Origin of the sequence: Lysobacter claricitrinus, from assembly GCF_045866565.1 — a bacterium.
Lineage (GTDB): Bacteria > Pseudomonadota > Gammaproteobacteria > Xanthomonadales > Xanthomonadaceae > Cognatilysobacter > Cognatilysobacter claricitrinus.
The window spans coordinates 590,143-1,047,201 of sequence record NZ_BAAFZV010000002.1; the positions used below are offsets into that span (position 1 = coordinate 590,143).

Consider the following 457,059-nt stretch of genomic DNA (forward strand, 5'->3'; position numbering starts at 1 on the left):
CGGATGTAGTGTCGTCGGACAGCGCGCGTGCGCCGAGCGAGAACGTGAGCGACTGGCTCCACGCCGCCGCCTGCTGGCGGATCCACGCGAGCTTGGCGGGCGTGATGCGGCAGCCGAGGTTGGTGGTGTCGCTCGCGCCCGCAACGTGCACGCCGACCATGTGGGTGCGCGGCGCGTCGCCGCTCTCGATGTAGTAGACGGGCGAGCCGCTGGTGCCGCCGAGCGACTGCAGGTCGTAGTCGAACGTTTCGTCGCTGGGCAACGAACGGATGTAGCCACCATGCAGGTGCTGCTTGTCGGCGTCGATGGTCGCGTTGACGAAGCTGTCGATGAGGCCCTGCGGATCCGAATACGCGGCATAACCGCATACCACCACGCCTTCGGGCCGCGACTGCGTCAATTCCTCGACCAGGTCGAAATAGTTCGGCGAGGCGTTCGCCGACGGCACGCGGATCAACGCCATGTCGAAGTCGCGGCTGGACGACACGTAGGACGGATGCTTGACCATGTCGGCGGCCGACACGCGGAAGCGCCCGAACGGTTCGTTCGCACCGGCCGCGCTGGCGCCGTTCTTGCCGGGCACGATGATGAGTTCGCTCTGTCCGTCGACCACGTGCGCGGCCGTGAGCAGCAGGTTGGGTGCGATGAAGAACGCGGTGCCGTGCTGCGCGCCCTCGTCGCTGCCGTCAACGCGGCGCGCCTGGCAGATCGCGCTGTGCGGCATCACCGTGGTGTTGTCGACGCCCGCCCACCATTGCGCGCTGGCGGCGAAGAAGCCGATCTGCGTGCGCAGTGCGTCGAACAGGTCGCTGGGGTTGTAGTAGCTCGAAACGACGCGCAGCTCGCGCGCGGTCGGTGTGCGGGGCGGCGCCGCGCGCGACGTGCGTTGCTGGGATGGCATCGCGCCGAAGCCGTCGTCGTAGGCCGCACGCGGGTGCGCCTGTCCGTTGCCGTTGTAACGAAGCGCTTGCGACGTCGCCGGCGCGGTGGTGGTGGGCGCGGGAGCGGCGGGCGTCGCGGACGTCGCTGCAGGAGTGGTGGGCGTTGCCGGCGTCGCGGAAGGCGCGTTAGCGCCGGGGTGCGCCTGCCGCCACAACTCGTCGGAATAGCCGTCGTTGTACGGCGCCGGCGTCGCGGCCGCGCTGCTCCCGTTGCCATTGCCGCTCTTCGCCGGCGTCGCGGGCGTGTCGGTGACCGCGTCACCGCCCCAGGTCGGCGACGGCGACGGCGTGCCGTAGCTGCTGCCGGTGCCGCCGCCGTTGCCATTGCGAACGCCCCGTCGCAGGCCGCGCTCGGTGAGGCCGCGCAGGCTCACATACATGGTGCCGCCGTCCGGACGACGCACGCTGGTCGGCTTGCTGCGGTCGTTGTCCGCATACGTCGCAACGCCGAAATATAGGCGCGGCTGGCCCACGAAACGCGCCACCACCGACGGCGGCACGAGGTACACCGCATCGCTGCGCGGGCGCGCGCTCTGCAGCGGCGTCGCGTAGAAGTTGCCCGCGCTGCGGCGCGACCGGTTTTCCGGCTTGAACAGCTCCGGGTCGGTCGCCAGGCCGATCTCGTACAGCGGCTGGTCGGCGTTGACGGTGAACCCGAGCACGCTGAAGCGATCGTCGATCGATTCGCGATTGGCACGGATGCGGGTCATGACGGACTCCTGGCTTGCAGGACGACAGGGGAAGGGGCGCTCGGCTCGTGCGCGCTGGTCGCGTCGGCCGACGGAATCGGGATGGCGACGGGCGACGCCGGCGGCGGTTCGTCCAGCGCCGATGAAATGCGCTCCCAGAAACGCTGCTGCGCGTCGATGCCGATGCCTTCGAGGTGCGGACGCACGAAGTCGAGCACCGCTTCGAGGTTGCGGAAGAACGCGCGCTGCCCGCTCTGGATGTGCTCGACCGAGCCGCGCCATTCGGTGATCGCGGCATCGCCATCGCCGCGCTCGCACCACACGCGAACGATGAAAACGGCAGTGCGGTCTTCGAGCAGGGCCATCACGGAGCTCCGACTGAAGCGTGTAGGCCGACGCTGCGCCCGCGACATCACCACCGGATCACCGCTGGATCACGCCCGGGTCACGCCGGGCGGTGACGCACGTGATGTCGGCGCGCGCACGGAATCGCCGCCGCGCCGTGACGACCGGAAGGCGCGAGGGGCGAGCGGTTGGCGGGCGAGCGAAACGGCCCTGCGGCGCGTGAAAGCGGCAGTCGTCGGACGCGGTCGTCGAGATGCGCGTGCTTCACCATCGACGATGGGTGATGCGCGGCAACCTGGTGATGCGCGGCAATCGGGGCGCCTCGGAGGCGAGACGTTGCGCCCGGTGCACTCCAGTGCGCGGCAATGGGACGCGCGTCTGACCGGTCAGTTCAGCAGGCGCAGGCTCAGTTGCAGTTGTGCGTCCGCAGCCGCCAGGTGCGCACGGGCGCCCTGCAGCAGGTCGAGCGGCTCCATGCCGGCGCCGCTCTGGGGTGCAGCGTCGATCAGGAGCGGCGTAGCGCCCGTGTACGGCATCACGCCGTCGGTGGCGCGTCGTCTCTGCTCCGACATCGGCACGTCGGGAGCCTGCAAGCCGACCGCACTGTCGGCGATGCGCCGGTACAGCGCCTGCGTCTCGCGCATCGGCTGGATCGCCAGTTCGCGACGCAGCAGGTCACGGCAATGTTCGAACTGCCGCAGCGCGAGCGCGCGCTGCCCGCTTGCGACGAACAGCTGCATGAGATCGCGATGGACGTCCTCGCGAAGCGGATCGTGATCGAGGATCCGCTGCGCGTAGGCGATCGCATCGACATACTGCCGGCGAATGCTGACGATCTGCATCAGGCGGTAAAGCGCATTCAGGAAGTTGCGGCGATAGCGCTCGCGCGCGCGCAACGCCCAGTCGTCCGACAGCTCGACCAGCAGGTCGGCCTTGTACAGGCGCACGCCGCGCTCGAGCGCGTCGATGTCGTCGTCGGTCAGGCGCTCCGGCGCACGCGCGAGTCGTGGTTCGACGAGCTGGTCGAACTCTGTGACGTCGAGCCACACGTCGGCCTGCGGGCACAGCGCGATCGCACCGCGGCGGTCGCTGGTGATGAGGTTGCCGTGCGCGAGCGGCGGTGTTTCCAGCAGGCGACGCAAGCGCCACAGCGCGGTGTTGAACGAGCCGGTGGATGCGCTGGCGCCCGGGTCGGGCCACAGGCTGGCCAGCAGTTCCGAGCGGCTGAAGCTGCGGCCGTGGCCGAGCGCAAGGTAGGCGAGCAGGCTGGCGCTGCGCCCGGCGACCTGGACCTCCGGCGTACCGCCGTGGCCGGTGGCCAACGCCATCGAACCGAACAGGGAAATGCGCAGCATCGGCGTGCCCTCGCCATGACCGGCGTCCTGCCGGCGCGGTCGGCGCTGCGCGCCGGATCGATCACGACGCGATCACGCACCCGATCGCGACGCGATGCAATCGCGCGCACACGCAAGCGCGCCTGACACCCTGAACCGTCACGCCTGCGTCCGCTCGCACCGACGAGCGGACAGCGGCGCTGTACCGCGTGCCGACAGAATCGCTGGCAGGGCAGTCGTGCTCATCCGCGCCGGCTGCATTGCAGCGCGGCATCCATCCGCAGTCGCACCACGAGTCGTCCAGCGAGCACGCCATGACTTCGTTGCCCCAACGCATCCGACGCGCACGTACCCACGCTGGCCTCTCGCAAAGCGCGCTGGCGACGCGCATCGGCATCAAGCGCAGTGCCGTCACCCAGTGGGAGCATCCGCAGGGCACCAAGCCCAGCGTCGAACACCTGATCCGCATCGCCACCGAGACCGGCGCGGGATTCGAGTGGCTCGCAACCGGCCGCGGCCCAAGCGAACTCGACGCCCTCGACGCGACGCCCGCGTTGCAGGTCGACGACTACGCCGGCGACGAGTTCGAAACGCAGGCGCTGGGACACCTGCGACGCATGCCACCCGCGAAGAAGCGCATGGCGGTCGCGATTCTGGAGACGATGGGCCGCTGAACGCGGCCGCTTACTGCAGCACGCTGTCGCGCACGTAGCGGGCGAGCGCGTCGTCCAGCGTGGGAAGCGGGAACGCCCGGTCGCTGCTGAGCGCGCTGTAGCGCGGGCGGCGGGCGGGCAGGGTGTCGTGGTGGTGGGTGGCGACGCCGAGACGGCGCGTGTCGACGCCCGCGAGTCCCGCGGCGCGCCGGGCAAGGTCCGCCCAGGTGATTTCGCCGTCGTTCGCCAGGTGCCAGATGCCGGATTCGCGGTCGATCAGCAGGTCGATGCAGGCGTGCACCAGGTCGGGCACGTAGGTCGGCGAGACGGTCATGTCGTCGGCGGCGGTGAACGCGTCGCCGCGGCGCAGGGTATCGAGCGCGATGGTGATGAAGTTGTGCGCGTCCCACGGTCCAAAGAAGGAACTCGTGCGAACGACCAGCGCGTCCGGATGGCGATCGAGCACGACTTGCTCCGCACGCGCCTTGCTCTCGCCGTACACGTTGAGAGGGCGTGTGGAATCGCTCTCGACGTAGGGTGAATCGCGTTCGCCATCGAAGACGAGATCGGACGAGAACGTAACGAGCGGCAGGTGATGGCGCGCGCACGCGGCGGCGAGATTGGCGGGGCCCAGCGTGTTCTCGCGGAAGCAACGCTCGGCGTCGCGTTCGGCGTCGTCGACGCGTACATAGCCGGCTGCGTTGATGACCGCCCACGGCGCATGCGCATCGATCGCGCGTTCGATCGAGTCGGCGTCGCCGATGTCCATGCCGTTTCGATCGAGCACGCGGCAGGCGATGTCGCGCTCGCGGCAGATGCGCGCGAACGCGCGACCCAGCGTGCCGGTCGCGCCGGTGATCAGGATCGGCGCCGTATTCGCACCGGTGTGCGGGCGCGGAGGAAAGGCGAGGCCGCGGACAGCGACCGGGCGCGCGAAGAAGCGGTCGTCGCGTTGCCACCAGCCCTTGCCGGCGAGCACGGGGTGCGGTGGAACCGCGCCGTTCGAAAGGTCGCGCATCAGGTGGGCGACGGCAGTCGGTCGCGGCGTCCCGCCGCGAACATCGAACGCGCCCGACTCGTAGTAGTCGCGCACGTCGGTCAACAGGCAGTTCCAGTCGTACAACCCGAGCATGCCCCACACGGTCACCGCGCGGACATCGACGCCGTCGGCGATGCATGCCTCGCACGCTCGCCACGTTTCAGCGAGCCAGCGCAACTGGTCTTCGCGCCGCGCATCGATGTGTGCTTCGGTGACGGCGATCGGCAATCCGAAACGCTGCCAGCACTCGTCGATCAGCGGACGGAGGCCGCCAGTGGGCGACGCGAGCACGCGCGCCGCCTCGATGTCGGCGTAGCGATGCACGCCATTGCCACCGCGATGGTGCTCGGGATATGCATCGACGTCGTCATCGAGGAAGCGTTCGCTGGTGATGTAGTGGTTGACGCCAACGATGTCCGGCGCGCGCGCGTTGTCACGGAACCAGAGCACTTCGTCCGGCGTCGCGCTGCAGCGATCGGTCAGCCAGTCCCAGAGATAGTGCGACTCGTCGACGCGACCGCACAGCAGGTCCCACGCCAGCCAGCGCAGCTCGTTGTTGAAGTAGGCCTGGTAGTCGAGCAGCGGCGTGCTGTAGGTCTTGCCGAGGTCGTCGGTCTGCACGAGCTTGGCCGCGGGGTTCACCGATTCGATCGCGCGCATCGCCAGAACGACGCCGCGACACTGGTTGAACAGGCAGTCCTTGAACGTCTTCTCGTCGCGGCCGTGCGGATACCACAGGCCGTACAGGCCAGAGAAGCGCGCGGTGGTCAGCGGCTCGTTGACCGGCGTCCAGTGATCGACCCACGGAAACCGTTCGGCGACCGCGCGCGCATACGTCGCGAGTTTTTCCGGGAATTGGGGGTCGACAAGGCTGGTGTCGACCGGCCCGCTGCCGTGGTGCACCAGGCCAACGATCGGTTGCACGTCGAGCTCGCGAAGCCGCGACAGGCGTTCGTCCGGGCGCGTCCAGTCCGCAGAGGCAAGGCCGAAGGGCGCGACCTGTTCCCACAGCACCGGATAACGCATGGCACGGATGCCGAGCGCCGCGAAGCGGTCGAGGTCGTCGAGCCGCTTCCAGTGCGCATTGCGTTCGAGCTGTTCGATGTAACGGTCGCCCACGCGGTTGACCGTGCATTCCACGCCGCCCCAAAGCTCCAGCTTGCCAACCGACCGCATCGCCACCACTCGTGCCAATCAGCGCTTCGCGGCGATCAGCGGCGTGGATGAGGATGCGCCCGATCGAACCGCGACCAGTTCGGCGGGTGCGCGCTCGATGTCGGCGCCCATCTTCTCGAGGATGTAGTCGACCGCCTTGAGTGCCGCGCCCACGCACTGGTCCATGTTGTAGTAGCGGTACTGCGCGAGGCGGCCGACGAAGGTGACGCCGCGCTCCTGCTCGGCAAGTGCCTCGTAACGCTTGAACAGCAGTTCGTTCTCGGGCCGCGGCACCGGGTAGTACGGGTCGCCGTCGGCCTGCGGGAATTCCCGCACCAGTGAGGTTCCGCGATGCTGCTGGCCGGTGAGATGCTTGAACTCGGTCGTGCGCGTGTAGTCGTAGTCGTTCGGGAAATTCACCGTGCCGACGGACTGGTACCACTCGGTGTCGGGGAGATGCTCGTGCTCGAAACGCAACGAGCGGTACGGCAGCTGGCCGTAGCAATGCGCGTAGAAGGCGTCGACCGGGCCGGTGTAGACGATGTGCGACGCATCGACGCGTTCGCGCACGTCGAAGAAGTCGACGCCGGTTTCAACGCGGATCGACGGATGGTCGAGCATGCGTTCGAACATCCGCGTGTAGCCGTCGGCCGGCATCTTCTGGAACGTGTCGGTGAAGTAGCGATCGTCGCGATTGGTGCGCGTCGGCACGCGAGCGGCGACGGACGCGTTCAGCTCGGACGGGTCGAGGCCCCACTGCTTGCGCGTGTAGCCACGGAAGAACTTCTCGTAAAGATCCTGCCCCACCGCGTTGACGACCACGTCCTCGGAGGTGCGGATCCTTTCGCGCGGCTCGCGCACCGAGTCGTAGAACGCCTGGATCGTGTCCTCGTCGAGATCGAGGCCATACAGCGCGTTGACTGTCTCGATGTTGATCGGGATCGGAACCAGCTTCTCGCCGACCTTCGCCAGCACGCGGTGCTCGTAGGGGCGCCAGTCGGTGAACTGCGACAGGTACTCCGCGATGCGGGCCGCGTTGGTGTGGAAGATGTGCGGGCCGTAGGGGTGGATCAGGACGCCGTGCGCATCGGTGCGGTCGTACGCGTTGCCGCCGATGTGGTCGCGCTTGTCGATGACGAGGACTTCATAGCCGCGCTCGGCAAGTTCACGCGCGACGACGGAACCGGAAAAGCCGGCGCCCACGATCAGAACATCTGTCTTCATGTCGGAACTGCTCCTTGGAGATGTCAGGCGGCGGCTTGCGTCGGCACGGATGCCCAGACCGCCTGCTGCACGTCATTGCGCATCGCGTCGACGGTCGCGTCCCACGACGAGCCCGCCGCGCGTTCGGTACCCTGCGCGATCAGGTCGGTATCGGGACGGCGCCATGCGCGCTCCACCGCGTCGAGGAAATCGGCGTGCGAACGCGCGACGTCGACGATCGGCGTGAAGTTGCGCACCACGTCCGCGACGGCGGTGGAGACGATCGGCTTGCCGCCGGCCATGTATTCGAGCGTCTTGGTCGGGTTGATGTACCGCGTCGCCTCGTTCAGCGCGAACGGCATCAGGCAGACATCGAAGCCCTTCACGATCGCCGGCAGGTCGTCGTAGCGCTGCTGGCCGAGCCAATGGATGTTGGGCTGCTTGGGAAGATCGGCGGGGTCGACCTTCGCGAGCGGGCCCGCCATCACGATGGATGCTTCGGGGAAGCGGTCGGCCAGCGCGGCGATCAGCTCGTAGTCAAGGCGTTCGTCGATCACGCCGAAGTAGCCGAAGCGCGGCCCTGGCGTGGCCGCGACGGCGGCCGGGATCTCGGTGGCCGGGTTGCGTGCCTTCGAATAGTGCTCGACGTCCACGCCACAGCCGTACACATGCACGTTGTCGTGGTGCTTCGACTTCGAGTCGAACAGCTGGTAGCCGCCGGTGAACACGACATCCGCGTTCGACATGACGAAGCGTTCGCGGTCGGCGATGTCCGCCGGCGCGAAACGGAAGTTCGCGAGTTCGTCCATGCAGTCGTAGACGACGCCGACCGCGCCGAACTGGCCCATGTACCCCGGCGCGGGCATGGGCGAATAGAACCAGTGCACCGGCCGGTCGAAGCGGCCGACCAGGCGCGGATGCGTGTGCAGTGCGCTGCGGATCATCGGGAGGAAGATCTCGGCGTCCCTGTCCGCGTTCACCGCGAGCGCCTGCGGGATCTGCGGAACGATGCGCACGAGGTTGGGGTAGGGCTCATCGATCGCGAGGTGCGGTTCGCCCTCGGCGATGACGGGGTCTTCGATGAAGAGGATCGGGTGGCGACGCGCGAGACGCGAAAAAATCTGCTGCGGACGCTGCCAGACGAAGTCCCAGCGCAGATGGCAGTGGACGATGATCGGAAAGTCGTCGCGTCCGTCGTTCAACGCCCCCGATACGGCGGCCGAAGCGGCATTGGATGCCTCGCAGGACTGGCCGTCCGTGAATGTTGAAGTCGAATCGATGGCCGACGCATCTCGTTCCTTTGACATGGCGCTCTCACTGAATTGGGTAAAAAAATGAGTCTTGAATGAAGACAATCTCGACGAAGTGAAGCCAGAGCCCGGATCGATGACCCCGCTTGCCGACGCGTCGCGTTTCTGCGACGACGAGGCATACCCGCGACCGCAGCTGCGGCGCGCGCACTGGCAGTCGCTCGACGGACCGTGGCGGTTCGCGTTCGACAACGAGAAGCGCTACGCGCACCCGCGAGACATCGATCAATGGCCGTTGCAGATCGCCGTACCGTTTCCGATCGAATCGAAACGCAGCGGCATAGGAGATCGCGGGTTTCACAAAGCTTGCTGGTACCAACGTGATTTCGACGTAGAGAGCGACGGCGAATCGCGCGTCATCCTCCACTTCGGCGCCGTCGATTACTTCGCCAAGGTGTGGGTGAATGGCCAGCACGTCGCGACGCACGAAGGCGGACACACGCCGTTCCACGTCGAGATCACCGAAGCTCTGAACGCTTCAGGCCCGCAGATCGTCACTGTTTACGTCGAAGACGATCCGCAGGAACTCAACAAGCCGCGCGGCAAGCAGGACTGGCAACTCGAGCCGCATTCGATCTGGTATCCGCGCACCACCGGCATCTGGCAGACGGTGTGGCTGGAGAAGGTGTCGCGCACGTACCTGCAGAAGATCCGCTGGACGCCGCACGTCGAAGGTTTCGCGCTGACGCTGGAAGCGCGCGTGATCGGCGACGTCGTCGACGGGTTGTCGCTCGAAGTGCAGGTCGGCCACCAGGGGCGGCTTCTCGCCGACGATCGCTACATGGTGATCGGCGGCGAGGTCGACCGGCGGATCATTCTGTCCGACCCGGGCATTGATGACTTCCGCAACGAGATGCTGTGGAGTCCCGACCGACCGACGCTGCTCGACGCCACCATCCGGCTGAAACGCGGCGACGTCGTGCTCGACGAGGTCCGCTCGTACACCGCGCTGCGATCGGTCGGCGTCCTGCGTGATCGCTTCATGCTCAACGGGCGGCCGTACCACCTCAAACTCGTGCTCGACCAGGGGTATTGGCCGGACACGCTGCTCGCCGCGCCAGACGACGCAGCCTTGCGTTACGACGTCGAGCTGGCGAAGGCGATGGGATTCAACGGCGTTCGCAAGCACCAGAAGATCGAGAGCCCGCGCTACCTGTACTGGGCCGACCGGCTCGGCATGCTGGTGTGGGAGGAAATGCCGTCGTGCTATCGCTTCACGCGCACCGCGATCAAGCGGCTCGTCCGCGAGTGGTCGGAAGCGATCGAACGCGACTACAGCCACCCCTGCATCATCACGTGGGTGCCGTTCAACGAGTCCTGGGGCGTTCCGGAACTCACCACCGTCGGCGCGCACCAGCATGCGGTCGCGGCGCTCTACAGCCTGACCAAGACGCTCGACCCGACCCGCCCCGTGATCGGCAACGATGGCTGGGAAAGCAGCGCGACCGACATCATCGGCATCCACGACTACGATGCCAACGTCGACCATATCCGCCAGCGATACGGGCCGGAGGTAACGACCGAACAACTGTTCGACCGGCGTCGCCCCGGTGGCCGCATCCTCACGCTCGACGGGTTTCCACATCGCGGCCAACCGATCGTGCTCACCGAGTTCGGCGGCATCGCGTTCGATACGCGTCGCCTCGCACCGGATGCGCCCGCACAGGGCGATACCCACGTCTGGGGCTACTCGGTGGCGGGCGAGGCCGACGAATTCGCGCGCCGCTTCCATGAACTCATCGAGGCCGTCACGTACACGGCATTGTTCAGCGGCTACTGCTACACCCAGTTCGCGGACACGTTCCAGGAAGCGAACGGCCTGCTGACCGAGGATCGCGTGCCCAAGATTCCGCTCGAACAGATCCGGCGTGCGGTGCAAATGTCGCGCACGCATATCCAGGGTGCGGCCTGATGCATGTGGTCGAGCTGACCAAGCCCGATGGCCGTTCGCTCACGCTGTACGCGCGCGCGCCCATCGTGAACGTCGGCGACGCGCCCAGCCCGTTTCGCGAACCGCTCGGCCGCAGCCCGCACCTGCGTCGGCATCCGCTGCGCGACGAATGGATTACCTACGCGGCGTATCGCCAGGACCGCACGTTCCTGCCGCCGCCGGAGTACAACCCGCTCGCGGTCACTGTCGATGCCGATGCACCGACGGAGCTGCCGCAGGGCGACTGGGACATCGCGTTGTTCGACAACCGCTTTCCGTCGCTCAGCCTTGCAGCCGACGAAGTCCCGCCGTCGATCGTCGACGTGGCCCCGGGCACGGGCAAGTGCGAAGTCGTGGTGTTCACGCAGGATCGCCTGTCCTCGCTGGGACGACTTCCGCTCTCGCACATCGAGCTGCTCCTGCAGGTCTGGGCCGATCGCACGACGAAGCTCGGCGCGCTCGACGAGATCACCTATGTCCTGCCGTTCGAGAACCGTGGCGCAGAGGTGGGCGTGACGCTGCACCATCCGCACGGCCAGATCTATGCATATCCATCCGTTCCGCCAGTGCCGGCGCGCATGCAGCAGGTCGCTGAAGCGCACCACGCGCTCACCGGGCGTGGCGTTCTGCAGGATCACATCGCGAAAGAGATCGACGACGGGCAGCGCATGGTCTACCGGGGCGAACACGCGGTCGCCTTCGTGCCCGCCGCGGCGCGTTATCCGTATGAAGTGTGGGTGGCGACGATCGAGCCGGTCGCGACGTTCGGCGACCTCAGCGACGCGCAGCGCACGGATCTCGCGCGTGCGCTCAAGACCGTGCTGATGAAGTACGACGCGCTCTGGGACCGGCCGTTTCCTTACCTGATGGCGTGGTACCAGGCGCCCCTCGACGGTCGTCCGCATCCGGAATCGCACCTGCATGCCGAGTTCTACCCGCCGTACCGCACGCGCGACCGGCTGAAGTACCTCGCGGGCACCGAGCTCGCGGCAGGGTGGTTCGCGATGGACGCACTGCCCGAGGATAAAGCGCGCGACCTGCAGCAGATCGACGTGGATATCGACGCATGACCTTCCACGACATCTTCGGTTCCGCTCCCGAGGTCACCGCGTCCGCGCCCGGTCGCGTCAACCTGCTGGGCGAGCACACCGACTACAACGACGGTTACGTCCTGCCGACAGCGATTCCGCAGAAGACGACGGTCGCCATGCGTCGCAACCGCGGCGGCGCGTTCGTGGTGCATGCGGCGGATCTCGCGAGCGAGTCGCGCTTCGAACGCGATGCGCTGCCGGGCGATCATTTCGCCGCCTACGTCTACGGCTGCATCCGCGGGATCGTGGACGCGGGCATCGACGTCCCGCATCTCGACATCCACGTGCAGTCCGACGTGCCCATGGGCGTCGGCCTGTCATCCAGCGCGGCGCTCGAGGTGGCGACGTTGCGTGCACTTCGCGAGCTCCTGAAGCTCGATCTCGACGACGTGCGCATCGCGCAGATGGCGCAGCGTGCCGAGATCGACTACGCCGGAGTGAACTGCGGGATCATGGACCAGATGGCGTCGAGCCTTGCCGATTCGACCCACATGCTGTTCCTCGACACCCGCACGCTGGAGCGGCGACTGGTGCCGCGACCTGCAGGCACCGAACTGCTCGTCATCGACTCCGGCTTGAGCCGTTCGCTCGCGGCCAGCGCCTACAACACGCGGCGTAGCGAATGCGAAGCGGCTTCACGGATGCTCGGCGTCGCCGCGTTGCGTGACGTCGAAGACGCGTCGCGCGTGGAAGCCCTGGACGAGCCGCAGCGGCGTCGCGCACGGCACGTAGTCAGCGAGAACGCCCGCGTGCTGCGTGCCATCGAAGGGGTCGATGCGCGTGAGTTCGGCGAACTGATGAACGCGTCGCACGCGAGCCTGCGCGACGACTACGAGGTCTCGGTTCCCGAGCTCGATCGACTTGTCGAACTGCTGCAGCAGCATCCGTCGGTTCATGGCGCACGTCTGACCGGCGCTGGTTTCGGCGGTGCATGCGTCGCACTCTGCCGCGAGGGCGAAGCGGCGAACGTGGGGCGCGACGTGGTCGGAAGCTACGGGGCGCACGGCCGCGTCCTCGTGCCGGAGGGGGGCGCATGACGACGCACGAGACCCCGCAGACCGCTGCCACCGCAACCACCTCGCGAACCGAGACGCCGCGCACGCACACGCTGGCTGCGGGCGACTTGCTCGCCGTGTTCCGCCCCGAGCAGGGAATGATCTGCACCTCGCTCAAGCATCGCGGCGAGGAGATCCTGCGACGCATCGACGAACTGCCCGAAGCATTGGCGACCGGCATGTCGGTCGGCGTACCGCTCAACTATCCGTACGCGAATCGCATTCGCGGCACGGCCTACGAATTCGATGGTCGACGTGTTCAGCTCGACCCTGCGTCGCCGTGGGTGATGAAGGACTGGAACGACGTGATCATCCACGGCGTGCCATGGCCCAAGCTCCAGTGGCGCGTGCAGGATGCGACGGATCGTCGCCTGCGCAGTCGGCTGCAGTGGAACCGTCCGGAGCTGCTGGACGTGTTTCCGTTCGAGCACGACGTGGAGATGACGGCGACGCTCGACGGCCTCGGGCTGCTGATCGAAACCGCCGTGATCGCCAACGCCGGCGTGCGCGTGCCGGTGAGTTTCGGTTTCCACCCGTACTTCGGGCTGCCCGGGCTCGGCCGCGCACAGTGGCGACTCACGCTGCCGGCGATGGATGGCATCGTCCTCGACGAACTGCTCCTGCCCATCGGCGAGCGGACGCACCTGCCGCCGTACGACGACCGACTCGATCATCTCGACTTCGACCACGGCTTCGCATTCGACGCCGAAGGCGCGACGATGTCGATCGCCGGCAACGGGCGACGCATCAGCGTGGATTTCCTGCAGAACTTCCCGTACGCGCAGATCTATGCGCCGTCGACGCACGACTACATCTCGCTCGAGCCCATGACTGCGCCGGCCGATGCACTGCGGTCCCACGAGGACCTTCCGGTGGTCGAGGCGGGCGGCCGGTTCGCGGCGACGTTCCGTCTGCGCGTCGAGGCGACGGAGAACTCGCTGCACTGAGCGATCCGGCAATGCCCGGTTCACATCGGGACACGGGTCTTAGCGGCTGCGACCTCCGGCGTTTACCCTTCGCGCTCAACGGAGGGGTTCGATGATCGGGAAATCCGGCAAGTCCAGTGCGCGACGCGCCAGCGCGTACCTCTGCGCCGAGTGCGGCTCGGAGCACAGCAAGTGGCAGGGACAGTGCACCGATTGCGGTCGGTGGAACACGCTCAGCGAGATCGCGCTGGAGCCCGAGGTGTCGGTCAAGGCCGGCGTCGCGCAGAGCCGTCGCAGCGGTTGGGCGGGCAAGGTGGATGCGCCGGCGATTACCGCCCTCAAGGACGTCACCGTCTCCGAGGAATCGCGCGAGACCACCAGCATCGGGGAGTTCGATCGTGTGCTGGGCGGCGGGCTCGTGCCCGGTTCGGTGGTGCTGGTCGGTGGCGATCCCGGCATCGGCAAGTCGACCTTGCTGCTGCAAGCCGTCACCCAGATGGCGCAGAACATGCCCGGCCTGTACGTCACCGGCGAAGAGTCGCTGGCGCAGGTCGCGGGCCGCGCCGTTCGACTCGGCCTGCCGCTCGAGGGTGTTCACGCGCTGGCGGAAACCTGCATCGAACGCATCCTCGAACAGGCCGCGCCGATGGGGCCGCGGCTGATCGTCGCCGACTCGATCCAGACGCTGTGGACCGAAACGCTGACCGCGGCGCCGGGCTCGGTGAGCCAGGTGCGCGAGAGCGCTGCACGCCTGGTGCGTTACGCGAAGGAGACCGGCACGGCGGTGTTCCTGGTCGGCCACGTCACCAAGGAAGGCGGCATCGCCGGTCCGCGCGTGCTCGAACACATGGTCGACGCGGTGCTGTATTTCGAAGGCGAATCCGGAAGCCGGTTCCGTGTGCTGCGCGCATTCAAGAACCGTTTCGGCGCGATCAACGAACTCGGCGTGTTCGCGATGGGCGACAAGGGCCTGCGCGAGGTGCCGAATCCGTCCGCGATCTTCCTGTCCGGCAGCCGCGAGGCGCAGCCGGGCAGTTGCGTGATGGTGACGCGCGAAGGCACGCGGCCGCTGATGGTCGAAGTGCAGGCGCTGGTCGACCAGTCGCCGCTTTCGAACCCGCGCCGCGTCGCGGTCGGCATGGAAGGCAATCGACTGGCGATGCTGCTGGCGGTGCTGCATCGACACGGTGGCGTGGCGGTTGGTGACCAGGACGTATTCGTCAACGTCGTCGGCGGCATCCGCGTGCAGGAGACGGCGGTGGACCTCCCGTTGCTGCTCGCGGTGTTGTCCTCATTGCGCGACCGTCCGCTCGGCGAGAACACCGTGGCGTTCGGCGAGGTCGGCCTGTCGGGCGAAATCCGCCCGGTGCCGAACGGCGAGGAGCGTCTGAAGGAGGCCGCGACGCACGGCTTCAAGCGCGCGATCGTGCCGAAGGCGAACGCACCGAAGTCGGGGAAGGTGGCGGGGATGGAGGTGATTGGCGTCGAGCGACTCGCCGACGCGCTCGAGAACGCCTGACTACGTTTCGGGCATCGCATGCGAAGAAGCCGGCTTTCGCCGGCTTCTTCACTTTCGTCAGTGGCCGCCAGCCGCGGCTGGCCCGGCCTTCGCGGCGAATGGTGGTTTCGCGACCCAGACGAACGCGATGACCACGAGGAAGATGATGCCCAGCACGTGGAAGATCTCGTTGAAGCCGATCTGCACCGCCTGCTGCGAGATCATCCGGTCGAGCACGAACGCGCCACGCTGAAGATCACCCTGTCCAAGCCGCTCGACGCTCTGCCGGATCGCGGGGTCGTAGGCGTTGATGCTTTCGGTGAGGTGCGCGTGGTGGATGGTGCCGCGCTGGTTCCACGCCCAGGTCGTCAGCGACGCCGCGAAGCTGCCGCCGAGTGTTCGTACGAACGTCGCAAGGCCGGAACCTGCGGCGATCTCGTGCGGTTCGAGGTCCGACAGCAGGATGGTCAGCACCGGCATGAAGAACAGCGCGACGCCCAACCCTTGCCACAGCTGCACCATCGCCACGCGCTGGAAGTCGACGTCGAGGTTGAAGCCCGAGCGGATGAAGCTCGTCGTCGCCATCACCACGAACGCGAAGCTGGCGAGGATGCGCAGGTCGAAGCGTTGTGCGTACTTGCCCACGAACGGCGTCAGGATCACCGGCAGGATGCCGATCGGCGCGCTGGCGAAACCGGCCCAGATCGCCGTGTAACCGAGGTTGCGCTGCAGCCACAGCGGCACCAGCAGGCCGACGCTGAAGAAGGCCGCATATGCCATCACCATCGCCGCCGTGCCCGCGCTGAAGTTGCGGTGGCGGAACAGGCGCAGGTTGACGATCGGATCCTTCTCGGTGAGCTCCCAGATGATGAACACCGCGAGCGAGATCACCGAGACGATCGCGAGCATCACGATGCGCGTCGAGTTGAACCAGTCCTCGTCGTTGCCGAGGTCGAGCAGCGTCTGCAGCGCGCCGACGCCGAGCACCAGCGTGGCCAGGCCGATGTAGTCCATCTTGGGCTTCTGCAGTACGACCGGGCGCGCCTTCAGCTGGTTGCGCACCACGAAGCTGGAGAAGATGCCGATGGGAATGTTGATGAAGAAGATCCATTCCCAGCTGTAGTTGTCGGTGATCCATCCGCCGAGGATGGGGCCCGCAATGGGCGCGACGACCGTCACCATCGCCAACAGCGCGATGGCTTGCCCGCGTTTGTTCGGTGGATAGATCGAGATCAGCAGGGCCTGCGTGACCGGATACATCGGGCCGGCGACGAAGCCCTGCAGCGCGCGTGCAACCACCAGCAGGCCCATCGAGTTCGCAAGGCCGCACAGCAGCGACGCGACGACGAACGCGAGCGTCGCCCACGTGAACAACTTGACCTCGCCGAAGCGGCGCGTCATGTAGCCGGTCAGCGGCAGCGCGATCGCATTGCTGACGGCGAACGACGTGATGACCCACGTCGCCTGGTTGGAACTGGCGCCAAGGTTGCCGGCAATGGTCGGCAGCGACACGTTGGCGATCGTCGTGTCGAGCACCTGCATGAACGATGCGAGCGCAAGGCCGATCGTGGCGAGTGCGAGGTTCGGCGGCCGAAAGCCGGCGGCGGGGGCGGGAGCAGCAGCCATGGATGCCTGTTGTGGTGCCGGTCAGTCGAACTGCCGGAAGACGATGCAGACGCCGGTCCGGTCGCGCAGCGCGAATTCGCGCGCGCCCCACGGGCGGTTCGTCACATCGGGAAGGTTGGGGTGCAGCAGGTCGGGGCGCCGCGCCGCGATGTCGGCATGCAACGCGTCGATCCCATCGGTTTCGATCGCGAGTTCCGGCCGATCCTTCGCCGCGAACTCCGGGCTGGCGACGATGTAGGCCTTCGCGCCGCCGCGTTCGACCACCGCGAAATCACCATCGCGGTAGCCGACTTCGAAGCCGAGGGCGTCGACGAACAGATCGAGGCCCTCGTCGAGCGTGTCGAAGAACACCTTCGGCACGAGGTTGAAACGCGACGGCGTCGCCAGCGCCATGTCAGCCGCGGCCCGACAGGTTCTCGCGGATGACCTGGTCGATGCGTTCCTGCGCAGCGTGCAGCTGGCGCTCGTAGGCCGACGTCGTCATCAGCGGCTTCTGCGGCGGCGCGCTGGCCAGCACCGGCCCGCTCTGGTCATGCAGGTTGACGTCCACGCTCATCGACAGACCGATGCGCAGCGGATGCTTCGCCAGCTGGTCGCGGTCGATTTCGACACGCACCGGCACGCGCTGCACGATCTTGATCCAGTTGCCGCTGGCGTTCTGCGCGGGCAGCAGCGAGAACGCGCTACCGGTACCGAGGCCGAGGCTGGTGACGTGGCCCTTGAACGACACGTCCTTGCCGTACAGGTCGGAATGCAGGTCGACCGGCTGGCCGATGTGCATCTTCGCGAGCTGCGTTTCCTTGAAGTTCGCTTCGACCCACACCTGCTCGAGCGGAATCACCGTCATCAGCGTCTGGCCGGGCTGCACGCGCTGGCCCAGCTGCACGCTGCGCTTGGCGACGTAACCGGTGACCGGTGCGACGATCGCGCCGCGCTGCATCGCGAGGAACGCCGAGCGCACCTGCGCGGCGGCGGCCTGCACCTGCGGCTGGTTCTGCACGGTGGTGGCGTCGACCAGCGCGCGGTTGCGCGAGAGGTTGCCGCGCGACGTCGCGAGCGCGGCTTCCGCCGATGCCAGGTCGTCACGTGCGTGCGCAAGTTCCTCGGCCGACACGGCACCGCTGGCGACGAGTCCGCTGCGACGCGCGACGTCCGAACGCAGCTTGGCGATCGCGACTTCGCGCGCGCGGATTTCCGCTTCCGAGGAGCTCACGCTGCTGTAGAGACCGCGCACCTGGCGAACCGTGTTGGCCAGGTTCGCGACGGCCTGGTCGTAGCCGACCTGCGCGTCCGTCGCATCCAGCTGCACCAGCGACTGCCCGGCTTCGACGCGCATGCCGTCGTCGGCGGTGATGCCGGTGACCGTGCCGGTCGTCTGCGGCGTGATGGTGACGATGTTGCCCTGCACGTAGGCGTCGTCGGTATCTTCGTGCCAGCGGCCGACCAGGAAGTGGTACAGCAGCCAGCCGATGCCGGCGATCACGACGATGAGCGCGAGGATCGTCAGCGCGCGACGACGCTTGCTGCTCTTCACGGGCGCGGCGGGGGAAGCGGAAGTGGTGGGCGTGCTCATCGGGTGGCGGTCGCGGAATCGGAGATGGAATCGGAGGACGGTGCGGTGAGCGCAAGGCCGCCACCCAGCGCCTGGTCGAGATCGACCACGACGAGGAGACGTTGCGCGCGCAGCGCGGCGAGTTGCTGGTCGAGCTGAAGCAGCGGGCGCTGCGCATTGAGCACGTCGATCTGCGTCGACAGCCCGGCCTTGTAGCGTGTGGTGGCGATCGAAAGCGCCGATTGCGCCGCGTCGCGCGCCTGGCGCACGGAAGCGATCTGCGCATCGAGTGCGCGTGCGTTGTCGAGTGCATCTGCGACTTCGCGCAGGCCCGTCACGAGGCTGCCGTTGTACGCGGCGACCGCGAGGTCGTAGTCGGCATCGGACTTGGCGAGATTGCTGCGCAGGCGACCGCCATCGAAGATCGGCAGCGAGATCGCCGGGCCGCCCTGCGTCAGCAGCGCATTGCTGGAGAACAGGTCGCCGAGGTTCACCGCGGCGACGCCGACGAGCGCCGACAGGTTCACCGACGGATAGAACTGCGTCTTCGCGGCGCGGATGTTGCGGCTCGCCGCTTCCGCACGCCAGCGCGCGGCGACGACGTCAGGACGCGCGCCCAGCAGTTCGCTCGGGATCACGCCGGGAACGGTCGGCGCGGGCGCCTTGAGCAGCTTCGGACGGGAGATCGCATCGCCGCGATCGGGGCCCTTGCCGAGCAGCGCGGCCAGCGCGTGTTCCGTTGCGTCGATCTGCTGCTGCGCGGCCTGCGCCTGCTGGTTCGCCGCGGCGACCAGCGACTCGGCGTTGCGCGTCTGCATCGCATTGTCGATGCCGGCCTTGACGCGCTGCCGGCCCAGGCCGAGCAGCTTCTGCGAGCGCGACTTCTCGTTGCTCGCCACGTCCAGCGCGTCATAGGCCTGCGCGAGGCCGATGTAGGCGCGCGTGATGTTCGACGCGAGCGTCAGGCGCGCGGACTGCGCTTCTACTTCGGACGCGCGCAGCTGGCCGACCGCGGCCTCGTAGCGCGCGCGGTCGCCGCCCCAGACGTCGATCGGCCATTTGATGTTGAGGCCGAGCAGGAACACGCCGGTGTAGGTGCCACCGAGTGGATCGGGCGCAACCGTGGTCGGAATCTGCAGGCCCGAATACTGCGCGGAGGCGCCGACGGTCGGCTTGCGCGCGGCGTCGGCCAGCCCGGCCTGCGCGGCAGCCTGTCGCACGCGGGCATCCGCGGCCGCAAGGCTCGGTTGGCCGGCGAGCGCTTCGTCGATCAGCGAGTCGAGTTGCGGGTCGCCGAATACGCGCCACCAGTCGCGCGCGAGCGGCGCGTTGGCGGTGCCGGCGAGTGCGTTCGATGCGGCGAGCGCATTCGCATCCAGCGGATGCTCCTGCGGCTCGAGGCCGCGCATGTTCGCGCAACCGGCGACGGCGAGGGCGAGGAACAACGGAGCCAGGCGCCGGGTGGCCAGCGCGACGGAACGTGGGGTCATGTCAGTCGGAATCGGAGGAAAGGTTGTCGCGGACCCGGATCAGCAGGTCCATCAGGCGCGCCTGGTCGGCATCGTCCAGACCGTGCATCGCACTGGCGTGTACGCGCCGGCCGCAGTCGCTGACGGCGGTCCACAGGGTGCGGCCGGCGTCCGTCAGGTCGACGTGCAGGGCGCGGCGGTCCTGGGGATCGACTACGCGCGCGACCAGGCCCTGCGCCTCGAGCTTGTCGAGCAGGCGCGTCATCGCGCCCGGATGCAGCTGGGCGGCGCGTGCCAGCTCGCTGACGCCGGCCCGCCCGTTGCCGAGCGTTTTCAGCGTGATGTACTGGCTGAAGGTCAGGTCATGGCCGGCGGCGGCGAGCTCGCGCTCCATGCGCGCCCACATCGCGTCCCGGACCTGACGGAACATCAGGCCGAGCGAGGAGCCGTTGCAGGGCGGGGTATTGGTCATCGGGCAGAACTTTAGGTGCCCGCGCAATAGTTGTCAATGCAACTATTGCACCGACACGTAGTCCACCAGCGTTCCACATCCGGAACGGGTCAGACGACCGCGCGGTGAAGGATTAGCTCGAGGACCATCTTGCTGCCGAAGTAGGCCAGCACCAGCAGCCCCATGGCAGCCAACGTCCAGCGAACGGCCTTCGCGCCGCGCCATCCGTGGCGACGGCGGCCGTAGAGCAGGGCGCCGAACGCCAGCCACGACAGCAGGCTCAGCACGGTCTTGTGGACCAGGTGCTGGGCGAACAGGTTGTGGACGAACAGCACGCCGGTCAGCAGCGTCGCCGTGAGCAGGGCGAAGCCCACCGCGATCGTGCGGAACATCAGCGACTCGAGTTGCACCAGCGGTGGCAAGGCGCGACGCCAGCCGTGGAACTCGCGGCGTCGCAGCGCGCCTTCCTGCGCCCACAGGGTGATGGCGAGCAAGGCGGCGACGGCGAGCGTCGCGTAGGCCAGCAGTGCGAGTGCCGCATGCAATTGCTGGCGCCAGTCGAGCGCCATCGGTGTCGCGTGCCCGTAGGCCCGGTACGCGACGAGCATCGCGGCGGCGAGCGGCAGCGCGACCATCGCCAACGCCGCCACGCGCTCGCGACGCGCGACGAACGTCGTCACCGCCGCCATCCCGAGCGCCACGAGCGACAACGCGGCGAAGAAGTGCAGGTCGGGCCCATGCACTTCGGTCCACGCGACGATGTGCGTCGTCGCGTGCAGTGCCAGCGCGAGCGCCGACGGCACGCGCCAACCGTCGCCGGGCGCGGCGGGGTCGACGCGCAACGCCGCGGCCAGCATGCCGGTCGCGACGAGATAGAGGAGGACGGAGCCGATCACGAGCGCAAGCGTCATGGCGCGGAGTGTCGCACAGCCGTTCGGCGGGTCGCAGGCGCGCGGCGGCTATACTTCGCGACCGTTTTTCGCGTCGGCCCCGCCATGTTCGAGTCCCTTTCCCAGCGCCTCTCCGGCACCATCGAGCGCCTGCGCGGCCGCGGTCGCCTGACCGAGGAGAACATCCGCGAGTCGCTGCGCGAGGTGCGCATCGCGCTGCTCGAAGCCGACGTCGCGCTGCCGGTCGTGCAGGCGCTGATCGAGCGCATCAAGACGCGTGCGGTCGGCCAGGAAGTGCTGAAGTCGCTGACGCCCGGCCAGGCGCTGATCAAGATCGTGCGCGACGAGATGTCGGCGGTCATGGGCGCGCAGGCGTCCGACCTCAACCTCAACGTGCCGGCGCCGGCGGTCATCCTGATGGCCGGCCTGCAGGGCGCGGGCAAGACCACCACGGTCGGCAAGCTCGCCAAGCACCTGAAGGAAAAGCGCAAGAAGAAGGTGATGGTGGTCTCGGCCGACGTCTATCGCCCGGCTGCGATCGAACAGCTGCGCCAGCTCGCCGAGCAGGTCGACGTGATCTTCTTCCCGTCGGATCCGTCGCAGAAGCCCGAATCCATCGTGCGCGCGGCGATCGACGATGCGCGCAAGTCGTACGTCGACGTGTTGCTCGTCGACACCGCGGGCCGCCTCGCGATCGACGAAGCGATGATGGCCGAGATCAAGTCGCTGCACGCTGCGGTCAATCCGGTCGAGACGCTGTTCGTCGTCGACTCGATGACGGGCCAGGATGCCGCGGTCACCGCGAAGGCGTTCGCCGAAGCGCTGCCGCTCACCGGCGTCGTGCTGACCAAGACGGACGGCGATGCGCGTGGTGGTGCGGCGTTGTCGGTGCGTTACATCACCGGTCGTCCGATCAAGTTCATGGGCACCGGCGAAAAGCCCGACGGCCTCGACGTCTTCCATCCTGACCGCATCGCAAGCCGCATCCTCGACATGGGCGACGTTCTGTCGCTGGTCGAACAGGTCGAGGCGCAGGTCGACAAGGACAAGGCGCAGAAGCTCGCCGAGAAGGTCGTCAAGGGCAAGAAATTCGACCTCAACGACATGCGCGACCAGCTCGAGCAGATGCAGAACATGGGCGGCCTGCACGGGCTCATGGACAAGCTCCCGGGCATGGGCCAGGTGCCGGACCACCTGAAGCAGCAGATCACCGGCAAGGAAGTGCCGCGCATGATCGCGATCATCAACTCGATGACGAAGAAGGAGCGCCGCAACCCGACGCTGCTCAACGGCTCGCGCCGCGCGCGCATCGCCAAGGGTGCCGGCCTGACGCCGGCCGACGTCAACAAGGTGATGAAGCAGTACCAGCAGATGGAAAAGATGATGTCCAAGCTGGCCGGCGGCGGCATGAAGGGACTCATGCGCGGCATGAAGGGAATGATGGGCGGGCGAGGCGGGATGCCGTTCCGCTGAAGCGGGATCTACGGCCGCTTGGCCCACCGGGTTTACCCGCGCGCGGCCTTCACGCTAAAATTGCCGGCTTACCCTGCCATCCCGGCAGCTGGGCAACACCGAGAAACCAATGGTCAAGATTCGCCTGACGCGTGGCGGCGCCAAGAAGCGCCCGTTCTACCACATCATCGTTACCGACAGCCGCAGCGCCCGCGACGGCCGCAACATCGAGCGCGTCGGTTACTACAACCCGGTTGCTGCGGGTAATGACAAGCGCGTCGAACTGAATGTCGAGCGCGTGCAGCACTGGATCGGCCACGGCGCGCAGATGACCGACAAGGTCGCCGACCTGTACAAGCAGGTTGCCAAGGCGCAGGCCGCGGCCTGATGTCCGCGCCCGTGCAAGGCGCGGGCGGTGGCGACACGAACAACCCGGGGCGCCGCATCCTTGTTGGAAGGGTGGTCGGCGCCTTCGGCGTTCGTGGGGAAGTGAAACTCGAGAGCTGGACCGAGCCGCGCTCGGCGCTCTTCGGCTACCGCCCCTGGATCCTGCGCGACGCCCGCGGCGTCGAGCGCGAACTGATGGGCGTGCGCGGGCGCGCCGTGGGCAAGAGCCTCGCTGCCGAGATCCCGGGCGTCGACGATCGTGACGCAGCCGACGCGATGCGCGGCACCGAGATCTACGTCCCGCGCTCCGCGCTACCGAAGGCGGCCGAGGGCGAGTTCTACTGGGCCGATCTCGAAGGCCTGGACGTCGTCAACACCGAAGGTTTCGCGATGGGTCGCGTCTCGCACCTGTTCGCCACCGGCGCCAACGACGTACTGGTCGCGCGCGACGGCGATCGCCAGTGGATGATCCCGTTCGTGCGGCCGCAATACATCACGGCGATCGATCTCGATGCCGGCCGGATTACGGTCGACTGGGATCCCGACTTCTAGCGACGCGGACCGCCGCACGGATCGCTCCGCGGCTGCGACGGCGATCCCCGCAACCGCTCCATCGACGCCCACAGCCGGATACGCAATGCGCATCGACGTCGTCAGCCTGTTCCCCGAGTTCGTCGCGCAATGCGCGGCGTTCGGCGTGGTCGGGCGGGCTGTCGAGCGGGGCCTGCTGTCGCTCCACGGCACGAATCCCCGCGATTTCGCCGAGGGCAACTACCGCCGCGTGGACGACCGCCCGTTCGGCGGCGGCCCCGGCATGGTGATGCTGATCGATCCGCTGCGCCGCGCGCTCGACGCCGCCCGCGCGGCTGGCGACGGCGCGGCGCGGGTCGTCTACATGAGTCCGCAGGGCCGCCGGCTCGATCAGGAAACGGTCCGGCGGCTCGCGGGCGAACCGCGACTGATCCTGCTGTGCGGCCGCTACGAAGGCGTCGACGAGCGCCTGATCCGCGCGGAAGTCGACGAGGAAATCTCGATCGGCGACTACGTGCTGTCGGGCGGCGAACTGGCCGCGGCAGTGGTCGTCGACGCCATCGCACGCCTGCAGGACGGGGCACTCAACGACGCCGAATCCGCAGCGCAGGACAGCTTCGAGGACGGACTTCTCGACTGTCCGCACTACACCCGGCCGGTCGAACATGAGCTGGGCGCCGTGCCCGACGTACTGCTGTCCGGCGACCACGCCCGGATCGCCCGGTGGCGCAGGATGCAGTCGTTGGGACGCACGGCCGAGCGCCGGCCGGACCTGCTGGAGGGTCGGGCGCTCTCAAAGAAGGACGCGGAGCTGCTGCGGCTGTACGGGCAGTCCGTGGCGACCGTCGCGGACACCGCCCCGCTGACGGCCGATCCGGCCGCCGCCAGTCCGGAAACCGGCTAACCCCTAGCCACGCAAGGAAAATTCCCGCTAGAATTGCGGGCTTCGCTCCACCGATGCCGGCACGCGGGTCCACGCGCACTCGCGGCTCTACAACGAAACCAACAGGCCCAAGCCAATGAACAAGCCGTCCCTCAATACGCTCCTCCAGAATTTCGAAGCCGAGCAGATCACCCGCAAGCTTCCCGACTTCAGCCAGGGCGACACCGTCGTCGTCAACGTGAAGGTCAAGGAAGGCAACCGCGAGCGCGTCCAGGCGTACGAAGGCGTGGTCATCGGCATCAAGAACGCCGGACTGAACTCGTCGTTCACCGTCCGCAAGATTTCGCACGGCTTCGGCGTCGAGCGCGTGTTCCAGACGCACAGCGCCACGATCGACTCGGTCGACGTGAAGCGCCGCGGCAAGGTCCGCGCCGGCAAGCTGTACTACCTGCGCGGCCTGCAGGGCAAGAAGGCGCGCATCAAGGAAGACCTGGCCGGCAACGCGAAGGCGAAGGCTACGGCCGCCGCAGCCGCCGCCGCTTCGCAGCAGTAATCCGCGCAGCGCTTCCTGCGACGGCCGCCTTCGGGCGGCCGTTTGCATTTGCATCACTGCATTCGCTATCGATGCAGGTTGCTGGACCGCGTCCGTGCCGCTCAGCTGCCGCGTGCATTGCATTCGGGTAGTTCGGCCGCAGATCCGGCTGAGGGCGGCGACGCGCTCACGCGCGCAGCGGGACGCCACGCTCGTCGGCCGCAACGTAACTGGTAGCCATCTGTTTCGATGCGGCTGCCGCGGACCGTGGTCGGTTGAGCGCCTTCTCCGTCTCGCAATCGCAGTCCAAGCCAGCATGAGCACTGCCACACGCATGACCGAACCCACCGTAACCGTTCGACTCGACCAATGGCTGTGGGCCGCGCGGTTCTTCCGCACGCGCTCGCTTGCCAAGCAGGCGATCGAAACCGGTCGCGTGGAGATCGACGGCCAGCGAGCGAAGGCATCGCGCGCGGTGCGTGTCGGCGACCACCTCGGCATCGTTCGCGGCGACGAGCGCTTCGACGTCGACGTGCTCGGGCTTAGCGATGAGCGTGGCGCGGCACCCGTCGCGCAGGCGCTGTACGCCGAGACCGACGAGTCGCGACAGCGCCGCGAACAGGTTCGCGCCGAACGCATTGCCTTGCGGGATGGCTATCGCGCGCCCGAGCAACGTCCCGACAAGCGCGCGCGCCGACTCATTCGCGCATTGGGCGACATCGACGCCGCCTGATCGCGCGAGCGGCCCTGCCGCGCGTCACCCGATTCAGATCAGTGGCCGCGGGCTCCGCATTTCGGCGGTCTGCACCGGCAATGCGTTGGTTGCGTCGCCCGCGCCGAAGTCTGCGAGGTCGACGTCTCCGTCATGGTCGCGGTCGAGGAATGCCAGCAGGCCGTGGTGGGGCTCGGACGTCGCGTGCAGCGAGCTGACCTCCTGCTCGAGCGCAGCGTGTAGGCCTTCGGGCGATGCGCTGGGCGTGTTGGCACCATCTGCCTCGCGCGGTGTGAAGAGGCGACGCGCCAGGTAGGCCATCACCACCGGCGCGAGAACGCGCAGCAGCATCGACGACCGGCTGCCGTCGAGACCGGTGGCCTGGCTGACCGCATCGGCGGCGGCATCGTGGCGATCACCGAACAGGTGGCCGAGGATGGCCGCGCCCGCACCGCCGCCGGCGAGCGCGTTGCCGAGCGCGTTGGTCGGGTCGACGCCGCGATGATCGAATTCCAGCGCGGAGAGCAGGGCGTTCGCGCCGTCGGGCGCACGGGTGTTGCGATGCATCGCGCCCAGAAGCACGGGCAGGGCGGTGGCCGCAGCCTGCAACGCTACCGCCGGGGAAATGCCAAGGCGATCGCCGAGCTGGCGCGCCGGCGTGCCGCGAAGCTGGTCGAGAAGGTCGTCGTAGAGAGGGCCGTTCATGGAGGATCTCCGGTGCGGACACCGTGAGTCAGCCACGCGGCTCATGGATGCGTCGTGAGGGTTTCGTCAGGACCTCGTGGGCCGCGCTTGCCGCACGGCGTCGCGGCGCAAACAATGCGCGAAACGGGGAGCACGACATGAGCCAGGACACGGACCACGCGCTCGAGCGCATGGTGTTCTTTTCGGACGCGGTGTTCGCGATCGCGATCACGCTGCTCGTCATCGAGGTGCACGTACCTGAGGTGAGTCGGACGGCGGGCGATGGCGCCTACTGGATCGCGCTGGCGCGATTGATCCCGAACCTTGTCGGCTATTTCGTGAGCTTCGGGGTGATCGGCGCGTTCTGGATGGGTCATCACCGCGCGTTCGCGCTTGCGTCGCGCTATTCGCCGCGCATCCTCTCGTGGAACCTGATGCTGCTCGGCGCGGTCGCGTTCATGCCCTTCGTCACCGCGTTCATGGCGGAGTACGCCGGCGCGCGCGTGCCGGCATCGCTGTACTGGTCGTGGATGTTGGTGATCGCCGTGTTGAACCTGCGGGTCAACACGCTGGCGGTGGCGCCGTCGATGCGCGCGCCAACGACGAGCGACGAGGACGCGCGCTACATCCGCGCACGCGGCGTCGCGACGATCGCGGCATCGCTGTGCGCGCTGGCGGTCGCGCAGTTCGTGCCGTTCTTCGCGCCTCTCGCGATGATTACGCTGCCGGTGTGGCGTCGCGTGCTGTATCGGCCACGCCGGGCGACCGTTGCCGCGGATGCCGCGGCCTGACGCCTACAGCAGCGAACGCAGCCGGTAGAGCGCTTCCAGCGCCTGCTTGGGCGTGAGTTCGTCCGGGTCCAGGCCCGCAAGCGCGTCGATGGCGGCGGAGGACGGCGCGAACAGGCCGAACTGTTGCGGCGTATCGAGCGTCGCCGCCGTCATGGGCGCACGCGCGTCGTCCGGCCGCTGCTGTTCGAGTTCCGCCAGCCGTGCACGTGCCTGCGCGACGACTGCCTTCGGCAGGCCGGCCAGCGCCGCAACCTGCAGGCCGAAGCTGCGATCGGCCGGCCCATCCTTCACCGCGTGCATGAACACCAGCTTGTCGCCGTGCTCGACCGCGTCGAGATGCGCGTTGGCGATGCCGCTGCCGGGCTCGGCGAGGCGCGTGAGTTCGAAGTAGTGCGTCGCGAACAGCGTGTACGCGCGATTGGCCTGCGCGAGGTGGCGCGCGCAGGCTTCGGCCAGCGCGAGGCCGTCGTAGGTCGACGTGCCGCGACCGATTTCGTCCATCAGCACCAACGAGCGATCGGTGGCGTGGTGGAGGATGTAGCTGGTCTCCGCCATCTCGACCATGAAGGTCGACTGCCCGCGCGCCAGGTCGTCGCCCGCGCCGATGCGGGTAAGGATCCGGTCGATCGGGCCGATCACCGCGGTCGACGCCGGCACGAAGCTGCCGATGTGTGCGAGCAACACGATCAGCGCGTTCTGCCGCATGTAGGTCGACTTGCCGCCCATGTTCGGGCCGGTGATGACGAGCATGCGTCGGCCGACGTGGTCCGGCGCGCAGTCGAGGATCAGGTCGTTCGGCTCGAACGGTGCGTCGCGCACGGCTTCCACCACCGGATGCCGGCCACGTTCGATGCGGATGCCAGGATGCTCGGCGAGCTCGGGCTGCGACCAGTCCAGCACCTGCGCGCGCTCGGCGAAACCGGCGAGCACGTCGAGTTCGGACAGAGCGGCAGCGCAATGCTTGAGCGGTGCAAGATGCTCGTTGAGTACGTCGAGCAGCTGCTCGTACAGCAGCCGCTCGCGCGACAGCGAACGTTCGCGCGCGCTCAGCACCTTGTCTTCGAACTGCTTGAGTTCCTCGGTGATGTAGCGCTCGGCGCCGGTCAGGGTCTGCCGGCGCGTGTAATGCGTCGGTGCGCGTGCAGCCTGGCCCTTGCTGATCTCGATGAAGTAGCCGTGCACGCGGTTGTAGCCGACCTTCAGGGTCGGAATGCCCGTGGCCTCGCGCTCGCGTATCTCGAGATCGATAAGGAACTGGTCGGCGTTCGTGGACAGGCGACGCAGTTCATCGAGCTCGGCGTCGTAGCCTTCGGCGAACACGCCGCCGTCGCGCGCGAGCACGGGCGGTTGCGCGACGATCGCTTCGGCCAAGTGCGCGGCGATCGCATCGTGCTCACCGAGTTCATCGCGCAGCGCCTGCAGCCGCGGCGCGTCGAGCGGGGCGAGGCGTTCGCGCAGCGCGGGCGCCATCGCGAGCGCATCGCGCAGCGTCGAGAGGTCGCGCGGGCGCGCACTGCGCAGCGCGACGCGGGCGAGGATGCGTTCGATGTCGCCGACCGCACGCAGGTCGTCGCGAAGGTGGTCATCGGTGCGGGTATCGATCAGCGTCGCCACCGCGTTGTGGCGCAGGCGCAGCGCGTCGCGATCGCGCAGGGGGCGATGCAGCCAGCGGCGCAGCAGGCGCCCGCCCATCGGCGTGACCGTCGAATCGAGAATGCCGAGCAACGTATGGCGCGTGTCGCCGTCGACGCGTGTGTCGAGTTCCAGATGGCGGCGCGTGGCCGCGTTCATCGCGATCGCGCCGTCGCCCGATTCCAGCGAGATCGACGTCAGGTGCGGCAGGCGCTGCTTCTGCGTTTCCTCGACATAGCCGAGCAGCGCGGCGGCAGCGGCGACTGCGAGCGGGCGATCGTCGATGCCGAATCCTGTGAGGTCGTGCACGTCGAAGAAGCGCAGCAGCTGGCGACGACCGCTGTCGAGGTCGAACAACCAGGGCGCGCGGCGGCGCAGGCCGGTGCGTGTCGCGACGCAGGCGGGCAGGGAGTCGTCGTCGGGGTACAGCACCTCGGCGGGATCGAGGCGCGCGATCTCGGCGTCGAGCAGATCTTCGTTCGCGACCTCGTTGCAGAGGAAGCGCCCGGCGGCGAGGTCGGCCCAGGCCAGCCCCCAGCCGGTCTTGCCGCGCGCGACCGCGAGAAGCAGCGTGTCGCGACGCTGGTCCAGCAGCGCTTCGTCGGTCACCGTGCCCGGCGTGACGATGCGGACCACCTTGCGCTCGACGATGCCCTTGGCCAGCGCCGGATCGCCGATCTGCTCGCAGATGGCGACCGACTCGCCGAGCGCGACGAGGCGCGCCAGATAGCCTTCGGCCGAGTGATGCGGCACGCCCGCCATCGGGATCGGCTGGCCGGCCGAGCTGCCACGTTGCGTCAGGGTGATGTCGAGCAGGCGCGCCGCCTTGCGGGCGTCGTCGTAGAACAGCTCGTAGAAATCGCCCATGCGGAAGAACAGCAGCACGTCCGGATGCTCCGCCTTGGCGGCGAAGAACTGGCGCATCAGCGGGGTGTGGGCGTCGGCGGAACGGGCGTCGGCGCTGGCTTCGGGCACGGCGGACTTCGGTCGGGCGGGGCGGGCTCGGGCCCGGCGGGGCGACAGTATGCCCGCGACCGGCCGGCCATAATGGGCGCATGGACTTTCCTACCGACGACGACCTCCGCCGACTCGGCGAAACCCTTGCCAGCGCGGCGCTCGACCACCGGCTCACCGTGGTGACGGCCGAGAGCTGCACGGGCGGCTGGATCGCCAAGACGCTGACCGACCTTGCTGGCTCGTCGGCGTGGTTCGACTGCGGGATGGTCGTCTACAGCTACGAGGCCAAGCAGGCGATGCTCGGCGTCAATCCCCACACGCTGGAAGAACACGGCGCGGTGAGCCGGGAGACGGTGGTCGAGATGGTGTCCGGCGCGCTGGTGCACTCGGCGGCGACCCTGGCCGTCGCGGTGACGGGCATCGCCGGGCCGACCGGGGCGGCACCCGGTAAACCCGTGGGCACCGTCTGGATCGCCTGGAAGCGGCGCGGCGGCTATCCGCATGCCTCCGTGCACCACTTCGAAGGCGATCGCGAGGCCGTTCGACGCCAGACCGTCGCCGCTGCCTTGGCCGGCCTGGTCGAACTCGCCGCCTGACGAACGGTCTTGCGGTGTGCGGCCCAGTTAGTAGTATTGCTACTAATGAACCTCACCGACACCCAGCAGGCGATCCTCGAAATGATCGCCGAGCGCATCGAGGCCGACGGCGTCCCGCCGTCGCAGACGGAGATCGCCCAGGTCTTCGGTTTCAGCAGCGTCCGCGCGGCCCAGTACCACCTGCAGGCGCTCGAGCAGGCCGGTGCGATCCGCCGGGTGCCGGGGCAGGCGCGTGGCATCCGCCTGGTCGCGACGCCCGGCCGGCCGGCCGCGAATGCGTCCGACATGCTGCAGCTGCCGGTGCTCGGCCAGGTCGCCGCGGGTTTGCCGATCGGTGCCGACATCGGCTCGGACGACATGATCCTGCTGGACAAGAACCTGTTCGCCCCGTCGCCCGACTACCTGCTTCGGGTAAAGGGCGATTCGATGCGCGACGAGGGCATCTTCGACGGCGACCTCATCGGCGTGCATCGCACGAACGAGGCGCGATCGGGACAGATCGTCGTCGCCCGAGTCGATGACGCGATCACCGTCAAGCTCCTGAAGATCGCGAAGGACCGCATCCGCCTGCTGCCGCGCAATCCCGATTTCGATCCGATCGAAGTCACGCCTGATCAGGACTTCGCCATCGAAGGCCTGTACTGCGGCCTCGTGCGTCCGAATCGTTGAGGTGTCCCATGAAGTTTGAAATCTACAGTGCGAATCCGCTGTTGCAGTCGTTCCAATGGCGCTGGCGGCTCGTTGCCGAAAGCGGCGAAATCATTGCGGACAGTTCCGAAGGCTACGTCAGCAAGTTCGATTGCGAATACGCGATCGGGCTGGTCAAGGCGACCTCGCCGACGACGCCCGTCATCGAAGCATTCGGCTGATCACGCGGCAAATTCCTACGGCCGCCGTACGCGTCGTCCGATCCTCGTGTGCGACCACTCGTCGCACAGTTCATCTGCCGATGCGATCGTCTCAATGCATGCGATGCGCGGCCTCTAGAGTCTTCCTACACACATGAGCACCAGGAACCCATCAATGGACGAGAACAAGAAGCGCGCACTTGCAGCGGCCCTCGGTCAGATCGAGAAGCAGTTCGGCAAGGGGTCGGTCATGCGCATGGGCGATCGCGCAGTGGAGGCCGTCGAGATCGTCGGCACGGGTTCCCTCATGCTCGATATCGCACTCGGCATCGGCGGTTTGCCGCGCGGCCGGGTCGTCGAGATCTACGGTCCGGAATCGTCGGGCAAGACCACGCTGACGCTGCAGGCGATCGCCGAGTGCCAGAAGAAGGGTGGCACCGCTGCGTTCATCGACGCCGAGCACGCGCTCGATCCGATCTACGCGGCCAAGCTCGGCGTCAACGTCGACGACCTGCTGCTCTCGCAGCCCGACACCGGCGAGCAGGCGCTTGAAATCGCCGACATGCTGGTGCGTTCGAACGCGGTCGACATGGTCGTCATCGACTCCGTCGCCGCGCTGACGCCGAAGGCGGAAATCGAAGGCGAGATGGGCGATCAGCTTCCCGGTCTGCAGGCCCGCCTGATGTCGCAGGCTCTGCGCAAGCTCACCGGCAACATCAAGCGCTCGAACACGCTGGTGATCTTCATCAACCAGCTGCGCATGAAGATCGGCATCATGATGCCGGGCCAGAGCCCCGAAACGACGACCGGCGGCAACGCGCTGAAGTTCTACGCGTCGGTGCGCCTCGACATCCGTCGCATCGGCTCGATCAAGAAGGGCGACGAGATCATCGGCAACCAGACCCGCATCAAGGTCGTCAAGAACAAGCTGGCGCCTCCGTTCAAGCAGGTCGTCACCGAAATCCTCTACGGCGAAGGCATCTCGCGCGAAGGCGAACTGATCGACATGGGCGTTGACGCGAAGCTCGTCGAGAAGTCGGGCGCCTGGTACAGCTGTGACGGTGAGCGCATCGGCCAGGGCAAGGAAAACGCCCGTCAGTTCCTCAAAGAGAACCCGGCGATGGCGCAGAAGCTCGAGGCGGCGCTTCGCGAGAAGTTCGTCCCGCAGGAAATCAACCCGGCGGAAGCCGAGGCGGATGCCTGATCGATGCGATGAAGCGGCCACGTCCTCCACGTGATCGTGAAACGGCCCCGGGCGACGACCCCGGGGCCGAGTCGTATGCGCGTTCCAGTCGAGAAGTGGCGCCTCTAGGCATCGTCCGACTTTCGGATCTTTTTTCGCCCGAAGATTTCGACGGGGGCACGATGCCGCAAGGCGGGCGTCGGCAGACGACCTCTCCGTCGTGCGCGCAGGGGGAGGCCACTACGCGCGACCGCGACCGGCCGCGTGCGATCGCGAGTCGCGAGGCTTCGGGTGTTCGCGGTGTCGATGCTCGAGGAAGCGCCAGCGCTCACGGGCGAAGCGGGCCGGCCCCGGCTCAGCGGAGGGGACAGGTTCGCGAGCACGTAGACGGCGCGCATGACGAGCTACGAGCGCAGTCCGCTGCATCGATCGTTCCATCCGACGCATCCGGTGCCGAGCCACCGGTGTCCGACGCAGATGCAGAAGCGACCGCGCCGTCCGGCGACATCCTCGACACCGGCCCCGCCTACGAAAGCCTGTTCGGCACGGACGCCGAGACGGGCAAGCGCGCAAGGCGCGAGCGCAAGCCCGCCACTGCGATGCAACGTGCGTTGGGCCTTCTCACGCGTCGTGAGCACTCGCGCAAGGAGCTCACCCGCAAGCTCGTGACGCGTGGCGTCGATACTGCGGAGGTCGACGCCGCGGTCGGCAAACTGGTCGAGGCCGGCTGGCAGGACGATCGTCGATTCGCGGAAAGCCTGGTCCGCAGCCGGGCGTCCGGCGGCTACGGCCCGCTGCACATCCGTGCGGAGCTGGGCACGCATGACCTCCCGGCCGAACTGCGCCAAGCCGTGCTCGATGACTTCGAAGGCGACTGGACCGAGATCGCCCGCGACCTCGTCGTCCGCCGGTTCGGCCGCATCGACGACCGCCGCCTCCGCGAGCGCAAGGCGGCCGATTACCTGCTCCGCCGCGGGTTTCCGGGTGACGTCGTCCGCGTGGCGACACGTTTCACGACCGAAGACTGACTGGTCCACGGGCGGCCGCGTCCGCCAGCGCTCCGCCTGCTACTCTTCGAAGTCCTCCCAGCGCCCGCTGGCCGCCCTCCGGCGGCCGCCCGGCTGCACGACGTCCACACCGAATCCGCGTCCGCATGAAAACCACGTCCGAAATCCGCAGCGATTTCATCGAATTCTTCCGCAGCAAGGGCCACACGATCGTTCCGTCGGCCCCGCTCGTCCCCGCCAACGACCCGACGTTGCTGTTCACAAACTCGGGCATGGTCCAGTTCAAGAACGTGTTTCTCGGCAGCGAGAAGCCGGGCTACGTTCGTGCGGCGGACGTCCAGCGCTGCCTGCGCGCCGGCGGCAAGCACAACGACCTCGACCAGGTGGGCTACACCGCGCGCCACCACACGTTCTTCGAGATGCTCGGCAACTGGTCGTTCGGCGACTACTTCAAGAAGGACGCGATCGCCTGGGCGTGGGAACTGCTCACGCAGGTCTGGAAGCTGCCGCCCGAGCGTCTGCTCGTCACCGTGTATCACACCGACGACGAAGCCTTCGACATCTGGCATCGCGAGATGGGCCTGCCGGTCGACCGCATCGTGCGAATCGGCGACAACAAGGGCGCGCCGTACGCGTCGGACAACTTCTGGCAGATGGCCGACACCGGCCCCTGCGGCCCGTGCACCGAGATCTTCTACGACCACGGCCCACACGTCGCCGGCGGCCCGCCGGGTTCGCCCGATGAGGACGGCGATCGCTACATCGAGATCTGGAACAACGTCTTCATGCAGTTCGACCGTCAGCCCGACGGCACGCTGGTGCCGCTGCCGGCGCCGTGCGTCGACACCGGCATGGGCCTCGAGCGCATGGCCGCCGTGCTGCAGCACGTGCACAGCAATTACGAGATCGACATTTTCCGCCACCTGATCGGTGCCGCGGCGAAGCTCACCGATCGCACGGATCTCGACAACAAATCGCTGCGCGTCATCGCCGATCACATCCGCGCCTGTTCGTTCCTGATCGTCGATGGCGTGCTGCCGTCGAACGAGGGTCGCGGCTACGTGCTCCGCCGCATCATCCGCCGCGCCATCCGCCATATCTGGAAACTCAACGGCCTCACCGCCGACGGCACGTTCTGGAAGATGGTCGCGCCGCTGGTCGACGTGATGGCCGACGCGTATCCCGAGATCGCCGACAAGCGCGAGTTCGTCGAGCGCGCGCTGAAAGCGGAAGAAGCCGCGTTCGCGCAGACGCTCGATGCCGGCATGCAGCGTCTCGAAGGCTATCTGTCGCGCAACAACGGCCGCATCGACGGTGAGCAGCTCTTCCAGCTGCACGACACCTACGGTTGCCCGCCCGATCTCATCGCCGACATCGTCCGTGAGCGGGACGGTGCGGAGCTCGAACCGTCGGCGATGGAAGACTACGAGCGCCTGATGACCGAGCAGCGCGACCGTGCGCGCGCGGCAGGCAAGTTCGGCAGCACGACCACGCTGTCGGCCGAGCTCGCCGCGCAGCTCCCGCCGACGGAATTCCTCGGCTACGACAAGCTCGTCGATGGTGGCCTTCAGGTGCTCGCGATCCTCAAGGATGGCCGGCCGGTCGAGTCGATCGACGCTGGCGACGAGGCTGTCGTCATCCTCGATCGCACGCCGTTCTACGCCGAAAGTGGCGGCCAGGTTGGCGACGCGGGCGAACTCGACGAGAAGGGCGTGCGCTTTCTGGTGCGCGACACGCTGAAGTTCGCTGGCCAGTTCCATGGCCATGTGGGCGCACTGGAAGCGGGCCAGCTGTCGCGCGGCGACCGCGTGATGGGTTCGGTCGACGGCGCGCGCCGTGCGGCGACCGTGCTCAATCATTCGGCGACGCATCTGCTGCACGCCGCGCTGCGTCGCGTGCTCGGCGAGCACGTCCAGCAGAAAGGCTCGCTGGTGGCGCCGGATCGCCTGCGCTTCGACTTCTCGCATTTCCAGCCGATGACCGCCGAGGAACTCGCGGAAGTCGAGCGTCAGGTCAATGCGGAGATCCGCGCGAACCACGCGGCCGAAGTGCATCACATGGGCATGCAGGAAGCCCTCGATTTCGGCGCGCTTGCGCTGTTCGGCGAGAAGTACGGCGATCGCGTTCGCGTGTTGCGCATGGGTGGAACGTCGACGGAACTGTGTGGCGGCACGCATGTGTCTCGCACCGGCGACATCGGCATCTTCAAGATACTGTCGGAAGGCGGCGTGTCCGCGGGCGTTCGCCGCATCGAAGCGGTGACGGGGCAGGGTGCACTGGATTACGTCGCGTCCGAGCTGCATCGCCTCGACGAGGCAGCGCGCCTGGTGGGCGCGCCGCGCGCCGAGGTGGCGGACAAGTTGCGTTCGCTGATCGATCGCCAGCGTCGGCTCGAACGCGAGCTCGAATCATTGAAGGCGAAGGCCGCATCGGGTGCGACGGCCGACCTGGCGTCGTCCGCGGTTGACGTCGACGGCATCAAGGTCGTCACGGCGCGTCTGGAAGGATTCGACGCGAAGGCGCTACGCGACGCCGTCGATCGACTCAAGCAACAGCTGGGCGATGCCGTTGTTGTTCTTGCGGGCGTGCAGGACGGCAAGGCGTCGCTCGTCGCGGGCGTCGGCGGGCGCGCGCTCGGTCCGGTGAAGGCGGGCGACCTGCTCGGGCAGGTGGCGCGCCAGATCAACGGCAAGGGTGGCGGTCGTCCGGACATGGCGCAGGGCGGGGGCGACGATGGTCCCGCGCTCGGCGCCGCGCTTGCCGGGGTGGCCGGACTCGTAAAGGAACGTACTGCCGCTGCAGGAGTGTGAACCGCTTCCTTGCGGCATGAAATGGCCGCTCGCTACCATGGCGGGCGTTTGTGTCCAAATATTGTGCGCGGCAAAGGCCGCGCGCCCGGCGGAGATGCCGGATCAAGGAGGTCGTAATGCTCATCCTGACGCGTCGCGTCGGCGAAACCCTGATGATCGGCGACTCGGTGTCCGTCACCGTGCTCGGCGTGAAGGGAAACCAGGTGCGGATCGGTATCACCGCACCGAAGGACGTCGCGGTTCACCGCGAAGAGATCTACCAGCGAATCCAGCGTGGCGGCGACGTGCGCGACGAAGCAACCGACGGAACGCAAGCCTGACGATTGCCGCTTTGCGGCCGGGGCGTTAACATCCCCGGCCTCGCAGCGAACGCTGTGAGAAAACCCGGAGACGTGCCCGAGAGGCCGAAGGGGCTCCCCTGCTAAGGGAGTATGGGGTCAAAAGCTCCATCGAGGGTTCGAATCCCTCCGTCTCCGCCAGTTGCACCTGCCACGCGAGTGGCAAACGATCGCGGTAAAACGTCCGCGATCATCATCGAAAAGCGTTGACGAACATTGCATCGAACGTCATAATTTTTCGACTACGCGCCCGTAGCTCAGCTGGATAGAGCACCAGGCTACGAACTTGGGGGTCGGAGGTTCGAATCCTTCCGGGCGCGCCATATAAAGCAAAAGGACCGACAGGAAACTGTCGGTCCTTTTGTTTATGCGTTCGGTGGTGTTGTATCGCGCGCGGGCCCGGCGTTTCGCGTCGTGCGGAATCGCGGCGTCGCGTTGAAAAGAGTCGAACGGCGAGCGTGCGGGCTAGCGTCTGCGCGCGTCGACCAGCGCGCCGACGACGGTCGCAGGCGCTTTCATCCATGCGAAGTGATCGTCGTCCGCGCCTAATGCCGTCGCATCGAGGTGCGTAACGCTGACCGATGACGGTCGCATCTTCGCGATCAGGTAGTCCAGCGACGATCGCGGCGCCAGCCAGTCGCTTTCGAACAGTACGGCGTACAGCGGCGACGTCACCCGCGCGAGCTCCGGCTCGAGATCCCCGACGCCGGGCGCCGCGTAGCGACCGGTGAGCGCCGTGCGCGACCAGTCGCGGATCACGCCGCGCGCTTCATTGCCACCGAAGCCGATGCGCCGGCCGGGGAGGGCGCCGAACAACTGCGCAAGTGCGTGCAGCAACCGATACGCAACCGGCAGCCCGAAACGCAGTGGACGTGGAAACGCCCGCCAGTACGGTGCCCCGCTCGCGACCAGCCAAAGCTCATCGGCCGCGTTGTCAGTGAGTGCCTGCGTGCAGCTCGCAAGCTGCCCACCGAGGCTGTGTCCGCCGACAATCTGCACGCGATCGAACAGGGTTCGCGCGGCATCCAGCGTGGCGGGAACATCGACGGTGAGAAGTTCGCGATAGGCCCAGTCCGTCGAGCGCGACGCACGCAGCGAGCTGCTGCCGAAGCCGCGCCATTCGTGCACGACCACGGCGACTCCGCGCGACGCCAGTTCACGCGCGAACGGCTCGTAGCTGCGCGCCGGCACGCCGAGCGCGGGCAACCAGACGACGCAACGATCGACGCGCTCGCCACTCGCGACCAGAGCCTCCCACCGATGCCCATCCGTCGCGACGACGGGCGCCCAACGCACCTCGATGCTCATCTCGCCGCGCCAAAATGGTCGAGCACGGTGACATCGCTTCGCCCCGGCCTGTAGCCGAGCGCAAGCGCGCGATGCACGTAATCGGTCGCGCGTGAGCAGGCGACCGCGAGCGAATGCCCCACCGCGAGCTCCGCTGCGATCGCGGAGGCGAGCGTGCAACCTGTGCCGTGCGCGCGTGCGTCGAGTCGTGCGTGCTCGAAGCGCTCGATGCGACCGCCGGGCATCGCGAGCGTGTCGACCACCGGCCCGTCGCCGCGCAGGTGTCCGCCCTTCAGCAGGACGCTCCGACAACCGCGCGCGATCAGTCGTTGCGCCGCTTCGAGTGCGTCGTCGACATCGATGATGTGCCGGGCAAGCAGTACTTCCGCTTCCGGCACGTTGGGCGTGAGCACCGCAGCCATCGGCAGCAGGCGATCGAGCAGGGCGCCGACCGCGGCTGGTTCGAGCAGTGACGCGCCGGACGTGGCGACCATCACCGGATCGACCACGACGGGCACCGGATGCTGGCGTTCGAGCGCGTCGGCCACCGCATGGATGACCTCCGCGTTCGCCAGCATCCCGAGCTTCACCGCGCGTATGTCGAAGTCCGCGAAGCAGGCATCGATCTGCTCGGCGATGAACGCCGGGTCCGTCACTGCGACGCCGGTGACGCCGCGTGTGTTCTGCGCGGTCAACGCGGCGATCGCGCTCAGGCCATGAACGCGATGCGCGGCGAACGTCTTGAGATCGGCCTGGACGCCCGCGCCGCCGCCGGAATCCGATCCGGCGATCGTGAGGACCGAGACCGTCACAGCACGTCGGAAGCGAAGTCCGCCAACCGCGAACGCTCGCCGCGACGCAGCGTGATGTGCGCGCTGTGCGGCCACGCCTTGAAGCGGTCAACGACGTACGTGAGACCGGACGTCGTTTCAGTCAGATAAGGCGTGTCGATCTGCTCGAGGTTGCCGAGGCAGACGATCTTCGTGCCCGGGCCAGCGCGCGTGATCAGCGTTTTCATCTGCTTGGGCGTGAGGTTCTGCGCCTCGTCGAGGATCACGTAACGCGACAGGAACGTGCGGCCGCGCATGAAGTTCATCGAGCGGATCTTGATGCGGGATGCGAGCAGGTCGTTGGTCGCCGCGCGCCCCCAGCTGCCGCCTTCCTGGTTGCTGGTGAGTACTTCGAGGTTGTCGGTCAGCGCACCCATCCACGGCGTCATCTTTTCTTCTTCGGTGCCGGGCAGGAAGCCGATGTCTTCGCCGACGCTCACCGTCGCGCGGGTCATGATGATCTCGCGGTAGATCTGCTGGTCCATCGTCTGCGCGAGGCCCGCGGCGAGTGCAAGCAGCGTTTTGCCGGTGCCGGCCGTGCCGAGCAGCGAGACGAAGTCGACTTCCGGATTCATCAGCGCGTTGAGCGCGAAGTTCTGCTCACGATTGCGCGCGTGGATGCCCCACACGGCGTGTTGCGGCGAGCGGAAGTCGTCGACGATCTGCAGGCGCACGCGGTCGTCGTCGACATCGACGACTCGCAGTTCGGCGTCCTCGTCGCCTGGCAGGTGCAGGAACTGGTTGGCGTACCAGTCGTCGCCGTCGACACGGCCGACTTCGTAGTACGTGCGGCCGCGCTCGGTCCATGACCGCATGCCCTTGCCGTGGCGCTGCCAGAAGTCCTCGGGCAGCGCGGTAACGCCGGTGTAGAGCAGGTCGAGGTCGGACAGCGCGCGGTCGTTCTCGTAGTCCTCCGACAGCAGGCCGGCGATCGCGGCCTTGATGCGCAGGTTGATGTCCTTCGACACCAGCACGACTTCGGTGCCGGGCTCGCGGCCCTGCAGCGCTTCGACCGCGCCGAGGATCGCGTTGTCGGCGATCGCCGCGCCGAAGCGCGCGGACGCCTCGTCAGGCCGGGTCTGGAAACGCAGGCGGCCGATCTTCTGCACGCCGCGCAGGTTCAGCCCCTCGGGCTGGACGAGGGCGACACCGGCGACGAGGGCCTCGTGCCCGGCGGACTGGATCAGTTCGTTGAGGTAGCGGCTCGCCTGGCGGGCGTTGCGGCTGGCTTCGGAGGTGCCTTTCTTGCCCCGGTCGAGTTCCTCGATCACCTGCATCGGCAGGTAGACGTCGTGCTCCTCGAACCTGAACAGCGCGGTCGGGTCGTGCATCAGGACGTTGGTGTCCAGCACGTAGATCCGCTTGCCTGCCGTCATCTGCCGCTCCGTGATGCGCGCCGGTCGCGCGCGACACCTGCACCATACCGCCGCGCAGATGACACGAGAAGCCGATCAGGCGGCCTGGAGCTCGCGGAGCTTCGCCAGCACGGCGTCGGCGTGGCCGGGCACCTTCACCGGGCGCCAGGCGTGGACCACGCGGCCCGTCGGGTCGATCAGGAAGGTGCTGCGCTCGATGCCGACATAGTCGCGGCCGTAGAGCTTCTTCGGCTTGATGACGTCGAACGCATTGCACACCGATTCGTCGGCGTCGCTGACGAGGTCGAACTTGAAACCCTGCTTGGCGCAGAAGTTCTGGTGCGATTTCAGCGAGTCTCGCGACACGCCGAGGATCGTTGCGTCGGCCGCGTCGAAATCAGCGAGCAATGCGTTGAAGTCGATGCCTTCGGTCGTGCAGCCCGGCGTGCTGTCCTTCGGATAGAAGTAGAGCACCAGCCAGCGGCCGCGATAGCTCGACAGGCGACGCGTCTGCCCGCTCGACAGCGCGAGATCCAGGTCAGGAACGATGTCGCCGGTATCGATCGCCATGGCGCGCCTCAGAACTTCATCGGGTCCATGATCGCGTCGAGGTTCAGGTGGTCGCAGAACTCGAGGAAATCGTCACGCAGGGCCGCGATATGCATGCTCGATGGCACGCCGATGGTGAGCTGCGCGGAGAACATGTCCGCGCCGGTCTGCATGGCGCGGTAGCGCGAGCAGTGCAGGGTTTCGATGGTGATGCCCTGGCGGTCGAAGAAATCGGCGAGCTGGAACAGGATGCCGGCCTTGTCGGCGGCGACCACCTCGACGACGTACGGCAACAGGCTCGACTGCACGGGCTTCGGGCCGGTGCGGTACCACACGAGCTTCAGGCCTTCTTCGCGCTCCAGGCGCGTCAGCATGGCCTCGAGCTTGGCGACGGCGTCCCACGAGCCGACGGCGAGCGCGGTGACCGAGACGTCGCGGCCGACGGTGGAGAGGCGCGCGTCGACCATGTTGCAACCGCTGTCGGCGATGCGACGCGTGACCATCAGCAACGGCGACGCGGGGTGCACCGTGTACGCGTTGATCAGCAGGTAGTTTTCGTTCGGCGACGGCCGGGCAGCGGTGTCGGTCAAGGCGGCGCCTGCGATGAAGGGGTGGGGACCCGGCAGAAACGCCGGCGGGAGGCCGCGATCCGCGGCCCGACAGGATACTTGCCGCCGGTTTTTCGCCGCAAGTAACATCCGGGACGCGCATACTGCGCGTCCCCACGACTTTTCCGCGTTCCGCGGAGGCCTTCCTTGCGACTGAGCGGCAGCATCACCGCGCTGGCGACGCCCTTCGACGCGTCCGGCGAACTCGACATCGACGCCTGGCAGCGGCTGCTGCGCATGCAGCTCGACGCCGGCACCCAGGCGGTCGTGGTCGCCGGTTCCACCGGCGAGGCCGCCGCGCTGCTCGACCCGGAGTACGACCTTCTCCTGCGTACCGCGGTCGAAACCGTCGGCGGGCGCATTCCGGTGCTCGCCGGTACCGGGCTGTCGAACACGCTGAAAACCATCGAATTGACGCGCCGCGCCGCCGCGCTAGGCGCCGATGCCGCGCTCGTCGTCACGCCGCCCTATGTGCGGCCTACGCAGGCCGGCCTGGTGGCGCATTACCGCGCGGTCGCCAACGACGCCGCGCTGCCGGTCGTCCTCTACAACGTACCCGGACGCACCGGCTGCGACATGCAGCCGCAGACCGTCGCCGAACTCGCCGGGCATCCCCGCATCGTCGGCATCAAGGAAGCCGTGAGCGAGCCCGAGCGCATGACCGCGCTGCTTGCGCTGCGCGACGACAACTTCGCGGTGCTGACCGGCGACGATCCCACTGCTGCGCGCGCCATGCTGCAGGGCGCTGACGGCGTGATCTCCGTCGCGTCGAATGTCGTCCCGGGCATGTTCCGTCGCCTGTGCGACGCAGCGCGTTCGCGCGATGCGCGCACGGACGAGATCGACGCGCAGCTCGCCGACCTCTACGACTTCCTCGGCGTGGAGCCGAACCCGATTCCGGTCAAGGCGATCCTGTCGCGACTCGGCATCGGCCACGGCCTGCGCCTGCCTCTGACGGAGCTGTCGGCCGTCCACGCCGACGCCGCGACGCGTTTCGCCGGCGTCGTCCAACAGCTCGAAACCGCCTGCCGCGACGCCATCGCGGCCTGAACCCGGAGTCTTCATGTCCAAGCTGTCTGTTTTCGCCCGCACCTCGCTGCTGGCCGTCGCGATCGTCGCTACCGCCTCGGGGTGCAGTTGGTTCCACCACGGCTCGGACAAGCTTTACGCCGGCTCGCCGGACTCGCGTCCGCTCGAAGTGCCGCCGGATCTCGACGCATCCGCAACCACGGCCCCGACGACCGCAAGCGCCACGGCATCTGGTACTCAGCAGGCGGCCGCGCAGTCGTCGGCACTCGGCTTCACCGTGCAGGGCACGCGTGACGACGTGTTCGCGCGCGTCGGCACAGCGCTCGCCGGCGTTCCCGGCCTGACGATCGCAAATCGCGCGCCGCTGATCGGTGCGTACGACGTCGACTACAGCGGTTCCAACTTCCTCGTTCGCGTCGCGGCGGGCGAGGGCGGCACGTACGTGTCGGCGGTCGATCCGCGTGGCCTGCCGGCCACGGGCGAAGCCGCGCGCCGCCTGGTCGGTGCGCTCAAGGCTGCGCTCGCGCCGTAACGCATACGTCGGCGGATGTAGAAACGGGCGCCTTCGGGCGCCCGTTCTGTTTGCGTCGCGATGTCGCGCCGGCTCAGCGTTCGAGCATCGGCAGCTTGTCCGGCACGCCTTCCCAGTCCTTCGCGTCGGGCATGCCGTCCTTGCGCGCGGTGATCGCCGGCCAGGCTTTCGACAGCTCGGCGTTGAGCGCGATGAACGATTCCTGCCCGGCCGGAACGTCGTCTTCCGGATAGATCGCGTTGATGGGGCATTCCGGCTCGCACAACGTGCAGTCGATGCACTCGTCCGGATCGATCACGAGGAAGTTCGGGCCCTCGCGGAAACAATCGACCGGGCAGACTTCAACGCAGTCGGTGTACTTGCACTTGATGCAGTTCTCGGTGACGACGAAGGGCATGTTGGCGCTTCCGTATGACGTGTCGGAATCATTTCCCGACGCTTAAACGAAACAACCCGCGCATCGCTGCACGGGTTGGCGGTGTGGCCTGTCGCGACTCGAACCTGTGCGCCGGACCGTGTTGTATGGCGCTCCCTACGGGATTCGAACCCGTGTTTTAGCCTTGAGAGGGCCACGTCCTAGGCCTCTAGACGAAGGGAGCAAGAGAATGCGCTGGAAGCTCCGTCCTGCGCGGCTGGTAGTATAGGCGGGCTCACTGTCCCGCGGCAATGGGCCGACCTCTCCACTTCGCGGCGCCGCCCGCTGATGACCGACGATTCCGACGCTGCCCTGACGATCATTCCGCGCGACTCGCACAACGTTTCGCGACGCGACATCAGCCCGAATGCCCTGCGCGTGCTCTACAAGCTTCGCGAGGCGGGCTTTGGTGGCCATCTCGTTGGCGGCGCCGTGCGCGACCTGCTCATCGGCGGTCATCCCAAGGACTTCGACATCGCCACCGATGCGACGCCCGAACAGGTGCGCGGACTGTTCCGCAACTGCCGCCTGATCGGCCGCCGCTTCCGCCTTGCGCATGTCGTGTTCGGTCGCGAAATCATCGAGGTCGCCACGTTCCGTGCGAACCAGCCGGTCGACGACGACGTCGAAGCGCACGAAGTCGAACAGGTCGTTCGCGACAACGTGTTCGGCACCATCGAGGAAGACGCGGTGCGTCGCGACTTCACCGCGAACGCGCTGTACTACTCGATCGAAGACTTCTCCATTCGCGATTACGTCGGCGGCTTTGCCGATGTGCAGGCGCGCATCCTCCGGTTGATCGGCGATCCCGAGCGTCGTTATCGCGAAGACCCGGTGCGCATGCTGCGCGCGGTGCGACTGTCGGCGAAGCTCGGTTTCACCATCGAGGCCGCGACCGCCGAACCGATTCCGCGACTCGCGCCGCTGCTGCGCGAAGCGGCGCCCGCACGCCTGTTCGAGGAATGCCTGAAGCTGTTCCTGTCCGGCCACGCCGTGCAGAGCTTCCTCGGCCTCGAAGCCCACGAACTGTTGCCGGTGCTGTTCCCGGAGGCCGCGGCCGCACTGCAGTCGAACCGCAGCGGTGCGCTTCGCCGCATGGTGCTCAAGGGGCTGGCCGATACCGATGCGCGCGTCGCGGCCGAGGAACCGGTGTCGCCTGCGTTCCTGTTCGCGTTGCTGCTGTGGCCCGCGTACTGCCGCGCGCTCGCGCGTCTGCAGGCCGATGGCGTGAACGCGCCTGAAGCGCAGCAACGCGCGGCCGATCGCGTCACGCTGCACCAGATGGACGTGATCGCGCTGCCGCGCCGGTTTACGCTGCCGATGCAGGAAATCTGGCTGTTGCAGACGCGGTTCTCGCAGCGCCAGCGTCGCCGCGTGTTCCGCTTGTTGTCGCATCCGCGTTTCCGCGCCGCGTTCGATTTCCTCGTGCTGCGGCTGACCGCGTCGGAGGAGCACAGCGCCGACGTCGAGTTCTGGCGCGAGGCCCAGCATCATCCGGACGCCGCGGTCGGCCACGCGGAGGACGCGGAGGCGCAGGACGACTCCGGCGAACGCCCGCGTCGCAGGCGTCGGCGACGCCGCACGGTGGGTGGCGCCGAGTGAGCCCGCCCGTCGAGGCCTACATCGGGCTCGGCGCGAACATCGGTGACGCCGCTGCAACGATCTGCCTGGCGTTCGATCGTCTGGATGCGCATGGAGGCATCGAGGTGGTCGCGCGATCCAGCCTCTACCGCACGCCCGCCTGGGGCGTGACCGAGCAGCCGGATTTCGTCAACGCGGTCGCGAAGGTCGTGACGATGCTGACGCCGCAACAGCTGCTGGCCGGGCTGCTGCAGCTCGAACGCGACGCCGGGCGCGACCGTCGCACGGCGCGGCGCTGGGGGCCGCGCGAGCTCGATCTCGACCTGCTGCTCTATGGCGATGCCGTTATCGACGAGGACGGCCTGCGCGTCCCGCATCCGCATCTTCACGAGCGGGCGTTCGTGCTCGTGCCGCTGGCCGAGATCGCGCCCGCACTCGACATTCCGGGCCACGGGCCGGTCGCAGCGTTGCGCGGGCGCGTGGCGACCGCCGACATCGAAGCGCTACGCTAGGCCCATGTACGCGACCAACGCCGGCGACACGACGTCGCCTGTAACCCTCCCGCAGTTGCTGCAGGCGCGCCAAGAAGGCCGCCGCATCACCATGCTCACCTGTTACGACGCCGGTTTCGCGCGCGCGATCGATGCCGCGGGGGTCGATACGGTGCTGGTCGGCGATTCGCTCGGCATGGTGGTGCAGGGACGTCGCAGCACCATCCCGGTGACGACGCGGGCGATCGAATACCACGTGGGATGCGTGGCGCGCGGATTGCGCCGCGCCTTCCTGATCGCCGATATGCCGTTCCAGTCGGATGCGACGCCGGAAGCCGCGCTCGAAGCGGCGACGCAGTTCCTGCGCGCCGGCGCATCGATGGTCAAGATCGAAGGCGCGGGTTTCAAGCTGGATGTCATTCGCCATCTCGTCGAACGCGAGATCCCGGTGTGCGCGCATCTCGGGTTGACGCCGCAGTCGGTGCTGCGCCTCGGCGGTTACAAGGTGCAGGGCAAGACCGACGACGCCGCGGAAAAGCTGCTCGCGGATGCGCAGGCGGTCGAAGCCGCGGGCGCGACGATGCTCGTGCTCGAATGCGTGCCGAGTGCGCTTGCCGCGCGCATCACCGCAGCGTTGTCGATCCCGACCATCGGCATTGGCGCGGGGCCCGACTGCACAGGTCAAGTTCTGGTACTGCACGACATGCTCGGCCTTCGCCACGGCCGCTCGCCGCGTTTCGTGAAGGATTTTCTCGCCGTCGGCGGCAGCATCTCGGGTGCGTTCGAAGCCTATGTGCGCGAAGTACGCGATGGCACGTTCCCTGCGCCCGAACACGGATACGCCTGAGCGATGACCCACGTCGTCAACGACCTCGCGCAGTTGCGCGACACGGTGCGCGGCTGGGCGCGCGCAGGCGAACGCCTTGCCTTCGTTCCGACGATGGGCAACCTGCACGCGGGGCACTTCTCGCTGGTGCGCCAGGCGCGCGAGCACGCCGATCGCGTCGTCGCCAGCGTGTTCGTGAATCCCACGCAGTTCGGGCCGAACGAGGATTTCGCGCGCTATCCGCGCACGCCGGACCAGGACGTCGCCGGCCTTCGTGACGCCGGCTGCGACGTGTTGTGGATGCCGGACGTCGAAACCATGTACCCGTTCGGCGCGGGCAATGCCGTGCAGGTGCGGGTTCCCGGTGTCACCGACGTGCTCGAAGGCGCACATCGACCCGGACATTTCGACGGCGTGGCGACCGTCGTCGCGCGGCTGTTGCTGCAGGTGCAGCCCGACGTCGCGCTGTTCGGCCGCAAGGACTATCAGCAGCTCGCGGTGATCCGCTACATGGCGCGCGAGATGTCGTTCCCGGTGGAGATCGTGGCGGCGACAACAGTCCGCGAACCCGACGGCCTCGCCATGAGTTCGCGCAACCAGTACCTGTCGGCCGACGAGCGTCCGCGTGCGGCCGAGATCCACCGGGCGCTGCAGGCGATGCGCGATGCGACGATCGGTGGCCAGCCCTATGACGCCGTGGAGGCCGAAGCCACGCGTCGCCTGCGCGGTGCCGGTTTCGACGTCGACTACGCGGTCGTCCGTCGCCGGGACCTGGTGGACGCGACGTCGGCCGACACCGCGCTGGTCGCACTCATCGCCGCACGGCTCGGCCGCACGCGGCTCATCGACAACCTGGAATTCGAGCGGCCCGCCGCCGCCTGAACGGCTGATGTTGCAGCGCGCCATGCGCTGCTAGACTTCATGTTTTCCAGTGCCCGCAGCCTGCGGGACGAGCTCGCCGCCATGCTCCTGAACATGCTGAAGGCCAAGATCCACCGTGCGACGGTCACCCATGCCGAGCTGCACTACGAAGGCTCCTGCGCGATCGACGGCCGCCTGCTCGACATCTCGGGCATCCGCGAGTACGAGCAGATCCACATCTGGAACGTGAACCAGGGCACGCGCTTCGTGACCTATGCGATCCGCGCGGAAGAGGGCAGCGGCACGATTTCCGTCAACGGCGCCGCCGCGCACCTCGCGCAGCCGGGCGACCTCGTCATCATCGCGGCCTACGGCCAGTGCGACGAGGCCGAGGCGGCCAAGTTCAAGCCGATGTGCGTGTATGTCGACCGCGACAACCGCCTGACCCACACCAACCAGTCGATCCCCGCACAGGCCGCGTAACGCATGTCCATCGTCGACCGCCTCAGCCCGTTGCGCGCCGAGGCGGCGCGCGTCACCCGGACACCGCTTCGCGATCTCGTCACCGACGATCCCGAACGCGCACGTGATTTCACGCTGCGCGTTGGCCCGATCCACGCCAGCTTCGCCCGCCAACGCTACGACCGCGCAGCGCTGGACGCACTGTTCCGACTCGGCGAGTCACTCGATTTCGATGGTCGCCTGCAGGCGCTGTTCGCGGGCGAGCAGGTCAATGTCACCGAACGCCGTCCGGCCCTGCACACCGCGTTGCGTAGCGATCTGGTCGACAGTGACGTCGCGCGCTCCTCGCACGGCATGGCACGCGAAGCGCGCGGCGCGATGCGCGCGGTGGTCGACGCGATCGCGGCGTCAGGCGTCACCGACGTCGTCAGCGTGGGCATCGGCGGATCCGATCTTGGCCCGCGACTGGCCGCCGATGCGCTCACGCCCGCGGGCAGCTCGCGCATCCGCGTGCATTTCCTTTCGAACGTCGACGGCCACGCCGCGCAACGCGTGCTCGCCCGGCTCGACCCCAGCCGCACGGCGGTCCTGCTGATCTCCAAGACGTTCGGCACGCAGGAAACGCTGCTCAACGGTCGCGTACTTCGCGAGTGGCTCGGCGACGATTCGCGCGTCTACGCGATCAGCGCCAACGTCGCGCGCGCCGCCGAGTTCGGCATTCCCGCGGAGCGAATCCTGCCGATGTGGGACTGGGTCGGCGGCCGCTATTCGATGTGGTCGGCCGTCGGCCTGCCGATCGCGATCGCGATCGGCATGGACGGCTTCGAAGCGCTGCTCGCTGGCGCCGCCGAGATGGACGCGCACGTCCTGCGTGAACCGGTGCGGCGCAACCTCGCCGCGTGGCACGCATTGACGGCGGTGTGGAACCGCAATGCGCTCGACTTCGCCAGCCATGCGGTGCTGCCGTACGACGAGCGCCTGCGCCTGTTGCCGAACTACCTGCAACAGCTCGTGATGGAAAGCCTCGGCAAGTCGGTGCATGTCGACGGCTCGCCGCTCGACGTCGCCACAGTGCCGGTCTGGTGGGGCGGGCCGGGCACGGACACGCAGCACAGCTTTTTCCAGGCGCTGCACCAGGGCACGACCCCGGTGCCGTGTGACTTCGTTGGCGTGGTGAACGCCGACGCGCCGTATCGCGACAACCACGACGCGCTGCTGTCGAACCTGCTGGCGCAGAGCGAGGCCTTCGCGAACGGGCAGGACAGCGATGACCCGCATCGTCGCTACCCGGGCGGCCGGCCGAGCACGATGTTGCTGCTCGATGCGCTCACGCCGCGCTCGCTCGGTGCGCTGATCGCGATGTACGAGCACAGCGTCTATCTGCAATCCATCGTCTGGGACATCAATGCGTTCGACCAGTTCGGTGTCGAACTCGGCAAGCAGATCGCGAACGCGCTGCTGCCGGCGGTTCGCGGCGAGTCGGAAGCGCAGGATCCGGTGACCCGGGCGTTGATCGACGAGATCGCGCGTCAGCGATAGACGCGCTCGAAGGCACGCACTTCGTAGGTGGAACGCGCATCGGTGTGCGATATGAGGTTCATGTCGGTGTAGCGACGGATGCGCGCATCCGGATGCGGCCCGCGTCTTTCGTCGACGCTCAAACCTTTCGAGTGCGACGGGCCGAAGGCGATTCAGACCTCGTCGCCTTGGCCGTCGTCGCAGATTTCTTCGCCACTTTCCTAGCTGGCGTTTTCGCCACCGAGCTCGTCTTCTTTGCCGGCGTTGTCGGTTTTCCTGTCGAAGGCTTCTTCACAAACGAGGGTTTTCTCACCTTCGGCGCCGCCTTCGTCGCATGCGTCTTTTTCGCGTTCGCGCCCGGCGTTAGGTCCGCTTTCCTGACGCGCGGCGCAGGTAGTGCCGCGGCGGTCGCGTCGAGCAGTCCGCGCAACCACTGCCCCTCATCCCAGCCATCGGGCGGCAGGCGCAGGTAATCCTTCGCACCCGGGTAGGGCGGGCCGAAATCGAGAAGCCCGGCCGCGGACATCGAATCCCGGCCCGCGGGCGTGTCCTTGATGAACAGCACGTCGTCGCAGACGAACGCGACGGGCAGGCCTTCGCGATACAGGCAGTACTCGCCGAACATGCGCCGCGTGCTGTACGACGCGCCGCGCGTGCCGAGCTGGTCCAGAAGAAATTCGACAGTGCCGGGGTCGGTCGCCATGCGGTCCTCAGGAGGCGGTGTGTCGAGCGTGTCGTGCCAGCGCCCACTCGACGCTCTCGCGGACAACGGGATCGTCAATATCGCGGCGTGTTTCGAGCGCCGTCAGCACCGCGCGCGACGTCGGAGCATTGCCGAGCGCGATCGCGATGTTGCGAAGCCAGCGCGAATGGCCGCTGCGGCGGATCGCGGTGCCTTCGGTGCGGCGAAGGAACTCGTCTTCCGTCCACGCGAACAGCTCGGGCAGCGTCGCGGTGTCGAGGTCGTTTCGCGCGCGGAAGTCGGGCTCGTCGGTGCGACGCGCGAACTTGTTCCACGGGCAGACCAGCTGGCAGTCGTCGCAGCCGAAGATGCGGTTGCCCATCAACGGGCGCAGCTCCGGATCGATCGGGCCTTCGTGCTCGATCGTCAGGTAGGAAATGCAGCGGCGCGCATCCAACCGGTTCGCGCCGATGATCGCCTGCGTCGGGCAAATGTCGATGCAACGCGTGCAGCTGCCGCAGTGCGCTGTTGCTGGTCGATCGACCGGCAACGGGATGTCGACGTAGATCTCGCCGAGAAAGAACCACGAGCCGCCGTTCCGGTCGATCAGGCAGGTGTGCTTGCCGATCCAGCCGAGCCCGGCGTTGCGCGCCAGCGCGCGTTCCAGGACAGGCGCGGAATCGACGAACACACGATGCCCGAATGGCCCGATCTCCGCGGCGATGCGGTCGGCGAGTTTCTGCAGGCGGCCGCGCATGAGCTTGTGGTAATCGCGACCCAGTGCGTAACGCGCGACGTAGGCGCGTTCGCCATCTTCGAGCGTGGTCCACGCCTCATTGTCGTCGCGGCGCCCGTAGTCCAGCCCAACGCTGATGACGCGCAGCGTGCCGGGCAAAAGTTCCGCCGGACGCGCGCGCTTGGCGCCGTGGCGCGCCATCCAGTCCATGGTTCCGTGCAGGCCGCGGGCGAGCCAGTCGGCGAGGAAGGCTTCGTCTTCCTCAAGTTCGACGCCGCTGATGCCGCAGCGCTGGAAGCCCATCTCGAGCGCGAGTTCGCGCACCCGCGCGCCGATGGCGGCGAGATCGGCGGGCGCATCGGACACGGGCGCGAGGCTCATGGGCCAAGTATAGAATCGGCCGATGCGCGACCTTCCGCCGCTGTTCGACACCGATTCAGTGCGGCGCTTCGAGGCGGCCGCGATCGCCGCCGTCGGTGACGAATCGATCCTCATGGAGCGCGCCGGGCAGCTGGCCTGGCAACGCGTGCTCGAGCTGTGGCCGGCCGCGACACGTCTGCTTGTCGTGTGCGGCGCGGGTGGAAATGGCGGCGACGGTTTCGTGCTGGCGCGGTTGGCGCAGGCATCGGGCCGTGACGTCGCCGTAGTCGAATATCGACCGACCGGCTCGGCGCACATCGCCGCCAGCGCTGCGCGGGATCGCTACGTCGAGACGGGCGCGCGTCTCGATGCGTGGATGGGTCAGTTGCCCGGCGCGGACGTCGTCGTCGATGCACTGTTCGGCATCGGCCTGTCGCGCGAGCCGCGCGCGGAGGCCGCCGCGCTGATCGACGCCATCAACGCGCACGGTGCGCCGGTGCTATCGCTCGATGTGCCGAGCGGCGTCGACGCACGCGGCGTCACCGGCGTCGCCGTGCAGGCGACGTCCACGCTGGAGTTTCTTCTGCCGAAGGCGGTGCTGCGAACCGGCGCGGCATTGGATCGCGCAGGCGTCATCGCGTGCGCGCCACTGGAGGTCGCGGCATCCGTCGACATGCCGACGCCGTGCGCGCGCCTCGCATCCGTCAACGCGCTCGCGCGCTGGTTGCGGCGCCGCGGTCGCGACAGTCACAAGGGTGACAACGGTCGCGTCGCCTGTATCGGCGGCGATCACGGTAGTGGGGGCGCCGTGTTGTTGTGCGCGGAAGGCGCGTTGCGTGCCGGTGCGGGGCTGGTGCGCGTGCATACGCGTGACATGCACGTTGCGCCGATGCTTGCGCGCTTGCCCGAAGCGATGGCGGTGCCCGAGGCGGAGGAGTTCGACGCCGAGTGGCCGGATGTCGTGGTGATCGGACCCGGGCTGGGGCAGGGCAATTGGGGGTTCGCGCACCTGCATCACGTGCTCGACAGCGACGTCGCAACGGTCTACGACGCCGACGCGCTCAACCTCGTCGCGCGGCACGGGTTCAAGGTCAAGAAGGGTGCGGTGCTGACACCCCATCCGGGCGAAGCGGCGCGTCTGTTCGGCGTCACCACGGATGTCGTCCAACGCGACCGAATGGGCGCGGCGACGCAACTCGTCGATCGCTACGGCGCAGTGGTCGTGCTCAAGGGCGCCGGCACGGTGATCGCGGGGCCGGAGGCCACGCCGGTGATTCTCGATGCGGGCAATCCCGGCATGGCCGTGGGCGGCACGGGCGATCTGCTGGCCGGCGTCATCGGCGCCATGCGCGCGCAGGGCCTCGACACGTTCGATGCCGCCTGCTGCGGCGCGCTGTTGCATTCGGCCGCGGCCGACATCGCTTCGCAGGACGGGGAGCGCGGAATGTTGCCTGTCGACCTGATGCCGGCGCTGCGGCGCCTCGCCAATCCCGCATGAAATTCGAACTTGCCGATGCCGAAGCCACTGCCGCGCTCGGTCGCGCGCTGGCGCGAACGCGCCCGGCGCGCGGCGTCCTGCATCTGCACGGCGACCTGGGCGCGGGCAAGTCGACTCTGGCGCGCGCGCTGCTGCGCGAGCTCGGCGTCACCGGCGCGATCCGCAGCCCGACCTACACGCTGGTTGAGCGTTATCCGATCGCCGGTGGCGATGCCCTCCATCTCGATCTCTATCGAATCGGCGACCCGGGCGAACTCGACTTTCTCGGCCTCGACCCGGCCGATGCGGTCCTGTGGCTGGTCGAATGGCCGGAGCGGGGCGGCGCCGCGCTGCCTGCGCCCGATCTGCGTGTCGATCTCGAACTGTCGGCAACGGGCCGCAACGTCGAAATAACGCCCTGTTTACCCGGCTCTGACCGGTGGCTGACGAACGCACTGGCCGCCTTCACCTCCGGCGATCTTCACGCCTGACGGAGGAATCGGCGGCAGGTCACGGATTAGAAAGGAAAAAGTAGCTTGCATTGGGCGCCGCACGGTGGTTGACTACGGCCATGCGCGTGAAGGCCGACACTGTGCAGAAACTGATTTTGGGCGCGGCTCTCATCGCCGCCTTGGCCTGGAATCTCGCGCAGGCGGCGGAAATACGGTCCGTGCAGCTGAGCCGCGGGGCCACCGGCACCCGCGCTGAAATCGCGCTCGATGGCGCGCCTGCCGACTACCGCCTCATCCATCTCGCCGGTCCCGACCGCCTTGTGGTCGACCTGCCGGCATCGTCCGTACGCCGCGGCGCGTCGCTTCCCGCACCGGCCGGCGTCGTGCGTAGCGTCCGTTACGGCCAGCCCGAGCCTGGCGTCGCGCGCATCGTGTTCGACCTCGCGCAGCCGATAGCCGCGCTCCAGCCGCAGATCGAGCCGTCAGCGAACGGCACGCGCCTGGTGATCGAATGGCCGGGCGACGAGGACGTCGCGTCCTCGGCGCCGGTGACCACCTCGAGCTCACCCGTTGTCGAAACCCCGCCGTCCTCCGCCGGCGCGCTCGTCGCGATGGATGCACCGGCGCAGCGCGTTCCGGCTGCTGTGATCCCGGCGCCGGCCGCTACTTCGCCACAGGCGAACGCGCTTGATCGGCTCGTCGCGGGCGTTTCGAGCGCGTCCACGGCGCCGGCTCCGCTTCCGGCACCAGCGCGCGTCGACACCTCGGCGATGCCTGCGGCGTCCACGATTGCGCCGGTTTCGACCTACACGCCGCCGCCGGTGACCACGACCGTGCCGACGCGGCCGCTGCGCGACGCCGCGGGCCGTCCATTGCGTCCGCTTGTGATCGCGATCGATGCGGGCCACGGCGGGCAGGATCCGGGCGCGCACGGCCCGACGGGTCGCCGCGAGAAGGACGTGACGCTGGCCATCGCGCGCGAACTGGCGCGGCAGGTCAACGCGACGCCGGGCTACAAGGCCTACCTGACGCGCGATTCCGATTTCTTCATTCCGCTCAACGAACGTGCGCGCCTGGCCAAGCGCGCCGGCGCGGACATGTTCGTGTCGATTCACGCCGACGCTGCGGAAAACGCGGCAGCACGCGGCTCGTCGGTGTTCGTGCTGTCGCTGAAGGGTGCGTCGTCGCAGCGCGCGCGCTGGCTGGCGGACAAGGAAAACTCGGCTGACCTCATCGGTGGCGTGCCCGTCGAGCCGGGCAACACGCTGGCGTCGGTTCTGCTCGACCTCACGCAGAGCGGCAACCTCAAAGCCTCGGAAGACGTCGCCGGACAGGTGCTGTCGGGTCTCGCGCGCCTCGGGCCGAACCACAAGTCGACCGTGGAACGCGCGAATTTCGCGGTGCTTCGCACGTCCGATATCCCGGCCATGCTGGTCGAGACCGCGTTCATCTCGAATCCCGACGAAGAGCAGCGCCTGACCGACCCGGTGCAGCAGTCGGCGATCGCGCGCGCGGTGTTCAGCGGGGTCAACGGCTACTTCGTGCGCACGCCGCCGCCGGGCACGATGCTCGCTGCGCAGATGGCGTCGCCGCCGCTCGCCAGCAGCGGCTCCGCGGGCGGCACGCGCTGAGACGCCCGACCGCGCGGCCGGCGTGCCGCGCGTCTATCATCGACGGCCGTGACCGCGCGCGAGCGCGATGAACTCCGCCGTGCCGATCCGACAACTCCCCGACGTCCTCATCAACCAGATCGCTGCCGGCGAGGTCGTCGAGCGCCCCGCGTCCGTGGTCAAGGAACTGGTCGAGAACGCGCTGGACGCCGGGGCCGGTCGCGTCGACATCGACCTCGAGGACGGCGGCATCCGCCTGATCCGCATCCGCGACGACGGACTCGGCATCGATCCGCACGAATTGCCACTCGCGGTGCAGCGCCATGCGACGAGCAAGATCGCATCTCTCGACGACCTTGAAGGCGTCGCCACGCTCGGTTTCCGCGGCGAGGCGTTGCCGTCGATCGCGTCGGTGAGCCGGCTCGCGCTGGTGTCGCGCACGCGCGACGCGGAACACGCGACGGCGATCGAAGTCGACGGCGGCCACATCGGCGCGGCGTCGCCACGCGCGCACCCGCATGGCACCACCGTCGAAGTGCGCGACCTGTTCTACAACGTGCCCGCACGTCGCAAGTTCCTGCGCGCCGAACGCACCGAGCTGTCGCATATCGAGGACTGGCTTCGGCAGCTCGCGCTTGCACGACCGGACGTCGAGTTGCGCGTGTCGCACAACGGCAAGCCGTCTCGACGCTGGAAAGGCGAGCGCGACCTGCTGTCGGGCGAACGCCTGCACGAGGCGCTCGGCCCCGATTTCGTCAGGCATTCGCTGCGCGTCGAACATGGCGATCTCGGCGACGGCCGCGGCCTTCGGCTGCAGGGCTGGATCGCCGAACCGAGCTACAACCGCGCGAGCACCGACCAGCAATTCCTGTTCGTCAACGGACGTTCGGTACGCGATCGCGGCGTTGCACATGCCGTCCGTCAGGCGTACGCCGATGTCCTGTTCCACGGTCGACATCCGGCCTACGTGCTGTTCCTCTCGCTCGATCCGCGACGCGTCGATGTCAACGTGCATCCGGCCAAGCACGAGGTGCGTTTCCGCGACAGCCGCCTGATCCACGACTTCGTCTATCGCACGCTGCAAGGTGTTCTTGCGGAAACGCGTGCGGGTTCGAGCGTCGCGACGTTCGGCGCGCCGGCTGCACCGATGCCGGCGTCGGCTGCGTGGTCGCCGCCGATGCGGCAGTCGCCACTTGGCCTGCAGGTCGCGGAGACGCGCGCGGCGTACGAAGCGCTGTATGCGTCGCCGGAACGGGCGGTGTCCGCGTCGATGTCGTCGCTGCCCACGCCTGCGGCGAACGATGAGCCGACGCTTCCGCCGCTCGGTTATGCGCTCGCGCAGCTGCAGGGCATCTACATTCTCGCCGAGTGTGCGGACGGGCTGATCGTCGTCGACATGCACGCGGCGCACGAACGCATCGGCTACGAGAAGCTCAAGAACGCGCATGACGGCGAAGGCCTGCGCACGCAGCCGTTGCTTGTGCCGCAGACCGTCGCGGTATCCGAACGTGAAGCCGACGTCGCCGAACGCGAAGTGGAGACGCTCGCGCAGCTCGGCTTCGAGGTTTCGCGCAGCGGCCTGCAATCGGTTGTGCTGCGCGCCGTGCCGGCACTTCTCGCGAACGGCGACACCGAAGGGCTTCTGCGCGACGTGCTCGCCGACCTGCGCGAACACGGCGAGACGCGACGCATCGCCGCGGCGCGCGATGAACTGCTCTCGACGATGGCCTGCCACCACGCGGTCCGCGCGAACCGTCGCCTGACGATCCACGAAATGAATGCGCTGCTGCGCGAAATGGAAGCGACGGAACGCTCGGGCCAATGCAACCACGGGCGTCCGACCTGGGCGCACTTCTCGCTGGCGGAGATCGATAAATGGTTCCTGCGCGGACGCTGACCCGCATCCTGTTCGCCGCCGCCTGCATCGCGCTCGTTGCGTGCAACCGGCATCCACAGGCGCCGAAGCCGAAGGCATTGCCGGCGGCGTATCTGCAAGCCGAGCAGGCATGGCGCGCGCAACGCGTCGCGGAACTGACGAAGCCTGACGGTTGGACGTCGCTGGTCGGCCTGCACTGGCTGGATCCGGGCTCGCACTACGCGGGCAGCGCAGCGGGCAACGGCATCCGGCTGGCGGTCGGGCCCGCGCAGTTCGGCATGTTCGACGTCCGCGCCGGCCGTGTCCGCTTCGTGCCGGGCGCGCGGACCGACCTGACGATCGACGGCCAACCGGCGCGGGCGACGACGCTGCGCGCCGACGACGATCCCGCCGGCGCGAGCGTCATCAATTTCGACGCAGGCAAGGGCGTAGCGACGGTGATCCACCGAGGCGACCGCTATGCGCTGCGGGTCAAGCACGCCGACGCGCCGACTCGCACGCAGTTTCGCGGTCTCGAGTACTGGCCCGGTGGCCCCGACTGGATCGTCGACGCGACGTTCGTTCCCAACCCGTCCGGGCAGACGCTCGACATCGCCAACATCATCGGCGTGGTCGAACCGACGCCGAATCCCGGCCATGTCGAGTTCAAGCGCAACGGCAACCGCTATCGCCTCGAAGCGCTCGCGAACGATGACGGCGGCCTGTTCCTCGTCTTCGCCGACCGCACCAGCGGGCACGGCAGTTATGGCGCGGGGCGCTTCGTCGACACCGCGCCGCCGGTGAACGGGCACGTCGTCATCGACTTCAACCAGGCCTACGACCCGCCATGCGCATTCACGCCGTTCGCCACGTGCCCGCTGCCGCCGCCGATGAATCGCCTCGACCTCGCCATCAAGGCGGGCGAGAAAGCGTACGGCGGCCACTGATGCGCGCCGTGCATCGTTATGCGCTCGCACTCGTCGGCCTGCTGCTCGCGCTCCCGGTCGCGGGTTCGACGCCGGTCGCGCCTGCACCCACCGCGCCGCCCGTGCCGCTGCTGTGGAAAGTGTCGGACGCCGACAACAGCATCTACCTGCTCGGCTCGTTCCACCTGCTCGCCAAATCCGACTATCCGTTGTCGCCTGACATCGACCGCGCATTCGACGATGCCGAGTCGCTGGTATTCGAAGTCGCGCCCGAAGACCTCGACGATCCGGGCATCACCGGGTTGATGATGGGGCTGGCGAAATCGGACCCGGCGTCGTCACTCGACCGCGCGCTGCCCGCCGATCTGAAGACGCCGCTCGACCGACGCCTGCGCGCGATGGGCCTGCCGCCCGAGCAGATGGGCGCGTTCGAACCGTGGTTCATCGACACGATGCTGGTGACGCTGCTCGGCCAGCGCAGCGGGTATGCGCCGGAAGACGGGCTCGATCGCAACCTCATGGCGCGTGCGCGCGCGGCCGGAAAACCCGCGACCGGCCTGGAGACGGTGCGCGAACAGCTGACCACGCTCGACGGTACGCCGATCACCGAGCAGATCGCGTCGCTGCGCGAGTTCGTGGACGAAGGCGACAACGCGGGCGCGCGGCTCGGCGAGCTGCATTCCGCGTGGCGCGATGCCGATATCCCCACACTCGAACGCCTGACGCGCGACGAGATGGCGGAGCTCACGCCGGTCACGTACCAGCGCCTCAACGTCGACCGCAACCGCGCATGGATTCCGCGCCTGCAGGCGTTGCTCGCGCAAGGCAGCGGGCACGACGTGCTGGTGGTGGTCGGCGCGCTGCATCTTCTGGGCGACGACGGCGTGGTCGCGATGCTGCGCGCGAAGGGCTATCGCGTCGAGCGGATCTGCACCGCGTGCCCTGCATCGGGCAGCGCGTCGCACTGACCGGCGACGCGGCTCAGGCCGCGGGCACCAGCACGATGCAGTCGACCGGGCAGGCGGGCACGCACAGCTCGCAACCGGTGCACAGCGGTTCGATCACGACGTGCATGTGTTTCGCGCCGCCGATGATCGCGTCGACGGGACACGCCTGGATGCACTTCGTGCAGCCGATGCAATCGTCTTCGACCACCAGCGCGACCTGCGGAGGTTTGTGGGTGCCGCGCGCGCGGTCGTAGGGCTTCGGCACGACACCGAGCAGGCGCGCCAACGCGCGCGCGCCTTCGTCGCCACCGGGCGGGCAGTGGTCGACATCCGCGTGGCCGCGCGCCATCGCTTCCGCGTACGGGCGACATCCGGCGAAACCGCACTGTCCGCACTGCGTCTGTGGCAACAGGCGGTCGAGCCGCTCGACGAGTGCGTCGGGCGGAGCATCGAAGGCGGGAGGCGAGGGCATCGAACGTCGAGGCGCGACCGCGCCGCTGCGGTCAGCGAACCGGCATGCCCGGCGCGGCGCCGTTGTCAGCGTCGAGCAGGAACAGTGCGCCGCCGTCGAAACCGGCCGACAGGATCATTCCCTCGCTCACGCCGAAGCGCATCTTGCGCGGCGCCAGGTTGGCGATGAAGACGACGCTGCGGCCGACAAGCTGATCCGGCTCACCGTACGAGCCGCGGATGCCCGAGAAGATCTGGCGCTGGCCCAGATCGCCGGCATCGAGCAGGAAGCGCAGCAGCTTGTCGGAGCCTTCGATGAAGCCGCACTCCAGCACCTTGCCGATACGCAGGTCGAGCTTGGCGAAATCGTCGATGCCGATATGTGTCGTCGCGGCAGGCGCGGCAGGCGCGGCCTCGGGCTTCGCGGCGGGCGCAGCGGCTGCGGCTTTGGCGTCGGTGGTCTGCATCGTGTCCTTGCTGGCGTCGGTCATGGCGTCGATCTGTTTCGGGTCGATACGGGTGAAGAGCGGCGTGTACGGCGCGATGTCGCGCGCGATGAGCGGTGCGGCGACGTCGCCCCACGAGGTCACCGGCCCACGCAGGAACGCCTCGGCCTGGGCCGCAACGCGCGGCAGCACGGGCTTGAGCGCGACGGCGAGCACGCGGAACAGGTTGAGGCCCTGCGTGCAGACCGCCTGCAGGTCGGCGTCGGCGCCGTCCTGCTTGGCGAGTACCCAGGGCTTGGTCTCGTCGATGTAGCGGTTGGCCTCATCGGCCAGCGCCATCGTGAGGCGAAGCGCGGTCGCGGCTTCGTTGCGCGCGTAGGCGTCCGCGATCGGCTGCAGTTGCGCGGCGAAGCGGTCGTACATCGCGGCGTCGGGCAGCGTATCGGCGAGACGTCCACCAAAGCGCTTTTCGATGAAGCCGGCGCAGCGGCTCGCAAGGTTGACGAACTTGCCGACGATGTCGGAGTTCACGCGCGCCACGAAGTCGGCGAGGTTCAGGTCCACGTCGTCCACGCCGCCCGAGGTTTTCGCCGCGAAGTAGTAACGCAGCGCTTCCGGATCGAGGCCCGCATCGAGGTAGGTGCGCGCCATCACGAACGTGCCGCGCGACTTCGACATCTTCGCCCCGTCCACCGTCAGGTAACCATTGACGTGAAGTCGGGTCGGCGCGCGCAGGCCTGCGCCGTGCAGCACGGCGGGCCAGAACAGGCCGTGGAAATTGACGATGTCCTTGCCGATGAAGTGGTGCATCTCGGCGGACGAATCGGCGCGCAGGAAGGCGTCGAAATCGATGCCGCGCTTCGCGGCCAGCGCCTTGAAGCTCGACAGGTAGCCGATCGGCGCGTCGAGCCAGACATACAGGAACTTGCCCGGATGCCCCGGGATCTCGAAGCCGAAATACGGCGCGTCGCGCGAGATGTCCCACGCGCGCAAGCCGCCTTCGGCGTCGAGCCACTCCTGCAGCTTGGCCTTGACGCCCGGAATCGCGACGTCGCGTCCGAGCCACTCGCGCAGGAACGCTTCGAAACGGCCCACCTCGAAGAAGTAGTGGTCCGACTCGCGCAGTTCGGGGGTCGCGCCACTGATCACCGAGCGTGGCTCTTTCAGTTCGGTGGGCGCGTACGTCGCGCCGCAGTGCTCGCAGTTGTCGCCGTACTGGTCCGGCGTGCCGCAATTCGGGCAGATGCCTTTGACGTAGCGGTCGGGCAGGAACATGCCCTTGACCGGGTCGAACAGCTGCGCAACGGCGCGACGCGTGATGTGGCCCTCGGCTTCGAGCGCGCGGTAGATCGACTGCGTCAGCTCGCGGTTGGTGTCGGAGTTGGTGGAGTCGTAATGGTCGAATGCGACGCCGAAATCGGCGAAGTCGCGCTCATGGCTGGCCTGGATGCCGGCGATGAAGGCTTCCGGCGTCGTGCCGGCTTTCTCGGCTGCGAGCATGATCGGCGTGCCGTGGGTGTCGTCGGCGCAGACGAAGTGCACGGTGTCGCCCGACATGCGCTTGGCGCGGGTCCAGATATCGCCTTGGACGTACCCTACCAGATGGCCCAGGTGCAGCGGGCCGTTGGCATAGGGCAGGGCACAGGTGACGAGGATCTCGCGGGGCATGGCGGACGCGTGCGCAGGGGGTCGGAAAGTATCGCACGCGCGGTTTTCGAGCCGCCCGCCGGAAAGCAAACGGCCCGGTTTCCCGGGCCGTTCGGAAACGTCATATGGACGCGCGACTCAGTGCACACGCACCCAGGTTGCCGTCTTGCAGAAGAACGCGACGCAGCCCTTCACCTCGAGCTTGTTGCCGCCGTCCAGCAACTTCACCGACTTGGCGTTGAACTTGCGGTCGTCCGACGGCTTGTAGCCGTTGCCACCGCCCCAACCACCGTCCTGCGGCTTGAGGTTCCACAGCGTGACGATCCCGACGAAGGGCTTGCCCTTGTAGGAACCGCTGCACTCGTCGCAGGTCGGCGGCAGGCCGAGGTTCTCGACGATCTTGGCGGCCAGCGTCCCGTTCTGGGCCTGGTAGATCTCGGTGATCGTCATCGCCTTGCCGGTTTCGTCGTCGAGCGTCTTCCAGCGACCGATCGGCGAGTTGTCGGCGGCGCCGGCCGCGAGCGGAGCCAGGGCCAGCAGGGCCAGCAGTGTCTTGCGCATGGAGTCCCCCTCAGGACATGTCGGAATCCCGGCCGCCAGGCTCGGGTAGCGTCTTTATACCGGAAACGTTCCGGTGCAACGGGCGCGGCGTTACGGCTGTTCAGCACGGTGCCGAAAACGCGATGGCCCGGGTTTGTCCCCGGGCCTTCGCTTGCTGCTGGTATTACTTCAGGTGGTACGTCAGCTGGACGCCGACTTCGCGACCGACCGGGTCATAGGCCTGCCAGAAGTACGGATACGTGTTCATCGTCGGATCGCTCGGGTGGATCTTGTCGAACACGTTGTTGATGTTGAAGCGCACCGAGATGTCGTCGGTGATCTTCGTACCAACCGTCAGGTTCCAGGTCGTGAGCGCCCCGATACGGCTGTCCATGCCGTACGCATCGGCGATTGCCGGCTGCCACACCGGGAAGCTGCCCTCGCGCGTCATGAGCGCCGTCGCATCCCAGTCGCCCTTGGTCCAGCTGGTCGACCAGCGGATGCGGCTGCGGAAGTCGGCATTGCTGTTGTCGTCGCGGTACGACAGCAGCGGATCGCCTTCCTTCACGCGCGACGTCTGCTCCAGCACGTGCGACCACTGCAGGTCGGTGTGGAACACGCCGAAGTTGCCGGCGTCGAACCGGTAACGGACGGACGCGTCGATGCCCTTGGTGCCCAGGAACGCCTGGTTGATCGGGCCGCTGCGGATCTCGGTGATGGCGCCGGTCAGCGGATCGCGCGAGATGCGGCTCAGCGTGGCCGCGCAGTACTCGGAACCCGACGCATACGGGAACGTCGCGCCGTTCGGGTACTTGCCGGTGGTGCAACCGTATTCCGCATTGAGGATGTCGGTGCCCGACTGGACGGTAACCACGTCATTGAGGTCGACGCTGTAGTAGTCCGCCTGCAGCGAGAGCGAGTCGGTGGCATCCCACACGAAACCCGCCGTCCACGACTTGCCCGTTTCCTCGCGAAGCGAGGGCTGGCCCTGCGACGTGGTGAACGCGGAGTAGTTGTAGGTCGCACCCGCGCCCGGGCACGAGGCCGGCGTGATGCCTGCCTGCTGGCAACGCGCGTAGTCGGTGATGGCGCCGAAGCTGCCGCTCGGCTCGGCGAACACGTAGTGCATGTCCGGGGCCTTGAAGCTCGTGGCATAGTTGCCGCGCAGCAACAGGCTCTTGAACGGGCGGAACTCGAGGCCCGCCGCCCACGTCTTCGCGTCGTCGACGTCGGTGATGTCGTCGTACTTGTCGTAACGACCGGCCAGCGTCGCCGTGAGCATCGAGGTCACCGGGATGTTGAATTCGGTGCCGACCGCATACCGGTCACGCTTGCCGCCGCCGCCGGTGCCCGTGAGGTTGTAGATCTCACGCACGCTCGGGAAGATGCGCGAATCGCTGACCAGGTCGTAGCTCTGGTGGGAGGCTTCAACCACCGATGCGAAGCCCAGCGGACCTGCCGGTAGATCGAACAGGTCGCCGCTCAGCACGAACGTGGCTGCCGCGTTCTCGGACTGGCCGTCGTAATGGACCATCGTCGACATCGACGCGTAGTCGGCGGCGGTAATCGGACCGTAGAAGTGGTCGAGGTTGAGGCGGTACACCGGCTGGCCGTTCGGAATGCCGGCGAGGCCCGCGTAAGCACCCTGGCCCGTCGTGCCGAGGCGCTGGCCGAGGAAGTAGTTCGTCGCGCCAGTGACCGTCATACGCGGACGATCGCGAACGGCGTCATAGCGCGCGCCGCCGATGGTGAAGTCCCAATCGAAGCGATCGGCGATCGTGCCGCGAAGGCCGAAGGCGAGGTCGATCGAGTCTTCCTTGAACTTCTGGAAGGTACCGTTCACGCCGCCGTACGACTCGGGCGACAGCGTGCGGATCGGCAGGATGCGGATGCCGAACTGCGGGTCATAGAAGGTCGCGTTGGGCTGCGGGCCGCCGAACCACTGTTCGGTACCGCCGCCGAGATCGCTCTTCGAGTGGTACGCCATGATGCTCGACCACGCTTCGACGCCGTTGTCGAACGCGTACGTGCCGTAGATGTAGCCCGACAGGTCGTTGTTGCCGTTCTTGACGGTCTGGAACGCCGGCGACTGATCGAAGCCGCAACCCGGTCCGAGGGTCACGCCGGACGCCGAGCTCGTGTACGTCCACGGGCGGTAGTACGGGCTGCCGCTGCAATTGCGACCCGCCGGCTGGCGGTACGACCCTGCCGTTGGAACGCCCTGGCCGCGGATCTGGATGCCGATCGGCGGCTGGTAACCGCCGACGCCGTTGCCGGCGTAGCTGCCGCGCGCGGGATAGCTGCCCGGAGGCGCCGGGTTGTCCGCCGCCGAATCCATGAAGTCGCGCTGGTAGCCGAACAGCGGCTCGGAATTGAACGATTCGAAGGCGTAGGTGACCGACCAGTTCGAGCCGGTGCGCCCGCCGATCCACTGCAGGTCGCCGATATCACGGCCCCCGCGCGTTGACGTCTGCCCCTTGAGGTTGATGACGTCACCTTCGAAATTCTTCTTCAGGATGACGTTGATGACGCCGGCGACGGCGTCGGAGCCGTAAATCGCGGATGCGCCGCCCGACAGGATTTCAACGCGCTCGACCGCCGCGGCAGGAATCGAGTTGAGGTTCTGGAAGTTGCTGCGGCCGTTGTAGGGAAACGGGTAGTCGTTCGCCCGGCGACCATTGATCAGCAGCAGCGTACGGCCCGGGCCGAGGCCACGCAGATTGACGACGCTCGCGTTCGGCGTGAAGCCGCCTGCGGCGTTGAAGTCGTTCTGACCGAAGCCGGTGTTCTGCGTGATGGTCTGCAGCGCGTCGTGGACCGTGTTGAAGCCCTCGCGCGAGATCTGCTCAGCGGAGATCACGGTGACGGGCGACGGGCCCTCGGCCTCGGCGCGCTTGATGCGCGAGCCGGTGACCGTGACGCGATCAAGCTCGGACTTGGCGGTCTGGCTGGCGGCGGCGTCGGTAGCCGTCTGCTGAGCGAGTGCGGTAGTCGCCGGCGATGCGACCAAAGCCGCGATGACACACGCGGCGAGGCGGCTGCGCTGCAGCCGCTTGGAGCTTGAAGACATGCGTTTTCCCCTAAAGCGAAATATGCAGCCCCTCCGTGGCCGTAGCGTTCCCTCCCTGATGAGACCGAAATTAACAGTTCCGTAATATTTGGCGAGTCCTGATGGCCGCCTGCCGCTATGAAATTTCGTTACGTAGCCATTGCAGGGCCGGGCTGGCCTGCCTACGTGGGCGATTTGTTCTTCCAGATCAATCCGTTAGCGCGTCGACAGACGCGAACGTCGCCGGGAGCGCACGCAGGCGTACGGTGACGGTTGTTTGTGCGGCGCAGCACGCAAGGGCGCTCAGTGCACTCGAAACCGCTCGGCCTTGTGTCGGTCGTGGTGGCCACCTGGAACCTGGAGATCGTCGCGACACCCGCCATCTCGTCCGGCGGGCAAGCGCATTCCGAGCGACCGACCTGTGGTCCAGGTCTCATCAGGCGACAATTGCCGAGTGCGATGCGCGACGTCGCGCCCCTTCCAGCGACCACGACATGACCGACAACACGACCGAAGCTCTTCTGCTCGCCACCGATACGCCTATCGCCGGCGTGACGCTGCACGATCTTGTCAGTCGTGTCGGTGTTCGGCAGGAGGGCGGAAAGACGCACGTCGACGTCGTCGCCAAGGTGCCCGTGTCACGCATGGGCGCGGACATCGAACGCCGGATCGCGGACGCGCTGCACGGTGCAAGCCTCACGCCCGGCGCGATCACGATCCGCCAGCGCATCGACGCACACGCGCCGCAGCCCGGCCTGTCGCCGCTCACCGCGGTGCGCAACCTGATCGTCGTCGGCTCGGGCAAGGGCGGCGTCGGCAAGTCGACGGTGGCGGTGAACGTCGCCGTCGCACTGGCGCAGGAAGGCGCGCGCGTGGGCATCCTCGACGCCGATATCTACGGCCCGAGCGTGCCGACCATGCTCGGCCTGTCGGGGCGTCCGGAGAGCCCCGACAACAAGTCGATCGAACCGTTGCGCGCACACGGCATCGAGGCGATGTCGATCGGTCTTCTCGTCGAGCAGGACACGCCGATGATCTGGCGTGGCCCTATGGCGACGTCGGCGCTCACGCAGCTGCTCAACGACACGCGCTGGGGCGATCTCGACTACCTGATCCTCGACCTGCCGCCCGGCACTGGCGACATCCAGCTCACGCTCGCGCAGAAGATTCCCGTCGCAGGCGCAATCATCGTCACCACGCCGCAGGATGTGGCCACGCTCGACGCGCGCAAGGCGGTGCGCATGCTCGAGAAGGTCAACGTGCCGATCCTCGGTTTCGTTGAGAACATGGCGCTGCACGTCTGCAGCAACTGCGGCCACGCCGAGCACATCTTCGGCGAGGGCGGCGGCGCGCGCATGGCGGCCGACTACGGCTATCCGCTACTGGGCAGCCTGCCGCTCGAGCGCGGCATCCGCGAGCACGGGGACAGCGGCGCGCCGATTGTCGCGGCCGATCCCGAATCCGCGGCGGCCCAGGCATTCGTTGCGGCCGCGCGGCAGGTGGCGGTCGCCATTGCGCGTCGTCCGACCGTGGCGCGCTCGCTCTCGATCAGCCTCGCGGGGGAATAAGGCCGGGCGGCGGATCGCCGCCACCGGCTAGAATGCGTTTTTTGCCGCACGGGCCGCCCCATGAGCATCAAGAGCGATCGCTGGATCCGCCAGATGGCGCAGGAGAAGGGGATGATCGAGCCCTTCGAAGCCGGCCAGGTCAAGCGTTCCGCGTCCGGCGAACGGCTCGTCAGCTACGGCACGTCGAGCTACGGCTACGACGTGCGCTGCTCGCGCGAGTTCAAGATTTTCACCAACATCAATTCGACGATCGTCGACCCCAAGCATTTCGACGAAGGCAGCTTCGTCGACATCGAGTCGGACGTCTGCATCATCCCGCCGAACTCGTTCGCGCTGGCGCGTACCGTCGAGTACTTCCGCATTCCGCGCGATACGCTGGTGGTCTGCCTCGGCAAGAGCACGTACGCGCGCTGCGGCATCATAGTCAACGTGACGCCGCTGGAGCCCGAATGGGAAGGCCACGTCACGCTGGAATTCAGCAACACGACGCCGTTGCCCGCACGCATCTACGCGAACGAAGGCGTCGCCCAGATGCTGTTCTTCCAGTCGGACGAGGTCTGCGAGACGTCGTACCGCGACCGCGGCGGCAAGTACCAGGGGCAGGTCGGCGTTACGTTGCCGAAGACCTGATCGCGACGATCACTCGCTGCGCGTGAGTCGATCGCGCAGCGACTGCATGACACCGGGCAGCACCTGCGACGCGTAGGCCGCCGCTTCGCCGACGCCCCAGACGGGCCGCGGCCACGCCGCGTCCTCGCGGAACCGCGCGATCACATGCACATGCAGCTGGGCGACGACATTGCCCAGCGCCGCGACGTTGAGCTTGTGCGGCGCGTGCAGGTCGCGCAGCGCCTCGCTCGCGAGCGCGACCTCGTCCGACAGGCGATGCTGCGCGCCGCGGTCAAGATCGATCCATTCGCGTGCGCCGTCGATGCGTGGCACGAGGATGAGCCACGCCCAGCGTGCGTCGTTCATCAGCAGGACGTCGCACAACGGCAGCGACGTGACGAAATGCGTGTCCGCCGCGAGTTGTGGATGCAGCGTCCAGCCGTTCACGCCAGTGCGTCCTTGAAGAAGCGCACGGTGCGCGACCATGCCTGCGCGGCGGCGGTGGGGTCGTAGTCGGCGCGACGGTCGCAGTTGAAGCCGTGGTGCGCGTCGTAGACGTAGACCTCCGCGAGCGGATGCTTGTGGCGATGCGTTTCGATGTCCTGCGGCGGGATGCTCGAATCCTGCGCGCCGAAGTGGAACATCATCGGCGCGAGCAGCGGCTCGTCGAGGAACTGCATCGAGCGCGCGCCGTAGTAGCTCACCGACGGCAATGCCAGTCGCGTATTCGCCAGCAGTGCAACGCTGCCGCCCCAGCAGAAGCCGACGGCGCCCACCGTGCGGCCGCGACCTCGCAGCCAACCGGCGGCGGCGTCGACGATCGCGATGGCCCTGTCGAAACCGAGCTTGCCGACCAGTTCGCGGCCGTGCGCGACGCCGGCGGCGTCGTAGTCGAGCTCGACGTTCGGTTCGACGGGGTCGAACAGCGACGGCGCGGCGACCTCGAAACCTTCCGCGGCGAAGCGCTCGGCGACGTCGCGGATATGCCCGTTCACGCCGAAGATCTCCTGGATGAGGACGATGCCGCCGGCCGGCTCGCCGCCGGGCACGGCGTGCCAGGCGCGTACCCGGCCTTCCGGGGTTTCCAGTTCCTGCCACGTGCCCATCGGCCCTCCTGAATGCGATTTACGGCCGCTCGGGGCGGCCGACCCCGGCCGTTATACTGGACGCCCGCTGCGACCGACGTCGCCGCCTGCCGGGCCGTCGCACCGACCGCCCCCGAGACCCCGCCATGTCCGTCCAAAACCCGATCCGGAACCCGAAAGTGGGTTTCGTCAGCCTCGGCTGTCCGAAAGCCCTTGTCGACTCCGAACGCATCCTCACGCAGCTGCGCGTCGAGGGCTATGACCTCGTGCAGACGTATGACGACGCCGACGTCGTTGTCGTCAACACCTGTGGCTTCATCGACAGCGCGGTGGCCGAGTCGCTCGACGCGATCGGCGAGGCGCTGGCGGAGAACGGCAAGGTCATCGTCACCGGCTGCCTCGGCAAGCGCGCCGACGTGATCCGTGAGGCGCATCCCGACGTGCTCGCGATAACCGGCCCGCAGGACTACGCGAGCGTGATGTCGGCGGTGCACGCGGCGCTGCCGCAGGTGCGCAATCCGTTCGTCGACCTGCTGCCGGCGAACGACGTCGGCATCAAGCTGACGCCGAAGCACTACGCGTATCTCAAGATTTCCGAAGGCTGCAACCATCGCTGCAGCTTCTGCATCATTCCGTCGATGCGTGGGGATCTGGTCTCGCGCCCGGTCGACGACGTGCTGCGCGAGGCCGAGAAGCTCGTGATGGGCGGCGTGCGCGAACTGCTCGTCGTCTCCCAGGACACCAGCGCCTACGGTGTCGACCTGCGCTACGCCAAGCGCGAATGGCGCGGCCGCGAATACGAGACCCGCATGAAGTCGCTGTGTGAAGGGTTGTCGCAGCTCGGCGTGTGGTCTCGCATGCACTACGTGTATCCGTATCCGCACGTCGACGACGTCATCCCGCTGATGGCCGAGGGCAAGGTGCTGCCGTACCTCGACATCCCGTTCCAGCACGCCAGTCCGCGCGTGCTGCGGCTGATGAAGCGCCCCGGTGCGGTCGAGAAGACGCTCGAGCGCGTGCAGAACTGGCGGCGCATCTGCCCGGACCTGACGCTGCGCAGCACGTTCATCGTCGGCTTCCCCGGCGAGACCGAGGCGGAGTTCGAGGAGTTGCTCGATTTCCTCGACGAAGCGCAGCTCGATCGCGTCGGTGCGTTCGCGTACTCGCCGGTCGAAGGCGCGGCGGCGAACGAGTTGCCGGATCCGGTGCCGGAAGAGGTGAAGCAGGAGCGCCTCGCGCGCTTCATGGAGCGCCAGGCGGAGATCTCCGCGGAGCGCCTCGAGGCGAAGGTCGGCACGGTGCAGCGTTGCCTGGTCGATCTCGTCGACGGCGACCTCGCGATCGCGCGCTCGAAGGCCGACGCGCCGGAGATCGACGGTGTCGTGCAGATCCAGAATGGTGGCGAGTTGGCGCTGAAGCCCGGTGATTTCGTGGATGTCGAAATCATGGGCAGCGACGAGCACGACCTGTTCGGCGAAGCGCTCGTTCCCGAAGTCCGCACGCTGACGCCGCTGCCGGTCCGGGCGTAGGATCGCCCCGCGGCATCGGCCGCGTGGGAGGGCGAGGGATGCGCTTTATACTGGCGGTCGCGGTCGCGACCACGACGTTCGCGGCATCGGCGGCGAAGCCGCTCGCGGATCACTTTCCCGGCATGAAACTCGTGCAGCGCGTCGACGCGCCGATCCTGCGCGACGGGAGCGACGACGCCGTCTTCGTCTACAGCGGTGATGAAGGCGCGCGTGTCGCGGTGGCGCATTTCGATCACACGCCGCACGAGAACGATCCGGTGGTGATCGACGTGCTGGAGTTGCCATCCTCGCCGTTCGACTCGCCGCACGTGAGCGTGCAGAAGCATGTCGTCGTGGTCGAGCAGATGACCGGCGGCACGATGGCGACCGAGTCGACCTACCGCTTCCGGCTTGATTCGAACCAGGATTGCATGGGGCTGATCGGGTTCGACGCCGAGCGCTACGACCGCACGGGTTCGAACGACGGCTACCGCATCAGCTGGAACCTGCTGACCGGCAAGCTGATTTCGCAGCGCACGTGGCCTCAGGGCTCGACGAAGAAGCCTGCGCCGGAGCGTACGACCAAGCGCGTACCGGGCGCGGTGTGCATGTCGCTGATCGACGCGCCGGATGACGTGATCGACGCCGCGCTCCAGGCCGAGCCGCGCCGTCGCTGATCAGTTCGGGTAGGCGATGTCGACGATGACGACGCGTCGCGGCCCGGACGGAAGTTGCACCTCGATCTCGTCGTCGACGCGCTTCTTCAACAGCCCGCGCGCCACGGGTGAGTCGATGCTGATGTCGCCCTTCGACGGCTCCGCTTCGTCCGGGCCGACGATGCGGTAGCGCAGCGGGTCGCCGGTTTCCGCATCCTCGAGCTCGATGGTCGCGCCGAAGAAGACCGCGTCGCGATCCGACGGCGGCGCCTCGATCACTCTCAGCGACGGCACGCGCTTGCTGAGGTAACGCACGCGACGGTCGAGTTCACCCAGCTGCTTCTTGCGATAGATGTATTCCGCGTTTTCCGAGCGGTCGCCTTCCGCCGCGGCCGCGGACAACGCGCGCACGATCTCCGGGCGCTGCACGCGCCACAGATCGTCGAGTTCGGCCTTCATGCGCTCGAAGCCGTCGCGCGTGATCAACGCGGTGCTGTGTTCGGCGGGCGGACGCCAGCGGCCCATCGCGTCAGCCGCGCTCGTGCCGCGCCGTCATCGTCCACGGCCGCCCAGCAGACTGCCGAGCAGGCCACGAACGATCTGCCGACCGAGCTGGTTGCCCACCGTGCGTGCGGCCTGCTTCGCCATCGTCTCGACGATGCCCTGCCGATTCGACGCGCGCGGCGCAGGCGTAGCGCGCGGTGGGGGAGGCGTGGACACGGGCGGAGCGGGCGGCGCTTCCGCGCGACGCGCGAGCAGTTCGGAGGCGGACTCGCGATCGAGTGGCTGGTCGTACTTCGCACCGACGGGACTCGTCGCGCGCAACTGCTGCCGCTCGGCGGCCGTGATCGACCCAATCCGCGAACGCGGTGGTGCGATCAGCACGCGCTCGACGGGCGAGGGCACGCCTTCGGCCGACAGCACCGACACCAGCGCTTCGCCGATCGCGAGTTGCGTGAGCGCAGCTTCGATCTCGATCTTCGGATTCGGTACGAAGGTTTCCGCCGCGACACGCACCGCTTTCTGGTCGCGCGGCGTGAACGCTCGCAGCGCGTGCTGCACGCGATTGCCGAGCTGCCCGAGGATCTCGCCCGGTACGTCGTCGGGAAACTGCGAACAGAAGTAGACGCCGACGCCCTTCGAACGGATCAGCCGCACCACCTGCTCGACGCGCTGCTGCAGCGCGGGTGTCGCGTCGTCGAACAACAGGTGCGCTTCGTCGAAGATGAAAACGAGCTTGGGCTGGTCGACGTCGCCGACTTCCGGCAGTTGCTCGAACAGTTCGGACAACAGCCACAAGAGGAACGTCGAATACAGGCGCGGCTTCAGTACGAGGTTCTCGGCCGCCAGCACGCCGATGACGCCGCGGCCGTCGGGCGTGGTGCGCATCAGGTCCGCCAGCTGCAGCGCGGGTTCGCCGAAGAACTGATGGCCGCCATCGGATTCCAGCCGCAGCAGCGCACGCTGGATCGCGGCGATCGATGGCGTGCTCACGAGGCCGTACTGCGTCGAGATGGCCTTGCGCTCGTCCGCCAGGTGCCCGAGCACTGCGCGCAGGTCGTCGAGGTCGAGCAGCAGCAGCCCCTGGTCGTCGGCGAGCTTGAACGCGATGTCGAGCACGCCGGCCTGCGTGTCGTTGAGCTCGAGCATGCGCGCCAGCAGGATCGGGCCGACCTCCGACACTGTCGCGCGCACAGGATGTCCGGATGAGCCGAACAGGTCCCAGAAGATCACCGGATTGGCTTCGGGTGCGTGGTCGGTGATGCCCAGCGTCGACAGTCGCGTCTGCAGCCGCTCGCTCGGTGCGCCGGCCATCGCGAGGCCGGCGACATCGCCCTTCACGTCGGCCATGAACACGGGAACGCCGATGCGCGAAAAGCCTTCGGCGAGCGTCATCAGCGAAACGGTCTTGCCGGTGCCGGTCGCTCCGGCGACGAGTCCGTGCCGGTTGCCGCTGCGGGCGGGAAGTTCGACTGGCTTGAGCTCGGGCGGCGCGGTTTTGCCCAGCAGGATCGAAGGCGTCATCGGGCGGTCGCATCGGGGGATGACCGGATTCTAACCACCCGATGCGAACGCGCCGGATTGCGGATGAGGTTCCTTGCCCCGGCGCGCGAACGAAGGCTACGCTCGGGCGCTCCTGCCGTACCGTCCCCCGTGATGACCCCCCGAATCCTTCGCTACCGGCTGTCGCTCGCCTGCGCCGCCGCGCTTCTCCTCGTTCCCTCGCTCACGTTCGCGGCCCGTCGCGAGACGGTGAGCGTGGACGCACTCAACCAGCGCATGCAGGCCGCGGAGGCGCGCTTCACCAAGGCCGGCATCGGCGTGCGCAACGACGACCCGGGCGCGCAGACCGAAAGCGACGCCGCGCTGCAGGACATGGAGGACGTGATGAACGCCTGCATCCAGCTGCGCGGATGCCCGGTCAACACGTTTCTCGCCAGCTACAACCGGTTGCTCAAGCAGTCGGTGGACGCCGATGCGGACGACGAGGACGAAGCGCCGCTGCCAGCCGATTCGATCGGTCATGAAGGCGCCGCCGCCAACGTGCCCGAAGCCGCGCACGCCGCTGCGCTGCTGTCGGAGGATCACCGGTTCGATCGCATGGTCGAATACAACCCGGCCGTGCAGCAGGCGATCCGTCGCTGGCTGACGGACATGCGTGGCTCGCTGCTGTCGAGCTACGAGAATTACCAGTACATGCGCTACCTGATGTGGCCCGAGTACGAGCGTCGCGGCCTGCCGGAAGCGCTGCTTTTCGGGATCATGGCCAAGGAATCCAACGGCAAGGTGCATGCGACGTCGCGCACCGGCGCCGCCGGCCCGATGCAGTTCATGTACGCGACGGGCAAGCGTTTCGGCCTGGGCGACGACGGCACCGGTTTCGATACCCGCTACGACCCGCGTTCGGCCGCGCAGGCCAGCGCCGAATATCTCAACGAGCGCATGGGCCAGCTCAATCGCAACATCGAACTCGCGCTCGCCGCGTACAACGGCGGCGAAGGCCGTGCGTTGCGCGTCTACCAGGGCACGGGCGCACGGTCGTTCTGGGACGAGTCCGTCTACAACCAGTTCCCGCCGGAAACGCGCGACTACGTGCCGATGGTGATCGGCGCGGCGTGGCTGTTCCTGCATCCCAAGGAATACGGACTGACGTTCCCGAAGGTTTCCACCCGGCCCGCGCCGCTGCGTCTGTCGCAGCCCGCCTCGATCTACCAGCTCGGAATCTGCCTGGGCAACAAGGGCGTTCGCGAGGGCTACATGCGCACGCTGCGCAACCTCAACCCGCGCTACCAGCCGGAAACGTTCCTCGCGAGCGGCACCACGCTCAACGCGACCACGCGCATCGTCAGCGCCTACAACCGCTGGTGCGTGAGCGGCGCGCGTGCGGACCTCGCCAAGACGCTGGTGCTGAGCGATCCGAGTCGCGCGGTCGTTCGGACCGGCACGTTGCAGACCGTGCCGAGCGACGACGGCGATACCGCGCCCTCCGATACGGTGCCGGCCGGCCCCTCGTCGCAGGCGACATCGCCCGTGACGCCGCCGGTCCGCCCAGTGCCAGCGGCCACCGATACGCAGCGCGCAGTGAGCGCCGACAGCGACACAAAGTCGCGCGTGAAGCCCGCAGCGAAATCGCGCGCGCCGAAAAGCTATCGCGTGCAGGAAGGCGAGTCGCTGTCGACCATCGCGAAGAAGTTCGGCTGCGACGTCGACGACCTCGCGAAGGCGAACGGCATCAAGCGCGCGAACGCGCTCAAGCGCGGGCAGACGTTGAAGCTGCAGGGTTGCGAGGGCTGATCGGCAGCAAAAAAACGCGCCGGTGACGGCGCGTTTCTTCTTCGATGTGCGACCGGTTGTTGCGCGATCAGTGCGCCGCCGGCGTGCACTTGAGGCCGGCCGCCGGCGGTGGCGGCGGGCTCGGGTCATCCTGTTTCGGACCGATCGCCACCGCGCCGGTCGATGAAGCGACCGCTGCGGCAGTCATTTGGCTGTTCGGATGCGGCCCGACGGGATCGTCCTGCTTCGGACCGATCGCGGAACTCGGCGTCGAGCCGGTGCCCGCTGCCGTCGGTGAACAGCCGGGCTGCGGCGTGATGCCGCCCTGCACGATGATCGCAGGCGACGGCGTGGTCCGGCCGGCGGTCGTGGTCGGCATGCGGGCGGGCATGGTCTTCGTCGCGGGGTGCGGCGTCTGGGCGGTCGCGATGCCGACCGTCGCGAGGCCGAGCGTCAACACGATTGTCTGGGTCGTGCGCATGGCGATTCCTTCGCTTGTGGAATGGCGATGCTAAGAGAGCGTCGAGGTCGCCGCCCCGCCGTCCGTCGCGCCAACGGCTTTAGCGTCGTGACAGCGTTGCGAGCCTGTCACCGAGGCGCACGGCCGATTCGGCCTGCAAGGAGGGATCGAGCGTCGCCACGCCCGCGGGCAGCAGCACGATCACGGTCGAGCCGTAGTTGAAGCGCGCCATTTCGGCGAAGCGCTCGATGGTGATGCCCCGCTCGTACGTCTTCACGTTGATCCGGTCGCCGTATTGCGGAATCTCGACGCCACTCCAAACGGTTTCGACGCCCGACACGAGCAGCGCGCCCACCATCACCATCACCATGGGACCGAAGTCGGTGTCGAAGTGGCAGACCAGGCGCTCGTTGCGTGCGAACAGTCGCGGCACCAGGCGTACGGCGTTCGGGCCGACGCTGAACAGGCGACCCGGCACGTGCACGGTGCGCTTCAGCGTGCCGGTCCAGGGCATGTGCACGCGGTGGTAGTCGCGCGGTGACAGGTAGACGGTGGCGAACACGCCATTCGCGAACGGCTGTGCATCGGCTTCGCTGCCGAGGAGTTCCGCGGCGGTGAAGCTGCGGCCCTTCGCCTGGAAGATCTCGCCGTTGCGGATCGGCCCGCACTGGCTGATGCGGCCGTCCGCCGGCATCAACAGCGAATCGGCATCGGCATGCGCGACGCGCGCGCCCGTCTTCAGTTCGCGGGTGAAGAAGCTGTTGAACGACTCGTAGGAACGCGGGTCGGATTCCGCCGCTTCCTCGAGGTCGACACCGAACTTGCGCGTCACGGTGTCGATCAGCCAGCGGCTGACGCGTGGGTGCTTCGAGTACGCAAGCGAACGCGCGGCCGACGACAGCACGCGATGGGGCAGGGCGTAGGTGAGGCGGGTGACCAGGCTCATCGCATCGTCTTCGTCAAAGTCGTGAGGTCCGCGGCGATCGCAGCGGGATCGAGCGGCGGTTGCACCAGCCCTGCCATGCGGCCTTCCGGATCCAGCGCGACCATCGCGGCGCTGTGATCGACCGAATAGGCATCGTCCGGCGCACCGGCCGCGGGCGGCATCTTCTCGAACACGAGGCCAATGGAACGTGCAAAGCGTTCGAGCGTCGGTACATCGGCAGTGGCTGCGAGCGTGTCGCGGTGGAATGCGTGCGTGTATTCGCCGACGCGATCGGGGGTGTCGCGGTCGGGATCGACCGAGACGAACAGCAGGCGCGGACGCGTCGTTTCCGGCAGCGCTTCCCACTGCTTCTGCGCGCCCGCCATGCCGGCGAGCGTGGTCGGGCAGACGTCCGGGCAATGCGTGAAGCCGAGGAAGACGAGCGTCCAGTGGCCCTTCAGTTCGCCCGGCACGAGTTGCGTGCCGTCGGACTGGCGCAGGGCGAACGCGGGAAGCTCGCGCGGCGCGATCAGGTGCACGGCTTTCAGCGCAGGCGCGGTCGATGCGGCCGGCGCGAACACGTGGCGCGCGGCGACCAGGCCGAGGCCCGCCGCGAGCGCGATGGCGAGAACGACCAGCGTCGTCCGGTTGAACATGGTCGGCTCCAGGCCCGACGGGACCGGCGATGATACCGGCCGCCCGCTATAATCGCGGGCCTTCCTGCGTGTGCGACGTCAATGGGCGCTGGCCTTCCGACCTTTCAACAGGTCTCGATCATCGACCTGATCCGCCACGGCGGTTCGCTCTTCGGCGCGTCCGGCCTGACGTTCGGGCACAGCTACGACAACGCGCTGGACGAGGCGACGCAGCTCGTCCTGCACGCCTTGCACATGCCGCACGACCTCAGCCCGGTCTACGGCGCCTCGCGCGTGACCGAGGACGAGATGCGAAGCGTGCTCGAGCTGTTCCGTCGCCGCATCGAGGAGCGCGTGCCGGCCGCCTACCTCACGGGCGAGGCGTGGTTCGCCGGCCTCAGCTTCAAGTCCGACCGCCGCGCACTGGTGCCGCGTTCGCCCATCGCCGAACTGATCACCGCCGGTTTCGAACCGTGGCTGGGTGAGCGCGATGTCGAACGCGTTCTCGATCTCTGCACCGGCTCGGGTTGCATCGCGATCGCGACCGCGCACTACCACCCGCATTGGGACGTCGTCGGCATCGACATCAGCGACGAAGCGCTGTCGCTCGCCGCGGAGAACAAGGAACGCCTGCAGGTTCCGAACGTGTCGTTCGTGAAGTCGGACCTGTTCGACGGCCTCCAGGGCGAGCGCTTCGACCTCATCGTCACCAACCCGCCGTACGTCACCAACGACGAGACCGACGCGCTGCCGCGCGAGTACTCGTACGAGCCGGACCTCGGCCTGCGCGCGGGCGACGACGGACTCGACCTCGCGCTGCGCATCCTGCGCGACGCGCCCGAGCATCTCACCGAGAACGGCCTGCTGATCTGTGAAGTCGGTGAAGCGGAACGCGCGCTGGGCGACCTGCTGCCGGAGCTGCCGCTCGCGTGGGTCGAGTTCAAGGTCGGGCAGATGGGCATCTTCGTCGTCGAGCGCGACGACCTGGTCGAGCACCACGCGCGCATCCGCGACCTCGCCGACGCGCGCGCCTGACGCCTTGAACACCTTCGGCCACCTGCTGCGCGTCACGACCTTCGGCGAAAGCCACGGTCCGGCGATCGGCTGCGTGGTCGACGGTTGCCCGCCGGGCCTGCCGATCGCGGTCGAGGATTTCGCGCGCGACCTCGAACGCCGCGCCACCGGCCGCAGCCGCCACACGTCGCAGCGCCACGAGGCGGACGAGGTCGAGATCCTCAGCGGCGTGTACGAAGGCGTCACCACCGGCACGCCGATCGCGCTGCTGATCCGCAACACGGACGCACGCAGCAAGGATTACGCGGCGATCGCGCAGCAGTTCCGCCCCGGCCACGCGGACTACACGTACCACGCCAAGTACGGCGTTCGCGATCCGCGCGGCGGCGGGCGGTCCAGCGCGCGTGAAACGACGATGCGTGTCGCCGCAGGCGTCATCGCCAAGAAGTGGCTGGCGCATGCCTTCGATGTCGAGGTGCGCGGCCATCTGTCGCAGCTCGGCGAAATCCGCTCGTCGTGTCCGGACATCCCGGACTGGAGCGACGTCGAATCCAACCCGTTCTTCTGGCCCGACGGCACGCAGGTCGCGGAGCTGGAGGCCTACATGGACGCGCTGCGCAAGTCCGGCGATTCGGTCGGCGCGCGCGTCGAAGTCATCGCGCTGGGGCTGCCGCCGGGTTGGGGCGAGCCGATCTACGGCAAGCTCGACGGCGAGCTTGCCGCCGCGCTGATGAGCATCAACGCGGTGAAGGGCGTCGAGATCGGCGACGGTTTCGATGCGGTGCCGATGCGCGGCTCGGTGCATCGCGACGTCATGCGCCCGGGCGATGCCGGCCTGCCGCGCTTCGATACGAACCATGCCGGCGGCATCCTCGGCGGCATCAGCACCGGGCAGCCGCTGCATTGCTCGGTCGCGTTCAAGCCGACGTCGAGCCTTCGACTGCCGGTCGACAGCGTCGATGTCGACGGCAATGCGGTCGAGGTGGTGACGACGGGTCGGCACGATCCCTGCGTCGGCATTCGTGCAACGCCGATCTGCGAGGCGATGGTCGCACTCGTCCTGATGGACCAGGCGCTGCGCCATCGCGCGCAGTGCGGCGACGTGAAAAAACGATAGCGGCCAGCCGCTGCGCGCGCCGTGGGCGCGACGCTCGCCTGCGCCGCGACGTGCGTTGCCTGACAATCCAAATATTCCGCCGTCGCGTACCAGGCCGAGTGCTGGCGCGATGGCTCAAGAGAGAACGAGATCCATGAAGAACCCCGTGAATGTCGCAGTCGTGGGCGCAACCGGCGCGGTTGGCGAAGCGATGCTGAAGGTGCTGGCCGAGCGCAACTTCCCGATCGGCGAGCTGCACCTGCTCGCGAGCGAACGCTCGGCCGGCGAGAAGATCGACTTCCGGAATCGCAAGATCGTCGTGCAGGATCTCGCCACGTTCGATCCGGCCGGCGTCGACATCGCGCTGTTCTCCGCCGGCGGCGACATCTCGAAGGAGTACGGCCCGAAGTTCGCGCAGGCCGGCGCGGTCGTGATCGATAACTCGTCCGCGTTCCGTTACATGGACGACGTGCCGCTGGTGGTCTCGGAAGTGAATCCCGAGGCGCTGAAGAACCGGCCGCGCGGGATCATCGCCAACCCCAACTGCTCGACCATGCAGCTGATGGTCGCGCTCGCGCCTATCCATCGCGAGGCCGGCATCGAGCGCATCAACGTCGCGACCTACCAGTCGGTGTCCGGCACGGGGCGTCGCGCGCTGGAAGAGCTCGGTCGCCAGACGGCGGCGATGCTCAACTTCCAGGATCCGAAGCCGGAGGTCTACCCGGTGCAGATCGCGTTCAACGTGATCCCGCACGGCGGCGACTTCCTGGACAACGGTTACACCAGTGAGGAAATGAAGCTGGTCTGGGAGACGCGCAAGATCCTCGGCGACGACAGCATCCAGGTGAACCCGACCGTGGTGCGCGTGCCGGTGTTCTACGGACACTCCGAGGCGGTGCACATCGAGACGCGCGACAAGATGACCGCGGAGCGCGCGCGCGAGTTGCTCGAAGCGTCGCCGGGCCTGGAAGTGGTCGATGAGCGCCAACCGGGCGGCTACCCGACGCCGGTGACGCATGCATCGGGCAACGACGCGGTCTACGTCGGCCGTATCCGCGAGGACATTTCGCATCCGCGCGGGCTGTCGCTGTGGGTCACCGCGGACAACATCCGCAAGGGCGCGGCGCTCAACGCGGTGCAGCTCGCAGAGCTCGTCATCGCCGAATAAGGCGGCAGCGCCCGCGTCGCACCGCTCGTGCGACGCGGGCCCGGCCTGCTAGAGTCGCTGCGGAACGAGGGGGAGACATCCGTGAGGCCATTGTTGCGATCCGTCGGGCTGCTGGTCCTCGCGCTGGCGAGCGGGTCGGCCCACGCGCTCGGCCTGGGGCAGTTGCAGGTGAAGTCGGGTCTCGGGCAGCCGCTGCTCGCCGAGATCCCGGTGGTCAGCAATGACCCCTCCGAACTCGTCAATCTCGATGCCGCGCTCGCCTCCCCGGAAACCTTCACCCGCGTCGGCCTCGAGCCGCCGGTAGGCATCGTCGCCGACCTGCATTTCACGGTCGGCACCGACACGCAGGGCCGGCCCGTCATCCGCATCACCACGGACCAGCCGGTCACCCAGCCGCTGCTCGATTTCCTGATCCAGGTCGACTGGGGCGAGGGCAGGCTGGTTCGCGAGTACACCGCGACGGTCGCCCAGCCGGGCTCGATCGATGCGGAACCCGCGGTCGTGGTGCAGGCACCGGCTGTGGATGCGCCGGCCGTGGTCGAACGTCCGGTCGCGGTCGAGCCGACCCCCGCGCCGACGCCGGAAGCGCCCGCACCCGTTGCGACGCCGGCACCGGCACCCGCTGCGACGCCAGCTGCGCCGATCGCCGCCCAGCCGGCCGCGCCGTCGTCGTCGGGCACCGAATACCAGGTACGGCCGGGCGACAGCGCGTCGAAGGTCGCCGCCCGCGTGGCCCCGGAAGGCGCGACCAGCCAGCAGACGATGATCGGCCTGCTGCGCGCGAACCCCGAAGCGTTCGTCGGTGGCGACCTCAACCAGCTGCGCAGCGGCAGCGTGCTGCGCGTGCCGGCGACGCCGGAATTGCAGGCGGTGGAAGCGCGTGAGGCGGCCGATCTGGTCCGTACGTACACCCGTCAGTGGCGGCAGGCGCGGACGCAGCCGCAGGCACCGGTCGCCCAGGCGGCGGAGCCGGCCCGCGCGGCGTCCGCATCTGCGGAAGCGGGCGGTCGACTTGAAATCGTTCCGCCCGGCGCAGGCCGTACGGCCCGCGGCGGCACGCAGTCCGGCCTGAAAGCCGGAGGTGAGGGGGAAATGCTTCGACAGGAACTCGTGCAGACCAAGGAAACGCTGGCGGCGCGCGACGCCGAGGTGCAGGAGCTCAAGAGCCGCGTGGCGGAACTCGAGAAGCTGCAGACGGACCAGCAGAAGCTGCTCGCGATGCAGAACTCGCAGCTCGCCGCCGCGCAGCAGCGCAAGGCGACGCAGCCACCTGCGCCGGCGCCCGCGCAACCCGCGTCGTCGTCGCTGCCGTGGATCGGCTTCGGGGTTCTCGTGATCCTCGGCCTCGCCGCAGCGACCTGGCTGCGTCGTCGCACGCGTCGCGAACCGGTTTTCCGTGCGCCGTCCACCGAGCCGCGTCCGTCGCTGGCCGACGCGTTCCCGGCCGCGCCGGTCGCCGCGCCCGAGCCGGTCGCGCCGGTCGACGCGACGCCGTCGTGGGATCGAACGCCGGCCGCCGCCAAGACACCGCGTCGGCGCGCCCCCGCGAAAGCCGCGGTGCCCGCGCCGGCGCCGGTCGACCTGCCGTTGGGCACGCCGTCCGGCGATGGCGGCAGCGTCGAACGCCTCGAACTCGCGCAGGCCTACCTCGACATGGGCGACAAGGAACGCGCGCGCAGCCTGCTCGCCGAAGTGGCGGCGTCCGGTGACGCAACCACCCGCGGCGTCGCCGCGAAGATGCTGCAGGACATGGGATGACCGACGGCGCGGCCATGGAGCCGGCCCCCGGCGAGTCAACGCGGTACGCGATCGGCGTCGAGTACGACGGGACCGGCTTCAGCGGCTGGCAGCGCCTCAGTGCGCACGGCGAACCCGAACCCACGCCGCTTCCGACCGTGCAGGCCACGGTCGAGGCCGCCTTGTCGTTCGTCGCCGGCACGTCGATCGAAATCACCTGCGCCGGGCGCACGGACGCGGGCGTCCACGCGGCCTGCCAGGTCGCGCATTTCGACTCACCGGTGCGCCGGGATCCGCGCGGCTGGACGCTGGGCGCCACGTCGAAACTCCCGCCCGAAGTGGCCACGCTCTGGTGCCGCGAAGTGCCGCGCGACTTCAACGCCCGGTTCTCGGCGCGCGCGCGGCGCTACGTCTATCGCATCCTCAACCGCCCGATCCGGCCGGCGCTCGGTCGCCAGATGCTCGCCTGGGAGCGCCGACCGCTTGACGCGGCCGCGATGCACCGGGCGGCACAGTCGCTCATCGGCGAGCGCGATTTCTCCGCGTTCCGCACCGTGCACTGCCAGGCCGCGCATGCACGGCGCGAGATGCAGGAGATCCTCGTCCGCCGTGTCGATGAGGTCGTCGAGATCGAAGTCCAGGCGAACGCGTTTCTGCACCACATGGTCCGCAACATTGTCGGCAGCCTGCTGATGGTGGGCCGTGGCGACAAGCCGGAAGGCTGGATCGCCGAGTTGCTCGAAGGCCGGGACCGCACGCGCGCCGGCCCGACGGCGCCGTCGGCCGGACTGGTTTTCCTGGGCCCGCGCTACCCCGCGGAATGGCACCTTCCCCCCGAGGTCACCCTGTGAATCGAACCCTCTTCCGTACCCGCATCAAGTTCTGTGGTTTCACCCGTCCGGGCGACGTCCGCCTGGCATGCGAGCTCGGCGTCGACGGCATCGGCTTCGTGTTCGCGCCCAAGAGCCCGCGCCGGATTGCGCCGGAAGAAGCCCGCGCCATGCGCCAGGCGCTCGCGCCGCTGGTCGATGCGGTGGCGCTGTTCCAGGACAACTCGCTGGAGGAAGTGCGCGACGTCGTCCGCCAGGTGCGCCCGAGCCTGCTCCAGTTCCACGGCAACGAGGACGACTCGTTCTGTCGTTCGTTCGGCCTGCCGTACCTCAAGGTGGTGCCGATGGGCGAGGACATCATGGCGCCGCACTACCTGCAGCTGCGCTTCCCGGGCGCTGCGGGCTTCCTGCTCGACAGCCACAAGGCGGGCGAGAGCGGCGGCAGCGGCAAGACGTTCGACTGGTCGCGCATCCCGAAGGACCTGCAGAAGCCCTACGCGCTCGCCGGCGGCCTGACCCCCGAGAACGTGTTCGATGCGCTGATCACCGCGACGCCATGGGCGGTCGACGTGTCCAGCGGTGTCGAGGTCGCGCCCGGCATCAAGGACGGCGACAAGATGCGTCGCTTCGTCGAGGAAGTGCGTCGCGCGGATTGCCATACCGACGCAGCCGTCGCGGCCTGTTGATGGCCTAAACTGGCTGGCGCTCCCGCGTTCTGCCGGCCCCGACGATGTCCGACGCTGCACCGCTCCCCACGGTCGACGACTACAACGCCTATCCCGACGCCGACGGCCACTTCGGTCGCTTCGGCGGCCGGTTCGTCGCCGAAACATTGATGGGCCCACTGCAGGAGCTGGCCGACGCCTACGACGCCGCGCGCCTCGATCCCGCGTTCGTCGATGCGTTCGACCGCGACCTCGCGCATTACGTGGGTCGACCGAGCCCGATCTATTTCGCCGAGCGCTTGAGCCGCGAAGTCGGAGGCGCGCGCATTCTGCTCAAGCGCGAAGACCTGAACCACACCGGCGCGCACAAGATCAACAACACCATCGGCCAGGCGCTGCTCGCCAGCCGCATGGGCAAGACGCGCATCATCGCGGAGACGGGCGCTGGCCAGCACGGCGTCGCGAGCGCGACGGTGGCCGCGCGACTCGGCCTCGAATGTGTCGTCTACATGGGCGCGACCGACATCGAGCGCCAGAAGATCAACGTCTATCGCATGAAGCTGCTTGGTGCGACCGTCGTGCCGGTGACGAGCGGTTCGGCGACGCTGAAGGATGCACTCAACGAAGCGATGCGCGACTGGGTGACGAACGTGCGCGACACGTTCTACATCATCGGCACCGTCGCGGGCCCCGACCCGTACCCGCGCATGGTGCGTGACTTCAACGCGATCGTCGGTCGCGAGGCGAGGGCACAGATGCTCGCCGAATACGGTCGTCTTCCGGATGCGGTGACCGCATGCGTCGGCGGTGGCAGCAATGCGATCGGCATCTTCCACGCCTTCCTCAATGACCGCGATGTGCGCCTCGTCGGCGCCGAAGCCGCGGGTGACGGCATCGATACCGGACGCCATGCCGCGTCGCTCGCCGCGGGTCGTCCCGGTGTGCTGCACGGCAATCGCACGTATGTCATCTGCGACGACGACGGGCAGATCATCGAGACGCATTCGGTGTCGGCGGGTCTCGACTATCCGGGCGTGGGCCCGGAGCACGCGTTCCTCAAGGACACCGGCCGTGCGCAGTACGTCGGCGTCACCGACGATGAGGCGCTTGAAGCGTTCCACCGACTCGCGCGTACCGAGGGCATCCTGCCGGCGCTCGAATCGAGCCACGCGATCGCGCAGGCGATCAAGCTCGCGCGCGACATGCCGAAGGACGCGTTGGTGCTGTGCAACCTGTCAGGCCGCGGCGACAAGGACGTGCACACCATCGCCGCGCGCGACGGGCTCTCGCTCTGATGCATCGCGCATGCAACACGACTCCGCGATGGCGACGGCCGCGCTGATCGACCGCCGCCCGCCGGCACCTTCCAGCAAGGTGCGCCACCGACTCCCGGATTCCATGTCCCGCATCGACACGCGTTTCGCGCAACTCAAATCCACCGGCCGCAAGGCCCTCGTCCCGTTCGTGACCGCGGGCGATCCGTCGCTCGAATCCACCGTGCCGGTGATGCACGCGCTGGTCGAGGCGGGTGCCGACGTCATCGAATTGGGCGTGCCGTTCTCCGACCCGATGGCCGACGGCCCGACGATCCAGCGCAGCTCCGAGCGCGCGTTGACCCGCGGCGTCGGCATCGATTACGTGATGCGCTGCGTGCGCGAGTTCCGCACCCGCGACGCCGACACGCCGGTCGTGCTGATGGGCTACCTCAACCCGGTGGAAATCCGCGGGCCGGCGGCGTTCGCGAAACTCGCGGCGGAGTCGGGCGTCGACGGCATCCTGCTGGTCGACCTGCCGCCGGAAGAAGCCGCGGAGTTTCGCGACGCGTTCGAGGCGGCGGGCGTCGCGCTGATCCTGCTGGCCTCGCCGACGTCGTCGGACGCGCGCATCGCGATGCTGCAGACGCTGGCGCGCGGCTATCTCTACTACGTCAGCTTCGCCGGCGTGACCGGCGCGGACCGCCTCGACACCGGCGCCGCTGGCGAGCGCCTGCGCGCGATCCGGGAAGGTACCGACGTGCCGGTGGTCGCCGGCTTCGGCATCAAGGACGCCGCAAGCGCCGCCGCGATGGCGGTCGACGCCGACGGCGTGGTGGTCGGCAGCGCGCTGGTGTCGGCGCTGGCCGAAGCCGTCGACCCGCCCGGCGCCGCCCGGGCCTTCCTGGCGCCGCTGCGCGCCGCACTCGACGCCTGACCGCAGTCGCAGTCCGCCCGGCCGCCGCCCACCGGCGCGACCGGCCGGCCAGGAGCCCTGCGCTACACTGACCCGCTGGCCGCGTGGCGGCCGTTTGTCCGACAGGGGAGAGCCTCCAGCATGTCCTGGCTCAAGAAACTGATGCCGTCCGGCATCCGCACCGAAGGCACGCAGCGCCGCCGCAGCGTTCCGGAAGGTTTGTGGGAAAAGTGCGACCGCTGCGCGACCGCGCTGTACCGCCCGGAGCTCGAGGAAAACCTCGAGGTCTGCCCGAAATGTGGCTTCCACATGGCGATCCGCGCGCGCGCGCGCCTCGCGTCACTGTTCGACGCCGGGAGCACGAGCGAGATCGCGGCGGACCTCGGCCCGACCGACGTCCTGAAATTCCGCGACCAGAAGAAGTATTCCGACCGCATCAAGGCGGCGCAGAAGTCGACCGGCGAGCGCGACGCGCTGGTCGCGATGCGCGGCACGCTCGACGGACGCGACCTGGTCGCGTCGTCGTTCGATTTCGCGTTCATGGGCGGCTCGATGGGCTCCGTGGTGGGCGAGCGCTTCACCCGCGCAGCGGAAACCGCGCTGGAGATCGGCTGCCCGTTCGTGAACTTCTCCGCTTCGGGCGGCGCGCGCATGCAGGAGTCGCTGTTCTCGCTCATGCAGATGGCCAAGACGTCGGCCGCGCTCGGCCGCCTGCGCGACGCCGGCCTGCCATACATCTCGGTGCTCACCCATCCGACCACCGGCGGCGTGTCCGCGTCCTTCGCGATGCTGGGCGACGTCAACATCGCCGAGCCCGAGGCGCTGATCGGCTTCGCAGGACCGCGCGTGATCGAGCAGACCGTGCGCGAAAAACTGCCGGAAGGTTTCCAGCGTTCGGAATTCCTGCTCGACCACGGCGCCATCGACATGATCTGCGACCGTCGCGAAATGCGCGATCGCCTGTCGCATCTGCTCGCGATGATGATGAAGCAGCCCAAGCCGGAAGCCGACGCCGCATGAGCCGCCGCTATTTCGGTACCGACGGTATTCGCGGGCGAGTCGGCGAGGGCGCTATTTCCGCCGACTTCGTGCTCCGCCTGGGCAACGCCTATGGCCATGCGCTGCGTTCGCGCGCGCCCACGTGGCGCAAGCCGGTGGTCATCATCGGCAAGGACACGCGCATCTCGAACTACATGTTCGAGGCAGCGCTGGAAGCCGGCCTGGTCGCCGCCGGCGTCGACGTCCAGCTGATGGGCCCGATGCCCACGCCCGCCGTCGCGCACCTCACGCGTTCGCTGCGTGCGGACGGCGGCATCGTGATCTCGGCGTCGCATAACCCGCACTACGACAACGGCATCAAGTTCTTCTCCTCGGAAGGCGAGAAGCTCGACGACGACACCGAGCTGGCGATCGAAGCCGCACTCGACGAACCGTTCCGCACCGTGGCGTCGGACGAACTCGGCAAGGCCGTGCGCGCACGCGATGCGCTGGGCCGCTACGTCGAAGCCTGCAAGAACTCGGTGCCCAAGGGGTTCGACCTCGGCGGCATGCGCATCGTGATGGACTGCGCGAACGGCGCGACGTACCAGGTTGCGCCGGTCGTATTCCGCGAGCTCGGCGCGCGCGTCACCACCATCGGCGTCGAGCCCAACGGCACCAACATCAACGATGGCGTGGGTTCGACGCATCCCGAACTGCTCGCGAAAGCGGTCGTCGAGTCGGGCGCGGATCTGGGCATCGCATTCGACGGCGACGGCGACCGCGTGTTGTTCGTCGACGGCGAAGGCCGCGTGCGCGATGGCGATGACCTGATCTACGTGCTCGCGACCGACTGGCAGGCCAACGGTCGCCTGCGCGGCCCGGTGGTCGGCACGCTGATGAGCAATTTCGGCCTCGAGCAGGCGCTCGGCCAGCGCGGTATCAATTTCCTGCGCGCGAAGGTCGGTGATCGCTACGTGCACCAGCAACTGGTCGCGCACGACGGCGTGCTCGGCGGCGAAGCGTCCGGCCATCTGCTCTGCCTCGACCGCGTGAGCACCGGCGACGGCGTGGTCAGCGCGCTGCAGGTGCTGGAAGTGCTTGGCCGTCGTGGCATGTCGCTGACGCAGGCGCTTGAAGGCCTGCGTCGCGTGCCGCAGAAGACGATCAACGTGCGTTGCGCCGCGGGCGCGAAGCCGGCCGAAGCGGACAGCGTGAAAAACGCGCTGGCCGACGCGCAGCAGGCGGTTGCGGGTCGCGGCCGCGCGTTCCTGCGCCCGTCCGGTACCGAGCCGGTTGTCCGCGTCACGGTGGAAGCCGACGACGATGCACTCGTCGACGCCACGCTCGAGCGGCTCGCCGCCGCGGTGCAGGCGGCGGCCGCCTGATTTCGATCAAATCGATGGAGCCGCCGGTGTCGCACACTGGCGTCTCGAACAGAGAACCGACATGAGCCAGATTCCAACCCTCGACATCCAGCGTTTCGACAATGCGGGCAGCAGCGCAGACCGCGATGCGTTCGTCGCCGAACTCGGCGCGACCTACCGCGAATGGGGTTTTGCCGGCATCCGCAACCACGGCATTTCGCAGCAGCTGATCGACGATGCCTACCGCGTGTTCGCGGAGTTCTTCGCGCTGCCCGACGACGTCAAGCGCAAGTACCACATCGCCGGCGGCGGTGGCGCGCGTGGCTATACGCCGTTCGGCATCGAAACCGCCAAGGGCGCGCAGCACTTCGACCTCAAGGAGTTCTTCCACATCGGTCGCGAGATTCCGCGCGATTCGAAGTACGCCGACGTCATGCCGGCGAACGTGTGGCCGACCGAAATTCCGGAGTTCCGTGACGTCGGCTATCGCCTGTATTCCGAACTGGACGCGCTCGGCTCGCGCATGCTCAGCGCGCTCGCGCTGCACATCGGCCTGCCGGAAACGTTCTTCGCCGACAAGACCGACCAGGGCAACTCCATCCTGCGCCCGATCCACTATCCGCCGATCACCACGCCGGACGTTCCGAACGTGCGCGCCGGTGCGCATGAGGACATCAACCTCATCACGCTGCTGGTGGGCGCGAGCGCGGCGGGTCTGGAAGTTCTGTCGCGCAAGGGCGAGTGGATTCCTTTCACCGCGCAGGCCGACACCATCGTCGTCAACATCGGCGACATGCTGCAGCGCCTGACCAACCACGTGTATCCGTCGACGACGCATCGGGTGACGAACCCGCCGGGCGAGAAGGCGCGCCAGCCGCGTTATTCCACGCCGTTCTTCCTGCACCCGAATCCGGATTTCGTGATCGACGTGCTTCCGTCCTGCGTCACCGCCGAGAACCCCAGCCGTTATCCCGAAGCGATCACCGCGCAGGGCTATCTCGAAGAGCGCTTGCGCGAGATCAAGTTGAAGTGATCCACATGAAAAACCCGGCTTTGGCCGGGTTTTTCGTTGGTGCGGCCGATGGCCAGCGTCACGCCATCCAGAAGAACACCGCGGCCATCCGCTTGGTTTCAAGTGTGCGGCCCCAGTAGCGCGTCGCGCTGTGGATCAGGTTTGCGCGATACACCAGCAACCGGTTGTATCGATGTGGAACCGCGATGTCCTCGACGAAACTGCCGTCGGCGACGAACCGCGTGCCGAGTGCTTCGACGAGATTGTTGTGCGGCGGCATCACCGAATTGCCGCCGAGCTGGCCCGTCGGCAGGCGTTGCCGGAAAAAACTGGTGCCGCAATCGTCGGGCACTTTCGGGTTGAGATAGAGCACAGCGGCATAGCGGCAGAGAGCACGCGAATCGGTGTGCGGACGCACTTCGCCCTCGTTGTCGCCGACGGCCTGGATGCAGTTGTGGTTCAGCGTCACGCCGTCCGGCGATGCCTGCACCCACAGCTTCGACGCGCCGGTCAGCGCCTTGACGCGGTCTTCGACGCCGTCGAGTTCGTCCGGCTCGAGCCCCGGCATGATCCGCGCGCCCGGCCAGCTTTCTTCGCGATGTGGCCAGCCAAGCGTCCAGTCATCGCGCGCTAGCGCGCGCTCGCGTACGCGATCGGGTTGCGGAAGCACGTAGTCGACCACCCAGTAATCGCGACCCTCGGTCGGCTTGCGATACGGGAGGACGGGCAGGCGGGCAGGTGTGGGGCGCATGCGCGGACTATACCGACGGCGTCGACTGCAGCCGCACGCCGGCATCGGCGAGCGCGTCGCGCCAGGCCTCGAGCTTCCTCGCGGTAGGGATCGAGCGATTGGCAGGGCTCGTGGACGGCAGGCGTACGAGCCGGATAGCCGTCGGCACGACGACGTCGGGGACTTGCCGAAGGAACGTCGCCTCTGCGGTCGCGCCGTTGAACAGCACGGCGCGCAGCCCGGGATGCGACGCGAAGAACGCCGCGAAATCGTTCGCGACGGCGCCGCGGATCGCACTGTCCAGACTGCCGATGCGCTCGCATGTCGCGATCACGTCCCACAGCGCGACTCCCGCCGTGCGCAGGCGCTCGAGTCGACGTTCGTACGGCAGCGCCGGCGATGCACCGATCAGTTCGTCCATGAACGGCCAGAACAGGTTCTGCGAGTGCGCGTAATAGCGGCCGGCCTGCAGTGACGCGCCGCCCGGCATGCTGCCCAGCACCAGTGCACGCGCGTTCGGATTTTCGATCGGCGGCAGGCCGTGAATGGTCGTCATGATCGGGCGTGCGGCGGGTGGGCTAAACTTCGCGCGGAATTTCTAGGGGAACACGCGATGCGTCGTCGAATCGTCGCCGGAAACTGGAAGCTGCACGGAGATCGCGCGTTTGCCGCGTCCTTGCTGGATGCGATCGTCGCCGAAGCCGCGACGCCGGGCGTTGATCGCGTCATCCTGCCGCCGCTGCCGTACCTGGCCGAGCTGGTCGAGACGTACGGCGCCCGCGGCCTCGCGTTCGGCGCGCAGGACGTAAGCGCGAACGAGAAGGGCGCGTACACCGGTGAAGTGTCGGCGTCGATGCTGAAGGACGTCGGCGCGGTCTACGGGCTGGTCGGGCATTCGGAGCGTCGCCAGTACCACCACGAATCGAACGAGCTGGTCGCCAGCAAGTTCCGCGCGGCCAAGGCCGCCGGGCTGACCCCGATCCTGTGCGTCGGCGAGACCCTCGAAGACCGTGAAGCCGGTCGCACCTGGTGGCGAATCGAGCAGCAGCTCGAGCCGTTCTTCGCAGGGGCGGGCGTTGCCGACCTCGAGGGCGCCGTGGTCGCCTACGAGCCCGTGTGGGCGATCGGCACCGGCCGCACCGCCACGCCGGAGCAGGCGCAGGAGGTTCATGCGTTCATTCGTGGCGAGATTTCCCAGCGCGATGCTAGAATCGGCGGCTCGTTGCCGATCCTGTACGGCGGTAGCGTCAAGCCTGACAACGCGGCTGAGCTGTTCGCCCAGCCTGACGTCGACGGCGGACTGGTCGGAGGCGCATCGCTGAAGGCCGAAGACTTCCTGGCGATCGCGCGAGCGGCCGCCCCCTGAGCCTCGACGGGGCCTGTCCATGCTGCTGTTCCTCAACATCATCTACGTGCTGCTGGCGATCGCGATGATCGCGCTGATCCTCATGCAGCGTGGCGCGGGCGCGCAGGCCGGTTCCGGCTTCGGCGGCGGCGCGTCCGGCACCGTCTTCGGTGCACGCGGTTCGTCCAACTTCCTGTCGAAGTCGACGAAGTGGCTCGCGGTCGTGTTCTTCGTGCTGAGTCTCGTCATCTCGTGGAATGTCTCGCGCAGTTCGCGCAAGCCTGACGCAGAGACGGGTGGCAGCATCATGGCGCAGGTGCCGAACGCGCCCGCGTCGAACGGCGCCGTGCCCGCTGCGCCGGGTAGCGCGATCCCGGCGGCGCCGAGCGCGATTCCTTCCGCGCCTGTCGCAGCACCGTCGGTTCCGACCGCTGCGCCGGCAACTGCGCCAGTTCAAACCGCACCTTCGACGACGACGCCAAATGCGCCGTCGCAGGGTGGTTAAACGGCGCGATTTAGTTACAATATGCTGCTCCGGCACGGAAGATCGGAGCGGGTCATAAACGACCCAAGCAAGTTGTCCCGGATGACATGTTTTGCCCAGGTGGCGGAATTGGTAGACGCACTACCTTGAGGTGGTAGCGACTTAGGTCGTGGGGGTTCGAGTCCCCCCTTGGGCACCACACTGAAGCATCCCCGGCCGCGATGGCGCTGGGTGACCAAAGCGCGCCGTGCGGCATCCGCCGGCCCGCCGCGCGAGAGCCGAGAGAACACGAGTGCTGGCCGAATATCTGCCGACCCTGCTGTTCCTGATCGTCGCCGGCGGTATTGGCGTCGCCCTCATCATCGTTGGACGCGTCCTCGGGCCGAAGACTCCGACGGTCGAGAAGCTGCTGCCCTACGAAAGCGGATTCAACGCGTTCGAAGACGCACGCATGCAGTTCAACGTGCGCTACTACCTGATCGCGATCATCTTCATCGTCTTCGACTTGGAGATCGCGTTCGTCTTTCCGTGGGCGCTCGTGTTCCGGGAGCTCGGGCCGTTCGGCCTTGTCGAGATGGGCACCTTCCTCATGCTGCTGGTGATCGGTTTCGCCTATGCGTGGAAACGTGGCGCCCTGGAGTGGGAGTGAGGCGGCGGCCGTCACCATGAAGACTATTTCCGACCTCATGTTCAACCCGCTGCCCGAAGGGCGGCTCGACGACATCCTGTTGCCGGAGGCCGACAACCCGGTCATGCAGCAGGGTTTCGTGACGACGAATCTGGACACGCTGTGGAACTGGGCGCGCACCGGTTCGATGTGGCCGATGACATTCGGTCTCGCGTGCTGCGCAGTGGAAATGATGCATGCCGGCGCCGCGCGCATCGACCTCGACCGCTTCGGCGTCGTGTTCCGTCCGTCGCCGCGCCAGTCCGACGTGATGATCGTCGCGGGCACCTTGGTCAACAAGATGGCGCCCGCGCTGCGTCGCGTTTACGACCAGATGCCCGACCCGAAGTGGGTCATCTCGATGGGCAGCTGCGCCAACGGCGGCGGCTACTACCACTATTCGTATTCGGTCGTGCGCGGTTGCGATCGCATCGTGCCGGTCGACATCTACGTGCCGGGCTGCCCGCCGACCGCCGAAGCGTTGACGTACGGCATCCTGCAGCTGCAGAAGAAGATACGTCGCGGCACGAACTTCGGTGATCGCCGCGAGGGCGTGCGCGAATGAGCGCCGTGACGGAACTCGTCGAGCCGGTTCTCGCCGCGCGCCTGCGCGAACGTTTCGCCGATGGCGTTGTCACCGTCGCGTTGCCGCGTGGCGAGATGACGCTTGAGCTGCCGCACGACGCATGGCTCGCCGCGAATCGTGCATTGCGCGACGAATTCGGTTTTGAGCAGCTCGTCGATCTTTGCGGTGTCGACTACCTGAGCTTCGGCAGCGACGAGTGGGACACCGACGTCTCGTCGGAAGGTTTCTCGCGCGGCGTCGAAGGCAAGGGCGTCGGCCGCTTCGTCTGGGGCGAGCAGCCTAATGGCGCGACGATTGCGCCCGCGCGTCGCTACGCCGTGGTCGCGCATCTGTTGTCCGTGCAGCACAACGTGCGCCTTCGCGTACGAGCGTTCGCGCCGGACGACGCGGTTCCGTCGGTGGCGTCGCTCGTTGGCGTGTGGCCAGGCGTGAACTGGTTCGAGCGCGAGGCGTTCGATCTCTACGGCATCGTCTTCGACGACCATCCGGACCTGCGCCGCATCCTCACCGACTACGGTTTCGTCGGTCATCCGTTCCGCAAGGATTTCCCGCTGATCGGCAATGTCGAAGTGCGCTATGACGCCGAACGTCGCCGCGTGGTCTACCAGCCGGTGACGATCGAGCCGCGCGTGCTCGTGCCGCGCGTCATTCGTGACGACGCCCGCTACGAAACCTCGATCGGCGAAGCCGCGCAGCGCGCGGAGGTGAAGAAGTGAGCGCCGTGCCGTCGAATGCCGAGCCGTTGCGACCGACCAGCCTTGGTCCGGAAATTCGCAACTACACGCTGAACTTCGGCCCGCAGCATCCAGCCGCGCACGGCGTGTTGCGCCTCATCCTCGAAATGGACGGCGAAATCGTGCGTCGCGCCGACCCGCACATCGGCCTGCTGCATCGCGCGACCGAAAAGCTCGCCGAATCCAAGCCGTACAACCAGTCGGTTCCGTACATGGACCGCCTGGACTACGTTTCGATGATGTGCAACGAGCACGCGTACGTGCGTGCCATCGAAACGCTGCTCGGCATCGAAGCTCCGGAGCGCGCGCAGTGGATCCGGACGATGTTCGACGAGATCACGCGCATCCTGAACCACCTGATGTGGATCGGATCGAACGCACTCGACCTCGGCGCGATGGCGGTCTTCCTCTACGCCTTCCGCGAGCGCGAAGAGCTGATGGACGTGTACGAGGCGGTGTCGGGCGCGCGCATGCATGCCGCCTACTACCGTCCCGGCGGCGTGTATCGCGACCTGCCGGATCGCATGTCGAAGTACCGCGAGTCGCCGTGGCGCAAGGGCAACAACCTCAAGCGCTTCAACGAGTCGCGCGAAGGTTCGCTGCTCGACTTCGTCGAAGCGTTCACGCGAGATTTCCCCGCGCGCGTCGACGAATACGAAACGCTGCTCACCGACAACCGGATCTGGAAGCAGCGCACCGTCGGCATCGGCGTGGTGTCGCCCGAGGATGCGCACGCGTGGGGCATGAGCGGCCCGATGCTGCGTGGCTCCGGCGTCGCCTGGGACCTGCGCAAAACGCAGCCGTATGCGCGCTACGATCAGGTCGAGTTCGACATTCCGGTGGGCAAGACCGGCGACTGCTACGACCGCTATCTCGTCCGCGTGGCCGAGATGCGGGAGTCGAACCGCATCATCCAGCAGTGCGTGAAGTGGCTGAAGGCCAATCCCGGCCCCGTGATCGTCGACAACTTCAAGGTCGCGCCCCCCAAGCGCGAAGAGATGAAGGACGACATGGAAGCCCTCATCCACCACTTCAAACTGTTTTCGGAAGGCTATTGCGTGCCGGCCGGCGAGACCTATGCGGCGGTGGAAGCGCCCAAGGGCGAGTTCGGCGTGTACCTGGTTTCCGACGGCGCGAACAAGCCCTTCCGCGTGAAGCTGCGCGCGCCCGGTTTCGCACACCTTTCGTCGATGGACGCGATCGTCAAGGGCCACATGCTGGCCGACGTCGTCGCGATGATCGGCACCTACGACGTCGTTTTCGGCGAGATCGACCGCTGAGTCGATCGCTGGAGCCCCCACTGCAATGAAAGCCACCGGCAACTTCGAAGCCTGTCAGAACGTCGACCCAATGGTCGCGTTGACGGACGCTACGCGCGCGCACATCGACCACTGGCTGGCGAAGTTCCCGGCGGATCGCCGTCGCTCGGCCGTGCTGCAGGGCCTGCACGCGGCGCAGGAGCAGAACGACGGCTGGCTGTCGGACGAAATCATCGCCGCGGTCGCGAAGTACATCGGTATTCCGCCGGTGTGGGCGTACGAGGTCGCGAGCTTCTACTCGATGTTCGAGACCGAGAAGGTCGGCCGCCACAACGTGGCGTTCTGCACCAACATCAGCTGCTGGCTCAACGGCGCACAGGATCTGCTGGCGCACGCGGAGAAGAAGCTCGGTTGCCGGGTCGGCGAATCCACGGCCGATGGCCGCGTGTACCTGAAGCGCGAAGAGGAATGCCTCGCCGCCTGCTGCGGTGCGCCGGTCGTCGTCATCAACGGGCATTACCACGAGAAGCTCGACGCCGCGAAGGTCGACGCGCTTCTGGACGGTCTGGAGTAACCGCGCGATGGCGCATTCGCACCACGACTATTCCAAGGGCTACGGCCCGGTCGGCCCGGCGCCGCAGGAGCACAACGTCGTCTACACGACGTTGCACTTCGACACGCCGTGGTCGTACGAGAACTATCTGAAGACCGGCGGTTACAGCGCTTGGCGCAAGATCCTCACCGAGAAGATCGAGCCGGCGGCAGTGATCGACATGGTCAAGCAGTCGGGCCTGCGCGGTCGCGGCGGCGCGGGTTTCCCGACGGGGCTCAAGTGGTCCTTCATGCCGAAGGGCGCCGGGCAGAAGTACATCCTCTGCAATTCGGACGAGTCCGAGCCGGGCACGGCGAAGGATCGCGACATCCTGCGCTATAACCCGCACTCGGTCGTCGAGGGCATGGCGATCGCCTGCTACGCGACGGGTTCGACCGCGGCATACAACTATCTGCGTGGCGAGTTCCATCACGAGCCGTTCGAACATTTCGAGGCGGCGCTGAAAGAAGCGTACGAAAACGGCTGGCTCGGCAAGAACGTTCTCGGCAGCGGCGTCGACGTCGATATCTACGGCGCGCTCGGTGCCGGCGCCTACATCTGCGGCGAAGAAACCGCGCTGATGGAATCGCTGGAAGGAAAGAAGGGCCAGCCGCGCTACAAGCCGCCGTTCCCCGCCAACTTCGGCCTGTACGGCAAGCCGACGACGATCAACAACACCGAGACCTATGCGTCGGTGCCGGCCATCATCCGCAACGGCGCGGAGTGGTTCGCGAATCTCGGCAAGCCGAACAACGGTGGGCCGAAGGTGTTCTCGGTGTCGGGGCATGTCGCCAACCCGGGCAACTTCGAGATCCGCCTCGGCACCTCGTTCGCCGACCTGCTGCAGATGGCGGGCGGTATGCGCGGTGGTCGCAAGCTGAAGGCCGTGATTCCCGGTGGTTCGTCGATGCCGGTGCTGCCCGGCGACACGATGATGTCGCTGACGATGGATTACGACTCGATCCAGAAGGCCGGCTCCGGCCTCGGTTCGGGTGCGGTCGTCGTGATGGACGACACGACGTGCATGGTGCGCGCCTGCCAGCGCATCGCGCGTTTCTACTTCAAGGAGTCGTGCGGCCAGTGCACGCCGTGCCGCGAAGGTACTGGCTGGATGTACCGCATGCTCACGCGCATCGTCGAGAAGCAGGCGACGCTCGACGACCTGCAGATGCTTCGCGCGGCTGCGGGCCAGATCGAAGGCCACACCATCTGCGCGTTCGGCGAAGCCGCCGCGTGGCCGGTCCAGGGTTTCCTTCGCCACTTCTGGCATGAATTCGAATACGCGATCGTGAACGGGCGCTTCCTTGTCGACGACGAAGCCGCCGGCACGGTCGTGCAGAAGGTAGCCGCATGAGCGCGCAGCCCGTGAATCCGAACCTGCCGCCGGACCACGTCACCGTCTTCATCGACGGCGTCGAGACGGCTGCGCCCAAGGGTTCGATGATCATCCAGGCCGCCGACAAGGTCGGCGTCCCGATTCCGCGGTTCTGCTACCACGACAAGCTGAGCGTCGCGGCGAACTGCCGCATGTGCCTGGTCGAAGTCGAGAAGATGCCGAAGCCGGCGCCGGCCTGTGCAACGCCGGTGATGGACGGCATGAAGGTCACGACGCGCAGCGAGAAGGCGCTGAAATCGCAGCGCAACGTGATGGAGTTCCTGCTGATCAACCATCCGCTCGACTGCCCGATCTGCGACCAGGGCGGCGAGTGCGAACTGCAGGATCTGTCGATGGGCTATGGCCGATCGATCTCGCGTTTCGCGGAGCGCAAGCGCACGGTGCCGGACGAGGACATCGGTCCGCTGGTCGCCACCGAAATGACGCGCTGCATCCAGTGCACGCGCTGCGTCCGCTTCACCGCGGAAGTGGCGGGTACGTACGAGCTCGGCGGCATGTACCGTGGCGAGAACCTGCAGATCGGCACCTACGACGGCAAGCCGCTGACGACCGAGCTGTCGGGCAACGTCATCGACGTCTGCCCGGTCGGTGCGCTCACCAACAAGGTGTTCCAGTTCAAGGCGCGCCCGTGGGAACTGATGGCGCGCGAGTCGCTCGGTTATCACGACGCGCTCGGCAGCAACCTCTTCCTGCATGTGCGTCGGGGCGAAGTGCTGCGCAGCGTTCCGCGCGACAACGAAGCGGTGAACGAGTGCTGGTTGTCGGACCGCGATCGCTATTCGCATGAGGGCCTGTACGCCGCCGATCGCGCGACGCGTCCGCTGATCAAGGACGCTGGCGAATGGCGTGAGGCATCCTGGGACGAGGCGCTTGCGCGCGCGGCGCAGATCCTGCGTGACAACGGCGCGGACCGGCTCGGCGTGCTGGTGCATCCGTCGACCTCGAACGAGGAAGGCGCACTGCTCGCGCGTCTCGCCGATGCGCTGGGCACCGGCAACATCGATCACCGCATCGCGCAGTCCGATCTGTCCGATAGCGCGGTCGCGGAGCCGTTCGGCATGGCGGTCGCGGATATCGACAAGGCGTCGACGATCGTCATCGTGGGGTCGAACATCCGTCACGAGCTTCCGCTCGTGCATGCGCGCATCCGCAAGGCATGGACGCGCGGCGCGAAGGTGCATGTCGTCAATCCGGTCGACTTCGATTTCACGTTCGAGCTTGCGGGTCGCCAGATCGTGGCGCCGTCGCGCATCGCCGACGCGATGTCCGATGCGAACCTGCGTGAGGCGCTGAGCGGCGCGACGTCGGCGGCCATCATCGTCGGCGCGATCGCCGAGAACGGCCCGCATGCCGCGCGCATTCGCGCTGCCGCGCGCCAGCTTGCCGATGCCACCGGTGCGAAGCTCTGCCGCGTTCCGCAGGGCGCGAATGCGCTCGGCCTCGCGCGCCATGGCGTGCTGCCGACGTCGCGCGACGCGCAGTCGATGCTCGCGGATGCCCGTTCGGCCTACGTGCTGTACGGCATCGAGCCGGGCCTGGATTTCGCGGACACGGCGACCGCGATGTCCGCGCTCAACGGTGCGCAGGTCGTCGCGTTCAGTCAGTTCGCGTGCGAGTCCACGCGTGCGATCGCCGACGTGATCCTGCCGATCGGCGCGCTGCCGGAAATCGACGCCACGCTGACTAACCTCGACGGCCGCGATCAGGTCGCCGTTGCCGGCGGCAAGCTGCCCGACCAGGCGCGCGCTGGCTGGCGCGTGCTGCGTGCGTTGGCGTCGGAGCTTGGCGCGTCCGGTTTCGATTTCGTCGACCTCGCGGGCGCGCGTGCGTCGATCGCGCCCCGCAACGTGCAGGTCGCTCCCGGTCGCGCCGTTGATGCGGGGCAGGGTGGCCTCGAGTTGGCGGTGAGCCCGGCGATCTACCGCGTCGATGCGGTTGTGCGTCGCTCGCCGGCGTTGCAGTCGCATCCGCTCAACCGCGCGCCGCGCGCCTACATCAATCCGGACGATGCGCAGTCGCTGGGTCTCGAAAACGGCGCGGTCGGCCGGTTCGCGGTCGCCGCCGGGTCGGCGAAGTTGCCGGTTGAAGTAAGCGCGAAGGTGGCGGTGGGCACGGTCTACATCGAAGGCGGTCACGGCGCGACGTCGCCGCTCGGCACCGCGCGCGTCGACGCGGGGAGGGCCTGACCGATGGTGCATGAGGCCATTGATTCGATGCACGGCTGGTTCGACGGTTTCGGCGCGGCCGGCTCGGTCGCGTGGATCGTCCTGAAGATCCTGGCGATCACCATGCCGGTGATCATCTCGGTCGCGTTCTATGTCGTCTGGGAACGCAAGCTGATCGGCTGGATGCATGTGCGCCACGGGCCCATGTACGTGGGCATGGGCGTGCTGCAGGCGTTCGCGGACGTCTTCAAGCTGCTGTTCAAGGAAGTCATCCAGCCGGTGCGCGCCGACAAGGTTCTGTTCGTGCTGGCACCGTTGATCGGGCTTGCGCCGGCGTTCGCCGCGTGGGCCGTGGTGCCGTTCGACACGAAGATCGTGCTGGCCGACGTCAATGCGGGCCTGCTGTACCTGCTCGCGATGACCTCGCTGGGCGTGTACGGCATCATCCTCGCGGGCTGGGCGTCGAACTCGAAGTACGCGTTCCTCGGAGCGATGCGTTCGGCGGCGCAGGTGGTGTCGTACGAGATCGCGATGGGTTTCGCGCTGGTCGGCGTGCTGATCGCCGCGGGCAGCCTGAACCTGTCGGAGATCGTGCGCGCGCAGTCGGGCAACGGCGGCATGTTCGAGTGGTTCATGTGGCCGCTGCTGCCGTTGTTCGTCGTCTACTTCATTTCCGGTGTCGCTGAGACCAACCGCGCGCCGTTCGACGTCGTCGAGGGCGAGTCGGAAATCGTCGCCGGCCACATGGTCGAGTACTCGGGTTCGCAGTTCGCGCTGTTCTTCCTCGCCGAATACGCGAACATGATCCTCGTCAGCTTCCTGACGCCGATCTTCTTCCTCGGCGGCTGGTTGAGCCCGTTCCCGGCGTCGATGCAGGCTGTTCCTGTGGTGGGCCTGCTGGCGGTGCCGGGTTGGTGGTGGCTGTTCGCCAAGGTCGCCTTCTTCGCCAGCGCCTTCATCTGGTTCCGCGCATCGTTCCCGCGCTATCGATACGACCAGATCATGCGCCTGGGTTGGAAGGTGTTCATTCCTATCACCATCGCCTGGATCTGCGTGACCGCCCTGATGGCCTATTACGGCGTCTTCGTGCCCTACAAGTGACGGACGCCCGGACCCCATGAACCGCATCACGTCCTACTTCAAAAGCCTGCTGCTCATCGAGCTGATGCAGGGCCTGTGGCTGACGCTGAAGTATCTCTTCAAGCCGAAGTACACGGTCATGTATCCGATGGAGAAGATGCCGCAGTCGAACCGCTTTCGCGGCATCCATGCGCTGCGTCGCTATCCCAATGGCGAAGAGCGCTGCATCGCGTGCAAGCTGTGCGAGGCCGTCTGCCCGGCGCTGGCGATCACGATCGACTCGGAAAAGCGCGCGGACGGTACGCGCCGCACCACGCGTTACGACATCGACCTCTTCAAGTGCATCTACTGCGGCTTCTGCGAGGAGTCGTGCCCGGTGGACTCGATCGTCGAGACGCACGTGCTCGAGTACCACTTCGACACGCGTGGCCAGAACATCGTGACCAAGCCGCAGCTGTTGGCGATCGGTGACCGGCTCGAAGCCGAGCTCGCCGAGCGTCGCGCCGCCGACGCACCTTTCCGCTGAGGCCGCCATGGATTTCGTGCAGATCGCCTTCCTCCTGTTCGCGGCCACCGCCGTCGTCGCCGCCGGCGCCGTCATCACGATGCGCAATCCGGTGCACGCGGTTCTGTGCCTGGTGCTGACGTTCTTCTCCGTCGCCTGCACGTGGATCGTGGCGGGCGCCGAGTTCCTCGGCATCGCGCTGATCCTCGTCTACGTCGGCGCGGTGATGGTGCTCTTCATGTTCGTCGTCATGATGCTGGACATCGACGTCGCGCCGCTGCGCAAGCACTTCGTACGATTCCTGCCGATCGGCCTGATCGTCGCGGTCGTCATGTTGGTCGAGATCGTCACGCTGATCGGCGTGCGCGCCCAGATGGCGACCGGCTTGCCCGTCAACGCCGCCGTCGGGACCGACGTGCCGAACACCGTGTGGCTGGCCCGCACGCTCTTCACCGACTTCCTGCTGCCGTTCGAGGTCGCTGCGGTCATTCTTACGGTTGCGGTGGTCGCCGCGGTGATGCTCACGCTTCGTCACCGCGGTGGCGTGCGCCAGCAGAACCCGTCGTGGCAGTCGAGCATCCGTGCGACCGACCGCGTTCGCATGGTGCGCATGGAGTCCGTGCGCCCGGTGCAGCCGCCGACCACGCCTACCGGAGGTGATGCATGAACCTGTTGGCGAATGGCGTCACGCTGGGTCACTACCTCGCGCTGGGCGCGGTGCTGTTCTGCATCGCGGTCGCCGGCATCTTCCTCAATCGCCGCAACATCATCGTGCTCCTGATGTCCATCGAGCTGATGCTGCTGTCGGTGAACGTCAATTTCGTCGGGTTCTCCCGGCAACTCGGTGATGCGTCCGGTCAGGTGTTCGTGTTCTTCATCCTGACTGTCGCAGCGGCCGAGGCCGCCATCGGCCTGGCGATCCTCGTCACGCTGTTCCGCAATCGGCGCACGATCAATGTCGCCGAAGTCGATTCGCTGAAGGGTTGATCCGATGCCGGGTGTGGAGCACGTCATTTCCAAGTCCGTCCTCGTCGCGATCGTCCTCGCGCCGCTGATCGGCTCGATCGTGGCCGGCCTGTTCGGCCGCAAGGTCGGCCGCGCCGGCGCGCATTGGGTGACGATCCTCGGTGTCGCGACAAGCTGCGTCCTGTCGATCACCGTGCTCTGGGCGCTGGTCGGGCAGGGCGCGCCGCCGTTCAACGAGAATCTGTATACGTGGTTCGACATCGGTGGCCTGCAGGCGCACGTCGGTTTCATGATCGACCGCCTCAGCGCGATGATGATGGTCGTCGTCACCTTCGTTTCGCTGCTCGTGCACATCTACACGATCGGCTACATGGAGGAGGACCCGGGTTACCAGCGGTTCTTCAGCTACATCTCGCTGTTCACCTTCTCCATGCTCATGCTCGTCATGAGCAACAACTTCCTGCAGCTGTTCTTCGGCTGGGAGGCGGTGGGCCTGGTGTCGTACCTGCTGATCGGCTTCTGGTTCAAGAAGCCGACCGCGGTGTTCGCGAACCTCAAGGCGTTCCTGGTCAATCGCGTCGGCGACTTCGGCTTCCTGCTCGGCATCGCGCTGATTCTTTTCGCCGTTGGTTCGCTCGATTACGGCACCGTGTTCGCGAATGCGCCTGCGCTTGCCGGCCACCAGCTCGCCGACCTGTTCGGTCGCGATCCCGCGACGACCGGCATGTGGTCGTGGTCGGTGCCGACGGTGGCCTGCATCTGCCTCTTCATCGGTGCGATGGGCAAGTCTGCGCAAGTGCCGCTCCACGTGTGGCTGCCGGACTCGATGGAAGGCCCGACGCCGATCTCCGCGCTGATCCACGCGGCGACGATGGTGACTGCCGGCATCTTCATGGTCGCGCGCATGTCGCCGCTGTTCGAGCTGAGCCAGACCGCGCTGAACTTCGTGCTGCTCATCGGTGCCACGACGGCGTTCTTTACCGGCCTGATCGGCATGGTGCAGTACGACATCAAGCGCGTCGTCGCGTATTCGACGCTGTCGCAGCTCGGTTACATGACCGTCGCGCTCGGCGCGTCCGCGTACTCCGCGGCCGTGTTCCATCTGATGACGCATGCCTTCTTCAAGGCGCTGCTGTTCCTCGCGGCCGGTAGCGTGATCATCGGCATGCACCACGAGCAGGACATGCGCAAGATGGGCGGCCTGCGCAAGTACATGCCGATCACCTACTGGACGAGCCTGATCGGCACGCTCGCGCTGGTGGCGACGCCGTTCTTCAGCGGCTTCTACTCGAAAGACATGATCATCGAGGCGGCGAAGTATGCCGCCGAACACCGCGATGGCCTGATCCCCAAGTACGCCTACTGGTGTGTGCTGCTTGGCGCGTTCGTGACGTCGTTCTACAGCTTCCGCCTGCTGTACATGACATTCCACGGTCGCGAGCGGTTCCGCGATGCTGTTGCGTCGGACGAGCATCACAATGTCGACGCGCACGCGGAAGGCGCGCACACGTTGCACGAGCCGCTGCACGACGACGGCCACGGCCACCACGACGATCACGGCCATCACGGCCATCACGGCGCGCATGAGCCGCACGAGTCGCCGTGGGTGGTGACGTTGCCGCTGGTGCTGCTTGCCATCCCGTCGATGCTGATCGGCTTCTTCACCGCCGGGCCGATGCTGTTCGGCACCGACTGGACGGGCCACGTCAAGCAGTGGCCGTTCTTCATGGGTGCGATCGACCTGCAGGCTGCGCGCGACACCATGGCGAAGATCGGCGAGCAGGACTGGCATGGCCCGGTACTGATGGCGGCCCATGCTCTGAAGGCGCCGGCGTTCTGGTTGACCGTGGCCGGTTTCGCGCTCGCCACCGTCATGTACTGGTGGAAGCCCGAGCTAGCCGATCGCGCGCGCCGCATGTTCTCGTGGCCGGTTCGCGTGCTCGAGAACAAATACGGTTTCGACAATCTCTGGATCGACGGTTTCGCGGGCGGTGGCATCGGCCTCGGCCGCGCATCGCGGATGTTCGATTCCATCGTGATCGATGGCGTCGCCGTGAATGGCAGCGCCCGCCTGGTCGACGTGGTCGCGCGCCTTACGCGTCGCCTGCAGTCCGGCTATCTCTACCACTACGCGTTCGCGATGATCGTCGGCCTGATCCTGCTTCTGGCCTTCCTCATGCGCGGCTGGCTATGACCGAGGGAATGACGTGAGCCCCGAGCCCTTGAACGGGACCTTTCCCTTGCTGAGCCTCCTCATCTGGCTGCCGATTCTGGCCGGCGTGATCACGCTTGCCTTCGGCAACGCCCGGCCGAACGCCGCGCGCTGGTTCGCCGTCGCCAGTTCGATCGTGGTGCTGGCGCTGACCGTCCCACTGTTCACCGGTTTCGATTTCTCGAACCCCGGCATGCAGTTCGAGGAAGCACGCATCTGGATCGCGTCGTATGACATCCAGTACCACGTCGGTACCGACGGTATTTCCGCGGCGCTGATCGCCCTGACGACGTTCACGTCGGTGCTCGTGCTGATCGGCGCATGGGGTTCGGTCGATGCGCGCGTCAGCCAGTACTACGCCGCGTTCCTCATCCTCGAAGGCCTGATGATCGGCGTCTTCGCGGCGCTCGACTCGATGCTGTTCTATGTCTTCTTCGAAGGCATGCTGATCCCGATGTTCCTGATCATCGGTGTCTGGGGCGGCCCGCGTCGCATCTACGCGTCGATCAAGTTCTTCCTGTACACGTTCCTCGGCTCGCTGTTCATGCTGGTCGGGTTGATCTACCTGTACCTGAAGGGCGGCAGTTGGCAGCTGGCCGACATGTACGGCCTGTCGCTGACGATGAAGGAGCAGACCTGGCTGTTCTTCGCGTTCTTCATCGCGTTCGCGGTGAAGGTGCCGATGTTCCCGGTGCATACGTGGTTGCCGGACGCGCACGTCGAGGCCCCGACCGCGGGCTCCGTCGTACTGGCGGCGATCATGCTGAAGATCGGCGGATACGGCTTCCTGCGCTTCGCACTTCCGATCGTGCCGGATGCCAGCTGGTACTGGGCATGGCTGCCGCTCACGCTGAGCATCATCGCTGTCGTCTACGTCGGCCTCGTCGCCCTCGTGCAGGACGACATGAAGAAGCTGATCGCGTATTCGTCGATCTCGCACATGGGTTTCGTCACCATTGGCACGTTCATTGCGCTAAGCCTCGTGCGCGAGATGGGCAACCCGACCGGCGCGGAGCTCGGCCTGCAGGGCGCGATGGTGCAGATGATCAGCCACGGCTTCGTGTCGGGCGCGATGTTCAGCTGCGTCGGCGTGCTGTACGACCGCATGCACAGCCGCATGATCAAGGATTACGGCGGGGTCGCGAACGTGATGCCGTGGTTCGCCGCCTTCATGGTGCTGTTCGCGATGGCCAACTCCGGTCTGCCGGGCACGTCCGGCTTCGTCGGCGAGTTCATGGTCATCGTCGCGAGCTTCCAGAAGAATCCGCTGCTCGCGTTCGGCGCCGCGTTCACCCTGATCATCGGCGCCGCCTACACCCTATGGCTGGTCAAGCGCGTGGTGTGGGGCGAAGTCGCCAACGAGCACGTCGCCGAGCTGACAGACATCAACAAGCGCGAGGGCTTCGTGCTCGGCGCGTTCGCCGTCGGCGTGCTGGTGCTCGGCCTGTGGCCGAAGCCGCTTACCGACCTGATGCAGCCTTCGATCGCGCAGCTCGCCAAGCAGATCGAGTCGTCCAAGCTGTAATGCCGACGGAATACCGCCGCCCATGATTGCCCCGATGCCCACCGCCGCCGACCTGATGCCGCTCCTTCCGGAGATGGTGCTGGTGGGCGCCGCCTTCGTCCTGCTGATGCTGGACCTGTTCCTCGACGAGGGTCGCCGGATCGTCACGCACGCGGGCGCCGTCGTCGCGCTGGTCGTCGTGGCGGCGATGGTCGTGGGCGGTGTCGGCGGCGATGGCACCACGCTCGGCGGCATGTTCGTTCGCGATACCGCAGCGGACGTGCTGAAGGTCGCGGTGCTGGTGACCTCGGCGCTGTCGATGCTCTATCTCTGGCCGTTCCTGCGTGCGCGAGAGCTGTATCGCGGCGAAGTCGCGGTGCTCGTGCTGTTCGCGACGGTAGGCATGATGCTGCTGGTGTCGTCCGGCAGCCTCGTCATGGTCTACCTCGGCCTTGAGATGGTGGCGCTGTGTTCGTACGCGCTGGTCGCGATCGACCGCGACAGCGCGCTCGCATCGGAGTCGGCGATCAAGTACTTCGTGCTTGGTTCGCTGGCGTCCGGCCTGTTGCTTTATGGCATGTCGCTGGTTTACGGCGCGACCGGCTCTCTCGATCTTTCGCGCATCGCCTCGGTGATTGCGGACGGGCAGGGCGGCACGATGCTGCTGACGGGCGTGGTGTTCATGCTTGCCGGCGTTGCGTTCAAGTTCGGCGGTGCGCCGTTCCATATGTGGTTGCCCGACGTCTACACCGGTGCGCCGACGCCGATCACGCAGTTCATCGGCTCCGCGCCGAAGCTCGCATCGTTCGGCATGGCGTATCGCCTGTTCGAAGTGGGCGCCGGCGGCCTGGACGAGAAGTGGCGCCTGCTGTTCGCGGTGGTGGCGGTCGCGTCGCTGGCGATCGGCAACCTCGGCGCGATGGTGCAGAGCAACCTGAAGCGGATGCTCGCGTATTCGACGGTGTCCCACGTCGGCTTCCTTTTCATGGGCATCGCGGGTGGTGGCGCGCAGGGTTTTGCGGCTGCGATGTTCTATGCGATCAGCTATGCGCTCATGGCCGTCGCGGCTTTCGGAATGATCGTGGTGATGTCGTCGCGCGGCTTCGAGGCCGATCTGATCGATGACTACAAGGGCCTGAATGCGCGTCATCCGTGGCTCGCCGGCCTGGTGCTGTGCGTCATGGCGTCGCTCGCCGGCCTTCCGCCCTTCCTCGGTTTCTGGGCGAAGCTCGCGGTGCTGCGTGCGGCACTCGACGGCGGAATGATGTGGCTCGCGCTGGTCGGCGTCGTGTTCGCGGTGGTCGGCGCGTTCTACTACCTGCGTGTCGTCAAGGCAATGTATTTCGATACCGCCGACAGCGATGCACAGCCCGTCGTCTCCAGCCGTCCGCTGCGCATCGTGTTCGCGGTGAATGCTTTGGGCCTGTTGGCTCTGGGCCTCGCATGGAGCCCGGTCATGGCGTGGTGCCAGCGCGCGTTCGCCTGACCATTGTCCGAACGCGGTGCAATTGGCCGCAATTCAGGCTTGCGCGAATCAGGTGTCACCCATACAATTGTCGGCCTGATGCGGGGTGGAGCAGTCTGGCAGCTCGTCGGGCTCATAACCCGAAGGTCGCAGGTTCAAATCCTGCCCCCGCTACCAGCTTCGGGTTCTTCAATGTTTCGAAGAACCGTTGCTTGGGCTCGACGGTCGCGGCTCCACGCGATCGACCGACATCCAGCAGTACCGGACAAGGGGCCCAATGGGCCCCTTGTTGTTTTCGGACGCGGCGCATGCCGCCCGGGAGTTGAGCGAATGGCGGACAAAGCCACACAGATCACCGCTCTTTTGACGCCGACCGTCGAAGCCCTCGGGCTCGAACTGGTTGGCGTCGAATACCTGCCCGCGGCAGGCAGCGCGGTGCTGCGCCTGTACATCGACGTGACGCAGGACGTCGCGGCGGAAGGCCGCATGGTCACCATCGAAGACTGCGAGAGCGTGAGTCGCGAAGTGTCCGCGCAGCTGGACGTCGAAGACCCGATCACCGTGCACTACACCCTCGAGGTGTCGTCGCCCGGCGTCGATCGTCCGCTGTTCACCGCTGCGCAGTTCGCGCGGTTCGCGGGCGAGGAAGCCAAGGTCACGCTGAAGCTTCCGCAGGACGGCCGTCGTCGCCTGCAGGGCCGCATCGTTGGCGTCGAAGGCGACACGGTGCGCATGGAAATTGAAGGCATCGGCGGGCAGATGCTGGCGATCGACGTCGCGATCGGCAACGTCGAGAAGGCGCGCATCGTCCCCGACTGGGTCGCGCTGGGCCTGGCGCCGCAGAAGGAAAAGGGTCGTGGCGGCAAGGCCGCCAAGGCGCCGAAGAAGAACACCCAACCTAAGCCGGCGGATTCGAATCCGTCCGAGGCGGAGTAATCGAGATGAGCAAGGAACTTCTGATGGTCGTGGATGCGGTCGCCAACGAGAAGGGCGTCCCGCGCGACGTCATTTTCGATGCGATCGAAGCCGCGCTCGCGTCGGCTGCGAAGAAGCGCTACCACGACGAGGACGTGCTGGTGCGCGTCACCATCGATCGCAAGGATGGCAGCTACGAGACCTTCCGCCGCATGGAGGTCGTCGCCGACGACGTGGTGATGGAATCGCCGGATCGCCAGATCCGCATGATGGATGCGATCGACGAAGTCGAAGGCGTGGAAGTCGGCGACTTCATCGAAGAGCAGATCGAGAACCCGGATTTCGGGCGCATCGCCGCGCAGGCTGCCAAGCAGGTCATCGTGCAGAAGGTGCGCGAGGCCGAGCGCCAGCAGGTGATCGATGCATGGAAGGATCGCGTCGGCGAGCTGGTGACCGGCATCGTCAAGCGCGTCGAGCGCGGCAACATCTACGTCGACCTCGGCGGCAACGCCGAAGCGATCATCCCGAAGGACAAGGGCATTCCGCGCGACGTGCTGCGTACCGGTGACCGCGTGCGCGGCTTCCTGTACGACGTGCGCCCGGAACCGCGTGGCCCGCAGATCTTCATCAGCCGCGCCGCGCCCGAATTCATGATGGAGCTGTTCAAGCTCGAAGTGCCGGAAGTCGGCCAGGGCCTCGTCACGATCCGCGCCTGCGCGCGTGATCCGGGCGACCGCGCGAAGATCGCGGTGCTCGCGCACGACAACCGCACCGATCCGATCGGCGCCTGCATCGGCATGCGCGGTTCGCGCGTGCAGGCCGTGAGTAACGAGCTCAACGGCGAGCGCGTCGACATCATCCTGTGGTCGGACAACCCGGCGCAGTTCGTGATCAACGCGATGGCCCCGGCCGAAGTGCAGTCGATCGTCGTCGACGAGGACAAGCATTCGATGGATCTCGCGGTCGCCGAAGAGCGGCTCGCGCAGGCGATCGGCAAGGGCGGCCAGAACGTGCGCCTCGCCAGCCGCCTGACCGGCTGGCAGCTCAACGTCATGACCGCCGACCAGGTTCAGGCCAAGAGCGAGGCCGAGCAGGCCGCGTCGCGCCAGCTCTTCATCGACAAGCTCGAAGTCGACGAGGAAATCGCCGGCATCCTCGTGTCGGAAGGCTTCAACACCGTCGAGGAAATCGCCTACGTGCCGGTCGGCGAACTTCTGGCGATCGAAGGCTTCGACGAGGACATCGTCGAAGAATTGCGCTCGCGTGCGCGCGACTCGCTGCTCAACGACGCGCTGGCCGAGGAAGAGTCGCTGGAAGGCCAGATGCCGGCCGACGACCTGCTCGCGCTGGACGGCATGGACGAAGCGACGGCGCATGCGCTGGCCGCGCACGGCATCCGCACCAGCGAGGACCTTTCGGACCTCGGCGCGGACGAAGTGGTGGAGTTCGGCATCGACGGCCTGGACGAGGAGCGCGCCGCCGCTCTGATCCTGGCCGCCCGCGCCGAGGAGATCGCACGGCTGGAACGCGGCGAGTAAGCCGGGCTTACGGGTCGCCGCCGCGAGACGGACGGCGGACCGGGTGACGGGGTCGGAAGGCCCGCCCGCGCTAGAATTCAATGGATACGCCCGGCTCCGGCCGCGCAACGAGAACACGGAAACCGAATGTCGCAGCAAACCACGATTCGCAAGCTCGCCGAACTGGTCAATACGCCGGTCGAGAAGCTGCTGGAACAGCTGGCGGAAGCCGGCATGTCCTTCAGCGGTCCCGATCAGGTCGTGACCAGCATGGAGAAGGTGAAGCTGCTCGGCTTTCTCAAGCGTGCGCACGGCAAGAGCGATGCGGCGGCCGCCGAGGTCGACGCGCCGAAGAAGATCACGCTCAACCGCAGCCGCAAGCAGGAAATCACTGTCGGCGGCGGCAAGGCCAAGCAGACGGTAGACGTCGTCGTCCGCAAGAAGGTCACGCTGGTGCGCCCGGACGGCAACGGCGCGGGTGGCGAGACCGACGAGCGCTCCGAGATCCTGCGCAAGCTCGAGGAATCGCGCCAGCGCAACCTCGACGAGCAGCAGCGCCTGGCCGAGTCCGACCGTCGCCGCGCCGAGGAGATCGAGCGCGCGCGCCAGGAGACGGAAGCGGCCGCCCGCGCACGCCTTGAGGCCGAGCGCGCAACCGCCGCTGCAGCCGAAGGCGAAGCGGAAGTCCGTCGCCCCGCCGCTGCCGGCCATGCGCACGGCCGTCCCGCGCCGCGCGCTGCCGAACCGGCGCGTGCTCCTGCACACGATCCGAAGCACAAGACGCGCGGCTCGCATGCGATGGTCGCGGGCGTCGAGGACGACGATCGCGCCAGCCGGTTCGCCGGCCAGATGCACCTCAGCGCCTCCGAGCGCGCCCGTCGTGGCGCCGCCCGTGGCAAGCCGAAGACGCAGCAGCGTCGCCAGCCGGACCAGAGCCGAACGGGTTCGGGCTTCCAGCGCCCCACTGCGCCGGTGCGCCGCGAGGTCGCGATCGGCGACACGGTGACCGTCGCCGAGCTCGCGCAGAAGCTCGCGCTCAAGGGCGGCGACGTCGTCAAGGCGCTCTTCAAGATGGGCGTGATGGCGACCATCAACCAGACGGTCGACCACGACACCGCGGTGCTCGTGACCGAGGAGCTCGGCCATACCGCGGTCCGCGCATCCGAGAACTCGGCCGAGGAACTGCTGATCGCGCATGTCGAGGACGTGCAGGGCGACAAGGCCCCGCGCCCGCCGGTCGTCACGATCATGGGCCACGTCGACCACGGCAAGACCTCGCTGCTGGACTTCATCCGTCGCACTAAGGTCGCGTCGGGCGAAGCCGGTGGCATCACGCAGCACATCGGCGCGTACCACGTCGAAACGCCGAAGGGCGTCATCAGCTTCCTCGACACCCCGGGCCACGCCGCGTTCTCCGCGATGCGCGCCCGCGGCGCCAAGCTGACCGACATCGTGGTGCTGGTCGTTGCGGCCGACGACGGCGTCATGCCGCAGACGGTCGAAGCCGTGCAGCATGCGAAGGCGGCCGGCGTGCCGGTCGTGGTCGCGGTCAACAAGATCGACAAGTCCGACGCCGATCCGAGCCGCGTCAAGAACGAATTGCTCGCGTACGACCTCGTCGCCGAGGAATTCGGCGGTGACGTGCAGATGGTCGAGCTGTCGGCCAAGACCGGCCAGGGCGTCGACGATCTGCTCGATGCGATCTCGCTGCAGGCCGAAGTCCTCGAGCTGCGCGCGGTGCCGACCGGTCGCGCGACCGGCGTGGTCATCGAGTCGTCGCTCGACAAGGGCCGCGGTCCGGTCGCGACGCTGCTCGTGCAGTCGGGCGAATTGCAGAAGGGCGACTACGTGGTCTGCGGCGTGCAGTACGGCCGCGTGCGTGCGCTGTTCGACGAGAACGGCCAGCAGGTGCAGTCGGCGGGTCCGTCGATTCCGGTGCAGGTGCTGGGGCTTTCGGGCGTGCCGGATGCCGGCGACGATCTCGTCGTCGTCGACGACGAACGCCTGGCGAAGGACGTCGCGCAGCAGCGTGACACCAAGCGTCGCGAGCATCGCCTCGTCGCGCAGCCGGGCAACCGCATGGAAGACATCCTCGCGCAGATGGGCGAGGGCGCCGGCCAGCTGGCGCTGAACCTCGTCGTCAAGGCGGACGTGCAGGGTTCCGTGCAGGCGCTGCGCGATGCACTGACCGGCCTGTCGAACGAACAGATCCGCATCAACGTGATCGGTTCGGGTGTCGGCGGCATCACCGAGTCGGACGCACAGCTCGCAGCGACGTCGAAGGCCACGGTCATCGGCTTCAACGTCCGTGCCGATGCATCGGCGCGCAAGGTCATCGAGAACCAGGGCGTCGACCTGCGTTACTTCTCGATCATCTACGACGTCATCGACCAGGTGAAGCAGATCGCCTCGGGCGTGCTCGGCGTGGAGATCCGCGAGGAGATCATCGGTACCGCCGAAGTGCGCGACGTGTTCCGTTCGTCGAAGTTCGGCGCGGTCGCGGGCTGCATGGTCATCGAGGGCGTGGTCAAGCGGAACAAGCCGATCCGCGTGCTCCGCCAGCAGACGGTCATCTTCGAAGGCGAACTCGAGTCGCTGCGTCGCTTCAAGGAGAACGTCGACGAAGTGCGCACGGGCACCGAATGCGGTATCGGCGTCAAGGCGTACAACGACGTCAAGCCGGGCGACCAGATCGAATGCTTCGAGCGCATCGAAGTGCAGCGCACGCTGTAATCGACGATGCCTTCGAAGAGCTTCCATCGCACCGATCGCGTTTCCGCCCAGCTCCGTCGCGAGCTGGGCACCCTCGTGCACGAAGCCGTGCGCGAGTTGGGCCTGCCGTCGGTCAGCGTGTCCGACGTCGAGGTCACGCGTGACATGGCCCACGCCAAGGTGTTCGTCACCGCGCTGCAGCCCGAGCGCGCCGACGAGGCCATGAAGGGGCTGAAAGAGGCGGCCAAGCAGATCCGTTACGAGCTCGCTCGAGCGATGAAGCTGCGGCACGTACCGGAACTGCATTTCCATTACGACGCTTCGTTCGATCGCGGCGAACGCATCGACCAGTTGCTGCAGGCGAATCCGCCGCTCGAAGACACGCCCGGTCCCGACGACGCTGCGGCACCGCGCGACGCCTGAGCGACGCCCGGTGAACGGCAAGACGCGATTCCGTCGACTCGACGGCATCCTGCTGCTCGACAAGCCCGCGGGCATGAGCTCGAATCAGGCGCTGCAGCGCGTCCGCCATCTGTTCCGCGCTGAAAAAGGCGGGCATACCGGCAGCCTCGATCCGCTCGCGACCGGCCTTCTGCCCGTCTGTTTCGGCGAGGCGACCAAGATCGCGGGACTGCTGCTCGGTGCGCGCAAGGCGTACGAGACGGTCGCGCGACTGGGAGTGACCACCGATACCGACGATGCCGACGGCGCCGTGTTGCGCGAGCGACCCGTGCCGCCGCTCGACGATGCGGCGATCGAAGCCGCGATGTCGGCATTCCAGGGACGCATCCGCCAACGCGCGCCCATCTACTCAGCGCTGAAGCAGGGCGGGGAACCGATGTATGCGCGCGCGCGGCGCGGCGAGACCGTCGAAGCGCCCGAGCGCGATGTCGACGTCGCGTCGTTCCGGCTTCTCGAGCGGACGGGCGATGGGCTGCGGCTCGCGGTCGAATGCGGCTCCGGAACGTACGTGCGCAGCCTCGTACGCGATCTTGGCGAAACGCTCGGCTGCGGCGCGCACGTCGCGGTGCTGCGGCGGGTCTGGGTCGACCCGTTCCGGTCGCCACGCATGTGGACGCTCGACGCGCTGCAGGCGCTTGCGGCCGACGGCGAGGCGGCGCTGGATGGATGCCTGATCTCGATCGAAAATGCCTTGGCGCACCGGCCACATATCGCGCTCGACGCCGACGAGTGCCGCCGCTTCGGATACGGCCAGTCGATCGAGTTGTCGCAAGCGGCCGTTGCGGGCGTGCCTGCTGTCTCGACGACAGCGGCCTCCAGCGCCGCGGCGCACGGTGATGCGGATCTGCTGGTCGTGACTGGCGCCGCGGGTCGCGTTTTGGGCCTTGCGAATATCGAGGGCCAACGGCTGCGTCCGCAGCGGCTTTTCAGTTGGGCGTCGACGCCCGCCGCTTAGCGGTCCGCGCACATTTCGCCTTGTTGGGGTCGACCCCCGCGGCTACAATACGCGCGCCCTTTCGGGCACCCCCTTATTTCACCCGGCGGACCATGTGGTGCGTCAGCGCGGTAATTCCGTCGCCGATCGCGTCTGCAGGTCCCGCGTCTCAAGGAAAAATGATGTCCCTCGATACCTCCAAGATCATCGGCGAGCACGCCCGCGGCACCAACGACACGGGTTCGCCGGAAGTGCAGGTCGCCCTGCTCACCGCGCGCATCGAGCAGCTGACCGGCCACTTCAAGATCCACAAGCAGGATCACCACAGCCGTCGTGGCCTGCTGCAGATGGTCAACCGCCGTCGCAGCCTGCTCGACTACCTGAAGCGCAAAGATAACGAGCGCTACAAGGCCCTGATCGAAAAGCTCGGTCTGCGCCGCTAAAGCAATCCCGACCGCGGCGCAGTGATGCGCCGCGGTTCGTTTTTGGGTAACAAAAAGCAGTACGGCCGGGGCAGGGGCTCCGGACGAAACCAAGCGACACAAGGGAACACACAACGTGGCGAAAATTACCAAGACCTTCCAGTACGGCGCCCACCAGGTCACGCTGGAGACCGGCGAAATTGCCCGCCAGGCGGGCGGCGCGGTCCTCGTGAAGATGGACGACACCGTGGTGCTCGTTTCGGCCGTTGCGGCCAAGACGGCACGTGAAGGCCAGGACTTCTTCCCGCTCACCGTCGACTACCAGGAGCGTTTCTACGCCGGTGGTCGCATCCCGGGCGGGTTCTTCAAGCGCGAAGGCCGCCAGACGGAGAAGGAGACGCTGATCTCGCGCCTCATCGACCGTCCGATCCGCCCGCTCTTCCCGGAAGAGTTCAAGAACGAAGTCCAGATCATCGCCACCGTGGTCTCGATGAACCCGGAGGTCGACGGTGACATCCCCGCGATGCTCGGCGCGTCCGCCGCGCTCGCGCTCACCGGCGCCCCGTTCCAGGGCCCGATCGGCGCCGCGAAGGTCGGTTACATCAACGGCCAGTACGTGCTGAACCCGACCGCCGCGCAGCTGAAGGAATCGGCGCTTGAACTCGTCGTCGCGGGTACGAAGGACGCGGTGTTGATGGTCGAATCCGAAGCCGACGTGCTCTCGGAAGACGTGATGCTCGGCGCCGTGATGTTCGGTCACCAGGCGCAGCAGATCGCGATCAACGCGATCAACGAACTCGTTGCCGAAGCCGGCACGCAGTCGTGGAACTGGGAAGCGCCCGCCAAGAACGAGTCGATGATCGACGCGCTGCGCAACGCTATTGGCGATCGCCTTGGCGCTGCGTACCAGATCGTCAACAAGGCCGACCGTCGCACGTCGATCCAGACGCTGAAGAAGGCCGCGCTCGAGATGCTGCAGCCGCACGTCGAGTCGAACGGCTGGAACGTCGGTGACGTGTCGAAGGAATTCGGCGAGCAGGAATACCAGACGATGCGCAACTCGGTGCTCCGCACCCGCAAGCGCATCGACGGCCGCGACCTGACCACGGTCCGCCCGATCACCTCGCGCGTCGGCGTGCTGCCGCGTACGCACGGCTCGGCGTTGTTCACGCGTGGCGAAACGCAGGCGCTCGTGGTCGCGACGCTCGGCACCGCGCGCGATGGCCAGATCATCGACGCCGTCTCGGGCGAGTACAAGGAACACTTCCTGTTCCATTACAACTTCCCGCCCTATTCGGTGGGCGAGACTGGCCGCATGATGGGCCCGAAGCGTCGCGAGATCGGCCACGGCCGCCTCGCCAAGCGCGGCATCCTCGCCGTCATGCCGACGATGGAAGAGTTCCCGTACACGATCCGCGTCGTGTCCGAGATCACCGAGTCGAACGGTTCGTCGTCGATGGCGTCGGTCTGCGGTTCGTCGCTGGCGCTGATGGACGCGGGCGTGCCGATCAAGGCGCCGGTCGCGGGCATCGCGATGGGCCTGATCAAGGAAGGCAACGACTTCGCCGTGCTGTCCGACATCCTTGGTGACGAGGACCACCTCGGCGACATGGACTTCAAGGTGGCCGGTACGTCGGAGGGCATCACCGCCCTGCAGATGGACATCAAGATCCAGGGCATCACCGAAGAGATCATGAAGGTCGCGCTCGCCCAGGCGAAGGAAGGCCGTCTGCATATCCTCGGTGAGATGGCCAGCGCGCTGACCACGCCGCGTACCGAGCTGTCCGAGTACGCGCCGCGCCTGCTGACCATGAAGATCCACCCGGACAAGATCCGCGAAGTGATCGGCAAGGGTGGCGCGACGATCCAGTCGATCACCAAGGAAACCGGCACGCAGATCGACATTCAGGACGACGGCACGATCGTCATCGCCTCGGTCAACGCCGCCGCCGCGCAGGCCGCGAAGGCGCGCATCGACCAGATCGTCTCCGACGTCGAGCCGGGCCGCATCTACGAAGGCAAGGTCGCGAAGATCATGGACTTCGGTGCGTTCGTGACCATCCTGCCGGGCAAGGACGGCCTGGTGCACGTGTCGCAGATCTCCAACGAGCGCGTCGAGAAGGTGTCCGACAAGCTCAAGGAAGGCGACGTGGTGAAGGTCAAGGTGCTGGAAGTCGACAAGCAGGGCCGCATCCGCCTGTCGATGAAGGCCGTCGAGGAAGGCGAGGGCGTGTCGGCGGAGTAATCACCGCGGTCATCGCTGGACTTTGAGAAAGCGGGCTTCGGCCCGCTTTTTCTTTGGGCGACGTCGCGACGCTTGCGAGTCGTTCGGGTTGCGCGTCGCCAACCGCGTGTGTGGCAGGAGCAAAGGCATTTCGCACGCTTCAACGCACGAAACGCTACCGAAACCTCGACAGAAGCCAGTGAGGTCAACCGCTAAGACGCGTGGATTCTCCGCGGCCGCGTGCCCGCGATCAATCAGAACATTCGACGCAACACCTGATCACGTACCGATCCACCACGTGCCCGAAGGCTCTGTTCGATCGCGATGTCCTGCTCGCTCTGCATCGGTTGTGTCGACGCGTCGACCGCACTGGCCGACGAACTTGCTTTCATCGGTGCCATCGCTGCGGTCATATCCGCGCCCTGCATGATCCCGAGCGGCGTGTACCCGCTGTAGCCGGGGAAGACGGTCGACAGGTTGTTGTTGCCCATGCGGCGGATGAGGATCTCCGACACCACGCGACGGTAGTCGGTCGTCACCGGCAGGTCGCCGTTCGCCGCGGCGATCACCGTGTCGGTCAACCCGGGCCACTGGCCGTAGAAACGTCGACCGTTGACCGCCCCGCCCATCACCAGCATCGGGTTGCCGTAGCCGTGGTCCGTTCCGCCTGCGGCGTTCTGGCGCATGCGTCGGCCGAACTCCGACATCACGATGGTGGTGACGCGACCCGCATTGCCGTTCGCTTCGAGCTCCGCCTGGAATGCCGAGAGCGCCTGCGAGAGTTCGGCGATCTTGTTCTGGTAGTAGTGATAGCCCGAGCCCGCGGTGCCCTGCGCGTCGTGCGTGTCCCAGCCGCCGAGGTCGACCGCCGCGTAGCGCAGGCCGACGCCGAACTTGATCGACTGCGCAACCGTCCACAGCTCGTTGCCGATCTGTGTGCTCGGCCACGTCGACGGCAGCGCGCCGTAGGGCTGTGCCGCGACCACGCGCAAGGCCTGTTCGGCGAGCGCGCCATTGCTTTCGAGTGCCGTCTGCCCGCTCCACATCTGATTGAGCGTTTCCTGCATGCCGACCAGGCCGGCCGGCGAATCCGAGCGCGTCTTCATCCACGCCCAGTTGCCGAGGTTGAGCTGGAAGTCGGTCGGGCTGTCCATGGTGATGGCGCGCGTCGTGCCATTGAGCGACACCGGCTCGCGCGGCATGCAGGCGAGCGCCGCCATGCTCGAGCCCGCGATGTTCCCCTGCGTGGCGATCGCACGCGCCATCCAGCCCGTGTTGAGCCCGCGCGCGACGCCCTGTTCGATCGCCATCTGCGCGTCGAAGTGGCTGCGCGATGCGGATGTCGCAAGGCCCGCGGCGTGCACGATCGCTACGCGTCCCGCGTTCCAAAGGTCGCGCAGTCCGGTCGCCGATGGATGCAGGCCGAAGCTGCTGCCGCTGCCGTCGCTGTACGTGAGCGGCAACGCACCGTAGGTACCGCTCGCGGCGATGTTGAGATTCGGGCGCACCGACTCGTAGTAGGCGCGATCGCTGCTGCCGAGCGGCACGACGAAGTTGAGCCCGTCCATCGCGCCGCGCAGGAACAGCATGACGACGACATCGCCGTCGCTGGCGGCGGCGCGTGCGTCGTTGCCGAAGATGAGGCGCGGGCCGACCGCGGTGGCCGCGGCGCTCGCGCAGACGCCCTTGAGGAACTGGCGACGGGTGAATTGTGGCGTATGCATGGCGTCGCCCTCAGCGGCTCAGGAATTCAGGCGAGAGCAGGATCATCGACACCGTGCTCTTGAGCCGCGACTGGTTGTAGTGCTTCTTCAGATCGCTACCGGCCCACACCTCGTTGTCGCCGATCACGTACGTCGCCGCGTCCCCGTTCTGCGCGAGGAATTTCGTGAGCACGTTGCGACGCGCCGCATCCGGCGTGTAGCCGAGCAGGCGCCCGCACCAGTAGTCGACGAGGTTGTTCGCGGTCCACGAACCCGCGGCGACGTTCGCTCGTGTCTCCTGCAGCAGCGGAATCAGTTGGACGCCGTTGTCGGCGGTGTCGGTGAGCCAGTCGAGCATCCGCCACGTCTGGCCATAGCTGTTCGACCCCGACCACGGCGCGGTGACATCCGGATAACCGTTGGGCGCCGGCCAGCCGAATGGCGTGTGGCCGGTGAAGCCGAAGCGCCAGACGAATTCGTTGCTGCGATCGCCGGTAGTGGCGAGCGTCCAGTCCGAATTGCCCGCACGCATCGCCGCGACGACGGCGGTGAACGGTTTGCGTGTCTTGTTGCCCCACGCGTTGTACATCTCGGTGGAATTGAGAATGTGGCGCAGCACCTTGGTGATCTGATCCGGCGCCTGCCAGTTGTCGCGGAACACCTGCGCGGCGCTCCAGATCAGCGGCTGCGACGGCGTATCGTTGATGAAGCGACGAATGATCTTGGCGCAGATGTGCCGCGCCACCGCTGGGTGTGATGCGAGACGATCCAGCACGTCGCGGCCGTCCTTCATGTCCGGCTGCTCGGGCCCCAGCTGCTTGCCGAGAATGGTCTTCGGGTTCGTGTCGTGCCACGCGGCGCGATAGACGAAGCTGCCGTCGTTTTCGTTGGGAAACTGCCAGTTGCCGTCGCGCAGCGTCCAGCCGGTGAACGCGGCGGCGACTTCGTAGACGTCGATGTCCGTGTAGCCGGCGGGGTAGCTCGAATCGGCCGGATCGCGCGGGATCGTCGCCGGGTCCTGGAAGCCGTAGTAGTTCTCGCTGCCCAGCGTGTGCAGCTCCATCAGCTCGCGCGCCCAGTTCTCGTTCTGGCCGGCCTTGGTGTTCGAGTAGTTGTCGAGGAAGTAGAGCATCGACGGGCTTTTCGCGACGTCCTCCAGCATCGTGCGGAAATTGCCGAACGCGTTCCTGCGGATGACGTCGCGATCGAAGTGCGGAAACACCGGGCCGGCCGAGTAGTCGTAGCCGAACACGCTGAAGTGGTCGTGCCAGAAGTCGACCGTCATCTCGAACAGTTGCCGGCGCGAATACGTCGCGCGAACGAATGCGGCACGCTGCATTTCCAGCGCGGGCAGCATGCGCACCTCCCACGCGGGGTTCGGCAGGACGTGGTCGGCCCAGAGCTGCGCGAGCGACTTGCCGAGCGTGACGTAGCCACCGCGCGACAGACGCGCGTCGACCGCGCTGTCGTCGATCGATGTGTAGTCGAGCTGCCAGTCGACCCAGTTCGCGAGGCGCTGGACGTCGGTCGAACCCAGGCCCTGGAACTCCGCGAGCGACGCCTTGGTCGGGCCGAAGCTGAGGTTGCGCAACATTCGCACCGCGAACGGCGCGCGGGCGAGGGTGAGCATCTCGGCCGGAAGCGCGGCGCCTGCGCCGACCTCGGGCGCCACGCTCCGAACGAACGGCTGGCTGCGGATGCGCATGCCGTCGCCGTACTTCTGCGCGAGGGAGTAAACGGGCGCGGGGGCGCGGCGCGTGACGGTCCAGAAGCCACCACGGCGGGCGACGCGGGCCGGCCGCATCGCATACATCGAACGCTTCATATCCTTCCTCTGGATCCCCCTCCAGTAGGAAGCACTATAGAAATCAACAGCTTGCGGAAACGGGTGCGCCGTCACGGCTACGTGTCAAAAAATTGGCGACCGCCGCTCGGGAAAGTGAACCCGCTGTTGCGTGCGTCACACTCGGTTTGGCACGCTGCCGCGAAACCGACGGATGCCCCGATGAAGCGCCACTTTTCGATGATCCGCGACTTCCAGCTCGCCGACTGGTTCACCCTCGGCAACGCCTTCTGTGGCAGCGGGGCGATCTTCGCGGCCATGCGCTTCCTGCAGGACGGGGTGGTACGCGACCTGCTGTTCGGCATGGCGCTGATCCCGCTCGCGTTCGTGTTCGACGCGCTGGACGGGCGCGTCGCGCGCTGGCGACAGTCGGCCTCGACGCTGGGCCGCGAACTCGATTCGCTGGCGGACGTGATCTCGTTCGGCGTCGCACCCGCAGCGCTGGCCTACGCCTGCGGCCTGCAGGGCGGCTGGGACTGGATCGTGCTGAGCTACTTCGTGGGCTGCGGCGTGAGCCGACTCGCGCGCTACAACGTCACCGCCGAGCAGCTTTCCGGCGGCGGCGACAAGGTGAAGTACTTCGAAGGCACGCCCATTCCGACCAGCCTGCTGCTGGTCGTCGTGCTCGCCGTGGCGGCGATGCGCGGCGCGCTAGGGTCCAGCGCGTGGGGCGGCGTGGTGCAACTCGGCCCGTGGCAGCTGCATCCGCTGGTGTTGATGTTCGCGCTGTCGGGCTCGCTGATGATCAGCAAGACCGTGCGCATACCGAAGCCGTAACCGGCGCGTAAGTCGCGTTGGTTATCATCGGCACTCGATCGGAGGACACCATGTCGACATCACCGTTCGGGGCCGCCGGCTTCGGATTTCCCGCGTTCGATCCCGCCACGTTCGAGCGCCTCGGGCGCCAGTGGTTTGCCGCTATGAGTCCGCAACCCGCCGCGCCCGCCGCGCCGGATCCGTTCGCATGGTGGAAGCCTGCGGCACCACCGACACCCGCATCCGGTTTCGATCCGACGGCGCTCGCCAACCAGTGGATGACGCAGATGCAGCAGCTCGCCGCGCAGTTCGGCGGCAGCGGCGAGGCGCAGGCGGCGGACATCGCGCGCGCGTGGCGCTCGATGCTGGGCGACAACCCGTTCGCGCAGGGCGGGTTCGCGAGTGCATTCATGCCCGCCGCGTTCTTCGGCGGCGCAAATGCGTCGCGCGCACCGTTCGACCTCCCGGCGTTCGGCTACACGCGCGAGCACCAGGAGCGCATGCAGGCCTTCGCGAAGGCCACTGGCGACTTCCAGCAGGCGTCGCAAGCCTTCAACGCGATCATCGCCGAAGCGGGGCAGGGCGCGTTTTCGCGCTTCGAGTCACTTCTCGCCAAGCGCGGCACCGATGGCAAGCCGGTGGAGACGGCGCGTGCGCTATTCGATCTCTGGATCGATGCCGCTGAAGACGCGTACGCCGACATCGCCTTGAGCGATCGCTTCCAGGCGGCGTTCGGCGACTACATCAATGCGCAGATGCGTGTTCGCGCGGCGATGCAGAAGGAAGTCGAACTCGCCTGCGCGCAATGGGGCATTCCCGGCCGCGCCGAAGTCGACGCCGCGCATCGCAAGGTGGCGCAGCTCGAACGCGAACTGCGTCGGCTGCGCGAGGTCGTCGAAGCGATGTCGGCGCCGCCGCCGCGCGACCCCGAACCCGCGCCCGCCGCACAACCGCGTGCCGCCAAGGCCGCGCCCCGCAAGACGGGTAAACGCTGATGGACACGCCGTTCGGCTCGCCGATGAACATCGGCCTCGACGCGCTCGCGCGTGAAGCGCTGCAGACGCAGGCGCGGCTGCGCAAGGGCATGGAAACCCTGTCGACGCTGGACCCGGTCGACATCGGCGCAAGTGAACGCGAAGAGGTCTGGCGCGATGGCAAGGTCGCCGTCTACCGCTTCCGTCGCGATGGCGTCACGCCCACCGAGACGGTCCCGCTGCTGATCGCCTACGCGCTGGTCAACCGCCCGTACATGGTCGACCTGCAGAGCGACAAGTCGATCGTGCGCGGCCTGCTCGAGCGCGGGCAGGACGTCTACATCATCGACTGGGGTTATCCCGACCGTTCGGATCGCTTCCAGACCCTCGAGGACTACATCCAGCGCTACCTCGGCGGCGCCGTCGACCACCTGCGCAAGGCGCATGGCGTCGACGCCATCAACCTGCTCGGCATCTGCCAGGGCGGCGCGTTCTCGCTGTGCTACGCCGCGCTCAATCCGCGCAAGGTTCGCAACCTCGTCACCATGGTGACGCCGGTCGACTTCCATACCGACGACAACATGCTCGCCGGCTGGGCGCGCTCGCTCGACATCGACCTGATGGTCGACACGCTGGGCAACGTACCGGCCGATGTCATGAACTGGTGCTACCTCACGCTCAAGCCGTACCGGCTGCTCGTGCAGAAGTACGTCGGGCTCGTCGACATCCTCGAGGACAAGCGCGCGGTCGAGGATTTCCTGCGCATGGAGACGTGGATCTTCGATTCGCCGGACCTCATCGGCGAAACGTTCCGCGAGTTCATGAAGCAGTTCTACCAGGAGAACGGGCTGGTCAACGGCACGGTGCGCGTTGGCGATCGCACCGTCGACCTGAAGGCGATCGACATGCCGGTGTTCAACATCTACGCCGAGCAGGATCACCTCGTGCCGCCCGCCGCATCGAAGCCGTTGCGCGGACTCGTTGGAACGAAGGATTACAGCGAGCTTTCGTTCCGCGGTGGCCACATCGGCATCTACGTGTCCGGCCGTGCGCAGCGCGACATTCCGCAGGGCATCCACGACTGGTTGTCGCAGCGATCGAAGGGCGCCCGCTGACCGCATGGCTAGACCGGCTGCACGCATCGACGAGCTGCGCCGCCTGATCGCGGACGCGAACCATCGCTACTACGTGCTCGACGATCCCTCGGTGCCCGACGCCGAGTACGACCGCTGGATGCGCGAGCTGCTCGCGCTGGAATCGGATAACCCGGATCTCGCAACGGATGACTCACCGACGCAGCGCGTCGGCGCCGTGCCGGCGACCGCGTTCGCGCAGGTGCGCCACGTCGTGCCGATGCTCTCGTTGTCGAACGCGTTCACGGACGAGGAAGTCGCCGACTTCGTTCGGCGAATCGAACAGACGCTCGATGTTCGCGATCCGGCGTTTTCCGTCGAACCCAAGCTCGATGGCCTCGCCATCAGCCTGCGCTACGAGCAGGGCAGGCTCGTCGTCGCCGCAACGCGCGGCGATGGCGCCACCGGCGAGGACGTTACCGGCAACGCGCGGACGATTCGCAGCGTGCCGCTGAGCCTGCGTGGCAGCGGTTGGCCCGAGGTGCTGGAGGTGCGTGGCGAAGTGTTCATGCCGGTCGCCGCGTTCAATGCCTACAACGAAAAGGCGCTCGCCGACGGCGCGAAACCGCTGGCAAACCCTCGCAATGGCGCCGCCGGTTCGCTGCGCCAGCTCGACTCGCGCATCACGGCGCAACGCCCGCTCGCGTTCTACGCGTACGCGACCGGCGTGGTCGAAGGCGGCACGTTGCCCGACACGCATTCGCAGGTGCTCGCAAAGCTGCGCGACTGGGGTTTCCCGGTCAGCGCAGAGAATGCGGTCGTCCGCGGTGCGGATGGACTGCTCGCCTACTACCGCGACATCGGCGCACGACGCGCGTCGCTGCCGTTCGACATCGACGGCGTCGTCTACAAGCTCGACGACTACGCCGGCCAGCGCGAAATGGGCTTCGTCTCGCGCGCGCCGCGCTGGGCGATCGCGCACAAGTTTCCCGCGCAGGAACAGATGACGCTGCTGGAGTCGATCGAGATCCAGATCGGTCGCACGGGCGCCGCGACGCCGGTGGCGCGCCTGCGACCGGTCCATGTCGCCGGCGTGGTGGTGACCAGCGCGACGCTGCACAACGCCGACCAGGTCGCGCGCCTCGACGTACGCGTCGGTGACACGGTGATCGTGCGCCGCGCGGGCGACGTGATTCCGGAGATCGTTCGCGTTGTCGAATCGGAACGGCCGCGCGGTGCGAAACCGTGGCGGATGCCCGACGCGTGCCCGGTCTGCGGCTCGGAGATCGTTCGCGAGGAAGGGCAGGCGGTATGGCGCTGTTCGGGGGAACTCACCTGTGCCGCGCAGCGCAAGGAAGCCGTGCGCCATTTCGCGTCGCGTCGAGCGATGGACATCGAAGGCCTCGGCGACCGCTTCATCGAGGATCTCTGCGACCTCGGTTACGTGAAGCAGCTCGGCGATCTGTATGCGCTGACGCTCGACGACCTGCTCGCGATGAAGCGCGAGATCGATGCGCGTGATGTGGAGCCGAACGACGCGGAGCCCGCGACGAAGGCGCGCGGCAAGGTCGCTACGAAGTGGGCCGAAAACCTGCTCGAATCGATCGATCGCAGCCGCGCTACGACACTCGAACGGCTGCTGTTCGCGCTCGGCATCGAGCACGTGGGCGAGAGCACGGCGAAGGCGCTGGCCGCGTGGTTCGGTTCGCTCGATATCGTGCGTCGCCTGCCGTGGCCGCTGTTCAAGGCGCTGCCTGACATCGGCGGCGAAGTGGCGCGCTCGCTCGGCCATTTCTTCGACCAGCCGGGTAACCAGCAGGTCATCGATACGCTGCTCGCGCGCGGCGTGGCGCCGACGGACGAGCATGCGCCGTCGCCGAAGCTGCGCGAACGGCTCGATGTCGCCACCCTGCTGGTGGATCTGGAGATTCCGAAAGTCACGCGCCTGCGTGCCGAGCAGATCGGAGCGGCGATTGATGCCGCGGCCCTGGCGGACGTCGATGCTTCGACCCTCGTCGCCGGCGGGGTACCGGAGGCGGTCGCCGAAGCGTTCGTTGCGTGGCGCGCGGAGGTCGGCAACCGGGCGCTGCTGAAGACGTCACTGGCCGCGCGGTCGCAATTGCTCGACACGCTTCCGACCGACGCCGCGTCTGCCGGTCCGCTCGACGGGACGACGGTGGTGCTGACCGGCTCGCTGTCGTCGATGACGCGCGAACAGGCCGGCGAGAAGCTCGAAGCGCTAGGCGCGAAGGTGGCCGGCAGCGTGTCGAAGAAGACCGGGTTCGTCGTCGCCGGCGAAAGCGCGGGCTCCAAGCTGGAGAAGGCGCAGCAGCTGGGCGTCGACGTGTGGGACGAAGCGCGGCTGCTCGCATTCCTCGCGCAGCACGGGGTCGCGTGATGGACGCGCCGTGGCAACCGTCGGCGACGCCTGAGGCGTTGCGGCTGCGGGCGTCGGTGAATCGTCGCATCCGCGACTTCATGGCCGCGCGCGGCGTCCTTGAAGTGGAGACGCCGGTGATGTCGCGCGCGGGCAACACCGATCCGAACATCGCGTCATTCGCGGTCGACTTCAGTGGCCGCACCGACGGCGCGCCGCGCACGCGCTGGTTGCGGACGTCGCCCGAGTTTGCACTGAAGCGCCTGCTCGCGTCGGGCGTGGGCGACTGCTACGAGCTCGGCCGCGTATTCCGTGACGGCGAAGCGGGTGGGCGGCACAACCCGGAATTCACGATGCTGGAGTGGTACCGCGTCGGTATCGATCACGTCGAACTTGCACGCGAAGTCGCCGACCTGGTCGAGCAGTGCCTTGCGCTGGTCGGTCGCACGGCACGCGTCGACGAGACGACGTACGGCGCCCTGTTCCATTCGCGACTTGGCATCGATGCACACCGCGACGACATTGAAATCCTGCGCGCCGCGCTCGGTGACGTGCGCATCGATCCGGACGGGCTGTCTCGTGACGACTGGCTCGACCTGCTGATGACGCACCGCATCCAACCGACGTTCGCGGCCGACACGATCCACGTTGTCCACGACTATCCGGCGTCGCAATGTGCGCTCGCCCGCGTCCGCGACGGTGATCCGGCGGTGGCGGAGCGTTTCGAGATCTACCTTGGGCCGCTGGAACTCGCCAACGGCTACCACGAGCTCACCGACGCCGCCGAGCAGCGCCGTCGTTTCGACGCGGACATTGCGCGTCGCAACATGCACGGCACCGCCGCGGTGCCGCGCGACGACGCGCTGCTCGATGCGCTGGCGAATGGTTTGCCAGCGTGCGCGGGCGTCGCACTGGGGGTCGACCGGCTGCTGATGGCGCTGCAGGGCACGCCGCGCATAGCGGACGTGCTCGCATTCGATTTCGCCCGCGCCTGACGCCGGATAAATGAACACCGGCCGCACGCATTCCGGACGAGCGCCGTTCACTTCGGCGCGTTACAGTCGGTCTGCAACGACTGGCGGAGACGGACCATGGTGACGCGCGTAGCGATCGGTTTTGCGATCGCGATCGGGGCATGCGCCGCCGCGTCGCTCCCGGTTCGCGCGTGGGGCCCACCGCCGGACGGGCGCACGCTGAGATGCGAGTCGTCCGACGGGCACACGCAGGAATGCCCGGTCGATGCGAGTGGTGGTGCGCGACTGTTGCGCCAGTTGTCGAAGACGCCGTGCATCGAAGACCAGACGTGGGGACGCACGCGGCGCTCGATCTGGGTGACGCAGGGATGTCGCGGCGAATTCCTCGCGATGTCCGATGGTGACGGCAGTGCAGACCTCGGGCCGATCCGCGGAAACGACCGCCTGTTCCGCTGCGGGTCCGACAGCGGTCGCTGGACGCATTGCGCGGCGCGCGCCGGCGCGCAGATCGAGATCGTTCGGCAGCTGTCGCGTTCGCAATGCATCCGCGGCCAGTCGTGGGGCGTGGATCGCGAAGGCGTGTGGGTGAGCGGCGGATGTCGCGCCGAGTTCCGCATTCTCGGTAACGGCGGCTGGACCCGCCCGACGGCCGTGGCGCCGTCGCGCCTGCGCTGCGAGTCCGACAAGGGCCGCGTGCACAGTTGCGCGATCGCGCCGCGCGCGGAGGTTCGTCTGCTGCACCAGCTGTCGCACACCGCATGCGTCGAAGGGCAGACGTGGGGCGTGGACGAGCGCGGCCTGTGGGTCGACGGCGGCTGCCGCGCGGAGTTCGAGGTGGGCGGCGGCGTTCTCGCCAGCGGTCGCTGACACCACGTCGCCGGGCGTTCGCGCGCCGCACGTAGAATGCGTGCATGGATGCCGCCTTCGATTTCGACCGCTACGACCGTGTCCGTCCCATCCGCTGGACGGGCGATGCCCTGGAACTGCTCGATCAACGCAAGTTGCCGTTCGCGGTGGAGTACGTGCGTTGCGACGACTACATCGCGGTTGCCGACGCCATTGCCAACCTGACCGTGCGCGGCGCGCCCGCGATCGGCATCGCCGCGGCCTGGGGTGCGGTACTCGCAGCGCGCGACGTGCAGGCCTCGAGCGGCGCCGAAGCGATGCAGCAACTCGATGCGGCGTTCATGCACCTCAACGCCGCGCGGCCGACCGCCGTGAATCTCGCATGGGCGCTCGCGCGCCTGCGTCGCGTCGTGCAGGGCGCCGGCGCCGACTGGCACGACGTGCTGCTTCGCGAAGCCGAAGCGATCGCGACCGAAGACCTCGCGGCGAACCGTCGCATGGGCGCCCTCGGGGCGGCGATGATCGCGCCGGGCAGTCGCGTGCTCACCCACTGCAACACCGGCTCGCTGGCGACCGCGGGCTTCGGTACTGCGCTCGGCGTGATCCGCGCCGGTGTCGCGCAGGGCCGCATCGACAAGGTCTATGCAGGCGAAACGCGGCCGTGGCTGCAGGGCGCGCGCCTGACGGTGTGGGAACTCGAGCAGGACGGCATCGTGCCCACGCTGATCGCCGACTCGGCCGCAGCGCACCTGATGCGCACCGGCGGCGTGCAGTGGGTGGTGGTCGGCGCGGATCGCATCTGCGCGAACGGCGACACCGCCAACAAGATCGGCACGTACCAGCTCGCGATCGCGGCGCGGCACCATGGCGTGAAGTTCATGGTGGCGGCACCCTCGTCGACGGTCGACCTCGACACGCCAGATGGCGACGCGATCCACATCGAGGAACGCGAGGCAACCGAGCTGTTCTCCCTTGGTGGCGTGCGTACCGCGGCCGAGCGCGTGGAGGCGTGGAATCCGGTATTCGACGTGACCCCGCACGACCTGATCGACGTGATCGTCACCGAGCGAGGCGTCATCGAACGGCCGGACGAGGCGGCGATGCGGGCGGCCTTCGGCTGACGACGCATCGTCCCGGCGACCGCGCCGCTACACGGGTTCGACGGGTGTTGTCGACGGATGTATCGCGTCCGGCTCCGACCCTGATGACAACCCCGCCGAGCCGCTTTCCGCCGCGTCACTAGCGTCCGGAGAGCCGCTTCGCAGCCATTTCCAGAGCGCGCCGGAGCGGCCGCAGTAATCCGCGTCTCCCAACCGGCTGTCGCGCACGTAAGTTCTTGTTTTAGCGCTGGAAATGGCGTGCGGTGACAGGCTGCGCGTGGTAACATTTCACCTCTTTCGGACACCCCTCCGGGAACGCGGTCCTGGCGGCGCACAAGCGCTGTTCGGCGGCGCTCGAGGCGGCGGTGTCCTTCGTCCCAGACGGAATCCCGATGACGGAACTCGCTCGCGAAATCATCCCGGTCAACCTCGAAGACGAGATGCGCCGCAGTTACCTCGATTACGCGATGAGCGTGATCGTCGGCCGCGCTCTCCCGGACGTGCGCGACGGCCTCAAGCCGGTGCACCGCCGCGTGCTCTTCGCGATGAACGAACTGGGCGCGCACAGCAACCGGCCGTACTACAAGTCCGCGCGAATCGTCGGCGACGTCATCGGTAAGTACCACCCGCACGGCGACACCGCCGTCTACGACACGCTGGTGCGCATGGCGCAGCCGTTCTCGCTGCGCTACATGCTGGTCGACGGGCAGGGCAACTTCGGCTCGATCGACGGCGACTCTGCCGCGGCCATGCGTTACACCGAGGCGCGCATGTCGCGCATCGCGCACGAGCTGATGGCGGACATCGACAAGGAAACCGTCGACTTCCAGCCGAACTACGACGAGAAGGAACTCGAGCCCACCGTCATGCCGACGCGTGTGCCGAACCTGCTGGTCAACGGTTCCGCCGGCATCGCGGTCGGCATGGCGACGAACATCCCGCCGCACAATCTCAACGAAGTCATTGACGCGACGATCGCGCTGATCGACAACCCCGAGATCGACGTCGAAGGCCTGATGGAGTTCATCCCGGGCCCGGATTTCCCGACCGCGGGCATCATCAACGGCACCGCCGGCATCGTCGCCGCGTACCGCACCGGCCGCGGCCGCGTGCGCATGCGCGCGAAGGCCGACATCGAGACGATGGACAACGGCCGCGAGGCCATCATCGTCACCGAGATCCCGTACCAGGTGAACAAGGCGCGGTTGATCGAGAAGATCGCCGAGCTGGTGAAGGAAAAGAAGCTCGAAGGCATCAGCGAGCTGCGCGACGAGTCCGACAAGGACGGCATGCGCATCTACATCGAGGTCAAGCGCGGCGAGTCGGCCGACGTCATCCTCAACAACCTCTATCAGCAGACGCAGATGGAGTCGGTGTTCGGCATCAACATGGTTGCGCTGGTCGATGGCCGCCCGAAGCTGCTGAACCTGCGCGAGATCATCGAAGCGTTCGTACGCCACCGCCGCGAGGTGGTGACCCGTCGCACGATCTTCGACCTGCGCAAGGCACGCGCGCGCGCCCACATCCTGGAAGGCCTGACTGTCGCGCTCGCCAACATCGACGAGATGATCGAGCTGATCAAGACGTCGGCGAACCCGGTCGAGGCGCGCGAGCGCATGCTCGCCCGCACGTGGAATGCGGGGCTCGTCAGTTCGTTGCTCGCGGCGGCCGGCGCGGATGCGTCGCGTCCTGACGACCTGCCGGCCGGCGTCGGCCTGCGCGACGAGAACGGCGTCGCGCGCTACCAGCTCACCGAGACGCAGGCGCAGCAGATCCTCGAAATGCGCCTGCATCGCCTCACCGGGCTGGAGCAGGACAAGCTCACCGACGAGTACCGCGCGCTGCTTGAAACGATCCGCGGCCTCATCGAAATCCTCGTCAATCCCGATCGCCTGCGCGAAGTGATCCGCACCGAGCTGCTCGACCTCAAGGCCGAGTTCGGCGATGCGCGCCGCAGCGAAATCCGCGCGAGCGAAGAGGATCTCGACATCCTCGACCTCATCGCACCCGAAGACGTGGTGGTGACGCTGTCGCACGCCGGTTACGCCAAGCGCCAGCCGGTGGCCGCCTATCGCGCGCAGAAGCGCGGTGGCCGTGGCCGCAACGCGGCGAAGACCAAGGACGAGGACTTCATCGACAACCTGTGGCTGGTCAACACGCACGACACCATGCTGACGTTCACCAGCACCGGTCGCGTGTTCTGGCTGCCCGTGCATCTGCTGCCCGAAGCGGGCGCCACGTCGCGCGGCCGTCCGATCATCAACTGGATCCCGCTGGAAGCCGGCGAGCAGGTGCAGGCCGTCGTGCCGGTGCGCGAGTACGTCGAAGGCAAGTACGTGTTCTTCGCCACGCGCAATGGCACGGTCAAGAAGACGCCACTGACCGAGTTCGCCTTCCGCCTGCAGCGCGGCAAGATCGCGATCTCGCTCGACGAGGGTGACGCGCTGGTCAATGCCGAACTCACCGACGGCAGCCGCGACATCATGCTGTTCGCGAGCAACGGCAAGGCCGTGCGCTTCGCCGAGTCGGAAGTGCGCCCGATGGGCCGCAACGCGACCGGCGTGCGCGGCATGCGCCTGGCCGAAGGCGACGAGGGCGCGGAAGGCGCGAAGGTCGTCAGCCTCATCGTTGTCGACGGCGATGGCGACGTGCTGACCGCGAGCGAACGCGGCTACGGCAAGCGCACGCAGGTCGAGGACTTCCCGCGCAAGGGGCGTGGCACGCAGGGTGTCATCGCGCTCAAGACCACGGAGCGCAACGGCAACATGGTCGGCGCGATCCAGCTCTCCGATCACCACGAGGTGCTGCTGATTTCCGACCGCGGCACGCTGGTGCGCACGCCGGCAGCGGACATCTCGCAGGTCGGCCGCAACACCCAGGGCGTGACGCTGATCCGCCTCGGCGAAGGCGAATGCCTGCAGGCGATCGAGCGCGTGGACGTCTCCCTCGAGGAAGAGGACGAGATACTGACCGGAGCCGCGGTGACCGCGGAGGACGGTAGCGTCCCGGCCGTCGATCGCCACCTGCTCAACGTCGCCGGCCACGATCCGGAGGCCGCGATGGACGCGGACGACGCAGCGGACGAAACGGCCGACGACGAACCGTCCGCCTGATCCATCCGGGCCGATGAAAACGCCGACCTCCGGGTCGGCGTTTTTCTTTCTGGGGCCTGCGACGACGCGGCGTCGCGCGGGGTGAATTCTTCATCACCGCGGAAGCGCGACCGGGGTCAAGGTTCGCTGGCAGCCGCCGTTAGGCTGTCGAGAGGAGCCGATCGACCGCCGCATGCGCAGCCAGACCGACCTACGCCGGAAACATGTCCCGATCGCCGCGACGCCGGCCGGTCGCGGTCCGCGCCGTCTCCGGAGCCTTGCGCGATGAAGGGCACGACGACGGCAGCGATCGAGTTCCGCCAGGAACTCCGCATCACGACCGCCGGCCTGGAGCGCGGCATGTTCGTGAGCGAACTCGACCGGCCTTGGCTCGGCAGCGGGTTCGCGTTCGAAGGCGTGCTGGTCGAGAGCGACGACGACCTGCGTCGCATCCAGGCGATGTGCAGGCACGTCAGCGTCGACATCGCGCGCGGCAAGGCCCCATCGCCGCACCACGTGGTGTTCGATACCGAATCACAGGCGGAGATCGCCGCGCCCGTTGTGCCGCCGACGTCCTCGGGCCCGTTCCGTTCGATCCTCTCGCGCGTGTTCGGCGCGGAGACGGTCGCCGCCGAGAAGGCACACGAAACGCTCGAAGCCGGCGTGCGCGACGTCATGGACGGCCTGCGTACCGGCGGCAAGCTCGATGCCGACAAGCTGCGCGAGGGCGTCGACACGATGCTCGACTCGATCACCCGCAACCCGACGGCGTTGCCATGGGTGATGGAGATGCGCCGCAAGGGCGACTACGTCTACCAGCACGGCATCGCCTGTTCGATCTGGGCAGCGGCGTTCGGTCGCCACCTCGGGCTCGAGCGCGACGACCTGCGCGACCTCGCCCTCGGCGCGCTGCTGTGCGACGTCGGCAAGGTGCGGCTGCCGGATTCGCTGCTGTCGAAGGTCGGCGCGATCGATGACGAAGACCGGCGTCGACTGCGTTCGCACGTCGACGAGAGCCGCAGCATCATCGACCAGACGCCGGGCCTGTCGACGGTGGTGCACCAGATCGTCGAGCACCACCACGAACGCCATGACGGCTCGGGCTATCCGGCCGGCCTGCAGGGCGCTGGGATCCCGATGTTCGCGCGCATCGCCGGCATGGTGGACAGCTACGACGCGATGGTCAGCCAGCGCCCGTACGCGCGCGTGCGCTCGCCGCACGAAGCGGTGATGGAGCTCTACGAGACGCGCGACAAACTGTTCCAGGCCGAACTCGTCGAGCAGTTCATCCGCACCTGCGGCGTGTATCCGACCGGCACGCTGGTCGAGTTGTCGGACGGAACGGTCGGCGTGGTGATGTCGGTCAACACGCTCAAGCGCCTGCGGCCGAGCGTCATGCTGATCCTCGGGCCGGACAAGCAGCCGCTCGCCGAGTTCAGGCTGGTCGACCTGGCCGAAGTTGCGAACGATGCCAACGGCGCGCCGCTCAACGTGCGTGGTGGGCTGCCCGCCGGCGCGTACGGCGTCGATCGCGCCGCGCTGTTCCTGGACTGACCGCATGCTCGTCGCCAACGACGAACTGACCGGCCTGCGCGACCGGCGTACGTTCCTGTCGCTGCTCGGCCGACAGGTGGTGCACGCCGCCGAGAAGCGCGTCCCGATGGCATTGCTGGTCATCGACATCGACGGCTTCGCGCAGATCAACGGCGTGCACGGCTTCGCGATGGGCGACCGCCTGCTTGCCCATCTCGCGCAGCAGTTGCAGTTCGTAACGCGCCCGCAGGATTACGCCGCGCGCATCGGCGACAACCGCTTCGCGCTGATCCTGACCGGCATGATGAATGCGGGCCATGTCGAACTCGCAGTGCAGAAGCTGTTCCGCGTGCTCGCGCGGCCGATGCGCGAAGGGCAGGCGGAGCTGCACGTTCCGGTGACCGTCGGCGTCGCGATGGCGCCGCGTCATGCGACGCATTCGGAGTTCCTGCTTCGTCGCGCCGAAGCCGCGTTGTCGCGCGCACGTCGTGCCGGCGTTCGCCACATGTTCGCGCCGGACACCGCGGGCGACGTCGACATCTCCGACCAGTGGGATCTCGAAGTGCAACTCGGCGGTGCGATCGAGCGCGGCGAGATGTCGCTCAGTTTCCAGCCCAAGCTCGATGCCGCCACGTTGCAACCGGTCGGCGCCGAAGCCTTGATGCGCTGGAACAGCAGCACGCGCGGCATGGTGTCGCCGGCGGTGTTCATTCCGGTCGCCGAGCGCATCGGCCACATCAAGAAGCTCACCGTGTGGGCGCTCAACACCGCGCTGCGCCAGGCGTCGCAGTGGACGTTCCCGTCGGGGCCGCCGTCGGTGTCGATCAACATCCCGGGCATGCTCGCGACCGAGCCCGACCTGCCCGAACTCGTCGAGAACGCGCTGCGCCTGTGGGGCGACGGCGTGCAACTCATCGTCGAGATCACCGAAAGCTCGCTGATGGATGCGCGCGCCGCGTTCCCGATCCTCGAGCGCATTCGCGCACTCGGTGCGCGTATCTCGATCGACGACTTCGGCACCGGCTATTCGTGCCTCGCCTACTTCCGCAACATTCCGGCGGACGAATTGAAGATCGACCGTTCGTTCGTCACCGAGCTGGCGACCGATCCGTCCTGCGCCGACATCATCCGGTTCGTCGTCGACCTCGCGCATCGCTTCGGCCTGACGGTCGCGGCGGAGGGCATCGAGGACGAGGCGACGCGCGATCGCCTGGCGTCGCTCGGCTGCGACGTGCTGCAGGGCTATCTGTTCGCCAAGCCGATGCCGTCGGCCGACCTGACGCGCTGGCTTGGCGCGCATCGAAACGAGTCCGTTTCGTCCACCGATTGACGTATCGCCGCCGTCCGTCGGCATGCGTTTTCGCGCGTTTGCGGATGCCTATACTGCGTGCATTCTCGATGGGGGCACGCATGCCACGCATGCAACGCGCGGACGGATCCGCAGCCTCGCGCCGCATCGGCGCGATGATCTTGATGTGTCTTGTTCTGGCGATCGGGCTCGGGGCGTGCAAGCGCGATACCGACGGCGAGTTGCCGACGCCTGGCGGCGAGGCGATCCGCGCCAGGCGCGTCGCGGCGGGCGAGTTCGGCATCGCCTCGGTCTACCCCGACAAGTCCGACGACGAACTGGCCATCGCGGTCGAGTTCAGCCGCCCGCTCGCACCCACGCAACCATTCGACGGCCTGATCGTCGTGCGCGACGACAAGGGCGGGCGCGTGGACGGCGGCTGGGTGCTGGACGAGGGTGCGAAGATCCTGCGCTTCCCGCATGTCGAGCCGAGCCGGCACTACCTCGTCGTCGCGTACCCGGGGCTGACCGCCGCCGACGGCAGTCGCATCGGCAGCCAACTCGAACGCAAGGTCTACACGGGCCCGCTCGATCCCGTGGTCGGATTCGCGTCGCAGGGGAGCGTGCTGCCCGCGCGCGAAACACGCGGGCTGCCGGTGGTGTCGATCAACGTGCCCGAGGTGGACGTCGAGTTCCTGCGCGTTCGCGACGGCGAGCTTCCGAAGTTCTTCGCCGAGTACCAGCGCGGCGGCCGCCGCGGCAGCTGGGACCTCGACAACGACGGTCGCGAGCACCGCGCGCTGTCGCGCATCGCCGACCCCGTCTACGTCAACCGGTTCGTGCTGGGCGGCAAGGCCAACGAACGCGTGCTGACCTACCTGCCGATCCAGGACATCAAGGAACTGCAGGAGCCCGGCCTGTACTTCGCGGTGATGAAGAAGTCGGGCGCGTTCAAGGACGACTTCGAGACCGCGTTCTTCACCGTCAGCGACCTCGGCCTGCACGCGCGCGCCTACAAGGACCGCCTGTTCGTCCACACCGCATCGCTGCTCGATGGTTCCGGCACGGGCGGCGTCGACCTGCGCGTTCTCGACGCCGCCGGCAACCCGGTGTTCAAGGGCACCACCGACTCCAACGGCAACGCGTTGCTTGACTACAAGCTCGACGCCGCGCACGTGCTGATCGCGCGCCGCGGCAGCGACGTCACCATGCTGCCGTTCAACCAGCCGGCGCTCGACCTGTCCGAGTTCGCGGTGGCCGGTCGCGAGCAGGCGTGGTTCGACGTGTTCGCATGGGCGGGACGCGACCTGTATCGCCCCGGCGAAACCGTGCATCTGTCCGCGCTGCTTCGCGACCACGACGGCAATCCGCTGGTCATCGCCGCCGGCAAGAAGGCCCAGCCCGTCTACGTGCGTTACGTGCAGCCCGACGGCAAGACGCTGATCGAATCGCGCCTGCAGCCTGACGCGCAGGGCTACGTGCGCCAGGACCAGCTGATTCCGGAGGACGCGCCCACGGGCCGCTGGCGCGTCGAGTTCCGCACCGATCCGGGCAGCAAGGAGGCCGTCGACGGCATGACCCTACGCGTCGAGGAGTTCCTGCCCGAACGCCTGAAGCTCGACCTCACCGCGCAACCGGTCGTCGCACCCGGCCAGCCGCTCAAGCTGCACGTGCAGAGCGGTTACCTGTACGGCGCGCCGGCCGCCGGCAACCGCTTCACCGCGCGGCTCGCGATCGCCGTCGAACAGCATCCGCTCGAGAAGTTGCCCGGCTACTTCTTCGGCGACGCCACGTTGCAACTGCCGGACAAGGCCGACGATGTCGTCGACACCACGCTCGACCCGAACGGCCGTTTCGATGTCGACATCGCGCTGCCGAAGGAAGCGAAGCCCGTTTCCCCGATCGCGCTGATGCTGAGCGGCAGCGTGTACGAAACGGGTGGCCGCACGGTCAACCGCAGCGTCAAGCGCGTGATGTGGCCGGCGGACGCGCTGGTGGGCGTACGCCCGATGTTCGACCCGGACGACGGCGCGAGCGCGAACGCGTCGGCGCGCTTCCAGATCGTTCGCATGGATGCGCAGGGCCGTCCGCGTCCGGCCAGCGGCCTGCGCGTCACGCTGGTGCGCGAGCGCCGCGACTACCACTGGGATTACGACGAGGACAACGGCTGGGACTACGCGTTCACCCGACGCTTCGAGAACGTGCAGACGCGCAGCGTCGACGTCGGCAACGACGCTGCGAGCATCGATTTCCCGGTGGAGTGGGGCGACTACCGCGTCGATGTGTACGACCCGCAGACCAAGCTGACATCGCGCTATCCGTTTACCGCCGGGTGGAGCTGGAACGACGAGAACCGTGGGCTCGACGCGCGCCCCGACAAGGTCAAACTCGCGCTCGACAAGACCGGCTATCGCGCCGGCGACACGCTCAAGGTCACCGTCACGCCGCCCAATCCGGGCCGCGGCCTGCTGATCGTGGAGTCGGATCACATGCTGTACGTGCAGTCGGTCGACGTGAAAGCCGGCAGCACCTTCGAAATTCCTGTGACGAAGGACTGGGAGCGCCACGACGTCTACGTGACGGCGCTCGTGTTCCGCGGTGGCAGTGCGGTCAGCAAGGTCACACCGGCGCGTGCGGTCGGTGTCGCCTACGTGCCGATGGATCGCCGCGACCGCCGCGTCGCGGTCGGCATCGCCGTTCCCGCGAAGATGCGACCGGAGCGCGACCTGCCGGTCACGATCGCCGTGCCGCAACTTGCGGGGCAACGCGCGAACGTAGTGGTGTCGGCGGTCGACGTGGGCATCCTCAACATCACGCAGTTCCCCGTCCCCGACGCCGCGAAGCACTTCTTTGCGCAGCGCCGGCTCGGCGTCGACGCCTACGACATCTACGGGCGCGTGATTGAAAGCTTCGACGGCGGTACCGCGCGCCTGAAGTTCGGTGGCGACATGGCGCTGCCGGCGTTGCCACAGGCACGACGACCGACCGCGCACGTGCAGACGGTGGACCTCTTCGCCGGGCCTGTCGCGCTCGACGCGAAAGGCATCGCGCGCCTGCGCCTGCCGGTGCCCGACTTCAACGGCACGTTGCGCGTGTCCGCGGTGGTGTATTCGGGCGGCCGCTACGGAAGCGTCGCCAAGGAAAGCATCGTCCGCGCGCCGATCCTGGCGGAGCCGAGCATGCCGCGCGTGCTCGCTCCGGGCGACACCAGCCGCGTCACGCTCGACGTGCAGAACTTCACAGGCCACGCCGGCACGTTCCACGTCAACGTCGATTCGACCGGCCCGCTTGCCATCACCGAAGGCGCGCGAAACGTCACGCTCGCAGCGGAGCAGAAGCTGTCGCTGACCTTCCCGCTGACCGCGAAGGAGGGCTTCGGCACCGGTCGCGTGCGAATCCGCGTCGATGGAAACGCGTCGCGCGTGGATCGTGGCTTCGACCTGCCGGTTCGCCCCGCATGGCCGCAGGTGGTTCGTACGCAGACGTCGACGGTGGAAGCGCCCGCATCGCTCACGCTGCCGGCGAACATGGCCGACGGGCTCATTGCCGATTCGGTGGCGGCGCGACTCACCGTGAGCCCGGTCCCGCCGATTCCATTCGCTGCTGCGTTGCAGGGCGCGCTCGACTATCCCTACGGCTGCATCGAGCAGACCACGAGCAAGGGCTACGCGGCACTGATGCTCGACGACGCGACGGCACGCATGCTCGGCGTGCCGGGCCTGGATGCGAAGAAGCGACTTGCACGCATGAACGGCGCGTTCGCGCGCATCTCGGGCATGCAGGTCGCGTCCGGCCACTTCTCGATGTGGGGCGCTGACGACGACAGCGTCAATCCGCTGATCACACCGTACGTCGCCGAGTTCCTGCTCGACGCGCGCGACGCCGGCTTCGCCATTCCGGACAACGTGCTGCAGAAGGCGTTGAAGGCGATGAGCGACGACCTGCTCGGCGGCAGCAGCGGCTTCTACGGCTACGACAACCGCGAACACCTGCGCTTCGCCTACCAGGCACATGCCGGTTACGTGCTCGCGCGCGTCAACCGTGCGCCCCTCGGCACATTGCGCGGGCTGTACGACAACGACCGCAAGCAGAGCATCACCGGCCTGCCGCTGGTGCACCTGGGCCTCGCGCTCGCGCTGCAGGGTGATCGTGCGCGCGGCGTGCGCGCGATCCAGGACGGGTTCGATCGCGATCCCGATGCGCGGCCGTCCTACCTCGGCGATTACGGCAGCCGCGTTCGTGACGACGCACTGATGCTGGCGCTGACGCGTCGTCATGGGCTCGCACCGAAAGCGTTCGACACGCGCCTGATGGCGCTCGTTCGCGAGATCGATTCGCGTCGCTCGCCCTACGGCATCTATTTCAGTACGCAGGAGCAGGTGGCGCTGGCGCGTCTTGGCAAACAGCTGATGGTCGATACGTCGCGGCAGGTCGTCGGCACCTGGCGTGTCGCCGGTGCGACCACGCCGGTGCCCGGCGCAAAGCTGCAGGCGCGCCTCTTCGATATCGATGCACTGCGCGGCGGCGTGGCGTTCGCGCCCACCGGCACGGGCACGCTGTACGGCACCGTTGATATCGCCGGCATTCCGCGCGACCCGCCGGCGTTCGACGATTCGCGCATCGGCATCGTCCGTCACTGGTACACGCCCGATGGCCAGCCGTGGAATGGCGGCAAGCTCGAGGAGGGCGACGCACTGATCGTGTCGGTGTCGATCACACCGCAGGACGACGTGCCGGACGCGCTGTTCACCGACCTGCTGCCGGCCGGCCTCGAGATCGAGAACTTCAACCTCGGCGACGAGAAGCAGTGGGCCGACGTCAGCATCGACGGCATCGAACTCGCCGACCGCAAGGACGCAGCGGAAGTGAAGCACGAAGAGTTCCGCGACGACCGCTACGTTGCCGCTCTCAAACTTTCGGCCGGCGACACGTCGCGCGTGTTCTATCTGGTGCGCGCGGTTACGCCCGGCACTTACACGGTGCCGCCGCCGCTGGTCGAGGACATGTACCGTCCGTGGATCCGCGGTGTCGGCAAATCGGTGCCGGCGAAGATCGGCGTGGTCGAGCCGGGTCGCTGACGGCGCGACCTTCGCAATACGCCGCCGTGCACGTGACTGACACGTCGCGGCGGGCGGAGAAGTGGAAGTCCTGATGTTTAGTACGTGGCGTTCGGTGTTGATCGGCAGTGATCGCCGCGGCCGCGCATTGCGCGCGATGCTGGCGATCGAGCTGCTGCTGGTCGCGGCGATGCTGCTCGACCTCGCGTTCCCGTTGCCGCCGCCGAATCCACGCGACGGCGGTGCCGTCGTGCTCGCGCGCGACGGCACGCCGCTGCGCGCGTTCGCCGACAGCCGCGGCGTCTGGCGCTATCCGGTGCGCGCCGACGCGATATCGCCGCTCTACCTGCAGGCACTGATCGGGTACGAGGACCGCTGGTTCTGGCGGCATCCCGGCGTCAATCCGTACGCGCTCGGTCGCGCTGGCTGGCAGATGCTGCGCTACCGGCACGTCGTGTCCGGCGGGTCGACGCTGACCATGCAGGTCGCGCGCATCCTCGACCCGCATCCGCGCGACCTCGGTGGCAAGCTGCGCCAGCTGTTCCGTGCGGCGCAGCTCGAAGTGCATGTCGGCAAGCGCGGCATCCTGCAGCTGTATCTCGACCACGCGCCGTTCGGTGGTGCGATCGAAGGCGTGGAAGCCGCGAGCTGGGCCTATCTCGGCAAACCGAGTTCACGCCTGTCGCACGCCGAAGCGGCGTTGCTCACCGTGCTCCCGCAGGCGCCGAGTCGGCTGCGCCCCGATCGCCATCCCGACGCCGCGCGCGTGGCGCGCGACAAGGTGCTGGCGCGCATGGCCGCGCTCGGCGTCTGGTCGGCCGCCGACGCACGCGACGCGCGCATCGAACCCGTCGTCGCGCGCTCGCTGCAGGCGCCACGCCTCGCGCCGTTGCTGGCGCAGCGGCTGCGAAGCGCGTCGCCGCACGAAGCGCGTATCGCATCGACCATCGACCTCGACCTGCAACGCGTCGTCGAGGATCGCGTCGCTGCGTATTTCTCGACGCTTCCCGAGCGAACGTCCGCCGCGTTGCTGGTGGTCGACAACACCACGATGGAAGCGCGCGCCTATGTCGGTTCCATCGACATCGCCGACAGCGCGCGCCTCGGCCACGTCGACATGGTGCGCGCATGGCGGTCACCGGGTTCCACGCTCAAGCCGTTCCTGTACGGCATGGCGCTCGACGATGGATTGATCCATTCCGAAAGCCTGCTCGTCGACGCGCCGCAGTCGTTCGGTGATTACCGGCCCGGAAATTTCGACGCCGCGTTCAACGGGCCGATCGGTGCGGCGGAAGCGCTACGGTTGTCGCTCAATGTGCCGGCGGTCGACCTGCTCGATCGCCTTGGCCCGGTGAAGTTCGACGCGCGACTGCAACACGCGGGTCTGCGCCTGAAGTGGCCGGACGGCGCATCGCCGAACCTGTCGATGATCCTCGGCGGCACGGGCGCGAAGCTCGAGGATCTCGTCGGCGCTTACGCCTCGCTTGCGCGCGGCGGCGTGGCGGGACGCGTGCGTTACACGCCGCGCGACCGGCGCATCGATCGCCGCGTCATGAGCGAAGGCGCCGCGTGGATCATCCGCGACATTCTCGAACGCACGCCGCGCCCGGGCAGCGTCGGCGACCTGTTCGATGCGCGCGGCCGCACGCCGCTCGCGTGGAAGACCGGCACCAGCTATGGCTATCGCGACGCCTGGGCGCTAGGCGCGACGCCTGCGTACACCATCGGCGTGTGGGTGGGGCGCCCGGACGGTACGCCGATGCCCGGCCAGTACGGCGCGGTGACCGCACTGCCGCTGCTGTTCGAGATCGTCGACAGCCTGCCGCACTCGCGCAATGCGTCGGTCGCGAGGAAACCCGCGTCGGTGTCGGAAGTCGATGTGTGCTGGCCGCTCGGTGTTCCGGCCGACGCGCAACCTGCCGCGCTCTGCCATCGGCGCATGACGGCGTGGTCGCTCGACGGCACCGTGCCGCCGACGTTGCCGGAACGCCAGGCGCGCGCATGGAATGCGGGTCGCGAGGACATCGACGTCGATGCGACGTCGGGCCTGCGCGTGTCTGCCGATTGCTCCAAGCCGCACGCGCGTCGTGCGACCTCGCTCGCGCGGTGGCCCGTGCTCGCGTCGCCGTGGCTGACGCAGCGCGAGCGCGAAGCGTCGTCGCTGCCCGCGCTTTCACCCGACTGCAGCGACGACGGCCGCGCCGCCGCGATCACCCTGCACATCGACGGCGTGCGCGACGGCGCGGGCCTCGCATCGGGCGACGGAAAACCGGTGCACGTCGAAGTGCGCGCACTCGGAACCAACGACGACGTGCGCTGGCTGCTCGACGGACGCTTCGTCGCGCAGACGACCGGTGCGTCGACGCTGCCGTTGCAGTTCGCCGACCGCGGCACGCACGTGCTGACCGCGCTCGCGCAGGGCGGTGCGTGGGCGCGGATCTCGTTCGACGTGTTGTCGCGCTAGGCGTTACGCGGTCGCTTCGAGCAGGTTCTCGGCGGTCGACACGCGGAACTCGCCGGGCGCTTCGACGAACAGCTGTTCGATCACACCATCGGCGACGACCATCGCGAAACGCTTGGAGCGGATGCCCATGCCATAGGCCGAGGCGTCGAGGTCCAACCCCAGCGCGCGCGACAGTTCGGCGTTGCCGTCGGCCACCATGCGCATGCCGTCGGGCACGCCGGCGCTGCGCATCCAGGCCTGCATCACGAACGGGTCGTTCACCGCCATGCACGCGACGTCGTAGCCACGACGACGGAATTCGTCGAAATGCTCGATGAAACCCGGCAGGTGACGTTCGGAACAGGTTGGCGTGAACGCGCCGGGCACCGCGAACACCACGGATTTGCCGGTGCCGAACAGCGACAACGTGTCGGTCTTTTCGATGCCGTTCGAGGTGATCTGCTGGACCACGACTTCGGGAATGCGGTCGCCGGGCTGGGCCATGGGGGTGCTCCTGTCGGATGTCTGAACGCAGTGTACGGCGCGCAGCCGACGGGCGGGCGGGGTCTTGAAACCTGCGGCGTTGCCACTAGCTATCGCGGCAGAGCGGCACCGCCGCCATTCCACGATGAGGAGATCGGCCATGAGCCTGAACCAGTATCCGCAGCAGCGTCCGGGCCCGCAGCTCCAGGACGAGTTCAAGCAGCTCTTCGAACGCTTCTTCAACCTCAACGAGACCGGCAACGACGAATCGTCGGTGGTGACCAGCCAGTGGGCGCCGCGCGTCGACATCGTCGAGGAGCCCAACCGCTTCGTGATCTGCGCCGATCTTCCGGGCGTCGATCCGCACGATGTCGAAGTGCTGATGGACAAGGGCATCCTGTCTATCCGCGGCGAGCGCAAGAGCGAGATCAACGCGCAGACGGGCCGCTATTCGCGCGTCGAGCGTCGCTACGGCATGTTCCATCGCCGCTTCGCGCTGCCCGACAGCGCCGACGCCGAGGGCATCACTGCGAACGGCCGCAACGGCGTGCTGGAAATCAGCATTCCCAAGCGTCCGGAAACCACCCCGCGTCGCATCCAGGTAGGCGCCAACGCGCAGGGCGAGGCCACCCGACAGTAAGCACGTGCGCGTGTGCGATCCGGGCGGCGCCGGAACACGGCGTCGTTCCGGACGGGCCACTACACTGACGGCCCGTCGGCGGCGCCTGCCCGCCGTTTCCACGATCCGCGGAGCGCTGGATGCAGTTCAAGGACTACTACGAGACGCTCGGCGTCGAACCCAGCGCGGGCGACGCCGAGATCAAGACGGCCTACCGGCGGCTGGCGCGCAAGTACCACCCCGACGTCAGCAAGGAAAAGGACGCCGAGGACCGCTTCAAGGCGGTGAACGAGGCCTACGAGGCGCTGCGCGACCCCGCCAAGCGCAAGGCCTATGACCAGCTCCGTGCGCGCGGCTACCGGCCGGGCGACGACGTGCAGCCGGGCCCGCAGGATTTCGGCGACTTCGGCGGTGGCGTCGATTTCGACGAGATCTTCGCTGGCGGCGGTGCGGGCGGCGGCTTCAGCGACTTTTTCGAAGGGCTGTTCGGCCAGTCGCGTCGCGGTGGCGGGCGTCCCGGGCCCGGCATGGGACGCGGCCCGGCGCCGCGCCGCGATACGCGCGCGAAGCTCGCCGTGCCGCTGGAGTCGGTATACGAGGGCAAGTCCGTGCGCATCAGCGTCGGCGGTCGCACGCTCGACGTGCGCGTGCCCAAGGGCGTGCGCGAAGGGCAGGTCATCCGGCTCGCGGGGCAGGGCTCGTCCGGCGGCGACCTGCTGCTCGAAGTCGAATACGCCGCGCATCCGAATTTCGAAGTCGACGGCCGCAACGTCATCCACGTCCTGCAGGTAGCGCCCTGGGAGGCGGCACTGGGCGCGACGTTGCACGTGCCCACGCTCGGTGGTGACGTCGAACTGCGCATCCCCCCGAACTCCGACGCGGGCCGCAAGTTGCGACTGCGCGGTCGCGGGCTGCCGGGCGATCCGCCGGGCGACCAGCTCGTCGAACTGGAGATCACCGCGCCGCGCGCGCATTCGGTCGGCCAGATCCAGGCGTACGAAGCGTTGCGCGACGCGTTCGCGGGCGAGCGCGACTGACGTCGCCGCTGCATCATCGACCAGGAAAAAGGCCGCGCATTGCGCGGCCTTTTCTTTCGACACGTACGACGGTCAGCCCGGCATCAACTGCCCGATGATCTCGGCCAAGTCGTTGTCGTTGAACGGCTTGGTGATATAGGCCTTCGCGCCCTGGCGCATGCCCCACATGCGGTCGGTGTCCTGGTCCTTGGTCGTCACCAGCACCACCGGAATGTGCTTGGTCGACGGTTCACGCGAGATCGCGCGCGTGGCCTGGAAGCCGTTGAGGTTCGGCATCACCACGTCCATCAGGATGAGGTCCGGAAGTTCGCGCTTCGCGGCTTCGACACCGGCGGCGCCGTCTTCGGCGGTCAGGGCTTCATGCCCGAGTTTCTCGACGAGGCGTCGGATGCCCATCAGCTGGGAGGGCGAGTCGTCGACGATCAGGATTCGGGCCATGGTGCGCTCTCGGATGTTGGCGCGATTGTAACGGCCCGGCGTGTCGGGACGGCAAGCTCAGAGGCGAACCAGCGTCCTGCCGAACGATCCGCCGGCCAGCATGCCGTCGAAAACGCCCGGCAGGCCGTCGAGGTCGACCTCGCGGGTGAGGATGCGGTCGAGATGCGCAGGCTTCCAGTCGGAGGCCAGGTGCGCCCAGACCTGTTCACGAATGCCGCGCGCGGTACCCGCCGAGGCCACGCCCAGCAGCGACACGCCGCGGATGATGAACGGCATGACGGTGGTCGGCAGGTCGGGCGACGCCGCGAGCCCGGCGCTGGTGACGTTGCCGTAGGGCGCGGTCTGCGCGAGCAGGCTGGCCAGCATCGCGCCGCCGACGTTGTCGAGGCCGCCGCCGAAACGTGCGGTCTCCATCGGGCGCCTGGTGGCGAGCGCATCGCGCGGCAACACGTCGGTGGCCCCGAGCGTGCGCAGGTAGTCGGCATGTTCGGGCTTGCCGCTGATCGCGTGCACCTTGAAGCCGGCACGCGTAAAGATGTCGACCGCCAACGAGCCGACGCCACCGGTCGCGCCGGTCACCGCGAGCGGGCCGTGTCCCGGCGTCTGCCCGTTCTCCAGCATCCGGTACAGCGCGAGCGCGGCGGTGAACCCCGCAGTGCCGAGAATCATCGCTTCGCGCAGGTCCAGCCCAGCGGGCAGGGGAATCGTCCAGTCGGCTTCGAGTCGCGCGTACTCGCCGTAGCCGCCATCCCGCGTTTCGGACAGCCCGCTACCGGTGACGAGCACCGCATCGCCTTCGCGATAACGCGCGTCGCGACTTTCGACCACGTGTCCGGCGACGTCGATGCCGCCCACCAGCGGTGCGCGACGCAGGATCTTGCCCTTGCCGGTGCCGGCCAGCGCGTCCTTGTAGTTCACCGACGAATACGCGGTGCGGATGACGACTTCGCCGGGCGCGAGATCGTCGATCGAAATCGTTTCGACGCCCGCGCGATAGCCGCGATCGTCGTCGTGGATGCGGAAGGCGCGGAAGCTGCTCGGGCTCATCGTGGGTCTCGTGTCGTGCTCAGCGGATTTCGCGGCGACGCTTTTCGTCCATCCACTTGTCGGCCTGCGCGGGCTTGTACGCGCGCATCCACTCCAGCATCGCGTCCATGTCGTCGCCGTGCCACAGGTCGCTGCGCTGCTCCGGGTGCAGGAAACGCTCGGCGACCATGCGATCGAGCATCGACATCAGCGGTACGTAGAAGCCGTCGATGTCGAGGAACGCGCACGGACGGTCGCCGAGGCCGAGCTGGCGCCACGTCAGCATCTCGAACATCTCGTCGAGCGTGCCGAAGCCGCCGGGCAGGGCGATGAACGCATCCGACAGGTCGAACATGCGCGCCTTGCGCGTGTGCATGTCCGCGACGACCTCCAGACGCGTCAGGCCGCGGTGCGCGACTTCCCAGTTGACCAGTTGCTCCGGAATCACGCCGATCACTTCACCGCCGGCCGCCAGCGCGGCATCGGCGACGATGCCCATCAGCCCGACGTTGCCGCCGCCATAGACGACGGCGACGCCGTCCTGCGCGAGGCGACGTCCGAGCGCTGCCGCGCGCTCGGCATAGATCGGACGATTGCCCGCATTGGAGCCGCAGTACACGCACACGGAACGCAGTTGACGCATCAGCTATTGCTCTCCATCAGCACGATGCCGGACATCCGGCGCATCGCGTCGCGCTTCTCGCGCGGTTGCAGTTTCGAAAGCGCGACCCACAGCGGTGCGAACGGCACCGTCCGATTGAGGCGCAGGGATTCGTCCCACATCGAGCGGAACTCGCGTTCGCGCCAACCCGTGGGCGCAAACCATGCGGTGCCTTCGGCAGGTGCGAACCGGAACGGCGCGTTGCCCGCGGCAAGCTTCTTGTCGAGGTGTTTGGTGTAGCGCTTGAGCAGCAGCGGCGACGCGAGATCGCTCAGCCACCAGCGCGCGTGAGCGACGTCGTGCAGGTCGCGCGCGAGCGCGGCGACGTCGTCGGGTTCGAGGTAGACCAGCAGACCTTCGGTGACGACGAGGACCGGTCCGGTCGTCGCGGCGTCGGAGAACAACGCGCGACGGGCTTCCGCGTCGCGCAGGTCGGCGGCGTGGAATTCGAGCCGGCAGCGCGGCGTCTCGCTCGCCATCGCGTCGCGGAAGTACGCGAGCATGTCGGGCAGGTCGACGTGCATCCAGCGCAGGTCGGCGGGCAGGTCGAGGCGATAGGGGCGCGCATCGAGTCCGGCGGCGAGGTTGAGCACCGTGCGTGCGCCCTCGCCGATGCAACGCATGACGATCTCGTCCATCACCGCGGTGCGAACGATCATCGGCCACGCCATGGAGCGGCCGCGCGGCATGTCGCGCACGATCGCTTCGCCGCGCTCGCCGCCGAGGCGTCGCGCATACGGGTCGTGGAAGATCGCGTCGCTGCGCTCGCTTTCCATCGCGCGGTAGATCGCGACCCAGCGGGCGGTGTCGGAGACGTTGCGGACGGGTGTTTCGTCGGACATGGCGGGCTCCGGAAACGACGAGGCCGCCATCATCGCAGGATGACGGCGGCCCCGGGTAACGCGAATGCGACGGTCAGTTCGCCTTGTGGATGGCGCGCTTGTGGACGGCCATCGCGGCGTCGTGCACGGCTTCCGACAGCGACGGATGCGCGTGGCAGATGCGGGCGAGATCGTCCGCAGAACCCTTGAACTCCATCGTCAGCACGCCTTCGTGCACGAGCTCGGACACGTTCGCGCCGACCAGGTGCATGCCCAGCACAGTGTCGGTTTCCGCATGCGCGAGCACCTTCACGAAGCCCGCCGGCTCGGCCATGGCGACCGCGCGACCGACCGCCGCGAACGGGAAGCTGCCTGCCTTGTACGGGGTGCCTTCCGCCTTGAGCTGCTCTTCGGTCTTGCCGACCCAGGCGATCTCCGGCTCGGTGTAGATCACCCACGGGATCGTGTCGAAGTTGACGTGGCCCGGCAGGCCCGCGATCAGCTCGGCCACCGCGATGCCTTCCTCGAAACCCTTGTGCGCAAGCATCGGCCCGCGCACGCAGTCGCCGACCGCCCAGACGCCGTCGACGCCGGTGTGGCAGTGCTCATCGACTTCGATCTGGCCGCGCTCGTTGACCTTGACGCCGGTACCGTCGGCCAGCAGGCCCTTGGTCGCAGCGCGGCGGCCCACGGCCACCAGCAGCTTGTCGACGACGAGCTCCTGCGTCGCGCCCTTGTCGTCGGTGTAGCTGACGTGCACGCCGTCCTTCTTGACCTCGGTGTTCGAGACCTTGCAGCCGAGGCGGATGTCGAGGTTCTGCTTCTTGAACTCGCGCGCGGCGACCTTGCCGACTTCGGCGTCGGCCGCGGCAAGGAAGGTCGGCAGGCCTTCGAGGATCGTCACCTGCGAACCGAGGCGGTTCCACACGCTGCCGAGCTCGAGGCCGATCACGCCCGCGCCGATCACGCCGAGGCGCTTCGGCACTTCGGTGAAATCCAGCGCGCCGACGTTGTCGACGATGTGCTCGCCGAACTTCGCGAACGGCAGTTCGATCGAATCCGAACCCGCGGCGATGATGACGTTCGTGCCCTTGAGCTCGACCGTCGTGCCGTCGTGCTGCTTCACGCTGACGACGTTGCCCGGCTGCAGCTGGCCGAAGCCGTAGAACGCGGTGATCTTGTTCGCCTTGAACAGCGCCGCGATGCCGCCGGTGAACTGCTTGACGATCTTGTCCTTGCGACCAACCATCGTGCCGACGTCGATCTTCGCGTTCTCGAACGCGATGCCGTGCTGGTCGAAGATGTGGCTCATGTTCCAGAACTGGCGCGACGAATCGAGCAGCGCCTTGGACGGAATGCAGCCCACGCGCAGGCAGGTGCCGCCGAGTGCCGGCTGGCCATCCTTGCCGAGCGCGGCGTCGATGCACGCGGTCTTGAGGCCGAGCTGCGCGGCGCGGATCGCGGCGTGGTACCCCGCCGGGCCGGCGCCGATGACGACGACGTCGAATTGCTGTTGTTCGCTCATCTCAGATATTCCTTGTTCGCCTGATGCAAAGGCCCCGCGCGGTGGCGGGGCCGTCGGGCATTACATGCCCAGCAGCATGCGGTGCGGGTTCTCGAGCTGGTTCTTGATGTCGACCAGGAACAGGACCGCGTCCTTACCGTCGATGATGCGGTGGTCGTAGCTCAGCGCGATGTACATCATCGGCGCCGCGACGACCTGGCCGTTCTCGACGATCGCGCGCTCCTTGATGGCGTGCATGCCGAGGATCGCGCTCTGCGGCGGGTTGACGATCGGCGTCGACATCAGCGAACCGAAGGTGCCACCGTTGGTGATCGTGAACGTGCCGCCCTGCAGGTCGTCGAGGCCGAGCTTGCCGTCGCGTGCTTTCTTGGCGTAGTCGGCGATGCCCTTCTCGATGTCGGCGAACGACATGCGCTCGACGTTGCGCAGCACCGGCGTCACCAGGCCCTTGTCGGTCGACACCGCGATCGAGATGTCGGCATAGCCGTGATAGATCACGTCGTTGCCGTCGACCGAGGCGTTGATGATCGGATGGCGCTGCAGCGCGTTCGCCGCGGCCTTGGCGAAGAAGCTCATGAAACCGAGCTTGATGCCGTTGGCCTTGACGAAGTCGTCCTGCAGCTCCGTGCGCATCGCCATGACCTTGCCGAGGTTGACCTCGTTGAAGGACGTGAGCATCGCGATGGAGTTCTTCGACTGCATCAGGCGCTCGGCAATGCGCGCGCGCATGCGCGTCATCGGCACGCGCTCTTCCGGACGCGCGCCGCCCGCGGCGCCGACGCCACCGGACTTCGCGTAGTTGACGATGTCTTCCTTGGTCACCGCGCCGCGGCGACCGGTGCCCGACACGTCGGCGGCGTTGACGCCCGAGGTCTCGGCGGCGAAGCGCGCACCCGGCGGCAGCTGCGCATTGGTCGTCGAAGCCTGACCGCTGGCGGCGGCCGGCGCGGCAGACTTCGGCACGACCGGCTGCGCTTCGGCCGTCGTCGCGGCGGTGTTCTTGGCGTCGATGACCTTGTCGGCCTTCGACTCCGCGGCAGCCGGAGCGGCGGCGGGCGCTGCAGCAGCGGCGCCGGCTTCGACGATCGCGATCACCTGCTCGCTGTTGACCGTCGCGCCGGTGTCGAACTTGATTTCCTTGAGCACGCCGTCGACCGGCGAGGGCACTTCGAGCACGACCTTGTCGGTCTCGAGGTCGACGAGGTTCTCGTCGCGCTTGACCGCGTCGCCCGGCTTCTTGTGCCAGGTGGCGATGGTGGCGTCGGAGACCGACTCGGGCAGCACGGGAACCTTGATTTCGGTGCTCATGGAAAAGCGTCCTTGAGAAATAGAAAGGTGCGGCAAGCGTTGGCGCGGCGTCGGTGGATTACTCCTCCGACACCTCGCCGTTGAGCGGATTGACCAGTGCGTCGGCGATCAGCTGCTGCTGCTCGCGCACGTGGTCGGCGAAGTGGCCGGCGGCCGGCGACGGCGAGCGCGAACGGCCCGCGTAATGGATCGCCTGCTTCGCACCGAGGCATGCAACGAGGTGATGCCGGATCTGGTACCACGCGCCCTGGTTCATGGGCTCTTCCTGGCACCACACCACGTCCTTCGTCGAGTACTGCGCGAGTGCAGCCTTGAGTTCGTTGCGCGGGAACGGATAGAGCTGCTCGATGCGGATCAGTGCGACGTCATCGACACCGCGCTTCTGCATGTCTTCCAGCAGGTCGTAGTAGACCTTGCCACCGCAGATGACGACCCGCTTGGCCTTCTTGGGCGTGCTGAGCGAATCCGGGATCAGCTTCTGGAAGCCGCCCGATGCGAGATCGTCGAGCGACGACACCGCGAGCTTGTGGCGCAGCAGCGACTTCGGCGTCATCACGATCAGCGGCTTGCGCGTGGACATGAGCATCTGGCGGCGGATCATGTGGTACGCCTGCGCCGGCGTGGTCGGCGTGCAGACCAGCATGTTGTCCAGCGCGCACAGCTGCAGGTAACGCTCCAGGCGCGCGGAGCTGTGCTCGGGGCCCTGGCCTTCGTAACCATGCGGCAGGAACAGCGCGAGACCGCACAGGCGGCCCCACTTCGCCTCGCCCGACGACAGGAACTGGTCGATCACCACCTGCGCGCCGTTCGCGAAGTCGCCGAACTGGCCTTCCCAGATGTCGAGCGTCGTCGGATCGGCGGTCGAGTAGCCGTACTCGAACGCCATCACCGCCTCCTCGCTGAGCAGCGAGTCGATGACCGCGACGTCATTCGGGTTGCTCACCAGCTCGCGCAGCGGCAGGTAGTACTCGTCGGTGGTCTGGTCGTGCAGGATGGCGTGGCGGTGGAAGAACGTGCCGCGGCCGCAGTCCTGCCCGACCAGGCGCAGCTTGTAGCTCTCGGTCAGCAGCGTGGCGTAGGCGAGGTTCTCGGCAAAGCCCCAGTCGCCCGGAAGCTCGCCCGCGGTCATCTTGCGGCGGTCTTCGTAGATCTTCGCCACGCGCGGATGCAGCTTGATGCGCTCAGGCACGTTGTTGATCGACGTGGCCAGCTGCACGAGCCTGGTGCGGTCGTAGGTGGTGTCGACCGGGTCGGACACCTTGCCGGTGACGAAGTGCGACCAGTCCGGGGTGAACTCGTCCGGCTTGACGTCGACGACCTCGGCGGTGACTTCGCCCGCGTCCATCTTCGCGCGGAAGCCGTCGACGAGCGCCTGCGCGTCCGCGTCGGTCAGAACGCCCTCGCTGACGAGACGCTTGGCGTACAGCTCGCGCGGCGTCGCGTGCTTGCGGATGACCTGGTACATGAGCGGCTGCGTCGCCGCCGGCTCGTCGGCTTCGTTGTGGCCGTGGCGGCGGTAGCAGACGAGATCGATGACCACGTCCTTGCCGAAGGTGTTGCGGAAGTCGAGCGCGAGCTCGCCACAGAACAGCACCGCGTCCGGGTCGTCGCCATTCACGTGCAGCACCGGCGCGCCGATCATCTTGGAGACGTCGGTGCAGTACAGCGTCGAACGGGCGTCCTGGCGCTCGCTGGTGGTGAAGCCGACCTGGTTGTTGATGACGATGTGCACCGTGCCGCCGACCGCGAACCCGCGCGCCTGCGACATCTGGAACAACTCCATCACCACGCCCTGGCCGGCGAACGCGGCATCGCCGTGCATGAGCACCGGGATGACCTGGTGGCGGCCTTCGTCGCCGCGGCGCGTCTGGCGCGAACGCACGCTGCCCGCGACGACGGGGTCGACGATCTCGAGGTGCGACGGATTGAACGCCAGCGCGAGGTGCACCGGGCCGCCCGGAGTGGCGACGTCGGCGGAGAAACCCATGTGGTACTTCACGTCGCCTTGGTGGGCGAGGTCGCTGTGCACGTGTTCGAACTTGCCTTCGAACTCGTTGAACAGATCGCGCGGCGGCTTGCCCAGCGTGTTGACGAGGACGTTGAGGCGGCCGCGGTGGGCCATGCCCATCACGACTTCCTTCGCGCCCTGCGCGCCGGCGCGGCGGACCATGTCGTCGAGTAGCGGGATCAGCGAATCGCCGCCTTCCAGCGAGAAGCGCTTCTGACCGACGTACTTGGTGCCGAGGTAGCGCTCCAAGCCGTCGGCAGCGGTGAGCCGCTCGAGCACACGCTTGCGGTCGTCCGCGCTGCGCGCGTAGCGGCCGCCGGCCTTCTCCAGCCGCTCGTAGACCCATCGGCGCTGGTCCGACTCGGCGATGTGCATGAACTCGGCGCCGACCGTGCCGGAATAGGTCCGCTTGAGCAGGTCTACGAGGTCGCCCAGCTTCATGCGGTCCTTGCCGCCCACCCCGCCGGTGCTGAACTCGGCGGACAGGTCCTTGTCGGACAGGCCGTGGAAGGCGAGCTCGAGGTCGGGCGCCGGCGGCATCTTCTCGAGGCCCAGCGGATCGATGTCGGCCGCGAGATGGCCTCGCGAGCGGTAGGCGATGATCAGCTTGCCGACCGCGCGCTGGCGCTCATCGGCCTCGCTGCCGCCGCCGGCGGCAACGCCACGGGACGCCTGGCGGCCGGCCTCGGCGATCGACTCGAGCACCGCCGAATGCGGCACCTCGGTCGTCGAGCCGCTCTTCACGCCATCGAAGTAGGCCTTCCATTTCGGGTCGACGCTGTCCGGTGCGACCAGGTACTGCTCGTACAGATCCTCGACGTAGGCGGCGTTCGCGCCGAGTTGGGAGGTCTGGGCAAACTGCTTCAGAAGGCTGTCCACGATGGCGGTGGCGTCTGGCTCGGCGGGGAGGAGGTCGTTTCGCGCCGCATGTCGCGATCGGGCGCGAAAGACGCGGGATTATAGCGGGATGAGGCCGGCTCGCGCCCGGTTCGCGGTGTTCCGCGTGCGTGCATTGGTGTCGATGCGGCTGCGTCGACGCCGTCGAAGGACGCCTGCGGGCCTGTCGCAGCAAGCGGTTCGGCGCGGCCGGGCGCGCCGCTTCGGCCCCAATCGCGCGGCCGATTCAGATCCCGAGCGCGCGAAGTTCGGTCGCCGGGCGGGCGCGTTCCCACGCGCTGTCGAACACGGTGCGCAACTGGCGGACGCGTGCGGCCCCGTCGAGCTGTGTTTCGCCTTCGACGCGATGCCCGAGCGTGCGGAAGTACCAGCCGCCGGTGTCGTTGGCGAGGAAGGCGGATGGGTAGGTCAGGTCCACCGGCTCTTCGATCACGCGGATCGAGAACGCCGACGACAGCCGCTGCGCGAGTGCGATCAGCGGCGCGTGCGCGCGTTGCGGCGCGTCGACATCCTGCAGCAGCACGCGGACCTCGCCGCCGCGGGTGGCGAGCCGCCGCAGCGCGGTGATGACGTCGGCGTGGTCGAGCAGCCCCGGGTCCATCTCGCGGCTGTAGATCACCATAGCGCGCCGCGTATTGGTGGCGATGCCGACGGTCGCGGCGATCGCCTGCGCGGCGGTTTCGACGGCGGCGGGCCGGTCGAGGCTGCGTCGCATCTCCTGGTGGACGATGCCCGCTTCCTCGAAACGTTCGCCGACCGGCAGGAACCCATCGGCCGCGTAGAAGCGTTCGGCGTCGACCTGCGCGTGCAGCATTACATCCGACAGCCCCGCGGCCCGCGCGGCATCGAGCAGGCGCAACAGCATCGCGCGGCCGACGCCTCGACCACGCCAATCACCCAGCACCGCCATGCGGCCGATCTTGCCGTTCGGCGCGAGGCGACCGGTGCCGATCGGGCGGCCTTCGGCGTCGCGCGCGAGCACGTGCGTGCACGCCGCATCCAACTCGTCGCGCTCCAGTTCGACAGGAACGCGCTGTTCGCCGACGAAGACGACGTCGCGGATCGCGCGAAGGTCGGGCAGGGCGGTTCCGTATTCGACCAGTTCGACCACGTACACCGTCATTCGTCGTCGCCTCCTGCGAGCTGGTAATGGCCGCCAGCAGCGAGTTCGACGACCGCGTCGCGGGCCGACGTACCGAGGCGCGAATACGTCTCGAGATCGAGCTCCGACGCCGCGGCCAGCCGCTTCGCGTCCGCCGCAGGCATGGCGAACGACTGCCCGGCCACGAACAGTAGTGCGCCGCGTGCCACCTTGCGCCACGCAACCCGCGAGAACGGATTGCGATGCAGCGTCTCGCCCTCGGCCAGCGCCTGTTCGATCGATGCGTGGTCGATCGCCTCGGCCGGCGCACCGACGATGCCGGCGCTGCGATACGCAGTCACGAAACGGCCGAACCAGTCGGTCAAGCGATCCTGGTCGTTCATGCGCAGCGCGTTGAGCGCTTGGATCGCGCGCGTCATCGCCGCGTCGTCGATCTCGAATGCGTCCTTCGCCGGTGCCAGGTCGGGGTCTGCGTAACGAAGCGCCTCGTCGGCATCCGCGGCGAGCGTGTCGACGAAATCGCCGAGCAGCTCGGCGGCGGCGGGCGCGCGCATGCCGATGGACAACGTCAGGCACGGATCGTCGGCGACGCCGTGATGCGGCACGCCGGGCGGCAGGTAGAGCATGTCGCCCGGCCCCAGCACCCACTCGTGCGTCGGTGTGAATTGGCGCAGCAGCTTGATTTCCGCGTCATCCCGGAATTCGAGCGGCGGATTCGCCGACGCGTCGATCTGCCAGCGACGATGGCCCTTGCCCTGCAGCAGGAACACGTCGTACTGGTCGACGTGCGCGCCCACCGACCCGCCGGTCGCCGCGAACGAGATCATGACGTCGTCGATGCGCCAGCGCGGCAGGAAATCGAAGCGCGGCAGGAGCGCGGCGACGTCGGCGTCCCACTTGTCGACGTCCTGCACCAGCAACGTCCAGTCGTGGTCCGACATGCCGGGGAATTCGTCTTCCGCGAACGGGCCGGTGCGCAGCGTCCAGCGATCGTTCGCGCGGTCCTGCTCGATGATTCGAGATAGCGCGAACTCCTCGCAGGCGAGACCGGCAAGATCCTCCGGCTCGATCGGCGTGACGAAGTCCGGGAACGCGTTGCGGATCAGCAGCGGCTTCTTCTGCCAGAACTCGCGCAGGAAGCGGGCCGGCGCCATGCCGAGCGGCGGTTTGCCGCGTGCGTCGATCTCGATCATTTCGCTTGCGCTTCCTTCGCCAGGCGTGCGTCGAGACGGACTGTCGCCGACTGCGCGTAATCGCGGCATGCAGCCGGGTTCACCAGCGGCTTCGAACGTTCCGGCGCGATGCGCGACCACAGGTCGCTGGCGGACGGATGCGGCGTTATCAGCAGGTCGCACGGCAGGGTGGCGACGTCGGCGATCGTCGTACGGAACGTGCGCAAGTAGGCGGCATGGTCCGAATAGCGGTAGACGTCGTCCGACACCGCGGTGAGGCTGTCGACAAAGGCCATGTCGACGCAATGGCTGCCCTCGCACTCGCGCCACAACCAGCTGCTTCCGCCGGGCGTATGGCCTGCCGCGGCGCGATTGGTCAGATCGATCGTGCCGACACGTACGTGGCCATCGGCCGGGAGCGTTTCCACATGCGCCACCGCCGGAAACGGCTTGAGCGCGAGAAGCTGCGGGTCGCTGCGGTCGGCCACGCCCGTCGACAGCACCGACGCCGCGGCAGCACGCGCGAACACCGGCGCGCCGGAGTCCTTCTGCAGTAGCGCCAGCCCGCCGGCGTGGTCGGCGTGCGCATGCGAATTGACGATGGCGCGGATGTCCTCGACGCGGAAACCGAGCGCGCGGATGTTGGCTTCGACCTGCGTCGCGGCTTCATCGGTGCCGGCATCGATCAGCACGTGGCCGTCCTTCGACGTCACCAGCAGCGCGCTGATGCCGCAGGTGCCGACGTACCACGTGTTGCCGTAGATGTGTCGCGGCACGGCGGGATCGTTCCAGTCCGCATCGTCCGCGCAGCGGTTCGGCGCCTGCGCGGGCGACGGCCGCGTGTTCGCGGCGCCGGTGCAGGCGGACAGCGCGGCGAGCGCGACGATGAACAACGCTGCGCGCATGTCAGACGCTCCGCGCGAGTGCGGCGGCGTGGCCGATGTAGCTCGCCGGCGTCAGGTCGACGAGGCGTTGCTTGGCGTCGGCGGGCAGGTCGAGGCCGGCGATGAACTCGCGCATCGACTGCTCGGTGATGCCTTGCCCGCGCGTCAGCGCCTTGAGCTGCTCGTACGGCTGCGGCAGGCCGTAGCGGCGCATCACCGTCTGCACGGCTTCGGCCAGCACTTCCCAGGCGGCGTCGAGATCGGCTGCGAGGCGTTCCGGATTGACGCTGAGCTTGCCGAGGCCGCGCATCAGCGCATCGAAGCCGATCAGCGCATGGCCGAACGCGGTGCCGAGCGCGCGCAGCACGGTGGAGTCGGTGAGATCGCGCTGCCAGCGGCTGATCGGCAACTTCGCCGCGAAGTGCTCGAACAGCGCGTTGGCGATGCCGAAGTTGCCTTCCGCGTTTTCGAAGTCGATCGGGTTGACCTTGTGCGGCATCGTCGAGCTGCCGACTTCACCGGCCTTCACCGCCTGCTTGAAGTAGCCGAGCGAGATATAGCCCCAGACATCGCGGCACAGATCGACGCAGATCGTGCCGGTGCGCTTCATCGAATCGCTGATCTCGGCGATGCCGTCATGCGGTTCGATCTGCGTGGTGTACGGCTGCCAGGCCAGGCCCAACGACTGCACGAAGCGCTGCGAGAACGCCGGCCAGTCGACATCCGGATATGACGACACGTGCGCGTTGTAATTACCGACCGCACCGTTGATCTTGCCCGGCATCGGCAGCGCTTCCAGCACCTCGCGCTGGCGTTCCAGACGGGCGACGACGTTCGCGAGTTCCTTGCCGACGGTGGTCGGCGACGCGGTCTGCCCGTGCGTGCGCGAGAGCATCGGCAACTCGGCGTGCTGGTGCGCCATCTCACGCAGCTTGGCGATGAGTTCGCGAAGCTTCGGCGCCATCACCTCGTCGCGCGCCTCGCGCAGCATCAGCGCGTAGCTGAGGTTGTTGATGTCCTCGGACGTGCACGCGAAGTGCACGAACTCCAGCGCCGGCGCGAGCTCGGCGTCGTCCTTCAGGCGTTCCTTGATGAGGTATTCGACGGCCTTCACGTCGTGATTCGTCGTGCGCTCGATTTCCTTGACGCGCGCAGCGTCCGCGACCGTCAGGCCATCGGCGAACGCGCGCAGGCGGGCAGCTGCGGCGTCGGTGAACGACCGAAGTTCGACGATGCCGGCCTCGGCGGCGAGCGCGATCAGCCACTCGACCTCGACCTTCACACGCGCCTTGATCAGCCCGAATTCGGAGAACACCGGCCGCAGCGCGTCGACCTTGCCCGCATAGCGGCCATCGAGCGGCGAAAGGGCAAGGAGCGAGGTTTCGACGGAGGCGGACATGGCGGGCCGGGCGGGGAGGGAACGGCGATTTTACCTGCCGCGGCGGCTCTGCCCGGCGCGCGTTGACGCCGCGCGTCGTAGGCTGGGAACTTCGACAGGAGGCGACAATGGCCCGCAACGACGCAGGTGTTCGCATCGAACACGACAGCATGGGCGAGCTGCAGGTCCCGGCCGATGCGCTCTGGGGCGCGCAGACGCAGCGGGCGGTCGAGAATTTCCCGATCTCCGGCCGGCGCATGCCGCGCGGCTTCATCGAGGCGCTGGGGCTGATCAAGGCGTCCGCCGCCGAGGTCAACAGCCGCCTCAAGCTGCTCGATCCCGCGGTCGCAAAGGCGATTGCCGGTGCCGCGCAGCGCGTGGCCGATGGCGAGTTCGACGCGCAGTTCCCGATCGACGTGTTCCAGACCGGTTCCGGCACGTCGAGCAACATGAACGCGAACGAGGTGATCGCGCATGTCGCGTCGAACACGCGGCGACGCGTGCACCCGAACGACCACGTCAACCTCGGCCAGAGCTCCAACGACGTGATTCCGACGGCGATCCGCGTGTCCGCCGCGATCGCCTGCACGCGTGAGTTGCTGCCGGCGCTGAAGCACCTTCAGACGACGATCACGAAGAAGGGCCGCTCGTTCGGCAAGGTCACCAAGACCGGCCGCACGCATCTGATGGACGCGATGCCGGTGACGTTCGCGCAGGAATTCGGCGCCTGGGCGTCGCAGCTCGACTCGGCGCGCATGCGCATCGAAGACGCGCTCGTGCGGCTGCGTCGCCTGCCGATCGGCGGCACGGCGGTCGGCACCGGCATCAATGCGGATCCGCGTTTTGGCGACCAGGTGACCAAGGCGCTCGCCAAGCGCTCGGGCGTGAAGTTCGATGCCGCGGCCGATCGCTTCGAAGGCATCGCCTCGCAGGACGACGCGGTGGAGCTGTCCGGCCAACTCAATGCCTTGGCGGTCGCGCTGATGAAGATCGCCAACGACCTGCGCTGGATGAACTCCGGGCCGCTCGCGGGCCTCGGCGAGATCGAACTACCGGCGTTGCAACCGGGCAGCTCGATCATGCCGGGCAAGGTGAACCCGGTGATCCCGGAAGCCGTCGCGATGGTCTGCGCGCAGGTCATCGGCCACCACGCCGCGATCACCGTTGCCGGGCAGAGCGGCAACTTCCAGCTCAACGTGATGCTGCCGCTGATCGCGGACAACCTGCTGGATTCGATCGGCCTGTTGACGAACGTGTCGCGCCTGCTCGCCGACCGCGCGATCGCGGGGTTGAAGGTGCGCACCGAACGTGTGCGCGAAGCGCTGGATCGCAATCCGATCCTGGTGACGGCGCTGAATCCCGTGATCGGCTACGAGAAGGCCGCTGCGATCGCCAAACAGGCATACAAGGACGGACGGCCCGTACTGGATGTCGCCGTCGAAGCCACCGGCATGCCGCGCGAACAGCTGCGCCGACTGCTCGACCCGGCGTCGCTCACGCAGGGCGGAATCCGCGAAGGAATGTCGGGCGGCGGCTGAAAACGACGACGCGCCGTCCAAACGGCGCGTCGAAGTAAGCATTGCAGGCCGGTCAGGCGGCGGGCGCGACGGTGACCGTGGTCGGATCCGACGTCGGCGTCGCCGAACCCTTGTCATCCGACTCGACGTCCGTGTGGCACTTGTCCTGTTCGGACGACTTCATCTTCGCGAACGGCGCGAACTCCGGGATCGCGGCGGCGACGCGCTGCTGCGACGCATACATCGCCGGCAACTTGTCGCACAGCGCCGAAGCGGCCTTCTTGATGTCCTGCGCCTGCGACTCCACGCGGTCGTGGATGTGGTCGGTATCGCCGCTGAAGATGCCGTTGATCGCTTCAGTGACGGCACGTCCGGCGAGTTTCGCGCCTTCCTTGCCGATGTCCATGCCGGCGCTGGCAATTTCCAGGATGTGCTCACGGTGTTCCAGCAGAAGGCGACGCTGTTCGTCGTTCACCGCGATGGTCTTGCCGTCGATGATCAGGTCGCCCTTCGGCGTGATCTCGGCGTGCCGGCCGTTCTCGGTGAGTTTGACGTTCTCGGTCTTGAGCTTGACGCGCGCTTCGTCCATCGCGTGGCCGACCGTGTCGCCGAGACCGTCGCCGCCCCCGTCACCGACGCCGGATGTCGACGTTGAACTGGCCGCATTGGGCGCCGAAGTGCGGTCCTGGCAGCCGGCGACGCCGGCCAGCAGCGCGACAGCAAGAAGGGAGGTGCGGAGGGCGTTCATTGCAATGAGTCTCCTGTGTCGGATCAACGCGTCGCGAGGTCGCGCTGGACATCGGCCTCGCAGTCGGCGATGTCATCGCTCTGCAAGGTGGCGTAGGGGCGGAAGGCGGGCACCCGCGTTGCGAGCGCCTGCTGCGAATCGCGCAGTGCGGGCAGGCGACGGCAGATCTGCAGCACGGCCGGCTTCAGCTCCTGCTGCACCACGGTTTCGACGCGGCGCTCGAGCGAGCCGGTCAGGCCGCCGACGATCAGGCTGAAAAGCGACACGTCCGTCGCCTCGATCGCGACCAGCGCGGCCTTTTCGCCGGCGTCGATGCCCGACTTCGCCACGCCGATGACCTGCGCGCGGTAGTCGAGCAGCTGCCGGCGTTGCTCGGCATCGATCGCGACTGCCTTGCCGTCGATGAGCAGGTCACCGGCGCGTGTGATCTCGCCCTTCGGAAGATCGCGCGTGGTGTCGGAGCCGTGACGCTCGTGCTTACCGAAGTTGAGCGTGTGGCCGAGTTCGAGGTTCTCGCTGTCGAGGCGCGCACGTTCCTGCGCGAGTTCGACGCGGAGTTCCTTGCGGGCCTGGTCGAGGTCGCGGCCGACGTCGGAGCGCTCACCGGCATGCGACGCGAGCGGGAGGAGGGCGGCCAGCAGGACTGCGGAGTGCTTGGCGTTCATCGTGGTCGGTTCCGTGTCGGGACTAGTGCGTTCGATGGGATGGAGCAGAACGAATCGAGCGGTGGTTCGTCGATCCGGCCGGACGTTGCCCGTCCGGCCGGACGTCAGCGACGGAGCACCGGGCTCAGCCCTCGTCCCGCCAGCGGCGCAGGCGGATGGCGGCGACGATCATCGCGATACCGACCACGACGCCGACCCACATTTCCGGCGTTCCGAACAGCGAGTACATCGAGCGGACGTTGGCGAGATCGGCGATGTCCTGCGGGCCATTCACGTGCACCGGCTGGAAGTCGGCGACGCTGAGCGCGCTCACCGGGAACGTGCTGCCGATCGAGCGCAGGAAGATGTTCTTCCAGTACCACGCGGTGTCGAGGTTGAAGAGGTGCATCAGGTCGAACCAGCTGACCAGGATGCCCGCGAACACCGGGATCACGATCGCCCAGAGGAACGGCTTGCTGCGTGCCCATGCCGAGCAGAGCATCAGCCAACCGACCGTCGGCAGTGCCCAGGCCGCGTACACCGGGACACCGGCGATGAACGTCGCGGCGACCGACAGCGGGCTGGCCGGGCCCCACATCAGGGTGAACGGGTTGCCGCCGTGGAAGAGCACGAACACGCTCAGCATCACCATCAACACGAGCATCGTCGCGATGCCTGCGACGGCGGCCAGCGCCGGCGCCACCAGCGTCGCACTCGCGAGCTTGGACAGTACGGTCTGCGAATCCGACAGCGGCATCGACTTCCAGAACAGCACGCTGCGGTCGCGGCGATCGTCGTACAGGCAGCCGAGTGCGTAGAAGAACACGACGAAGCCCAGCACGATGAACGGAATACCGGCCGACATCATCAATGTCAGGTCGATCGCGCCGCCGAACTGGTGGAGGTCTTCCGGGCTCAGGTGCTGCGTGAGCTTGGACAGATCCAACGCGCCGACCTGCACGTGCGCACCGTTGATGTTGATGTTCTCCGCGGACGCGCGGCTCTTGACCACCTCGGCGGTGATCATGCCCATCAGCGACAGCAGCAGGAACACGCCGCCGGCGATGAAGGGCGCCCACAGGAACCCGCCCTTGTGCTCCCAGAACTCGCGCTTGAGCAGCAGCTTGAACTTGTGTGTTGCGTGCGGCGCCGCGACTTGTGCGCGCGGCATCGTGTCGGTCATGGCGTTCATGCGTAGGTCCCCTTCATCGTGGCGACGAACAGGTCGGCCAGGCCGGGCGTGCGGGTTTCCCCGAACGTGGCGAGCTGGGCGGCCGGAACGCCGTCGAACAGCATCACGGTCTTGCCGAACGGCAGCGCGCGTTCGTCGACCGGCTTGAGCGCGCGGGCGGCGTCGACGTGCGCCGAATCGACCAGTACTTCGACATAGCGCTCGCCGAGCGTTTCCATCGGTGCGTCGAGCGTGATGCGGCCATCGCGGATGAACAGCACGTCGGTGAGGATGTGCTCGATCTCCTCCACCTGGTGGGTGGTGACGATGATCGTCTTCTCCTCGTCGAAGTAATCCTCCAGCAGGCGCTGGTAGAACTGCTTGCGATAGAGGATGTCGAGGCCGAGCGTGGGCTCGTCGAGCACCAGCAGCTTGGCGTCGATCGCCATGACCAGCGCCAGGTGCAGTTGCACGATCATGCCCTTCGACATCTCGCGCACTTTCAGGTTCGGCTTGAGCTGGGTGCCGGCGAGGAAGCGCTCGCACTTGGCCATGTCGAAGCGCGGATGCACGCCGGCGACGAACTCGATCGCCTCCTTGACGCGGATCCAGCGCGGCAGCACGGCGACGTCGGCGATGAAGCAGACGTCACGCATCAGGTCGTCGCGCTGCGTGCACGGATTGCGACCGAGCACGGACAGCTCGCCGTCGAACGGGATCAGGCCGAGCATCGCCTTGAGGGCGGTGGTCTTGCCGGCGCCGTTCGGGCCGATCAGCCCGACGATGCGGCCGGCCGGGATCTCGAACGATGCGCCGTCGAGCGCGGCCTTGTTCTTGTACGCCTTGCGGAGGTTGCGGGCGCGAACCACCGGGGCGGGGGAGGACGGGGCGACCTGGGCGTTCATTGCATGCCTTCCTTGCGGCCGGCGGCCAGCAGTTCCTCGAGCTTGAGCCCGAGTCGCGCGATGCGCTCCATCACCAGCGGCCATTCCTCGCGGAGGAAACGGTCGCGTTCGTTGACCAGCAGCTTCCTCGCGGCTTCTTCGGTGACGTACATGCCCAGTCCTCGGCGTTTTTCGACCAGTGATTCGTCTGCGAGCTCCTGGTAGGCCCGCGACACGGTAATGGGGTTGAGCTGGTACTCCGCGGCGACCTGGCGCACGGAGGGCAGCGGATCACCCGGCTTGAGGAGGCCGTCGAGCATCATCGCAATGACGCGCTCCTTCAGCTGGCGGTAGATGGGAGCGCCGTCGCTCCATTGGATGGCGGCCATGGATCAGCCCCTCGGCAGGAAGGAGAAATAGGGCATCGCCAGCGCGTGGCGGATGCGGTTGGTGTGGCTGGGCTTGTGGCGGGCGCCCACCGCCACGGCGACGGCTGGCGACGAGACCGTCGGTGCCGTGGACGTGAAGGGGATCGACGCGGCGGCGAAAGCGCCGGTCGTGCACAGAGCCGCCGTGACCACCAGCGCGTTCAGGCTGTTGCGGAGCCTGCGGTACATGGCGAACCTCCTCGTTGGTAGACCGGTGTTGTAGGCAACTATAACACCACTTCGGCCAGCGTCAACACGCCGCTACCCAACTGATGGCATACGGCCGCTCGCCGATTTGCCCGGTTCAGGACGCGCCGCGACAATACGGCCCCTCGCGCCGATCCGGCGCCGCACTGGAGTCGTGCATGAACCTGTCCGCACGCGGCCTCGCCGCGCTGCTCGCGTCGACCGCCGCCGTCGCTTTTGCGGCGCCGCCGGCGACCAAGCCGGCCCCGGCCAAGCCCGCGCCGGCCAAGTCCGCGCCGGCAGCGTCCGCCATCACCGCGCAGTCGCTTGCCACGCCGCGCCAGAAGGCGTCGTACGTCGTGGCATTCGATCTGTCGCAGATGCTCATGCCGATCGCACCGGACTTCGACATCGCGTCATTCCGCGCAGCCGTCGACGAGATCGTCGCGGGCAAGGCGCCGCAGGTCGATCGTGTGCGCGCGCAGCAGCTCAACCAGGTGCTGATGCAGCGCATCGCCGCGCGTCGCGGCCAGGCGCAGGGCACGCCGCCGGAGGTGTCGAAGACGGAAGTCGGCAAGTTGGTTGCCGCGGATCTCGGTCCGTCGCTCGCGTCGATCAAGAACGAAGTCGACTACCCGCTCGTATTCCAGGCGCTGTCGGGCCTGCTCGCCGGTCAGCAGCCCGTGCTCGACGAAGCCACGCGCAACAGCGTGCGCACCGAGTTCACCACGTCGATGAAGGCGAAGCTCGACGCCAAGCGCGCGACGCAGGGCGCGACGAACCTGCAGGCGGGACAGAAGTTCCTCGCCGAAAACAAGACGAAGAAGGGCGTGTTCACCACGCCGTCGGGCCTGCAGTACATGGTGCTGCGCCAGGGCTCGGGCGCGCGGCCGAAGCCGACCGATCGCGTTCGCGTCAACTACGAAGGGACGTTGCTCGACGGCACCGTGTTCGACAGCTCGTACAAGAACGGCCAACCGGTGGAGTTCCTGCTCAACCAGGTCATTCCTGGTTGGACGGAAGGCGTGTCGATGATGCCGGTCGGCGCGAAATACCGTTTCTGGATTCCGTCGCAACTGGCGTACGGTGAGAAGGGCGCGGGCGAGCAGATCGGCCCGAACTCCACGCTCGCCTTCGATGTCGAACTGCTGGCGATCTCGCCCTGACCGCGGCCAAGGCCGCCCCCCCGAACGAGGATTTCGAATGAATGCTTCTCCGATGCGCCTGCTGGCGCTGAGCACGCTGTCCGTCGCGCTGCTCGCTGCCGCCGGTTGCAACAAGAATGCGCCGGCACCCAAGACGGAAGCCGCTGCAGACAAGACCAAGGACCCGAACGCGATTCCCGGCCTCAAGGACGAGAAAGCGCGCGTCAGCTACATGATCGGCCTCGACATGGGCCAGACGCTGAAGCAGGTGAAGGATGAAGTCGATCTCCCGACGCTCGAGAAGGGCCTGAAGGCCGCGCTCGACGGCAGCAAGCCGCTGATGAACGAGCAGCAGGCGCAGCAGGTGCGCGAAGCATTCGCGCAGAAGCTGCAGGCCAAGCGCATCGCCGAGCAGATGCAGGCGGCGGGCAAGAACACGAAGGAAGGTCAGGAATTCTTGGCGAAGAACGCGAAGGCGGCGGGCGTGCAGGTCACGCCGAGCGGCCTGCAGTACCAGGTGCTCAAGGCCGGTACCGGCCCGAAGCCGAAGGCCGATGACGTGGTCACCGTGCACTACACCGGCACGCTGCTCGACGGCACCAAGTTCGACAGCTCGTACGACCACGGTGGCCCGGCGACGTTGCCGCTCGGCCAGGTCGTCCCTGGCTGGCGCGAAGGCATCCAGCTGATGCCGGTCGGCAGCAAGTACCGCCTGTGGATCCCGGCGTCGCTGGGCTACGGCGAAGCCGGCACGCCGGGCGGCCCGATCCCGCCGAACGCGACGCTGGTGTTCGATGTCGAACTGATCGGCATCGGCAAGCCGGACGCGGGCGCACCAGCAGGCATGCCGCAGGGCTGATTCAAAGGCCCGGCTTCGGCCGGGCCGCATCATTCGGAGCACGCGATGCGCGTCACCATCTTCGGTACCGGTTACGTCGGACTCGTCACCGGCACGTGCCTCGCGGACGTCGGCCACGACGTCGTGTGCGTCGATATCGATGCAGGCAAGGTCGCCGCGCTGCAGCGTGGCGAGATCCCGATCTTCGAGCCCGGCCTCGCGCCGATGGTGCGCGCGAACCACGCCGCCGGCCGACTGCAATTCACCACCGACGCCGCCGAAGCGATCGTAAGCGGCGAGGTCATCTTCATCGCGGTCGGCACGCCGCCGGGCGAAGACGGCAGCGCCGACCTGCAATACGTGCTCGCTGTCGCGCGGACGATCGGCAAGTACCTCGAACGTCCGGGCGTGGTCGTCAACAAGTCGACCGTTCCCGTCGGCACTGCGGACAAGGTGCGTGATGCGATCGCGTCGGAACTCGCTGCGCGTGGCGTCGACATCGAATTCGGCGTCGCGTCGAATCCGGAGTTCCTGAAGGAAGGCGACGCGGTCAACGACTTCATGCGCCCGGATCGCATCGTCATCGGTGCGAGCGACGCGCAGGTCGTCGATCGCCTCAAGCGCCTGTATGCGCCGTTCAATCGCAACCACGAGCGCATCGTGGTGATGGACGTGCGCTCCGCCGAGCTGACGAAGTACGCGGCGAACGCGATGCTCGCGACCAAGATTTCGTTCATGAACGAAATGGCGAACATCGCCGAGCGCGTCGGTGCCGACATCGAGATGGTGCGACACGGCATCGGCTCCGATCCGCGCATCGGCTGGCATTTCATCTACCCGGGCGCCGGTTACGGCGGATCGTGTTTTCCGAAGGACGTGCAGGCGTTGGCGCGCACCGCGCAAGGCGTCGGTTACGACGCGGCGTTGCTGCAGGCGGTGGAAGCGGTCAACGCGCGCCAGAAGCAGCACCTGTTCGAGCTGATCGGGCGTCATTACGGCGGCAACGTCGCCGGCAAGACGTTCGCGGTGTGGGGCCTTGCGTTCAAGCCCAATACCGACGACATGCGCGAGGCATCGAGCCGCGTGCTGCTGAAGCAGTTGTGGGACGCCGGTGCCAAGGTGCGCGCCTATGACCCCGAAGCGCGCGAGGAGACGCATCGCATCTTCGGCGACCGCGACGACCTGGTGCTGTGCGACAGCGCGAATGCCGCGCTTGCCGATGCCGACGCGCTCGTCGTCATCACCGAGTGGAAGCAGTTCCGCAGCCCGGATTTCAGCCGCCTGCGCGCGGGCCTCGCCGACGCCGTGCTGTTCGACGGTCGCAATCTCTACCACCCCGACGAAGTCGAAGCGGCGGGCCTGGCGTACTACGGCATCGGCCGTGGGCGCTCGGTCATTGCATGAGCGACGCGACGCTCGACGACCGCCTGGTCGAACTGGAAACGCGTCTCTCGTTCCAGGAACACTCGCTGGGCGAGCTCAGCGACGCGCTCGCCGACCTGCGCTCGGAAAACGCGCGCCTGGTACTGATGCTGCAACGCGCGCTCGACGAGCTGCGGCAGGTTCGTGCCGGCCTTTCCAGTGATCTCACGGGTGATCCGAGCCTCGAGCCGCCGCCCCCGCACTATTGATCCATCGTCATGACCGACAGCCTTCGCGACCAGCTCCTCGGCCTCGGCTTCAAGCCGGCGCCCAAACCCGAGAAACGCCCCGAGCGACCGGCCAAGACCGGTGCGCCGCCGCGTCGCGACGACCGTCGGCCCGCCGGGAAGGGCGCGCGGCCGCCGGGCAAGCCGTCCGGCCCGCGTAGCGATGCGCCGCGGCGTGCCCGCTCGCAGGAAGAGATCGACCTTGGCAAGGCGTATGCGCTGCGCGCGCAGAAAGAGAAGGACGAACGCATCGCTGCCGAAGCCGCGCGCCAGGAAGAAGCGCGCAAGCGCCGCGAGGCGCGCGTCAAGCTCGCCGAATTCCTGAAGGACAAGTCGCTCAACGACAAGGACGCCGAGATCGCGCGTCACTTCCCGTACGGCGGCAAGATCAAGCGCATCTACGTCAACACGGAGCAGCTGCGCGCGCTCAACGCAGGCGAGCTCGGGGTGTTGCAGCTCGATGGTCGCTACGTGCTGGTGACCGTGCCGGTGCTGGACGAGGCGGAAGCGATCTTCCCGCAGGCCGTCGCGCTGCGCGTCGATCCGAACGCGACGCCCGGCGACGACCCCTACAGCGATCCGCAGTACCAGGTGCCGGACGACCTGGTCTGGTGATGCGTTAGTCGACGCCCAGCGCGTCGGCGGCTTCGTGTATCACGCGTCGCACTTTCGATACGCCGAGATCGCGCACGAGCCGGTGCGCCGTGTGCGGATGCGGTGATTGCGCAATGTCGTGCGGCGTGACGTTCTTGCCCGGCACATCGGGCAGCAACTCGATGCCCGCGCTCGCGTAGCAGTGCTGCACCAGCGCCGAGCAGTACAGCGCGCCTTCGCGGGCGAGCAGGTTGTCGCGGCGTCGCAGGCGCGTGCTGTGCATGCCCAGCAAGGTGCCGACCAGCTCGCGGATCGAGTAATGCGCGAGCCCGGCGACCACGTCGAGCGCGGCGGTATGGCATGCGGTGACCTGCGCGGCATCCAGCCCGAAATCGAGCACCGCGACGTTCGGGAACGCGTCGTCGTCGAAGTAGCGGTCCAGGCGATTTTCCTGCGCGCCGAGCCGCATCTGGCGGTAGCGAACGTCGAGGTCGGACTCGACCACCCACCAGCGTCCGTCGACGCGCTTTTCCGTGAACAGGAACGCGTGCGACCACAGGCTGCGATGCCCGTCCGCGGTCAGCGGCGCCTGCGCCTTGCGGATCAGCCGGCTGACCGGATCGCGGCCGCCGCACAGCCCGATTCGTCCCGGGCCGGCGTGTTCGAGAAGGAATCGCGCGTTGTCCATGTCGCAGGCAATCTGGGCGACGTGCGCCGTTACTCGGGATCGTAGTCCAGATTCGACGCCAGCCAGCGCTCGACCTGCGCGACCTCGACACCCTTGCGACGCGCGTAATCAGCGACCTGTTCCTTCGACACGCGACCGACCACGAAGTACTGACTCTTCGGGTGGCTGAAGTAGTAGCCGGACACCGACGACGCGGGATACATGGCGAAGCTTTCGGTCAGCTCGATACCCGCGCGTCGCGGTGCGTCGAGCAGGCGGAACAGCGTCGACTTCTCGCTGTGCTCGGGGCAGGCCGGATAACCCGGTGCGGGACGGATGCCGGCATAGCGCTCAGCGATCAGCGCATCGTTGTCGAGCGTTTCGTCGGCCGCATAACCCCAGAACTCGCGACGCACGCGCTGGTGCAGGCGCTCGGCGAGCGCTTCGGCGAGGCGGTCGGCCAGCGACTTGAGCAGGATCGCGTTGTAGTCGTCGTGGTCGGCTTCGAAGCGCGCGACGTGCTCTTCGATGCCAAGGCCCGCGGTCACGGCGAATGCGCCGATCCAGTCCTCGCGTGCGGTGTCCGCCGGCGCGATGAAATCGGCGAGGCAGAAATCCGGGCGATCGGCCGGCTTGTCGACCTGCTGGCGAAGGAAATGAAGGCGCACCGTCCTGTCCGCGAGGTCATCGGACGGCACGCAGTGGCGCATGTCGTCGGTCGATGGCGCGCCCGCGACCACACGCACGTCGACATCGTCGCCCACCGCCTGCGCCGGCCAGATGCCGAATACCGCCTTCGCGCGCAGCCAGCGTTCGGACACGATGCGATCGAGCATCTGTCGCGCATCGCGATACAACTCGCGTGCCTGCGAACCGACGATAGCGTCGTCGAGGATCTCGGGGTAGCGGCCGGCAAGTTCCCAGGTGTTGAAGAACGGCGACCAGTCGATGTAGTCGACCAGCTCGGCGAGCGGGTAGTCGTCGAACACGTGCACGCCGGTGACGCGCGGCGCCGTCGGCACATGCGTGTCCCAGCCGCCATCGAAACGCTGCGCGCGCGCCTTGTCGAGCGACACGAGGCGCTTGCCGTCGCCGCGGTTGCGATGGCGCTCGCGGATCTCCGCGTAATCCGCCTGGTTCGCGGCCACGAACGGCTCGCGCAGGTCGACCGAGATCAGCGACTGCGCGACGCCGACCGCGCGCGACGCATCCTTCACCCAGACCGTCGGCGCCTTGTAGTGCGGGTCGATCTTCAGCGCCGTGTGCGCGCGCGAGGTGGTCGCGCCGCCGATCAGCAGCGGCATCGTGAGGCCCTGGCGCTGCATTTCGCGCGCGACGTGGCTCATTTCTTCCAGCGACGGTGTGATCAGGCCCGACAGGCCGACCAGGTCCGCGTTCTCGGCTTTCGCACGGTCGAGGATGACCTGCGCCGGCACCATCACGCCCAGGTCGATGACCTCGAAGTTGTTGCACGCGAGCACCACGCCGACGATGTTCTTGCCGATGTCGTGCACGTCGCCTTTCACGGTCGCCATGACGATCTTGCCGTTCGAACGCCCGATGTCGCCCGTGCGCAGCTTTTCCGCTTCGATGTACGGCAGCAGGTACGCAACGGCTTTTTTCATGACGCGCGCGGACTTCACTACCTGCGGCAGGAACATCTTGCCCGCGCCGAACAGGTCGCCGACCACGTTCATGCCGTCCATCAGCGGGCCTTCGATCACGTCGAGCGGTCGTGTCGACAGCGCGCGCGCTTCCTCGACGTCGCCGTCGATGAAGGCATCGATGCCGTGAACGAGGGAATGGCTGAGCCGGTCGCGCACCGGCTTTTCGCGCCAGCGCAGGTCCTCGACCTTCTTCTCGCCCTTCTTACCCTTGTATTTGTCGGCGATCTCGAGAAGTCGTTCGGTCGAATCCTTGCGACGATTGAGCACGACATCCTCGACGCGCTCGCGAAGATCGGCATCGAGATCGTCGTAAAGGGGCAGGGCGCCGGCGTTGACGATGCCCATGTCCATGCCCGCGCGGATCGCGTGGTACAGGAACACGACGTGGATCGCCTGTCGCACCGGTTCGTTGCCGCGGAACGAGAACGACACGTTAGAGACGCCGCCGGAAATATGGCTGTGCGGGAACCGGCGCTTGAGCTCGCGCGTCGCCTCGATGAAGGCCACCGCGTAGTCGTCGTGTTCCTCGATGCCCGTGGCGATGGCGAACACGTTCGGGTCGAAGATGATGTCTTCGGGCGGGAAATTCGCTTCGCGCGTGAGCAGGTCGTAGGCGCGCGAACAGATGTCGACCTTGCGCTGCACGGTGTCGGCCTGGCCCTGTTCGTCGAACGCCATCACGACGACGGCGGCGCCGTAGCGGCGCACCAGTCGCGCCTGCCGCAGGAACTCCGCTTCGCCTTCCTTCATCGAGATCGAGTTGACGATGCCCTTGCCCTGCAGGCATTTCAGTCCCGCTTCGATCACGCTCCACTTCGAGCTGTCGACCATTACCGGAACGCGCGCGATGTCGGGTTCGGCAGCCATCAGGTTGAGGAACGTCACCATGGCGTGCTCGGAATCGAGCATGCCTTCGTCCATGTTGACGTCGATGACCTGTGCGCCGTTTTCCACCTGCTGGCGCGCGACGACGATGGCTTCGTCGTAGCGGCCGGCGAGGATGAGTTTCTTGAACTGCGCGGAGCCGGTGACGTTGGTGCGCTCGCCGACGTTGACGAAATTCGTCTGCGGCGTGACGACGAGCGGCTCGAGGCCGGCGAGGCGGGTGTAGCGGAAGAGTTCGGTCATCGGTCTGCAATGCGGGCGACGTCTCGCGACGTCGCGTGTGATTCGGCGGCTTCGATCAAGCCGCGTCGGCGAGACGCGGAAGTTCGCGCGGTGCGACACCGCTTACGACCGCGGCGATCGCGGCGATGTGCGCAGGCGTCGTGCCGCAGCAACCGCCGACGAGGTTGACCAGGCCGGAACGCGCGAACTCGCCGATCACCTCGGCCATGTCCTCCGGCGTTTCGTCGTAGCCGCCGAACGCGTTGGGCAGGCCGGCGTTCGGATGCGTGCTGACGTAGGCGTCGCCGACCTGCGCGAGCACGTCGACATGCTGGCGGAGATCCTTCGCGCCGAGCGCGCAGTTCAAGCCGATCGCCAGCGGGCGCGCGTGGCGCACCGAATACCAGAATGCTTCGGCCGTCTGTCCCGACAGCGTGCGGCCGGACGCGTCGGTGATCGTGCCCGAGATCATCACCGGCAACCGCGCGCCGCGGGCGTCGAATGTTTCCTCGATCGCGAAAAGCGCGGCCTTGGCGTTGAGCGTGTCGAAGATGGTCTCCACCATCAGCACGTCGGCGCCGCCGTCCATGAGCCCGTCCGCCGCTTCGCGGTAGGCGGCGCGCAATTCGTCGAACGTCACCGCGCGGTAGCCGGGACGATTCACGTCCGGGCTCAGCGACGCCGTGCGGCTGGTCGGGCCGAGCACGCCGATGACGAAACGCGGACGGCCGTCGGCACGTTCGACCTCGTCGCAGACCTGGCGCGCCAGCCGCGCACCGGCTTCGTTCAATTCGCGCGCAAGGTGCGATAGGCCGTAATCGGCCAGCGAGATCGACGTCGAGTTGAAGGTGTTGGTTTCGACGAGGTCGGCGCCGGCTTCGAGGTATTGGCGATGGATGCCGGCGATGATCTCGGGCCGCGTCAGGCTCAGCAGGTCGTTGTTGCCGCGCTGGTCATGGGAGCAGCCGCAGCCGGCGCCGTGCTGGTGGGCGTCGATGACACGCGTCGCGTCGAAGCCGTCGGCGAAACGCGCGCCGCGGTAGTCGTCCTCGGCCAGCTCGTGCTGCTGGATCATCGTGCCCATCGCGCCGTCGATCACGAGGATGCGTTCGGCGAGCAGCTTTTCGAGCGTCTGCGCGCGCTGCGGGTGGACGTAAGGCAATGCGTTCATCGGGTGGGCCTCCCGCGCGTGCCGGCGTCCGGCTTGCGCGCGATGATCGAGAGCACTTCGAAATGCGGTGGGCGGCGCTCGCGGGTGACGACGCCGCTGCTGAGCACGTCCAGTCCGGCCTTGGTCGCGAACCGCTGCAGGTCCTTTTCGCTGAAGCCGAGGTTGACGTGGCCGTACGCTTCGACGACCGCGCGATGCTCGTGCTTCGCGAGGCTGCTGAGCAGCAGGCGCCCGCCCGGGCGCAGCACGCGCGCAGCCTCCGCGACGGCCTTGGCCGGTTCGTCGGCGTAGGTGAGGGCGTGCATCAGCACGACGAGGTCGAACGTGCCGTCGTCGAACGACAGCGCATGCATGTCGCCTTCGTGCACTTCGACGTTGCTCAGGCGGCGCAAACGTTCGGACGCCGCCAGCACGACCTTGCTACTGGCGTCGAGGCAGACGTAGCGGCTCGAATGTGGCGCGATGAGCTCGGCAAGCACGCCGTCGCCGGAGGCGATATCCAGCACGTCGCCGGTTTCCATCAGCGGCAGCGCGGAGCGCGCGAGGGCTTCCCACGTGCGGCCCGGCGAGTAGTGCCGTTCCATGTCCCCGGCCACGGTGTCGGCCCAGTTCTGCTCGACGGCGCGGGCGGCGAGGACGCCGGGCACGCGCTCGGCGTCCTGGCGCAGCAGCGGGTCGTCGCTGCCGTCGCGCAGCATCCGCCACAGGGACGACTGCGCGGGGTCGAGCGATTCGTCGTCGAAACGATAGTAGGCCGACACGCCGGCGCGGCGGTCGCGCACCAAACCGGCGTCCTTGAGGCGGGCGAGGTGCGTCGACACGCGCGGCTGGGCGAGGCGGGTGATCGACGACAGCTCGGCGACGGTGAGCTCTTCGTGCTCGAGCAGCGCGAGCAGGCGCACGCGGGTCGCGTCGGCGAAGGTCTTGAGCTGGCCCGACCAGGCTTCGAGGTCCATGCGGCTATTTATCAACGTATCGCGATAGAGCGATAAGTGTCGTCCCGAGCGTCGCGGGGGTCAAGCGGGAGGCGGCCGCAACGTGCATCCCGGTACAATTCGCGGGCTTTGCAGTCATCCGCCCAATTCGAGGTGCCGACGTGGATTTCCGCTTCACCGAAGAGCAGTTGATGATCCAGGACGTGGCGCGGCGCATCGCGCAGGAGAAGATCGCGCCGAGCGCCGAGCACTTCGACCGCACGGGCGAGTTCCCGCTCGAAAACATCCGCACGTTGGGCGAGAACGGCCTGATGGGCATCGAGGTGCCGGCCGAGTACGGCGGCGCGGGCATGGACCCGGTGAGCTACGTGCTCGCGATGGTCGAGATCGCCGCGGCCGACGCCGCGCATTCGACGATCATGTCGGTCAACAACTCGCTGTTCTGCAACGGCATCCTCAAGTACGGCACCGAAGCGCAGAAGCAGCTTTATGTGCGTGCGATCGCCGAAGGCCGCGAGATCGGCGCGTTCGCGCTGACCGAACCGCAATCCGGCTCCGACGCCACCGCCATGCGCTGCAAGGCGACCAAGCAGCCCGACGGCACCTACATCGTCAACGGAAAGAAGAGCTGGATCACGTCCGGCCCGGTCGCGAAGTACATCGTGCTGTTCGCGATGACCGACGCCGACAAGGGCGCGCGCGGCATCACCGCGTTCATGGTCGACACCGCCCGCGCCGGCTTCGGTCGCGGCAAGACGGAGCCCAAGCTCGGCATCCGTGCGTCGGCGACGTGCGAGATCGAATTCAACGACTACGTCGTGCAGCCCGATGAAGTGCTGGGCGCGGAAGGCGAGGGCTTCAAGATCGCGATGAGCGTGCTGGACGCCGGCCGTATCGGCATCGCGTCGCAGGCCATCGGCCTTTCGCGTGCCGCGTACGACGCGACGCTGGCTTACGTCAAGGAACGCAAGGCCTTCGGCGCGCCGATCGGCACGTTCCAGATGACGCAGGCGAAGATCGCCGACATGAAGTGCAAGCTCGACGCGTCGCTGCTGCTCACGCTGCGCGCGGCGTGGCAGAAGGGCGAGTTCGACAAGGGCGGCGCGCGTTTCAGCACCGAAGCGGCTGTCGCCAAGCTCACGTCCTCGGAGGCGGCCATGTGGATCACCCATCAGGCGTTGCAGATCCACGGCGGCATGGGCTATTCGAAGGAGATGCCGATCGAGCGCTATTTCCGCGACGCGAAGATCACCGAGATCTACGAGGGCACGAGCGAGATCCAGCGCCTCGTGATCGCGCGCAACGAGACGGGCCTGCGCTGAGCCCGCGATGAGCACGTCGCCGGCGATGCGGCGTCGAGGCCCGGGCCACCGCCCGGGCACGATGCCGGCGCCGGCGTTTCCTTTTTGAAGGATCCGAACGCCGGCGTACGGATGCCGGCACAGGGAGTCGCCCCGCATGACCACCAAACGCACCGCTTCCCGCACCACCCGCCGCGCCGACAACGGCGCTGTCGTCGACCAGATCGTCGCGGCGCTCGGCACGCTGCCGAAGGCGCAGCAGGATCTCGCCGAAGCCTTCGCGCGCGTCTTCTACAAGCGCATGACGACGGACGAATTCCCGCAGCATTCGCCGGAAGCCTGGGCCGCGCTGGCCGCGGGCTTCGTCGAATTCATGCGTACCCGCAAGCCGGGCACGGCACTCATCCGACTGTTCAACCCGACGCTGCGCGCGAACGGTTGGGAATCCGCGCACACCGTGCTGCAGATCGCGAACGACGACATGCCGTTCCTCGTCGACTCGGTGACGCTCGCGCTCGCCGAACGCGGCATCGCGGTGCATGTGCTCGGCCACCCGGTGGTGCCGGTCGCGCGTGATCGCGCCGGTCGCGTCACGGGTATCGGCGAGGGCAAGCCCGAGTCGCTGATGCACCTGGAGATCGATCGTCAGAGTGTCGAGGCGATGGCCGAGATCGAGACGGCCGTGCGTCGCGTGCTCGAGGACGTGCGCGCGATGGTGCACGACTGGTCGGCGATGCAGACCAAGATGCTGCAGGTGGCGGACGAGCTTGGTGAGCGCCGCTCGCCGCTGCCGGCCGAGAACCTGCACGAGGCGCAGGAGTTCCTGCGCTGGGCCGCCAACAACCACTTCACGTTCCTTGGCTTCCGCGAATACGAAGTCGTCAAGCAGGGCAAGCAGGAAGTGTTGCAGGCCGTGTCGGGCACGGGCCTTGGCCTGCTTAGGGGCGAAGAGCGCGGCAAGCCGCGTCCGCTGTCGACGCTGGCCGCGCACTACATGGAGCACTCCGGCGCGGTCGATGCGCTGATTCTCACCAAGACCAACGCGCGCGCCACGGTGCACCGCCGCGGCTACATGGACTACATCGGCGTGCTCAGCTTCGACAAGGCGGGCAAGCCGGTGCGCGAGGAGCGCTTCCTTGGCCTGTTCACGTCGAGCGCGTACAGCCGTCGCCCGTGGGACATCCCGATGGTGCGCCGTCGCTACGAGCACGTCATGCAGAAGTCGGGCCTACCGGACGACGGCCACAGCGGCAAGGCGCTGCGCCACATCCTCGAGACGCTGCCGCGCGACGAGCTGTTCCAGTCGGGCGAGGACGAGCTGTTCCGCACCGGCATGGGCGTGCTCGGGCTGCAGGAGCGCGTGCGCAGCCGCATCTTCATGCGCCGCGACAAGTACGGCCGTTTCTACTCGGCGCTCGTCTACATCCCGCGCGATCGCTTCAACACCGAAGTGCGCCTGCGCATCGAAACGATGCTTAAGGAGATGCTCAACGCCGAGCATGTCGATTCCTCGGTGCAGCTCGGCGAGTCGCCGCTCGCGCAGCTGCACATCATGGTGCGTCCGAAGCCGGCCGACGGCCATTCGGGCACCGTGCCGGACGTCGACGTCGCCGCGATCGAAGCGCGCCTTGCGCAGATCGTGCGTAACTGGGCGGACGACCTGCGCGACCAGCTGATCGCGCGTCATGGCGAGAACATCGGCCTGCCGCTCGCGAATGCGTACGGCCGGGCGCTGCCTGCGGGCTACATCGAGAACGTCTCCGCGGAAGTCGCCGCGAACGATGTCGAGCATCTCGCTGCGCTGTCCGGTGCGGACGACCTGCGCCTGAATCTCTATCGCCGTCACCATGGCGAGGGCGGCCTGCGCTTCAAGTTCTACCGCGAAGGTGACGACATCCCGCTGTCGGATGCGTTGCCGATGATGGAGAACATGGGCCTGCGCGTGATCGCGGAGCATCCGTACCGCATCGAAGCCGCGGGCAAGGTGTTCTTCATCCAGGACTTCGAGGTCGAGTACCCGCGCGCGCTCGAAGTCACCGAGATCGACCAGGACTTCGAGGAAGCTTTCGCCGCCATCTGGCGCGGGCAGGCCGAGAACGACGGTTTCAATCGCCTGATCCTCGCCGCCGGCATGTCGTGGCGACAGGTCGCGATGCTGCGCGCGTACTGCAAGTACCTGCTGCAGGTCGGCGTGCCGTTCTCGCAGGCGTACATGGAGCAGACGCTGTCGCGCTATCCGATGATCGCGCGCCTGCTCGTCGAACTGTTCGAAGCCCGCTTCGACCCGGCGACTGGCAAGGAAAGCAAGGCCGAGATCCGCGCCGGCATGCAGAAGTTCGAAGCGCAGCTGGTGCGTCTTGCGGGCGACGACGCCGCATTGTCCGCCGCTGCGAAGCCCGTCATCGAAGCCCGCGCCGGCAAGCGCGAAGGCCAGCTGCAGGCCGCGCGCGACGCGATCTTCGGGCTGATGGATCGCGTCTCCAGTCTCGACGAAGACCGCATCCTGCGCAGCTTCATGGGCGTCATCGAAGCGACGCTGCGCACGAGCTATTACCAGAGCGAGCGCGGCGGCGCGTCCACCGGCTACGTCAGCTACAAGTTCGACTCCGCCAAGGTGCCGGACCTGCCGAAGCCGCGCCCGTATCGCGAGATCTTCGTATACGGCCCGCGCGTGGAAGGCGTGCACCTGCGCTTCGGCCCGGTCGCGCGTGGTGGTTTGCGCTGGTCGGATCGTCGCGAGGACTTCCGCACCGAAGTGCTGGGCCTCGTGAAGGCGCAGATGGTGAAGAACACCGTGATCGTGCCGGTCGGTTCGAAGGGCGGCTTCTTCGTGAAGCGCCCGCCGGCGGGTGGTGATCGCGACGCGATCCAGGCCGAAGGCATCGCCTGCTACAAGATGTTCATCAACGGCCTGCTGGACATCACCGACAACATCGTCGACGGCAAGATCATCGCGCCGAACGACGTCGTGCGTTACGACAACGATGACCCGTACCTCGTCGTGGCCGCCGACAAGGGCACCGCGACGTTCTCCGACATCGCCAACGGTATCGCGCGCGAGCATGGTTTCTGGCTCGACGACGCGTTCGCGTCGGGCGGCTCGGTCGGTTACGACCACAAGGGCATGGGCATCACCGCCAAGGGCGCGTGGGAGTCGGTCAAGCGCCACTTCCGCGCGATGGGCCGTGACTCGCAGAAGGACGACTTCACCTGCGTCGGCGTCGGCGACATGTCGGGTGACGTTTTCGGTAACGGCATGTTGCTGAGCAAGCACATCCTGCTGCTCGCTGCGTTCGACCACCGCCACATCTTCCTCGACCCGACGCCGGACGCCGCGATCTCCTTCAAGGAGCGTGCGCGCATGTTCAAGCTGCCGCGCTCGAGCTGGGAGGATTACGACGCCAAGCTGATCAGCAAGGGCGGCGGCATCTATCCGCGTTCGGCCAAGTCGATTCCGTTGAGCCCGCAGGTCAAGCAGGCGCTGGGCATCGATGCGTCGGTGGACTCGATGAGCCCGTCGGAGCTGATGAGCGCGATCCTGCGTGCGCCCGTCGACCTGCTGTGGAACGGCGGCATCGGCACCTACGTCAAGGCCAGCCGCGAAACGCATGCCGACGTGGGTGACCGCGCCAACAACGCGCTGCGCGTCGACGGCCGCGACCTGCGTTGCCGCGTGGTGGGCGAGGGCGGCAACCTCGGCTTCACGCAGCTGGGTCGCATCGAGGCCGCGCAGCACGGCGTGCTGCTCAATACCGACTTCATCGACAATTCGGCGGGGGTGGACACCTCGGACCACGAGGTGAACATCAAGATCCTGCTGAACGCCGTAGTGCAGCAGAAGAAGCTCACGTTCGATCAGCGCAACAAGCTGCTGGCGTCGATGACGGACGAAGTCGGCGACCTCGTGCTCACCGACAACTACCGCCAGAACCAGGCGCTGTCGATGATGGAGCGCATGTCGGTGTCGCGCCTGGGCTCGAAGCAGCACTTCATCCGCACGCTGGAATCGCAGGGCCTGCTCGACCGCCAGATCGAGTTCCTGCCGAGCGACCAGGAATTCGCGGATCGCAAGGCGCGCGGGCAGGGCCTGACGCGTCCGGAGCTGTCGGTACTGCTTTCGTACAGCAAGCTCGTGCTGTTCCCGCAGCTCGTGCAGTCCGACGTGCCGGAAGATCCGTACCTGTCAAAGGAACTGGTGCGCTACTTCCCGAAGCCTCTGCAGGAGAAGTACACGAAGCAGATGGAGGGCCATCGCCTGAAACGCGAAATCATCGCGACGGCGGTGACGAACTCGATGGTCAACCGCATGGGCGCGACGTTCGTGCTGCGCATGCAGGAAGACACGGGCCGCACGCCGGCGGAAGTCGCCAAGGCCTACACCATCGCCCGCGAAGCGCTGGAAGCGCGCGACATGTGGGCGCAGATCGACGCACTCGATGGCAAGGTCGCCGAGGCCTCGCAGGTGGACGCGCTGATGGCGATCTGGCAGCTGATGCGGTCGATCACGCGCTGGCTGCTTTCGCGTCCGGGTGCTATCCCGGCCATCGAGGCGGCGGTCGTGCGTTATGGCGATGGCATCCGTGCCGTGCGCGATGCGTTGCCGCAGGCGATGACCAAGGACCTGCGCGCGGCGTTCGAACAGCGCGCAGCCGACTGGCGCGGTCGCGGCATCCCGGCCGCGCTCGCCCAGCAGCTCGCGTCGCTGCCGCTGCTCGATGCGTCGATGGACATCGTCGAGATCGCGCAGGCCCGCAAGCTGGCGGCGGCGGAGGTCACCAAGGCCTACTTCGCCTTCAGCAGCGCGCTGCATCTGTCCTGGCTGTACGACCAGATCGAAGCGTTGCCGGTCGACAGCCGCTGGCAGGCGCTCGCGCGCGGCTCGCTGCGTGACGAACTGGGTGCGCAGCAGCGTGCGCTGGTCGGGCACATCCTGGCCGAGGGCGGCCGCAAGCCGGCCGATGGCAAGGTCGAGTCGTGGCTGCAACGCGATGACTCCAGCCTGCGCTTCACGCTGACGATGCTGTCGGAGCTGGCATCGCAGAAGTCGCTCGACTACCCGACGGTGTCGGTGGCCGTGCGGCGACTCGCGCAGCTGGCGCAGGCCGCCTGACCCTGTACGGCGCGGTTCGCCGCGCCTTCGCCAGAACCCGGGAAAGCCCGTCGCATCCGCGACGGGCTTTTCTTTTGTGACGATCGGCCGTCGCGCGCGCTGACGGACGAGCCGTTATGCTCGCGGCCATGGCGACCGACACGCTGCTCAAAGCGAACCTCCGGCTGGCCTTTCTCGCCGCGCCGACACCCGAAGCCCAGGCCGCGCGCACGGCGCTGGTCGACGTGCACGGCGATACGCCGCCCGCGGAGGCCGACGTGATCGTCGCGCTCGGCGGCGACGGCTTCATGCTGCAGACCCTTCATCGCCACGCCGCGCTATGCAAGCCGGTGTACGGCATGAAGCTCGGCACCGTCGGGTTCCTGATGAACCAGCAGCGCATCGACTCGCTGGTCGAACGCATCCATGCCGCCGAGCCCGCGGTGCTGCGCCCGCTGGAGATGATCGTGCAGAGCGAATCCGGCGCGACCGTCGGCTCGCTCGCCTACAACGAGGTGTCGTTGCTGCGACAGACGCGCCAGGCCGCGCACCTGAGCATCGACCTCAACGGCCAGACGCGGCTGGAGGAGCTCATCTGCGACGGCGTGCTGGTGTGCACGCCGGCGGGCAGCACGGCGTACAACTTCTCGGCGCACGGCCCGATCCTGCCGCTGGGCGCCAACGTCATCGCGCTGACGCCGATCGCCGCGTTCCGTCCGCGTCGCTGGCGCGGCGCAGTGTTGAAGGCGGACACCGAAGTGCGTTTCAAGGTGCTCGATCCGCTGAAGCGGCCGGTCAGCGCAACGGCGGATTCGCACGAGGTGCGCGACGCGGTGGAAGTAACGATCCGCGAATCGCGCGATCGCACGGTCACGCTGCTGTTCGATCCCGAGCACAACCTCGAGGAACGCATGCTCGCCGAGCAGTTCACCAGCGGCTGAGCAGCGATCGTTGGTACAGGGTCGCCGCGACCCGGACGCTGCGTCTCGGGGCCGTCCCAACCCCTGCGACCCGGCGGTGCAGAATAGGCGCATGCCCGACCGCGATGCCGATCCCCTGATCGTCGCCATTTCCTCCAGGACGCTGTTCGATCTGGAGGAAGGCCACGACCTGTTCGAACGTGATGGCCTTGAGGCCTACGCCGACTACCAGCGCAGCCATGAGAACGACGTACTGTCCCCGGGCATCGCGTTTCCGCTGGTACGCAAGCTGCTGCGCCTCAACGACGGCGCGCCGCCGGAAGCGCCACGCGTCGAAGTCATCCTGATCTCGCGCAATTCCGCCGACACCGGCCTTCGCATCTTCAATTCGATCGCGCACCACGGGCTGTCCATCCGGCGCGCGGCTTTCAGCAACGGCGCGCCGCCGTATCCCTACATCCGCCCGTTCAATGCGGATCTGTTCCTGTCGGCGCACGGGGAGGATGTGCGTGCCGCGCTCGATGCGGGCGTCGCCGCGGCGATGCTGCTGCCGTCATCATCACCCGCAACGTTGTCGGCGGCGGGGCGCAACCCGGACCAGCTGCGCATCGCGTTCGATGGCGATGCGGTGATATTCGACGACGAAGGTGAGCGCGTGTCGCGCGAAGGCGGGCTGGCGGCATTCACCGAGCACGAATTGCAGCGCGCGGGTGAGCCGTTGTCAGGTGGTCCGTTTCGCGGCTTCCTCGACGCACTGCATCGCCTGCAGCAGGCGTTCCCGACCGGCGACGACGCGCCGATCCGCACCGCGCTGGTCACCGCGCGCAGCGTGCCCGCACACGAACGCGTGATCCGCACGCTGCGCGAGTGGGGCATTCGTCTCGACGAAGCGCTGTTCCTCGGCGGCCGGCCGAAAGGGCCGTTCCTCGAAGCGTTCGGCGCGGACATCTTCTTCGATGATTCCGAGCACAACATCGTCTCGGCGCGCGACCACGTCGCCGCCGGCCACGTGCCGCACGGCGTGGCCAATATCCCGCGTTAGCCCGTCAGGCTGCCGACGAGCTGGTCGACGGGCAGGCGCACGTCGGTGAGGCGCCAGCGCAGGCCGTCGCGGGTGAACACGAAGACGATCGGTACGCCGTCGGCGTTCTGCACGGTGGCAGTGAAGCGCGACGTCGACTCGTAGTCGTATTGCGCGCCGCGCAGTGGATCGAACTGTTGTTCGGGCGCCTGCGAACGCTCGGGCGGGTAGCCCATCGCGCGACGGATCACGCTGCGGCCCTGCAGGATCGCGCCGATGCCGGCCGGCGTCGCCAGCGCATCCACCACGCCGCCAGTCATCGTCGCCGTGACCTGCCTGCCGAGTTCCTTGAGGCGGCTGTCGGTCGACGCATCGCCCATTTTCCGCGCGAGATAGTCCTCGAGCTGCGCCTTGACGCTGGCGCGTACGAGCGGGAAGTCGACGTCCCGATCCAGCGTGCGCATGTCGCCCTTCTGCACGGCCTGGCTGATCGATCGGACGGTGAGGAACGGGCCGGCGGCGACGTAGCCGGCGATGGCGAGGACGGCGGCGAGGAGCAGGGCGATCAGGGTCTTCATCGGCGCAGCCTAGCGAACGCGCGTGAGGAGTTCGACGAGACGGCGACTCAAATCGTCGGCTCGGGTTCGACCGCGGCACGCACGCGATTGCGGCCCTCGCGCTTGGCACGATAGAGCGCTTCGTCCGCGCGTGGCACCAGCGTGCGCAGGCTGGCGCTGTGCGCCTCGCCGCCGCTCCACGCGACGCCGACGCTCGCGGTGACGCCGAAGCCGGGTGCGAACGGTTCGCAGTCGATCGCCTCGACCGCGTCGCGAATGCGTTCGGCGGCGGTGAGCGCCTGCTCGAGCGTGCAGTCGACCAGCAGCAACGCGAATTCGTCGCCGCCCCAACGTGCCGCGATGTCGTGCTGGCGCGCCTGTGCGCGGATGACGTCGGCGATCGCCTGCAACGCCACGTCGCCTGCCGCGTGTCCGTGCAGGTCGTTGATCGGCTTGAAGCCGTCCACGTCGACCAGCATCAGCGCGACCGGTTGCCCCTGCGCGAGATGTTCGAGTTCCTCGTCGAGCGCCTGATCGAGCGCGCGACGATTCGACAGCAAGGTCAGCGCATCGGTCCGCGCCAGCCGCTCGGCGATGCGCGTCTGTACCTGCAGTGCATGCGTGCGTTCGTCGACGAGCGCCCGCAGGCGGCGTTCCGTGTGTCGCAACTGGCCGATCCTGGCACCGTACGCGACAGCCAACAGGACGAAGGCAAGCAGCACGATCGCCGCCCATACGAACGGGCGCTGCCACCAGTACGGTTCGATCGAAAACACGAGGCCGCCGCGTGAGAGTTCCGGCTCGCCCGGTACCCACGCCTGGATGCGCAGATGGAAACGACGCGGATCGAGGCTGGTGAACTGCACCTCGCGGCTGTCGCCCAGATCGACCCAGGACGACGACAGGCCGTCGAGGCGATAGCGGTAGTGCACGCGCTGCGCGTTGATCAGCGTCGGCGATACGAAGCGGACGACGATGCGATGGTCGCCGGGGGCGAGCGTCGCAGCCGCGTGGGGGTCGCGTTCGCGTCCGTCCACCTCGAAGCGTTCGATCGCTACCGGGGGGAGCGGCATCGCGTGGCGAACGGCTGCTTCGGGATCGAGTCGCGCGACGCCGATGGCGGTGGCGACCCAAAGCCGGCCGGCGTCGTCGAGCGTGGCTGCGGGCATCGAGCCGCCGTTCGCCTGCGCTGAGGCCATGCCGTCCGCGCGACCGAACAGGTGCACGTCGATGCGCTCGCGACGGCCGGCGGCGACGTCCTCGAGCTCAGCCATGCGCAGCCGCGCGATGCCTTCGTTGCCGGTCAACCACAGCCGGCCCTGCGCGTCGTGCACTGCGGCGAAGATCTTCTCGAACGGCAGGCCTTCGGCGCGCGCGACGCGATGCGGCGACGAGCCGTCGTGGTCGACGCGCACCAGCCCGCGATCGGTGGCCAGCCACAGCGCATCACCGCCGGTGGAGGGGACGAACGAATAGACGTACTGGGCGTCCGTCGCGCGAAGATCGATCGGCCGCGCGCGGCCATTGCGGATCACCGCGGCGCCGGAACTGGTGCCGACCCAGACACCGCCATCGCCGTCTTCGTGCAGCGCCTGCACGAACTCGGCGGGCAGGCCGTCATGCGCACCCCAGACGCGCAGGTGCTCGCCGTCGTGCATCACCACGCCCTGCTTGGTGCCGATCCACACCCGGCCGTCGTGCGCGGCGAGCACTGCGCGAACCTCGTTGGACGGCAGGCCGTCGTCCATGGTCACGTCGTCGACCACTTCGCCGTCGTGCAGGCGCAGCACGCCGTCGTGGAAGGTGCCGACCAGCAGGTCACCCGACGTGTCCTCGGCGAGCGCGAGCACCGAGACGTCGGCGAGTCGCGTACCGAGGCCGACGCGGGTGATCGCACCGGTCGTCGGGTCGATGCGGTCGAGCCCCTGGCCGCTGCCGACCCACAAGGTGCCGTCGTGCGTGAGCAGCGTGGTGCGGACGAAGTCGTCCGCGAGGCCGTCCTTGCGCGTGTAGGTGTGGATCGGCGCGGCGCGCAGTCGCACCAGTCCGCCGTTGGTGCCCACCCACAGGCTGCCTTCGTTGTCGCGGCCGAGTGCGAGCACGCGGTTGTTCGGCAGCCCTTCGGGCGCGTCGAGCCACTCGATCTGCTCGCCGGCGACGCGCGCCAGGCCCGCGTTGTTGGTGCCGACCCACGTCGTGCCCGCCGTGTCGCGCCAGATGCGCGTGGCCGTGCGCGCGGCGAGGTCGGGATGCAGCAGCCGGATGGGGCCGCCGTCATCGACCAACGCCCCATGTTCGGTGCCGACCAGCAGCCCGCCCGACCGCAGCGCGAACAACGAGAACACGGGGCCGGCCGGCAGCCCGGCCTCCGTTGCGCGGACGGCACGATCGCCCTCCACACGGGCGAGTCCCAAACTCGTCGCCACCCAGATACGGCCGCGGGTGTCGCGGGCGAGGGCATTGACGGTGTCGCTCGGAAGGCCGCCGGCCGCGTTGATGCTGATGCGGCGGCCATCGGGATCGATACGGACGACACCGCTCCGCGCCGTCGCGACCCAGAGCCGCCCGTTCGGCTCCTCGAGCAGGTCGGTGATCAGGCCATCGACCGGCGGGCGAGAATCCCAGCGACCGGCGTGCCAACGCACGATGCCGCCGCGTGCGCTGCCGGCCCACAGGTCGCCCTTCGGGCCGATGTGCAGCGCCCGCACGCTGTCGTCGCCCAGGCCGGGAACGTCGTCGCGGCGGTACAGGCGGAATTCGTGGCCGTCGTAGCGCGCGATGCCTTCCCACGTCGCGAGCCAGAGATAGCCGTCGGCGGTCTGGCCGACGCCGTTGACTGTGCTGTGCGGCAGGCCGTCGCGCGTGGTCCAGGCTTCGACGAAGTCGTCGGCAAGCGATTGCGCGGCGAAGGCGGGGGCAACGACCAACGCGAGCATCGCCAGCAGCGTGGCCGACGCGCGTCGCACCGACGCACGCAGTCGTGTTCGCATGGTGGCGCGGACACGCGCGTGCGCACGTGTCGTCAGCGTTGCTGCCATCGACCTCGACCGGTTGGATCCCCCGGCCTACTGTGCCACGCCGCGCCGTCGGGTTTCACGTCCGGGGGGCAGCGGTGGCCCGGCCAATGAACAGGCGGGCCCCTGTTCAGCCAAGCTCGGCGTGGAGGTTGCGCCCCCAGAGCTCGACCGCATCCAGCAGCGCGGCGGCGCGGGCATCACCCGCGCGCTCGACGCGGAGCCTGCCGATCTCGTCGAAGAACGAATCGAACGTGTACTCCGACCGTGTGGTGTCGGCGAGGCGTTCGCGAAGATAAGCGTTCCAGCGCTCGCGTTCGTCGTCGACCAGCGAGTCGGGCCAGTTGCGCGCGCGATAGCGGAACAGCAGCTCGGGCAGGCGCGCGTCGGTGAAATGGAAGTCGACGCCGTGTAGCTGGTGCGCTGGCGTGCCGCGCACATCCGGAAAGCGAAGGCGATCGGCGTCGGGCAGGAAACCGTCGTAAAGCGACGCATCGCTGTCGGCGGCGGCGCGTTCCGGCATCGCGGCAAACACGCGTCGCGCCTTCTCGGCGATCTCCGGCGCACGTTCTCGGATGCGCGCTGCGTTGCGTTCGACGCGAGCCACATCGATGCGTAGGCGGTCGAAATCGGCGGGACGCAGGTGGTCCCACGCGACCAGCGCCGGGCAGCGATTGAGATGCACTTCCTTCAGCGCGACGCGTTCGACGCCCTCGGGAAGCGCGTCCTGCCGCACGTAAAGGCGCTCGGCGATCGCATCGGCATCGAGCGACAGCAGCGCGTCGGGATCCTGTGCCAAGTCGAACACGACAACGCGGTTGCCGATTCGTGGATGCATCGTCAGTGGAATGACCGGCGCTGCGCACAGGCGGCTCGCCGGGAAGCGCTGCGAGACATGCAGCACCGGTGTCAGCGCCGCGACATCGAGCAGACTGCCGGCGAAGCGCTTGTCGCGCAGCTTCAGGCAGTAGTCCCACAGGCGCGGCTGTGCGCTGCGCAGCCGCTGGCCGAGGCCGATCAGCGCGCGCACATCGCTCAATGCTTCATGCGCATCGCCGATGCGGACGCCGTTCGCGTTCGCCAGTCCTTCGAGCGTGAAGCTCGGCGTGCCGTCGTCGCGATAGACCCACTGCATGCCGTCCGGTCGCAGCGCATGCGCAAGGCGCATGACGTCGAGCAGGTCCCAGCGGCAATTGCCGCCGCGCCACTCGCGTTCGTACGGATCGTAGAAATTGCGGAAGAGGCCGTGGCGGATGAATTCGTCGTCGAAGCGCAACGAGTTGTAGCCGGCCGTGCAGGTGCCGGGCCGCATCATCTGCTCGTGGATCCGGGCGAACGCGTCCGCCTCGTTGACGCCGTGCTCGAGCGCATGTTGCGGCGTGATGCCGGTGATCAGCGTGGCGGTCGGCGAGGGCAGCAGGTCGTCGGCTGGCTTTACGAAGAACGAGATCTCGTCGTCGACCTGCTGCAGGTTGGCGTCGGTGCGGATGGCCGCGAACTGCGCGATCCGGCTGCGCCTGAAGCACGCGCCGAAGGTTTCAAGGTCGTAGAACAGGAAGCTCGAGGTCACGCGTCCGCCGCGAGTGGTGGCAGGCGTTCCATGACCAGGCGATCGGCGAGGTCGCGATCGATCGTATCGAGCGACGCATGTCCGCGGGTGAGCTCGGCCAGCAGGTCGCGTTGCACACGGCCGCGTTCGAACGCGGTCGCGTAGGGAAGGCGCATGAACGTCACCATCGCGTAGCGCGGGACGAAACGGTCGGGGTGGCGTGCGGCAAGTTCGCGCTCCAACGCGCGTTGCAGCAGGTAATCGTCGTCGTCGACGCGGTCGCGCATCTCGAGGTAGTTCTCGAGCGCCATCTGCTGGATCGCACGGGCGTTCGGCAGGCGCTCGGCCTGGAACGCCGCGAACGCGCTGGCGCGATCGGGCGCGCGATCGAGATGCTCGGCGAGCGCGACGCAGTCCTCGAACGCGCAGTTCATGCCCTGGCCGTGGAACGGCACCATCGCGTGCGCGGCATCGCCGAGCAGCACGGCGTCGCCGCCCAGATGCCAGCTATCGAGGTAGAGCGTGGCGAGCACGCCGGTGGGGTGCGCGTCGAAGTCGCGTTCGAGATCCGGGATGAGCGGCGATGCGTCGGCGAAGTCGCGCTCGAAGAACGCGCGCGCCTCCGTGCCGTTGCGAACGGTGTCGAAGCTCGGATCGCCGTGGGTCGGCAGGAACAGGGTAACGGTGAACGTGCGTTCGTCGTTCGGCAGCGCGATGCACATGTAGCGGCCGCGCGGCCAGATGTGCAACGCGTTGGGCTCGATGCTGAAGCTGCCGTCGTCGGCAGGCGGGATTTCCAGTTCCTTGTAGCCATGGCCGAGGTTCTCGGTGCGTTCGCCTAGGTCGGCGCGCCGACCCATTGCCGCGCGCAACGCGGAGCCCGCGCCATCCGCGCCGATCAGCGAGTCGAAGCCGACGTGCAGCGCCTCGTCGTCGGCGGCGCCGAAGGTGGCGACGCGCCGCCCGAAGTCGACGTCGACCAGGCCGCGATCGAAATGCAGGCGTGCCCCGGCCGATTCGGCGATGTCGAGCAGGACGATGTTGAGCTCGCCACGATGCACCGACCAGATGACTTCGCTGTCGTCGCGCCCGTAGCGCTGCAGGTCGGTGCGGCCGTCGGCGAAGTGCACCATGCGGCCTCGCATCATCACCGCGTGCGACATGACCGCATCGTCGGCACCGGCAAGACCCAGCGCGTGGCGGCCGCGCTCGGCGAGCGCGAGATTGATCGAGCGGCCACCGCCGTACCCGCGGATGCGCGGATCGCCGCGCTTTTCGTAGACATCGACGCTCCAGCCGCGGCGCGCGAGCAGCGTGGCCAGCAGGGCACCGGCGAGGCCGGCGCCGATGATCGTGATGCTGCGGGGGCTGTCGCTCACGTGCGCGTCCGTCAGGTCGTCGTGGGGCGAGTGTAGTGGCGTCGACGCGTCGCGGTGCAGTCCGGGCGAGGACTGATGCGTCGCGCTGCTCAGGTCGGCATCGACCAGCGCTCGACTTCGCGCACGAACCGCAGCACGTCCGCGTGCGTGTTGTAGAGCGGGGCGGGCGAGATGCGGATGACGTCGGGTTCGCGCCAGTCGCCGAGCACGCCGTTCGCCTGCAGGTGGTCGAACAGCGCGCGACCACGTTCGCGACCGCCGTGTACGCGCAGCGACAGTTGGCAGCCGCGTTGCGCAGCGTCGCGCGGCGTCAGGATGTCGAGCGCGTTGGCGAGGCGTGCGTCGATCAACGCTTCGAGATAGCCGGTGAGCGATCGCGATTTCCCGCGCAGCGCCGGAAGCCCCGCGCGGTCGAACAGCTCCAGCGAGGCGCGCAGCGGCGCCATCGACAGGATCGGCGGATTGCTGAGCTGCCAGCCATCCGCGCCCGCTGCGGGCACGAACTCCGGGCCCATTCGAAACCGCGTGGAGGCGTCGTGGCCCCACCACCCGGCGAAGCGCGGCACGTCTTCGCGCGAATGGCGCTCGTGCACGAATGCGCCACCGACCGCGCCCGGGCCGGAGTTCACGTATTTGTAGTGACACCACGCGGCGAAGTCGGCGTCGCTGTCGTGCAGCGCGAGCTCGAGGTTGCCGACCGCGTGCGCGAGGTCGAAGCCGACGTTCGCGCCGGCGTCGTGTGCAAGCCGCGCGATGCGCTTGAGGTCGAACGCCTGGCCGGTGCGGTACTGCACGCCGGGCCACAGCACCAGCGCGAGGCGATCGCGGTTCGCATCGATCGCACGTTCGATCGCGGCCATCGAGATGGTGCCGCTAGGCGAATCCGGCTCGACTTCGATGAGGTCGGTCGCCGGATCGAAGCCATGGAACGCGACCTGCGATGCGGTGGCATGGCGATCGGACGGGAACGCGCCGGCCTCGATGAGGATGGCGGGGCGCTCGCGCGTCGGCCGGTAGAAACTCACCATCAGGAAATGCAGGTTGGCGGTGAGCGTGTTCATCGCCACCACTTCGCTTGCCTTCGCGCCGACCAGGCGCGCGAGCGGTTCGCGCACCAGTTCGTGGTAGCTCATCCACTGCGCGTCGCCGGTGAAGTGGCCTTCGACGGCGTCGTGCTCCCACTTCTGCAACACGGTTTCGACGTGCGCGCGCGCACCGCGCGGCTGCAGGCCGAGCGAGTTTCCGACGAAGTACGCCATCGGCGCGCCGCCATGGCGTGGGATGAGGAATTCATCGCGGAAGGCGCGCAGCGGATCGGCCGCGTCGAGGGCGGCGGCGTGCGCGTCGGAATAGAGGTCGGTCATTCGATCGGGTCAGGCGAAGCGGGACAGTGGAAGGCCGAGCCAGTCGAGCGCGGTGCCGTGGTACAGGCGCGCCTGCTGCTCGTCGCTGAGGCGAAGCGCGGCGATGCCCGCGCCCGGTTCCTGCTCGCCGAGCGGGAACGGGTAGTCGGTGCCAAGCATCACGCGGTCGACGCCGCAGGTGTCGAGCAGGTATTGCAGCGCTCGCGGATCGGCGACCCACGAGTCGAAAAAGAACCGCGACAGGTACTCGCGCGGATTGCGCGGGTTGTCGGTGGCGACCAGATCGGGACGCATGTTGAAGCCGTGCTCGATGCGGCCGACGGTGTACGGGAACGAGCCACCGCCATGTGCGAGGCAAATCTTCAACTTCGGCAACCGCTCCAGCACGCCGCCGAAGATCAGGCAGCACGCCGCGCGCGATTGTTCGGCCGGCATGCCGACCAGCCACGGCAGCCAGTACTTGGGCATCGACTCGGTGCCCATCATGTCCCACGGGTGCACCAGGATCGCCGCGCCGAGTTCGGAGGCCGCTTCGAAGAACTCGAAGAGCTCAGGTGCATCAAGGTTCCAGTCGCCGATGTGGCTGCCGATCTGCACGCCCTGCAGGCCGAGCTGGTCCATGCAGCGTTCGAGCTCCTGCACGGCCAGGCGCGGCGACTGCAACGGCACGGTGCCGATGCCGGCGTAGTGGCGCGGGTGGTCGTTGACCGTCTGCGCCATGTGGTCGTTGAGCGCCTGGTGCAGCTCCAGCGCATGCTGCGGCTTCGCCCAGTAGCTGAACATCACGGGCACGGTGCTGATGACCTGCACCTGCACGCCGAAGCGTGCGTAGTCGTCGATGCGCTCCTGCGCGTCCCACGTCTTCGACCAGATCTCGCGGAAGAACTTGCCGTCCTTGTAGATGCGGTGACGGCCGTCGTCGGTGTGGTGGATCACCGGGAAGCGCTCGTCACCGAACTTGCGCGCGAGGTCCGGCCAGTCGCGCGGCAGGTAATGCGCGTGGGTGTCGATCTTGAGCATGCGTCAGGTGATGTCCGCTTCGGAGTCCGCCTGCAGCTCATAGCGGCTCGGACGGGGATTGAGATGCCCGCAGGCCTTGCAGGTGCGAAGGTGGTCGTCGCGATAGAAGCGCTCGAACACACGGAAGAAATCCTGTTCGATGTCGACCAGGTGGAACGACTCCTCGTACACCTTGGCGTTGCAGCGCTCGCAGAACCACAGCAGCGCGTCGTCCTCGTGCGGCAGGCGCTTGCGCTCGATGACCAGGCCCACGCCGCCGGCGCTGCGCTGCGGGCTGTGCGGTACGCGCGGTGGCAGGTAGAACATCTCGCCCGCGCGGATGGTGATGTCCCGCACGGCGCCGTCTTCCTGGATGCGCAGCACCATCTCGCCCTCGAGCTGGTAGAAGAACTCGGGGCCTTCCTCGAAGTGGTAGTCGGTACGCGCGTTCGGCCCACCGACGATCATGACGATGTAATCGCCATCGACGATGCACTTGTTGCCTACCGGCGGCTTGAGCAGCTCGCGGTGCTCGTCGACCCAGGCCTGCAGGTTCAGCGCGTCCGGCAGTTTCACTGCTTGAGCGCCGCCACGCATTTCATCTCGACCGCGATCGGCGTCGGCAGCCAGCTCACGCCCACCGTCGTGCGGCACGGCGCGTTCTCCGCGCTGGGGAAGTACTCCGCCCAGATCTCGTTGAACACGCGGAAGTCGTGCGGAAGATCGGTGAGGTAGACGGTGACGTCGACGAGGTCGGCAAGCGTCGCGCCGGCCGCTTCAAGCACGTTGCGCACGTTGCGGAACACCGCACGGCACTGCGCCTCGATGTCGTAGCTCATCAGCTTGCCTTCGGTGTCGCGGACGTCGCCGCTGACCTGGTTGGTGTCCGGGTCGCGCGGACCGATGCCCGACAACAGCAGCAGGTTGCCGACGCGGCGTGCGTGCGGATACGAGCCGACGGGTCGCGGCGCGTGGTCCTTCAGGATGATGCTCTCGCTCATGCGGTTCGCTCCGGAGATTCGATGTGGGCCAGCGCGTGGTCGTACGCGTCGGCGAGTTCGGTGCGGCCGTCGACATGAAGGCCGAGGTCGCGCACCAGGCCGTCGTCGAGGCGGTAGCACCAGGCGTGCACGGTGACCTGCTGACCGCGCGACCACGCGTCCTGCAGGATCGACGTGCGGGCGACGTTCACCACCTGCTCCAGCACGTTCAACTCGCAGAGCCGGTCGTGCATGGCGCGTTCGTCGCCCAGCGGCTGCAGCTTCGCCTGGTGCTTCTCCGCGACGTCGGCGACATGCCGCACCCAATTGTCGGCAAGGCCGAGTCGCCGCTGCGTCAGCGCCGCGTGCACGCCGCCGCAGCCGTAATGGCCAACGACCAGGATGTGCCGCACCTTCAGCACGTCCACTGCGAACTGCAGCACCGACAGGCAGTTCAGGTCGGTATGCACGACGACATTGGCGATGTTGCGGTGGACGAAGACTTCGCCCGGCGCCATGTCGATGATCTGGTTGGCCGGTACGCGCGAGTCGGAGCAGCCGATCCACAGGAATTCCGGGGCCTGCTGCTGCGAGAGGTGCGCGAAGAAACCGGGGTCCTCGCGCTCGATGCGCGCAGCCCAGTCGCGGTTGCGGGCCAAAAGGTCGTCGAGGGTTTCCGTCACTCGCAGTTCTCCAGGCAGATTCCGACGTTCTTGGACTCGGTGAAGAAGCGCATGGCTTCCCAGCCGCCTTCGCGGCCGAGCCCCGATGCGCCCGCGCCGCCGAACGGCGTGCGTAGGTCGCGTTGCATCCAGGTGTTGATCCAGACCATGCCGACGCGCAGTGCGGCGGCAAGGCGGTGTGCGCGACCGAGGTCGCGTGTCCAGACCGATGCCGAAAGACCGTAGTCGCCGCAATTGGCCAGCGACAGCGCCTGCGCTTCGTCGTCGAACGCCTGCAGCGTGACGACGGGGCCGAATATCTCGTCGCGATTGGTCGCGCAATCGGGGCCGAGGCCGTCGATCACCGTCGGTTCCAGGTACCAGCCGGGCCGATCGACGCGCTGGCCGCCACACAGCACGCGACCGCCTTCATCGACGGCGCGCTGCACCGCAGCCGATACCTTGTCGAAATGCACCTGCGAGACCAGCGGGCCCATGTCGGTATCGGTATCGATCGGGTCGCCGATGCGCAGCGTGCGCGCGCGTTCGACGAACGCATCGACGAACTCGTCGCGGATCGAGCGCTCGACCAGCATGCGCGAGCCGCAGAGGCAGATCTGGCCGGAGTTCTGGAACGCGGAGCGAACGAGCAGGTCGATGTGTTCGCGCCACGGACTGTCGGCGAACACGATCGTCGCGTTCTTGCCGCCGAGTTCCAGCGACACCTTCTTCAGCAGCGGCGACGCGATGCCCGCGATGCGCCGGCCCACCGCCGTGCTGCCGGTGAACGTCACCGCCTTGACCGCCGGATGCGAGACCAGCGGCTCTCCCACGTCCGGACCGCGACCGTGCAGGATGTTCAACACGCCGGGCGGCAGGCCGATCTCGCCGGATACTTCGCCGAGCAACGTCGCCGTCCACGGCGTGATTTCCGACGGCTTGGCGACCACGGTGTTGCCAGCGGCAAGCGCCGGCGCGATCTTCCACGTCAGCAGGTAGAGCGGGAGGTTCCACGGTGAAATCGCGGCAATGACGCCGAGCGGCGTGCGCAACGTGTAGTTCAGGCCTGCCTCGCCATGGTGCGATTCGCTGGCGAACTGCGTCGCGGCATGCGCGAAGAAGCGGAAGTTCGATACCGCGCGCGGGATTTCGATCGAGCGCGTCAGGCGCAGCGGTTTGCCCGCGTCGCGCGATTCGGCGGTCGCGAAGGTTTCGAGCTTGGCCTCGATGGCATCCGCGAGCCGCTCCAGCCATTGCGCGCGCTCGCTGTTGCGGAGCGCGGCCCAGCCCGGCGCAGCGCGCGTGGCGGCGTCCACCGCCGCTTCCAGGTCCGCGGCATCGCCGGCGGCGACTTCGGCCAGCACGCGGCCGCTGGCCGGCTCGTGCACGTCGATCCAGCGATCCGCGCGAGGCGGAACGGACTGTCCGTCGATCCAGTGATTCAGTCGCATGCCGACAGCTTAACGGACGCGCCTTCGCGGCCCGTCGCGATCAGATCGACTGCATGCGGCCGCCATCGACGGCCAGGCTGACGCCGTTGACGTAGGCCGCGGCGGGCGAGCACAGGAACGCGATGACCGAGGCGACCTCGGCCGCCTCCGCGAAGCGCGCGGCGGGCACGGTGCGACGCATGCCGTCGGCAACCTCGTCCTCGCTCTGGCCGGTCGCTTTCGAGCGATCCGCGAGGATCTGCGCAAGGCGCGCGGTCTTGGTGTAGCCGGGCAGCACGTTGTTGACCGTGATGCCGTCGGCCGCCAGCTCGCGTGACAGCGTCTTCGCCCAGCTCGCCACCGCACCGCGCACCGTGTTGGACACGCCGAGGTTCGGAATCGGCTCGCGCACCGACGTCGAAATGATGTTCACGATGCGGCCCCATGCCGCGCCCTTCATGCCGGCCAGCACCGCCTGCACCAGCGTCTGGTTGGCCAGGAGGTGGCGCGAGAAGGCGTCGCGGAAGGCGTCGAGCGTGGCGGTGTGTACGGGCCCGCCGGGCGGGCCGCCGGTGTTGTCGATGAGAATCTGAACCGGCTTGCCGGCGACGACGCCTTCGACCTTCGCGCGAAGCGCGTCGAGATCGCTGACGTCCGCCGCGATCCAGCCATGCGCCTGCGCGCCGCGACGGGGGAGGGCATCCGCCACCTGCTGCAGCACTTCGGGGCGTCGCGACAACAGGGTGACGTCGGCGCCGAGAAGCGCGAGTTCGTGCGCCGTGGCGCGGCCGATGCCTTCGGAGGCGCCGCAGACGAGCGCGTGGCGACCGGTGAGATCGAGATCCATGGATCAGGCTCCTTCTTGCATCGATTCGAGAGTGCCGCGCATCCACGCGGCAACGTCGCGATCGCCGGCGTCGGACGACGACACGAGGCGGTCGATCACCGCGAGACGGTTCGCGAGCGGATGGTTCTGGCTGAGCTTGGCCTTGAACTCGACGTTGTCGACGACTACGCGCAGCCCGACGATGCCGCGCAGCTGCACGCGTTCGGCGGGGTCGTTCGCGTCGTAGCGCCAGTCGCCGCCGACACGGCCTTCGTGCACGTCGCCGAGCTCGATCAGCAGCTCGCCGAGCGACGCATCATCGTCGAACCAGTCCAGCGCGCCGGAGAGGTGTGCGACGACGTAGTTCCACGTCGGAACGCGCGCGTGCTCGGCCTTGTCGGTGTACCAGGTCGGCGAAACGTAGGCATGCGGGCCCTGCAGGATCACGAGCGCGCGACCGCGGTGGCGCGTCTGCGGATTCGGGCGCGCAAGGTGGCCGCGCAGTTCGATCGCGTCGCCGTCGCGGCGATACAGGACGGGCAGGTGCGAGATGCATGGCACGCCGTCGTCGACGGTGACCAGCGTTGCGAACGGATGCGATGCCGCGAGCGCGTCGAGGCGCGAGAGGTCGCGCTCGTCGAAGGCTCGCGGCAGGTAGAGCGTCACTGGCGACGCGGCAACTTGACGATCATCTGCGGACGCAGCGCGTCGTCGCTGGCGCCGCGCGGCGGCGTCAGTGCATCGAGGTCGAACCCGCGTGCGTCGGCGTCGTCGGCATCGAGGCCATCCAGCGACACGAAGTCGGCATCCATCAGCGCTGCGCGCGCGGTGTCCTCGCTGTCGTAGGGCAGGGTGGCGCCGTCGCAGTCGAGCACTTCGGCCGTGCCGGCCTCCTTCGCGCGCAGGCGCGCCCAGATCAGCGTGTCGCCCGCGGTCGCGAGCCACCATTCGTCGTTCGACATCGTCATGCACCCATCCAGTACGACACCAGCCAGAGCAGCCACGCCAGCACGAGGCCGACGATGATCGTGAGCAGTGAGACGCGCGCCGGCGTCGCGAGCCCGCTCAGGTTGCGATCCGGCGTATCGCGATAGCCGGCCAGCAGCAGCCACTTCCATGCGTGCAGCCGGAAAAACGCGTTCGGCCCGAGCTGCGCGGCGAGGTCGGGGTGGCGGTCGCGGATATGCACCAGCGCGAGCGGCCAGAAGATCACCAGTGCCGTGGCGCCGGCGATGGCCAGCGCCACGAAGCACAGTGCAAGGAACAGGATCATCAGAACTCGGCCTGGCCCGGCGCGCGCGGGTAGGGGATGGCGTCGCGGATGTTGGACAGGCCGCAGATGTAGACGACCAGTCGCTCGAAGCCGAGGCCGAAGCCCGCGTGCGGCACCGTGCCGTAGCGGCGGAAATCGCGATACCAGCCGTAGTGCTCGCGGTCGAGGCCGAACTGCGCCATGCGCTTGTCGAGCATGTCGAGGCGCTCTTCGCGCTGGCTGCCGCCGATGATTTCGCCGATGCCCGGCGCCAGCACGTCCATCGCGGCGACGGTCTTTCCGTCGTCGTTGAGGCGCATGTAGAACGCCTTGATGTGCTCGGGATAGTTCATGACGACGACCGGACGGCCGACGTGCTGCTCGGTCAGCCAGCGCTCGTGCTCGGTCTGCAGGTCCAGGCCCCATTCGACCGGGAATTCGAACTTCTCGTTCGACTTCTGCAGCAACGTGATCGCGTCCGAGTACTCGATGCGCTCGAACGGCGCGTTGACGAAGGCTTCCAGGCGCGTGATCGCGTCCTTCTGCACGCGCTCGGCGATGAACGCCATGTCGTCCGCCCGCTCGGCGAGCACGGCGCGGAACAGGTATTTGAGGAACGCTTCGGCGAGGTCGGCGTTGTCGTCGAGATTCGCGAACGCGATCTCCGGTTCGATCATCCAGAACTCGGCGAGATGCCGTGTGGTGTGCGAGTTCTCGGCGCGGAAGGTCGGGCCGAAGGTGTAGACCTTGCTCAGCGACAGGCAGTACGCCTCGACGTTGAGCTGGCCCGATACCGTGAGGAACGCTTCCTTGCCGAAGAAGTCGCGGCTGAAATCGATGGCGCCCTTCGCATCGCGCGGCAGGTTGGCGAGATCGAGGGTGGACACCCGGAACATCTGGCCAGCGCCTTCCGCGTCCGACGTCGTAACGATCGGCGTCGAGATCCAGTAGAAACCGTTCTCGTGGAAGAAGCGGTGCACCGCCTGCGCGAGCGTGTTGCGGATGCGCGTCACCGCGCCGAAGAGGTTGGTGCGCGGACGCAGGTGCGCGACTTCCCGCAGGAACTCGAGCGAATGCGCCTTAGGCTGGATGGGGTAGGTTTCCGGGTCGTCGACCCAGCCAACGACCTCCATGGACGTCGCCTGCAGCTCGAACGCCTGGCCCTGGCCCTGCGACTGCACGACCGTGCCGGTCGCGATCACCGCGCAACCGGCCGTGAGTCGCTTGATCTCCGATTCGTAATTCGCGAGCGCCGCGGGCGCGACCACCTGGATCGGCGCGAAGCACGAGCCGTCGCTGACGTTGACGAAGCTCAGCCCCGCCTTGGAATCGCGGCGCGTGCGGACCCAGCCGCGCACCGTGACTTCGCCACCTGCCGGTACCTTGCCCGCGAGCACCTGCTCGACGCTCATGATCGTCATGCGCTGACTACCCGTCCTGATCTTGATTTCCGGGCCGGTCGGCCCGACGTGGGACGCAGAGTTTACGTGCTGTTGCAGGGCCATTGCGGCCCTACTGCCTATACTCGCCCCGCATCCACGCCGTACCGGAGTCCGCATGGCCGTCTCGCTCGCCCCCGCCGCCCTCGACCGCGTCCGCCGCTACCTCAGCGAGACGCCCGATGCGCTGGGCCTGCGTTTTGGCGTCAAGAAGACCGGTTGCTCGGGCTGGCAGTACGTCGCCGACCTTGCGAAGGCGTCGAACGACGACGACCGCATCTTCCTGCAGGACGACGTGCGCATCTATGTCGACCAGGCCAGCCTGGCGATCGTCGACGGTACCGAGATCGACCTCGTGCGCCAGAAGCTCGGCGAGCAGTTCGTGTTCCGCAACCCGAACGTGCGCGGCGAATGCGGTTGCGGCGAGAGTTTCACCACCGCCGAGCACGACTGATTCGCGACGGCCGGCACGGGCGGGGCCCGTGCAAGCGGCGCTAGACTCGGGCCGTCCTGCCCGGAGTCCGCCCGATGATTCGTCCGCTGCTTCTCGCTGTCGCGCTGTCGACGCTCCTTCCTGCCACGTCGTTCGCCGTGAGCGCGCCCGCGGCGAGCACGGCCAACGCGGCGACCAGCTCGTTGCACAGTTTCTTCGACGAACAATGGGAACGCGGCCTTCGCGAATATCCCGAGAACGCGACGGCCAATGGCGACGCGCGCTTCAACGACCGCTGGACGGATGCGAGCCTGGAGGCGATCCGCAAGCGCGACGCGGAGGATCGGGACGCACTCGCACGGCTGAAGGCGATCGACCGTAGTGCGTTGTCCGAGGCGGACCGTCTCAATTACGACGTCTACCTCTGGGACCTGCAGCGCACCGTCGAACGACAGAAGTTCAACGAATGGCAGCGCCCGCTCACGCAGCGCGGCGGCGTGCAGACCGCGGACGAGATCGTCGAGTTGATGCAGTTCCGCAGCGTCAAGGACTACGAGGACTGGCTCAAGCGCCTCGAGGCGCTGCCGGCGCTCATCACCCAGAACGAAGCGCTGATGCGCGAGGGCATCAAGGCGGGCAACACGCCGCCGCACGTGCTGATGGAGCGCGTGCCGGCGCAGATCCGCGCGCAGCTGGTCGACGACCCCACGAAGAGCCGTTTCTACCAGCCGTTCCTGAAGTTCCCGGACGCCGTGCCCGAAAGCGATCGCGCCCGCCTGCGTGCGCGGGCGGTGGAGCTGATCGGACAGCGCGTGATTCCGGCGTATCGCGAATTCGCCACGTTCTTCGACAACGACTACCTGCCGAAGACGCGCACCTCGATCGCGGCGGTCGACCTGCCCGACGGCAAGGCCTACTACGACTTCCTCGCCGGCTATTTCACGACGACCGATCTAACTGCCGACCAGATCCACGAGATCGGGCTGAAGGAAGTCGCCCGCATCCGCGGCGAAATGGAGAAGGTGAAGGCGGAAGTCCGCTTCAAGGGTTCGATGCAGGAGTTCTTCACCTACCTGCGCACGGACCCGCGCTTCTTCAAGAAGACGCCGGACGATCTGTTCGAGGCCTACCAGGCGATCGCCAAGCGCATCGACCCCGAGCTGGTGAAGGTGTTCCGCACGATTCCGCGCCTGCCGTACGGCGTGCGTCCGATCCCGCCGGCGTCCGCACCCGACACGACGACCGCGTACTACCAGCCCGGCGCCGCCGACGGCAGCCGCGCCGGCTACTACTACGTCAACCTGTACAAGCCCGAGACGCGGCCGACGTGGGAGATGGTCCCGCTGTCGCTTCACGAGGCGGTTCCCGGCCATCACTTCCAGTTCGCCCGCGGTCTGGAAATGGCCGAGGCCCCGATGTTCCGTCGCACCGCGTATTTCGTGGCGTACGGGGAAGGCTGGGGGCTCTACGCCGAGCGACTCGGCTACGACATGGGCCTCTATGACGATCCGTACGACCGCATGGGCCAGCTGGCGTACGACATGTGGCGCGCGGTGCGGCTTGTGGTCGACACCGGCATGCACAGCAAGGGCTGGAGCCGCGACCGGGCTATCCAGTACTTCATGGACAACTCGCCCAAGACCCGCCAGGACGTGGTCAACGAGATCGACCGCTACATCAGCTGGCCGGGCCAGGCCCTGGGCTACAAGATCGGCCAGATGAAGATCTCCGAGCTGCGGGAGAAGGCCGCCCGCGAGCTGGGCGACCGTTTCGACCTCCGTGACTACGACGACGCGGTGCTCGAAACCGGCTCGGTGCCGCTGGCGGTGCTGGAGAAGCACATCGACGAGTGGATCACGGCCCGCAAGCGGGCGCCGGCCGCCAGTCCGGCTCGCTGAGCGGCGCGACGGGTGGGAGCGGGGCCGGCGGCGTCCGCCGGTTTCACGCGGTTTGCACGTAACCCATTGAGCTGACATAATTTCCGGCTCCGCGGCCGTTGGTCGCGGCGACCTTGCTCCACTGCTGCTGCACGCAGGGGGCTGCCCGGCGCGATGCGCCGCATCCACAAGGAAACGAAAATGCGTCATTACGAAGTCGTGTTCCTGGTCCATCCGGACCAGAGCGAGCAGGTCCCGGCCATGATCGAGCGTTACAAGACGCTGATCGAAGGCGCCGAGGGCAAGATCCACCGCCTCGAAGACTGGGGCCGCCGCCAGCTGGCGTACCCGATCCAGAACCTGGTCAAGGCTCACTACGTGCTGCTCAACATCGAAGCCTCGCAGGCTGCGATGAACGAGCTGGTCGACAGCTTCCGCTTCAACGACGCCGTCCTGCGCCACCTCGTGATCAAGCGCGACGGCCCGGACACCGAGCAGTCGCTGATCATGAAGTTCAAGGACGAGAAGGGCGACAAGGGCGAGCGCGGCGAGCGTCGCCGCCGTGACGACGATGGTGAGGGTGCTCCCTCCGCCGACGCCTCCGACAACGCCGAAGCCGCTTAAGGAATCCGACCCATGTCCAAGTTCTTCCGTCGCCGCAAGTTCTGCAAGTTCACGGCCGAAGGTATCAAGGAGATCGATTACAAGGATCTCAACACCCTTCGCCAGTACCTCACCGAGACCGGCAAGATCGTTCCGAGCCGCGTCACCGGCACCAAGTCGAAGTACCAGCGCCAGCTGGCCACGGCCGTCAAGCGCGCCCGTTTCCTCGCGCTGATCCCGTACACCGACAACCACAACGCCTGAGTCCCGATCTTCGGCAGGAACCCGCGCATCACGTTCGGGTTCTTCGTCGAAAGCGCTCGAGACCCATCCATTCGGACAGCGATCCGCTGTGGCGGCCGTCGGCACCTGCCGGCCCGCCACTAACGAATACGGAGCATCACCATGCAGCTCATTCTTCTCCAGAACGTCACCAACCTCGGCAAGCTCGGCGACAAGGTCAACGTCAAGCCGGGTTACGGTCGTAACTTCCTCGTGCCGCAGGGCAAGGCCGTGCCGGCCACCGCGTCGAACCTGGCCGACTTCGAGGCGCGCCGCGCCGAGTTCGAAGCCAAGGCCAAGGCGCAGCTCGAGGGCGCCGAAGCCCGTCGCGCCGCGCTCGAAGGCGCCGAGGTCACGATCGCCGCCAACGCTTCGCCGGAAGGCAAGCTGTTCGGTTCGGTCACGCCGCGCGACATCGCCGAGCAGCTGTCCAAGCTCGGCCACAAGGTCGACAAGTCCGAAGTGGTGCTGGGCGAAGGCCCGTTCCGCCGCACGGGCGAGTACGACGTCATCGTGCGCATGCACGCCGACGTCGAGCAGACCGTCAAGGTGATCGTGGTCGGCGAAGCCGCCTGATCCACGCATCAACGCGACAGACGAAGGGCGCCTCCGGGCGCCCTTCGTCGTTTCGGGCCGCGCAAAAGCGCGGTTGTGCGACGCGAGTCAGGTGCATGGAGCTGGCGGTTTCGTGATCGCAGTCGGCGAGATCGGGCCGTGCGACAACGTATCGGACTTATCCCGACTTACCCACAGACTTATCTGCAACGGACGCAGGCTCCTGCTGGCTACGATGCCGCGGGGAATATCGCGCCGCGACTGCGGCAGAGAGCAGCAACGACGATGAGCGCACGCGCCGGCTTCCGTAACGAAAAGCGCTTCGAGACGCGTGCAGAACAGCGCGTCGACCAGTTGCGCGTGCCACCGCAGTCGGTGGAGGCCGAACAGGCCGTGCTCGGTGGCCTGATGCTCGCGCCGGATGCCTACGATCGCGTCGCCGACCAGCTCAGCGATGGTGACTTCTACCGTCGCGACCACCAGCTCATCTATCGCGCGATCCGCGAGCTCGCCGAGAAGAATCGCCCGTTCGACGCGGTGACGCTGGGCGAATGGTTCGAGTCGATGGGGCAGTCGGAAACCGTCGCGGGCGGCGCCTACCTGATCGAACTCGCGAGCACGACGCCGTCGGCGGCGAACATCGCCGCGTACGCGGAAATCGTTCGCGACAAGGCGATCCTGCGACAGCTGATCGAGGTCGGCACCGACGTCGTCAACAATGCATTTCAACCGGACGGCCGCGAGAGCGGCGAGATCCTGGAGGAAGCCGAGCGCGAGGTGCTGGCGATCTCGCAGGCCAACCGTTCGGGTCGCAGCGATTTCACGCCGGTCACCAAGGCGCTGTCGGAAGCGTTCGACGAGCTGCAGACGCGTTACGCGAACGGCAGTGGCGTCACCGGGCTGCCGACCGGCTACACCGAATTCGATGAGCTCACCGCCGGCCTACAGAAGACCGACCTGATCATCCTCGCGGCGCGACCTGCGATGGGCAAGACGACGCTCGCGCTCAACATCGCCGAGTTCGCCGCGTTCAAGAGCCGCCTGCCGGTGGCCGTGTTCTCGATGGAAATGTCCGCATCGCAGCTCGCGATGCGCCTGATCTCGTCGGTCGGTCGCGTCAACGCGCAGCGCCTGCGTACCGGTCAACTGGAAGACGAGGACTGGAGCCGCGTCACCGGCGCAATCCGCCAGCTGCGAGAAGCGAAGGTGTTCATCGACGACGAGCCGGGCCTGTCGCCCGCCAAGCTGTCGTCGAAGGCGCGTCGCCTCAAGCGCGAGCACGGTCTGGGCCTGATCGTCATCGACTACCTGCAGCTGATGTCGGTGCCGGGCAACAACGAGAACCGCGCGACGGAAATCTCCGAGATTTCGCGCTCGCTCAAGGGCCTGGCGAAGGAGCTGGGGGTGCCGATCATCGCGTTGTCGCAGCTCAATCGCTCGCTGGAAACGCGTACCGACAAGCGGCCGGTGATGGCTGACCTTCGCGAATCCGGCGCCATCGAGCAGGACGCGGACATGATCGTCTTCATCTACCGCGACGATTACTACAACAAGGAAAATTCGCCGGACAAGGGCCTTGCCGAAGTCATCATCGGCAAGCAGCGAAGCGGCCCGACGGGCTCGTTCAAGCTGAAGTTCTTCGGCGAATACACCCGCTTCGACAACCTTTCACACGACTCGATCGGTTCGTTCGAATAACGTCGCGGGGTGCGCCGCATCCCCGTCGATTCCGAAGCGCTGAACAGCGTCGGCTACGACCCGACGCGGCGCGTGCTGGAAATCGAATTCACCGGCGGCGGCGTCTACCGGTATTTCGATGTGCCGGAGCGCGAAGCGGTGGGGCTCGTCGAATCGGACTCGCGGGGGCAGTACTTCAGCGAGCGGATACGCGAGCGCTACCGCTTCGAGCAGGTGCCCTGACGTCGCCTTAGAATGCGCGGATGGCACGACCGACCTCCGCGACCATCCACGTCGACGCCCTGCGTCACAACCTTGGCCAGGTGCGCGCCCGCGCGCCCGCTAGCCGGGTGATGGCAGTGGTCAAGGCCGACGGCTACGGCCACGGCCTGGAGCGCGTGGCGCGTGCGCTTGCCGGCGCGGACGCGTTCGGCGTTGCCGCGTTGTCCGACGCCGAGCGGCTGCGCGCCGCGGGCATCTCGCAGCCGATCCTGCTGTTGTCCGGTTTCGATGAGCCGTCGGACATCGAACGCCTGCGCGCACTGAACGTGTGGACCGCAGTGCATCACGTCTCGCAGCTGGAAATGCTGGAGCAGGCCATGCCGGGCGAGCCCATAGACTGCTGGCTCAAGCTAGACAGCGGCATGCATCGCCTCGGCTTCGCGCCCGACGCGTTCCGCGATGCACATGCGCGTCTGACCGCGATGCGCGGCAGCGCCGTCGGCAACATCGTGCTGATGAATCATTTCGCGAGTTCCGACGACTTCGCCGACAGTGCATCGCAGGGCGTGCACACACGCGAGCAGATCGAGGTGTTCCGCGCGGTGACGTCGGATCTGGGCGGTGCGCGATCGCTCGCCAATTCCGCGGCGGTGCTGGGCTGGCCCGACGCGCACGACGATTGGGTGCGTCCCGGCGGCGCGCTGTACGGCATATCGGTCGTCGACGGACGCGTCGGCGAGGATTTCGGCCTGCGCCCGGCCATGACGCTGTCGACGCGCCTGATCGCGGTGAACCGCGTCTGCAAGGGTGGCCGTATTGGCTACGCCGGTACATGGGAATGCCCGGAAGACATGAACGTCGGCGTCGCCGCGATCGGTTATGGCGACGGCTATCCACGCGCGGCACCCGCGGGCACGCCGGTGCTGGTCGGCGCGCATCGCACGCAAGTGATCGGCCGGATCTCGATGGACCTGATGACGATCGACCTGCGCAGCGTGCCCGAGGCGCGCGTCGGTGACCCGGTGACATTGTGGGGGCCGGAGTTGCCGGTCGAAACGATCGCAGCGTCGGCCGGCACGATCGGCTACGAGCTGACCTGTTCGATCACGCGACGCGTCCGTTTCCTCGAACGCTGACGCCATGCCGGTCGCGATCGTCTGGTTCCGGAACGACCTGCGGCTTGACGACAACCCGGCGCTGCAGGCCGCACTCGATGGCGGCTTCGATGTCGTGCCGGTGTATATCCACGATCCGGACGGCGAGGGCGAATGGGCGCCGGGTGCGGCGTCGAACGCGTGGCGGGCGCGATCGCTGCAGGCGCTCGATGACGCGTTGCACGCGCGTGGCAATGCGCTTCGATTTTTCCTCGGGCACGCGGGGCCAACGCTCGCAGGCATCGCCGCCGCGACAGGCGCCGACGCTGTGTTTTGGAATCGCCGCTACGAGCCCGCGGTCGAAACGCGCGACGCACGCATCAAGCGCGAACTGCGCGAGCAGGGGCTGCAGGTCGAGAGCTTCAACGGCGCGCTGCTGTTCGAACCCTGGACGCTGAAGACGGGGAAGGGCGGGCCGTATCGCGTGTTCACCCCGTTCTATCGCGCCGCGCTCGCACACTGGGCGCCGACGTCGCCGCAGGACGCCCCCGAACGCATTCCGCACAGCGACGACGGCCCTGCCGGCGTGCTGATCGACCAGCTTCGGCTGACCCCGGAACGCAGCTGGGACGACGGTTTCTGGTCGCACTGGACACCGGGTGAAGGCGGGGCGCGCGATGCGCTCGAGGTGTTCGTCGACGGCGCATTGCACGGCTACGTCGAAGGCCGCGATCGTCCGGATCGTGCCGGCACATCGCGCCTGTCGCCGCACCTGCATTTCGGCGAGATCGCCGTATGGCGCGTGGTGCATGCCGTCGACGCGCAGCGCGGGACCGTTTCCGATGCACAGGTCGACGCGTTCCTGCGTCAGCTCGTATGGCGCGAATTCGCGACGCATCTTCTGCACCACTTCCCGCACACGCCCGAGCGCGATCTCGACGAACGGTTCGCGACATTCGACTGGACAAGGCCGGGACGCTCGACGATCGACCGCTGGCGTCGCGGCCGCACCGGCGTTCCGATCGTCGACGCCGGCATGCGCGAGCTGTGGGCGACCGGCTGGATGCACAACCGCGTACGCATGATCGTCGCCAGCTACCTGTGCAAGCACATGCGCGTGCACTGGCGCACCGGTGCCGAATGGTTCCGCGACACGCTGGTCGATGCCGACCTCGCCAACAACACGATGGGCTGGCAGTGGGTCGCCGGCACGGGCGCCGATGCGGCGCCGTACTTCCGCGTGTTCAACCCGGTGACGCAGGCCGAGCGCTTCGACCCGCGCGGCGACTATGTCGCGCAGTGGGTGCCGGAACTGGCGCATGTCCCGATGCCGTTGCGCCATGCGCCGTGGCGCGATCCGGTGCTTCTCGCGCGCGTTGCGCCGTCGTACCCGAAGACGCCGCTCGTCGACCTCGCGCGCGGCCGCGATGATGCGCTGCTCGCTTATCGAAAGTTGCGTGATGCTCGACGTGGCGACGACGAACATCGCTAGACCCTGAACGGCGCTGTCGTCCCTCACCTGTCGCTGACGACGCCGCACCTAGCGTGGCGCCGTCGAAGCCCCGAGGGTCACCCATGAAGACAACGTCCACGCTCCTACTCACCGCATTGATCGGCGCACTCGTCGCCGGTTGCGCGACCGCCCCGAATTCCTACACCACCAATCCCGACACCAATGACCGCACGCGCAATGGCGCGCTCATCGGTGCCGCAGTCGGCGCGGTTGCCGGCGTGCTGACCGGCGATGACGCCGTCGAGCGTCGCCAGCACGCGCTCATCGGCGCCGGCGTCGGCGCACTCGCCGGCGGTGCAGTCGGCAACTACCAGGACCGTCAGGAACGTGCGCTGCGCGACAGCCTGCAGGGCACGGGCGTCGGCGTGACGCGCCAGGGCGACAATATCGTCCTCACCATGCCCGACGCGATCACGTTCAGCACCAACAGCTCGGCACTGCAGCCGCAGTTCCGCCCGGTGCTCGACAACCTGGCGAGCACGCTGACCCAGTACGGTCAGACGGTGATCAACGTCGCCGGTCACACCGACCAGCGCGGCGACGCGAGCTACAACCTCAACCTGTCGCAGCAGCGCGCGGAGTCGGTCGCGGGCTACCTCAACACCAAGGGTGTGACGCGCGACCGCATGGTCGTCGTCGGCCGCGGCGAAACGCAGCTGCTGTGCACGGAGAACACCGAGTCGTGCTGGTCGCGTAATCGTCGCGTCGAAATCACGCTGGTGCCGCTGCGCCAGGGTTGATCCGTTCATCGGGCGGGGGAAGGCGGAGTGCTGCGGCACTCCGCCTTTCTTTTTTCGGGGCGGCGGCGGAATGCTCCCGCGCCGATTCTGATTCCGACTCCGATGCCGATGCCGCGATCCAGGCTCCGACTCCCAGCGGCCGTCGAACCGGTGCGCGAAAGTGTGAGCCGGACGCGCGTCCGTCACAGGGAGTGAGACGAAGCCCACGTACGGTCACGTCGCGCTCTTGTCGGCGCGATGACGTCCCGCTGCCTACGGTCGCTCCATGTCTTCCGACCTTGTCGTCCTTCGTCGCGAAGGGCTCTATTGCCCGCAGGGCGATTTCTACATCGATCCCTGGAAACCGGTCGAGCGCGCGGTGATCACGCACGGTCACGGCGACCACGCACGTCCCGGCAATGCCGAATATTTCGCCGCGCGCGATGGCCTGCCGATCCTGCGCTGGCGACTGGGCGACCAGGCCTATCGTGCCTTCGACTACGGCGAATCGTTCGAGATCGGCCACGCGCGGGTGTCGTTCCATTCCGCCGGGCACGTGCTCGGTTCGGCGCAGGTGCGCATCGAAGTCGACGGTCAGGTGTGGGTCGCATCGGGCGACTACAAGCGCCAGCACGATCCGACCTGCGCGCCGTTCGAAGTCGTCGACTGCGACACCTTCATCACCGAGGCGACGTTCGGTCTGCCCATCTACCGTTGGCCCGACACCAGCGACGTGGCGCGCGAGATCGTGGAATGGCGCGACCACTGCGCATCGCGCGGCGAAGCGGCGGTGCTGCTGTGCTACGCGCTGGGGAAAGCGCAGCGCGTGCTCGCGGAACTCGCCATGTGGACCGATCGCCCGGTGTTCCTGCACGGCGCGGTGGCCGCCGGCGTGCAGGTGTATCGCGACGCCGGCATCCGCATGGTCGATACGTTACCGGTGTCGGAAACGGCGAAAGGCGCGGAGTTCGCCGGCGAGCTGGTGCTGGCGCCGCCGTCCGCCGCAGGCAGTCCGTGGATGCGGCGCTTCCGTCGCGCGCAGACCGGCTTCGCATCCGGTTGGATGCGCGTTCGCGGCAATCGCAGGCGACGCAACTACGATCGCGGCTTCGTCATCTCCGACCACGCGGATTGGCCGGACCTGATCCGGACGATCCGCGAAACCGGCGCGCGGCGCGTCATCGCCACGCACGGCAACACCGACGCGATCATCCGTGCGCTCATCGAGGACGGCATCGCCGCCGAGGCGTTCGCAACCGACTACGGCGGGGAAGCGGAATGAAGCGCTTCGCCGCGCTCTATACGGAGCTCGATCGCAGCACCGCGACGCTCGACAAGCGCGCGGCGCTGGTCGCGTACTTCCGCGACGCGCCGCAGGAGGACGCGGTGTGGGCGCTGTGGCTGCTGTCCGGCGGCAAGCTCGGGAAGATCGCCAACACACGCGAGTTGCGCGAATGGCTGTCGCAGGAAACCGGCACGCCCGAATGGTTGTTCGACGACAGCTATGCGCACGTCGGGGACCTCGCCGAGACGCTCACGCTGCTGTTCGACGATCCGCCCAAAGGCGTGATCGACATCCCGTTGCACGACTGGATCGAGAAACGCCTCGTTCCCGTCGCCGGGCGCGATCCGGCGCTGCGTCGCGCAGCCGTCGTCGAGGGCTGGCGGTCGCTGTGCGCCGACGAACGCCTCGCGTTCAACAAGTTGCTGACCGGCGCGCTGCGCGTCGGCGTTTCGCAGCGCCTGGTGCAGCAGGCGCTGGCCGAGATGTCGGGCGTCGACATCGCACGCATCGCGCAACGCATGCTCGGCAACTGGGCGCCGACGCCGCAGTTCCTGCGCGACCTGCTGAATCCCGACGAGTTGCCAGGCGATCGCGAGCAACCGTATCCGTTCTTCCTTGCGTCGCCGCTGGAGGCTGAAGCAGAAACCCTCGGTTCGATCGACGACTGGTTGCTCGAGTGGAAGTGGGACGGGATACGCCTGCAGCTCATTCGTCGCGGACCGGAGATCGCGCTGTGGTCGCGTGGCGAGGAACGCCTCGACGGTCGTTTCCCCGAGATCGAGGACGCAGCGACCGTGCTGCCACGCGACTGCGTGATCGACGGCGAGCTGATGGCGTGGCGCGCGGGCGACGAACAGCCGATGCCGTTCACCGCCTTGCAGACCCGCATCCAGCGTCGCAAGCCCGGCCCTAAGACGCTCGCCGACACGCCGGTGTGCGTGCTCGCCTACGACCTTCTCGAACTCGATGGCCGCGACCTGCGCGAGCTTCCGCTCGCCGAACGGCGCGCGATGCTCGATGACCTGCTGTCGTCGACGAACGATCCGCGCATCGTGCCGTCCCCCGTGGTCGACGCCGGCGACTGGTCCGAGGCGCTCGCACTGCGCGAAGCGGCGCGGCAACGCGGCGTCGAAGGGTTGATGTTGAAACGCCGATCGTCGACGTACCAGATCGGTCGCCGGCGCGGCGACTGGTGGAAGTGGAAGATCGATCCGCTGAACATCGACGCGGTGCTCATCTACGCGCAGTCCGGACATGGGCGGCGCAGCACGCTGTTCACGGACTACACGTTCGGCCTGTGGGATGGCGATGCGCTGGTGCCCGTCGCCAAGGCGTACTCGGGGCTGGACGACAAGGAAATCCTCGCGCTCGATCGCTGGATCCGCGCGCACACGCTCGAACGTTTCGGGCCGGTGCGTTCGGTCGAGGCCGCGCATGTCTTCGAACTCGGCTTCGAAGCGGTGAACAAATCGAGCCGGCACAAATCCGGCATCGCCGTGCGCTTCCCGCGCATCCTGCGCTGGCGTCACGACAAGGTGCCGCACGATGCCGATCGCCTGGATACGTTGCGGGCGCTCGCGCGATGAGCGGCGGCTGGCTGTTGAAAGGGCTCGCGGCGTCGGAGGGCGAGGACGACCCTTACGCGGCGTATCCCGAGCGACCCGATCCGAATGCGCCACGGCAGACGGTCGAATCGATCCGGCGGGAAAAAGCACGTCGCGCGGCGGCGGAACGGCGTCGCGTCGAATCGGCCGCGCGCGCGGAGCGCTTGCGGCAACTGGAACAACGCGTAGGCGAAGACGACGCGATCTGCGCGCTGGAAGGTGTCATCGACACGCCGTCGCGCACGCGCAAACGTTTGCCTTCCGCATCGGACGATCCCGAGCAGGTGCTTGCCGACTGGTTCGCGAGCCGCGGCTGGTCGCCGGCGCCATTCCAGCGCGAGGTGTGGTCACGTTATTTGCGCGGCGAAAGCGGGCTGCTGCACACGCCGACGGGCAGCGGCAAGACGCTGGCCGCGTTCGGCGGCGCGATGATCGAAGCGATCGCGGACACGCAGGGCAGGGGAGTCGTCGCGTCGCCGACGCGCGATCTCAAGGTGCTGTGGGTGACCCCATTGCGCGCGCTCGCCACCGACACATTGCGCGCGCTGCGCGAACCCGCGGACGCGCTCGGCCTCGACTGGGCGATCGGCCTGCGCACCGGCGATGCGAGCGCGCGCGACAAGAAGCTCGCGCGCGACGGACGACTCGACGCACTGGTGACGACGCCTGAATCGCTCGCCCTGCTGCTTTCGTATCCCGAGACCGCCGAACGGATGGCGTCGCTGCGCTGCATCGTCGTCGATGAATGGCACGAGCTTCTCGGAACGAAGCGCGGCGTGCTGCTGCAACTGTGCCTGGCGCGGTTGCGCGCACTCTCGCCGTCGCTGCGTATCTGGGGGCTGTCGGCGACACTGGGCAACCTCGACGAAGCGCGCGACGTGCTGTTGCCACACGCGCCGCAATCCGTGGTCGTCTCCGGTGCGACGCCACGCGCGGTCACGCTCGAAACACTGCTGCCTGACGCGGGCGAGCGATTTCCGTGGGCTGGCCACCTCGGCCTTGCGCAGCTGTCGCGCGTCGCCGAGCGCATCTTCGACGCGCGCACGAGCCTGCTGTTCACCAACACGCGCGCGTTCGCCGAGCTGTGGCATCAGGCGCTGCAGGCCGTGTGGCCGGAGGATCCGGCGACGCTCGCCCTGCATCACGGTTCGCTCGATCCCGCGCTTCGCGCCGAGGTCGAAGCCGGGCTACGCGACGGCAGCGTGCGCTGCGTGGTCGCGACGTCGAGCCTCGATCTCGGCGTCGACTTCCCGGCGGTCGACCAGGTGTTCCAGCTCGGCAGCCCGAAGGGCACCGCGCGACTGTTGCAGCGTGCGGGCCGCGCCAAGCATCGCCCCGGCGAATCCGGTCAGGTGGTCTGCGTCCCGACGCACATGCTGGAGCTCGTCGAGTTCGCGGCGGTGCGCGAAGCGGTGACGGCGGGCGAAGTCGAAGCACGTCGTCCGCCCCGCATGAGCCTGGACGTTCTCGCACAGCATTGCGTGACGCTCGCGCTGGGCGGTGGCTTCGATGCCGACGAACTGCTGCGCGAAGTGCGCGGCACGCACGCGTTCGCGGGATTGGCCGACGAAGCCTGGCAGTCGGTGCTCGACTTCATCGTGCAGGGAGGCCGCGCGCTCGAGCACTATCCCGACTTCCAGCGCGTGGTGCGCGAGGAAGACGGCCGGTACGCGGTGCACGATCGTCGCGTCGCGCTGCGGCATCGGTTGTCGATCGGCACGATCACCAGCGAAGGCAGCGTCGCAGTCAAGCTGGTGCGCGGCGGCACGCTGGGCGCGGTGGAGGAGGGGTTCGTCGCACGACTGAAGCCGGGCGATCGCTTTCTGTTCTCGGGCCGCATGTTGCAGCTGGTGCGCATGGAAGCAATGACCGCGCTGGTGAAACGCGCGCCGCCGGGCGAAGGGCTGGTGCCGCAATGGACGGGCATCAAGCAGCCGCTGTCCATGGAACTCGCGTCGCGCGTCGAACGCCTGCTCGCGAGACCGGTCGACGTGCCGGAGATGCGCGCGGTCGCGGCTCTGCTCGATCTGCAGTCACGCATCTCGTCACTGCCGCGACGCGGACAGCTCCTGGTCGAATGGACCAAGACGCGCGAAGGCACGCAGCTGTTCGTCTTTCCGTTCGCCGGGCGCCTCGCCAACGAAGGGCTCGCGGCGCTGGTGTCGCTGCGATGGGGGCGGCTGGAGCCGAACACGTTCGGCTACGCGGCGAACGACTACGGATTCGTGCTGAAGCCGGCGCGCGAGCCGCGCGTCGAAGAAGATCTCCTGCACGAGCTGATGTCGCCTGATCGACTGTTCGAAGACCTGCGCGAAAGCCTCAACCTGGGTGAACTGGCTCGACGCCAGTTCCGCGAAATCGCGCGCATCGCCGGCCTGCTTCCTCCGACGGTTCCCGGCCGCCCGCAGAAAAGCATGCGCCAGCTGCAGGCATCGAGCGGCCTGCTGTACGACGTGCTGCAACGCTACGACCCGCACCACATGCTGCTGGAGCTCGCCGAACGCGAGGTGTTCGCCGGGCAGCTCGAGGTGCAGCGCCTGCAACGCGTGCTCGACGACTGCGCATCGCGCGAGGTCATGCTGCTGCGCCCACGGGGGTTGACGCCGCTTTCGTTCCCGCTGTGGGCGGAAGGCCTGCGTGGACAGCTCAGCACCGAAGACTGGAAGACGCGCGTGCAGCGGGCGGCGAGTCGATTGGAAAAGCGCCATGGCCGCTGACCACGGGCTCTGGGTCGAGGGCGACATCGCCGGCGAGTCGATGCACCTGCTCGCGGCGCGCGCGTTGTACTGGCCGCGCATGCGCCGGCTGTTCCTGTCGGATCTGCATCTGGGCAAGGCGGATGTTTTCCGTCGCGCAGGCGTCGGCCTTCCGCGCGGCGGGACGATGCGCGATCTCGGTCGCCTTGCCGACGCCGTGGCGCTGACGGGCGCAACATCGGTCTGCATCCTCGGTGATGTCGTGCACGGCGCGGTGTACGACAGCGCGTGGCTGCGCGACTGGGCCGCATGGCGCGATGCGCATCCGCAGGTCGTCGTCGCGGCGCTGACCGGCAATCACGATCGCGCGCTCGCCGATGCCGGGCTCGAAGTCGAACTGCTCGGCGACGCCTGCGACATCGGTCCGTTCGCGCTCCGGCATGAGCCGGTCGAGGTGCATGGCCTGCATGTCCTCAGCGGCCATCTGCACCCGTGCGTGGGCATCGCCGAGCTCGGGCCGCGCCGCTGGCCGGTGTTCTGGTTGCAGCAGCGACTGACGGTGCTGCCCGCGTTCTCGGAATTCACGGGCGGCTGCCAGGTGGATGCGTCGCGCGGCGACGGGCTGGTCGTCTGCGCCGCAGGCACCGCCGCGTGGATCCGGCGCCCGGTCTCCGCTGAACCCGCGCGCGGCTACAGCCGCTGGAAAGGTTGAGGTGGCGGCTGCGGGGCCTATACTGCTTGTGTCAGCGGAAGATGCTGTCCCCGGGGGTGCACTGGCTTCGACGGGGGTCGCGAAATCGCTTGGCGCATGCCGAGGGGGTAGCTTTCCTCGTAAATCCAGCTGCAAAACTCTAGTTGCCAACGACGACAACTACGCTCTCGCCGCTTAAGGCGTAAGCCCCGAAACAGCTTGTGTCCGTGCTCGCTGCGTAGGGTCATTATCACGGAATCGCCGGTGATGGCTGCCTGTCAGTCGCCGGTTAACCCAAAGCGGGCTGGTCTGCCGATGCGCTTTGCGCGCCGTGCTGTTGGTGGACGAGATCTAACGGAGCGCTAAGCATGTAGTGCCGGGGATGGAGTGCCTTCGGACGGGGGTTCGATTCCCCCCACCTCCACCAACACGGAGCCCAGCCGAAAGGCTGGGCTCTTTTTTTGCCCGTCACGACGCTGCGCATCGCGACGGTATGCTGTGGCGATGGATGATCGTGCGGGCCTGCCGAAGGAATCGCCGTGGTCGCGCGTGGTGCCGCGCGGAAGCCACCTGCTGGCGTTCGGGGTGCTGATCGCCTCGTTGTTGCTCGTATCGTGGACGTGGAGCAACGCCCGCGCGCGCGAGATGCGCGCGGCCCATGCCCAGTTCGAAGCCGATACCGACGAGATCGACGGCATCGTCCGCGAGCGTCTGGCCCAGTACGAACTGATCACGCGCGGCGGCGTCTCCCTGTTCGCATCCGTGGCGCGACCGACGCCGCGTCAGTGGCAGTCGTATGTCGAAGGCATGGGCATCGCCGACCGCTATCCGGCGATCCTCGGCCTGGGATTCGCCGGCTATGTTCCGAATTCGCGCCTGCCCGACCTGCAGCTCGAATGGCGCGATTCCGGCTACGGCCTGCTCAACATCCGCCCGCGCGGCGTTCGCGCGTACTACGGCCCGGTCCTCTATCTCGAACCGCGGCGTCCCGAGAATGTCGCCGCGATCGGTTACGACATGTACGGCGAACCCGTGCGACACGCGGCCATGGAGTCGGCGCTCGAGACGGGCCGCCCGCGCATCAGCGGCCCCGTGCAACTCGTGCAGGACGGCCCCGCGCGGCGCGCCAGCGTGCAGATCTACCTGCCGATCTATCGCGCAGGCGACCAGCCGATCACGCCGTCCGCGCGTCGCGAGGCGATGCAGGGCTGGATCTACGTGCCGTTCCACGTCAAGGAAATGGTCGAAACCGCGCTCGCCGGACGCCTATCGACCATGCACGTGCGCATCAGCGACGTCAGCGAACCGGTATCGGCACTGCTGTACGACGGCGGACGACGCGATGCCGATCCCGCATTCACCCGCTCGACGACCCTCGATGTCTACGGCCGTCGCTGGCGCCTCGATTTCGCATCGCCCCCGGTGACCGAAGCGGTTCCGGGCCTGCGCACCCTGCAGGGAACGCTCGCACTTGGGCTGATCGCCGCGCTGCTGCTTTACGGCGTCGCATTCACGCTCGCGCGCACCGGCACGCGAGCGCGCGAGATCGCCGGCCGCCTGACCGAGGAATTCCGTCGCAGCGAATTGCGCTTCCGCGCGGCCATGCAGTACTCGGCGATCGGCAAGGCGCTGGTCGACAGCCGCGACTGCATCGTCGACGTGAACCCTGCATTTGCCGCGATGTTCGGACGGCGCGCCGATGCGCTCATCGGGTTGCCGTTCGAATCGCTGTTCGACCTGCGCGAGGGCGAATCACTGGCGCGCAACGACGGCGACGGCGTGTGGCGCGCGATGCGCCGCTTCCAGCGACCGGACGGCACCACGCGTCACGTGCACCTGACGTATTCGCCGATTCCCGGCAACATCGGTCAGGACGTCTCGGGCCTGCTGCAGATGGAGGACGTCACCGAACGCCTGCTCGCCGAGGCGCGCGTGCATGCACTCAACCGCACGCTTGAGGCGCGCGTCGCGCTGCGCACGCGCGAACTGATGCGCGCGAACCAGGAACTCGAGTCGTTCGCGTACAGCGTGTCGCACGACCTGCGCGCACCGCTGCGCGCGATCGACGGATTCAGCCGCATCCTTGCCGAACGCTACGCCGACCGCCTGGACGACCCCGGTCGCGACTACCTGTCGCGCGTGCGGCGCGCGGCAACGCGCATGGGCGAGTTGATCGATTCCATGCTGCAGCTGGCGCGACTGTCGCGGAGCGCGCTCAAGGTCGAGATGGTGGACCTCAGCCGCGTCGCGACGGAGCTGGTTGAGGAACTGCATGTCTCGGAGCCAACGCGCCAGGTCGACGCGCGCATCCAGCCGGGTCTGGAGGTGGAAGGCGACGCCACGCTGCTGCGTAATCTCCTGCAGAACCTCATCGGCAATGCATGGAAGTTCACCCGTGACCGCGAGCCCGCGGTAATCGAATTCGGCATGGCGCCGAGCGGCGAATACTTCGTGCGCGACAACGGTGCGGGGTTCTCGCAGGACTACGTCGACAAACTGTTCCGCCCGTTCCAGCGCCTGCACACCGAGGAACACTTCGCCGGCCACGGCATCGGGCTGGCGACGGTGCGACGCATTGTCGAACGCCACGGCGGAACGATCCGCGCCGAGGGCGAGGTGGGCGAGGGCGCGACCTTCTACTTCACGCTGCCCGGCGCGACCGATCTTTAAGCGTTGCGGTTGTGCGCGCGCATGGCGCGCTGTTTCTCGCGCTGCCAGTCGCGTTCCTTGCTGACATCGCGCTTGTCGTGTTCCTTCTTGCCCTTCGCCAGCGCGACTTCGGCTTTCACGCGATTGCCCTTCCAGTACAGCGCCGTCGGCACCACCGTGTAACCGTCGCGCTGGATGCGGCCGATCAGCGCGTCGATCTCGTTGCGGTGCATGAGCAGCTTGCGCGTGCGGCGTTCTTCCGGCACGACATGTGTCGACGCCTGGATCAGCGGCGTGATCTGCGCGTTGAACAGGAATATCTCGCCGTTACGCACCACGGCGTACGCTTCGCCGATGTTCGCGCGCCCGGCGCGGATCGCCTTGAGCTCCCAGCCCTGCAGCGACAGGCCGGCCTCGGTGCGCTGCTCGAGGTGGTATTCGTGGCGCGCGCGCTTGTTCAGCGCGATCGTGCCGCCGGCCTTTGACTTATCCTTGCCGGACTTTCCTTTCGAATTCTTGCTCATCGCGCCATTGTCCCCGATCGCGGGGCGCGCCGGCGAGAAGGACCGCAGATGCCCACCATTCGCCGCACGGCGCTCGTCGAGCACTCCGCCGCCCGCATGTTCGGGCTGGTCAATGACGTCCGGGCCTACCCGTCCCGGTTCGACTGGTGCGACGGCGCGACGGTGCTGGAGGAGTCGCCCGACCGCATGAAGGCGCGGCTGGACCTGCGCGTCGCCGCATTCCGTACCTGGTTCGTCACCGACAACACGCTGGTGCCGCCGCACCACATCGACCTGCAGCTCGTCGACGGCCCGTTCCGTCAGCTGAAAGGGCGCTGGGAGTTCCATGCGCTCGACGAATGCGCATGCCGCGTCACGCTCACGCTCGAGTTCGAGCCGGCGGTCAAGCTGCTCGCGGGTGCGTTCGCACTCGGTTTCCAGGGGCTCGCCGATCGCATGGTCGACGACTTCGTTCGCGCGGCCGATCGCGGCGACGCATGATCCGTGTCGAGCTCATGCGCGCGTGGCCGCGTCGGCACGAGTCGTTGCTGCTTGAGCTGCCGGACGGCGCGACCGTCGCGGCCGCGATCGACGCCAGCGGATGGGATGCAGGCGATGTCGCGGTATTCGGGGAACGCGCGGAGATGACACGCGTGCTCGTCGACGGCGACCGGATCGAAGTCTTGCGTCCGCTGATTGCGGACCCGAAGGACGCGCGCCGGCGCCGGGCGCAGCGGAACGCGTCCTGAGAAAGCGAGGCGGTCAGCCGCCCCGACGCTTCTTCTTGTCCTTGTCCTTCGCGAGGTTCGGACCGAACTGGTGCACGGTTTCGCGTGCGAGCTGCTCGTCCTGCTCGGGGAAGTAGTCGCCTTCCCAACGGGCGAGCTTGTCGCCTTCGAAGTACAGGGTGAAGTTCTTCTTCTCGGTGTGGCTGGTGCGGCCCGTGCGCTGCGTCGCGACGTAGTCCCAGCGATCCTGGTGGTACGGGTCGGCCACCGACGGCGTGCCGAGCAGGAGGATCACCTGCTGCTTGTCCATGCCCGCCTGGAGCTGGTCGACCGCCGTCTTTTCAAGCAGGTTTCCCTGGTAGATCGGCTGGTGATAGACGATGCCGCAGCCCGCGGTGAGAAGGGCGGCGACGAGGACAGGAAGCAGCTTTCGCATGGGTTAGAACACTCGACACGACGAGGGTCGTTGGACCGGCGGATGATACACTGCCGCCCGCCTGCCGCACCCCGCGCGGAACGCCGCGTCAGCTCCGGTTGAGCGTGCGGCCGGGCGATCTCCCGTCCCGTCGGGCTGCGCATCGCGGCCGTCCCGGAGCTTCGATGGAATCGCAAGACCTGCGTAATGTCGGCCTGAAGGTCACCCACCCGCGGCTCCGCATCCTCGACGTGCTCGAACGGGCGCAAACGCGCCACATGACGGCAGAGGACATCTACCGTCGCTTGCTCGAGGATGGCGAGGACATCGGCCTGGCGACCGTCTACCGCGTGCTCACCCAGTTCGAAGCGGCGGGTCTCGTACTCAAGCACCATTTCGAGTCCGGGCAGTCGGTGTACGAACTCGACCGCGGCGACCACCACGACCACATGGTCGACGTCGACACCGGCAAGATCATCGAATTCGAAAGCGCGGAGATCGAAGCGCTGCAGCAGCGCATCGCTGCCGAACACGGCTACGAGATCGAGGCGCACTCGCTGGTGCTGTACGTGCGTCGAAAGAAGAAGGCCTGATTCGCCCCTTGACGGCGCGGACCGCGCCGTCGCGGAACGTCAATCCACATCCTGCAGAAGGCGTTTCGCGGCAGCGCGCGCCTCGCGGGTGAGTTCGACGCCGCCGAGCATGCGTGCGAGTTCTTCCTGGCGCTGCGCGGGCGACAGCGCGACCACTTCGCTCTGCGTCACGCCGTCGCTCTTGGATTTCATAACGCGGTAGTGCGAATGGCCCTGCGCGGCGACCTGCGGGAGATGGGTGACGCATAGCACCTGGCGGCGGTCGCCGAGTGCGCGCAGCTTCTGGCCGACGATGTGCGCGACCGCGCCGCCGATGCCGGTGTCGACTTCGTCGAAGATCATGGTCGGAACGGCATCGAGGCCGAGCGACGCGACTTCGATCGCGAGCGAGATGCGCGCGAGTTCGCCGCCGGAGGCGACCTTGCGCAGGGGGCGCGTCGGCTGTCCGGGATTCGCGCTGACCATGAACTCGACGCGCTCGGCGCCGTTCGGGTCCGGGCGATCGCCACCGGTCGTCTCGAATGCGACGTCGAATACGCCGCCGCCCATGCCGAGCTCGCCCATGAGTTTCGTGGTTTCGGACGAGAGCGAACGCGATGCCGTGGTGCGCGCCCCGGTGAGTTTCGTTGCCGCGGCGAGCCAGGCGTCGCGCGCGCGCACGATCTCGTCGTCGAGTGTCGTCAATCGTTCGCCGGCGCTGCGCAGCCCTTCGAGCTCCTCCTGGATCGCGTCCCGGCGCGCGGCCAGCTGCTCGGCCTGCACACGGTGCTTGCGTGCAAGTTCGTGCAGGCGGCCGAGGCGCTGCTCGAGGCGATCGAACGTGCTCGGATCGACGTCGAGATCGCTGCGCACGCGATCGAGCGCGGCGATCGCTTCGTCGACCTGGATCGTCGCGAGGTCGAGCATGGCGTCGACTTCGGTGAGGCGCGGTTCGTGTTCGCTGGCACGCGCGAGTTCGCCGCGTACCTGGCCGAGCACGCGCGAGATCGACGGGCCATCGTCGCCGCCGAGGCGCGAAAAGGCGTTGTCGCACGCGGCGATCAGCGCGGTGGCATGGCCGAAGCGGCGGTGGTCGGCCTGCATCTTTTCGAGGCTCTCGGGCTCGAGATCCTCGCGCTCGAGTTCGTCGAGCTGGTGCTGCAGCCATTCGACGCGGTCGGAGACGTCGCCCTGCGACGAAAGACGCTCGCGCTCGCGCAGGAGTTCGCTCCACGCCGCGGCCGCGGTCGCGACCTGCGCGAGTTCCGCGTCGTTGCGGCCGAATGCGTCCAGCAGCGCGAGCTGGCTGGTCCGGGAGAGCAGCGCCTGGTGTTCATGCTGGCCGTGGATTTCGACCAGATAGCCGGCGAGCTCGGTGAGCTGCGCGATGGTGGCCGAACGCCCGTTGATCCACGCCTTGGAACCGCCATCGGCGCGGATGACGCGCCGGATGCGACAGATACCGGGTTCATCGTCGTCGTCGAGTTCGTTCTCGCGCAGCCAGTCGCGCGCGGCGATCGCGTCGGCGAGGTCGAACGCGGCGAGGAGTTCGGCGCGATCGGCGCCATGGCGGACGACGCCGCTGTCGGCGCGCAGGCCTGACAGCAGCCCCAGCGCATCGACCAGCAGCGACTTGCCGGCGCCGGTTTCGCCGGAGATCACCGTGAGGCCGGGGCCGAACTCGAGCTCGGCTCCGGTGACGACGGCGAACTGCTTCAGCGAGAGTTGGGTCAGCATGGCGCGAATTGTGCCCGGGCCGGCGTCGCACGCGAAGCGACGCAACCGCTTGCACGCCGACGGCCCGCAGCTTATAGGTCCGACATGAGCCGCCGCCCCCTCGACCCCAGCCAGGATCCCCGCGCACGCCAGCTGCTGCGCACGCTGATCGGGCGCTACATCCGCAGTGGCGAGCCGGTCGGGTCGCAGACGCTCGCGCGGCACGCCGGGCTCGACGTCAGCGCCGCGACCATCCGCAACATCCTTTCCGACCTGGAGGACGCGGGCCTGCTCAGCGCGCCACATACCTCGGCCGGGCGTATTCCCACCGCGCAGGGCTACCGGCTCTTCGTCGACTCGCTGCTGCAGCTGAGCCCGCTGCCCGATGGCGAAATGGCACGCCTGCGGGGCGAATTGCCCGCCGGCACGGGCACGCAGGCGCTGCTCGGCAGCGCGACCGAGCTGCTCTCGGCGATGACGCATTTCGTCGGCGTGGTGAGCGTGCCGGGTCGTGAGCAGTTCGCGTTCCGGCGCATCGAGTTCGTCGGTATCGACGAACAACGCGTGCTGGCGATCCTCGTGTTCTCCGACGGCGACGTGCAGAACCGAATCATCCAGTCGCGGCGTCCCTTCGAGCCAGGCGAGCTGGAACGCGTTGCGAACTACCTCAACCAGCACTTCGCCGGACGGCCGCTCGCCGACATCCGCGCGGTGCTGCTGCATGAGATGCGCACCGCGCAGGACGAACTGCACAGGCTGATGGGGCGGTCGATCGAGCTGGCCGAGCAGGTGCTGGCGCCCAGCGACGAGGACATGCTCGTCGCCGGGCAGACGCGGCTGATGGGCGTGCAGGAACTCGCGGATGTCGATCGCCTGCGCGAGCTGTTCGAGGCGTTCTCGCGCAAGCGGGAGATCCTGCAGCTGCTCGAACGCACGGCGCAGGCGCCAGGCGTGCGCATCTTCATCGGCGAGGAGACCGGGCTGGCGCCGCTGGACGGCGTGTCGCTGGTCACCGCGCCGTATGTGTCCGGTGGACGCGTGCTCGGCGTGCTGGGCGTGATCGGGCCCACCCGCATGGCCTACGACCGGGTGATCCCGGTGGTACAGGCGGCTGCCGACGTCCTCGGCGATGCATTGAGGACCGCCGATCGCGGTGGCTGAGCCTTGAATCGACGGTGGCCGGCCCCATAGCTCGCCCCGGCGCGCGAACCGCGCGAAGGAGACAGGCCTGCGATGACCACCGAACAGACCGTGCCACCCGGCGCCGACCCGGCGCAGACGCCTGCGGGCGATGGCGCAATGAAGGATTGCTGCGCCGCGCTGCAGGCCCAGCTCGACGCGGCGAGCGCCGAACTGACCCAGATTCGCGAGGATTCGCTGCGCGAACGCGCCGACCTCGAGAACCAGCGTCGCCGCGTGGCGCGTGACGTCGATACCGCGCGCAAGTTCGCGAACGAGCGCCTTCTCGGCGACCTGCTGCCGGTCATCGACAGTCTGGAGGCGGGTCTGGCGCAGGCGGGCGCGGATGCCGGCGCGTTGCGCGAGGGCATGGAGCTGACGCTCAAGCAGCTGCTGAAGGTGGCGTCGGATAACGGTCTGGTCGCGGTGGACCCGAAGGGCCAGCCGTTCAACCCCGACCACCACCAGGCCATGAGCATGGTTCCGGCGGGCGACACCCCGGACAACCACGTCGTGCAGGTCTACCAGAAGGGCTGGCTGCTGAACGAGCGGCTGTTGCGGCCCGCGCTGGTGGTGATCGCGCACTCCTGATCGCCCCGGGCGCCTTGAACCGGCGCCGGCGGTCCATAGATACGGCTTATCGGCGCGCAGCGCCCCCGACTTACGAATTGGCAGGAGCAACCCATGGGCAAGATCATCGGTATCGACCTCGGCACCACGAACTCGTGCGTCGCCGTGATGGAAGGCGGCAAGGCGAAGGTCATCGAGAACGCGGAGGGTGATCGCACCACGCCGTCGATCATCGCGTACACCAAGGACGGCGAGATCCTCGCCGGCGCCTCGGCCAAGCGCCAGGCGGTGACGAACCCGAAGAACACCTTCTACGCGGTGAAGCGCCTGATCGGCCGCAAGTTCACCGACGCCGAAGTGCAGAAGGACATCGGCCTCGTCCCGTACAAGATCACGCAGCACGAGAACGGCGACGCGTGGGTCGAGACCGCCGACGGTCGCAAGATGGCGCCGCAGCAGATCTCGGCGGAAGTGCTGGCCAAGATGAAGAAGACCGCCGAGGCCTACCTCGGTGAGACCGTCACCGAAGCGGTGATCACGGTGCCGGCGTACTTCAACGACTCGCAGCGCCAGGCGACCAAGGACGCCGGCCGCATCGCGGGCCTCGACGTCAAGCGCATCATCAACGAGCCGACCGCCGCCGCGCTCGCGTACGGCCTCGACAAGTCGGGGGCCGATCGCAAGATCGCCGTGTACGACCTCGGCGGCGGCACGTTCGACGTGTCGATCATCGAGATCGCGGAAGTCGACGGCGAGAAGCAGTTCGAAGTGCTCGCCACCAACGGCGACACGTTCCTCGGCGGCGAAGACTTCGACAAGCGCGTCATCGACTATCTCGTCGACGAGTTCAACAAGGACCAGGGCATCGACCTGCGCAAGGATCCGCTCGCGCTGCAGCGCCTGAAGGACGCCGCCGAGCGCGCGAAGATCGAGCTGTCGACCGCGCAGCAGACTGAAGTGAACTTGCCGTACGTCACCGCCGATGCTTCGGGCCCGAAGCACCTCAACATCAAGTTGACGCGTGCCAAGCTCGAAGCGCTGGTCGACGACCTGGTCAAGAAGACGATCGAGCCGTGCCGCGTGGCACTGAACGACGCCGGCCTGCGCGCGTCCGACATCACCGAAGTCATCCTCGTCGGCGGTCAGACCCGCATGCCGAAGGTGCAGTCGGCGGTGGCCGAATTCTTCGGCAAGGAGCCGCGCAAGGACGTCAACCCGGACGAAGCGGTCGCTATCGGCGCGGCGGTGCAGGGCGGCGTGCTCAAGGGCGACGTCAAGGACGTGCTGCTGCTCGACGTGACCCCGCTGAGCCTCGGCATCGAGACGCTCGGCGGCGTGTTCACCAAGATCATCGAGAAGAACACGACCATTCCGACCAAGGCGTCGCAGACGTTCTCGACCGCCGAGGACAACCAGTCCGCCGTCACCGTGCACGTACTGCAGGGTGAGCGCGAGCAGGCGCGTTACAACAAGTCGCTGGCGCGCTTCGACCTCACCGGCATCGACGCCGCGCCGCGCGGCATGCCGCAGGTCGAGGTCACGTTCGACATCGACGCCAACGGCATCGTGCATGTCACCGCCAAGGACAAGAAGACGGGCAAGGAGCAGAAGGTCGAGATCAAGGCGGGCTCGGGCCTGTCCGAGGACGAGATCAAGCGGATGGTCGAGGACGCGGAAGCCAACCGCGACGAAGACCGCAAGTTCCAGGAGCTCGTGCAGGCGCGCAACCACGCCGATGGCCTGATCCACATGACCCGCGGCGCGATCAAGGAGCACGGCGAGAAGGTGCCGGGCGACGCGATCGGTCGCGCGGAAACGGCGATCGCCGACCTCGAGACCGCGATGAAGGGCGACGACAAGGACCAGATCGAGGCGAAGAGCCGCGTGCTCGAGGAAGCCGCGCAGTCGCTGCTGGCCGTCGCGCAGGCGGGTCAGGGCGGTGGCGACGATGCATCGGGTGGTGCGAATCCGGGCGGTGCGTCGCGCAACGACGATGTCGTCGATGCCGAATTCACCGAGGTGAAGGGCGACGACGCCAAGTAAGATGGTGTTGCGAGGCGCCGGTCATCGACCGGCGCCTTTGCTTCGACGGGGATGGCGATGAACAAGGGGCGGCTCGAAGCGTTCAGCGATGGCGTGCTCGCCATCATCATCACCATCATGGTGCTGGAGCTGCGCGCGCCGGTCGGAAGCGATCTCGCATCGTTGCGACCGTTGCTCCCTGTGTTCGTCAGCTACGTTCTCAGCTTCATCTACATCGGCATCTACTGGAACAACCACCACCACTTCCTGCGCGCCGCGACGCGGATCGACGGACGGGTGATGTGGGCGAACCTGCACCTGCTGTTCTGGTTGTCGATGTTCCCGTTCGCCACCGCGTGGATGGGCGAACACCACGACGCGGCGACCCCGGTCGCGGTCTACGGCGTCATGCTGTTGATGGCGGCGGTGGCATGGCTTCCGTTCCAGGCGTCGCTGATGCGCGCCAGTGGAAGCGACTCGACGCTGTCCCGGGCGGTGAACCCGTGGGGCTGGAAATCCGTTCTACCCGTTGTGTTCTATCTCTCCGGCGTCACGCTGGCCTTCGTCAACACCTGGGCGGCACAGGCGATGTACGCCGCCGTCGCCGTGATGTGGTTCGTCCCCGACCGCCGCATCGAACACCGCATCCAAGACATGGCGCACCATGAGCAAGCGTGATTACTACGAAGTCCTCGGCGTCGCCCGCGATGCCAGCGAAGAGGACCTGAAGAAGGCCTATCGGCGCGCCGCCATGAAGCACCATCCGGATCGCAATCCGGGTGACAAGGCGTCCGAGGAAGCGTTCAAGGAATGCAAGGAGGCGTACGAGACGCTCGCCGACGCCAACAAGCGCCGCGCGTACGACGCCCATGGCCACGCCGCGTTCGAACACGGCATGGGCGGTGGCGGCGGTGGGCCGGGTTTCGCCGACATGGGCGACATCTTCGGCGACATCTTCGGCAACATCTTCGGTGGCGGCGCGCAGCGCGGGCCGCGTCGCGGCGCCGACATCGGCTACGTGATGGAGCTGGGTCTCGAAGAGGCCGTGCGGGGCATCGAAAAGACCATCGAGATCCCCACCCTCGAAGAGTGCGACGCCTGCGACGGCAGCGGTTCGGAGGACGGTCAGCTCGAAACCTGCGGCACCTGCCAGGGCCGCGGCCAGGTCCGTTTCCAGCGTGGCATCTTCTCGATGCAGCAGGCCTGCCCGCATTGCAGCGGCCGCGGCAAGATCATTGCGAACCCCTGCGACGAATGCGGCGGACAGGGACGCGTCGAGCGCACCAAGACGCTGCAGGTCAAGATTCCCGCCGGCGTCGACAGCGGCGATCGCATCCGCCTCGCGGGCGAGGGCGAAGCCGGTCCGGCGGGATCGCCGCCAGGCGACCTCTACGTCGACGTGCGCGTGCGCGAGCACGAGATCTTCCAGCGCGACGGCGACGACCTGCACTGCGAAGTGCCGATCCGCATCTCGCAGGCCGCGCTCGGCGACACCATTCGCGTTCCGACGCTCGGTGGCGAAGTCGAGCTGCGCATCCCGGCGGAGACGCAGACCGGCAAGATGTTCCGCCTGCGCGGCAAGGGCGTGCGCTCGGTGCGCAGCCGCAGCGAAGGCGACCTGTATTGCCGCGTGGTCGTGGAGACGCCGGTCAACCTCACCGTCGAACAGCGCGAGCTTCTGGAGAAGTTCGAGGCCACGTTCGTGGGTGAGACGGCGGCGCGTCGTCATTCGCCGCGCTCGTCGACGTTCCTCGACGGCGTGAAGGGGTTCTGGGAACGGATGACGGGCTAAGCAAAGGCGTTCCGTACGCGAAAGCGTCCAGCCGTTGCGAACGCCATCGCGGATAGCGATGGCTGGGCGACCGAAGAATCTCCAGCGCCTCGCCACACTCGTCCAACCGTCCTGTGTCGCAAACAAGCGCAACAAGAAAAAAGCGGGCCCCGGCGCGTTTTTTTTTTTATGCCTGATGCACGTTCAATCCGGATGCGACGCATTGTCGTCGCGACCTGCACCGAACCGCTTGTCCAAAGCTCCGAGCACCCGCTTCAACCCACGCGAGAACCTCCCGCGCTTGGTCTTGCGCAGCTTCTCGTCCTCGCTGGTCAGCCACGCCACCTGCACGACGCGGCGCTCGCCCTCGAACGGCAGATGGCCGTGGAACGAGTTTTCCTCGCGCTTGAAGGCGGCCAGCGTGCCGTACACAGGGCGGATTTCCGGTACCACCAGCGCATCGATGTCGTCGATCTTGCCGAGGAACCGCAGGCAGCCGTCGCTCGTCGCCGGCCAGTCGGCGTTGAGATAGAGCAGGGCGGTGACGATTTTCGACTTGCTGTCCGTATGGATCGTGCCGTGGCGACGATTGAGCGAGCGGCACAGCGTCGCCAGCGTCGGTTTGTCGCCGAGCCCTTCGATGCCGAGCTGCCTGCCGACCGCGTCGCCGAACGCCTTCGACGTCATCTGTTCGACCACCGCGCGCATCGACGGGCCGCAATCTTCGGGCGCGTACGGAAAGAATCCGGCGCTGCGATAGCGCGGGAAATCCGACTCCAGCTCGCCAGCGGCATCGCCGGGCAGTACGTCGTCGAGCACGAACAGCGGAAACGGCGTCGACGGGCGATCGGGAATCGGCGCCTGCAGGCGTTGCATGTCGAGCAGTGCGTCCATGTCGGCTCCGGCAGAGGTCGCCGCGATTTTACGCGCGCTTGTCGCATCGCTCGACGGCCGCTAGCCTCGCGCGATGACCGAACCGACCCGACTGCTGATCCACGGCGCTTCCGGACGCATGGGCCAAGCCCTGATGCGGCTCGCGGCCGAACGCGACGATGTGCGCGTCGTCGCGGCCGCAGCGCGACGACTGCCGGCCGAGCTGCCACCTGGCGTGCTCGGCATGGATGCCGCGTCGCTCGATCGCGCCCCGCCATTCGACGCCGCCATCGACTTCAGCCTGCCGGAAGCGTTCGACGCCGCGCTCGATCTGTGCGTGCGCCGCGGCGCGGCCTTCGTCTCGGGCACGACGGGGCTATCGGACGCGCAGCGCGCGGCGATTTCATCGGCGGCGTCGACGATTCCCGTCGTCTGGGCCGCGAATTTCAGCCTCGGCGTCGCGGTTCTCGGCGACCTGGTCGAGCGCGCCGCGCGGGTGCTGGCCGACTGGGACTGCGACATCGTCGAATCCCACCACGTCCACAAGAAGGACGCGCCATCCGGCACGGCCCTGGCCCTCGGCGCTCGCGCCGAAGCCGGCGGCGCGCAGCCGCGTTACGCATCGTTGCGGGCTGGCGACATCGTCGGCGAGCACATGGTCCAGTTCGCCACGGCGGGCGAGCGCATCGAACTCGTCCACCGCGCAACGAACCGCGACATCTTTGCGCGGGGTGCGTTGCACGTCGCGAGGCGGCTGCACGGACGGACGCCGGGCCTGTATCGGGTCACCGATCTGCTCGACTGACGACGATTCCACTGCAGAACCCGCGACTGCCGCTGGAACCGCCGGCGCCTTGCGTCTAGAATTCCCGCTCGCCTGAAGCCCTTCGTCGGACCGGTCCCGCACCGCGTCCGCGATTTTCTGCAGCCGCGATCCGGCGCATGCAGGGGCTCGGCATCCTCTGGCAGCACAGGCGATCCCCGTGAATCAACCTGCGATCCTCGCGCTCGAAGACGGAACGATCTTCGAGGGCGTTTCGGTCGGCGCGCCCGGCCTGTCCGTCGGCGAAGTCGTGTTCAACACCGCCATGACCGGCTATCAGGAAGTGGTGACCGATCCGTCGTACGCGCGGCAGATCGTGACGCTCACCTATCCGCACATCGGCAACACCGGCACCACCGACAAGGACGACGAGGCGAAAACGGTGTGGCCGGCCGGCCTGATCGTCCGGCACGTGCCCAAGCGCCCCAGCAACTGGCGCTCGCAGCTGTCGCTGCCGGAGTGGCTTGCGTCGAAGGGCGTCGTCGCGATCTCCGACATCGATACCCGCAAGCTCACGCGCATCCTGCGTGACCGCGGCGCGCAGAACGGCGCACTGATGGCGGGCGAGATCGATGCGGACCGAGCGCTGGAAGGTGCGCGCAAGTTCCCGGGCCTCAAGGGCATGGACCTCGCCAAGGAGGTCTGCACGCGCAGCGCCTACGAATGGCGCGAGACCGAACTCGATCTCGACAAAGATTCGTTCGCGCAGACGGCCGGTCGTTTCCACGTCGTCGCCTACGACTTCGGTGTGAAACTCAACATCCTGCGCATGCTGGCCTCGCGCGGATGCCGCATCACGGTGGTGCCGGCGCAGACGCCCGCGTCCGACGTGTTCGCGATGAAGCCTGACGGCGTGTTCCTGTCGAACGGCCCGGGCGATCCGGAACCGTGCACGTACGCGATCGAGGCGACGCGCGAATTCCTCGCCCGCAAGCTGCCGCTCTACGGCATCTGCCTCGGTCACCAGATCCTCGGCCTTGCGGTCGGTGCAAAGACGCTGAAGATGAAATTCGGCCACCACGGCGCGAACCATCCGGTGCAGGACCTCGACAACGGTCGCGTGCTGATCACCAGCCAGAACCACGGCTTCGCGGTCGACGAAGCGACGCTGCCGGGCAACGTTCGCGTCACGCATCGTTCGCTGTTCGATGGCAGCAATCAGGGCATCGCGGTCACGGACGCACCGGCTTTCAGCTTCCAGGGGCACCCGGAAGCTAGTCCGGGTCCGCACGATGTCGCGCCGCTGTTCGATCGCTTCATCGGCGCGATGGAGGCCGCGCGTTGAGCGCAGCGGGCGCTACCGACGGCCGCTCGCGGCGTCGTCGCTGGCGTCGTTGGGCTGTCGCTGCTCTCGCGCTCGGTGCGTATCCCGCTTTCGTGCTGGGCGCGACGTACGTGCACTTCTTCCAGGCCCACCTGCCAGGCGGACGTAACGGGCCCGCCGACGCGTATCGCCACTCGCTGGCGAGCGCGATCGTCGCGTACACGCTGTCGCCGCGCTGCGTCGACTGGGTGACGCACGTGATGGAGCACGACGGCGTCGGCAACGACGGCCGCGCGATGGACGCGCACAACAACCTGCTCGGCGCGCGAATCGGCTCCGCCGCGCGCAGCTGGAGCGACATGCAGGCCGCGATCCGCGACGCCGTGCGCAATGGCGCCGTCGACGCGAACGATCCGGATCGAATCACCTGGCTGCCGCCGTCGCGGTGGCAGAACCGACTGTACTGAGGACACGATGCCCAAGCGCACCGACATCAAGACCGTGCTGATCATCGGCGCGGGCCCCATCGTCATCGGACAGGCGTGCGAGTTCGACTACTCCGGCGCGCAGGCGTGCAAGGCGCTGCGCGACGAGGGGTATCGCGTCGTGCTGGTCAACAGCAATCCCGCCACGATCATGACCGACCCGGACATGGCGGACGCGGTCTACATCGAGCCGATCAACTGGCAGACGGTCGAGAAGATCATCGCCAAGGAAAAGCCCGACGCGCTGCTGCCGACGATGGGCGGCCAGACCGCGCTCAACTGCGCGCTCGACCTCGCCGACAACGGCGTTCTCGAGAAGTACAACGTCGAACTGATCGGTGCGTCGCGCGACGCGATCCGCATGGCGGAAGACCGCGAGCTGTTCCGCGTGGCGATGCAGGACATCGGGCTGGAATGCCCGAAGGCGGCGGTGGCGCGCAGCTTCGAGGAAGCGCTCGACATCCAGACGCGCGTCGGCTTCCCGACCATCATCCGACCGAGCTTCACGCTCGGCGGCACCGGCGGCGGCATCGCGTACAACAAGGAAGAGTTCGAGGAGATTGCCAAGCGCGGCCTCGAGCTCTCGCCCGTGCACGAAATCCTCGTCGAGGAGTCGGTGCTCGGCTGGAAGGAATTCGAGATGGAAGTGGTCCGCGACAAGGCGGACAACTGCATCATCGTGTGCAGCATCGAAAACTTCGACGCGATGGGCGTGCACACCGGCGACAGCATCACCGTCGCGCCGGCGCAGACACTCACGGACAAGGAATACCAGCGCCTGCGTGACGCATCCATCGCCGTGCTGCGCAAGATCGGCGTCGACACCGGCGGCTCGAACGTGCAGTTCGGCGTGAATGCGCAGGACGGCCGCGTCGTCGTGATCGAGATGAATCCGCGCGTGTCGCGCTCGTCGGCGCTGGCGTCGAAGGCGACCGGCTTTCCGATCGCGAAGGTCGCGGCGAAGCTGGCGGTCGGCTATACGCTCGACGAGCTGCGCAACGAGATCACGGGCGGGCAGACACCGGCGTCGTTCGAGCCGTCGATCGACTATGTCGTCACCAAGATTCCGCGCTTCGCGTTCGAGAAGTTCCCGCAGGCCGACGCGCGACTGACCACGCAGATGAAGTCGGTGGGCGAGGTGATGGCGATGGGCCGCACCTTCCAGGAATCGCTGCAGAAGGCGCTGCGCGGCCTGGAGACGGGCAAGGTCGGGCTCGATCCCACCGGCCTGGACCTTTCGAGCAACGAAGACCTCGCCACGCTGCGCCGCGAGCTGAAGGAGCCGGGCGCCGAGCGCATGTTCCACATCGGCGACGCGTTCCGCGCCGGCATGAGCGTCGAGGACATCCACGCGCTTTCGTACGTCGACCGCTGGTTCCTCGACCAGATCGAAGAAATCGTGCAGGCCGAAGGCGAAGTCGCCGCGGCCGGGCTTGCCGCGCTCGACGCACGCCGCATGCGTGCGCTCAAGCGCATGGGATTCTCCGACGCGCGCCTTGCGCAGCTGACGGGCACCGACGAGACGGCCGTGCGCGCATTGCGTCGCGCGTTCGGCGTGCGTCCCGTCTACAAGCGCATCGACTCCTGCGCCGGCGAGTTCGCCACGGAAACCGCCTACATGTACTCGACCTATGAGGACGAGTGCGAAGCGAACCCGACCGATCGCAGGAAGATCATCGTGCTGGGCGGCGGGCCGAACCGCATCGGCCAAGGCATCGAGTTCGACTACTGCTGCGTGCATGCCGCGCTCGCGCTGCGCGACGACGGGTTCGAGACCATCATGGTCAACTGCAACCCGGAAACGGTGTCGACGGATTACGACACGTCCGACCGACTGTACTTCGAACCGCTCACGCTTGAGGACGTGCTCGAGATCGTCGACCTCGAGAAGCCCTTCGGCGTGATCGTGCAGTACGGCGGGCAGACGCCGCTGAAGCTTGCACGCGCGCTGGAAGCGAACGGCGTGCCGGTGATCGGCACGTCGCCGGACAGCATCGACCTCGCCGAGGACCGCGAGCGCTTCCAGAAGCTCGTCGACGATCTCGGCCTGAAGCAGCCGCCGAACCGCACCGCGCGCAATCCCGAGGAAGCGCTCGTGCTGGCGCGTGAGATCGGCTACCCGCTGGTCGTGCGCCCGAGCTATGTGCTCGGCGGCCGCGCGATGGAAGTGGTGCATGCCGACGCCGACCTCGCGCGCTACATGCGCGACGCGGTGAAGGTGTCGAACGATTCGCCGGTGCTGCTCGACCGCTTCCTCGACCACGCCGTCGAAGTCGACGTCGACGTCATCGCGGACAAGGACGGCAACGTGCTGATCGGCGGCGTAATGGAGCACATCGAGGAAGCCGGCGTGCACTCCGGCGACTCCTCGTGCTCGCTGCCGCCGTACACGTTGTCGGCCGCGACGCAGGATCGCCTGCGCGAGCAGGTGGTTGCACTCGCACGCGCGCTCAAGGTCGTCGGCCTGATGAATACGCAGTTCGCGATCCAGCAGGAAGCCGATGGCAGCGACACCATCTTCCTGCTCGAAGTGAACCCGCGGGCGTCGCGCACCGTGCCGTTCGTGTCGAAGGCGATCGGCATGCCGCTGGCGAAGATCGCCGCGCGCTGCATGGCCGGTATGACGCTGGCCGAGCAGGGCGCAACCAAGGAAATCGTCCCGGACTACTTCTCGGTGAAGGAAGCGATCTTCCCGTTCGCGAAGTTCCAGGGCGTCGACCCGATCCTCGGGCCGGAGATGCGCTCGACGGGCGAGGTGATGGGCGTTGGTCGCAATTTCGGCGCGGCGATCGCGCGTGCGCACGAAGCCGCCGGCATCCGCGCGCTGCCGCCGGGCGGCAAGGTGTTCGTCTCGGTGCGCGATCCGGACAAGCAGCGGGTGCTCCCGGTCGCCGCGGAGATCGTCGCGCGTGGGTACACCGTGGTCGCCACGCGCGGCACTGCCGACTTCCTGCACGCGCATGGCGTCGCGTGCGAGGTCATCAACAAGGTGATCGAAGGCCGACCGCACGTGGTCGACCTGATCAAGAACGGCGAGATCGCCTACATCGTGAATACGACGGAAGGCCGCCAAGCCATCGCCGACTCGTTCTCGATCCGCCGCGAAGCACTGCAGCACCGCGTCACGTATTCGACGACGGTGTCGGGCGCGCGCGCCCTGCTGCAGTCGCTGGAATATCGCGGCACGGGCCCGGTCTGGTCGCTGCAGGAACTGCACGCCACCATCGCCTGATCCACCGCATGCCGTGCCGGCCGGCCGCTGCGTGCGGCCGGTCGCATTTGACGGGCTGCGCTTTGCGGCCCGGACGCGGCACAATCGACCATCGAACGATGCCGCCGGCGCACGACGCCGCGGCCACTGAGGAATCCCATGAGAGCTCCGATCACCGCCCAGGGTGCACAGCGTCTGCGCGCCGAACTCGACAACCTGAAGTCCGTGCAGCGTCCGGCGGTCATCAACGCCATCTCCGAAGCGCGCGCGCACGGCGACCTCAAGGAGAACGCCGAGTACCACGCCGCGCGCGAGCAGCAGGGTTTCATCGAAGGTCGCATCAAGCAGCTTGAGGGTGAGCTCTCGCACGCGGAAGTCATCGACGTCGCCAAGCTCAACGCCGGCTCGCGCGTGGTGTTCGGCGCGACGGTGCAGCTTGCGGACGTAGACACCGACGAAGAGAAGAGCTACCAGATCGTTGGCGACCTGGAAGCCGACATCAAGCAGGGCCTGATCGCGATTTCGTCGCCGGTCGCGCGTGCGCTGATCGGCAAGAGCGAGGGCGACACGGTCACCATCGAAGCGCCGGGCGGCACACGCGAATACGAGATCCTGAGCGTTCGCTACGTCGGCTGATGGCGTGAGCATGCCTGTCGACGTCGCCTTCGTCCTGCCGCCGCGCCAGCGGTTCGCGGGCGAAGGGTTGCCGACGGCCGTCGCGCGTGCGTTCGGACGCGCTGATCGCGTCGATGCGCGCACGGGTGTCGAAGCCCTGTTCGACGTGCTCCCTCGTGGCTGGCCCGCGGCGGCGGTGACGCGACAGGTCGAGGCGGGCGATGCGCGCGACTCGTCGTGGCTGCGCGCCGATCCGGCCTATGTGCGCGCCGACATCAACGGCGCGCGCCTGCTTGCGATCGGCGACATGCTCGGCCTTGACTCCGACACCAGCGAAGCCTTGCTGAGGCCGCTGCGCCCGCTGTTCGGCGACGCCGGCATGCCGATCGAGGCGGGCCGTCCCAATGCGTGGTACCTGCGCCTTGCACCCGGTTCGCCGCTGCCTGCATTCACGTCGCCCGACGAAGCGCTCGGTAGCGACCTGTTCGAACAATTGCCACAAGGCGCGGACGGTAAGCGCTGGCGCGCGCTGATGTCGGAAGCGCAGGTGTTGCTGCATCACCATCCGATCAACGCCGATCGGCTGAATCGCGGCCTTGCACCGGTGAATTCGATCTGGTTCTGGGGCGCCGGGCGCTTGCCCGACCATGTGACCACGCCATACGCCACGATCCATTCGCGCGACACGACCGTGCAGGCGTTCGCGCAACTCGCGGGCGCAACGGTCGCGATTCCCGCATCGTGGACGACGCCCGAACGCGATGCCGCCTTCGACCTGCGCCACGAACGTCGGCTCGACCGCCTCGTGGCCGACTGGATCGAACCGGCGCTCGCGGCGGTCGCGCAGAGGAAACTCGGCACACTGCGGCTCATGTGGAGCGACAGCGCGCGATTCGACCTGCGCCGGTCGCAGTCGCTGCGATTCTGGAAGCGCCCACTACGCGTCCTCGCCGAACGCGACGACGAATGAGCCGCTTCACCGCCCGACTCGTGCGTCGCCCGGTCGTAATCCCCGGCGACTGGGCGCGCGAGCTGCATCCCGTGCTTGCGCGCGTGTACGCGATGCGCGGCGCCGTGTCGCTCGAACAGGCGCGTCCGAAACTTGCGCAGCTGCATTCGCCGGAAACGCTCGGCGGACTCGATGCCGCGACGCACCTGCTTGCCGATGCGATCGCGAACGATGCGCACATCGTCGTGGTCGGCGATTTCGATTGCGACGGCGCGACCGCCTGCGCGGTCGGCGTTCGCGGCCTGCGCATGCTCGGCGCACGGCGCGTGTCGTACGCGGTGCCGAATCGCATCGTGCACGGCTACGGCCTGACGCCGGCGATGGTCGACGAGCTCGCGCCGATGCAACCCGACCTCGTCGTCACCGTCGACCACGGCATCGCCTGCCATGCCGGCGTTAACGCCGCGAAGGGGCGCGGCTGGAAGGTACTGGTCACCGACCACCACCTGCCGGGCGAAGCACTGCCGCCGGCGGACGCGATCGTCGATCCCAACGTGCGCGGCGACGGCTTCCCGAGCAAATCGCTGGCCGGCGTCGGCGTGATCTTCTACGTGCTGCTCGCGCTGCGCCGCCACCTGCGCGAGCAGGGCGGATTCGCGAGCGAAGCGCCCGACCTGACATCGCTGCTCGACCTCGTTACCGTCGGCACCGTCGCCGACCTGGTGCAGCTCGACGCGAACAACCGCGCGCTGGTCGCGGCCGGGCTGCGACGCATGCGCGCCGGGCAGGTGTGCGCGGGCGTGCGCGCGCTGGCCGAGGTGTCGCAGCGCGAACTCCAGCGCCTGGGCGCCGCCGATATCGGCTACGCGATCGCGCCGCGCATCAATGCGGCGGGCCGCCTCGAAGACATGGCGCTCGGCATCGAATGCCTGCTCACCGACGATCTTTCGCGCGCACGCGAAATCGCGCAGATGCTCAACGAGATCAATGGCGAGCGTCGTGCCGTGCAGCAGCAGATGGTCGACGAAGCCGAACGCGCCTTAGCGCGCGTCGAGCTTCCCGACGGCGACCTGCCGCATGCGATCTGCCTGTTCGATCCCGAATGGCACCCGGGCGTGGTCGGCCTCGTCGCATCGAAGATCAAGGAACGCCTGCATCGCCCGGTCTTCGCGTTCGCGCCGTCGGCGCCGGGCTCCGACCTGCTGCGCGGCTCCGCGCGCTCGGTGCCCGGCTTCCACATCCGCGACGCGCTGGCCACGGTGTCGTCGCGACATCCTTCGCTCATCGATCGTTTTGGCGGCCACGCGATGGCGGCGGGGCTCAGCCTGCACCACGACCGGTTCACCGACTTCTCGTCGGCGATGCAGCACGTCGCCGCGTCGCTGCTCACGCCCGACCTGCTGCAGGCCGAGGTGCTGAGCGACGGCGAACTCGCCCCGGCCGAAATGGCGCGTGGCTGCGCCGAAGCGCTGCGCGACGGCGGGCCTTGGGGGCAGGGCTTCCCGGAGCCGCAGTTCGACGGCGAGTTCGAAGTGCTGAACTGGCGCGTGGTCGGCGAACGGCATCTCAAGCTGGAACTGGGCTTTGGCGGCCTGCGGCTCAACGCCATCGAGTTCGGCGGCTGGCGTGGCACCGCGCCATCCAACCGGGTCCACATCGCCTATCGGCTGGAACCGGACGACTACCGCGGCGGCGATGCCGTGCAGCTGGTCGTCGTGCACCGCGAGGCCGTGGGTTAGGGCGCATTTGCGTGCATTTCCGCTGCCCCAAGGGGCAATTGGCGCGCCCGGCGGCATCCCATAACCTGACCCGGGCGTCACTCCCGGAGAACGTGCGATGCCGCTGACCGTCAACATCGACCTGTCGGACGATGACCTCAAGCATTTCGCCCGTGCCGCGGACATCGCACGCGAGCGCGGCGCGGACCTCACGAACGAGCAGGTGGTCAACGCGGCCACCGACATGCTGCGCAAGGCGCACGAGGCGAATCCGCCGCAGTTCGTGAAGGATCGGCTGCTGGTGCTCGACAGCCTGATCGCGATGATGCGCGACGAAGGCTGGGCACTGGGCGAGAGCGACGCGTCGAACGTGCGCGCGGCGCTGGTCTATTTCGCCGCCACCTCGGACGCGATTCCGGACACCGTACCGGTGCTCGGCTTCGTCGACGACGCGATCATGATCGAGCTGTGCGCGCGCGAGCTGCGACATGAACTCGACGCCTACGACGACTTCACCGAATTCCGCGAGCGGGAAGCCGAGCGCCGCGGCCTGGACGCGGCGACGGTCGGTCGCGCGGACTGGCTCGATAGCCGCCGGCAGGAACTGCAGGACCGCATGCGCAACCGTCGCTCCCGCGATTTCAGCGGCGGCTTCGGCAGCGGTTTCGGAACGGGCTACGGCAGCAGCAGCGGCTATGGGCCGGTCCGGCCGTACGCGCCGGCCAGCAACCGCGGCGGCACCTTCCGCTTCCGCTGAGCAAACCTGCACAAAAGCGCGCTCTCCCGGCGCGCGATACCGCGTGGAAGGGTGCCGGCGTTGGTAGAATCGCCGGTTCCTTGTGATCGAACCGCGCCGGACATGATCGAGCTGAATCCCGTTCGCCAGCGAATCGCCGACCTCCGCGGTCGGCTGGATTCGCTCAGGGGGTATCTTTGACTTCGACCACAAGGTCGAACGTCTGGAAGAAGTAAACCGGGAGCTCGAGAGCCCCGACGTGTGGAACGACTCCGAACGCGCGCAGGCCCTGGGCCGCGAGCGGTCGTCGCTCGAGAAGGTCGTCCACGGCATCCGCACCCTCACTGACGGCCTGGTCGGCGCCGGCGAGCTGCTGGAACTCGCGGAAATGGAAGACGACGAAGACACCGCGAAGGCGGTGGTCGACGACGTCGAGCGCTACGCGAAGGATGTCGAGCAGCTCGAATTCCGCCGCATGTTCTCCGGGAAGATGGACAACGCGAACGCGTTCGTCGACATCCAGGCCGGCGCGGGCGGCACCGAGGCGCAGGACTGGGCGGAAATCCTTCTGCGCATGTACCTGCGCTGGTGCGAATCGCGCGGCTGGAAGACCGAGCTGATGGAAGCCAGCGGCGGCGACGTTGCAGGCATCAAGTCGGCGACGCTGCGCGTCGAAGGCGATTTCGCCTACGGCTGGCTCAAGACGGAAACCGGCGTGCATCGCCTGGTGCGCAAGTCGCCGTTCGATTCCGACAACCGCAGGCATACGAGCTTCACGTCCGTGTTCGTGTCGCCGGAAATCGACGACAACATCGACATCGAGATCAATCCGGCGGACCTGCGCACCGACGTGTATCGCTCGTCGGGCGCGGGTGGCCAGCACGTCAACAAGACCGAGTCGGCGGTGCGCATCACGCACATTCCGACCAACATCGTCGTGGCCTGCCAGACCGGTCGCAGCCAGCACCAGAACCGCGACAACGCGATGAAGATGCTCGCCGCCAAGCTGTACGAACTCGAGATCCAGAAGCGCAACGCCGAGCGCGATGCGGTGGAAGCGACCAAGTCCGACATCGGCTGGGGCAGCCAGATCCGCAACTACGTGCTCGACCAGAGCCGCATCAAGGATCTGCGTACCGGCATCGAGCGCAGCGACACGCAGAAGGTGCTCGACGGCGACCTCGACGAATTCGTCGAAGCCAGCCTCAAGGCCGGTCTCGAAGTCGGCGCCAAACGCACCGACGCAGCCTGATCCAGCGCGCCCCGCACGCCGCGGGGCGCGTGGCCGCTACCATCGGCCAATCCCTCCGAATTTCCGTCCGGCCCCTGCGCCGGAACCAGTGAACGCCACGATGACCGACACCACCGCCACGTCGCCGACCGACGAGAACTTCCTGATCGCCGAGCGTCGCGCAAAACTCGCGCAGCTGCGCACGGGCGGCATCGCGTTCCCCAACGACTTCAAGCGCGCGCATTACGCCGGCGACCTGCAGGCGGAGTTCGCCGACGCCGAACGCTGGACAGCGGAGGCGTTCGAAGGCGAACCGCGACGCGTCGCACTCGCAGGGCGCGTGCTGCTCAAGCGCGACATGGGCAAGGCCGGGTTCGCGCAGATCCAGGACGAATCCGGCCGCGTGCAGCTGTGGCTCAAGAAGGACCTGCTGGGCGACGCGTTCGACGTGTTCAAGGAACTCGACCTTGGCGACATCGTCGCCGTCGAAGGCGAGCTCACGCGCACCCGCACCGGCGAGCTGTCGGTCAAGGCCGCGGCGTTGCGCCTGCTGACCAAGGCGCTGCGCCCGCTGCCGGACAAGTTCCACGGCATGGCGGATATCGAACAGCGTTATCGCCAGCGTTACGTCGACCTGATCGTGACGCCGGAATCGCGCGACGTCTTCGTCAAGCGCAGCAAGATCATCCGCGCGATGCGCGCGTGGCTCGATGCACGGCGTTTCCTCGAAGTCGAGACGCCGATGATGCATTACATCCCTGGCGGCGCGACGGCCAAGCCGTTCGTCACGCATCACAACGCGCTGGATCTCGAGCTGTACCTGCGCGTGGCGCCGGAGCTGTACCTCAAGCGCCTCGTCGTCGGCGGCCTCGAGCGCGTGTACGAGATCAACCGCAACTTCCGCAACGAAGGCGTGTCGACGCGGCACAACCCCGAATTCACGATGCTCGAGCTGTACGAGGCCTATGCCACGTACAACGAAGTCATGGACCTGACGGAGGACGTGATCCGCCATTGCGCGCAGGACGTGCTCGGCACGACGGCCATCGAGTGGGAAGGCGCGGCGATCGACCTCGGCCCGCGCTTCCGGCGCTGGTCGATGACCGACGCGGTGCTCGAGCACAACCCGGAGATCGCGCGCGAGGATCTGCGCGATCTCGACAAGATGCGCCAGCATTGCGCGCGTCTTCGAATCCAGATCAAGCCCTCCTACGGCTGGGGCAAGTTGCTGCTGGAAGTGTTCGAGAAGACCGTCGAACACACGCTGGTGCAGCCGACCTTCATCACGGACCACCCGGTCGAGGTCAGCCCGCTCGCGCGCGCGAACGACCTCGACCCCGAACTCACCGACCGCTTCGAGCTGTTCGTCGGCGGCAAGGAGCTGGCCAACGGCTTCTCCGAGCTGAACGACCCCGAGGACCAGGCCGCGCGCTTCCAGGCGCAGGTCGATGCGAAGGAGGGCGGGGACGACGAGGCCATGCATTTCGACGCCGACTACATCCGCGCACTGGAGGTCGGCCTGCCGCCCACCGGCGGTCTCGGCATCGGCATCGATCGCCTCGTGATGCTGCTCACGGATCGGGCCTCGATCCGCGATGTCCTGCTGTTTCCGTACATGCGGCCCGAGCAGGCGGGCTGAGCCGCGCACTCAAGTCCGCCGGTCGAGCGGCCGATAGTCGAGGGCAGGGCGCGGTGCCACGAGGTGTCCGCCGCGCTATCCTCGGCCAACAGCCGCCGTACCGGTCCCTCGCCAACGGATGGTCCAATGAACGTCGTCATCGTCGATGACCAGACCAGCGCACGCACGATGCTGCGCCACATCATCGAGGACATCGGCGCCGAGCTGAGCGTCCACGATTTCGGCGAGCCGCAGGCCGCGCTGGACTGGTGCGCCTCGAACGACCCCGACCTGCTGCTGCTCGACTACCGCATGCCCGGTATCGACGGGCTGGAGTTCGCGCGCCGCTTCCGGCGCCTGCCGCGCCATCGCGACATCCCGATCATCCTGGTGACGGTCGTCGGCGACGAGCCGATCCGCCAGGCGGCGCTCGATGCCGGCGTCATCGATTTCCTGGTCAAGCCGGTTCGCCCGCGCGAGCTGCGTGCGCGCTGCCGCAACCTGCTGCAACTGCGCCAGCAGTCCGAGAACGTGAAGCAGCGCGCGCTGTCGCTTGAGCACCGCCTGCAGACCACGCTGGCGCAGATCGCGGATCGCGAGCGCCAGATGCTGACGCGCCTCGCCCGCGCGATCGAATACCGCGACGGCGGCACGCATCCGAACCTGCAGCGCATGTCGGCGGTCGCCGGCATGATCGCGCGCGGCGTCGGCCTGTTCGACGACGAGGTCAGCCTGCTCGAGCAGGCCACGCCGCTTCACGACATTGGCAAGATCGCGCTGCCGGACGTCGTGCTGCACAAGCCCGGTCCGCTGTCCGACGAGGAGATGACGCTGGTGCGTCGCCACCCCGAAATCGGGCACGAGCTGTTGTCGGGTAGCGGAACGCCGTTCCTCGAACTGGCCGCGCGCATCGCGCTTGGCCACCACGAGCGTTTCGACGGCAGCGGCTATCCCAACGGCCTCGCGGGCGAAGAGATCCCGATCGAAGCGCGCATCGTCGCCGTCGCGGACGTCTTCGATGCGCTGATCTCCGAGCAGCCCTACAAGCACGCGTGGGAGATCGACGCGGCGCTCGCGCATCTGTACGCGCAGCGCGGCCGCCTGTTCGACCCCCAATGCGTGCAGGTGCTGGTGTCGGCGCGACGCCAGCTCGAGGCGCTGTGCGAGAGCTTCCGCTCGCCGCGGGGCCGGCTGACATGATCACCGCGCTGCGCCACGTCCGCCAACGGTTCGCTGCCCGCGAGGACAGCGAACACGGTCAGGCGACGGTGCGCATCGCCGCGCTCGGTGTCGTTCTCGCCTACCTGCTGGTCGGCCCGCACGATAGCCATTCCGACGCCTACTACGACGTCATGGCGATGGTCATGGCCGGCTTCGTGATCGGCGCGGCGATCCTCGGCTGGCTGTTCGTGTCGCCCGGCCGCAACCATGCGCGTCGCCTGGTCGGCATGGCCGCTGACTACGGCCTGATGGCGGCCGCGATGATCCGCATGGGCGAGCCGATCGCCTGGGTCTACATCCTCATCATGTGGGTGACGGTCGGCAACGGCCTGCGTTTCGGACGTCGCTATCTCAACGGCGCGGTCGCGGCGGCGACCCTGTCGTTCGGCCTGGTGCTCGCGAAGTCGACGTACTGGCACGCCAACCTGCCGCTGGGCGTCGGGCTGCTGGTGGGCCTCGTCGCCATCCCGATGTACCTCACCAGCCTGCTCGCGGCGCTCACGCGTGCGACCGACGAGGCGCGCCGCGCGAACGAGGCCAAGAGCCGCTTCCTTGCCAACATGTCGCACGAGTTCCGCACGCCGCTCAACGGCCTCGGCGGAATGACCGAAGTGCTTGCCGCGACGGAACTCGACGCCGAGCAGCGCGAATGCCTGAACACCATCCAGGCGTCGACGCGCACGCTGATGGGCCTCGTCGAGGACGTGCTCGATATTTCGGCGATCGAGGCGGGCAAGCTCAAGCTGCACACCGGCGACTTCGACGTTCGCGACCTGGTCGCCAGCATCGGCCTGATCCTCGAACCGCAGGCGCGCTCGAAGCACCTCGACTACCGCGTCGCAGTGAGCGAGGACGTGCCGGAACGCGTTGCCGGCGACGCCGCGCACGTGCGCCAGGTGCTGATCAATCTCGTGGGTAACGCGGTCAAGTTCACCGATCGCGGTTCGGTCACGCTGCAGGTCGAAACCGTGCTGCACGACGGGCACCGCACGCGACTGCGCTTCACCGTGATCGACACCGGCATCGGTATTCCGGCGGAGATGCGTCGACGGCTGTTCGATGCGTTCGAGCAGGCGGACGTCGGGCTCGCGCGCCGCTATGGCGGGACCGGGCTCGGCACTACGATCGCGAAGGGCCTCACCGAAGCGATGGGCGGCACGATCGGCTTCGAAAGCACGGAAGGCGAGGGCACGCGTTTCTGGGTGCAGCTGCCGTTCCAGACGGTGGCGCCTGTCGTCGCGCCCGCCGCGGCGGATGTTGCATCGCGCGCCGGCGACGCAGCGCCGCTGGGCGAAAACGTCATCGCGTTCAGCAATCCGTTCCTGCGCCATCGTGCGCGGGTGCGTCCGCTGCACGTGCTGGTCGCCGACGACAACGCGGCGAACCGCATGGTGCTGCAGCGCCTGCTGCAGAAGGCGGGGCATCGCTCGACCTGCGTCGATGGGGCCGAGGAGGTGCTGGACCTCCTCGCCGAGTCCCATTTCGACCTCGTGATCTGCGACCTGCACATGCCCGGGATGAGCGGCGTCGACATGCTGCGCCACCTGCGGGTGATGGAGGCCGGCAGCAGCACGCGGACACCGGTCGTCATCCTCAGCGCCGACGTCACGCCGTCGGCGATCCAGGGGTGTCACGACGCCGGCGCGTGGGGCTTCCTTGCCAAGCCGGTGTCGACCGCGAAGCTGCTCGATCTGCTCGCCGATGTCGCCGAACGCGACGGCACCACCGTGCGCCCGGCGAAGCCCGCGATGCCGGCGGAGCGGGGCGACGACACCGTATTCGACCCCGGCGTGCTCGACGAACTCGCGTCGATCGGCATGGGCGACGCGTTCGAACGCGAGTTCACCAGCGAATGCATGGCGGACGCCGAACGCGGCATCGCGCTCATGGAAGAATGCGCGACGCGTGGCGACTGGACGGAAATGCGCGAGCACGCGCACGCCGTGAAGGGCGTGGCGGGCAATGTCGGCCTGGTCCGGCTCTCGCTGCTCGCAGGCGAGATGATGCGCTTGCCGGACTGGCAGCTTTCCCGCGAATGGCGGCTGCGCCTCGACAGCCTGCGGGAACGCCTGACGCAGGGACGCGACATCCTCGCGGCACGCCGTAACCGCGACGGACGCAGCGATCCCGCGCTGCGCTCGGACTGAGCGTCAGCGCGCCGAACGACGCGCCTGCGCGCGCACGATGCGTTCCATGGTGCGCAGCGAACGATCGTCAAGTTGCAGGGCGGCGTCCACCCAGATCGCCGTGATCTCCAGCAGCTCGTCGTAGCTCACCGAACGCGCGGCGCGACGCACCCGGTTCAGTGCGAGATGCGCGTGGGGGGCACGCTGTTCCTGACGGACCAGTTCGCGCACCACGCGCTCGCCTTCGCCCTTCGGCGCCAGCACGTCGACGATGCCCATGCGATGCAGCTCTTCCGCGGGCAGGATGCGGCCTTCGAGGATGAGCCGTTCAGCCTGATGGGGCGCGATGCGTCGGCTCAGGAATGAATAGGCCCCCATGCCCGGGAACAGCCCGAACAACACCTCCGGCAGCCCCATCTCGGCGCCTTCCTCGGCCACGATGACCTGGCAGGCCAACGCCAGCTCCATGCCGCCGCCCAGCGCGTCGCCCTGGACCAGCGCGATCGTGCGCACGTCGCCGCCCAGCCCGTCGTGCAGCAGATGGACGCCGTCGATGCAGCGCGTCGCATAGCGCATCAACCCGTCGCGATCGCCCGCGCGGATCAGGCTCGCGAACAACGCGAGGTCACCGCCGAGGTTGAAGGCGCCCGGCGCGTCCGACGCCAGCACGACGTGACGCAACGGGCTGCTGGATGCAGGCAATGGCGATGCGGAGACTTCCGACAGCATCGACCACATGTCGTGCATCAGTTCGACGCGGAAACAGGGGCGGATGCCGTCGGCGTGGTCGGCGTGCATGTACAGCCAGTCGCCAGCACCGTTGGCGTCGGATTCCACCCGGACTGTGGGGTGGAGGCGTGCGCGGTGCAACGATTCGATCGTGCTCATTCTGCGGGTCCTCGAGGGGGAACCGCCCGCGGAGGCTGGTGGGCGCGGGCGATCAGGTGGTGCCCACCAGCCGATCCTACACCCGCCCCCGCATGCAAAAGACAGGCCCGCCGAAGCGGGCCTGTTCGGATCGAACGCGGCGGAATAACGTCACGCCGTGGCGGTTTCCCTGAGCTCGCGGCGCAGGATCTTGCCCACGTTCGTCTTCGGCAATTCTTTGCGGAATTCGACGTAGCGCGGCAGCTTGTAACCCGTGAGGTTCTCGCGTGCATGCGCCAGCACCTGCTCGGCGGTGAGCGACGGATCCTTCGGCACGATCACCACCTTCACCGCTTCACCGGACTTCTCGTCCGGCACGCCGACCGCGGCGACTTCGAGCACCTGCGGCATCATCGCGATCACGTCCTCGACTTCGTTCGGATACACGTTGAAGCCGGACACCAGGATCATGTCCTTCTTGCGATCGACGATGTAGAAGAAGCCGTTGTCGTCCATGCGCGCCATGTCGCCGGTGTGCAGCCAGCCTTCGGCGTCGACGACCTTCGCCGTCTCTTCCGGACGATTCCAGTAGCCGCGCATCACCTGCGGCCCCTTGATGCATAGCTCGCCGATCTCGCCGACCGCGAGAACGCGGCCGTCGTCATCCTTCAGGCAGGCATCCGTCGACGGAATCGGCAGGCCGATCGCGCCGTTGTAATCCTTGAGGTCCATCGGGTTGATGCAGGCGGCGGGCGAGGTTTCGGTCAGGCCGTAGGCCTCGACCAGCGTGCAGCCGGTGACCTGCTTCCAGCGCTCCGCCACCGAACGCTGCACGGCCATGCCGCCGCCGAGCGTGAGATGCAGGCCCGAGAAATCGATCGACTCGAATCCGGGCGTATTGAGCAGGCCATTGAACAGCGTGTTGACGCCGGTGATGGCGGTGAACTTCGTCTTCTTCAGTTCTTTCACGAAGCCCGGCATGTCGCGCGGGTTCGTGATCATGTGGTTCAGACCACCGAACTTCATGAAGACGAGGCCGTTCGCCGTCAACGCGAAGATGTGATACAGCGGCAACGCGGTGACGATGGTTTCCTCGCCGTAACGCACGTTGGTGCCGATCCACGCCGCCGCCTGCTGCATGTTCGCGACGAGGTTGCGATGGGTGAGCATCGCGCCCTTGGCGACGCCGGTCGTGCCGCCGGTGTACTGCAGGAACGCGATGTCCTCCGGCTCGATGTCGACTTCCGCATCGTTAAACGACAGATGCTCGCCGGCGTCGATCGTGTCGTTGAAACGGATCGCGTGCGGGATGTCGTAGTCCGGCACCATCTTCTTGACGTAGCGGACGACGAAGTTGACCGCCGTGCGCTTCGGGAAGTCGAGGCAGTCGCCCAGCGCGGTGGTAATGATGTGCTTGAGCGGCGTGTCGTGCAGCACTTCCTGCACGGTGTGCGCGAAGTTGTCCATCACCAGGATGGCGACCGCACCGGCATCGTCGAGCTGATGACGCAGCTCGCGCGCGGTGTACATCGGGTTGACGTTCACCACGGTCAAGCCCGCGCGCAGGATGCCGAACAACGCGATCGGGTACTGCAGGCAGTTCGGCATCATGATCGCGACGCGATCGCCGCGCTTGAGCTTGAGCTCGCCGAGCAGGTATGCCGCGAAGCGCGCGCTGAGCGCGTCGACCTCGCCGTAGCTGATGGTCTTGCCGAGACTCGAGAACGCAGGACGGTCGCGGTATTTCGCGATCGCGCTTTGCAGGACGGACACGATCGACGGGAATTCATCCACGTCGACGTCGGCCGGTACACCGGCGGGATAGCTCGCCAGCCAGGGCCGGTCTTGCGTCATGCGATTCCCCTATGTTTTCGCCGCTTCGGCAGATGCGCCGACGGATGCGGCCCCGTACGGTCGCCGGATTGGAGCACACGGCTCGCGAGCGTCGCAAGGCGCGGTGCAGCGTAAAAGGCATCGGCCGACGCGACGGATTCTGTACCACTCAGCGGCCGCGACCGTGGCGGCATGCCACAAACAAGACGGGACGCCGAAGCGTCCCGTCCGGTCAGCGCCACACCGCGACTTACGCCGCCTTCTTCGACGCCAGCTGGCGAAGCACGTAATGCAGGATGCCGCCGTGGCGGAAGTACTCGACTTCCTTCGGCGTCAGCAGCAGAACGCGGACTTCGAAGCGCTTCTCGAAGCCGTCGGCACGACGCGCGACCACGGTCGCGGTCTTGCTCGCGCCGTCGTTCAGGCCTTCGATGTCGACCGTTTCCGAGCCGTCGAGGCCGAGCACGCGCGCGTTCTCACCGGCCATGAACTGCAGCGGCAGCACGCCCATGCCCACCAGGTTCGAGCGGTGGATGCGCTCGAAGCTCTCGGCGACGACCGCCTTGATGCCAAGCAGGTTCGTGCCCTTCGCTGCCCAGTCGCGCGACGAACCGGTGCCGTATTCCTTGCCGGCGAACACCACCAGCGGAACGCCGGCGGCCTTGTACTTCATCGCGGCGTCGTAGATGGCGAGCTTTTCCGGCTCGTTCTTCGAGTAGTACAGCGTGTTGCCGCCTTCTTCGCCGCCCAGCATCAGGTTCTTGATGCGGATGTTGGCGAACGTGCCGCGCACCATGACGTCGTCGTTGCCGCGACGGCTGCCGTAGCTGTTGAAGTCGGCCGGCTGCACGCCGCGCTCCACCAGGTAACGGCCCGCGGGCGAATCCTTCTTGATGTTGCCGGCCGGCGAGATGTGGTCGGTGGTGATCGAATCACCGAACAGGCCCAGGATGCGGGCGCCGTGCAGGTCGTCGATCGAACCCACGTCCATCGACATGCCGTCGAAGTAGGGCGGGTTCTTGATATAGGTCGACGCACCGCTCCACTCGAACGACTCGCCCTGCGGCGACGCGATCTCGTTCCAGCGCGAATCGCCCTTGAACACGTCGGCATAGTTCTGCTTGAACAGTTCCGGGCCGACGGTCGCGGCGATGGTGTCGCCGATTTCCTTGTTGCTCGGCCAGATGTCGCGCAGGTAGACGTCCTTGCCGTCCGGCGTGCGGCCGAGCGGATCGTTGGTCAGGTCGATGTCGACCGTGCCCGCGAGCGCATACGCGACCACCAGCGGCGGCGACGCGAGGTAGTTCATCTTCACTTCGGGGTGGACGCGGCCCTCGAAGTTGCGGTTGCCCGACAGCACGGAGGTGACGACGAGGTCGTTCTCGGCGATGCCGCGCGAGACTTCGTCCGGCAGCGGGCCGGAGTTGCCGATGCACGTTGTGCAGCCGTAGCCGACCACGTCGAAACCGAGCTGCTCCAGGTCGCCGAGCACGCCGGCCTTGCGCAGGTAGTCCGTGACCACCAGCGAGCCCGGTCCGAGCGACGTCTTCACCCACGGCTTGCTCTTGAGGCCGAGGCGGTTCGCGTTGCGCGCGAGCAGGCCGGCGCCCAGCATGACGGCGGGGTTGGACGTGTTGGTGCACGACGTGATCGCGGCGATGACGACCGCGCCGTCGCTGAGTTCGACGTCCTGATCCTTCATGCGGATCTTCGACTTCGGCTTCGCCGCGAGGTGTTCGGCCTGCGGCTGGTCGCCGCCTTCAGCGTCGAAACGCTTGAGCTCGGACTTCTTGGCCTCGCGGTTGGCGGTGAGGCCGCCGAGGTTGGCCTGGTAGTTCTCCTTGACCTTCTCGAGAAGCACGCGGTCCTGCGGACGCTTCGGGCCGGCGAGCGACGGCTTGACGTCGCCGAGGTCGAGTTCGAGCACTGCCGAGTACGACGCTTCCGGCGTGCCGACCTCGTGCCACAGGCCCTGCGCCTTCGCGTAGGACTCGACCAGCGCGATCTGCTCCTCGCTGCGGCCGGACAGGCGCAGGTACGTCAGCGCCTCGGCGTCGATCGGGAAGATGCCGCAGGTGGCGCCGTATTCGGGCGCCATGTTGGCGATCGTCGCGCGATCGGCGAGCGGCAGGTGCTGAAGGCCTTCGCCGAAGAACTCGACGAACTTGCCGACCACGCCCAGCGCGCGAAGCATCTGGGTGACGGTGAGCACGAGGTCGGTGGCGGTCGCGCCTTCCGGCATCGCGCCCTTGAGCTTGAAGCCCACGACCTGCGGGATGAGCATCGACGACGGCTGGCCGAGCATCGCGGCTTCGGCCTCGATGCCGCCGACGCCCCAGCCGAGCACGCCGATGCCGTTGATCATCGTGGTGTGCGAGTCGGTGCCGAAGACGGTGTCCGGGAACGCCTGAAGCTCGCCGCCGACGTCACGCTCGACCACCACGCGCGCAAGGTTCTCGAGGTTCACCTGGTGGACAATGCCGGTGTTCGGCGGCACGACCTTGAAGTTGTCGAACGCCTTCTGGCCCCAGCGCAGGAAGCTGTAGCGCTCCATGTTGCGCTCGAACTCGATCTTGCCGTTGATGTCGGCCGCATCCGCACGTCCGTAGACGTCGACCTGCACCGAGTGGTCGATGACCAGCTCGGACGGGATCAGCGGATTGATCTGCTTCGGCGAGCCACCGAGCTTCGTCACTGCGTCGCGCATCGCCGCGAGGTCGACCACGCAGGGCACGCCGGTGAAGTCCTGCAGCACGACGCGCGCCGGCATGAAGGCGATCTCGGTGTCCGATTCGGCCTTCGGGTCCCACGTCGCGACGGCTTCGATGTGCTCGGGCAGGACGGTGATGCCGTCCTCGTGCCGGAGCAGGTTCTCCAGCAGGATCTTCATCGAGTAGGGCAGGTGCGCGAGGTTGAAGCGCTGGCCCAGCGTCGGAAGGCTGAAGTAGGTGTAGGACTTGCCGTTGACGGCAAGCTGCGCGCGGGTGGCGAAGGAGTCGGCCATGAGGGCTCCGTGGAGGCGGCAGGGAACGCAACGGTCTGCATCGGCGGCGTGGAGGCCGGCCGGAACGAATCGAGGCGGGAAAACCGGCTAATTATGCCGCATCCGGGCTCGTACGGGCAGGCTCAGCCCAGGTGCGCGTCCACGGCAGCGGCCATTGCGCGCCGTTGGAAGGCGAAATCCCACAGGCTGCCGCCACGTTGGCGCCACAACACCGCCGAGCGCACCGCGGCGAGCAACACGGCGCGAACTTCCGCCACCACCCGCGGCTGGCCGAGGTAATGCGGATTGCCCTGCACGAGAACCCGCGGCCGCAACGTGCTGAGCGTCTGCGAATACAGCTGGCCGATCGGCGCGATCACATCAGGATGCGTGAGCCCGGCGGTTTCCGTACGCGGCGCCAGCACCTCGAGGCCGCGACGCACGCGTTCGGTCATCGCGTCGTCGCGTACGAACCGGCGCTCCAGCTGCATCACCGGCATCGCCAGGCGCGGTAGCGCTTCGTCGTGCTGCGCGCCGGACAGATAGTCACGCAGAAGAAGCAGGCCGGGACGAACGTTTTCCAGCCCGCCGTAGACGTCCGCCGTGGTGCGCGCATCGAAGCGGAACAACGAGCCGATGCACGTCGCGAGGATGTCCTCGTTCGACTCGCCGGTATCGGCGATGCGTCGCACCTGAGCGAGCGCCTGCAGCAGCCCGGCCAGCGCGACGACGCGGTCGTAGATCGGTTCGACCGATGCCAGGGACGCTGCGATGTCGGAGGTGGCGCGGGTCATGCGGCGGCCCTGCGGGAAGCATCAAGCGGCGCGTCGGTGGCGTCGATCACGGCGCCGCCGAGACATTCGTCGCCGTCGTACAGCACCAGCGACTGGCCGGGCGTCACCGCGCGCTGCGGCCGCTCGAACGTCACGGCCAGCCGGCCATCGTCACCGACGACGACCCGGCACAGTTCGTCATTCTGGCGATAACGTGTCTGCGCCGTGCATTCGAATTCCGCGGCAGGCGGCGCGCCGGAAATCCAGTGCACGGATTCGGTAGTGAGCTGCGTCGACATCAGCCACCGGTTGTCGATGCCCTGGTCGACGTAGAGCACGTTGGTCGACACGTCTTTGCCGACCACGTACCACGGCGCCTGGTCGCGGCCGCGAACGCCGCCGATGGCCAGGCCTTCGCGCTGGCCGAGCGTGAAATAGAAGACGCCGGGATGGCGACCGATCGACTGCCCCTCGGGCGTGCGGATCTCGCCCTCGCGCGCCGGCAGGTAGCGGCCGAGGAATTCGCGGAAGTCGCGTTCGCCGATGAAGCAGATTCCGGTCGAATCCTTTTTCGCGGCGGTCGGAAGGCCGGCGTCGGCGGCCATGCGCCGGACATCGGATTTCGGCAGTTCGCCCAACGGGAACAGCGTGGCCGCGAGCTGTGGCTGGCCGAGCTGGTGCAGGAAGTAACTCTGGTCCTTGCTCCGATCGAGCGCGCGCAGCAGCCGCCAGCGGCCGTCGCGTTGATCGACGCGGGCGTAGTGCCCCGTGGCGATCCGCTCGGCGCCAAGGTCGTGCGCGGCGTCGAGGAAGTGCTTGAACTTGATCTCGCGATTGCAGAGGACGTCGGGATTGGGCGTGCGCCCGGCCGCGTACTCCGCGATGAAATGCTCGAACACGCCGGACCAGTATTCGCCGGAGAAGTCGCGGAAATGGATCGGCAGGCCGAGGCGTCCGCACACGGCCACGGCGTCGCGGCGATCGTCTTCGGCGCGGCAGTCGCCACTGCCGTCATCGGCCCAGTTCGACATGAAAAGGCCCGCGATCGGCTCACCCGCATCGCGCAGGCGCAGCGCGGCGACCGACGAATCGACGCCGCCCGACATGCCGACGATCGTGCGCGCGTTCGCCATCACGCCACCGCGGTAACGAGCTCGAGCGGATAACGCCGGCCGGCGAGGGCGTCGGCCACCACGCGCCAGACCAGCGGGCTGCGATGACGCGCCGCTTCGGCCTGCAGTTCGGCAGGCGTCATCCAGACGGCGCGGACGATGCCGTCGTCGAGCGTTCGCGAGGGGTCGAAATGCAGCGGCTCGGCTAGGAACGCGAACCGCACGTAGGTGCGCTCCGCACCCGCGAGGCTCACCGACGGCGCTTTCCACTGGTAGGCGCCGACAAACGCGACGGGGCGGACATCCCAGCCGGTTTCCTCGCGGGTTTCACGGATCGCGGCATCCAGGATGGGCTCGTCGGGCTCCAGATGGCCCGCCGGCTGGTTGAGCACGAGCCGGCCAGCGACCTGCTCCTCGACCACGAGGACGCGCCCGCCGTCGACGACCACGGTCGCGACCGTCACATCGGGCTGCCAGAAACGCGGATCGGCCGTCACGCGAACCTTGCCCGTGCGACGAACGTCGCACCACGCGAGACGTGCGGGATGCACAGTGTCACCGTCGGAACGGTGCGATCGGAGCTGCGCAGCATGATCGTTCCCATGAATCCAAAGCGGCATTCTGCCGGGGCTGCGCAGCGGCCGTCCATGTCGCGCGATTTATACTGGTGCGATGCCGAAGCACACCCCGCACGAACAGGAACACCACGGTCAGCAAGGCCTCGCGGTCGAGACCAGCCGGCCGGAAGTCGCGCCGCCACCGATGTATTCGGTGCTTTTGCTGAACGACGATTACACGCCGATGGATTTCGTCGTCGACGTCCTGACCCGTTTTTTTTCGATGAATATCGAAAATGCAACGCAGGTCATGCTTCACGTGCACACCCGCGGCCGCGGCGTTTGCGGCGTTTTCACGCGCGAAATTGCCGAATCGAAAGTGTCGCAGGTGAACGAATACGCAAGAATCAATCAGCATCCCTTGTTGTGCACGATGGAAAAGGCCTAAAAGCGGTTTAAACCGCGCTACCGGCCCCCATCTGGTAACGCAGACGCTTCGGAGGCTTCCACATGTTCAGCAAGGATCTCGAGTACAGCATCGGGCAGTGCTACAAGCGCGCCCGCGAGGCTCGACACGAATTCATGACCGTCGAGCACCTGCTTCTGGCACTGCTCGACAACCCGTCCGCGGAAGGCGTCCTGCGCGCCTGCGAAGCGGACACGCCGCGCCTGCGCCGCGAGCTCGACGAGGCCATCGCCACGTCGGTCGCGGTGCTGCCCGACGACAGCGATCGCGACACGCAGCCCACGCTGGGTTTCCAGCGCGTCCTGCAGCGCGCGGTCTACCACGTGCAATCGTCCGGAAAGAAGGAAGTCACGGGCGCGAACGTCCTGGTCGCCATCTTCGGCGAAAAGGATTCGCACGCGGTCTACTTCCTCAATCAGCAGGACATCGCGCGGCTCGACGTCGTCAACTACCTGTCGCACGGCATCAGCAAGCAGGGCGGGGAAGAGTCCGGTCGCGAGGAAGGCCAGGGCGGGCAGGAAGGTGGGGACGGCGAGGGCAAGGGTGACGCGCTCACCGAGTTCGCGACGAACCTCAACCAGCTCGCGCGAGAGGGCAAGATCGATCCGCTCGTCGGTCGCGCCGACGAAGTCGAGCGCACGATCCAGGTGCTCTGCCGCCGCCGCAAGAACAACCCGCTCTACGTGGGCGAGGCCGGCGTGGGCAAGACCGCGATCGCCGAAGGGCTCGCCAAGCGCATCGTCGATGACGACGTCCCCGAGGTGCTGAGCGACGCCACCATCTACGCGCTCGACCTCGGTGCGCTCGTCGCGGGCACCAAGTACCGCGGCGACTTCGAAAAGCGCCTGAAGTCCGTGCTGCAGCAGCTGCGCAAGATTCCGGGCGCCGTGCTCTTCATCGACGAGATCCACACCATCATCGGCGCGGGTTCCGCATCGGGCGGCACGATGGACGCGTCGAACCTGATCAAGCCGGCGCTGTCGTCGGGTGAGCTGCGCTGCATCGGCTCCACCACGTTCCAGGAATACCGCGGCATCTTCGAGAAGGACCGCGCGCTTGCACGTCGCTTCCAGAAGATCGACATCGTCGAGCCGACGGTGAGCGAAGCCGTGGAAATCCTGCGTGGCCTGCGCCCGAAGTACGAGGCGCACCACGGCGTGAGCTATGCCGACGACGCGATCCAGGCGGCGGTCGACCTGTCGGTCAAGCACATCGGCGATCGCCTGCTGCCCGACAAGGCCATCGACGTCATCGACGAGGCGGGCGCGCGCCAGCGCCTTCTGCCGGAGGACCAGCGCAAGCTGGTGATCGACGTCGAAGAGGTCGAGACCATCGTCGCCAAGATGGCGCGCATCCCGGCCAAGCAGGTCACCGCGACCGACAAGGACGTGCTGCGCAACCTGGAGCGCAACCTGAAGATGGTGATCTTCGGTCAGGACCCGGCGATCGATTCGCTGACGTCCGCGATCAAGCTCGCGCGTTCGGGGCTGGCGAATCCCGACAAGCCGATCGGCAACTTCCTGTTCGCCGGCCCGACCGGCGTCGGCAAGACCGAAGTGACCAAGCAGCTCGCGATGCAGCTCGGCATCGAGCTGGTGCGCTTCGATATGTCGGAATACATGGAGGCGCATTCGGTGAGCCGTCTGATCGGCGCGCCTCCGGGCTACGTCGGTTTCGACCAGGGCGGCCTGCTGACCGAGAAGATCGTCAAGACGCCGCACTGCGTGCTGCTGCTCGACGAGATCGAGAAGGCGCATCCGGACATCTTCAACATCCTGCTGCAGGTCATGGACCGCGGCATGCTGACCGACACCAACGGTCGCGAAGCGAATTTCCGCAACGTGATCCTGGTGATGACGACGAATGCCGGTGCTTCGCAGGCATCGCGTCGTTCGATCGGTTTCACCAAGCAGGACCATGCGTCGGATGCGATGGAGGTGATCCGTCGCAGCTTCTCGCCGGAGTTCCGCAACCGCCTCGATGCGATCGTGCAGTTCCAGGCGCTGGGGATGGATCACATCCTGCGCGTGGTCGACAAGTTCCTCATCGAGCTCGAAGCGCAGCTGCACGAGAAGAACGTCACGCTCAGCGCGACGCCGGAAGCCCGCGATTGGCTCGCCAAGCACGGCTTCGACCCGCAGATGGGTGCGCGCCCGATGGCCCGCATCATCCAGGAGAACATCAAGCGTCCGCTGGCGGACGAGTTGCTGTTCGGCAAGCTGGTCGCGGGTGGTCGCGTGTCGATCGACGTGCGCGACGACAAGCTGGTCGTCGAAGCGACGGCGGAACCGGAGAAGCTGTTGCCGGCGACCGTCGAGCACTGACGGACACCCGGAACAGCGGAAACGAAAAAGGCGGCCTTCGGGCCGCCTTTCTTTTGGGTCGCACCGCCGCGATTACTTCATGCGGTACGTGATGCGGCCCTTGGTGAGGTCGTACGGCGTCATTTCGACCTTGACCCGGTCGCCGGTGAGGATGCGGATGTAGTTCTTCCGCATGCGACCGGAGATGTGGGCAATGATCTCGTGGCCGTTTTCGAGGCGAACGCGGAACATCGTGTTCGGAAGCGTTTCCGACACGGTGCCTTCGAATTCGATCACGTCGTCTTTTGCCATGGGGTCCTTGGTAGTTCACTGGAGCGGGCGTATGAAGCCGTGGATTGTGCCACGCGGGGCGGAACCGGCGCAAAACGCGGCCGCTTCAGGCGCAGGGCCGGGCCAGCTGGCGGGCGGGCAGGTCGCCGAAAGCTGCGGTCCACGAGCCTTCCGGACCGGGCAAATCGACTAGCCGGCCGATGGCGTCGAGGAACTCCGTCCGCGGCCATCGCTCTGCGCCCAGCGACAGCAGGTGCGGGTTCTCGACCTGTGCGTCGATCAGCGGCCAGCCCCACTCGACGAGGCGATGGGCGAGGCCAGCGATCGCGACCTTCGAGCCGCCGGTCCGCTGACTGAACATGCTCTCCCCGAAGAACATCCGGCCGATCGCGACCCCGTAGATCCCGCCGACCAGCACGTCGCCGTCCCAGGCCTCGACCGAGTGGGCGTGGCCGAGGCGGTGCAGGTCGACGTAGGCGTCGCGCATGGTCGCGGTGATCCAGGTGCCGCGCTGGCCGTGGCGCGGTATGCCGGCGCAACGGTCGATGACCGACTCGAAAGCGGTGTCGGCACGGAGCGTCCACTCGCAGCTGCGCAGGCCGCGACGGAAACGGCGGGACGTGGCGACACTGCCCGTCCGGAACACGGTGCGCGGGTCGGGCGACCACCATAGCGGCGGCTCGCCGTCGGAGAACCACGGAAAAATGCCGGCGCGATACGCCGCGAGAAGGCGCCGCGGGTGAAGGTCGCCACCCATCGCCAGCAGGCCGTCGGGTTCCTGCAGGGCGGTCGACGGATCGGGAAACGGCGCTTCGGGCGCGTCGTCGAGCCACGGCAGTCGCAACGGGCTCATGTGGCCGTCTCTCGGAACGGACTGCTCTGGCGCAGACGTCGCGCATACGCGGTCACCGCGTCGCGCTCCTCCGCGCACCAGCCCGAGAGTGCTTCGCGGAACGCGGGCTCGCCGATCCAGTGACGACTGCGCACCAGCGTCGGCAGGAAACCGCGCGACAACTTGTGCTCGCCCTGCGCCCCCGGTTCGAAGCGGCGTAGGCCTTCGCGCAGGCAGTAGTCGAGCCCCTGGTAGTAGCAGGTTTCGAAATGCAGGCCAGGATGCTGTTCGATCGCGCCCCAGTAGCGACCGTACAGCGTGTCGCCACCGCGCAGGCACAACGCCCCGGCGATCGGTTGACCGTTGCGCTCGGCGAGCACGATGACCAGCGAGCGCGGCATCGTTCGCGCGAGATGCCGCAGGAAGCCGAGCGTGATCGCTGGGCGATTGCCGTACTCCGCGAACGTCTGCAGGTAGAAGTGATGCATCGCTTCGACGTCGGCGTCGCAGGCCTCGTCGCCGTGCACGATGCGGAACGCGATGCCGGCACGCGCAACCTTCGCGCGCTCCTGTCGGATGTTCTTGCGGTGCTTGTGGTCCATCGCCGCAAGGAACGCGTCGAAGTCACACCAGTCGCCGGTATTTTCCCAGTGGTATTGCACGTCGGCACGCGCGAGCCAGCCGTCGTCGAACGCCCGATCGTCTGCCGCGGCGTGGAAATTGACGTGCGCAGACGAAAAGCCGTCGTCGCAGGCATCGTGCAGCGCGGTGACGAGCACGCGCTGCGCGGCGTCGTCAGCGGCAAGCAATCTCGGCCCGGTCACGGGCGAGTAGGGCACCGCACAGAGCAGCTTGGGAAAGTAGTCGAGGCCGTAGCGCGCGTACGCGTGGGCCCATGCGTGGTCGAACACGAATTCGCCGTGCGAGTTGGTCTTTGCGTAGCACGGCGCTGCGGCGACGAGTTCATCGCCGCGCCAGACGGTGAGATGACGCGGCGTCCATCCGAGGCGCGGTTGCACGCAACCGGTCGATTCCATGCCTGACAAGAATGCATGGCGGACGAAGGGATTCGCGTCGCCAGCGAGCGAATCCCACGCGGCGGCGTCGACATTCGCCAGCCGCTCGATCCATCGCGTGCGCAGCGTCATCGCAGCGCGCGCGTGCCGGCGTCAGCCGGCCTTGTCGAGATAGCGCTCCGCATCGAGTGCCGCCATGCAGCCGGAGCCGGCCGAGGTGATCGCCTGGCGATAGTGCTGGTCCGCGACGTCGCCGGCGGCGAAAACACCGGGCACGTTCGTGGCGGTCGCATTGCCTTCGATGCCCGACTGCACGGTGATGTAGCCGTTCGACATCGCCAGCTGGCCTTCGAACAGCGCGGTGTTCGGCGTGTGGCCGATCGCGACGAAGAAGCCGTGGACGGGAATCTCGCGGGTCGATTCATCAAGCACCGAGCGTACGCGCAGCGCGGTGACGCCGGCTTCGTTGCCGAGCACTTCGTCGACCGTGTGGTGCCACACCGGCTCGATCTTCCCGGCCTGGATCTTCGCGAACAGCTTGTCCTGCATGATCTTTTCGGCGCGCAGCGTGTCGCGGCGATGCACCAGGTAGACCTTGCGCGCGATGTTCGCGAGGTAGAGCGCTTCCTCGACCGCGGTGTTGCCGCCGCCGACGATCGCGACGTCCTGGTCCTTGTAGAAGAAGCCATCGCAGGTCGCGCAGGCGGAGACGCCGCGGCCCTTGAACGCGTCTTCCGACGGCAGGCCGAGGTACTTCGCGGTTGCGCCGGTCGCGATGATCAGCCCGTCGCAGGTGTACTCGCCGCTGTCGCCGCGCAGGCGGAACGGGCGCTGCGACAGGTCGGCGGTGTGGATGTGGTCGAAGATCACTTCGGTGTTGAAGCGCTCGGCATGCGCCTGCATGCGCGCCATCAGGTCCGGACCCATGAGGCCGTGCGCGTCGCCCGGCCAGTTGTCCACCTCGGTGGTCGTCATCAGCTGGCCGCCCATCTGCAGGCCGGTGATGACCACGGGTTTCAGGTTCGCGCGGGCCGCGTACACCGCGGCGCTCCAGCCGGCAGGGCCGGAGCCGAGGATGATCAGCCGCGAGTGCTTCGAAAGGGTCATGGATATAATGGCGAGTTATGTGATGCGTGCGTTTCGGCACGCGGAACGATGCGCTTGCGAATGCATCATTCCGCGGCTGCGAACGGACGCCGGAAGCGCCATAGCTTGGCGGTCGCATGACGGCAGCACAAGGCGCGACGGGCGGAGACAGCGTTCCGTCGCCGCGCCATCCCACCCCTGCAGACCGCGCGCGACGATTCGCGACGCGCGCTCCGGAGACAGCAATGCGCATCGGTGTACCCAAGGAAACCAAGACCCTCGAAGGGCGCGTCGCGCTCGTTCCGGCTGCGGCCGGTGATCTCGTCAAGCGCGGCCACGAGGTGTGGCTGGAGCAGGGCGCGGGCCTGAAGAGCGGCTTCAAGGACGACGAGTACACCCGCTTGGGCGTGAAGATCGCTCCGGACGCCGCCGCGCTGTACGAGAAGGGCGAGCTGATCGTGAAGGTGAAGGAGCCGATCGCTGGCGACCTCGCACTGCTGCGCAAGGACCACCTGCTGTTCTGCTACCTCCACCTCGCTGCCGAGCCGGCGCTGACGAAGCAGCTGCTCGACATCGGCCTGACCGGCGTTGCGTTCGAAACCGTCGAGATGCCGAACGGCGATCTGCCGCTGCTGGCGCCCATGTCGGTGATCGCGGGCAAGATCGGCGTGCAGGTCGGTACGCACCTGCTGCACCAGCCCATGGGCGGCAAGGGCAAGCTGCTGGGCGGTTTGTCAGCGACGGAGCGTGGCAAGGTCGTCGTGTTCGGCGCCGGTCGCGCCGGCGGTGCTTCGGCCGCGCTCGCTGCGTCGGGCGGCGCGAACGTCACCGTCTTCGAAATGCGCGAAGACCGCATGGACGAGATGATGCGCCTGGGCAACAACGTCACCGCGCTGTATCCGTACCACGACGTCGTCGCGCGCGAAGTCGCGTCGGCGGACCTCGTGATCGGTGCGGTGCTGGTCACCGGCGCGAAGGCGCCGCACGTGATGACGCGCGAGATGCTGAAGGGCATGGAGGACGGCTCGGTAGTGGTCGACATCGCCATCGACCAGGGCGGCTGCTTCGAGACCTCGCGTCCGACCACCTGGAAGGAGCCGACCTACGTGGAAGAGGGCGTGACCCACTTCTGCGTGACCAACATGCCGGGCGCCGTGCCCCAGACCTCGTCGCAGGCGATCTGCGCGGCGATCCTGCCGTGGGTGAACAAGCTGGCCTCGGGCGACTGGCGCGGCAACCAGGCGCTGATCCGCGGCATCAACGTGGAGGGCGGCAAGATCGTCCACCCGGCGTTGCAGGACATGGTGCTCTGATCCGCTGAGACGGCGCGTCCGCAGACTCTGCGGGACCGGTCGCCAAGGCGGCCGGTCGGACCGGCGCTGGCGGTTTGCAGCGCCGGTTTTCACGTATATTCAACGACTAAGACGCTCGACCTAAGGCTGCATCTCACGTGGCGCAGGCGCCAGCTGCAACCCGCAAGAAGGCCGCGAACGCGGCCGCACCCCCGTCGCCGCGGCCCGGAATGTCTCCGGGGCGCCAGCGCATGGCGCGCGATATCTCGCTGATCTTCATCGCGCCCGCGCTGCTGTATCTGGTCGCGACGCTGTTCACGTACTCGCCGCAGGATCCGGGCTGGACCAGCTCCGGCGCGGTGACGACGCCGCTGCACAACGTGGGCGGTTCGATCGGCGCGATCATCGCCGACATCATCTTCAATCTGCTCGGCTTCGCGGCCTACCTGCTGCCGGTGATCCTCGGCGCGATCGTCTGGATCGCGATGTTCCAGAAGGACAGCGAGGTCGAGAAGAGCGACCTGACCCCCGCATTGCGGCTGGTCGGGCTGGTCGCATTCCTGATCGCGATGACCGGCCTGCTGCATCTGCGTCTGGGCACGGTCGACGCCGATCTTTCGCGCGCGGGCGGCATCCTCGGCCGCCTCGTCGGCCGCTCACTGGCGCGTGGCTTCGGGCAGCTCGGCGGCAACCTGTTCCTGTTGGCCCTGCTGCTGACGTCGGTGACGCTGGCGACGGGGCTGTCCTGGCTGCATGTCATGGATCGCCTCGGCGGCTGGGTGCTCGCCGCGGGCCCATTCGTCTCGAAGGTGTTCCGCCGTAGCGCCCGCGAAGTGGTCGAGCGCCGCGAGGTCAGCGTGCTCCGCGAGGAGCGTGAGCAGGTGCGCAAGGTCGAGACAGAGAAGCGCGAAAAGCGCGCGCCGGTGAAGATCGAACCGCCGCCGGCGCCGGTCGTTGAAAAGAGCGAACGCGCGAAGCGTGAGCAGCAGATCCCGCTGTTCCACGTGCCCGACGGCACCGGCATTCCGCCGCTCGCGTTGCTGGACGACCCGAAGCCGCAGCCGAAGGGCTACGACCCGGACACGCTGGAGACGCTGTCGCGCCAAATTGAGTTCAAACTCAAGGACTTCCGGATCGATGCTCACGTAGTGGGTGCATATCCGGGTCCCGTCATCACGCGTTTCGAGATCGAACCTGCGCCCGGCATCAAAGTCAGCCAGATTTCCAGTCTGGATAAGGACATAGCGCGTGGACTTTCAGTAAAGTCTGTGCGCGTGGTCGACGTCATTCCGGGCAAGTCGGTGATCGGCCTGGAGATCCCGAACGTCAACCGGGAAATGATCTACCTGTCGGAACTCCTTCGTTCGAAGGAATACGACAAGTCGACCAGCCCGCTCACGCTCGCGCTTGGCAAGGACATCGCGGGCCGGCCCACGGTCGCCGACCTCGCGCGCATGCCGCACCTGCTGGTGGCCGGTACGACCGGTTCGGGCAAGTCCGTCGCGGTGAACGCGATGGTGCTGTCGCTGCTCTACAAGGCGTCGGCGAAGGACGTGCGGCTGCTGATGATCGACCCGAAGATGCTGGAACTCAGCGTCTACCAGGGCATTCCGCACCTTCTCGCGCCGGTCGTGACCGACATGAAGGAGGCGGCGAACGGCCTGCGCTGGTGCGTGGCCGAGATGGAGCGCCGCTACAAGCTGATGTCGGCCGTGGGCGTTCGAAACCTCGGCGGTTTCAACAAGAAGGTGACCGACGCGATCAACGCCGGGCAGCCGCTGATGGACCCGCTGTTCCGACCGAATGCGGAAGCGGGTGAGGTGCCCCGCCAGCTCGAGCCGCTGCCGCACATCGTCATCTTCATCGACGAATTCGCCGACATGATGATGATCGTCGGCAAGAAGGTCGAAGAGCTCATCGCGCGCCTGGCGCAGAAGTCGCGCGCCGCGGGCATGCACCTGATCCTCGCGACGCAGCGGCCTTCGGTGGACGTCATCACCGGCCTGATCAAAGCGAACATCCCGACGCGCATCGCGTTCCAGGTGTCGTCCAAGATCGACTCCCGCACGATCCTCGACCAGTCGGGCGCGGAGACGCTGCTCGGCCACGGCGACATGCTGTACATGCCGCCCGGAACGTCGATGCCCGAACGCGTGCACGGCGCGTTCGTGAGCGACGAGGAAGTGCATCGCGTCGTGGAGCATCTCAAGCAGATCGGAGGCGGGCCGGATTACATCGAGGGCGTGCTCGACGAAGTGCAGACGATGGGAGACGGCGTCGTCGTCGGCGCGACCGGGCTTCCCGAATCGAGCGGCGGTGGCGGCGACGAGTCCGACCCGCTGTACGACGAGGCCGTTCGCATCGTGACGGAGAGCCGTCGCGCGTCGATCTCGGGCGTCCAGCGGCGCCTGAAGATCGGCTACAACCGCGCCGCGCGCCTGATCGAGGCGATGGAAGCGGCAGGCGTGGTGACGCCGCCCGAGCACAACGGCGATCGCAGCGTGCTGGCGCCACCTCCGCCCAAGCACTGACGTCGCGCTGAAGGCGGGGACGTGCCGACGGCGTCGCTCGCACCCTGTTCATGAAACGCCGCACAGACTCGCGGCAGACCTTTTTCTGGAGATCGCCATGCGTTCCATGACGACCCTGGCCGCCGCCGGCCTGATGCTTTTCGCGGGGGTCGCCTCCGCAGGCGCGCGCGACCAGCTCAACACGTTCACCAAGGGCCTGAAGACGCTCGACGGACGCTTCACGCAGCAGGTCTTCGACCAGAAGGGCAAGCTCAAGGAGTCGAGCAGCGGACGCGTGTCGCTGTCGGCGCCGAAGCAGTTCCGTTGGGAGTACGCCAAACCGTATCCGCAGCAGATCGTTGCCGACGGCACGACGGTGTGGATCTACGAGCCCGACCTGCAACAAGTGACCAAGCGACCGCAGGGCGCGGAGGAACGCACCAGCCCGCTCGCTGCGCTGACCGACCCGTCGCGCCTCGACGCGCAGTTCAAGGTGCAGGAGGCCGGCACGGCGAACGGTCTGGAATGGCTGACGCTCACGCCCAAGGGTGACGCCGCGGCGTCCGGCTTCCGCAGCGCCAGGCTGGGCTTCGGGCCGACGGGATTGGCGCGGATGCAGGTCGTCGACCAGCTGGGTCAGCGCACCGATATCAGCTTCAGCGACCTCAAGCGCAACGCGCCGCTTCCCGCGGCCACGTTCCGGTTCGCCGTGCCGAAGGGCGTCGACGTCATCGGCGGCTGACACGAGAGCAGGGCATCGATTGAGGGGGCGGGCGACCGCCCCTTTTTCGTGTCCGCCGATCCCGCGATTGCGACCGTCGGGTGAAGACGTCGAAACATGCCTTAACCGTTTGGAAAGACTGGAGTTTTTGCGCAGGCGATATCACGGATCGTCCACGCGCCGATCCCGAGAGTGGCCTTCACACGACGCATCGCGTCCCGCAAGGCCCCTGCAATGCCGCTTCGCAGCACGCTCCTCTCGGTCGGCACCTTCGCCGCTCTCGCCACCACCTCCCTCGTCGCCGGCCACCACGCCGCGCCGGGGGCTCCGCTGGCAGCCCGTCCCGTCGCACCGGCCGCGGCTTCGCGCGTCGAAGCACGCGAGCAGGTGGACGACGCCGTGGCCGCATCGGTGATCGGTAGCATCACGCGCCAGTTCGACACCTCGGACGTGGTCGTGCAGCTCGGCAAGGTGCAGGTCCGCCCCGCGAGCATCCAGGACCGCCAGGTCACCGGCGACGGCCGCCTTCGTATCGACGGGCAGGGCGAGTGGATTCCGTTCCGCTTCGCCGCGATGTACGACACCGCGAGCACCGAGGTGACCTACCCGCAGCTCGAGCTCGGCGGTGGCGACGGCAAGGCTGTCGTGGCGGGCTCGCCGCTGGCGGTCTCGCTCGATCGCCAGGTCGCAAAGGCGCTGCAGGGCGAGTTCCAGAGCCAGCCGGTGAAGTGGACCTCGGGCAAGGTCGACGCGACCAACGTCGGGCGCTTCGTGCGCGTCAACGGCGAAGGTCTGGTCGACTTCGGACCGGACGGTTCGACGCCCGCGCAGGTGCAGGGGCTGTACGACAGCGTGGCGCACCGCTGGGTGCGCGTGCATTACGAACTCGGCCCGGGCAGCGAGTGGTCGGCCACAACGACCGGCATCGCGAGCCTCTGACGCGCGGCTGCTAAGGTGCGGGGCCCGTCCCCGCATCGCACGCCGTGGCCCGACGTCCCTCACTTTTCGTTCGCGACGACGACCCCGCCGTCGATTCGCTGCGTCCGCTCGCCGAGCGCATGCGTCCGCGCACGCTGGACGAGATGGTCGGCCAGAAGCGACTGCTCGCGCCCAACTCGGCGCTACGACGCGCCGTCGAATCCGGGCGCGTGCACTCGATGGTGCTGTGGGGCCCGCCGGGCTGCGGAAAGACAACGCTCGCGCTGTTGCTCGCGCACTATGCCGACGCTGAATTTCGCGCGATTTCCGCGGTGCTGTCCGGCCTTCCCGAAGTGCGGCAGGTGCTGGCCGAGGCCGCCGACCGGTTCGCCGAAGGTCGTCGCACCGTGTTGTTCGTCGACGAGGTGCACCGCTTCAACAAGGCGCAGCAGGACGCATTCCTTCCGGCGATCGAACGCGGCACGATCGTCTTCGTCGGTGCGACCACCGAGAACCCGTCGTTCGAACTGAACTCCGCGCTGCTGTCGCGATGCCGCGTGCACGTGATGGAAGCGGTCGCGGTCGACGACCTGGTCGAGGCGTTGCACCGCGCGCTTTCCGACGCGGAGCGCGGGCTCGGCGGTCTCGGGCTGCAGGTCGACGAGGAACTATTGCGCCAGATCGCGACCGCGGCCGACGGCGACGTCCGTCGCGCGCTGACGCTGTTGGAAATCGCCGCCGAACTCGCGACGGGCGAGGGCGGCCGCATCACCGAAACCACGCTCGCGCAGGTGCTGGCCGACCGCACGCGCCGCTTCGACAAGGGCGGCGAGCAGTTCTACGACCAGATCTCGGCGCTGCACAAATCGGTGCGCAGCTCCAACCCCGACGCCGCGATCTACTGGCTCGCGCGCATGCTCGACGGCGGCGCCGACCCGAACTACCTCGCACGACGCATCACGCGCATGGCGGTGGAGGACATCGGACTCGCCGACCCGCGCGCGCTCGAAATGGCGATCGATGCTTGGGAAACGTTCGACCGCCTCGGCAGCCCCGAAGGCGAACTGGCACTCGCGCAGGTGGTGATCTATCTCGCCACGACCGCGAAATCGAACGCCGGCTACGTCGCCTGGAACGAGGCGCGCAATGACGTTCGCACCCTGGGAACGCAGGATGTCCCGCTGCATCTGCGCAACGCGCCGACCAAGCTGATGAAGTCGCTCGGTTATTCGAAGGGCTACCAGTACGACCATGACGCCGAAGGCGGCATCGCGCTGGACCAGACGGGTTTTCCGGATGCCATGGGCGAGCGCGTCTATTACCGGCCGGTCGACCGCGGCCTCGAGATCAAACTGGGCGAGAAGCTCGCGCGGTTGCGGCAGCTGCGTGCGGATGCGCGCGGGGACTCGCCGGGCAGCGATTCCTAGCGTCCTTGCAAGCCTGCAAGGAAACGCCGCTACGTCGCTGGACTAGAACTCGAAAGTCACTGAGCCGCCAACGGGCAGCGCCTGCCACTGCGCATCGAGTTCAGCGATGCGATCGCGCACGGCGATGACGTCGTCGATCGTGACCGCCAGTGCCGGGCATTCGCGGGCGCGGCAGGTGACCTGGTAGAGGTCGAGCATCGCTTCCGGCTCGCTGTTCCCGCCCGACCACGCGTCGCCCTGGAAGACTTCGACCAGGCGCTCGACGCCGTCGCTTTCGGGCTCCGCATCCATCCGGAAGTTCGCGGCTTCGCCATGGCTCACGCGCGTCAGGAAACCGCGCTTGTGCAGCACGCTTTCGACCGCGTAATGCACCATGTCGTGCGGAATGATGCGCTGCTTCGGGCAGTCGATGGTTTCGACGCTGCCGCCCCGATCGACCGTCATCCGGTCGTACTTGCCGCTGCCCTTGGTGAACGAGATCCGCATTCGCGTCAGACCCCGTAATACCCGCGGTACCACTCGACGAACTTCGCGACGCCCGTTTCAACCGGCGTCGACGGCGCATAACCGGTGTCGCGACGCAGCGCTTCGACGTCGGCATAGGTATCGGGCACGTCGCCCGGCTGCATCGGCACGAGGCGACGCTCGGCCTTCCGGCCCAGGCAGTCTTCCAGCACCTCGATGTAGCGCAGCAGTTCGACCGGGCGGTGGCTGCCGATGTTGTAGACCCGGTACGGCGCAGTCGACATCGCGGGCGAAGCGAGCAGCGACGCGTCGTCCGACGCCTGCGGCACCGTGTCGAGCGTGCGGATCACGCCTTCGACGATGTCGTCGATATAGGTGAAATCGCGGCTGTGACGCCCGTGATTGAACACGTCGATCGGCTCGCCGGCGAGGATCTTCCGCGTGAACAGGAACAGCGCCATGTCCGGGCGGCCCCAGGGACCGTAGACCGTGAAGAAGCGCAGGCCCGTCGTCGGCAACGCGTACAGGTGGCTGTACGTGTGCGCCATCAGCTCGTTCGCCTTCTTGGTCGCGGCGTACAGGCTGACGGGGTGGTCGACGCTGTGTTCGACGGCGAACGGCAGCTCGCGATTCGCGCCGTAGACCGAGCTGGACGACGCATACACGAGATGTTCGACGCCGCCATGCCGGCAGGCTTCCAGCACGTTGATGAAGCCGACCAGGTTGCTGTCGATGTAGGCGCGCGGGTTCTCGAGCGAGTAGCGCACGCCGGCCTGCGCCGCGAGGTTGACCACGCGTTGCGGCTTGAACTCGGCGAACGCGCGATCCATCGCCTCGCGGTCCTCGAGCTTGGCGTGCACGAACCGGAAGTCGTGGCCCGGCACGACCCGCGAAAGACGATCGCGCTTGAGTTGCGGGTCGTAATAGTCGTTGAGGTCGTCGAAGCCCAGCACCTCGTCGCCGCGCTCGATCAGGCGCTTGGTGAGGTGGGAACCGATGAAGCCGGCGGCGCCGGTCACGAGCACGCGCATGGCGGGATCCTCAGAGGCGACCGTGGACGAGGTCGCGGGGCAGGGCGCCCTTGACGTCGAAAATGACGGCGTCGCCCGTGCCGAACGCGACGACCGATGCACCGGCATCCTGCACGAACTCCGTGTGCGGCACGGCGAGGACGACGGCGTCGTAGTCGCCAGCCTTCGGGCTATCGACGAGGCGCAGCCCGTGCTCGCGATGCGCTTCCCCGGCATCGACGCGCGGATCGTGCACGTCCACGCGCGCACCGTAGGCAGCGAGCTCCGACACGATGTCGACCACCCGCGTATTGCGCAGGTCGCCGCAGTTCTCCTTGAACGCGAGGCCCAGCACCAGCACGCGCGGATGCGGCGGCGGTGTGTCCTTCGCGGCGATCAGCCGCAGCACGCGCTGCGCGACATGCTCGCCCATCGTGTCGTTGATGCGCCGGCCGGCGAGGATTACCTCGGGGTGGTAGCCGATGCCCTGCGCCTTGTGCGTCAGGTAATAGGGGTCGACGCCGATGCAATGCCCGCCGACCAGGCCTGGGCGAAACGGCAGGAAGTTCCATTTCGTTCCGGCCGCCTCGAGCACTTCGAGTGTGTCGAGCCCGAGTTTCTCGAAGATCAGCGCGAGCTCGTTGACGAGCGCGATGTTGACGTCGCGCTGGATGTTCTCGATGACCTTCGCCGCTTCCGCCACGCGGATGCTCGACGCCAGATGCGTGCCGGCCGGCACCACCGCGCGATACAGCGCGTCGACGAATTGCCCGGCGGCCTCGCTCGAGCCCGACGTCACCTTGACGATGTCGGGCAGCTTGTGGCGACGGTCGCCCGGATTGATGCGTTCGGGGCTGTAGCCGACGTGGAAATCCTCGCGATAGCGCAGGCCGGACTCGCGCTCGAGGATCGGCACGCAGACTTCTTCGGTCGCGCCCGGGTACACCGTCGATTCGTAGATGACGACGCCACCGCGCTTCAACGCGCGGCCAACGGCGCGGCTCGCGGCCTCGAGCGGCGCGAGATCCGGACGCTTGAACTCGTCGACCGGCGTCGGAACGGTGATGATGAAAACATCCCGATCGGCGAGTGCAGCGGCGTCCGACTCGAACCGCAGGCGACTGGCGCGCTGGAAATCGCCGCCGTCGGCTTCGCCGGTGCGGTCGTGGCCGGCGCGCAACTCGTCGATGCGCCCTGCGTCGATGTCGAAGCCGACGGTGTCGTGCGTGGCCCCGAATGCGGTGGCGAGCGGCAGGCCGACATAGCCCAGGCCGACGACGGCGATGCGTGCTTCGGCAAGGACGGGCAGGGGCGTGTCGTGCATGCGGGGTTCCCGTGGCGGCCGCCTATGATGCCGCGTCGGGCCGCGCCCGTCTCGGAGAAGTCCGACACCGCGCTGCGGAACCGGCCGATTCCGAACGCGACGCCGCGACACGATCCTGCCTGCACGACAGGAGGATGGCGATGACGACAAGGATGTTGGCGACAGCAGTCGCCGCGATGTTGGTGCTGGCTGCCACCGCTGCGCAGGCGCAGACCGTGCAGAAGTGCGTGACCCGCGGCGGGCTGGCCCGCTACCAGAGCGAGCCGTGCGCCCGCGGCGAACGCACCGCGGAGATCTGGGACGCGACGCCGGACCCGGTGGCCCCGGCGAGCGACGAGCCGCGACCGCGTACGCGGTCGACGACGCGAAGCCGCACGGCGCGTCGCACGCCGCGAACGAGCGTCGCGATGTTGCAGACGCACGACGAATGCGCCGATGCACGCGCCTACCGGGACGCCGTAGAACGCCGTGCCGGGCTGGCGCGCAACTACGATCTGCTGTCGGCATTGCAGGAGCGCGTGTATCGCGCATGCCGGTGACCATGCGGCGCGCGGCGCGCCGAGGCTTTGCGACGGCCGCGCATTGTGGCATCCGGCCATGACGCGCGGGTCGGCGCGAGATGGCGGACGTCGACCGTCGCTGCGGTCGTGCAGGCGAGGCCGCCCCGGCGTGGCGGCGTCCGTCGCGTCGCCCGTGCACGGACGATCGGTATGCCGCTGCTCCGCACCGGCGACGGACCGAATTGGGCACCGGCCGGACACCGCCGCATCGGACATTCCGATGCCTATCGGCAGGCGCTCGAGGTGGCATCGCAACGCGCACCACGGGCGATCCCCGACTGCTTGACGCGCGCCGAATGCCGCGCATTCCTGCCCGCCGGACGCCGCGAAGCTGCCGCGCGCGAGGAAATTTGGCCGAAAGGCGGGTTTTCAGGCAATAAACGACGAAAACCTCTTGCAACCCGGACGCCGTCGCGCGATAACGCGCATTCCTTCCACCCGGAATCTGCAAACCATGGCGACGAAGAAAGCGAGCGGTACCTCCAAGATCAAGCCGGTGACCGAGCCGCTGGGCAAGAGCGGTCTGGTCAACTTCATCTCCGAGCGTACCGAGCTCGCGGCGCGCGACATCCGCGCTGTCCTTGGCGCCCTCGAGGAAGCCGCGCACGGCTCGCTGCACAAGAAGGGCTGCGGCACGTTCACCTTCCCGGGCATGCTCAAGGTGACCAAGGTCGATGTGCCGGCCAAGCCGAAGCGCAAGGGCATCAACCCGTTCACGAAGGAAGAGCAGTGGTTCGCCGCGAAGCCGGCATCCGTCAAGCTCAAGGCGCGTCCGCTGAAGAAGCTCAAGGACGCGGCGGTCTGATCCGCTTCCAAACCGCCGGCCCCAGGGCCGGCGGTTTTTTTTCGCCCGTACGAAACGCGTAACCTGCACACCATGTCACTCGCCTACGAAGCCGCCCGCGACGCCGTCCTGTCCCTGAGCGACGAGGTCGGGCTGGTCGAACGCCTGGCACGCGCGCACGACGTGCTGGCGACGCTCGACCCCGTCGCGCACCTGCCCGAGCACCTGCGCTTCCGCTTCGAAGAGCTGGTTGCCGACATCGCCTACGGCGCGGACTCGGTACACGCCGCGCTCGCGCGCATGAGCGGCGCCGATCGCCATCGACTGTCCGAACGCATCGTCGCCCTGTTCGCGGAAGTCGCACGCGCATTCCCGGGCGATCTCTGATCGCCGCGACGCCACGCTGATGGCGTAACCGCAGGTCGCTGCGCGACGTCGTCGCGCCGACTGCACGGCTGTCGATCGTTCGGCATCGTGATCGTACTGCGCCGGCCCGTCGCCGGAAGCACGGGCACGGACGGCTCGCCAAGCGGCCGCGCGTCGCGGGATCGCGACCACGGCGCCGCTCGACGAGTGCGCGCGTCATGGATGCCGAGCGGCCGCTTTCGTCGCACGGCCGGATCGACGCGCAGGAGGGGCGGCAGCCAGGAGTCCGCGGCGCCTCGCGCTCCGCACGTATGCGCGAAGACACCTCGCTACTGAAGCGCTCCTGGCCCGCGACGCGTCGCTCCCAACGCGCTCTTCGTCCACGTTGAAACGCGCGTTTGCTGCGCGCAACGCTTGCCCGAAGGGGCAGGGCCGGATACCCCCAGTGTCGATTCCGCGCTCCTGAAGCCGCTGGGATGATCGGTCCCGACGCACTGGACACGATCCGGATGACTCGACAGTTCGCACGCGTGCCGCCCGCTACGCCCGCAGCCGCCGATCGCCCAGCATCGGGTCGGGTGCGTCGACGCGTGGCACGGGCCCGGCACACGCGCGTGGCGACGATCGTCGCGACGTTGGTCGCTACGTGGATGCCGGCTGCGCATGCATCGTTCTTGCATGGCGACGCGCTGGACGCGCTCGCCAATGGCGTCGCGTGGGTCGCACTGGTGATCGTGCCGGTGGTGTTGATCGCGGCGTTCTGGATCGTCCACATCATGCCGGAGAAGATCGCGGAGAAGCGCCACCATCCGCAGCTCTCCGCGATCAAGACGCTCTGCCTGCTGTCGCTCGTGTTCGGCGGGATGCTGTGGCCGATCGCGTGGTTGTGGGCCTACACCAAGCCGGTGATGCACAAGCTCGCATACGGCACCGATGTCGACATGACGCCGCATCACGGCGAAGCGCTGAGCCCGATCGACGACGCGCGCGGCGCCACGCATAACGAAGAGGACGTAATCGCACTACGCCAACGCGTCGCTACGCTCGAGGCGCAGCTTTCCGCGCAGCAATCGTCGCGATGGGACGGGAGCGCCTGAATGGAAATCATCCTGCTGCTGATCTATTCGGGCATCGTCTGGCTGATCTTCTTCAAGTTCAAATGGCTGCCGTGGAATTTCGTCAGCCAGGTGATCGTGGTGACGATCCCGATCATCGGCCTGACGCTTCTGATCCTGTTGCTCAACATCGTCGCGCCGTCGTCGTCGGACGTGCGTGTCATCAACTATGTCGTGCAGGTGATTCCGCGCACGATCGGTCGCGTGGTGTCGGTGCCGGTGGAAGCCAATCGCCCGATCAAGAAGGGCGACGTCCTCTTCAGCGTCGACCCCACGCCGTATCGCGAAGACTTGGCGCAGCTGCGCGCGCAGGAGCCCGAACTCGTTGCGAAGCTCGCCAGCGCCGAGGCGTACCAGCGCGAGCTCGGCGCGCAGTTGCGGTCGGCGCGTGCGGGCGAGGCGTCGATCCACGCGAAGTTGCAGCTGGCCAAGATGCGCGTCGGGCAGACGCATGACCTCGCGCGTACCGGTGCCGGCCCCACGTTCGACTTCGAGCAGGCACAGGCCGATGCGCGCGCGCTTGAAGCCGACCTCGCGAACAATTCGGCGAACGTGTCGCAGGTGCAGCAGAAGCTGTCGGCGACGACCAAGCAGGGCGAGCTGTCGGAAGTGGCGCAGGCGCGTGCCGCGCTCGAGCAGCTGCGCGCGCAGATCCAGAAGGCGCAGTGGATGCTCAAGGAGAGCACCGTCTACGCGCCCGCGGACGGCACCATCGTGAACCTGCAGCTGCGCGAGGGCTCGTACGCGAGCAACCTGCCGCTGGCGCCGGTGATGACGTTCGTGGAGAACGAGCAGTGGGTCATTGCGATGTATTCGCAGAACGAACTGCGCTACATCAAGCCGGGCGACGAGGCGGAGATCACGCTCAAGACGTTCCCCAACCGCATCATCAAGTGCAAGGTCGATTCGATCGTCTGGGCATCCGGTACCGGCCAGCTGCCGTTGGGCGGCATGGTGCCGCCGTCGTCGCAGGCGCCCGTGCCCGGCATGCCCGCGCAGATGACGGGTGCGGCCGGTCCGGCGCGTTACGCCGTCCGCCTGATGCCGGTCGGGCGCGACGCGCATGCCTTCCTGCCTATGGGTGCAGCCGGGCAGGGCGCTATCTACACCGACAAGATCGCGCTGATCCAGATCGTGCGGCGCATCATCCTGCGCGTTTCGACCAAGCTCGATTGGCTCGTCCTCAAGCTGCACTGAGCCGCCATGGCCGCCCGCCCACTTCCGGGATCGTGCATCGGCGGAGTCGCCGCCACGCTGGCGGTCGCACTCGCGGTGGGCTGCGCGACGTCGCCACCGCCGCCGCGCGACGAAATACAGCGCGAGGCTTTGCGCGACACGACGGTGCCGTCGCGCTTCTCGTCGGTCGTACCTGCCGGCACGGTGGGCGATAACTGGGTCGCGAGCTTCGGCGATCCCGAACTCGATCGACTCGTCGCCGAAGCAATCGCGCACAACACCGACCTGCGCATCGCCGCCGCGCGCATGGAAGAAGCCGCCGCCCAGGTCGACATCGCGAACTCCCGGTTGAAGCCGGCCATTGGCATCCTCGGACGCGCCAGCAGCAAGCCGCTGTCGGACTTCATCGCGATGGCGGCGGGCGCGATCGTGCGCTTCGCGTGGGAGATCGACCTGTGGGGCCGCCTGCGTTACGCACGCAACGCCGAACGCGCGATGCACGACGCCAGCAGCGCCGACCTCCGCTACGCGCAGCAGTCGATCGCCGCCGCGGTGGCACGCACCTGGTTCGTCGCCGCGGAGACGCAGCGCCAGCGAGCTCTGGCGGAGGAGATGGCGAAGGATGCGCAGTCGCTGGTCGGCCTCGCCGAGCATCGCAAGGCGATCGGCGCCGGCAGCCAGGATGACGTGCTGATCGCGCGCACCAATGCCGCGAGCTACGCCGATGCCGCGCGTCAGGTCGACCTCGCGCATTCGCAGGCGCTGCGCGCACTGGAGACGCTGCTGGGTCGCTATCCGGGCGCACAGATCGCCTCGCGCAACGACCTGCCGCCGTTCCCGTCGAGCGAGCCGGCGATCGGCCTGCCGGTCGACCTGCTGTCGCGACGCCCGGACATCATCGCCGCCGAGGATCGCGTTGCCGCCGCATTCAATCGCGTCGGCGAGGCGAAGGCATCGTTCCTGCCGAGCCTGTCTATCCTGCTTGGCGCCGGGCGCCTGGAATCCAGCACCAACGGCTTCGAGGACGAGCCGCGCAACACGCGCAGCGCCAGCGCGATGATGAACGCTCCGCTGTATACCGGCGGCTATCTGACGGGCTCGTTGCGCGGAGCGAATGCGCAGCAGCAACAGGCCATCGCCGACTACGGGCGCATGGCGCTGAAGGCGTTCAACGAGGCCGAGGACGCGCTCAACGGCGAGCAGATCCTCGCCTCGCGCGAGACGCTTCTGGCTGGCGCGGCACGCGACAGCCGCCGTGTGGTCGACCTGCAACGCCAGGCGTATCGCGTCGGCAAGGTCGACATGCGCACGGTGACGCAGAGCCTGCTCACCGCGAACGCGACCGAGGTGACGCTGCTGCACATCCGCCGCGAACGGCTCAACCAGCGCGTCGACCTGCATCTGGCGCTCGGCGGCAGTTTCGACGATTCACCTGCGGCGACGCTTCCCGCCGCATCGGCGAGCAAGGAAGCGCGCCGATGAAATGGCTGCTGCTGTTCGTACCGCTGGCGATCGCACTCGAATTCATCGTGCCCGACAGACCGATGGTGATCTTCGTCGCTGCAGCGATATCGATCGTTCCGCTCGCCGCGTTGATGGCGCACTCGACCGGAACGCTTGCCGAGCGCTTCGGTCCGGGCATCGGCGGGCTGCTCAATGCGACGTTCGGCAACGCCGCGGAGTTGATCATCACGCTCGCGGCGTTGCGCAAGGGGCTCTACGGCATGGTCAAGGCCGCGCTGATCGGCGGCATCATCGGCAACATCCTGATGGTGCTCGGCCTGTCGATGCTGGCGGGCGGCATCGGCCGGCAATCGCAGCGCTACAACGCACTCGCCGCCAGTTCGCAGGCCACGATGCTCACGCTCGCGGTGATCGCGTTGATCATGCCAGCGGCGTTCCGGGCAATCGCGCCGGAAGACGATGCCGCGTTGAACTCGATCAGCGTGTGGATTTCGGTGGTGCTGATCGCGGTGTACGTCGCGTACGCGGTATTCAGCCTCGTCACCAATCGCTCGATGTTCGAGGACGATGGCGACGCGGTCGTCGCTGACGATCATGCCGGCCACGGCCACGGTCACGCCTCGCAGTCAGTGGCCCGCGCCGCCACCACGCTCGGCATCGCGACGCTGGCGGTGGTGTGGATGAGCGAGCTTCTGGTCGCCGGCATCGAACCGACCGCGCAGGCGCTCGGCTTGTCGGATGCGTTCGCGGGCGTGTTCCTGCTCGCCGCGCTCGGCATCGCCGCGGAAGGGGCGACGGCGGTGGTGATGGCGCGCGCGAACCGCATGGGCCTGGCGATGTCGATCGTGCTCGGTTCGAGCGTGCAGCTCGCGTTACTGATCGCGCCCTTGCTGGTGCTGCTGAGTTATGTCGTTGCGCCGCAGCCGATGGGCCTGTTGTTCGGCGGCGGGCTGGTGGTCAGCGTTCTGTTCTCGGTGATGATCGTGAACGGCGTGGCGCGCGACGGGCGCTCGGACTGGCTGCGCGGCGTCCAGTTGCTCGCGGTGTACCTGATCCTCGGGTCGGTCTTCTATTTCGCACCGGACACGGCGGAGTGAAACGTGAGACTGCTCGCCACGATCAACTCCCGCTTGAACGAACGCCGCCACGCGCTTCTGTTCGGCATGTTGCTGGCGACGATCGCGATCGGGCCGCTGACGGAAGAATTCGGCTTCGGCGCGACGCTGCTCGACACGTTCCTCGGGCTGACGCTGCTGTCGACCGTGTGGCCGGCGCAATCGGCGAACGCGCGACGCCTGACGGTCGCGTTGGTCGTGGCAGCCGTGGTGCTGCGCCACCTGCCATCGGGCCTGCTCGGCGGCGATGCGGAGTCGATGAGCTACGTGCTGTGGGGCGTGATCGCGCTTGCCGCGGCCTATCGCGCGTTGAACTACGCGCTCACCAGCCTTCCGGTCGATTCCGATCACCTGATGGCCGCGCTCAGCGCCTACCTGCTGGTGGGCGTGTTCTGGGGCGCAATCTACGTCGCCGTCGAACGCGGCATGCCCCATTCGCTGCTGGTCGCGGGCCAGCCGTTCGCGGACGGCATGTCGCTCAACGACGGCATCTATTTCAGCTTCGTCACCCTCGCGACACTCGGCTACGGCGACATCACGCCGATCACGCCGATCGCGCGCGGGCTGGCGGTATTCGAAGCGATCGTCGGGCAGTTCTATCTCGCCGTGCTGGTGGCACGGCTGGTGGGCCTGCGCGCGACTGCGGAGACGGGTGATGGCACGCATCCGGGCTGAAACGCCGCCGTGCCGGCGCGACCGCATGCGCGGTCGTGCGAGTTCGTGTCTCCGTGGCACTGCAAGGCCGCGGTCCGGCGAGTGCTGCGGCCTCCCGCCAAACTCCAGGAGTCATACGTCATGAACGCCCCTCGTGATTACGACCGACCCCGCCGATCCGGGGTCGCGACCGCAGTGGCCTTCGCCTGCGTGCTCCTCGCCTCGATGCCCGGTGGCTTCGCGGTGGCTGCGCCGCAGGCGTCGTCCGCGAGCGCGAGTTCGGGCAGCGCCGTGTTTTCCAGCGGCGAACTCGATCAGATGCTCGCGCCGATCGCGCTGTATCCCGATTCCCTGCTCGCGCAGGTGCTGATGGCTTCAACCTATCCCGGCGAGGTGATGGACGCGGCTGCGTGGTCCAAGGCCAATCCGAAGTTGCAGGGCGACGCCGCGGTGAAGCAGGTCGCCGACAAACCCTGGGACCCGAGCGTGCAGGCACTGGTCGCGTTCCCGCAGGTGCTGGCGTCGCTCGGACAGGACAGCAACTGGGTGACGCGCCTCGGCGATGCATTCCTCGCCAACTCCGAGCAGGTGATGGACTCCGTGCAGCGCCTGCGCGCCGCCGCGCAGAAGTCCGGAAACCTCACGTCGAACGAGCACCAGAAGGTCGAGCAGCAGGCGCAGACGATCGTCATCGAATCGCCTGAGCCCGATGTCATCTACGTGCCGAGCTACGACCCGATGTACGCGTATCCCGGCTACGGGTGGGGCGCGTATCCGCCGTACTACTACCCGCCGGGCGCGTACTGGTATCCGGGCGCGGGCATCGCGGCAGGCATCGCATGGGGCATCGGCATCGGCATCGTTGGCGGGCTCTGGGGCGACATCAATTGGGGGGGCGGCGACATCAACATCGATGTCGATCGCTTCAACAACTTCGAGCGCAACGTGAACCGCGAATCCAATCGCGGCGACCGCCAAGGCAATCGCGACACGCGTAGAAGCGAACGCCAGGCCGGTGACAACAAGTTCCGCCACGACGCCGCGCACCGCGAAGGCACGCCATACCGCGACAAGGGAACGCGTGATCGCTTCGAAGGTCAGCGACCGACGGCCGACAACCGCATGCGCGGCGACACCCCGGATCGTGCGCAGGCGCGCGACCAGGCGCGGCAGTCGATGGATCGACGCGGCATGGACTCGCCGGCGCGTTCGAACGCCGAGGCGCAGAACCGCGCACGTGCGGCGTCGAGCGATCGCTCGATGCAGAACCGGCAGGGCAGTCCGCCAGGAAGCCGCGACAGTTTCCAGCAGCGCGGGCAGAACAACATGCAGTCGCGTGACGCCGCGCGCAGCAGCTATGGCGGGTCGCGGGGCGATGCGTTCAGCGGCGCGAGCGGCGGCATGCGCGACACCAGCGCGGCGTCGAACCGCGGACGGTCGAGCAGCTCGATGTCGCGCTCGTCGTCCTACGGCGGTTCGCGCGGTGGCGGTGGATCACGTTCGATGAGCCGGCCGCCGGCCGGCCGTGGTGGTGGCGGAGGGCGTCGTCGATGAACATCTCAACTTCATTGCGTTTGTTGCCGCGCGCGCTTCTTGTCGCCGCGCTTGCGGCCTCGCCGATGGCCTGGGCGCAGCAGGCGTACCCCACGCCGGATGCCGGTGGATCGGCGCTCGTCGATGCGCTCGGCACGACGGTGGCCGACGCCAACAAGCTCGCCAAGGTGCTCGGGCCCAACTGGAAGGGCTACGTGCCCGTGCAGGGTGGGCCGACCCGCGCGGACGTCGATGCCTTCCTCGCGAAGTACCGGCAGAAGCACGAGTTCAAGACATCGGGCGACCGCGCGACACTGGCGGTCGGCGACGACGGCTGGACATTGCCGATCCCGATGGTGAAGAAGGCCGATGGCTGGCACTTCGACCTCGCCTCCGGTGCGGACGAGATCCGCGCACGCGCGATCGGGCGCAACGAGCTGGACGTCATCAAGGCGGCGCGTGCGTACCGGATCGCGCAGTTCGACTACGCGGACGAGGATCGCGATGGCGACCAGGTGCTCGAGTTCGCGCAGAAGATCGTCAGCACCGACGGCAAACACGATGGCCTGTACTGGGCGGACGACGACAGCAAGGAGGTAAGTCCGCTCGGCCCGCTGTTCGGCGATGACAAGCCCAAGGCCGATTTCCTCGGCTACCACTACCGCATCCTCACCGCACAAGGTCCGTCGGCGCCGGGTGGCGCGTTCGACTACCGGCTCAAGGACAACATGGTGCGCGGGTTCGGTCTGGTGGCGTGGCCGGCGGAGTACGGCAAGACGGGCGTCGCCACCTTCATCATCGCCCAGGACGGCACGGTGTATCAGCGCGATCTCGGCAAGGACACGGCGCGCATCGCCGAAAGCATGAAGGCATTCGACCCCGACAGCGGCTGGACGGAAGTGGCCGACGCAACGGCGTCGAACTAGCGGTACACGACGCCGGCGACGCGCGCATCGATGCGTCGCCGGCGGGCCGGGCCTGCCGCCGGGCAGGTCCGTTTTCCACGCTCACCGGACAGGAGCGCCCTCATGACGAAGAAGCTTGTCGCTGAATTCCTCGGCACGTTCTGGCTGGTTCTCGGCGGTTGCGGCAGCGCGGTGCTCGCCGCGAATTTCGGCGGCCCCGGCAACCCGCTCGGTATCGCCTTCGTCGGCGTGTCGCTCGCTTTCGGCCTGACCGTGCTGACCGGCGCCTACGCGTTCGGGCGTATTTCCGGCGGCCACTTCAATCCGGCGGTGAGCGCAGGACTGTGGGCGGGTGGGCGCTTTCCCGCATCGCAACTCGTGCCGTACTGGATCGCGCAGACACTCGGCGCGCTGATCGCAGGTTTCGTGCTGTACCAGATCGCGAGTGGGCAGGCGGGCTTCTCGATCGATCCGGACGCGGCCGGTGCGTTCGCCACGAATGGTTATGGCGACCGCTCGCCCGGCGGCTATTCGATGGCGGCCGCCGCACTGTGCGAGTTCGTGCTGACTGCCATCTTCGTCATCGTGATCATGGGTTCGACGCAGCCGGCCGCGCCCGCAGCACTGGCGCCGGTCGCGATCGGCCTCGCACTCACGCTCATCCACCTGGTCAGCATTCCGGTCACGAATACCTCGGTGAATCCGGCGCGTTCGACCGGCGTCGCGGTGTTCGTAGGCGGGCCGGCGCTCGCGCAGCTCGCGTTCTTCTGGATCGTGCCGATCCTCGGCGGTGTCGCGGGTGGCGCGCTGTATCGCTGGCTCGGTCGCGAAGGCGAGATCGCACCGCCTCCGTAAGTCACGATCGTCGACTTGGCGTCATTCGTCCTCGTCGACGACTCGTACCACGTGCTGATCGGGCAGCTCATCCCAGGCTTCTATCGCGTCGGCCACGGTCGGGAATATCCGCTCGGCCCCGAAGCGCGCGTACAGCGGCGAGCGCCGCACGATCTCCAGGACGTCCGGGCTCATCGCCGCCAGCCACACCTCGGTGCCGGCGGCGCGTTGCTTGGCTTCCGCATCGGCGAGCGCGAGCAGCGCGGTGTATTCGATGTCGAACACCGCGCGCAGGTCGAGCACGATCACACGCGGCCGGTTGCGGGCCAGCAGCGGTTGGATGAGCTGGCCGAAATATGCGGCATTGCCGAAGAACAGCCGGCCTTCGGGGCGCAGCACCAGCAGCCCCGGCACGTCTTCGTCGGTGGGATTGCGGTCCGACGGCGGGCGGAAGCGTCGCGTGCCAGGCTTTCTTCGCAGTACGTGCAAGCGCGGGTGCAACGCCTGGTAGGCAAGCGACATCACCGACACGATGATCGCGACGACGATGCCGCGCAGCGCGCCCATCGCCACGACGCCGACCAGCGCCACCAGCGCCCAGATGAATTCGGTGCGGCGCACCGCGCGGATCGCGGCGAACTCCTTGACGTTGATGAGCGTGGCGGCGAACACCACGGCTATCGCGGCCAGCGTCGCCTTCGGCACGTCCTGAAGCAGCGGCCCGAGCCACAGCATCGCGCCGAGTGCGATCAGCGACGCGAACAGCCCGGCGAGCTGCGAACGCGCACCGGCGCGAACGTTGACCAGTGTCGCGCTGGCGGCGCCCGTCGCGGGCATGCAACCGAAGAACGCGCCCGCGGCATCCGCAATGCCAAGTGCGCGCAGTTCGACATCGGGAGCGGGGTAGGGCTCGCCCGCGCTCACCACAGCCTGCCCCGCGGTGAGCGACTGGATGAAACTCATCAGCGCGATTCCCATCGCGGCAGGCCAGAGTTCGATGACGAGGCGCAGGTCGGGAAGCACGATGGAGGGCAGGCCGCTTGGAACCTGTCCGACCACCTCCACGCCCATGCGGTCGAGATTGAACGCGATCACCGCGGCAGTGCTGAGCACCACCGCGAGCAGCGGCGCGGGCAGGCGCGGATACCGGCGCTGAAGCGCGACGAGCAGGACGACTGTCGACGCGCCGAGCACGAGCGTCATCACCGACGTCTGCGGCAGCGACCTCACCAGCGACACGAGCTGCTCGAGGCGGCCATCGCCCTGCGGGTGCAGCCCGAAAAGGCGCGGCAGCTGTTCGCTCAGCACGACGACCGCGATGCCGGCGCGGAAGCCGGTCAATACAGGGGCGGAAATGAAGTTTGCGAGGAAGCCGAAACGCAACGCTGCTGCGATCAGCAGCATCGCCCCGGTCAGCAGCGTAAGCGTGGCCGATGCGCGCATCAGTGCTTCGCCCGTATGGAACGGCGCGAGCGCGATCAGTGCGGAACCCGTCAGCATCGCGACGGTCGCACTACTACTCACGCTCAATGTGCGCGACGTGCCGAACAACGCATAGACGAGCATCGGCACGAACGCGGTGTACAGGCCGACGTAGGCGGGCAGGCCCGCCAGTGCCGCGTAGGCGAGCGTCTGCGGAAGCACGACGGCTGCCGTCGTAACGCCGGCGATCACGTCCTGCCGCAGCCACCGCACGCGGTAGTCGCGCCAACTGCCAAACAGGGTCGTTGCGCGATTCACCGTGCGTCGCCGCCGTGGCGCCGGACACCCGCCGATTCGCGACGGCGGACGCCATGCAGGACGCCGCGATCACCCCATCCGCAATGACGCGGGACGGCGACCACGGCGTCGGGCCGTCAGAGCGACGGCGGGTCGTAATAGATCATCACGCGCAGGTCGCGCAGGTCCTGGCTGGCGGGGTCGTCCTGCGCCACCTGGCCATACCGCAGGCGGACCATCAGACCCTTCAGCGCGCCTTCCGGCACGTTCCACTGCAGGTTGAGGTCGGACTCCTGCCTCGAGAACTGGCCCGGCGCGTCAGGCGTGCTGCCGTTGACGTACAGCGCGTACATGCTCAGGCCTTTCACGCTGGCGAAGTTGTAGCCGGCGCGCACCATCCACGCATCCTCGCCGTCCCGGTTGAAATCCTCGACCTGCACGCTCGTGTAACCCGGATAACCGCTCCACGGGTTCTGCATGTTGGTGTCGCCACGCGCACTGGTGAGCGCGGTGGTGAACAGTGCATTGTTCCAGGCCAACTCGGCCTTGCCGCCCCACTGGTGCGCCTTGAAATCACGGCCCTTCAGCAGGTTGTCGCCCGTGCTCTGCTGGTCGGAGTACTGCAGTGCGAAGGTGAGCTTGGTCTTGTCGGCGAGCTTGAGGTCGTATTTCCCTTCGGTATAGAAGATGTTGATGATGTCGTTGCTGTAGTAGTCGATCAGGCCCAGCGACAGGCCCTTGTACTTGTAGTTCGCGCCGGTCGTGAACACGCCACGCTTCACGCCCGCCGGTGCGCCCGCGTCCTGCGCCATCGACACGAAATGGTCGGCGTTGCGTTCCTTGATCTCGTCGAAGTAGCCGGCGCCCCAGCGCACTTCCGGCAGGTCGCCGCCGCCGTGCAGGCCCTGGATCACCGCGGCCGTGAACGTGTTGGGCGACATGCGGCTGTCGTTGCGGTTGATGTACGGCGTGTCGAAGGTGCGTGCACCCACCGTGGCCTTGACGTCCTCGGTGAACAGGAATTCGCCGTAGAACTCGCCGAGTGCAACGTAGCCGTGCTGGCCCGGCTTGAGCAGCAGCGTGCCGTCCTTTTCTTCCGGCCCCCACAACTTGCCAGACGCGTAGATCGTCGAGCCGAACGAGAAATGGTCACGGAAGTAGCCGGTCTTGAAGCCGGCCGAGCCACCCAGCGCCCACGCGCCGATTTCGCTGTCGTCGTACTTGGTGCGGTCGAGGTAGTAGGTGCGCAGCTGGACGTCGGCCTTCGTGTCCTCGAACGCCTTGCGCCGCGTTTCGCGCACCCATTCGGCGTGCGTCTTCGGGCCGAAGCTTTCCGACATCGGCGTCTGGCCCTGCTCGGTGGAGGAGGGCGGGCCTTCGCCGGTCGCCTCCTGGTTCTCTTCGATCGCGGGCTCGGTCGTGCCGGGCGTCGCGGCGCTCGCCTGCGGTTCGAGTGGCTGGGCGGCCAGCGTCATCGCATCGAGTTGCGCGGCACTCGTGTGCGTGGCGGCCGCGCCGCGCGCTTCGGCGGCGATCGCGGGCATCGACTGCAGCGCGCCCATCGCGGCCAGGGTGATTCCGATCGATCGGCACAGACCGGCGTACGTATACATAGTCATGCGTCCTCCCGTCGCCCTTTGACGCGTCGGGCCGTCGGCGGACGGCCCTCCCGCTTCATGCGTCGTTCGTCCATGACCTCCACGCGATCACGCGCGGAGGTCACCGTCTTGACCGGCTTCTTTCGAGGCCGGTCCGTCGGCGGCCGCTCGACGATCACTGCGACAGCACCATCGCGAAGTAGCCGAACACGGTGTAGAGCACGCCCGATACCGCATAGCCCACCGGGAAGCCCACCCACGGCACGCTGCTGCCGATCTCCTTCGATGCCTCGCGTGCGGGGCCGGAATGCGAGCGCGAACCCGCCACGCCGCCCATCAACACCGCCGGGTTGATCTTGAAGATGTGGTAGCCGATCGCCCAGGTGATGAAGGGCGGAATCGTGCTGGCGACGAAGCCGGCCAGGAAGATCTTGATCGCGATCGCGCCGGTGAGCTGCTCGAGCAGCGTGGCGCCGGCGTTGATGCCGACGATGGCGATGAACGTGACCAGCCCGAGGTCTTCGAGGATGTTGCGCGCGGCGTTCGGCGTGCTGCCGAAGAAGCGCAGGCGCGACACGATCGACGACACCAGGATGCCCGACAGCAGCAGGCCACCCGCGTTGCCGAGGCCCACCGAGAAGTCACCCACCGGCACGTTGATCTTGCCGACAAGCAGGCCGAGCACCATGCCGCCCGACAGCGTCAGCAGGTCGGTCGACGTGCTCTGCCGCGCGACCTTGCCTAGCAGCTGGCCCGCCTTCTCGACGGCGCTCTTGAGCCCGGTCACGTACAGCACGTCGAAGCGCTTGATCAGCGTGTCCGCGCCCAGGGGAATCGCTTCGCCACTGCGTTCGATGCGGCTCACGCCGAGCTGGCCGGCGAAGTCGGTCTGCGCCAGCGAGCGCAGCGGCTTCTCGTCCATGGACTTCTCGGTGACGAGGATTTCCGCCTGGTCGAGCGCGATGTTGAGCGCGCGCGAATCCGGGATCTCCGCACCGACGAGGCCAAGGTTCGAGGTCAGGTCTTCCAGGCGTCCGCCGAGCGCGATGACATCGCCCTGGCGCAGCACGATGTCCGGCGACGCGCCGAGCACGTCGTCGCCGCGCACCACGTTGACGATGCGGTACTGCGGATATGTCGAACGGAACTGCGCGATGCTCTGGCCGGCCGTGGTCGCGTTCTCGACGCGATACGCGCGAAGGCCACCCGGGCGATAACCGGTCAGGCCGGTGTCGTCGACATTGGCGACGCCGTGCTGCGCTTCGTACTGCTTCGCCGCGGCGCGTGCATCGACACCCCACCAGCGCGGCAGGTACTTGCACACAAGGATGATGCCGACGGTGCCCCAGATGTAGGTCACGCCGTAACCCAGCGCGATCATCGCGGAGATCGCTTCCTTGCTGCTGCCGGCGGGGATCTTGTACGCGCCTTGGTCGACGGCCATCTCGGCGGTCCCGATCGCGGCGGACATCGTCTGCGAACCGGCAAGTACGCCACCGGCGGCGCCGGCCGGCAGATGGAATACCGGCCCTGCCATCAGCACGACCAGGCCAAGGCCGAGGAACGAGCAGATCACCGCGAGGATGGTGAACGTGATGCCATCCTTCTTCAGGCTGTTGAAGAAGGCCGGCCCGACGCGCAGGCCTACGCCGTACATGAAGAGGTAGTAGAAGAGCGACTTGGCGAAGTTGTCGAGTTGCAGCTTCACGCCGTAGGTCGAAGCCCACGTCGCGAGCGCCGCCCCCACCACGACGGCCGCGGCGACCATGCCGAGTCCGTAGCCCTTCACCGAGAACTTTCCGACCAGTACCGCCATGCCCACTGTCAGGAACAGCAGGATGTACGGGTTGTCGGCGAGGAACTGAAAGAACCCTTGCATGGCAGGCCTCCGTGAGCGACGAGGTGCTTACTGCATCGAGGACGCGGACCACTTCGCGAGCACGTCGGGCTTCAGCAACTTGATGCCCTGTGCGGCGTGGTAGCCGTGGATTTCCTTGACGTCGAGCTTGCGCATGAACGCAATCGTGTCGTCGGTGATGACCTGCCCCGGCACCATGATCGGGAAGCCGGGCGGGTAGGGGATGACGAAGTTCGCCGACACCATCTGCGGGCCGTCCTTCAACCGACGTTCGACCTCGTCGCTGTTGAGGCGCACGAACTCGCAGTTGTCCTCGTCGTAGGCCATGAAGAAGGCGGGGCGCATGTGGCCTTCGTTGCTGGCCGCGTTGGCGTCGTCACGGAACACGTCGTGGAACCGGCTGAAGTTCGGGAGGTCGGGCACGTCCGTCATCAGCGACGTGACGCGTGCGTCGAACTGCTGCTGGCCGGATTCGCCGCTGTCGGCCAGGCGTGCGTCGATCTCGCGCGAGAGATCCGCCAGCGCCTTGATCAGCAACGCCGCATCGCTGTGCGTGTTGTTGATGTTGGTCTGCACCAGGATGCTGTTGCGCGACGTCTTGTTGATCTGGATGTCGAAGCGCTCGGCCAGCATGCCCTTGAACTGGGTGCCGTCGAACCCCGCCGCGCCGCAGATGACCGTGAGGCGCGTCGGATCGAGCGCGAACTCGTCGTTGTCCCACGCTTCCAGCGTGTCGGACCACGAGGCGTTCGGCGGGCCGTAATCGGTGATGCCCGATTCGCGGAACTCCGCCGGGATCATGTCTTCCGGCGTCGCCACGCGGAAATACTTCGAGATGAGCGGATGCGTGTTGATCGTGCGACGCAGGCGGATCGCGAGGTCGGTCATCTGCATGGTCAGCGCGAAGCCTTCCAGCTCCATCTGCCGACGCGCGAGATCGAGCGATGCGATCAACTGCAGGTTGGGCGACGTCGACGTATGCGCGAAGAACGCTTCCTCGAACGGACCTTCGACCTTGTGGAAGTCGTCGTCCCACACCAGCATCATCGAGCCCTGGCGGAATGCCGACATCGACTTGTGCGTCGAGTTCGTCTGGTAGGCGCGGATGCGGACCTTGTCCGGGTCGGGCAGGCAGTGCGCTTCCAACAGCTCCCCGTCGCTGAGATCCGCATGCTTCGCCGCCCAGGCCTTGTACTCCTCCCGGTAGGCCTCGCTGCGGTATTTCTCCGACAGCGCCGCAGCGGCGCCCATCGCGGTGCGGCGACGGTGGAACGGGCTGAACCGCGCGAAGCCGAACCACGCTTCGTCCCACAGGAACACCAGGTCGGGCTTGATGGCGAGGCATTCCTCCATCACGCGCTTGGGGTTGTACATGTGGCCGTCGAACGTGCAGTTGGTCATGTCGATGACCTTGACGCGGTCGAGCTTGCCTTCCGCCTTGCAGTCCAGCAGCGCCTTCTTGATCGTGCGCAGCGGCACCGCCCCGTACATCGAATACTGCGTCAGGGGAAACGCTTCGACGTAGTAGGGCTGCGCGCCGCTGAGCACGAAGCCGTAGTGGTGCGACTTGTGGCAGTTGCGGTCGACGATCACGATGTCGCCCGGCTTGCAGATCGCCTGCACCACGATCTTGTTGGATGTCGATGTGCCGTTGGTGCCGAGATACGCGCGCTTGGCGCCGAACGCACGCGCCGTCGCCTCCATCATCTTCTTGATGTTGCCGGTAGGCTCCAGCAGGCTGTCGAGGCCGCCGGTGGTGGCCGACGACTCGGCGAACAGGATGTTGGTGCCGTAGAAGTGGCCCATGTCGCGGATCCAGTTCGATCCGAACACCGACTTGCCGCGTGCGATGGGCAATGCATGGAAGGTGCCGATCGGGCGCGTCGCGTACTTCTTCAGGTTGTCGAAGTAGGGCGTCTCGTAACGGTCCTTGATGCCATCGAGGATAGCCAGGTGCAGTTCCATCGGCTCTTCGACGTGATGGAACACGCGCCGGATCGGCGCGACTTCGTCGCTGCCGGCGAGCAGTTCCGGCGATCGATCGGTGAGCAGGAACAGGTCGAGCTCGGGACGGAAGTTGCGCAGCCCGCGCGCAAGGCGCGTCGCCAGTGCACCGGGCGCGGCCGTGCCTTGTTCGACGTCGATATGGCGGCCGAGGTATGCCTTGAGGTCGGGCACTTGGTGCTTGGACGCGTACTGGAAGCCGTCGACGAGGATCACGCTCTGGATGTTCGAATTGACCATCGCGGCAAGCGCGGCGTCTTCGAAGCTTCCGACGTGCACCGTCGTGTACTGGAATGCGTCGTCCGGGCGACGCAGTCGGCGCATCTCCTCGGCGGCGCGCGGCCATGTCGCCGCGTCCGTCGGCGTCACGATCAGCACTTCGAAATACGGACGGATCTGCGCGCCTACGACGTCGGGTGGCGCGCTGTCGAGCAACGTGCCGTCGCCTTCGTTGTTCGGATCCCACGCCTGTTCGTCGCGACGGAAATCACCGGATAGCAGCGTCGACGAGATGCGCTGCACCAGGCGCGCGAATGTCATCGCATCGCCACCGTCCAGCGCGGAATCGAGCGACGACAACAGTCGCGTGCCCGGATATGCCCAGCAGAATTCGAGCCGCGTGATGCGGGCGAGCAGGGTGCGGCACTGCGTGCGATACCGCTCGTGGTGCTCGCCAGCACTGCGCTGGTCAGCCCATGCGCGGGCGACGGCGTTGAGCTCGCGCCACTGATCCGCGCGGTTCAGGGCTGCTGAGAAGACATGCGACAAGCCGCTAGCGTCGGTGTGTGCGACATCGTTCATCGTGGGCCTCATGGGTGCTCGTGGAGCGGACGTGCGCGCGAACACGGCAGGCGCTGGCGTCGCAGGCGAAACGGTAGGGCGCGCGGTCGCTCGCGCCTATTGGCTCTGGTGTCATGCCGGGTTGCCCGAAGGGGCACGTATGCGGCGTGCATGTCACGCCGTGATGCGACCGGTGCGCCTAGCCGCGCGGTCGTGCGACGCTGTCCGCGGCCACGACGATGCCGACGACGGCGCGCCCCTGCATCGTCACCGTCACCACATTCGATGACAGGAGCGTTGCACGTTGCGTCGCATCCAGGCCGAACAGCCGCCCGTGTTCGTCCGTGTCCACCGGTGGCGGCGAGCGCCGGGAAGGGCCCACCCTGACGAGGCGCCGCCACTTCAGGATCGCGAAGAGCAGGAGCCACGCGATGAGGACGAGGGCGGCGTACAGAAATGGGGTCAAGTGGAGCAGGAGCGTTCGCGCGGGCCACGGCGGCGTCGGCGGCACGCGACCGAACACGACCGCAAGCCAGTAGTGCGACATGACGATCAGATCGTCGGCCAACGCGATCAGCACGCACCAGGCCGCGAGCGTGACCGCGATGTCGCGCACCACGACCCAGCGCGGAACGCGACCTTCGTCGATGAGCGGCGGCCACCTCATTCGACGTAGCCACGGTCGGGGCTGGTCCACCGGCCGCTGTCGCGGCGGAGGATCGCGCGGGGCAGGCCGACCATCGCCGTCGTCGCCTGCAGCATCCAGAACACGACCGGATACCAGACGACCCAGAACACCGACCGCAGTGCCCGGGGTTCGTAACGTCGGTCGAGCCCGGCAGCCACCAGTGCCTGGGTCAGGTAGTGCACCGCGAGTAGAAGGCCGGCCGTATGCGGCAGCCAGCCGAGCCCCTTGAGACCGAAGCCGAAGTCGATGCCGATGCGATGCAACGCACCGGCCACGAGCATGAGCCCAATGGTGTAGGCCCACGCTTGGGCCACGAGCCAGTTGAGCCAGATCGGCAACATGCGCAGGCCCTTGCCGTGCCAGACGTATCGGGCGGAATCGAGCGCCACGCGGCTGCCACCTTCGCTCCATCGCAGGCGCTGCTGCCACAGGCCACGCAAGGTTTCCGGCGTCAGTATCCACGCCAGCGCTTTCGGCTCGAATGCAGCGCGCCAGCCCGCGAGTTGCACACGCCACGTCACGTCGACATCGTCAGTGAGCGTGCGATGCGTCCACCAGCCCGCGTCGTGCAGCGCACGCTTGCGGAACGCGCAGACCGCACCGGACACGGTGAACAGGCCGCCGTAGATGTTCTGCGCACGCTTGATCAGGCCGACGATGCCGGAGAACTCGCCGACCTGAAGGCGTCCGATCAGGCTGGTGCGGTTGCGGATGCGTGGATTGCCGGTCAGCGCGCCGATCTGCGCATCGTTCTGGAAGCGGCGCACGAACCAGGTAACCGCATGCGCGTCGAGCAGGGTGTCGCCGTCGATGCAGACGAGGAGTTCGTGTCGCGCGGCGAGCGCACCGACGTTCAACGCCATCGCCTTGCCGGCGTTCCGGGCGAGATGGATGACCCGGAGTCGTTGGTGGCTGGCCGCGAACGCATCGAGCATCGTGGCCGTGGCGTCGGTCGACCCGTCGTTGATCGCGACGATCTCGAAGTCCGGGTAGTCGATCTTCTTGAGCGCGGCGAAGGTTTCGTCGAGCTGGCGCGCCTCGTTGTGGCACGGCACCAGGATCGACACCGGCGGATGGTTCGCCAGCATCGGTGGCTGGTCGTAAGGCGGCTCGGCGCGTTCGCGCAGCAGATGGAACAGCAGGCCGCCGACGACCCAGTACCAGGTCGCCACGTACGGATAGCCGAAGCACAAGCCACCGAGAACCGTTTGCAGCGGACTGGACACGACAACCGGCTCCGATGTCGACGACCGGGCTAGACGGGTCGGCTACCGAAGGTGGGCATTGACGGAAGCCACGCCCGCCAACCGGAGAGCAACGACGCGCAGAGCCTTAGGGCGGGAACGTCGTAGTGGCACGGGCCGCCGTGGGACGCCATTGGCCTTGGGGGCAGGACCGACGCCCACCCGTACAACACTTCGCATAATGCCTATTATGTTAGACGCAAGAGGTGCCACCGGGGTGGCGCCACGACCACGTCCCATCTCGGCCGCAGCCCGAACCCTGTCCCCAAGGGCAATCCTCGCTACCCCCAAGGCGAATGCCGGTTCGACGTCGACCCGACCAGAATCGTCGATGGACGAGCCGTCCGAGCCGAGGAGCTGTGCCATGTTCCGACCGGTCTTCCGCGCCGCGTGCCTGGGCCTGCTGCTGCTCGCCACGGGCTGTGCCAGCACGCCGGCGATCACGTCCAACTACGACCATTCGGCGAACTTCGCCAGCTACCGCACGTTCGGCTATTTCTCGCCACTGGGCACTGATCGCACCGGCTATTCGACGCTGGTCACGCAGTCGCTGAAGAATGCAACGCGTCGCGAGATGGAAGCCCGGGGCTACACCTACAACGAGAACGCGCCGGACCTGCTGATCAACTTCAACGGCAAGCTCGAAAAGCAGGTCGAAGTGCATAATTATCCGATGGGCCCGCCGATGATGGGCTACTACGGCTATCGCGGCGGCTACTACGGTGGCTGGGGTGGCTACTACACCGACGTCGACCACTACACGGAAGGCACGCTCAACGTCGACCTGGTCGACGCCCGGCAGCGCCAGCTGGTCTGGGAAGGAATCGCCGTCGGACGTGTCTCCGACAAGCACCGTGAGAATCCCGACGCGGCGATCAGTGCCGCCGTCGCCGAGATCTTCAAGCAGTACCCGTTCCAGGCGCATCCGTAGCCTGCGGTCGCGATGCTCCGGCGCGCCTCACGACGCGCCGGAGAGCATCGGCGAAGCAAGCGCCATCGCCTCGAGCTTCGCCAGCGCATCGGCGAAGCGGAACGCCGCCACGTCCGGCGCCACGGTTGCCAGCTGCGGCGCGAGCGCCGTACCGTCGGCATTCGCGCGCAAGGCTTCGAACGCCTCGACGGCCTCGGCATCGTCGTCGCGCAGCAGTGCGACCCACCGTTCGAGCTGCAGCTTCAGCGCATCCGCGTCCGCGGCGCCTGCCCCACGCCGCGACGTTCGCGGCGCTCGCGGTGGCGCCGTCACCGGGGCGAGCTCGAGAACTACCGGCTCCAGTGCATCGACCACACGCCGGAGACGCGATGCGACATCCGGATCGGTAGGCGTCGCATGCATCAGGTCTTCGAGCTCGCCGGCCGCGCGCTGCACGTCCACCGCGCCGATCATTCCTGCCGTGCCTTTCAGCGTGTGTGCGAGACGCGTCGCCGTCGCGTGGTCGCCCTTCCCCATCGCGTCCTCGAAATCCGCGCGGAATGAGCGGTTTCCATCGCGGAAGCCCACCAGCATGCGCCGGTAAAGCGCCGGATTTCCGGCGGTACTGGCAAGCCCCGCGCGGCTGTCGATATGCCGGAACGCATCGATGCGATCGTTGTCGTCGGACGTTCCGCCGTCGTCCGGAACCGCCGGTGATGCGGCGGCACCGGACGATGGCCGCACCCAGCGCGCGATCGTCGCGAACATCTCGGCCACGCGCAGCGGCTTGGCGATGTGATCGTTCATGCCGGCTTCGAGCACGCGCTCGCGATCGCCCGCCATCGCGTTCGCCGTCATCGCGATCACGGGCATCTTCTCGAAGCGGGCATCCTCGCGAATGGCGCGCGTGGCGGCGTAACCATCCATCACCGGCATCTGGCAATCCATCAGGACGCCGTCGAATGCGGGGTCGTTGGCGAGTACGTCCAATGCTTCCTGGCCGTTCTCCGCGAGCACGACGTCGATTCCCGCCTGGCGCAGGAGTTCGATCGCGAGCTCCTGGTTCATCTCGTTGTCCTCGACGAGGAGCACGCGCGCGCCGCGCAACCGCGCGATGGATTCGGCCTCGACCGCCGCGCGTTCCGTCGAACGGCGTTCGACGGGCGCGTTGTGGCCGAGCACGCCGGCGATCGCATCCAGCAACGTCGACGGCGTGACCGGCTTGGTCAACACGAACTTCGGCGTGACCCCGCGGCGCGACGCATCGGCCAGCACGTCGTCACGCCCGTAGGCGGTCACCATGATCACCGCGGGAACATGCGAAAGACCGCTGTGCAGCATGCGCTCCATCACCGCGATACCGTCCTCGCCGGGCATGCGCCAGTCCATGAGCACCAGGTCGTAGGGAAGCGTCCTGCGATCGGCATCCGCGACTAGGCGCAACGCCTCGCCACCATCCCAGGCGAGATCGACCTCCAGCCCGAACGACCGCGCCATGCCCGACAGGATCTCGCGCGCCGATGCGTTGTCGTCCACCACGAGAACGCGGAGTCCAACCAGCTCATCGGCGTGAAGCATGCGACGCGGCGCCGCTTCCGACTGCTCACCGAAGCGTGCGAGGAAGTGGAAGGACGAGCCCTCGCCCACCCGGCTTTCGACCCAGATGCGCCCATCCATGAGTTCGACGAGGCGCTTGGAGATCGCGAGCCCGAGGCCGGTGCCACCGTACTTGCGAGTCGTCGACGCATCGGCCTGGCTGAAGCTCTGGAACAGTCGCGACACCTGCTCCTCGGTCATTCCGATGCCCGTATCGCGCACCTCGAAATGGAGCACCACCGCCTCGCCCTGTCGTGACTCCTCGCGCACGCGAACCACCACTTCGCCATGCTCGGTGAACTTCAACGCGTTGTTGCCGAGGTTCACCAGCACCTGCCCGAGACGCAGCGGATCGCCGACCAACGACGTCGGAATGCCGGGATCCACGTCGAACAGCAGTTCCAGCCCCTTCTCCTCGGCGCGCAGCGCGAGAAGGTTGGCGAGATGGTCGAGCACGTCCTCGAGACGGAAGTCGGTGCGCTCGATGTCGAGGCGTCCGGCCTCGATCTTCGAGAAGTCGAGGATGTCGTTGATGATTCCCAGCAGGCTCTCGCCCGCGCGCTGCACCTTGTCGATGTAATTGCGCTGGCGCTTGTCGAGTTCGGTTCCGAGCGCCAGATGCGACATGCCGATGATCGCGTTGAGCGGCGTGCGAATCTCGTGGCTCATGTTGGCCAGGAACTCGCTCTTGGCCTTGGTCGCCTCCAGCGCCTGTTCGCGCGCGCGAAGCAGTTCGTCCTCGGCCGCCTTCTGTTCGGTGATGTCCTGGTAGGCGCCGTACATGAAGCGTGTTTCGCCGGTGGCCGCGTCGCGCACGAGCTTGCCGGCGGCGTGCACCCACACCGTGCGGCCGTCGGCCGGGCTGCGGTAGGGGTAGATGGCGTCGTACGTGTCGTAACGACCGTCGACCGCGCCCTCGTAGCGCTCGATCGTGTGTTCCGCCGCTTCGGGGCTGGCGGCGACGATGCGCGACAGCCATTCGGACTGCAGGTGGTAGCGGCCATCGGGCTTGGCCGGCTCACCGAGGATGGCGGCCGCGCGTGGCGACGCGAAGTACACCTCGGGCTCGCGGTAGTCGACGTGCCAGTAACCACAACCGGTGAGTTCGAGCGCGACGTCGGAAAGGAAATTGGCGCGCTTGAGTTCCTCGTCCGCGCGCTTGCGGTCCGAGATGTCCTCCACGGCGAGCGCGACGCCACCACCGAACGCGGCGTCGATCGGCGCGGCGCTGACACGGACCCACGTGGCCTCCTTCTGGTGTTCGTTCTGCAATGCCATCTCGAATCCGTACACCGCTTCGCCGGTGTCGAGCGCGCGCTGGGCGGGAAGCTGGGAGACGGCAAGCGGTGTCATGTCGGCACGGAACGCCCGCCATTTCGCATCGGCCAGCTTGCGGCCGCGCAGCTCATCGGCGGTGACGTCGAGGATTCGGGCGCTGATGTCGTTGACCTCGACGACGCGACCCTCCTTGTCGTACAGAACGGCACCGACAGGCAACGCGTCGAACAGCGCCCGCAGTCGCTGACGCTGCGTGCGGATTTCATGCTCGGCCTGCTTGCGTTCCGTCACGTCGCGCACCGACGCGCACACGCACACGCCCCGCCCTTCGAATTCCGGCAGGCGCGACAGGCCGACCTCGATCGGAAACGTCGAACCGTCGCGACGCTGTCCCAGCAGTTCCTGGTCGCCCTTTCCCATCTGGCGTGCGCCGCCTGCGGCCATGAAGGACTGGCGCAGTCCGACGTGCGCTCCACGCACCGCCGTGGGTACCAGCATTTCGATGTGCTGGCCGACGATGTCGTCGCGCTCGTAGCCGAACATCGAGGCGATCTGCGCGTTGATCAGCACAACGCGCCCGTCGGCATCGGCCACGACCATGCCGTCCGGGGACGACTCGATCACGGTACGCAGCCATGCTTCCGTCGCCTGCACGGCGGCCTGCTGGCGCGCCAGCTCTTCCGCCTGCGCGGCGAGTTGTCCTGCCTGCGACTCGAGCAGTTGCGCCTGCCGCCGCGAGCCGTCCAGCAACTCCTCGGTGCGGTGACTGCGTTGGAGGATCTGCAGATGCGATGCGAGCGGCGCGAGCACGGCTTCGGCCAGCGCGCGCTGGCGGGGCGCCGGCACGTCGAACGCCGCAACCTCGACGACCGCCAGCAGTTCGCCGGCGCGTACCACCGGCCACACCTCGACGCGGCGCGGACGCATGTCGCTCATGCCCGACGTTATCGATGGATAGTCCGGCGATACGTTTTCCAGCACGAATGCGCGTCGCTCGACGGCGCACTGGCCGACCAGTCCCTCGCCGAGCGCGACGCATTCGTGCACGTCCCCCGGCGATATGCCGTAGCGCCCCCGCAACCGCAGCCAGCGACCATCGTCGTCGACCACGTAGAACGCGCCGCATCCCAATGGCCAGGCCCGCGACAACGCGGACAGGTAGGCGGTCGCCAACGAGTCGATCGACCTCGTCGCTACGAGCTTCCCCGCCGTCTCCGATACCTGCGCGCCGATCCATCGCTGGTCTTCCAGCTCGCGTGATCGTTGCTGCAGTTGCACGACCGAGCGCGCGAGGGTGCCCACCTCGTTCGGGTAGTCCGCGCACGGAATCACGACGTCGTGGTTGCCGCCGGCGAGTTGCTCCGTCGCGCGTTGCAGACGCAGCGTCGGCATGCTGATCGAACGCCCGGTCAGCCGCGCCAGCAACAGCCCCAGCGCGAGCGCACTGAGAACCAGCGCACCCGTGATGCGCGTTCCGCGTCGATCCACTTCGCTCGACTGCCGCACTGCGTTCGCGGCATGCGCGCTCTTCAGTGCGAGCATCTGCATCAGGTCGGCGTCGGTGTGCTTGAGCGCGAGCTGGTAGTCGTCACCCGCGGCGAGCGCCGACGCCTGCTCGGCGTTCCCGGCGCCCACGCGCTCCAGAACCGATGCGGCGGCGAGGTCGTAGGTTCCCGCCGAGGCCTCGAAGGCATCCATGGAGCGCCGGACGTTGTCGGTGATGATCGTTGCGCGCATCTTCGGAATGTCTTCACGAAGCTGCTGGCGCGACGCGGACGCCTGCCGAAGCGCTTCGCGGACGTCGCCCGGCGACCGGGCGACAACCGCGGTGCCCACGCTCTGGTCGATGGCGGCCACGTCCGCCTGCAGCGACTTGATCATCGCGATGCCGGCGAGGTGCTTGGTGTACAGCGCCTCCATGCGTGACTGCATGGCGCGTTGCGTCACGAGACTCTGCACGCCGATCCCGAGCGCGATCAGCAGTAGCAGCGAGAACGCCAGCCACAGTTTGCTGCGGATGGACAAAGCTTCCACACGTTCGGACAGCTTGGTCATGGCCGCTTCCTCTGTTGCATTACGATGCCGGGCGCGTCACGGGTGGATCTGGTCGCCGAGCGCCTCGTGCAGGCGCTTGGCTTCCATCGCCATGTCGTGCTCGCCGTCGATGAAGTGTTCCGCGATCCCCCGGCACTCGTCCTCGATCGCCATGAACGCATCGACGATGTCGGGGTCGAAGTGCTGGCCGCGGCCTTTCACGATGATCTCCAGCGCGTCCTCGTGCTTCATCGGGCTCTTGTACACGCGCCGGCTGATCAGCGCGTCGTAGACATCCGCGACCGCCATCAGGCGCGCGGACGTCGGGATCTCCTCGCCGGCGATGCCCTGCGGATAACCCGAGCCGTCCCATTTCTCCTGGTGCCCGTAGGCGATGTCGCGCGCCATCGACAGGAAGCCGAGGTCCTCGCCGGCGTCGTCCAGCGCCCGCTCGATCGCGTCCTTGCCGAGCGTGGTGTGCGTCTTCATGACTTCGAATTCCTCCTCGGTGAGGCGCCCGGGCTTGAGGAGGATGCGATCCGGAATGCCGACCTTGCCGATGTCGTGCAGCGGCGCCGACTTGAACAGGATGTCGATGTTGCGCGGCGTGCAGAAGTCGACGAAACGCGGATGCGTCGCGAGCTGCTGGGCGATGCGGCGAACGTAGTGCTGCGTGCGCAGGATGTGGTTTCCGGTCTCGTTGTCGCGCGTCTCGGCCAGCGACGCCATGGCGCGGATGGTTACGTCCTGGATTCGCGCGACGTCGCGCGTGCGCCGTGCCACTTCCTGTTCGAGGTAGTCGTTGCGGTCGTGCAGGAAATCGCGGGCCTGCTTGAGCTGCAGGTGATTGCGCACGCGAGCCAGCGTGATCGTCGGGCTGATCGGCTTGGTGATGTAGTCGACGGCCCCGAGCTCGAGCCCCGCGCGTTCGTCGTCGACGCCCGTCATCGCGGTGAGGAAGATCACCGGTATGTCCCGCGTTACCGCGTTGCTCCGCAGACGGCGCATGACTTCGTAGCCGTCCATCTCCGGCATCATGATGTCGAGCAGGATCAGATCGGGTGGCGTGTCGTTCGCGATCTGCAGCGCACGCACGCCGCTGCTCGCCACCTTGACGCGGTGCTCGCCGCGCAGCAGCGCGCTGGCGAGCGCGAGGTTGTCCGGTGTGTCATCGACGACCAGCACGGTCGCACGGTTGTCATGGTCGTCCACGGGTCACCTTCCTTAGGCGCGGCGAATGAAACGCGACGGTGTGCGGGCGGTGGCGCGTCATGTCAGAAGGTCCGCCCGATTTCGAAGAACAGCGCGCCTTCTCCGGACTCGCGCCAGCCGTAGCCGAAGGTCATCGGCCCCAGCCACGAGTCGAACCCGAGGTAGACGCTGCCGTTGAGGACGCCATCGCCGAGTGCGATGTCGTCGCGGCGCTCCCACGCGTTGCCGTACTCGAGCGTTGAGCCGGCGAGCGCCGCGCGCCCGAAAATCCGTGCGAGCTGGTAGGTGTAGCCAACGAACAGGACGGCGTAGTGCTGTCCGGTCAGTTCGTTGATGCGGTAGCCCGCGAGGCGCGTCAGCCCGCCCAGCCGGTATCGCGCCTGGATGGGCAGCTCGCCTTCCACCGTGCTGTGCAGCCGCGTGCCCGCTTGCAGCGCGTGCGCGCCGAAGCTGCGGGCGACGACGGCATCGAGTTCGAGTTGCGCGTACTCGTCGTCCGCGCCGAGGGCGGTGCGTGAGACGGTATAGCGGGCGTTGGCGTAATAGCCGTCGCGCGGGAAGTACAGGCTGTCGAGGCGATCCACGTTGGCAAATGCGTACGCGGCGCCCTCGCGGAAGTCGTACGACGGGAGCGACGCATCGCCGATCTCGACGCCCGCGCGACCATGGCCGAATTCCAGCCCGCCGCCCAGCGCGGCGACCTGTCCGAACTCGTGCGCCAGCTGCAGGCGAAGTCGGACGGCCTGGATGTCGTAACGCGCGACCGCATTGCCGTCGCCGTCGAACACGTTGAGGTTGGGCTTCTCGTACGCCAGTCGGCCGGAAAAGACGTTGCGCCCGGCGATGTCGAGCGGCTGGTAGTACTCGCCGATCAGCGCCGGCTCACTGCCGATCGCCGCGGTCAGGCGCCCTTCCCCGCCGCGTTCATTCAACGGCGCGAACAGGATCGCCGCGCGGATCGTGGTGTCGTAGTCGCCGTCGAAGTCGGAGCTGTGGGTGAGCCCGACCTGCAGGTAGTTCGGCCCCTGCGTCTTCGGGCTGGCGTGCAGGACGATGCCGGTGCGTCCGTCTTCGCGCACCACGTCGTAGGTGACCTTGGCGAAGGTGCCGAAGCCGTAGACGTCCAGCGTGTTGGACTCCAGCGCGTCGACATCCAGTGGCCTGCCGGTCTCCACATGCAGGCGGTTGAGCAGTAGTTCGTCGGAATAGCCCGTGCGATTGTCGATGCGCACGAATTCGATCACCGGCGGACCGGCACTATTCAACGCCGCTACGCGGGCAGCGTGTTCGGTATCCGCGGGGGACGCGAGCCGCGCAAGCGCCGGCGTTGCAGCCTGCGCGGCGCCCGCACCGATCGCCAGCGCGTCCAGTGCCTTGTCGAAGTCGCCCGTGGAAATGCGGTCGCCGAGATCGGGCGTGATCAGCACGTCGCGCGGCCCCAGCGTCGCCAGCTGCTGGCGCGTGTTCGCGGTGGTCATCATGCCGCCGATCTGCGACAGCACCTGCAACGCACCCGCGTCAGCGCCCAGCGTGCCGAGCGGCGTGCCGACGTCGACGGCGATCACGATGTCCGCGCCCATTGCGCGTGCCACGTCGATCGGCACCTGGTCGACGAGGCCGCCGTCCAGCAATAGGCGGCCTTCGATCTCGACCGGATGAAAGATGGCCGGCAGCGACATGCTCGCGCGCATGGCCGTGGACAGGCTTCCGTGGTCCAGTACGACGGCCTGGCCCGTGTTGACGTCGGTCGCCACCGCGCGAAACGGAATCGGCAGGTTGTCGAAGCGCTCGATGCCGCTGGCCTGCAGCGTCTGGCGCTCCAGGAAGGCGATGATGCGCTCGCCCTGGATCAGGCCGGGCGAGGCGCGCACGCCCTTGCTGGTGATGCCGACGCCCAGCGTGGCGAGGCTGTCGCGGTCATCGAGCTTGCGACGGTACGAGCGCTCGGGACGTGGCACCGAGTCGTCGAACATGTGCTTCCAGTCGGTGGACCGTACGAGGTGCTCGATGTCGGCGGCGGAGCGTCCCGACGCATATAGCCCGCCCACCAGTGCGCCCATGCTCGTGCCGGCGATGCAATCCACATGCACGTGAAGTGCCTCGAGCCGCTGCAGAACGGCCACGTGCGCGAAGCCGCGTGCGCCGCCGCCGCCCAGCACCAGTCCGATACGCGGCCGCGTGTCGCCGGGCCCCCGTTCGCCGCAGGCATTGGCGTTGAGCCGCGGCGCGGGCGTGCTCACGCCCGCGTGCGCCGTCGATGTGATCGACGCCGCGACGACACAGGCAGCGACGAGCCGCCACACGCCACGTCGCCAGAGCCGGGCGAAACGCGCACGCATGGCATGCCGTTTCCGCCGTTACGGATTCACGACGACGTAGACCACGTCGTCGCCCTGCATGCGCTGCTCGTAGTACACGCCATTGCAGTGGTAATACGGCACCGAATAGGTGTTCACGATCGGGCAGCCCGCAGGTACCGACGGATAGAAGGCGCCGACCACCGCCGCCGTCGTCGCGGCCACCATGGCGGTCGCGGCGATCGGATGATCGATCTCGCCGTTGCCCCAGTGGTTGTCGTCCATGTCGATGTCGACGTCGCGGCTGACCTCGCGGCTGGTGGTGCGGTTCACATCGCGCGACGTGGAGCGACCGCTGTTGCCGGTGGGGCGCGTGGCACCGCTGTTGCGCGCCGCGGCCGACTGCCGACTCTTGTCCATCGCCATCTGGCTGGCGCGATTGGCACTGCTGACCGAACTGCGCGCCATCATGCCGCCGCCCCGTTGCGCATCCGCCATGGGTGGCACCAGGACCAGCGCAAGCAGGCCCAGGCCCGCGGCGCGCGACAGACGCATCGAAACGTTCATGGCGTGCCTCCTGCCGCGGTCGTCGCGACCGCCGGCGTGGTGTTGAACGGAATCTCGTGCATGTCCTTCGATGGCGAGAACTTGAACGTGCTCGCGCTCACCGATGGCGTCGTATCCCAATGGAGCACCGCCTGGTATTGCGGGTCGCCGACTTCGTAGCGCGTGGTGATCACCATCTTCCGCGGCTGCCCTTCCCTGGTGATCCAGATCTGCCAGTCGACCGCTGACTGGCGGAACAGAACCTGCTGCGTCATCACGCCTTCCACCGGGCTGTCGCCGGCGACCAGGCCAACGCGCACGCCGTCGAGCAAGGTGCCGCCGAAGCCCTGGCGCAGCACATCCACCAGCGGCATCTCCGCGCCCATGTCCAGCAGCTTGGTCACCACGCCGCCAACGGTGTCGGGGGCATTGAACTTCGCGTAGACGTCGGCATCGGGCGCGACCGTCGTGAGCGTGCTGCCGTCGTAGTAGTACTGGCGATGGCGAAGATCGCCGTCGACATCGATGCGGAAACGGTTGGGACGTTGCACGATCATCCGCGTGCGCTCGTTGTGCTGCAGCTTGTAGCCGTAGGGCAGCACCTCGTCGCGCGAAATGTCGGCGTCCACCTGGAACGATTGCAGGCGGGACAGGTACGCCTTCATGCGATCCAGTGCCGCGCGCGCTTCGGGCGAGATGGTGCCCGGTGGCGGCGTCGACGCCGGCGTGGCCGTGTCGTCCTGCGGTGCGGCCGCGCCGAGTTGTGGAAGCATCGCCAACGTGGCGAAAGCCGCCGCGAGCGACGTGGTGCGGAGTGCTTTCATGTCCGATCTCCTTGTGTCGTTGACCCAACCGGCGCTGCCGCCGCCGACGCTCGACTTCGCTAGAACGTGAATCCGTAGCCGACGATCGGGCCGTTGAGCGTCACCCGCGTATCGATATCGCCTTCGCCGAAGTCCGCGTCGAGATAGCGATAGCCGAACACCCACTGGCCGACGTTCATGTGGTACTGCGCGATTGCGCTCGCACTCCATGTGCCATTGGTCGACCCGCTGGAGCCGTCGCCACGCAGGCTGAAGCTCCAGCGGTCATTCGTGCGCCATGTGTAGCGCGCGCCGTAGAGGAAGTCGCTGTAGGTCTTGCTGACCTTCAGCGATCGCGTCTGCAGCGTCGTGTCGGTCGGGATGATCGACGCGGTGAAGTCGGCATCGATGTACCGCAGGCCGCCGATGAGGTCCCAACCGTTGAAACGGTCGTCGCCCGGGCTCCATACCGCCGCCAGGTCAAACAGGCGTGCATCGAGGTCGGTCTCGCTGCGCAGGCGCGGGCGTTCGCGATCCTGCGACAGGCCGAGGAACAGGAAGTCGGTGAGCATGCCGAAGTGGTCGCCCTGCCCTTCGGCATGGATCATCAGCGCGCCGTCGAACTTGTCGAGGACGTCTTCGAACGTGTTGTCGGTGATGACGGAAGCGGACGGCGGCGGCCCGCTGTCGCTGACCTCGGCGTTCACCGACGCGGCCCACACGTAGGGCGTCACGCTGAACGTCCAGGCGTCGCTGTCGCGTGCGATCGCGGCGATCGGTGTACCGGCGACGGACAGCGTCGCGAGGGTGGCGATGGCGTCGCGGATGCGGATCATCGTGCGTCTCCCGTAAGCCCATGGGGCGGTCGAACAAGGTGCGTCGCACCACGACGCATGCATCGCGCCGCCGCGTTCGCGGCGTGCCTGGTGGTCGAACAGGCGTGTGCGGCGCTCACAGCAACATTCCCACGACGCGTTGCACGAGGTCGCCGAACGGAATCACCGTCAGGACCAATGGACTGAACGGCGCGAGGGTGACGATGGCGAGCCGCGCGATCGCGCGCACATCGATCGGTAGCGGGCGCATTTCGGTGACGACCGAACTCGCGTTCGCAAGGTCGGCGAGCGACTGGATGTCGCCGCTGCCCACCAGCGGTTCACCAGGGTTCGTGGCGCCGAGCCACTTGCGCTCGAACTCCGTCACGTAGCGCATCGACAGCGCGCCGTACGCGCGCAGGCCGCGGCGTCGTTCCTGCAGCAATGCCGGAGAGAAGAACGCGAGCGGCGCCACCACCGTGGCGACCAGCACCGCCGCCAGCACGCCGATCTGTCCGCGGTACTCCACCAGCTTGTGGCCGCCGCTGAGCACGCGGCTGGCGATCAGCCCCGACGACACCACGCCTTCGGCGAACAGCAAGGGCGCGAACGCAAGGACGCTTGCGCCGAGAAAGCCGAGGCCGCCCGCGCGGTCGGGATGCAGGGCTTTGAGATCGAGCGGAAGTCGCGAGGTCCGCCACAGGAAAATCCACCAGATGGCGATGCGGAACCACCAGCGCAGCACGATGAACTGGAAGATCGGCACGCTGATGTGGACCAGCCACCACCCTGCGCCGGTCAGCGCGGTACCGACCGGCGTGACGCTCGCGTACCAGGTGTCGATCGGCAGCACGAGCGACCGCGACCACAGCGTCGGCGACAGCGTGAACACCGCGACCAGCAGCACGACTTCGGCGACGACGGAATTGCGCAGCCGACGCGCCGTGTCGATCGCGGCCTCGAAACCGGGAATCGCGGTCGGCGCGATGATCGAACGTTCCCGGAACTGCTCGACGGCGACGCCGATGCGCTGGTGCACCGGAATCTCGGCCAGGATCAGCAGCGGCAACGCGCCGAGAAAGCGCGCATAGGTCTCGATGTCGTGCAGGAACGGCAGGCGTACGCCGGCGAACGCGCGGCCTTCGGCGAGGCTCAGCACCAGCAGCGGCAGCCAGGCCACCAGCGAGATTGTGATCATTCGCCGCACCACGCCACGCAACTGCCCGTCGGCCATGTGCGCGCGGCGCATGAGCTGGTACAGCGGACCACCCACGACCAGCGAAAAGTCCGGCGATTGCGGTGACGGTGTCGAATCCACGACGTGTGCGGACACCGCGCTCACCACGCGCCGACGCCGCGCGCGAAGGCGCAGCGTGCGCGGGCCGCTGTCGGCGCGTCGCGACTCACGCGACACCGATGCGGACCACGCAACGGAAGCCCAGGTGCGACATCGAGGTGTCGACCGGCAATGAAAACCGCGATGCGAATGCGTCGTGCGGCGAGTGCCCCGCCGGACCCGGCCGCGACCCGCCCTTGGTGACGTTGCGCGGCAGCCCGTCGATCGATGCCCCACGAAAACCGTCATCGACGAGCCGATCCAACGCGCGGCGCGGCACGGTGCACGCAGCGCGTGGATCGACCCGGGACCGAAGCGCGTCGCGGTCGCACGTCCATTCCCAGACGTTGCCGAGCATGTCGTAGAGGCCGAACGCGTTGGCCGCGCCCTCGCCCACCGCGGCGGTGTCGATGCGGTGTTCGTCGGGCAGTCCGCACCAGCGACGATGATCGACCCACGAACCCGCCGACGTGCGCACATCGCGCAGGCGCTCGCTCGACCAGCCTTCTTCCGTATCGTCTTCGCCGCCGCGCGCGGCGCGTTCCCATTCGGCTTCCGACGGTAGCGTCTTGCCCGCCCATTCGGCATAGGCCTCGGCATCGTCGAGCGTGACGTGCACGACAGGATGCTCGTCGAGGCCTTCGATCGAACTCGTCGGGCCGCGCGGATGCTTCCAGTCCGCGCCGGCCACCAGGCGCCAGGGCGACGCGATGCCGTGCAGTGTTTCGTCGAGGATGCAGACGGCGGACGCCGGATAGAGTTCACCGGCGGCCGCACGCGGATGCATGGTCGCGTCGAGCCCGCGCTCGCACTGCGTCACGTAGTGCGTACTGTCGACGAAGCGCGCGAACTGCGCGTTGGTGACCGGCGTCGCGTCCATCCAGAAGCCGGCGATGCCGACGTAGCGCGCGGGCATTTCGCCGGGACACGGATGGTCCGCGCCCATGCGGAACACGCCGCCCGGCACCCATGCCATTCCAGGCGTTGCGGCGGGTGGCAGCCAGCTGCCGATGTCGCGGTGGGTGATGATGCTCATGCCGTGCCTCGTCGCGTTCGGCGGCCGCGCAGACGCATGCGCGAGTCGCGATGACGGTGGAATCGCCCCGCCCGATCGAACGTCGGCTCGTGGGCTGCACGATGGCGTCGCATCGCCGACGCCGCCGCGCTGCACGTCATTGCCGCTTGCGGCCGTGCATCGCACGCAGGTGTCGCCCACCGGGTATCGGCGGTATCGACAACAGGTGGCGGCGCGCGTTGCGCAACGACATTCATGACCGCGCTCCTCGGGCCGCGGATTCCACTCGTGGCCGAGTCTGCGCGTGCGTCAAAACAGCGAGAATTGGACCTCGGTGAACCCGCCGATGCCCTTCAGGGCATGCGCTCGCCGGCCGTCAGGCGCGTCACCATCGCCAGCAGCGTCCGGCCTTCGAACGGTTTCATGAGGTAGGCCGCGTGGATGCGGTCGGCCTGCTCGCGCACGGACGGCGCGTCATGCGCGGTGATGATCACCCACGGCGCCATCGGCCCGCGCAGGGCCAGGTCGCGGTACAGCTCGAACGCCGACACGCCAGGAAGGCGGACGTCGCAAATGCAGCAGAGGCTGGACGACCGCCACGGCGAACCGTGCAGGTCGCCCAGCAGCGACTCGGCGGAATCGAACGCCCGGACGGTGAAACCCGAGCCCGACAACACGCGTTGCAGCGCCTGTCGCATGGGCCCATCGTCTTCCACCAGGACGATTTCCTGCTCCATCTGCACGATAGCGGCCCAGGTGTCGCCCATAAGCGCCACGTCGAAGTTCATGGATGGTCGACGCCGCGACGGGCCGCATGTAAGTGGTCGTTGGGGAACGCACGTTGCCCCTGAGGGCACGCTGGCGGGTACGACGCGCAGTCGCGCGCGCCGGGCATTGCCCGGCGCGTCGATGACTTCGATGTGACGCGAGCTCAGCTGGCGAGCGCGGTGATTTCCGCATGCGTGCGCGGAGGCGCGTCGAGCGCCAGCTCTTCCGCTTCCAGATGCACCGCGAGCTGGACGAGTTCGGCAACGGTGCGAACGCCCATCTTCTCCATCACGCGTGCGCGATGCGCCTTGACAGTGCGTTCGCACATGCTCAGCGAATCGGCGATCTGCTTGTTGAGACGGCCAGCGATCACCTGGTCGAACACGGCGTGCTCGCGCGGCGTGAGCGAGCCCAACCGGTTGCGGCTCTGCTGCAGGTGGTTGCGATGCTGGCGACGCTGTTCGTCGTATTCGAGCGCGTTCCTGATCGCGTTTAGCAGCGTTTCCTTCTCGACCGGTTTCGTGAGGAAGTCGACCGCGCCATGGCGGATCGCCTGCACGCTGGTCGGGATATCGCCAAAGGCCGTCAGGAAGATGATCGGCGGCGCGTCGTCGCGTCGCGACAGCGAACGCTGCAGGTCGAGCCCGCTCGGGCCCGGCATGCGGATGTCCAGCAGCAGGCATCCGGGCGCGTCCATCGGCGGCCACGCCAGCAGGAAATCACCGGCCGACGAGTACTGGCGGACGTCGAACTCGAGTGCGCTCAGCAGGCGTCCCAGCGCATCGCGCATGGAGTCGTCGTCGTCGACGATGTGGATTACGGGAGCGATACCCATGTCGTGCCTCCATCCGCTTCAATGCGGGACTTCGTTCCTTCGAGAAACAACCGGATCACCAGCTGAAGGTAGGCCTAATTTTCGGCATGGTGAAGCGGTGAAGATGCGCGTGCCGACCGACGGTCTTTTCACGCGCGATAGGGCCGGAAAAGCGGCTGAAACCGGACTGTCACAATCACATTGCGTAGGGCGGAAACGTCACGCGGAAGGTGGCGCCGCCGCGGTTGTTGTTCTCCGCGCGGATCGAGCCACCGTGTGCCTCGGCGATGGACCGGGAAATCGAAAGCCCCAGCCCCATGCCGTGCGCCTTGCTGCTGTAGAACGAATCGAACAGGTGGGCGAGCCGCGATTCGGGAATGCCGCAGCCCGCGTCCGACACCTGGAACTGCACCTGCCCGCCTTCGAGCGTTCGCACGTCGAGTAGAACCGCCGGCCGCGATGCGCTGAGATCGCCGGATGCGAACCGCGCTTCCACCGCGTCCATCGCGTTGATGAGCAGGTTGAGCAGCATCTGCTGCAGGTAGAGTGCGTCGCCCTGCAGGAGCGCGGGATCGCGCGCCATCGACATTTCCACCGGGATGCCGCGTCCGCGGACGTCCGGCTCTAGCAGGCGCACCGTTTCGCCTGCGAGCGCATTGGCATCGATGCGCACGAAACTGATCTTGCGTTGCCTCGCAAGCGTGCGGACGTTGCGGATGACGCCGCCGGCGCGCAGGCCGTCGCGGCGGATGTCACGCAGGATCTGGCGGATGTCGTCGAGCGGCGGGGTCGGCCGTTCGAGCAGGATTTCGGCCGCGTCGGTATTGCTGAGGATCGCGCCGAGCGGCTGGTTGATCTCGTGCGCGATCGACGCGGTCAGCTCGCCGACGACGGCAAGGCGTGGCGCACCCGCCGCATCGTCGCGACGCCCGTGCCCGGGATCGCGCCCCGCCGCCCAGGTCCGCCACACGCTCAGCGCGAGTGCAAGCAATGCGGGCCCGCTCATTCCGCGCGTGATGAGCACCGCCGTCTTGTGATCGCTGTGCGACCACGCGGCGATCAGCAGCACGGAGATGGCGAACGCGAGGCAGGTCATGCCCAGCCATGCGTCGCGCGACAGCTCCAACCGGACCGGTCGACGCAGGTACAGCACCCCGCCGGCGACCAGCCATGCGAGTAGCAGCACCAGAGCAGTGACCGCTTCGATCATCGGGGGAGCATCCATGTGATCCGGGTGGCGCTGGTACGGGCGGCGTCCTGCCGCCCCAACCCCCGGTCGAGCGGTGAGGGTACGCGTGTGCGACGAACCTGAATAGGCGTCCGGATGGACGGTTGACCCGAAATCGAACAGCTGAGATGCCGACCCCGAACGTCACGACTTGCCTTGCGTGGCCGCCCGGCGCGATGGGTCCGCCCTCGCGCCGCGAACGAACGGTCCGCCGCGCTGCGAGTGCATCACAGCATTTGTTACGTTGCTGTCTGTGCCTGGACGATGCGTGCGGGCACGCGCGTCCACCTGACTTCGGTGGTCGGCGCGCGCGCGATGGCGTGCATCCCGCGACGCACTGCCCGCTTGCGATGACGTCGTGAGTTCCGACGGACCAAAAAAAGGCGCCGTCATCGACGGCGCCTTCGTTCCCTCACCCGATCTGTCGATCAGCGACCGTCGTGGTCGGCGTCGCCCGGCAGGATGCGCTCGACGCCGTGCCAGGCGTCCTTCACTGCGCCCTTGGCATCGGCCCAAGCGAGGCGCGACGTGCCCTTCGCCGAATCCCAGCCACGCTCGAGTTCGCTTTCGGTCGCGGCATCCCAATTCGCGTTCTTCGCCTGGCTGCGCGCATACGTGCCGTAGCGATACGCCGGCTTGTAGTCGTCGAAGCTGTAGCCGGACTTGTAGTAGTCGGCCTGGTTGAAGCGGTTCTCGTAATAGCGATCGGTGGCATCGTAGGTCTTGTAGGTGCGATCGCTGCGGTCCCACGCGTCGCGCACGGCGTCGCGCGCCTTGTCCCACGCCAGGCGCGATTCGCCCTTGGCGTTGTCCCAGCCCGACTGCAGGCGGTTTTCCGCGCGATCCCACGCTTCGCCGCTATTCGCGTTGCGCGCTTCGGTGCCGTAGCGGTAGGCCGGCGCGTAGTCGCGGTCGTAGTCGAGCTTGCTGTCGTAGTACGGACGGGTCGTGGCATCGCTTCGCCACGCTTCCGTCTCGCCGGTCGGATCCACGCGTTCGGCGGCCGAATGGCCGACGGCCGCGCCCGCGACGGTGCCGATCGCGCCGCCGACCAGCGTGCCGATCGGGCCGAACGCGCTGCCGATGGCCGCACCGACGGCCGCACCGCCGACTCCGCCGACGCCCGTCCCGACCGGGTGCGAGCCCGGCGCGCCGGAGATCGGATCGCGATTCATATCGGTCGTGTCGTTGTTCTTGTTCGCCATGGTGAAGCTCCGTGCGGAAGGAACTTCGACTCTGGCCGCGCGCGTGTGTAGCGCCGGTCCAAGCGGCCGTTGTCCGTACCTTTGGCGTTCAGGCCGCATCGACAGGCACAATTCGCAGGCCGAATGGACTGACGCAATGACCGAATTCATCCCGCCCGGAACGCGATTCGCCGAGCTGCCCTCGCCCTTCCCTACCCGTCGCGACGGTGCGCTGCACGGCGCGCGCATGGCGTACGAGACGTGGGGCCGGCTCGACAACGACGGCGGCAACGCGATCCTGATCGTGACCGGGCTGTCGCCGGACGCGCACGCGGCGTCTAACGACGCCGACCCGTCGCCCGGCTGGTGGGAGGCCATGCTCGGCCCGGGCAAGCCGATCGATACCGATCGATGGTTCGTCGTCTGCGTCAACACGCTGGGCAGCTGCAAGGGTTCGACCGGCCCCGCGTCGATCAACCCCGATACCGGCGAGCTCTACCGTCTCGATTTCCCGCCGTTGTCCGTCGAAGACTGCGCCGACGCCGCCGCGCACGTGGTGCGCGCGCTGGGCGTGGTGCAACTGGCCTGCGTCATCGGCAACTCGATGGGCGGGATGGTCGCGCTCGCGTTCCTGCTGCGGCATCCGGGCATGGCGCGCAACCACATCAACATCTCCGGCGCGGCGCGCGCGCTGCCGTTCTCCATCGCGATCCGTTCGCTGCAGCGCGAGGCCATCCGGCTCGACCCCAGCTGGAACAACGGCCGCTACGACGATGCGAGCTACCCCGAATCGGGCATGCGCATGGCGCGCAAGCTCGGCGTCATCACCTATCGCTCGGCGCTGGAATGGGACGGCCGCTTCGGCCGCGTGCGGCTGGATTCGGATCGCCAGGACGACGACCCGTTCGGTCTCGAGTTCGAGGTCGAGAGCTATCTGGAAGCGCACGCGCGTCGCTTCGTGCGCCGCTTCGATCCCAACTGCTACCTCTACCTCAGCCGCGCGATGGACTGGTTCGACATCGGCGATTGCTGCGGCGAGACCTGCAGCGAGACACGGAGCGACACCCGCGCGGCGCTGGCGTCGATCAAGCTCGACAAGGCGCTGGTGATCGGCGTCCACACCGACATCCTGTTCCCACTGCAGCAACAGGAAGAGATCGCGGCCGGGCTCGGCGCCGGCGGGGTCGACGCACGCTTCGTTCCGTTGGAGTCGCCGCAGGGCCACGACGCATTCCTGGTCGATTTCGAACGCTTCGGGCCGGCGATCCGCGGATTCCTCGACGCGCTCGAGCCGGTCCGCGGCACGGGAGCTAGAATCAGCGGATGAACGCCGCCGCCGCACTGCCCGACATCCCCTTCCCCGGCCACGACAAGATGATCGCGGCACTCGACGCCGCGGTCTGCGCGGGCGACCCGCAGGCGGTGACTCGCGCGGTTCGGCAGACGCTGTGCGACCTGATCCGCGATCGCGACGTGCATCTGCCCGCCTGCGTCTACGAACCGATCACCGACCACTACGCGCGCCGCGAGCTGTATCGCAGCCCGATCCATGGCTACAGCGTCGTCGCGATGACGTGGGGGCCCGGCCAGGGCACGCCGGTGCACGATCACTCGGGCCTGTGGTGCGTCGAAGGCGTCTGGGATGGCGAGCTGGAGATCACGCAGTACGAACTTCTCGAACGCGACGGCGAACGCTTCCGCTTCCGTCCCGCCGGCGGCATCCAGGCCGGCCCCGGCAGTGCCGGCAGCCTGATCCCGCCGCACGAGTACCACACGATCCGCAACGCCAGCGACGACCGCGTCGCCGTGTCGCTGCACATCTACAAGGCCGAGATGCAGTGCTGTTCGATGTTCGCGCCGCAGGCCGAACACGAGTGGTATGCACGCGGCGACCGCACGCTGAGCACCGACGAGGCCTGCTGAGCGTGTGGCATGACTTCCTGCTGGCGTCGGTGCACCACGTGCTGGTGGTGGCCCTCGTGGCCATGCTCGCGGGGCAGATGACGCTGCTGCGCAACGCGCCCGACGCCGCCACCGTTCAGCGCCTGTCGCGCCTCGACCGCGGCTACGGCACGACCGCGGGCCTGCTGCTCGTCGTCGGCCTGCTGCGCGTCTTCCACGGTATCAAGGGCGAAGACTTCTACCTGCACAACCCGTGGTTCCACGCGAAGCTCGGCGCGTTCCTGCTGGCCGCGCTGATTTCGATCGTGCCCACCATCGTGTTCGCGCGGTGGCGCAAGGCGTCGTCCACCGATGCCGCATGGCGGCCCGACGACGCGACGTGGTCGCGTGCGCGCCTGCTGGTGCGCGTGCAGCTTGCGCTGGTTCTCGTGATCGTGATCGCAGCCGCCGGCATGGCGCGCTACGGCGGACTCTGATCCGCCGCTATACTTCGCGTCCGCGCCGGAATGGCGGAATCGGTAGACGCAGCGGACTCAAAATCCGCCGCCCTTAAAAGCGTGTGGGTTCGAGTCCCACTTCCGGCACCAGACATCGCAACGGGCCAGGCCTTCGGACCTGGCCCGTTCGCGTTTTGGAGATGAGCTCGCCGCGCCGTTCGCACGGTCGCGTCCGCACGCCGCGGCGCCCGCTGTCCGAACAGGCGACGGGAATGCCCCTCGGGACAATGTCGGCCGGCAAGGCCCGCTGCGATGCTCTCAACAGCCGCGATCGTCGCGGCGCCATGGCCGGTGCGCGCCCTGCGCCGCCGGCGTCGAGGGCCGACGCATGTCCGACCGGATGGGCGACCTGGGCACCGTTCAGGCGCTACTCGATCGACTGGTGAAGCAACGCCTGCCGCGCCTGACGGACATCAAGACGCGCGTGGATGCGGGCGCGCGCCTGAGCGAGATCGACATCGCGTTCCTGCACGCTGCGCTCGTCGACGCGCAGGAAACAGCACCCTATGTCGCGCGCCATCCGGAGCTGCACGCGCTCGGCGTTCGCATCGGCGCGCTGTACGCCGACATCATCCGGGTGGCGACCGAGAACGAGACCCGTGCGTGAGACCCGCGTTCGCTGCCGCGGCATCGCGATCGACGCTGCGCGCGGACGTGGTGGCCGGGCTGACGACCGCCGCGGTCGTGATCCCGAAGGCGATGGCCTACGCGACCATCGCGGGACTGCCGATCGAAGTCGGCCTGTACACCGCGTTCGTGCCGATGCTGGTCTATGCGTGGCTCGGCACCTCGCGCCCGTTATCGGTCAGCACGACGACGACGATCGCGATCCTCACCGGCGCGGAGCTCTCGCAAGTGGTGCCGGATGCGAACGCGGCGGGCCTGCTCGCCGCGACGTCGATGCTGACGATCCTCGTCGGCGCGTTCCTGCTGCTCGCGTGGATCGCGCGGCTGGGTTTCGTCGCGGACTTCATCTCGACGCCGGTGCTGGTCGGCTTCAAGGCGGGCATCGGCGTGGTGATCGTCGTCGATCAGCTGCCGAAGATCCTCGGCATCCACTTCGACAAGGGCAGCTTCCTGCACAACGCTGCGGAGGTCGCACGCGGTGTGGGACATCTGTCGTGGCCGACGTTGATGGTGGGCGCCGGGGTGATCGTCGCGCTCGCGGTGATGGAACGCTTGCGGCCGCGTTGGCCCGCGCCGCTCATTGCCATTGCGGCCGCCATCGCAGGCGCGGGGCTGCTCGGCTGGCAGGCGTTCGGTATCGAGGTCGTCGGCGCCGTGCCGCAGCGATTGCCTGCGTTGACCATGCCCGCGTTGTCACTCGCGCTGGAGCTTTGGCCGGCCGCGGCCGGCATCGCGCTGATGAGCTTCACTGAAACGATCGCCGTCGGTCGCGCCTTCCAGGCCAACGACGAACCGGTGCCGACGGCGAATCGCGAGTTGCTCGCGACCGGCGTCGGCAACGTCGCCGGCGCGTTTTTCGGCGCGATGCCATCGGGTGGCGGCATGTCGCAAACCGCGGTCAATCGCCGCTCGGGCGCGCGTACGCAGCTGTCGTGCGTCGTCACCGCCGCAACGGCGGTGGTGACGATGCTCGTGCTCGCACCGATGATCGGGTTGCTGCCGCAGGCCGCGCTCGCAGGCGTCGTCATCTTCTATTCGATCGGACTGGTCAGCCCGGCCGATTTCCGCGACATCCTGCGCATCCGCCGCACGGAAGCCGTATGGGTGATCGTCGCGTTCGCTGGCGTGATGCTGCTCGGAACGCTCAAGGGCATCCTCGTCGCGATCGTGGTGTCGCTGGTCGCGCTCGCGCAGCAGACCGCGGATCCGCCGGTACGCGTGCTCGTTCGCAAGCGCGGCACCGACGTGTTCCGCCCGCGCAGCGACGACCATCCCGATGACGAGGACATCCCGGGACTGCTGATCCTGCGCCCCGAAGGGCGGTTGTTCTTCCTCAACGCCGAGCGCGTCGCCACGCGCATTCGCCCGCTGATCGCGCAGGCGCGGCCGCGATTCGTCGTGTTCGACCTGTCGGCGGTGTTCGACCTCGAGTACTCGGCGCTCAAGGCGTTCATCGATGCGGAGGCGCGATCGCGCCGTGCCGGCGTGCTGCTCGCACTGGCCGGGCTGAATCCCGAGGTGCTTGAAGCCGTGCGGCGTTCGCCGCTCGACGAACACATCGGTCACGAGCACATGTTCTTCAACGTGGAAATGGCGGTGGAACGCCTGCAGCAGGAGCTGGCGACCGCTCCCCTGCCCGCGCAGCCGCTGGAGGCTTCGACATGAAAGACGACACCCACGCAGACGCGGACCACGACGACACCCCGAGCGGCAACGGCAACGGCAAGCGCAAGAACGGCGGCCCGAGTGGCGGCGTGCGCGAAAAGATGAAGCGCCGCGAATACGAAGCGGCGCTCGAACCGCTGCAGGAAGAACTCGTCAAGCTGCAGCAGTGGGTGGTGGCGAAGCAGAAGAAGGTCTGCATCGTGCTCGAAGGGCGCGACACCGCCGGCAAGGGCGGCACGATCAAGGCGATCACCGAACGCGTCAGCCCGCGCATTTTCCGCGTCGCCGCGCTGCCCACGCCCACCGAGCGCGAGCGCACGCAGATGTACATGCAGCGCTACGTCGCGCATTTCCCGGCCGGTGGCGAGATCGTGATCTTCGATCGCAGCTGGTACAACCGCGCCGGCGTGGAACTCGTCATGGGGTTCGCGACCGAAGCGCAGGTGCGCAAATTCCTCGCCACCGCGCCGCTGGTGGAGAAGACGATGGTCGCCTCCGGCATGTACCTGCTGAAGTACTGGCTCGAGGTCTCCGAAGAGGAGCAGATCGAACGCCTGCAGTCGCGTGCCACCGATGGGCGCAAGTTGTGGAAGCTGTCGCCCATGGATCTCAAGTCGTACGGGCGCTGGTACGACTACTCGCGCGCGCGCGACGCCATGTTCGAAGCCACCGACACCGAGCACGCTCCCTGGTACGTCGCCAACACGAACGACAAACGCCGCGGCCGCCTCAACATCATCCGCCACCTGCTCGACCACATTCCGTACGAAGAGATGGAACGCGAGAAGGTGCATTTCCCGAAGCGGCAGAAGCGCGGCGACTATGTCGAATCGAAGCATCCGCTGCACTTCATCGAGCAGAGGTACTGAAGCACGGGCGATCACGTGAAACCGGCCGTCGGTGCTACCCGATTCGTCACTTGCCAATTATTTCCACGTTGAAATAATCGGCCGATGTCCACCCCGCGCCCTCGCCGTCCCGGCCGACGCCCCGTCGCAGACGACACCGACCTGCGTGCGCGCCTGCTCGATGCCGCAGTCGAGGCGTATTCACGCTCCGGCGTCGCAGGCACCACCAATCGCGCTCTGGCGCGCGCTGCAGGCGTCAATCCGGCGCTGGTCAGCTACTACTTCGGCGACCAGCTGCCGGCCACCGTCGCGCAGGAACGCATTCTTCCCGCGATGGGCGAACTGATCGCAGCGATGGGCGAGCCCCCCGAAGCCGCGCTCGGCCTGGCGACGCGGTTCGTCGACGCGGTCTACGCCGTGATCGCCCGGCATCCGTGGCTGCCGGGCCTGTGGGTGCGCGAGGTGCTGGTCGACGGCGGCGCGTTCCGCCACATCGTGTTCGAACGCGCCGACGCCGTACCGCGCGTCGTGGCCGCCCGCTTCGCGCAGGCGCAACAGGCAGGCGGGCTGGCCGAAGGCATCGAGCCACGATTGGTCGTCGTGTCGCTGGTCGGGCTCACGCTGTTCACCGCCGCCAGCGCGCCGATCTGGCGCCGGGTATTCGACGCCGATGACCTCGGCGTCGACGCCATGCGTCGCCATGCCCATGCCCTGCTCGCCCATGGCCTCGCGCCCGCCGGAGCTTCGCGATGAAGACGTTCGCCTGCCTCGCCTGCGCGCTCGCGCTCGCCATCTCCGGCTGCAAGCGCGACAACGACGAGGCGCTCGGAACTCTCGAATACGACCGCGTGACGCTGCCCGCGCCGTTGTCCGAACCGATCGTGTCGATCGAGGTCCGCGAGGGCCAGCACGTCGCCGCGGGCCAGGTGCTGCTGCGCTTCGACACGGCGCGCAGCCGCGCGCAGGTGGAGGCGTCGATCGCCGATACCGAACGCCAGCGCGCGGCGTTGTCGGAGCTGCAGACCGGCCCGCGCCGGGAGCAGATCGAACAGGCGCGCTCACGCGTGTCGGCGGCCGAAGCGCTGGTGCGCGACACGACCGCGTATGCAGCACGGCTCGGCCCGCTCCTCAAGCGCCACTTCGTGACGCCAGCCGACTACGACCAGGCCGTCGCCGCGCGCGATGCGGCCGTCGGCGAAGCAAACGCCGCGCATGCCGCGCTCGACGAACTCGAACATGGCACGCGCATCGAACAGATCGCGCAGGGCGAAGCGGCGGTCGCCGCTGCAAAGGCGCAGGTCGAGGGCCAACGCGTCACGTTGCAGCGCCTCGAAGTCACCGCGCCGCGCGCCGGCGTGGTCGACAGCCTGCCGTTCAAGCTCGGCGACCAGCCCGCTGCCGGCGCACCTGCGGCGATCCTGCTCACCGGCGACGCGCCGTACGCGCGCATCTACATCCCCGCGCACCTGCGCAGCAACGTGCATGTCGGCACCAGCGCCACCGCCTACGTCGACGGCCATGCGCCGGTGCACGGACGCGTGCGCATGATCCGCAGCGAGCCGGTGTTCACGCCGTACTACGCGCTGGTGGGCGACGACGCCTCCCGACTGAGCTGGCTCGCCGAAGTCACGCTGGACCCGAAGCCGGCCGCCGGGCTCGCGTCCGGCCTGCCGGTGCGCGTGCGATTCGATGAGTGACGACGTCGCGATCCGCACGCACGGCCTGACGCGTCGCTTCGGCGAGCTCGTAGCCGTCGACCACGTCGATCTCGTCGTGCCGCGCGGGCGCGTCTACGGCTTTCTCGGGCCGAACGGATCGGGCAAGTCGACCACCATCCGCATGCTGTGCGGCCTGCTGACGCCGACGTCGGGTGATATAAGCGTGCTCGACCTGCAGATCCCGCGACAGGCCGAAGAACTGCGCAAGCACATCGGCTACATGACGCAGCGCTTCTCGCTGTTCGACGACCTGTCGGTCCGCGAGAACCTCGAATTCATGGCGGCGATCCAGGGCGTTTCGCGCGAGCGCAGCGGCGCGCGCGTCGACGAGCTACTCGAGCGCTACCACCTCGACGACCGCCGGAAACAGCTCGCCGGCACCCTCAGCGGCGGCCAGAAACAACGCCTCGCGCTTGCCGCGGCCGTCGTGCACGAACCCGAGCTTTTGTTCCTCGACGAACCGACCAGCGCGGTGGACCCCGAGTCGCGCCGTGATTTCTGGGATGCGCTGTTCGACCTTGCCGATCGCGGCACCACGCTGCTGGTCTCGACGCACTACATGGACGAGGCCGAACGCTGCCATCGCCTCGCCATTCTCGATCGCGGCGCGCTGGTTGCCGACGGCACGCCGGACGATCTCGCCGCGGCACTCGAAGGACGCACCTTCGTCGTCGAGACGGACGACCCGCGTGGTGTTCGCAACGCACTCGACGGGCGCCCGGCCGTGCTCAGCGCCGCGCAGATCGGTCACGTGCTGCGCGTGCTGACCCGAAGCCCGGACGACGCCGCGGACATCGACACCGCGCTGCGCGGCGCGAGTGTTACAGGCACGGTGCACGCCGTTCCACCGAACCTCGAGGATGTGTTCGTCGCCGCCACGCGCGACCGAAAGCGCGAGGATGCGCCGGCATGAACATGCGGCGGCTGTTCGCGATCGTGCTCAAGGAACTGCGGCAGTTGCGGCGCGATCGCATCACGCTCGCGATGATCGCCGGCATCCCGATCCTCCAGCTCGTGCTGTTCGGCTACGCGATCAACCTCAACCTTCGCGGCCTCGCAACGGGCGTCTGCGACCAGGCCGGGACGTCGAACTCGCGACTCGTCGTGATGGACATGGTGGCGACCGGTGTCGTCGCGCCGACCCGCGTGGTATCGACCCCGGACCAGTTGATGACATTGCTTCGCCGCGGCGAGATCGACGTCGGCATCGTGGTTCCCACCGACTTCGAACGCCGCCGCAGCGAGCATCGCGAGGCCGTGCAGGTGCTGGTCGACGGCAGCGACACCGCGGTGCAGGCCGCCGCCGCGCAGCTCGCGCAGATGCCACTCGATGACACGCAGCGAAGTGCGCTTCCGCGCGAGATGCCGATCGGCGTCGTCGCGTTCTACAACCCGGAGCGGCGTTCGGCGGTCAACATCGTGCCCGGGCTGGTCGGCGTGATCCTGACGATGACGATGGTGCTGTTCACCGGCGTCGCCATCGTGCGCGAGCGCGAACGCGGCAACATGGAACTGCTGATCGCGACGCCCCTGTCGCGAAGCGAATTGATGGTCGGCAAGGTGCTGCCGTACGCGGCGATCGGCCTGGTGCAGACCACGTTCGTGCTCGCACTGGGCGTCTGGCTGTTCAAGGTGCCGGTGCGCGGCAGCGTGCTGGACGTCTACCTTGCCGCCACGCTGCTGATCCTCGCGAACCTCGCGCTGGGCCTGCTGATATCGACACGCGCGCGCTCGCAGTTCCAGGCGATGCAGATGACGTTCTTCGTGTTCCTGCCGTCGATCCTGCTGTCGGGCTTCATGTTCCCGTTTTCGGGCATGCCGCGCGTAGCGCAGTGGTTGGCGGAGGTCCTGCCGCTCACACACTTCATCCGCATCATCCGCGGCGTCATGTTGCGCGGCGCCACGTTGTTCGAACTCTGGCCCGATGCGCTCGCGCTGGTCGCGTTCACCGCGGTGCTGTTGAGCGTCGCGATCCTGCGCTTCAACAAGCAACTGGAGTGACGCGGCCCGCGGGGGTGCGACGATCTACGGCGCGCCGCGCGTCATGCTGTCCGGCGTGCTCGCCACGTCGAGGCCGCATGCGCAGATGACGCGTTCCGATACCGCGGCGTGGTCGAACTCGGCGATGCGCGCGATGAATTCGTCGTGCCCGGCGGTTGCGTGCTGGTGACTGCACGGCGACGCACCGTCGGCATGCCGTTCGACGACGATCGCCGTCGTCGCATCGGCCTTCGCCATGTCGTCGGGAGTCCGCACAGGTCGCCTCGCGTCGCGCCGCACCGCGCGGCGTTCCGACCGTAGGCGCGGCGGGGTCAAGGCAGGGTGCAGGCGCTAGACGGTCGCGTGCCCGGTGGCGAGGCGGATCAGCTGCTCGCCGGTGTCGCGCCGGACCACCGCGTACGACTGCCGGTCGATGTCGGCCAGCACGCGGTGCCAGATCGGGTCGTCGATCGGGCAATCGACATCGAAGCGTGCGACGAGGGCCAGCGGCCCGTGCCGGCCCTGCGCGTCGCGCGAAGCCACAAGGCAATCCGGGACGAGCACGTAAGCGCCGTCCGGTCGACGATAAGCCTTGAACTCCACGCCGCCTCCATGTCGCGTTGCGCGACGCAGCAGCCCCTCGACCGAAATTACGCGCGGGCTGTTACTGCCGCACGACCGCTCGTCGGCGTCAGCGGCGGCCGGGCCATGGCGCGGGCCACGGCCACCAGCCCCGACCGGTCGCGGCGAAGCGGTCGGCGGCGCGCTCGAACCGGTTGCGCACGCCCACGCCGCCGCACGCGAGATAGACCGGCAGGAACAGCGGACCGAGCACGAGGTACTGGTAGACGTGCGCGCGCTCGTGCAACGCCAGCGACACCGCTGGTTCGGCGCCCCAGCCCGCGGCGTGCGCGTATGTGGCGCAGGAAACGTCGAGGTCGTCGCCCGTATGCAGGATCACGTTGCCGATGGTGATGGCCCCGCCCGGACCCCAGGGCCAGCGATGGAACACGCAGGCGAGATCACGTCGGCGCAGCGTCGGCCGCGCGCCGAAGGCCATGCCCACGGCACCCAATAGCAGGCCGACAAGCGTGTTCGGAAGCGCCCAGATCACGCCGGGCACGACGGCGATCATCGGCAAAGGCAGGGGCTCGACCGCGACGGCGTGCGACGACGCGCGTACCGGCCCGCGCACGCCCTCGGCGGTTTTCGCGGGACGCGCCATCGCGCGGTCAGGTGCCCTCTTCGGGCATCACCAGCCAGGCGATCAGGTAGACGAGGATGCCCGGGAACGCGGCCGACAGGCACGACACCAGCACGTAGATCACGCGCAGCAGCGTCGCGTTCCAGCCGTAATGCCGCGCAATGCCGCCGATCACGCCGGCGATCATTCGGTCATGTCGGGAACGGAAGAAGCCGGTCGTGGTCGCCATCGCAAACCCCTGTGGATGCGAAGAAGTCTAGCGCTCGCGCGTGAGCGAGCTGTAGCCGCTTACCAGCGCGACGGACGCGTCAGCGGCGGCGCTTCGCGCTGGCGGTCGTAGGCGCGCAGCTCGTCGCGGATGTGCGCGATGCGCTGCCGCGCGATCGCATTGCGCTGCTCGTCCAGCACGACGCCGTCGAGAAGCTCGGCCATGCGTTGCGCGGTCGGCAGCATGGTGTCCCATGCATCGAGCGCGGCGACCGGCGCCGGCAGCGTCAGGAAGAACGCGATCGCGGGCGTCTGCAGCTCCTGGATGTTCGCCATGTCGAAGCTGCCGGGCTTCATGATGTTGGCGACGCTGAACACCGGGCCGCGCTCGGGATGGTTCTCGATCAGGCGGTGGAACACGCCCATATGGCCGTAGACCAGCCCCGCGCGTTCGGCCGCGACGACGATGTCCGAACCGCTCAGCGACTGCCCGGCGCGCGCGGCCAGATACAGCGTCACGATCTTGTCGAACTCGTCGGTGGTGCGCTTGCCGAGGTCATCCTTCGGCGTCGACGCCGTATGCGAGTCGAGGTCGAGCGATTCCTGCGTCGGCTCGATATCGGGGTCGCCCTCGCCGAGTTCCGCCGCGAGCTGCTCGCCCAGCGTCGGCTCGACGCGTCGGCCATCGCCATCGCGCGGGACGCGGCGTCCCTGCCCCGGCTTCTTCGGTCGCCCGAAGAAGACGATCGCCGCGATCAGTACAACGCCCGCGACGAGGATCCAGATCCGCAGCATCGCCATGTCCGACATGCAGTGCTCCGAGGTTCGGTCAGGCCGCGCCGGCCAGGCGCGCGGCTTCGGCGAGGTCGACGGACACGAGGCGGCTGACGCCCGGCTCGCGCATGGTGACGCCCATGAGCTGTTTCGCCGCTTCCATCGTGACCTTGTTGTGGGTGACGAACAGGAACTGTACCTGCTCGCTCATCTCGTTGACCATCGCCGTGAAACGGCCGACGTTCGCTTCGTCGAGCGGTGCGTCCACCTCGTCCAACAGGCAGAACGGCGCCGGATTCAGGCGGAAGATCGCGAACACCAGCGCGACCGCGGTCATCGCCTTCTCGCCACCCGACAGCAGCGAAATGTTCGACACGCGCTTGCCCGGCGGGCGCGCCATGATCGAGACGCCGGTGTCGAGCAGGTCTTCGCCGGTGAGTTCCAGGTAGGCGTGGCCGCCGCCGAACAGGCGCGGATACAGCTCCTGGATGCCGGAGTTGACGCGGTCGAACGTGTCCTTGAACCGGCCACGCGTCTCGCGATCGATCTTGCGGATGGCTTCTTCCAGCGTTTCGAGCGCGGTAGTGAGGTCGGTGTTCTGCGCGTCGAGGTAGTCCTTGCGCTGTGCGGCCTCGGCGTGTTCGGCGATGGCGGCGAGATTGACCGGTTCGAGTCGACGAAGCTTGCCGTCGAGTTCGGCGACCGTGCGTTCCCACGCCTGCGGCTCCATCTCGTCGGTCAGCGTCGCGGTGACTTCCTCGAGCGAGAACCCCGCTTCGACCACGCCTTCGGACAGCTGCTCGGCCTTGAGCGCCAGCGCCTGCAGCTCCAGGCGACGCTGGCCAATGGCTTCGCGTTGCTGCAACGACTGCTCGTCGCGCTGCTGGCGGATCAACTCGTGCCCGCGCAGTTCGTGGTCGATGCCGTCGACCGCCGTGCGCGCGGCGGTGAGCTTCTGCTCGGCGAGCACGCGCTGCTCGAGCGCGACCTGGCGCTGCGTTTCCAGATCGCGCACCGGCGCGTCGCCGTCGGCGAGCTGCTCGGCGAGCTCGCCCAGCCGCGAGTCGAGTTGCCCGCGCTGGCCGGACATGCGATCCAGTGCCTGCGTCAGGCCTGACAGCTGTGCGCGCTGCGATTCCACCGTCAGCGCCAGCGCGTGCGCGGCATCTCGTGCTTCGCGTGCGGCGTTGCGGTCGGAATCGCGCGTTTCGGTGAAGCGGCGACGCTCGTTCTCCAACTCGATCCGCGCATCTTCCAGTTCGGACATGCGGACGACCGCGTCCTCCTGGTTGCTGCGTGCCAGCCGGCCCTGCTCGCGGGCCGTTTCGAGCGTTTCACCAAGCTGCGCGAGCTCGCCATCGATTCGCTCGATGCGACCACGCGCGGCGTCGACGCGGCCCTGCTGGCTCTGCAGCTGGCCGCTGAGTTCGCTGACCGCGCGGTGCGCCATGTACAGCGAGCGCTGCGCGTCTTCGCGATGCTGTTCGGCGACGAGCAACTGGTCACGCAGTTCTACGAGCAGCGCTTCGAGCTCGCGCTCGCGAACCACAAGCGATTCGATTTCGGCGCGCAGCGACTGGATCTCGCGCTCACGCAGCAGCGCGCCCTGCGTCGCCGAACTCGCGCGAACCACCTGCACCCAGCCGGCGCCCAGGCGTTCGCCACTGCGGGTAATGACGATGTCGCCGGCAGGCAGCGTCGCGAGAAGACGCAGGCCCGAATCGACGTCGTCGGCGCCGTGCACGCGCGACAGCATCGTGCGGATCGCCGACGGGCCTTCGACATGCGACGCGAGCGAGGTCGACGGAACGCCATTGCCGTCCCGGTCGTTCCCGACCAGCGCAAGGCGGCCTTCGCCCAGTTGCCCGAGTTCGGCCGCAAGGCTTTCCGGACGTTCGACCAGCACGCCTTCGATCAGCTGGCCCAGCGCGATCTCGACCGCGGTTTCCCAACCATCGTCGACCCGCAGCGCTTCGCCGACGCGATCCGCGTCCTGCAGGCCGTGCGACCGCAGCCAGTCCATGGCGCGGCCCTGTTCCTGGCCCAGCGCCGCGGCTTGCAGCGCTTCGAGGCTCGACAGCCGACCGCGCGCCGCCTGTGCCTGTTTGCGCACGTCGGCCAGCTGCGTCTGCGTTTCGCGCTGGCGTTCCTGCAGCGCGGAGCCGACCTGCTTGCGGGTGTCGAGTTCGCCGGTCAGCGTGTCGACCGCGAGCTTCTGCGTTTCGAGTTGCTCGACGATCGCCGACGCCGATTCGGCGAGCGCATCGATGTCGAGGCTCGCGCGCTCGTTCGACAGCGCTTCGCGACGACGCTCGGCGTCGAGCGCCATGCGATCCAGGCCTTCGATCCGCGTGCGTTCCACGTCCGCCGCGCGCGCGGCTTCGGACTGCGCGCGAGCGTGGGCGTCCCAACGCTGCTGCCAGTCGGCAAGCCTGGCCTCGGCATCGCGCAGCGCATCGGTGCGCGCGATCTCTTCCTCGCGCATGGCTTCGAGACGCGGCTCGTCGTTTTCAAGCGCATTGCGCAGCGCATCGAGGCGCGCCTGGTCGCTGCCGATGTGGCTCGCGATCTCCGACAGCTGCGCGAGCGCTTCGTCGCGCGCACGCTGCAGGCGCGACGACATCTCGCGCTGGTGCTGGATCTGCTGTTCGACGCGTGCCAGCGCGCCGCTCACTTCGTAACTTTCAGCCTGCGCGCGCGACAGATGCTCGGCGGCATCTTCGCGCTTCAGGCGGCCTTCCTCGAGCAGTCGCTCGGCTTCGCGCTGTTCGGCGATGAGCTGCTGCAACCGCGTTTCCTGCTGCGACAGCTTTTCGCGCTGCACTTGAAGCTTGCGGTCAAGCGCGCGGAATTCCAGCGCCTTCCACTCGGCGTCGCGAACGCGGCGCTCGGCCTGGATCGCCTGGTACTGCTCGGCCTGTCGCGCCTGTCGGGCCAGGTGCTGCAACTGCTTGCCGACTTCCTCGCGCAGGTCGTTGAGGCGGTCGAGGTTCTCGCGCGTGTGGCGGATGCGCGTCTCGGTCTCCTTGCGGCGCTCCTTGTACTTCGAGATGCCGGCCGCTTCCTCGAGGTAGACGCGCAGGTCTTCCGGTCGCGCCTCGATGATCTGGCTGATCATCCCCTGCTCGATGATCGAGTAGCTGCGTGCGCCCAGGCCGGTACCGAGGAACAGGTCGGTGATGTCGCGTCGACGGCACTTGGTGCCGTTGAGGTAGTACTGGCTCTGGCCGTCGCGCGAGACCACGCGCTTGACCGAGATTTCGTTGAACGCGGCGAATTCGCCGGTGATCGTGTGGTCGCTGTTGTCGAAGATCAGCTCGACCATCGCCTGCGACACCGGCTTGCGCGCGGACGAGCCGGCGAAGATGACGTCGGTCAGCGAATCGCCGCGCAGGCGGCTGGCCGAGCTCTCGCCCATCACCCAGCGCACGGCGTCGATGATGTTCGACTTGCCGCAGCCGTTCGGGCCGACGACGCCGGTCATGTTGCCGGAGAGATGGAGGGTGGTCGGGTCGACGAACGACTTGAAGCCCGACAGTTTGATCGTGGAAAGACGCATTCGGCGAAGCGGCCTCTGGCGTGGCTCGGGCGCGCACGAAACGGCGGCACCCATGCGGCTCGCGAGTATAGCGGCGTGAAAGCAGGTGGTCGGGCCGGCCACTCCGTGCCGCCGCATGCATGGGGGGCACGAAACCTGCATGATCCGGGGCATGGTCTTCGGAGCGCCGGCCGGTCCGCCCCTCACCGAGCGCCTGCCCGACCCGGCCGGCGGCGGGCCACTGCATGTCCATCGCGACGCCCATGTCTGGACCTGGGCCGCGGCGGTGGCCATCGCCGGCGAACTTCGCCGCGACCTCGAGCACCACGCGCGCTGCCGACTGCTCGTGTCGCCCAGCGATCGCGTCGCGCCGGTCTTCCACGCGCTGGCGCGTGCACCGCTGGAATGGGAACGCGTGGACGTCGGCCTGGTCGACGAACGCTGGCTTCAGCCCGACGACCCCGACAGCCATGCCGCCGCGCTGCGCCGCCACCTGCTTGTCGAGCACGCCGCGGTAGCGCGCCTGGAGCCGCTGACACTGGCCGGGCGTCGCCTGGAAGACGCGGTCGCGATCGCCAATGCGCACGCGCGCCAGTTGCCGAACGTCCTCGTGCTGACGATGGGCGACGACGGCCACATCGCCGCGCTGTTCCCCGATTCGCCCGATTACCCGCGCGCGCTGGAGTCGAAGCAGGACTACATCAGTCTCGATGCATCCTTCAGCCCCGATGCCGGGCCGTGGACGCGCCGCATCACGGCTACGCCGCTAGGCCTGTCGCGCGGGATGTCGCGCATTCTTCTATTGCGCGGTGAAGTGCAGCGCCGGCATTTCGAGGCCGCGATGGCTTCGACGGACCCGATGAGTTCATCGTTGACTGCGGTCCGGCTCGCTGGCGGCGAGCCGTTGCAGGTCCACTGGTGCCCCTGACGGGGTTTCACCGCCGCGTTGCGGCACTCATCAGCTAGCGACCACCGGCCTCGACCGGCGTGCGCGCCTCGATCGACAGCGCGTGGATGTCGGTAGTCATAAGGTCGCCGAGCGCGGCATATACGGCGCGATGCCGCGCCACCGAGGGCATACCGTCGAAGCGATCGCTCACCAGCGTCACCCTGAAATGCCCGCGCCCGTCGCGCGCACCGGCGTGGCCGGCGTGCTTGTGGCTCTCGTCGACGACCTCGAGTGCGTCGGGCGCGAATGCGACTTCGAGTGCGCTGCGGATCGCGGCGGGGCGATCCGCCGGGTTCACGGCAGCACCTTGCGGAACGGGCGGACGTCCACGGATACGTAGACGCCGGCTTCGAGGTAGGGGTCGGCCTTCGCCCAGGCCTGCGCGGCTTCGAGCGATTCGAATTCCGCGATGATCAGGCTGCCGCTGAACCCCGCCGGGCCCGGATCCTCGGCGTCGATCGCCGGACAGGGGCCGGCCACGAGCAGGCGGCCGGCGTCGCGCAGCGCGTTCAGGCGCTCGAGGTGGCGGGGCCGCGCTTCAAGCCGGCGCTGCAGCACGTCCTGTCCATCGCGCGCGTCGATCACGTACCACATGGGTCGGCTCTCCCGGAAAAGACCGCGATTCTACGGGTCGCGGCGGGGCTGGCTGGACAGCATCGCCCCGCGCCCGTAGGCTTAGGTCCGTCCGTCGACCTGCCCTGCAGGCGACAGCCGCGGTGGAGCCCCCGCTCCCACGTCCGGCATTCCGATCGCGCAATCCGTCTGCCCGCCGTCCGGCGCGCGTCGCCCCGCATCGTTTTCCGCAGTCCGCGTCACCGAAGGGCCGGCCCAGGCCGCCCGATCCGCAGTGTGCTGTGCCAGGCCCGGAGGGGCCGGTCCCGAATGACCGACGATCTCGCGCCGCAGGCGTCCGAGGACAATCCGCCAGAACCGGCTCCGCCGGCCCGACCGCAGCAGCAGGAAATGCCGCTCGCGGTGGTCCATGGCCAGCCCGTGCTGCAGATCCCGCAGGACCTCTACATCCCGCCGGACGCGCTCGAAGTCATCCTGGAAGCGTTCGAAGGCCCGCTGGACCTTCTGCTCTACCTGATCCGCCGCCAGAACCTCGACATCCTCGACATCCCGGTTGCGGACATCACGAGGCAGTACGTCGAATACATCGGCGCGATGCACGAAATGCGGTTCGAGCTCGCGGCCGACTACCTTGTCATGGCCGCGATGCTCGCCGAGATCAAGTCGCGCATGCTGTTGCCGCGCGTCACGAACGAGCAGGGCGAGGAAGAAGATCCGCGCGCCGAACTGGTGCGCCGCCTGCAGGAGTACGAGCGCTTCAAGAAGGCGGCAGAGGACATCGATGCCCTGCCCCGCATGGAACGCGACACCGGCGTCGTGCAGGCGCACGTGCCCGAGCGCGCGGCGATCCGCCTGCCGCCGCCGGTGGATCTGAAGGAAATGCTGCTGGCGCTGCGCGACGTGCTCAAGCGCGCCGAGCTGTTCACCCAGCACGCGATCAAGCGCGACGCACTGAGCGTTCGGCAGCGCATGGGCGAGTTGCTCGAGCGCCTCGCCGACGGCGGCTTCCATCGCTTCGAATCGCTGTTCGATCCGGTGGAAGGCAAGCTCGGCGTGGTCGTCACCTTCCTCGGCATGCTCACGCTCGCCAAGGAACAACTCGTCGAGATCGTGCAGGAAGAGACACTCGCACCGATCTACGTGAAATCGCTGGCGATCATGAAGGACCCGGCGGAGATCGAACTCTCGAGCGAGTTCGATACCGACGCGGCGAACGACGGCGCATGACGTCCGACGTCGAAACGCCTGGTGCACATCACGGCGACGCCGACGCGGCGCGCCACGGGGAAACCGGAGGCGTTGGCCTCCGCGAGTCACATGGACCCTCAATGGATCAAACGCTGATCAACCGGATCATCGAGGCGGCGCTGCTGGCGTCGAACCAGCCGCTGTCGCTGGCGCAGCTGCGCGACCTCTTTCCCGAGGACCAGCCGGCACCGAACGGCATGATCGAAGCCGCCATCGAACAGTTGCAGGCCGATTGCGCATCGCGCGGCGTCGAGCTGGTCGAGGTCGCCTCGGGCTTCCGTTACCAGGTGCAGGCCGACGTACACGGGTGGATCGCACGCCTGTGGACCGAGCGGCAGACGCGTTACACACGCGCCACGCTGGAGACGCTCGCGCTGATCGCCTACCGCCAGCCGATCACGCGTGGCGAGATCGAGCAGGTGCGCGGTGTGGCGGTGAGCAGCAACATCATCAAGGCGCTCGAGGAGCGCGAATGGATCCGCGTCGTCGGCCATCGCGACGTTCCCGGCCGCCCCGCGCTGTTCGGCACCACCAAGGGCTTCCTCGACTACTTCGGGCTCAAGCGTCTCGACGAGCTGCCGCCGCTGTCGGAACTCAAGGACATCGGCGAGCTCGAGCCGCAGCTGCAGTTCGACACGGTCAGCGGCGTTGCGCCGGCGATCGCGGTGGGCGGCGTCGGTGACGAGGCACCGGCCGACAACGACGCCGGCGAGCCCGGCGACGCGGCGAACGACGATGGCGAGCCGGGTGACGCGGACGTCGCGACGGATGCGTCCGTCGACGCCACCGCCGCGGACGACGCGCACACTGACGCCGCCGACGACGACGTCGCCGACGAAAACGGCGACGAGGGCGACCTCGACTTCCGCCGCGAGCGTCCCATCCAGTTCGACGACAGCGATGTCGACGAAGACGAAGACGAAATTCCAGACGACGCCGAAGGCGACGTCGGTCCCGAAGCCGCGCCGGGCATGCGCGCGGTACACGAGAACGATCACGAGCAAGACAACGCCGTCGAGACGACGACCGTTCCCGACACAACGACCGCGTCGAACGATGCGGCGGAGTCAGATGACCATGAGTGAAGACAAGGGCCGCAAGCTGACGCTGCGGCGTGAACAACCCGCGACACCCGCGACGCGCCTCGAAGAGCGCCTGCACAAGGTGCTCGCGCAGGCCGGCCTCGGTTCGCGACGTGCGCTGGAGCAGCGCATCGCCGACGGGCTGGTGAAGGTGAACGGCGAGACCGCGACGGTGGGCATGTCCATCGGCGGTGGCGACAAGGTCGATATCGACGGTCGCCAGTTCGTCGCCAGCGCGCTGACCGAGCCGCCGCGCGTGCTGATGTACAACAAGCCCGAAGGCGAAGTGACCACCCGCGAAGATCCCGAGGGTCGCCCGACGATCTTCGAAGCGCTGCCGCCGCTGAAGGGCGCGCGCTGGATCGCGATCGGCCGCCTCGACATCAACACCACCGGCCTGCTCCTGCTGACCACCGACGGCGAGCTGGCGAATGCGCTGATGCATCCGTCCAAGGAAGTCGAGCGCGAATACGTCTGCCGCGTGCGTGCCCCGGAAGGCGAGGAAACCGTGCCGGACAACATCGTCGAGCGCCTCGCGCGCGGCGTTGCGCTGGACGACGGCCCGGCCAAGTTCGACGAGATCGAGAAGATCGGCGGCAGCGAGTCGCACGACTGGTTCCGCGTCGTCGTCAAGGAAGGTCGCAACCGCGAAGTGCGTCGCCTGTGGGAGTCGCAGGGGTGCCAGGTCAGCCGCCTGAAGCGCGTGCGCTACGGCGGTGTCGAGCTGCCGCGCGAACTGCTTCGCGGGCAGTCGCAGGAACTGCCGACCGCGCGCGTCGAACAGCTGCGCACGGATCTCGGCCTGGAAGACGGCGCACCGTCGGCGCTCACGCTGCAGCCGGTGATCGGCCAGCGTCGCGCCGGCAAGTCGACCATCCATTTCTCCGGCGAGCGCACGCAGAGCGGTTACGTCGGTGGCCAGAACACGGCGGACGAAGGTCGCGAGCTGCGTCGCTTCGATCATGTTCGCGAAGACCGCGGTCGCGGTCGTGGCGGCCCGCGCAAGCACGGCGGCCTGACCGTCAGCGGCGAGGCGGCGGCCAAGCAGGCCAACCGTCCCTTCAAGCAGCGCCCCGACAAGGGTGCGCGCGCGCTGCCCGAGGGCAACCCGGCCGCCTTCCGCACGTGGTACGTGCCGGACGGTGTCGAGACCGGCCCGAGCGGGCATCGCAATCCGGACGGCGCCCGCGGCCGCAAGCCGTACGGCCCCAAGTCGGGCGGCCCGCGTCCCGGTGGCGCACCGGGTGGTTTCCGCAACGATCGTTCGGGTGATCCGTCGGGCGGTCGTCCCGGCGGTGGTCGCCCCGGTGGCGGTGGACGTCCGGGCGGCGGCTTCGGCGGTGAGCGTGCCGGCGGTGGCAGCCCCTACGGCGGTGGCGGTGGTCAGCCGGGCGGTCGTCCCGGTGGTGGCGGTCGTCCCGGCGGTCCGCGCGACGATCGTGCGGGCGGTGGCGGCGGCCCGTACGGCGCCGGCGGCCCGCGCAAGCCGGGCGGCCCGAAGCCGGGCGGCCAGCGCTCGCATCCGTACGGCCATCCGGCCAGCGCGCCGAGCTTCCCGTCCGACCATGCGAACCCGGGTGCCGGCGGCTACGACCGTCCGCGCGGCCCGCGTCCGCAGCGATCGGGCCCGCCGCGCTCCGGTCCGCCGGGTGGCGCACCGCGTGGTCCGCGCCCCGGTGGCGGCGGACGACCCGGCGGCGGTGGTCGCCCGGGTGGCGGCGGCAACCGCGGTCCGCGTACCTGACATGAAACGGCCGCCCAAGGGCGGCCGTCTTCTTTGGAGCTGCGGTGCTTCGACGACGCATCGCGCGTCATCGACTGATCGACCGGTTACGGCGTTGGAACCGCCAGATGGCGCGCGGTGAGTTCGGCGTCGGTGCCGCGCGGCGTCGTCTGGATCAACGCATCCCCGGGCATCGCCGCGCCTTCGTACAGGTGCGCCCAGGTGCGATCGAGCGCGGCATACACGTACGGCAGCAGCGGAACGTAGCGCGCGCCGACCGGGGGCAGCTGCAGGAACGCGTCGAAGTGTTGCGCGTTGCGCACCTGCCAGAAGCGCACGTCGCGACCCGCCGCGCGCGCGGCCTGCACGTAGGGTGCGCTGGTAAACGCGACGGGGATCAACCCATCGTCGGTTCCGTGCACCACGGTGATCGGGATACCGGCGCGCGGTAGCGATGCATGCGTCTCGCGAATGCCGGCACGCACGCGGCCGGCCGCGTCGCCCGTGCCGGTCCAGAGACCGCGCAGGCAAAGGAGTGTGTCGATCGGCGCCTTCTTCGGCGGCAGCAACACTACGCCCGCCCCGGGCGGAATGCCGCTGGCGTCGGCCCACCATGCGGCACGTTCGGCATCGGTTGCTGCACGCGGCGCGCCGTTCGCATCGATCGCGCCGAAGGTGAATCCACACGGATGCGCGTCCGGTCCGAAACGCCCGTAGGCCGACGCGTACGTCGCCGCGATGGATTTCCACAGATCGAACGAGACGCTCAACCCGCCCGAGCGCAGCGCGTCGTCGGTCCAGCCGCGTGCGCGCAGTTGATCGTAGGCGTCGCGCGCGCGGTCGGCGTCGGTTGCGCCTTTGACCAGCTTGGCATCCGCGATCTCGCCGCACTTCGGCCCGGCGGTCGGCGGCAGCGGCACCTGCAGGTGACCGAGCGCGCACGGCATCAGCAACGCCGCCTCAGTGGTGATGTCGTACAGCGTGGGCGCATCGCCGGCGTTGACGTTCGGCTCGCCGGCGACGACCGCGTCGAGCCAGTCGCCATCGAGCTCCGCCGCGCGCAGCACGGCGCCACCGCCGTTCGACACCGCGACGGCGATGACCGTCGTGTTGTCGAAACGGAATGGCGCCTGCGCGGGGAACGCGTCGTCGAGCGCGTTCAGTGCGAACTCGGCGGCCTGCTTCACGTGCAGGCCCCAGTCCTTCTCCGGGTTGTCGCCGGAGTGCGCGTGCTTGAACGCGATGCCGTGGCCCGTGCGCTGCGACGGCTCGAAGGCGAGCGGCGCGCTGCCCGCCGCCTGCACGGTGCCGTCGAGCGCGATGCCCTGCCCCGCGTCGAGATCGAAATAGTCGGTGCCACCGCCCTTGTCGGTGTACGCGACGGCGCAACCCTTCGGCAGGCCCCACGCGCCGGCGACGCTGATCGCGCCGTACACGCCGCGCGAACCCGACGACGGCGCGACCACGATGCAGCGTCGCTTGGCATCGAACGTGTCGGGCACCTGCACTGCCACGCGATGCGGCTGCGACGCGCCGGGCACGCGCGCGAACGTCGCGTATTCGCGACCGGGCACGTTGGCGGTCGAGCCGTACAACGTGCCGTACCCACCCGCCGGCGTGAGATCGGCGATGCCGTGCCAGTTCGACCAGATCGCGCGGCGGCGCAGTTCGACTGGCGTCGGATGCGTCGCGTCGGCGAAACCCGGCGCGGCTGCGCGCAGGCCCGCCAGCCCAAGGCCTGCGGTCAACAGGTCGTCGCCGTCACGATGCGTGGTGACGCGGGGTTGGGCGAAGGCGTCCATCCGGGTGTCCTGTCGAAGACTCGCGCAGCCGGTGGCCAGTGCCACGGCGCCCGCGCACAGCAGCGTGGCGAAGGATCGGGTCGTGTTCATGCCACCACCCTAGCAAGCGGCCGACGGCGCGGCATCGTACGTTCGTACCACGCGGCGGTCGCCGCGCATTGGTAGGCTGGGCGCAGGAGGACTCCATGACCCAATTCATTTCGACGCCGCGCTGCGTGCTCGTTACCGGCGCCGGCAGCGGCATCGGCGCGGGCATCGCGACGGAGCTCGCGCGCGACGGCCACCACGTCATCGTGACCGACCTGTCGGCCGACGCCGCGCGCAGGGTCGCGCAGGCGATCGGCGACGAAGGCCACAGCGCCGAAGCGCATGCACTCGATGTCACGTCCGACGACAGCGTCGCCAGCGTGCTCGCCGCGGTGTCGCGGCCCGTCGACGTGCTGGTCAACAACGCGGGGTTGCAGCACGTATCGAAGCTCGAGGATTTCCCCATGGAGAAATGGGAACTGCTCGTGCAGGTGATGCTGATCGGCGTCGCGCGGCTCACGCGCGCGGTGCTTCCGGGCATGCGAGAACGCGGCTTCGGGCGCATCGTCAACATCGGTTCGATCCACTCGCTGGTGGCCAGCCCGTTCAAGAGCGCGTACGTCGCCGCCAAGCACGGCCTGCTCGGTTTCTCGAAGGTGGTCGCGCTGGAAACCAGCGATACCGACATCACCATCAACACGATCTGCCCCACCTACGTGAAGACGCCGCTGGTCGACAAGCAGATCGCCGACCAGGCGAAGACGCGCGGCATTCCGGAATCGCAGGTCGTCAGCGAGGTGATGCTGAAGCCGATGCCCAAGGGCGTGTTCATCACGTTCGAGGAACTGGCCGGCATCACCGCGTTCCTGATGTCGTCGGCGGCGCGCAACGTCACCGGCCACACGATCGATGTCGACGGTGGCTGGACCGTCCAGTAATGCCTGCGCTGCTGATCGCCGACGACCACCCGCTGTTCCGCGCCGCCCTGCGCGGCGCGGCGCGCGATGCTGTCGACGGCTTGATCGTGCACGAGGCGGATTCGCTCGACGGCGTGCTCGCCGTGCTCGAGCGCGAACCCGACATCGACCTGGTGCTGCTGGACCTGCACATGCCGGGCAATCACGGTCTCGCGGGCCTGGCTGCGGTGCGTGCGCAATACCCGCACGTTGCGGTGGTCGTGGTGTCGGCGAACGACGACCCGCGCGTGGTGCGCCGCGCGCTCGACCATGGCGCGGCGGGTTACCTGCCCAAGAGCGCCGGGCTCGATGAACTGCGCGATGCCATTCGCGCCGTGCTGGCTTGCGAGCAATGGTTGCCGGCGCCGTTGCGTGCGTCGGTGGCGCGTACGCAGAGTTCGTCGACCGACGCCGATCTCGCTGCACGCCTTGCGAGCCTGTCGCCGCAGCAGTTCCGTGTGCTTACGCTGGTCGCGCAGGGCCTTCTCAATAAGCAGATCGCCGATCGCCTCGACGTGCAGGAACGCACGGTGAAGGCCCACCTGTCGGCGATCTTCGAGCGTCTCGGCGTGCGCAACCGCACGCAGGCAAGCGTGGTGCTGCGCGAACTCGAACTGAGCGACCCCGCGCGATTCGTCGCGTCGTAAACGTCGTCAGCCGGTCGTCGCCAGCGGACGTTCGCCTGCGACCACCAGGCGATCGAGCATCGACTTCAGCGCGAGTGGCTTCAGCGGCTTGGCGAGCAGGTGGTAGCCGCAGTCTTCGACGCGGCCGCGCACCTCGGCACTCGCATCCGCGCTTACGACGAGCGTCGGTCGCGCACCGAAACGGCCTTCGAGCAGGCGCGCGACGTCGGGGCCGGTGTCGCCGTCGTCGAGGTGATAGTCGAGCAGCCACAACGCAGGATCGATCGACTCGCAGGCAGCGATCGCCTCGCGGCGGTCGCGCGCCGCGGCGACCTCGCAACCCCAGCGTTCCAACAGCGCGCGTGTCGCCGACAGCGCCGCGGGGTCGTTGTCGAGCAACAGGACACGCAGCCCGGCGAGACGCTGCGGAATGGCCGGCACCGGCGCGCGATGCGGCGTTGCGGTTGCATCGAGCGTGATCGCGAACATGGTGCCGCGGCCCGGCATGCTGCGCAGACCGAGCGGCGCATCCAACAGCGCCGCGATGCGGTCTGCGATGAACAGACCGAGGCCCAGCCCCTGCCCCGGCGCGTCGTCGCCGCGGCGGAACTCTTCGAAGATCTCGCGCTGCCGCGCAGGCGCGATGCCCGGACCGGTGTCGTGCACCTCGACGCGCACAGCCTTGTCGACGCGACGTGCGCCCAGCAGCACGCTTCCGCCCGGCGTGTAGCGCACCGCGTTGGCGAGGAAGTTCTGGAGGACACGGCGCAGCAGTTGCGGATCGGTGCGCACCCACGCCGCGCTGCGTACGTAGCGGAAACGCAATCCGCGCGCGGCGGCGATCGCCTGGAACTCGGACGCGAGCGGGTCGAGTACCTCCGCCAGCGCGAATGGACGCGACTGCGGCACCAGGCCGCCCGCCTCGAGGCGCGACATGTCGAGCAGGCCCGACAGCAATTCGACAGTGGACTCCAGCGCCCCGTGCACCTGCGCGACTGTGCCACGCTGCTTCGGATCATCGAGTCCGTCACCCAGCGCGTCGACAAACAACTGCGCAGCGTGCAGCGGTTGCATCAGGTCATGACCGATCGCGGCGAGGAAACGGCTCTTGGCGTGATTCGCGCGCTCGGCTTCGCGCGTTGCGACCTGCAGTTCGGTCGTGCGTTCGGCGACGCGCTGCTCCAGCGTCTCGTTCGCGAGCAACAGCCCCGCTTCCGCGCGACGGAACGCGGTGACGTCCGTAAACGTGGCGACGAAGCCACCGCCCGGCATCGGATTGCCGCGGATCTCGATGATGCTGCCGTCCGGCAGAACGCGTTCGGACAGGTGTGGCGTGCCTGCACGCATGAAGGCGAGGCGTCGATCCAGCGCGCGCTCGACGTCCACGTCGAATGCGAGGCCGCGCATCGCCCAGCGCGCGAGATCCGCGATCGGCCGACCGACACGCAACAATTCGTCCGGGAAGCCGAACAGTTCCGCGTAACGGCGATTCCACGCGACCAGCCGCAGCTCCGCATCGACCACGCTGATGCCCTGGCTCATGTTCTGCAACGCGGCCTCGAGTACGCGCTGGTTGAAGCGCAGGTCGGCCGATGCTTCGCCGACGATGGTCGCGACCGTTTCAAGATCGCGCGATTCGCGGCGCACCGCATCGAGCAGCACGCGCGCGGACGCCGCGCCGAGGACGCCAGCAAGCTCGCGCTCGACGCGCTCCTCGACAGGCCCAGGTACCGGCCCCGCACCGACACCCTGCAACAGCTGCGCAACGCGCTCGCGGGGCAGGAAGCGAAGGCCGGCGGCGCGCAACGTCGCTGCGTCGAGTCCGCGATACGCGCGTCGCGGCGCACCGCTCCACGACGCCGCGCCGATCAGCGTCGCGCAGGTGCCGATGAACAGGCTAGCGCCGACGGCGCGGCCGAGTCGCGTCCAACCCGTCAGGCCGAACAGCCCGTCGGGCGACAGCCACGAAAAACCGAACGGGCCGTGCGCGATGACATCGGCGGCGAGGAACGACGGCGCCACCAGCACCCACGCCCATGTCGCGAAGCCCACGACGATGCCGACCATCGCTGCACGCGGTGGCGTCTGCGGCCGCCACACCGCGAATGCGAGCGCGGGTGCGAGCGTCGCCAGTGCCGAAAACGACACCGCGCCGACGTCCGCCAATGCTTCGCTGCCCGCGATGACGCGGCTGTACGCCCACGCCAGCAGCATCACCACCACGATGCCGGTGCGTCGCAACGCGAGCACGCTGCCGCTGAGGTCGCCATGGTCGCTGCGGTTCCACGCGCCGCGCAGCAGCCCCGGCGCGAACCAGTGGTTGCCGATCATCAGGCTCAGGCTGAGCGTACTGACGACGACCATGCCGGTCGCCGCACTCAGGCCACCAAGGAACGCCGTCAACGCGAGGCCTTCGTGGCCCTGCGACAACGGCAGCGCGAGCACGTAGAGATCCGACGGCACGCTGTTGCCGAGCAACGCCGCACCCGCCCGCGCGAGTGGCAGCACCGGAAGGGCGATCAGCAACAGGTACACCGGGAACAGCCAGCGCGCCGTGCGCACGTGGCGCTCTTCCTGGCATTCGACAACGGCGACATGGAACTGGTGCGGCAGGATGAACATCGCCAGCGCGCCGAGCACCACCAGCGGCGCGAAACCGCCGGTGGTCGCCGGCGGCGGCGGCGGCACCGCGACGTGCGACCCGTGGAGGCCGAACAACACGAACGCGCCGACCGCCAACATCGCGCCGAGCTTGAACACCGATTCCAGCGCCATCGCGAACACGAGCCCGCGGTTGTGTTCCGTCGCCTTGGCGTGGCGCGCACCGAACAGGATCGCGAACACGGCGAGCACGATGGCGACGTACAGCGCGCTGTCGCGCCACAGCGGCCCGCCGCTCGCGACGCGCCCCGCCGACAGTGTCGAGAAACTCATCGCCACGGCTTTCAGCTGCAGCGCGATGTAGGGCACGAGGCCGAGCGCGACAACCAGCGTCACCGTCGCGGCGAGCCAGGCGTCCTTGCCGAGTCGCGTGGCGATGAGGTCCGCGAGCGACGCGGCATTGGTGTCGCGTGCGAGACGCGCGAGCCGCAGCATCACACCGATGCCGAGCCCGTACAGCAGGATCGCGCCGACGAAGGTCGGCGGCACCGGCCAGCCATAGCGCGCGGCCTGGGTGACGGTGCCGTAGAAAGTCCACGACGTGCAGTGCACCGCCAGCGACAGCGCGTAGATGTAGCGCCAGTGGCGCGCACCGAATGCCGGCCGGCGCTCCGCGTGCAGCGCCGCAGCGAACATCAGGCCGAGCCATGCGAGGCTCGCGGCGGTGACGATGCCGGCGTTCAACATCGCGGTGTAGTGGACATGGATGGTGCGGACTCGCGTGCGTCGCGGGCGGTCGTCCCCTGCCCTGCGAGCTTAGTCGCCGCCGCACCGCGCTGCACGCATCGCGCATAAAAAACGACGACGGACCCAGAGGGCCCGCCGTCGTGGCTCCGACCGCCTTCGGCGTCGGTCAGAAGTCGTACCTCGCGGTCAGCGAATACTGGCGCGGCGGGCCGTAGAAGCCCGTGAGGACGCCGTACGCCGCGATGTTGTAGCCGGTGGTGCGGTACTCGGTGTCGGTCAGGTTGGAGCCCTGCAGCGACAGCGACCACGCATCGTTCATCTTCCAGATCACGCCGGCCCCGACAAGGCCGTACGCGCCCTGGCGGATGGCCGGGCTCAGGTCGGTCGTCGGCCATACCGCCGTCTGGTACGCGTAACCGACGCGCGCCGAGATGTCGCCGCCATTGTCGAGCGGCGTATGCCATTCCACGTTCAGCGCGCCCGAGAAATCGGGTGCATTCGTGAACTTCTGGCTGTCGGCGACGTTGACACCCGCGGTGATGAACTCGTCGTACTTCGCATCGAGCCACGCCAGGTTTCCGCTGATCGCCCAATGCTGCGTCGGCAGCCACTGGTATTCGACTTCGAGGCCCTGCACGGTGCCCTTGCCCGCATTCGTGAAGTCACCGAAGAAGCTCTGCGAACCGTTCGGCAACGTGTACGAGGTGAAGACCGAGAGCTGGATGTCCTTGTAGTTGTTGTGGAAGTACGCGAGGTTGAGGAACAGCGAGTCGTCGAGCAGTGCCATCTTGCTGCCGAGCTCCAGGCTGTCGACCGACTCGTCGTCGAACGGTTCGCCCGAACGCGGCACCGCCGTGGTGTTGGCGCGGATGTTGTAGCCGCCGGACTTGAAGCCGCGCGACGCCAGCCCGTAGACCATGATGCCGGGCGTGATCTGGTAGTCGAGCGACACCTTGGGCGAGACGTTCTTGAAGTTGACGGTCTTGTCGAAGTTGGCCGCCGTGCCCCACGACGTCGTGTAGCTGCCGTTGGTGTAGAAGCGGTTGAGCGCAACCGCGTGCTTGTCTTCGTCGGTATAGCGCGCGCCGACGTCGAGCTTGAGCTGCTGGGTGAGGTCGAACGTCCAGTCCGCATACGCCGCGAACGACTTGGTGTTGACGTAGCCCTGTGTGTCGCCGAACAGGGGATTGGTGAGCGACGTCGCCAGCAACGGGTTGTAGAAGTGGTTGAGCACCTGGCCGCCGGCGTCGCCGTTGAACCAGTACAGCCCCATCACGCCGCGCGCGCGATGGCCGGCGTCGTAGTTGAGCTGGAATTCGTTGCTGACCTGGTTGTCGAAGTAGAGCGCATGCACGTCGACCAGCGGCAGCGGCGTGGTGTCGAAGTCGATGTTGGTGTCGGTATCGGACTCGCGCTTGGCCACGACGTACTTCAGCGCGAAGTCGTCGTTGAGCTTCCAGTTCACCGTCGCCGACAGGCCCTTCATCTGCGTGTCGTTGACGTTGCCCATGCCGCTGCGGATGTCGTAGCGGTCGCTCATCGGCGGATACGCGGGCGCGAGCGGATTCGGCGCCAGCATCTGCGCGCCGCGCACGCCGGACTGGTCGTCCATCCAGTCGAACGCGAAGCGGACGTCGAAGTTGTCGCCGGCGAACGCGCCGAGCTCGAAGCGGGCCGCGTTGATCTCCTTGTCGGTGACATCCTGGCCGGTGTAGAGGTTGGTGCCGAAGCCGTCGCGATTCATGCTGGCGACGGAAACGCGGCCGCGCAGGCCGCTGTCGTCGCCGAACAGCGGGCCGCCGATGCCGGCTTTCACGTCCAGCTGGTTGTAGTTGCCGATCGTGATCGAGCCGAAGCCGTCGACCTGCCTGGGCAGGCCACGCGAGATGTACTTGATCGCGCCGCCGATTGTGTTCTTGCCGTACAGCGTGCCCTGCGGGCCGCGCAGCACTTCGATGCGATCGACATCGAAGACGTCGAGCAGTGCGCCCTGAGGACGCGCCATGTAGACGTCGTCGAGATAGATGCCGACGCCCGGATCGACGCCCCACAGCGGATCGGCCTGGCCGACGCCGCGGATGTAGGCGGTGACCGTGCTGGTCGAACCACGCGCGGCGTAGATCGTCAGGTTCGGCACCTGCGCATCGAGGTCGGCGAGGTCGCGCACGTTGAGCTTGTCGAGCGCTTCCGGCGTGAACGCGGTCACCGCGACCGGCACTTCCTGCAGCGTTTCCTCGCGCTTGCGCGCGGTGACCGTGATCTGGTCGAGCTTGCGCTCGGCGGTCGGGTCCGACGTCGTGCTGGCGGTCGTGTCCTGCGCCCACGCCGTCGGCGCGAGCAACGCGCAGCTGATGGCGAGGCAGAGATGTGTACGGCTGACGTTCTTGCGGCGCATCGTGGAACTCTCCCCAGTGACCGGATGGCGTGATCGCACGGCGGACCACGCCGCGATGCCGTGCACGGTAGTCGGCGTCCAGCGCGGCCGGCAGTTGTACGTTCGGACAATGCCGGTGCGGTGGAGGCTCCGGATACTGGCGCGCATTCCTGGGGACGAGAGCCTAGATGGCCTTCCTGATCGTGCTGGCGGCGCTGGCCTTCCTGATGTTCGTGGCCTACCGGGGCCATTCGGTAATTCTTTTCGCACCCGTGGCGGCGCTAGGCGCGGTGCTGCTCACCGATCCATCGCTGGTGCCGCCCATGTTCACCGGCCTGTTCATGGACAAGATGGTGAGCTTCCTCAAGCTCTACTTCCCCGTCTTTCTGCTGGGCGCCGTGTTCGGCAAGCTAATCGAGCTGTCGGGTTTCTCGCGCTCGATCGTTGCCGCGACCATTCGCGTGGTGGGCGCGCAGCGCGCGATCCTGTCGATCGTCATCGTGTGTGCGCTGTTGACGTACGGCGGCGTGTCGCTCTTCGTCGCGGTGTTCGCGGTGTATCCGTTCGCCGCGGAACTCTTCCGCCAGAGCGACATCCCCAAGCGCCTGATCCCCGGCACGATCGCGCTCGGCGCATTCACGTTCACGATGGACGCGCTGCCCGGTACGCCGCAGATCCAGAACATCATCCCGACGACGTTCTTCGGCACGACCACGTGGGCCGCGCCGATTCTCGGTTCGCTCGGCGGCCTGTTCATCCTCGTTGTCGGCCTGCTCTATCTCGAGTCGCGACGTCGCAAGGCGGCCGCCGCGGGCGAAGGCTATGGCGACGCGGCGACGCTGCTGAATGAGCCCGTGCGCTTCGAGGGCGATCGCCTTGCGAGCGCGTGGATCGCGCTGCTGCCGCTGGTGCTGGTCGGCGTCGCCAACCGCGTGTTCACCGCATGGATTCCCGGCTTCTACGGCACGTCGACCTCGTTCGACCCCGCGGTGATCGGCGACGCCGCGCCCGTCGTACAGGACGTCGCGAAGGTCGCCGGCGTGTGGGCGGTCGAAGGCGCGCTTCTGGTCGGCATCGTGAGCGTGCTGGCGCTCGCATGGCGGCCGGTGGTGTCGCGCTTCGTCGAAGGCAGCCGCGCGGCGATCGCCGGCGCGTTGCTGGCATCGATGAACACCGCGTCGGAATACGGCTTCGGCGCGGTGATCGCGGCGCTTCCGGGCTTTCTCGCCGTGTCGAACGCGCTGTCGTCGATTCCGAATCCGCTGGTCAACACCGCGGTGACGGTGACATCGCTAGCGGGCATCACCGGTTCGGCTTCGGGCGGCATGGGCATCGCGCTGGCGGCGATGGCGCAGCAGTTCGTCGCGCAGGCGAACGCGGCCGGCATTCCGATGGAGGTTCTGCATCGCGTCGCCGCGATGGCGTCGGGCGGGATGGACACACTGCCGCACAACGGCGCGGTGATCACCGTCCTGGCGGTCACCGGCCTCACGCATCGACAGGCCTACCGCGACATCTTCGCGGTCACGCTGATCAAGACCGCCGCGGTGCTGGTCGTGATCGCGCTGTACTACCTCACCGGCCTCGTCTGAGGCCGGCGACGGTCACAGCAGCTCGAAACGGTCGGCATCCAGCATCGCGGGGAAGCGCTTGCGATAGGCGTCGAGTTCGCCGAGGAACAACGTCGTGGTGGTCACGACTTCCATGTCCGCGCATTCGCTGAGCGGATTGCCGACGAAATCGATCACCGCGCTGTCGCCGGTGTAGTGGTGCCCGTTGCCGTCGGTGCCGACGCGGTTCACGGCAGCGACGTAGCAGAGGTTTTCCATTGCACGCGCGCGAAGCAGCGTGCGCCAGGCATGGCCGCGCACGCCTGGCCAGTTGGCGACGTAGAGCAGCAGGTCGTAGTCGAGCCCATTGCTACGCTCGACGTCGAACCGATTGCGCGAGAACACCGGGAAACGCAGGTCGTAGCAGACCAGCGGACAGATGCGCCAACCGCGCCACTCGAGCACCAGGCGGTCGCGGCCGGCGCTGTAGCGCTCGTGTTCGCCGGCGTAGCGGAACAGGTGACGCTTGTCGTAGTGGCGCACCTCGCCATCGGGCGTGACGAACAGCAGGCGGTTGCTGACGCCGGCGTCGGTGCGCAGTTGCACGCTGCCCGTAACCGCCGCGTCGAGCTGCTTCGCCCAGTCGCGCATCCACTGCACGGTCGGGCCGTCCATGGTTTCGGCGCGGTCGATGGCGTCGTTCGAGAAGCCGCTGGTGAAGGTTTCCGGCAACACGACGAGATCGGTAATGCCGCGCAGCGCGCCGATCAACCCGCCGTAATACGCACGATTGGCTTCCGGGTCGTGCCAGCGCGTGTCGCCCTGGACGAGGCTGACGCGAAGCGGGTCGCGGCCGTCGATGACGTGGTCGGTCGACATGGTGTCCTCAGAGCGCCTGCAGCCGCGCGATGGCGGCGTCGAGCGTGGTTTCGTTCTTGGCAAAGCACAGCCGCGCCAGGCGCTGGCCGGCGGGCGGCGTGCCGTAGAACGGGGAGAGCGGGATCGCGACGACGCCCTTTTCGATCGTGAGCCAGCGACAGAATTCGGCGTCCGGCAGGTCGCTGACGGCGGAATAGTCGACGAGCTGGAAGTAGCCACCGGGCACCGGCAGCGGACGCAGCTTGGTCGTCAACAGTTGCTCGCGGAAACGATCGCGCTTGGCCTGGTAGAACGCGCCGAGCTGTTCGTAGTGCTCGGGCTCGGCTTCGATCATCTCCGCGAACGCGAACTGCGCCGGGGTGAAGGTGCAGAAGGTGTTGTACTGGTGCACCTTGCGGAATTCGGCCGACAGCGCGGCCGGCGCGATGCAGTAACCGATTTTCCAACCGGTGCAGTGGTAGGTCTTGCCGAAGCTCGACACCACGAACGCACGCTTGCGGAGTTCGGGATAGCGCAGCGCCGACTCGTGGCGGCGACCGTCGAAGATGATGTGCTCGTAGACCTCGTCGGACAGCAGGTAGATGCCCGTGCCGTCGAGCAGCGCGATGAGCTGCTGCATGTCGTCCGCCGACCACATCGCGCCCGACGGGTTGTGCGGCGAATTGATCATGATCATCCGCGTGCGCGGGGTCACAGCGGCGCGGATCGCCGGCCAGTCCGGTGCGAACGTTTCGGCATCGAGTGCGACATGCACCGCGACACCACCGGCGAGATCGATCGCGGGCTCGTAGCAGTCGTAGCAGGGATCGAGCACGATGACTTCGTCGCCCGTGCGCACCACCGCGTGCACCACATCGAAGATCGCTTCGGACGCGCCGGACGTCACCGTCACTTCGGCGTCCGCATCCGGTCGGTATCCGTAACAGCGCTCGGTCTTGCTGGCGATCGCGGCGCGCAGCGGCGGCACGCCGGTCATCGGCGAATACTGGTTGCGGCCTTCGCGCATGGCGCGGTCGAGTGCTTCGACCAGGCGCGACGGAACATCGAAGTCCGGAAAGCCCTGCCCGAGATTCACCGCGCCGTGTTCGACAGCGAGTTGCGACATCACGGTGAAGATGGTCGTACCGACCTTGGGCAGCTTGGTCTCGGGCGTCATTCGCGCGGGGCCTCTCGAAGGGGCCACGAGTTTACGTAATGGAGGGACATGGCGGCATGAGCGATGACGGGACGAACGACAGCGCAACGCGGGACGATCCGGTCGCGCTTGCACGTGCATTCGCGAGCGCCCGCTACCAGGCGGACCTCGGCGGCGAGCCCATCGAATTCGGTGTCGGCGAGCGCGTGCCGGAGATCGAATCGCGGCTGCCCGCGTCGAGCTATGCATTCATCACCGCGTGGAACCCGGACGCGGAATCGCAGCCGGTGCGCGAGAACGCGGCGTCCGACGATGCGCTGGTCGCGCGCATGGACGCGCTGGGCGTCGACTACCGGCGCGCGCGGGCGCAGGCGCCCGACGGCGGGCACCGCGAGGCGGGTTGGCTGGTGGCCGGCCTCGACCCGGTCCGCGCGGATGCGCTCGGTCGCGAATTCGACCAGGCCGGCATCCTCGCCTGGCTAGCCGGCGAACCGGTGCGGCTGCACATGCTGATGCCGAAACCGCCCGGCGCCGACCTGCAGCAGGTCGACTGGATAGAATGAGCGGCCGCGGCCATCGGCCGTCCGACACGCCGATGCCCGACGCACCCCACCCGCCGCTGCTCGACGCCACCGGACTGCGCTTCTCCCGCGACGACGAACCCGTCTTCGGGCCGCTCGACCTGTCCGTCGACGTCGGTGAAGCCCTGCTCGTGCAGGGCGAGAACGGCGCCGGCAAAACGACGCTCCTGCGCGTGCTCGCCGGCCTGCTCCGCGCCGACGCCGGCGAGGTCCGCATCCACGGCCGCCACGCGACGCCCGCCGAACGCGCCGGCGTGATCGGCTATGTCGGCCACCTGTCCGGGCTCAAGGGCGACCTGTCGGCGCTGGAAAACCTCGACTGCATGGCCGGGCTGCAGGGCCGACGCGCGAGCCTCGACGCCGGCGAAGCACTGGACCTGGTCGGCCTCGCCGGCTACGAGGACCAGCTCGCCCGCCAACTCTCCGCCGGCCAGCGCAAGCGACTCGCGCTCGCCCGCCTGTGGCTGTCGCCGTGCCCGCTGTGGCTGCTCGACGAGCCCTACGCCAACCTCGACCTCGAAGGCATCGAGCTGGTCAACCGCCTGATCCGCCTGCATCTGGACGACGGCGGCGCCACGCTGCTCACCACCCACGGCGCCTACGCCGCGCCCCCGGTTCGGACACGACTGCTGCATCTGGAGCGGGCGTCGTGAGCCGCGGCCCCGGACTCGCTACGTCGGCCGCCGCGCTGATCCGTCGCGACGCCCGCCTGCTCTGGCGCCGCCGCAGCGATGCGCTGCAGCCGGCGATGTTCGCGGTGCTGGTCGTGGTGCTGTTCGCACTGGCGCTCGGCACCGAGGACAAGCTGCTGCCTAAGGTCGCCAGCGCCGTGCTCTGGCTGGCCGTGCTCCTGGCCGGCCAGCTGTCGCTCGACAGCCTGTTCCGATCCGACGCCGAGGACGGCTCGCTCGAGCAGTGGATGCTCGCGCCGGTGCCGCTGCCGTGGCTGGTGCTGGTCCGGACCGCGATGCACTGGGCGACGTCCGCCCTGCCGCTGCTGGTCGCGACGCCGGTTCTCGGCTTGCTGCTACACCTCCCCGGCGACCAGCTGCCGGTGCTCATGGCGTCGCTCGCGCTGGGTACGCCGCTGCTGAGCCTGATCGGTGCGGTGGTGGCCGCGCTGACCGTCGGAATGAAGCGCTCCGGTATACTTGTCGCCCTGCTGGCCCTGCCTCTTTACGTGCCGGTGCTGGTGTTCGGCGCAGGAAGCGTCGTCGCCGCCTCGCAGGGGCTGGACCCGACCGGTGCGCTGCTGCTGCTCGGTGCCGGACTGGTCGCCAGCCTGCTGCTTGCCCCGGTCGCCGCGGCCGCCGCGCTGCGGATCGCCCTGAACTGAGGCCCTTCGAATTGAGCCCGATCAAGTGCTCTCCGGCGATCGTCCGGGATACTTTCCCGCACGCATCGACCGGCGCCCCGCTCGCCCCGACGTCCGCATGAATCCGCTGGTCCGCTGGTTCCACCAACTCGGCTCGCCGCCCTACTTCGACCGCTTCGCCGCGCGCTGGGCGCCGTGGGGTTATGGGCTTGGCCTGCTCGCCATGCTGGTCGGCGTCTACGGCGCGCTGTTCACGGTGCCGGCCGACTACCAGCAGGGCGACAGCTTCCGCATTCTCTACATCCACGTGCCGTCGGCGTGGATGTCGATGGCCGCGTTCGCCGCGATGGCGTTCTACGCGGCCATCGCCCTGATCTGGCGCATCAAGCTGTGCGAGATCCTCGCGATGGCCTGCGCGCCGATCGGTGCCGCGTTCACGCTGATCACGCTGCTCACCGGCTCGATCTGGGGCAAGCCGATGTGGGGCACGTGGTGGGACTGGGACCCGCGCCTGACCACCGAGCTGATCCTGCTGTTCCTCTATCTCGGCGTGATGGGCATCTACGGCGCCATCGACGACCGCCGCATCGCCGCGCGCGCCGCATCGTTCCTCGCCATCGTCGGCGTGGTGCTGCTGCCGATCATTCATTACTCCGTGGTGTGGTGGAACTCGCTGCACCAGGGCCAGACGATCCGCCTGTTCGGGAAGTCGTCGATGGACCCGTCGATGATGGCGCCGCTGGTGTGGATGGTGATCGGCACGCACGTGTGGTTCATCGGCGCACTGCTTGCACGCGCACGCGCGGACAACCTTCGTCGCGAGGCCGGCAAGCAGTGGGTCGCGCAGGCTGCCGGAGGTGCGCGATGAACTACGCGAACTATGTCGCCGCGGCCTACGCCGTATTCGCCGTCGTGCTCGGCTGGGATTTCCTGTCGACGCGCATCCAGATCCTCCGCCACCTTCGCGCCGCCAGGCGACGCGAATCGCGCGACGCCGCGCGCGCGCGCCCGAAGCGCTCCATGGAAACGCAATGAACCCGATCCGTCGTCGCCGCATGCTGTGGCTCGTCGCGCTCGTGCTGGGCGCCGGCCTCGCGGCCACGCTCGTCGCGATGGCGCTGCAACGCAATGTCGCCTACCTCTACACGCCGTCGGAAATTTTCGGCGGACAGGCCGGTGCGCAGGTGCGCGACGGCGCGACCAAGTTCCGCCTGGGGGGGATGGTCGCGCGCGGCTCGTTCAAGCGCGCCGAAGGCTCGATGGAAGCGCACTTCGATGTCACCGACGGCGATCGCGTGATGCCCGTCGTCTACACCGGCATCCTTCCCGACCTGTTCCGCGAGGACCAGGCGGTGATCGCGACCGGCCACATGCAGGGCGATCGTTTCGTCGCCGAGCAGGTGCTGGCCAAGCACGACGAGACCTACATGCCCAAGGAAGTCGCCGAGAAGATGGGCAAGGCGCACCGCAAGCACGACGTGGCCGCCGGCTCGCCGCCCGCGTCGCAGTCGGCGCCCGCCGAAGCCATGCAGTGACCGGAGGTTTCGATGCTGCCTGAACTCGGCCAGTTCGCGCTGCTGCTGGCGTTCGTCGTCGCGATCGCGCAGGCGACGCTGCCGCTGGTCGGCGCGCATCGCGGCATCGGTGCGTGGATGGACCTCGCACGCCCCGCGGCGTACGCACAGCTCGCGAGCATCGCCATCGCATTCGGCGTGTTGACGCACGCGTTCGTCACCCAGGATTTTTCGGTGAAGTACGTCGCCGAGAACAGCAACTCGTTGCTGCCGATGCCCTACCGCTTTTCTGCAGTATGGGGCTCGCACGAAGGCTCCCTGCTGCTGTGGGCGCTGGTGCTCGCGCTGTGGACCGCCGCAGTGGCGACGTTCTCGCGCGCGTTGCCGCGGCATGTTGTCGCGCGCGTGATCGGCGTGATGGGCATCGTCGCGGTCGGTTTCCTCGCCTTCCTGATCTTCACCAGCAATCCGTTCGGTCGATTGCTGCCGGCGGTCGTTGAGGGACGCGACCTCAATCCGCTGCTGCAGGATCCGGGCCTGATCATCCACCCGCCGATGCTCTACACCGGCTACGTCGGGTTCTCGGTGCCGTTCGCGTTCGCAATCGCGGCGCTACTGGAAGGCGATGTCGATACGCGCTGGCTGCGCTGGACGCGGCCGTGGACCAACATCGCCTGGGCGTTCCTCACCGTCGGCATCGCGCTCGGTTCGTGGTGGGCGTACTACGAACTCGGCTGGGGCGGCTGGTGGTTCTGGGATCCCGTCGAGAACGCGTCGTTCATGCCCTGGCTCGCGGGCACCGCGCTCATCCATTCGCAGGCGGTGACAGAGAAGCGCGGCGGCTTCATCGGCTGGACGCTGCTGCTCGCCATCGCCGCATTCTCGCTGTCGTTGCTCGGCACGTTCCTCGTGCGCTCGGGCGTACTGACCAGCGTGCACGCGTTCGCCGCGGATCCCACGCGCGGCGCCTTCGTGCTGGTCTTCCTGGGCATCGTGGTCGGTGGTTCGTTGCTGCTGTATGCGCTCAGGGCGCCCGACAACTCGGCCGCTCCGCCGCGCTACTTCGCGATGTTCTCGCGCGAAACGCTGCTGCTGGTGAACAACGTATTGCTCACCGCGTCGTGCGCGATGGTGCTGCTGGGCACGCTGTATCCGCTGCTCGCCGACACGCTCGACATGGGCAAGATTTCCGTCGGCCCGCCCTACTTCGCATCGTTCTTCATTCCGCTGATCGGGCTGCTCGCATTGCTGTTGCCTTTCGGCCCGCTGACACGCTGGCAGCGCGAAGATCCGTCGCGCCCTGCGCGCCTGCTCGCGCCGCTCGCGGTGCTGGCGATCCTGTCGGGCATCGCCGCGTTCGTGTTGTTGCCGCAGGGCGGATGGAAGTCCGCGCTGGCGGTCGTCGGTATCGTGTGGGTGGTGCTCGGCACGGTTCGCTTCGTCGTACAGCGCGTACGCACCGCAGGCGGGCGCTTCACCGGCGAGATGGCCGGCATGATTCTCGCGCACACCGGGCTCGGGCTGTTCATCGCCGGCGCGTTGCTGGTCGAAGGCATGGCGCAGCAGCACGAACTCGCGTTGAAACCCGGGCAGGCCGTCGTGCTCGGTCGCTACGAGTTCCGCTTCGACGGCGTCGAACGCCGGCAGGGTCCGAACTACATCGCCGACCGCGGCACCGTGATCGTCTCGGAGAGTGGTCGCGTGCTCGACACCATGCATCCCGAGAAGCGCAGCTACGCCAGCGGCGGCCAGGTGATGACCGAAGCCGCGATCCGGCCGGGCGTCGCGCGCGATCTCTACGTCGCGCTCGGCGAATCGCTCGGTGGCGGCGCGTGGGCCGTGCGCGTGCACATCAAGCCGTTCGTTCGCTTCATCTGGGGCGGCGCGCTGTTGATGGCATTGGGCGGAATCGCCGCAGCGTTCGATCGCCGGTTCCGTAATGCACGCGCACCCTCGCCATCGGTGGCGGCGGACGACACAGCCACGGCGGGAGCGACACCATGACCCGCGCCCGCTGGATTCCGCTCGCCGTGTTCGGCGTGCTGGCGGCGCTACTCGGCGCGGGCGTGTGGCTGAGCCGCAAGCCGGATCGCGAAGCGTTGCCCTCGCCCCTGATCGGCAAGAACGTGCCCGCGTTCGCGCTGCCGTCGCTGCACCAGCCCGAACGCATCGTGCGCGCCGCCGACCTGCACGGCGCGCCGTACGTGCTCAACGTCTGGGGCAGCTGGTGCCCGGCGTGTCGCGAAGAACATCCGGTTATCACGCGTTTCGCCGAAACCAAGCGCGTGCGCGTGATCGGTTACGACCTGAAGGACTCGCGCGAGGATGCGCTGCGCTGGCTCGAGCAGTTCAACAACCCGTACTGGCTGGTGATCGCCGACGAACCGGGCACGACCGCGATCGATTTCGGCATCTACGGCGCGCCGGAAACGTTCCTGATCGACGCGCGCGGTCGTATCCGCTGGAAACACGTCGGCCCGCTGACGGATTCCATCATCCGGGACGAACTGCTGCCGCAGCTGTCCGCGATCGAGGGCGAACGCGGTGCGTAAGTTCGCCCTCATCCTGCTGGCGGCACTACTCGCGATCGGCAGCGCGACCGCACAGGTCGCCGACCGTCGCCCGCTCCAATTCCACGACGCCGCCGAGGAAGCGCGCTTTCGCGACCTCACGCACCAGCTGCGCTGCGTGATGTGCCAGAACCAGTCGATCGCCGATTCCGAAGCGCTTATCGCCATCGACCTGCGTCGCGAAATCCTGCAACTGATGCGCGAAGGTCGAAGCGACGACGAGATCCGCCGCTTCCTCGTCGATCGCTATGGCGAATTCGTGCTGTACAAGCCCGAGGTTGAACCTTCGACGTGGCTTCTGTGGTTCGGGCCGGTACTGATCCTGCTCGCAGGTGGCGGCATCGTGTGGCGCGTCGCCCGCAACCGCTCGCGCGTCGGTACCAACGCCGCAAGCACGAGCCCCGAGGACAGCGGCGAATGGTGATGTCGAATACGTTCATCGCGACGGCGCTCGCACTGGGCCTCGTCGTGCTGGTTTTCGCGTTCTGGCCTCTGATCCGGCGACGCCCCATGCTCGGCGGCGTAGTGGCGGGCGCTGCGCTCGTATCGGTCTCCGCGCTGTACCTGTTGGTCGGCACGCCAGCGGCGCTCGATCCCGCCAATGTGCGCCCGGTCGACACGCTGTCGTCGGCGGTGGATCGCCTCGAAAGCGAACTCGCACGCAATCCCGCGCAGCCCGATGGATGGCGACTGCTCGCGGACGCCTACCGCGCCGAAGGCCGCACCGCCGATGTCGTACGCGCGTACACCCAGGCGCTCCGCTACGCGCCGCGCGATCCCGACTTGCTCGCACAGGCGGCGGAAGCACGCGCGATCGTGGCGCCCGGTCGCCGTTTCGACGCCGAATCCGTCGCCATGCTGCGCCACGCGCTCGAGATCCAGCCCGCGCATCAGCGTTCCCGCTGGTTCCTCGGCGTCGCGCAACGCCAGGCGGGCAATGCCGCCGACGCCGCGGCAACGTGGCAGCCGCTGCTCGCTGCGGTCGATCCTTCGACCGCCGGTGCGCTTCGCACGCAGATCGACAATGCGCGTCGCGATGCCGGCCTGCCGCCGTTGCCGGAGTCGGCGATTCCGAAGGCGCGCACATTGACCGTGCGTGTCGACATCGCACCCGCGCTGCGCCAGGGGCTGCCGAGCGACGCGGCCGTATTCGTGCTCGCGCGCGAACCCGGCGGCATGCCGATGCCCGTCGCGGCGAAGCGTCTCGCGCTCGCCGATCTTCCCGCGACGGTCGTGCTCTCCGACGCCGACAGCCCGATGCCGACGCGCCGGCTCTCGCAGCTGCCGCAGGTCGAGATCGTCGCGCGCGTCTCCCGCACCGGCGTCGCCAACGCGCAGACGGGCGATCTTGAGTCGCCTGCGATGCAGGTCGCGTCGGATGCGAAAACTGCGTTGACGATCGATCACGCGCGCTGACATCGCGGCATAGCGGCATAGCGGCATCGTGGGGCCTTCCAACCGGATGAAACAAAAAGCCCCGCCGAAGCGGGGCTTTTTTTCGACTGCGACGATCGTGGCTTACTTGCCGTCGCTTACTTCGCCGCTTTCGCTTTCGCAAGGCGCAGCCACGTATCGACCACAGTGTCCGGATTCAGCGACACCGATTCGATGCCCTGCTCCATCAGCCACAGCGCGAGATCGGGGTGATCGCTCGGTCCCTGGCCGCAGATGCCGACATACTTGCCCTTCGCGCGCGCAGCCTGGATCGCCATCGACAGCAGCTTCTTCACCGCTGGGTCGCGTTCGTCGAACAGATTGGCGACGATGCCCGAGTCGCGATCCAGACCCAGCGTCAGCTGCGTAAGATCGTTCGAACCGATCGAGAAGCCGTCGAAGATCTCGAGGAACTCGTCGGCCAGCAGCGCGTTGGACGGCACCTCGCACATCATGATGATCTTCAGGCCGTCCTCCCCCTGCACGAGTCCGTTCTTGCGCAGCACCTCGACCACCTTGCGGCCTTCGTCGAGCGTACGCACGAACGGGATCATGACCCAGCAGTTCTTCAGGCCCATCTCGTTGCGGACCTTGAGTACCGCGCGACACTCGAGCGCGAACGCCGCAGCGAAGCTCGGGTCGACATAACGGCTGGCGCCGCGGAAGCCGAGCATCGGGTTCTCTTCGTGCGGCTCGTAGCGCGTGCCGCCGATCAGGTTGGCGTATTCGTTCGACTTGAAGTCGGACAGGCGCACGATCACCGGATTCGGCGCCACCGACGCCGTGATCGTCGCGATGCCTTCGGCCAGGCGATCAACATAGAAATCGACAGGGCTCGAATAGCCCGCCATCTTCGCGTCGATCTTCTTCTTCGTCTCAGCGTCCTGGCGGTCGTATTCGAGCAGCGCTTTCGGATGCACGCCGATGTGGCTGGCGATGATCATCTCCAGGCGCGCGAGGCCGACGCCCGCGTTCGGCAACATCGCGAAGTCGAATGCGCGCTCGGGATTCGCGACGTTCATCATCACCTTGAGCGGCGCCGGCGGCATGTGCTCAAGGTCGGCGACATTGCGATCGAACGGCAGCTCGCCGTCGTAGATGAAACCTGTGTCGCCTTCGGCGCAGCTGACCGTGACCTGCTGGCCGTCCTTGATGGTGTCCAGGGCGTTGCCCGTGCCGACGACCGCAGGAACGCCGAGTTCGCGCGCGATGATCGCGGCATGGCAGGTGCGGCCGCCGCGATTGGTGACGATCGCGGCCGAACGCTTCATTACCGGCTCCCAGTCGGGGTCGGTCATGTCTGCGACGAGCACGTCGCCCGGCTGCACGCGGCTCATGTCGTCGAGCGAACGCACCACGCGCGCGACACCCGTACCGATCTTCTGGCCGATTGCGCGGCCTTCGCACACCACCGTGCCGCGCTGCATGAGCTGGTAGCGCTCGATCTGCGTCGCATGCGCACGCGACTTCACCGTTTCCGGCCGCGCCTGCACGATGAAGAGCTTGCCGCTGACGCCGTCCTTCGCCCACTCGATGTCCATCGGGCGGCCGTAGTGCTGTTCGATGACGAGCGCCTGCTTCGACAGTTCCTGTACGTCTTCGTCGCTGACACAGAATCGGTTGCGCAGGTCGTCCGGCGTCGGCTCGGTGCGCACGCGCTCGCCCGGCACGTTCGAATACACCATGCGTAGCTGCTTGGCGCCGAGCGTACGGCGCAGGATCGCCTTCCTGCCGTCGCGCAGCGTCGGCTTGTAGACATAGAACTCGTCGGGATTCACCGCGCCCTGCACGACCATCTCGCCGAGGCCGTAGCTGGCGGTGACGAACACCACGTCGCGGAAGCCGGATTCGGTGTCGAGTGTGAACAACACGCCCGAAGAGCCGACATCCGAACGCACCATCAACTGCACGCCAGCGGACAGGAACACGTCCTCGTGCTTGAACCCGTGGTGCACGCGATAAGCGATCGCGCGGTCGTTGTAGAGGCTGGCGAAGACTTCCTTGACCTTGTGGACGACGTCGTCCTCACCGGTCACGTTGAGGAAGGTTTCCTGCTGGCCGGCGAAGCTCGCATCCGGCAGGTCTTCCGCGGTGGCCGAGGAACGCACTGCGACGGCAACGTCGCCGCCACCGTTCTCCGCGCACAGCTGGCGGTAGGCGGCGCGGATCTCGCGGTCCAGTTCCGGCTGCAGCGGCGCGTCGATCACCCAGCCGCGGATCTCGCCGCCCGCCGCCGTCAACGCGTGCACGTCCTCGACGTCGAGCGTCGCCAGGCGGTCGAAGATGCGCTGGTGGAGATCGTTGTGCGCGATGAATGCCTTGAACGCGTCCGAGGTGGTCGCGAAACCACCCGGCACGGACACGCCGAGGCCCGCGAGGTTGCCGATCATCTCGCCCAACGACGAGTTCTTGCCCCCCACGCGCGCCAGGTCCGACAGGCGAAGCGCGTGCAACCAGAGGATGTTCTCGTTCAAGACCGTCTCCAAGGGTGTTTGCGGGCGCGATCGCCGGCGAATAGCGGATATGATCGCCGCTGCGTCCCGCGCATACAAGCTTGATTTGCCGGGGTTTTTCCTGTCCGACCAACGTTTGGCGCGCATCCCGATGAGCGAAGTCCGCCCCGTGTTCTACGTCTCCGACGGCACCGGCATCACCGCCGAGACCATCGGCCACAGCGTGCTGACGCAATTCACCGAAACGCGGTTCGACACCACGCGCATTTCGTTCGTCGATTCGCTGGAGCGCGCGCAGGACGCGGTCGCCCGCATCCGCGAGGCGGCAGCACGGCATGGTGTCCGCCCGATCGTGATCAACTCGTGCGTGGACCCGGAAATCAGCGCGGCACTGATCGAAAGCGGCGCATTGATGCTCGACGTCTTCGCGCCGTTCATCGAGCCGCTGGAACGCGAGCTCGGGCAGACTCGACAGCGCCACGTCGGTCGCGCGCACGGCATGGTCGACTTCGAGAAATACCACCGCCGCATCGACGCGATCAATTTCACCCTGACGCACGACGATGGCCAGAGTCTCGACTATTCCGAGGCCGACCTCGTGCTCGTCGCGGTGTCGCGCGCGGGCAAGACGCCGACGTGCATCTATCTCGCCCTGCACTACGGCGTGCGCGCGGCGAACTATCCGCTGACCGAGGAAGACCTCGAGCACGACCGCCTGCCGCCGCGCCTGCGGCCGTATCGGCACAAGCTGTTCGGCCTGACGATCGACCCGGCGCGCCTGCAGCAGATCCGCCAGGAGCGCCGTCCGAATTCGCGTTATGCGCAACTGGAAACCTGCCGCCGCGAAGTGGCCGCTGCGGAGGCGATGTTCCGTGCGGAACGCCTGGCCACGTTGAGCACCACGCACACCTCGATCGAAGAGATCGCGAGCAAGGTCCTGACCACTCTGAACCTGCAACGCGAGATGTTCTAGGCGGGCTGTGACAGCGTTCCCGTCGCTTGCTGAACGGGTCGGACGCCGTCGCACTCTCGCGGACAACGGGCGTGTAGAGTCGGGCCATGTCGCAACTGGTCGCCCGCAAACGTCTCGTTCCCCGACTCAGCCGCTTCGCCTGGCTGATGGCGTTGTACGCCGAGAACCACGGCCGCCTGGGGCGGCTTTTCGATATCCGCCATTTGCGCGAAGGTCGCTGGGTGTCGGACATCGGCGACGGCGTGCCGGTTCGCGTCGACGTGACGGGTCAGCACCCCTACACCACGGAAGTCAGGCTCACCTACGCCATGCGCGACCCGGTGACGGGCGAATCCGATCCGTCGGCGTACGTGCGGCTTTACCACGACGCGCGACAGGCGGAGGCCACGCACTGCTATGTCGGTCGTCGCTGGCAGGACGTGATCGGACTCAATCCCACGCCTGAACGGCTGCTCGGCCACCGCATGCGGATGAATACGTTCCTCGGCAAATGGCTGCAGTACCTGGGAGAGCGCGGACACGGCACGGCGACGCTTCGCTTCGAAGGCGCGATTCCTGTCGAAGAACGTGAAGAAATCGTCGACGATGCTTGACGGTGCCGGGGTCGCTCACTAATATGCCGGCTCTCCAGCGCGTGGGGCCATAGCTCAGCTGGGAGAGCGCTACAATGGCATTGTAGAGGTCGCCGGTTCGATCCCGGCTGGCTCCACCAAAAGTCAAGGCAAGTCGAGTTCATCCGACAAGCCCGACGTCCCCATCGTCTAGAGGCCTAGGACATTACCCTTTCACGGTAGCGACCGGGGTTCGAATCCCCGTGGGGACGCCACTACTCTCGAGGCCCGCGAAAGCGGGCCTCGCTCGTTTCAGGGGTCGAGTTCGAGATCGGCCGGCTCGGGCAGGCAGTCCGGCTTGCGCAGGCGACGCTCAACCTCACTGCAGTGGCGCGGCGGTCCGCCGAACAGCGATGTCGCGATGCGGACGATGCCGGAGCGCGCACGTGCTTCGTCGAGCAACGTCCCACCCCCACGCCAGGCATCCGCAAACCGCGTCGTTCGCACGTTGATCGACGGGTCGGTCCGGTGTTCACGTGTTGCGAAGTGGTCAGGAAACGTTGGAGGCTCGGGAATGCGTAGATCGAGCGGCGCTGGCGCAGCGTCGAAATCGTCGTCGACGCTAGTGCCGCTGACGCTCGACGAGCTGCGATTACCGGACCGGTGCCTGCGCTGCGCGGAGAGCGACGCGACTCTTGGTTGAACCTCCGGTGCGCGAACCGTCGAGGTTTCCTGATCAGTTCTGCGTCGCGGCACGTAGCTGACGACAAGCGCATCGTCGACCGCAGCGGCTACCCGCGATGCCGGCACGAACCGTACGAGCATCAGGACGAACGCGGCCTGCACCAGCGCGGTGAGCGCCAGTGCGAGTACGCGATCGCGATCCACTTCGTGCCTCATCGCTTACGTCCGTGCAACGAATCCCGCCGATTCGATGCGACGCGATGGGGAAAGTTCCGGGTCAGGCGGTATTGCCGCCCAACGGACCCATGAACTTGCGGTAGTGGCGCAGCTCCGCGATCGAATCGCGGACATCGCTCAATGCGGTATGCGCCGACTCCTTGCTCACGCCCGCCGATACCTGTGGCGCCCAGCGACGCGCGAGCTCCTTGATCGTGCTGACATCGAGATTGCGATAGTGGAAATGCCTTTCCACGCGCGGCATCAGGCGATGCAGGAAGCGGCGATCCTGGCAGATCGAATTGCCGCACATCGGCGACGAATTCGGCGCGAGCCATTGGTTGAGGAATTCGACGGTGCGTGCCTCGGCGTCCGCCATCGAGACGCCCTGCGACACGACGCGCTCCCACAGCCCCGACCGGCGATGCTGGTTGCGGTTCCAGTCGTCCATCGCCTCGAGCCGCTCGACCGGATGCGCGATCGCGAGCTCCGGCCCCTCGGCAAGAATGTTGAGATCCGCATCGGTGACCACGGTGGCGATCTCGAGGATCGAATCGTTGTCGGTGTCGAGGCCGGTCATCTCGAGGTCGATCCAGATGAGACGCTGGCCCTGGGTGCGGAGATCGGTCATGCGCATGGTCCTTGCGGTGTCCTGCGCATCATAATCCAGTGATACCGGAGCACGACGCATGAACCCCATCCTCAACGCCGGCCACTACGCGATCCTCACCACCATGCTCGCTCCCGCGTTGCTCATGACGGCAACGGGCTCGATGCTGGTTTCGGCGAATGCACGGTTGGCACGCGTCGTCGACCGGCTACGCGGGTTGATCATCGAGTGGAATCACGCGGCGCCGGATCCTGCGGCACGTGACCTGCGCATCCGTCGCCACCGCCGTCGCGCGCACCTGGTGCTGCGCGCCTGCCAGATGCTTTACCTCGCGCTCGGCTGTTTCGTCGGCACCAGTCTGGCGCTCGCGATCAACGCTTTCCTGCGCTTCCACCTCGACGTACTGCCGACGGTGCTGGCCATCCTCGGTGTCGTATTCCTGTTCGGCGCGAGCCTGCTGCTCGGCAGCGAGGTCAGTCTCGCGGTGCGCAGCTTCGACGAGGAGCTGGACCACGAGATCGAGCGGCATCGCAGCTAGCGCGCAGCACCTTTGCCGCGCTTGGCGCGGAAGTAGCCCCTGAGCATCGTGCCCGCCTCGTCCGCGAGCACGCCGCCCGCGACCTCGACATGATGGTTGTGGCGTGCGTCCGTCAGCAGGTCGAACACGCTGCCGGCGGCACCGGTCTTGGGATCGAACGCGCCGAACACCACGCGCGACACGCGCGCATGGATCATCGCCATCGCGCACATCGCGCAGGGCTCGAGCGTGACGTAGAGCGTGCAGCCGATCAGCCGGTGGTTGGCGAGCGCCCTGCCCGCTTCGCGCATGGCGATGATCTCGGCGTGCGCGCTGGGATCGTTGTCGCCGATGTTGCGGTTCCAGCCGCGGCCGATGACCTGCCCGTTCGCGTCGACGACGAGTGCGCCGACGGGGATTTCGTCGTGGACGTCACGTGCGTGGGTGGCGAGCGCGAGTGCTTCGCGGATGAAGTGTTCGTCGGTGGGGTTGGGGGATGACATGCGTTGGGTGGCGGCCGTTGTTCTTGAACAGCGTGCTGTCGCGCGACGACTACCGCGAACTCCCGGCCCGGCCCAGCGGGCCGGGCAATGAATGGCCTGCGCGGCGGTGCCACGCAAGCAGGCCATTCATTCCCATTCGATCGTAGCCGGCGGCTTGCCGCTGATGTCGTACACGACGCGCGAAACACCGCGCACTTCGTTGATGATGCGATTGGACACATTGCCGAGGAACTCGTGCGGCAGATGCGCCCAGTGCGCGGTCATGAAGTCGATGGTCTCGACGGCGCGCAGTGAGATCACCCACTCGTATGCGCGTGCATCGCCAACGACGCCGACGGATCGCACCGGCAGGAACACCGCGAACGCCTGGCTGACCTTGTCGTAGAGGTCTGCGCGACGCAGCTCGTCGATGAAGATGTGGTCGGCCTTCGCGAGGATTTCCGCGTAGTCCGGCTTCACCTCGCCAAGGATACGCACGCCCAGGCCCGGGCCCGGGAACGGATGGCGGTAGACCATCTCGCGCGGCAGGCCGAGTTCGACGCCCAGGCGACGCACCTCGTCCTTGAACAGCTCACGCAACGGCTCGACGAGGCCGAGCTTCATGTGCTCCGGTAGCCCGCCGACGTTGTGGTGACTCTTGATGACGTGCGCCTTGCCTGTCTTGCTGCCGGCCGATTCGATGACGTCGGGATAGATCGTGCCCTGCGCCAGCCATTTCGCGTTCGCGAGCTTGGCGGATTCCTCGTCGAAAATATCGACGAACAGGCCGCCGATGATCTTCCGCTTTGCCTCGGGATCGGCCACGCCTTCGAGCGCAGCGAAATAGCGATCACGCGCGTTGACGCGCACGACGCGCACGCCCATGTGCTCGGCGAACATCGCCATCACTTGGTCGCCTTCGTTGAACCGCAGCAGGCCCGTGTCGACGAACACGCACGTGAGCTGGTCGCCGATCGCGCGATGCAGCAACGCGGCAACCACGGACGAGTCGACACCGCCGGAAAGTCCGAGGATCACCTCGTCTGTCCCGACCTGCGCGCGCACGCGTGCGATCTGGTCCTCGATGATGCCGGCCGCCGTCCACAACGTGGCACATCCGCAGATATCGACGACGAAACGTCGCAGCAGCGCCTGGCCCTGCTTGGTGTGCGTGACTTCGGGATGGAACTGCACCGCGTACCAGCGCTTGTCCTCGTTCGCCATCGCGGCGACGGGAATGCGATCGGTGCGCGCGGTCACGATGAAACCCGGCGGCGCATGCGAGACGTGGTCGCCGTGGCTCATCCAGACGTCGAGGCGCGGCGGTGCGCCCGGGTGGTCCTTCAGGTCGCCGAATAGGGAGTCTTCGGCGACGAGTTCGACTGTCGCGTAACCGAACTCGCGCGCGTCGGCCGCTTCGGTCGCGCCGCCGAGCTGCGCGGCCATCGTCTGCATGCCATAGCAGATGCCCAGCACCGGCAGACCCGAGTCGAACACCTGCTGCGGTGCGCGCGGTGCGCCGGGAAGCGTCGTCGATTCCGGCCCGCCCGACAGGATGATGCCCTTCGGCGCGAACGCGGCGATCTCCTCCGGATCGTGGTCCCACGCCCAGATCTCGCAGTAGACGCCGAGCTCGCGCACGCGGCGTGCAATCAGCTGCGTGTACTGCGCGCCGAAATCGAGGATCAGGATCTTGTCGCTGTGGATGTCGTGCACGGCGCTGGCTTTTCCGGTGCGTCCCGGCGAGCGGGACGGTGACTGTCCCGACGGCGCGACGTCGCGGCCGTCGACATCGTGTTGCGCCTGAAGGCGCGCCGCGAACTACGTACGGTAGTTCGGCGGTTCCTTGGTGATCTGCACGTCGTGCACGTGGCTCTCGCGCGTGCCGGCGCTGGTGACGCGCACAAAGTTGGGCTTCTTGCGCATCTCTTCGATGGTCGCGCAGCCGACGTAACCCATCGTTGCGCGCAGGCCGCCGGCAAGTTGATGCACGACACCGCGCAGCGGGCCGCGATACGGCACGCGGCCTTCGATGCCTTCCGGCACCAGCTTGTCGGCGTCGCTCGCATCCTGGAAATAGCGGTCCTTGGACCCCTTTTCCATCGCACCGAGCGAGCCCATGCCGCGATAGCTCTTGTAGCTGCGACCCTGGAACAGTTCGGTCTCGCCCGGCGATTCCTCGGTGCCCGCGAACAGGCCGCCGATCATCACGCTCGATGCGCCGGCGACGATCGCCTTGCCGATGTCGCCCGAATAGCGGATGCCGCCGTCGGCGATCAGCGGAATGCGTTCCTGCAGCGCTTCGGCCACCATGTCGACCGCCGTGATCTGCGGTACGCCGACGCCGGCGACGATACGCGTCGTGCAAATGGAACCGGGGCCAACGCCGACCTTCACCGCGTCCGCGCCGTGGTCCATCAGCGCAAGCGCCGCATCACCGGTGACGATGTTGCCGCCGATGACCTGGCACTTCGGGAACTTCGTCTTGACCCACTTCACGCGGTCGAGAACGCCCTGCGAATGGCCGTGCGCGGTGTCGACCACGATCACGTCGACGCCCGCTGCGACCAGCGCCTCGATGCGCGCTTCCGTGTCGCCGCCCACGCCCACCGCGGCACCGACGAGCAGCCGGCCGCGGGTGTCGTAGCCCGCCGTCGGATTGTCGCGCTTCTTCTGGATGTCCTTGACGGTGATGAGGCCGCGCAGCGCGAACTCGTCGTTGACGACGAGCACCTTCTCGATGCGGTTGCGGTGCAGCAGGCCGAGCACTTCGTCATCCGGCGCGCCTTCGCGCACGGTCACGAGGCGATCCTTGCGCGTCATGATGTTGCGCACCGGGTCGTCGAGCTGCGTTTCGAAGCGCATGTCGCGACTGGTGACGATGCCGACCAGCTGGCCGCCCTCGTCCACCACCGGCACGCCGGAGATGTTGCGCGCCCGCGTCAGCTTCAGCACTTCCGCGATCGTGGTGTCGGGGCCGACGGTGAACGGCTCGCGGATGACACCGGCTTCGAAGTTCTTGACCTGCGAAACCTGCGCGGCCTGCTGCTGCACCGTCATGTTCTTGTGGATGATCGAGATGCCGCCGAGCTGCGCCATCGCGATCGCGAGGCGGGCTTCGGACACGGTATCCATCGCCGCCGACAGGATAGGCAGGCGGATCGTGAGGTCACGGGTGAGACGGGTCGCGAGCGAGACGTCCTTGGGCAGGACTGTCGAGTGCGCGGGGACGAGCGAAACGTCGTCGAAGGTGAGCGCTTCAGCCTGGATGCGCAGCATGGGCGGCCCCGGGAGGATGAAGCGCGTCATTGTAACGTGACGGCGCGGCCGCCGTCGCGCCGACATGGAACACGGCGATCAGGGATCGAGCGCTTCGGCCGCGTCCAGCGTGTTTTCCATGAGCGTGGCGACGGTCATCGGTCCCACCCCGCCGGGCACGGGCGTGATCCAGCTTGCGCGGCGCGCGGCGGCGTCGAAGCCGACGTCGCCTACGAGGCGCCCGTCGTCCAGCCGGTTGATGCCGACGTCGATCACCACCGCGCCGGGTTTCACCCACTCGCCCGGAATCAGCCCCGGCTTGCCGACCGCCACGACCAGGACGTCCGCGCCGCGCACCGCGGCTTCGAGCGTTTCCGCGGGCGTGAACCGGTGGCAGCACGTCACCGTGCAGCCGGCGATCAGGAGCTCCAGCGCCATCGGGCGGCCGACGTGGTTGCTGACGCCGACGATGGTGGCGCTGCGGCCCCGCACGGGCTGGTCCGTGTAGCCGAGCAGCGTGGTGATGCCGCGCGGCGTGCAAGGACGCAGGCCGAACTCGCGCAGCACCAGCGCGCCGACGTTTTGGGGATGGAAGCCGTCGACGTCCTTGCGCGGGTCGATGCGGTTGATCAGCGCGGAGGCCTCGCGACGATCGGGCAGCGGCAGCTGCAGGAGGATGCCGTGGATCGCGGGGTCCGCATTCAGGCGATCGATCAGCGCGAGCAGGTCGGCGTCGCTGGTATCCGCAGGCAGGTCGTGGTCGACCGCGCGGATGCCGACCTTCTGCGCCGCGCGACGCTTGTTGCGCACGTACACCGACGACGCGGGATCGTCGCCCACCAGGATGACCGCGAGCCCCGGCGCGTGCTTCCCGGCCGCGAGCCGGGCGTCCACGCGCGCCTTGAGCTCGTCGAGCAGCGTCTCGGCGATGCGCTTGCCGTCGAGGATGCGGGCGGTCGGGCGATCGTCGGTCATCGGCGCGCGGCATGGGAACGGGCGCGCATTATCGCCTCAGCCCGCGCAGAACCGGGCGTAGTCGATGTAGCCCGTGAACGGTCGACCCGGCGCGCAGACGGCGCAATCGGGATCCGGGCGCAGGCGGGTCTCGCGGAAATGCATCGCCAACGCGTCGAAATGCAGCAGGCGGCCGGCCAGCGGCTCGCCGATGCCGAGTAGCAACTTGATCGCTTCCGTCGCCTGCAACAGTCCGATCACCCCGGGCAATACGCCGAGCACGCCGGCTTCCGCGCAGTTCGGCGCGGCGTCGGCGGGCGGCGGTTCGGGAAACAGGCAGCGGTAGCACGGGCATTCGCCGCGATGGCGTCCGGCATCGAACACGGACAGCTGGCCTTCGAAGCGATGTACCGCGCCGTAGACCAGTGGCTTCGCATGGCGCACGCAGGCATCGTTGAGCAGGTAGCGCGCGGGAAAGTTGTCGGCGCCGTCTATCACGACATCGACGCCGTCCAGCAACGCATCGACGTTCTCGGACGTCACGCGCACGACCTCGCCTTCGATGCGCAGACGCGGATTGAGCGCCGTCAACGTCGTCGTCGCGGAGTCCACCTTCGACACCCCGACGCGCGCGTCGGTGTGCAGGATCTGTCGCTGCAGGTTGCTGCGGTCGACGATGTCGTCGTCGGCGATGCGCAGCGTGCCCACCCCGGCAGCGGCGAGGTAATACGCGGCCGGCGAGCCGAGCCCACCCGCGCCGATGACCAGGACGCGCGAACATTGCAGTCGCTCCTGCCCATCGATGCCCACTTCAGGCAGCCGCAGATGGCGCGAGTAGCGATCGAAGAAGTCGGCGTCGGACTCCGGCTGCACGAGCGGCAGGCCGTCGGCGTGCCAGCGACGCGTGCCGCCATCGACCGAGAACGCGTGCGCGTAGCCGAGATCGAGCAACGTCGCGGCTGCCTTTGCCGAGCGCACGCCGGATTCGCAGATCACACCGATCGCCCGGGTGCGGTCGGTAAACGTCGCGGTGATGTCGGCCGCGGCACACGCAACCGCGCCCGTGGCCATGCCGGTCGCACGTTCGTGACGCTCGCGCACATCGATCAGCACCGCACCGGCGCGCTGGCGCTCGAGGGCTTCGGACGGTGCGACGGTCGGAATCATGAGCGCATTGTCCCGCAAGACGCGGCGTCGATCGCGATCGCACCGGAACGGCGTGTCGCGAACGGCTTACTTCCGCTTGACGTGCCGGATCAGCCGGCGCTTCTTCGCGACCTGCCGCTCGCTCAACGGATTCTTCTTCCCCTCGTAGGGGTTGCTACCCTCGCGGAAGATGAAGCGCACCGGCGTGCCGACCAGCTTGAAGCGCTTGCGGAAGAAGTTCTCGAGATAGCGACGATACGTGTCGCTGATCGTACGAAGCCGCGTGCCGTGGATGATGAATGTCGGCGGATTGCTCGCGCCGGGATGCGCGAACCGCATCTTCGCCACATGCCCGCGCACGACCGGCGGCGGATTCGTCTCGTAGGCGATCTCGACCGCCTGGGTGACCTCGCTCGTGCTGAACTGGCGCGTTGCCGACGCATGCGCGCGATGCACCGCAGCGAACAGCTCGCGCATGCCGGTGCCGTGCTTGGCACTGATGCGCACGGATTCCGCCCATTCGACGAAACCGAGCTTGCGCGACAGCACGGTCAGCGCCTGCTCCCGCTGGTAGTCGGTCAGGCCGTCCCACTTGTTCAGCGCGATGACGAGCGCGCGGCCGGCATCCAGCGCGTAGCCGAGCACCGTCGCGTCCTGGTCGGTAATGCCTTCTGACGCATCGAGCAGCACGACCGCGACCTGGCATTGCTCGATCGCGGCGAGCGTCTTGAACGCCGAGAACTTCTCGACCGCTTCGTCGACACGCGACCTGCGGCGCAGGCCCGCGGTGTCGATCAGTCGGTAAAGGCGACCATCGCGTTCCATGTCGATCGAAACCGAGTCGCGCGTCGTGCCCGGCACCTCGGACGCGATCATGCGTTCCTCGCCGAGCACGCGATTCACCAGCGTCGACTTCCCGACGTTCGGACGCCCGATGAACGCGACGCGCACGCGAGCCGGATCATCGTCGAGCACCGGCGTCGCACCCTCTTCCGGCAACTTCGCATAGATGCGCGCGAGAAGCGCATCGACACCGTGGCGATGTGCCGCCGCAACGGCGATGCTCTCCTGCAAGCCGTAACGCACGAATTCGTTGAGGGACTGCTGCGCGTCGATGCCGTCGGTCTTGTTGACGACCAGAAGCGTCGGGCGACCGGTGCGGCGCAGCCAGCCGACGATTTCGTCGTCGAGCGACGACGGGCCTTCGCGGCCGTCCACCACGAACAGCACCAGATCCGCTTCTTCCGCGGCCGCGCGTGCCTGCCTCGCGGTCGCGCCCGCGAGGCCTTCGTCCTCACCCGCGATGCCGCCGGTGTCGACCACCGCGAACGGCGGACGGCCTTCCGGGCGCGCGACACCGTAATTGCGATCGCGCGTCACGCCCGGCTCGTCGTGCACGAGCGCGTCGCGCGTGCGCGTCAGCACGTTGAACAGCGTGGATTTACCGACATTCGGGCGACCAACGAGGGCGACGAGCGGGAGCATGGTGCGACCTCGGATGGGCCTGGAAAACGAAACGGGCCGCGCGGTGGCATCGCCACCTGCGCGGCCCGCGGCATAAGGTTACTGCGCGCGGAACGCGGTCAGGCGGCCGTCGGTGTTCTGCACCAGCACGATGCCGTCGGAAACCACCGGCGGGGCGAGGATGGCGTCGCCGCCAGCACGCATGCGCGCAGCGAACGCGCCGTCGGACAGACGCAACCAGTGCACGTAACCGTCGAGGTCACCCACCACGGCAGCGTCGCCCGCGATGGCCGGCGCGGTGACGTCGCGACGCAGGAGCGCCGGCTGCTGCCACAACGCGCCGCCGCTCTGCTTGTCGAGCGCGAACACGCCGCCGTCGGCTTCGGTCACGACCACGCGATCGCTCGACACCGCAGGACGACCCGGGCCGCCGTGCTCGGCACTCCACATCGGCCGTCCATTCGGCGCGTCGATCGCGGCGGTCGTCTTCTTCATGCTCGTCGCGTACAGCGTGCCGCCCTCGAGCACCGGCGTGCCGTCGATGTCGGCCATGCGCTCCAGTTCGTTGCGGCCTTCCGGCTGCGCGATCGGGAGATCCCACAGCGGGCGGCCGTCGGCGACCGAAAGCATCGTCAGCGTGCCGTCGTCGTTGCCGACGAACACCACGCCCGGACCCATCGCGACGCCGTCGTTGCCGCGCGCGGTGAGGGTCGGAAGATCGTGGTTCCAGAACCAACGACGCTCACCGGTGGCCGCGTCGAACGCGGTGACGCGGCCGTCGACCGAACGCACGAATACGCGGCCCTGGCCGATCGCGGGCGCCGCGACGACTTCGTTGCCGACCTTGGCGTGCCACTTCTCGGCGCCGGTCGCGGCGTCGAGCGCGATCACTTCGCCTTCGAGGCCGCCGACAACGACGAGGCCTTCGCCGACGCCCGGACCGCCCGACACCTGGACCTTGGTCTCGTGATGCCACACGGCCTTGCCAGTCGGCAGGTCCAGCGCGTACACGCCACCCTTCAGCGCGGCGGCGAACACACGCCCGCCGTCGACAACGGGGCCCTGGCGCAGGCCGAGATGACCTTCACCGCCGCCGACCGACGTGCTCCACAACTGCGCGACGTTGATCGTCGGCGTGATCGCGGTGAGCTCGGTCGGCTTGGCCGCCTTCTTGCTCGAATCCTTGCCGCTGAACCAGCCACTGACGGTCGAGCAGCCCGAAACCGCGACGAGCGCAGCCGCCAGCAGGGCGACGCGGACGACCGGGCCGGACGGGGAAAGGATGCGAGCGGACTTCATCGATGGGGGCCTCACGGTGTCTGCGACGGGGCGGGCTCGCCACCGACCTGGGTGTACTTGAGTTCGATCAGCTTGCGTTGCGGCGAGCCGACCTCGGTCAGCGCGAGCGCCTTACGGTACGACTCGCGCGCCGCGTCGACCTGACCGAGAGCGAACTGCGCGTCGCCGCGGAGGTCGAGCGTGGGGCCGTCGTTCGCGGTGAGCGACGCGAGCGCATCCGCGCCCTTGCCGGACTGTATCTGCAAGCGTGCGATGCGACGCTGCATGATCGCGCGCAACGATGCGTCGTCCGGCATGGCGCCGCGCAGCGTGGCGATTGCTGCCGTGGCGTCGTTCGCGTCCGCCTGCGCCTTCGCGAGGCGCAGTGCCGCGAGGCTGCGATAGATGCCCTGCGGCAACGCGTTCACGCGCGGCGTCGCTTTTACGCCGTCATGTTCGACCGCGTCGATGGCGGCCTGGAACGTGTCGGCCTGGCTCATCTGCGCCTGTGCCTGGCGTTGCTGCCAGTATTTCCAGCCGCCGACCGCGGCCAAGCCGAGAAGGACGCCGCCGATCAGGCCGCCGCCGTTACGGCGCAGCCAATCCTGGACGCGCCGGCTCTGTTCGTGTTCGTCGAAAAGTTCGTCGATCGCCATGCTGTCTCGCCCTGCGAACTGCGCAGGGACCGCTGGAGGACTGGGCCTCGCGCGGAGTCGGCCGGGTGATCCGGCCGGATGGCGGAATCAGGGCGCGGACGGCGCGAGGGAACCGTCAGAGGATAACGTAAAGCGCGCGACGTTCGCTCGGGTATACGGCGTCAGGTCCACCGGCTCGCCGTGCAGCGTGACCCGCACCTCCGACGCATTGCCCAGCACGAGGCGGCTGATTTCATTCGGCTGGATGTCGCGCGACTCGCCCGCATGCAGCATGCCCTTCTCGACGACGCCACCGTCGGCGCCGAACAGCTGGACCCAGCTGTCGCCGCCGATCTCGAGGCGTAGTGGCGCGAGCGACTGCGCCGGAGTGGCGATGGGCGCCAGCGACGCCACCATCGGCGTGCGCGCGACCGGATCGGCGGCCTGCGCCTGCGACGGCCCGACGTCCAGGGATTCGACCGGCGGCGCGCCTTCTGTATGGCTGCGGGTGGCGAGCCACACCGGCACCACCAGCGCGACGGTCAGGACGGCGTACACCGCGCGGCGCGCCAGGTTCTCGGCCATGTAGCGATAGCGCGGCACATGGGCGTGGCTGACGAGCGTCGGGATCTGCGTGGTCGTGAACGGGCTGGGCAGCGTCTCGTCGTCGATGCAGATGCCGAGCACGCGGGCATAGCCGCGGGCCTGGCCGCGAACGAACACCGGCGGCCCGAGGCGATCCCACTCGCCGGATTCGAGGCACTGGAGGACATGCAAAGGGAGCCGCGTCCGCGCCGAAATTTCGGCAAGGCTGGCTCCACTGGCTTCACGTGCCCGCTTCAAACGCTCGCCGGCGGCAGTGCCGGCCGAGTGCATGGTCGTCATCATTTTTCCCCAACGGGACGGGAGTCCGGGGGAAACTCCGTCCGCAGGCGTTGACCGTAGCGCGCGGCCGCGGCCGTGTCGCCGAGCGATTGCTCAATCTGTGACGCGAGCTGCAACGTTTCGGGATCAGCCGGGCCCGCAGCGAGGCGCCTTTCGACGAAAGCGCGCGCTTCCATGGCGCGGCCGGCGGTGAGTTCGATGCGTGCGAGGGTCTGGAGCGCCAACGGATTGGCTGGCGCGATTGCGAGCGCCTGGCGGGCGGCGCGTTCCGCGCGGGCGCCCTGCCCGGCCTGCAGACCGCACGCGGCCGCGTTGGCGAGCGCCGAGTCCGGCGTTTCATAGCCTGGCGCGACGGCGGCCCGATCGAACCAGTCGAGCGACGCCGGCGCCTGCCCGTTCGAGCACAGCCAGATGCCGTAGTTGTTGAGGAAGGCGCCGCGATCGGGCGCCAGTTCGGCAGCGCGCTTGTGGTGAGGGCCCGCCTCGCGGCTTCGGCCCAATGCGTCGAGCCCAAGGGCGAGCAGGCTGTGCGCCTCGATCGCGTTTGGATCCGCCTTCAACGCGGCTTCCGCGGCCTCGACCGCGCCCTGCGCATTGCCGCTGACCAGCCGCGACTGCGCGACCTGCGTCATCGTGTACGCCGTGTCGCGCGCGTGGTTCTTGGGGTCGATCTGGACTTCGTGCGCGACCTGCTCGTAATGGCCGCGCGAGGTGTCCTGACGAACGAAGGTGAGACGACTGCAGGCGGATGCGAAAACGAGCGATCCCAGAACCACCAGGACCGTCGACGTCCTCACGAACTCACGCTGCGGCATCACCTTGCTCCTGTTTCGCCAGCTGCCGACGGAATTCGGCGTTGCGGCGGGTGCGATCCATGACCTGCCCTTTCAACTGACCGCAGGCGGCGTCGATATCGTCGCCGCGCGTGCGGCGCACCGGCGCGATCATGCCCGCTTCGTTGAGCAGTTTCTGGAACGCGCGAATCGCCTGGTCCGTCGGGCGCTCGAATCGCGTACCGGGGAACGGGTTGAACGGAATGAGATTGACCTTGGCCGCGCCCTTCATCTGCACGGACCGGTCAAACGCGCGCATCAGCTGGACGAGCCCGCGCGCGTGGCTGGGCTGGTCGTTGACGCCCTTCATCAAGGTGTATTCGAAGGTCACCGACGTGCCGGGCTTGCGCAGCGCATAGCGCACGCAGGACTCCATCAGCATCTCGATGCCGTACTTCTTGTTGAGCGGAACGAGTTCGCTGCGCAGATCATCGGTCGGCGCGTGCAGCGAAACCGCCAGCGACACGTCGCTGACTTCGCCGAGCTTGTCGATCATCGGCACCATGCCGGCGGTCGACAGCGTGACGCGCTTGTTGGCAAGGCCGTAGCCGAGGTCGTCGCGCATGATGCTCATGGCGCGCACGACGTTGTCGAAGTTCGCCAGCGGCTCGCCCATGCCCATCATCACGACGTTCGTGAGGCGGCGTTGCTGGTGCGGGACGTTGCCGAGATGGCGCGCCGCGACCCAGACCTGGCCGATGATCTCGGCGGTCGACAGGTTGCGGTTGAAACCTTGCGTCGCGGTCGAGCAGAACTGGCAGTTGAGCGCGCAGCCCACCTGCGACGACACGCACAGCGTTCCGCGGCCCTTGTCGGGGATGTAGACCGTCTCGATCGCGTTCTTCGGGTCCATGCCGAGCAGCCACTTGTGCGTGCCGTCCTCGGAGGCCTTGTCGAACACCACCGACGGCGCATGGATGTGCGCGTGCTGCTCGAGCTTGGCGCGCAGCGCCTTGCCGAGGTCGGTCATGTCCGCGAAATCGGTGACGTAGCGGTGGTGGATCCACTTCATCACCTGGTGCGCGCGATAACGCTTCTCGCCCAGCACCTGCTCGAAGAAATCCTCGAGCTGCACGCGTTCGAGGTCGAAGAGGTTCGTCTTCTTCGACCCCGACGCGGCGACCGGCACGTCCGCGCGCGCAGCCGCGCCCGCCGCTACGGTCGATGCCGTGTCGATGAGCGTTGCGTCGATGTCGCGGGGCGTGTCGGTCATTTCTCTCACTTCAAATCAGCGTGCGGCGACTTCGGTCTGCGCGAAGAAGTACGCGATCTCGATCGCGGCGTTCTCCTGGCTGTCCGAGCCGTGCACCGCGTTGGCGTCGATGGAATCCGCGAAATCGGCGCGGATCGTGCCCGGCGCGGCGTCCTTCGGATTGGTGGCGCCCATCAGCTCGCGGTTCTTGGCGACGGCGTTGTCGCCCTCGAGCACCTGGATCATGACCGGGCCCGACACCATGAACTCGACCAGCGCGTTGAAGAACGGGCGCTCGCGGTGCACGGCGTAGAAGCCTTCCGCTTCCTGGCGCGACAACTGCTTCATCTTCGCGGCGACGACCTTGAGGCCGGCCTGCTCGAAGCGGGAATAGATCTGGCCGATCACGTTCTTGGCGACCGCGTCAGGCTTGATGATCGAAATGGTGCGCTCCAGCGCCATGGGACTGCTCTCCGAGGTTGGCGGGCGCCGGATGCGTCTCAGCGCCCAAGATAACAAGAAAAACCCGCGTAGCTACGCGGGTTTAGCCGAACTGGCAGCGGTAGATTCTACGCGTTCAGGCCGGGTCGGCGAAAGCGGCCGGACGCAGCGGCCGCTGGACCATTGACCCCCGTATGGTCCGCGACTACCATCAAACAAGCGTTTGATTCGGTACGCCGCATGTCCACTCCTGCTCCCTTCTCCACCAAGGACCGCATTCTCGGCGCCGCCGAGGAGCTGTTCGCGCAGTACGGCTTCGCCGGTACGTCGCTGCGGCAGGTCACCAGCCGCGCCGACGTCAACATCGCCGCGGTGAACTACCACTTCGGCAGCAAGGAAAACCTCGTCAACGAGGTGTTCCGCCGTCGCATGGACGAGATGAGCGAACGTCGCCTGGACGCGCTGAAGGCGGCGGTCGCGTCCGGTACGGGCGATCTCGAGCCGATCCTTGCCGCCTTCGTCGAACCTGCCTTGGCGATGGCGCAGGATCGCCACGGCGGCGCGTCGTTCATGCGCGTCATCGCCCGTGCCTACGCCGAGAAGAACGACGCGCTGCGCAAGTTCTTGTCCGACCACTACGGCCACGTTCTGCGCGAATTCGCGAAGGCGATCTCGACCGTGGTGCCCGAGCTGACCAAGGAAGAGCTGTACTGGCGCCTGGACTTCCTCGCCGGCGCGTTGACGTACGCGATGTCCGACTTCGGCCTGATCAAGCGGCCGTCGGGTACGTCCGAAGCCGCCCACCGCGCCCGTGCGGCGCGCGAACTGATCCGTTTCGCCGCCGCCGGCTTCCGTTGCCGGCCGGCCGACCTTTCCTGATTCCCCAACCCGGGACTACCACCGACATGTCCAAGAAACTGCTCGTCCGCCGCGCCGCCGTGCTGGGCGCAGGCGTCATGGGAGCGCAGATCGCCGCGCACCTCACCAACGCCGGCGTCGATACCGTGCTGTTCGACCTCCCGGCGAAGGAAGGGGACCCGAACGGCATCGTGACCAAGGCGATCGCGAACCTCGCGAAGCTCAGCCCTGCCCCGCTCGCCGACAAGTCGCTGGCCGAGCGCATCACGCCTGCGAACTACGAGACGGGCCTGGAGCTGCTGCGCGGCTGCGATCTGGTGATCGAAGCGATCGCCGAGCGCATGGACTGGAAGCAGGACCTGTACAAGAAGATCGCCCCGTTCGTGCCGGCGCACGCCGTGCTGGCGAGCAACACGTCCGGCCTCGGCATCAACGCGCTGGCCGACGTGCTACCGGAAGAGATGCGTCACCGTTTCCTCGGCGTCCACTTCTTCAACCCGCCGCGCTACATGCACCTCGCCGAGCTGATCCCGGCGAAGACGACGGATACCGAAGTTCTCGAAGGCCTCGAGACGTTCCTGACGACCACGCTCGGCAAGGGGGTCGTGATCGCCAAGGACACGCCGAACTTCATCGGCAACCGCATCGGCGTGTTCTCGATGCTGGCGGCGATGCACCACACCGAACGCCTCGGCCTCGGGTTCGACACGGTCGATTCCCTCACCGGCCCGGCGATCGGTCGCCCGAAGTCGGCGACGTATCGAACCGCCGATGTGGTCGGCCTCGATACGATGGCGCACGTCCTCAAGACGATGGCCGACACGCTGCCCAACGATCCGTGGCATCAGTACTTCAAGGCACCGATCTGGCTGACGGGCCTCGTCGAAAAGGGTGCACTCGGCCAGAAGACCGGCGCGGGTTTCTACACCAAGCGCGGCAAGGACATCCTCGTGCTCGATGTCGCCGCACGCGATTACCGCCCGACCGCGGGCGAGCTTGATGCCGACGTCGCAGCGATCCTCAAGGAACGCGACCCAGCAAAGAAATTCGCCGCGCTGCGCGCGAGCGACAATTCGCAGGCGCAGTTCCTGTGGTCGGTATTCCGCGACACATTCCACTACAGCGCCTTCCACCTGAAGGACATCGCCGACACCGCGCGCGACGTCGACTTCGCGATGCGCTGGGGCTACGGCTGGTCGCAGGGCCCGTTCGAGACGTGGCAGGCCGCCGGCTGGAAGCAGGTCGCGCAGTGGATTGCGGAAGACGTCGCCGCCCGCAAGACGATGGCGAACGCGCCCCTGCCGGCGTGGGTTGCATCGCGTGACGGCGTGCACGAGGCCACGGGCAGCTTCAGCCCGGCACGGAACGGTGCGATCGCACGTTCGTCGAACCCGGTCTATGCGCGCCAACGCTTCCCGGATGCGCTGCTGGGCGAGAAGTTCTCCCCCGGCAAGACGCTGTTCGAGAACGACGGCCTGCGCCTGTGGGCCGATGAGGACGACATCGCGGTCGTCAGCTTCAAGACCAAGCTGCACACGGTGTCGGACAAGGTGCTCGATGGTCTGCAGGAAGCGATCGGCATCGCCGAGCGCGACTTCGCCGGCCTGGTGATCTGGCAGCCAAAGGAGCCCTTCTCCGCCGGCGCCGACCTTGCCGGTGCGCTCGGCCTGCTGCAGGCCGGCAACGTCGCCGGTTTCGAGGCGATGGTCGAGAACTTCCAGCGCACCAGCCAGCGCATCAAGTATTCGCTGGTGCCGGTGGTCGCGGCCGTGCGCGGTCTCGCGCTCGGCGGCGGCTGCGAGTTCCAGATGCATGCCGCGCGCACGGTGTTCGGTCTCGAGAGCTACGTCGGTCTCGTCGAAGCCGGCGTCGGTCTGTTGCCGGCCGGTGGCGGCCTGAAGGAGTTCGCGGTGCGCGCGTCCGAGGCGGCCGGTCCCGGCGGCGACGTTTTCGCGCAGCTCAAGGCGCCGTTCGAAAGCGTCGCGATGGCCAAGGTGTCGACGTCGGCGTTCGAGGCGAAGTCGCTCAAGCTTGCGCGCGACAGCGACGTCGTCGTGTTCAACACGCACGAGCTGCTGCATGCGGCGAAGGCGCAGGCACGCGGCATGGCCGAGGCCGGCTACCGCCCGCCGATGCCGGCGCGCAACGTCGTGGTCGCGGGCGACGTCGGCATCGCGTCGCTGCAGATGATGCTCATCAACATGCTCGAAGGCATGTTCATCTCGCCCCACGACTACGAGATCGCGACGCGCATCGCCACTGTCATGTGCGGCGGCATGGTCGACCGCGGGTCGGTGGTCGACGAGGAATGGCTGCTCAAGCTCGAGCGCCAGCACTTCGTCGAACTCGCGCAGATGGAAAAGACGCAGCAGCGCATCGCGCACATGCTGCAGACCGGCAAGCCGCTGCGGAACTGAGGTTCGAAGGCCCGCCCTTCCGAATCCCCTTCGAGCCTCCGAGAGAAATCATCATGAGCAAGCAGATCCAGGACGCCTACATCGTCGCCGCCACCCGCACGCCAGTGGGCAAGGCGCCGCGCGGCTTCTTCCGCAACACCCGCCCCGACGACATGCTCGCGCACGTGCTGCGCAGCGTGGTCGCGCAGGCGCCGGGCATCGACGTCAACCGCATCGATGACGCCATCATCGGCTGCGCGATGCCGGAGGCCGAGCAAGGCATGAATGTGGCGCGCATCGGCGTGCTGCTCGCCGGCCTGCCCGACGTCGTCGCCGCGCAGACGATCAATCGTTTCTGCTCGTCGGGCCTGCAGGCCGTCGCGCTGGCCGCCGACCAGGTGCGCTTGGGCAACGCGGATCTCATCCTCGCCGGCGGCACCGAATCGATGTCGATGGTGCCGATGATGGGCCACAAGATCGCGCTCAACCCGCGCGTCTTCAGCAAGGACGAAGGCCACGTCGCGATCGCGTACGGCATGGGCATCACCGCCGAGAACGTCGCGAAGGAATGGAACATCTCGCGCGAGCAGCAGGACGCGTTCGCGGTGGAATCGCACCGCAAGGCGCTGGCCGCCATCGCCGCGGGCGAATTCCGCGACGAGATCTCGCCGTACGAAGTCGTGTCGCACGTGCCGGAGCTTTCCGGCAACACCATTCAGCTGCGCAAGCGCCTTGTCGACACCGACGAGGGCCCGCGCGCCGACACGTCCATGGACGGCCTGGCCAAGCTGCGCCCGGTGTTCAAGAACGGCCAGTTCGGCGGGTCCGTCACCGCGGGCAATGCATCGCAGATGAGCGACGGCGCTGCCGCGGTGCTGATCGCGTCGGAGTCTGCGATCAAGCAGTACGGCCTCACGCCCCTCGCCCGTTTCGTGAGCTTCTCGGTCGCCGGCGTACCGCCGCACATCATGGGCATCGGCCCGAACGCGGCGATTCCGAAGGCGCTCAAGCAGGCCGGCCTGACGCGCGACCAGATAGACTGGATCGAGCTCAACGAAGCGTTCGCCGCGCAGGCACTCGCAGTGATCAAGGACTCCGAACTCGACCCGTCCAAGGTCAATCCGCTCGGTGGTGCGATCGCCCTCGGCCATCCGCTCGGCGCGACCGGCGCGGTGCGCACGGCGACGATCGTGCACGGCATGCGCCGTCGCCAGCAGAAGTACGGGATGGTGACGATGTGCATCGGCACGGGCATGGGCGCGGCGGGAATCTTCGAAGCGCTCTGAGCCTTGCAATGCACGTCAACGACGGGGCCTTCGGGCCCCGTCCGTTTTTGCGGAGCTGTCCTGCAGCTCAAGCTCACGACGCATCGGACAGCGCGCCGCGAAGATCTACCGCGAGGCGAACAGCCCGCGCGCCAATCGATCCTTCAGCGCGTCCTTCGATTGCGCCCACCAGTAACTCGCCTGCGCCGCCGCGAAGCCGAACGGCTTGAACGCGGGCTGCAGGCCGTAGCGCGACAGATGGCGATAACGCGTGTCGCCCTCCGCAATCGCAGACGCTACCAGGTCGCCGGCAGCCGTCGTCGGCGCGACGCCGTGACCACCAAACGCCTGCGCGACCCACAGGCCCGGCTCGGCTTCCATCACGTGCGGCATCTCGTGCGGCGCGTAGCTCATCAGGCCGGACCAGGCATAGTCGACCGCGACGCCATGCAGCTGCGGAAACACGCGCAGCATGTCGCCGACGAGCAGCTTTTCGACGTCGGCAGGCGCGCGATCGCGCACGGAAATGCGTCCGCCCCACAGCAGGCGCGTGTCCGGGAGCGGGCGGTAGTAGTCGAACGCGAAGCGCGTGTCGTAGACGGCGGCTTGCGTGCGCAACACGCCATGCATCCGATCGCCGAGCGGCTCGGTGACCATCACATAGGTGGCGATGGGCAGTACTGCTGCGTCCACGCGGCGACGCAGTTTCGCGAGATAGCCGCCGCATGCGAGCACGACGTTGCGCGCCCGCACCTCGCCATCGGGCGTGCGCACGCGCCAGCCGCCACCGTCCCGTGCCAGGGCGATCGCGGGCGTCGACTCGTGGATACGCACGCCCGCGCGCTCGAGAACACCAGCGAGCCCGCGCGCATAACGCAGCGGGTGGAAATGGAATGCCGCGCCTTCGTAGAGGCCTTCGGAATAGCGCTCGCTGGCGATGCGGCGACGCATTTCGTTGCGATCGAGCCACGCCCAATCGGTTCCGTAGCGCGCGGCGAGCAACGTCTGGCGCGCCTTCAATGGCGCCGGATCATCGAACCAGTTCGCCCAGATCACGCCACCGTCCACGACATCGCAAGCGATCGCGTAGTCGTTGATGCGTGACCGGATGCGTCGGACCGCGTCGAGCGTCCACCCGTAGACCTCGCGCGCGACGTCCGCGCCCAGGTCCGCGATCAGCCTGGCCTCGCCGCGCGAATAACCGCCGAATACGAAGCCGCCATTCCGGCCGGATGCACCGTAGCCGACGTGGTGTGCGTCCAGCAGGACGATGTCGCGATGCCCGCGCTCGACCAGCCCGAGCGCGGTATTGAGACCTGCGAAACCGCCGCCGACCACGCAGACGTCGTGGTCGACCGCACCGGATAGCGATCGAGCTGCGGGCGGCGGGCCCGCACTCGCGTTGTAGTAATCGCCCTGGAATCGCGGCATTGCACCAGCGTGGCGCGCCGCGCGCGGGCTGTCCAGCCTCAGCTGATCTCGACGACGCCCAGTTCGACCAGCGCGTTGCGCATCATGTCGGCCGCGGCGTCGCTCAGCTTCTCGTGGTCGAGGGCATAGCGGATCGTCGCTTCGATCAGACCGATGTGCGTGCCGCAGTCGAACCGCGTGCCGCGGAAGCGGTACGCGTCGACGCATTCCTCGGCAAGCAGGCGATCAATCGCGTCCGTCAGCTGGATTTCGCCGCCGGCGCCCGGCGTGATCGTTTCGAGCAGCGAAAAAATCCGCGGCGAAAGCACGTAACGCCCCACGACGGCGAGATTGCTCGGCGCATCCTTCGGCGCGGGCTTCTCGACGATGCGCGTGATGCGTCCACGGCGATTGGCGAAATCCTTCGTCGCCACGATGCCGTAGCTGTCCGTCTTCTCGGGCGGAACGTCCTGCACGGCGATCACGCTGCAGCCGCTTTCCTGGGCCGCGTCCGCCATCTGCTTCAGGGCGCCCGGGCCCCGGTTCCAGATGAGGTCGTCCGGCAGCAGAACCGCGAACGGCTCGTCGCCGATGACCTCCTTCGCGCACAGCACCGCGTGCCCGAGCCCCAACGCTTCGGCCTGGGTGATGAAGATCGTCTTGACGCCCGGCGGCAACACGTCTCGCACCAGCTCCAGTTGCTCGGTCTTGCCTGCACGCTCGAGCTTGTGCTCGAGCTCATACGCCTTGTCGAAGTAATCCGCGACGGCGTGCTTGTAGCGGTTGGTGATGAACACCAGCGTGTCGCAACCTGCTTCGATTGCCTCGTCGACCGCGTACTGGATCAGCGGCTTGTCGATGACCGGCAACATTTCCTTCGGCACCGTCTTGGTGGCGGGAAGGAAACGGGTGCCGAGTCCGGCAACGGGGAAGACGGCCTTGCGGATGCGACGCGGGGGAGTCGAGGTCATCGAAGAGTCGGTCAGGGAGCGCGAATCGCTCAGATTTTGCGCGACTGGCGTGCAGGAAACGCGACGACGGTCGCCGTCGACGCTCCGTTCGAACCGCTCGCGAGCGGTTCGAACTCGGGCACGGCGTCGCGAAGCAAGCGCGCAAGCGCGTCGAGGTCGTAGCGGGCGCATGCATCGTTGAACAGGTTCACCGCATCGACCACGTGCGCGGACGCGACCTTGCGCGGCTCGGCCTGCAGGATCTTCGGGTGCTGCGTCGGTCGATAGCGTTCGTCCGCATGGAACAGCGTTTCGTGCAGCTTCTCGCCGGGACGCAGGCCCGTGTAGACGATGGCGACGTCGCGACCAGGCTGTTTGCCTGCGAGACGGATCATCTGCTCGGCGAGCAGGCGGATCGGCACGGGCTCGCCCATGTCGAGCGTGTACACCGCTTCGTGCGTTCCGATTGCCGACGCCTGAAGGATCAGCTGGCAGGCCTCGGGAATAGTCATGAAGAAGCGCGTGACTTCGGGGTCGGTCACGGTGACGGGTCCACCTGTGCGGATCTGCTCGCGGAAGAGCGGAACGACGCTACCCGCAGAATCCAGCACGTTGCCGAAGCGCACGGTCACGAAGCGCGTCGGGCAGTCGGCGAGCGCCTGGCAGATCATCTCCGCCATGCGCTTGGTCGCACCGAGCACGTTGACCGGATCGACGGCCTTGTCGGTCGAGATCAGCACGAACGTGCCGATCGATGCGTTGCGACACGCCTGCGCCACGTTGTAGGTCGCGACGACGTTGTTGCGGATCGCCTCGCGAAGCTGCGTCTCCAGCACCGGCACCTGCTTGTAGGCGGCGGCATGGAAGACGGCTTCCGGCTGCGAACGCCCGATGGCGTACGCGATCACCGCGCGGTCGCCGCAGTCGCCGAGCACCGGAATCACTTCGATGTCGGGGAAGTCACGACGCAGCGCGGCGTCGGTCGTCATCAGCGCGAGTTCGTCCATTTCGACGAGCGCGATGCGACGCGCGCCATGCCGGGCGCACTGCCGGCAGAGCTCCGCGCCGATCGAACCGCCGGCACCGGTGACCAGCACGGAACGCCCGCCCAGCCACGCACGGATCGCTTTCCAGTCCGGCAATACGGGCTTGCGACCGAGCAGGTCCTCGATCGCCACTTCCTTGAGCTCGCCCGGCATCGACCGGCCTTCGAGCACGTCCTGCAGGCGCGGCACCGAACGGAACGGCAGTCCACTGCGTTCGCAGATCGTCACGATGCGCTGCAGCGCCGTGGCGTCCGCGGACGGAATCGCGATGACCACCAGTTGCGCGGCGGTCTCGCGAGCGATCGCCGGAAGCTGATCGATCGCGCCGAGCACCGGGACGCCGTGCATCTTCGAACCGCGGAGGCGCGGCGCGTCGTCGAGGAAACCGACGGGCTGGTAGGTGCCGAAGCGGCGGAGGTCGCGCACAAGCGCTTCAGCCGCCTGGCCGGCGCCAAGGATCAACACGCGCGTCGACGACGTACGCCGGCCATCGGACTGCACGTCTTTCCATGCGCGATAGATGAGGCGTGGCGCACCCAGCATCGCCGCGAGGACGACCGGATACAGCACCAGCACGCCACGCGGCACGGTATCCATCCGGTTATAGAGGAACAGCGCAGCAACGACGCCGATCACGCCGATCACCGACGCCTTCAGGATGTTCCACAGATCCGGGACGCTGGCGAAGCGCCACAGGCCGCGATACAGGCCGACATACCAGAACGCGGCACCCTGCACGGCGAGCACAAACGCCGTCTCCATGGACCACAGGGGCAGGTCCGGCGAGCTCGGCTCGACCGCATAGCGCATCCAGTGCAGCCCGAACCAGACGAGCCAGACCATCGACAGGTCGTGCACTGCGATCGCGATTCGCGGCAGGCGCGCCTGCCAGGGGGACAATGTTCGAGCCATCAATCCTTCTCAGTGATCCCTGAGCTCGCGCGTTGCGCGATCCATCGTTGCGCGAACAGCCACGAAACAGCCGCGCCCGTATACCACACGGCCACGGACGCCATGGTAACGGTCGGCTGCCGTGAAGGGTTCAGCATTGCGACTGCAGACGCAGCGAGCGTCACAAATGCGTAGCCCGCCGTGACGGGCCCATGGCCGTAGCGCCGTGCCAACGCCTGGTACAGGTGCTGCGCGTGCGCTTCCCACCAGCGCTCGCGGCGGACGATGCGCCGCGTCAGCGTCATCCCGGCGTCGACCAGGAACGCCGACAGCGGCAGCAGCATGAGCGCCCCAGCGATGGCGGACCGTGCAGCAACACTCGCGGTGATCCACGCCATCGCGAACCCGAGCGCACCGCTGCCCACGTCGCCTAGGAAAATCCGCGCGCGCGGCAGGTTGAACGGCAGGAACCCGGCGCAGGCAGCGGCTACGGGCACCGCAATCGAGCCGCCGATGCCACCGCCGACCACCAGCGCCGCGGCAGCGACCAGCAGCGCCTGCGACGCCGCGATACCGTCGATGCCGTCCATGAAGTTCCAGACATTGACGAGGACCACGGCAAGCGCGGCCGTCGCGATGAAATGCACTGGCATGGCGACGGGATCGAACATCGCGAAACCAAGCATCAGGCCTGCGACGACATGCACTGCAAGCCGCAGCCGCGCGGACAAGGGGCGGTGGTCATCCCACGCGCCAATCGCTGCGACCGCGAGCAGCCCGGCCGACGCGAGCACTGTCGAACCGGCGTTCGCACCTTGCGATGCAAGCACACCCGCACCCAGCAATGTCGCGAGCACGGGCCCGGCGCCGCCGCCACGCGGTGTCGCGACGATGTGGCTCCGACGCTCGCCCGGTTCGTCCACCAACCGGCGATGCAACGCGTACGCGCGGGCAAGCGCGGTGCCGGCCGCCGAAATCACCAGCACCATGAGGGCGAGCGCGAGCGGGCTCACACGACGGCGTAGTTCAGAAGTGGTTTCACCGAGCCCCACTCCTTGCAGCTGGGGCATTGCCAGTGGTGGCTACGCGCGCCGAATCCGCAGCGCGTGCAGCGATAGCTCGGATTACGAACGAGCAACTGGTCGGTGATGTTGCGCAGGTCGAGCAACGTCGCCGTCGAATCGGCTTCTTCCGCCAGCGACAGTTCGATCAGTGCCGCCTCGCCGCGCACCGAGGGACGGTTCTTCAACTCCTTCGCGAGGTAAGCACGCGCCGCGCCGACGCCCTCCTCCCGCTCGATCATCCGCGTGAGCGCGAGCACCGGCGCGATGCCGCGATAGTGCTCGCACATCTCGGCGAGGAACTTGCGCGCGCCAGGGACGTCGCCGACGGCGTCGTAGGCTTCGAGCAGCTGCGGCATCACTTCGGGCAGATAGTCGGGATCGCTACGCGCGACGCGCTCGAACGACCGGATCGCGGCGGCATGTCGGCCCGCATCCATCTCCATGCGACCCTCGAGCATCCCCGCGCGCACGGAGTTGGCGTCGGCCTGGTACGCACGCGCAACGGCTTCGCGCGCGGCGTCGACGTCACCCGCCGCGCGGTAGCGATCGGCGAGTTCGCATTCGAAATGCGCGATCAGCTTGCCCATCGGCTCTTCGGTGGCAGATTCGAAACGCTGCGCGTTCTCGATCGCCTTGGCCCAGTCGCGTTCGGCCTGGTAGATGCCGATGAGGTGGCGCAACGCGAGCGGCGACATGTCCAGCGCAACCAGCTCGCTGAAAACGGTTTCGGCGCGGTCGAGCAGGCCCGACTTCATGTAGTCCTCGCCGAGCGCGAGCAGCGCCTGCACGCGCTGACCATCGGTGAGGTCGTTGCGCTGCACGAGTGCCTGGTGCAGGCGAATTGCACGATCAACTTCGCCGCGGCGGCGGAACAGATGGCCGAGCGCGACCTGTGTCTCGAAAGTTTCCTTGTCGAGTTCCGCAATGTGCAGGAACAGTTCGATCGCCTTGTCCGGCTGCTCGTTGAGCAGGTAGTTGAGGCCACGGAAGTAGGTTGTCGAAAGCCGGCTGACCTGGCTTTCGCTGTGCAGCTTGCCGCCGCGACGGCCGATCACCCAGCCCGAAAGCGCGGCGAGCGGAAGCAGCAGGAAGAACCACAGCCATTCGTTGATGAACGCCATCGTGGGCTCCGTCGATATCGGCAAGAGGGTCGCCCGGCGCGGGCCGGGATGGCAAGGCGGGCGCCTTGCCGGCGGACGTCAGACGTCCTCGTCGATCGGTTGCACGCCGCTCACGCGTTCGCGCAACTCCTTGCCCGGCTTGAAGTGCGGGACGTGCTTGCCGCGAAGCGCAACGGACTCGCCGGTCTTCGGGTTGCGGCCCACGCGCGGTGGCCGGTAATGCAGGCAGAAGCTGCCAAAGCCGCGGATCTCGATGCGCTCACCGCCGGACAGCGATCCACTCATCATGTCCAGAAGCGATTTCACCGCCAGTTCGACGTCCTCGGCCTTCAGGTGGGCCTGACGCTGGGCGAGGATTTCGATGAGCTCGGACTTGGTCATGGACGGCCGGGTTCGGGAGCGCCAGGTGTTCGCAGTCGTGCGGGACAGGAAAACACGGTCCCCGCACAAAAAAGGACGGCCCGACAAGGCCGGGCCGTCCCGGGTTTACCGCTGGCGATTACTCGCCCTTGTTACCGAGCTGCTCGCGCAGCAGCGCGCCAAGGCGCGTCGTGCCGCTCGAAGCTTCCGACGACTGACGGTTGTAGTCCGCCACCGCTTCGCTCTCTTCCGCGTAGTCCTTCGCCTTGATCGACAGCTGCATCTGGCGCGACTTGCGATCGTTACCGATCACCTTCGCCTCGACCTGATCGCCCACCTTCAGCTTGGTCGTCGCGTCGTCGACGCGCTCACGCGCGATGTCGCGAGCCTGGATGTAGCCCTCGACGCCGTCCGACAGCTCGACGGTGGCACCCTTCGCGTCGACCGCCGTCACCGTGCCGCGCACGATGGAGCCGCGCGAGTTGGTGGCGACGAACGAACCCATCGGGTCCTGTTCCATCTGCTTGATGCCGAGCGAGATGCGCTCGCGTTCCGGGTCCACGGCCAGGACGACGGCTTCCACCGTGTCGCCCTTCTTGAAGTTGCGGACTACGTCTTCGCCCGTGGTGTTCCACGAGATGTCGGACAGGTGCACGAGGCCGTCGATACCGCCGTCCAGGCCGATGAAGATGCCGAAGTCGGTGATCGACTTGACCTGGCCTTCGACCTTGTCGCCCTTCTTATGGAGGACCGAGAACGTCTCCCACGGGTTCGACGTGACCTGCTTCATGCCGAGCGAGATGCGGCGACGGTCTTCATCGACGTCGAGCACCATGACCTGCACTTCGTCACCGACCTGCACGATCTTGGACGGGTTGACGTTCTTGTTGGTCCAATCCATCTCGGACACGTGCACGAGGCCTTCCACGCCCGGCTCGATCTCGACGAACGCGCCGTAATCGGTGACGTTCGAGACCTTGCCGAACACGCGGCTGTTGGCCGGGTAGCGACGGGCGATGTTGTCCCACGGATCTTCGCCGAGCTGCTTCAGGCCGAGCGAAACGCGGTTGCGCTCGCGGTCGTACTTGAGCACGCGGACGTCGAGCTCCTGGCCGACTTCCACGACTTCCGACGGGTGGCGCACGCGCTTCCACGCCATGTCGGTGATGTGCAGCAGGCCATCGATGCCGCCGAGGTCGACGAACGCACCGTAATCGGTGAGGTTCTTGACGACGCCCTTGAGCACGGCGCCTTCGACCAGCTTCTCCATGAGCTGCTCGCGCTCTTCGGAGTGCTCGCTCTCGACGACGGCGCGACGCGACACGACGATGTTGTTGCGCTTGCGGTCGAGCTTGATGAGCTTGAACTCGAGTTCCTTGCCCTCGAGGTAGCTCGAATCGCGCACCGGGCGCACGTCGACCAGCGAACCGGGCAGGAAGCCACGGACGTCCTTGATGTCGACGGTGAAACCGCCCTTGACCTTGCCGCTGATGCGACCGGTGATGGTCTCGTTCTTCTCGAGCGCCTGCTCGAGTTCGTCCCACACCATCGCGCGCTTGGCCTTCTCGCGCGAAAGGACGGTCTCGCCGAAGCCGTTCTCGATCGAGTCGAGGGCGACCTTGACTTCGTCGCCCACGCCAACGTCGATCTCGCCGGCGTCGTTCCGGAACTGTTCGATGGGCACGATGCCCTCGGACTTCAGGCCTGCATTGATCACCACCACGTCGCCACGGACCTCGACGACGACACCGGTGACGATCGAGCCCGGCTTCAGTTTCGCCAGATTGGTCTGGCTGGCTTCAAACAGTTCGGCAAATGATTCGGTCATTGGAAAATTGCTCTGTTGGACACACAGGCTCTGCACGCGCCTTCTGACGTCATAGCAGGCCCACCCGTTGGGGGTGCGGGAATCGCACCGTGCTGTTGGAGATCCGTCGCGCAGCGCGACGGGCCGGCTCTGCAGGCCGGACGTTTACAGGCTCTGGTTCGGAACGGTTCCGGACGGAACCGCGAGCGTTACCGCTGGACCAGGGACAGCACGCGTTCGACCACCGCCTCGATGCCGGTGCCGGTGGTGTCGATGCAGACGGCGTCGTCGGCCGGCCGCAATGGCGCCACCGCGCGTGAAGCATCGCGGGCGTCACGGGCAAGAATCTCCCGCAGCAGATCGCCCAAGTTAACGGAAACTCCCTTTTCCTTCAACTGTTTATACCGCCGCTCGGCCCGTTCCTCGGCGCTGGCGGTCAGGAAGACCTTGGTCGCGGCGTCGGGGAAGATCACCGTTCCCATGTCGCGGCCGTCGGCCACGAGCCCCGGCTGCTGGCGGAAAACCCGCTGGCGCTCCTTGAGGGCGGTGCGCACCTCGGGGATCGCGGCGATGGCCGACGCGGCGGCGCCCGCGGTCTCGGTGCGGATCTCGTCTGTCGCGTCGCGTCCGTTCACGAGGATGCGCAGCTCCTCCCCCGGGGTCTCGACGAACTCGATATGGCTGTCGAAGCAGCAGCGCACCAGCGCGCCGGGATCGCTGAGGTCCAGGTCGCCCCAGCCGGCGGCGACGCCGATCGCCCGGTACAGCGCGCCGGAATCCAGGTAATGCCAGCCCAGTCGCTGGGCGACGAAGCGGCTGATGGTGCCCTTGCCGGAACCGGAAGGGCCATCGATGGTGAGCACGGGAGCGGTGGGATCCATGTCGCCATTCTCGCCGGTCGGCGCGAAAATGCCCATGAGGGACCACGTCAGCGAATGCCGATCGAGGGACGTCCCTGTCCAGGCCCCACTGGCCGACGCCGGCTCGCTTCGCGCGTCGGACCTCCCCGTCTACGCATCCCATTGTTTTTCAAAATACCAGCCCGCTATAATGCGCGGCTTCGTTTGCCCGTCTTTACTCTTTTGCCGAGGTTTTACTCATGAAGGTCCTGTCCTCCCTGAAGTCGGCGAAGGCCCGTCACCGTGACTGCAAGGTCGTCCGCCGCCGCGGCAAGGTCTTCGTGATCTGCAAGTCGAACCCGCGCTTCAAGGCCCGTCAGCGCTAATCGCGCGGGACCTTGCCGGTTCGCCGAAAAGCCGCCGCAAGGCGGCTTTTCGCGTTCTGGGACGTGCGTTCCGAAGTGCTGCCTTCACCTGTCGCGTCGACGGCGCTTCGGACAATGCGGCCGCTGCATACAATCGCCGCTTCATCCCGCTCCGGGCGCCGCCCGAGGAAGACACCATGGTTCGCACCGTTCTGGCCGTCACCGCCCTCGCCCTGCTGTCCGCCGGCAGCGTCCATGCCGAGACGCTCCTCATCGACCGCGTGAAGCAGGAAAGCGTGGCGATGCCCGCGCGCGGCATGCGCGTTGCCGACGTCGAGAAGCACTACGGCGCGCCGAGCCAGCGGCTCGACCCCGCCGGCGGCCAGAAGCGCCAGTGGCCAGCGATCCAGCGCTGGGTCTACCCGGCGTTCACCGTTTACTTCGAGCACGGCCGCGTGGTCGACGCGGTCGCCAACAAGGCGGACGCCGAAGAGATCGGCCCGAAGCCGCCGATCCGCTGACAGGATTTTCGATGACCGAAACCGATTTCCGGCTCCCTGCCGAATGGGAGCCGCAGTCCGCCGTCCTCATCGCGTGGCCGCACGTCGGCACCGACTGGGCGGCGCGCCTCGCCGACGTCGAGACCACCTACATCGCGCTGGTCGCGGCGATCGTGCGTTTCGAGCGCGCGATCATCTGCGTCGCCGACAGTGCGCTCGAATCGCGGGCCCGCACGCTGCTCGAAACCGCCGGCGTCGACCTGTCGCGTGTTCGTTGCGTGCGCAGCGAGTACGACGACACCTGGCTGCGCGATTCCGGCCCGATCACCCTGCGCTCGCGCGAGGGCTTCCGTCTGCTCGATTTCCGCTTCACTGGTTGGGGCGGCAAGTTCGAGGCCAGCCGCGACGACGCGCTCGTCGAGTCGCTCGAACGCGGCGGCCTGTTCGCGCGCGCCGAGCGCACGTCGATTCCGTTCGCACTGGAGGGGGGCGCGATCGACACCGACGGCGACGGCACGCTGCTGACCACGTGGGAATGCCTCAACCAGCGTCATCCGGACGCATCGCGCGAGGAGCTGTCGGCCAGGCTTGCCGACTGGCTCGCGCAGGATCGCGTCCTCTGGCTCGACCACGGCTATCTCGAAGGCGACGACACCGACGCGCACATCGACACCCTGGCTCGCTTCGCGTCGGTCGATTCGATCGTGTTCCAGGGCTGCGACGACCCGGCGGACTCGCACTATCCGCACCTTCGCGCGATGGCGGGCGAGCTCGCCGCACTGCGTACGAAGGACGGCCGTCCATATCGACTGTTCGAGCTTCCGTGGGCGAAGCCGATCGTCGACGAAGGGCGTCGCCTCGCTGCGAGCTACGCGAACTTCCTGATCGTCAACGGCGCGGTGCTCGCACCGTCGTACGGCGACGCGGCCGATTCGCGCGCGCAGGCCGTGTTGCGTGAAGCGTTTCCTGATCGCGAGATCGTGATGGTTCCGTGCCGCCCGTTGATCTGGCAGAACGGAAGCCTGCACTGCATCACCATGCAGTTGCCGGAAGGAGTTGTGTGATGGCGAAGAAGAAGGTCCTGCCGGTCGCGCTGGTGCAGGAAACGAATCACGGCGACGCGGATGCGAATCTCGACGTCATCGCCGCGCGCGTTGCAGACGCCGCCGACAATGGCGCCAAGCTCGTGCTCCTGCAGGAACTGCACAACGGCGCCTACTTCTGCCAGCACCAGTGCGTCGACGAGTTCGACAGCGCCGAGCCGATTCCGGGCCCGAGCACCGAACGCCTGTCCGCGCTCGCGAAGAAGCATGGCGTCGTGATCGTGGGCTCGCTGTTCGAGCGTCGCGGGCCCGGCCTGTATCACAACACGGCGGTGGTGCTCGACGCGGACGGCTCGCTCGCGGGCAAGTACCGCAAGATGCACATCCCCGACGATCCGGGCTTCAACGAGAAGTTCTACTTCACGCCCGGCGACATCGGCTTCCATCCGATCGACACGTCGGTCGGCCGCCTCGGCGTGATGGTGTGCTGGGACCAGTGGTATCCGGAAGGCGCGCGCCTGATGGCGCTGGCCGGCGCCGAAATGCTGCTGTATCCGACCGCGATCGGCTGGGACCCGAACGACGAGCAGGACGAGAAGGATCGCCAGCGCAACGCATGGATCCTGTCGCATCGCGGGCACGCGGTCGCGAATGGGCTGCCGGTGCTGTCGTGCAATCGCGTCGGGCATGAACCGTCGCCGATCGGCCGCAGCGGCATCGACTTCTGGGGTTCGAGCCACGTGCTCGGGCCGCAGGGCGAGTTCCTCGCCGAGGCCTCGATGGAACGCCCGGAGGTGTTGATGGCCGAAGTCGACCTGCGTCGCAGCGAGGACGTGCGCCGGATCTGGCCGTTCCTGCGCGATCGCCGCATCGACGCCTATGGCGACCTGCTCAAGCGCTATCGCGACTGACATGCCGCCCGTGATCCGTCCCGCCCGCGAGACGGATCTCGAGTCGATCCATCGCATCTACGCGCACGAAGTCGAGCACGGCACGGCGACGTACGAGTACGTCGTGCCGTCACTGGCCGAGTTCGCAGAGCGCGTGCAGGCGGTTGTCGATGCCGGGTACCCGTACCGCGTCGCCGAAATTGACGGGCGCGTCGTCGGCTATGCCTATGCAAGCGCGTATCGCGCGCGCGAGGGGTACCGCTGGACGGTCGAGGACAGCGTGTACGTCGGCGGCGACGCGCGCGGTGCCGGCGTCGGCCGCGCATTGCTGGCCACGCTGATCGACGACTGCACCGCGCTCGGATATCGACAGATGCTCGCGGTGATCGGCGACGGCGCGAACACCGCGTCGATCGCCCTGCACGAACGCCTCGGGTTCCGCATCGCCGGGCGTTTCGCCGGCATCGGCCGCAAGCACGGGCGCTGGCTCGAGAGCGTGCAGATGGTGCGCGAACTCGGTGCGGGTGATCGCAGCGAGCCGCACGCGGCGCCGTTGCCGGACCGTCGCTGACTCCCTACCCTGCTCCGCACGGCGCCATCGGGCGCCGATGTTCCAGAGGCCCCATGGATCCCACCCACGCCCCGACCGACGCGCTTGCGTCGCAACCCCACGCCATCGTCGAACGCGACGGCGTGCGCTACACGTTGCTCGGCACCGCGCATGTCTCGCGCGCGAGCGTCGACGCGGTGCGCGAAGCGATCGCCAGCGGCGAGTACGACCACGTCGCGGTCGAACTGGACACCGCGCGCATGCAGGCGCTGGTGGAACCGGATGCGATGGCGAAGCTCGACCTGGTCGAGGTGATCCGCACAGGCCGCACTGCGATGTTCGCAGCCAACCTCGCGCTCGCTGCCTACCAGCGCCGCCTCGCCGAACAGTTGGGCATCGAGCCGGGCGCGGAACTGAAGCAGGCTGTGATCGACGCACGCGAACGCGGCGTGCCGGTGTCGTTGATCGATCGCGACGTCGGCCTGACATTTCGACGCGCCGCCGCAAGCCTTAACTGGTGGCAGCGCATCAAGCTCGGCAGCGGGCTCGCCGTGTCTCTCGTGGCGAGCGACGAAGTGCCCGCGGACGAGATCGAGAAGCTCAAGGAAGGCGACATGCTGGAATCCAGCTTCGCCGAGTTCGCGAGCCATAGCCCGCAGTTGTACGAAACCGTGATCAGCGAACGCGACCGCTACATGGCGGCCGGGCTGCGCGAGGCCGCGAATGCGGACGTGCGGCCGACAAACGTGTTGGCCGTCGTCGGCGCCGGACATCTCGCGGGCCTGTCGCGCGAACTCGAATCGCAGAGCGCCAACCCGGCGGATGTGCGCGCCGCGCTCGAGGCGACGCCGAAGAAGCGCAACGTTCCGTGGTTCACGCTGGTGATCGCCGCAATGCTGGTGGGCGGCGTCGCGTGGGGCTTCCACAGCGGCGGCATGGCGAAGGCGTCGGGCGTTCTCGTGCAATGGTTCGTCGCGACGTCACTGCTCGCAGGCCTCGGTGCGCTGCTCGCAGGCGGCCACCCGCTCAGCGTGATCGCCGGTGCACTGGTCGCGCCGTTCAAGCCGTTCCGCCCGGCAATTCCGGCCGGCGCGGTGAGTGCCCTGGTCGAAGCACGCCTGCGCAAGCCCACCTATGCCGACTTCATCTCGCTTCGCGAAGACGTACGCACGTTCGGCGGCTGGTACCGCAACCGCGTGGCGCGCACGCTGCTCGTTTTCATCCTGACCAACTTCGGCACGATGGCCGGCGAATGGATCGCGATCGCACGGATCGTGGGCCACCTGAGCCACTGAGCCGACTCATCGTCCGAAACGAAGAAGGGGCCTTGCGGCCCCTTTTTCGTGATCACTCCGCGAGCATCGCCGCCACCGTCGCCCCCGCCGCCGGCAGCGCGGGCTTGCCGCGCGCCTCGCGCCAGCGCCGCGCAGTCGCGTTGCGCAGGTCGTCGAGGATTGAATAGATCGTCGGCAGGAACAGGAGGCTGACGATCGTGGAGAACGCCAGGCCACCGGCGATCGCGCGCGCCATCGGGTAGTACGGCGGCCCATTGCCGGCCATCTGCGTGCTGCCGATCGCGATAGGCACCATCGCGAGGATCGCCGTGCCCATCGTCATCAGGATCGGGCGCAGGCGTTCGCGGCTGCCTTCCACCAGTGCATCCGTGCGCGACAGCCCGCGTCGCCGCAGGTTGTTGATGTGCTCGATCATCACGATGCCGTTGTTCACCACCACGCCCATCAGCACGAGGATGCCGATGAAAGCCATGATGTTGAACTCGGTGCCGGTCAGCCAGAACAACCAGAACACGCCGAACACCGAGAACAGCACGCCCGACATGATGGCCGACGGGAACAGCAGCGACTCGAACACCGCCGCCATCACCACGTAGATCATGATCAGCGCCAGCACGAGGTTCATCATCATCTGGCCGGTGGCTTCGTCGTCTTCCTGGAACGCGCTGCCGTCGAAGCTGTAGGTGTAGCCGGGCGGGAACTGCACGCTCTTGAGCGTGTCCTCCATCGCCTTCTTCGCCTTGTCGGGCTCGACCTTGTCCGGCAGGCTCGCCTGGATCGTGATCGTCGTCTGGCGATTGGTGCGCTGGATCTGGCTCGCCGATGGACGCACGCTTACGTCGACCATCGCCAGCAGCGGCACCGCGCGCCCATCCGGCGAGCGAACGGTGAAGCCGGCGATGTCGTTGACGCCGAATGACTCCGCACCAGCGAACCGCACCCACACCGGCACTTCGGTGTCGCCGCGACGGAACTCGCGCAGCGGCGCGCCGCGCAATGCGAGACCGACGAACTGCGACACCTGCTGCGCGGTGAAGCCGAACGACGCCGCACGCTCGCGGTCCACGCGCACGGCCAGCTCGCTGTTCTTGTCGCCGGTATCCACGTGCACGTCACGCAGTTCGGGGCGCTTGGCGAGGATCGGCACGATATCGGCGCCGAGGTCTTCCAGCGTCTGCGTGGAATCGCCGACCAGCTGCACCTGCACCTTCTGGCCCGGCCCGCCGTTGTTGCCACCGTTGTTGCCGACATTGAGTTCGGCACGCGCCGACTTCGGCAGTTCCTTGCGCAGCTTCTCGATGAACGCCTTGAGGTTGGGGACGGCCTTGGTGTCGACGGTCAGGCGCGTCATCGCCCCGCCCTGCTCGCTGTAGTACGAGTAGACCTGGGTGACGCCGTAGTCCTTGCGGTGCGCATCGACGAAATGTTCGACGCGCAGCAGCTCGTCCGACATCTGCTCCTTCGTGTACGCGCCCTTCCACTGGTAGTTGATGTTGACTTCGTCGCCGTCGTCGCCACCGAACATGTTCTTCTTGGTCAGCATCATCGGCACGATGCTGACCGCGACGATCAACAGGATGCCTGCGACGCTGGCGCCGCGATGGTTGAGCGTCCAGCGCAGCGCGGTGGCGTAGCGACGCTGCAGGCGGGGGATGAGGCCGTTCTCGCTGCGCACGGCGGGCGGCGTTTTCATGCGCGCCGACAGCATCGGGATCAGGCTCACCGCGACCAGCCACGACGCCAGCAGCGACACCGAGATCGTGATCGCGATCTGCGAGAGATAGATGCTGAGGAAGTTGCGCTCGCCGAACAGGTTGGGCAGGAACACGATGCAGTGGCAGAGCGTGCCCGCCGACAGCGCGATCGCAACGTGGCGGGTACCGACGATCGACGCCATGACCGGATTGCCCGGCATCTTCTCGCGTTCCTGGTAGATGCTTTCAACGACCACGACTGCGTTGTCGACCAGCATGCCGATCGCGAGCAGCAGCCCCATCATCGACAGGATGTTGAGCGTGACGCCGGTGAAGTACATGAAGCCCAGCGTCATCACGAAGCAGATCGGGATGGCGAGCGTCACCATCGCGGTTGACGCCCAGTGGCGCAGAAAGAAAAACAGCACCGCGATCGACAGCAGCAGGCCGATCGCGCCGGCCTCGGCGAGGTCGGACAGCGAACTGGTCACGTCCTTGCCCTGGTTCTGGATGACCTTGACCTGCACGTCGTGCAGGATCGGATCCTTGCGGATCTCCTCGACTTCCTTGAGCGCGCTGCTCGACACGTCGACCAGGTTCGCGCTGCGTTCCTTGAAGATGTCGAGGCCGACCGCGGGGCGTCCATCGAGGCGACGACCGTAGTCCATGCGCGCCGGCTTCAGCCGCACTTCCGCGATGTCGCCAAGGCGCGTGCCGTTGCGGTCGATCACGAGCTGGCGCAACTGGTCGAGATCCTGCAGTTCGCCGACCGGTTGCACGCGGACACGACGGCCGCTGTCGTCGATCTCGCCACCGGACACGGAGAAGTTCGCCGTTTGCAGGCGCGTGGTCAGGTCGTTGAGCACCACGCCGTGCGCGGTCAACGCATCCGGATCGATGGCGATCTCGACTTCGTTCGGTGCCGCACCCGACACGTCCACGCGCGCCACGCCGGGAATCCGTTCGAGGCGTCGCTTGAACTCGCGCTCGATCAGGTCGTACGCGCCGGTGAGGTCGCGCGAACCCGCAAGGCGCACCTGCAGCACGGGCTGGTCGGACGTCGAGAACTTGTTGACGCTGTAACGCTTGAGATCGTCCGGCAGCTGGTCGCGAATGGCGTCGATGCGCTCACGCGCCTCCGATGCGGCGATCGATACGTCGCGGCTCCAGTCGGAGAAGAACACCGCGACGCTCGCACCTTCCGACCGCGCATTGGACTCCATGCGCTTGACGCCGGTGAGCGTCGACAGGGCTTCCTCGGTTGGGCGCAGCACCGTGCGCTCGACTTCCTCGGGCGTCGATCCGGCGTAGGGCATCTCGATGAAGATGCCGGGGAACGTGACTTCCGGGAACGCTTCCAGCGGAAGTCGCACGCCGGCGATCAGGCCGATCACCACGAGCGAGATGAAGAACATGATCGCCGTGACCGGCCGGCGGATGCTCAGTTCGGCGACGCTGGTCATACCGGCTGCACCTGCGCGTCGCCCAGGCCGGCATCGCGTTCGGCGATGCGGCGCGCGCGACGCACGTAGTGTTCATCCGCGCGACGATCGAGCAGGTCGTACACCACGGGAATCACGACCAGCGTCAGCAACGTCGACACCAGCAGGCCGCCCATCACCGTGATCGCCATCGGCGAGCGCACTTCCGCACCCTCGCCGAATGCGAGCGCCAGCGGCAGGAAGCCGAACAGCGTGCAGAGTGTGGTCATCGCGATCGGCCGCAGGCGCGAGCGCGCGCCCTCGACCAGCGCCTCGCGCTTGGGAACGCCCTGCTCGCGCAGCTGGTTGACCTTGTCGATCAGGATGATCGCGTTCTTCACCACCAGCCCGACCAGCAGGATCAGGCCGATGAACACGACGACCGAAACCGGCGAACGCGTGAGGAGCAACGCGCCGACAGCGCCCACCATCGCAAGCGGAATGGTGAACAGGATGACGAACGGGTGCAGCAGCGATTCGAACTGCGACGCCATTACGAGGTAGACGAGGAAGATCGCCAGCCCGAACGCGAACAGCAGCGAACGCACCGACTCGCCGAGTTCCTCGCCCTGCCCGCCGATGTGCATCGAGATGTCGGTGCCGAGCGGATTCGACGCGACGAGGTTGTCGACTTCCTTGATCGCCGCGCCGAGATCGATGCCGCGCAGGTTCGACGACACGATCGCCACGCGCACCTGGTCGGCGCGATGGATCTCGCTCGGCCCGGTCGTGGATACGACGTCCGCGACCGACTCCAGCGTCACCGGCGCGCGGCCGTTGCCCGGGTTCACGATCAGGTGGCGGATGCTGTCGACCGATGCCCGATCGTTCTCGCTTGCGCGCACCAGTACGTCGATCTTGCGATCGCGGAAGCTGTAGCGCGTGGCGACGTCACCGCGCACCTTCTTGACGATGGCGTCGGCGATCTGGCGCGTGGTGAGCCCGAGCGCGGCGGCGCGTTCCTGGTCGAAACGGATCTGCACTTCCGGGAAGCCCTGCTCCACGGTCGACTTCACGTCGGCGTAGTGGGGGTTCGCACGCAGCAGCTTGGTCAGGCGATCGCCTGCGGCGCGCAGGCTGTCGAGATCATTGCCGCGAAGCTCGATTTCGAGCGGCGCGGAGAAGCTGAAGAGCTGCGGTCGACGGAAGTCGACCTGCGCCTGCGAATTCCCGGCGATCGACGCGCGCAGCTTGTCGGTCTCGGCGGCTTCGACTTCGCGGCTTCCGCCGTCGGCCATCACCACGGTGATCTTGCCGATGTTCTCGCCGCTCTCGGTCGGGTTCGCGTCGAGCCGCGTACCGCTGCCGCTCACGCCGAACAGCGAGCGGATGCCCGAATCCTTCTCGTGCTCCTGCTGCAGGCGTCGGACGATCGCATCTGTTTCGCGAAGTGGCGTGCCAGGCGGAAGCTTCACCGTCATCTCGAAACGATCCTGCGCGAGCTGCGGGATCAGATCCGCGCCCAGCATCGGCACTGCGGCGAGCGTCAGCGCGAAAGCCACGGCCGCGAAGCCGAGCACCAGCACCGGGCGCTCCAGCGCCGACGGCAGCATCTTGATGTACCGGCGTTCGGCGCGTTCGTACACCGACATTGCGCCGTCGCTCGCCGTCAGCATGACGGGCGCGATGATGCGACGACCGGCCAGGCGCCATGCGCGCGCACCCGACCACACCGCACCGAAGAATGCCGGGCCGGTGAGCGAACGGATGATGAGTCCCACGACCCAGAACGGCAGCGCGACAAGGCGCACGGGAAGCAGCAACACCCACAGCGGAATCGCGAAGACGCGGCGCATCTTCGAACGCAGCGGCCAGCGATAGAGATTCGGGCGGCTGCGCACCACGCGATACGCGCCGAAGATCAACGTCACGGGCAATGCAAGCAACGTGAGCACCGCACCGAGCACGCGGTTCGACGACCTGCGCCACGGCAGGGTCAGCGTCTCGCGGAACAGCAGCACGTCGGCCGCGTGTTCCGGTGCGGGTTCCGAATCGTCGAGCTCGCTCGCACGCGCCTTCAATGCGCTGAGCATCGGGATCAGGGTCATCGACACGACGAGCGAGATCGCGATCGCGACCGCCACCGTCAACGCCTGGTCGCGGAACAGCTGGCCGGCGATGCCCTGCACGAACACGAGCGGCAGGAACACGGAGATCGTCGTCAGCGTGGACGCGACCACCGCCATGCTGACCTCGCGCGTGCCTTCGATCGCCGCATGCAACACGCCCAGCCCGCGTTCGCGCGCCTTGGCGATGCTTTCCAGCACGACGATCGAGTCGTCGACCACGAGGCCGGTCGCCAACGCAAGGCCGCCGAGCGACATCACGTTGAGGCTGAGACCGAAACGGCCCATGAAGAAGAACGTGGTGATGATCGACACCGGCAACGACAGCGCGACGACGAACGTGCTCCAGCCATCGCGCAGGAACAGGAAGATGATCAGGATGGCGAGCACGCCGCCGATCACGGCGTCTTCCTTGACGCTGGTGATCGCGCTGCGGATGAATTGCGACTGGTCGTCGATCGTGGTCAGCTCGACGTCCGCCGGCATGTGCTCGCGGATGTCCTTGAGCTTCTTCTCGATCGCGTCCGCGGTGGCGACGGTGTTGGAATCGCCTTCCTTGTAGATCGCCAGCTCGACCGCTTCGCGACCGCCCAGGCGGATCACCGACTCGCGTTCCTTGTAGCCCTGTCGAACGGTCGCAATGTCCTTCAGGCGAATCGCCATGCCGCCGGCAGCCACCGATTGCGACGACGATGCGCTCTGCACCGACGCCGCGGCCGCCATTGCATTCGCATCGCCCGTTGCAGCCGCAACGCGCGCCATCTGTTCGGCAGCGGACTGCGCCGCGCCACCGCTGGCGGACGACGTGGTGACCAGCATGTCGCGGATCTCGTCGACCGTCTGGAACTGGTTGACGGTACGCACGAGGTAACGCTGCGTGCCTTCTTCCAACCGCCCGCCCGACACGTTGACGTTTTCCTGGCCGAGGCGCTGGATCACGGTGTCGATCGACAGCCCGAGCTGCGCGAGCTTCTGCTGGTCGATGTCGACCTGGATCTCGTCCTCGAGGCCGCCACCGACTTTGACTGCGGCAACGCCGTCGACCGGTTCGAGCTTCTTCTTGAGGTCTTCGTCGGCGTAGCGGCGCAATTCCGTCAGGCGACGCACGGAATCGGCTTCAGCCGGATTCTTTGCCGTCAGCGCAAGGCGCATCACCGGCTCGGTCGAGGGATTGAAGCGCAGCAGCACCGGCGGCTTGGCTTCCAGCGGAAGCTGCAGCGACTCGATCTTGTCGCGCACCTCGAGGCTGGCCTGGTCCATGTCCGTGCCCCAGGCGAACTCGAGCACGACGTCGCTCTGCCCGGTGCGCGACACGCTGCGCAGCTTGCGCAGGTTCTTGACGACGCCGAGCGCTTCCTCGACCGGCTCGGAGATCAACGTCTCCACTTCCGTCGGCGCGGCGCCTTCGTATTCGGTGCGGACGGTGAGCGTCGGATAGCTCAGGTCGGGCAGCAGGTTGACCTTGAGTTCGCGCAGCGCGAGCAGGCCGAACAGCACGAACGTGATCATCGCCATGAAGACGGTGACGCGACGACGTACCGCGAACTCCACGATGCCGCCCCGGGGCGGCGTCGCGCCGGGCGGCGGATTCACAGGCTCGGACATGGACCGTCTCCTCAGCGTGCGGCGACTGCGACGCCACCGGCGCCGGCCGCGGTGGCCGGCAGCACCTGCACCTCGCTGCCTTCGCGCAGCGCGGTCTTGCCGGCGACGACGACCTGCTCACCGCCCTTCAGGCCCGAACGGATTTCCATCCAGCCGCCTTCGGTGTAGCCGAGCTTGACCGGCACGCGCACCGCCTTCTTGCCGCGCACCACATAGACGGCCGGATCGGCGTCGTCTTCGAGCAGCGCGACGCGCGGCACGACGAGCGCGTTCTTGCGCTGGTCGTAGTCGATGCGGATGCGGCCGAACATGCCCGGCTGCAGCGTGCCGCCACCTTCGAAGGCGCAGATCACGCGGAACGTGCCGCTACCGGAATCCACCACCGGCGCAACGCGATCGACCTTGCCGGTGAACGGACGGCCCGGCAGCGCATCGACCTGCAGTTGCACGGGAAGGCCCGACTTCAGCGTCGCCATCTCGCGCTCGGGCACGTTCAACACGGCTTCAAGGCGCGAGGTGTCGACGATGCGGAAGATCGGCGTGTTGATCTGCACGAAGTTGCCGGGCTTGATCGAACGCTGCGCGATCACGCCGGAGATCGGCGCCACTACGTTCGCGTACGACAGTTCGAGGTTCGCGAGACGATTGGCCGCACGCGCATTTTCGAGGTCGAAACGCAGCTGGTCGATCTCGTTGGCGCTGATCAGCTTCTGCGCGGAGAGCTGCTGCGAGCGCGAGTAGTTCGCCTCCAGCTTGCGCATCTGCGCGCCGGTCTGCGCGGCCTGCAGCGCCGCGCGCGATGCATCGAGGCGAACGAGCGTCTGTCCGGCGCGCACGACCTGCCCTTCTTCGGCGAACACTGCCAGCGCGACGCCCGACGTCTTGGCGACGACCTGCGCTTCGCTGCGCGGCTCGAGCGGCGCGGTGCCGGTGTAGCTGGCCGCGATCGGGCGCGTGGTTACCAGCGCGACCTCGACCGGAATGGCGTCGGGCCCCTTCTTCTTCCCATCGGGGCCTTCGCCCTCCGGCTTGGCGCCGCCCTTGCAGGCCGCGAGGACCAGGCAAGGCAGGAGGACGAGGGCGAGGCGAGCGGTGCGGGCGCTCGATGCTGAAAGGGTGAGCATCGGGAGGGGTCCTTCGAGGCGATGTCGATGAATACGGGGCGGTACGCCGGTGTTGTACATAGGTATATCACCAGTCTTCACGCCGCCCATGCGCCGAAGGTCACGGGTGCCGACGGCATATCGCCACACGGTATTTCTACGCCCATGTCAGGACGATGGCGGGCGCGATCGACGCCGACCGTCGTCGAAATGGGGGCCGCAGGCTATACTCGGCCGCTTGTGCGCACGCCCCGGCGTCGCATTTCCTCATTGCCCGTACGAGAACCGCGGACCCACACCATGCGACCGCTGACGATCGCCGCCCTTGCCCTTACCACGCTGCTCGCCACCGGCGCGCATGCCCAGCAACCCGCACCGGCCGCCGCTGCGGCTGCCCCTGCCGCCGCGCCTGCCGCCACGCCGATGAAGGGCGACGCCGCCCGCGGCCGCGAGCTGATCTACACCTGCAAGGGCTGCCACGGGGTCACCGGCTACAAGAACGCGTACCCGAACTACCACGTGCCGCGCATCGCCGGTCAGAACGAGCAGTACCTGATCAACGCGCTGACCGGTTACCGCCAGGGCACGCGCAAGCACCCGACCATGCAGGCGCAGGCGCAGAGCTTTTCCGAGCAGGACATCGCCGACATCGCCGCCTACGTTTCGAGCCTGAAGTGAGCCCGACCATGACGATCAACCGACTGCTGCCGGGCAGCCTCGCCCTCGCCATCGCCCTGCTCCTCACCGCCTGCGGTCCTCAGAAGACCGAGGAAGGCAAGGCCGCCGAGGCCGAAGCGCCGATCTCCGAGCACTCGTCCGCGGGCCTGCCCGACGGCGACATCGCCGCCGGCGAGAAGTTCGCGACCACCAAGCAGGCCGGCACCGGCCAGGCGTGCATCGAGTGCCACGGCAAGGAAGGCGCCGCGCCGATCGACGCCAGCTACCCGATGCTCGCCGGCCAGTACGGCGACTACATCGCGAGCGCGCTTGAGATGTACCGCGACGGCCGCCGCCAGAACACGCTGATGGCCGCGCAGGCGAAGGATCTGAAGGACCAGGACATCGCCAACCTCGCCGCCTACTTCGCATCGCGCGAGCGCAAGGTCTACGACCTGCACGAGCACGAAGGCAAGTAAGCCACGTCGCAATTGATCGACAAACGGCCCGCTCACGCGGGCCGTTTACGTTTGTGGCTTTGGACGTTGCACGGCACGTGCCGCAGCGTTGTGTTCACTGCCCGCAGACCGTCATCGCGCGACCGGCACGTGAACCACGTGCCCGGCGTGAACGCCTGTGGGTCAAACGTGCCTTCGTAGGACTTGACGCTGCCGCGCTTTGATTTTTTCGCAGCGACTTCGGCGACCTGGCGCGGCGAAGATCAGGAGTGCGCGACCGGACGTACCGCGTTCGACGTCAATTTCAACTTCGATATCCGTGTCGACGTGTCGACGTTTCGAACGTCGAATGCTGAACGTCGTCGGCAATGCGAATAGCCATGAAGTGCACGCAACGCGCCGCTACAACGGCCATCCAACGTTTGACCATCACGCCGCCCGTGGCGCGCAGCGCGCCCGGCAAGTTCGCAACAGCGCGTCGATTCTTCCGCAATCGCCAACGACTTTTCGCCCGGTGCGTTCGATGGCGCCTGCGCGCACGTGCATGCACGACCCACTTGCACTCAGCGTAGAAACCGTCGCGTCGTAATCAGCCGCCGTCGTTCGTCGTCGTTCCGGGTGGAACGCCCGACTTCGGTGGCGCGAACAGCCCGGGAAGCTTCGGCGGTGGCGGCGCCTTGCCGTCCTTGTCCCAGGTCGCGCCGTTGTTTTCCTGCAGCGCCGGCTTGAACGGCACGTCCGGCGGCGGACGCGCGACGGCGGGCTGTTCGTTGAGATCGGGATCGGAGATGTCGCATCCGCCACCGAACTGCAGGATCGAGATGATGCAGACGATGCGCTTGTTGGTTCCCGGAATCGGAATGCCGACCTGCTGCACGCCCTTGTCGACCCAGTCTTCCAGCAACGTTTCGTTCGGCTTCCACACGCGATCCCACCGCGTCGGCTCATACGGATTGGGTTTGCGCTTGAGCCATGTGCCTGCGCGATCGAGATCCTTGATCTCCTCGGTGATCATTCCCGGCGGATGGCCCGCCGACGCGGATCCAGGGCCGTCCGCAAGCCGCGGGCGGCCATTGCCGTCGTAAAGGCTGTTGCCCGGACGATTGCGGTCGGACTCGCCCCAATCGTCGCCGCGCTTCTGCGTCGCCCACGAACCGGGCGCCGGCGTCGACTTCGGCCCCGTGCCGACGCCGGCACTCGGACTCGCGTTGGTGGGGCCCGCCGCCGCGGAGCCCGGCGCAGTCGACGGCGCTGCCGATGCGGCCGAACTCGTCGCGTTGCCTGGCGTCGTCGACGGTTGCGCAGCGGTTGTCGACTGTGACGAGCTGGAGGCGCTCGCGGTGGACGTGGTGGCGCTCGACGTCGCCGCCGATGTCGACGGAATGTCCCGCGCCTGCACTTCGACCGATTGCGCCGCCGCGCGCGGCACCTCGATGCTCGGCGACGGCGTCGTGCTCAGCGACGGCAGGCGCACCGCTTCGGGAATAGCGCGCGTCGCCACCTCGGGCGTCGCCGCCTGCGCTGGCTCGATGTCAACGCGCGGCGTAGGCAGGTTGAGTTCGGGCGCGCGTGCGAGTTCCGGTATGGGTACGACGCGCACCTCCGGCACCTGCGCCTGCTCGGGCTGGATCGCGGGCGTCGGCAGCGACGTTGGCGGCAGGGTGAACGTCGGCGGCTCCTGGGACACCGCTTTTGACACTTCGACCGGCTGCGGTGGCGCCGCGGCAGGCGAGGTCGGCGTCGGCCTCGACATGTCGACCGGCATCGGGTTCGTTGGTTGTGCCGCCGCCGCGGCGGCCGTCGACGGGGCGCTTGCGGGCGTGGAAGGCGCGCTCGACGCAGCCGCGGCGCTGGATGGTGACGCCTCCGACTGCGTCGCAGTCGGCGACGGCGCGGGTCCACCGCCCTCCTCGGCCGGCGTTCCGCGGCCGATGTATTCGACCTGCACCGCCTCGTCTTCGGTGGGCGTGAGTGGCGGCGCGATGCGCAGCGCCGTGATGATCATCAGCATGACGATCAGGAAGACATGCCAGACGGCATCGACGCCGCCTGCGATCCAGCGCCAGCTGCGTTCGTCCCTCGGCGCGGGTTGCCAGTTCTGACGCCACAGCGTGCCGAACGCCTGCCAGCGATTCAGCGCGATGGCGCGCGCGGGCGGCGATGCGAGCTCGCGCAGTGCGAGTGCGCCGACGATTTCATCGACCGGCGCACCGGTCACGCGACCGGGCTTCTGTGCCCAGCGATCGAGCCACGCGTTCCAGCTGACGCGCGCTGCGGCGCGCAACCGGCTCGACGGCGCGGCGCGCGAGTTGAGTGCTTCGATGATGTCGGCGGCGGTCAGCACTGCCGGCGCGACTCGGTCAGGCCGCCGAGTCGCGAGGGATGTACGGTGCAGCGCCGGTCGCGTGATCGGTCGCGTCGCGCACGGCGGTGACGCCGGGCACCTTCTCCATCAGCGTGCGCTCGATGCCCTGCTTGAGCGTCACGTCCGCCATGCCGCAGCCGTGGCAGCCGCCGCCGAAGCGCAGGTACACCGCGCCGTCGGCGTCGATCGATTCCAGGGCCACGTGCCCGCGGTGCGATGCGAGTTGCGGATTCACTTCGTTGTCGATCACGTAGCGCACGCGTTCGACGAGGCTTGCGCCGTCGCCCGGCGCCTGGCCTTTGATCTTGGGCGCGCGGATCTGCAACTGGCCGCCGGTCGCCTTGGTCTCGTAGTCGATGGTCGCGCCGTCGAGGAATGGCACGCTCGCGGTGTCGAGCCACAGCGTGAAGCCATCGCAGTCGACCGCCCACTCGTCGCCATGCAGGTCGGCGGGCTCGGCGAATTCCAGGCGCACGTCCGCGCGCGGCGTGCCGGCATCCGATGCTGACAGGCGAACGCCCAGGCCGGGGATCGCTTCGCGCTCGATCAGTCGACGGAAGTGGCCCTGTGCGGATTCGGAAATATCGATCATCCCGCTATTCTAGACACGCTTCCTGCCGCTTCTTCGCGCCGCTTTCACGAGTCGACCGGTGGCAGACGGTCCCGATTCAGTCATCCTTCGATGCAACGCCGCCCGCGCGGCGAACGCGACAGGAGTTCCGCATGCCCTCGAATCTCGCCCAACAGCGCTGCACCCCACGACGCGGCGCCGAGCACCGCATCGATCCCGCGAACGCGGCCGACACCCTGCGCGAACTGCCCGAATGGCGCGTGGTCGAGGACGGCCAGGCCATCACGCGTACGTTCCGGTTCGCCGACTATTACCGGACCATGGCGTTCGTGAACGCGCTGGCCTACATCGCCCATGAGCAGGACCACCATCCCGACCTCGGTGTGCATTACGACCGCTGCGTCGTCCGCTATTCGACGCACGACGTCGGCGGGCTGTCCGACAACGACTTCATCTGCGCGGCCAAGGCCGATGCGCTGGTCGCCTGACGTGCGCATCGCGGCGCTTGGATTTGTCGTTGTTGCCCTTGCAGCATGCAGCGAAGGCGCGCCACCGCCCGCACCGATCGGCAGGAGCGCGCCGCCGACGGCCGTCAACACGCCGCCGCCGGTCTACCCGGAAGCGATCGCCTGCGCAGGCGTCGGTGGCACCGTGCAGCTGCGCGTACTGATCGGCGTCGACGGCCACATCGGCCAGACCGAGCTGGTGACGGGCAGCGGGAACCGCGACCTCGACGCGGCGGCACAGACCGCGGTGCGTGGCTGGACGTTCAATCCCGCGCTTCAGGCGGGCCGACCGGTCGCCCAGTGGATCGCTGTGCCGATGACCTTCCACGTTCCGACCGAGCGTCCGGAAGCATGCGACACCCGCGAGCAGCAGGCCGCGGACGCGCTACAGAAGAAGTAGTCGCGGCCGCGCGCCGGCTCAGCGCAGGCGATCGAGCACGTCGACGAGCTCCGGCGCGAGCGGCGCGTTCAGCAGGTACGGCGCGCGGCCGGCGTCGAGCGCGAATTCCAGCGTCGACGCGTGCAGGAACATCCGCTTCAGGCCGATCTGCTCGCGCAAGCGGCGATTGACGTCCTCGTCGCCGTACTTGTCGTCCCCCGCGACCGGATGACCGATGTGCGCCGAGTGCACGCGGATCTGGTGCGTACGGCCCGTCTCGATACGGACTTCGCAGTACGAATGCCCGCCGCGGCGCTCCAGCACACGGAAGTGGCTCAGCGACGGCTTGCCGATCGCATTGACCTGCACGTGCCGCTCCCCGCCCTGCCGCAGGCCGATGTGCAGCGGTGCGTCCACCGACATCGTGCCGTCCGGCATGCGCCCGACCAGCAGCGCGAGGTAGCGCTTGGCGATGCCGCCTTCCTCGCGCATCAGCGCCTGCAGCTCGGTCAGTGCGGACCGCTTCTTGGCGACGACCAGCAGGCCCGACGTGTCGCGGTCGAGGCGGTGGACCAGTTCGAGCGTGTGACCCGGGCGCAGCGCGCGTAGGCCTTCGATCACGCCATGGCTGATTCCGCTGCCGCCATGGCTGGCAATGCCGGACGGCTTGTTGAGCGCCAACAGGCGAGCGTCCTCGTAGACGATCGCGGCATCGAGTGCTGCCAGAAGGCCCTTCGCCGGCGGCGCGGTCTCGCCCGGCTCCGGTACGCGTACGGGTGGAATCCGCACCTCGTCGCCCGCGTCGAGCTTGCGGTCCGCCTTGGCCCGGCCGCCGTTGACCCGCACCTGGCCCGAGCGCACCAGCTTGTAGACCAGCGAACGCGGCGCGCCCTTCAGCTGCCCCAGCAGGAAGTTGTCGAGGCGCTGGCCGTCACGGTCCTCGGGGACGCGGACGGTCTTCGCGCCGGGCGTGGCCGGCTGGGTCATGAACACGTTATCTGTTAAACTCGCGTCGCGAGATAAGGTTTTGATTTCGCTGGAAGATGTGTCGCTTACCCCAGCCTGGACGGCTGGTGCGGCCCGGGCCGAAAGCCCTCTTCCGCGATGCGGCGCGCGCCTGACCACGACCCGCGGGGTCGGCCATGTTAGCAGCGCGCGCCGGCAACACCGGCCCTCGCCCGACGGTTCGCCGTCTGGCAATGACATCCGACCCGTGCGACGCCGAAGGCACTGCCCGACGCGGCCGCCGGCCCAGGTTTCACAACGAGTTTCACGAACAAGCGCTCCCGCGGCCCGCCGTGGTGTGCAGCGCTGGAAGTCAGGCCCCACCCGCGCATCGCGCGACGGGGCCCGTACCCAGGCGGACGCCACGGCGCCGTCGCGCGGATTCGCGCGAGGACGCCAAACCAATGAAGCGAATGCTCATCAACGCGACGCAGGCGGAAGAACTGCGCGTCGCGATCGTCGACGGCCAGTCGTTGTACGACATCGACATCGAACAGCCGTCGAAGGAACAGAAGAAGTCCAACATCTACAAGGGCCGCATCACCCGTCTCGAGCCGTCGCTCGAAGCGGCCTTCGTCGAATACGGCGCCGAGCGCCACGGTTTCCTTCCGCTGAAGGAGATCTCCCGCGATTACTTCCAGGCGGGCGTCGACCCGAACAAGGCCGGCCTGAAGGAACTCCTGCGCGAAGGCCAGGAAGTCGTCGTGCAGGTCGACAAGGAAGAACGCGGCAACAAAGGTGCCGCGCTGACGACGTTCATCTCGCTCGCCGGCCGCTACATGGTGCTGATGCCGAACTCGCCCACCGCGGGCGGTGTCTCGCGCCGCATCGAAGGCGATGACCGCGCCGAGCTGAAGAAGGCGATGGATTCGCTGACGATCCCGGACGACATGGGCGTCATCATCCGCACCGCCGGCGTCGGCCGCGACGCCGAAGAACTGCAGTGGGACCTCGACTACCTGCTGCAGATCTGGCGCGCCGTCTGCGAGGCCGCGCTGGCCAAGCCTGCCCCGTTCCTGATCTACCAGGAATCGCGCCTCATCATCCGCGCGCTGCGCGACTACATGCGCCCGGACATCGGCGAAGTGCTGGTCGATACGCCGGAGATGTATGCCGAGGCGAAGGAGTTCGTGCAGCAGGTGATGCCGCACAACGTCCGCAAGCTCAAGCACTACACGGACGACGTTCCGCTTTTCAATCGTTACCAGATCGAATCGCAGATCGAGAACGCCTACGAGCGCACGGTGAAGCTGCCGTCGGGCGGCGCCTTGGTCATCGACCAGACCGAAGCACTCACTGCGATCGACGTGAACTCGGCGCGCGCCACCAAGGGCGGCGACATCGAGGAAACGGCGTTCAACACCAACCTGGAAGCGGCGGAAGAAGTCGCGCGCCAGATGCGCCTGCGCGACCTCGGCGGCCTGGTGGTGATCGACTTCATCGACATGTCGTCGACCAAGCACCAGCGCGAGGTCGAGAACCGCCTGTCGAGCGCGCTGCGCCACGACCGCGCGCGCGTGCAGATCGGCCGCATCTCGCGTTTTGGCCTGCTTGAAATGAGCCGCCAGCGCCTGCGTCCGTCGCTGGGCGAGTCCAGCCAGATCGTCTGCCCGCGTTGCGAAGGCCACGGCCGCATGCGCAGCGTCGAATCGCTGTCGTTGTCGGTGCTGCGCCTGGCCGAAGAGCACGCCATGAAGGACAACACCGGCCAGGTGCTGGTGCAGGCGCCGGTCGAGATCGCGAACTTCCTGCTCAACGAGAAGCGCCGCGCGCTCGCCGAGATCGAGCAGCGCCACGACGCGCCGATCGTCATCGTCGCCGACGACCAGCTCGAGACACCGCACTTCGAAGTCACGCGCCTGCGCGAGAACGAACTCGGCGAGGAAAGCAGCAAGCCGAGCTACCAGCGCGGCACGCCGCGCAAGCTTCCGACGCATGCGCTGACCAAGGCCAACCTCAACGTGCCGCCGCCGCCCGCGGTGACCAACGTCAAGCCGACCTCGCCGGCGCCGCTGCGCGAGCCGCGGGAAGCCGCGCCGGTCGCAGTTGCCCAGCCGGTCGCGCCGACGCCCGCGCCGACGCATTCGGTCGGCCTTGTCGAGCGCATGTTCCGCTTCTTCCGCGGGCAGACGCCCGTCGCGCCGCCACCGGCTCCCGCTTCGTCGCAGCGCGACGGCCGCGGCGAGCAGGGCCGTCGCGATCGCAACGATCGCAATGATCGCCGCCGCAACGAGCAGCGTCGGGACGAGCGCCAGAGCGGTCGTCCGCAGGGACAGGGCCAGCCGCAGAATGCCAAGGGCGGCCAGCCGCAGCCGACCAAGGGCCAGCCGCAGCAGCAGGGCAAGAACCGCCCGCAGCAGAACGGCGAGAAGCAGCAGAATGCGGACAGGCAGCAGCAGCCGAAGCCGCAACAGGCGCAGGCCCAGCAGCAACAGCAGAACCAGAACCGTCCACCGCGCGGTGAGCCGCGCGATACCGCGCAGGTCGAAGCACCGGTCGCCCGTGAGCCCAAGCCGCAGCGCCCGCAGCAGCCGGAACCGGCCGCGAAGCCGGTCGCGTCGGTGCCGGCAAGCGCCGCCGAGCCGGTGACGCCGACCAGCGAGCTGACCGCCCTGCCCGTTTCCGCGCCGATTGAAGTGGTGGATGCCGCCGCGGTCGCCGCCGAGCAGATCGAGAACGGCGATGCGGCGAAGGCCGAGAACGGCGCACGTCGTCGTCGCGGCCGTCGCGGTGGTCGTCGTCGTCGTCGTGGCGGCGCCGAGGGTGCGGAGTCGATGGATGCACTCGACGCCGCCGACCTGCAGGACGGCGAGGATGGCCTGGATGACGAACCTGCCGAGGCTTCGTCCGAAGCGGCGTCGGGCGAAGGTCGCCCGCAGCCCGAGTTCGAGTTCGACGACATTCCGACTGCGCCGCGCGTACAGGCACCGAAGGCGTACGAGGCGAAGCCAATGGCGGACGCCATCGTGGCGCCCGTAGCGGTGGCCGTTGCGACGATCGCGCCGGAGATCGCCGCGGAAACCGACGTCCCGGCATCGGCCGCGACGATCGTGCGCAACGAAGCGAGCCCGGCGATCGCGACGCCTGCGCCGACCAGCACGGCTACGAACGCGTACGTGCCGGCGGCGACGTCGACGCAACTTTCGTCGGCAAGCAGCACGGCCGCGGATGAAGCAGTGGCCGCGATTGATGCAGCAGCGTCGCAGCCGAGCCACGCACGCAATGACGCGGCGCCGGTTTCGCGGCCGGAGCGCGTAGACAGCACGCAAAGTGCGCACCTCGCCGCTGCCGCAGTGGCGCCGATCGCGAACGCCGGTCAGGCGAGCGTCACCGCCGCGCCTGCGACGCGGGAATCGACCGACGCAACGACGCGGGCCGCGCAGGATTACGCCGCGCCCGTCGCGCCGACGCCTGTGGCATCTACGCCTGTCGCGTCTACGCCTGTCGCATCCACGCCTGTGGCATCTACGCCTGTGGTATCTGCGCCCGTCGCACCGCCGCCGGTCGCGCTCGAGGCAGGTGCTGAATCGGTCGACGACGCGGGCGAAGCGGTCGAGACGCCGTTCATGGCCGATGCGACGTCGACGAACGAAGCCGTCGTTGACGGCGCCGGTTCCGAGGACGTCGAGCACGGCACCGCGGGCGTTGCGACTTCGCGCGATTCGGCGAGCGTCAATGCGTTGCCGGGCGGCGTCGGTTCCGCGCCTTCGCAGGGTGATCTGCTCGGCAACGACGATCCACGCAATAGCTAAGCGGATCAGCGTCGGGCTGCGGTCCGACGCTACCGAAAAAGGGCCGCGCGAGCGGCCCTTTTTTGTTGGTGGACGCTGCCGGCAGCGCGGATGCGACGCGCTCGTCGCCGGTGTGTTCCATGCGGTGCGCTCGACGCGCCGGATGCGCGCCGGGTTGGTCGTCGTCGTGGCCGCACAACTACGGCACCGGCACCCACACCCACGCCCACGCCCACACCCACCCATAGTCCGCACGCACCGCACACCCGGCATCGCGCAACCGCGTCCCCATCCGGGGTCGTGGCAGCACGCCCTATCTCGCTACGACACGGTGGCCTCCAGCTGGATCCACCAGCCGGCGGACACCTGTTACTGCACCGCGGTCGACGGATCCGCCAGCCCGTACTGCGCAACCAGTCGCGCCAACCCGACCGTATCGCTGATCGACAGGCCGAGCTTCTCGAACATGCGGCTCTTGTGCGTGTTGACGGTCTTGGGGCTCAGGCTCAGGCGACGCGCGATCTCCTGCTGCGGCAAACCCTGCACGAGAAGCAGCGCGATCTCGATCTCGCGCGGCGAGCAGTCGTCGAACGGCGACGTGCCGCCGCCGATGCCTGCAAGCGCCAGGTTCTGCGCCACCGTCGACGCGAGGTACTTGCGCCCAAGCGCCACGTCGCGAATGGCGCGCAAAAGCTCATGTGGATCGCCGGCTTTGCCCACGTAACCGGACGCGCCGGCTTCGATCATGCGCTTGGGCAACGGGCCGTCTTCCAGAACGGAGACGATGATGACGCGCGCGCCGTAGTCGCCTCGCACGATGCGCTCGGTGACTTCCAGGCCGCTCAGGCCCGGCAAATGCACGTCGCAGAGCACCACATCGGGCTTGAGCTGGCGAATCTGCGGCAGCGCGCTTTCGCCGCTTTCCGCCTCGCCGACCACGTCGATATCGGTGTGCTGCGACAGGATCATGCGCATTCCGGTGCGCACGATCGCGTGGTCGTCGATGATGAAAACGCGGATGGACATCCTTTCCCCCGGTTGATACGAAATTTCCCCGGGAAAAAGGCTACTGGTGCAGCGTGGCCGGCGCAACCGGCCGCGAATCAGTCGAGCTTGAGGTCGGCGTCGCCGGAGAACGTTTCGATCGACACTTCGGCATCGCCGCCACCGTAACGCTGGCGGAAATTCGAGCCCGGGCCGTGCTCGGGACGTTCGATGGTCGCGCCCGGTGCGCGCAGCGTGCCGCTGAAGCTTTCGCCGCGCACTTCGGCCGACACAGCCTTCGGAAGCCGCAGCTTGACGTCGCCACTGACGGTTTCGAGCTTCATGCGCGCGTGTGGCGCGAGGGCGGTGTGCACGTCGATATCGCCACTCACGCTCGTGCCTTCGAAACGTTCCACCTGCGTTTCCACCACGTCGACGTCGATTCCGCCCGACACCGATTCCACGCCGACCTCGCGCCCCAGCCGGCCGCTCAGGCGGATGTTGCCGCTCACGTTCTGCACGTCGATGTCGGCGCGATTGACGGTGAGATCGACGTCGCCGCTGACGCTGTTGACGTCGACGCGATCGGCCGCGGCCGCCACCGTCGTCTTGCCGCTCACGTTGTCGACGCTGAGCTTGGACGGCGCGACGCCCCAGGCGGTGACGTCGGCGGAGACGGCCGAGATATCGAGGTCGGCGCGCGTCGGTACGGTGACCTTCAGCGTGGTCGGCTCGGCGGAGCGGCCGCCCATCAGTCGACCGAACCCGTGGCTCTCCGGGTACTTCACGACGATGCGCAGCGAATCGCCGTCGCCTTCGATCTCGAGCTTTTCGACACCCTCGCCCAGCGTGCCTTCGATCTTCACTTCGGGGCGATCCCAGGCGCGCACGTCGATGCTGCCCTTGACGTTCTCGATCTCGACGCGGCCACGCGGGTCGAGCGCGCGCGTCTGGTTGATGGGCGTTCCGGCGTAGGCGGGAACGACGGCGAGCGCGAGTGCCGTGGCGAGCGCGAGTGAACTGATGTGCATGGCGGTCTTCATGGGGTCTCCGGTCAGCCCACGACCGCACGCTGCGAGAGCGAGAGGCGGAGCGAATAGGTGCGACGCAGCTGGTCGAGCAGCAGTCGCGAATCGGGGTCGCGCTCGAGGGCGCGGCGGATCTGGCGGGCACTGCGGTCGAGTTCGACGAGCGCGGGCGCTAGTTCGGTCGACGAGGACGCCGCGGCAGCGGGCATCGACTTCAGTGCGCGGTCGTACTCGCGGGTGAGCGACTGCGCTTCACGATGCGCGACCGGATCGACGCCAGGCATCTTCGCGCGCTGCACCAGCGTGCCCGCACCGATCGCGAGCAGCACGCTGGCCGCCATCGCGAACCACGGCGTGCGTCGCACCGCACGTGGCGCTGGCGCTTCCAGTCGCGCGGCGATGCCGGGCCAGAGATCGGCCGGAGGCGCGATGTCGCGTCGCTGCGCACGCAATTGCCACCGCAGTGCGTCGGACAGCGTGCGGTCTTCGTCGAGCGGAATGCGTTCGTCGTCGTGCTGATTCATACGGTTTCTCCCAACCGCTCGCGCAACAGGCTGCGCGCGCGGTGCAACTGCGCCTTGGAACTGCCGACCGCCATGCCGAGTTCCTCGGCGATTTCCTCGTGGCGCCAGCCTTCGATGTCGTAGAGGACGAGCACCGCCCTCGCCCGTGGCGGCAGCGTCGCCACCGCTTTTTCCAGATCCATGCGCAGCGCGGTGCCGCCACCGGCGGAATCCTGCAGGCCGACGAATTCGAGGCCGTCCTCGTCGCCCTGGTCGTGGCCGCGAACGCGTCGGCTGCGCATCTCCATCAACGTCGTGTTGACCGCGAGACGGTGCAGCCAGGTGCCGAAGGACGCGTCGAAACGAAATTCGCGCATCGCCTGCCAGGCGCGCACGAAGGTTTCCTGCGTCAGGTCCTCGGCGCGCGTGCCCTGCCCGCCGACGAGGCGGCAGATGACGCCGTGCACGCGGCCCGCGTGGCGTCGATAGAGCGATTCGAACGCGGCGGTGCTTCCGGACGTGGCGGACGCGATGAGCGCCCGTTCCTCGTCGACGGAGGGGATGGCGGCGTTCGGGGGCGTGTCGAGCACGGCGGTGAGCATAACCCTCGGATGCGGCCGGGCGCCCCGCGGTTTAAACGCGCGCCGTCACGGCGCTTCGATCTGCCCGGTGCGAGCGTGGCCGATGGCGCGGAGACCCCCCGCCCCGTGTTCCGGTATGGAGTCCACGGCATGCGTCTCGACCCCGACAGCCCGGGTCTGCTCTCCGCCCTGCTGCACAGCATGGCCGATTACGGCGTGATCCTCATCGATCCGGACGGGGCGGTGCGGCTGTGGAGCGTCGGCGCCGAGCGCCTGTTCCAGTACAGCGACGACGAGATGGTCGGGCAGCCCGTCCTCAGGCTGTTCAGCGAAGTCGATCGCGAAGCGGGTGCCCTCGACGCGGCGGTGCACGAAGCGCTGCAGGAAGGCCGCGCCTGGGACATCCGTTGCATGGTGCGGCGCGACGGCACGCACTTCTGGGCCGAATGCCTGCTGTCGCCGGTGCGCGACGCGCGGGGCCGGCTCGCTGGTTTCCTGAAGGTCGCGCGCGACGCGACGGCCCGCAAGCGCGACGAGGAAAAAATGATGCTCCTCGCGCGCATGGACCCGCTGACGGGCCTCGCCAACCGCACCGCGCTGGACGAGAAGCTCGTCAACGCCGCACAGAGCGCCGCGCGCTCGCGACGGATGATGGTCGTGCACATGATCGACCTCGATCACTTCAAGGCGGTCAACGATCGCTACGGCCACGCCATGGGCGACGAACTGCTGCGCCGCGTCGCGTCGCGCATCACGCAGGTGGTTCGTTCATCGGACTTCGTCGCGCGACTGGGCGGCGATGAATTCGTGCTCGTGCAGACCGATGTCGACGACCCGACCGTGGGCGGACGCGTGGCCGCGCAGATCGTCGACGCGCTTGCAAGGCCGTTCCGCATCGAGCGTGCGGAGTTGCACATCGGCGCGAGCATCGGCATCAGCGTGTTCCCGCGCGATTCCGTGGACACCAAGCAATTGCTGCGCATGGCGGACGTGGCGCTCTACAAGGTGAAGTCGGACGGTCGCGGCGGCTATCACTATTTCACCGAGGACATGGATCGCATCGCGCATCGTCTCGGCACCGATCGCGCAATGCTGCGCGAAGCGCTCGACCGCAACGCGTTCACCCTGCACTACCAGCCGCAGATCGATACGCGCGACGGACACGTGGTCGGAATGGAAGCGCTGCTGCGTTGCGAACACCCTGCGCTCGCCGGTTATCCGGTGCAGGAACTGATCGCGCTTGCCGAAGGGTCCGGCCTGATCCGCGACCTCGGCGTGTGGTGCCTCGGCGAGGCGTGCCGGCAGGCCCGCGCATGGCGCGAAGCCGGCATTCCACCGCTGCGCATGTGCGTGAATTTCTGCGCGGGCGAACTCAACGACCCGCACCTGCTCGAGCGCGTCGCCGAGGTGCTGGAAAATACCGGGCTCGCATCGGGCGACATCGAGATCGAGATCACCGAGCAACAGCTCGTCGACTACGGCCGCCCGGGCTATACCGTGCTCGACGACCTGCGCGCGATGGGTGCGTCGCTGGCTATCGACGACTTCGGCACCGGTTATTCGTCGCTCGGCTATCTCGCGAAATTACCGGTCGATCGCATCAAGCTTGACCGCTCGTTCGTCGAGCGCGTGCCGAACGACGCCTTGAGTTGCACCGTAGCGCTGGCGATCGTCAACCTCGCGCACACGCTGGACCTCGGCATCGTGGCCGAAGGCGTCGAGACGGCGGAGCAGTCGCGCTTCCTCGACGAAACCAACTGCGAGGCGCAACAGGGCTACTTCTTCAGCCGCCCGCTCGATCGTTACGCAATGACGGACTGGCTACTGGGGCGATGCGAGACGCGCGACAAGGTGATCGCGCGGGAGGCGCTGCGGCATTGAAGCGCGCGATCGTCGTGCATGCGCGGTGCGGGCGCGCCGCTGCGGCGCGAGCTATCGGTGGCCGCACCCCTTGTTGCCGCAGATGTCCAATCATCGACGCGCGCACCGCGGCAGCGCGGTCGACGTACCGCCAGTAGCCATTGCTCTCGCCGGAAATGAGAAAAAGGCTCCCGACGGGAGCCTTCTCGCATATGGCGGAGAGGGTGGGATTCGAACCCACGGAAGGTTTGACCCTTCGGCGGTTTTCAAGACCGCTGCCTTAAACCACTCGGCCACCTCTCCGACGTGCAGACGCCGGCGTGCGGCGCCGGCGTCGTGACCTGCTGATTCCGTCGCGACGCCGCGCGGAATTGTGCCACGGCCTCAGGCCGTCGCGGTTTCCTTGCCGCGCGACGCCTGCTCCTGCTGCGTGCAGGGGCGGCCGTGGATTTCCGAGCACTGCAGCCGCGCGGATTCGACCATCGCCGGCGCGCGATCGGCCAGGAAATCGATGAACACGCGCACCGCCGGCAACATGCCACGACGCGACGCGAACACCGCATGGAAAATGCCCTGCGGCAGGCGCCAGTCCGGCAGCACGACTTCGAGCTCGCCGGTGCGCACCGCTTCGGCGCAGATCGTTTCCGGCAGCAGCGTGATGCCGATGCCCTGCTTCGCCAGCTGCATCAGCATCGGGAAGTCGAAGCCCATGATGCGCGGCTTGAGTTCCATGCGACGCACTTCGCCGTTCGGCCCGTGCAGTTCCCAGCGCTGGCGCGCCTCGTCCTCGCTCATCGACATGGTCACGTGGTCGGTGAGTTCATCCGGCGTCTTCGGGCGGCCCATGCGCTTGAGGTACTGCGGGCTCGCCACCAGCAACTCCTGGATCTGGCCGAAGCTGCGCATCACCAGGCTGCCGTCGTCGTCGAGCTTGGTGCGCACGCGCAGCGCGACATCGAAGCCTTCGTTGATGACATCCACGCGCCGGTTGCTGATGTGCATCTGCACGCGCACCTGCGGGTACAGCGCGAGGAATTCAGGCAGCAGCTTGGGCATGTGCTGCTGCGCGATGCCCACCGGCACGCTCACGCGGATCACGCCGCGCGGCTCGGCGCTCAGGCGGTCGACGACTTCGCGCGCGGCCTTGGCTTCTTCCAGCATCGACTGCGCATGGCGATACACGCTCTGCCCGACGTCGGTCACCGCGAAGCGGCGCGTCGAGCGCTGCAGCAGGCGTACGCCAAGATCGGTTTCGAGCTGGCTGATGCGACGGCTCAGTCGCGATTTCGGAATACCGAGCGCGCGTTCGGCGGCGGCGAAACCGGAGTGCTCCACGACGGCGGCGAAGTAGTACAGGTCGTTCAGATCGTTCATGACGACAGTTCCATGCCTGCAACGGTACGTGATATTAGACCACCTTAATTCTACTGGCGCAACAACCTACGTTCTGTCCACCGCGGCAACGCCGCCGACAGGACGATCCCCATGAAGCTGCTCCATCTCGACTCCAGCGCCCTTGGCGCCAATTCCGTGACCCGCGAGCTGACGGCGGCGATCGTCGACCAGCAGTTGCGCCTGCAACCGGCCACGGAGGTGGTCCGCCGCGACCTCGACACGGACGCCCTGCCGCATCTCTCGGCGTCGACCTTCGCCAGCACGGACGCCGGCGCGCAGTCGGCGGCCGTGCTGGACGAGTTCCTCGCCGCGGACACCGTGGTGATCGGCGCGCCGATGTACAACTTCTCCATCCCGTCGACGCTGAAGGCGTGGATCGACCGGATCAGCGTCGCCGGTAAGACGTTCCGCTACGGCGCGAACGGCCCGGAAGGCCTCGTGCACGGCAAGAGCGTGATCGTCGCGATCGCGTCGGGCGGCGCGCACGCCGGCCAGCCGACCGATTTCGTCGAGCCCTACCTGCGCCAGCTGTTCGGTTTCCTCGGCGTGCGCGACCTACGTTTCGTGCGGGCCGATGGCATCGCCCTGTCGCCCGAGCACCGCCGCGCCGCGATCGATGCCGCGATCGGTTCGCTCGACGTCGAACTGCCGCGCGCCGCATGAGGCGCTGAAACGAAACGGGCCCGACGCGTGGCGCGACGGGCCCGTCGATGTCGCGACCGACGCAGATCAGCGCAGGACGTCGACCCCGCCCATGTACGGACGCAGCGCCTCCGGCACGACGATGCTGCCGTCGGCCTGCTGATAGTTCTCCATCACCGCGATCATCGCGCGGCCGACGGCGACGCCGGAGCCGTTGAGCGTGTGCACCGGCTCCGGCTTGCCCGTCGCCGGGTTGCGCCAGCGCGCCTGCATGCGGCGCGCCTGGAAGGCATCGCAGTTCGAGCAGGACGAAATCTCGCGATACGTGTTCTGCGACGGCAGCCAGACCTCGAGGTCGTAGGTTTTCGACGCGGAGAAGCCCATGTCGCCCGTGCACAGCAGCATGCGGCGATACGGCAGGCCGAGACGCTCCAGCACGACTTCCGCCGCGCGCGTCATGCGCTCGTGTTCGACTTCGCTCTCAGCAGGACGCGCGATCGACACGAGTTCGACCTTCTCGAACTGGTGCTGGCGGATCATGCCGCGGGTGTCGCGGCCGTGGCTTCCGGCTTCCGCGCGGAAGCACATCGAATGCGCGGTCATGCGCATCGGCAGCTGCGCGTCCTCGACGATCTCGTCGCGCACGATGTTGGTGAGCGGCACTTCCGACGTCGGGATCAAATAGCGCTTCGACTCGCCGACCGCCGTGGTGAACAGGTCGTCCTCGAACTTGGGCAACTGCCCGGTGCCGCGCATCGAATCGGCGTTGACGATGACCGGCACGTTGACTTCGAGATAGCCGTGCTCGCCGGTGTGCAGGTCGAGCATGAACTGGGCGAGCGCGCGATGCAGGCGCGCAAGACCGCCGCGCAGCACGGTGAAGCGGGCGCCCGAGAGCTTCGCGGCGGTGTCGCCATCGAGCCAGCCGTTGCGCGCGCCGAGTTCGACGTGGTCGAGGACGGCGAAATCGAACGTCCGCGGCGTGCCCCAGCGGGCCTGTTCCACGTTCGCGGTTTCGTCGCTGCCGGGCGGCACTGTTTCGTGCGGCAGATTCGGAATGCCCAGCGCGAGCGATTCCATTTCCTCGCGTATGGCTTCCAGGCGCGCCTCGCTCGCCTTCAGCTCGTCGGCGATGCCCGCCACTTCCGCCATCAGTGGCGCGACGTCCTCGCCCTTCGCTTTCGCCTGTCCGATCGCCTTGCTGCGCGTGTTGCGCAGGTTCTGCAGCTCCTGCGTGCGCGTCTGGATCTGCTTGCGCTCGGATTCGAGCGCCTCGAGCGCAGACGCGTCGAGCGCATAACCGCGCGTGGCGGCAAGGCGTTCGGCGACTTCGGCGGGGCGCTGGCGCAACAGGACCGGATCGAGCATGGGAGCGTTCGTCGAGCGGGAAAGGCGGCATTATCACCGCACCGCGCGGTCGATGCGCCCCTTCCCGGCGCGTTAACGGCCCTGCGGCCAGCATCTCCCGATGGATACGACACGCATGGCGACTTCCCCCGCGCCGTCCGGTGAAGGCCCCGGACGCCGACCCTTCCGCTTCGATCGCAGGCTCGCGTTGCGGATCGCGCTGGCGTTCGTCGCTGGCCTGGTCCTGTTCGCACTCGCGATCCGGCATTCGAACCGCACCGATTTCTACCGCGCCGGCGAAGTGCCTCCGTCCACCGCGGAACCGGGCTACACGCCGCTGCCCGCGCCGATGGCGGGCGACGACGGCTCCGGTATCGGCACGCTGACGCCGCCTCCGCCCGCGGCCGTTCCGGATACGCCGGCCTCGCGCCCGGAGCCGGTGCCCGTGCCCGAAACCGCCCCCACACCAGCGCCTCGACAGGCGGCAGTCGCCGATCGCAAGGCGCGCCCGCTGCCCGGCCAGACGCCGCCGCCGGAGTACCCGCTTCGTGCGCTGCGCGAGGGCCAGACCGGCACCGCGCTGGTGCTGGTGCACATCGGCCCCGACGGCGTGCCGACGGCGACCGAGCTAGCGCAGTCGAGCGGCTCGCGCGATCTCGACCGCGCTGCGTTGCAGGGCGTGCGTCGCTGGCGTTTCGAGCCGGCAGTCGCCGACGGTCACCCGACCGTGGGCGACGTCGTCGTGCCGATCGACTTCAAGCTGTCGGACTGAGCGCCGCGATGCGCAGGCCGGCGTCGCCGGCCAGTTCAACGAAGCCCGGGAACGACGTCGCCACATTCGCGACGTCACGGATGCGCACGTCGGCATCGGCGCGTTGCGCGAGCACCGCGAGGCTCATCGCGATGCGGTGATCGCCGAGGCTGTCGGCATCACCGCCGCGTAAATCGCCACCTTCGATGAGCGCACCGTCCGGTCGCTCGTCGACGTTGATGCCGAGCGCACGCAGACCGGCAGACATCGCGGCGATGCGGTCGGACTCCTTAAGGCGCAGCTCCGCGGCGCCGCTCACCGTGGTCGGCCCGTCGGCGCACGCGGCAGCGGCGAACAGGGCCGGGAATTCGTCGATCATGTCCGGCACGAGCGCGGGCGGCACGTCGATGCCGCGCAGCGCAGCAGACCGAACGCGCAGATCCGCGACCGGCTCGCCACCCTGCTCGCGCATGGATTCGATCGCCACGTCCGCACCCATCAGTCGTAGCGCATCCAGCAGGCCGGTGCGGCGCGGATTCATGCCGACCGCTTCGATCCGCAGGTCGGAGCCAGGAACGATAGTCGCCGCAACGATGAAGAACGCCGCGGACGAGAAATCCGCCGGCACGTCGACGTCGGTTGCACGCAAGATCGGGCGACCGGTGATCGTCGCCTCGCACGGCGCGAAATCGATGTCCGCGCCGAATGCGCGAAGCATGCGTTCGGTGTAGTCGCGGGTCGGATGCGGCTCGACGACGCGGGTTCGGCCCTGCGCATACAGCGCCGCGAGCAGCACCGCGGACTTCACCTGCGCGCTCGCCACCGGCGACGCGTAATCGATGCCGTGCAGCGTGGCGGACCCGCGGATGCGCAGCGGCGGCAGGCCGCCGTCGGCGGTGTCGATTCGCGCGCCCATCTCTGAAAGCGGGTCGGTGACGCGGCGCATCGGGCGCTTCGACAACGATTCGTCGCCGACCAGCACGCTATCGAAGCGTTGACCTGCGAGCAGGCCGGCGAGCAGACGCATTCCCGTGCCGGCGTTGCCACAGTCGAGCGGCGCATCCGCCGCGCGCAGACCATCGAGTCCCACGCCGTGGACGACGCGTTCGCTCGGTGCCGGTGCGTCGATGCGTACGCCCAACTGCGCGAACACGCGCGCCGTCGCACGGGTGTCTTCGCCTTCGAGGAACCCGGTGATGCGGCTGGTGCCCTCGGCGATCGCCGCGAACATGACGGCGCGATGCGAGATCGACTTGTCGCCGGGCACGCGGATCCGACCGCGAAGCGGCGCACCTGCCGACGCGATCCAGTCGAGACTCACGACAGCACCTCGTCCAGCGCCTGCAACAGGCGACGGTTCTCCTCGGTGGTGCCGACGGTGATGCGTGTGTAGGCCGGAAGGCCGTAGCCACCCATCGGACGCAATACGACGCCGCGGTCGAGAAGTGCCGCCTCGACGGCCGCCGTTCGCTCGCCGAGATGCGCGAGAACGAAATTCGTCTGCGACGGCAGCGCACGGATTCCGCGTGCCTCGAGCGCAGTCGCCAGGGCAGCGCGCTCGTCGCTGTTGCGGCTGCGCGACCACGCGAGATGCTCGACATCGGCGAGTGCGGCTTCGCACGCCGCGAGTGCAACGGAATTCACATTGAAACTTTCGCGGACGCGCTCCATCACCGCGACCAGCCCGTCCGCGGCGATCGCATAGCCGCAGCGCAATCCGGCAAGTGCGTAGGCCTTGCTGAACGTGCGGGTGACGATGACGTTGCCACGGCCGTGCGCGACCGACAGCGCGCTCGCGTAATCCGGCGCGTCGGCCATCTCGGCGTAGGCCTCGTCTACGACGACGATGACATCGGACGGCACCGCGTCGAGGAAACGTGCGAGCGTCGATGCATCCAGCCACGTCCCGGTCGGATTGTTCGGGTTCGCGATGTAGACAAGCCTGGTCGACGGAGTGATGGCCGCGAGCAGCGCATCGACGTCGTGACCGAGCGGCATCGCCGCATCGTCCGCCAGCGCCGGCGCGACACGCGCGTTCGCGCCGGCCGCACGCGTCGCAAGCGCGAACACTGCGAAGCCGTACTGCGGGAGTACGACGTCGTCGCCCTGCCCGGCGAATACCTGCGCGAACTGCATCAGCAGTTCATGCGAACCATTGCCCAGCAGGATTCGCGACGGCTCGACGCCATGCACGCGCGCGAGCGCGGTCTTCAGCGAAGCGCCGCGCGGGTCGGGATAGCGGTGCATCAGGTGAAGCGCGTCGAGCACCGCGGCCCGGGCGTGCGGCGACGGGCCGTACGGGTTCTCGTTCGACCCGAGCTCGACCAGCCACGGCGATCGCGCGCGCATCGCCACGACATCGTGTCCCGGGTCGTAGGCCTTGAGCGCGCGTATGCCGGCGGTCGCCCGCGATGCGAACCAGGCTTCGTCGTAGGTCGGCGTCATCCGATCGCCACCGGGTATGAGCCGAGTACGCGAACCTCCTGCGCGAACTCGCCGAGACCCGACAACGCCTGCTCCATCGCCGGCTGGTCGACGTGGCCGTCGATATCGATGAAGAACGCGTACTGCCACGGCTGTGCGTGGCCGGGACGCGACTCGATGCGCGTCATGCTGAGCCCGTTGCGCGCGAACGGTTCGAGCACCTTGTAGAGCGCACCCGGCTGATCCTTGATGAAGACCAGCAGCGACGTACGGTCGTTGCCCGACGGCGTGAACAGTTCGCGGCCCAGCACGAGGAAGCGCGTCGTGTTGTCGGGGCGATCCTCGATCGGACCTTGCACCACCTTCAGCCCGTACACCGACGCGGCGCTGATGCCCGCGATGGCCGCGGCGTCGTCCGCATTGCGCGCGCGACGCGCGGCGTCCGCATTGCTGGGGACGGGAACCATCTCCACGCCCGGCAGGTGCGTGCGCAACCACGCGCGGCATTGCGCGAACGACTGCGGATGCGAATAGACGCGCTCGATGTCCTCGATGCGGCCGGTGCGCGACAGCAGGTGCTGGTGCACGCGCAGCTCGACTTCACCACAGATGCGTACATCGGACGACAGGAACATGTCGAGCGTCGACTGGATCGTGCCCTGCGTGGAGTTCTCGACGGGAACGACGCCGAAATCGGCATTGCCGGCGGCGACTTCCTGGAACACTTCCTCGATGCTCGCGAGTGGCAGCGAGCGCACCGAATGGCCGAAGTGCTTCAGCGCGGCCTGCTGCGTGTGCGTGCCTTCAGGCCCGAGATAGCCGACCTTGAGTGGCTCCTGCTGCGCAAGGCAGGCGGACATGATTTCGCGGAACACGCGCACCAGCACCGCGTTGTCCAGCGGGCCTTCGTTGCGATCGACGACGCGGCGAAGCACCTGCGATTCGCGTTCCGGTCGGTAGTAATCGACCGCTCGCGCCAGCTCGCCCTTGGCGCGACCGACCTGCGCGGCGAACTGCGCGCGTTCGCTGATCAGCGACTGGATCTCGCGATCGATCCCGTCGATGCGTTCCCGCAGCCGCGCGAGTTCCTCCGCCGACCCCGCGCTCATCCGTGTCGCCTCCGGAAGTCGTCCATGAACTCGACCAGCGCGGCGACGCCGGCTTCCGGCATCGCGTTGTAAATCGACGCACGCATGCCGCCCAGCGCGCGATGGCCCTTCAGGCCGATCAAGCCGGCCTTCACCGATTCGGCGAGGAACGGCTTGTCGAGCGCTTCGTCGTGCAGGAAGAAGGGCACGTTCATACGCGAACGCACGGCGGTCGCGACCTCGTTTCGATAGAAGCCGCTCGAGCCGTCGATCGCGTCGTACAGCGCCTTCGACTTGCGCGCATTGCGACGCGCGAATTCCTCGACGCCGCCTTCGTTGAGCATCCACTTGAACACGAGGCCGGCGAGGTACCAGTTCCACGTCGGCGGCGTGTTGAGCATCGACTCGCCCTTGACGTGCGAGCGGTAGTCGAAGATGTCGGCGCGCGGCTGGCCGGCGCGTTCAAGCAGATCTCGACGGATGATGACCACGGTGACGCCCACCGGGCCAAGGTTCTTCTGCGCGCCGGCGTAGATCACGCCGAACTTCGAGACGTCGAGCGGTTCGGACGCGATGTTCGAGCTGAAATCCGCCACGAGCGGCACGTTGCCGACATCCGGCACGTCGCGGAATTCGACGCCGTGGATGGTTTCGTTCGCGGTGATGTGCACGTAGGCGGCGTCGGGCGACAGCTTCCAGTCGCCACGCGGCGGGATGTCGCGGAAGCCGCCGGCCTCGCTGGTCGCGGCGACATGCGCGTCGACGTACGGCTTGGCCTGCTTGATCGCGGTCTTGCCCCAGTGGCCGCTGACCACGTAGTCGGCGCGCTGGCCGGGCGTCGCGATGTTGAGCGGCACCAGCGCCTGCGCGGTGGTCGCACCGCCGGCGAGGAACAGGATCGCGTAGTCGTCGGAGATCGACATCAGGCGGCGCAGGTCGGCCTCGGCCTCGGCCGCCACGCCCATGAACTCGGGACCGCGATGGCTGAGCTCGACGATGGACGCGCCGACGCCGCGCCAGTCCAGCAACTCGTCGCGCGCCTGCTCGAGGACGGCTTCCGGGAGGGTGGCGGGACCGGCACTGAAGTTGAAGACGCGCGACATGGGGCACCTGCGATCGGGGTGAAGGCCGAGTATGCCGCAGCGCAGCACGGCAAGCGGCCGCCCCTGCATCTTTTTCATCATGACGCTCGTCTAATCGGTTATCGACCCGGGAGAGCCCCATGTCCCTGCACGACGTCCTGCGCATTCCCGCCCGCGACATCACCGACGAACCCGTCTATCGCGACCGGCGACGCATCGTCGCCGCGCTGGCCGCATCCGGGGCGCTCGGGCTTTCCGGCTGCGCCAAGGCGGACCCTCCGGCAGCGCCCGCCACGGCGAAGATCGACCCCGCCCGCATGCGCGCCGGTTTCAGCACGAACGAAACGCGCACGACCTACCAGGACATCACGACCTACAACAACTTCTACGAGTTCGGCACCGGCAAGGCCGATCCGTCGAACGCAGCGCGCACGCTGCGCACGCGGCCGTGGACAGTGGCGGTCGGCGGCCAGTGCGCGAAGCCGGGCCGCATCGCGATCGACGACCTGCTCAAGGGCCTGACACCCGAGGAACGCGTGTACCGGCATCGCTGCGTCGAAGGCTGGTCGATGGTGATTCCGTGGCTGGGCGTGCCCCTGGCCAGCGTGTTGAAGCGTTTCGAGCCGACGTCCAAAGCGAAGTTCGTCGCGTTCACCACGCTTGCCGACCCGAAGCAGATGCCCGGCATGTCGTATCCCTCGCTCGACTGGCCGTACCGCGAAGGCCTGCGCATCGACGAAGCCATGAATCCGCTGGCACTGCTCGCCACCGGCATCTACGGCAAGCCGTTGCTGCAGCAGAACGGCGCGCCGCTGCGACTCGTTCTGCCCTGGAAGTACGGCTTCAAGTCGATCAAGTCGATCGTCGCGATCACCTTCGTCGAGCACATGCCGTTTACGAGCTGGAACGACCAGGCATCCGACGAATACGGCTTCTTCTCAAACGTCAATCCGGCGGTCGATCACCCTCGCTGGAGCCAGAAGACCGAACGCCGCATTGCCGGGACCGGCAGCAAGCTCTTCGCCGACCGCATCCCGACCAGGCTGTTCAACGGCTATGCGGAACAGGTCGGATCCATGTATGCGGGCCTCGACCTGAGGAAATGGTTCTGAGCGCGGCGGTTGCGCGGCCGGTACGTCCGACGCCGGTCCGTCGTCGAAGCGAGCCCGGCGTCGTCATTGCGAAAGCGATCGTGCATGCGCTCGCGCTGCTGCCCGCGGCGTGGCTGGGCTGGCAGATCCGCAACGAACTCGTGCTTGGAACGGGTGGGCTCGGCGCCGATCCGGTCGCCGCGATCGAGCATTTCCTCGGTCTGTGGGCGATCCGCTTCCTCATGATCACGCTCGCGGTGACGCCGCTTCGCCAGCTGACCGGCAAGGCCGTGCTGCTGCGCTTCCGTCGCATGCTGGGTCTCTACACGTTCTTCTACGCGACGCTGCACTTCGGCGCGTGGATGGTGCTCGACCTGCGACTCGATGCATCGCAGATCGGCGCGGCGATCGCGAAGAAGCCGTTCATCACAGTCGGCTTCGCAGCGTGGTTGCTACTGGTGCCGCTCGCCGCGACGTCGTTCCAACGCGCGATGCGCTCACTCGGGCGACGCTGGGGGCAACTGCATCGCGCGATCTACGTGATCGCGGTGCTCGCCGTCCTGCATTTCTGGTGGCTGGTGAAGTCGGACATCCGCGAGCCGGCGTTGTACGCGGCCATCGCCGCGGTACTGCTCGGCTGGCGCGTATGGAAGCGGTTTCGCCCTAGCCCGCGCCGTACAGCAACAACAGGCTGAGCGCCCCGGCAAGCAATACCGCGGCGACGATCAACCACGGCATGCGGCGTGCGGCGCGACGCAACTGCGGCGGCGCCGGCGCGCGACCGCTCGGCTTGCGCTCGCGCTCGGGCTGCACATCCGGGGGACGCGCCGCTTCTACGACGAAGCGGTGCTGCCCGGCAATGACCAACTGGTCGCCGGGCAACAGCAGCGCGCTCGACAACGCGTGGCCGTTGACCCACACCGGTGCGGCGGCGGCCGCAGTGGTCGCCCGCACGCCCTTCGCGGTCGCGCGCAGGGTCACCTCGCGCAGGCCGATGGCTTCGTCGTCCACCGGGATATCGCTGTCGGTCGCACGACCAAGCACGCAATCGCGATCGAGCGGGAAGCAACGGCCGTGGTGGCGGCCGGCGATCGCACGCAGCACGGCGCGTCCTTCGGTCCGCGCGGACGCGGCCACTTCGGCCGATTCGGGGCGCCGTCCGACCAGCACGCATTCCACGCCGGCAAGGAACACCGAATCGCCCGCACGCAGCATCGCCATGCGCCGGATCGGACGACCGTTGACGTAGACACCGCGGACGCCGTCCCGCACCTGCAGCCAGACGCCGCGCGAATCGACATAGACATGCGCGACCGGCTCGACATCGTCGGTGTGCCGCGCATCGAGCATCGACGGCAGGATCGCGTGTACGCCCGGCTCGAGATCGAGCAGGTCGCGGCCGGGATCGGTTTGTCGAAGTCGGAGGGCTGTCACGCGCCCGGAATCTAGCATGCCCACGCGCCCTTTCCGGCCGATGCCGCACAATGCCGGCCATCGCACGCACCGGAGGCCGCATGCCCACCATCGACATCCGCCACACGCACAACCTGGATGCCGCGCAGGCACGAGAGGCCGTGCAACACATCGCCGACACGCTGGCCCAGCGCTTCGGCGTGCAGCAAGGCTGGGAGGGCGACGCGCTCATGTTCCGCCGCAGCGGCGTGGATGGCCGCGTACATCTCGAACCCGGCGCGGTACGCGTCATCGCCGAACTCGGCTTCCTGCTGGGTGCGATGAAGGGCACGATCGAAGACGAGATTCGCCGCGTCCTCGCTGAACGATTCCGCTGATTTCGCTGTCCATCGCGAACCCCGACGTTATAGTCGCAGCCCCGGAACCACGCCCCTCCCCATGTCCGCAGCCATCGCCCTGATCACCGGATTCGTTCTCGCCCTGATCGTTGCGGCGGCGTGGATCGGATGGATCTGGAAGGTCCGCCTCGCGCGCTTCGATTCGGCCGAGGGCCTGGCGATCCTGTCGGGCATGCGCTGGCGCGAGTTGTCGAACCTGGTCGTCGATGCGCTCGCGTCATCGGGCTTCGCGCGCGAGACGACCGAACAGCAGGCCTCGCGCGGGTCGCAGGGCGAAGTCCACATCTACCGCGATGGCCGCCCGTGGATCCTGATCTGCCGCCAGGGCGTCAACCACGTGGTGACGCGTGCGGCGACCGAAGAATTTGCGCGCTCGGTTCGCAACGTCAACGCGGCGGGTGGCGTCATCGTCACGCCCGGTCGGGTCGACGCCGATGCGCGCCTGGTATCCCCCTACATCGAGCTGCTCGACGGCACCGAGCTCTGGAACCTCGTCGGGTCGTTGCTTCCGGGCAGCGTGCACGGCGAGATCGCGTCGCGCGCCCGCGCCCGCGCACTGCGTTCGACCGGTACCGCGCTTGCGGTATCGATGGTGGCAGGCCTTGCGCTCGGCTTCGGCGTGGGCCGGATGGTGGGAGACGACGCGTCGTCGGCTGATGCGCCCGCGGCTGTCGCGTCGACCCGCACCGCGCCGCGCGCGGCGGTCAGCGCGGTCGCGACGCCAGCTGCGCCGATGAGCGAGGACGAGGAACGCGAGGCGATCGTGCAGGAGATTCGCCAGCTGCCGGGCGTCGACAAGGCGTTGTGGTCGACGCGCTCGACGCTGCAGGTCTTTCTCAACGATCCCGCCGTGGCGACGGACGACGTGGTGTGCGGCGTGATGAAGCGCCACGAGCTGTTGCGCTCGTCGCGCCTGCAGATCCAGAGCCCGGCCGGCAGTGCGCGGCCGGTCCGCTTCATGCAGTGCGCGGTCTACTGACCGCGCATCAGCCGTCGAAGCGCGAGAACACCAGGCACGCGTTCGTGCCGCCGAAGCCGAAGCTGTTCGACATCACCGTGCGCAACTGCGCCCGCGTCGTTTCACGCACGATCGGGAAGCCCGCCGCGCGTTCGTCGAGATTCGAGATGTTGTGCGACGCGGCCATGAAACCATCGCGCATCATCAACAGCGAATAGATCGCCTCGTGCACGCTCGCTGCGCCGAGCGAATGGCCGCTCAGCGCCTTGGTCGACGACAGCGGCGGAACCGCGTCGCCGAATACTTCGCGCACGGCCTGCAGCTCGGTGATGTCGCCGACCGGCGTCGAGGTGCCGTGAGTGTTGAGGTAGTCGATCGGGCGATCGAGCCCCTGCAGCGCCATGCGCATGCAGCGCACCGCGCCCTCGCCCGACGGCGCGACCATGTCGACGCCATCCGACGTCACGCCATAGCCGACCAGTTCGGCGACGATCGTTGCGCCGCGCGCCTGCGCGTGCTCGAGTGACTCGAGCACCAGCATGCCGCCACCGCCGGCGATGACGAAACCGTCGCGATCGGCGTCGTAAGGACGCGAGGCGGTTTCCGGCGTGTCGTTGAACGATGTCGACAGCGCACCCATCGCGTCGAACTGCGACGTCATGCCCCAGTGCAGTTCTTCGCCGCCGCCCGCGAGCATCACGTCCTGCATGCCGTGGCGGATCATGTCCGCCGCGACGCCGATGCAATGCGCGGACGTCGCGCATGCCGCGGAAATCGAATAGCTGACACCCTGGATGCCGAAGCCGGTCGCCAGTGCGGCCGACACGGTCGAGCACATCGTGCGCGGCACCATATACGGGCCGATGCGACGCACGCCCTTGGTCTTGAGCAGGTCGCCGGTTTCGATCTGCCACTGCGCGGAACCACCACCGGAACCCGCGATCGCACCCGCGCGCGGCGTCCGAAGTGCATCCGGGCCGAGGCCCGCATGCGCAAGCGCATCCATCGACGCCACATACGCGTGGCCGGCGGCGTCGCCCATGAAACGCCGCAGCTTGCGGTCGATGATCGCGTCGAGGTCGATGGCGGGGTCGCCTGCGACGCGGGCGCGCATGCCGAGCGTTTCGTATTCGGGGATGTAGCGGATGCCCGCGCGGCCTTCGCGCAGCGACTCGGACACCGTGTCGAGCTCGCGCCCGAGGCACGACGTCAGGCCCATGCCGGTAACGACGACGCGATGCATCAGAAGCCCTCCGTCGATCCGAACAGGCCGACGCGCAGATCCTTGGCGACGTAGATCTCGCGGCCGTCCACATACGTGCGGCCGTCGGCGATCACCAGCGCGAGCTTGCCGCGCATGACGCGACGGATGTCGATCTCGTACGACACGACCTTCGCGTCCGGCAGAACCTGCCCGCTGAACTTGACCTCACCGACGCCGAGCGCGCGGCCACGGCCGGGCTCGCCGAGCCACGGCAGGTAGAAGCCCGCGAGCTGCCACATGGCGTCGACGCCGAGGCACCCGGGCATCACCGGATCGCCGAGGAAATGGCACTGGAAGAACCAGAGGTGCGGCGTGATGTCGAGCTCGGCGCGGATCACGCCCTTGCCGTTGCGACCGCCCTGCTCCGAGATCTCGGTGATGCGGTCGAACATGAGCATCGGCGGCGCGGGCAGCTTGGCGTTGCCGGGGCCGAACATCTCGCCGCGCGCGCAGGCCAGCAGCTGCTCACGGTCGAAGGAAGAAGGACGTGTCATCGGTATGGCGCGGGGGAAAGCCGGCGAGTCTAGCGGCTGGCGCGTGATCGTCTCAGTGCGCTGCCGTAGGGTGGACGTGGAACGCGACTCGCGCAGCCTGCACGCCGCAGCCGCGCGGCAACGTGAAACCGGCGCGAAGGCTTGGCGAGCCCGCGGGCCGCCCTTATACTGCGCGGCCCCGGGCGGTTAGCTCAGCGGTAGAGCATTGCCTTCACACGGCAAGGGTCGCAGGTTCGAACCCTGCACCGCCCACCAGATCGATCGAAGAAGCCGCCTCCGGGCGGCTTCGTCGTTTCCGGCGTCCGGATTGGCACGGATGCTGCGAACCGCGCGGCTGCCCCAGCGGCCGTGGTGGCTGTGAAGTCGCGCGGACACTGCTGCGGCGAGGTTTCTTCGACGTCGCCGGTGAGGGTCCCGTCAAAGCGGCCGTTCCTCCGCGAAGAACCTTCTGCATGGCCGCGAAATGGTTGCAGGCTCATACGTGACCTTAACCGGAGCGCGACTAGCCTCCGGCGCACTGGACTCGTGGTGACCTGTCATGGCCGACGCGCAACCGCTGCAACCTTCCGTCCTCATCGTCGACGACGACACCACGTTCGCGTCCGCCGCGGCCGACTTCGCGCGTGCACATGGTTTCCAGGCGTCGATCGCGCACTCTCTCGAGGAATCGCGACGTGCAATGGGCCGCGGCATGAGCGACCTGACGATGCTCGACGTGACGCTGCCGGACGGAACCGCATTCGACCTGCTTGCCGAGCTCGACACGCGCCAGCAGACCCGCATCGCGCTGATGACCGGCGAGACATCACTCGAAACCGCGCGGCGTGCGGTGCGACTGCCGGTTCTCGACTACCTGCTGAAGCCGCTCTGCCCGCAGCAGTTCGAATCGCTGTTGAGCCAGGCATCGGCGCGCGCGTTGGCGCAGATCGCGGGCGCGCGACCGGACGGCATCATCGGCGATTGCCCTGCGATCTCGCAGCTTGCTGTCGACCTCGACCGCGTGGCGCCAACGCGCGTCTCCGTGCTCATCACCGGCGAGAGCGGTACGGGCAAGGAACTCGTTGCACGCGCGGTGCACGAACGCAGTCATCGTCGCGGCTCGTTCGTCGCCGTCAATTGCGGTGCGATCGCACCCGACCTGCTCGCGAGCCATCTGTTCGGCCACGAGCGCGGCAGCTTCACTGGTGCGCAACAGCGGCATGTCGGCTACTTCGAGCAGGCAAACCGCGGCACGTTGTTCCTCGATGAAATAACCGAGATGCCGCCCGCGTTGCAGGTCTATCTGTTGCGCGTGCTGGAGACGGCGGAGATCACCCGCGTCGGCGGCAGCGAAACGATTCCGGTCGACGTGCGCATCGTCGCCGCGACCAACCGCGATCCGATCCAAAGCATCGAGCAGGGCCTTCTGCGCGAGGATCTGTATTACCGGCTTGCCGATTTCGTGATGGCGCTGCCTCCGCTGCGCGCGCGTGGCCACGACGTCGTGCTGCTTGCAAACGTCTTCGTTGAACGACTCAACACGGAGTACGGGCAGGTCAAGCAACTCGCGCCGGGCGCCGAACGCATGCTGGTCCGCCATGGCTGGCCGGGCAACATCCGCGAGCTGCGCAGCGTCGTGCAACGCGCCTATCTGCTGAGCGACGGCCCGCTCGTGCAGATACCGGTTCTGGGACGACGCGCGCTTCCGCTGCACCAGGACGACAGCAGCATCATGTTCCACGTCGGCATGAGCTACGCCGACGTCGAACGCGAGATGTTGACGAAGACGCTGCTGAAGGTCGACGGCGACAAGACCGAAGCCGCGCGCATCCTCGGCGTCAGCGTGCGCACGATCCACAACCAGCTAGCGCGCCTCGCCGTGTCGGGCGATTCCGCGACGCCGCATGTCTGAACCAGTTCCGCCGCGCCCGCCACTACCGCCCAACCCGTTCGGACGCTGGCGCCACGACCTCTCCAACGAGATCAATGCACTGACGATGGCGACGGCCGCGGCGCGCCACATGATCGAGATGGGCGACCTGCAGGCCGCGATGGCCAACCTGGCACGCGCCGAAGATTCCGGGCAGCGCTGCATCGAACTGCTGCACCTGGGACCACCGCCGGGTTGATGCATCCAAAAGAAAAGGCCCGCGAATGCGGGCCTTTTCCGTCAAGCACGATGGATCAATGGGACGGCGACGAACGCGACGTCCCGCCGTCCTTCTTCTGCGACGTCGCGGACGTACCAGCCGAACCCGTCGAGCTCGAGGCGCTGGTCTGGCGCACCGCCTCGTCGCCTTCAGACGATGCCGCCTGCGAGCCGCTCAGCGACGAACCGGTTCCGGACTCCAACGTCGACGACTGCGAGCCCGACAGCGACTGCGAGCTGCCCTGTCGGTTCTGCGACGAGGACTGCGAGCGCCCCTGCGACTGCGAACCCGATGTCACGCGGATGCGATTGTCGATGTCGCGCACGCCCGCGCACGACTCCGCGATGTCCTCGACGCGATGCTTCATCCAGCGCTGGTCGACGTTGCCTTCGAGCACGATCTTGCCGCCCTCGCAGCGCACCTCGACATCCGACACATCGATGTCGTGCGCGCTCGTCAGCCGCTCGTTCAGATCGTCGATGATGCGTTCGTCCGATCGCACGTAGTTCTTCGGGCCACGCCCACGCTGCGATTGCTGGCCGTACTGCGACGATCCCGAGCCCTGGTTGTACTGCGACTGGCTGTCGCCCTGGAAGGTTGACTGCGAACGGTTCGAATAGCCGCCGTCGCCGTAGCCGCGGCTACCGGTGAACTGCGACTGCCCGGCACCGTACTGCGACGCACCGAAGCCGTTGCCCTGCTGTCCGTAACCCGGCTGTCCGTAACCCTGTTGGCCATAGCCCTGCGAACCGTAATGCTGGGGCGCGCTATAACCCTGCGCGCCCTGTCCGTACTGCTGCGACGAGCCGTAACCCTGCGCGCCCTGTCCGTACTGCTGCGACGAGCCGTAACCCTGCGAACGCTGGCTGTACTGCTGCGACGACCCGTAACCCTGCGACGCGTACGGCGACTGCTGCGATCCGCCCTGCCCGTACTGCCGCGACGCCTCATCCTGTCCGCGCCAGCTGTCGAAGCTGGACTCGTGCTGCATGTATGGGCTGCCGTAGCCGCCGTGCACGCCGGTCTGCGATGCGCCATAGCCGCCGACCAGATACTCGCGATCGCGATTGAAGTCGCTTCCGCCGAAGCTGCCCTGCTGGCCGTAGCTGCTGTTCTGCGCGCCGTACTGCTGCCCGTAACTGCCCTGCGAGCCGTATTCAGACGCGGAACCCTGGCCGTAGGCGCGTCCACTCTGGGAACCCTGCCCGTACTGCGACGACCCGTAATTCTGTGAAGCGTGCGAGCCGTACTGCGGTTGCTGCGACCCGCCATAGCCGCCCTGCCCGTACTGCTGCGACGCGCCCTGGCCGTACTGCTGCGAGGAACGCTGGCCGTAGGGCTGCGAACCGCCGTAGCCCTGCGACGAAGCGCCGTACTGCTGGCCCTGTCCGTACTGCTGCGACCCGTAGGTCTGGCTCGAGCCCTGCTGGCCGTAGTCCGACGCGCCGTACGTGCTCTGGCCGTACTGGTTGCCGCGTCCATACATCTCGCCCTGGTTCATCTGGTTCGAATACGACGGCTCCCACTGACTGCTTTCGCGGCCCGCGCCCTGGCGCGATGCCTGTGTGTTCTCGGACGAGTAGGCCGAGCCGTGCTGGTTGCCCTGGCGACCGGCCTGCTGATCGTGTTCGTTGTTCTGCATGTCGTGTTTCCTCTCGTTGATCCAATTTCGACCCGCGTTAAACGCCTCCGCACCAAGTCGCATGACGTCGTTCGCAACGTCGCGGAGCTGGCGTCCCAACTGTTGATCACGCACTGAGCTGTCCTCCGTGTTCGGGTCTCGTTCGCGTGGAATTCGCCGCATGAGCGCGACGCCCCGTAAGGCGCAAGGTCCATGCCAACGCGGAACGCACTGCTTGCGCGTTTTTTCACGCCACGTTGCTGCCGATGTTTCGGGCAAGGGAATATTTTTCCGCGCGCCGACACGATGACTCGTACAGCAAGGGAACACCGTACTCACGCATGTTTGACGCAACGCTGTCATACGGTTTGCGAGGTTTGACGTTGGGGCCGTGCGGCCCTCCCCTCACGAGCGAGAAACAAACATGAAAAAGACACTGGCCACCGCGGCCGTTCTGTTGATGCTGACCGCATGCCATCGCAACGACGATGCCGCCGCCGACCAGGCCGCGACGACGCCTGCTGCGGACACCACGGCGACGACGCCCGCAACGGACACCACTGGAACGACGCCGGCGCCCGATTCGACGACACCACCGGCGACGGATACGACGATGCCGCCGCCTGCCACCGACACGACCGGCACGATGCCGCCGCCGACCGACACGACGGGAACGGGCACTGGTACGGGCACCACCGGAGCAAGCACGGACGCGAACCAGCAGAACAACGGTTCCGCGCCGCCGCAGCCGTAACTGGCCTGCGACGCGACGAAACAGAAACGGCGGCCTCGGCCGCCGTTTCTCTAGCCGCCGGGTCGCGACATCGGACCGCGCGCAGACACCCGCCACATGCGCCGTCGCGCTACACCGGCAACGGTTTCGCACGCGCAATGATGTCGCGCGCCTCCTCGGGCAGCGTGCGCTTCGCTGCGTCCGCGAGCGTGTAGCGCGCGGGACTTTTCGCCCGCGACAACTCTGCCCAGGTAACCGGCACCGCCGCCGGCGCGCCTGCCCGCGCGCGCAGCGACCAGCTGGCCACGCTCGTCGCGCCACGACCATTGCGCAGCCAGTCGATGAAGATGCGGCCCTTGCGCTTGGCCTTGCTCATCGTCGCCACATAACGATCGGGTGACTGGTTCTCCATCGCATCGGCGAATGCCTCGCAGAAGCGGCGTGCCGCGTCCCAGTCGGCCTGTGGCTCTAGTGGCACGACCACGTGCACGCCCTTGCCGCCCGACAGTTTTGGATACGACTCGATGCCGACGTCCAGCAGGCGGTCGCGCACCTCTTTCGCGGCCGCGCGGATCTGCGGCCACTCGATCGACGGGTCGGGATCCAGATCGAACACGATCCGATCCGGTTGCTCGAGCGTATCGACGCGCGAACCCCACGGATGCAGCTCCAGCGCGTTCATCTGCACCAGTGACATCAGGCCGGCCACGCTATCGACGTAGAAGTACTCGGCCTTGCCGCCGTCGTTCTCGGTGAGCGTGAAGCGCTTCACCTCGTCGGTGAACCCGTGTTTCACGTGCTTCTGGAAGAAGTGCTGGCCGCCGATGCCATCGGGACAACGCACGATCGACAGCAGCCGTCCCGCGATGTCCTCCAGTAGTTGCGGCGCCGCGGCGAGGTAGTAGTCCCAGACGTCCTGCTTCGTATAGCCCTGGTCCGGGTAAACCACGCGGTCTGCGCTGCTCAGGTTCGGCAGGTCGGACCTGTCCAGATCGATCCGCATCACGCCGCGCTTCGTCGCCTTGCGAGCCGCGGCCTTCTTCACCGGCGCTGCCTTGGGAGCTTCTTTCGACACCGTTTTCGCGACGCGCTTGGTTGGGGCCGCCGTCTTCTTCGTCGCGACGCGCTTGGTCGCGGCCGCCGTCTTCTTGGCGGCGGCGCGCGGGGACGCGCCGCCGGTTTCCGGTTGTTCCAGCGCCGCGGGCGTCGCGGGCTTGTCGTCACGCGCACGGTGGAAGGATGCCTGCCGCACCAGGCCTTCCTTTCCCCAACCGCGGAAGAACACTTCGACGACGGTCTTCGGCTTCACCCAGTTGATCCGCACCTTCGGCAGCGACACGTGCTCCGGAATCTCGACCACCGGTTCCGAGACTTCGAGCGCGCGCAGTCGCTTGAGCATGTCGAGCAGCACGTCGCCGTTCATGCCGGAGCCGACGCGGCCGGCGTACACCAGCGCGCCATCGCGATACTGGCCCAGCATCAACGCGCCGACACCTTTTCGCGAGCCTTTCGGTGGCGTGTAACCGACCACGACGAAGTCACGCGTGTCGACCGTCTTGATCTTCAGCCACTCGGACGAACGCGCGTCGACGTACTTGGAATTGACACGCTTGCTGATGATGCCTTCCATGCCGCGATCGCGCGCCGCGTCGAATACATCGCCGCCGCGGCCGACGATGTGCGAGCTGTAGAATAGGCGAGGGTCGGCGCCGGCGAGAAGTTGCTCGAGCAACGCCTTTCGCTCGACAAGTGGCGCGCCACGCAGGTCATGGCCGTCCACCGCGAGCAGATCGAAGATCACATAGCGCATTGCGCGTGGGTCCTTGTCCGACAACGCCCTCTGCAGCGCGTTGAAGTCGCTGTAGCCCGACTTGTCGACTGCGATCAGCTCGCCGTCGAACACCGCGGTCGTACCGAAGTCGCGCAGCAGCTTGAGCAGCTCAGGGGCGCGGTCGTTCCATGGAATTCCGTTGCGCGACCACAGCATCGGCGAACGCCCGCTCTGGCCGATCAACCGGTAGCCGTCCCATTTCCATTCGTGCAGCCAGTCGTCCCCGGCCGGCGCCTTCTCGGATGACACCGTCAGCATCGGCTGCACGAATTCGCCGAGCGGGAACGCCGCGCCGTTGGCGAGTCGTGCGGCTGCGCGCTTGATCGCGCGAAGGTCGGGCGCCGCCGACGCGCGTTTGGCAGTCGCGGCCGCTTTGCGCGCCGCCGTCTTCTTGGCGACAGTGCTCTTCGCCGCGGGCCGGCGTGCGGGCGCTGTTTTCTTCGTTGCCATGGCGCGTTCCGTGTCGAAACCCTTGCGGGCGCGGATCTCAAGGCCCGCACGCGTCGATGCGCCCGGTGCGTCGGTCGGTGGCGGCGGGAGCTCGCCGATCAGGTCGTCGGCTTCCAGGTCGGCCGCATATTCATCCGTACGCTTGAGCAGCATCCATTGCGCGCGCTTGCCGGTCTGCCGCGTGCGGATCAGTCGCCAGCGGCCCTTGAGTCGCTGGCCCTCGAGCGTGAAGTCGATGTGGCCCTTGCGGATCGCCGCCTGCAGGTCGCCCTCGGGCACCCAGGTGCCGTGGTCGAAGATCGCCATGTGGCCTGCACCGTATTCGCCTTCGGGGATGAGGCCCTCGAAGTGCGAATAGGTCATGGGATGGTCTTCCGTTTCAACGGCGAGCCGCTTCTCGCCGGGCCGGAACGACGGCCCGCGCGGTACGGCCCAGCTCCGCAACACGCCGTCGATTTCCAGCCTCAGGTCGTAGTGCCGAGCCCGCGCGTGATGCAGCTGCACGACGAACGACAGCGGGCCGCCACGACGGCGTACTGTCTCGCCCTTCGGCTCCGGCGTTCGCGAAAACTGCCGCTTACGGTTGTATTCCTGCAGGCCCATGCGTCAGGCCCGCTTCTTGGCCGCCCGCTTCTTGGGCTTGGCGGCGGGCGCGGCCTTTGCACGCGTACGCGTCGCCGTCTTCTTGGCCGCCTTGGTGGCCGCGCCGCCCTTCTTCTCCAGGCTCTTCTTCAGCAGCGACATGAAGTCGACGACGTTGGTCGCAGTCTCGGCATCCTCGTCCTCGCGATCGTCCTCGATGTGCTTGGTGCCCTTCTGCTTGATGCGTTCCTTGATGACCGCGGTGAGGCGTTCGCGGAATTCGTCCTTGTATTCCGTCGGTTTGAACTCGTCGGTCATGGATTCCATCAGCATCTCGGCCATTTCCATCTCGCGCGGCGTGACATGCCATGTGCGCGCGGTGCCGCTGGGCAACGTGTAGTCCGATGCATCGACCAGCTCCTGCGGGAACCGCATGAGCATTAGCATCAGCGCGTCGTCCTGCGGCGTGAGCATGCACAGGTACTCGCGCGTGCGGATCACGACGCGGCCGATGCCGACGCGCTTGTTCTTCTTCAACACTTCGCGCAGCAGCACGTAGCCCTTCTCGGCCTTCTTGCCCGGCACGAGGATGTACGGCTTCTCGATGTAGGACAGCGAGATCGACGACGCATCTACGAAGGATTCGATCGCGATGGTTTCATGGTTCTCGGTCGCTGCCCGCTGGATGTCTTCAGGCTTCAGCACGACGTAGTTGTCCTTGGAGAACTCGTACGCCTTGACGATCTCCTTCCACGGCACTTCCTCGCCGGTCTCGGCGTTGACGCGCTCGTAGCGGATCGGCGCGTTGTTGCGCGCGTCCAGCATGCGGAAGTGGATGTCGGTGCGGCGCTCGCCCGACATCAGCTGGATCGGGATGTTGAGCAGGCCGAACGAAATCGAGCCGGTCCAGATGGGCCTTGCCATGGGGGACTCTCCAGCGGTTTCGGAAAACGTCGCGCAGCCTGCGTCCGCGCAGGGTGAAGCGGCCGGGCGATAATCGGGCCCACGGTTAATCCAAGGAAAACACGCCATGTCCGACCGCCCGCTGCTGTTCCACAACAAGGCGAGTTGCTCGAAGTGCGCGGGCGCGCTGGAGTTGTTGCGCGGCCGCGGCATCGAACCGGACGTCGTGGACCTGACGCTACAGCCGCCGGGTGAAACGCAGCTGCGCGAACTGGTGCGCCTGACCGGCGGCCAGGCACGCGCGCTGGTGCGCACCGGCGAGGCGGCGTACGCGGCGTGCGGCCTCGACGACGCGAGCAGCGACGATGCGTTGATCGCCGCAATGGCCGCACATCCCGAACTCATCGAGCGGCCGATCCTGGTGCACGCCGGCCGCGCGGTCGTTGGCCGGCCTCCGGAGCGCGTGCTCGAACTGTTCGACGGCGCCTGAGGTCAGAGCAGCTTGCTGATCCGCAGCGCGGCCACGCGCGGCGGTGGCGCGAACGAATCGCTGCGCGCGTCTTCCCAGTACTGCTGGAACACCGCGTGCTCAGGTATGCCCTGCAGCAGCGCGCCCGGTTCGAGGAAGTTGTAGATCGCGGCGAGCGAACGGACTTCCGTTGGCGAAATGCGCCGCAGGATGTGCTCAGGGCCGAGTTCGCCGGGATGCTTCAGCCCCGACGCGCAGATGAGGTCGCGCAGCGCCTTGAGCGTGTTGTCGTGGAAATTTGCGACGCGCGTGGATTTGTCCGGCACGTCCAGGCCTTTCCAGCGTTTCGGATCCTGCGTGGCGACGCCCGTCGGGCAACGGTCGGTGTGGCAGCTCTGCGACTGGATGCAGCCGATAGCGAACATGTAGCCGCGCGCGGCATTGCACCAGTCCGCGCCCATCGCCATGGTCTTGGCGATGTCGAAACCGCTGATCACGCGCCCGGCTGCCCCGATGCGGATGCGGTCGCGCAGGCCGAGGCCGACCAGGGTGTTGTGCACCAGCATCAACGCCTCGTGCATCGGCACGCCGACGTGGTCGATGAATTCGGCGGGTGCCGCGCCGGTGCCGCCTTCCGCGCCGTCCACCACGATGAAGTCGGGCAGCACGCCGGTTTCGTGCATGGCCTTCGCGATGCCGAACCATTCCCATGGATGGCCGATCGCAAGCTTGAAACCCGTCGGCTTGCCGCCCGACAGGTTGCGCAGCCTGTCCACGAATTCGAGCAGTCCCTTTGGCGTATCGAACGTGGAATGGCGTGCGGGCGACACGCAGTCGACACCGACCGGAACGCCCCGCGTCGCCGCGATCTCCGGGGTCACCTTCGCACCGGGCAGCACGCCGCCGTGGCCGGGCTTCGCGCCCTGCGAGAGCTTGACCTCGATCAGCTTGACCTGCGGGTCGGACGCCGCCGCGGCGAACTTCTCCTCGCTGAAACTGCCGTCATCGTTGCGGCAGCCGAAATAGCCGGACGCGACTTCCCACACCAGGTCGCCGCCGAACTCGCGGTGGTAGGGCGAGATCGAGCCCTCGCCGGTGTCGTGATAGAAGTTGCCGAGCTTGGCGCCCTTGTTGAGCGCGCGGATCGCATTCGCCGACAGCGACCCGAAGCTCATGGCGGAGATGTTGAACACGCTGGCCGAATACGGCTTCGCGCGATGCTCGCCGACCATGACGCGGAAGTCGTGCGTCATGTATTCCGACGGCGCCAGCGAATGGTTGATCCATTCGTACTGGGTGCCGTAGATGTCCTGCAACGTACCGAAGGGGCGCGTATCGAGCACCGATTTCGACCGCTGGTATGCAAGCGCGCGCTCCTGCCGCGAGAACGGCACCTCGGCGGTGTCGGCCTCGATGAAGTACTGCCGCATCTCCGGGCCGATCGCTTCCAGCCCGTAGCGGAAATGCGCGAGCAGCGGATAGTTGTGGCGAAGCGCGCTGCGCGTCTGCAGCAGGTCGACGGTGCCGAGCACCGCGAACGGCAACAGGAGCGCGACGATGATCGCGCCTTCGTGCACCACCACGAACCAGCCCAGGGCGATCAGCGTCGCCGCCACGACGGCGATATAGAGCGAGTAGCGCATGCGGCCTCCTTGTCGCGCCGAGGATACCCGTCGGCGCGGACGCCGCCGTGTTCGGTCATTCCGTGGCGATGGACGCGTACCAGGCGGCGTAGGGCGTATTGCGCGCGAGCCGGCGGTTGAGGTCCGGGCTGCCGTCGTCCCACCAGACCTCGCCGCGCTCGCCCAGCGCGATCTTGGCCGCATGGACACGCTGGCGTGCGCGCTTCTCGCCGACGCCGTCGCCCGACTCCAGCGCGCGCCGCACGTCGCGCCGCGCACGCATCAGCGCGCGCGTGTGGCAATCGCGTTCGTCGTCGGACAGCGAAGGATCGGCGCGCCGCCACAGGCGGCCGCGAACGACGATGTAGCGACCGTCCGGCGTCACCGGCACGGGCGAAGCAGGCTGCACCATGGCGGCAGCCTGCCCGTGCACGGGTCGATGCCGTGTCGTTACCGTGCCGTCGCTACTGGATCAGGTCGACCTGCCGCGTCGCCGTGTACCAGAGCAGGCCGAAATGGCCGTAGGTGTACGTGTAGCTGGCGTTCTCGTTCCAGATCGACGACGAATGCACGCCGTTCACCGTGCACACGCCGCCGTAGCAGACCACCTCGTCGGCGTAGGACTTGATCGAATACATGCGCGTGCCGAAGCGCTGGCCGTACAGCCCGTTGAGCAGCGGACTGGACACCGACAGCCCGTAGTAGCCGCACGTCGACGTGGCGACGTTGAACGGGTACGTGCCGCACGACCACAACCCGCGGAACGCGCCGGCGATACCGACGAACGCATCGACCCGCGACGCTAGCCCGTTGCGATAGATCTCGCGCGCGGCGAGCGTGGCGCCCATCGAGTGGCCGATTACGTCGATCCTGCCGGTGCACGATGCGGCCGCCGCGTTCACCAGCGCATCGACCACCGGGGTTTCCTCGCTGCCCTGGTGATCGTTGCAGGCCGCGCAGGTCTTGCTGCCCCAGCTGGGGCGGAAGATCTGCGACGACGCGTAGCCGCGCGCGATCAGCTCGTTGTACGTGGCGTTGAAGTCCGATGGCGAGCCGGTGTTGCCGTGCACCAGTACGACGGCGTCGCGGCACACGGCCTGCGCGCCGTTGGCGAAGAGAATGAGGAACGCGATCGCGAGGATCCTGCCAGCCCGGTGCATGTCGACTCCCTGGGAGTTGGCGGCACGGCGCCGCGCATCGCACTCCGAAGTGCAAGTTATGGATATGCGCACCGCACGCCTGCTGTACGAAAGGGAATGACGCGCCGCGTCATGACGGACGGTCGAGGCGCCCCCGTCGCGTCGCCTCGACCGCGCCCGCACTACCCTCGGGCTCCCGCCACGAGGCAGCCCGATGGCCGCGTCCGCCGCTGTTGGCGAAACCACCCCGAACAAAGCCGCCGCGATTTTCGCGACCGTCGACGCCGCCCGTGCCGCTGCGGACAGCGTGCGCAACGCGACCGGCATGCCGGCGCCGAACGTGCGCACGGTCGACGCATCGACGCGACATCCCGGGCGCGCGCTGGAGCCCGAATCGCGCGGCATTTTCCAGGTGATGCTTCGTGCGCACGCGGCGTTGGCGGCAGGCGGTTTCGTCGCCGGTCTGCTGCTGTACTGGCTGCTGTATCGCAACGGCGTCGGCTTCGTGGTCAACGCGCCGATAGCGGCCGCGGGCGCGATCGTGTTCCTGTGCACCATGGGCGGGCTGATGCTCGGTGGCCTGGCGACGCTGCGACCCGACCACGACGCCTACGTGATGTCCGTTCTCGAAGCCTGCCGCGACGGACGCGCCGCGGTCGTCATCCATGGCCGCTCACCGGCCGAGCGCGACGCGGCGGTCGAAGTGCTGCGTGCCGCTGGCGGAGAGGTCGTGCAGACGTTCTAGCCCCGCCCATCCCGGGTCGACCCTCCGGCGGGCTCATCCGCGCCGGGTCCGAATCGCGCCTGCGCCACGTCACCGGCAGGACTTGATCCCGATCAAGTCCGCATCGTGGGCGATACCGACAATTCCGCCATGACTCGCGAACTCCTTCACGGAACGCCCGCCCATGGCTGACCCCACTGCCCCGCCCGCGGCTCGGCCGCCCACGTCGGCGACCGGCTACAACGACCACGTCGTCGTCCAGTTCTCGCTCGCCACGGTGCTGTGGGGCATCGTCGGCATGGCCGTGGGCGCCTTCATCGCCGCGCAGCTCTACTGGCCCGACATCGGCCACGGCATTCCGTGGCTCAGCTACGGACGCCTGCGACCGCTGCACACCAACGCGGTGATCTTCGCGTTCGGGGGCTCCGCGCTGATGGCCACGAGCCTGCACGTGGTGCAACGCACCTGCGGCGTGCGACTGATCTCTGACAGGCTTGCCGCATTCGTGTTCTGGGGCTGGCAGGCGGTGATCGTGTCGGCCGCGATCACGCTGCCGATGGGCCTGACACAGGGTAAGGAATACGCCGAACTCGAATGGCCGATCGACCTGTTGATCGCCATCGTCTGGGTGTCGTACGGGGTGCTGTTCTTCGGCACCATCATGAAGCGCAAGACGCCGCACATCTACGTCGCCAACTGGTTCTACGGCAGTTTCATCATCGCGGTCGCGCTGCTGCACATCGTCAACAACATCGCGATTCCGGCGGGCGCGTTCAAGTCCTACAGCGTGTACAGCGGCACCGTCGACGCGATGGTGCAGTGGTGGTACGGCCACAACGCGGTGGGTTTCTTCCTGACCGCCGGCTTCCTCGGAATGATGTACTACTTCGTTCCGAAGCAGGCGCAGCGGCCGATCTATTCGTACCGATTGTCGATCGTGCACTTCTGGGCGTTGATCGCCGTGTACATGTGGGCCGGCCCGCACCACCTGCAGTACACCGCGTTGCCCGACTGGGCGCAGTCGCTCGGCATGGTGTTCTCGCTGATCCTGCTCGCGCCGTCGTGGGGCGGCGCCATCAACGGCATCATGACGCTGTCGGGCGTGTGGCATAAGTTGCGCACCGACCCGATCCTCAAGTTCCTGATCGTCTCGCTCAGCTTCTACATGATGAGCACGTTCGAGGGGCCGATGATGTCGATCAAGACGGTCAACTCGCTCTCGCACTACACCGACTGGACGATCGGCCACGTGCACGCCGGCGCGCTCGGCTGGGTGGCGATGATCAGCGTCGCGTCGGCTCGATCTACTCGATGCTGCCGAAACTTGTCGGCGCCGAGCGCATGTATTCGACGAAGGCGATCGACACGCACTTCTGGCTGCACACCATCGGCGTGGTGCTCTACATCGTCGCGATGTGGATCGCCGGCGTGACGCAGGGCCTGATGTGGCGCGCGACCAATCCCGACGGAACGCTGACCTACAGCTTCGTCGAAGCGCTCAACGCGACGTATCCCTACTACCTGATCCGCCTCGGCGGCGGCGTGATCGTGCTCGGCGGCATGTTCCTGATGGCCTGGAACGTGCTGAAGACGCTCGCGGTCGGCCGCGCGACCGTCGCAGTGCCGGCATTGCAGCCGGCCCGCGCCTGAGGAGCCGCAATGACTAACAACGCACACGAGAAGATCGAGAAGAACATCGGACTGATGGCGATGCTGATCGCAGTGGCGGTGTCGTTCGGCGGCCTCGCCGAAATCGTCCCGCTGATGCACCAGGCCGAAGCGATCAAGCCATTGCCCGGCGTGAAACCGTATCCCGCACTGCAGCTCGCAGGCCGCGACGTCTACATCCGCGAGGGTTGCTACAACTGCCACTCGCAGATGGTGCGCACGCTGCGCTTCGAGACCGAGCGCTACGGCCACTACTCGCTCGCCGGCGAGTCGGTGTACGACCACCCGTTCCAGTGGGGCTCCAAGCGCACGGGGCCGGATCTCGCACGCGTCGGCGGCCGCTATTCGGACGACTGGCACCGCGTGCACCTCGAGAATCCGCGCGACGTCGTGCCCGAGTCGAACATGCCCGCGTTCCCGTGGCTTGCAACCAACACGGTCGACGGCGCCGACATCACGGCGCACATGAAGGCGCTGCGCGCGATCGGCGATCCGTACACCGATGCCGACATCGCAGGTGCATCGCAGGCGGTTTCGGGCAAGAGCGAGATGGACGCGGTCGTCGCCTATCTGCAGGGCCTGGGCAAGAACGCACCGAGGGGAGGCTGAGCATGGTCGCAGGCATCGTCACCGCCATCCTGCTGGTGCTCTTCATCGGCGGCTGGATCTGGGCCTGGCGGCCCGCGCGCAAGCCCGAGTTCGACGCCGCGGCGCGGCTCCCGCTTACCGATTTCGAGGAGACGCAGCGATGAGTGAGGGCTGGTCGTGGTACGTCATCGCACTGGTCGTGCTGAATATCGTGGGCTGCGCGTGGCTGCTGTGGTGGACGTCGCGCCGTCGCCCCGGCGACCCGAAGCCGACCGACACCAGCCATGTGTGGGACGACGACCTCACCGAGTACAACAAGCCGCTGCCCAAGTGGTGGATCAACCTCTTCTACATCACGATCATCTTCTCGATCGGCTACATGGTGTGGTTCGGCGGATTCGGCGCGCTCAAGGGCTACAGCGGCTGGACGTCGAAGGGCGAACACGCGCTGCAGAAGTCCGCCGAGGACGCCAAGCTCAACGAAGCCTTCGCCAACTTCGCCGGCAAGCCCATCGACGCGATCGCAAACGATCCGCATGCGGTGTCGATCGGCCACTCGATCTTCGCGAACACATGCTCGGGCTGCCACGGCTCGTCGGCGCGCGGTGCGATCGGCTATCCCAACCTCACCGACGACATCTGGCACTGGGGCGGGACGCCCGATCGCGTGTTGCAGACCGTGCTGGACGGCCGCGATGGCGTGATGCCGCCGTGGGGCAAGGTGCTGACCGGCATGGGCGGGCCGAACGCGGTCGATTACGTCGCGAGCTACGTGCAGTCCCTATCCGACCCGAACGGCCTGCAGAACAACTTCATGGCCGCGCAGGGCAAGTCGCTGTACGACGGTGTCTGCGTCGCGTGCCACGGACCGGATGGCAAGGGCAACAAGGACATGGGTGCCCCCGACCTCACCGACGACTACTGGTTGTACGGTGGCGACCGCGCGCAGATCGTCGCCACGATCACCAACGGCCGACACGGCGTGATGCCGGCGCATCGCGAACTGCTCGGCGACACGCGCGCCCGGCTCGTGGCCGCTTACGTGTGGTCGCTGTCGCATCCGCCCACGCGCGTAGCGGCGAAGTAGGAACGCGCGATGAGCACCTCGCCCGCGTTCGACCATCCACCGCGTCCGATGGCGCAGCGCGTCGGCGCCATTCTCTGGCCGAGCTTCTTCGCCGCAGGCGTGGCGACGATGGTGTTCTTCGCGCACGTCGATCCACTGGTGCTGCGTGACATCACGTTCCCGCAACTGCCGATCACGCGCGAAGTCGGCTACACGCTCGGCTTCTTCACGTTCTGGCTGGCGACCTCGGCGTCGAGCCTGTTCACCTGGATCCTGCTGAGGCCTGCGAGCCGGTTCAACCGTCCGCTGCCCGATGACGTGTGATGACGCGCGCCATTCCGCTTGAAGTGATCGACGAACCGGGCGGCCTCTACGTCAGCGAACGCAAGGTCTATCCGCGTTCGGTGTCGGGCCCGCTCGCGCGGCTGCGCGTCGTGGCCGTCGTCTGGCTGCTCGGCATGTTCTACGTGTTTCCGTGGCTGCGCTGGGATGGCCGGCAGGCAGTGCTGTTCGACCTGCCCGCCCGCAAGTTCTACGTGTTCGGACTGACATTCTGGCCGCAGGACTTCCTCTTCCTGGCGCTGCTGCTGATCGTCGCCGCACTTGCGATGTTCTTCTTCACCGCGCTCGGTGGCCGCCTCTGGTGCGGCTATGCCTGCCCGCAGACGGTGTGGACCGAAACGTTCCTGTGGATGGAGAAGTGGACCGAGGGCGACCGCGCCAAGCGCATCAAGCTCGATGCCGGCCCGTGGACGCGCGAGAAGATGCTGCGCAAGGGCGCGAAGCACGTGCTGTGGGCGGTGTTCGCGCTGTGGACCGGCTTTACCTTCGTCGGCTTCTTCACGCCGATCACCGACCTCGCCGCGCGTCTGCACCCGTTCGCGTGGGGCGGCTGGGAAACGTTCTGGGTGCTGTTCTACGCCATCGCAACCTGGGGCAACGCCGGCTTCCTGCGCGAACAGGTGTGCAAGTACATGTGCCCGTATGCGCGCTTCCAGAGCGCGATGTTCGACCGCAACACACTGCTCATCGCCTATGACCCGATGCGGGGGGAGCCGCGCGGCCCGCGCAAGCGCGGCCTGCCGAGCGTGTTCGAGCGCGCGCGTGGCCTGCTCGACAAGGCGCTCGCCTACGACTACGTGTTCCGCGCGGCGCAGCACCCCACGGCCGCCGCAGCCGCGACCGGCGCGAGCGGCACGATCACCTTTGCGGGCGCCGGCGTGGTCGCCGAGCCTCTGCCGAAGTTTGCACCCGAGGAGCTCGGCGACTGCATCGACTGCACGATCTGCGTGCAGGTCTGCCCGACCGGCATCGACATCCGCAACGGCCTGCAATACGAATGCATCGCCTGCGGCGCCTGCGTCGATGCCTGCAATGACGTCATGGCCAGGATGGGTTACCCCGACGGGCTTATCCGCTACACCACACAGAACGCACTCGACGGGCGCGCCACGCGCGTCATTCGTCCGCGCATCCTCGTCTACGGTGCCCTCCTTCTCGCACTCACGGTCGGCTGGACGTGGGGCGTCACGCATCGCGCGACACTGACCGTCGAGGCGATCCGCGATCGCAACGCGCTCTACCGTCCGGTCGTCGACGGCATCGACAACGGCTACACGCTCAAGCTCGCCAACAAGACCGACCGCCCGCAGCGCTATCGCATCAGCCTGGACGGTGCACCGACCGGTCTGCAACTGCGTGGCGTAGCGAACGCCGTCGAGGTACCGGCGCAGGCCGTCGTGCCCATCGAAGTGATCGTGCATGCACCACCGACCGCGACTGGCCGCCGCACGCTGCGTTTCGTCGTCGAATCGGCCGACGGCACGAGCCGGCAAACGGTCGACAGCAGCTTCTTCGGGCCCATGTGATGGACGACCACGAATCTCTCTTGCGCAACCCTGTGATGTGGCTGGTGATCGGCTTGCCCGTGGTGTCGATGATTTTCGGTATCGGTCTGGTTGTCATCGCGAATGTCGATTCCGACGACGCCATCGCCGACAAGGTCGACCGCACCGCGCAGATGCAAACGGCCGACCTCGGGCCGGATGCGTACGCCACCAGGCACAAGTTGAGCGCGGTCGTTCGCTTCGGCGGGGGTGCGGTCGAGGTGATCCCGGTCAACGGCGACTTCGACCGCCGCAAGCCGATGACGCTGCGGCTTCTGCACCCCGCGCATTCGGCCGGCGACGCGACGCTGACACTGCAACCGTCAGCGGACGGTTGGCACGTCATGCACGCGGTGGATGCATCGAGCGAATGGAACGTACGGCTCGAACCACTGGACGGCCGGTGGCGCATCGGCGGCCGCCTGCCCAAGGGCCAGAAAGCCGTGCTGCTCGCGCCGGCACTCGCGGGCGGCGACTGACATGGACATGCGCGTCGCTCCGGCCGAATCGAGCGCCGCTGCCGGATGCTGGCACTGCGGGGAACCACTGCCCGACGCGCCGGCATACCGTCGTCTCGACGACGCGACACGCGCGTTCTGCTGCGACGGCTGCGCGGCGGCAGCGCAATGGATCCGCGACGCGCACCTCGACGACTACTACCGCCTGCGCACTGAACACGCCTCGCGCGTCGGAACGGAGCCGCCGGATTTCGCCGTGTGGGATCGCGACGACGTGGTCGCAGGCCACGTAAGCGACGTCGGCGGCCTGCGCGAAATCACCGTGGTCACCGACGGCATGCGCTGCGCGGCGTGCGCGTGGCTCATCGACCGCGCACTGTCCAATGAAGTCGGCGTGCGCGATGTCGGCGCCAACGCCATCACCGGCCGCATCCGCCTGACATGGGATCCGGCCGTCACCGTCCTGTCGGCGCCATTGCAGCGACTCGCATTGCTCGGCTATCGGCCTTACCTCGCCGGTGGAACCGTCGACGAGGACACGCGCCGCCGTGCCCGCAACCGTTCGCTGCTGCGCATCGGCCTCGCCAGCCTCGGCGCCATGCAGGCGATGATGTTCGGCGAGGCGCTGTATCTCGACACCTCCGGCAGCATGGCGATCGCGACGCGCGACTTCCTGCGCTGGATCACGTTCCTCGTTTCGACGCCCGTCGTGTTCTACGCCGGCTGGCCGTTCCTCGAAGGCGCGTGGCGCGAGCTGTGGCATCGCCGCCTCGGCATGGATGTGCTGGTGGCCACGTCGACGCTTCTGGCCTATGCCGCCAGCGTGCTCGAAACCGTACGCGGCGGCCCGCATGTCTGGTACGACGCCGCGGTGATGTTCGTGTTCCTGCTGCTGGTCGCGCGCACGCTCGAGGAGCGCGCGCGTGCCGCAGCGAACGCGCAGGTCGACGCGCTCGCCCGCGCACGCCCGGTGCTCGCGACGCGCGAAGTCGGCGATGGAGAGCGCGAAACGATTGCCGCCGCCGCGCTTTGCGTGGGTGACGTCGCGTGCGTCGCTGCCGGCGAGCCGGCACCGGCGGACGGCGTGTTGCTCGACGACGGCGCGCGTTTCGAGGAAGCCTTGCTCACCGGCGAGCCACACCCCGTCGCACACCGCAGCGGCGACATGATCTACGCCGGCACGCTGTGCCGCGACCGCGCGGCTCGCATGCGTGTGAGCCGCACGGGTACCGACACGCGCCTGTCCGAGCTAACGCGACTGGTCGAACAGGCGCAGGCGCATCGTCCGCAGCTCGCGCGGGTCGCCGACCGCATCGCCGGCGTGTTCGTGGTCGCGATGCTGATCGTTGCCGCCGCCACGTTCGTTGCGTGGCGGGTGCACGACGCGTCGCGCGCGCTCGACGTCACCCTCGCCGTGCTGGCGATTTCCTGCCCGTGCGCGTTGTCACTTTCGATACCCGCCGCGCTCGCCGCCGCGCATGGCGGCCTCGCACGCATCGGCATGTTGGCGACGCGCCCGGACGCGCTCCATCGCCTGGCACGAGCGAACGACATCGTCTTCGACAAGACGGGGACACTCACCGTCGGCGCCCCTCAGCGCATGCGCGTCGAGACGTTCGGCCTCGACGACGCGAGCGCACTGCGCATCGCCGCTGCGCTCGAACGGGGATCCACACATCCTCTCGCCGCGGCTTTCGCCGATATCGATGCGCCCGCCGCTGCGCAGGTGCGCGTGGTCGCTGCGGGTGGGCTGGAAGGCGTCGTCGACGGTCGCCACTGGCGCATCGGTCGTGCCGACTTCGCTGCAGGTCGCCCGGACGACGGCGCGCTATGGCTGGGCGACGGCGCGACCGCGGCAGCGCGCTTCGAGATCGATGAAGCGCTTCGCGACGACGCGGCTGCGGCCGTGCGTGCACTTCGCGGGCAGGGCCTGCGCGTTCACCTCGCAAGCGGCGACGCGCGCGAACGCGTCGAAGCCATCGCCACGCGGCTGTCGATCGACTCCGCGCACGCCCGGCAGACACCGGAAGACAAGCTCGCGTACGCGCGCGAGCTGCAGCGCAAGGGCCGCATCGTCGCGATGGTCGGCGACGGCCTCAACGACGCGCCCGTACTCGCCGGCGCCGATGTGTCGATCGCGATCGGCAGCGGCGCTGCGCTCGCGCAGCGCGCGGCGGACTTCGTGCTCACGGGCAATTCGTTGTCGCGCCTGGCGCAGGCGGTGAACCTCGCGCGCCGCACGCGCACGGTGGTGCGACAGAACCTCGGCTGGGCGCTCGCCTACAACGTGCTCGCATTGCCAGCGGCGGTGACGGGCCACGTCGCGCCGTGGCTGGCGGCACTCGGCATGAGCCTGTCGTCACTCGCAGTAACGCTCAACGCATTGCGACTCGCCCGGAGGCCTGCGTGACGATCCTTCTGCTGCTCATTCCGCTGAGCCTCATGCTGCTCGGCGTCGCAGTGGCCGCGTTCTGGTGGGCGGTGACGCGCGGCCAGTTCGACGACCTCGACACACCCGCCATCGACATCCTCCGCGACGATCCGCCCAAACCCGACTGACATGGAGCTCGCCTGGCTCACGCTGGCATCCGCATTGCTGACGGGACTCGTCGGCAGCGGCCACTGCGCGGTGATGTGCGGCGGCATCGCGACCGGTTTCCCCGCGATGGCGCCGCGCGGCGGTTGGCGTTACGTCGTCGAGCCCAACGTCGGCCGCGTGATCGGCTATGCGATGGCGGGTGCGATTGCCGGCGGGCTGGGACACGCGATAGTCAGCGTCGCGGCGTTGCCGGAATTGCGCATCGCGTTGCGCGTGGCGACCGGCCTCGTGCTGCTCGTCGTCGGCCTGCGCCTGTGGCGCGGCACGGCTTCAACGTCGCCCTATTCCACGCTCGGCAATGGCATGTGGCGATTGCTGAAGCCACTGCAACGACGCCTGCTGCCCGCGTCGACGTCGACGCGTCGACTTGCGCTCGGCGCGTTGTGGGGCTGGCTGCCATGCGGACTCAGCACCACACTCCTGGCCGCCGCATGGCTGCAGGCGAGCGCGCTCGGCGGCGCGACCACGATGGCCGCGTTCGGCCTGGGCACGTTGCCGGTGATGCTGCCGCTCACATGGTCAGGCCAGCGGCTCGGGCAACGCCTGCTTCGCGGACGCGCACGTGAAGTCGCGGGCCTCGTCGTCGCAACGGCCGGTGCATTGACGATCGCCGCGCCGTGGCTGGTGATGTCGATGCCTAACCTGCATGGCCCGCTCGCAGCGCTGGGTTGCGTCTCGTCCGCCTGATCAGGCGCGCTGGCGCGCCCGAGGGTCGATCGCGCCGCCCTCGCCACCGTGCGCGAGCCGTTCGAGTTCGGCGGCGTCGAGGATCTCCACCTTGCGGCCGTGCACGGCGATCACGTTGTCGTCCTGCAGGCGCGTGAACCCGCGGCTGACCGTTTCCAGCGCCAGTCCGAGGAACCGCGCGATGTCCTCGCGACTCATCGGCAGGCGCAGGCGATCGGTTGCTTCGCCGATCGTGCGCAGGCGTTCGATCAGGCCGTGCAGGAACAACGCGATGCGTTCGTTCGCCTGGCGTCGCGCGAGGATTTCGAGATGGTCCTGGTCGCGACCCACGCTCTGCCCGATGATGCGCATCAACTGGCGTTGCAGCGCGGGCACATGCGACGCCACGTCGCCGAGTTCGTCGAACGGAACCTCGCAGACATTGGCGAGCGTCAGCGCGACGGCTTCGCAGCGATGCGTTCCGGAGCCCAGCGCATCGAGACCGATCAACTCGCCCGGCAGATGGAAGCCGATGACGCGCTCCTCGCCCTCCTCGCTCACCACGACCGTCTTGAATGCGCCATCGCGGGCGACGTAGACCGCGCCCATGCGATCACCCTGCCGGAACAGCCGCTCGCCCGCTTCGACCGGACGCTTGCGACGCACGATCTCCTCGAGCTGCTGCAGGTCCTCACGCCCGATGCCCGCAGGCAGGCAGAGCTGCTGCAGCGAGCATTGCGCGCAGCCGCGACGAAGGGTGACGAGATCGATGGCGCGCTCGGCCATGTCGCGATGAATCCGCGGCGGGGATTGGATGTCCCAGCTTAACGGCTGGCGGCGCTGCCGGCGTTGCCCCTTCGGGAAACCGTGAAGGCGTGCCGGATACGCGTCGGTCTGCCGCTTGCCGCGGCGTTCGGTGCCCACGCGCCCGGCAGCACGCCGTTAACTCCTGCGCAAAATCCGGTGGTCAGGCGGCGCGCGCAACCACCTTCTGCCTTGCGTCCCTCTCACCCTCGCCCGCGTCGGACGTGGTGTAGCCGGCGACCGTTTCCAGCAGCATTTGCGCCTGCTGTTCCAGGTTGCGTGCGGTCGCCGCCGCTTCCTCGACCAGCGCCGCGTTCTGCTGCGTGCCCTCGTCCATCGACGTCACCGCCTCGTTGACCTGGTGCAGGCCCTGGCGCTGCTCCACTGCGCCCGCTGCGATGTCCGCCATCAGGTCGCGCAACTGGCGGGCGCTGCGCGCGACGCCAGCGATTGACGACCCGACCGATTCCGCGACCGCGTGGCCGTCGTTCACCCGGTCCGCCGACTCCGCGATCAGCGCGCGCACTTCCTTCGCGGAAATCGCCGACCTCTGCGCAAGCGAGCGGACTTCCGATGCAACCACCGCGAAGCCGCGCCCCTGTTCGCCTGCACGCGCCGCTTCGACCGCCGCGTTGAGCGCGAGGATGTTGGTCTGGAATGCGATGCCGTCCATCACGCCGATGATCTCGCCGATCTTTCGCGACGACTCGTCGATTCTGCGCATGGTGTCGACGACGCGCTCCATGCCGGCTTCGCCGTCCTGCGCGGCGCGCGCGACGTCGCGCGCGAATGCATCGGCGTCGCGCGCGCGATCGGCGCTCTGCACCACGGCGCTCGACAGCTCTTCGGTCGACGCGGCGGTTTCCTCGAGCGACGCCGCCTGCTGCTCCGTGCGTCGCGACAGGTCGTCGTTGCCCGCGGTCATCTCGCGCGCCGATGCATGCACCGTGCGCGCGGCGTCGGTAACCCGGACGACCAACGTCTGCATCGCGTCGAGAATCGCGTTGATGCCGTTGCACAACTCGCCGACCGCACCATTCGCCGAACCGGTGTCGACACGGGCCGTCAACTGGCCGTTGCGCGCGGCCATGATCACGCCGCGCGCGCGCTGCACCGCGGCGTCCACCGCCGCCGCGTCGAGTACTTCGGCGGTGACGTCGCTGGCGAACTTCACCACCTTGATCGGCCGTCCTTCGGCGTCGAGGATCGGGTTGTAGCTCGCCTGGATCCACACCACGCGGCCGCCCTTCCCAATGCGCTCGAAGCGTCCCGCGCGGTACTCGCCGCTTCGCAGGCTGTGCCAGAAGTCTGCGTAGTCGCGACTGTCGCGCTCGGTCGGGGTCACAAACATGCGGTGGTGGCGGCCGACGATCTCATCGAGGTCGTAACCGAGGGTGGCAAGGAAATTTTCGTTCGCGTTGAGGACGCGGCCGTCGAGATCGAATTCGATCACCGCCTGCGCGCGCGAAATCGCCGCGACCTGTCCCGCCGATTCCGCGGCCCGCAGCATGCGCGCGGTGATGTCTGTGGCGAACTTCACGATGCGGCGCGGCGTTCCCTGCGCGTCCAGCACGGGGTTGTACGACGCTTCGATCCAGATCTCGCGGCCGTCCTTGCGCACGCGCTTGAACTGACCGGCCTTGAACTCACCGCGTCGGAGGTCGGCCCAGAAGGCCTCGTACTCCGCCGTATCGGCGGAGCCAGCGGGCATGAAACCGCGATGGTGGCGACCCTGGATCTCGTCGAGCCGATAACCGAGCGCGCCGAGGAAGTTCTCGTTCGCCGTGATCACCGTGCCGTCCAGCTCGAACTCGATGACGGCCTGCACGCGATGGATCGCCGCGAGCATCGCGGCCGCGTCGTCCACGCACGAATCAGCCGGTTGCCCCGCCCGGTTCTTCGACCTGAACCATTTCATGTCCACCACCGTCGCCGCTCGATCGCCCTTCCGCTGTGAACGGCAAATCACGTTTGGACTTGAAGCGACACTTGGTCGGGTAGATGAATGCCGCGGCGGCAGTCAGCGACCGACGCGCCGCTGCAGGTCCTCCGGGTAGCGCGCGCCATGCACTTCGATGTGCGACAACGCATCGGCGATCATTTCGATGTCCGACGCATCGAGACGAACATTGGATGCGCCGAGATTTTCGTCGAGGCGATGCAGCTTGGTCGTACCGGGAATCGGAACGATCCACGGCTTCTGCGCGAGCAGCCACGCGATCGCGATCTGCGCGCGCGTTGCACTCTTCTGCGCGGCGATTTCACCGAGTCGATCGACGAGCGCCTGGTTCGCCTGTCGCGCTTCCGCGGCGAAACGCGGCACGCGGTTGCGGAAGTCACCGCTGTCGAACGTCGTGGTCGCATCGATGGCGCCAGTGAGAAAGCCACGACCGAGCGGACTGAACGGCACGAAGCCGATGCCGAGCTCCTCCAGCACAGGCAGCACGCTCTGCTCCGGTTCGCGCCACCACAACGAGTATTCGCTCTGCACCGCGGCCACAGGCTGTACGGCGTGCGCGCGCCGGATCGTGTCGACACCGGCCTCCGATAACCCGAAGTGCCGCACCTTGCCTTCGGCGATGAGGTCGCGAACCGTGCCGGCGACGTCTTCGATCGGCACGTTCGGGTCCACGCGGTGCTGGTAGAACAGGTCGATGACATCGGTACGCAGGCGTTTCAACGATGCATCGGCCACCGCGCGGATGTTCTCGGGCCGGCTGTCGAGCTGCTCGCTCCTGTTGGTCGTGTCGAAACCGAACTTGGTGGCGATGACGACGCGACCGCGCACGGGCGCCAGCGCTTCGCCCACCAGCGCTTCATTGGTGAACGGGCCGTAGACCTCCGCGGTATCGAACAACGTGACGCCGCGATCGACCGCCGCGCGGATCAACCCGATCGCCGCCGACTTCTCTGTCGCAGGCCCATAGGCGTGGCTCAGGCCCATGCAACCCAAGCCGATTTCCGACACTTCCAGGCCGCCTTGGCCAAGCTTGCGAGTTTTCAACGTGACTGCCTGCATCGCGACACCACTCCATGCGATCGGGACATCGATCTTTGCGCCGAGATAGGTGCCGACAAAGTGATCGACCCGGCATGACCCTGCGCGTCGCATTCGTCGGTGGATGCACTGCGCTATCCCGACTGAGTGGATCCGCGACGTGTTGCCGATCCGCTCGACTGCCCTCAGGTTGCCGAGCTCGCGCGTACGTAAACGCCGGCAGCGTGTTCATGCAGTCGCGCAGTCGCGAGAAGTGGTGCCCGGAGTGGGACTCGAACCCACACGACATGGTCGGGGGATTTTAAGTCCCCTGCGTCTACCGGTTTCGCCATCCGGGCAGAGGCATAGCTTACGACCGCGGCACTCGCGTCGCCGGAAAAAAGAAAACCCCGCATCGCTGCGGGGTTTTCGATCTGGAGGCCGAGGTCGGAATTGAACCGGCGTACGCGGATTTGCAGTCCGCTGCATAACCACTCTGCCACCCGGCCGGGAGGCGTCAGGCGCACCGTGGAAGCGTGCTCCTGAAAAGACAAGACCCCGCGAGCGGGGTCTGGTCGGACGGTTCCGATGCATTGGCCCCGATGAAACTGGAGCGGGAAAAGGGACTCGAACCCTCGACCCCGACCTTGGCAAGGTCGTGCTCTACCAACTGAGCTATTCCCGCGGAACAGGCTGCGCATTTTACGGGTGCAGCCGCCGGTGTCAACACCCGAATTCACACATGAACGCGGTCAAGCTGCGCCGGTATGTGCATTCTTCATCATCACCGGCCACGCCGCACGCAGATACGCCCAGCCCGACCACAGCGTCAGGATCGCCGCCGCGGCGAGCAGCCATTCGCCGATCGAGAAGATCGGCAGGCCGAGGAATTTCGCCTGGTACAGCAGGCACTCGAGCGCCACCATCTGCACGATCGTCTTGATCTTGCCGATCGCCGCGACTTTGACCTTCTTGCGCTGGCCGAGCTCGGCCATCCATTCGCGCAATGCGGACACCGCGATCTCGCGACCGATGATCACCGCGGCCCACAGCGCCATCCATTTGGTGGGATGCACCTGCACGATCAGGAGAAGTGCGACCGCCACCATCAGCTTGTCCGCGACCGGGTCGAGGAACGCGCCGAATGCCGAATACTGGTTGTAGGCGCGCGCGATCCAGCCATCGAGCCAGTCGGTGATCGACGCGATCGCGAACACCGCCGCCGCGGCGAAGTTCGTCCACGGGTACGGCAGGTAGAAGACCACCACGAGCACCGGGATCAGCACGATCCGCAGCAGGGTGAGGATGGTCGGAACGGTAATGCGCATGCCCTACTCCGCGCCGTCCGACGGCGCCAACCCGTGGAGGGTGTCATAGATACGCTGAGCGAGGGCTTCATTCACACCCTCGACCCGCGCGATTTCCTCGACGCCCGCGGCCTTCAATCCGCCCAGACCGCCGAAATGCTTGAGAAGCGCGGCGCGGCGGCGCGGACCGATGCCCGGAATATCCTCCAGACGGCTGGTCGTGCGTGCCTTCTGCCGCTTGCCGCGATGGCCGGTGATGGCGAAACGGTGCGCTTCGTCACGTACCTGCTGGACAAGCTGCAACGCCGGTGACTGCGCGCCCGGATGAACGGCTCGGCCGTCCGGGAGCAACAGATCCTCGTCGCCGGGCCGGCGCTCCGGCCCTTTCGCGACGCCCACGATGCGCACGCCGGTGACGCCGAGTTCGTCGAGCACCGCCCTCGCCTGCGCCACCTGCCCCGCGCCGCCGTCGATCAACAGCACATCCGGCAGCACGGCCGCGGCGGCCTGCGCAGTGGTCTGGATGTCCATGTCGCGCGCTTCGACCGAACGCCGGAACCGACGATAGATCGCCTGGTGCATCGCGGCGTAGTCGTCGCCCGGCGTCACTCCAGTGATGTTGTAGCGCCGATACTGCGAACGAACGGCGCCCTCGGCATCGAACACGACGCACGACGCGACCGTGGCCTCGCCCATCGTGTGCGAGATGTCGAAGCATTCGATGCGGTTCGGCACGTCGTCCATGCCGACCAGGTCGCGCAGCGACTCGACGCGCGTACGCTGTGCAGCCGCGCTGGTCATTTCCGACGCAAGCGCCATCTGCGCGTTGCGACGCGCGATATCGAGGTAACCCGCGCGCTCGCCGCGAACGCTGCAGCGGATCTGCACCTTGCGATCGCCGGCCATCGACAGCGCCTGCTCGAGCAGTTCGCGGTCTGGAATGTCGCGATCGATCACGATCTCGCGCGGCGGCGTCTTGTCGATGTAGTGCTGCGATACGAACGCACCCAGCACTTCGTCGCACTGGTCGGTGCCGTTGGTTTTCGGAAAAAACGCGCGCGTTCCGAGGTTGCGGCCGTCGCGGAACGCCATCAGCACGACGCAGGCGTTCGCGCCCTGCATCGAGATGGCAAGCACGTCGAGATCGGCGGCACGGCCGTCGACATACTGGCGCGCCTGCAGCGTGCGGATCGACGACAACAGGTCACGCAGGCGCGCCGCTTCCTCGAAGTCGAGATTCGCGCTCGCCTGCTCCATGCCGCGCGTCAGCTCGTTGGTGAGCTCATCGCTACGGCCTTCGAGCATCATCGACGCGCGCCGCACGCTCTGCGCGTAGTCCTCGTTCGAAATGAGCTGCACGCACGGGGCGCTGCAGCGGCCGATCTGGAACTGCAGGCACGGCCGCGAACGGTTGCGGAACACCGTGTCTTCGCAGCTGCGCAGCTTGAACAGCTTGTGGATGAGGTTGAGCGTTTCGCGCACCGCACCCACGCTCGCGTACGGCCCGAAGTAACGGCCGTGCACGGCGCGCGGCCCGCGGTGCACCGCGATGCGCGGTGATGCGTCGCCGGTGAGCAACACGTACGGATAGCTCTTGTCGTCGCGCAGCAGCACGTTGTAGCGCGGCTTCAGCGACTTGATGAGCTCGTTTTCGAGGATCAGCGCCTCGGCCTCGGTGCGCGTGGCCGTGACTTCGATGCGGGCTATCTGCGACACCATCGACGCGATGCGCGGCGACTTCGGCGTGTTGTTGAAGTAGCTCGAGACGCGGTTCTTCAGCGCGCTCGCCTTGCCGACGTAGAGCACGGCGTCGTCCGCCGCGATCATCCGGTACACGCCGGGCGCGGTGCTCAGATGGCGGACGAAGTCCTTGGCGTCGAAGGCGGGTGCGGCCGGTTTCATCGTCCGGCGGGCTCCGCCCCGCGCGTGCGGCGTCGGGTCATGCGGGAAATCGGCATCAGCGCGAGATGGGGCCGATTATCCGGCACGCAATCGCAACAGGCGCGAACGCGCGTGCGGGCGCCGGGCTGTCGCATTCAGCCAGGGCGTGTCGCGAGATGCCGTTCCGCGCGCTCGAGGTCGTCGGGCGTGTCGACGCCGGGCGGGAACGGCTCCGGCGTCACCGCGACCGCGATGCGATGCCCGGCCTCCATGACGCGCAGCTGCTCGAGCGATTCGATCGCCTCCAGGCGACCCGGCGCCATTCCGGCGAACGTCTGCAGGAAACCCGCTCGATAAGCGTAGATGCCGATATGACGCAGCCACTGGCCGACCGCCGGGAGCGCATCGCGCGAGCGGGCGAATGCATCGCGCGGCCACGGGATCGGCGCGCGGCTGAAATACAGCGCGTGGCCGGTGGCGTCGGCGACCACCTTCACTGCGTTCGGATCGAGCAGCTGCTCGACATCGTCGATCACCGCCGCGAGCGTCGCCATCGGCGCGGCCGACGTTTCGAGCAGTCCGGCGACCGCGCGGATCCCCGCAACGGGCGCGAACGGCTCGTCGCCCTGCAGGTTCACGACGATCGTGTCGTCGCTCCAGCCGGCGATGCGAGCGCATTCGGCAAGGCGATCGGTGCCGGACGCATGATCGGCCGACGTCATGGCAACGGATACGCCGGTCGATGCAAGCGCCTGCGCGATGCGGTCGTCATCCGTCGCCACCCAGACGCCACGCGCGCCGGCTTCCAGCGCGCGACGTGCGACGTGTAGCACCAGCGGCTCGCCGCCGAGCAGGCGCAATGGTTTTCCCGGCAGTCGTGACGCGGCGTAGCGGGCGGGAATGGCGACGACGAAGTCGGTCATGCGGGGTTCCGGCGAAGGCGGTCGACGCGATCGAGAAAGGCGGTCCAGAACGCTTCCGGCAGCTCGGCGGCGATCGGCACGGCGTAGCTGTCCTCGGGCGCGAACGACGCGCATTTCACCGCATCCTTTTCGGTCATCAGCACGGGCAGCGGGCTGGTGAATGCAAGATCGGGGGCGCGATACGCGTGGTGGTCCGGGAACGCGTGGGGGACGACCGCGATGCCGCGGCCCTTGAGCATGTTGAAGAAGCGGGCCGGATCGCCGATGCCTGCAACCGCGTGCACCCGCTGGCCGGCGAACGTTGCCAGTGGGCGCGCGCGACGTGCATGCAGTGGCACCGCATCCTGCACCGCGAGGCGCATTGCCCATTCGCCGAAACCGGCGTCGACCTGCCCGGCGTCACCGAGATTGACGACGCGGAAGTCGCATCGCTGCGCACGTGCCGCAGGCTCGCGGAGCGGCCCGGCCGGCATCATCCGGCCATTGCCGTAGCGTCGCGATCCGTCGATCACTTCGATTTCGATGTCCCGTGCGAGGCGGTAGTGCTGCAGGCCGTCGTCGCAGACCACGATGTCGCAACCGGCTTCGGCCAGCGCCGCAGCGGCGCTCGCGCGATCACGATCGACACGCACCTTTGCGCCCGTGCGTCGTGCGATGAGCAGCGGTTCGTCACCTGCGACGTGCGCCGGCGTCGTGGTTTCGGCCCAGAGCGGCGCTGCTCCTTCGCGCCCGTAGCCACGTGTCGCCACGCCCGGCGTCCATCCTGCATCGCGCAGGCGTTCAACCAGTGCGACGGTCAACGGCGTCTTGCCGGTGCCGCCGGCAGTGATGTTGCCGACGACGACGACCGGCACGCCGGGGTGTCGCCATCGCAGCGTGCCGCGCGCGTACAACGACGCGCGCACGCGCGTCACGAGGGCATACAGCGGCTCGATGCAACGCGCAGCGATCGGAACGCGCGCCCCGCCGTACCAGTGACGCGGCGTCGAGGCCATCAGACGGCCTCGCGGAACTGCATCCGGTGCAGGTGCGCGTACAGCCCGCCGTGCGCAAGCAGTTCGGCATGCGTTCCGCGCTCGACGATTCGCCCCTGGTCGAGCACCAGCACCTGGTCGGCGTGTTCGATCGTGGACAGGCGATGCGCGATGACGAGCGTCGTGCGATCCGGCATCAGGCGTTCGAGCGCGTCCTGCACGAGGCGTTCGGATTCGGTGTCGAGCGCAGCGGTGGCCTCGTCGAGGATCAGGATCGGCGCGTCCTTGAGCATCGCGCGTGCGATCGCGAGGCGCTGGCGCTGGCCGCCGGAAAGCCGGCCGCCACGTACGCCGATCGCGGTGTCCGCGTTCTGCGGCATGCGGTCGATGAATTCCGCCGCGTTCGCGCCTTCGATGGCGGCGCGCAGTCGATCAGGCGTCGCCTCGCCAAGCTCGCCGTACGCGACATTCGCCGCGACCGAGCCGTCGAACAGCATCACCTGCTGGCCGACCAGCGCGATCTGCCGACGCAGGTCGGCGAGGCGATAGTCGCGGATCGGGCGACCATCGAGCAGTATTTCGCCGGCTTCGATGTCGTAGAAGCGCGGAATGAGCTTGATCAGCGTCGACTTGCCGCTACCGGAGCGGCCGACGATCGCGGTGACAGTGCCCGGCCGAGCGGTGAAGCTGATGTCCGATAGCGCGGGCGCGTCCTGCCCCGGGTAACGGGCGATGACATCGCGGAATTCGAGCTCGCCACGTGCGCGATCGATCGGAACGTCGCCCGTATCGATTTCGTCGGGCATGTCGAGCACGTCGAACAGGCGGTCGGCCGACGCGACGCCGCGCTGGAGCATGCCCTGCACATTGGTGAGCTGCTTGATCGCCGGAATGATCGCCATCATCGACATCATCAGCGCGACGAAGCCGCCGGCCGTGAGATGCCCGGCCGCGGCTTCATGACCGGCGAGGATCAGCAGCGCAGCCAGGCCGATCGCGCCCATCAACTGCACCATCGCCGACGAGATCGAGCGCGTGGATTCGACCTTCAACGACAGCTTCAGATAGCTGTCGGCCTGTGAGGCATAACGCGCGGTTTCGACGCCCTGCGCGCCATAAACCTTGACTTCCTGGTGGTTGCCCAGCGACTGGTCGGCGAGTTGCAGCAACTGCGCCCCGCTCTCCTGGATGCGATGGCCGATGCGTCGGTAGCGACGCCCGACCTTGTCCATCACCCAACCGAGCGGCGGCGCGAGCACGAGCACTGCCAGCGTCACCTTCCAGCTCGCCCACAGCATCACCGCGAGCATCGCGATGACCTGGAAGGACTGCTGCAGCATCACCTTCATGGCGTCGACGGCGGCCAGCGCGACCTGGTCGCTGTCGGACCCGAGGCGCGTGAGCATCGAAGGCACGGGTTCGCTGTCAAAGCGCAGGCCCGGTAGACGCAGGTACTTCGAGAGCACGCGAACGCGCAGGTCGCGCGCGATGCTGCGGCCTGCCCGCGCCATCGCCATGTCGGTGATGTAGCCGGCGACGCCGCGGCCGACGAACAGCGCCACGATGAGCAGCGGCAGCGTCCAGTCGAAGCGCGCGTCGGGCGAAACGAAGTTCTTGTCGATGATCGGCTGCATCAGCCGGGTGAACTGCCCGCCGGCCGCGGCTTCCAGCGCCATCGCGACGAAACCGACGATCATCAGGCTGCGATACGGACGCCCGAATTGCTGCAGGCGCTTGTAGGTCGGCCACGCCGACGTGTGCTCGCTCACTTCGACGCCGCCTTCTTCTCGGTCGGCGTGGCGACGGCGAGCAGGATGTGCCTGTAACCGAGCTGGCCCAGCGCTTCCTGTGCAGTGATCACCGCCTGGTACGGCGTGCGTGCGTCGGCACGCAGCATGACCGGGCGGTCGCGATCGCTGCCGCCGACTTCGGTGATCGTCGCCTTCAGCGACGCCGCGTCGTCGCGCAGCACTTCACGATCCGCCACGAAGTAACGGCCCTGCGCGTTGACCAGCACGACCAGCGGATCACGCGCCTGTGCGCTCTCGCCGCTGGCTTTCGGCAGCTCGAGCTTGAGCGCGGAACGGCCCTCGAACGTGGCGGTGACGACGAAGAAGATGACCAGCGTCAGGATGACGTCGATCAGCGGAATCAGGTTGATCTCCGGTTCGTCGACCGGACGATGCCCACCGATGCGCATGTCAGGCGACCTGCGGTGCCGGCTGGCCCGTGCGAGATTCGACCACGTCCATCAATGCGATCGCCTCGTGCTCCATGTCGATGATGTATTCGGCGATGCGGCCGCGGAACCACCGGTGTGCAATGAGCGCGGGAATCGCGACGATCATGCCGGTCGCGGTGCAGACCAGCGCCTTGCCGATACCGCCGGCGAGCTGGTTCACGTCACCGATGCCGTAGTCGAGGATGCCGAGGAACATCTGGATCATGCCGACCACGGTGCCGAACAGGCCCATCAGCGGGCCCGCGGCGGCGATGGTGCCGAGCGTGTTCAGGTAGCGCTCCATGCGGTGCACGAGGTGGCGACCGACGTCCTCGACGCGTTCGCGCATGACTTCGCGCGAGCGGTTGCGCATGTCCAGTACGGCCGCGAGCAGCGCGCCCAGCGGCGAGGTCTGCCGCAACGACTCGATGTGCGCCGGGTCGAGGTTGCCGCGCGCGGCCCAGACGCGGACCTCGTCGCCCAGCTTGGCGGGCATGACCCGGCTGCGACGGAGCGTCCAGCCACGTTCGACGATGAGCGCGAGCGCCAGTGCCGACAGCAGCAGCAGGGGGATCATCGGCCAGCCGCCGGACTTTACGAGTTCGAGCACGTCGCCTCCGCAGGGCGTTCAGTTGCGTCGATAGGATAGCCCAGCGTCCGTGGAACCCCGTCGCGCGGCGTCCCAGAGTCGCGAATGCCGGCTGCGCTGGCCGGACGCGTCGATTCCGCCGGCCTGCAGCCGGAACGTCACCGCGCCCTCGTCCGCCGTGTTCCAGGTGTGCGCACCGGCTGCGCGCCAGCGGTCGACCACCTCGTCTGCCGGGTGGTGGAAGCGGTTGGCGTGGCCGGTGGAGAACACCGCCTCGCGGGCGCCGGTCGCGCGAACGAAGGCGTCGTCCGAGGAATGCCGGCTGCCGTGGTGGGCGACGAACACGACGTCGGCGCGCACCGCTGCGGGATCCGCCGCGACCAGGCGCGTCTCGACCAGGCTGCTGATGTCACCCGTGAGCAGCACGACACCGTGCCGGCTCTCGATGCGCAGCACGCAGCTGGAGTCGTTCGCGAGATACGGAAATTGCGGCGGCGGATGCAGAAGCACGAAACGCACGCCGTCCCACGTCCACTCCTGGCCGGCGATGCACGGGCGCGAACCGTCGACGCCCGAGCCGTCCGGCGCCTGCAGATCGGTCGCCGGCATCTCACGTCGCACTGCCACCAGGCCGCCGACGTGGTCCATGTCCGCATGGCTCACCAGCATCCGGTCCAGCCGCGACACGCCCCGCGCGCGCAGCACCGGGATCACCGCGCGTTCGCCGGCGTCGAAACCGTCGGGAACCGCAGGCCCCATGTCGTACAGCAGCGCATGCGATCGCGTGCGCACCAGAACCGAAAGCCCCTGCCCCACGTCGATCGCCGTCGCTTCGACATCGCCATCGGCCGGCGCGTGGCGGCCTGGCCACAGCAGTGGCAGCCACAGCACGAACGCGAGCGCCTTGCCCGGCGTGCCGCGCGGCATCAGCCACCAAGCCGCCGCCATCAGCGCAGGGATGATCGCCAGCGGCGACGGCTCGGGCACGTACCACAGCGACAGCGGTGTATGAGCGAGTCGATCGAACAGTGGCCACGCGAGATCGAACGCCCATGCGGCGAGCCGCCACACCAACGCCCCGAGCGCGGGATGTATCGCCTCAAGCGCAACGCCGGCGACGGACAACGGTGCGACGACGAGGCTCCACAACGGCACGGCAAGCAGGTTGGCGACGGGGCCCGCCAGCGACGCCTGCCCGAACAGCACGACGGTCAGCGGAAGCAGGCCGACGGTCGCGACGGCCTGCGCCTTGGCGAGCTCGCGCACCGCCGATGTCCCACTGCGCGGCATGCACCACAGCAACCACGCGACGCCGGCGAAACTCAGCCAGAACCCGGCGGATAGCACGGACAGCGGATCGACCACCAGCATCGCGATCGCGGCGACCGCCAGCACCTGCGCCATGCCGATCGCGCGGCGTGACAGCTGCGCTGCGGCGACGACCGCGATCATCAGTAGCGTGCGCACGGTCGGCAGCGAAAAGCCCGACGCCGCCGCGTAGGCGATGGCACCGGCGAGCCCGGCGATCGCGGTGGCATGTCGCGCGGGCATGCGCCGTCCGAATCCGGGCACGAGCCACCACACCAGCCGCATCAACAGCGCGCAGACACTGCCGACCATGCCGACGTGGAAGCCGCTGATGGCGACGAGGTGGGTCAGGCCATCCGCGCGCAGCGTCGTCCAGTCCGTGTCGGTAAGGCCGCGCGTGTCGCCGAGCGCGAGGGCGCGGACGAAGCGCGACGAAGGATTCGCGACCGCCGAGCCGATGCGCGTCGAAACGGCATCGCGCCAGCCCTGCAGGCCCGACGCGGTGTCGAGGCGCGCGCCGGCCCGGACGTAGCCGGTCGCGGCTAAGCGATCCGCGAATGCGTGCATCTCGCCGTCGGCGCCGCCGGGATTGCGCAAGCCGCGGGGCGCGCGAAGTCGTACGGTCAGGCGCCAGCGCTCTCCCGCCCGCAGTGCCGGCGCGTCGCCGCCGCGGCCGTCGTACCACGACAGGCGCAACGCGCGGTCCGTGACCGCGGGCAGCGTCGACCCGTCGACATCGAACACGAAGGCGACGCGGCGAGGTTCGCGGCGCGGAAGATCGACGATGCGACCGGTGATGGTCGCCTCCTGCTGCGCGGGCTCCGGCGGCAGCTGCAACGACAGCGAATAGACCGCGTGCAGCCCCGCGAGCCCGAAGCCGACGACGAACGCGCCTACCCAGCGGCGACACGTCCAACGCATCGTCAACGTGACGCCAGTGAGCACTGCGACGATGCACATCGCCACGTGCGGCGCGCGCGGCAACGACAGGCACGCGCACACGCCCGCGAGCAGCGCGACCGCGATGGTCGGAGTGAGGAGCGGCGTCCTTGCCGCGTTCATGCCGGACTAGACCTCGTCCGGCGCCAGTTCGCGCAATCGGCCCTCGTGCAGTTCGAGCACGCGGTCGAGTCGACGCGCGAGGCTGCGGTCGTGCGTCACGAGTACAAGGCTGGTCCGCTGGTCCCGATTCAGGCCGAGCATCAGGTCGAACACGGTCGCCGCGGTCTTTTCGTCGAGATTGCCGGTGGGCTCGTCCCCCAGCACGCAGCCCGGGCGGTTCACCAGCGCGCGTGCAACCGCGGCACGCTGGCGCTCGCCGCCCGACAGCTCACCGGGCTTGTGACCCAGGCGATGCCCAAGGCCGACCGCTTCCAGCAGCGACTTCGCGCGCTCGCGCGCACCGGCGGTCGCAGTGCCACCCAGCATCACCGGCAGCATCACGTTCTCGAGCGCGGTGAATTCGGGCAGCAGGTGGTGGAACTGGTAGATGAAGCCGAGTGCGCCGTTGCGCAGTCGGCCGCGCTCCGCATCCGAAAGCGCGCTCATCTTCTTGCCATCGACGAAGACCTCGCCCGCGGTCGGCGTGTCGAGGCCGCCGAGCAGGTGCAGCAGCGTGCTCTTGCCCGCCCCGGACGCGCCGAGGATCGCGACGGTTTCGCCGCGGCGGACTTCGAGGTCGAGCCCATCGAACACCGGCGTGCGCAGCTTGCCTTCGGCATACGTCTTGCCGAGCGCCTGCGCGCGGATCACCACGTCGGAGCGCACGTCACTCATAGCGCAGTGCCTCCGCCGGCGGCGTGCGCGACGCGCGCCACGCGGGATACACGGTGGCGAGGAACGCCATCACCAGTGCGACGGCCGCGATGATCGTGACGTCGCTCGGTTGCATGTCGGTCGGCAGGCCGGTGATGTAGTAGACATCCTCGGGCAGCAGCTGCACGCCGAGCACGCGTTCGACGCCGTGCAGGATGTGTTCGAGGTTCAATGTCAGCGTGACGCCGAGCAGCACGCCGGCGACCGTGCCGATCACGCCGATCAACGTGCCCTGCACCATGAATACCTGCATGACGCCGCGCGGCGTGAGGCCCAGCGTGCGCATGATCGCGATGTCGGCCTGCTTGTCGGTGACCAGCATCACCTGCGACGACACGAGGTTGAACGCGCCCATCGCGATGATCAGCGACAGCAGGATCGCCATGATGGTCTTCTCCATCTTCAGCGCGCGGAACATGTTCGCGTTGTCGTCGGCCCAATTGCTGACGCGGTACGGGCCACCGAGCGACAGGGCGAGGTCGCGCGCAACTTCCGCGGCTTGGTCCATCTCGTAAAGGCGAAGACGGACGCCCGTCACGCCATCGCCCAAGCGCTGCACGCGTTGCAGGTCCTGCATCGAGGTGAACGCCATGCCGCGGTCGTATTCGTTGTAGCCCGCCTCGAAGATGCCGCTGATGTGGAAGCGCTTCATCTGCGGCACCGCGCCCATCGGCGTCGCGAGCGCTTCGGACGTGATCATCACCACGTCGTCTCCGACGCCTACGCCGAGCCACAGCGCGAGCTCGCGGCCGAGCACGATGTTGAACGAGCCGGGCTTCAGGTCATCGAGGCGGCCCTGCACCATCTTCGACGCGAGCACCGACACGTGGCGCTCCTGATCGGGGAGGATGCCGCGGACGATCGCGGGCTGCTTGCGCGGCCCCGACAGCAGCGTCTGCGCCTCGACGTAGGGCGCCGCACCGGCGACGCGCTTGTCGGCCAGCGCCTTGTTGACCGCGCGCGGCCAGTCCTCGATCGGATCGCCATAACCGCTGACCGTCGCGTGCGCGACCATCTGCAACATGCGGTCGCGGATCTCGCGCTGGAAACCGCTCATCACCGCCAGCGTGGTGATCAGCGCGGCGACGCCGAGCGCGATCCCGAGGATCGATGCGAGGGAGATGAACGAGATAAAGCCATTGCGGCGTTTGGCGCGCAGGTAGCGCAGGCCGATGGCGACGGGAATGGGCGTGAACATGCGAAGCCTGTTCCGGGGGGCGACTATGGTGCCACTGCCGCTGTCCCCGCGCGGGAAGGCCGCGTGAGGAGCCACAGGCGGAGTTCACGTCGGCTCGCCGCGCCCAGCACGTCGGGCCAGGCGACCGCGCGTTCGCGACGGCCATCGCGCGTCCACGCCAGGGCAGCGATCGGGCCCTGCCAGTCGACCTGCAGCGCTTCGATCGCAACGTCGTCGAGCCAAGCCGTGCCGTCTGCGCGGAGCACCAGGCGCTGCGATACGCGGCGGCGTTCTTTGCGCGCGAGCGCGAGCCCCCATGCGAAGCAAACGGGCGACGCGATCAGCGCCGTCCACGTGGGGAGGTCGGTGAGGAACATCCCCGCCGCGCCGACGACGCCAAGCGCCATCAGTGCAATCGACAGCGCCCGCGACGGGCGCAGCTCAAGGTGCAACGGCGGCGATGCGTTCGACGAGCGTCTGGAGGTCGTCATCGTCGAGGCGGTCGTGTCCGAGGAAGGCGCGCCAGAGCTTATCGTCCTCGACGACGAGCAGCCGTCGGAATGTTTCCCGTTCGAGGTCGGACGATGCCGCCCAGCGACGATCGAGCCAGCGCTCCAGCAACTGGTCGAGCTCGCGCATGCCGCGCCGGCAACGCCAGCGCAGCGCCTTCAGTTCGACGTCGTCGCTCACCGCAGGAACAGCCCGATCGCGATGTAGGCCCACAGCAGCCACAACACCACGCCGCCGGCGACGTACGACATGAACCGGTGCATGACGCGGTTGTAGCTCACGTGGATGGCGCTGTGCGCGATGCGCAGCGCGACGAACAGCCACGCGAGGGCGACGCTGGCCATGTCGACGCGATCGATGCGGTCCGCGACCACCAATGCGAGATAGAACAGCACCGGCAACTCGAACAGGTTGCGGAAATTGTCCGCCGCGCGGCTGTCCGTCAGCAGCGCCGCGGCCTGTGCGGACGTCGCGACCTTCTGCGGGTGAATGCGCTCGCGCTTCATCTGCGCGATGCGCATGGTGTACATGCGCCACCAGACGATGGCCGTGAGCACGACCATCGCGAAGCCGGGAAGGTAGATCGCGCGAACGTCCATGCGGTCGTGCGCTGCCGGGCGTCAGGCGCGACGCGCGAGCATCAGCTTCTTGATCTCGCCGATCGCGTGCGCCGGGTTCAACCCCTTGGGACACGTCCGCGCGCAGTTCATGATCGTGTGGCAGCGATACAGCTTGAACGGATCCTCGAGGTCGTCGAGGCGCGCGCCGGTGTCTTCATCGCGCGAGTCGATGATCCAGCGGTAGGCCTGCAACAGGATCGCCGGGCCGAGGTAGCGGTCGCCGTTCCACCAGTAGCTCGGGCAGCTGGTCGAGCAGCACGCGCAGAGGATGCATTCGTACAGGCCGTCGAGCTTCTTGCGGTCTTCCGGCGACTGCAGGCGCTCGCGATCGCTCGGCGTCGGGCTCTGCGTGCGGATCCACGGCTTGATCGACGCGTACTGCGCGTAGAAGTGCGTAAGGTCCGGGACGAGATCCTTCACCACCGGCATGTGCGGCAGCGGATAGATCGCGACCTCGCCAGTGCGGCAGTCGTCGATCGCCTTGGTGCAGGCCAGCGTGTTCGTGCCGTCGATGTTCATCGCGCACGAACCGCAGATGCCTTCGCGACACGAGCGACGGAACGTCAGCGTCGGGTCGATCTCGTTCTTGATCTTGATCAGCGCGTCCAGAACCATCGGACCGCACGCCGCGAGATCGACCTCGTATGTGTCGACCGTCGGGTTGCGCCCGTCGTCGGGATTCCATCGGTAGACCTTGAAGACCCGGGGCTGCTTCGCGCCGGACGCGGCGAAGTGGCGACCCTTCTGGATCTTCGAGTTCTTCGGGAGGGTGAATTCGGCCATGGTCGGGTCCGTTTCGTCCGCCGTTGACGGCGGACGCGAGGTCAGTAGACGCGCTTCTTCGGCGGAACCGGCGCGACGTCGTTGGTGAGCGTGTACGAGTGCACCGGGCGATAGTCGATGCGGGTGTTGCCCGCCTCGTCGATCCAGCACAGCGTGTGCTTCATCCAGGCATGGTCGTCGCGATCGGGGAAGTCCTCGCGCGCATGCGCGCCGCGGGACTCCTTGCGGTTCTCCGCCGACACGATCGTCACCAGCGCCTGGTCGAGCAGGTTCGCGAGTTCGAAGGTCTCGATGAGGTCGGAGTTCCAGACCAACGAACGATCGGTAACCCGCACGTCGGCGAACGATGCGTGGATCTCGCGCATCTTGCTGACGCCCTCGGCGAGCGTTTCGCCGGTGCGGAACACCGCGGCATCGGCCTGCATCGTGCGCTGCATGTTGTCGCGGATCACCGACGTCGGCGTGCCGCCGTTGGCGTTGCGGAGCGCGTCGAGGCGACCCAGCGCCTTGTCGCAGGCGTCGGCAGCCAGCGGCGCGTGCGAGGCGTCGGGTTTGATCGTCTCGGCGCAGCGGTTCGCCACCGCGCGGCCGAACACCACCAAGTCGAGCAACGAATTCGAACCCAGGCGATTCGCGCCGTGCACCGAAACGCAGGCGGCTTCGCCGATCGCGTACAGCCCGGGCACGACCGCGTCCGGATTACCGCCGCGCAGCTGCACGACTTCGCCATGGTAGTTGGTCGGAATGCCGCCCATGTTGTAGTGGACGGTCGGGATCACCGGGATCGGCTGCTTCTCGACATCGACGCCCGCGAAGATGCGCGCGGACTCGGCGATGCCCGGAAGTTTCTCGTGGATCACCTCGGGACCAAGGTGCGTGAGGTCGAGCAGGATGTGGTCCTTGTGCTCGCCCACGCCGCGGCCTTCGCGGATTTCCATCGTCATCGCGCGGCTGACCATGTCGCGCGGCGCGAGATCCTTCACGCTCGGCGCGTAGCGCTCCATGAAGCGCTCGCCCTGGCTGTTGCGCAGGATGCCGCCCTCGCCTCGCACGCCTTCGGTGATCAGGCAGCCGGCGCCGTAGATGCCGGTCGGATGGAACTGCACGAACTCCATGTCCTGCATCGCGAGGCCGGCACGCAGCGCCATGCCGCCGCCGTCGCCGGTGCAGGTGTGCGCTGACGTCGCCGAGAAGTACGCGCGGCCGTAGCCGCCCGTCGCGAGAACTGTGCCGTGCGAACGGAACAGGTGCAGCGTGCCGGCCGCCATGTCCAGCGCAAGAACGCCGCGGCACGCGCCGTCGGCATCCATGATCAGGTCGAGCGCGAAGTACTCGATGAAGAACTGCGCGTCGTGCGCCAGCGACTGCTGGTAGAGCGTGTGCAGGATCGCGTGGCCGGTACGGTCGGCAGCGGCGCAGGTGCGCTGCGCCGGTGGGCCCTCGCCGTAACGCGTGGTCATGCCGCCGAACGGCCGCTGGTAGATGCGGCCGTCTTCGGTGCGCGAGAACGGCACGCCGTAGTGCTCGAGCTCGACGATCGCCGGGATCGCCTCGCGGCACATGTATTCGATCGCGTCCTGGTCGCCCAGCCAGTCGCTGCCCTTCACCGTGTCGAAGAAGTGGTAGCGCCAGTCGTCCTCGCCCATGTTCGCCAGTGCGGCTGCGACGCCACCCTGCGCGGCGACGGTGTGCGAACGCGTCGGGAAGACCTTGGTGATGCAGGCGGTCTTCAGGCCCTTCTGGGCGAGGCCGAACGTGGCGCGCAGGCCGGCGCCACCGGCGCCGACGACGACCATGTCGAACTTGTGTTCCTGGATGGGATATGCGGCAGGCATCGAAAGATTCCGGGTCAGGCGCCGAGCATGACGCGCACGACGGCGAGGACGCTCGCAAGGCCCGCGATCCAGCACGCGAACACGATGAGCAGTTGCAACAGCGAATAGCGGACCGCCGTGTGGACGTAGTCCTCGACGATCACCTGCAGGCCGAGGCGGGCATGCCAGAAATTCGCGACGAGGAAGGCGATCAGCAGCGTGGCGTTGAGCGGATGGCCGACGCGCGCGCGCACCGTCGCGAAATCCGCACCGACCAGCGAGATCACCAGCCCGACCGCGTACAGCACGAGCAGCACCAGCGCGACGGCGGTGACACGCTGCACGAGGAAATGATGCGTGCCGTCCTTCGCCGAGCCGAGGCCACGCGCGACCTTCAGCGGATGGCGGAGCATGGGCGGGCGGCCACCTGCGTTGGTGCTCATGCGCCACCCCACTTCTGCATGGCGAGGATCCACACGATCGCGGTCAGCACCAGGCTGCCGATGATCGCGAGCCACGCGCTACGGGTGAACGACGGAACGGATGTGCCGACGCCCATGTCCTGCGACAGGTGGCGCAGCCCGCTGAGCAGGTGGAAGGCCAGCGCCCACGTCCAGCCGAACATGACGAGAAAGCCGAGCGGCGAACGCGCGGCGTGGGTGAAGGTCGCCCAGTGGTCGGCGCCCGCGGCGAGCGCGACGAGACCCCACGCCATGAGCAGGCTGCCGAGCGACAGGATCACGCCCGTCGCGCGGTGCAGGATCGAGCTGACCATCTGAACCTGCCAGCGATAGACCTGCAGGTGCGGGGACAACGGACGTTCGCGGTACGCCATGCGGGAGGTCTCGTTCGGATGCGGCGCGGCCGCGGGGTCGAGCGGGCGACGCTAGAAATCGATGCAGCGGCCGTCCTTTTCCCAGTCCCCGTAGCGCGTGGGCTCGGGACCGGGGCGACCGCCGACCTCGCGCGCACGTTCAGGCGCAGGCGTTGCGGGCAACGGCGAGGAGTCGGGACTCTCCGGCGTTTCCTGCGGGGTGTCGGAGGTCGCGTGGCCTATCATTCCAGCCGGAAATCTTATGTCCGGACCCCATGTCTGACAACCCGCAGTACGGTTCGCCGCGCCTGTTCGACCTGCCCGGATTGCGGGTTTTGCAGCTCGCAGGCCGCGATGCGCTTACGTTTGCGCAATCGCAGTTCATGAACGATGTGACGGCGCTGGCGGACGGCCAGTGGCACTGGAGCGGCTGGCTCGACCCGAAAGGCCGCGTGCATGCGCTGTTTGCGCTGCTGCGGATCGACGCGGAGACCGTCTGGCTGGCCACCGCCACCGACGCAGAGGCCTTAGCCACCGCGCTGCGCCGGTTCGTGTTCCGGAGCAAGGTGAAGATCGACGTCGCGGCGGTCCATGCGCAGGGCCGCCTGGCGCGGCCGGACGTCGCATCCGGCGGCGTGTCGGCACGC

At 67.6% G+C, this 457,059-nt stretch carries 409 protein-coding genes, 13 tRNA genes, 1 other RNA gene and 2 pseudogenes (2 of these 425 cut by a window edge); 228 read left to right on the forward strand and 197 right to left on the reverse strand.

What is annotated here, in order from left to right:
• The 3 genes from ACKTTN_RS07605 to ACKTTN_RS07615 all read right to left on the reverse strand — a co-directional run.
• Positions 1–1,651: the start of an N-acetylmuramoyl-L-alanine amidase gene (locus tag ACKTTN_RS07605; protein WP_407909263.1), read on the reverse strand. Its footprint begins 3,590 nt before the window's first position; the window shows 1,651 of its 5,241 coding nt (coding positions 1–1,651); the start codon lies at positions 1,649–1,651; its stop codon lies beyond the left edge, outside the window.
• Positions 1,648–1,995, reverse strand: coding sequence for a hypothetical protein (locus tag ACKTTN_RS07610; protein WP_407909264.1), 348 nt, complete (start codon positions 1,993–1,995; stop codon positions 1,648–1,650). The genes ACKTTN_RS07605 and ACKTTN_RS07610 overlap by 4 nt, the downstream gene beginning before the upstream one ends.
• Before the next feature lie 366 nt (positions 1,996–2,361).
• The gene (locus ACKTTN_RS07615; RefSeq protein ID WP_407909265.1) at positions 2,362–3,330 is read right to left on the reverse strand and encodes an AfsR/SARP family transcriptional regulator; all 969 of its coding nucleotides are present in this window, start codon (positions 3,328–3,330) and stop codon (positions 2,362–2,364) included.
• Positions 3,331–3,623: 293 nt separating this feature from the next.
• Here ACKTTN_RS07615 and ACKTTN_RS07620 point away from each other — a divergent pair, with 293 nt between their 5' ends.
• On the forward strand, positions 3,624–3,983 hold the full coding sequence (locus ACKTTN_RS07620) for a helix-turn-helix domain-containing protein (RefSeq protein ID WP_407909266.1): 360 nt from the start codon (positions 3,624–3,626) through the stop codon (positions 3,981–3,983).
• Between the two features lie 10 nt (positions 3,984–3,993).
• On the opposite strand, the gene ACKTTN_RS07625 is transcribed toward ACKTTN_RS07620, so the two are convergent.
• Genes ACKTTN_RS07625 through ACKTTN_RS07635 form a run of 3 tightly spaced genes read right to left on the reverse strand, consistent with a single transcriptional unit; the run spans position 3,994 to position 8,666 of the window.
• Positions 3,994–6,177, reverse strand: coding sequence for a family 1 glycosylhydrolase (locus ACKTTN_RS07625; protein ID WP_407909267.1), 2,184 nt, complete (start codon positions 6,175–6,177; stop codon positions 3,994–3,996).
• 18 nt (positions 6,178–6,195) lie between these two features.
• A complete protein-coding gene (gene glf, locus ACKTTN_RS07630; protein ID WP_407909268.1) occupies positions 6,196–7,380 on the reverse strand; it encodes a UDP-galactopyranose mutase in 1,185 nt (394 codons plus the stop codon).
• A gap of 23 nt (positions 7,381–7,403) precedes the next feature.
• A complete protein-coding gene (locus tag ACKTTN_RS07635) occupies positions 7,404–8,666 on the reverse strand; it encodes a glycosyltransferase (RefSeq protein ID WP_407909269.1) in 1,263 nt (420 codons plus the stop codon).
• A gap of 79 nt (positions 8,667–8,745) precedes the next feature.
• On the opposite strand from ACKTTN_RS07635, the gene ACKTTN_RS07640 reads away from it, so the two are divergent.
• From ACKTTN_RS07640 to radA, 5 genes are all read left to right on the forward strand, one after another.
• The gene (locus ACKTTN_RS07640; protein ID WP_407909270.1) at positions 8,746–10,581 is read left to right on the forward strand and encodes a glycoside hydrolase family 2 protein; all 1,836 of its coding nucleotides are present in this window, start codon (positions 8,746–8,748) and stop codon (positions 10,579–10,581) included.
• Complete coding sequence (gene galT, locus ACKTTN_RS07645; protein ID WP_407909271.1) at positions 10,581–11,669, forward strand: galactose-1-phosphate uridylyltransferase; 1,089 nt, start codon at positions 10,581–10,583, stop codon at positions 11,667–11,669. Before ACKTTN_RS07640 ends, galT begins: the two co-directional genes overlap by 1 nt.
• Positions 11,666–12,727 (forward strand): galactokinase, encoded by a 1,062-nt coding sequence (gene galK / locus ACKTTN_RS07650; RefSeq protein ID WP_407909272.1) that lies wholly within the window; start codon positions 11,666–11,668, stop codon positions 12,725–12,727. The genes galT and galK overlap by 4 nt, the downstream gene beginning before the upstream one ends.
• Positions 12,724–13,692, forward strand: a complete 969-nt coding sequence (locus ACKTTN_RS07655) for an aldose 1-epimerase (RefSeq protein WP_407909273.1) — start codon at positions 12,724–12,726, stop codon at positions 13,690–13,692. Before galK ends, ACKTTN_RS07655 begins: the two co-directional genes overlap by 4 nt.
• A 91-nt stretch (positions 13,693–13,783) precedes the next feature.
• Entirely contained in the window at positions 13,784–15,190 is a 1,407-nt protein-coding gene (radA, locus tag ACKTTN_RS07660; RefSeq protein WP_407909274.1) for a DNA repair protein RadA, read from the forward strand.
• A 57-nt stretch (positions 15,191–15,247) separates the two neighbouring features.
• On the opposite strand, the gene ACKTTN_RS07665 is transcribed toward radA, so the two are convergent.
• The 6 genes from ACKTTN_RS07665 to ACKTTN_RS07690 all read right to left on the reverse strand — a co-directional run bounded on the left by ACKTTN_RS07665 (position 15,248) and on the right by ACKTTN_RS07690 (position 21,178).
• The gene (locus ACKTTN_RS07665) at positions 15,248–16,795 is read right to left on the reverse strand and encodes a DHA2 family efflux MFS transporter permease subunit (RefSeq protein ID WP_407909275.1); all 1,548 of its coding nucleotides are present in this window, start codon (positions 16,793–16,795) and stop codon (positions 15,248–15,250) included.
• A 21-nt stretch (positions 16,796–16,816) separates the two neighbouring features.
• Positions 16,817–17,188: a VOC family protein gene (locus tag ACKTTN_RS07670; protein WP_407909276.1), complete on the reverse strand. Its 372-nt coding sequence runs from the start codon at positions 17,186–17,188 to the stop codon at positions 16,817–16,819.
• 1 nt (position 17,189) lies between these two features.
• The gene (locus ACKTTN_RS07675) at positions 17,190–18,368 is read right to left on the reverse strand and encodes an efflux RND transporter periplasmic adaptor subunit (RefSeq protein ID WP_407909277.1); all 1,179 of its coding nucleotides are present in this window, start codon (positions 18,366–18,368) and stop codon (positions 17,190–17,192) included.
• The gene (locus ACKTTN_RS07680) at positions 18,365–19,837 is read right to left on the reverse strand and encodes an efflux transporter outer membrane subunit (protein WP_407909278.1); all 1,473 of its coding nucleotides are present in this window, start codon (positions 19,835–19,837) and stop codon (positions 18,365–18,367) included. The genes ACKTTN_RS07675 and ACKTTN_RS07680 overlap by 4 nt, the downstream gene beginning before the upstream one ends.
• 1 nt (position 19,838) lies before the next feature.
• Entirely contained in the window at positions 19,839–20,288 is a 450-nt protein-coding gene (locus tag ACKTTN_RS07685) for a MarR family winged helix-turn-helix transcriptional regulator (protein ID WP_407909279.1), read from the reverse strand.
• 89 nt (positions 20,289–20,377) lie between these two features.
• Entirely contained in the window at positions 20,378–21,178 is an 801-nt protein-coding gene (locus tag ACKTTN_RS07690) for a cytochrome C assembly family protein (RefSeq protein ID WP_407909280.1), read from the reverse strand.
• Between the two features lie 84 nt (positions 21,179–21,262).
• Here ACKTTN_RS07690 and ffh point away from each other — a divergent pair, with 84 nt between their 5' ends.
• From ffh to ACKTTN_RS07720, 6 genes are all read left to right on the forward strand, one after another.
• A complete protein-coding gene (gene ffh / locus ACKTTN_RS07695) occupies positions 21,263–22,630 on the forward strand; it encodes a signal recognition particle protein (protein ID WP_407909281.1) in 1,368 nt (455 codons plus the stop codon).
• Positions 22,631–22,739: 109 nt separating this feature from the next.
• Positions 22,740–22,997 carry a 30S ribosomal protein S16 gene (gene rpsP, locus ACKTTN_RS07700; protein ID WP_407909282.1) on the forward strand — a complete coding sequence of 86 codons (258 nt, stop codon included), beginning with the start codon at positions 22,740–22,742 and terminating at the stop codon, positions 22,995–22,997.
• Positions 22,997–23,548, forward strand: a complete 552-nt coding sequence (rimM, locus tag ACKTTN_RS07705) for a ribosome maturation factor RimM (RefSeq protein WP_407909283.1) — start codon at positions 22,997–22,999, stop codon at positions 23,546–23,548. The genes rpsP and rimM overlap by 1 nt, the downstream gene beginning before the upstream one ends.
• A gap of 85 nt (positions 23,549–23,633) precedes the next feature.
• The gene (gene trmD / locus ACKTTN_RS07710; RefSeq protein ID WP_407909284.1) at positions 23,634–24,431 is read left to right on the forward strand and encodes a tRNA (guanosine(37)-N1)-methyltransferase TrmD; all 798 of its coding nucleotides are present in this window, start codon (positions 23,634–23,636) and stop codon (positions 24,429–24,431) included.
• A gap of 115 nt (positions 24,432–24,546) precedes the next feature.
• Positions 24,547–24,963, forward strand: coding sequence for a 50S ribosomal protein L19 (rplS, locus tag ACKTTN_RS07715; protein WP_407909285.1), 417 nt, complete (start codon positions 24,547–24,549; stop codon positions 24,961–24,963).
• A gap of 313 nt (positions 24,964–25,276) precedes the next feature.
• The gene (locus ACKTTN_RS07720) at positions 25,277–25,675 is read left to right on the forward strand and encodes an RNA-binding S4 domain-containing protein (RefSeq protein WP_407909286.1); all 399 of its coding nucleotides are present in this window, start codon (positions 25,277–25,279) and stop codon (positions 25,673–25,675) included.
• Positions 25,676–25,708: 33 nt separating this feature from the next.
• Here ACKTTN_RS07720 and ACKTTN_RS07725 read toward each other — a convergent pair whose 3' ends face one another.
• On the reverse strand, positions 25,709–26,359 hold the full coding sequence (locus tag ACKTTN_RS07725; protein WP_407909287.1) for a DUF937 domain-containing protein: 651 nt from the start codon (positions 26,357–26,359) through the stop codon (positions 25,709–25,711).
• A gap of 137 nt (positions 26,360–26,496) precedes the next feature.
• Between ACKTTN_RS07725 and ACKTTN_RS07730 the strand changes: the two genes are divergently transcribed.
• Positions 26,497–27,129 (forward strand): TMEM175 family protein, encoded by a 633-nt coding sequence (locus ACKTTN_RS07730; RefSeq protein WP_407909288.1) that lies wholly within the window; start codon positions 26,497–26,499, stop codon positions 27,127–27,129.
• Between the two features lie 3 nt (positions 27,130–27,132).
• Here ACKTTN_RS07730 and mutS read toward each other — a convergent pair whose 3' ends face one another.
• The gene (mutS, locus tag ACKTTN_RS07735; protein ID WP_407910039.1) at positions 27,133–29,685 is read right to left on the reverse strand and encodes a DNA mismatch repair protein MutS; all 2,553 of its coding nucleotides are present in this window, start codon (positions 29,683–29,685) and stop codon (positions 27,133–27,135) included.
• Between the two features lie 131 nt (positions 29,686–29,816).
• On the opposite strand from mutS, the gene ACKTTN_RS07740 reads away from it, so the two are divergent.
• The 9 genes from ACKTTN_RS07740 (at position 29,817) to ACKTTN_RS07780 (ending at position 36,823) form a co-directional block, all read left to right on the forward strand.
• Positions 29,817–30,314 (forward strand): CinA family protein, encoded by a 498-nt coding sequence (locus ACKTTN_RS07740; protein ID WP_407909289.1) that lies wholly within the window; start codon positions 29,817–29,819, stop codon positions 30,312–30,314.
• 45 nt (positions 30,315–30,359) lie between these two features.
• Complete coding sequence (gene lexA, locus ACKTTN_RS07745) at positions 30,360–30,983, forward strand: transcriptional repressor LexA (protein WP_407909290.1); 624 nt, start codon at positions 30,360–30,362, stop codon at positions 30,981–30,983.
• A gap of 8 nt (positions 30,984–30,991) precedes the next feature.
• Entirely contained in the window at positions 30,992–31,183 is a 192-nt protein-coding gene (locus ACKTTN_RS07750) for a YegP family protein (protein ID WP_407909291.1), read from the forward strand.
• A gap of 154 nt (positions 31,184–31,337) precedes the next feature.
• A complete protein-coding gene (gene recA, locus ACKTTN_RS07755; RefSeq protein ID WP_407909292.1) occupies positions 31,338–32,366 on the forward strand; it encodes a recombinase RecA in 1,029 nt (342 codons plus the stop codon).
• A 578-nt stretch (positions 32,367–32,944) separates the two neighbouring features.
• The gene (locus tag ACKTTN_RS07760; RefSeq protein ID WP_407910040.1) at positions 32,945–33,373 is read left to right on the forward strand and encodes a regulatory protein RecX; all 429 of its coding nucleotides are present in this window, start codon (positions 32,945–32,947) and stop codon (positions 33,371–33,373) included.
• A gap of 125 nt (positions 33,374–33,498) precedes the next feature.
• Complete coding sequence (alaS, locus tag ACKTTN_RS07765; protein WP_407909293.1) at positions 33,499–36,162, forward strand: alanine--tRNA ligase; 2,664 nt, start codon at positions 33,499–33,501, stop codon at positions 36,160–36,162.
• 116 nt (positions 36,163–36,278) lie between these two features.
• Entirely contained in the window at positions 36,279–36,482 is a 204-nt protein-coding gene (csrA, locus tag ACKTTN_RS07770) for a carbon storage regulator CsrA (protein WP_407909294.1), read from the forward strand.
• Positions 36,483–36,548: 66 nt separating this feature from the next.
• Positions 36,549–36,641: transfer RNA gene (locus tag ACKTTN_RS07775), tRNA-Ser, on the forward strand.
• A gap of 105 nt (positions 36,642–36,746) precedes the next feature.
• A tRNA-Arg gene (locus ACKTTN_RS07780) sits at positions 36,747–36,823 on the forward strand.
• A 142-nt stretch (positions 36,824–36,965) separates the two neighbouring features.
• Here the strand turns inward: ACKTTN_RS07780 and ACKTTN_RS07785 are convergent.
• The 5 genes from ACKTTN_RS07785 to ACKTTN_RS07805 form a co-directional block, all read right to left on the reverse strand.
• Positions 36,966–37,808, reverse strand: a complete 843-nt coding sequence (locus tag ACKTTN_RS07785; protein WP_407909295.1) for an alpha/beta hydrolase family protein — start codon at positions 37,806–37,808, stop codon at positions 36,966–36,968.
• On the reverse strand, positions 37,805–38,599 hold the full coding sequence (thiD, locus tag ACKTTN_RS07790; protein WP_407909296.1) for a bifunctional hydroxymethylpyrimidine kinase/phosphomethylpyrimidine kinase: 795 nt from the start codon (positions 38,597–38,599) through the stop codon (positions 37,805–37,807). Before thiD ends, ACKTTN_RS07785 begins: the two co-directional genes overlap by 4 nt.
• The gene (locus ACKTTN_RS07795) at positions 38,596–39,993 is read right to left on the reverse strand and encodes a PhoH family protein (RefSeq protein ID WP_407909297.1); all 1,398 of its coding nucleotides are present in this window, start codon (positions 39,991–39,993) and stop codon (positions 38,596–38,598) included. The genes thiD and ACKTTN_RS07795 overlap by 4 nt, the downstream gene beginning before the upstream one ends.
• Before the next feature lie 75 nt (positions 39,994–40,068).
• The gene (locus ACKTTN_RS07800; protein ID WP_407909298.1) at positions 40,069–40,542 is read right to left on the reverse strand and encodes a peroxiredoxin; all 474 of its coding nucleotides are present in this window, start codon (positions 40,540–40,542) and stop codon (positions 40,069–40,071) included.
• An 8-nt stretch (positions 40,543–40,550) separates the two neighbouring features.
• Entirely contained in the window at positions 40,551–41,111 is a 561-nt protein-coding gene (locus tag ACKTTN_RS07805) for a glycine cleavage system protein R (protein WP_027082933.1), read from the reverse strand.
• Positions 41,112–41,276: 165 nt separating this feature from the next.
• On the opposite strand from ACKTTN_RS07805, the gene dapA reads away from it, so the two are divergent.
• Positions 41,277–42,179, forward strand: coding sequence for a 4-hydroxy-tetrahydrodipicolinate synthase (gene dapA, locus ACKTTN_RS07810; protein ID WP_407909299.1), 903 nt, complete (start codon positions 41,277–41,279; stop codon positions 42,177–42,179).
• 13 nt (positions 42,180–42,192) lie between these two features.
• Complete coding sequence (locus ACKTTN_RS07815; protein ID WP_407909300.1) at positions 42,193–42,690, forward strand: hypothetical protein; 498 nt, start codon at positions 42,193–42,195, stop codon at positions 42,688–42,690.
• Between the two features lie 73 nt (positions 42,691–42,763).
• Here ACKTTN_RS07815 and fdxA read toward each other — a convergent pair whose 3' ends face one another.
• Both fdxA and ACKTTN_RS07825 read right to left on the reverse strand, forming a co-directional pair.
• Complete coding sequence (fdxA, locus tag ACKTTN_RS07820) at positions 42,764–43,087, reverse strand: ferredoxin FdxA (protein WP_407909301.1); 324 nt, start codon at positions 43,085–43,087, stop codon at positions 42,764–42,766.
• Between the two features lie 126 nt (positions 43,088–43,213).
• A tRNA-Glu gene (locus ACKTTN_RS07825) sits at positions 43,214–43,289 on the reverse strand.
• A gap of 128 nt (positions 43,290–43,417) precedes the next feature.
• Here ACKTTN_RS07825 and pcnB point away from each other — a divergent pair.
• From pcnB to pgi, 6 genes and pseudogenes are all read left to right on the forward strand, one after another.
• A pseudogene (pcnB, locus tag ACKTTN_RS07830) lies at positions 43,418–44,707 on the forward strand (polynucleotide adenylyltransferase PcnB); the annotation flags it as partial.
• Positions 44,704–45,198, forward strand: a complete 495-nt coding sequence (gene folK, locus ACKTTN_RS07835; protein WP_407909302.1) for a 2-amino-4-hydroxy-6-hydroxymethyldihydropteridine diphosphokinase — start codon at positions 44,704–44,706, stop codon at positions 45,196–45,198. The pseudogene pcnB and the gene folK, both read left to right, overlap by 4 nt.
• A gap of 4 nt (positions 45,199–45,202) precedes the next feature.
• Positions 45,203–46,024, forward strand: a complete 822-nt coding sequence (gene panB, locus ACKTTN_RS07840; RefSeq protein ID WP_407909303.1) for a 3-methyl-2-oxobutanoate hydroxymethyltransferase — start codon at positions 45,203–45,205, stop codon at positions 46,022–46,024.
• Between the two features lie 3 nt (positions 46,025–46,027).
• Positions 46,028–46,885 carry a pantoate--beta-alanine ligase gene (gene panC / locus ACKTTN_RS07845; protein WP_407909304.1) on the forward strand — a complete coding sequence of 286 codons (858 nt, stop codon included), beginning with the start codon at positions 46,028–46,030 and terminating at the stop codon, positions 46,883–46,885.
• A gap of 81 nt (positions 46,886–46,966) precedes the next feature.
• A complete protein-coding gene (panD, locus tag ACKTTN_RS07850; RefSeq protein WP_027082941.1) occupies positions 46,967–47,347 on the forward strand; it encodes an aspartate 1-decarboxylase in 381 nt (126 codons plus the stop codon).
• 3 nt (positions 47,348–47,350) lie between these two features.
• Positions 47,351–48,865, forward strand: a complete 1,515-nt coding sequence (gene pgi, locus ACKTTN_RS07855) for a glucose-6-phosphate isomerase (RefSeq protein WP_407909305.1) — start codon at positions 47,351–47,353, stop codon at positions 48,863–48,865.
• On the opposite strand, the gene ACKTTN_RS07860 is transcribed toward pgi, so the two are convergent.
• The 3 genes from ACKTTN_RS07860 to queG are packed head-to-tail and all read right to left on the reverse strand — an operon-like array spanning position 48,856 to position 50,643.
• Positions 48,856–48,987 (reverse strand): hypothetical protein, encoded by a 132-nt coding sequence (locus ACKTTN_RS07860; protein WP_407909306.1) that lies wholly within the window; start codon positions 48,985–48,987, stop codon positions 48,856–48,858. The genes pgi and ACKTTN_RS07860 overlap by 10 nt on opposite strands.
• A complete protein-coding gene (locus ACKTTN_RS07865) occupies positions 48,984–49,547 on the reverse strand; it encodes a TfoX/Sxy family protein (RefSeq protein ID WP_407909307.1) in 564 nt (187 codons plus the stop codon). The genes ACKTTN_RS07860 and ACKTTN_RS07865 overlap by 4 nt, the downstream gene beginning before the upstream one ends.
• 7 nt (positions 49,548–49,554) lie before the next feature.
• On the reverse strand, positions 49,555–50,643 hold the full coding sequence (queG, locus tag ACKTTN_RS07870; RefSeq protein ID WP_407909308.1) for a tRNA epoxyqueuosine(34) reductase QueG: 1,089 nt from the start codon (positions 50,641–50,643) through the stop codon (positions 49,555–49,557).
• A gap of 22 nt (positions 50,644–50,665) precedes the next feature.
• On the opposite strand from queG, the gene ACKTTN_RS07875 reads away from it, so the two are divergent.
• The 6 genes from ACKTTN_RS07875 to ACKTTN_RS07900 all read left to right on the forward strand — a co-directional run bounded on the left by ACKTTN_RS07875 (position 50,666) and on the right by ACKTTN_RS07900 (position 57,910).
• Positions 50,666–52,120: an NAD(P)H-hydrate dehydratase gene (locus tag ACKTTN_RS07875; protein ID WP_407909309.1), complete on the forward strand. Its 1,455-nt coding sequence runs from the start codon at positions 50,666–50,668 to the stop codon at positions 52,118–52,120.
• The gene (gene tsaE, locus ACKTTN_RS07880; protein WP_407909310.1) at positions 52,117–52,590 is read left to right on the forward strand and encodes a tRNA (adenosine(37)-N6)-threonylcarbamoyltransferase complex ATPase subunit type 1 TsaE; all 474 of its coding nucleotides are present in this window, start codon (positions 52,117–52,119) and stop codon (positions 52,588–52,590) included. The genes ACKTTN_RS07875 and tsaE overlap by 4 nt, the downstream gene beginning before the upstream one ends.
• Before the next feature lie 80 nt (positions 52,591–52,670).
• Complete coding sequence (locus tag ACKTTN_RS07885) at positions 52,671–54,182, forward strand: N-acetylmuramoyl-L-alanine amidase (RefSeq protein WP_407909311.1); 1,512 nt, start codon at positions 52,671–52,673, stop codon at positions 54,180–54,182.
• Between the two features lie 79 nt (positions 54,183–54,261).
• Complete coding sequence (gene mutL, locus ACKTTN_RS07890; protein WP_407910041.1) at positions 54,262–56,058, forward strand: DNA mismatch repair endonuclease MutL; 1,797 nt, start codon at positions 54,262–54,264, stop codon at positions 56,056–56,058.
• Positions 56,037–56,963, forward strand: a complete 927-nt coding sequence (locus ACKTTN_RS07895) for a DUF1684 domain-containing protein (RefSeq protein WP_407909312.1) — start codon at positions 56,037–56,039, stop codon at positions 56,961–56,963. The genes mutL and ACKTTN_RS07895 overlap by 22 nt, the downstream gene beginning before the upstream one ends.
• Positions 56,963–57,910, forward strand: coding sequence for a TraB/GumN family protein (locus ACKTTN_RS07900; protein ID WP_407909313.1), 948 nt, complete (start codon positions 56,963–56,965; stop codon positions 57,908–57,910). Before ACKTTN_RS07895 ends, ACKTTN_RS07900 begins: the two co-directional genes overlap by 1 nt.
• Before the next feature lie 13 nt (positions 57,911–57,923).
• Here ACKTTN_RS07900 and rnfB read toward each other — a convergent pair whose 3' ends face one another.
• The 4 genes from rnfB to ACKTTN_RS07920 all read right to left on the reverse strand — a co-directional run bounded on the left by rnfB (position 57,924) and on the right by ACKTTN_RS07920 (position 64,042).
• Positions 57,924–58,361 carry an Rnf electron transport complex subunit RnfB gene (rnfB, locus tag ACKTTN_RS07905; protein ID WP_407909314.1) on the reverse strand — a complete coding sequence of 146 codons (438 nt, stop codon included), beginning with the start codon at positions 58,359–58,361 and terminating at the stop codon, positions 57,924–57,926.
• Positions 58,362–58,392: 31 nt separating this feature from the next.
• Positions 58,393–60,453, reverse strand: a complete 2,061-nt coding sequence (gene metG, locus ACKTTN_RS07910; RefSeq protein ID WP_407909315.1) for a methionine--tRNA ligase — start codon at positions 60,451–60,453, stop codon at positions 58,393–58,395.
• Positions 60,454–60,570: 117 nt separating this feature from the next.
• Positions 60,571–60,993: a DUF2147 domain-containing protein gene (locus ACKTTN_RS07915; RefSeq protein ID WP_407909316.1), complete on the reverse strand. Its 423-nt coding sequence runs from the start codon at positions 60,991–60,993 to the stop codon at positions 60,571–60,573.
• 163 nt (positions 60,994–61,156) lie between these two features.
• Complete coding sequence (locus tag ACKTTN_RS07920; RefSeq protein ID WP_407909317.1) at positions 61,157–64,042, reverse strand: TonB-dependent receptor plug domain-containing protein; 2,886 nt, start codon at positions 64,040–64,042, stop codon at positions 61,157–61,159.
• Between the two features lie 689 nt (positions 64,043–64,731).
• Between ACKTTN_RS07920 and apbC the strand changes: the two genes are divergently transcribed.
• Together apbC and dcd are read left to right on the forward strand one after the other, a co-directional pair.
• Positions 64,732–65,589, forward strand: a complete 858-nt coding sequence (apbC, locus tag ACKTTN_RS07925; protein ID WP_407910042.1) for an iron-sulfur cluster carrier protein ApbC — start codon at positions 64,732–64,734, stop codon at positions 65,587–65,589.
• Between the two features lie 60 nt (positions 65,590–65,649).
• The gene (gene dcd / locus ACKTTN_RS07930) at positions 65,650–66,219 is read left to right on the forward strand and encodes a dCTP deaminase (RefSeq protein WP_027082954.1); all 570 of its coding nucleotides are present in this window, start codon (positions 65,650–65,652) and stop codon (positions 66,217–66,219) included.
• Positions 66,220–66,228: 9 nt separating this feature from the next.
• Here the strand turns inward: dcd and ACKTTN_RS07935 are convergent, their stop codons facing one another.
• Positions 66,229–66,645 (reverse strand): HIT domain-containing protein, encoded by a 417-nt coding sequence (locus ACKTTN_RS07935; protein ID WP_407909318.1) that lies wholly within the window; start codon positions 66,643–66,645, stop codon positions 66,229–66,231.
• Complete coding sequence (locus tag ACKTTN_RS07940; RefSeq protein ID WP_407909319.1) at positions 66,642–67,304, reverse strand: dienelactone hydrolase family protein; 663 nt, start codon at positions 67,302–67,304, stop codon at positions 66,642–66,644. Before ACKTTN_RS07940 ends, ACKTTN_RS07935 begins: the two co-directional genes overlap by 4 nt.
• A gap of 125 nt (positions 67,305–67,429) precedes the next feature.
• Between ACKTTN_RS07940 and rimO the strand changes: the two genes are divergently transcribed.
• Entirely contained in the window at positions 67,430–68,812 is a 1,383-nt protein-coding gene (gene rimO / locus ACKTTN_RS07945; protein ID WP_407909320.1) for a 30S ribosomal protein S12 methylthiotransferase RimO, read from the forward strand.
• 38 nt (positions 68,813–68,850) lie between these two features.
• Positions 68,851–69,468, forward strand: coding sequence for a hypothetical protein (locus ACKTTN_RS07950; RefSeq protein ID WP_407909321.1), 618 nt, complete (start codon positions 68,851–68,853; stop codon positions 69,466–69,468).
• Here the strand turns inward: ACKTTN_RS07950 and greB are convergent, their stop codons facing one another.
• Both greB and ACKTTN_RS07960 read right to left on the reverse strand, forming a co-directional pair.
• Positions 69,469–69,972: a transcription elongation factor GreB gene (gene greB, locus ACKTTN_RS07955; RefSeq protein WP_407909322.1), complete on the reverse strand. Its 504-nt coding sequence runs from the start codon at positions 69,970–69,972 to the stop codon at positions 69,469–69,471.
• 27 nt (positions 69,973–69,999) lie between these two features.
• Positions 70,000–71,472 carry a helicase HerA-like domain-containing protein gene (locus ACKTTN_RS07960; protein ID WP_407909323.1) on the reverse strand — a complete coding sequence of 491 codons (1,473 nt, stop codon included), beginning with the start codon at positions 71,470–71,472 and terminating at the stop codon, positions 70,000–70,002.
• Positions 71,473–71,604: 132 nt separating this feature from the next.
• Between ACKTTN_RS07960 and ACKTTN_RS07965 the strand changes: the two genes are divergently transcribed.
• Entirely contained in the window at positions 71,605–73,242 is a 1,638-nt protein-coding gene (locus tag ACKTTN_RS07965; protein WP_407909324.1) for a transglycosylase SLT domain-containing protein, read from the forward strand.
• A 44-nt stretch (positions 73,243–73,286) separates the two neighbouring features.
• Entirely contained in the window at positions 73,287–73,736 is a 450-nt protein-coding gene (locus tag ACKTTN_RS07970) for a hypothetical protein (RefSeq protein WP_407909325.1), read from the forward strand.
• Positions 73,737–73,781: 45 nt separating this feature from the next.
• On the opposite strand, the gene asd is transcribed toward ACKTTN_RS07970, so the two are convergent.
• Positions 73,782–74,627: an archaetidylserine decarboxylase gene (gene asd / locus ACKTTN_RS07975; RefSeq protein WP_407909326.1), complete on the reverse strand. Its 846-nt coding sequence runs from the start codon at positions 74,625–74,627 to the stop codon at positions 73,782–73,784.
• Positions 74,624–75,262 carry an SCO family protein gene (locus ACKTTN_RS07980; RefSeq protein WP_407909327.1) on the reverse strand — a complete coding sequence of 213 codons (639 nt, stop codon included), beginning with the start codon at positions 75,260–75,262 and terminating at the stop codon, positions 74,624–74,626. Before ACKTTN_RS07980 ends, asd begins: the two co-directional genes overlap by 4 nt.
• Before the next feature lie 81 nt (positions 75,263–75,343).
• Here ACKTTN_RS07980 and prmB point away from each other — a divergent pair, with 81 nt between their 5' ends.
• From prmB to ACKTTN_RS08035, 11 genes are all read left to right on the forward strand, one after another.
• Entirely contained in the window at positions 75,344–76,276 is a 933-nt protein-coding gene (gene prmB / locus ACKTTN_RS07985; protein WP_407909328.1) for a 50S ribosomal protein L3 N(5)-glutamine methyltransferase, read from the forward strand.
• Between the two features lie 4 nt (positions 76,277–76,280).
• Entirely contained in the window at positions 76,281–77,372 is a 1,092-nt protein-coding gene (gene aroC, locus ACKTTN_RS07990) for a chorismate synthase (protein ID WP_407909329.1), read from the forward strand.
• 133 nt (positions 77,373–77,505) lie between these two features.
• On the forward strand, positions 77,506–78,519 hold the full coding sequence (locus ACKTTN_RS07995) for an aspartate-semialdehyde dehydrogenase (RefSeq protein ID WP_407909330.1): 1,014 nt from the start codon (positions 77,506–77,508) through the stop codon (positions 78,517–78,519).
• 81 nt (positions 78,520–78,600) lie between these two features.
• Complete coding sequence (locus ACKTTN_RS08000; RefSeq protein ID WP_407909331.1) at positions 78,601–80,277, forward strand: type IV pilus assembly protein FimV; 1,677 nt, start codon at positions 78,601–78,603, stop codon at positions 80,275–80,277.
• 14 nt (positions 80,278–80,291) lie between these two features.
• Positions 80,292–81,107 (forward strand): tRNA pseudouridine(38-40) synthase TruA, encoded by an 816-nt coding sequence (truA, locus tag ACKTTN_RS08005; RefSeq protein ID WP_407910043.1) that lies wholly within the window; start codon positions 80,292–80,294, stop codon positions 81,105–81,107.
• The gene (locus ACKTTN_RS08010; RefSeq protein ID WP_407909332.1) at positions 81,104–81,772 is read left to right on the forward strand and encodes a phosphoribosylanthranilate isomerase; all 669 of its coding nucleotides are present in this window, start codon (positions 81,104–81,106) and stop codon (positions 81,770–81,772) included. Before truA ends, ACKTTN_RS08010 begins: the two co-directional genes overlap by 4 nt.
• A gap of 44 nt (positions 81,773–81,816) precedes the next feature.
• Positions 81,817–83,046 carry a tryptophan synthase subunit beta gene (gene trpB / locus ACKTTN_RS08015; RefSeq protein ID WP_407909333.1) on the forward strand — a complete coding sequence of 410 codons (1,230 nt, stop codon included), beginning with the start codon at positions 81,817–81,819 and terminating at the stop codon, positions 83,044–83,046.
• 103 nt (positions 83,047–83,149) lie between these two features.
• Positions 83,150–83,941, forward strand: a complete 792-nt coding sequence (trpA, locus tag ACKTTN_RS08020) for a tryptophan synthase subunit alpha (RefSeq protein ID WP_407909334.1) — start codon at positions 83,150–83,152, stop codon at positions 83,939–83,941.
• A 120-nt stretch (positions 83,942–84,061) separates the two neighbouring features.
• Positions 84,062–84,940: an acetyl-CoA carboxylase, carboxyltransferase subunit beta gene (gene accD / locus ACKTTN_RS08025; RefSeq protein ID WP_407909335.1), complete on the forward strand. Its 879-nt coding sequence runs from the start codon at positions 84,062–84,064 to the stop codon at positions 84,938–84,940.
• Positions 84,937–86,286 (forward strand): phosphoglucosamine mutase, encoded by a 1,350-nt coding sequence (glmM, locus tag ACKTTN_RS08030; protein WP_407909336.1) that lies wholly within the window; start codon positions 84,937–84,939, stop codon positions 86,284–86,286. Before accD ends, glmM begins: the two co-directional genes overlap by 4 nt.
• Before the next feature lie 61 nt (positions 86,287–86,347).
• Positions 86,348–87,298: an isopenicillin N synthase family dioxygenase gene (locus tag ACKTTN_RS08035; RefSeq protein WP_407909337.1), complete on the forward strand. Its 951-nt coding sequence runs from the start codon at positions 86,348–86,350 to the stop codon at positions 87,296–87,298.
• Between the two features lie 58 nt (positions 87,299–87,356).
• Here the strand turns inward: ACKTTN_RS08035 and ACKTTN_RS08040 are convergent, their stop codons facing one another.
• Positions 87,357–88,028 carry a DUF6445 family protein gene (locus ACKTTN_RS08040; RefSeq protein ID WP_407909338.1) on the reverse strand — a complete coding sequence of 224 codons (672 nt, stop codon included), beginning with the start codon at positions 88,026–88,028 and terminating at the stop codon, positions 87,357–87,359.
• A gap of 7 nt (positions 88,029–88,035) precedes the next feature.
• On the reverse strand, positions 88,036–88,563 hold the full coding sequence (locus ACKTTN_RS08045) for a DNA-deoxyinosine glycosylase (RefSeq protein WP_407909339.1): 528 nt from the start codon (positions 88,561–88,563) through the stop codon (positions 88,036–88,038).
• 57 nt (positions 88,564–88,620) lie between these two features.
• Here ACKTTN_RS08045 and tpiA point away from each other — a divergent pair, with 57 nt between their 5' ends.
• The 25 genes from tpiA to pnp all read left to right on the forward strand — a co-directional run bounded on the left by tpiA (position 88,621) and on the right by pnp (position 114,174).
• Positions 88,621–89,373, forward strand: coding sequence for a triose-phosphate isomerase (gene tpiA / locus ACKTTN_RS08050; RefSeq protein ID WP_407909340.1), 753 nt, complete (start codon positions 88,621–88,623; stop codon positions 89,371–89,373).
• A 19-nt stretch (positions 89,374–89,392) separates the two neighbouring features.
• On the forward strand, positions 89,393–89,857 hold the full coding sequence (gene secG / locus ACKTTN_RS08055) for a preprotein translocase subunit SecG (protein ID WP_407909341.1): 465 nt from the start codon (positions 89,393–89,395) through the stop codon (positions 89,855–89,857).
• Positions 89,858–89,950: 93 nt separating this feature from the next.
• A tRNA-Leu gene (locus tag ACKTTN_RS08060) sits at positions 89,951–90,035 on the forward strand.
• A 93-nt stretch (positions 90,036–90,128) separates the two neighbouring features.
• Positions 90,129–90,485 (forward strand): NADH-quinone oxidoreductase subunit A, encoded by a 357-nt coding sequence (locus ACKTTN_RS08065; RefSeq protein WP_407909342.1) that lies wholly within the window; start codon positions 90,129–90,131, stop codon positions 90,483–90,485.
• Between the two features lie 16 nt (positions 90,486–90,501).
• The gene (locus ACKTTN_RS08070; RefSeq protein ID WP_407909343.1) at positions 90,502–91,068 is read left to right on the forward strand and encodes a NuoB/complex I 20 kDa subunit family protein; all 567 of its coding nucleotides are present in this window, start codon (positions 90,502–90,504) and stop codon (positions 91,066–91,068) included.
• The gene (locus ACKTTN_RS08075; RefSeq protein WP_407909344.1) at positions 91,065–91,805 is read left to right on the forward strand and encodes an NADH-quinone oxidoreductase subunit C; all 741 of its coding nucleotides are present in this window, start codon (positions 91,065–91,067) and stop codon (positions 91,803–91,805) included. The genes ACKTTN_RS08070 and ACKTTN_RS08075 overlap by 4 nt, the downstream gene beginning before the upstream one ends.
• The gene (locus tag ACKTTN_RS08080; protein ID WP_407909345.1) at positions 91,802–93,103 is read left to right on the forward strand and encodes an NADH-quinone oxidoreductase subunit D; all 1,302 of its coding nucleotides are present in this window, start codon (positions 91,802–91,804) and stop codon (positions 93,101–93,103) included. Before ACKTTN_RS08075 ends, ACKTTN_RS08080 begins: the two co-directional genes overlap by 4 nt.
• A gap of 25 nt (positions 93,104–93,128) precedes the next feature.
• Positions 93,129–93,656: an NADH-quinone oxidoreductase subunit NuoE gene (nuoE, locus tag ACKTTN_RS08085; RefSeq protein WP_407909346.1), complete on the forward strand. Its 528-nt coding sequence runs from the start codon at positions 93,129–93,131 to the stop codon at positions 93,654–93,656.
• A gap of 7 nt (positions 93,657–93,663) precedes the next feature.
• Positions 93,664–95,028 carry an NADH-quinone oxidoreductase subunit NuoF gene (nuoF, locus tag ACKTTN_RS08090; protein ID WP_407909347.1) on the forward strand — a complete coding sequence of 455 codons (1,365 nt, stop codon included), beginning with the start codon at positions 93,664–93,666 and terminating at the stop codon, positions 95,026–95,028.
• Complete coding sequence (gene nuoG / locus ACKTTN_RS08095) at positions 95,025–97,256, forward strand: NADH-quinone oxidoreductase subunit NuoG (RefSeq protein ID WP_407909348.1); 2,232 nt, start codon at positions 95,025–95,027, stop codon at positions 97,254–97,256. The genes nuoF and nuoG overlap by 4 nt, the downstream gene beginning before the upstream one ends.
• Positions 97,257–97,259: 3 nt before the next feature.
• A complete protein-coding gene (gene nuoH / locus ACKTTN_RS08100) occupies positions 97,260–98,336 on the forward strand; it encodes an NADH-quinone oxidoreductase subunit NuoH (protein WP_407909349.1) in 1,077 nt (358 codons plus the stop codon).
• Positions 98,337–98,352: 16 nt separating this feature from the next.
• Positions 98,353–98,841, forward strand: coding sequence for an NADH-quinone oxidoreductase subunit NuoI (gene nuoI / locus ACKTTN_RS08105; RefSeq protein ID WP_407909350.1), 489 nt, complete (start codon positions 98,353–98,355; stop codon positions 98,839–98,841).
• A 7-nt stretch (positions 98,842–98,848) separates the two neighbouring features.
• On the forward strand, positions 98,849–99,487 hold the full coding sequence (locus ACKTTN_RS08110; protein WP_407909351.1) for an NADH-quinone oxidoreductase subunit J: 639 nt from the start codon (positions 98,849–98,851) through the stop codon (positions 99,485–99,487).
• Positions 99,484–99,807: an NADH-quinone oxidoreductase subunit NuoK gene (gene nuoK / locus ACKTTN_RS08115; protein WP_407909352.1), complete on the forward strand. Its 324-nt coding sequence runs from the start codon at positions 99,484–99,486 to the stop codon at positions 99,805–99,807. The genes ACKTTN_RS08110 and nuoK overlap by 4 nt, the downstream gene beginning before the upstream one ends.
• A gap of 13 nt (positions 99,808–99,820) precedes the next feature.
• A complete protein-coding gene (gene nuoL, locus ACKTTN_RS08120; RefSeq protein WP_407910044.1) occupies positions 99,821–101,980 on the forward strand; it encodes an NADH-quinone oxidoreductase subunit L in 2,160 nt (719 codons plus the stop codon).
• A 28-nt stretch (positions 101,981–102,008) separates the two neighbouring features.
• A complete protein-coding gene (locus tag ACKTTN_RS08125; protein ID WP_407910045.1) occupies positions 102,009–103,523 on the forward strand; it encodes an NADH-quinone oxidoreductase subunit M in 1,515 nt (504 codons plus the stop codon).
• Between the two features lie 10 nt (positions 103,524–103,533).
• Positions 103,534–104,988 (forward strand): NADH-quinone oxidoreductase subunit NuoN, encoded by a 1,455-nt coding sequence (gene nuoN, locus ACKTTN_RS08130; protein WP_407910046.1) that lies wholly within the window; start codon positions 103,534–103,536, stop codon positions 104,986–104,988.
• A 79-nt stretch (positions 104,989–105,067) separates the two neighbouring features.
• Positions 105,068–105,144 (forward strand) — tRNA-Met (locus tag ACKTTN_RS08135).
• 153 nt (positions 105,145–105,297) lie between these two features.
• Positions 105,298–105,903, forward strand: a complete 606-nt coding sequence (gene rimP, locus ACKTTN_RS08140) for a ribosome maturation factor RimP (RefSeq protein WP_407909353.1) — start codon at positions 105,298–105,300, stop codon at positions 105,901–105,903.
• Between the two features lie 5 nt (positions 105,904–105,908).
• Entirely contained in the window at positions 105,909–107,420 is a 1,512-nt protein-coding gene (gene nusA, locus ACKTTN_RS08145) for a transcription termination factor NusA (protein ID WP_407909354.1), read from the forward strand.
• A gap of 126 nt (positions 107,421–107,546) precedes the next feature.
• Positions 107,547–110,132, forward strand: a complete 2,586-nt coding sequence (gene infB / locus ACKTTN_RS08150) for a translation initiation factor IF-2 (protein ID WP_407909355.1) — start codon at positions 107,547–107,549, stop codon at positions 110,130–110,132.
• A 6-nt stretch (positions 110,133–110,138) separates the two neighbouring features.
• Entirely contained in the window at positions 110,139–110,534 is a 396-nt protein-coding gene (rbfA, locus tag ACKTTN_RS08155; RefSeq protein WP_407909356.1) for a 30S ribosome-binding factor RbfA, read from the forward strand.
• A gap of 10 nt (positions 110,535–110,544) precedes the next feature.
• Complete coding sequence (truB, locus tag ACKTTN_RS08160; RefSeq protein WP_407909357.1) at positions 110,545–111,528, forward strand: tRNA pseudouridine(55) synthase TruB; 984 nt, start codon at positions 110,545–110,547, stop codon at positions 111,526–111,528.
• 161 nt (positions 111,529–111,689) lie between these two features.
• On the forward strand, positions 111,690–111,950 hold the full coding sequence (rpsO, locus tag ACKTTN_RS08165) for a 30S ribosomal protein S15 (RefSeq protein ID WP_407909358.1): 261 nt from the start codon (positions 111,690–111,692) through the stop codon (positions 111,948–111,950).
• Between the two features lie 115 nt (positions 111,951–112,065).
• On the forward strand, positions 112,066–114,174 hold the full coding sequence (gene pnp, locus ACKTTN_RS08170; RefSeq protein WP_407909359.1) for a polyribonucleotide nucleotidyltransferase: 2,109 nt from the start codon (positions 112,066–112,068) through the stop codon (positions 114,172–114,174).
• 233 nt (positions 114,175–114,407) lie between these two features.
• On the opposite strand, the gene ACKTTN_RS08175 is transcribed toward pnp, so the two are convergent.
• Together ACKTTN_RS08175 and ACKTTN_RS08180 are read right to left on the reverse strand one after the other, a co-directional pair.
• Complete coding sequence (locus tag ACKTTN_RS08175) at positions 114,408–115,877, reverse strand: DUF1501 domain-containing protein (protein WP_407909360.1); 1,470 nt, start codon at positions 115,875–115,877, stop codon at positions 114,408–114,410.
• A gap of 10 nt (positions 115,878–115,887) precedes the next feature.
• On the reverse strand, positions 115,888–117,681 hold the full coding sequence (locus tag ACKTTN_RS08180; protein WP_407909361.1) for a DUF1800 domain-containing protein: 1,794 nt from the start codon (positions 117,679–117,681) through the stop codon (positions 115,888–115,890).
• Between the two features lie 180 nt (positions 117,682–117,861).
• Here ACKTTN_RS08180 and ACKTTN_RS08185 point away from each other — a divergent pair, with 180 nt between their 5' ends.
• The 12 genes from ACKTTN_RS08185 to pbpC all read left to right on the forward strand — a co-directional run bounded on the left by ACKTTN_RS08185 (position 117,862) and on the right by pbpC (position 139,233).
• Positions 117,862–118,476, forward strand: coding sequence for a CDP-alcohol phosphatidyltransferase family protein (locus ACKTTN_RS08185; protein ID WP_407909362.1), 615 nt, complete (start codon positions 117,862–117,864; stop codon positions 118,474–118,476).
• Positions 118,477–118,526: 50 nt separating this feature from the next.
• On the forward strand, positions 118,527–119,450 hold the full coding sequence (locus ACKTTN_RS08190; protein WP_407909363.1) for a poly(R)-hydroxyalkanoic acid synthase subunit PhaE: 924 nt from the start codon (positions 118,527–118,529) through the stop codon (positions 119,448–119,450).
• A complete protein-coding gene (locus tag ACKTTN_RS08195; RefSeq protein WP_407909364.1) occupies positions 119,450–120,544 on the forward strand; it encodes a class III poly(R)-hydroxyalkanoic acid synthase subunit PhaC in 1,095 nt (364 codons plus the stop codon). Before ACKTTN_RS08190 ends, ACKTTN_RS08195 begins: the two co-directional genes overlap by 1 nt.
• A 4-nt stretch (positions 120,545–120,548) precedes the next feature.
• Complete coding sequence (gene ligA, locus ACKTTN_RS08200; RefSeq protein ID WP_407909365.1) at positions 120,549–122,900, forward strand: NAD-dependent DNA ligase LigA; 2,352 nt, start codon at positions 120,549–120,551, stop codon at positions 122,898–122,900.
• The gene (gene epmA / locus ACKTTN_RS08205; protein WP_407909366.1) at positions 122,900–123,874 is read left to right on the forward strand and encodes an EF-P lysine aminoacylase EpmA; all 975 of its coding nucleotides are present in this window, start codon (positions 122,900–122,902) and stop codon (positions 123,872–123,874) included. Before ligA ends, epmA begins: the two co-directional genes overlap by 1 nt.
• 96 nt (positions 123,875–123,970) lie before the next feature.
• Entirely contained in the window at positions 123,971–124,720 is a 750-nt protein-coding gene (locus ACKTTN_RS08210) for a DUF3011 domain-containing protein (RefSeq protein ID WP_407909367.1), read from the forward strand.
• 44 nt (positions 124,721–124,764) lie between these two features.
• Positions 124,765–125,820 (forward strand): S-methyl-5-thioribose-1-phosphate isomerase, encoded by a 1,056-nt coding sequence (mtnA, locus tag ACKTTN_RS08215; RefSeq protein WP_407909368.1) that lies wholly within the window; start codon positions 124,765–124,767, stop codon positions 125,818–125,820.
• Positions 125,821–126,191: 371 nt separating this feature from the next.
• Complete coding sequence (gyrA, locus tag ACKTTN_RS08220; RefSeq protein ID WP_407909369.1) at positions 126,192–128,912, forward strand: DNA gyrase subunit A; 2,721 nt, start codon at positions 126,192–126,194, stop codon at positions 128,910–128,912.
• Between the two features lie 264 nt (positions 128,913–129,176).
• Entirely contained in the window at positions 129,177–130,445 is a 1,269-nt protein-coding gene (locus ACKTTN_RS08225; protein ID WP_407909370.1) for an HD-GYP domain-containing protein, read from the forward strand.
• Between the two features lie 4 nt (positions 130,446–130,449).
• Entirely contained in the window at positions 130,450–131,754 is a 1,305-nt protein-coding gene (locus ACKTTN_RS08230) for a putative bifunctional diguanylate cyclase/phosphodiesterase (protein WP_407909371.1), read from the forward strand.
• 89 nt (positions 131,755–131,843) lie between these two features.
• A complete protein-coding gene (locus ACKTTN_RS08235) occupies positions 131,844–136,790 on the forward strand; it encodes an alpha-2-macroglobulin family protein (RefSeq protein ID WP_407909372.1) in 4,947 nt (1,648 codons plus the stop codon).
• Positions 136,791–136,926: 136 nt separating this feature from the next.
• Positions 136,927–139,233 carry a penicillin-binding protein 1C gene (gene pbpC, locus ACKTTN_RS08240; RefSeq protein WP_407910047.1) on the forward strand — a complete coding sequence of 769 codons (2,307 nt, stop codon included), beginning with the start codon at positions 136,927–136,929 and terminating at the stop codon, positions 139,231–139,233.
• 3 nt (positions 139,234–139,236) lie between these two features.
• On the opposite strand, the gene ACKTTN_RS08245 is transcribed toward pbpC, so the two are convergent.
• The gene (locus tag ACKTTN_RS08245; protein ID WP_407909373.1) at positions 139,237–139,716 is read right to left on the reverse strand and encodes a peroxiredoxin; all 480 of its coding nucleotides are present in this window, start codon (positions 139,714–139,716) and stop codon (positions 139,237–139,239) included.
• 139 nt (positions 139,717–139,855) lie between these two features.
• Here ACKTTN_RS08245 and ACKTTN_RS08250 point away from each other — a divergent pair, with 139 nt between their 5' ends.
• On the forward strand, positions 139,856–140,335 hold the full coding sequence (locus ACKTTN_RS08250) for an Hsp20/alpha crystallin family protein (protein ID WP_407909374.1): 480 nt from the start codon (positions 139,856–139,858) through the stop codon (positions 140,333–140,335).
• A gap of 119 nt (positions 140,336–140,454) precedes the next feature.
• Entirely contained in the window at positions 140,455–141,351 is an 897-nt protein-coding gene (locus ACKTTN_RS08255) for a DnaJ C-terminal domain-containing protein (protein ID WP_407909375.1), read from the forward strand.
• 72 nt (positions 141,352–141,423) lie between these two features.
• Here the strand turns inward: ACKTTN_RS08255 and ACKTTN_RS08260 are convergent, their stop codons facing one another.
• The 11 genes from ACKTTN_RS08260 to purB all read right to left on the reverse strand — a co-directional run bounded on the left by ACKTTN_RS08260 (position 141,424) and on the right by purB (position 154,592).
• On the reverse strand, positions 141,424–141,789 hold the full coding sequence (locus ACKTTN_RS08260; RefSeq protein ID WP_407909376.1) for a response regulator: 366 nt from the start codon (positions 141,787–141,789) through the stop codon (positions 141,424–141,426).
• Positions 141,790–141,846: 57 nt separating this feature from the next.
• Positions 141,847–142,836, reverse strand: a complete 990-nt coding sequence (locus ACKTTN_RS08265) for a YhdH/YhfP family quinone oxidoreductase (RefSeq protein WP_407909377.1) — start codon at positions 142,834–142,836, stop codon at positions 141,847–141,849.
• 19 nt (positions 142,837–142,855) lie between these two features.
• Positions 142,856–143,449 (reverse strand): LOG family protein, encoded by a 594-nt coding sequence (locus ACKTTN_RS08270; RefSeq protein WP_407910048.1) that lies wholly within the window; start codon positions 143,447–143,449, stop codon positions 142,856–142,858.
• An 8-nt stretch (positions 143,450–143,457) separates the two neighbouring features.
• The gene (locus tag ACKTTN_RS08275; protein ID WP_407909378.1) at positions 143,458–144,318 is read right to left on the reverse strand and encodes a class I SAM-dependent methyltransferase; all 861 of its coding nucleotides are present in this window, start codon (positions 144,316–144,318) and stop codon (positions 143,458–143,460) included.
• A 73-nt stretch (positions 144,319–144,391) separates the two neighbouring features.
• Positions 144,392–145,822, reverse strand: coding sequence for a dihydrolipoyl dehydrogenase (gene lpdA / locus ACKTTN_RS08280; protein WP_407909379.1), 1,431 nt, complete (start codon positions 145,820–145,822; stop codon positions 144,392–144,394).
• Positions 145,823–145,882: 60 nt separating this feature from the next.
• Positions 145,883–147,130, reverse strand: coding sequence for a dihydrolipoyllysine-residue succinyltransferase (gene sucB, locus ACKTTN_RS08285; RefSeq protein ID WP_407909380.1), 1,248 nt, complete (start codon positions 147,128–147,130; stop codon positions 145,883–145,885).
• Positions 147,131–147,188: 58 nt separating this feature from the next.
• Positions 147,189–150,017 carry a 2-oxoglutarate dehydrogenase E1 component gene (locus ACKTTN_RS08290; protein ID WP_407909381.1) on the reverse strand — a complete coding sequence of 943 codons (2,829 nt, stop codon included), beginning with the start codon at positions 150,015–150,017 and terminating at the stop codon, positions 147,189–147,191.
• Between the two features lie 244 nt (positions 150,018–150,261).
• Positions 150,262–151,158 (reverse strand): GNAT family N-acetyltransferase, encoded by an 897-nt coding sequence (locus ACKTTN_RS08295; RefSeq protein WP_407909382.1) that lies wholly within the window; start codon positions 151,156–151,158, stop codon positions 150,262–150,264.
• Complete coding sequence (locus ACKTTN_RS08300) at positions 151,155–152,330, reverse strand: JmjC domain-containing protein (RefSeq protein ID WP_407909383.1); 1,176 nt, start codon at positions 152,328–152,330, stop codon at positions 151,155–151,157. Before ACKTTN_RS08300 ends, ACKTTN_RS08295 begins: the two co-directional genes overlap by 4 nt.
• Positions 152,327–153,214 carry a subclass B3 metallo-beta-lactamase gene (bla, locus tag ACKTTN_RS08305; protein WP_407909384.1) on the reverse strand — a complete coding sequence of 296 codons (888 nt, stop codon included), beginning with the start codon at positions 153,212–153,214 and terminating at the stop codon, positions 152,327–152,329. Before bla ends, ACKTTN_RS08300 begins: the two co-directional genes overlap by 4 nt.
• Position 153,215: 1 nt before the next feature.
• Positions 153,216–154,592 carry an adenylosuccinate lyase gene (gene purB, locus ACKTTN_RS08310; RefSeq protein WP_407909385.1) on the reverse strand — a complete coding sequence of 459 codons (1,377 nt, stop codon included), beginning with the start codon at positions 154,590–154,592 and terminating at the stop codon, positions 153,216–153,218.
• A gap of 107 nt (positions 154,593–154,699) precedes the next feature.
• Between purB and ACKTTN_RS08315 the strand changes: the two genes are divergently transcribed.
• A complete protein-coding gene (locus ACKTTN_RS08315) occupies positions 154,700–156,109 on the forward strand; it encodes a class II fumarate hydratase (RefSeq protein WP_407909386.1) in 1,410 nt (469 codons plus the stop codon).
• A gap of 52 nt (positions 156,110–156,161) precedes the next feature.
• On the opposite strand, the gene ACKTTN_RS08320 is transcribed toward ACKTTN_RS08315, so the two are convergent.
• The 6 genes from ACKTTN_RS08320 to ACKTTN_RS08345 all read right to left on the reverse strand — a co-directional run bounded on the left by ACKTTN_RS08320 (position 156,162) and on the right by ACKTTN_RS08345 (position 160,152).
• A complete protein-coding gene (locus ACKTTN_RS08320; protein ID WP_407909387.1) occupies positions 156,162–156,836 on the reverse strand; it encodes a DUF2884 family protein in 675 nt (224 codons plus the stop codon).
• A 23-nt stretch (positions 156,837–156,859) separates the two neighbouring features.
• Entirely contained in the window at positions 156,860–157,501 is a 642-nt protein-coding gene (locus tag ACKTTN_RS08325; protein WP_407909388.1) for a hypothetical protein, read from the reverse strand.
• 124 nt (positions 157,502–157,625) lie between these two features.
• The gene (locus tag ACKTTN_RS08330; RefSeq protein ID WP_407910049.1) at positions 157,626–158,651 is read right to left on the reverse strand and encodes a hypothetical protein; all 1,026 of its coding nucleotides are present in this window, start codon (positions 158,649–158,651) and stop codon (positions 157,626–157,628) included.
• Between the two features lie 17 nt (positions 158,652–158,668).
• Positions 158,669–159,556, reverse strand: a complete 888-nt coding sequence (locus ACKTTN_RS08335) for an ABC transporter ATP-binding protein (protein ID WP_407909389.1) — start codon at positions 159,554–159,556, stop codon at positions 158,669–158,671.
• Positions 159,553–159,924: a GntR family transcriptional regulator gene (locus ACKTTN_RS08340; RefSeq protein ID WP_407909390.1), complete on the reverse strand. Its 372-nt coding sequence runs from the start codon at positions 159,922–159,924 to the stop codon at positions 159,553–159,555. The genes ACKTTN_RS08335 and ACKTTN_RS08340 overlap by 4 nt, the downstream gene beginning before the upstream one ends.
• A gap of 3 nt (positions 159,925–159,927) precedes the next feature.
• The gene (locus tag ACKTTN_RS08345; RefSeq protein WP_407909391.1) at positions 159,928–160,152 is read right to left on the reverse strand and encodes a hypothetical protein; all 225 of its coding nucleotides are present in this window, start codon (positions 160,150–160,152) and stop codon (positions 159,928–159,930) included.
• Between the two features lie 176 nt (positions 160,153–160,328).
• Between ACKTTN_RS08345 and ACKTTN_RS08350 the strand changes: the two genes are divergently transcribed.
• The 5 genes from ACKTTN_RS08350 to ACKTTN_RS08370 are packed head-to-tail and all read left to right on the forward strand — an operon-like array spanning position 160,329 to position 164,396.
• Positions 160,329–161,315 (forward strand): FKBP-type peptidyl-prolyl cis-trans isomerase, encoded by a 987-nt coding sequence (locus ACKTTN_RS08350; protein ID WP_407909392.1) that lies wholly within the window; start codon positions 160,329–160,331, stop codon positions 161,313–161,315.
• A gap of 37 nt (positions 161,316–161,352) precedes the next feature.
• Positions 161,353–162,153, forward strand: coding sequence for an FKBP-type peptidyl-prolyl cis-trans isomerase (locus tag ACKTTN_RS08355; RefSeq protein ID WP_407909393.1), 801 nt, complete (start codon positions 161,353–161,355; stop codon positions 162,151–162,153).
• 45 nt (positions 162,154–162,198) lie between these two features.
• Complete coding sequence (locus ACKTTN_RS08360; protein WP_407909394.1) at positions 162,199–163,536, forward strand: UDP-glucose dehydrogenase family protein; 1,338 nt, start codon at positions 162,199–162,201, stop codon at positions 163,534–163,536.
• On the forward strand, positions 163,533–163,763 hold the full coding sequence (locus ACKTTN_RS08365) for a SlyX family protein (protein WP_407909395.1): 231 nt from the start codon (positions 163,533–163,535) through the stop codon (positions 163,761–163,763). The genes ACKTTN_RS08360 and ACKTTN_RS08365 overlap by 4 nt, the downstream gene beginning before the upstream one ends.
• Positions 163,764–163,772: 9 nt before the next feature.
• Complete coding sequence (locus ACKTTN_RS08370; RefSeq protein ID WP_407909396.1) at positions 163,773–164,396, forward strand: DUF2058 domain-containing protein; 624 nt, start codon at positions 163,773–163,775, stop codon at positions 164,394–164,396.
• Between the two features lie 4 nt (positions 164,397–164,400).
• On the opposite strand, the gene ACKTTN_RS08375 is transcribed toward ACKTTN_RS08370, so the two are convergent.
• From ACKTTN_RS08375 to ACKTTN_RS08390, 4 genes are read right to left on the reverse strand one after another with little or no spacing between them, the layout of a single operon-like run.
• Positions 164,401–165,063, reverse strand: a complete 663-nt coding sequence (locus ACKTTN_RS08375; RefSeq protein ID WP_407909397.1) for a hypothetical protein — start codon at positions 165,061–165,063, stop codon at positions 164,401–164,403.
• Between the two features lie 29 nt (positions 165,064–165,092).
• Positions 165,093–167,837 (reverse strand): methionine synthase, encoded by a 2,745-nt coding sequence (gene metH / locus ACKTTN_RS08380; protein WP_407909398.1) that lies wholly within the window; start codon positions 167,835–167,837, stop codon positions 165,093–165,095.
• A 55-nt stretch (positions 167,838–167,892) separates the two neighbouring features.
• Entirely contained in the window at positions 167,893–168,987 is a 1,095-nt protein-coding gene (locus ACKTTN_RS08385; protein ID WP_407909399.1) for a homocysteine S-methyltransferase family protein, read from the reverse strand.
• On the reverse strand, positions 168,984–169,943 hold the full coding sequence (locus ACKTTN_RS08390; protein WP_407909400.1) for an ArsR/SmtB family transcription factor: 960 nt from the start codon (positions 169,941–169,943) through the stop codon (positions 168,984–168,986). The genes ACKTTN_RS08385 and ACKTTN_RS08390 overlap by 4 nt, the downstream gene beginning before the upstream one ends.
• 116 nt (positions 169,944–170,059) lie before the next feature.
• Between ACKTTN_RS08390 and ACKTTN_RS08395 the strand changes: the two genes are divergently transcribed.
• The 4 genes from ACKTTN_RS08395 to ACKTTN_RS08410 all read left to right on the forward strand — a co-directional run bounded on the left by ACKTTN_RS08395 (position 170,060) and on the right by ACKTTN_RS08410 (position 178,274).
• Positions 170,060–171,244, forward strand: a complete 1,185-nt coding sequence (locus ACKTTN_RS08395; RefSeq protein ID WP_407910050.1) for an acyl-CoA dehydrogenase family protein — start codon at positions 170,060–170,062, stop codon at positions 171,242–171,244.
• 136 nt (positions 171,245–171,380) lie between these two features.
• Positions 171,381–176,333, forward strand: a complete 4,953-nt coding sequence (locus tag ACKTTN_RS08400) for an NAD-glutamate dehydrogenase (protein WP_407909401.1) — start codon at positions 171,381–171,383, stop codon at positions 176,331–176,333.
• 128 nt (positions 176,334–176,461) lie between these two features.
• Positions 176,462–177,253, forward strand: a complete 792-nt coding sequence (locus tag ACKTTN_RS08405; protein ID WP_407909402.1) for an NAD kinase — start codon at positions 176,462–176,464, stop codon at positions 177,251–177,253.
• Between the two features lie 91 nt (positions 177,254–177,344).
• Positions 177,345–178,274: a 5'-nucleotidase gene (locus ACKTTN_RS08410; protein WP_407909403.1), complete on the forward strand. Its 930-nt coding sequence runs from the start codon at positions 177,345–177,347 to the stop codon at positions 178,272–178,274.
• Here the strand turns inward: ACKTTN_RS08410 and ACKTTN_RS08415 are convergent.
• The 15 genes from ACKTTN_RS08415 to asnS form a co-directional block, all read right to left on the reverse strand.
• On the reverse strand, positions 178,271–178,831 hold the full coding sequence (locus ACKTTN_RS08415) for a DUF2939 domain-containing protein (protein WP_407909404.1): 561 nt from the start codon (positions 178,829–178,831) through the stop codon (positions 178,271–178,273). The genes ACKTTN_RS08410 and ACKTTN_RS08415 overlap by 4 nt on opposite strands.
• A gap of 47 nt (positions 178,832–178,878) precedes the next feature.
• A complete protein-coding gene (locus ACKTTN_RS08420) occupies positions 178,879–181,800 on the reverse strand; it encodes a two-component regulator propeller domain-containing protein (protein ID WP_407909405.1) in 2,922 nt (973 codons plus the stop codon).
• A gap of 154 nt (positions 181,801–181,954) precedes the next feature.
• On the reverse strand, positions 181,955–183,394 hold the full coding sequence (sbcB, locus tag ACKTTN_RS08425; protein WP_407909406.1) for an exodeoxyribonuclease I: 1,440 nt from the start codon (positions 183,392–183,394) through the stop codon (positions 181,955–181,957).
• Positions 183,391–184,752, reverse strand: coding sequence for an FAD-dependent oxidoreductase (locus tag ACKTTN_RS08430; protein ID WP_407909407.1), 1,362 nt, complete (start codon positions 184,750–184,752; stop codon positions 183,391–183,393). Before ACKTTN_RS08430 ends, sbcB begins: the two co-directional genes overlap by 4 nt.
• A gap of 89 nt (positions 184,753–184,841) precedes the next feature.
• On the reverse strand, positions 184,842–186,116 hold the full coding sequence (kynU, locus tag ACKTTN_RS08435) for a kynureninase (RefSeq protein WP_407909408.1): 1,275 nt from the start codon (positions 186,114–186,116) through the stop codon (positions 184,842–184,844).
• A gap of 9 nt (positions 186,117–186,125) precedes the next feature.
• Positions 186,126–187,136 (reverse strand): amidohydrolase family protein, encoded by a 1,011-nt coding sequence (locus tag ACKTTN_RS08440; RefSeq protein WP_407909409.1) that lies wholly within the window; start codon positions 187,134–187,136, stop codon positions 186,126–186,128.
• Between the two features lie 3 nt (positions 187,137–187,139).
• Complete coding sequence (locus tag ACKTTN_RS08445) at positions 187,140–187,691, reverse strand: 3-hydroxyanthranilate 3,4-dioxygenase (RefSeq protein ID WP_407909410.1); 552 nt, start codon at positions 187,689–187,691, stop codon at positions 187,140–187,142.
• Positions 187,688–188,116, reverse strand: coding sequence for a RidA family protein (locus ACKTTN_RS08450; protein WP_407909411.1), 429 nt, complete (start codon positions 188,114–188,116; stop codon positions 187,688–187,690). Before ACKTTN_RS08450 ends, ACKTTN_RS08445 begins: the two co-directional genes overlap by 4 nt.
• A complete protein-coding gene (gene can, locus ACKTTN_RS08455) occupies positions 188,113–188,778 on the reverse strand; it encodes a carbonate dehydratase (RefSeq protein ID WP_407909412.1) in 666 nt (221 codons plus the stop codon). Before can ends, ACKTTN_RS08450 begins: the two co-directional genes overlap by 4 nt.
• The gene (locus ACKTTN_RS08460) at positions 188,775–190,208 is read right to left on the reverse strand and encodes an aldehyde dehydrogenase (RefSeq protein WP_407909413.1); all 1,434 of its coding nucleotides are present in this window, start codon (positions 190,206–190,208) and stop codon (positions 188,775–188,777) included. The genes can and ACKTTN_RS08460 overlap by 4 nt, the downstream gene beginning before the upstream one ends.
• A 40-nt stretch (positions 190,209–190,248) precedes the next feature.
• Positions 190,249–191,034: an SDR family oxidoreductase gene (locus ACKTTN_RS08465; RefSeq protein ID WP_407909414.1), complete on the reverse strand. Its 786-nt coding sequence runs from the start codon at positions 191,032–191,034 to the stop codon at positions 190,249–190,251.
• A 3-nt stretch (positions 191,035–191,037) separates the two neighbouring features.
• Positions 191,038–191,679, reverse strand: a complete 642-nt coding sequence (locus ACKTTN_RS08470) for an FMN-binding negative transcriptional regulator (RefSeq protein ID WP_407909415.1) — start codon at positions 191,677–191,679, stop codon at positions 191,038–191,040.
• Entirely contained in the window at positions 191,676–191,981 is a 306-nt protein-coding gene (locus ACKTTN_RS08475; protein ID WP_407909416.1) for a hypothetical protein, read from the reverse strand. The genes ACKTTN_RS08470 and ACKTTN_RS08475 overlap by 4 nt, the downstream gene beginning before the upstream one ends.
• Positions 191,978–192,286 carry a hypothetical protein gene (locus ACKTTN_RS08480; protein WP_407909417.1) on the reverse strand — a complete coding sequence of 103 codons (309 nt, stop codon included), beginning with the start codon at positions 192,284–192,286 and terminating at the stop codon, positions 191,978–191,980. Before ACKTTN_RS08480 ends, ACKTTN_RS08475 begins: the two co-directional genes overlap by 4 nt.
• Positions 192,286–193,686: an asparagine--tRNA ligase gene (gene asnS, locus ACKTTN_RS08485; RefSeq protein ID WP_407909418.1), complete on the reverse strand. Its 1,401-nt coding sequence runs from the start codon at positions 193,684–193,686 to the stop codon at positions 192,286–192,288. The genes ACKTTN_RS08480 and asnS overlap by 1 nt, the downstream gene beginning before the upstream one ends.
• A 136-nt stretch (positions 193,687–193,822) precedes the next feature.
• Here asnS and ACKTTN_RS08490 point away from each other — a divergent pair, with 136 nt between their 5' ends.
• The 16 genes from ACKTTN_RS08490 to ACKTTN_RS08565 all read left to right on the forward strand — a co-directional run bounded on the left by ACKTTN_RS08490 (position 193,823) and on the right by ACKTTN_RS08565 (position 211,625).
• Positions 193,823–194,158 (forward strand): HesB/IscA family protein, encoded by a 336-nt coding sequence (locus ACKTTN_RS08490; protein WP_407909419.1) that lies wholly within the window; start codon positions 193,823–193,825, stop codon positions 194,156–194,158.
• Between the two features lie 74 nt (positions 194,159–194,232).
• On the forward strand, positions 194,233–196,035 hold the full coding sequence (locus ACKTTN_RS08495) for a DUF885 domain-containing protein (protein ID WP_407909420.1): 1,803 nt from the start codon (positions 194,233–194,235) through the stop codon (positions 196,033–196,035).
• Between the two features lie 180 nt (positions 196,036–196,215).
• A complete protein-coding gene (gene rpsF / locus ACKTTN_RS08500) occupies positions 196,216–196,638 on the forward strand; it encodes a 30S ribosomal protein S6 (protein WP_407909421.1) in 423 nt (140 codons plus the stop codon).
• Positions 196,639–196,650: 12 nt separating this feature from the next.
• The gene (rpsR, locus tag ACKTTN_RS08505; RefSeq protein WP_027083063.1) at positions 196,651–196,881 is read left to right on the forward strand and encodes a 30S ribosomal protein S18; all 231 of its coding nucleotides are present in this window, start codon (positions 196,651–196,653) and stop codon (positions 196,879–196,881) included.
• 141 nt (positions 196,882–197,022) lie between these two features.
• Positions 197,023–197,475 (forward strand): 50S ribosomal protein L9, encoded by a 453-nt coding sequence (rplI, locus tag ACKTTN_RS08510; protein WP_407909422.1) that lies wholly within the window; start codon positions 197,023–197,025, stop codon positions 197,473–197,475.
• A 264-nt stretch (positions 197,476–197,739) separates the two neighbouring features.
• Positions 197,740–199,152: a replicative DNA helicase gene (locus ACKTTN_RS08515; RefSeq protein ID WP_407909423.1), complete on the forward strand. Its 1,413-nt coding sequence runs from the start codon at positions 197,740–197,742 to the stop codon at positions 199,150–199,152.
• Positions 199,153–199,161: 9 nt separating this feature from the next.
• Positions 199,162–199,374 carry a KTSC domain-containing protein gene (locus tag ACKTTN_RS08520; protein WP_407909424.1) on the forward strand — a complete coding sequence of 71 codons (213 nt, stop codon included), beginning with the start codon at positions 199,162–199,164 and terminating at the stop codon, positions 199,372–199,374.
• A gap of 20 nt (positions 199,375–199,394) precedes the next feature.
• Positions 199,395–200,489, forward strand: coding sequence for an alanine racemase (gene alr, locus ACKTTN_RS08525; RefSeq protein WP_407909425.1), 1,095 nt, complete (start codon positions 199,395–199,397; stop codon positions 200,487–200,489).
• A gap of 4 nt (positions 200,490–200,493) precedes the next feature.
• Positions 200,494–201,939, forward strand: coding sequence for a cryptochrome/photolyase family protein (locus ACKTTN_RS08530; RefSeq protein WP_407909426.1), 1,446 nt, complete (start codon positions 200,494–200,496; stop codon positions 201,937–201,939).
• Positions 201,940–202,022: 83 nt separating this feature from the next.
• A complete protein-coding gene (locus ACKTTN_RS08535) occupies positions 202,023–202,700 on the forward strand; it encodes an OmpA family protein (protein ID WP_407909427.1) in 678 nt (225 codons plus the stop codon).
• A gap of 265 nt (positions 202,701–202,965) precedes the next feature.
• Positions 202,966–203,961, forward strand: a complete 996-nt coding sequence (locus tag ACKTTN_RS08540) for a ligase-associated DNA damage response exonuclease (protein WP_407909428.1) — start codon at positions 202,966–202,968, stop codon at positions 203,959–203,961.
• A complete protein-coding gene (locus ACKTTN_RS08545) occupies positions 203,958–205,550 on the forward strand; it encodes an ATP-dependent DNA ligase (RefSeq protein WP_407909429.1) in 1,593 nt (530 codons plus the stop codon). Before ACKTTN_RS08540 ends, ACKTTN_RS08545 begins: the two co-directional genes overlap by 4 nt.
• Entirely contained in the window at positions 205,547–208,285 is a 2,739-nt protein-coding gene (locus ACKTTN_RS08550) for a ligase-associated DNA damage response DEXH box helicase (RefSeq protein WP_407909430.1), read from the forward strand. The genes ACKTTN_RS08545 and ACKTTN_RS08550 overlap by 4 nt, the downstream gene beginning before the upstream one ends.
• Complete coding sequence (gene pdeM, locus ACKTTN_RS08555) at positions 208,275–208,976, forward strand: ligase-associated DNA damage response endonuclease PdeM (protein WP_407909431.1); 702 nt, start codon at positions 208,275–208,277, stop codon at positions 208,974–208,976. The genes ACKTTN_RS08550 and pdeM overlap by 11 nt, the downstream gene beginning before the upstream one ends.
• Before the next feature lie 52 nt (positions 208,977–209,028).
• Positions 209,029–209,382: a transfer-messenger RNA gene (gene ssrA, locus ACKTTN_RS08560) on the forward strand.
• Positions 209,383–209,459: 77 nt separating this feature from the next.
• Positions 209,460–211,625 (forward strand): CHASE domain-containing protein, encoded by a 2,166-nt coding sequence (locus tag ACKTTN_RS08565; protein ID WP_407909432.1) that lies wholly within the window; start codon positions 209,460–209,462, stop codon positions 211,623–211,625.
• On the opposite strand, the gene smpB is transcribed toward ACKTTN_RS08565, so the two are convergent.
• Entirely contained in the window at positions 211,622–212,128 is a 507-nt protein-coding gene (gene smpB / locus ACKTTN_RS08570) for an SsrA-binding protein SmpB (protein ID WP_407909433.1), read from the reverse strand. The genes ACKTTN_RS08565 and smpB overlap by 4 nt on opposite strands.
• A 48-nt stretch (positions 212,129–212,176) precedes the next feature.
• Between smpB and ACKTTN_RS08575 the strand changes: the two genes are divergently transcribed.
• Positions 212,177–212,608, forward strand: coding sequence for a type II toxin-antitoxin system RatA family toxin (locus ACKTTN_RS08575; RefSeq protein ID WP_407909434.1), 432 nt, complete (start codon positions 212,177–212,179; stop codon positions 212,606–212,608).
• Entirely contained in the window at positions 212,608–212,856 is a 249-nt protein-coding gene (locus ACKTTN_RS08580) for an RnfH family protein (protein WP_407910051.1), read from the forward strand. Before ACKTTN_RS08575 ends, ACKTTN_RS08580 begins: the two co-directional genes overlap by 1 nt.
• Before the next feature lie 13 nt (positions 212,857–212,869).
• Here the strand turns inward: ACKTTN_RS08580 and ACKTTN_RS08585 are convergent, their stop codons facing one another.
• Positions 212,870–213,271: an outer membrane protein assembly factor BamE gene (locus ACKTTN_RS08585; RefSeq protein WP_407909435.1), complete on the reverse strand. Its 402-nt coding sequence runs from the start codon at positions 213,269–213,271 to the stop codon at positions 212,870–212,872.
• Between the two features lie 164 nt (positions 213,272–213,435).
• Between ACKTTN_RS08585 and fur the strand changes: the two genes are divergently transcribed.
• Entirely contained in the window at positions 213,436–213,843 is a 408-nt protein-coding gene (gene fur, locus ACKTTN_RS08590; protein WP_407909436.1) for a ferric iron uptake transcriptional regulator, read from the forward strand.
• A gap of 39 nt (positions 213,844–213,882) precedes the next feature.
• Here the strand turns inward: fur and recN are convergent, their stop codons facing one another.
• A complete protein-coding gene (gene recN, locus ACKTTN_RS08595) occupies positions 213,883–215,559 on the reverse strand; it encodes a DNA repair protein RecN (protein WP_407909437.1) in 1,677 nt (558 codons plus the stop codon).
• A gap of 84 nt (positions 215,560–215,643) precedes the next feature.
• On the opposite strand from recN, the gene hrcA reads away from it, so the two are divergent.
• From hrcA to dnaJ, 5 genes are all read left to right on the forward strand, one after another.
• On the forward strand, positions 215,644–216,699 hold the full coding sequence (gene hrcA, locus ACKTTN_RS08600) for a heat-inducible transcriptional repressor HrcA (RefSeq protein ID WP_407909438.1): 1,056 nt from the start codon (positions 215,644–215,646) through the stop codon (positions 216,697–216,699).
• Between the two features lie 72 nt (positions 216,700–216,771).
• A complete protein-coding gene (gene grpE, locus ACKTTN_RS08605; protein ID WP_407909439.1) occupies positions 216,772–217,308 on the forward strand; it encodes a nucleotide exchange factor GrpE in 537 nt (178 codons plus the stop codon).
• 93 nt (positions 217,309–217,401) lie between these two features.
• Positions 217,402–219,330, forward strand: coding sequence for a molecular chaperone DnaK (gene dnaK, locus ACKTTN_RS08610; protein ID WP_407909440.1), 1,929 nt, complete (start codon positions 217,402–217,404; stop codon positions 219,328–219,330).
• A gap of 57 nt (positions 219,331–219,387) precedes the next feature.
• Entirely contained in the window at positions 219,388–219,987 is a 600-nt protein-coding gene (locus ACKTTN_RS08615) for a TMEM175 family protein (protein ID WP_407909441.1), read from the forward strand.
• Positions 219,974–221,101, forward strand: coding sequence for a molecular chaperone DnaJ (gene dnaJ, locus ACKTTN_RS08620; protein WP_407909442.1), 1,128 nt, complete (start codon positions 219,974–219,976; stop codon positions 221,099–221,101). The genes ACKTTN_RS08615 and dnaJ overlap by 14 nt, the downstream gene beginning before the upstream one ends.
• Before the next feature lie 183 nt (positions 221,102–221,284).
• Here the strand turns inward: dnaJ and ACKTTN_RS08625 are convergent, their stop codons facing one another.
• Positions 221,285–221,974 carry a 2OG-Fe(II) oxygenase family protein gene (locus ACKTTN_RS08625; RefSeq protein WP_407909443.1) on the reverse strand — a complete coding sequence of 230 codons (690 nt, stop codon included), beginning with the start codon at positions 221,972–221,974 and terminating at the stop codon, positions 221,285–221,287.
• A 73-nt stretch (positions 221,975–222,047) separates the two neighbouring features.
• Here ACKTTN_RS08625 and dapB point away from each other — a divergent pair, with 73 nt between their 5' ends.
• The 12 genes from dapB to ACKTTN_RS08685 all read left to right on the forward strand — a co-directional run bounded on the left by dapB (position 222,048) and on the right by ACKTTN_RS08685 (position 237,971).
• Complete coding sequence (gene dapB / locus ACKTTN_RS08630; RefSeq protein WP_407909444.1) at positions 222,048–222,758, forward strand: 4-hydroxy-tetrahydrodipicolinate reductase; 711 nt, start codon at positions 222,048–222,050, stop codon at positions 222,756–222,758.
• Between the two features lie 178 nt (positions 222,759–222,936).
• Complete coding sequence (gene carA / locus ACKTTN_RS08635; protein ID WP_407909445.1) at positions 222,937–224,061, forward strand: glutamine-hydrolyzing carbamoyl-phosphate synthase small subunit; 1,125 nt, start codon at positions 222,937–222,939, stop codon at positions 224,059–224,061.
• The gene (locus ACKTTN_RS08640; protein ID WP_407909446.1) at positions 224,058–224,507 is read left to right on the forward strand and encodes a hypothetical protein; all 450 of its coding nucleotides are present in this window, start codon (positions 224,058–224,060) and stop codon (positions 224,505–224,507) included. Before carA ends, ACKTTN_RS08640 begins: the two co-directional genes overlap by 4 nt.
• Before the next feature lie 7 nt (positions 224,508–224,514).
• Positions 224,515–227,757, forward strand: a complete 3,243-nt coding sequence (gene carB, locus ACKTTN_RS08645; RefSeq protein WP_407909447.1) for a carbamoyl-phosphate synthase large subunit — start codon at positions 224,515–224,517, stop codon at positions 227,755–227,757.
• A 138-nt stretch (positions 227,758–227,895) separates the two neighbouring features.
• On the forward strand, positions 227,896–228,372 hold the full coding sequence (gene greA, locus ACKTTN_RS08650; protein WP_407909448.1) for a transcription elongation factor GreA: 477 nt from the start codon (positions 227,896–227,898) through the stop codon (positions 228,370–228,372).
• A gap of 10 nt (positions 228,373–228,382) precedes the next feature.
• A complete protein-coding gene (locus ACKTTN_RS08655) occupies positions 228,383–229,321 on the forward strand; it encodes a phosphoglycerate mutase (protein WP_407910052.1) in 939 nt (312 codons plus the stop codon).
• Positions 229,318–231,039 (forward strand): single-stranded-DNA-specific exonuclease RecJ, encoded by a 1,722-nt coding sequence (gene recJ / locus ACKTTN_RS08660; RefSeq protein WP_407909449.1) that lies wholly within the window; start codon positions 229,318–229,320, stop codon positions 231,037–231,039. Before ACKTTN_RS08655 ends, recJ begins: the two co-directional genes overlap by 4 nt.
• 97 nt (positions 231,040–231,136) lie before the next feature.
• Positions 231,137–231,775 (forward strand): YkvA family protein, encoded by a 639-nt coding sequence (locus tag ACKTTN_RS08665; protein WP_407909450.1) that lies wholly within the window; start codon positions 231,137–231,139, stop codon positions 231,773–231,775.
• Between the two features lie 102 nt (positions 231,776–231,877).
• Positions 231,878–233,006 (forward strand): peptide chain release factor 2 gene (prfB, locus tag ACKTTN_RS08670; RefSeq protein ID WP_407909451.1). Its coding sequence is split into 2 segments (ribosomal slippage): positions 231,878–231,952 and positions 231,954–233,006, totalling 1,128 coding nucleotides; the frame shifts between segments, so codons are not numbered across the junction.
• Between the two features lie 100 nt (positions 233,007–233,106).
• Complete coding sequence (gene lysS / locus ACKTTN_RS08675) at positions 233,107–234,624, forward strand: lysine--tRNA ligase (RefSeq protein WP_407909452.1); 1,518 nt, start codon at positions 233,107–233,109, stop codon at positions 234,622–234,624.
• Between the two features lie 126 nt (positions 234,625–234,750).
• Entirely contained in the window at positions 234,751–235,803 is a 1,053-nt protein-coding gene (locus ACKTTN_RS08680) for an HD domain-containing phosphohydrolase (RefSeq protein ID WP_407909453.1), read from the forward strand.
• Positions 235,800–237,971, forward strand: coding sequence for an ATP-binding protein (locus tag ACKTTN_RS08685; protein ID WP_407909454.1), 2,172 nt, complete (start codon positions 235,800–235,802; stop codon positions 237,969–237,971). The genes ACKTTN_RS08680 and ACKTTN_RS08685 overlap by 4 nt, the downstream gene beginning before the upstream one ends.
• 3 nt (positions 237,972–237,974) lie before the next feature.
• Here ACKTTN_RS08685 and ACKTTN_RS08690 read toward each other — a convergent pair whose 3' ends face one another.
• The 6 genes from ACKTTN_RS08690 to ACKTTN_RS08715 form a co-directional block, all read right to left on the reverse strand.
• A complete protein-coding gene (locus ACKTTN_RS08690) occupies positions 237,975–238,838 on the reverse strand; it encodes a crotonase/enoyl-CoA hydratase family protein (RefSeq protein WP_407909455.1) in 864 nt (287 codons plus the stop codon).
• A 150-nt stretch (positions 238,839–238,988) separates the two neighbouring features.
• The gene (locus ACKTTN_RS08695; protein WP_407909456.1) at positions 238,989–240,671 is read right to left on the reverse strand and encodes a long-chain fatty acid--CoA ligase; all 1,683 of its coding nucleotides are present in this window, start codon (positions 240,669–240,671) and stop codon (positions 238,989–238,991) included.
• A 229-nt stretch (positions 240,672–240,900) separates the two neighbouring features.
• On the reverse strand, positions 240,901–243,654 hold the full coding sequence (gene acnA / locus ACKTTN_RS08700; protein ID WP_407909457.1) for an aconitate hydratase AcnA: 2,754 nt from the start codon (positions 243,652–243,654) through the stop codon (positions 240,901–240,903).
• Positions 243,655–243,776: 122 nt separating this feature from the next.
• On the reverse strand, positions 243,777–244,427 hold the full coding sequence (gene hflD, locus ACKTTN_RS08705; RefSeq protein WP_407909458.1) for a high frequency lysogenization protein HflD: 651 nt from the start codon (positions 244,425–244,427) through the stop codon (positions 243,777–243,779).
• Positions 244,424–245,539, reverse strand: a complete 1,116-nt coding sequence (gene mnmA, locus ACKTTN_RS08710) for a tRNA 2-thiouridine(34) synthase MnmA (RefSeq protein ID WP_407909459.1) — start codon at positions 245,537–245,539, stop codon at positions 244,424–244,426. The genes hflD and mnmA overlap by 4 nt, the downstream gene beginning before the upstream one ends.
• Positions 245,539–246,015, reverse strand: a complete 477-nt coding sequence (locus tag ACKTTN_RS08715; RefSeq protein WP_407910053.1) for an NUDIX hydrolase — start codon at positions 246,013–246,015, stop codon at positions 245,539–245,541. The genes mnmA and ACKTTN_RS08715 overlap by 1 nt, the downstream gene beginning before the upstream one ends.
• 175 nt (positions 246,016–246,190) lie before the next feature.
• Between ACKTTN_RS08715 and clpS the strand changes: the two genes are divergently transcribed.
• Complete coding sequence (gene clpS / locus ACKTTN_RS08720) at positions 246,191–246,523, forward strand: ATP-dependent Clp protease adapter ClpS (protein WP_407909460.1); 333 nt, start codon at positions 246,191–246,193, stop codon at positions 246,521–246,523.
• A 62-nt stretch (positions 246,524–246,585) separates the two neighbouring features.
• On the forward strand, positions 246,586–248,865 hold the full coding sequence (gene clpA, locus ACKTTN_RS08725) for an ATP-dependent Clp protease ATP-binding subunit ClpA (protein ID WP_407909461.1): 2,280 nt from the start codon (positions 246,586–246,588) through the stop codon (positions 248,863–248,865).
• A gap of 72 nt (positions 248,866–248,937) precedes the next feature.
• Here clpA and infA read toward each other — a convergent pair whose 3' ends face one another.
• The 4 genes from infA to trxB form a co-directional block, all read right to left on the reverse strand.
• A complete protein-coding gene (infA, locus tag ACKTTN_RS08730) occupies positions 248,938–249,156 on the reverse strand; it encodes a translation initiation factor IF-1 (protein WP_027083105.1) in 219 nt (72 codons plus the stop codon).
• A gap of 85 nt (positions 249,157–249,241) precedes the next feature.
• A complete protein-coding gene (aat, locus tag ACKTTN_RS08735) occupies positions 249,242–249,988 on the reverse strand; it encodes a leucyl/phenylalanyl-tRNA--protein transferase (protein ID WP_407909462.1) in 747 nt (248 codons plus the stop codon).
• Positions 249,985–251,115, reverse strand: a complete 1,131-nt coding sequence (locus ACKTTN_RS08740; RefSeq protein WP_407909463.1) for a GNAT family N-acetyltransferase — start codon at positions 251,113–251,115, stop codon at positions 249,985–249,987. Before ACKTTN_RS08740 ends, aat begins: the two co-directional genes overlap by 4 nt.
• Before the next feature lie 21 nt (positions 251,116–251,136).
• Positions 251,137–252,090 (reverse strand): thioredoxin-disulfide reductase, encoded by a 954-nt coding sequence (trxB, locus tag ACKTTN_RS08745; protein ID WP_407909464.1) that lies wholly within the window; start codon positions 252,088–252,090, stop codon positions 251,137–251,139.
• Between the two features lie 224 nt (positions 252,091–252,314).
• Here trxB and ACKTTN_RS08750 point away from each other — a divergent pair, with 224 nt between their 5' ends.
• The 5 genes from ACKTTN_RS08750 (at position 252,315) to ACKTTN_RS08770 (ending at position 258,937) form a co-directional block, all read left to right on the forward strand.
• The gene (locus tag ACKTTN_RS08750) at positions 252,315–253,382 is read left to right on the forward strand and encodes an alanine dehydrogenase (protein WP_407909465.1); all 1,068 of its coding nucleotides are present in this window, start codon (positions 252,315–252,317) and stop codon (positions 253,380–253,382) included.
• A gap of 209 nt (positions 253,383–253,591) precedes the next feature.
• Positions 253,592–255,892, forward strand: a complete 2,301-nt coding sequence (locus ACKTTN_RS08755; protein WP_407909466.1) for a DNA translocase FtsK — start codon at positions 253,592–253,594, stop codon at positions 255,890–255,892.
• 97 nt (positions 255,893–255,989) lie between these two features.
• Positions 255,990–256,613: an outer membrane lipoprotein chaperone LolA gene (gene lolA, locus ACKTTN_RS08760; protein ID WP_407909467.1), complete on the forward strand. Its 624-nt coding sequence runs from the start codon at positions 255,990–255,992 to the stop codon at positions 256,611–256,613.
• A 213-nt stretch (positions 256,614–256,826) separates the two neighbouring features.
• On the forward strand, positions 256,827–257,531 hold the full coding sequence (locus ACKTTN_RS08765; protein WP_407909468.1) for a hypothetical protein: 705 nt from the start codon (positions 256,827–256,829) through the stop codon (positions 257,529–257,531).
• 119 nt (positions 257,532–257,650) lie between these two features.
• A complete protein-coding gene (locus tag ACKTTN_RS08770; RefSeq protein WP_407910054.1) occupies positions 257,651–258,937 on the forward strand; it encodes a replication-associated recombination protein A in 1,287 nt (428 codons plus the stop codon).
• A 42-nt stretch (positions 258,938–258,979) separates the two neighbouring features.
• Here ACKTTN_RS08770 and ACKTTN_RS08775 read toward each other — a convergent pair whose 3' ends face one another.
• Genes ACKTTN_RS08775 through ACKTTN_RS08785 form a run of 3 tightly spaced genes read right to left on the reverse strand, consistent with a single transcriptional unit; the run spans position 258,980 to position 261,736 of the window.
• Positions 258,980–259,423, reverse strand: a complete 444-nt coding sequence (locus tag ACKTTN_RS08775; RefSeq protein ID WP_407909469.1) for a hypothetical protein — start codon at positions 259,421–259,423, stop codon at positions 258,980–258,982.
• A gap of 5 nt (positions 259,424–259,428) precedes the next feature.
• Positions 259,429–260,433, reverse strand: coding sequence for an NAD-dependent epimerase (locus ACKTTN_RS08780; protein WP_407909470.1), 1,005 nt, complete (start codon positions 260,431–260,433; stop codon positions 259,429–259,431).
• Positions 260,434–260,443: 10 nt separating this feature from the next.
• Entirely contained in the window at positions 260,444–261,736 is a 1,293-nt protein-coding gene (locus tag ACKTTN_RS08785; protein ID WP_407909471.1) for a nucleotide sugar dehydrogenase, read from the reverse strand.
• Between the two features lie 140 nt (positions 261,737–261,876).
• On the opposite strand from ACKTTN_RS08785, the gene ACKTTN_RS08790 reads away from it, so the two are divergent.
• From ACKTTN_RS08790 to aqpZ, 11 genes are all read left to right on the forward strand, one after another.
• Positions 261,877–262,275: a hypothetical protein gene (locus tag ACKTTN_RS08790; RefSeq protein WP_407909472.1), complete on the forward strand. Its 399-nt coding sequence runs from the start codon at positions 261,877–261,879 to the stop codon at positions 262,273–262,275.
• 475 nt (positions 262,276–262,750) lie between these two features.
• On the forward strand, positions 262,751–263,101 hold the full coding sequence (locus tag ACKTTN_RS08795) for an HU family DNA-binding protein (protein WP_407909473.1): 351 nt from the start codon (positions 262,751–262,753) through the stop codon (positions 263,099–263,101).
• A 72-nt stretch (positions 263,102–263,173) separates the two neighbouring features.
• On the forward strand, positions 263,174–263,467 hold the full coding sequence (locus tag ACKTTN_RS08800; protein WP_407909474.1) for a hypothetical protein: 294 nt from the start codon (positions 263,174–263,176) through the stop codon (positions 263,465–263,467).
• Positions 263,468–264,060: 593 nt separating this feature from the next.
• Complete coding sequence (locus tag ACKTTN_RS08805; RefSeq protein WP_407909475.1) at positions 264,061–264,543, forward strand: DUF3302 domain-containing protein; 483 nt, start codon at positions 264,061–264,063, stop codon at positions 264,541–264,543.
• Positions 264,544–265,758, forward strand: a complete 1,215-nt coding sequence (locus ACKTTN_RS08810) for an HlyD family secretion protein (protein ID WP_407909476.1) — start codon at positions 264,544–264,546, stop codon at positions 265,756–265,758.
• Between the two features lie 6 nt (positions 265,759–265,764).
• Positions 265,765–267,219, forward strand: coding sequence for a TolC family protein (locus ACKTTN_RS08815; protein ID WP_407909477.1), 1,455 nt, complete (start codon positions 265,765–265,767; stop codon positions 267,217–267,219).
• Positions 267,216–268,298, forward strand: coding sequence for a calcium/proton exchanger (cax, locus tag ACKTTN_RS08820; protein ID WP_407909478.1), 1,083 nt, complete (start codon positions 267,216–267,218; stop codon positions 268,296–268,298). Before ACKTTN_RS08815 ends, cax begins: the two co-directional genes overlap by 4 nt.
• A gap of 3 nt (positions 268,299–268,301) precedes the next feature.
• Positions 268,302–268,991, forward strand: coding sequence for a potassium channel family protein (locus ACKTTN_RS08825; protein WP_407909479.1), 690 nt, complete (start codon positions 268,302–268,304; stop codon positions 268,989–268,991).
• Positions 268,992–269,111: 120 nt separating this feature from the next.
• Positions 269,112–270,524: a DUF3300 domain-containing protein gene (locus ACKTTN_RS08830; RefSeq protein ID WP_407909480.1), complete on the forward strand. Its 1,413-nt coding sequence runs from the start codon at positions 269,112–269,114 to the stop codon at positions 270,522–270,524.
• Positions 270,521–271,429, forward strand: a complete 909-nt coding sequence (locus ACKTTN_RS08835) for a DUF2950 domain-containing protein (protein WP_407909481.1) — start codon at positions 270,521–270,523, stop codon at positions 271,427–271,429. The genes ACKTTN_RS08830 and ACKTTN_RS08835 overlap by 4 nt, the downstream gene beginning before the upstream one ends.
• A gap of 102 nt (positions 271,430–271,531) precedes the next feature.
• Positions 271,532–272,263, forward strand: a complete 732-nt coding sequence (aqpZ, locus tag ACKTTN_RS08840; RefSeq protein WP_407909482.1) for an aquaporin Z — start codon at positions 271,532–271,534, stop codon at positions 272,261–272,263.
• A gap of 21 nt (positions 272,264–272,284) precedes the next feature.
• Here the strand turns inward: aqpZ and ACKTTN_RS08845 are convergent, their stop codons facing one another.
• The 6 genes from ACKTTN_RS08845 to pgaC all read right to left on the reverse strand — a co-directional run bounded on the left by ACKTTN_RS08845 (position 272,285) and on the right by pgaC (position 282,115).
• Positions 272,285–273,982 (reverse strand): SulP family inorganic anion transporter, encoded by a 1,698-nt coding sequence (locus ACKTTN_RS08845; protein WP_407909483.1) that lies wholly within the window; start codon positions 273,980–273,982, stop codon positions 272,285–272,287.
• Between the two features lie 116 nt (positions 273,983–274,098).
• On the reverse strand, positions 274,099–275,580 hold the full coding sequence (locus tag ACKTTN_RS08850) for an OprD family outer membrane porin (RefSeq protein WP_407909484.1): 1,482 nt from the start codon (positions 275,578–275,580) through the stop codon (positions 274,099–274,101).
• 154 nt (positions 275,581–275,734) lie between these two features.
• Complete coding sequence (locus ACKTTN_RS08855; protein WP_407909485.1) at positions 275,735–277,438, reverse strand: aspartate:alanine exchanger family transporter; 1,704 nt, start codon at positions 277,436–277,438, stop codon at positions 275,735–275,737.
• 27 nt (positions 277,439–277,465) lie between these two features.
• A complete protein-coding gene (locus tag ACKTTN_RS08860) occupies positions 277,466–280,222 on the reverse strand; it encodes an Orn/Lys/Arg family decarboxylase (RefSeq protein WP_407909486.1) in 2,757 nt (918 codons plus the stop codon).
• Between the two features lie 178 nt (positions 280,223–280,400).
• Positions 280,401–280,868, reverse strand: a complete 468-nt coding sequence (gene pgaD / locus ACKTTN_RS08865; RefSeq protein WP_407909487.1) for a poly-beta-1,6-N-acetyl-D-glucosamine biosynthesis protein PgaD — start codon at positions 280,866–280,868, stop codon at positions 280,401–280,403.
• Complete coding sequence (gene pgaC / locus ACKTTN_RS08870; RefSeq protein WP_407909488.1) at positions 280,865–282,115, reverse strand: poly-beta-1,6-N-acetyl-D-glucosamine synthase; 1,251 nt, start codon at positions 282,113–282,115, stop codon at positions 280,865–280,867. The genes pgaD and pgaC overlap by 4 nt, the downstream gene beginning before the upstream one ends.
• Before the next feature lie 382 nt (positions 282,116–282,497).
• Between pgaC and ACKTTN_RS08875 the strand changes: the two genes are divergently transcribed.
• Positions 282,498–283,064: a DUF4136 domain-containing protein gene (locus ACKTTN_RS08875; protein WP_407909489.1), complete on the forward strand. Its 567-nt coding sequence runs from the start codon at positions 282,498–282,500 to the stop codon at positions 283,062–283,064.
• Between the two features lie 27 nt (positions 283,065–283,091).
• Here ACKTTN_RS08875 and ACKTTN_RS08880 read toward each other — a convergent pair whose 3' ends face one another.
• From ACKTTN_RS08880 to ACKTTN_RS08935, 12 genes are all read right to left on the reverse strand, one after another.
• Complete coding sequence (locus ACKTTN_RS08880; protein ID WP_407909490.1) at positions 283,092–287,972, reverse strand: PAS domain S-box protein; 4,881 nt, start codon at positions 287,970–287,972, stop codon at positions 283,092–283,094.
• Between the two features lie 36 nt (positions 287,973–288,008).
• Positions 288,009–289,163 carry a response regulator gene (locus ACKTTN_RS08885; RefSeq protein WP_407909491.1) on the reverse strand — a complete coding sequence of 385 codons (1,155 nt, stop codon included), beginning with the start codon at positions 289,161–289,163 and terminating at the stop codon, positions 288,009–288,011.
• Positions 289,164–289,225: 62 nt separating this feature from the next.
• Positions 289,226–291,403 carry a patatin-like phospholipase family protein gene (locus ACKTTN_RS08890; protein WP_407909492.1) on the reverse strand — a complete coding sequence of 726 codons (2,178 nt, stop codon included), beginning with the start codon at positions 291,401–291,403 and terminating at the stop codon, positions 289,226–289,228.
• Positions 291,404–291,520: 117 nt separating this feature from the next.
• Positions 291,521–292,027, reverse strand: a complete 507-nt coding sequence (locus tag ACKTTN_RS08895) for a hypothetical protein (RefSeq protein ID WP_407909493.1) — start codon at positions 292,025–292,027, stop codon at positions 291,521–291,523.
• The gene (locus ACKTTN_RS08900) at positions 292,024–292,830 is read right to left on the reverse strand and encodes a DUF2092 domain-containing protein (protein WP_407909494.1); all 807 of its coding nucleotides are present in this window, start codon (positions 292,828–292,830) and stop codon (positions 292,024–292,026) included. Before ACKTTN_RS08900 ends, ACKTTN_RS08895 begins: the two co-directional genes overlap by 4 nt.
• Positions 292,831–292,889: 59 nt before the next feature.
• The gene (locus ACKTTN_RS08905; RefSeq protein WP_407909495.1) at positions 292,890–293,645 is read right to left on the reverse strand and encodes a hypothetical protein; all 756 of its coding nucleotides are present in this window, start codon (positions 293,643–293,645) and stop codon (positions 292,890–292,892) included.
• A 115-nt stretch (positions 293,646–293,760) separates the two neighbouring features.
• Complete coding sequence (locus ACKTTN_RS08910) at positions 293,761–294,957, reverse strand: hypothetical protein (protein WP_407909496.1); 1,197 nt, start codon at positions 294,955–294,957, stop codon at positions 293,761–293,763.
• Positions 294,958–295,027: 70 nt separating this feature from the next.
• Entirely contained in the window at positions 295,028–295,996 is a 969-nt protein-coding gene (locus tag ACKTTN_RS08915) for an SUMF1/EgtB/PvdO family nonheme iron enzyme (RefSeq protein WP_407909497.1), read from the reverse strand.
• A gap of 332 nt (positions 295,997–296,328) precedes the next feature.
• The gene (locus tag ACKTTN_RS08920) at positions 296,329–296,763 is read right to left on the reverse strand and encodes a response regulator (protein WP_407909498.1); all 435 of its coding nucleotides are present in this window, start codon (positions 296,761–296,763) and stop codon (positions 296,329–296,331) included.
• Between the two features lie 143 nt (positions 296,764–296,906).
• A complete protein-coding gene (locus ACKTTN_RS08925) occupies positions 296,907–297,578 on the reverse strand; it encodes a response regulator transcription factor (RefSeq protein WP_407909499.1) in 672 nt (223 codons plus the stop codon).
• A gap of 175 nt (positions 297,579–297,753) precedes the next feature.
• Positions 297,754–298,782, reverse strand: a complete 1,029-nt coding sequence (locus ACKTTN_RS08930) for a sensor histidine kinase (RefSeq protein WP_407909500.1) — start codon at positions 298,780–298,782, stop codon at positions 297,754–297,756.
• Between the two features lie 431 nt (positions 298,783–299,213).
• Complete coding sequence (locus ACKTTN_RS08935; protein ID WP_407909501.1) at positions 299,214–299,990, reverse strand: hypothetical protein; 777 nt, start codon at positions 299,988–299,990, stop codon at positions 299,214–299,216.
• 136 nt (positions 299,991–300,126) lie between these two features.
• On the opposite strand from ACKTTN_RS08935, the gene metX reads away from it, so the two are divergent.
• From metX to ACKTTN_RS08990, 11 genes are all read left to right on the forward strand, one after another.
• Positions 300,127–301,296 (forward strand): homoserine O-acetyltransferase MetX, encoded by a 1,170-nt coding sequence (gene metX, locus ACKTTN_RS08940; RefSeq protein WP_407909502.1) that lies wholly within the window; start codon positions 300,127–300,129, stop codon positions 301,294–301,296.
• Positions 301,293–301,892 carry a cysteine dioxygenase family protein gene (locus tag ACKTTN_RS08945; RefSeq protein WP_407909503.1) on the forward strand — a complete coding sequence of 200 codons (600 nt, stop codon included), beginning with the start codon at positions 301,293–301,295 and terminating at the stop codon, positions 301,890–301,892. Before metX ends, ACKTTN_RS08945 begins: the two co-directional genes overlap by 4 nt.
• Positions 301,893–301,894: 2 nt before the next feature.
• The gene (locus ACKTTN_RS08950) at positions 301,895–302,347 is read left to right on the forward strand and encodes a DUF2214 family protein (protein ID WP_407909504.1); all 453 of its coding nucleotides are present in this window, start codon (positions 301,895–301,897) and stop codon (positions 302,345–302,347) included.
• 24 nt (positions 302,348–302,371) lie between these two features.
• A tRNA-Leu gene (locus tag ACKTTN_RS08955) sits at positions 302,372–302,458 on the forward strand.
• Positions 302,459–302,696: 238 nt separating this feature from the next.
• The gene (locus ACKTTN_RS08960; protein ID WP_407909505.1) at positions 302,697–302,975 is read left to right on the forward strand and encodes a hypothetical protein; all 279 of its coding nucleotides are present in this window, start codon (positions 302,697–302,699) and stop codon (positions 302,973–302,975) included.
• Positions 302,972–304,660 carry a SulP family inorganic anion transporter gene (locus tag ACKTTN_RS08965; RefSeq protein WP_407909506.1) on the forward strand — a complete coding sequence of 563 codons (1,689 nt, stop codon included), beginning with the start codon at positions 302,972–302,974 and terminating at the stop codon, positions 304,658–304,660. The genes ACKTTN_RS08960 and ACKTTN_RS08965 overlap by 4 nt, the downstream gene beginning before the upstream one ends.
• Positions 304,657–305,529: a polyphosphate kinase 2 gene (gene ppk2 / locus ACKTTN_RS08970; RefSeq protein WP_407909507.1), complete on the forward strand. Its 873-nt coding sequence runs from the start codon at positions 304,657–304,659 to the stop codon at positions 305,527–305,529. The genes ACKTTN_RS08965 and ppk2 overlap by 4 nt, the downstream gene beginning before the upstream one ends.
• Before the next feature lie 84 nt (positions 305,530–305,613).
• On the forward strand, positions 305,614–306,261 hold the full coding sequence (locus tag ACKTTN_RS08975) for a TetR/AcrR family transcriptional regulator (RefSeq protein ID WP_407909508.1): 648 nt from the start codon (positions 305,614–305,616) through the stop codon (positions 306,259–306,261).
• The gene (locus tag ACKTTN_RS08980) at positions 306,258–307,205 is read left to right on the forward strand and encodes an HlyD family secretion protein (protein ID WP_407909509.1); all 948 of its coding nucleotides are present in this window, start codon (positions 306,258–306,260) and stop codon (positions 307,203–307,205) included. Before ACKTTN_RS08975 ends, ACKTTN_RS08980 begins: the two co-directional genes overlap by 4 nt.
• 10 nt (positions 307,206–307,215) lie before the next feature.
• Positions 307,216–308,139: an ABC transporter ATP-binding protein gene (locus tag ACKTTN_RS08985; protein WP_407910055.1), complete on the forward strand. Its 924-nt coding sequence runs from the start codon at positions 307,216–307,218 to the stop codon at positions 308,137–308,139.
• Positions 308,136–309,227 carry an ABC transporter permease gene (locus ACKTTN_RS08990; protein WP_407909510.1) on the forward strand — a complete coding sequence of 364 codons (1,092 nt, stop codon included), beginning with the start codon at positions 308,136–308,138 and terminating at the stop codon, positions 309,225–309,227. The genes ACKTTN_RS08985 and ACKTTN_RS08990 overlap by 4 nt, the downstream gene beginning before the upstream one ends.
• 24 nt (positions 309,228–309,251) lie before the next feature.
• Here the strand turns inward: ACKTTN_RS08990 and ACKTTN_RS08995 are convergent, their stop codons facing one another.
• From ACKTTN_RS08995 to smc, 6 genes are all read right to left on the reverse strand, one after another.
• Complete coding sequence (locus tag ACKTTN_RS08995; protein WP_407909511.1) at positions 309,252–309,464, reverse strand: hypothetical protein; 213 nt, start codon at positions 309,462–309,464, stop codon at positions 309,252–309,254.
• A 93-nt stretch (positions 309,465–309,557) separates the two neighbouring features.
• On the reverse strand, positions 309,558–309,749 hold the full coding sequence (locus ACKTTN_RS09000; protein WP_407909512.1) for a hypothetical protein: 192 nt from the start codon (positions 309,747–309,749) through the stop codon (positions 309,558–309,560).
• A 148-nt stretch (positions 309,750–309,897) separates the two neighbouring features.
• Positions 309,898–310,341, reverse strand: coding sequence for a hypothetical protein (locus tag ACKTTN_RS09005; protein WP_407910056.1), 444 nt, complete (start codon positions 310,339–310,341; stop codon positions 309,898–309,900).
• Between the two features lie 97 nt (positions 310,342–310,438).
• The gene (locus ACKTTN_RS09010; RefSeq protein ID WP_407909513.1) at positions 310,439–310,639 is read right to left on the reverse strand and encodes a PspC domain-containing protein; all 201 of its coding nucleotides are present in this window, start codon (positions 310,637–310,639) and stop codon (positions 310,439–310,441) included.
• Positions 310,640–310,698: 59 nt separating this feature from the next.
• Positions 310,699–311,427: a cell division protein ZipA gene (zipA, locus tag ACKTTN_RS09015; protein WP_407909514.1), complete on the reverse strand. Its 729-nt coding sequence runs from the start codon at positions 311,425–311,427 to the stop codon at positions 310,699–310,701.
• A 19-nt stretch (positions 311,428–311,446) separates the two neighbouring features.
• On the reverse strand, positions 311,447–314,950 hold the full coding sequence (gene smc, locus ACKTTN_RS09020; protein WP_407909515.1) for a chromosome segregation protein SMC: 3,504 nt from the start codon (positions 314,948–314,950) through the stop codon (positions 311,447–311,449).
• Between the two features lie 139 nt (positions 314,951–315,089).
• Between smc and ACKTTN_RS09025 the strand changes: the two genes are divergently transcribed.
• A complete protein-coding gene (locus ACKTTN_RS09025) occupies positions 315,090–315,857 on the forward strand; it encodes a 6-phosphogluconolactonase (RefSeq protein WP_407909516.1) in 768 nt (255 codons plus the stop codon).
• Positions 315,858–315,891: 34 nt separating this feature from the next.
• Here ACKTTN_RS09025 and ACKTTN_RS09030 read toward each other — a convergent pair whose 3' ends face one another.
• Both ACKTTN_RS09030 and ACKTTN_RS09035 read right to left on the reverse strand, forming a co-directional pair.
• Entirely contained in the window at positions 315,892–316,176 is a 285-nt protein-coding gene (locus tag ACKTTN_RS09030; RefSeq protein ID WP_407909517.1) for a BolA family protein, read from the reverse strand.
• Positions 316,173–316,472 carry a YciI family protein gene (locus ACKTTN_RS09035; protein WP_407909518.1) on the reverse strand — a complete coding sequence of 100 codons (300 nt, stop codon included), beginning with the start codon at positions 316,470–316,472 and terminating at the stop codon, positions 316,173–316,175. The genes ACKTTN_RS09030 and ACKTTN_RS09035 overlap by 4 nt, the downstream gene beginning before the upstream one ends.
• 288 nt (positions 316,473–316,760) lie before the next feature.
• On the opposite strand from ACKTTN_RS09035, the gene ACKTTN_RS09040 reads away from it, so the two are divergent.
• From ACKTTN_RS09040 to ACKTTN_RS09050, 3 genes are all read left to right on the forward strand, one after another.
• Positions 316,761–317,678, forward strand: coding sequence for a segregation and condensation protein A (locus ACKTTN_RS09040; protein WP_407909519.1), 918 nt, complete (start codon positions 316,761–316,763; stop codon positions 317,676–317,678).
• A gap of 101 nt (positions 317,679–317,779) precedes the next feature.
• Entirely contained in the window at positions 317,780–318,784 is a 1,005-nt protein-coding gene (gene scpB / locus ACKTTN_RS09045; protein WP_407909520.1) for an SMC-Scp complex subunit ScpB, read from the forward strand.
• A complete protein-coding gene (locus ACKTTN_RS09050; protein ID WP_407909521.1) occupies positions 318,777–320,525 on the forward strand; it encodes a pseudouridine synthase in 1,749 nt (582 codons plus the stop codon). Before scpB ends, ACKTTN_RS09050 begins: the two co-directional genes overlap by 8 nt.
• Positions 320,526–320,611: 86 nt before the next feature.
• On the opposite strand, the gene ACKTTN_RS09055 is transcribed toward ACKTTN_RS09050, so the two are convergent.
• Positions 320,612–322,396, reverse strand: coding sequence for a 3-hydroxybutyrate oligomer hydrolase family protein (locus ACKTTN_RS09055; protein WP_407909522.1), 1,785 nt, complete (start codon positions 322,394–322,396; stop codon positions 320,612–320,614).
• Positions 322,397–322,491: 95 nt separating this feature from the next.
• Between ACKTTN_RS09055 and ACKTTN_RS09060 the strand changes: the two genes are divergently transcribed.
• Together ACKTTN_RS09060 and ACKTTN_RS09065 are read left to right on the forward strand one after the other, a co-directional pair.
• On the forward strand, positions 322,492–323,271 hold the full coding sequence (locus ACKTTN_RS09060; RefSeq protein WP_407909523.1) for a 3-hydroxybutyrate dehydrogenase: 780 nt from the start codon (positions 322,492–322,494) through the stop codon (positions 323,269–323,271).
• Positions 323,271–323,936 (forward strand): response regulator transcription factor, encoded by a 666-nt coding sequence (locus tag ACKTTN_RS09065; protein WP_407909524.1) that lies wholly within the window; start codon positions 323,271–323,273, stop codon positions 323,934–323,936. The genes ACKTTN_RS09060 and ACKTTN_RS09065 overlap by 1 nt, the downstream gene beginning before the upstream one ends.
• Before the next feature lie 6 nt (positions 323,937–323,942).
• Here ACKTTN_RS09065 and ACKTTN_RS09070 read toward each other — a convergent pair whose 3' ends face one another.
• Positions 323,943–327,263: a hybrid sensor histidine kinase/response regulator gene (locus ACKTTN_RS09070; RefSeq protein ID WP_407909525.1), complete on the reverse strand. Its 3,321-nt coding sequence runs from the start codon at positions 327,261–327,263 to the stop codon at positions 323,943–323,945.
• A gap of 166 nt (positions 327,264–327,429) precedes the next feature.
• Positions 327,430–329,658, reverse strand: coding sequence for a TonB-dependent receptor (locus tag ACKTTN_RS09075; RefSeq protein WP_407909526.1), 2,229 nt, complete (start codon positions 329,656–329,658; stop codon positions 327,430–327,432).
• Between the two features lie 167 nt (positions 329,659–329,825).
• Here ACKTTN_RS09075 and ACKTTN_RS09080 point away from each other — a divergent pair, with 167 nt between their 5' ends.
• A complete protein-coding gene (locus ACKTTN_RS09080; RefSeq protein WP_407909527.1) occupies positions 329,826–331,229 on the forward strand; it encodes a GntP family permease in 1,404 nt (467 codons plus the stop codon).
• Between the two features lie 12 nt (positions 331,230–331,241).
• Here the strand turns inward: ACKTTN_RS09080 and ACKTTN_RS09085 are convergent, their stop codons facing one another.
• Both ACKTTN_RS09085 and ACKTTN_RS09090 read right to left on the reverse strand, forming a co-directional pair.
• Positions 331,242–332,066, reverse strand: coding sequence for an amidohydrolase (locus ACKTTN_RS09085; protein WP_407909528.1), 825 nt, complete (start codon positions 332,064–332,066; stop codon positions 331,242–331,244).
• Between the two features lie 7 nt (positions 332,067–332,073).
• Positions 332,074–333,222: a pyridoxal phosphate-dependent aminotransferase gene (locus ACKTTN_RS09090; protein WP_407909529.1), complete on the reverse strand. Its 1,149-nt coding sequence runs from the start codon at positions 333,220–333,222 to the stop codon at positions 332,074–332,076.
• 56 nt (positions 333,223–333,278) lie between these two features.
• On the opposite strand from ACKTTN_RS09090, the gene ACKTTN_RS09095 reads away from it, so the two are divergent.
• From ACKTTN_RS09095 to ACKTTN_RS09140, 10 genes are all read left to right on the forward strand, one after another.
• Positions 333,279–333,764, forward strand: a complete 486-nt coding sequence (locus ACKTTN_RS09095) for a DUF3293 domain-containing protein (RefSeq protein ID WP_407909530.1) — start codon at positions 333,279–333,281, stop codon at positions 333,762–333,764.
• Between the two features lie 32 nt (positions 333,765–333,796).
• A complete protein-coding gene (gene ccmA / locus ACKTTN_RS09100; protein ID WP_407909531.1) occupies positions 333,797–334,435 on the forward strand; it encodes a heme ABC exporter ATP-binding protein CcmA in 639 nt (212 codons plus the stop codon).
• Positions 334,432–335,118 carry a heme exporter protein CcmB gene (gene ccmB, locus ACKTTN_RS09105; RefSeq protein ID WP_407909532.1) on the forward strand — a complete coding sequence of 229 codons (687 nt, stop codon included), beginning with the start codon at positions 334,432–334,434 and terminating at the stop codon, positions 335,116–335,118. The genes ccmA and ccmB overlap by 4 nt, the downstream gene beginning before the upstream one ends.
• 97 nt (positions 335,119–335,215) lie before the next feature.
• Positions 335,216–335,965, forward strand: a complete 750-nt coding sequence (ccmC, locus tag ACKTTN_RS09110; protein WP_407909533.1) for a heme ABC transporter permease CcmC — start codon at positions 335,216–335,218, stop codon at positions 335,963–335,965.
• A complete protein-coding gene (ccmD, locus tag ACKTTN_RS09115) occupies positions 335,962–336,132 on the forward strand; it encodes a heme exporter protein CcmD (protein ID WP_407909534.1) in 171 nt (56 codons plus the stop codon). Before ccmC ends, ccmD begins: the two co-directional genes overlap by 4 nt.
• Positions 336,129–336,632 carry a cytochrome c maturation protein CcmE gene (ccmE, locus tag ACKTTN_RS09120; protein ID WP_407909535.1) on the forward strand — a complete coding sequence of 168 codons (504 nt, stop codon included), beginning with the start codon at positions 336,129–336,131 and terminating at the stop codon, positions 336,630–336,632. Before ccmD ends, ccmE begins: the two co-directional genes overlap by 4 nt.
• Positions 336,633–336,644: 12 nt before the next feature.
• Positions 336,645–338,615 (forward strand): heme lyase CcmF/NrfE family subunit, encoded by a 1,971-nt coding sequence (locus tag ACKTTN_RS09125; RefSeq protein ID WP_407909536.1) that lies wholly within the window; start codon positions 336,645–336,647, stop codon positions 338,613–338,615.
• Positions 338,612–339,163: a DsbE family thiol:disulfide interchange protein gene (locus tag ACKTTN_RS09130; RefSeq protein WP_407909537.1), complete on the forward strand. Its 552-nt coding sequence runs from the start codon at positions 338,612–338,614 to the stop codon at positions 339,161–339,163. The genes ACKTTN_RS09125 and ACKTTN_RS09130 overlap by 4 nt, the downstream gene beginning before the upstream one ends.
• Positions 339,156–339,605, forward strand: coding sequence for a cytochrome c-type biogenesis protein (locus ACKTTN_RS09135; RefSeq protein ID WP_407909538.1), 450 nt, complete (start codon positions 339,156–339,158; stop codon positions 339,603–339,605). Before ACKTTN_RS09130 ends, ACKTTN_RS09135 begins: the two co-directional genes overlap by 8 nt.
• Positions 339,605–340,597: a tetratricopeptide repeat protein gene (locus ACKTTN_RS09140; RefSeq protein WP_407909539.1), complete on the forward strand. Its 993-nt coding sequence runs from the start codon at positions 339,605–339,607 to the stop codon at positions 340,595–340,597. Before ACKTTN_RS09135 ends, ACKTTN_RS09140 begins: the two co-directional genes overlap by 1 nt.
• A gap of 116 nt (positions 340,598–340,713) precedes the next feature.
• Here the strand turns inward: ACKTTN_RS09140 and ppsA are convergent, their stop codons facing one another.
• The gene (gene ppsA / locus ACKTTN_RS09145) at positions 340,714–343,089 is read right to left on the reverse strand and encodes a phosphoenolpyruvate synthase (protein ID WP_407909540.1); all 2,376 of its coding nucleotides are present in this window, start codon (positions 343,087–343,089) and stop codon (positions 340,714–340,716) included.
• Positions 343,090–343,219: 130 nt separating this feature from the next.
• Here ppsA and ppsR point away from each other — a divergent pair, with 130 nt between their 5' ends.
• The 4 genes from ppsR (at position 343,220) to ACKTTN_RS09165 (ending at position 344,867) form a co-directional block, all read left to right on the forward strand.
• On the forward strand, positions 343,220–344,041 hold the full coding sequence (gene ppsR, locus ACKTTN_RS09150; RefSeq protein WP_407909541.1) for a posphoenolpyruvate synthetase regulatory kinase/phosphorylase PpsR: 822 nt from the start codon (positions 343,220–343,222) through the stop codon (positions 344,039–344,041).
• 86 nt (positions 344,042–344,127) lie between these two features.
• Positions 344,128–344,634 (forward strand): DUF1249 domain-containing protein, encoded by a 507-nt coding sequence (locus ACKTTN_RS09155; RefSeq protein WP_407909542.1) that lies wholly within the window; start codon positions 344,128–344,130, stop codon positions 344,632–344,634.
• A gap of 43 nt (positions 344,635–344,677) precedes the next feature.
• A tRNA-Ala gene (locus ACKTTN_RS09160) sits at positions 344,678–344,753 on the forward strand.
• Positions 344,754–344,791: 38 nt separating this feature from the next.
• Positions 344,792–344,867, forward strand: a tRNA-Glu gene (locus tag ACKTTN_RS09165).
• Between the two features lie 37 nt (positions 344,868–344,904).
• Here ACKTTN_RS09165 and ACKTTN_RS09170 read toward each other — a convergent pair.
• Both ACKTTN_RS09170 and orn read right to left on the reverse strand, forming a co-directional pair.
• Positions 344,905–345,492, reverse strand: coding sequence for a hypothetical protein (locus tag ACKTTN_RS09170; RefSeq protein ID WP_407909543.1), 588 nt, complete (start codon positions 345,490–345,492; stop codon positions 344,905–344,907).
• Between the two features lie 61 nt (positions 345,493–345,553).
• Positions 345,554–346,123 carry an oligoribonuclease gene (gene orn, locus ACKTTN_RS09175; RefSeq protein WP_407909544.1) on the reverse strand — a complete coding sequence of 190 codons (570 nt, stop codon included), beginning with the start codon at positions 346,121–346,123 and terminating at the stop codon, positions 345,554–345,556.
• A gap of 58 nt (positions 346,124–346,181) precedes the next feature.
• Here orn and ACKTTN_RS09180 point away from each other — a divergent pair, with 58 nt between their 5' ends.
• Entirely contained in the window at positions 346,182–346,640 is a 459-nt protein-coding gene (locus ACKTTN_RS09180; RefSeq protein WP_407909545.1) for a DUF2721 domain-containing protein, read from the forward strand.
• On the opposite strand, the gene tadA is transcribed toward ACKTTN_RS09180, so the two are convergent.
• The 12 genes from tadA to ndk form a co-directional block, all read right to left on the reverse strand.
• Complete coding sequence (gene tadA, locus ACKTTN_RS09185; protein ID WP_407909546.1) at positions 346,637–347,122, reverse strand: tRNA adenosine(34) deaminase TadA; 486 nt, start codon at positions 347,120–347,122, stop codon at positions 346,637–346,639. The genes ACKTTN_RS09180 and tadA overlap by 4 nt on opposite strands.
• A 126-nt stretch (positions 347,123–347,248) precedes the next feature.
• Positions 347,249–348,817 carry a glutamine-hydrolyzing GMP synthase gene (gene guaA / locus ACKTTN_RS09190; protein ID WP_407909547.1) on the reverse strand — a complete coding sequence of 523 codons (1,569 nt, stop codon included), beginning with the start codon at positions 348,815–348,817 and terminating at the stop codon, positions 347,249–347,251.
• 105 nt (positions 348,818–348,922) lie between these two features.
• The gene (gene guaB / locus ACKTTN_RS09195) at positions 348,923–350,380 is read right to left on the reverse strand and encodes an IMP dehydrogenase (protein ID WP_407909548.1); all 1,458 of its coding nucleotides are present in this window, start codon (positions 350,378–350,380) and stop codon (positions 348,923–348,925) included.
• A 78-nt stretch (positions 350,381–350,458) separates the two neighbouring features.
• Positions 350,459–351,334: a bifunctional methylenetetrahydrofolate dehydrogenase/methenyltetrahydrofolate cyclohydrolase FolD gene (gene folD, locus ACKTTN_RS09200; protein WP_407909549.1), complete on the reverse strand. Its 876-nt coding sequence runs from the start codon at positions 351,332–351,334 to the stop codon at positions 350,459–350,461.
• Between the two features lie 36 nt (positions 351,335–351,370).
• A complete protein-coding gene (gene moeB, locus ACKTTN_RS09205) occupies positions 351,371–352,480 on the reverse strand; it encodes a molybdopterin-synthase adenylyltransferase MoeB (RefSeq protein WP_407909550.1) in 1,110 nt (369 codons plus the stop codon).
• A 66-nt stretch (positions 352,481–352,546) separates the two neighbouring features.
• Positions 352,547–353,944 carry a ribosome biogenesis GTPase Der gene (der, locus tag ACKTTN_RS09210; RefSeq protein ID WP_407909551.1) on the reverse strand — a complete coding sequence of 466 codons (1,398 nt, stop codon included), beginning with the start codon at positions 353,942–353,944 and terminating at the stop codon, positions 352,547–352,549.
• A 78-nt stretch (positions 353,945–354,022) separates the two neighbouring features.
• Positions 354,023–355,222: an outer membrane protein assembly factor BamB gene (gene bamB, locus ACKTTN_RS09215; RefSeq protein WP_407909552.1), complete on the reverse strand. Its 1,200-nt coding sequence runs from the start codon at positions 355,220–355,222 to the stop codon at positions 354,023–354,025.
• 11 nt (positions 355,223–355,233) lie between these two features.
• Positions 355,234–355,857, reverse strand: coding sequence for a YfgM family protein (locus ACKTTN_RS09220; protein WP_407909553.1), 624 nt, complete (start codon positions 355,855–355,857; stop codon positions 355,234–355,236).
• An 87-nt stretch (positions 355,858–355,944) separates the two neighbouring features.
• Entirely contained in the window at positions 355,945–356,712 is a 768-nt protein-coding gene (locus ACKTTN_RS09225) for a helix-turn-helix domain-containing protein (RefSeq protein ID WP_407909554.1), read from the reverse strand.
• A gap of 8 nt (positions 356,713–356,720) precedes the next feature.
• Entirely contained in the window at positions 356,721–357,353 is a 633-nt protein-coding gene (locus ACKTTN_RS09230) for a tetratricopeptide repeat protein (RefSeq protein ID WP_407909555.1), read from the reverse strand.
• 169 nt (positions 357,354–357,522) lie between these two features.
• Positions 357,523–358,767 (reverse strand): 23S rRNA (adenine(2503)-C(2))-methyltransferase RlmN, encoded by a 1,245-nt coding sequence (gene rlmN / locus ACKTTN_RS09235; RefSeq protein ID WP_407909556.1) that lies wholly within the window; start codon positions 358,765–358,767, stop codon positions 357,523–357,525.
• 15 nt (positions 358,768–358,782) lie between these two features.
• A complete protein-coding gene (gene ndk, locus ACKTTN_RS09240) occupies positions 358,783–359,208 on the reverse strand; it encodes a nucleoside-diphosphate kinase (RefSeq protein ID WP_407909557.1) in 426 nt (141 codons plus the stop codon).
• Between the two features lie 219 nt (positions 359,209–359,427).
• On the opposite strand from ndk, the gene ACKTTN_RS09245 reads away from it, so the two are divergent.
• The 3 genes from ACKTTN_RS09245 to ACKTTN_RS09255 are packed head-to-tail and all read left to right on the forward strand — an operon-like array spanning position 359,428 to position 363,727.
• Positions 359,428–360,066: a TetR/AcrR family transcriptional regulator gene (locus tag ACKTTN_RS09245; RefSeq protein WP_407909558.1), complete on the forward strand. Its 639-nt coding sequence runs from the start codon at positions 359,428–359,430 to the stop codon at positions 360,064–360,066.
• Between the two features lie 26 nt (positions 360,067–360,092).
• On the forward strand, positions 360,093–362,462 hold the full coding sequence (locus tag ACKTTN_RS09250) for a 3-hydroxyacyl-CoA dehydrogenase/enoyl-CoA hydratase family protein (protein WP_407909559.1): 2,370 nt from the start codon (positions 360,093–360,095) through the stop codon (positions 362,460–362,462).
• A gap of 53 nt (positions 362,463–362,515) precedes the next feature.
• Positions 362,516–363,727 (forward strand): acetyl-CoA C-acyltransferase, encoded by a 1,212-nt coding sequence (locus ACKTTN_RS09255; RefSeq protein ID WP_407909560.1) that lies wholly within the window; start codon positions 362,516–362,518, stop codon positions 363,725–363,727.
• A gap of 105 nt (positions 363,728–363,832) precedes the next feature.
• On the opposite strand, the gene ACKTTN_RS09260 is transcribed toward ACKTTN_RS09255, so the two are convergent.
• The 8 genes from ACKTTN_RS09260 to cmk form a co-directional block, all read right to left on the reverse strand.
• A complete protein-coding gene (locus ACKTTN_RS09260) occupies positions 363,833–365,137 on the reverse strand; it encodes an NAD(P)/FAD-dependent oxidoreductase (protein WP_407909561.1) in 1,305 nt (434 codons plus the stop codon).
• A gap of 38 nt (positions 365,138–365,175) precedes the next feature.
• Complete coding sequence (gene galU / locus ACKTTN_RS09265) at positions 365,176–366,087, reverse strand: UTP--glucose-1-phosphate uridylyltransferase GalU (RefSeq protein WP_407909562.1); 912 nt, start codon at positions 366,085–366,087, stop codon at positions 365,176–365,178.
• 29 nt (positions 366,088–366,116) lie between these two features.
• On the reverse strand, positions 366,117–368,024 hold the full coding sequence (locus tag ACKTTN_RS09270) for a polysaccharide biosynthesis protein (RefSeq protein ID WP_407909563.1): 1,908 nt from the start codon (positions 368,022–368,024) through the stop codon (positions 366,117–366,119).
• Positions 368,024–369,073: an MraY family glycosyltransferase gene (locus tag ACKTTN_RS09275; RefSeq protein WP_407909564.1), complete on the reverse strand. Its 1,050-nt coding sequence runs from the start codon at positions 369,071–369,073 to the stop codon at positions 368,024–368,026. Before ACKTTN_RS09275 ends, ACKTTN_RS09270 begins: the two co-directional genes overlap by 1 nt.
• Entirely contained in the window at positions 369,013–370,188 is a 1,176-nt protein-coding gene (gene lapB, locus ACKTTN_RS09280; protein WP_407909565.1) for a lipopolysaccharide assembly protein LapB, read from the reverse strand. Before lapB ends, ACKTTN_RS09275 begins: the two co-directional genes overlap by 61 nt.
• A 78-nt stretch (positions 370,189–370,266) precedes the next feature.
• Positions 370,267–370,569, reverse strand: coding sequence for an integration host factor subunit beta (locus ACKTTN_RS09285; protein WP_027082170.1), 303 nt, complete (start codon positions 370,567–370,569; stop codon positions 370,267–370,269).
• A gap of 118 nt (positions 370,570–370,687) precedes the next feature.
• Positions 370,688–372,376: a 30S ribosomal protein S1 gene (gene rpsA, locus ACKTTN_RS09290; protein ID WP_407909566.1), complete on the reverse strand. Its 1,689-nt coding sequence runs from the start codon at positions 372,374–372,376 to the stop codon at positions 370,688–370,690.
• 188 nt (positions 372,377–372,564) lie between these two features.
• A complete protein-coding gene (cmk, locus tag ACKTTN_RS09295) occupies positions 372,565–373,236 on the reverse strand; it encodes a (d)CMP kinase (RefSeq protein ID WP_407909567.1) in 672 nt (223 codons plus the stop codon).
• A 218-nt stretch (positions 373,237–373,454) separates the two neighbouring features.
• Between cmk and ykgO the strand changes: the two genes are divergently transcribed.
• From ykgO to ACKTTN_RS09325, 6 genes are all read left to right on the forward strand, one after another.
• On the forward strand, positions 373,455–373,580 hold the full coding sequence (gene ykgO, locus ACKTTN_RS09300; RefSeq protein ID WP_010342887.1) for a type B 50S ribosomal protein L36: 126 nt from the start codon (positions 373,455–373,457) through the stop codon (positions 373,578–373,580).
• A gap of 176 nt (positions 373,581–373,756) precedes the next feature.
• On the forward strand, positions 373,757–374,080 hold the full coding sequence (locus tag ACKTTN_RS09305; protein ID WP_407909568.1) for a hypothetical protein: 324 nt from the start codon (positions 373,757–373,759) through the stop codon (positions 374,078–374,080).
• 11 nt (positions 374,081–374,091) lie between these two features.
• Positions 374,092–375,123 carry an agmatine deiminase family protein gene (locus ACKTTN_RS09310; protein WP_407909569.1) on the forward strand — a complete coding sequence of 344 codons (1,032 nt, stop codon included), beginning with the start codon at positions 374,092–374,094 and terminating at the stop codon, positions 375,121–375,123.
• Positions 375,123–376,013: a carbon-nitrogen hydrolase gene (locus ACKTTN_RS09315; RefSeq protein ID WP_407909570.1), complete on the forward strand. Its 891-nt coding sequence runs from the start codon at positions 375,123–375,125 to the stop codon at positions 376,011–376,013. Before ACKTTN_RS09310 ends, ACKTTN_RS09315 begins: the two co-directional genes overlap by 1 nt.
• A gap of 1 nt (position 376,014) precedes the next feature.
• Positions 376,015–376,563, forward strand: coding sequence for a GNAT family N-acetyltransferase (locus ACKTTN_RS09320; RefSeq protein WP_407909571.1), 549 nt, complete (start codon positions 376,015–376,017; stop codon positions 376,561–376,563).
• A 53-nt stretch (positions 376,564–376,616) separates the two neighbouring features.
• Positions 376,617–377,837 (forward strand): TraB/GumN family protein, encoded by a 1,221-nt coding sequence (locus tag ACKTTN_RS09325; RefSeq protein WP_407909572.1) that lies wholly within the window; start codon positions 376,617–376,619, stop codon positions 377,835–377,837.
• A 52-nt stretch (positions 377,838–377,889) separates the two neighbouring features.
• On the opposite strand, the gene ACKTTN_RS09330 is transcribed toward ACKTTN_RS09325, so the two are convergent.
• Genes ACKTTN_RS09330 through ACKTTN_RS09340 form a run of 3 tightly spaced genes read right to left on the reverse strand, consistent with a single transcriptional unit; the run spans position 377,890 to position 385,807 of the window.
• Positions 377,890–380,994, reverse strand: a complete 3,105-nt coding sequence (locus ACKTTN_RS09330; protein ID WP_407909573.1) for an efflux RND transporter permease subunit — start codon at positions 380,992–380,994, stop codon at positions 377,890–377,892.
• Positions 380,991–384,683 carry an efflux RND transporter permease subunit gene (locus ACKTTN_RS09335; RefSeq protein WP_407909574.1) on the reverse strand — a complete coding sequence of 1,231 codons (3,693 nt, stop codon included), beginning with the start codon at positions 384,681–384,683 and terminating at the stop codon, positions 380,991–380,993. The genes ACKTTN_RS09330 and ACKTTN_RS09335 overlap by 4 nt, the downstream gene beginning before the upstream one ends.
• Before the next feature lie 11 nt (positions 384,684–384,694).
• A complete protein-coding gene (locus ACKTTN_RS09340) occupies positions 384,695–385,807 on the reverse strand; it encodes an efflux RND transporter periplasmic adaptor subunit (protein ID WP_407909575.1) in 1,113 nt (370 codons plus the stop codon).
• Between the two features lie 279 nt (positions 385,808–386,086).
• Between ACKTTN_RS09340 and ACKTTN_RS09345 the strand changes: the two genes are divergently transcribed.
• From ACKTTN_RS09345 to ACKTTN_RS09355, 3 genes are all read left to right on the forward strand, one after another.
• Positions 386,087–386,464, forward strand: a complete 378-nt coding sequence (locus ACKTTN_RS09345) for a c-type cytochrome (protein ID WP_407909576.1) — start codon at positions 386,087–386,089, stop codon at positions 386,462–386,464.
• 8 nt (positions 386,465–386,472) lie between these two features.
• Positions 386,473–386,922, forward strand: coding sequence for a c-type cytochrome (locus tag ACKTTN_RS09350; protein ID WP_407909577.1), 450 nt, complete (start codon positions 386,473–386,475; stop codon positions 386,920–386,922).
• A 328-nt stretch (positions 386,923–387,250) separates the two neighbouring features.
• Complete coding sequence (locus tag ACKTTN_RS09355; protein ID WP_407909578.1) at positions 387,251–387,490, forward strand: hypothetical protein; 240 nt, start codon at positions 387,251–387,253, stop codon at positions 387,488–387,490.
• Here the strand turns inward: ACKTTN_RS09355 and ACKTTN_RS09360 are convergent, their stop codons facing one another.
• Complete coding sequence (locus ACKTTN_RS09360) at positions 387,491–389,245, reverse strand: hypothetical protein (protein WP_407909579.1); 1,755 nt, start codon at positions 389,243–389,245, stop codon at positions 387,491–387,493.
• Between the two features lie 16 nt (positions 389,246–389,261).
• The gene (locus ACKTTN_RS09365) at positions 389,262–389,858 is read right to left on the reverse strand and encodes an NfuA family Fe-S biogenesis protein (protein WP_407909580.1); all 597 of its coding nucleotides are present in this window, start codon (positions 389,856–389,858) and stop codon (positions 389,262–389,264) included.
• Positions 389,859–389,989: 131 nt separating this feature from the next.
• Between ACKTTN_RS09365 and ACKTTN_RS09370 the strand changes: the two genes are divergently transcribed.
• Positions 389,990–390,325 (forward strand): 4a-hydroxytetrahydrobiopterin dehydratase, encoded by a 336-nt coding sequence (locus tag ACKTTN_RS09370; protein WP_407909581.1) that lies wholly within the window; start codon positions 389,990–389,992, stop codon positions 390,323–390,325.
• On the forward strand, positions 390,309–390,743 hold the full coding sequence (locus ACKTTN_RS09375; RefSeq protein WP_407909582.1) for an energy transducer TonB: 435 nt from the start codon (positions 390,309–390,311) through the stop codon (positions 390,741–390,743). The genes ACKTTN_RS09370 and ACKTTN_RS09375 overlap by 17 nt, the downstream gene beginning before the upstream one ends.
• A gap of 18 nt (positions 390,744–390,761) precedes the next feature.
• Here the strand turns inward: ACKTTN_RS09375 and ACKTTN_RS09380 are convergent, their stop codons facing one another.
• Positions 390,762–391,709 (reverse strand): RluA family pseudouridine synthase, encoded by a 948-nt coding sequence (locus tag ACKTTN_RS09380; protein ID WP_407909583.1) that lies wholly within the window; start codon positions 391,707–391,709, stop codon positions 390,762–390,764.
• Positions 391,710–392,140: 431 nt separating this feature from the next.
• On the opposite strand from ACKTTN_RS09380, the gene rne reads away from it, so the two are divergent.
• Positions 392,141–395,479, forward strand: a complete 3,339-nt coding sequence (rne, locus tag ACKTTN_RS09385) for a ribonuclease E (RefSeq protein WP_407910057.1) — start codon at positions 392,141–392,143, stop codon at positions 395,477–395,479.
• A 348-nt stretch (positions 395,480–395,827) separates the two neighbouring features.
• On the opposite strand, the gene ACKTTN_RS09390 is transcribed toward rne, so the two are convergent.
• The 4 genes from ACKTTN_RS09390 to ACKTTN_RS09405 all read right to left on the reverse strand — a co-directional run bounded on the left by ACKTTN_RS09390 (position 395,828) and on the right by ACKTTN_RS09405 (position 398,563).
• Positions 395,828–396,484: a response regulator gene (locus tag ACKTTN_RS09390; RefSeq protein ID WP_407909584.1), complete on the reverse strand. Its 657-nt coding sequence runs from the start codon at positions 396,482–396,484 to the stop codon at positions 395,828–395,830.
• Positions 396,485–396,561: 77 nt separating this feature from the next.
• Complete coding sequence (locus ACKTTN_RS09395; protein WP_407909585.1) at positions 396,562–397,485, reverse strand: DUF4097 family beta strand repeat-containing protein; 924 nt, start codon at positions 397,483–397,485, stop codon at positions 396,562–396,564.
• Between the two features lie 11 nt (positions 397,486–397,496).
• Positions 397,497–397,994, reverse strand: a complete 498-nt coding sequence (locus ACKTTN_RS09400; protein ID WP_407909586.1) for a hypothetical protein — start codon at positions 397,992–397,994, stop codon at positions 397,497–397,499.
• Positions 397,991–398,563: an RNA polymerase sigma factor gene (locus ACKTTN_RS09405; protein ID WP_407909587.1), complete on the reverse strand. Its 573-nt coding sequence runs from the start codon at positions 398,561–398,563 to the stop codon at positions 397,991–397,993. Before ACKTTN_RS09405 ends, ACKTTN_RS09400 begins: the two co-directional genes overlap by 4 nt.
• Positions 398,564–398,704: 141 nt before the next feature.
• Here ACKTTN_RS09405 and ACKTTN_RS09410 point away from each other — a divergent pair, with 141 nt between their 5' ends.
• Positions 398,705–400,435, forward strand: a complete 1,731-nt coding sequence (locus ACKTTN_RS09410) for a putative bifunctional diguanylate cyclase/phosphodiesterase (RefSeq protein ID WP_407909588.1) — start codon at positions 398,705–398,707, stop codon at positions 400,433–400,435.
• Between the two features lie 192 nt (positions 400,436–400,627).
• On the opposite strand, the gene ACKTTN_RS09415 is transcribed toward ACKTTN_RS09410, so the two are convergent.
• Positions 400,628–400,717: transfer RNA gene (locus ACKTTN_RS09415), tRNA-Ser, on the reverse strand.
• Positions 400,718–400,798: 81 nt separating this feature from the next.
• Positions 400,799–401,788: a LysR family transcriptional regulator gene (locus tag ACKTTN_RS09420; RefSeq protein WP_407909589.1), complete on the reverse strand. Its 990-nt coding sequence runs from the start codon at positions 401,786–401,788 to the stop codon at positions 400,799–400,801.
• A gap of 111 nt (positions 401,789–401,899) precedes the next feature.
• Here ACKTTN_RS09420 and ACKTTN_RS09425 point away from each other — a divergent pair, with 111 nt between their 5' ends.
• Entirely contained in the window at positions 401,900–402,472 is a 573-nt protein-coding gene (locus ACKTTN_RS09425; RefSeq protein ID WP_407909590.1) for an FMN-dependent NADH-azoreductase, read from the forward strand.
• Between the two features lie 66 nt (positions 402,473–402,538).
• Here the strand turns inward: ACKTTN_RS09425 and serS are convergent, their stop codons facing one another.
• Positions 402,539–403,819 carry a serine--tRNA ligase gene (serS, locus tag ACKTTN_RS09430; RefSeq protein ID WP_407909591.1) on the reverse strand — a complete coding sequence of 427 codons (1,281 nt, stop codon included), beginning with the start codon at positions 403,817–403,819 and terminating at the stop codon, positions 402,539–402,541.
• A gap of 115 nt (positions 403,820–403,934) precedes the next feature.
• On the opposite strand from serS, the gene ACKTTN_RS09435 reads away from it, so the two are divergent.
• On the forward strand, positions 403,935–404,570 hold the full coding sequence (locus ACKTTN_RS09435; protein ID WP_407909592.1) for an energy transducer TonB: 636 nt from the start codon (positions 403,935–403,937) through the stop codon (positions 404,568–404,570).
• Here the strand turns inward: ACKTTN_RS09435 and aroA are convergent.
• From aroA to serC, 4 genes are read right to left on the reverse strand one after another with little or no spacing between them, the layout of a single operon-like run.
• Positions 404,554–405,870: a 3-phosphoshikimate 1-carboxyvinyltransferase gene (gene aroA / locus ACKTTN_RS09440; protein ID WP_407909593.1), complete on the reverse strand. Its 1,317-nt coding sequence runs from the start codon at positions 405,868–405,870 to the stop codon at positions 404,554–404,556. The genes ACKTTN_RS09435 and aroA overlap by 17 nt on opposite strands.
• Positions 405,867–406,994: a histidinol-phosphate transaminase gene (hisC, locus tag ACKTTN_RS09445; protein ID WP_407909594.1), complete on the reverse strand. Its 1,128-nt coding sequence runs from the start codon at positions 406,992–406,994 to the stop codon at positions 405,867–405,869. Before hisC ends, aroA begins: the two co-directional genes overlap by 4 nt.
• Positions 406,991–408,082, reverse strand: a complete 1,092-nt coding sequence (gene pheA / locus ACKTTN_RS09450) for a prephenate dehydratase (RefSeq protein ID WP_407909595.1) — start codon at positions 408,080–408,082, stop codon at positions 406,991–406,993. The genes hisC and pheA overlap by 4 nt, the downstream gene beginning before the upstream one ends.
• A complete protein-coding gene (serC, locus tag ACKTTN_RS09455) occupies positions 408,079–409,164 on the reverse strand; it encodes a 3-phosphoserine/phosphohydroxythreonine transaminase (protein WP_407909596.1) in 1,086 nt (361 codons plus the stop codon). Before serC ends, pheA begins: the two co-directional genes overlap by 4 nt.
• Positions 409,165–409,283: 119 nt before the next feature.
• Here serC and msrP point away from each other — a divergent pair, with 119 nt between their 5' ends.
• Both msrP and ACKTTN_RS09465 read left to right on the forward strand, forming a co-directional pair.
• Positions 409,284–410,255: a protein-methionine-sulfoxide reductase catalytic subunit MsrP gene (msrP, locus tag ACKTTN_RS09460; RefSeq protein WP_407909597.1), complete on the forward strand. Its 972-nt coding sequence runs from the start codon at positions 409,284–409,286 to the stop codon at positions 410,253–410,255.
• Positions 410,246–410,929 (forward strand): protein-methionine-sulfoxide reductase heme-binding subunit MsrQ, encoded by a 684-nt coding sequence (locus ACKTTN_RS09465; RefSeq protein ID WP_407909598.1) that lies wholly within the window; start codon positions 410,246–410,248, stop codon positions 410,927–410,929. The genes msrP and ACKTTN_RS09465 overlap by 10 nt, the downstream gene beginning before the upstream one ends.
• Here ACKTTN_RS09465 and ACKTTN_RS09470 read toward each other — a convergent pair.
• Positions 410,898–411,668: an FHA domain-containing protein gene (locus ACKTTN_RS09470; RefSeq protein WP_407909599.1), complete on the reverse strand. Its 771-nt coding sequence runs from the start codon at positions 411,666–411,668 to the stop codon at positions 410,898–410,900. The two genes, ACKTTN_RS09465 and ACKTTN_RS09470, sit on opposite strands and share 32 nt — an antisense overlap.
• A gap of 80 nt (positions 411,669–411,748) precedes the next feature.
• Between ACKTTN_RS09470 and ACKTTN_RS09475 the strand changes: the two genes are divergently transcribed.
• Together ACKTTN_RS09475 and ACKTTN_RS09480 are read left to right on the forward strand one after the other, a co-directional pair.
• On the forward strand, positions 411,749–412,024 hold the full coding sequence (locus ACKTTN_RS09475; protein ID WP_407909600.1) for a polyhydroxyalkanoic acid system family protein: 276 nt from the start codon (positions 411,749–411,751) through the stop codon (positions 412,022–412,024).
• Between the two features lie 61 nt (positions 412,025–412,085).
• The gene (locus ACKTTN_RS09480; protein ID WP_407909601.1) at positions 412,086–413,024 is read left to right on the forward strand and encodes a restriction endonuclease; all 939 of its coding nucleotides are present in this window, start codon (positions 412,086–412,088) and stop codon (positions 413,022–413,024) included.
• 7 nt (positions 413,025–413,031) lie between these two features.
• Here ACKTTN_RS09480 and fabB read toward each other — a convergent pair whose 3' ends face one another.
• Entirely contained in the window at positions 413,032–414,246 is a 1,215-nt protein-coding gene (fabB, locus tag ACKTTN_RS09485) for a beta-ketoacyl-ACP synthase I (RefSeq protein ID WP_407909602.1), read from the reverse strand.
• Positions 414,246–414,761 carry a 3-hydroxyacyl-[acyl-carrier-protein] dehydratase FabA gene (fabA, locus tag ACKTTN_RS09490; RefSeq protein WP_407909603.1) on the reverse strand — a complete coding sequence of 172 codons (516 nt, stop codon included), beginning with the start codon at positions 414,759–414,761 and terminating at the stop codon, positions 414,246–414,248. The genes fabB and fabA overlap by 1 nt, the downstream gene beginning before the upstream one ends.
• A gap of 180 nt (positions 414,762–414,941) precedes the next feature.
• Here fabA and ACKTTN_RS09495 point away from each other — a divergent pair.
• From ACKTTN_RS09495 to ACKTTN_RS09505, 3 genes are all read left to right on the forward strand, one after another.
• Positions 414,942–415,016, forward strand: a tRNA-Val gene (locus tag ACKTTN_RS09495).
• 283 nt (positions 415,017–415,299) lie between these two features.
• Positions 415,300–416,652 carry a sigma-54-dependent transcriptional regulator gene (locus ACKTTN_RS09500; RefSeq protein WP_407909604.1) on the forward strand — a complete coding sequence of 451 codons (1,353 nt, stop codon included), beginning with the start codon at positions 415,300–415,302 and terminating at the stop codon, positions 416,650–416,652.
• On the forward strand, positions 416,645–416,869 hold the full coding sequence (locus tag ACKTTN_RS09505) for a hypothetical protein (protein WP_407909605.1): 225 nt from the start codon (positions 416,645–416,647) through the stop codon (positions 416,867–416,869). Before ACKTTN_RS09500 ends, ACKTTN_RS09505 begins: the two co-directional genes overlap by 8 nt.
• A 55-nt stretch (positions 416,870–416,924) precedes the next feature.
• On the opposite strand, the gene ACKTTN_RS09510 is transcribed toward ACKTTN_RS09505, so the two are convergent.
• The 4 genes from ACKTTN_RS09510 to ku all read right to left on the reverse strand — a co-directional run bounded on the left by ACKTTN_RS09510 (position 416,925) and on the right by ku (position 423,031).
• Positions 416,925–418,532: a BON domain-containing protein gene (locus ACKTTN_RS09510; protein WP_407909606.1), complete on the reverse strand. Its 1,608-nt coding sequence runs from the start codon at positions 418,530–418,532 to the stop codon at positions 416,925–416,927.
• A 384-nt stretch (positions 418,533–418,916) separates the two neighbouring features.
• Positions 418,917–419,192, reverse strand: a complete 276-nt coding sequence (locus ACKTTN_RS09515; protein WP_407909607.1) for a hypothetical protein — start codon at positions 419,190–419,192, stop codon at positions 418,917–418,919.
• Positions 419,193–419,374: 182 nt separating this feature from the next.
• Positions 419,375–422,128 (reverse strand): DNA ligase D, encoded by a 2,754-nt coding sequence (gene ligD, locus ACKTTN_RS09520; protein ID WP_407909608.1) that lies wholly within the window; start codon positions 422,126–422,128, stop codon positions 419,375–419,377.
• Positions 422,129–422,131: 3 nt separating this feature from the next.
• Complete coding sequence (gene ku / locus ACKTTN_RS09525) at positions 422,132–423,031, reverse strand: non-homologous end joining protein Ku (RefSeq protein ID WP_407909609.1); 900 nt, start codon at positions 423,029–423,031, stop codon at positions 422,132–422,134.
• A gap of 106 nt (positions 423,032–423,137) precedes the next feature.
• Here ku and ACKTTN_RS09530 point away from each other — a divergent pair, with 106 nt between their 5' ends.
• Positions 423,138–423,500 carry an arsenate reductase family protein gene (locus ACKTTN_RS09530; protein WP_407909610.1) on the forward strand — a complete coding sequence of 121 codons (363 nt, stop codon included), beginning with the start codon at positions 423,138–423,140 and terminating at the stop codon, positions 423,498–423,500.
• 2 nt (positions 423,501–423,502) lie between these two features.
• Here the strand turns inward: ACKTTN_RS09530 and ACKTTN_RS09535 are convergent, their stop codons facing one another.
• Genes ACKTTN_RS09535 through ACKTTN_RS09545 form a run of 3 tightly spaced genes read right to left on the reverse strand, consistent with a single transcriptional unit; the run spans position 423,503 to position 426,261 of the window.
• On the reverse strand, positions 423,503–425,122 hold the full coding sequence (locus ACKTTN_RS09535; RefSeq protein WP_407909611.1) for an FMN-binding glutamate synthase family protein: 1,620 nt from the start codon (positions 425,120–425,122) through the stop codon (positions 423,503–423,505).
• Positions 425,123–425,177: 55 nt separating this feature from the next.
• Positions 425,178–425,513, reverse strand: a complete 336-nt coding sequence (locus ACKTTN_RS09540) for a hypothetical protein (protein ID WP_407909612.1) — start codon at positions 425,511–425,513, stop codon at positions 425,178–425,180.
• Between the two features lie 52 nt (positions 425,514–425,565).
• Positions 425,566–426,261, reverse strand: coding sequence for an alpha/beta fold hydrolase (locus tag ACKTTN_RS09545; RefSeq protein ID WP_407909613.1), 696 nt, complete (start codon positions 426,259–426,261; stop codon positions 425,566–425,568).
• Between the two features lie 193 nt (positions 426,262–426,454).
• On the opposite strand from ACKTTN_RS09545, the gene ACKTTN_RS09550 reads away from it, so the two are divergent.
• The 11 genes and pseudogenes from ACKTTN_RS09550 to ACKTTN_RS09600 all read left to right on the forward strand — a co-directional run bounded on the left by ACKTTN_RS09550 (position 426,455) and on the right by ACKTTN_RS09600 (position 435,916).
• The gene (locus ACKTTN_RS09550; RefSeq protein ID WP_407909614.1) at positions 426,455–426,985 is read left to right on the forward strand and encodes a hypothetical protein; all 531 of its coding nucleotides are present in this window, start codon (positions 426,455–426,457) and stop codon (positions 426,983–426,985) included.
• Positions 426,986–427,148: 163 nt separating this feature from the next.
• Positions 427,149–428,614, forward strand: a pseudogene (ccoN, locus tag ACKTTN_RS09555) (cytochrome-c oxidase, cbb3-type subunit I).
• A gap of 9 nt (positions 428,615–428,623) precedes the next feature.
• Entirely contained in the window at positions 428,624–429,241 is a 618-nt protein-coding gene (gene ccoO / locus ACKTTN_RS09560; RefSeq protein ID WP_407909615.1) for a cytochrome-c oxidase, cbb3-type subunit II, read from the forward strand.
• Positions 429,242–429,243: 2 nt separating this feature from the next.
• Positions 429,244–429,384 carry a cbb3-type cytochrome oxidase subunit 3 gene (locus tag ACKTTN_RS09565; protein WP_407909616.1) on the forward strand — a complete coding sequence of 47 codons (141 nt, stop codon included), beginning with the start codon at positions 429,244–429,246 and terminating at the stop codon, positions 429,382–429,384.
• Entirely contained in the window at positions 429,381–430,307 is a 927-nt protein-coding gene (gene ccoP, locus ACKTTN_RS09570; protein ID WP_407909617.1) for a cytochrome-c oxidase, cbb3-type subunit III, read from the forward strand. The genes ACKTTN_RS09565 and ccoP overlap by 4 nt, the downstream gene beginning before the upstream one ends.
• A gap of 9 nt (positions 430,308–430,316) precedes the next feature.
• Positions 430,317–430,610, forward strand: coding sequence for a hypothetical protein (locus tag ACKTTN_RS09575; RefSeq protein ID WP_407909618.1), 294 nt, complete (start codon positions 430,317–430,319; stop codon positions 430,608–430,610).
• Positions 430,610–432,154 (forward strand): 4Fe-4S dicluster domain-containing protein, encoded by a 1,545-nt coding sequence (locus ACKTTN_RS09580; RefSeq protein ID WP_407909619.1) that lies wholly within the window; start codon positions 430,610–430,612, stop codon positions 432,152–432,154. Before ACKTTN_RS09575 ends, ACKTTN_RS09580 begins: the two co-directional genes overlap by 1 nt.
• Positions 432,154–432,651, forward strand: a complete 498-nt coding sequence (locus ACKTTN_RS09585; RefSeq protein WP_407909620.1) for a FixH family protein — start codon at positions 432,154–432,156, stop codon at positions 432,649–432,651. Before ACKTTN_RS09580 ends, ACKTTN_RS09585 begins: the two co-directional genes overlap by 1 nt.
• Before the next feature lies 1 nt (position 432,652).
• Positions 432,653–435,040: a heavy metal translocating P-type ATPase gene (locus tag ACKTTN_RS09590; RefSeq protein WP_407909621.1), complete on the forward strand. Its 2,388-nt coding sequence runs from the start codon at positions 432,653–432,655 to the stop codon at positions 435,038–435,040.
• The gene (gene ccoS / locus ACKTTN_RS09595; RefSeq protein ID WP_407909622.1) at positions 435,037–435,189 is read left to right on the forward strand and encodes a cbb3-type cytochrome oxidase assembly protein CcoS; all 153 of its coding nucleotides are present in this window, start codon (positions 435,037–435,039) and stop codon (positions 435,187–435,189) included. The genes ACKTTN_RS09590 and ccoS overlap by 4 nt, the downstream gene beginning before the upstream one ends.
• A gap of 1 nt (position 435,190) precedes the next feature.
• Entirely contained in the window at positions 435,191–435,916 is a 726-nt protein-coding gene (locus ACKTTN_RS09600; protein ID WP_407909623.1) for a sulfite exporter TauE/SafE family protein, read from the forward strand.
• Here the strand turns inward: ACKTTN_RS09600 and ACKTTN_RS09605 are convergent, their stop codons facing one another.
• The 24 genes from ACKTTN_RS09605 to ACKTTN_RS09720 form a co-directional block, all read right to left on the reverse strand.
• On the reverse strand, positions 435,917–436,681 hold the full coding sequence (locus ACKTTN_RS09605) for a helix-turn-helix domain-containing protein (RefSeq protein ID WP_407909624.1): 765 nt from the start codon (positions 436,679–436,681) through the stop codon (positions 435,917–435,919).
• Between the two features lie 181 nt (positions 436,682–436,862).
• A complete protein-coding gene (locus tag ACKTTN_RS09610) occupies positions 436,863–438,566 on the reverse strand; it encodes a methyl-accepting chemotaxis protein (RefSeq protein ID WP_407909625.1) in 1,704 nt (567 codons plus the stop codon).
• A gap of 153 nt (positions 438,567–438,719) precedes the next feature.
• Positions 438,720–439,703 (reverse strand): aldo/keto reductase, encoded by a 984-nt coding sequence (locus ACKTTN_RS09615; protein ID WP_407910058.1) that lies wholly within the window; start codon positions 439,701–439,703, stop codon positions 438,720–438,722.
• Positions 439,704–439,951: 248 nt separating this feature from the next.
• Positions 439,952–440,035: transfer RNA gene (locus tag ACKTTN_RS09620), tRNA-Leu, on the reverse strand.
• Between the two features lie 76 nt (positions 440,036–440,111).
• A tRNA-Cys gene (locus ACKTTN_RS09625) sits at positions 440,112–440,185 on the reverse strand.
• A 100-nt stretch (positions 440,186–440,285) separates the two neighbouring features.
• A tRNA-Gly gene (locus tag ACKTTN_RS09630) sits at positions 440,286–440,361 on the reverse strand.
• A 67-nt stretch (positions 440,362–440,428) separates the two neighbouring features.
• Positions 440,429–441,004 carry a CDP-diacylglycerol--glycerol-3-phosphate 3-phosphatidyltransferase gene (pgsA, locus tag ACKTTN_RS09635; RefSeq protein ID WP_407909626.1) on the reverse strand — a complete coding sequence of 192 codons (576 nt, stop codon included), beginning with the start codon at positions 441,002–441,004 and terminating at the stop codon, positions 440,429–440,431.
• Positions 441,005–441,007: 3 nt separating this feature from the next.
• Entirely contained in the window at positions 441,008–442,885 is a 1,878-nt protein-coding gene (gene uvrC / locus ACKTTN_RS09640; protein WP_407909627.1) for an excinuclease ABC subunit UvrC, read from the reverse strand.
• Positions 442,886–443,019: 134 nt separating this feature from the next.
• Positions 443,020–443,787 carry a 3-deoxy-manno-octulosonate cytidylyltransferase gene (kdsB, locus tag ACKTTN_RS09645; protein ID WP_407909628.1) on the reverse strand — a complete coding sequence of 256 codons (768 nt, stop codon included), beginning with the start codon at positions 443,785–443,787 and terminating at the stop codon, positions 443,020–443,022.
• Positions 443,784–444,782, reverse strand: coding sequence for a tetraacyldisaccharide 4'-kinase (lpxK, locus tag ACKTTN_RS09650; protein WP_407909629.1), 999 nt, complete (start codon positions 444,780–444,782; stop codon positions 443,784–443,786). The genes kdsB and lpxK overlap by 4 nt, the downstream gene beginning before the upstream one ends.
• Positions 444,782–446,458 (reverse strand): lipid A export permease/ATP-binding protein MsbA, encoded by a 1,677-nt coding sequence (msbA, locus tag ACKTTN_RS09655; RefSeq protein WP_407910059.1) that lies wholly within the window; start codon positions 446,456–446,458, stop codon positions 444,782–444,784. The genes lpxK and msbA overlap by 1 nt, the downstream gene beginning before the upstream one ends.
• A 68-nt stretch (positions 446,459–446,526) precedes the next feature.
• A complete protein-coding gene (locus ACKTTN_RS09660) occupies positions 446,527–446,961 on the reverse strand; it encodes an ExbD/TolR family protein (protein WP_407909630.1) in 435 nt (144 codons plus the stop codon).
• A 1-nt stretch (position 446,962) separates the two neighbouring features.
• On the reverse strand, positions 446,963–447,592 hold the full coding sequence (locus ACKTTN_RS09665) for a MotA/TolQ/ExbB proton channel family protein (RefSeq protein ID WP_407909631.1): 630 nt from the start codon (positions 447,590–447,592) through the stop codon (positions 446,963–446,965).
• Positions 447,593–447,610: 18 nt separating this feature from the next.
• Positions 447,611–449,941 (reverse strand): DNA internalization-related competence protein ComEC/Rec2, encoded by a 2,331-nt coding sequence (locus ACKTTN_RS09670; RefSeq protein ID WP_407909632.1) that lies wholly within the window; start codon positions 449,939–449,941, stop codon positions 447,611–447,613.
• Positions 449,942–449,947: 6 nt separating this feature from the next.
• Positions 449,948–450,655 (reverse strand): lipoprotein-releasing ABC transporter ATP-binding protein LolD, encoded by a 708-nt coding sequence (gene lolD / locus ACKTTN_RS09675; RefSeq protein ID WP_407909633.1) that lies wholly within the window; start codon positions 450,653–450,655, stop codon positions 449,948–449,950.
• Positions 450,648–451,892: a lipoprotein-releasing ABC transporter permease subunit gene (locus ACKTTN_RS09680; protein WP_407909634.1), complete on the reverse strand. Its 1,245-nt coding sequence runs from the start codon at positions 451,890–451,892 to the stop codon at positions 450,648–450,650. Before ACKTTN_RS09680 ends, lolD begins: the two co-directional genes overlap by 8 nt.
• Positions 451,893–451,915: 23 nt before the next feature.
• Positions 451,916–452,362 (reverse strand): hypothetical protein, encoded by a 447-nt coding sequence (locus tag ACKTTN_RS09685; RefSeq protein WP_407909635.1) that lies wholly within the window; start codon positions 452,360–452,362, stop codon positions 451,916–451,918.
• A complete protein-coding gene (locus ACKTTN_RS09690; RefSeq protein ID WP_407909636.1) occupies positions 452,313–452,561 on the reverse strand; it encodes an FAD assembly factor SdhE in 249 nt (82 codons plus the stop codon). Before ACKTTN_RS09690 ends, ACKTTN_RS09685 begins: the two co-directional genes overlap by 50 nt.
• The gene (locus ACKTTN_RS09695) at positions 452,558–452,980 is read right to left on the reverse strand and encodes an MAPEG family protein (RefSeq protein WP_407909637.1); all 423 of its coding nucleotides are present in this window, start codon (positions 452,978–452,980) and stop codon (positions 452,558–452,560) included. The genes ACKTTN_RS09690 and ACKTTN_RS09695 overlap by 4 nt, the downstream gene beginning before the upstream one ends.
• 21 nt (positions 452,981–453,001) lie before the next feature.
• Entirely contained in the window at positions 453,002–453,784 is a 783-nt protein-coding gene (locus ACKTTN_RS09700; protein ID WP_407909638.1) for a succinate dehydrogenase iron-sulfur subunit, read from the reverse strand.
• A 41-nt stretch (positions 453,785–453,825) separates the two neighbouring features.
• Entirely contained in the window at positions 453,826–455,619 is a 1,794-nt protein-coding gene (sdhA, locus tag ACKTTN_RS09705) for a succinate dehydrogenase flavoprotein subunit (protein WP_407909639.1), read from the reverse strand.
• A gap of 14 nt (positions 455,620–455,633) precedes the next feature.
• Entirely contained in the window at positions 455,634–456,041 is a 408-nt protein-coding gene (gene sdhD, locus ACKTTN_RS09710) for a succinate dehydrogenase, hydrophobic membrane anchor protein (protein WP_407909640.1), read from the reverse strand.
• Positions 456,038–456,433 carry a succinate dehydrogenase, cytochrome b556 subunit gene (sdhC, locus tag ACKTTN_RS09715; protein ID WP_407909641.1) on the reverse strand — a complete coding sequence of 132 codons (396 nt, stop codon included), beginning with the start codon at positions 456,431–456,433 and terminating at the stop codon, positions 456,038–456,040. The genes sdhD and sdhC overlap by 4 nt, the downstream gene beginning before the upstream one ends.
• A 51-nt stretch (positions 456,434–456,484) precedes the next feature.
• The gene (locus ACKTTN_RS09720; RefSeq protein ID WP_407909642.1) at positions 456,485–456,658 is read right to left on the reverse strand and encodes a DUF1674 domain-containing protein; all 174 of its coding nucleotides are present in this window, start codon (positions 456,656–456,658) and stop codon (positions 456,485–456,487) included.
• A 29-nt stretch (positions 456,659–456,687) separates the two neighbouring features.
• Here ACKTTN_RS09720 and ygfZ point away from each other — a divergent pair, with 29 nt between their 5' ends.
• A protein-coding gene (gene ygfZ / locus ACKTTN_RS09725; protein ID WP_407909643.1) for a CAF17-like 4Fe-4S cluster assembly/insertion protein YgfZ crosses the window boundary here: on the forward strand, positions 456,688–457,059 show its beginning. Its footprint extends 486 nt past the window's final position; 372 of the gene's 858 nt are visible here — the first part of the coding sequence; its start codon is at positions 456,688–456,690; its stop codon lies beyond the right edge, outside the window.

Excerpts from the sequence above, each read along its gene's own strand:
- ACKTTN_RS08550 (WP_407909430.1), top strand. The coding sequence starts at position 205,547 with ATGAGCGGCGGCTGGCTGTTGAAAGGGCTCGCGGCGTCGGAGGGCGAG.
- ACKTTN_RS07720 (WP_407909286.1), top strand. The coding sequence starts at position 25,277 with ATGACCGAACCCACCGTAACCGTTCGACTCGACCAATGGCTGTGGGCC.
- ACKTTN_RS08740 (WP_407909463.1), bottom strand. The coding sequence starts at position 251,115 with ATGACGCTGCGCACGCGATGGATCGAGCGGCTGGCGAATGTCGACGCC.
- ppk2 (WP_407909507.1), top strand. The coding sequence starts at position 304,657 with ATGAAAGACGACACCCACGCAGACGCGGACCACGACGACACCCCGAGC.
- ACKTTN_RS08695 (WP_407909456.1), bottom strand. The coding sequence starts at position 240,671 with ATGACGCAAGACCGGCCCTGGCTGGCGAGCTATCCCGCCGGTGTACCG.
- ACKTTN_RS09465 (WP_407909598.1), top strand. The coding sequence starts at position 410,246 with ATGGTTCTGAGCGCGGCGGTTGCGCGGCCGGTACGTCCGACGCCGGTC.
- ACKTTN_RS08400 (WP_407909401.1), top strand. The coding sequence starts at position 171,381 with ATGACCACCAAACGCACCGCTTCCCGCACCACCCGCCGCGCCGACAAC.
- folD (WP_407909549.1), bottom strand. The coding sequence starts at position 351,334 with ATGACCGACGATCGCCCGACCGCCCGCATCCTCGACGGCAAGCGCATC.
- ACKTTN_RS08545 (WP_407909429.1), top strand. The coding sequence starts at position 203,958 with ATGAAGCGCTTCGCCGCGCTCTATACGGAGCTCGATCGCAGCACCGCG.
- ACKTTN_RS07615 (WP_407909265.1), bottom strand. The coding sequence starts at position 3,330 with ATGCTGCGCATTTCCCTGTTCGGTTCGATGGCGTTGGCCACCGGCCAC.
- cmk (WP_407909567.1), bottom strand. The coding sequence starts at position 373,236 with ATGGATCCCACCGCTCCCGTGCTCACCATCGATGGCCCTTCCGGTTCC.
- ACKTTN_RS08185 (WP_407909362.1), top strand. The coding sequence starts at position 117,862 with ATGAAGCGCCACTTTTCGATGATCCGCGACTTCCAGCTCGCCGACTGG.
- asd (WP_407909326.1), bottom strand. The coding sequence starts at position 74,627 with ATGAGCCTGGTCACCCGCCTCACCTACGCCCTGCCCCATCGCGTGCTG.
- ACKTTN_RS08995 (WP_407909511.1), bottom strand. The coding sequence starts at position 309,464 with ATGGCGAAGGCCGATGCGACGACGGCGATCGTCGTCGAACGGCATGCC.
- ACKTTN_RS09245 (WP_407909558.1), top strand. The coding sequence starts at position 359,428 with ATGTCCACTCCTGCTCCCTTCTCCACCAAGGACCGCATTCTCGGCGCC.
- trpB (WP_407909333.1), top strand. The coding sequence starts at position 81,817 with ATGTCCGACGCTGCACCGCTCCCCACGGTCGACGACTACAACGCCTAT.
- ACKTTN_RS07620 (WP_407909266.1), top strand. The coding sequence starts at position 3,624 with ATGACTTCGTTGCCCCAACGCATCCGACGCGCACGTACCCACGCTGGC.
- ffh (WP_407909281.1), top strand. The coding sequence starts at position 21,263 with ATGTTCGAGTCCCTTTCCCAGCGCCTCTCCGGCACCATCGAGCGCCTG.
- ACKTTN_RS08615 (WP_407909441.1), top strand. The coding sequence starts at position 219,388 with ATGAACAAGGGGCGGCTCGAAGCGTTCAGCGATGGCGTGCTCGCCATC.
- ACKTTN_RS09380 (WP_407909583.1), bottom strand. The coding sequence starts at position 391,709 with ATGACCCAGCCGGCCACGCCCGGCGCGAAGACCGTCCGCGTCCCCGAG.
- rne (WP_407910057.1), top strand. The coding sequence starts at position 392,141 with ATGCTCATCAACGCGACGCAGGCGGAAGAACTGCGCGTCGCGATCGTC.
- pheA (WP_407909595.1), bottom strand. The coding sequence starts at position 408,082 with ATGAGCGCGGGGTCGGCGGAGGAACTCGCGCGGCTGCGGGAACGCATC.
- ACKTTN_RS08765 (WP_407909468.1), top strand. The coding sequence starts at position 256,827 with ATGCCGCTTCGCAGCACGCTCCTCTCGGTCGGCACCTTCGCCGCTCTC.
- ACKTTN_RS08750 (WP_407909465.1), top strand. The coding sequence starts at position 252,315 with ATGCGCATCGGTGTACCCAAGGAAACCAAGACCCTCGAAGGGCGCGTC.
- msbA (WP_407910059.1), bottom strand. The coding sequence starts at position 446,458 with ATGATCGTCGGTTTCGTCGCGATGGCGCTGGAAGCCGCGGCCGGCGGG.
- ACKTTN_RS08075 (WP_407909344.1), top strand. The coding sequence starts at position 91,065 with ATGAGCGCCGTGACGGAACTCGTCGAGCCGGTTCTCGCCGCGCGCCTG.
- ligA (WP_407909365.1), top strand. The coding sequence starts at position 120,549 with ATGGCTAGACCGGCTGCACGCATCGACGAGCTGCGCCGCCTGATCGCG.
- ACKTTN_RS08040 (WP_407909338.1), bottom strand. The coding sequence starts at position 88,028 with ATGCGCCCCACACCTGCCCGCCTGCCCGTCCTCCCGTATCGCAAGCCG.
- nuoF (WP_407909347.1), top strand. The coding sequence starts at position 93,664 with ATGGCGCATTCGCACCACGACTATTCCAAGGGCTACGGCCCGGTCGGC.
- ACKTTN_RS08925 (WP_407909499.1), bottom strand. The coding sequence starts at position 297,578 with ATGGGTATCGCTCCCGTAATCCACATCGTCGACGACGACGACTCCATG.
- accD (WP_407909335.1), top strand. The coding sequence starts at position 84,062 with ATGTCCTGGCTCAAGAAACTGATGCCGTCCGGCATCCGCACCGAAGGC.
- ACKTTN_RS08210 (WP_407909367.1), top strand. The coding sequence starts at position 123,971 with ATGGTGACGCGCGTAGCGATCGGTTTTGCGATCGCGATCGGGGCATGC.
- ACKTTN_RS08835 (WP_407909481.1), top strand. The coding sequence starts at position 270,521 with ATGAACATCTCAACTTCATTGCGTTTGTTGCCGCGCGCGCTTCTTGTC.
- bla (WP_407909384.1), bottom strand. The coding sequence starts at position 153,214 with ATGCGCGCAGCGTTGTTCATCGTCGCGCTCGCCGCGCTGTCCGCCTGC.
- ligD (WP_407909608.1), bottom strand. The coding sequence starts at position 422,128 with ATGGGCCTGCAGGAATACAACCGTAAGCGGCAGTTTTCGCGAACGCCG.
- queG (WP_407909308.1), bottom strand. The coding sequence starts at position 50,643 with ATGAGCCTCGCGCCCGTGTCCGATGCGCCCGCCGATCTCGCCGCCATC.
- kynU (WP_407909408.1), bottom strand. The coding sequence starts at position 186,116 with ATGACCGACCTCTATTCCGACGCGCACGCCGCCGCCCTCGACGCGGCC.
- ACKTTN_RS09480 (WP_407909601.1), top strand. The coding sequence starts at position 412,086 with ATGTCCGCAGCCATCGCCCTGATCACCGGATTCGTTCTCGCCCTGATC.
- ACKTTN_RS07655 (WP_407909273.1), top strand. The coding sequence starts at position 12,724 with ATGACGACGCACGAGACCCCGCAGACCGCTGCCACCGCAACCACCTCG.
- der (WP_407909551.1), bottom strand. The coding sequence starts at position 353,944 with ATGCTCCCGCTCGTCGCCCTCGTTGGTCGCCCGAATGTCGGTAAATCC.
- ACKTTN_RS09550 (WP_407909614.1), top strand. The coding sequence starts at position 426,455 with ATGGCCGCGTCCGCCGCTGTTGGCGAAACCACCCCGAACAAAGCCGCC.
- lpdA (WP_407909379.1), bottom strand. The coding sequence starts at position 145,822 with ATGAGCGAACAACAGCAATTCGACGTCGTCGTCATCGGCGCCGGCCCG.
- nusA (WP_407909354.1), top strand. The coding sequence starts at position 105,909 with ATGAGCAAGGAACTTCTGATGGTCGTGGATGCGGTCGCCAACGAGAAG.
- ACKTTN_RS09285 (WP_027082170.1), bottom strand. The coding sequence starts at position 370,569 with ATGACCAAGTCCGAGCTCATCGAAATCCTCGCCCAGCGTCAGGCCCAC.
- ACKTTN_RS09260 (WP_407909561.1), bottom strand. The coding sequence starts at position 365,137 with ATGCCGCGATTCCAGGGCGATTACTACAACGCGAGTGCGGGCCCGCCG.
- ACKTTN_RS08370 (WP_407909396.1), top strand. The coding sequence starts at position 163,773 with ATGACCGACAGCCTTCGCGACCAGCTCCTCGGCCTCGGCTTCAAGCCG.
- ACKTTN_RS09680 (WP_407909634.1), bottom strand. The coding sequence starts at position 451,892 with ATGTTCACGCCCATTCCCGTCGCCATCGGCCTGCGCTACCTGCGCGCC.
- ACKTTN_RS08575 (WP_407909434.1), top strand. The coding sequence starts at position 212,177 with ATGCCCACCATTCGCCGCACGGCGCTCGTCGAGCACTCCGCCGCCCGC.
- ACKTTN_RS09685 (WP_407909635.1), bottom strand. The coding sequence starts at position 452,362 with ATGACGACCTCCAGACGCTCGTCGAACGCATCGCCGCCGTTGCACCTT.
- ACKTTN_RS09565 (WP_407909616.1), top strand. The coding sequence starts at position 429,244 with ATGGTCGCAGGCATCGTCACCGCCATCCTGCTGGTGCTCTTCATCGGC.
- ACKTTN_RS09330 (WP_407909573.1), bottom strand. The coding sequence starts at position 380,994 with ATGACCAGCGTCGCCGAACTGAGCATCCGCCGGCCGGTCACGGCGATC.
- ACKTTN_RS08390 (WP_407909400.1), bottom strand. The coding sequence starts at position 169,943 with ATGGACCTCGAAGCCTGGTCGGGCCAGCTCAAGACCTTCGCCGACGCG.
- ACKTTN_RS09320 (WP_407909571.1), top strand. The coding sequence starts at position 376,015 with ATGCCGCCCGTGATCCGTCCCGCCCGCGAGACGGATCTCGAGTCGATC.
- ACKTTN_RS08990 (WP_407909510.1), top strand. The coding sequence starts at position 308,136 with ATGAACATGCGGCGGCTGTTCGCGATCGTGCTCAAGGAACTGCGGCAG.
- ku (WP_407909609.1), bottom strand. The coding sequence starts at position 423,031 with ATGGCAAGGCCCATCTGGACCGGCTCGATTTCGTTCGGCCTGCTCAAC.
- zipA (WP_407909514.1), bottom strand. The coding sequence starts at position 311,427 with ATGTCGGACATGGCGATGCTGCGGATCTGGATCCTCGTCGCGGGCGTT.
- ACKTTN_RS08930 (WP_407909500.1), bottom strand. The coding sequence starts at position 298,782 with ATGGATGCTCCCCCGATGATCGAAGCGGTCACTGCTCTGGTGCTGCTA.
- glmM (WP_407909336.1), top strand. The coding sequence starts at position 84,937 with ATGAGCCGCCGCTATTTCGGTACCGACGGTATTCGCGGGCGAGTCGGC.
- ACKTTN_RS09230 (WP_407909555.1), bottom strand. The coding sequence starts at position 357,353 with ATGACGCAGGTCGCGCAGTCGCGGCTGGTCAGCGGCAATGCGCAGGGC.
- ACKTTN_RS08830 (WP_407909480.1), top strand. The coding sequence starts at position 269,112 with ATGAACGCCCCTCGTGATTACGACCGACCCCGCCGATCCGGGGTCGCG.
- ACKTTN_RS09340 (WP_407909575.1), bottom strand. The coding sequence starts at position 385,807 with ATGCTCACCCTTTCAGCATCGAGCGCCCGCACCGCTCGCCTCGCCCTC.
- ACKTTN_RS09155 (WP_407909542.1), top strand. The coding sequence starts at position 344,128 with ATGTCGCAACTGGTCGCCCGCAAACGTCTCGTTCCCCGACTCAGCCGC.
- ACKTTN_RS08440 (WP_407909409.1), bottom strand. The coding sequence starts at position 187,136 with ATGCTCAAGATCGACACCCACGCGCATTACCTGCCGCGCGACTGGCCG.
- alaS (WP_407909293.1), top strand. The coding sequence starts at position 33,499 with ATGAAAACCACGTCCGAAATCCGCAGCGATTTCATCGAATTCTTCCGC.
- ACKTTN_RS09270 (WP_407909563.1), bottom strand. The coding sequence starts at position 368,024 with ATGGCTCGAACATTGTCCCCCTGGCAGGCGCGCCTGCCGCGAATCGCG.
- ACKTTN_RS07690 (WP_407909280.1), bottom strand. The coding sequence starts at position 21,178 with ATGACGCTTGCGCTCGTGATCGGCTCCGTCCTCCTCTATCTCGTCGCG.
- ACKTTN_RS08880 (WP_407909490.1), bottom strand. The coding sequence starts at position 287,972 with ATGACCAAGCTGTCCGAACGTGTGGAAGCTTTGTCCATCCGCAGCAAA.
- rplS (WP_407909285.1), top strand. The coding sequence starts at position 24,547 with ATGAACAAGCCGTCCCTCAATACGCTCCTCCAGAATTTCGAAGCCGAG.
- fabA (WP_407909603.1), bottom strand. The coding sequence starts at position 414,761 with ATGACACGTCCTTCTTCCTTCGACCGTGAGCAGCTGCTGGCCTGCGCG.
- ACKTTN_RS08770 (WP_407910054.1), top strand. The coding sequence starts at position 257,651 with ATGCGTCCGCGCACGCTGGACGAGATGGTCGGCCAGAAGCGACTGCTC.
- rimO (WP_407909320.1), top strand. The coding sequence starts at position 67,430 with ATGTCCGTCCAAAACCCGATCCGGAACCCGAAAGTGGGTTTCGTCAGC.
- ACKTTN_RS09350 (WP_407909577.1), top strand. The coding sequence starts at position 386,473 with ATGACGATCAACCGACTGCTGCCGGGCAGCCTCGCCCTCGCCATCGCC.
- recJ (WP_407909449.1), top strand. The coding sequence starts at position 229,318 with ATGAGCCGCTTCACCGCCCGACTCGTGCGTCGCCCGGTCGTAATCCCC.
- alr (WP_407909425.1), top strand. The coding sequence starts at position 199,395 with ATGGCACGACCGACCTCCGCGACCATCCACGTCGACGCCCTGCGTCAC.
- ACKTTN_RS09500 (WP_407909604.1), top strand. The coding sequence starts at position 415,300 with ATGGCCGACGCGCAACCGCTGCAACCTTCCGTCCTCATCGTCGACGAC.
- ACKTTN_RS09510 (WP_407909606.1), bottom strand. The coding sequence starts at position 418,532 with ATGCAGAACAACGAACACGATCAGCAGGCCGGTCGCCAGGGCAACCAG.
- ACKTTN_RS08945 (WP_407909503.1), top strand. The coding sequence starts at position 301,293 with ATGAACGCCGCCGCCGCACTGCCCGACATCCCCTTCCCCGGCCACGAC.
- gyrA (WP_407909369.1), top strand. The coding sequence starts at position 126,192 with ATGACGGAACTCGCTCGCGAAATCATCCCGGTCAACCTCGAAGACGAG.
- ACKTTN_RS08935 (WP_407909501.1), bottom strand. The coding sequence starts at position 299,990 with ATGGCGAACAAGAACAACGACACGACCGATATGAATCGCGATCCGATC.
- ACKTTN_RS08315 (WP_407909386.1), top strand. The coding sequence starts at position 154,700 with ATGGCCCGCAACGACGCAGGTGTTCGCATCGAACACGACAGCATGGGC.
- lexA (WP_407909290.1), top strand. The coding sequence starts at position 30,360 with ATGAACCTCACCGACACCCAGCAGGCGATCCTCGAAATGATCGCCGAG.
- ACKTTN_RS08535 (WP_407909427.1), top strand. The coding sequence starts at position 202,023 with ATGAAGACAACGTCCACGCTCCTACTCACCGCATTGATCGGCGCACTC.
- ACKTTN_RS09250 (WP_407909559.1), top strand. The coding sequence starts at position 360,093 with ATGTCCAAGAAACTGCTCGTCCGCCGCGCCGCCGTGCTGGGCGCAGGC.
- ACKTTN_RS08230 (WP_407909371.1), top strand. The coding sequence starts at position 130,450 with ATGCTCGTCGCCAACGACGAACTGACCGGCCTGCGCGACCGGCGTACG.
- ACKTTN_RS08780 (WP_407909470.1), bottom strand. The coding sequence starts at position 260,433 with ATGCGCGTGCTCGTGACCGGCGCCGCCGGCTTCATCGGTTCCCACCTC.
- fur (WP_407909436.1), top strand. The coding sequence starts at position 213,436 with ATGGAATCGCAAGACCTGCGTAATGTCGGCCTGAAGGTCACCCACCCG.
- clpA (WP_407909461.1), top strand. The coding sequence starts at position 246,586 with ATGTTCAGCAAGGATCTCGAGTACAGCATCGGGCAGTGCTACAAGCGC.
- pgsA (WP_407909626.1), bottom strand. The coding sequence starts at position 441,004 with ATGCGCATTACCGTTCCGACCATCCTCACCCTGCTGCGGATCGTGCTG.
- ACKTTN_RS07725 (WP_407909287.1), bottom strand. The coding sequence starts at position 26,359 with ATGAACGGCCCTCTCTACGACGACCTTCTCGACCAGCTTCGCGGCACG.
- rpsR (WP_027083063.1), top strand. The coding sequence starts at position 196,651 with ATGTCCAAGTTCTTCCGTCGCCGCAAGTTCTGCAAGTTCACGGCCGAA.
- smc (WP_407909515.1), bottom strand. The coding sequence starts at position 314,950 with ATGCGTCTTTCCACGATCAAACTGTCGGGCTTCAAGTCGTTCGTCGAC.
- recN (WP_407909437.1), bottom strand. The coding sequence starts at position 215,559 with ATGCTGACCCAACTCTCGCTGAAGCAGTTCGCCGTCGTCACCGGAGCC.
- ACKTTN_RS07730 (WP_407909288.1), top strand. The coding sequence starts at position 26,497 with ATGAGCCAGGACACGGACCACGCGCTCGAGCGCATGGTGTTCTTTTCG.
- ACKTTN_RS09545 (WP_407909613.1), bottom strand. The coding sequence starts at position 426,261 with ATGCACCGGGCTGGCAGGATCCTCGCGATCGCGTTCCTCATTCTCTTC.
- ACKTTN_RS08915 (WP_407909497.1), bottom strand. The coding sequence starts at position 295,996 with ATGAGCATCATCACCCACCGCGACATCGGCAGCTGGCTGCCACCCGCC.
- guaB (WP_407909548.1), bottom strand. The coding sequence starts at position 350,380 with ATGCTGCGCATCCAGGCTGAAGCGCTCACCTTCGACGACGTTTCGCTC.
- ccmD (WP_407909534.1), top strand. The coding sequence starts at position 335,962 with ATGAACTACGCGAACTATGTCGCCGCGGCCTACGCCGTATTCGCCGTC.
- ACKTTN_RS07795 (WP_407909297.1), bottom strand. The coding sequence starts at position 39,993 with ATGACGGCAGGCAAGCGGATCTACGTGCTGGACACCAACGTCCTGATG.
- panB (WP_407909303.1), top strand. The coding sequence starts at position 45,203 with ATGTACGCGACCAACGCCGGCGACACGACGTCGCCTGTAACCCTCCCG.
- ACKTTN_RS08850 (WP_407909484.1), bottom strand. The coding sequence starts at position 275,580 with ATGACTATGTATACGTACGCCGGTCTGTGCCGATCGATCGGAATCACC.
- metG (WP_407909315.1), bottom strand. The coding sequence starts at position 60,453 with ATGCCCCGCGAGATCCTCGTCACCTGTGCCCTGCCCTATGCCAACGGC.
- ACKTTN_RS09370 (WP_407909581.1), top strand. The coding sequence starts at position 389,990 with ATGCCCTCGAATCTCGCCCAACAGCGCTGCACCCCACGACGCGGCGCC.
- ACKTTN_RS09475 (WP_407909600.1), top strand. The coding sequence starts at position 411,749 with ATGCCCACCATCGACATCCGCCACACGCACAACCTGGATGCCGCGCAG.
- ACKTTN_RS08345 (WP_407909391.1), bottom strand. The coding sequence starts at position 160,152 with ATGTACCGCAGGCTCCGCAACAGCCTGAACGCGCTGGTGGTCACGGCG.
- ACKTTN_RS09315 (WP_407909570.1), top strand. The coding sequence starts at position 375,123 with ATGGCGAAGAAGAAGGTCCTGCCGGTCGCGCTGGTGCAGGAAACGAAT.
- ACKTTN_RS07885 (WP_407909311.1), top strand. The coding sequence starts at position 52,671 with ATGCGCGTGAAGGCCGACACTGTGCAGAAACTGATTTTGGGCGCGGCT.
- ccoO (WP_407909615.1), top strand. The coding sequence starts at position 428,624 with ATGACTAACAACGCACACGAGAAGATCGAGAAGAACATCGGACTGATG.
- ACKTTN_RS07685 (WP_407909279.1), bottom strand. The coding sequence starts at position 20,288 with ATGACCAATACCCCGCCCTGCAACGGCTCCTCGCTCGGCCTGATGTTC.
- panD (WP_027082941.1), top strand. The coding sequence starts at position 46,967 with ATGCTCCTGAACATGCTGAAGGCCAAGATCCACCGTGCGACGGTCACC.
- epmA (WP_407909366.1), top strand. The coding sequence starts at position 122,900 with ATGGACGCGCCGTGGCAACCGTCGGCGACGCCTGAGGCGTTGCGGCTG.
- ACKTTN_RS07640 (WP_407909270.1), top strand. The coding sequence starts at position 8,746 with ATGACCCCGCTTGCCGACGCGTCGCGTTTCTGCGACGACGAGGCATAC.
- ACKTTN_RS09345 (WP_407909576.1), top strand. The coding sequence starts at position 386,087 with ATGCGACCGCTGACGATCGCCGCCCTTGCCCTTACCACGCTGCTCGCC.
- ACKTTN_RS08045 (WP_407909339.1), bottom strand. The coding sequence starts at position 88,563 with ATGACGACCATTCACGGCCTGCCGCCGATCGAAAATCCGAACGCGCGT.
- ACKTTN_RS08320 (WP_407909387.1), bottom strand. The coding sequence starts at position 156,836 with ATGAACGCCCTCCGCACCTCCCTTCTTGCTGTCGCGCTGCTGGCCGGC.
- mtnA (WP_407909368.1), top strand. The coding sequence starts at position 124,765 with ATGGATGCCGCCTTCGATTTCGACCGCTACGACCGTGTCCGTCCCATC.
- ccmC (WP_407909533.1), top strand. The coding sequence starts at position 335,216 with ATGAATCCGCTGGTCCGCTGGTTCCACCAACTCGGCTCGCCGCCCTAC.
- ACKTTN_RS07895 (WP_407909312.1), top strand. The coding sequence starts at position 56,037 with ATGGTTCCTGCGCGGACGCTGACCCGCATCCTGTTCGCCGCCGCCTGC.
- csrA (WP_407909294.1), top strand. The coding sequence starts at position 36,279 with ATGCTCATCCTGACGCGTCGCGTCGGCGAAACCCTGATGATCGGCGAC.
- ppsR (WP_407909541.1), top strand. The coding sequence starts at position 343,220 with ATGAGCGAAGTCCGCCCCGTGTTCTACGTCTCCGACGGCACCGGCATC.
- radA (WP_407909274.1), top strand. The coding sequence starts at position 13,784 with ATGATCGGGAAATCCGGCAAGTCCAGTGCGCGACGCGCCAGCGCGTAC.
- ACKTTN_RS08515 (WP_407909423.1), top strand. The coding sequence starts at position 197,740 with ATGAGCGCACGCGCCGGCTTCCGTAACGAAAAGCGCTTCGAGACGCGT.
- ACKTTN_RS08540 (WP_407909428.1), top strand. The coding sequence starts at position 202,966 with ATGTCTTCCGACCTTGTCGTCCTTCGTCGCGAAGGGCTCTATTGCCCG.
- recA (WP_407909292.1), top strand. The coding sequence starts at position 31,338 with ATGGACGAGAACAAGAAGCGCGCACTTGCAGCGGCCCTCGGTCAGATC.
- ykgO (WP_010342887.1), top strand. The coding sequence starts at position 373,455 with ATGAAGGTCCTGTCCTCCCTGAAGTCGGCGAAGGCCCGTCACCGTGAC.
- ACKTTN_RS08235 (WP_407909372.1), top strand. The coding sequence starts at position 131,844 with ATGCAACGCGCGGACGGATCCGCAGCCTCGCGCCGCATCGGCGCGATG.
- ACKTTN_RS08680 (WP_407909453.1), top strand. The coding sequence starts at position 234,751 with ATGAACGTCGTCATCGTCGATGACCAGACCAGCGCACGCACGATGCTG.
- fabB (WP_407909602.1), bottom strand. The coding sequence starts at position 414,246 with ATGCATCGCGTCGTCGTTACCGGCATGGGCCTGACGTCGTGCCTCGGG.
- mutS (WP_407910039.1), bottom strand. The coding sequence starts at position 29,685 with ATGCGCCAGTTCTTCGCCGCCAAGGCGGAGCATCCGGACGTGCTGCTG.
- ACKTTN_RS08375 (WP_407909397.1), bottom strand. The coding sequence starts at position 165,063 with ATGGACAACGCGCGATTCCTTCTCGAACACGCCGGCCCGGGACGAATC.
- tsaE (WP_407909310.1), top strand. The coding sequence starts at position 52,117 with ATGAAATTCGAACTTGCCGATGCCGAAGCCACTGCCGCGCTCGGTCGC.
- sdhA (WP_407909639.1), bottom strand. The coding sequence starts at position 455,619 with ATGCCTGCCGCATATCCCATCCAGGAACACAAGTTCGACATGGTCGTC.
- serC (WP_407909596.1), bottom strand. The coding sequence starts at position 409,164 with ATGTCGCGCGTCTTCAACTTCAGTGCCGGTCCCGCCACCCTCCCGGAA.
- ACKTTN_RS08810 (WP_407909476.1), top strand. The coding sequence starts at position 264,544 with ATGGAAATCATCCTGCTGCTGATCTATTCGGGCATCGTCTGGCTGATC.
- ACKTTN_RS09125 (WP_407909536.1), top strand. The coding sequence starts at position 336,645 with ATGCTGCCTGAACTCGGCCAGTTCGCGCTGCTGCTGGCGTTCGTCGTC.
- ACKTTN_RS08690 (WP_407909455.1), bottom strand. The coding sequence starts at position 238,838 with ATGAGCACGATCGAATCGTTGCACCGCGCACGCCTCCACCCCACAGTC.
- ACKTTN_RS09080 (WP_407909527.1), top strand. The coding sequence starts at position 329,826 with ATGGCCTTCCTGATCGTGCTGGCGGCGCTGGCCTTCCTGATGTTCGTG.
- trxB (WP_407909464.1), bottom strand. The coding sequence starts at position 252,090 with ATGACCCTTTCGAAGCACTCGCGGCTGATCATCCTCGGCTCCGGCCCT.
- infB (WP_407909355.1), top strand. The coding sequence starts at position 107,547 with ATGTCGCAGCAAACCACGATTCGCAAGCTCGCCGAACTGGTCAATACG.
- tadA (WP_407909546.1), bottom strand. The coding sequence starts at position 347,122 with ATGTCATCCCCCAACCCCACCGACGAACACTTCATCCGCGAAGCACTC.
- ACKTTN_RS08195 (WP_407909364.1), top strand. The coding sequence starts at position 119,450 with ATGGACACGCCGTTCGGCTCGCCGATGAACATCGGCCTCGACGCGCTC.
- ACKTTN_RS07915 (WP_407909316.1), bottom strand. The coding sequence starts at position 60,993 with ATGCGCAAGACACTGCTGGCCCTGCTGGCCCTGGCTCCGCTCGCGGCC.
- uvrC (WP_407909627.1), bottom strand. The coding sequence starts at position 442,885 with ATGAAACCGGCCGCACCCGCCTTCGACGCCAAGGACTTCGTCCGCCAT.
- ACKTTN_RS08980 (WP_407909509.1), top strand. The coding sequence starts at position 306,258 with ATGAAGACGTTCGCCTGCCTCGCCTGCGCGCTCGCGCTCGCCATCTCC.
- aat (WP_407909462.1), bottom strand. The coding sequence starts at position 249,988 with ATGAGCCCGTTGCGACTGCCGTGGCTCGACGACGCGCCCGAAGCGCCG.
- ACKTTN_RS09395 (WP_407909585.1), bottom strand. The coding sequence starts at position 397,485 with ATGAAGACCGCCATGCACATCAGTTCACTCGCGCTCGCCACGGCACTC.
- ACKTTN_RS08800 (WP_407909474.1), top strand. The coding sequence starts at position 263,174 with ATGTCACTCGCCTACGAAGCCGCCCGCGACGCCGTCCTGTCCCTGAGC.
- trpA (WP_407909334.1), top strand. The coding sequence starts at position 83,150 with ATGTCCCGCATCGACACGCGTTTCGCGCAACTCAAATCCACCGGCCGC.
- ACKTTN_RS08495 (WP_407909420.1), top strand. The coding sequence starts at position 194,233 with ATGATTCGTCCGCTGCTTCTCGCTGTCGCGCTGTCGACGCTCCTTCCT.
- ACKTTN_RS08875 (WP_407909489.1), top strand. The coding sequence starts at position 282,498 with ATGTTCCGACCGGTCTTCCGCGCCGCGTGCCTGGGCCTGCTGCTGCTC.
- ACKTTN_RS09070 (WP_407909525.1), bottom strand. The coding sequence starts at position 327,263 with ATGTTGAACGCCGGCATCGTCACCGCCGCGAGCCTCGCATGGCTCGGC.
- ACKTTN_RS09065 (WP_407909524.1), top strand. The coding sequence starts at position 323,271 with ATGCCTGCGCTGCTGATCGCCGACGACCACCCGCTGTTCCGCGCCGCC.
- ACKTTN_RS08895 (WP_407909493.1), bottom strand. The coding sequence starts at position 292,027 with ATGAACGTTTCGATGCGTCTGTCGCGCGCCGCGGGCCTGGGCCTGCTT.
- ccmA (WP_407909531.1), top strand. The coding sequence starts at position 333,797 with ATGCCCGACGCACCCCACCCGCCGCTGCTCGACGCCACCGGACTGCGC.
- ACKTTN_RS09670 (WP_407909632.1), bottom strand. The coding sequence starts at position 449,941 with ATGAACGCGGCAAGGACGCCGCTCCTCACTCCGACCATCGCGGTCGCG.
- pgaD (WP_407909487.1), bottom strand. The coding sequence starts at position 280,868 with ATGAGGTGGCCGCCGCTCATCGACGAAGGTCGCGTTCCGCGCTGGGTC.
- ACKTTN_RS08405 (WP_407909402.1), top strand. The coding sequence starts at position 176,462 with ATGGCGACCGACACGCTGCTCAAAGCGAACCTCCGGCTGGCCTTTCTC.
- ACKTTN_RS09590 (WP_407909621.1), top strand. The coding sequence starts at position 432,653 with ATGGACATGCGCGTCGCTCCGGCCGAATCGAGCGCCGCTGCCGGATGC.
- lapB (WP_407909565.1), bottom strand. The coding sequence starts at position 370,188 with ATGGCGTTCATCAACGAATGGCTGTGGTTCTTCCTGCTGCTTCCGCTC.
- ACKTTN_RS09505 (WP_407909605.1), top strand. The coding sequence starts at position 416,645 with ATGTCTGAACCAGTTCCGCCGCGCCCGCCACTACCGCCCAACCCGTTC.
- rbfA (WP_407909356.1), top strand. The coding sequence starts at position 110,139 with ATGCCTTCGAAGAGCTTCCATCGCACCGATCGCGTTTCCGCCCAGCTC.
- tpiA (WP_407909340.1), top strand. The coding sequence starts at position 88,621 with ATGCGTCGTCGAATCGTCGCCGGAAACTGGAAGCTGCACGGAGATCGC.
- rimP (WP_407909353.1), top strand. The coding sequence starts at position 105,298 with ATGGCGGACAAAGCCACACAGATCACCGCTCTTTTGACGCCGACCGTC.
- carB (WP_407909447.1), top strand. The coding sequence starts at position 224,515 with ATGCCCAAGCGCACCGACATCAAGACCGTGCTGATCATCGGCGCGGGC.
- ACKTTN_RS09700 (WP_407909638.1), bottom strand. The coding sequence starts at position 453,784 with ATGGCCGAATTCACCCTCCCGAAGAACTCGAAGATCCAGAAGGGTCGC.
- ACKTTN_RS08785 (WP_407909471.1), bottom strand. The coding sequence starts at position 261,736 with ATGCACGACACGCCCCTGCCCGTCCTTGCCGAAGCACGCATCGCCGTC.
- ACKTTN_RS07750 (WP_407909291.1), top strand. The coding sequence starts at position 30,992 with ATGAAGTTTGAAATCTACAGTGCGAATCCGCTGTTGCAGTCGTTCCAA.
- ACKTTN_RS09035 (WP_407909518.1), bottom strand. The coding sequence starts at position 316,472 with ATGTGGTACGTGATCGACGCGCGCGATGGACAGGACGTGCTGCAGCGC.
- ACKTTN_RS08300 (WP_407909383.1), bottom strand. The coding sequence starts at position 152,330 with ATGATCGAGATCGACGCACGCGGCAAACCGCCGCTCGGCATGGCGCCG.
- ACKTTN_RS08860 (WP_407909486.1), bottom strand. The coding sequence starts at position 280,222 with ATGAACGATGTCGCACACACCGACGCTAGCGGCTTGTCGCATGTCTTC.
- truA (WP_407910043.1), top strand. The coding sequence starts at position 80,292 with ATGGAGCCGGCCCCCGGCGAGTCAACGCGGTACGCGATCGGCGTCGAG.
- ACKTTN_RS09435 (WP_407909592.1), top strand. The coding sequence starts at position 403,935 with ATGGCGACTTCCCCCGCGCCGTCCGGTGAAGGCCCCGGACGCCGACCC.
- ACKTTN_RS09530 (WP_407909610.1), top strand. The coding sequence starts at position 423,138 with ATGTCCGACCGCCCGCTGCTGTTCCACAACAAGGCGAGTTGCTCGAAG.
- sdhD (WP_407909640.1), bottom strand. The coding sequence starts at position 456,041 with ATGAGCACCAACGCAGGTGGCCGCCCGCCCATGCTCCGCCATCCGCTG.
- ACKTTN_RS08420 (WP_407909405.1), bottom strand. The coding sequence starts at position 181,800 with ATGCGAACACGACTGCGTGCGTCGGTGCGACGCGCGTCGGCCACGCTG.
- ACKTTN_RS07940 (WP_407909319.1), bottom strand. The coding sequence starts at position 67,304 with ATGGGCACGTGGCAGGAACTGGAAACCCCGGAAGGCCGGGTACGCGCC.
- ACKTTN_RS08070 (WP_407909343.1), top strand. The coding sequence starts at position 90,502 with ATGAAGACTATTTCCGACCTCATGTTCAACCCGCTGCCCGAAGGGCGG.
- ACKTTN_RS09365 (WP_407909580.1), bottom strand. The coding sequence starts at position 389,858 with ATGATCGATATTTCCGAATCCGCACAGGGCCACTTCCGTCGACTGATC.
- ACKTTN_RS07950 (WP_407909321.1), top strand. The coding sequence starts at position 68,851 with ATGCGCTTTATACTGGCGGTCGCGGTCGCGACCACGACGTTCGCGGCA.
- greA (WP_407909448.1), top strand. The coding sequence starts at position 227,896 with ATGAGAGCTCCGATCACCGCCCAGGGTGCACAGCGTCTGCGCGCCGAA.
- ACKTTN_RS09720 (WP_407909642.1), bottom strand. The coding sequence starts at position 456,658 with ATGATAGGCCACGCGACCTCCGACACCCCGCAGGAAACGCCGGAGAGT.
- ACKTTN_RS07785 (WP_407909295.1), bottom strand. The coding sequence starts at position 37,808 with ATGAGCATCGAGGTGCGTTGGGCGCCCGTCGTCGCGACGGATGGGCAT.
- ACKTTN_RS08035 (WP_407909337.1), top strand. The coding sequence starts at position 86,348 with ATGAGCCAGATTCCAACCCTCGACATCCAGCGTTTCGACAATGCGGGC.
- ACKTTN_RS08450 (WP_407909411.1), bottom strand. The coding sequence starts at position 188,116 with ATGAGCGAGAGCATCATCCTGAAGGACCACGCGCCGCGACCCGTCGGC.
- ACKTTN_RS08175 (WP_407909360.1), bottom strand. The coding sequence starts at position 115,877 with ATGCATACGCCACAATTCACCCGTCGCCAGTTCCTCAAGGGCGTCTGC.
- ACKTTN_RS07740 (WP_407909289.1), top strand. The coding sequence starts at position 29,817 with ATGGACTTTCCTACCGACGACGACCTCCGCCGACTCGGCGAAACCCTT.
- ACKTTN_RS08190 (WP_407909363.1), top strand. The coding sequence starts at position 118,527 with ATGTCGACATCACCGTTCGGGGCCGCCGGCTTCGGATTTCCCGCGTTC.
- ACKTTN_RS08460 (WP_407909413.1), bottom strand. The coding sequence starts at position 190,208 with ATGCGACTGAATCACTGGATCGACGGACAGTCCGTTCCGCCTCGCGCG.
- ACKTTN_RS09055 (WP_407909522.1), bottom strand. The coding sequence starts at position 322,396 with ATGAACACGACCCGATCCTTCGCCACGCTGCTGTGCGCGGGCGCCGTG.
- nuoI (WP_407909350.1), top strand. The coding sequence starts at position 98,353 with ATGAACCGCATCACGTCCTACTTCAAAAGCCTGCTGCTCATCGAGCTG.
- lysS (WP_407909452.1), top strand. The coding sequence starts at position 233,107 with ATGACCGACACCACCGCCACGTCGCCGACCGACGAGAACTTCCTGATC.
- lpxK (WP_407909629.1), bottom strand. The coding sequence starts at position 444,782 with ATGGCCTCGACGCCGCGTCACTGGTACGGCGGGGCGCGCGTTCCGATC.
- ACKTTN_RS08815 (WP_407909477.1), top strand. The coding sequence starts at position 265,765 with ATGGCCGCCCGCCCACTTCCGGGATCGTGCATCGGCGGAGTCGCCGCC.
- ACKTTN_RS07610 (WP_407909264.1), bottom strand. The coding sequence starts at position 1,995 with ATGGCCCTGCTCGAAGACCGCACTGCCGTTTTCATCGTTCGCGTGTGG.
- ccoP (WP_407909617.1), top strand. The coding sequence starts at position 429,381 with ATGAGTGAGGGCTGGTCGTGGTACGTCATCGCACTGGTCGTGCTGAAT.
- ACKTTN_RS08340 (WP_407909390.1), bottom strand. The coding sequence starts at position 159,924 with ATGGCCGCCATCCAATGGAGCGACGGCGCTCCCATCTACCGCCAGCTG.
- pbpC (WP_407910047.1), top strand. The coding sequence starts at position 136,927 with ATGCTGGCGATCGAGCTGCTGCTGGTCGCGGCGATGCTGCTCGACCTC.
- hflD (WP_407909458.1), bottom strand. The coding sequence starts at position 244,427 with ATGACCCGCGCCACCTCCGACATCGCAGCGTCCCTGGCATCGGTCGAA.
- ACKTTN_RS07675 (WP_407909277.1), bottom strand. The coding sequence starts at position 18,368 with ATGAGCACGCCCACCACTTCCGCTTCCCCCGCCGCGCCCGTGAAGAGC.
- ACKTTN_RS09040 (WP_407909519.1), top strand. The coding sequence starts at position 316,761 with ATGACCGACGATCTCGCGCCGCAGGCGTCCGAGGACAATCCGCCAGAA.
- ACKTTN_RS08920 (WP_407909498.1), bottom strand. The coding sequence starts at position 296,763 with ATGAACTTCGACGTGGCGCTTATGGGCGACACCTGGGCCGCTATCGTG.
- ACKTTN_RS08585 (WP_407909435.1), bottom strand. The coding sequence starts at position 213,271 with ATGCGAAAGCTGCTTCCTGTCCTCGTCGCCGCCCTTCTCACCGCGGGC.
- ACKTTN_RS09695 (WP_407909637.1), bottom strand. The coding sequence starts at position 452,980 with ATGGACGTTCGCGCGATCTACCTTCCCGGCTTCGCGATGGTCGTGCTC.
- rpsO (WP_407909358.1), top strand. The coding sequence starts at position 111,690 with ATGTCCCTCGATACCTCCAAGATCATCGGCGAGCACGCCCGCGGCACC.
- ACKTTN_RS09090 (WP_407909529.1), bottom strand. The coding sequence starts at position 333,222 with ATGACGCCCGAGACCAAGCTGCCCAAGGTCGGTACGACCATCTTCACC.
- dnaK (WP_407909440.1), top strand. The coding sequence starts at position 217,402 with ATGGGCAAGATCATCGGTATCGACCTCGGCACCACGAACTCGTGCGTC.
- ACKTTN_RS08475 (WP_407909416.1), bottom strand. The coding sequence starts at position 191,981 with ATGACGATGTCGAACGACGAATGGTGGCTCGCGACCGCGGGCGACACG.
- ACKTTN_RS09255 (WP_407909560.1), top strand. The coding sequence starts at position 362,516 with ATGAGCAAGCAGATCCAGGACGCCTACATCGTCGCCGCCACCCGCACG.
- ACKTTN_RS08385 (WP_407909399.1), bottom strand. The coding sequence starts at position 168,987 with ATGAACGCATTGCCTTACGTCCACCCGCAGCGCGCGCAGACGCTCGAA.
- scpB (WP_407909520.1), top strand. The coding sequence starts at position 317,780 with ATGGATCAAACGCTGATCAACCGGATCATCGAGGCGGCGCTGCTGGCG.
- ACKTTN_RS08265 (WP_407909377.1), bottom strand. The coding sequence starts at position 142,836 with ATGAGCCCGAGCAGCTTCCGCGCCTTCCGCATCCACGACGACGATCGC.
- ACKTTN_RS07635 (WP_407909269.1), bottom strand. The coding sequence starts at position 8,666 with ATGTCAAAGGAACGAGATGCGTCGGCCATCGATTCGACTTCAACATTC.
- ACKTTN_RS07625 (WP_407909267.1), bottom strand. The coding sequence starts at position 6,177 with ATGCGGTCGGTTGGCAAGCTGGAGCTTTGGGGCGGCGTGGAATGCACG.
- ACKTTN_RS09410 (WP_407909588.1), top strand. The coding sequence starts at position 398,705 with ATGCGTCTCGACCCCGACAGCCCGGGTCTGCTCTCCGCCCTGCTGCAC.
- ACKTTN_RS09355 (WP_407909578.1), top strand. The coding sequence starts at position 387,251 with ATGCTGAACGTCGTCGGCAATGCGAATAGCCATGAAGTGCACGCAACG.
- ACKTTN_RS08330 (WP_407910049.1), bottom strand. The coding sequence starts at position 158,651 with ATGCCGCGCGCACAAGTCGCGGCGCCGCACGCAACACACAAGTTCAAG.
- ACKTTN_RS09095 (WP_407909530.1), top strand. The coding sequence starts at position 333,279 with ATGAGCGATGACGGGACGAACGACAGCGCAACGCGGGACGATCCGGTC.
- ACKTTN_RS07680 (WP_407909278.1), bottom strand. The coding sequence starts at position 19,837 with ATGACCCCACGTTCCGTCGCGCTGGCCACCCGGCGCCTGGCTCCGTTG.
- ACKTTN_RS08180 (WP_407909361.1), bottom strand. The coding sequence starts at position 117,681 with ATGAAGCGTTCGATGTATGCGATGCGGCCGGCCCGCGTCGCCCGCCGT.
- ACKTTN_RS08565 (WP_407909432.1), top strand. The coding sequence starts at position 209,460 with ATGGATGATCGTGCGGGCCTGCCGAAGGAATCGCCGTGGTCGCGCGTG.
- dapB (WP_407909444.1), top strand. The coding sequence starts at position 222,048 with ATGACCGAACCGACCCGACTGCTGATCCACGGCGCTTCCGGACGCATG.
- ACKTTN_RS08255 (WP_407909375.1), top strand. The coding sequence starts at position 140,455 with ATGCAGTTCAAGGACTACTACGAGACGCTCGGCGTCGAACCCAGCGCG.
- ACKTTN_RS07865 (WP_407909307.1), bottom strand. The coding sequence starts at position 49,547 with ATGGCGACCGACCCCGGCACTGTCGAATTTCTTCTGGACCAGCTCGGC.
- ACKTTN_RS08905 (WP_407909495.1), bottom strand. The coding sequence starts at position 293,645 with ATGATCCGCATCCGCGACGCCATCGCCACCCTCGCGACGCTGTCCGTC.
- ACKTTN_RS09085 (WP_407909528.1), bottom strand. The coding sequence starts at position 332,066 with ATGTCGACCGACCACGTCATCGACGGCCGCGACCCGCTTCGCGTCAGC.
- glf (WP_407909268.1), bottom strand. The coding sequence starts at position 7,380 with ATGAAGACAGATGTTCTGATCGTGGGCGCCGGCTTTTCCGGTTCCGTC.
- nuoH (WP_407909349.1), top strand. The coding sequence starts at position 97,260 with ATGGTGCATGAGGCCATTGATTCGATGCACGGCTGGTTCGACGGTTTC.
- ACKTTN_RS08325 (WP_407909388.1), bottom strand. The coding sequence starts at position 157,501 with ATGAACGCCAAGCACTCCGCAGTCCTGCTGGCCGCCCTCCTCCCGCTC.
- greB (WP_407909322.1), bottom strand. The coding sequence starts at position 69,972 with ATGGGCCGCTGGCGTCCGCCCGCCGAACACAGCACCGCGTTGATCACG.
- ACKTTN_RS08350 (WP_407909392.1), top strand. The coding sequence starts at position 160,329 with ATGAACCTGTCCGCACGCGGCCTCGCCGCGCTGCTCGCGTCGACCGCC.
- hisC (WP_407909594.1), bottom strand. The coding sequence starts at position 406,994 with ATGACGCCGACCTACGACGAAGCCTGGTTCGCATCGCGGGCGACCGCC.
- ACKTTN_RS08365 (WP_407909395.1), top strand. The coding sequence starts at position 163,533 with ATGAGCGACGCGACGCTCGACGACCGCCTGGTCGAACTGGAAACGCGT.
- ACKTTN_RS09275 (WP_407909564.1), bottom strand. The coding sequence starts at position 369,073 with ATGCCCCAGCTGCAAGGAGTGGGGCTCGGTGAAACCACTTCTGAACTA.
- ACKTTN_RS08355 (WP_407909393.1), top strand. The coding sequence starts at position 161,353 with ATGAATGCTTCTCCGATGCGCCTGCTGGCGCTGAGCACGCTGTCCGTC.
- ACKTTN_RS09130 (WP_407909537.1), top strand. The coding sequence starts at position 338,612 with ATGACCCGCGCCCGCTGGATTCCGCTCGCCGTGTTCGGCGTGCTGGCG.
- metH (WP_407909398.1), bottom strand. The coding sequence starts at position 167,837 with ATGACCGAACTCTTCCGCTACACCCGCCTCGCCGGCCTCGAGCCGCTC.
- sucB (WP_407909380.1), bottom strand. The coding sequence starts at position 147,130 with ATGAGCACCGAAATCAAGGTTCCCGTGCTGCCCGAGTCGGTCTCCGAC.
- galU (WP_407909562.1), bottom strand. The coding sequence starts at position 366,087 with ATGACCTCGACTCCCCCGCGTCGCATCCGCAAGGCCGTCTTCCCCGTT.
- ACKTTN_RS08960 (WP_407909505.1), top strand. The coding sequence starts at position 302,697 with ATGTCCGACCGGATGGGCGACCTGGGCACCGTTCAGGCGCTACTCGAT.
- clpS (WP_407909460.1), top strand. The coding sequence starts at position 246,191 with ATGCCGAAGCACACCCCGCACGAACAGGAACACCACGGTCAGCAAGGC.
- lolD (WP_407909633.1), bottom strand. The coding sequence starts at position 450,655 with ATGAGTGACGTGCGCTCCGACGTGGTGATCCGCGCGCAGGCGCTCGGC.
- grpE (WP_407909439.1), top strand. The coding sequence starts at position 216,772 with ATGACCACCGAACAGACCGTGCCACCCGGCGCCGACCCGGCGCAGACG.
- ACKTTN_RS09050 (WP_407909521.1), top strand. The coding sequence starts at position 318,777 with ATGAGTGAAGACAAGGGCCGCAAGCTGACGCTGCGGCGTGAACAACCC.
- ACKTTN_RS09585 (WP_407909620.1), top strand. The coding sequence starts at position 432,154 with ATGGACGACCACGAATCTCTCTTGCGCAACCCTGTGATGTGGCTGGTG.
- panC (WP_407909304.1), top strand. The coding sequence starts at position 46,028 with ATGACCCACGTCGTCAACGACCTCGCGCAGTTGCGCGACACGGTGCGC.
- smpB (WP_407909433.1), bottom strand. The coding sequence starts at position 212,128 with ATGAGCAAGAATTCGAAAGGAAAGTCCGGCAAGGATAAGTCAAAGGCC.
- ACKTTN_RS09400 (WP_407909586.1), bottom strand. The coding sequence starts at position 397,994 with ATGAATCAGCACGACGACGAACGCATTCCGCTCGACGAAGACCGCACG.
- ACKTTN_RS09305 (WP_407909568.1), top strand. The coding sequence starts at position 373,757 with ATGGTTCGCACCGTTCTGGCCGTCACCGCCCTCGCCCTGCTGTCCGCC.
- ACKTTN_RS09420 (WP_407909589.1), bottom strand. The coding sequence starts at position 401,788 with ATGAACGATCTGAACGACCTGTACTACTTCGCCGCCGTCGTGGAGCAC.
- fdxA (WP_407909301.1), bottom strand. The coding sequence starts at position 43,087 with ATGCCCTTCGTCGTCACCGAGAACTGCATCAAGTGCAAGTACACCGAC.
- ACKTTN_RS07980 (WP_407909327.1), bottom strand. The coding sequence starts at position 75,262 with ATGTTCAACCGGACGACGCTGGTCGTTCTCGCCATCGCGCTCGCGGCG.
- ccmE (WP_407909535.1), top strand. The coding sequence starts at position 336,129 with ATGAACCCGATCCGTCGTCGCCGCATGCTGTGGCTCGTCGCGCTCGTG.
- ACKTTN_RS08480 (WP_407909417.1), bottom strand. The coding sequence starts at position 192,286 with ATGATCCTGTTCCTTGCACTGTGCTTCGTGGCGCTGGCCATCGCCGGC.
- ACKTTN_RS08900 (WP_407909494.1), bottom strand. The coding sequence starts at position 292,830 with ATGAAAGCACTCCGCACCACGTCGCTCGCGGCGGCTTTCGCCACGTTG.
- prmB (WP_407909328.1), top strand. The coding sequence starts at position 75,344 with ATGGGCGCTGGCCTTCCGACCTTTCAACAGGTCTCGATCATCGACCTG.
- ACKTTN_RS09220 (WP_407909553.1), bottom strand. The coding sequence starts at position 355,857 with ATGGCGATCGACGAACTTTTCGACGAACACGAACAGAGCCGGCGCGTC.
- ACKTTN_RS09600 (WP_407909623.1), top strand. The coding sequence starts at position 435,191 with ATGGAGCTCGCCTGGCTCACGCTGGCATCCGCATTGCTGACGGGACTC.
- serS (WP_407909591.1), bottom strand. The coding sequence starts at position 403,819 with ATGCTCGATCCGGTCCTGTTGCGCCAGCGCCCCGCCGAAGTCGCCGAA.
- ACKTTN_RS09225 (WP_407909554.1), bottom strand. The coding sequence starts at position 356,712 with ATGCACTCGGCCGGCACTGCCGCCGGCGAGCGTTTGAAGCGGGCACGT.
- ACKTTN_RS07965 (WP_407909324.1), top strand. The coding sequence starts at position 71,605 with ATGACCCCCCGAATCCTTCGCTACCGGCTGTCGCTCGCCTGCGCCGCC.
- sdhC (WP_407909641.1), bottom strand. The coding sequence starts at position 456,433 with ATGGCGTACCGCGAACGTCCGTTGTCCCCGCACCTGCAGGTCTATCGC.
- ACKTTN_RS08490 (WP_407909419.1), top strand. The coding sequence starts at position 193,823 with ATGGCCGTCTCGCTCGCCCCCGCCGCCCTCGACCGCGTCCGCCGCTAC.
- secG (WP_407909341.1), top strand. The coding sequence starts at position 89,393 with ATGCTGCTGTTCCTCAACATCATCTACGTGCTGCTGGCGATCGCGATG.
- ACKTTN_RS09325 (WP_407909572.1), top strand. The coding sequence starts at position 376,617 with ATGGATCCCACCCACGCCCCGACCGACGCGCTTGCGTCGCAACCCCAC.
- ACKTTN_RS07960 (WP_407909323.1), bottom strand. The coding sequence starts at position 71,472 with ATGACGCCTTCGATCCTGCTGGGCAAAACCGCGCCGCCCGAGCTCAAG.
- lolA (WP_407909467.1), top strand. The coding sequence starts at position 255,990 with ATGCGTTCCATGACGACCCTGGCCGCCGCCGGCCTGATGCTTTTCGCG.
- ACKTTN_RS09180 (WP_407909545.1), top strand. The coding sequence starts at position 346,182 with ATGAACCCCATCCTCAACGCCGGCCACTACGCGATCCTCACCACCATG.
- ACKTTN_RS08530 (WP_407909426.1), top strand. The coding sequence starts at position 200,494 with ATGCCGGTCGCGATCGTCTGGTTCCGGAACGACCTGCGGCTTGACGAC.
- rlmN (WP_407909556.1), bottom strand. The coding sequence starts at position 358,767 with ATGACCGACACGCCCCGCGACATCGACGCAACGCTCATCGACACGGCA.
- ACKTTN_RS09580 (WP_407909619.1), top strand. The coding sequence starts at position 430,610 with ATGACGCGCGCCATTCCGCTTGAAGTGATCGACGAACCGGGCGGCCTC.
- ACKTTN_RS07970 (WP_407909325.1), top strand. The coding sequence starts at position 73,287 with ATGTGCGACCGGTTGTTGCGCGATCAGTGCGCCGCCGGCGTGCACTTG.
- ACKTTN_RS07900 (WP_407909313.1), top strand. The coding sequence starts at position 56,963 with ATGCGCGCCGTGCATCGTTATGCGCTCGCACTCGTCGGCCTGCTGCTC.
- orn (WP_407909544.1), bottom strand. The coding sequence starts at position 346,123 with ATGACCGATCTCCGCACCCAGGGCCAGCGTCTCATCTGGATCGACCTC.
- ACKTTN_RS08295 (WP_407909382.1), bottom strand. The coding sequence starts at position 151,158 with ATGACGGTGTACGTGGTCGAACTGGTCGAATACGGAACCGCCCTGCCC.
- ACKTTN_RS07800 (WP_407909298.1), bottom strand. The coding sequence starts at position 40,542 with ATGGCGATCGATACCGGCGACATCGTTCCTGACCTGGATCTCGCGCTG.
- nuoE (WP_407909346.1), top strand. The coding sequence starts at position 93,129 with ATGAAAGCCACCGGCAACTTCGAAGCCTGTCAGAACGTCGACCCAATG.
- ACKTTN_RS09025 (WP_407909516.1), top strand. The coding sequence starts at position 315,090 with ATGATCCGGGGCATGGTCTTCGGAGCGCCGGCCGGTCCGCCCCTCACC.
- ACKTTN_RS09375 (WP_407909582.1), top strand. The coding sequence starts at position 390,309 with ATGCGCTGGTCGCCTGACGTGCGCATCGCGGCGCTTGGATTTGTCGTT.
- ACKTTN_RS08275 (WP_407909378.1), bottom strand. The coding sequence starts at position 144,318 with ATGTCCGACGAAACACCCGTCCGCAACGTCTCCGACACCGCCCGCTGG.
- ACKTTN_RS09010 (WP_407909513.1), bottom strand. The coding sequence starts at position 310,639 with ATGGCGACCACGACCGGCTTCTTCCGTTCCCGACATGACCGAATGATC.
- ACKTTN_RS08625 (WP_407909443.1), bottom strand. The coding sequence starts at position 221,974 with ATGGACGCACTGCTCGACATGCAACGCCTGCAGGCGCCGATTCCCGAT.
- moeB (WP_407909550.1), bottom strand. The coding sequence starts at position 352,480 with ATGATTCCGACCGTCGCACCGTCCGAAGCCCTCGAGCGCCAGCGCGCC.
- galK (WP_407909272.1), top strand. The coding sequence starts at position 11,666 with ATGACCTTCCACGACATCTTCGGTTCCGCTCCCGAGGTCACCGCGTCC.
- ACKTTN_RS08665 (WP_407909450.1), top strand. The coding sequence starts at position 231,137 with ATGCCGCTGACCGTCAACATCGACCTGTCGGACGATGACCTCAAGCAT.
- ndk (WP_407909557.1), bottom strand. The coding sequence starts at position 359,208 with ATGGCGCTGGAGCGCACCATTTCGATCATCAAGCCTGACGCGGTCGCC.
- ACKTTN_RS07760 (WP_407910040.1), top strand. The coding sequence starts at position 32,945 with ATGCAACGTGCGTTGGGCCTTCTCACGCGTCGTGAGCACTCGCGCAAG.
- cax (WP_407909478.1), top strand. The coding sequence starts at position 267,216 with ATGAAATGGCTGCTGCTGTTCGTACCGCTGGCGATCGCACTCGAATTC.
- ACKTTN_RS08110 (WP_407909351.1), top strand. The coding sequence starts at position 98,849 with ATGGATTTCGTGCAGATCGCCTTCCTCCTGTTCGCGGCCACCGCCGTC.
- rpsP (WP_407909282.1), top strand. The coding sequence starts at position 22,740 with ATGGTCAAGATTCGCCTGACGCGTGGCGGCGCCAAGAAGCGCCCGTTC.
- ACKTTN_RS08790 (WP_407909472.1), top strand. The coding sequence starts at position 261,877 with ATGACGACAAGGATGTTGGCGACAGCAGTCGCCGCGATGTTGGTGCTG.
- kdsB (WP_407909628.1), bottom strand. The coding sequence starts at position 443,787 with ATGACCGACTTCGTCGTCGCCATTCCCGCCCGCTACGCCGCGTCACGA.
- ACKTTN_RS08465 (WP_407909414.1), bottom strand. The coding sequence starts at position 191,034 with ATGGATCTCGATCTCACCGGTCGCCACGCGCTCGTCTGCGGCGCCTCC.
- ACKTTN_RS09060 (WP_407909523.1), top strand. The coding sequence starts at position 322,492 with ATGACCCAATTCATTTCGACGCCGCGCTGCGTGCTCGTTACCGGCGCC.
- ACKTTN_RS07665 (WP_407909275.1), bottom strand. The coding sequence starts at position 16,795 with ATGGCTGCTGCTCCCGCCCCCGCCGCCGGCTTTCGGCCGCCGAACCTC.
- ACKTTN_RS09660 (WP_407909630.1), bottom strand. The coding sequence starts at position 446,961 with ATGCGCATCGGTGGGCATCGTCCGGTCGACGAACCGGAGATCAACCTG.
- metX (WP_407909502.1), top strand. The coding sequence starts at position 300,127 with ATGACCGAATTCATCCCGCCCGGAACGCGATTCGCCGAGCTGCCCTCG.
- ACKTTN_RS08655 (WP_407910052.1), top strand. The coding sequence starts at position 228,383 with ATGCCTGTCGACGTCGCCTTCGTCCTGCCGCCGCGCCAGCGGTTCGCG.
- ACKTTN_RS09390 (WP_407909584.1), bottom strand. The coding sequence starts at position 396,484 with ATGTCCATCCGCGTTTTCATCATCGACGACCACGCGATCGTGCGCACC.
- ACKTTN_RS09310 (WP_407909569.1), top strand. The coding sequence starts at position 374,092 with ATGACCGAAACCGATTTCCGGCTCCCTGCCGAATGGGAGCCGCAGTCC.
- ACKTTN_RS08415 (WP_407909404.1), bottom strand. The coding sequence starts at position 178,831 with ATGAAGACCCTGATCGCCCTGCTCCTCGCCGCCGTCCTCGCCATCGCC.
- ACKTTN_RS08225 (WP_407909370.1), top strand. The coding sequence starts at position 129,177 with ATGAAGGGCACGACGACGGCAGCGATCGAGTTCCGCCAGGAACTCCGC.
- ACKTTN_RS09605 (WP_407909624.1), bottom strand. The coding sequence starts at position 436,681 with ATGGCCGAGCGCGCCATCGATCTCGTCACCCTTCGTCGCGGCTGCGCG.
- hrcA (WP_407909438.1), top strand. The coding sequence starts at position 215,644 with ATGAGCCGCCGCCCCCTCGACCCCAGCCAGGATCCCCGCGCACGCCAG.
- rimM (WP_407909283.1), top strand. The coding sequence starts at position 22,997 with ATGTCCGCGCCCGTGCAAGGCGCGGGCGGTGGCGACACGAACAACCCG.
- ACKTTN_RS09575 (WP_407909618.1), top strand. The coding sequence starts at position 430,317 with ATGAGCACCTCGCCCGCGTTCGACCATCCACCGCGTCCGATGGCGCAG.
- aqpZ (WP_407909482.1), top strand. The coding sequence starts at position 271,532 with ATGACGAAGAAGCTTGTCGCTGAATTCCTCGGCACGTTCTGGCTGGTT.
- ACKTTN_RS09170 (WP_407909543.1), bottom strand. The coding sequence starts at position 345,492 with ATGAGGCACGAAGTGGATCGCGATCGCGTACTCGCACTGGCGCTCACC.
- pdeM (WP_407909431.1), top strand. The coding sequence starts at position 208,275 with ATGGCCGCTGACCACGGGCTCTGGGTCGAGGGCGACATCGCCGGCGAG.
- ACKTTN_RS08755 (WP_407909466.1), top strand. The coding sequence starts at position 253,592 with ATGTCTCCGGGGCGCCAGCGCATGGCGCGCGATATCTCGCTGATCTTC.
- ACKTTN_RS09335 (WP_407909574.1), bottom strand. The coding sequence starts at position 384,683 with ATGTCCGAGCCTGTGAATCCGCCGCCCGGCGCGACGCCGCCCCGGGGC.
- ACKTTN_RS08685 (WP_407909454.1), top strand. The coding sequence starts at position 235,800 with ATGATCACCGCGCTGCGCCACGTCCGCCAACGGTTCGCTGCCCGCGAG.
- ACKTTN_RS07920 (WP_407909317.1), bottom strand. The coding sequence starts at position 64,042 with ATGTCTTCAAGCTCCAAGCGGCTGCAGCGCAGCCGCCTCGCCGCGTGT.
- ACKTTN_RS08335 (WP_407909389.1), bottom strand. The coding sequence starts at position 159,556 with ATGAACGCCCAGGTCGCCCCGTCCTCCCCCGCCCCGGTGGTTCGCGCC.
- dcd (WP_027082954.1), top strand. The coding sequence starts at position 65,650 with ATGAGCATCAAGAGCGATCGCTGGATCCGCCAGATGGCGCAGGAGAAG.
- trmD (WP_407909284.1), top strand. The coding sequence starts at position 23,634 with ATGCGCATCGACGTCGTCAGCCTGTTCCCCGAGTTCGTCGCGCAATGC.
- ACKTTN_RS08360 (WP_407909394.1), top strand. The coding sequence starts at position 162,199 with ATGCGCGTCACCATCTTCGGTACCGGTTACGTCGGACTCGTCACCGGC.
- asnS (WP_407909418.1), bottom strand. The coding sequence starts at position 193,686 with ATGACGATCATGAGCGTCGAGCAGGTGCTCGCGGGCAAGGTACCGGCA.
- ACKTTN_RS08855 (WP_407909485.1), bottom strand. The coding sequence starts at position 277,438 with ATGCAAGGGTTCTTTCAGTTCCTCGCCGACAACCCGTACATCCTGCTG.
- ACKTTN_RS08975 (WP_407909508.1), top strand. The coding sequence starts at position 305,614 with ATGTCCACCCCGCGCCCTCGCCGTCCCGGCCGACGCCCCGTCGCAGAC.
- ACKTTN_RS07875 (WP_407909309.1), top strand. The coding sequence starts at position 50,666 with ATGCGCGACCTTCCGCCGCTGTTCGACACCGATTCAGTGCGGCGCTTC.
- ACKTTN_RS09005 (WP_407910056.1), bottom strand. The coding sequence starts at position 310,341 with ATGATCGCCGTCGTGCCCGGCGTGATCTGGGCGCTTCCGAACACGCTT.
- acnA (WP_407909457.1), bottom strand. The coding sequence starts at position 243,654 with ATGGCCGACTCCTTCGCCACCCGCGCGCAGCTTGCCGTCAACGGCAAG.
- msrP (WP_407909597.1), top strand. The coding sequence starts at position 409,284 with ATGTCCCTGCACGACGTCCTGCGCATTCCCGCCCGCGACATCACCGAC.
- ACKTTN_RS08250 (WP_407909374.1), top strand. The coding sequence starts at position 139,856 with ATGAGCCTGAACCAGTATCCGCAGCAGCGTCCGGGCCCGCAGCTCCAG.
- nuoG (WP_407909348.1), top strand. The coding sequence starts at position 95,025 with ATGAGCGCGCAGCCCGTGAATCCGAACCTGCCGCCGGACCACGTCACC.
- rplI (WP_407909422.1), top strand. The coding sequence starts at position 197,023 with ATGCAGCTCATTCTTCTCCAGAACGTCACCAACCTCGGCAAGCTCGGC.
- ACKTTN_RS09075 (WP_407909526.1), bottom strand. The coding sequence starts at position 329,658 with ATGCGCCGCAAGAACGTCAGCCGTACACATCTCTGCCTCGCCATCAGC.
- ACKTTN_RS08795 (WP_407909473.1), top strand. The coding sequence starts at position 262,751 with ATGGCGACGAAGAAAGCGAGCGGTACCTCCAAGATCAAGCCGGTGACC.
- pgi (WP_407909305.1), top strand. The coding sequence starts at position 47,351 with ATGTCCATCGTCGACCGCCTCAGCCCGTTGCGCGCCGAGGCGGCGCGC.
- ACKTTN_RS08775 (WP_407909469.1), bottom strand. The coding sequence starts at position 259,423 with ATGCGGATCTCGTTCACCAAGGGCAGCGGCAAGTACGACCGGATGACG.
- infA (WP_027083105.1), bottom strand. The coding sequence starts at position 249,156 with ATGGCAAAAGACGACGTGATCGAATTCGAAGGCACCGTGTCGGAAACG.
- dnaJ (WP_407909442.1), top strand. The coding sequence starts at position 219,974 with ATGAGCAAGCGTGATTACTACGAAGTCCTCGGCGTCGCCCGCGATGCC.
- nuoK (WP_407909352.1), top strand. The coding sequence starts at position 99,484 with ATGAACCTGTTGGCGAATGGCGTCACGCTGGGTCACTACCTCGCGCTG.
- ACKTTN_RS09535 (WP_407909611.1), bottom strand. The coding sequence starts at position 425,122 with ATGCGCTACTCGCTCTATATCGCCGTCGTGGCGGCGACGCTGATCGCC.
- ACKTTN_RS07815 (WP_407909300.1), top strand. The coding sequence starts at position 42,193 with ATGTCCAAGCTGTCTGTTTTCGCCCGCACCTCGCTGCTGGCCGTCGCG.
- rnfB (WP_407909314.1), bottom strand. The coding sequence starts at position 58,361 with ATGCCCTCGCCTCCCGCCTTCGATGCTCCGCCCGACGCACTCGTCGAG.
- ACKTTN_RS08260 (WP_407909376.1), bottom strand. The coding sequence starts at position 141,789 with ATGGCCCGAATCCTGATCGTCGACGACTCGCCCTCCCAGCTGATGGGC.
- ACKTTN_RS07670 (WP_407909276.1), bottom strand. The coding sequence starts at position 17,188 with ATGGCGCTGGCGACGCCGTCGCGTTTCAACCTCGTGCCGAAGGTGTTC.
- ACKTTN_RS09540 (WP_407909612.1), bottom strand. The coding sequence starts at position 425,513 with ATGGTGCAGCCTGCTTCGCCCGTGCCGGTGACGCCGGACGGTCGCTAC.
- rpsF (WP_407909421.1), top strand. The coding sequence starts at position 196,216 with ATGCGTCATTACGAAGTCGTGTTCCTGGTCCATCCGGACCAGAGCGAG.
- mnmA (WP_407909459.1), bottom strand. The coding sequence starts at position 245,539 with ATGGCGAACGCGCGCACGATCGTCGGCATGTCGGGCGGCGTCGATTCG.
- ACKTTN_RS09425 (WP_407909590.1), top strand. The coding sequence starts at position 401,900 with ATGAAGCTGCTCCATCTCGACTCCAGCGCCCTTGGCGCCAATTCCGTG.
- ACKTTN_RS09140 (WP_407909539.1), top strand. The coding sequence starts at position 339,605 with ATGTCGAATACGTTCATCGCGACGGCGCTCGCACTGGGCCTCGTCGTG.
- ACKTTN_RS08245 (WP_407909373.1), bottom strand. The coding sequence starts at position 139,716 with ATGGCCCAGCCCGGCGACCGCATTCCCGAAGTCGTGGTCCAGCAGATC.
- ACKTTN_RS08410 (WP_407909403.1), top strand. The coding sequence starts at position 177,345 with ATGCCCGACCGCGATGCCGATCCCCTGATCGTCGCCATTTCCTCCAGG.
- rpsA (WP_407909566.1), bottom strand. The coding sequence starts at position 372,376 with ATGACCGAATCATTTGCCGAACTGTTTGAAGCCAGCCAGACCAATCTG.
- ACKTTN_RS07995 (WP_407909330.1), top strand. The coding sequence starts at position 77,506 with ATGAAGAACCCCGTGAATGTCGCAGTCGTGGGCGCAACCGGCGCGGTT.
- bamB (WP_407909552.1), bottom strand. The coding sequence starts at position 355,222 with ATGAAGTCCGCTCGCATCCTTTCCCCGTCCGGCCCGGTCGTCCGCGTC.
- galT (WP_407909271.1), top strand. The coding sequence starts at position 10,581 with ATGCATGTGGTCGAGCTGACCAAGCCCGATGGCCGTTCGCTCACGCTG.
- purB (WP_407909385.1), bottom strand. The coding sequence starts at position 154,592 with ATGTCCGCCTCCGTCGAAACCTCGCTCCTTGCCCTTTCGCCGCTCGAT.